424 protein-coding genes, 12 tRNA genes and 1 other RNA gene (2 of these 437 only partly in view) are annotated in these 440,616 nt (G+C 64.0%); 214 read left to right on the top strand and 223 right to left on the bottom strand.

The annotated features are described in order from the left end of the window. On the top strand, positions 1–138 hold the end of the coding sequence (locus LHL23_RS02955) for an ATP-binding protein (protein WP_226428736.1). It extends 705 nt beyond the left edge of the window; only the last 138 of its 843 coding nucleotides appear in the window; its start codon lies beyond the left edge, outside the window; the stop codon is at positions 136–138. A gap of 97 nt (positions 139–235) precedes the next feature. Here the strand turns inward: LHL23_RS02955 and LHL23_RS02950 are convergent, their stop codons facing one another. The 23 genes from LHL23_RS02950 to LHL23_RS02835 all read right to left on the bottom strand — a co-directional run bounded on the left by LHL23_RS02950 (position 236) and on the right by LHL23_RS02835 (position 24,410). Continuing rightward, positions 236–1,465, bottom strand: a complete 1,230-nt coding sequence (locus tag LHL23_RS02950; protein ID WP_226428735.1) for a M23 family metallopeptidase — start codon at positions 1,463–1,465, stop codon at positions 236–238. Between the two features lie 102 nt (positions 1,466–1,567). After that, positions 1,568–2,215: a protein-L-isoaspartate(D-aspartate) O-methyltransferase gene (locus LHL23_RS02945; protein WP_222475110.1), complete on the bottom strand. Its 648-nt coding sequence runs from the start codon at positions 2,213–2,215 to the stop codon at positions 1,568–1,570. Beyond that, on the bottom strand, positions 2,212–3,006 hold the full coding sequence (surE, locus tag LHL23_RS02940; RefSeq protein ID WP_226428734.1) for a 5'/3'-nucleotidase SurE: 795 nt from the start codon (positions 3,004–3,006) through the stop codon (positions 2,212–2,214). Before surE ends, LHL23_RS02945 begins: the two co-directional genes overlap by 4 nt. A 217-nt stretch (positions 3,007–3,223) precedes the next feature. Continuing rightward, positions 3,224–3,871, bottom strand: a complete 648-nt coding sequence (locus LHL23_RS02935; RefSeq protein WP_226428733.1) for an SDR family NAD(P)-dependent oxidoreductase — start codon at positions 3,869–3,871, stop codon at positions 3,224–3,226. 115 nt (positions 3,872–3,986) lie between these two features. After that, on the bottom strand, positions 3,987–4,247 hold the full coding sequence (locus tag LHL23_RS02930; RefSeq protein WP_222475115.1) for a hypothetical protein: 261 nt from the start codon (positions 4,245–4,247) through the stop codon (positions 3,987–3,989). Positions 4,248–4,422: 175 nt separating this feature from the next. Continuing rightward, on the bottom strand, positions 4,423–5,010 hold the full coding sequence (locus LHL23_RS02925; RefSeq protein WP_226428732.1) for a DUF2199 domain-containing protein: 588 nt from the start codon (positions 5,008–5,010) through the stop codon (positions 4,423–4,425). Between the two features lie 101 nt (positions 5,011–5,111). Further along, positions 5,112–6,632, bottom strand: coding sequence for an amidophosphoribosyltransferase (gene purF / locus LHL23_RS02920; protein WP_226428731.1), 1,521 nt, complete (start codon positions 6,630–6,632; stop codon positions 5,112–5,114). Positions 6,633–7,003: 371 nt separating this feature from the next. Then, the gene (locus LHL23_RS02915) at positions 7,004–7,663 is read right to left on the bottom strand and encodes a hypothetical protein (protein ID WP_226428730.1); all 660 of its coding nucleotides are present in this window, start codon (positions 7,661–7,663) and stop codon (positions 7,004–7,006) included. A gap of 3 nt (positions 7,664–7,666) precedes the next feature. Beyond that, positions 7,667–9,067: a selenium-binding family protein gene (locus tag LHL23_RS02910; RefSeq protein WP_222475118.1), complete on the bottom strand. Its 1,401-nt coding sequence runs from the start codon at positions 9,065–9,067 to the stop codon at positions 7,667–7,669. Positions 9,068–9,343: 276 nt separating this feature from the next. Beyond that, positions 9,344–10,024 (bottom strand): Hint domain-containing protein, encoded by a 681-nt coding sequence (locus LHL23_RS02905; RefSeq protein WP_226428729.1) that lies wholly within the window; start codon positions 10,022–10,024, stop codon positions 9,344–9,346. Positions 10,025–10,410: 386 nt separating this feature from the next. Further along, positions 10,411–10,965, bottom strand: a complete 555-nt coding sequence (locus LHL23_RS02900) for a CvpA family protein (protein ID WP_222475120.1) — start codon at positions 10,963–10,965, stop codon at positions 10,411–10,413. Between the two features lie 42 nt (positions 10,966–11,007). Further along, positions 11,008–12,369, bottom strand: a complete 1,362-nt coding sequence (radA, locus tag LHL23_RS02895; RefSeq protein ID WP_222475122.1) for a DNA repair protein RadA — start codon at positions 12,367–12,369, stop codon at positions 11,008–11,010. A 201-nt stretch (positions 12,370–12,570) separates the two neighbouring features. Further along, entirely contained in the window at positions 12,571–13,353 is a 783-nt protein-coding gene (locus LHL23_RS02890; protein WP_226428728.1) for a DNA repair protein, read from the bottom strand. A 145-nt stretch (positions 13,354–13,498) separates the two neighbouring features. Beyond that, complete coding sequence (locus LHL23_RS02885; protein ID WP_226428727.1) at positions 13,499–13,951, bottom strand: paraquat-inducible protein A; 453 nt, start codon at positions 13,949–13,951, stop codon at positions 13,499–13,501. A 242-nt stretch (positions 13,952–14,193) separates the two neighbouring features. Next, complete coding sequence (locus LHL23_RS02880; protein WP_226428726.1) at positions 14,194–14,940, bottom strand: ABC transporter ATP-binding protein; 747 nt, start codon at positions 14,938–14,940, stop codon at positions 14,194–14,196. Then, a complete protein-coding gene (locus tag LHL23_RS02875; protein ID WP_222475131.1) occupies positions 14,937–15,719 on the bottom strand; it encodes an MlaE family ABC transporter permease in 783 nt (260 codons plus the stop codon). The genes LHL23_RS02880 and LHL23_RS02875 overlap by 4 nt, the downstream gene beginning before the upstream one ends. Beyond that, a complete protein-coding gene (gene alr, locus LHL23_RS02870) occupies positions 15,716–16,753 on the bottom strand; it encodes an alanine racemase (protein ID WP_226428725.1) in 1,038 nt (345 codons plus the stop codon). Before alr ends, LHL23_RS02875 begins: the two co-directional genes overlap by 4 nt. 192 nt (positions 16,754–16,945) lie before the next feature. Continuing rightward, the gene (locus LHL23_RS02865) at positions 16,946–18,466 is read right to left on the bottom strand and encodes a replicative DNA helicase (RefSeq protein ID WP_226428724.1); all 1,521 of its coding nucleotides are present in this window, start codon (positions 18,464–18,466) and stop codon (positions 16,946–16,948) included. Between the two features lie 334 nt (positions 18,467–18,800). Beyond that, positions 18,801–19,478 (bottom strand): orotate phosphoribosyltransferase, encoded by a 678-nt coding sequence (locus LHL23_RS02860; RefSeq protein ID WP_222475134.1) that lies wholly within the window; start codon positions 19,476–19,478, stop codon positions 18,801–18,803. A 130-nt stretch (positions 19,479–19,608) separates the two neighbouring features. Next, the gene (locus tag LHL23_RS23460) at positions 19,609–21,015 is read right to left on the bottom strand and encodes a calcium-binding protein (RefSeq protein ID WP_264181122.1); all 1,407 of its coding nucleotides are present in this window, start codon (positions 21,013–21,015) and stop codon (positions 19,609–19,611) included. Positions 21,016–21,147: 132 nt separating this feature from the next. Further along, positions 21,148–22,188 (bottom strand): dihydroorotase, encoded by a 1,041-nt coding sequence (gene pyrC, locus LHL23_RS02845; RefSeq protein ID WP_226428723.1) that lies wholly within the window; start codon positions 22,186–22,188, stop codon positions 21,148–21,150. 64 nt (positions 22,189–22,252) lie between these two features. After that, positions 22,253–23,209, bottom strand: a complete 957-nt coding sequence (locus tag LHL23_RS02840; protein WP_226428722.1) for a phosphoadenosine phosphosulfate reductase — start codon at positions 23,207–23,209, stop codon at positions 22,253–22,255. Between the two features lie 139 nt (positions 23,210–23,348). Continuing rightward, entirely contained in the window at positions 23,349–24,410 is a 1,062-nt protein-coding gene (locus tag LHL23_RS02835) for a glycosyltransferase family 2 protein (protein WP_226428721.1), read from the bottom strand. A 217-nt stretch (positions 24,411–24,627) separates the two neighbouring features. On the opposite strand from LHL23_RS02835, the gene LHL23_RS02830 reads away from it, so the two are divergent. The 9 genes from LHL23_RS02830 to LHL23_RS02790 all read left to right on the top strand — a co-directional run bounded on the left by LHL23_RS02830 (position 24,628) and on the right by LHL23_RS02790 (position 34,206). Further along, positions 24,628–25,533, top strand: coding sequence for an AAA family ATPase (locus LHL23_RS02830; protein WP_222475140.1), 906 nt, complete (start codon positions 24,628–24,630; stop codon positions 25,531–25,533). Between the two features lie 58 nt (positions 25,534–25,591). Next, positions 25,592–26,842: a vWA domain-containing protein gene (locus LHL23_RS02825; RefSeq protein ID WP_226428720.1), complete on the top strand. Its 1,251-nt coding sequence runs from the start codon at positions 25,592–25,594 to the stop codon at positions 26,840–26,842. Positions 26,843–26,951: 109 nt separating this feature from the next. Continuing rightward, the gene (locus tag LHL23_RS02820) at positions 26,952–27,503 is read left to right on the top strand and encodes a YeeE/YedE thiosulfate transporter family protein (RefSeq protein WP_226428719.1); all 552 of its coding nucleotides are present in this window, start codon (positions 26,952–26,954) and stop codon (positions 27,501–27,503) included. A gap of 3 nt (positions 27,504–27,506) precedes the next feature. Beyond that, positions 27,507–28,097, top strand: coding sequence for a DUF6691 family protein (locus LHL23_RS02815; RefSeq protein ID WP_226428718.1), 591 nt, complete (start codon positions 27,507–27,509; stop codon positions 28,095–28,097). Between the two features lie 144 nt (positions 28,098–28,241). After that, positions 28,242–29,222 carry an XdhC family protein gene (locus tag LHL23_RS02810; protein WP_226428717.1) on the top strand — a complete coding sequence of 327 codons (981 nt, stop codon included), beginning with the start codon at positions 28,242–28,244 and terminating at the stop codon, positions 29,220–29,222. Then, complete coding sequence (locus LHL23_RS02805; protein WP_226428716.1) at positions 29,219–30,220, top strand: molybdopterin-binding protein; 1,002 nt, start codon at positions 29,219–29,221, stop codon at positions 30,218–30,220. Before LHL23_RS02810 ends, LHL23_RS02805 begins: the two co-directional genes overlap by 4 nt. Positions 30,221–30,382: 162 nt before the next feature. Further along, positions 30,383–30,868 (top strand): (2Fe-2S)-binding protein, encoded by a 486-nt coding sequence (locus LHL23_RS02800; RefSeq protein ID WP_226428715.1) that lies wholly within the window; start codon positions 30,383–30,385, stop codon positions 30,866–30,868. Positions 30,869–30,967: 99 nt separating this feature from the next. Continuing rightward, positions 30,968–33,331 carry a xanthine dehydrogenase family protein molybdopterin-binding subunit gene (locus LHL23_RS02795; protein WP_226428714.1) on the top strand — a complete coding sequence of 788 codons (2,364 nt, stop codon included), beginning with the start codon at positions 30,968–30,970 and terminating at the stop codon, positions 33,329–33,331. A gap of 86 nt (positions 33,332–33,417) precedes the next feature. Beyond that, entirely contained in the window at positions 33,418–34,206 is a 789-nt protein-coding gene (locus LHL23_RS02790) for an FAD binding domain-containing protein (RefSeq protein ID WP_226428713.1), read from the top strand. Positions 34,207–34,243: 37 nt separating this feature from the next. Here the strand turns inward: LHL23_RS02790 and LHL23_RS02785 are convergent, their stop codons facing one another. Together LHL23_RS02785 and infC are read right to left on the bottom strand one after the other, a co-directional pair. Then, on the bottom strand, positions 34,244–34,705 hold the full coding sequence (locus LHL23_RS02785; RefSeq protein ID WP_226428712.1) for a hypothetical protein: 462 nt from the start codon (positions 34,703–34,705) through the stop codon (positions 34,244–34,246). A 92-nt stretch (positions 34,706–34,797) separates the two neighbouring features. Next, the gene (infC, locus tag LHL23_RS02780; protein WP_319005196.1) at positions 34,798–35,259 is read right to left on the bottom strand and encodes a translation initiation factor IF-3; all 462 of its coding nucleotides are present in this window, start codon (positions 35,257–35,259) and stop codon (positions 34,798–34,800) included. A 457-nt stretch (positions 35,260–35,716) separates the two neighbouring features. Here infC and LHL23_RS02775 point away from each other — a divergent pair, with 457 nt between their 5' ends. Beyond that, the gene (locus LHL23_RS02775; RefSeq protein WP_226428711.1) at positions 35,717–36,256 is read left to right on the top strand and encodes a hypothetical protein; all 540 of its coding nucleotides are present in this window, start codon (positions 35,717–35,719) and stop codon (positions 36,254–36,256) included. A gap of 96 nt (positions 36,257–36,352) precedes the next feature. Here the strand turns inward: LHL23_RS02775 and LHL23_RS02770 are convergent, their stop codons facing one another. The 7 genes from LHL23_RS02770 to cobA form a co-directional block, all read right to left on the bottom strand. Beyond that, positions 36,353–36,865, bottom strand: a complete 513-nt coding sequence (locus tag LHL23_RS02770; RefSeq protein ID WP_226428710.1) for a hypothetical protein — start codon at positions 36,863–36,865, stop codon at positions 36,353–36,355. Between the two features lie 135 nt (positions 36,866–37,000). After that, positions 37,001–37,867, bottom strand: coding sequence for a ferredoxin--NADP reductase (locus LHL23_RS02765; protein ID WP_226428709.1), 867 nt, complete (start codon positions 37,865–37,867; stop codon positions 37,001–37,003). A 144-nt stretch (positions 37,868–38,011) separates the two neighbouring features. Next, positions 38,012–38,407, bottom strand: coding sequence for a DUF934 domain-containing protein (locus LHL23_RS02760; RefSeq protein ID WP_222475160.1), 396 nt, complete (start codon positions 38,405–38,407; stop codon positions 38,012–38,014). A gap of 5 nt (positions 38,408–38,412) precedes the next feature. Further along, positions 38,413–39,174: a phosphoadenylyl-sulfate reductase gene (locus LHL23_RS02755; protein WP_222475162.1), complete on the bottom strand. Its 762-nt coding sequence runs from the start codon at positions 39,172–39,174 to the stop codon at positions 38,413–38,415. A gap of 4 nt (positions 39,175–39,178) precedes the next feature. After that, complete coding sequence (locus LHL23_RS02750; RefSeq protein WP_226428708.1) at positions 39,179–40,843, bottom strand: nitrite/sulfite reductase; 1,665 nt, start codon at positions 40,841–40,843, stop codon at positions 39,179–39,181. Then, positions 40,836–41,144 (bottom strand): DUF2849 domain-containing protein, encoded by a 309-nt coding sequence (locus LHL23_RS02745; RefSeq protein ID WP_222475167.1) that lies wholly within the window; start codon positions 41,142–41,144, stop codon positions 40,836–40,838. Before LHL23_RS02745 ends, LHL23_RS02750 begins: the two co-directional genes overlap by 8 nt. Next, complete coding sequence (gene cobA, locus LHL23_RS02740) at positions 41,144–41,899, bottom strand: uroporphyrinogen-III C-methyltransferase (protein ID WP_226428801.1); 756 nt, start codon at positions 41,897–41,899, stop codon at positions 41,144–41,146. Before cobA ends, LHL23_RS02745 begins: the two co-directional genes overlap by 1 nt. 210 nt (positions 41,900–42,109) lie before the next feature. Between cobA and LHL23_RS02735 the strand changes: the two genes are divergently transcribed. Next, positions 42,110–42,577 (top strand): Lrp/AsnC family transcriptional regulator, encoded by a 468-nt coding sequence (locus LHL23_RS02735; RefSeq protein ID WP_222475168.1) that lies wholly within the window; start codon positions 42,110–42,112, stop codon positions 42,575–42,577. Between the two features lie 55 nt (positions 42,578–42,632). Here LHL23_RS02735 and LHL23_RS02730 read toward each other — a convergent pair whose 3' ends face one another. Continuing rightward, positions 42,633–42,875, bottom strand: a complete 243-nt coding sequence (locus LHL23_RS02730; protein WP_226428707.1) for a hypothetical protein — start codon at positions 42,873–42,875, stop codon at positions 42,633–42,635. A 144-nt stretch (positions 42,876–43,019) separates the two neighbouring features. On the opposite strand from LHL23_RS02730, the gene LHL23_RS02725 reads away from it, so the two are divergent. Next, positions 43,020–43,928 (top strand): LysR substrate-binding domain-containing protein, encoded by a 909-nt coding sequence (locus LHL23_RS02725; protein ID WP_226428706.1) that lies wholly within the window; start codon positions 43,020–43,022, stop codon positions 43,926–43,928. Between the two features lie 115 nt (positions 43,929–44,043). Here LHL23_RS02725 and LHL23_RS02720 read toward each other — a convergent pair whose 3' ends face one another. Further along, positions 44,044–45,228, bottom strand: a complete 1,185-nt coding sequence (locus tag LHL23_RS02720) for a cytochrome P450 (RefSeq protein ID WP_226428705.1) — start codon at positions 45,226–45,228, stop codon at positions 44,044–44,046. A 59-nt stretch (positions 45,229–45,287) separates the two neighbouring features. Here LHL23_RS02720 and LHL23_RS02715 point away from each other — a divergent pair, with 59 nt between their 5' ends. From LHL23_RS02715 to LHL23_RS02695, 5 genes are all read left to right on the top strand, one after another. Then, positions 45,288–47,033: a sensor histidine kinase gene (locus LHL23_RS02715; protein ID WP_226428704.1), complete on the top strand. Its 1,746-nt coding sequence runs from the start codon at positions 45,288–45,290 to the stop codon at positions 47,031–47,033. Then, a complete protein-coding gene (locus tag LHL23_RS02710) occupies positions 47,030–48,259 on the top strand; it encodes a sigma-54-dependent transcriptional regulator (RefSeq protein WP_226428703.1) in 1,230 nt (409 codons plus the stop codon). Before LHL23_RS02715 ends, LHL23_RS02710 begins: the two co-directional genes overlap by 4 nt. A gap of 742 nt (positions 48,260–49,001) precedes the next feature. Beyond that, the gene (locus LHL23_RS02705; RefSeq protein ID WP_222475180.1) at positions 49,002–50,003 is read left to right on the top strand and encodes a DctP family TRAP transporter solute-binding subunit; all 1,002 of its coding nucleotides are present in this window, start codon (positions 49,002–49,004) and stop codon (positions 50,001–50,003) included. 102 nt (positions 50,004–50,105) lie between these two features. Next, on the top strand, positions 50,106–50,783 hold the full coding sequence (locus LHL23_RS02700; RefSeq protein ID WP_226428702.1) for a TRAP transporter small permease: 678 nt from the start codon (positions 50,106–50,108) through the stop codon (positions 50,781–50,783). Then, entirely contained in the window at positions 50,783–52,159 is a 1,377-nt protein-coding gene (locus LHL23_RS02695; RefSeq protein WP_222475183.1) for a TRAP transporter large permease, read from the top strand. Before LHL23_RS02700 ends, LHL23_RS02695 begins: the two co-directional genes overlap by 1 nt. Before the next feature lie 212 nt (positions 52,160–52,371). On the opposite strand, the gene tpiA is transcribed toward LHL23_RS02695, so the two are convergent. From tpiA to LHL23_RS02675, 4 genes are all read right to left on the bottom strand, one after another. Then, positions 52,372–53,121 carry a triose-phosphate isomerase gene (tpiA, locus tag LHL23_RS02690; protein WP_226428701.1) on the bottom strand — a complete coding sequence of 250 codons (750 nt, stop codon included), beginning with the start codon at positions 53,119–53,121 and terminating at the stop codon, positions 52,372–52,374. 141 nt (positions 53,122–53,262) lie between these two features. Beyond that, positions 53,263–53,622, bottom strand: a complete 360-nt coding sequence (locus tag LHL23_RS02685; RefSeq protein WP_222475188.1) for a HesB/IscA family protein — start codon at positions 53,620–53,622, stop codon at positions 53,263–53,265. 169 nt (positions 53,623–53,791) lie between these two features. Further along, on the bottom strand, positions 53,792–55,015 hold the full coding sequence (locus LHL23_RS02680) for a glycerophosphodiester phosphodiesterase family protein (protein ID WP_226428700.1): 1,224 nt from the start codon (positions 55,013–55,015) through the stop codon (positions 53,792–53,794). Between the two features lie 111 nt (positions 55,016–55,126). Beyond that, positions 55,127–55,489, bottom strand: coding sequence for an SUF system Fe-S cluster assembly protein (locus LHL23_RS02675; RefSeq protein ID WP_222475191.1), 363 nt, complete (start codon positions 55,487–55,489; stop codon positions 55,127–55,129). 242 nt (positions 55,490–55,731) lie between these two features. On the opposite strand from LHL23_RS02675, the gene LHL23_RS02670 reads away from it, so the two are divergent. Beyond that, a complete protein-coding gene (locus LHL23_RS02670) occupies positions 55,732–56,484 on the top strand; it encodes a hypothetical protein (RefSeq protein ID WP_226428699.1) in 753 nt (250 codons plus the stop codon). 43 nt (positions 56,485–56,527) lie between these two features. Here the strand turns inward: LHL23_RS02670 and LHL23_RS02665 are convergent, their stop codons facing one another. The 3 genes from LHL23_RS02665 to rimK form a co-directional block, all read right to left on the bottom strand. Then, the gene (locus tag LHL23_RS02665) at positions 56,528–56,803 is read right to left on the bottom strand and encodes a hypothetical protein (protein WP_222475196.1); all 276 of its coding nucleotides are present in this window, start codon (positions 56,801–56,803) and stop codon (positions 56,528–56,530) included. Further along, a complete protein-coding gene (locus tag LHL23_RS02660; RefSeq protein WP_226428698.1) occupies positions 56,803–57,693 on the bottom strand; it encodes an SPFH domain-containing protein in 891 nt (296 codons plus the stop codon). The genes LHL23_RS02665 and LHL23_RS02660 overlap by 1 nt, the downstream gene beginning before the upstream one ends. A 243-nt stretch (positions 57,694–57,936) precedes the next feature. Further along, positions 57,937–59,343 (bottom strand): 30S ribosomal protein S6--L-glutamate ligase, encoded by a 1,407-nt coding sequence (rimK, locus tag LHL23_RS02655; protein WP_226428697.1) that lies wholly within the window; start codon positions 59,341–59,343, stop codon positions 57,937–57,939. Between the two features lie 70 nt (positions 59,344–59,413). Between rimK and tgt the strand changes: the two genes are divergently transcribed. The 4 genes from tgt (at position 59,414) to lon (ending at position 65,199) form a co-directional block, all read left to right on the top strand. After that, positions 59,414–60,544 (top strand): tRNA guanosine(34) transglycosylase Tgt, encoded by a 1,131-nt coding sequence (tgt, locus tag LHL23_RS02650; protein WP_226428696.1) that lies wholly within the window; start codon positions 59,414–59,416, stop codon positions 60,542–60,544. Between the two features lie 139 nt (positions 60,545–60,683). Then, complete coding sequence (locus LHL23_RS02645; RefSeq protein ID WP_226428695.1) at positions 60,684–61,769, top strand: alkene reductase; 1,086 nt, start codon at positions 60,684–60,686, stop codon at positions 61,767–61,769. A 137-nt stretch (positions 61,770–61,906) separates the two neighbouring features. Further along, the gene (locus LHL23_RS02640; protein ID WP_226428694.1) at positions 61,907–62,551 is read left to right on the top strand and encodes a hypothetical protein; all 645 of its coding nucleotides are present in this window, start codon (positions 61,907–61,909) and stop codon (positions 62,549–62,551) included. Positions 62,552–62,787: 236 nt separating this feature from the next. Then, on the top strand, positions 62,788–65,199 hold the full coding sequence (gene lon / locus LHL23_RS02635; protein ID WP_222475206.1) for an endopeptidase La: 2,412 nt from the start codon (positions 62,788–62,790) through the stop codon (positions 65,197–65,199). Between the two features lie 237 nt (positions 65,200–65,436). Here the strand turns inward: lon and LHL23_RS02630 are convergent, their stop codons facing one another. Continuing rightward, the gene (locus LHL23_RS02630; protein WP_226428693.1) at positions 65,437–66,492 is read right to left on the bottom strand and encodes a Glu/Leu/Phe/Val family dehydrogenase; all 1,056 of its coding nucleotides are present in this window, start codon (positions 66,490–66,492) and stop codon (positions 65,437–65,439) included. A 132-nt stretch (positions 66,493–66,624) separates the two neighbouring features. Between LHL23_RS02630 and LHL23_RS02625 the strand changes: the two genes are divergently transcribed. The 9 genes from LHL23_RS02625 (at position 66,625) to LHL23_RS02585 (ending at position 70,299) form a co-directional block, all read left to right on the top strand. Beyond that, positions 66,625–67,080, top strand: a complete 456-nt coding sequence (locus LHL23_RS02625) for an Lrp/AsnC family transcriptional regulator (RefSeq protein WP_222475208.1) — start codon at positions 66,625–66,627, stop codon at positions 67,078–67,080. Positions 67,081–67,213: 133 nt separating this feature from the next. Continuing rightward, positions 67,214–67,690, top strand: a complete 477-nt coding sequence (locus LHL23_RS02620) for an HU family DNA-binding protein (protein WP_226428692.1) — start codon at positions 67,214–67,216, stop codon at positions 67,688–67,690. Between the two features lie 13 nt (positions 67,691–67,703). Continuing rightward, a tRNA-Val gene (locus LHL23_RS02615) sits at positions 67,704–67,778 on the top strand. Positions 67,779–67,893: 115 nt separating this feature from the next. Then, entirely contained in the window at positions 67,894–68,463 is a 570-nt protein-coding gene (locus LHL23_RS02610; protein WP_226428691.1) for a histidine phosphatase family protein, read from the top strand. 76 nt (positions 68,464–68,539) lie between these two features. Next, positions 68,540–68,615 (top strand) — tRNA-Val (locus tag LHL23_RS02605). Positions 68,616–68,815: 200 nt separating this feature from the next. Further along, positions 68,816–68,892 (top strand) — tRNA-Asp (locus LHL23_RS02600). An 82-nt stretch (positions 68,893–68,974) separates the two neighbouring features. Continuing rightward, a tRNA-Asp gene (locus tag LHL23_RS02595) sits at positions 68,975–69,051 on the top strand. 67 nt (positions 69,052–69,118) lie between these two features. Continuing rightward, positions 69,119–69,195 (top strand) — tRNA-Asp (locus LHL23_RS02590). Between the two features lie 120 nt (positions 69,196–69,315). Continuing rightward, positions 69,316–70,299 (top strand): DUF922 domain-containing protein, encoded by a 984-nt coding sequence (locus LHL23_RS02585; protein ID WP_226428690.1) that lies wholly within the window; start codon positions 69,316–69,318, stop codon positions 70,297–70,299. A 6-nt stretch (positions 70,300–70,305) separates the two neighbouring features. Here the strand turns inward: LHL23_RS02585 and LHL23_RS02580 are convergent, their stop codons facing one another. The 4 genes from LHL23_RS02580 to LHL23_RS02565 all read right to left on the bottom strand — a co-directional run bounded on the left by LHL23_RS02580 (position 70,306) and on the right by LHL23_RS02565 (position 73,658). Continuing rightward, positions 70,306–70,689, bottom strand: a complete 384-nt coding sequence (locus tag LHL23_RS02580; RefSeq protein ID WP_226428689.1) for a nuclear transport factor 2 family protein — start codon at positions 70,687–70,689, stop codon at positions 70,306–70,308. Between the two features lie 64 nt (positions 70,690–70,753). After that, positions 70,754–70,975, bottom strand: coding sequence for a hypothetical protein (locus tag LHL23_RS02575; protein ID WP_226428688.1), 222 nt, complete (start codon positions 70,973–70,975; stop codon positions 70,754–70,756). Between the two features lie 127 nt (positions 70,976–71,102). After that, positions 71,103–71,981: an alpha/beta fold hydrolase gene (locus LHL23_RS02570; protein ID WP_226428687.1), complete on the bottom strand. Its 879-nt coding sequence runs from the start codon at positions 71,979–71,981 to the stop codon at positions 71,103–71,105. A gap of 285 nt (positions 71,982–72,266) precedes the next feature. After that, positions 72,267–73,658: a M20/M25/M40 family metallo-hydrolase gene (locus LHL23_RS02565; RefSeq protein WP_226428686.1), complete on the bottom strand. Its 1,392-nt coding sequence runs from the start codon at positions 73,656–73,658 to the stop codon at positions 72,267–72,269. A 388-nt stretch (positions 73,659–74,046) separates the two neighbouring features. On the opposite strand from LHL23_RS02565, the gene hemA reads away from it, so the two are divergent. From hemA to ispG, 3 genes are all read left to right on the top strand, one after another. Beyond that, positions 74,047–75,282 carry a 5-aminolevulinate synthase gene (gene hemA, locus LHL23_RS02560; protein WP_226428685.1) on the top strand — a complete coding sequence of 412 codons (1,236 nt, stop codon included), beginning with the start codon at positions 74,047–74,049 and terminating at the stop codon, positions 75,280–75,282. A 130-nt stretch (positions 75,283–75,412) separates the two neighbouring features. Continuing rightward, positions 75,413–76,645 carry a helix-turn-helix domain-containing protein gene (locus LHL23_RS02555; protein WP_226428684.1) on the top strand — a complete coding sequence of 411 codons (1,233 nt, stop codon included), beginning with the start codon at positions 75,413–75,415 and terminating at the stop codon, positions 76,643–76,645. A 104-nt stretch (positions 76,646–76,749) separates the two neighbouring features. Then, positions 76,750–77,871 (top strand): flavodoxin-dependent (E)-4-hydroxy-3-methylbut-2-enyl-diphosphate synthase, encoded by a 1,122-nt coding sequence (gene ispG / locus LHL23_RS02550; RefSeq protein WP_226428683.1) that lies wholly within the window; start codon positions 76,750–76,752, stop codon positions 77,869–77,871. Positions 77,872–77,950: 79 nt separating this feature from the next. On the opposite strand, the gene LHL23_RS02545 is transcribed toward ispG, so the two are convergent. Together LHL23_RS02545 and LHL23_RS02540 are read right to left on the bottom strand one after the other, a co-directional pair. Next, the gene (locus LHL23_RS02545) at positions 77,951–78,715 is read right to left on the bottom strand and encodes a DsbA family protein (RefSeq protein ID WP_226428682.1); all 765 of its coding nucleotides are present in this window, start codon (positions 78,713–78,715) and stop codon (positions 77,951–77,953) included. Further along, positions 78,712–80,091: a M48 family metalloprotease gene (locus tag LHL23_RS02540; protein ID WP_226428681.1), complete on the bottom strand. Its 1,380-nt coding sequence runs from the start codon at positions 80,089–80,091 to the stop codon at positions 78,712–78,714. Before LHL23_RS02540 ends, LHL23_RS02545 begins: the two co-directional genes overlap by 4 nt. Between LHL23_RS02540 and LHL23_RS02535 the strand changes: the two genes are divergently transcribed. The 3 genes from LHL23_RS02535 to LHL23_RS02525 all read left to right on the top strand — a co-directional run bounded on the left by LHL23_RS02535 (position 80,090) and on the right by LHL23_RS02525 (position 85,248). Continuing rightward, a complete protein-coding gene (locus LHL23_RS02535) occupies positions 80,090–81,235 on the top strand; it encodes a pyridoxal phosphate-dependent aminotransferase (protein ID WP_222475226.1) in 1,146 nt (381 codons plus the stop codon). The two genes, LHL23_RS02540 and LHL23_RS02535, sit on opposite strands and share 2 nt — an antisense overlap. Before the next feature lie 104 nt (positions 81,236–81,339). After that, positions 81,340–82,569, top strand: a complete 1,230-nt coding sequence (locus LHL23_RS02530; protein WP_226428680.1) for an N-acetylmuramoyl-L-alanine amidase — start codon at positions 81,340–81,342, stop codon at positions 82,567–82,569. Between the two features lie 177 nt (positions 82,570–82,746). After that, the gene (locus LHL23_RS02525; RefSeq protein WP_226428679.1) at positions 82,747–85,248 is read left to right on the top strand and encodes a penicillin-binding protein 1A; all 2,502 of its coding nucleotides are present in this window, start codon (positions 82,747–82,749) and stop codon (positions 85,246–85,248) included. On the opposite strand, the gene LHL23_RS02520 is transcribed toward LHL23_RS02525, so the two are convergent. Further along, a complete protein-coding gene (locus LHL23_RS02520) occupies positions 85,242–87,224 on the bottom strand; it encodes a Hint domain-containing protein (RefSeq protein ID WP_226428678.1) in 1,983 nt (660 codons plus the stop codon). The two genes, LHL23_RS02525 and LHL23_RS02520, sit on opposite strands and share 7 nt — an antisense overlap. A gap of 224 nt (positions 87,225–87,448) precedes the next feature. Here LHL23_RS02520 and prfB point away from each other — a divergent pair, with 224 nt between their 5' ends. From prfB to LHL23_RS02505, 3 genes are all read left to right on the top strand, one after another. After that, positions 87,449–88,576, top strand: a complete 1,128-nt coding sequence (gene prfB / locus LHL23_RS02515; protein ID WP_222475231.1) for a peptide chain release factor 2 — start codon at positions 87,449–87,451, stop codon at positions 88,574–88,576. A gap of 189 nt (positions 88,577–88,765) precedes the next feature. Beyond that, complete coding sequence (locus tag LHL23_RS02510; RefSeq protein ID WP_319005195.1) at positions 88,766–90,175, top strand: calcium-binding protein; 1,410 nt, start codon at positions 88,766–88,768, stop codon at positions 90,173–90,175. Positions 90,176–90,331: 156 nt separating this feature from the next. Next, positions 90,332–91,102, top strand: coding sequence for a DUF2189 domain-containing protein (locus LHL23_RS02505; RefSeq protein WP_226428677.1), 771 nt, complete (start codon positions 90,332–90,334; stop codon positions 91,100–91,102). A gap of 2 nt (positions 91,103–91,104) precedes the next feature. On the opposite strand, the gene LHL23_RS02500 is transcribed toward LHL23_RS02505, so the two are convergent. Beyond that, entirely contained in the window at positions 91,105–91,902 is a 798-nt protein-coding gene (locus LHL23_RS02500) for a helix-turn-helix domain-containing protein (protein ID WP_226428676.1), read from the bottom strand. Positions 91,903–92,137: 235 nt separating this feature from the next. On the opposite strand from LHL23_RS02500, the gene LHL23_RS02495 reads away from it, so the two are divergent. After that, positions 92,138–92,491: a hypothetical protein gene (locus LHL23_RS02495; protein ID WP_226428675.1), complete on the top strand. Its 354-nt coding sequence runs from the start codon at positions 92,138–92,140 to the stop codon at positions 92,489–92,491. Positions 92,492–92,521: 30 nt separating this feature from the next. On the opposite strand, the gene ilvN is transcribed toward LHL23_RS02495, so the two are convergent. Then, positions 92,522–93,082 carry an acetolactate synthase small subunit gene (gene ilvN, locus LHL23_RS02490; RefSeq protein ID WP_222475237.1) on the bottom strand — a complete coding sequence of 187 codons (561 nt, stop codon included), beginning with the start codon at positions 93,080–93,082 and terminating at the stop codon, positions 92,522–92,524. 87 nt (positions 93,083–93,169) lie between these two features. Continuing rightward, positions 93,170–94,921: an acetolactate synthase 3 large subunit gene (locus LHL23_RS02485; RefSeq protein WP_226428674.1), complete on the bottom strand. Its 1,752-nt coding sequence runs from the start codon at positions 94,919–94,921 to the stop codon at positions 93,170–93,172. Positions 94,922–95,325: 404 nt separating this feature from the next. On the opposite strand from LHL23_RS02485, the gene LHL23_RS02480 reads away from it, so the two are divergent. Together LHL23_RS02480 and LHL23_RS02475 are read left to right on the top strand one after the other, a co-directional pair. Continuing rightward, positions 95,326–96,177, top strand: a complete 852-nt coding sequence (locus LHL23_RS02480) for a HalD/BesD family halogenase (RefSeq protein ID WP_226428673.1) — start codon at positions 95,326–95,328, stop codon at positions 96,175–96,177. A gap of 157 nt (positions 96,178–96,334) precedes the next feature. Then, on the top strand, positions 96,335–97,483 hold the full coding sequence (locus tag LHL23_RS02475; protein ID WP_226428672.1) for a lytic murein transglycosylase: 1,149 nt from the start codon (positions 96,335–96,337) through the stop codon (positions 97,481–97,483). 20 nt (positions 97,484–97,503) lie between these two features. Here the strand turns inward: LHL23_RS02475 and LHL23_RS02470 are convergent, their stop codons facing one another. Next, positions 97,504–98,148: a response regulator transcription factor gene (locus tag LHL23_RS02470; protein ID WP_226428671.1), complete on the bottom strand. Its 645-nt coding sequence runs from the start codon at positions 98,146–98,148 to the stop codon at positions 97,504–97,506. Between the two features lie 54 nt (positions 98,149–98,202). Beyond that, positions 98,203–99,630, bottom strand: coding sequence for a cache domain-containing protein (locus LHL23_RS02465; RefSeq protein ID WP_226428800.1), 1,428 nt, complete (start codon positions 99,628–99,630; stop codon positions 98,203–98,205). 283 nt (positions 99,631–99,913) lie between these two features. On the opposite strand from LHL23_RS02465, the gene LHL23_RS02460 reads away from it, so the two are divergent. The 3 genes from LHL23_RS02460 (at position 99,914) to LHL23_RS02450 (ending at position 104,422) form a co-directional block, all read left to right on the top strand. Then, positions 99,914–100,996, top strand: a complete 1,083-nt coding sequence (locus tag LHL23_RS02460; protein WP_222475242.1) for a TRAP transporter substrate-binding protein — start codon at positions 99,914–99,916, stop codon at positions 100,994–100,996. A gap of 129 nt (positions 100,997–101,125) precedes the next feature. After that, positions 101,126–102,052 (top strand): TRAP transporter small permease subunit, encoded by a 927-nt coding sequence (locus tag LHL23_RS02455; RefSeq protein ID WP_222475243.1) that lies wholly within the window; start codon positions 101,126–101,128, stop codon positions 102,050–102,052. 15 nt (positions 102,053–102,067) lie between these two features. Beyond that, positions 102,068–104,422: a TRAP transporter large permease gene (locus LHL23_RS02450; RefSeq protein WP_226428670.1), complete on the top strand. Its 2,355-nt coding sequence runs from the start codon at positions 102,068–102,070 to the stop codon at positions 104,420–104,422. Positions 104,423–104,570: 148 nt separating this feature from the next. Here the strand turns inward: LHL23_RS02450 and LHL23_RS02445 are convergent, their stop codons facing one another. The 5 genes from LHL23_RS02445 to LHL23_RS02425 all read right to left on the bottom strand — a co-directional run bounded on the left by LHL23_RS02445 (position 104,571) and on the right by LHL23_RS02425 (position 108,279). Beyond that, positions 104,571–104,954, bottom strand: a complete 384-nt coding sequence (locus LHL23_RS02445) for a VOC family protein (protein ID WP_226428669.1) — start codon at positions 104,952–104,954, stop codon at positions 104,571–104,573. Further along, positions 104,954–105,778: an arginyltransferase gene (locus tag LHL23_RS02440; RefSeq protein WP_222475246.1), complete on the bottom strand. Its 825-nt coding sequence runs from the start codon at positions 105,776–105,778 to the stop codon at positions 104,954–104,956. The genes LHL23_RS02445 and LHL23_RS02440 overlap by 1 nt, the downstream gene beginning before the upstream one ends. 130 nt (positions 105,779–105,908) lie before the next feature. Continuing rightward, the gene (locus LHL23_RS02435; RefSeq protein WP_222475247.1) at positions 105,909–106,340 is read right to left on the bottom strand and encodes an RDD family protein; all 432 of its coding nucleotides are present in this window, start codon (positions 106,338–106,340) and stop codon (positions 105,909–105,911) included. Between the two features lie 80 nt (positions 106,341–106,420). Continuing rightward, positions 106,421–106,876: a DUF2852 domain-containing protein gene (locus tag LHL23_RS02430; protein WP_222475249.1), complete on the bottom strand. Its 456-nt coding sequence runs from the start codon at positions 106,874–106,876 to the stop codon at positions 106,421–106,423. Between the two features lie 404 nt (positions 106,877–107,280). Then, positions 107,281–108,279, bottom strand: a complete 999-nt coding sequence (locus LHL23_RS02425) for an ATP-grasp fold amidoligase family protein (protein WP_226428668.1) — start codon at positions 108,277–108,279, stop codon at positions 107,281–107,283. Between the two features lie 121 nt (positions 108,280–108,400). On the opposite strand from LHL23_RS02425, the gene LHL23_RS02420 reads away from it, so the two are divergent. From LHL23_RS02420 to LHL23_RS02405, 4 genes are all read left to right on the top strand, one after another. Further along, positions 108,401–111,208: a glutamine-synthetase adenylyltransferase gene (locus tag LHL23_RS02420; RefSeq protein ID WP_226428667.1), complete on the top strand. Its 2,808-nt coding sequence runs from the start codon at positions 108,401–108,403 to the stop codon at positions 111,206–111,208. Then, the gene (locus LHL23_RS02415) at positions 111,189–111,461 is read left to right on the top strand and encodes a hypothetical protein (RefSeq protein ID WP_226428666.1); all 273 of its coding nucleotides are present in this window, start codon (positions 111,189–111,191) and stop codon (positions 111,459–111,461) included. The genes LHL23_RS02420 and LHL23_RS02415 overlap by 20 nt, the downstream gene beginning before the upstream one ends. An 85-nt stretch (positions 111,462–111,546) precedes the next feature. Further along, the gene (locus LHL23_RS02410; protein ID WP_226428665.1) at positions 111,547–112,761 is read left to right on the top strand and encodes an RSP_2647 family RNA methyltransferase; all 1,215 of its coding nucleotides are present in this window, start codon (positions 111,547–111,549) and stop codon (positions 112,759–112,761) included. Between the two features lie 5 nt (positions 112,762–112,766). Then, on the top strand, positions 112,767–113,315 hold the full coding sequence (locus tag LHL23_RS02405) for an RSP_2648 family PIN domain-containing protein (RefSeq protein WP_222475257.1): 549 nt from the start codon (positions 112,767–112,769) through the stop codon (positions 113,313–113,315). A 49-nt stretch (positions 113,316–113,364) separates the two neighbouring features. On the opposite strand, the gene LHL23_RS02400 is transcribed toward LHL23_RS02405, so the two are convergent. Continuing rightward, positions 113,365–114,051 (bottom strand): M48 family metallopeptidase, encoded by a 687-nt coding sequence (locus LHL23_RS02400; protein ID WP_226428664.1) that lies wholly within the window; start codon positions 114,049–114,051, stop codon positions 113,365–113,367. A 150-nt stretch (positions 114,052–114,201) separates the two neighbouring features. Here LHL23_RS02400 and LHL23_RS02395 point away from each other — a divergent pair, with 150 nt between their 5' ends. Beyond that, positions 114,202–115,374 carry a threonine/serine ThrE exporter family protein gene (locus LHL23_RS02395; protein ID WP_226428663.1) on the top strand — a complete coding sequence of 391 codons (1,173 nt, stop codon included), beginning with the start codon at positions 114,202–114,204 and terminating at the stop codon, positions 115,372–115,374. Here the strand turns inward: LHL23_RS02395 and LHL23_RS02390 are convergent. The 5 genes from LHL23_RS02390 to LHL23_RS02370 all read right to left on the bottom strand — a co-directional run bounded on the left by LHL23_RS02390 (position 115,371) and on the right by LHL23_RS02370 (position 120,495). After that, positions 115,371–116,813, bottom strand: a complete 1,443-nt coding sequence (locus LHL23_RS02390) for an HD-GYP domain-containing protein (RefSeq protein ID WP_226428662.1) — start codon at positions 116,811–116,813, stop codon at positions 115,371–115,373. The two genes, LHL23_RS02395 and LHL23_RS02390, sit on opposite strands and share 4 nt — an antisense overlap. 152 nt (positions 116,814–116,965) lie before the next feature. Continuing rightward, complete coding sequence (minE, locus tag LHL23_RS02385) at positions 116,966–117,229, bottom strand: cell division topological specificity factor MinE (RefSeq protein ID WP_222475261.1); 264 nt, start codon at positions 117,227–117,229, stop codon at positions 116,966–116,968. 3 nt (positions 117,230–117,232) lie between these two features. Further along, positions 117,233–118,081, bottom strand: coding sequence for a septum site-determining protein MinD (gene minD / locus LHL23_RS02380; protein ID WP_222475262.1), 849 nt, complete (start codon positions 118,079–118,081; stop codon positions 117,233–117,235). Further along, positions 118,081–118,830, bottom strand: a complete 750-nt coding sequence (gene minC, locus LHL23_RS02375; protein WP_222475263.1) for a septum site-determining protein MinC — start codon at positions 118,828–118,830, stop codon at positions 118,081–118,083. Before minC ends, minD begins: the two co-directional genes overlap by 1 nt. A 222-nt stretch (positions 118,831–119,052) precedes the next feature. Beyond that, positions 119,053–120,495, bottom strand: coding sequence for an alkaline phosphatase D family protein (locus LHL23_RS02370; RefSeq protein WP_222475264.1), 1,443 nt, complete (start codon positions 120,493–120,495; stop codon positions 119,053–119,055). A gap of 186 nt (positions 120,496–120,681) precedes the next feature. Between LHL23_RS02370 and LHL23_RS02365 the strand changes: the two genes are divergently transcribed. Next, positions 120,682–121,050 carry a hypothetical protein gene (locus tag LHL23_RS02365; RefSeq protein ID WP_226428661.1) on the top strand — a complete coding sequence of 123 codons (369 nt, stop codon included), beginning with the start codon at positions 120,682–120,684 and terminating at the stop codon, positions 121,048–121,050. Positions 121,051–121,260: 210 nt separating this feature from the next. Here LHL23_RS02365 and LHL23_RS02360 read toward each other — a convergent pair whose 3' ends face one another. From LHL23_RS02360 to LHL23_RS02345, 4 genes are all read right to left on the bottom strand, one after another. Further along, positions 121,261–122,445 carry a vWA domain-containing protein gene (locus LHL23_RS02360; RefSeq protein WP_226428660.1) on the bottom strand — a complete coding sequence of 395 codons (1,185 nt, stop codon included), beginning with the start codon at positions 122,443–122,445 and terminating at the stop codon, positions 121,261–121,263. A 20-nt stretch (positions 122,446–122,465) separates the two neighbouring features. After that, positions 122,466–122,633 (bottom strand): hypothetical protein, encoded by a 168-nt coding sequence (locus LHL23_RS02355; protein ID WP_226428659.1) that lies wholly within the window; start codon positions 122,631–122,633, stop codon positions 122,466–122,468. A gap of 33 nt (positions 122,634–122,666) precedes the next feature. Further along, positions 122,667–124,088, bottom strand: coding sequence for a DUF2927 domain-containing protein (locus tag LHL23_RS02350; protein WP_226428658.1), 1,422 nt, complete (start codon positions 124,086–124,088; stop codon positions 122,667–122,669). A gap of 121 nt (positions 124,089–124,209) precedes the next feature. Beyond that, the gene (locus LHL23_RS02345) at positions 124,210–125,049 is read right to left on the bottom strand and encodes an AAA family ATPase (RefSeq protein ID WP_226428657.1); all 840 of its coding nucleotides are present in this window, start codon (positions 125,047–125,049) and stop codon (positions 124,210–124,212) included. 175 nt (positions 125,050–125,224) lie between these two features. Here LHL23_RS02345 and dksA point away from each other — a divergent pair, with 175 nt between their 5' ends. Both dksA and LHL23_RS02335 read left to right on the top strand, forming a co-directional pair. Then, a complete protein-coding gene (gene dksA / locus LHL23_RS02340) occupies positions 125,225–125,647 on the top strand; it encodes an RNA polymerase-binding protein DksA (protein ID WP_222476260.1) in 423 nt (140 codons plus the stop codon). Between the two features lie 103 nt (positions 125,648–125,750). After that, positions 125,751–126,917: an FAD-dependent monooxygenase gene (locus LHL23_RS02335; RefSeq protein WP_226428656.1), complete on the top strand. Its 1,167-nt coding sequence runs from the start codon at positions 125,751–125,753 to the stop codon at positions 126,915–126,917. A 96-nt stretch (positions 126,918–127,013) separates the two neighbouring features. On the opposite strand, the gene xth is transcribed toward LHL23_RS02335, so the two are convergent. Then, a complete protein-coding gene (gene xth / locus LHL23_RS02330; RefSeq protein WP_226428655.1) occupies positions 127,014–127,820 on the bottom strand; it encodes an exodeoxyribonuclease III in 807 nt (268 codons plus the stop codon). A 359-nt stretch (positions 127,821–128,179) separates the two neighbouring features. Between xth and LHL23_RS02325 the strand changes: the two genes are divergently transcribed. The 3 genes from LHL23_RS02325 (at position 128,180) to LHL23_RS02315 (ending at position 130,925) form a co-directional block, all read left to right on the top strand. Continuing rightward, on the top strand, positions 128,180–128,848 hold the full coding sequence (locus tag LHL23_RS02325; RefSeq protein ID WP_226428654.1) for a DUF6749 family protein: 669 nt from the start codon (positions 128,180–128,182) through the stop codon (positions 128,846–128,848). Positions 128,849–128,946: 98 nt separating this feature from the next. Then, positions 128,947–130,008 carry a DUF6902 family protein gene (locus LHL23_RS02320; protein WP_226428653.1) on the top strand — a complete coding sequence of 354 codons (1,062 nt, stop codon included), beginning with the start codon at positions 128,947–128,949 and terminating at the stop codon, positions 130,006–130,008. After that, positions 130,008–130,925 carry a DMT family transporter gene (locus tag LHL23_RS02315; protein ID WP_226428652.1) on the top strand — a complete coding sequence of 306 codons (918 nt, stop codon included), beginning with the start codon at positions 130,008–130,010 and terminating at the stop codon, positions 130,923–130,925. The genes LHL23_RS02320 and LHL23_RS02315 overlap by 1 nt, the downstream gene beginning before the upstream one ends. Before the next feature lie 109 nt (positions 130,926–131,034). Here the strand turns inward: LHL23_RS02315 and LHL23_RS02310 are convergent, their stop codons facing one another. Beyond that, on the bottom strand, positions 131,035–131,358 hold the full coding sequence (locus LHL23_RS02310) for a HesB/IscA family protein (RefSeq protein WP_226428651.1): 324 nt from the start codon (positions 131,356–131,358) through the stop codon (positions 131,035–131,037). 102 nt (positions 131,359–131,460) lie between these two features. Here LHL23_RS02310 and LHL23_RS02305 point away from each other — a divergent pair, with 102 nt between their 5' ends. The 10 genes from LHL23_RS02305 to LHL23_RS02260 all read left to right on the top strand — a co-directional run bounded on the left by LHL23_RS02305 (position 131,461) and on the right by LHL23_RS02260 (position 140,294). Further along, the gene (locus LHL23_RS02305) at positions 131,461–132,612 is read left to right on the top strand and encodes a deoxyguanosinetriphosphate triphosphohydrolase (protein ID WP_226428799.1); all 1,152 of its coding nucleotides are present in this window, start codon (positions 131,461–131,463) and stop codon (positions 132,610–132,612) included. 375 nt (positions 132,613–132,987) lie between these two features. After that, a complete protein-coding gene (locus LHL23_RS02300) occupies positions 132,988–133,380 on the top strand; it encodes a GFA family protein (RefSeq protein ID WP_226428650.1) in 393 nt (130 codons plus the stop codon). Positions 133,381–133,529: 149 nt separating this feature from the next. Next, positions 133,530–133,829, top strand: a complete 300-nt coding sequence (locus tag LHL23_RS02295; protein WP_226428649.1) for a YciI family protein — start codon at positions 133,530–133,532, stop codon at positions 133,827–133,829. Continuing rightward, positions 133,826–134,164 carry a YciI family protein gene (locus LHL23_RS02290; RefSeq protein ID WP_222475290.1) on the top strand — a complete coding sequence of 113 codons (339 nt, stop codon included), beginning with the start codon at positions 133,826–133,828 and terminating at the stop codon, positions 134,162–134,164. The genes LHL23_RS02295 and LHL23_RS02290 overlap by 4 nt, the downstream gene beginning before the upstream one ends. Before the next feature lie 178 nt (positions 134,165–134,342). Further along, positions 134,343–136,088, top strand: a complete 1,746-nt coding sequence (argS, locus tag LHL23_RS02285; protein ID WP_226428648.1) for an arginine--tRNA ligase — start codon at positions 134,343–134,345, stop codon at positions 136,086–136,088. A 117-nt stretch (positions 136,089–136,205) separates the two neighbouring features. Then, on the top strand, positions 136,206–137,414 hold the full coding sequence (locus LHL23_RS02280) for an SPOR domain-containing protein (protein WP_226428647.1): 1,209 nt from the start codon (positions 136,206–136,208) through the stop codon (positions 137,412–137,414). A gap of 118 nt (positions 137,415–137,532) precedes the next feature. Further along, positions 137,533–138,537: a beta-N-acetylhexosaminidase gene (nagZ, locus tag LHL23_RS02275; protein WP_226428646.1), complete on the top strand. Its 1,005-nt coding sequence runs from the start codon at positions 137,533–137,535 to the stop codon at positions 138,535–138,537. Beyond that, positions 138,530–139,324: a segregation and condensation protein A gene (locus tag LHL23_RS02270; RefSeq protein ID WP_222475295.1), complete on the top strand. Its 795-nt coding sequence runs from the start codon at positions 138,530–138,532 to the stop codon at positions 139,322–139,324. Before nagZ ends, LHL23_RS02270 begins: the two co-directional genes overlap by 8 nt. Continuing rightward, positions 139,324–140,007 (top strand): SMC-Scp complex subunit ScpB, encoded by a 684-nt coding sequence (scpB, locus tag LHL23_RS02265; RefSeq protein WP_222475296.1) that lies wholly within the window; start codon positions 139,324–139,326, stop codon positions 140,005–140,007. Before LHL23_RS02270 ends, scpB begins: the two co-directional genes overlap by 1 nt. A 77-nt stretch (positions 140,008–140,084) precedes the next feature. After that, positions 140,085–140,294, top strand: a complete 210-nt coding sequence (locus tag LHL23_RS02260) for a hypothetical protein (protein ID WP_226428645.1) — start codon at positions 140,085–140,087, stop codon at positions 140,292–140,294. Here LHL23_RS02260 and LHL23_RS02255 read toward each other — a convergent pair. Further along, positions 140,275–141,429, bottom strand: a complete 1,155-nt coding sequence (locus LHL23_RS02255) for an MFS transporter (RefSeq protein WP_226428644.1) — start codon at positions 141,427–141,429, stop codon at positions 140,275–140,277. The genes LHL23_RS02260 and LHL23_RS02255 overlap by 20 nt on opposite strands. Positions 141,430–141,473: 44 nt before the next feature. On the opposite strand from LHL23_RS02255, the gene LHL23_RS02250 reads away from it, so the two are divergent. Next, on the top strand, positions 141,474–142,034 hold the full coding sequence (locus tag LHL23_RS02250) for an Lrp/AsnC family transcriptional regulator (RefSeq protein WP_226428643.1): 561 nt from the start codon (positions 141,474–141,476) through the stop codon (positions 142,032–142,034). A 149-nt stretch (positions 142,035–142,183) separates the two neighbouring features. Here LHL23_RS02250 and LHL23_RS02245 read toward each other — a convergent pair whose 3' ends face one another. The 8 genes from LHL23_RS02245 to LHL23_RS02210 form a co-directional block, all read right to left on the bottom strand. Next, positions 142,184–143,263: a 2'-deoxycytidine 5'-triphosphate deaminase gene (locus LHL23_RS02245; RefSeq protein WP_222475300.1), complete on the bottom strand. Its 1,080-nt coding sequence runs from the start codon at positions 143,261–143,263 to the stop codon at positions 142,184–142,186. Between the two features lie 127 nt (positions 143,264–143,390). After that, positions 143,391–143,467 (bottom strand) — tRNA-Pro (locus LHL23_RS02240). Between the two features lie 131 nt (positions 143,468–143,598). Further along, positions 143,599–145,137, bottom strand: a complete 1,539-nt coding sequence (locus tag LHL23_RS02235) for a MerR family transcriptional regulator (protein ID WP_226428642.1) — start codon at positions 145,135–145,137, stop codon at positions 143,599–143,601. A gap of 18 nt (positions 145,138–145,155) precedes the next feature. Then, a complete protein-coding gene (gene ihfA / locus LHL23_RS02230; protein ID WP_008207184.1) occupies positions 145,156–145,458 on the bottom strand; it encodes an integration host factor subunit alpha in 303 nt (100 codons plus the stop codon). 101 nt (positions 145,459–145,559) lie between these two features. Beyond that, positions 145,560–146,531: a beta-ketoacyl-ACP synthase III gene (locus LHL23_RS02225; RefSeq protein WP_226428641.1), complete on the bottom strand. Its 972-nt coding sequence runs from the start codon at positions 146,529–146,531 to the stop codon at positions 145,560–145,562. 17 nt (positions 146,532–146,548) lie between these two features. Beyond that, entirely contained in the window at positions 146,549–147,661 is a 1,113-nt protein-coding gene (gene plsX, locus LHL23_RS02220) for a phosphate acyltransferase PlsX (protein WP_226428640.1), read from the bottom strand. 37 nt (positions 147,662–147,698) lie between these two features. Next, a complete protein-coding gene (rpmF, locus tag LHL23_RS02215; protein ID WP_008558107.1) occupies positions 147,699–147,905 on the bottom strand; it encodes a 50S ribosomal protein L32 in 207 nt (68 codons plus the stop codon). Between the two features lie 225 nt (positions 147,906–148,130). Further along, on the bottom strand, positions 148,131–148,667 hold the full coding sequence (locus LHL23_RS02210; RefSeq protein WP_222475305.1) for a YceD family protein: 537 nt from the start codon (positions 148,665–148,667) through the stop codon (positions 148,131–148,133). A gap of 100 nt (positions 148,668–148,767) precedes the next feature. Here LHL23_RS02210 and LHL23_RS02205 point away from each other — a divergent pair, with 100 nt between their 5' ends. The 3 genes from LHL23_RS02205 (at position 148,768) to LHL23_RS02195 (ending at position 151,924) form a co-directional block, all read left to right on the top strand. Beyond that, entirely contained in the window at positions 148,768–149,241 is a 474-nt protein-coding gene (locus tag LHL23_RS02205; protein WP_222475306.1) for an outer membrane protein assembly factor BamE, read from the top strand. A 64-nt stretch (positions 149,242–149,305) separates the two neighbouring features. Beyond that, positions 149,306–150,046, top strand: a complete 741-nt coding sequence (locus LHL23_RS02200; RefSeq protein WP_226428639.1) for a GNAT family N-acetyltransferase — start codon at positions 149,306–149,308, stop codon at positions 150,044–150,046. 69 nt (positions 150,047–150,115) lie between these two features. Beyond that, positions 150,116–151,924, top strand: coding sequence for an ABC-F family ATP-binding cassette domain-containing protein (locus tag LHL23_RS02195; protein ID WP_226428638.1), 1,809 nt, complete (start codon positions 150,116–150,118; stop codon positions 151,922–151,924). A 134-nt stretch (positions 151,925–152,058) separates the two neighbouring features. On the opposite strand, the gene LHL23_RS02190 is transcribed toward LHL23_RS02195, so the two are convergent. The 3 genes from LHL23_RS02190 to LHL23_RS02180 form a co-directional block, all read right to left on the bottom strand. Next, positions 152,059–152,616, bottom strand: coding sequence for a sugar O-acetyltransferase (locus LHL23_RS02190; RefSeq protein ID WP_226428637.1), 558 nt, complete (start codon positions 152,614–152,616; stop codon positions 152,059–152,061). Positions 152,617–152,893: 277 nt separating this feature from the next. After that, complete coding sequence (locus tag LHL23_RS02185; RefSeq protein ID WP_226428636.1) at positions 152,894–153,649, bottom strand: SDR family NAD(P)-dependent oxidoreductase; 756 nt, start codon at positions 153,647–153,649, stop codon at positions 152,894–152,896. Between the two features lie 100 nt (positions 153,650–153,749). Further along, the gene (locus LHL23_RS02180; protein WP_226428635.1) at positions 153,750–154,664 is read right to left on the bottom strand and encodes a GNAT family N-acetyltransferase; all 915 of its coding nucleotides are present in this window, start codon (positions 154,662–154,664) and stop codon (positions 153,750–153,752) included. 46 nt (positions 154,665–154,710) lie between these two features. Between LHL23_RS02180 and LHL23_RS02175 the strand changes: the two genes are divergently transcribed. Further along, positions 154,711–154,848: a hypothetical protein gene (locus tag LHL23_RS02175; protein WP_226428634.1), complete on the top strand. Its 138-nt coding sequence runs from the start codon at positions 154,711–154,713 to the stop codon at positions 154,846–154,848. A 292-nt stretch (positions 154,849–155,140) separates the two neighbouring features. Here LHL23_RS02175 and tyrS read toward each other — a convergent pair whose 3' ends face one another. Next, on the bottom strand, positions 155,141–156,445 hold the full coding sequence (tyrS, locus tag LHL23_RS02170; RefSeq protein ID WP_226428633.1) for a tyrosine--tRNA ligase: 1,305 nt from the start codon (positions 156,443–156,445) through the stop codon (positions 155,141–155,143). Between the two features lie 143 nt (positions 156,446–156,588). Between tyrS and LHL23_RS02165 the strand changes: the two genes are divergently transcribed. Continuing rightward, on the top strand, positions 156,589–157,698 hold the full coding sequence (locus LHL23_RS02165) for an anhydro-N-acetylmuramic acid kinase (RefSeq protein WP_226428632.1): 1,110 nt from the start codon (positions 156,589–156,591) through the stop codon (positions 157,696–157,698). Positions 157,699–157,784: 86 nt separating this feature from the next. Here LHL23_RS02165 and LHL23_RS02160 read toward each other — a convergent pair whose 3' ends face one another. Both LHL23_RS02160 and LHL23_RS02155 read right to left on the bottom strand, forming a co-directional pair. Beyond that, the gene (locus LHL23_RS02160; protein ID WP_226428631.1) at positions 157,785–158,687 is read right to left on the bottom strand and encodes a fatty acid desaturase; all 903 of its coding nucleotides are present in this window, start codon (positions 158,685–158,687) and stop codon (positions 157,785–157,787) included. A gap of 42 nt (positions 158,688–158,729) precedes the next feature. Then, the gene (locus LHL23_RS02155) at positions 158,730–159,149 is read right to left on the bottom strand and encodes a cupin domain-containing protein (protein ID WP_226428630.1); all 420 of its coding nucleotides are present in this window, start codon (positions 159,147–159,149) and stop codon (positions 158,730–158,732) included. 57 nt (positions 159,150–159,206) lie between these two features. Between LHL23_RS02155 and LHL23_RS02150 the strand changes: the two genes are divergently transcribed. Next, entirely contained in the window at positions 159,207–160,625 is a 1,419-nt protein-coding gene (locus LHL23_RS02150; protein WP_226428629.1) for a protein adenylyltransferase SelO, read from the top strand. 153 nt (positions 160,626–160,778) lie between these two features. After that, a complete protein-coding gene (locus LHL23_RS02145) occupies positions 160,779–161,483 on the top strand; it encodes an endonuclease/exonuclease/phosphatase family protein (RefSeq protein WP_226428628.1) in 705 nt (234 codons plus the stop codon). Positions 161,484–161,716: 233 nt separating this feature from the next. Here the strand turns inward: LHL23_RS02145 and LHL23_RS02140 are convergent, their stop codons facing one another. Next, on the bottom strand, positions 161,717–163,036 hold the full coding sequence (locus tag LHL23_RS02140; RefSeq protein WP_226428627.1) for a DEAD/DEAH box helicase: 1,320 nt from the start codon (positions 163,034–163,036) through the stop codon (positions 161,717–161,719). A 352-nt stretch (positions 163,037–163,388) separates the two neighbouring features. On the opposite strand from LHL23_RS02140, the gene LHL23_RS02135 reads away from it, so the two are divergent. Next, a complete protein-coding gene (locus LHL23_RS02135; protein WP_222475325.1) occupies positions 163,389–163,802 on the top strand; it encodes a Fur family transcriptional regulator in 414 nt (137 codons plus the stop codon). A gap of 24 nt (positions 163,803–163,826) precedes the next feature. Here LHL23_RS02135 and LHL23_RS02130 read toward each other — a convergent pair whose 3' ends face one another. Continuing rightward, positions 163,827–164,390, bottom strand: a complete 564-nt coding sequence (locus LHL23_RS02130) for a hypothetical protein (protein WP_226428626.1) — start codon at positions 164,388–164,390, stop codon at positions 163,827–163,829. A gap of 259 nt (positions 164,391–164,649) precedes the next feature. Here LHL23_RS02130 and LHL23_RS02125 point away from each other — a divergent pair, with 259 nt between their 5' ends. From LHL23_RS02125 to LHL23_RS02115, 3 genes are all read left to right on the top strand, one after another. Continuing rightward, positions 164,650–165,543, top strand: a complete 894-nt coding sequence (locus LHL23_RS02125) for a DMT family transporter (protein ID WP_226428625.1) — start codon at positions 164,650–164,652, stop codon at positions 165,541–165,543. 173 nt (positions 165,544–165,716) lie between these two features. Continuing rightward, on the top strand, positions 165,717–166,991 hold the full coding sequence (gene eno, locus LHL23_RS02120; protein ID WP_222475328.1) for a phosphopyruvate hydratase: 1,275 nt from the start codon (positions 165,717–165,719) through the stop codon (positions 166,989–166,991). A gap of 162 nt (positions 166,992–167,153) precedes the next feature. Further along, positions 167,154–167,606: an MEKHLA domain-containing protein gene (locus LHL23_RS02115; protein ID WP_226428624.1), complete on the top strand. Its 453-nt coding sequence runs from the start codon at positions 167,154–167,156 to the stop codon at positions 167,604–167,606. 359 nt (positions 167,607–167,965) lie between these two features. Here LHL23_RS02115 and LHL23_RS02110 read toward each other — a convergent pair whose 3' ends face one another. The 3 genes from LHL23_RS02110 to LHL23_RS02100 form a co-directional block, all read right to left on the bottom strand. Continuing rightward, positions 167,966–168,241, bottom strand: coding sequence for a glycine zipper 2TM domain-containing protein (locus LHL23_RS02110; RefSeq protein WP_222475330.1), 276 nt, complete (start codon positions 168,239–168,241; stop codon positions 167,966–167,968). A 240-nt stretch (positions 168,242–168,481) separates the two neighbouring features. Beyond that, positions 168,482–168,931 (bottom strand): GNAT family N-acetyltransferase, encoded by a 450-nt coding sequence (locus tag LHL23_RS02105; RefSeq protein ID WP_222475332.1) that lies wholly within the window; start codon positions 168,929–168,931, stop codon positions 168,482–168,484. Then, entirely contained in the window at positions 168,928–169,869 is a 942-nt protein-coding gene (locus LHL23_RS02100) for a nucleoside hydrolase (protein ID WP_226428623.1), read from the bottom strand. The genes LHL23_RS02105 and LHL23_RS02100 overlap by 4 nt, the downstream gene beginning before the upstream one ends. Positions 169,870–170,136: 267 nt before the next feature. On the opposite strand from LHL23_RS02100, the gene LHL23_RS02095 reads away from it, so the two are divergent. Continuing rightward, the gene (locus LHL23_RS02095) at positions 170,137–170,691 is read left to right on the top strand and encodes a hypothetical protein (RefSeq protein ID WP_226428622.1); all 555 of its coding nucleotides are present in this window, start codon (positions 170,137–170,139) and stop codon (positions 170,689–170,691) included. A 75-nt stretch (positions 170,692–170,766) separates the two neighbouring features. On the opposite strand, the gene mazG is transcribed toward LHL23_RS02095, so the two are convergent. Further along, positions 170,767–171,582 (bottom strand): nucleoside triphosphate pyrophosphohydrolase, encoded by an 816-nt coding sequence (gene mazG / locus LHL23_RS02090; protein WP_226428621.1) that lies wholly within the window; start codon positions 171,580–171,582, stop codon positions 170,767–170,769. Between the two features lie 63 nt (positions 171,583–171,645). Here mazG and LHL23_RS02085 point away from each other — a divergent pair, with 63 nt between their 5' ends. From LHL23_RS02085 to LHL23_RS02070, 4 genes are all read left to right on the top strand, one after another. Beyond that, positions 171,646–172,812 carry a M20 aminoacylase family protein gene (locus LHL23_RS02085; protein ID WP_226428620.1) on the top strand — a complete coding sequence of 389 codons (1,167 nt, stop codon included), beginning with the start codon at positions 171,646–171,648 and terminating at the stop codon, positions 172,810–172,812. A gap of 151 nt (positions 172,813–172,963) precedes the next feature. Further along, on the top strand, positions 172,964–173,911 hold the full coding sequence (speB, locus tag LHL23_RS02080; RefSeq protein WP_226428619.1) for an agmatinase: 948 nt from the start codon (positions 172,964–172,966) through the stop codon (positions 173,909–173,911). Between the two features lie 72 nt (positions 173,912–173,983). Further along, positions 173,984–174,424 (top strand): DUF1499 domain-containing protein, encoded by a 441-nt coding sequence (locus LHL23_RS02075; protein WP_226428618.1) that lies wholly within the window; start codon positions 173,984–173,986, stop codon positions 174,422–174,424. Between the two features lie 351 nt (positions 174,425–174,775). Next, positions 174,776–174,979, top strand: coding sequence for a hypothetical protein (locus LHL23_RS02070; RefSeq protein ID WP_222475341.1), 204 nt, complete (start codon positions 174,776–174,778; stop codon positions 174,977–174,979). A gap of 201 nt (positions 174,980–175,180) precedes the next feature. Here LHL23_RS02070 and LHL23_RS02065 read toward each other — a convergent pair whose 3' ends face one another. Further along, a complete protein-coding gene (locus tag LHL23_RS02065; RefSeq protein WP_222475342.1) occupies positions 175,181–175,480 on the bottom strand; it encodes a hypothetical protein in 300 nt (99 codons plus the stop codon). Positions 175,481–175,540: 60 nt separating this feature from the next. On the opposite strand from LHL23_RS02065, the gene prfA reads away from it, so the two are divergent. From prfA to LHL23_RS02050, 3 genes are all read left to right on the top strand, one after another. Then, a complete protein-coding gene (gene prfA / locus LHL23_RS02060; RefSeq protein WP_226428617.1) occupies positions 175,541–176,596 on the top strand; it encodes a peptide chain release factor 1 in 1,056 nt (351 codons plus the stop codon). Positions 176,597–176,598: 2 nt separating this feature from the next. Continuing rightward, on the top strand, positions 176,599–177,450 hold the full coding sequence (prmC, locus tag LHL23_RS02055) for a peptide chain release factor N(5)-glutamine methyltransferase (protein ID WP_226428616.1): 852 nt from the start codon (positions 176,599–176,601) through the stop codon (positions 177,448–177,450). Between the two features lie 213 nt (positions 177,451–177,663). Continuing rightward, positions 177,664–178,332, top strand: a complete 669-nt coding sequence (locus tag LHL23_RS02050; RefSeq protein ID WP_226428615.1) for a DUF4167 domain-containing protein — start codon at positions 177,664–177,666, stop codon at positions 178,330–178,332. Between the two features lie 99 nt (positions 178,333–178,431). Here LHL23_RS02050 and LHL23_RS02045 read toward each other — a convergent pair whose 3' ends face one another. The 8 genes from LHL23_RS02045 to lptF form a co-directional block, all read right to left on the bottom strand. Then, on the bottom strand, positions 178,432–178,971 hold the full coding sequence (locus LHL23_RS02045; RefSeq protein ID WP_226428614.1) for a GNAT family N-acetyltransferase: 540 nt from the start codon (positions 178,969–178,971) through the stop codon (positions 178,432–178,434). A gap of 94 nt (positions 178,972–179,065) precedes the next feature. After that, positions 179,066–179,845, bottom strand: a complete 780-nt coding sequence (locus LHL23_RS02040) for a pyridoxine 5'-phosphate synthase (RefSeq protein WP_226428613.1) — start codon at positions 179,843–179,845, stop codon at positions 179,066–179,068. Positions 179,846–179,882: 37 nt separating this feature from the next. Then, complete coding sequence (rsmA, locus tag LHL23_RS02035) at positions 179,883–180,725, bottom strand: 16S rRNA (adenine(1518)-N(6)/adenine(1519)-N(6))-dimethyltransferase RsmA (protein ID WP_226428612.1); 843 nt, start codon at positions 180,723–180,725, stop codon at positions 179,883–179,885. 84 nt (positions 180,726–180,809) lie between these two features. After that, positions 180,810–181,781, bottom strand: a complete 972-nt coding sequence (gene pdxA / locus LHL23_RS02030) for a 4-hydroxythreonine-4-phosphate dehydrogenase PdxA (RefSeq protein WP_226428611.1) — start codon at positions 181,779–181,781, stop codon at positions 180,810–180,812. Beyond that, positions 181,778–183,037 (bottom strand): peptidylprolyl isomerase, encoded by a 1,260-nt coding sequence (locus tag LHL23_RS02025; protein WP_226428610.1) that lies wholly within the window; start codon positions 183,035–183,037, stop codon positions 181,778–181,780. Before LHL23_RS02025 ends, pdxA begins: the two co-directional genes overlap by 4 nt. Continuing rightward, positions 183,022–185,202, bottom strand: coding sequence for an LPS-assembly protein LptD (locus tag LHL23_RS02020; RefSeq protein WP_226428609.1), 2,181 nt, complete (start codon positions 185,200–185,202; stop codon positions 183,022–183,024). The genes LHL23_RS02025 and LHL23_RS02020 overlap by 16 nt, the downstream gene beginning before the upstream one ends. Continuing rightward, positions 185,186–186,289, bottom strand: a complete 1,104-nt coding sequence (gene lptG, locus LHL23_RS02015) for an LPS export ABC transporter permease LptG (RefSeq protein WP_222475359.1) — start codon at positions 186,287–186,289, stop codon at positions 185,186–185,188. Before lptG ends, LHL23_RS02020 begins: the two co-directional genes overlap by 17 nt. Next, positions 186,286–187,413 carry an LPS export ABC transporter permease LptF gene (gene lptF, locus LHL23_RS02010; protein WP_226428608.1) on the bottom strand — a complete coding sequence of 376 codons (1,128 nt, stop codon included), beginning with the start codon at positions 187,411–187,413 and terminating at the stop codon, positions 186,286–186,288. The genes lptG and lptF overlap by 4 nt, the downstream gene beginning before the upstream one ends. 203 nt (positions 187,414–187,616) lie before the next feature. Here lptF and LHL23_RS02005 point away from each other — a divergent pair, with 203 nt between their 5' ends. From LHL23_RS02005 to LHL23_RS01995, 3 genes are all read left to right on the top strand, one after another. After that, the gene (locus tag LHL23_RS02005) at positions 187,617–189,092 is read left to right on the top strand and encodes a leucyl aminopeptidase (protein WP_226428607.1); all 1,476 of its coding nucleotides are present in this window, start codon (positions 187,617–187,619) and stop codon (positions 189,090–189,092) included. A 6-nt stretch (positions 189,093–189,098) separates the two neighbouring features. After that, positions 189,099–189,557, top strand: a complete 459-nt coding sequence (locus LHL23_RS02000) for a DNA polymerase III subunit chi (RefSeq protein WP_226428606.1) — start codon at positions 189,099–189,101, stop codon at positions 189,555–189,557. A gap of 167 nt (positions 189,558–189,724) precedes the next feature. Continuing rightward, positions 189,725–190,276, top strand: coding sequence for a CHAP domain-containing protein (locus LHL23_RS01995; protein WP_226428605.1), 552 nt, complete (start codon positions 189,725–189,727; stop codon positions 190,274–190,276). A 20-nt stretch (positions 190,277–190,296) separates the two neighbouring features. Here the strand turns inward: LHL23_RS01995 and LHL23_RS01990 are convergent, their stop codons facing one another. The 5 genes from LHL23_RS01990 to LHL23_RS01970 all read right to left on the bottom strand — a co-directional run bounded on the left by LHL23_RS01990 (position 190,297) and on the right by LHL23_RS01970 (position 194,288). After that, entirely contained in the window at positions 190,297–190,713 is a 417-nt protein-coding gene (locus LHL23_RS01990) for a globin domain-containing protein (protein ID WP_222475366.1), read from the bottom strand. A gap of 116 nt (positions 190,714–190,829) precedes the next feature. After that, the gene (locus tag LHL23_RS01985; protein WP_226428604.1) at positions 190,830–191,411 is read right to left on the bottom strand and encodes a retropepsin-like aspartic protease family protein; all 582 of its coding nucleotides are present in this window, start codon (positions 191,409–191,411) and stop codon (positions 190,830–190,832) included. A gap of 44 nt (positions 191,412–191,455) precedes the next feature. Next, positions 191,456–192,076, bottom strand: coding sequence for a MarC family protein (locus tag LHL23_RS01980; protein WP_226428603.1), 621 nt, complete (start codon positions 192,074–192,076; stop codon positions 191,456–191,458). Continuing rightward, positions 192,073–193,929, bottom strand: coding sequence for an ABC-F family ATP-binding cassette domain-containing protein (locus tag LHL23_RS01975; protein WP_226428602.1), 1,857 nt, complete (start codon positions 193,927–193,929; stop codon positions 192,073–192,075). The genes LHL23_RS01980 and LHL23_RS01975 overlap by 4 nt, the downstream gene beginning before the upstream one ends. A gap of 83 nt (positions 193,930–194,012) precedes the next feature. Then, positions 194,013–194,288: a hypothetical protein gene (locus tag LHL23_RS01970; RefSeq protein WP_226428601.1), complete on the bottom strand. Its 276-nt coding sequence runs from the start codon at positions 194,286–194,288 to the stop codon at positions 194,013–194,015. 201 nt (positions 194,289–194,489) lie between these two features. Between LHL23_RS01970 and ndk the strand changes: the two genes are divergently transcribed. Beyond that, entirely contained in the window at positions 194,490–194,912 is a 423-nt protein-coding gene (ndk, locus tag LHL23_RS01965) for a nucleoside-diphosphate kinase (protein WP_222475373.1), read from the top strand. A gap of 72 nt (positions 194,913–194,984) precedes the next feature. Here ndk and LHL23_RS01960 read toward each other — a convergent pair whose 3' ends face one another. The 3 genes from LHL23_RS01960 to LHL23_RS01950 all read right to left on the bottom strand — a co-directional run bounded on the left by LHL23_RS01960 (position 194,985) and on the right by LHL23_RS01950 (position 196,162). After that, positions 194,985–195,497, bottom strand: coding sequence for a DUF4112 domain-containing protein (locus LHL23_RS01960; RefSeq protein WP_226428600.1), 513 nt, complete (start codon positions 195,495–195,497; stop codon positions 194,985–194,987). Next, complete coding sequence (locus tag LHL23_RS01955) at positions 195,490–195,660, bottom strand: YqaE/Pmp3 family membrane protein (protein WP_222475375.1); 171 nt, start codon at positions 195,658–195,660, stop codon at positions 195,490–195,492. The genes LHL23_RS01960 and LHL23_RS01955 overlap by 8 nt, the downstream gene beginning before the upstream one ends. Positions 195,661–195,814: 154 nt before the next feature. Beyond that, positions 195,815–196,162 carry a TfoX/Sxy family protein gene (locus LHL23_RS01950; protein WP_226428599.1) on the bottom strand — a complete coding sequence of 116 codons (348 nt, stop codon included), beginning with the start codon at positions 196,160–196,162 and terminating at the stop codon, positions 195,815–195,817. A 162-nt stretch (positions 196,163–196,324) separates the two neighbouring features. On the opposite strand from LHL23_RS01950, the gene LHL23_RS01945 reads away from it, so the two are divergent. Further along, complete coding sequence (locus tag LHL23_RS01945) at positions 196,325–197,554, top strand: cytochrome P450 (protein WP_226428598.1); 1,230 nt, start codon at positions 196,325–196,327, stop codon at positions 197,552–197,554. 32 nt (positions 197,555–197,586) lie between these two features. Here the strand turns inward: LHL23_RS01945 and LHL23_RS01940 are convergent, their stop codons facing one another. Further along, positions 197,587–198,612, bottom strand: a complete 1,026-nt coding sequence (locus tag LHL23_RS01940; protein ID WP_226428597.1) for an AraC family transcriptional regulator — start codon at positions 198,610–198,612, stop codon at positions 197,587–197,589. Between the two features lie 113 nt (positions 198,613–198,725). Between LHL23_RS01940 and LHL23_RS01935 the strand changes: the two genes are divergently transcribed. After that, on the top strand, positions 198,726–200,477 hold the full coding sequence (locus tag LHL23_RS01935) for an acyl-CoA dehydrogenase (RefSeq protein WP_226428596.1): 1,752 nt from the start codon (positions 198,726–198,728) through the stop codon (positions 200,475–200,477). Positions 200,478–200,531: 54 nt separating this feature from the next. Beyond that, entirely contained in the window at positions 200,532–201,338 is an 807-nt protein-coding gene (gene dmdD / locus LHL23_RS01930) for a methylthioacryloyl-CoA hydratase (RefSeq protein ID WP_226428595.1), read from the top strand. 150 nt (positions 201,339–201,488) lie between these two features. Here dmdD and LHL23_RS01925 read toward each other — a convergent pair. Continuing rightward, positions 201,489–201,563 (bottom strand) — tRNA-Asn (locus LHL23_RS01925). A gap of 756 nt (positions 201,564–202,319) precedes the next feature. Then, positions 202,320–203,330, bottom strand: a complete 1,011-nt coding sequence (locus LHL23_RS01920; protein WP_226428594.1) for a zinc-binding alcohol dehydrogenase family protein — start codon at positions 203,328–203,330, stop codon at positions 202,320–202,322. Positions 203,331–203,447: 117 nt separating this feature from the next. On the opposite strand from LHL23_RS01920, the gene LHL23_RS01915 reads away from it, so the two are divergent. Further along, complete coding sequence (locus LHL23_RS01915) at positions 203,448–204,362, top strand: LysR family transcriptional regulator (RefSeq protein ID WP_226428593.1); 915 nt, start codon at positions 203,448–203,450, stop codon at positions 204,360–204,362. A 199-nt stretch (positions 204,363–204,561) separates the two neighbouring features. Beyond that, on the top strand, positions 204,562–205,137 hold the full coding sequence (locus LHL23_RS01910) for an exopolysaccharide biosynthesis protein (RefSeq protein WP_226428592.1): 576 nt from the start codon (positions 204,562–204,564) through the stop codon (positions 205,135–205,137). A gap of 187 nt (positions 205,138–205,324) precedes the next feature. On the opposite strand, the gene LHL23_RS01905 is transcribed toward LHL23_RS01910, so the two are convergent. Beyond that, positions 205,325–205,399 (bottom strand) — tRNA-Asn (locus LHL23_RS01905). Between the two features lie 69 nt (positions 205,400–205,468). Continuing rightward, complete coding sequence (locus tag LHL23_RS01900) at positions 205,469–206,386, bottom strand: MBL fold metallo-hydrolase (protein WP_226428591.1); 918 nt, start codon at positions 206,384–206,386, stop codon at positions 205,469–205,471. Positions 206,387–206,468: 82 nt separating this feature from the next. Here LHL23_RS01900 and LHL23_RS01895 point away from each other — a divergent pair, with 82 nt between their 5' ends. Then, entirely contained in the window at positions 206,469–207,788 is a 1,320-nt protein-coding gene (locus tag LHL23_RS01895; protein ID WP_222475388.1) for an ATP-binding protein, read from the top strand. Positions 207,789–207,841: 53 nt separating this feature from the next. Here LHL23_RS01895 and LHL23_RS01890 read toward each other — a convergent pair whose 3' ends face one another. From LHL23_RS01890 to LHL23_RS01880, 3 genes are all read right to left on the bottom strand, one after another. Further along, positions 207,842–209,026 (bottom strand): hypothetical protein, encoded by a 1,185-nt coding sequence (locus LHL23_RS01890; RefSeq protein ID WP_226428590.1) that lies wholly within the window; start codon positions 209,024–209,026, stop codon positions 207,842–207,844. Positions 209,027–209,264: 238 nt separating this feature from the next. Beyond that, a tRNA-Ile gene (locus tag LHL23_RS01885) sits at positions 209,265–209,340 on the bottom strand. Between the two features lie 37 nt (positions 209,341–209,377). Then, the gene (locus LHL23_RS01880; protein ID WP_174146315.1) at positions 209,378–210,313 is read right to left on the bottom strand and encodes a LysR family transcriptional regulator; all 936 of its coding nucleotides are present in this window, start codon (positions 210,311–210,313) and stop codon (positions 209,378–209,380) included. A 119-nt stretch (positions 210,314–210,432) separates the two neighbouring features. Here LHL23_RS01880 and LHL23_RS01875 point away from each other — a divergent pair, with 119 nt between their 5' ends. The 3 genes from LHL23_RS01875 (at position 210,433) to purN (ending at position 213,165) form a co-directional block, all read left to right on the top strand. Further along, positions 210,433–211,413, top strand: coding sequence for an MBL fold metallo-hydrolase (locus tag LHL23_RS01875; RefSeq protein WP_226428589.1), 981 nt, complete (start codon positions 210,433–210,435; stop codon positions 211,411–211,413). A 112-nt stretch (positions 211,414–211,525) separates the two neighbouring features. Next, positions 211,526–212,572, top strand: a complete 1,047-nt coding sequence (gene purM, locus LHL23_RS01870; protein ID WP_222475394.1) for a phosphoribosylformylglycinamidine cyclo-ligase — start codon at positions 211,526–211,528, stop codon at positions 212,570–212,572. Then, on the top strand, positions 212,569–213,165 hold the full coding sequence (gene purN, locus LHL23_RS01865; protein ID WP_226428588.1) for a phosphoribosylglycinamide formyltransferase: 597 nt from the start codon (positions 212,569–212,571) through the stop codon (positions 213,163–213,165). The genes purM and purN overlap by 4 nt, the downstream gene beginning before the upstream one ends. Here the strand turns inward: purN and LHL23_RS01860 are convergent. Then, complete coding sequence (locus LHL23_RS01860) at positions 213,162–213,347, bottom strand: hypothetical protein (protein ID WP_226428587.1); 186 nt, start codon at positions 213,345–213,347, stop codon at positions 213,162–213,164. The genes purN and LHL23_RS01860 overlap by 4 nt on opposite strands. Positions 213,348–213,576: 229 nt before the next feature. Here LHL23_RS01860 and rnd point away from each other — a divergent pair, with 229 nt between their 5' ends. After that, a complete protein-coding gene (rnd, locus tag LHL23_RS01855) occupies positions 213,577–214,734 on the top strand; it encodes a ribonuclease D (protein WP_222475398.1) in 1,158 nt (385 codons plus the stop codon). 93 nt (positions 214,735–214,827) lie between these two features. Here rnd and LHL23_RS01850 read toward each other — a convergent pair whose 3' ends face one another. After that, entirely contained in the window at positions 214,828–215,334 is a 507-nt protein-coding gene (locus LHL23_RS01850) for a hypothetical protein (protein ID WP_226428586.1), read from the bottom strand. A 134-nt stretch (positions 215,335–215,468) separates the two neighbouring features. On the opposite strand from LHL23_RS01850, the gene LHL23_RS01845 reads away from it, so the two are divergent. Continuing rightward, positions 215,469–215,879: a SufE family protein gene (locus LHL23_RS01845; protein WP_226428585.1), complete on the top strand. Its 411-nt coding sequence runs from the start codon at positions 215,469–215,471 to the stop codon at positions 215,877–215,879. Positions 215,880–215,972: 93 nt separating this feature from the next. Here LHL23_RS01845 and LHL23_RS01840 read toward each other — a convergent pair whose 3' ends face one another. Together LHL23_RS01840 and LHL23_RS01835 are read right to left on the bottom strand one after the other, a co-directional pair. Beyond that, the gene (locus LHL23_RS01840; protein WP_226428584.1) at positions 215,973–216,683 is read right to left on the bottom strand and encodes a DUF1638 domain-containing protein; all 711 of its coding nucleotides are present in this window, start codon (positions 216,681–216,683) and stop codon (positions 215,973–215,975) included. Between the two features lies 1 nt (position 216,684). Further along, positions 216,685–217,383, bottom strand: a complete 699-nt coding sequence (locus tag LHL23_RS01835) for a corrinoid protein (RefSeq protein WP_222475402.1) — start codon at positions 217,381–217,383, stop codon at positions 216,685–216,687. Positions 217,384–217,632: 249 nt separating this feature from the next. Between LHL23_RS01835 and LHL23_RS01830 the strand changes: the two genes are divergently transcribed. Together LHL23_RS01830 and LHL23_RS01825 are read left to right on the top strand one after the other, a co-directional pair. Continuing rightward, complete coding sequence (locus LHL23_RS01830; RefSeq protein ID WP_226428583.1) at positions 217,633–218,685, top strand: PA0069 family radical SAM protein; 1,053 nt, start codon at positions 217,633–217,635, stop codon at positions 218,683–218,685. A 73-nt stretch (positions 218,686–218,758) separates the two neighbouring features. Continuing rightward, the gene (locus LHL23_RS01825) at positions 218,759–219,037 is read left to right on the top strand and encodes an acylphosphatase (protein ID WP_222475405.1); all 279 of its coding nucleotides are present in this window, start codon (positions 218,759–218,761) and stop codon (positions 219,035–219,037) included. A gap of 122 nt (positions 219,038–219,159) precedes the next feature. On the opposite strand, the gene bmt is transcribed toward LHL23_RS01825, so the two are convergent. Both bmt and LHL23_RS01815 read right to left on the bottom strand, forming a co-directional pair. After that, positions 219,160–220,182, bottom strand: a complete 1,023-nt coding sequence (gene bmt / locus LHL23_RS01820) for a betaine--homocysteine S-methyltransferase (protein WP_226428582.1) — start codon at positions 220,180–220,182, stop codon at positions 219,160–219,162. 311 nt (positions 220,183–220,493) lie between these two features. Continuing rightward, entirely contained in the window at positions 220,494–220,811 is a 318-nt protein-coding gene (locus LHL23_RS01815) for a DUF1476 domain-containing protein (RefSeq protein WP_222475409.1), read from the bottom strand. A gap of 273 nt (positions 220,812–221,084) precedes the next feature. Between LHL23_RS01815 and purC the strand changes: the two genes are divergently transcribed. The 6 genes from purC (at position 221,085) to LHL23_RS01785 (ending at position 229,634) form a co-directional block, all read left to right on the top strand. Further along, positions 221,085–221,846 (top strand): phosphoribosylaminoimidazolesuccinocarboxamide synthase, encoded by a 762-nt coding sequence (purC, locus tag LHL23_RS01810; protein ID WP_222475411.1) that lies wholly within the window; start codon positions 221,085–221,087, stop codon positions 221,844–221,846. Positions 221,847–221,947: 101 nt separating this feature from the next. Then, positions 221,948–222,178, top strand: a complete 231-nt coding sequence (gene purS, locus LHL23_RS01805; protein ID WP_019297460.1) for a phosphoribosylformylglycinamidine synthase subunit PurS — start codon at positions 221,948–221,950, stop codon at positions 222,176–222,178. Further along, entirely contained in the window at positions 222,178–222,846 is a 669-nt protein-coding gene (gene purQ, locus LHL23_RS01800) for a phosphoribosylformylglycinamidine synthase subunit PurQ (protein WP_226428581.1), read from the top strand. The genes purS and purQ overlap by 1 nt, the downstream gene beginning before the upstream one ends. Before the next feature lie 36 nt (positions 222,847–222,882). Next, positions 222,883–224,655, top strand: coding sequence for an ATP-binding protein (locus LHL23_RS01795; RefSeq protein ID WP_226428580.1), 1,773 nt, complete (start codon positions 222,883–222,885; stop codon positions 224,653–224,655). 30 nt (positions 224,656–224,685) lie between these two features. Then, a complete protein-coding gene (locus LHL23_RS01790) occupies positions 224,686–226,023 on the top strand; it encodes a sigma-54-dependent transcriptional regulator (protein ID WP_222475416.1) in 1,338 nt (445 codons plus the stop codon). Positions 226,024–226,610: 587 nt separating this feature from the next. Next, on the top strand, positions 226,611–229,634 hold the full coding sequence (locus LHL23_RS01785; protein ID WP_226428579.1) for an Rne/Rng family ribonuclease: 3,024 nt from the start codon (positions 226,611–226,613) through the stop codon (positions 229,632–229,634). A gap of 157 nt (positions 229,635–229,791) precedes the next feature. On the opposite strand, the gene LHL23_RS01780 is transcribed toward LHL23_RS01785, so the two are convergent. After that, positions 229,792–230,025, bottom strand: coding sequence for a sulfurtransferase TusA family protein (locus LHL23_RS01780; RefSeq protein ID WP_226428578.1), 234 nt, complete (start codon positions 230,023–230,025; stop codon positions 229,792–229,794). 94 nt (positions 230,026–230,119) lie between these two features. Between LHL23_RS01780 and LHL23_RS01775 the strand changes: the two genes are divergently transcribed. From LHL23_RS01775 to LHL23_RS01765, 3 genes are all read left to right on the top strand, one after another. Next, on the top strand, positions 230,120–230,872 hold the full coding sequence (locus LHL23_RS01775; RefSeq protein WP_226428577.1) for a cytochrome c biogenesis CcdA family protein: 753 nt from the start codon (positions 230,120–230,122) through the stop codon (positions 230,870–230,872). A gap of 110 nt (positions 230,873–230,982) precedes the next feature. Further along, positions 230,983–232,233 (top strand): hypothetical protein, encoded by a 1,251-nt coding sequence (locus LHL23_RS01770; RefSeq protein ID WP_226428576.1) that lies wholly within the window; start codon positions 230,983–230,985, stop codon positions 232,231–232,233. Beyond that, complete coding sequence (locus LHL23_RS01765; protein ID WP_226428575.1) at positions 232,230–233,600, top strand: cytochrome P450; 1,371 nt, start codon at positions 232,230–232,232, stop codon at positions 233,598–233,600. The genes LHL23_RS01770 and LHL23_RS01765 overlap by 4 nt, the downstream gene beginning before the upstream one ends. Positions 233,601–233,635: 35 nt before the next feature. Here LHL23_RS01765 and LHL23_RS01760 read toward each other — a convergent pair whose 3' ends face one another. Genes LHL23_RS01760 through fumC form a run of 4 tightly spaced genes read right to left on the bottom strand, consistent with a single transcriptional unit; the run spans position 233,636 to position 235,675 of the window. Beyond that, positions 233,636–233,866 (bottom strand): N-(5'-phosphoribosyl)anthranilate isomerase, encoded by a 231-nt coding sequence (locus tag LHL23_RS01760; protein ID WP_226428574.1) that lies wholly within the window; start codon positions 233,864–233,866, stop codon positions 233,636–233,638. Between the two features lie 23 nt (positions 233,867–233,889). Next, on the bottom strand, positions 233,890–234,108 hold the full coding sequence (locus tag LHL23_RS01755) for a ribbon-helix-helix domain-containing protein (protein WP_226428573.1): 219 nt from the start codon (positions 234,106–234,108) through the stop codon (positions 233,890–233,892). Next, complete coding sequence (locus LHL23_RS01750; protein WP_226428572.1) at positions 234,105–234,281, bottom strand: DUF4169 family protein; 177 nt, start codon at positions 234,279–234,281, stop codon at positions 234,105–234,107. Before LHL23_RS01750 ends, LHL23_RS01755 begins: the two co-directional genes overlap by 4 nt. Next, the gene (fumC, locus tag LHL23_RS01745; RefSeq protein WP_226428571.1) at positions 234,281–235,675 is read right to left on the bottom strand and encodes a class II fumarate hydratase; all 1,395 of its coding nucleotides are present in this window, start codon (positions 235,673–235,675) and stop codon (positions 234,281–234,283) included. The genes LHL23_RS01750 and fumC overlap by 1 nt, the downstream gene beginning before the upstream one ends. A 269-nt stretch (positions 235,676–235,944) precedes the next feature. Here fumC and LHL23_RS01740 point away from each other — a divergent pair, with 269 nt between their 5' ends. Then, on the top strand, positions 235,945–236,439 hold the full coding sequence (locus LHL23_RS01740) for a hypothetical protein (RefSeq protein WP_226428570.1): 495 nt from the start codon (positions 235,945–235,947) through the stop codon (positions 236,437–236,439). A 60-nt stretch (positions 236,440–236,499) separates the two neighbouring features. Here LHL23_RS01740 and LHL23_RS01735 read toward each other — a convergent pair whose 3' ends face one another. The 6 genes from LHL23_RS01735 to LHL23_RS01710 form a co-directional block, all read right to left on the bottom strand. After that, positions 236,500–236,976, bottom strand: a complete 477-nt coding sequence (locus LHL23_RS01735; RefSeq protein ID WP_226428569.1) for an SspB family protein — start codon at positions 236,974–236,976, stop codon at positions 236,500–236,502. A 118-nt stretch (positions 236,977–237,094) separates the two neighbouring features. Beyond that, a complete protein-coding gene (chrA, locus tag LHL23_RS01730) occupies positions 237,095–238,366 on the bottom strand; it encodes a chromate efflux transporter (RefSeq protein ID WP_226428568.1) in 1,272 nt (423 codons plus the stop codon). Next, positions 238,363–239,178 (bottom strand): chromate resistance protein ChrB domain-containing protein, encoded by an 816-nt coding sequence (locus LHL23_RS01725; RefSeq protein ID WP_226428567.1) that lies wholly within the window; start codon positions 239,176–239,178, stop codon positions 238,363–238,365. The genes chrA and LHL23_RS01725 overlap by 4 nt, the downstream gene beginning before the upstream one ends. Positions 239,179–239,260: 82 nt before the next feature. Further along, positions 239,261–239,731: an ester cyclase gene (locus LHL23_RS01720; protein WP_226428566.1), complete on the bottom strand. Its 471-nt coding sequence runs from the start codon at positions 239,729–239,731 to the stop codon at positions 239,261–239,263. A 168-nt stretch (positions 239,732–239,899) separates the two neighbouring features. Beyond that, positions 239,900–240,249, bottom strand: a transfer-messenger RNA (tmRNA) gene (gene ssrA, locus LHL23_RS01715). A 97-nt stretch (positions 240,250–240,346) separates the two neighbouring features. Further along, complete coding sequence (locus LHL23_RS01710; protein ID WP_222475432.1) at positions 240,347–241,075, bottom strand: FadR/GntR family transcriptional regulator; 729 nt, start codon at positions 241,073–241,075, stop codon at positions 240,347–240,349. Positions 241,076–241,278: 203 nt separating this feature from the next. Here LHL23_RS01710 and LHL23_RS01705 point away from each other — a divergent pair, with 203 nt between their 5' ends. The 4 genes from LHL23_RS01705 to LHL23_RS01690 all read left to right on the top strand — a co-directional run bounded on the left by LHL23_RS01705 (position 241,279) and on the right by LHL23_RS01690 (position 245,798). Continuing rightward, positions 241,279–242,373 carry a dimethylsulfoniopropionate demethylase gene (locus tag LHL23_RS01705; protein WP_226428565.1) on the top strand — a complete coding sequence of 365 codons (1,095 nt, stop codon included), beginning with the start codon at positions 241,279–241,281 and terminating at the stop codon, positions 242,371–242,373. Positions 242,374–242,484: 111 nt separating this feature from the next. Further along, positions 242,485–243,477, top strand: a complete 993-nt coding sequence (gene acuI, locus LHL23_RS01700; RefSeq protein WP_226428564.1) for an acryloyl-CoA reductase — start codon at positions 242,485–242,487, stop codon at positions 243,475–243,477. Between the two features lie 192 nt (positions 243,478–243,669). Next, a complete protein-coding gene (locus LHL23_RS01695) occupies positions 243,670–244,089 on the top strand; it encodes a universal stress protein (protein ID WP_226428563.1) in 420 nt (139 codons plus the stop codon). Between the two features lie 68 nt (positions 244,090–244,157). Further along, entirely contained in the window at positions 244,158–245,798 is a 1,641-nt protein-coding gene (locus tag LHL23_RS01690) for a BCCT family transporter (RefSeq protein ID WP_226428562.1), read from the top strand. A 57-nt stretch (positions 245,799–245,855) separates the two neighbouring features. On the opposite strand, the gene LHL23_RS01685 is transcribed toward LHL23_RS01690, so the two are convergent. After that, a complete protein-coding gene (locus LHL23_RS01685; protein ID WP_222475438.1) occupies positions 245,856–246,236 on the bottom strand; it encodes a VOC family protein in 381 nt (126 codons plus the stop codon). A gap of 262 nt (positions 246,237–246,498) precedes the next feature. Between LHL23_RS01685 and LHL23_RS01680 the strand changes: the two genes are divergently transcribed. The 10 genes from LHL23_RS01680 to LHL23_RS01635 all read left to right on the top strand — a co-directional run bounded on the left by LHL23_RS01680 (position 246,499) and on the right by LHL23_RS01635 (position 259,139). Continuing rightward, positions 246,499–247,722, top strand: a complete 1,224-nt coding sequence (locus LHL23_RS01680) for an aminotransferase class V-fold PLP-dependent enzyme (RefSeq protein WP_226428561.1) — start codon at positions 246,499–246,501, stop codon at positions 247,720–247,722. A 23-nt stretch (positions 247,723–247,745) separates the two neighbouring features. Continuing rightward, complete coding sequence (locus LHL23_RS01675) at positions 247,746–249,170, top strand: cryptochrome/photolyase family protein (protein WP_226428560.1); 1,425 nt, start codon at positions 247,746–247,748, stop codon at positions 249,168–249,170. An 80-nt stretch (positions 249,171–249,250) separates the two neighbouring features. Further along, positions 249,251–250,456, top strand: coding sequence for an SAM-dependent methyltransferase (locus LHL23_RS01670; protein WP_226428559.1), 1,206 nt, complete (start codon positions 249,251–249,253; stop codon positions 250,454–250,456). A 30-nt stretch (positions 250,457–250,486) separates the two neighbouring features. Then, positions 250,487–250,927 carry a TrgA family protein gene (locus LHL23_RS01665; RefSeq protein WP_222475443.1) on the top strand — a complete coding sequence of 147 codons (441 nt, stop codon included), beginning with the start codon at positions 250,487–250,489 and terminating at the stop codon, positions 250,925–250,927. Between the two features lie 28 nt (positions 250,928–250,955). Continuing rightward, positions 250,956–252,080 carry an NUDIX domain-containing protein gene (locus LHL23_RS01660; RefSeq protein ID WP_226428558.1) on the top strand — a complete coding sequence of 375 codons (1,125 nt, stop codon included), beginning with the start codon at positions 250,956–250,958 and terminating at the stop codon, positions 252,078–252,080. A 68-nt stretch (positions 252,081–252,148) separates the two neighbouring features. Beyond that, complete coding sequence (locus LHL23_RS01655) at positions 252,149–253,183, top strand: cysteine synthase A (protein ID WP_222475445.1); 1,035 nt, start codon at positions 252,149–252,151, stop codon at positions 253,181–253,183. Then, positions 253,180–255,630, top strand: coding sequence for a DUF3772 domain-containing protein (locus LHL23_RS01650; protein WP_226428557.1), 2,451 nt, complete (start codon positions 253,180–253,182; stop codon positions 255,628–255,630). The genes LHL23_RS01655 and LHL23_RS01650 overlap by 4 nt, the downstream gene beginning before the upstream one ends. Further along, complete coding sequence (locus LHL23_RS01645) at positions 255,617–256,342, top strand: alanyl-tRNA editing protein (protein ID WP_226428556.1); 726 nt, start codon at positions 255,617–255,619, stop codon at positions 256,340–256,342. The genes LHL23_RS01650 and LHL23_RS01645 overlap by 14 nt, the downstream gene beginning before the upstream one ends. 81 nt (positions 256,343–256,423) lie before the next feature. Next, positions 256,424–256,513: transfer RNA gene (locus LHL23_RS01640), tRNA-Ser, on the top strand. Between the two features lie 958 nt (positions 256,514–257,471). Beyond that, positions 257,472–259,139 carry a Hint domain-containing protein gene (locus tag LHL23_RS01635; RefSeq protein WP_226428555.1) on the top strand — a complete coding sequence of 556 codons (1,668 nt, stop codon included), beginning with the start codon at positions 257,472–257,474 and terminating at the stop codon, positions 259,137–259,139. 95 nt (positions 259,140–259,234) lie between these two features. Here the strand turns inward: LHL23_RS01635 and LHL23_RS01630 are convergent, their stop codons facing one another. From LHL23_RS01630 to LHL23_RS01600, 7 genes are all read right to left on the bottom strand, one after another. Beyond that, positions 259,235–259,813, bottom strand: coding sequence for a nucleotidyltransferase family protein (locus LHL23_RS01630; RefSeq protein WP_226428554.1), 579 nt, complete (start codon positions 259,811–259,813; stop codon positions 259,235–259,237). A gap of 254 nt (positions 259,814–260,067) precedes the next feature. Further along, positions 260,068–262,485 carry a GcvT family protein gene (locus LHL23_RS01625; RefSeq protein WP_226428553.1) on the bottom strand — a complete coding sequence of 806 codons (2,418 nt, stop codon included), beginning with the start codon at positions 262,483–262,485 and terminating at the stop codon, positions 260,068–260,070. 108 nt (positions 262,486–262,593) lie between these two features. Continuing rightward, the gene (locus LHL23_RS01620) at positions 262,594–264,228 is read right to left on the bottom strand and encodes a hypothetical protein (protein ID WP_226428552.1); all 1,635 of its coding nucleotides are present in this window, start codon (positions 264,226–264,228) and stop codon (positions 262,594–262,596) included. 13 nt (positions 264,229–264,241) lie between these two features. Continuing rightward, positions 264,242–265,558, bottom strand: coding sequence for an HlyC/CorC family transporter (locus LHL23_RS01615; protein ID WP_222475453.1), 1,317 nt, complete (start codon positions 265,556–265,558; stop codon positions 264,242–264,244). A gap of 77 nt (positions 265,559–265,635) precedes the next feature. Then, positions 265,636–266,577, bottom strand: coding sequence for a site-specific tyrosine recombinase XerD (locus LHL23_RS01610; RefSeq protein ID WP_226428551.1), 942 nt, complete (start codon positions 266,575–266,577; stop codon positions 265,636–265,638). Position 266,578: 1 nt separating this feature from the next. Then, a complete protein-coding gene (locus LHL23_RS01605; RefSeq protein ID WP_222475456.1) occupies positions 266,579–268,096 on the bottom strand; it encodes a hypothetical protein in 1,518 nt (505 codons plus the stop codon). Then, a complete protein-coding gene (locus LHL23_RS01600; RefSeq protein ID WP_222475458.1) occupies positions 268,086–268,235 on the bottom strand; it encodes a hypothetical protein in 150 nt (49 codons plus the stop codon). The genes LHL23_RS01605 and LHL23_RS01600 overlap by 11 nt, the downstream gene beginning before the upstream one ends. 81 nt (positions 268,236–268,316) lie before the next feature. On the opposite strand from LHL23_RS01600, the gene LHL23_RS01595 reads away from it, so the two are divergent. Further along, on the top strand, positions 268,317–268,907 hold the full coding sequence (locus LHL23_RS01595) for a shikimate kinase (RefSeq protein WP_174146390.1): 591 nt from the start codon (positions 268,317–268,319) through the stop codon (positions 268,905–268,907). After that, positions 268,907–270,013 (top strand): 3-dehydroquinate synthase, encoded by a 1,107-nt coding sequence (gene aroB / locus LHL23_RS01590; RefSeq protein WP_226428550.1) that lies wholly within the window; start codon positions 268,907–268,909, stop codon positions 270,011–270,013. The genes LHL23_RS01595 and aroB overlap by 1 nt, the downstream gene beginning before the upstream one ends. Before the next feature lie 78 nt (positions 270,014–270,091). Here the strand turns inward: aroB and LHL23_RS01585 are convergent, their stop codons facing one another. Further along, complete coding sequence (locus LHL23_RS01585) at positions 270,092–272,293, bottom strand: methyl-accepting chemotaxis protein (RefSeq protein WP_226428549.1); 2,202 nt, start codon at positions 272,291–272,293, stop codon at positions 270,092–270,094. A gap of 393 nt (positions 272,294–272,686) precedes the next feature. Then, positions 272,687–273,211 (bottom strand): single-stranded DNA-binding protein, encoded by a 525-nt coding sequence (locus LHL23_RS01580; protein WP_226428548.1) that lies wholly within the window; start codon positions 273,209–273,211, stop codon positions 272,687–272,689. Positions 273,212–273,443: 232 nt separating this feature from the next. Between LHL23_RS01580 and LHL23_RS01575 the strand changes: the two genes are divergently transcribed. The 3 genes from LHL23_RS01575 to LHL23_RS01565 all read left to right on the top strand — a co-directional run bounded on the left by LHL23_RS01575 (position 273,444) and on the right by LHL23_RS01565 (position 275,257). Further along, entirely contained in the window at positions 273,444–274,028 is a 585-nt protein-coding gene (locus LHL23_RS01575) for a lytic transglycosylase domain-containing protein (protein WP_226428547.1), read from the top strand. Positions 274,029–274,146: 118 nt separating this feature from the next. Continuing rightward, positions 274,147–274,521, top strand: a complete 375-nt coding sequence (locus LHL23_RS01570; RefSeq protein ID WP_226428546.1) for a hypothetical protein — start codon at positions 274,147–274,149, stop codon at positions 274,519–274,521. A 289-nt stretch (positions 274,522–274,810) separates the two neighbouring features. Continuing rightward, complete coding sequence (locus LHL23_RS01565) at positions 274,811–275,257, top strand: sulfotransferase (RefSeq protein ID WP_226428545.1); 447 nt, start codon at positions 274,811–274,813, stop codon at positions 275,255–275,257. A 53-nt stretch (positions 275,258–275,310) separates the two neighbouring features. Here the strand turns inward: LHL23_RS01565 and LHL23_RS01560 are convergent, their stop codons facing one another. The 5 genes from LHL23_RS01560 to miaA form a co-directional block, all read right to left on the bottom strand. Beyond that, the gene (locus tag LHL23_RS01560) at positions 275,311–277,401 is read right to left on the bottom strand and encodes a dipeptide ABC transporter ATP-binding protein (protein WP_222475474.1); all 2,091 of its coding nucleotides are present in this window, start codon (positions 277,399–277,401) and stop codon (positions 275,311–275,313) included. 102 nt (positions 277,402–277,503) lie between these two features. Further along, complete coding sequence (locus tag LHL23_RS01555; protein WP_222475476.1) at positions 277,504–278,721, bottom strand: ABC transporter permease; 1,218 nt, start codon at positions 278,719–278,721, stop codon at positions 277,504–277,506. A gap of 15 nt (positions 278,722–278,736) precedes the next feature. After that, positions 278,737–279,789: an ABC transporter permease gene (locus LHL23_RS01550; RefSeq protein WP_222475478.1), complete on the bottom strand. Its 1,053-nt coding sequence runs from the start codon at positions 279,787–279,789 to the stop codon at positions 278,737–278,739. 117 nt (positions 279,790–279,906) lie between these two features. Further along, the gene (locus LHL23_RS01545) at positions 279,907–281,571 is read right to left on the bottom strand and encodes an ABC transporter substrate-binding protein (protein ID WP_226428544.1); all 1,665 of its coding nucleotides are present in this window, start codon (positions 281,569–281,571) and stop codon (positions 279,907–279,909) included. A 559-nt stretch (positions 281,572–282,130) separates the two neighbouring features. Then, on the bottom strand, positions 282,131–282,991 hold the full coding sequence (gene miaA / locus LHL23_RS01540) for a tRNA (adenosine(37)-N6)-dimethylallyltransferase MiaA (RefSeq protein WP_226428543.1): 861 nt from the start codon (positions 282,989–282,991) through the stop codon (positions 282,131–282,133). Between the two features lie 129 nt (positions 282,992–283,120). Between miaA and pyrH the strand changes: the two genes are divergently transcribed. The 13 genes from pyrH (at position 283,121) to lpxB (ending at position 295,463) form a co-directional block, all read left to right on the top strand. Next, positions 283,121–283,870, top strand: a complete 750-nt coding sequence (pyrH, locus tag LHL23_RS01535) for a UMP kinase (RefSeq protein ID WP_222475484.1) — start codon at positions 283,121–283,123, stop codon at positions 283,868–283,870. A gap of 261 nt (positions 283,871–284,131) precedes the next feature. Beyond that, positions 284,132–284,695, top strand: a complete 564-nt coding sequence (gene frr / locus LHL23_RS01530; protein WP_222475486.1) for a ribosome recycling factor — start codon at positions 284,132–284,134, stop codon at positions 284,693–284,695. An 8-nt stretch (positions 284,696–284,703) separates the two neighbouring features. Beyond that, positions 284,704–285,462 carry an isoprenyl transferase gene (locus LHL23_RS01525; protein ID WP_222475488.1) on the top strand — a complete coding sequence of 253 codons (759 nt, stop codon included), beginning with the start codon at positions 284,704–284,706 and terminating at the stop codon, positions 285,460–285,462. Next, positions 285,459–286,235: a phosphatidate cytidylyltransferase gene (locus tag LHL23_RS01520; RefSeq protein WP_226428542.1), complete on the top strand. Its 777-nt coding sequence runs from the start codon at positions 285,459–285,461 to the stop codon at positions 286,233–286,235. Before LHL23_RS01525 ends, LHL23_RS01520 begins: the two co-directional genes overlap by 4 nt. Before the next feature lie 16 nt (positions 286,236–286,251). Beyond that, the gene (gene dxr / locus LHL23_RS01515; protein ID WP_226428541.1) at positions 286,252–287,424 is read left to right on the top strand and encodes a 1-deoxy-D-xylulose-5-phosphate reductoisomerase; all 1,173 of its coding nucleotides are present in this window, start codon (positions 286,252–286,254) and stop codon (positions 287,422–287,424) included. Between the two features lie 4 nt (positions 287,425–287,428). Beyond that, the gene (gene rseP, locus LHL23_RS01510) at positions 287,429–288,778 is read left to right on the top strand and encodes an RIP metalloprotease RseP (protein ID WP_226428540.1); all 1,350 of its coding nucleotides are present in this window, start codon (positions 287,429–287,431) and stop codon (positions 288,776–288,778) included. 144 nt (positions 288,779–288,922) lie between these two features. Continuing rightward, positions 288,923–289,048 (top strand): nucleolar protein 16, encoded by a 126-nt coding sequence (locus LHL23_RS23455; protein ID WP_261396924.1) that lies wholly within the window; start codon positions 288,923–288,925, stop codon positions 289,046–289,048. Between the two features lie 127 nt (positions 289,049–289,175). Beyond that, the gene (bamA, locus tag LHL23_RS01505) at positions 289,176–291,566 is read left to right on the top strand and encodes an outer membrane protein assembly factor BamA (protein WP_222475497.1); all 2,391 of its coding nucleotides are present in this window, start codon (positions 289,176–289,178) and stop codon (positions 291,564–291,566) included. A gap of 73 nt (positions 291,567–291,639) precedes the next feature. Next, positions 291,640–292,176, top strand: coding sequence for an OmpH family outer membrane protein (locus tag LHL23_RS01500; RefSeq protein ID WP_226428539.1), 537 nt, complete (start codon positions 291,640–291,642; stop codon positions 292,174–292,176). A 75-nt stretch (positions 292,177–292,251) separates the two neighbouring features. Beyond that, positions 292,252–292,719, top strand: a complete 468-nt coding sequence (gene fabZ / locus LHL23_RS01495; protein WP_222475501.1) for a 3-hydroxyacyl-ACP dehydratase FabZ — start codon at positions 292,252–292,254, stop codon at positions 292,717–292,719. 2 nt (positions 292,720–292,721) lie between these two features. Continuing rightward, a complete protein-coding gene (gene lpxA / locus LHL23_RS01490) occupies positions 292,722–293,507 on the top strand; it encodes an acyl-ACP--UDP-N-acetylglucosamine O-acyltransferase (protein ID WP_226428538.1) in 786 nt (261 codons plus the stop codon). A gap of 4 nt (positions 293,508–293,511) precedes the next feature. Then, a complete protein-coding gene (locus LHL23_RS01485; RefSeq protein ID WP_226428537.1) occupies positions 293,512–294,300 on the top strand; it encodes an LpxI family protein in 789 nt (262 codons plus the stop codon). Continuing rightward, the gene (lpxB, locus tag LHL23_RS01480) at positions 294,297–295,463 is read left to right on the top strand and encodes a lipid-A-disaccharide synthase (RefSeq protein ID WP_226428536.1); all 1,167 of its coding nucleotides are present in this window, start codon (positions 294,297–294,299) and stop codon (positions 295,461–295,463) included. The genes LHL23_RS01485 and lpxB overlap by 4 nt, the downstream gene beginning before the upstream one ends. 269 nt (positions 295,464–295,732) lie before the next feature. Here lpxB and mnmA read toward each other — a convergent pair whose 3' ends face one another. Next, a complete protein-coding gene (mnmA, locus tag LHL23_RS01475) occupies positions 295,733–296,878 on the bottom strand; it encodes a tRNA 2-thiouridine(34) synthase MnmA (RefSeq protein ID WP_226428535.1) in 1,146 nt (381 codons plus the stop codon). Between the two features lie 147 nt (positions 296,879–297,025). Between mnmA and sciP the strand changes: the two genes are divergently transcribed. The 5 genes from sciP to LHL23_RS23450 all read left to right on the top strand — a co-directional run bounded on the left by sciP (position 297,026) and on the right by LHL23_RS23450 (position 302,929). Further along, the gene (sciP, locus tag LHL23_RS01470) at positions 297,026–297,313 is read left to right on the top strand and encodes a CtrA inhibitor SciP (protein ID WP_222475509.1); all 288 of its coding nucleotides are present in this window, start codon (positions 297,026–297,028) and stop codon (positions 297,311–297,313) included. Positions 297,314–297,430: 117 nt separating this feature from the next. After that, positions 297,431–298,150, top strand: a complete 720-nt coding sequence (gene ctrA, locus LHL23_RS01465; protein ID WP_226428534.1) for a response regulator transcription factor CtrA — start codon at positions 297,431–297,433, stop codon at positions 298,148–298,150. Positions 298,151–298,327: 177 nt separating this feature from the next. After that, positions 298,328–300,571, top strand: coding sequence for an NAD-dependent DNA ligase LigA (gene ligA, locus LHL23_RS01460; RefSeq protein WP_226428533.1), 2,244 nt, complete (start codon positions 298,328–298,330; stop codon positions 300,569–300,571). Further along, positions 300,568–302,658, top strand: coding sequence for an ATP-dependent DNA helicase RecG (gene recG / locus LHL23_RS01455; RefSeq protein WP_226428532.1), 2,091 nt, complete (start codon positions 300,568–300,570; stop codon positions 302,656–302,658). The genes ligA and recG overlap by 4 nt, the downstream gene beginning before the upstream one ends. Positions 302,659–302,806: 148 nt before the next feature. Further along, positions 302,807–302,929, top strand: a complete 123-nt coding sequence (locus LHL23_RS23450) for a hypothetical protein (protein ID WP_024090279.1) — start codon at positions 302,807–302,809, stop codon at positions 302,927–302,929. Between the two features lie 284 nt (positions 302,930–303,213). Here LHL23_RS23450 and LHL23_RS01450 read toward each other — a convergent pair whose 3' ends face one another. Beyond that, positions 303,214–303,666 carry an iron-sulfur cluster assembly scaffold protein gene (locus tag LHL23_RS01450; protein WP_226428531.1) on the bottom strand — a complete coding sequence of 151 codons (453 nt, stop codon included), beginning with the start codon at positions 303,664–303,666 and terminating at the stop codon, positions 303,214–303,216. Between the two features lie 77 nt (positions 303,667–303,743). On the opposite strand from LHL23_RS01450, the gene hisI reads away from it, so the two are divergent. Further along, positions 303,744–304,103, top strand: a complete 360-nt coding sequence (gene hisI / locus LHL23_RS01445) for a phosphoribosyl-AMP cyclohydrolase (protein WP_226428530.1) — start codon at positions 303,744–303,746, stop codon at positions 304,101–304,103. Between the two features lie 49 nt (positions 304,104–304,152). On the opposite strand, the gene gluQRS is transcribed toward hisI, so the two are convergent. The 4 genes from gluQRS to LHL23_RS01425 form a co-directional block, all read right to left on the bottom strand. Next, on the bottom strand, positions 304,153–305,013 hold the full coding sequence (gluQRS, locus tag LHL23_RS01440; RefSeq protein WP_226428529.1) for a tRNA glutamyl-Q(34) synthetase GluQRS: 861 nt from the start codon (positions 305,011–305,013) through the stop codon (positions 304,153–304,155). Further along, positions 305,010–305,624, bottom strand: a complete 615-nt coding sequence (locus tag LHL23_RS01435; RefSeq protein WP_226428528.1) for a class I SAM-dependent DNA methyltransferase — start codon at positions 305,622–305,624, stop codon at positions 305,010–305,012. The genes gluQRS and LHL23_RS01435 overlap by 4 nt, the downstream gene beginning before the upstream one ends. 33 nt (positions 305,625–305,657) lie before the next feature. Beyond that, the gene (trmFO, locus tag LHL23_RS01430) at positions 305,658–307,013 is read right to left on the bottom strand and encodes a methylenetetrahydrofolate--tRNA-(uracil(54)-C(5))-methyltransferase (FADH(2)-oxidizing) TrmFO (protein ID WP_226428527.1); all 1,356 of its coding nucleotides are present in this window, start codon (positions 307,011–307,013) and stop codon (positions 305,658–305,660) included. A 327-nt stretch (positions 307,014–307,340) separates the two neighbouring features. After that, positions 307,341–308,126: an enoyl-CoA hydratase gene (locus LHL23_RS01425; protein ID WP_226428526.1), complete on the bottom strand. Its 786-nt coding sequence runs from the start codon at positions 308,124–308,126 to the stop codon at positions 307,341–307,343. Positions 308,127–308,184: 58 nt separating this feature from the next. Between LHL23_RS01425 and LHL23_RS01420 the strand changes: the two genes are divergently transcribed. Then, positions 308,185–308,607: a PaaI family thioesterase gene (locus LHL23_RS01420; RefSeq protein WP_226428525.1), complete on the top strand. Its 423-nt coding sequence runs from the start codon at positions 308,185–308,187 to the stop codon at positions 308,605–308,607. On the opposite strand, the gene asd is transcribed toward LHL23_RS01420, so the two are convergent. Next, positions 308,604–309,494 carry an archaetidylserine decarboxylase gene (gene asd / locus LHL23_RS01415; RefSeq protein ID WP_226428524.1) on the bottom strand — a complete coding sequence of 297 codons (891 nt, stop codon included), beginning with the start codon at positions 309,492–309,494 and terminating at the stop codon, positions 308,604–308,606. The two genes, LHL23_RS01420 and asd, sit on opposite strands and share 4 nt — an antisense overlap. A gap of 170 nt (positions 309,495–309,664) precedes the next feature. Beyond that, the gene (locus LHL23_RS01410) at positions 309,665–309,898 is read right to left on the bottom strand and encodes a DUF1127 domain-containing protein (protein WP_222475523.1); all 234 of its coding nucleotides are present in this window, start codon (positions 309,896–309,898) and stop codon (positions 309,665–309,667) included. A gap of 96 nt (positions 309,899–309,994) precedes the next feature. Between LHL23_RS01410 and LHL23_RS01405 the strand changes: the two genes are divergently transcribed. From LHL23_RS01405 to LHL23_RS01380, 6 genes are all read left to right on the top strand, one after another. Further along, on the top strand, positions 309,995–311,398 hold the full coding sequence (locus tag LHL23_RS01405) for an aminotransferase-like domain-containing protein (RefSeq protein ID WP_222475525.1): 1,404 nt from the start codon (positions 309,995–309,997) through the stop codon (positions 311,396–311,398). A gap of 166 nt (positions 311,399–311,564) precedes the next feature. Continuing rightward, positions 311,565–312,023, top strand: a complete 459-nt coding sequence (gene rplM / locus LHL23_RS01400; protein WP_174146423.1) for a 50S ribosomal protein L13 — start codon at positions 311,565–311,567, stop codon at positions 312,021–312,023. 5 nt (positions 312,024–312,028) lie between these two features. Continuing rightward, positions 312,029–312,514: a 30S ribosomal protein S9 gene (gene rpsI, locus LHL23_RS01395; RefSeq protein WP_222475527.1), complete on the top strand. Its 486-nt coding sequence runs from the start codon at positions 312,029–312,031 to the stop codon at positions 312,512–312,514. Between the two features lie 154 nt (positions 312,515–312,668). Further along, positions 312,669–313,280, top strand: coding sequence for a CatB-related O-acetyltransferase (locus LHL23_RS01390; protein ID WP_226428523.1), 612 nt, complete (start codon positions 312,669–312,671; stop codon positions 313,278–313,280). A gap of 136 nt (positions 313,281–313,416) precedes the next feature. Then, entirely contained in the window at positions 313,417–313,785 is a 369-nt protein-coding gene (locus LHL23_RS01385; RefSeq protein WP_222475530.1) for a group I truncated hemoglobin, read from the top strand. After that, positions 313,782–314,840, top strand: a complete 1,059-nt coding sequence (locus tag LHL23_RS01380) for an adenylate/guanylate cyclase domain-containing protein (RefSeq protein ID WP_226428522.1) — start codon at positions 313,782–313,784, stop codon at positions 314,838–314,840. The genes LHL23_RS01385 and LHL23_RS01380 overlap by 4 nt, the downstream gene beginning before the upstream one ends. A gap of 9 nt (positions 314,841–314,849) precedes the next feature. Here LHL23_RS01380 and LHL23_RS01375 read toward each other — a convergent pair whose 3' ends face one another. From LHL23_RS01375 to guaA, 11 genes are all read right to left on the bottom strand, one after another. Beyond that, complete coding sequence (locus LHL23_RS01375; protein ID WP_226428521.1) at positions 314,850–315,467, bottom strand: TetR/AcrR family transcriptional regulator; 618 nt, start codon at positions 315,465–315,467, stop codon at positions 314,850–314,852. Next, complete coding sequence (ppk2, locus tag LHL23_RS01370; RefSeq protein ID WP_226428520.1) at positions 315,460–316,329, bottom strand: polyphosphate kinase 2; 870 nt, start codon at positions 316,327–316,329, stop codon at positions 315,460–315,462. Before ppk2 ends, LHL23_RS01375 begins: the two co-directional genes overlap by 8 nt. 184 nt (positions 316,330–316,513) lie before the next feature. Beyond that, the gene (locus tag LHL23_RS01365) at positions 316,514–316,999 is read right to left on the bottom strand and encodes a DUF995 domain-containing protein (protein ID WP_226428519.1); all 486 of its coding nucleotides are present in this window, start codon (positions 316,997–316,999) and stop codon (positions 316,514–316,516) included. A 133-nt stretch (positions 317,000–317,132) separates the two neighbouring features. After that, positions 317,133–318,086, bottom strand: a complete 954-nt coding sequence (locus tag LHL23_RS01360) for an alpha/beta fold hydrolase (protein WP_226428518.1) — start codon at positions 318,084–318,086, stop codon at positions 317,133–317,135. 1 nt (position 318,087) lies between these two features. Next, complete coding sequence (gene metA, locus LHL23_RS01355; RefSeq protein WP_222475537.1) at positions 318,088–319,005, bottom strand: homoserine O-acetyltransferase MetA; 918 nt, start codon at positions 319,003–319,005, stop codon at positions 318,088–318,090. A 59-nt stretch (positions 319,006–319,064) separates the two neighbouring features. Beyond that, the gene (locus LHL23_RS01350) at positions 319,065–319,928 is read right to left on the bottom strand and encodes an ATPase (RefSeq protein WP_226428517.1); all 864 of its coding nucleotides are present in this window, start codon (positions 319,926–319,928) and stop codon (positions 319,065–319,067) included. A 174-nt stretch (positions 319,929–320,102) separates the two neighbouring features. After that, positions 320,103–321,221 carry an outer membrane protein transport protein gene (locus LHL23_RS01345; protein WP_226428516.1) on the bottom strand — a complete coding sequence of 373 codons (1,119 nt, stop codon included), beginning with the start codon at positions 321,219–321,221 and terminating at the stop codon, positions 320,103–320,105. 103 nt (positions 321,222–321,324) lie between these two features. Beyond that, on the bottom strand, positions 321,325–322,203 hold the full coding sequence (locus tag LHL23_RS01340) for a DMT family transporter (RefSeq protein WP_226428515.1): 879 nt from the start codon (positions 322,201–322,203) through the stop codon (positions 321,325–321,327). Positions 322,204–322,281: 78 nt separating this feature from the next. Further along, positions 322,282–323,121: a glycosyltransferase family 1 protein gene (locus LHL23_RS01335; protein WP_226428514.1), complete on the bottom strand. Its 840-nt coding sequence runs from the start codon at positions 323,119–323,121 to the stop codon at positions 322,282–322,284. A gap of 20 nt (positions 323,122–323,141) precedes the next feature. Beyond that, a complete protein-coding gene (locus tag LHL23_RS01330) occupies positions 323,142–323,831 on the bottom strand; it encodes a sulfotransferase family 2 domain-containing protein (RefSeq protein ID WP_226428513.1) in 690 nt (229 codons plus the stop codon). A 149-nt stretch (positions 323,832–323,980) separates the two neighbouring features. Then, a complete protein-coding gene (guaA, locus tag LHL23_RS01325; RefSeq protein WP_226428512.1) occupies positions 323,981–325,549 on the bottom strand; it encodes a glutamine-hydrolyzing GMP synthase in 1,569 nt (522 codons plus the stop codon). 105 nt (positions 325,550–325,654) lie between these two features. Here guaA and LHL23_RS23445 point away from each other — a divergent pair, with 105 nt between their 5' ends. Further along, the gene (locus tag LHL23_RS23445) at positions 325,655–325,783 is read left to right on the top strand and encodes a hypothetical protein (RefSeq protein WP_264181120.1); all 129 of its coding nucleotides are present in this window, start codon (positions 325,655–325,657) and stop codon (positions 325,781–325,783) included. Between the two features lie 9 nt (positions 325,784–325,792). Continuing rightward, a complete protein-coding gene (locus tag LHL23_RS01320) occupies positions 325,793–327,340 on the top strand; it encodes a trimethylamine methyltransferase family protein (protein WP_222475551.1) in 1,548 nt (515 codons plus the stop codon). A 17-nt stretch (positions 327,341–327,357) separates the two neighbouring features. Here the strand turns inward: LHL23_RS01320 and LHL23_RS01315 are convergent, their stop codons facing one another. After that, positions 327,358–327,708: a DUF6477 family protein gene (locus LHL23_RS01315; RefSeq protein WP_222475553.1), complete on the bottom strand. Its 351-nt coding sequence runs from the start codon at positions 327,706–327,708 to the stop codon at positions 327,358–327,360. Positions 327,709–327,940: 232 nt separating this feature from the next. Between LHL23_RS01315 and LHL23_RS01310 the strand changes: the two genes are divergently transcribed. Continuing rightward, positions 327,941–329,014, top strand: coding sequence for a DUF6456 domain-containing protein (locus tag LHL23_RS01310; protein ID WP_226428511.1), 1,074 nt, complete (start codon positions 327,941–327,943; stop codon positions 329,012–329,014). 72 nt (positions 329,015–329,086) lie between these two features. On the opposite strand, the gene LHL23_RS01305 is transcribed toward LHL23_RS01310, so the two are convergent. After that, positions 329,087–329,635, bottom strand: coding sequence for a peroxiredoxin (locus tag LHL23_RS01305; protein ID WP_222475557.1), 549 nt, complete (start codon positions 329,633–329,635; stop codon positions 329,087–329,089). A 174-nt stretch (positions 329,636–329,809) separates the two neighbouring features. Continuing rightward, entirely contained in the window at positions 329,810–330,724 is a 915-nt protein-coding gene (locus LHL23_RS01300) for a hypothetical protein (protein ID WP_226428510.1), read from the bottom strand. A gap of 209 nt (positions 330,725–330,933) precedes the next feature. Between LHL23_RS01300 and lipA the strand changes: the two genes are divergently transcribed. Next, entirely contained in the window at positions 330,934–331,884 is a 951-nt protein-coding gene (gene lipA / locus LHL23_RS01295; protein ID WP_222475560.1) for a lipoyl synthase, read from the top strand. Next, on the top strand, positions 331,881–333,023 hold the full coding sequence (locus tag LHL23_RS01290) for an amidohydrolase (RefSeq protein ID WP_226428509.1): 1,143 nt from the start codon (positions 331,881–331,883) through the stop codon (positions 333,021–333,023). The genes lipA and LHL23_RS01290 overlap by 4 nt, the downstream gene beginning before the upstream one ends. Before the next feature lie 3 nt (positions 333,024–333,026). Here LHL23_RS01290 and LHL23_RS01285 read toward each other — a convergent pair whose 3' ends face one another. Beyond that, positions 333,027–333,356, bottom strand: coding sequence for a hypothetical protein (locus LHL23_RS01285; RefSeq protein ID WP_226428508.1), 330 nt, complete (start codon positions 333,354–333,356; stop codon positions 333,027–333,029). Positions 333,357–333,624: 268 nt separating this feature from the next. Further along, entirely contained in the window at positions 333,625–334,170 is a 546-nt protein-coding gene (gene hpt, locus LHL23_RS01280) for a hypoxanthine phosphoribosyltransferase (RefSeq protein WP_222475563.1), read from the bottom strand. Positions 334,171–334,244: 74 nt separating this feature from the next. Between hpt and LHL23_RS01275 the strand changes: the two genes are divergently transcribed. Both LHL23_RS01275 and tmpT read left to right on the top strand, forming a co-directional pair. Continuing rightward, positions 334,245–334,691, top strand: coding sequence for a type II toxin-antitoxin system RatA family toxin (locus LHL23_RS01275; RefSeq protein WP_226428507.1), 447 nt, complete (start codon positions 334,245–334,247; stop codon positions 334,689–334,691). 94 nt (positions 334,692–334,785) lie between these two features. After that, entirely contained in the window at positions 334,786–335,427 is a 642-nt protein-coding gene (gene tmpT, locus LHL23_RS01270) for a thiopurine S-methyltransferase (protein WP_226428506.1), read from the top strand. Between the two features lie 99 nt (positions 335,428–335,526). On the opposite strand, the gene LHL23_RS01265 is transcribed toward tmpT, so the two are convergent. The 4 genes from LHL23_RS01265 to LHL23_RS01250 form a co-directional block, all read right to left on the bottom strand. Further along, a complete protein-coding gene (locus LHL23_RS01265; protein ID WP_226428505.1) occupies positions 335,527–336,708 on the bottom strand; it encodes an ammonium transporter in 1,182 nt (393 codons plus the stop codon). A 139-nt stretch (positions 336,709–336,847) separates the two neighbouring features. Then, positions 336,848–337,339, bottom strand: coding sequence for a CinA family protein (locus tag LHL23_RS01260; RefSeq protein WP_226428504.1), 492 nt, complete (start codon positions 337,337–337,339; stop codon positions 336,848–336,850). A gap of 2 nt (positions 337,340–337,341) precedes the next feature. Beyond that, on the bottom strand, positions 337,342–337,848 hold the full coding sequence (locus LHL23_RS01255) for a phosphatidylglycerophosphatase A family protein (RefSeq protein WP_039187561.1): 507 nt from the start codon (positions 337,846–337,848) through the stop codon (positions 337,342–337,344). Next, entirely contained in the window at positions 337,845–338,981 is a 1,137-nt protein-coding gene (locus tag LHL23_RS01250) for a bifunctional 2-C-methyl-D-erythritol 4-phosphate cytidylyltransferase/2-C-methyl-D-erythritol 2,4-cyclodiphosphate synthase (RefSeq protein ID WP_226428798.1), read from the bottom strand. The genes LHL23_RS01255 and LHL23_RS01250 overlap by 4 nt, the downstream gene beginning before the upstream one ends. Positions 338,982–339,163: 182 nt before the next feature. On the opposite strand from LHL23_RS01250, the gene dusB reads away from it, so the two are divergent. From dusB to ntrX, 5 genes are all read left to right on the top strand, one after another. Beyond that, positions 339,164–340,150 carry a tRNA dihydrouridine synthase DusB gene (dusB, locus tag LHL23_RS01245; RefSeq protein WP_226428503.1) on the top strand — a complete coding sequence of 329 codons (987 nt, stop codon included), beginning with the start codon at positions 339,164–339,166 and terminating at the stop codon, positions 340,148–340,150. Further along, a complete protein-coding gene (locus tag LHL23_RS01240; RefSeq protein WP_226428502.1) occupies positions 340,147–341,226 on the top strand; it encodes a two-component system sensor histidine kinase NtrB in 1,080 nt (359 codons plus the stop codon). Before dusB ends, LHL23_RS01240 begins: the two co-directional genes overlap by 4 nt. A 3-nt stretch (positions 341,227–341,229) precedes the next feature. Then, positions 341,230–342,597 (top strand): response regulator, encoded by a 1,368-nt coding sequence (locus LHL23_RS01235; RefSeq protein ID WP_226428501.1) that lies wholly within the window; start codon positions 341,230–341,232, stop codon positions 342,595–342,597. Between the two features lie 100 nt (positions 342,598–342,697). Further along, on the top strand, positions 342,698–344,977 hold the full coding sequence (locus LHL23_RS01230; protein ID WP_222475577.1) for a sensor histidine kinase NtrY-like: 2,280 nt from the start codon (positions 342,698–342,700) through the stop codon (positions 344,975–344,977). Continuing rightward, a complete protein-coding gene (gene ntrX, locus LHL23_RS01225; RefSeq protein WP_222475578.1) occupies positions 344,974–346,383 on the top strand; it encodes a nitrogen assimilation response regulator NtrX in 1,410 nt (469 codons plus the stop codon). Before LHL23_RS01230 ends, ntrX begins: the two co-directional genes overlap by 4 nt. 42 nt (positions 346,384–346,425) lie before the next feature. On the opposite strand, the gene LHL23_RS01220 is transcribed toward ntrX, so the two are convergent. The 3 genes from LHL23_RS01220 to LHL23_RS01215 form a co-directional block, all read right to left on the bottom strand. Next, a complete protein-coding gene (locus tag LHL23_RS01220; protein ID WP_226428500.1) occupies positions 346,426–348,783 on the bottom strand; it encodes a caspase family protein in 2,358 nt (785 codons plus the stop codon). Continuing rightward, the gene (locus LHL23_RS23440; protein WP_264181119.1) at positions 348,780–348,914 is read right to left on the bottom strand and encodes a hypothetical protein; all 135 of its coding nucleotides are present in this window, start codon (positions 348,912–348,914) and stop codon (positions 348,780–348,782) included. The genes LHL23_RS01220 and LHL23_RS23440 overlap by 4 nt, the downstream gene beginning before the upstream one ends. 311 nt (positions 348,915–349,225) lie before the next feature. Further along, positions 349,226–349,663 (bottom strand): hypothetical protein, encoded by a 438-nt coding sequence (locus tag LHL23_RS01215; RefSeq protein WP_226428499.1) that lies wholly within the window; start codon positions 349,661–349,663, stop codon positions 349,226–349,228. A gap of 143 nt (positions 349,664–349,806) precedes the next feature. On the opposite strand from LHL23_RS01215, the gene trkA reads away from it, so the two are divergent. From trkA to hflX, 4 genes are all read left to right on the top strand, one after another. Beyond that, positions 349,807–351,183, top strand: coding sequence for a Trk system potassium transporter TrkA (gene trkA / locus LHL23_RS01210; protein WP_222475581.1), 1,377 nt, complete (start codon positions 349,807–349,809; stop codon positions 351,181–351,183). A 1-nt stretch (position 351,184) separates the two neighbouring features. Beyond that, positions 351,185–352,720, top strand: coding sequence for a TrkH family potassium uptake protein (locus LHL23_RS01205; protein ID WP_226428498.1), 1,536 nt, complete (start codon positions 351,185–351,187; stop codon positions 352,718–352,720). Positions 352,721–352,841: 121 nt separating this feature from the next. After that, positions 352,842–353,081 (top strand): RNA chaperone Hfq, encoded by a 240-nt coding sequence (hfq, locus tag LHL23_RS01200; RefSeq protein ID WP_005611588.1) that lies wholly within the window; start codon positions 352,842–352,844, stop codon positions 353,079–353,081. Continuing rightward, entirely contained in the window at positions 353,081–354,352 is a 1,272-nt protein-coding gene (gene hflX / locus LHL23_RS01195; protein ID WP_222475584.1) for a GTPase HflX, read from the top strand. The genes hfq and hflX overlap by 1 nt, the downstream gene beginning before the upstream one ends. A 48-nt stretch (positions 354,353–354,400) precedes the next feature. Here the strand turns inward: hflX and LHL23_RS01190 are convergent, their stop codons facing one another. Then, positions 354,401–356,878: a penicillin acylase family protein gene (locus LHL23_RS01190; protein ID WP_226428497.1), complete on the bottom strand. Its 2,478-nt coding sequence runs from the start codon at positions 356,876–356,878 to the stop codon at positions 354,401–354,403. Between LHL23_RS01190 and LHL23_RS01185 the strand changes: the two genes are divergently transcribed. Then, positions 356,870–357,871, top strand: a complete 1,002-nt coding sequence (locus LHL23_RS01185; protein ID WP_264181118.1) for an NAD(P)-dependent oxidoreductase — start codon at positions 356,870–356,872, stop codon at positions 357,869–357,871. The genes LHL23_RS01190 and LHL23_RS01185 overlap by 9 nt on opposite strands. 102 nt (positions 357,872–357,973) lie before the next feature. Here LHL23_RS01185 and LHL23_RS01180 read toward each other — a convergent pair whose 3' ends face one another. Beyond that, positions 357,974–358,549 (bottom strand): YSC84-related protein, encoded by a 576-nt coding sequence (locus tag LHL23_RS01180; RefSeq protein ID WP_222475589.1) that lies wholly within the window; start codon positions 358,547–358,549, stop codon positions 357,974–357,976. Between the two features lie 148 nt (positions 358,550–358,697). Then, positions 358,698–359,696: a porphobilinogen synthase gene (hemB, locus tag LHL23_RS01175; protein WP_226428495.1), complete on the bottom strand. Its 999-nt coding sequence runs from the start codon at positions 359,694–359,696 to the stop codon at positions 358,698–358,700. A 184-nt stretch (positions 359,697–359,880) separates the two neighbouring features. On the opposite strand from hemB, the gene LHL23_RS01170 reads away from it, so the two are divergent. Further along, positions 359,881–360,402: a component of SufBCD complex gene (locus LHL23_RS01170; RefSeq protein WP_222475593.1), complete on the top strand. Its 522-nt coding sequence runs from the start codon at positions 359,881–359,883 to the stop codon at positions 360,400–360,402. A 40-nt stretch (positions 360,403–360,442) separates the two neighbouring features. Further along, positions 360,443–363,895: a transcription-repair coupling factor gene (gene mfd, locus LHL23_RS01165; RefSeq protein WP_226428494.1), complete on the top strand. Its 3,453-nt coding sequence runs from the start codon at positions 360,443–360,445 to the stop codon at positions 363,893–363,895. 57 nt (positions 363,896–363,952) lie between these two features. Here mfd and LHL23_RS01160 read toward each other — a convergent pair whose 3' ends face one another. The 4 genes from LHL23_RS01160 to LHL23_RS01145 form a co-directional block, all read right to left on the bottom strand. Continuing rightward, on the bottom strand, positions 363,953–365,626 hold the full coding sequence (locus LHL23_RS01160) for a tetratricopeptide repeat protein (protein ID WP_226428493.1): 1,674 nt from the start codon (positions 365,624–365,626) through the stop codon (positions 363,953–363,955). A gap of 61 nt (positions 365,627–365,687) precedes the next feature. Next, the gene (locus LHL23_RS01155; RefSeq protein ID WP_226428492.1) at positions 365,688–366,911 is read right to left on the bottom strand and encodes a multidrug effflux MFS transporter; all 1,224 of its coding nucleotides are present in this window, start codon (positions 366,909–366,911) and stop codon (positions 365,688–365,690) included. Between the two features lie 152 nt (positions 366,912–367,063). Then, positions 367,064–367,729 carry a DsbA family oxidoreductase gene (locus LHL23_RS01150; protein WP_226428491.1) on the bottom strand — a complete coding sequence of 222 codons (666 nt, stop codon included), beginning with the start codon at positions 367,727–367,729 and terminating at the stop codon, positions 367,064–367,066. After that, the gene (locus tag LHL23_RS01145; RefSeq protein WP_226428490.1) at positions 367,726–369,231 is read right to left on the bottom strand and encodes a class I adenylate-forming enzyme family protein; all 1,506 of its coding nucleotides are present in this window, start codon (positions 369,229–369,231) and stop codon (positions 367,726–367,728) included. The genes LHL23_RS01150 and LHL23_RS01145 overlap by 4 nt, the downstream gene beginning before the upstream one ends. A 64-nt stretch (positions 369,232–369,295) precedes the next feature. Between LHL23_RS01145 and LHL23_RS01140 the strand changes: the two genes are divergently transcribed. Then, entirely contained in the window at positions 369,296–369,919 is a 624-nt protein-coding gene (locus LHL23_RS01140) for a helix-turn-helix domain-containing protein (RefSeq protein ID WP_222475601.1), read from the top strand. Between the two features lie 9 nt (positions 369,920–369,928). Here LHL23_RS01140 and LHL23_RS01135 read toward each other — a convergent pair whose 3' ends face one another. The 5 genes from LHL23_RS01135 to LHL23_RS01115 form a co-directional block, all read right to left on the bottom strand. Further along, positions 369,929–370,159, bottom strand: coding sequence for a hypothetical protein (locus LHL23_RS01135; RefSeq protein ID WP_222475602.1), 231 nt, complete (start codon positions 370,157–370,159; stop codon positions 369,929–369,931). A 129-nt stretch (positions 370,160–370,288) separates the two neighbouring features. Continuing rightward, positions 370,289–370,945 carry an aquaporin gene (locus LHL23_RS01130; protein ID WP_226428489.1) on the bottom strand — a complete coding sequence of 219 codons (657 nt, stop codon included), beginning with the start codon at positions 370,943–370,945 and terminating at the stop codon, positions 370,289–370,291. Continuing rightward, positions 370,942–371,418, bottom strand: a complete 477-nt coding sequence (locus LHL23_RS01125; RefSeq protein WP_226428488.1) for an arsenate reductase ArsC — start codon at positions 371,416–371,418, stop codon at positions 370,942–370,944. Before LHL23_RS01125 ends, LHL23_RS01130 begins: the two co-directional genes overlap by 4 nt. Before the next feature lie 22 nt (positions 371,419–371,440). Next, positions 371,441–372,274 (bottom strand): arsenate reductase/protein-tyrosine-phosphatase family protein, encoded by an 834-nt coding sequence (locus LHL23_RS01120; RefSeq protein ID WP_226428487.1) that lies wholly within the window; start codon positions 372,272–372,274, stop codon positions 371,441–371,443. Between the two features lie 73 nt (positions 372,275–372,347). Further along, complete coding sequence (locus LHL23_RS01115) at positions 372,348–374,063, bottom strand: extracellular solute-binding protein (RefSeq protein ID WP_226428797.1); 1,716 nt, start codon at positions 374,061–374,063, stop codon at positions 372,348–372,350. Positions 374,064–374,491: 428 nt separating this feature from the next. Between LHL23_RS01115 and LHL23_RS01110 the strand changes: the two genes are divergently transcribed. Together LHL23_RS01110 and LHL23_RS01105 are read left to right on the top strand one after the other, a co-directional pair. After that, a complete protein-coding gene (locus LHL23_RS01110; protein WP_226428486.1) occupies positions 374,492–375,265 on the top strand; it encodes a 3-hydroxybutyrate dehydrogenase in 774 nt (257 codons plus the stop codon). Between the two features lie 102 nt (positions 375,266–375,367). Continuing rightward, positions 375,368–376,396, top strand: a complete 1,029-nt coding sequence (locus LHL23_RS01105; protein WP_226428485.1) for a patatin-like phospholipase family protein — start codon at positions 375,368–375,370, stop codon at positions 376,394–376,396. Here the strand turns inward: LHL23_RS01105 and LHL23_RS01100 are convergent. From LHL23_RS01100 to LHL23_RS01085, 4 genes are all read right to left on the bottom strand, one after another. After that, on the bottom strand, positions 376,393–377,109 hold the full coding sequence (locus LHL23_RS01100) for a DUF502 domain-containing protein (protein WP_226428484.1): 717 nt from the start codon (positions 377,107–377,109) through the stop codon (positions 376,393–376,395). The genes LHL23_RS01105 and LHL23_RS01100 overlap by 4 nt on opposite strands. 79 nt (positions 377,110–377,188) lie before the next feature. Then, positions 377,189–378,103 (bottom strand): pseudouridine-5'-phosphate glycosidase, encoded by a 915-nt coding sequence (locus LHL23_RS01095; RefSeq protein WP_226428483.1) that lies wholly within the window; start codon positions 378,101–378,103, stop codon positions 377,189–377,191. Next, on the bottom strand, positions 378,100–379,008 hold the full coding sequence (locus LHL23_RS01090; protein WP_222475613.1) for a PfkB family carbohydrate kinase: 909 nt from the start codon (positions 379,006–379,008) through the stop codon (positions 378,100–378,102). The genes LHL23_RS01095 and LHL23_RS01090 overlap by 4 nt, the downstream gene beginning before the upstream one ends. 41 nt (positions 379,009–379,049) lie before the next feature. Then, entirely contained in the window at positions 379,050–379,859 is an 810-nt protein-coding gene (locus tag LHL23_RS01085; RefSeq protein ID WP_226428482.1) for a DUF4198 domain-containing protein, read from the bottom strand. Here LHL23_RS01085 and LHL23_RS01080 point away from each other — a divergent pair. Next, positions 379,858–381,009, top strand: coding sequence for a HupE/UreJ family protein (locus LHL23_RS01080; protein ID WP_226428481.1), 1,152 nt, complete (start codon positions 379,858–379,860; stop codon positions 381,007–381,009). The two genes, LHL23_RS01085 and LHL23_RS01080, sit on opposite strands and share 2 nt — an antisense overlap. Before the next feature lie 15 nt (positions 381,010–381,024). Here the strand turns inward: LHL23_RS01080 and LHL23_RS01075 are convergent, their stop codons facing one another. Then, a complete protein-coding gene (locus tag LHL23_RS01075; protein ID WP_222475618.1) occupies positions 381,025–381,657 on the bottom strand; it encodes a thiamine phosphate synthase in 633 nt (210 codons plus the stop codon). 166 nt (positions 381,658–381,823) lie between these two features. On the opposite strand from LHL23_RS01075, the gene LHL23_RS01070 reads away from it, so the two are divergent. From LHL23_RS01070 to LHL23_RS01060, 3 genes are read left to right on the top strand one after another with little or no spacing between them, the layout of a single operon-like run. Then, positions 381,824–382,576, top strand: a complete 753-nt coding sequence (locus LHL23_RS01070) for an RNA methyltransferase (protein WP_222475619.1) — start codon at positions 381,824–381,826, stop codon at positions 382,574–382,576. A 60-nt stretch (positions 382,577–382,636) separates the two neighbouring features. Further along, a complete protein-coding gene (gene ctaA / locus LHL23_RS01065; RefSeq protein ID WP_226428480.1) occupies positions 382,637–383,782 on the top strand; it encodes a heme A synthase in 1,146 nt (381 codons plus the stop codon). Between the two features lie 3 nt (positions 383,783–383,785). Further along, positions 383,786–385,255 (top strand): carboxypeptidase M32, encoded by a 1,470-nt coding sequence (locus tag LHL23_RS01060; RefSeq protein ID WP_226428479.1) that lies wholly within the window; start codon positions 383,786–383,788, stop codon positions 385,253–385,255. Positions 385,256–385,451: 196 nt separating this feature from the next. Here LHL23_RS01060 and LHL23_RS01055 read toward each other — a convergent pair whose 3' ends face one another. Together LHL23_RS01055 and gyrA are read right to left on the bottom strand one after the other, a co-directional pair. Further along, positions 385,452–385,802, bottom strand: coding sequence for a DUF6614 family protein (locus tag LHL23_RS01055; RefSeq protein ID WP_222475622.1), 351 nt, complete (start codon positions 385,800–385,802; stop codon positions 385,452–385,454). A 128-nt stretch (positions 385,803–385,930) separates the two neighbouring features. Then, positions 385,931–388,639, bottom strand: a complete 2,709-nt coding sequence (gene gyrA / locus LHL23_RS01050) for a DNA gyrase subunit A (RefSeq protein ID WP_226428796.1) — start codon at positions 388,637–388,639, stop codon at positions 385,931–385,933. A gap of 224 nt (positions 388,640–388,863) precedes the next feature. On the opposite strand from gyrA, the gene LHL23_RS01045 reads away from it, so the two are divergent. Next, entirely contained in the window at positions 388,864–389,133 is a 270-nt protein-coding gene (locus LHL23_RS01045; RefSeq protein ID WP_222475626.1) for an usg protein, read from the top strand. Positions 389,134–389,139: 6 nt separating this feature from the next. Here LHL23_RS01045 and LHL23_RS01040 read toward each other — a convergent pair whose 3' ends face one another. Beyond that, positions 389,140–390,699: a caspase family protein gene (locus tag LHL23_RS01040; RefSeq protein ID WP_226428478.1), complete on the bottom strand. Its 1,560-nt coding sequence runs from the start codon at positions 390,697–390,699 to the stop codon at positions 389,140–389,142. 83 nt (positions 390,700–390,782) lie between these two features. Further along, on the bottom strand, positions 390,783–391,736 hold the full coding sequence (locus tag LHL23_RS01035; RefSeq protein ID WP_226428477.1) for a radical SAM protein: 954 nt from the start codon (positions 391,734–391,736) through the stop codon (positions 390,783–390,785). Positions 391,737–391,876: 140 nt separating this feature from the next. Between LHL23_RS01035 and zwf the strand changes: the two genes are divergently transcribed. From zwf to pgi, 3 genes are read left to right on the top strand one after another with little or no spacing between them, the layout of a single operon-like run. Beyond that, the gene (gene zwf, locus LHL23_RS01030; protein WP_226428476.1) at positions 391,877–393,352 is read left to right on the top strand and encodes a glucose-6-phosphate dehydrogenase; all 1,476 of its coding nucleotides are present in this window, start codon (positions 391,877–391,879) and stop codon (positions 393,350–393,352) included. Continuing rightward, positions 393,349–394,020 carry a 6-phosphogluconolactonase gene (gene pgl / locus LHL23_RS01025; RefSeq protein ID WP_226428475.1) on the top strand — a complete coding sequence of 224 codons (672 nt, stop codon included), beginning with the start codon at positions 393,349–393,351 and terminating at the stop codon, positions 394,018–394,020. The genes zwf and pgl overlap by 4 nt, the downstream gene beginning before the upstream one ends. Positions 394,021–394,037: 17 nt before the next feature. Continuing rightward, a complete protein-coding gene (gene pgi / locus LHL23_RS01020) occupies positions 394,038–395,645 on the top strand; it encodes a glucose-6-phosphate isomerase (RefSeq protein ID WP_226428474.1) in 1,608 nt (535 codons plus the stop codon). 45 nt (positions 395,646–395,690) lie between these two features. Here the strand turns inward: pgi and LHL23_RS01015 are convergent, their stop codons facing one another. From LHL23_RS01015 to LHL23_RS01000, 4 genes are all read right to left on the bottom strand, one after another. After that, entirely contained in the window at positions 395,691–396,173 is a 483-nt protein-coding gene (locus tag LHL23_RS01015) for a hypothetical protein (RefSeq protein ID WP_222475638.1), read from the bottom strand. A 143-nt stretch (positions 396,174–396,316) separates the two neighbouring features. Continuing rightward, positions 396,317–396,390, bottom strand: a tRNA-Gly gene (locus LHL23_RS01010). A gap of 73 nt (positions 396,391–396,463) precedes the next feature. After that, positions 396,464–398,512, bottom strand: coding sequence for an ASKHA domain-containing protein (locus LHL23_RS01005; protein WP_226428473.1), 2,049 nt, complete (start codon positions 398,510–398,512; stop codon positions 396,464–396,466). Positions 398,513–398,658: 146 nt separating this feature from the next. After that, on the bottom strand, positions 398,659–399,825 hold the full coding sequence (locus LHL23_RS01000) for a CaiB/BaiF CoA transferase family protein (protein WP_226428472.1): 1,167 nt from the start codon (positions 399,823–399,825) through the stop codon (positions 398,659–398,661). A 186-nt stretch (positions 399,826–400,011) separates the two neighbouring features. Between LHL23_RS01000 and guaB the strand changes: the two genes are divergently transcribed. From guaB to LHL23_RS00985, 3 genes are all read left to right on the top strand, one after another. Further along, a complete protein-coding gene (gene guaB / locus LHL23_RS00995) occupies positions 400,012–401,460 on the top strand; it encodes an IMP dehydrogenase (protein ID WP_222475641.1) in 1,449 nt (482 codons plus the stop codon). A 36-nt stretch (positions 401,461–401,496) separates the two neighbouring features. Beyond that, positions 401,497–402,669, top strand: a complete 1,173-nt coding sequence (locus tag LHL23_RS00990) for an RsmB/NOP family class I SAM-dependent RNA methyltransferase (protein WP_226428471.1) — start codon at positions 401,497–401,499, stop codon at positions 402,667–402,669. A gap of 93 nt (positions 402,670–402,762) precedes the next feature. Beyond that, on the top strand, positions 402,763–405,078 hold the full coding sequence (locus LHL23_RS00985) for a hybrid sensor histidine kinase/response regulator (protein ID WP_226428470.1): 2,316 nt from the start codon (positions 402,763–402,765) through the stop codon (positions 405,076–405,078). Positions 405,079–405,133: 55 nt separating this feature from the next. On the opposite strand, the gene LHL23_RS00980 is transcribed toward LHL23_RS00985, so the two are convergent. Then, positions 405,134–405,733 carry a gamma-glutamyl kinase gene (locus tag LHL23_RS00980; protein ID WP_226428469.1) on the bottom strand — a complete coding sequence of 200 codons (600 nt, stop codon included), beginning with the start codon at positions 405,731–405,733 and terminating at the stop codon, positions 405,134–405,136. A 192-nt stretch (positions 405,734–405,925) separates the two neighbouring features. Here LHL23_RS00980 and recA point away from each other — a divergent pair, with 192 nt between their 5' ends. From recA to LHL23_RS00965, 3 genes are all read left to right on the top strand, one after another. Then, positions 405,926–406,993 carry a recombinase RecA gene (recA, locus tag LHL23_RS00975; RefSeq protein WP_222475646.1) on the top strand — a complete coding sequence of 356 codons (1,068 nt, stop codon included), beginning with the start codon at positions 405,926–405,928 and terminating at the stop codon, positions 406,991–406,993. Between the two features lie 157 nt (positions 406,994–407,150). Continuing rightward, positions 407,151–409,802, top strand: a complete 2,652-nt coding sequence (gene alaS, locus LHL23_RS00970; protein ID WP_226428468.1) for an alanine--tRNA ligase — start codon at positions 407,151–407,153, stop codon at positions 409,800–409,802. A gap of 78 nt (positions 409,803–409,880) precedes the next feature. Beyond that, the gene (locus tag LHL23_RS00965; protein WP_174147010.1) at positions 409,881–410,168 is read left to right on the top strand and encodes a DUF1330 domain-containing protein; all 288 of its coding nucleotides are present in this window, start codon (positions 409,881–409,883) and stop codon (positions 410,166–410,168) included. Between the two features lie 81 nt (positions 410,169–410,249). Here LHL23_RS00965 and LHL23_RS00960 read toward each other — a convergent pair whose 3' ends face one another. The 3 genes from LHL23_RS00960 to LHL23_RS00950 all read right to left on the bottom strand — a co-directional run bounded on the left by LHL23_RS00960 (position 410,250) and on the right by LHL23_RS00950 (position 413,165). Continuing rightward, on the bottom strand, positions 410,250–410,831 hold the full coding sequence (locus LHL23_RS00960; RefSeq protein ID WP_222475648.1) for a VOC family protein: 582 nt from the start codon (positions 410,829–410,831) through the stop codon (positions 410,250–410,252). A gap of 84 nt (positions 410,832–410,915) precedes the next feature. Then, positions 410,916–412,736 (bottom strand): translational GTPase TypA, encoded by a 1,821-nt coding sequence (typA, locus tag LHL23_RS00955; RefSeq protein WP_222475649.1) that lies wholly within the window; start codon positions 412,734–412,736, stop codon positions 410,916–410,918. Between the two features lie 93 nt (positions 412,737–412,829). Beyond that, a complete protein-coding gene (locus LHL23_RS00950) occupies positions 412,830–413,165 on the bottom strand; it encodes a DMT family transporter (protein ID WP_039183194.1) in 336 nt (111 codons plus the stop codon). 252 nt (positions 413,166–413,417) lie between these two features. Between LHL23_RS00950 and LHL23_RS00945 the strand changes: the two genes are divergently transcribed. Beyond that, complete coding sequence (locus LHL23_RS00945; RefSeq protein WP_226428467.1) at positions 413,418–414,200, top strand: class II glutamine amidotransferase; 783 nt, start codon at positions 413,418–413,420, stop codon at positions 414,198–414,200. Between the two features lie 33 nt (positions 414,201–414,233). On the opposite strand, the gene LHL23_RS00940 is transcribed toward LHL23_RS00945, so the two are convergent. Genes LHL23_RS00940 through LHL23_RS00930 form a run of 3 tightly spaced genes read right to left on the bottom strand, consistent with a single transcriptional unit; the run spans position 414,234 to position 416,298 of the window. After that, complete coding sequence (locus tag LHL23_RS00940) at positions 414,234–415,403, bottom strand: HD domain-containing protein (protein ID WP_226428466.1); 1,170 nt, start codon at positions 415,401–415,403, stop codon at positions 414,234–414,236. After that, entirely contained in the window at positions 415,400–415,645 is a 246-nt protein-coding gene (locus LHL23_RS00935; protein WP_226428465.1) for a hypothetical protein, read from the bottom strand. Before LHL23_RS00935 ends, LHL23_RS00940 begins: the two co-directional genes overlap by 4 nt. After that, complete coding sequence (locus LHL23_RS00930; RefSeq protein WP_222475654.1) at positions 415,645–416,298, bottom strand: alpha/beta hydrolase; 654 nt, start codon at positions 416,296–416,298, stop codon at positions 415,645–415,647. The genes LHL23_RS00935 and LHL23_RS00930 overlap by 1 nt, the downstream gene beginning before the upstream one ends. A 186-nt stretch (positions 416,299–416,484) precedes the next feature. Between LHL23_RS00930 and LHL23_RS00925 the strand changes: the two genes are divergently transcribed. From LHL23_RS00925 to LHL23_RS00875, 11 genes are all read left to right on the top strand, one after another. Continuing rightward, entirely contained in the window at positions 416,485–416,943 is a 459-nt protein-coding gene (locus LHL23_RS00925) for an Rrf2 family transcriptional regulator (protein WP_019296280.1), read from the top strand. 129 nt (positions 416,944–417,072) lie between these two features. Continuing rightward, positions 417,073–418,116: a cysteine desulfurase family protein gene (locus LHL23_RS00920; RefSeq protein ID WP_226428464.1), complete on the top strand. Its 1,044-nt coding sequence runs from the start codon at positions 417,073–417,075 to the stop codon at positions 418,114–418,116. A gap of 14 nt (positions 418,117–418,130) precedes the next feature. Beyond that, positions 418,131–419,654, top strand: coding sequence for a Fe-S cluster assembly protein SufB (sufB, locus tag LHL23_RS00915; RefSeq protein WP_226428463.1), 1,524 nt, complete (start codon positions 418,131–418,133; stop codon positions 419,652–419,654). Positions 419,655–419,657: 3 nt separating this feature from the next. Continuing rightward, entirely contained in the window at positions 419,658–419,927 is a 270-nt protein-coding gene (locus LHL23_RS00910) for a hypothetical protein (protein WP_226428462.1), read from the top strand. After that, on the top strand, positions 419,924–420,238 hold the full coding sequence (locus tag LHL23_RS00905) for a YbjQ family protein (protein WP_222475663.1): 315 nt from the start codon (positions 419,924–419,926) through the stop codon (positions 420,236–420,238). Before LHL23_RS00910 ends, LHL23_RS00905 begins: the two co-directional genes overlap by 4 nt. A 17-nt stretch (positions 420,239–420,255) precedes the next feature. Beyond that, the gene (locus LHL23_RS00900) at positions 420,256–420,858 is read left to right on the top strand and encodes a hypothetical protein (protein WP_226428461.1); all 603 of its coding nucleotides are present in this window, start codon (positions 420,256–420,258) and stop codon (positions 420,856–420,858) included. A 41-nt stretch (positions 420,859–420,899) separates the two neighbouring features. Continuing rightward, on the top strand, positions 420,900–421,655 hold the full coding sequence (gene sufC / locus LHL23_RS00895; RefSeq protein ID WP_226428460.1) for a Fe-S cluster assembly ATPase SufC: 756 nt from the start codon (positions 420,900–420,902) through the stop codon (positions 421,653–421,655). Further along, positions 421,656–422,936, top strand: a complete 1,281-nt coding sequence (locus LHL23_RS00890; RefSeq protein WP_226428459.1) for a SufB/SufD family protein — start codon at positions 421,656–421,658, stop codon at positions 422,934–422,936. Beyond that, positions 422,936–423,421 (top strand): YIP1 family protein, encoded by a 486-nt coding sequence (locus LHL23_RS00885; protein ID WP_226428458.1) that lies wholly within the window; start codon positions 422,936–422,938, stop codon positions 423,419–423,421. Before LHL23_RS00890 ends, LHL23_RS00885 begins: the two co-directional genes overlap by 1 nt. Then, entirely contained in the window at positions 423,418–424,002 is a 585-nt protein-coding gene (locus LHL23_RS00880) for a YIP1 family protein (RefSeq protein WP_222475671.1), read from the top strand. The genes LHL23_RS00885 and LHL23_RS00880 overlap by 4 nt, the downstream gene beginning before the upstream one ends. Further along, positions 423,995–425,215: a cysteine desulfurase gene (locus LHL23_RS00875; RefSeq protein ID WP_226428457.1), complete on the top strand. Its 1,221-nt coding sequence runs from the start codon at positions 423,995–423,997 to the stop codon at positions 425,213–425,215. The genes LHL23_RS00880 and LHL23_RS00875 overlap by 8 nt, the downstream gene beginning before the upstream one ends. Positions 425,216–425,281: 66 nt before the next feature. On the opposite strand, the gene LHL23_RS00870 is transcribed toward LHL23_RS00875, so the two are convergent. Genes LHL23_RS00870 through tmpA form a run of 3 tightly spaced genes read right to left on the bottom strand, consistent with a single transcriptional unit; the run spans position 425,282 to position 427,686 of the window. Continuing rightward, on the bottom strand, positions 425,282–425,947 hold the full coding sequence (locus LHL23_RS00870; protein ID WP_226428456.1) for an ureidoglycolate lyase: 666 nt from the start codon (positions 425,945–425,947) through the stop codon (positions 425,282–425,284). Further along, a complete protein-coding gene (gene tmpB, locus LHL23_RS00865) occupies positions 425,944–426,549 on the bottom strand; it encodes a (R)-1-hydroxy-2-trimethylaminoethylphosphonate oxygenase (RefSeq protein ID WP_226428455.1) in 606 nt (201 codons plus the stop codon). Before tmpB ends, LHL23_RS00870 begins: the two co-directional genes overlap by 4 nt. 3 nt (positions 426,550–426,552) lie before the next feature. Then, positions 426,553–427,686 (bottom strand): 2-trimethylaminoethylphosphonate dioxygenase, encoded by a 1,134-nt coding sequence (gene tmpA, locus LHL23_RS00860; protein WP_226428454.1) that lies wholly within the window; start codon positions 427,684–427,686, stop codon positions 426,553–426,555. 99 nt (positions 427,687–427,785) lie between these two features. Here tmpA and LHL23_RS00855 point away from each other — a divergent pair, with 99 nt between their 5' ends. Continuing rightward, on the top strand, positions 427,786–428,655 hold the full coding sequence (locus tag LHL23_RS00855) for a LysR family transcriptional regulator (protein WP_226428453.1): 870 nt from the start codon (positions 427,786–427,788) through the stop codon (positions 428,653–428,655). 37 nt (positions 428,656–428,692) lie between these two features. Here LHL23_RS00855 and LHL23_RS00850 read toward each other — a convergent pair whose 3' ends face one another. The 3 genes from LHL23_RS00850 to LHL23_RS00840 all read right to left on the bottom strand — a co-directional run bounded on the left by LHL23_RS00850 (position 428,693) and on the right by LHL23_RS00840 (position 429,941). Continuing rightward, on the bottom strand, positions 428,693–429,025 hold the full coding sequence (locus LHL23_RS00850) for a PilZ domain-containing protein (protein ID WP_226428452.1): 333 nt from the start codon (positions 429,023–429,025) through the stop codon (positions 428,693–428,695). Positions 429,026–429,125: 100 nt separating this feature from the next. Next, positions 429,126–429,202 (bottom strand) — tRNA-Arg (locus tag LHL23_RS00845). 169 nt (positions 429,203–429,371) lie between these two features. Continuing rightward, complete coding sequence (locus LHL23_RS00840; RefSeq protein ID WP_222475681.1) at positions 429,372–429,941, bottom strand: YcbK family protein; 570 nt, start codon at positions 429,939–429,941, stop codon at positions 429,372–429,374. Positions 429,942–430,288: 347 nt separating this feature from the next. On the opposite strand from LHL23_RS00840, the gene LHL23_RS00835 reads away from it, so the two are divergent. From LHL23_RS00835 to LHL23_RS00820, 4 genes are read left to right on the top strand one after another with little or no spacing between them, the layout of a single operon-like run. Continuing rightward, positions 430,289–431,917: a L,D-transpeptidase family protein gene (locus LHL23_RS00835; protein WP_226428451.1), complete on the top strand. Its 1,629-nt coding sequence runs from the start codon at positions 430,289–430,291 to the stop codon at positions 431,915–431,917. A 39-nt stretch (positions 431,918–431,956) separates the two neighbouring features. Continuing rightward, positions 431,957–433,030 carry a UDP-3-O-(3-hydroxymyristoyl)glucosamine N-acyltransferase gene (lpxD, locus tag LHL23_RS00830; protein ID WP_226428450.1) on the top strand — a complete coding sequence of 358 codons (1,074 nt, stop codon included), beginning with the start codon at positions 431,957–431,959 and terminating at the stop codon, positions 433,028–433,030. Between the two features lie 48 nt (positions 433,031–433,078). Beyond that, entirely contained in the window at positions 433,079–433,336 is a 258-nt protein-coding gene (locus tag LHL23_RS00825; protein WP_222475687.1) for an acyl carrier protein, read from the top strand. A 6-nt stretch (positions 433,337–433,342) separates the two neighbouring features. Then, positions 433,343–434,551, top strand: a complete 1,209-nt coding sequence (locus LHL23_RS00820) for a beta-ketoacyl-[acyl-carrier-protein] synthase family protein (RefSeq protein ID WP_226428449.1) — start codon at positions 433,343–433,345, stop codon at positions 434,549–434,551. A gap of 62 nt (positions 434,552–434,613) precedes the next feature. On the opposite strand, the gene LHL23_RS00815 is transcribed toward LHL23_RS00820, so the two are convergent. Further along, on the bottom strand, positions 434,614–435,246 hold the full coding sequence (locus LHL23_RS00815; protein ID WP_226428448.1) for an invasion associated locus B family protein: 633 nt from the start codon (positions 435,244–435,246) through the stop codon (positions 434,614–434,616). 493 nt (positions 435,247–435,739) lie between these two features. Here LHL23_RS00815 and LHL23_RS00810 point away from each other — a divergent pair, with 493 nt between their 5' ends. Beyond that, positions 435,740–437,284 carry a helicase HerA-like domain-containing protein gene (locus LHL23_RS00810; protein WP_226428447.1) on the top strand — a complete coding sequence of 515 codons (1,545 nt, stop codon included), beginning with the start codon at positions 435,740–435,742 and terminating at the stop codon, positions 437,282–437,284. Between the two features lie 32 nt (positions 437,285–437,316). On the opposite strand, the gene LHL23_RS00805 is transcribed toward LHL23_RS00810, so the two are convergent. The 4 genes from LHL23_RS00805 to LHL23_RS00790 form a co-directional block, all read right to left on the bottom strand. Then, positions 437,317–437,565: a hypothetical protein gene (locus tag LHL23_RS00805; protein WP_226428446.1), complete on the bottom strand. Its 249-nt coding sequence runs from the start codon at positions 437,563–437,565 to the stop codon at positions 437,317–437,319. 197 nt (positions 437,566–437,762) lie between these two features. Beyond that, positions 437,763–439,085, bottom strand: coding sequence for a branched-chain amino acid ABC transporter permease (locus LHL23_RS00800; protein WP_226428445.1), 1,323 nt, complete (start codon positions 439,083–439,085; stop codon positions 437,763–437,765). Beyond that, positions 439,082–440,092: a branched-chain amino acid ABC transporter permease gene (locus LHL23_RS00795; protein ID WP_222475699.1), complete on the bottom strand. Its 1,011-nt coding sequence runs from the start codon at positions 440,090–440,092 to the stop codon at positions 439,082–439,084. Before LHL23_RS00795 ends, LHL23_RS00800 begins: the two co-directional genes overlap by 4 nt. Before the next feature lie 3 nt (positions 440,093–440,095). Then, positions 440,096–440,616: the 3' portion of an ABC transporter ATP-binding protein gene (locus tag LHL23_RS00790; RefSeq protein ID WP_222475701.1), read on the bottom strand. The gene runs 310 nt beyond the window's last position; 521 of the gene's 831 nt are visible here — the last part of the coding sequence; its start codon lies beyond the right edge, outside the window; the stop codon is at positions 440,096–440,098.

Raw genomic sequence — 440,616 nt, 5'->3', positions numbered from 1 at the left:
TATGGCGTCAAAGTGGACGCGGAGGACCTGCGCGCCGAGGCGATCGAGTGGCAGGCCACCCGCGGCGCCCGCTCGGGCCGGGTTGCGTGGCAGTTCTTTACCGATCTGGCCGGGCGGCACGGGGTGGCATTGCGCTGACCCGGCGGCATTGGCCTGCTTGCGCAGGGCAAAAATAAAAACAAGAAAACCCGGTCAATCAGCCGGGCTTTTGTTTGTTAACAGGTCCTTGCCGCCGTCAGTTCAGGTAAGTCAGCGGGTCGATGCTCTCGAACCCGTCGCGCACCTCAAAATGCACATAGGCGTCGTCGCCGCCGCGGAGCGAAGCGATGCGCTGGCCGCGGGCCACGCTGTCGCCCTTGTTGACGGTGATGTTGTCAACGTTCTGGTAAACCGTCAGCAGCTTCTGGCTGTGGCGGATCACCACGATCGGCACGTTGTTGGAATCCTTGGTGATCGCGGCGACGGTGCCCGCCTCGGCGGCGATCACCGGCGCGCCGGCAGCGGCGGCGATGTCGATGCCGTCATTGCGGCCCTTGGCGTAGGTCTTGATGATCTTGCCCTGCACCGGATACTCCATCGCCGCGCTGCTGGCGCGGGTGGGTTCCGGCAGCGCCGGCTTGGGCAGGCTCTCAGCCGCGGGCTTGACCGCGGCCGGCGTGACCTGTTCTTCCGGCAGCGGCTTGCTGGCGCTGGGCGGCACCGGCGTCTGGCTGCCTGCGCCCGGCTCGGTCACCGCCACAGGCGCTGCCGCCGGGGCCAGCTGTGCCGCCGGTTCCTCCTTCAGCGGGATCAGCAGGAACTGGCCTTCGCGCACCGCGAAATCGCTGCCCAGGCCGTTCCATTCCGCCAGCGATTTCACCGGCACCTGGTAAAGCCGCGAGATGGTATAGGCGGTTTCGCCGCGCTTTACCTTGTGGCGCACCGGTTCCGGCCCGGCCTGCACATTGGCGGGCTGCGGCTTGGGAGCGGGCTGGATTTCTGTGGTGGTCACCGATCCCGGGTTAGGGGAGGTCAGCGGCGCGGTGTCGATGGCCTGGCCCGCCAGGGTGGCGATATCCACCGATCCGGGGGTGCCGCCTCCGGGCAGGCTGCCGGGCGCGCGCCGCGGCAGCGCCAGCACTTCGCCCTGGCGCATCTTGTCGCCGGTCTGCATGCCGTTGAAGCGGGCGACTTCCTCCGGCGGCAGGCCGATGCGGGCGGCCACATCCGCAACCGTGTCGCCGCGCTGGGCCACCGCCACCTGGTAGGAGGGGTAGGTGATCAGCCCGCGGCCATCCGGGGACGGGCGGTTGGCGGTGGCGGTCTGCGCCGCGCTGGTTGTGTTGAAGGCGCCAAGCTGGCCGCGCAGGTCATAGTCCAGCGGGCCCTGGCAGGCGGCCAGCACCCCGGCCAGCGGCAGCAGCGCCAGCAGCCGTGCGCGGGGCAGCCCGCGGAATGCGGTCCGGGAGTGGGGGGTCCGGGTCATTTCGCTCTCCTCAAAACACGGTTCCCCTTTTTCCCGGGGATTCTCTCGCGTCAATCACTATAGCCCATGCGGTTTGCGCATGCGCTGAAATCCGCCGCCAGTTTACGTGTCTTTCCCCAGACCCTCAAGCAGGGGCACGAACCGCACCGGGCGCAGCTCGTCATACTCCAGCCCGTCTTCCGTCTTGCGCACCCGGATCAGGGTCTGGACGTGGTCCGACTGGCCCACCGGCAGCACCATGACGCCGCCGGTCTTGAGCTGCGCCAAGAGCGGGCCCGGCGGGTCCTCGGCGGCGGCCGTCACGATGATGCGGTCAAAAGGCGCCTGCTCGCTGAGGCCGTGGCTGCCGTCGCCCACCAGCGAGGTCACATTGGCAAGCTGCAGCTGCTCGAACACGGCCCGTGCCTCGCGCACTAGCCGGGCATGGCGGTCGATTGTATAGACCCGGCGCGCCAGCTTCGACAGGATCGCCGCCTGGTAGCCGGAGCCGGTGCCGACCTCCAGCACCGTGTCGCGGGGGGAAATCTGCAGCGCCTGGGTCATCATGCCCACCACAGAAGGCTGCGAAATGGTCTGGCCGCAGGCAATCGGCAGCGGCACGTCCTCATAGGCGCGTTCCGAGAAGATGCCGCGCACGAACAGCCCGCGGTCGATCTCCTCGATCGCCTCCAGCACCTTCTGGTCGGTCACCCCGCGCGAGCGCACGGAGTAGACGAACTGCATCTTGGTTTGCGCGTCGGGCCCGCTCATGCGCCGGTGCCCTCAATCGCCTTCAGTGCGTCCATCGCGTCCTGGGCGGTCAGATCGGCGCGCATCGGGGTGACGGAGATATAGCCGTCGAGGTTCACCGCCGCGTCGGAGCCGGGGGTGGTCTCCACATGCTGGTTGCCGCCGCGGATCCACAAATAGCGGCGGCCGGTCGGCGACAGCTGCTCCTCAGCCGAGAAATGGGTGCCGCGCCGGAAGCCCTGGGGCGCGACGCGGGCGCCTTTCACATCCGCCGCCGGCACCGGCGGGAAATTGATGTTGTAAAACAGCCGGTAATCCTGGCTTTCCTGCGGCTGCGCGGCCAGGATCCTTTTGACCAGCGCCGCGCCGTGCACCGCGGCGGCTTCAAACGGATTTTCGGTCTCGCGGTTGGCGGGGCCGTAATACTGCGACAGCGCCATCGCCGGGATGCCCTGCAGCGCCGCCTCCATCGCGCCGCCCAGGGTGCCGGAATAGAGCGCGTTCTCAGCAGAATTGTTGCCGCGGTTTACCCCCGACAGCACCAGATCCGGCTTCTGGTCGTGCATCGCCACATGAATGCCGGCCAGCACGCAGTCGGCAGGCGAGCCTTCTGCGGCAAAGCGGCGCTCGCTCAGCTGGCTCAGCATGGTGGGGCGGGTGTAGCTGATGCAATGGCCGACGCCGGACTGCTCGAACGCAGGCGCCACGGTCCAGACCTCGCCGTCCGGGCCTGCAACCTCATGGGCGATGGCGTCCAGAACCTTGAGGCCTTCGGCGCTGATGCCGTCGTCATTGGTGATCAGAATGCGCATGGGGTGCCTGCCGTCTTCAACCGGGTTTTCGATTGAATAGGACCTGTGCCAGAAGGGGGCAAGGTTTTCGCAAGGAGAAGCGGCATCCGCCGCAAAGCGGGGCAGGGAGGCAACAGGCGGGGCGGGCTCCCGCCCCTTTTGCCTGCATCAAGAGATGCCGTCCAAAGCGTTGGGCCAAGCGCCGCGCAGAAGCGCGGCGCGGCGCTGGTCTCAGGCGTCAGTCCGCCAGGATCTGCGGCAGCAGGCGCGCGGCCTCGTCCTGGATCGGGGTCAGCGCATCGCGGTCCTCGCCCGGGTGGAAGCGGGCGCGCAGCGCCGTGGCCATCGGCTTCGGCTCCAGGATCTTCACCTTGGGGCCGGTGCGCTCCGTCTCGGCCTGCCAGCTGCGGGCCAGCGCCATCTGCGCCGCCTTGGTGGCGCCGTAGGTGCCATAGAACTTCTCGCCCGCCCTGGGGTCGTCAAAGAACACCGCGCGGCCCAATTGGCCCAGGAGCGGCGCCACATAGGGGATCAGCACCGAGGTGGCGGTGGCGTTGATCGCCACGGCCTTGGTCCAGTCCTTGGGCGCAACCGACGGCGCCGGGCACAGCGCGGTGGCATGGATCGCGGTGTGCAGCCACAGGTCCAGCTTGCCCCAGCGGTCATGGATGCCGCGGCAGAGCGTCGCCATCGCCTCCGGCACGGTGATGTCCATCGGCGCCAGGGTGGCAGAGCCGCCGGCCGCCTTGATGCGGTCGTCCAGCTCTTCCAGCGCGCCGGTGGTGCGGGCGACGGCAACGATGTGGTGGGTGGGCGCAAGCGCCTCGGCCAGGGCCGAGCCCAGGCCGCGCGATGCACCGGTGATGAGAGCGATTTTGTCTGTCATGGCCGCCTTCTTGGGCCGCCCGCGCGGGCAGGTCAAGAGGCGGCGGGCCGGGCCGGGAATTTTCGGAAATCCCTGGCAAATACCGTTGCAGGAATTTGCGGCAAACGCGGCGTGATCAGCTGCCCGGCATCACCAGGCGCTTGGTTTCGCCGCGCTGGTTCAGCACCAGCCCATGGGCGTCGATGGCGACGACCTGGCCCTGCGACAGGCGGGTGCCGCGGGTGACGGCGCGGGTCCGGCCCGAGGGCAGGCGGATCAGCGCGGTCATGCTGTTCTCAGGCCCGTAGAGGCCCAGCAGGCTCAGGTTGCTGCGGTTCACCGCGTTGGTCTGTGTTGCAAGCCCCGCAACCTTGGCGGAGGTCTGTTCATTCGCCATGTTTTCCGTCCTTCGTCGATCCGGGCGTATCTGGCGTGCCGGGACGGGCGCATCAAGCGGGGCAATGCTGCGCCGACGGGCCTCGGCGGAAAGCCGCGGGGCAGAGGCGGAAAATGAGAGGAACAGCGCCGAAACCAGCGGGCGCGGTCAAATGCCGGGCCGGGCAGCCCTTGAATCAGGCGTCAAACACCAGTGACGGCAGGTCGTGGCCGTAGGCATAGAGCAGCTCCAGCAGCTCCTCCAGCGCGGCACCGTCCTTTTGCAGCGGATAGAGCGGGTGGTTCTGTTCGTTCACCTTCAGCTCCGGGTACTGGCCGCCGGGGCGCATTTCCAGCATGCAGCCTGCAGGCATCGGCATATCCGGCGGGATGGCATTGGCCAGCCAGGCCGGGCGGTCGCCCAGGCTTTCGGTCTCGCGCATCTCGAAGAGGTCGAGATAGGCGTCGAAATCATCGCGGCTGAGGCTGGCCCAGGTGCCCAGGATGAACTCCTCGCCGCGGGTGCCGGACAGCGGTATCGCCAGCACCGCGCGGACAAAGCGCAGATCGCCGAGGCGGCAGAAATCCTCGGTCAGGATGTCGCCGCGGGTGGCCAGCACGGCGGAGTTGTCCTCCACCTCCATATCCTCGGCGCAGATGTCGGGCCGGTCGCAGCTGAGGCTGAGCAATTGCGCGAAAGTTGCGCCGCAGCAGCGGCACTGGCGCGGAGAGGTCAGCATGCGGGCAAGATGCGCGTCCAAGGGGCGGCCTTTCGTCAGGATCATAGGAAAAGGCGCGGGCCGTCACGGCCAGCGCCTCCCCATGCAGAATTCCAGGCCCTCATACGCGGATGCGGCCGGAAGTTCAAACCCCTGTTGGCAGGGGGTCAGCCAGTGGCCAGCTTGGATGCGTTCCAGGAGGCGCCGGGCGCCGGCATGTCCTTGATCTTGGCGCTGACGCGGCTGCTGCCTTCCAGCGCCGCCAGATACTCCTCGGTGACGCCGGTGATGTAGTTGCCGTCAAAGCAGGAGCAGTCGAAGCCCTGGATGTCCGGGTTGCCTTCCTGCGCCGCCCAGATCAGGTCCTCGAGCTTCTGGTAGAACAGCGCATCCGCGCCCAGCTCCTTGCGGATTTCCTCGATGCTGAGGCCGTTTGCGATCAGCTCATGCTTGGTCGGCATGTCGATGCCATAGACGTTCGGGTACACAACCGGCGGCGAGGCAGAGGCGATATAGACCTTCTTGGCGCCGGCCTCGCGGCACATCTGCACGATCTTCTTGATGGTGTTGCCGCGCACGATCGAATCGTCAATCAGCAGCACGTTGCGGTCCTTGAACTCCAGCGGGATCGCATTGAGCTTGCGGCGCACCGATTTTTGCCGCTCCGCCTGGCCGGGCATGATGAAGGTGCGGCCCACGTAACGGTTCTTCACCAGCCCCTCGCGGTAGCGGATGCCGGTGGAGTTGGCGACTTCCAGCGCCACGGGGCGGGCCGAATCAGGCACCGGGATGATGCTGTCGATTTCGAGCCCTGACTCCTGGATCTGCTTGGCCAGCGCCTGGCCCATGCGCAGCTGGGTCTTGTAGACCGAGACGCCGTCCATCATCGAGTCCGGGCGCGCCAGGTAGACATATTCAAAGATGCAGGGGGTCAGCTTGCCCTCGACCGCCTGGAAGGTATGCAGGTTGCCGTCGAGGTCGATCAGCACCGCTTCGCCGGCCTTCACATCGCGGACCTTCTCGAACCCGTTGATGCCGAACGCCACGTCCTCAGACGCAATGCAGTAATCATCGCCTTCGCCTTGCGCGGGGCGCTTGCCCAGCGACAGCGGCCGGATGCCATGCGGGTCGCGGAAGGCCAGCATGCCGACACCGGCAATCATGCACAGCACCGAATAGGCGCCCTGAACCCGCTCCATGGTCATCTTGACGCCGGCAAAGATGTTGCGGATCGGCTCGGCGTTGCCATTGACCTTGATCGCATCGGCCACCTTGTCGGCCAAGACATTCAGCAGGATTTCGGAATCGGAGGTGGTGCGCAGGTGGCGGCTGTACTTGCCGGTCACTTTCTCGCGCTGCTCGGCTGTGTTGGTGATATTGCCGTTGTGGACCAGGTAGATGCCGTAAGGCGCGTTCACGAAAAACGGCTGCGCCTCTGCGGCGCTGAGGGAGCCCGCGGTGGGGTAGCGCACATGGCCCATGCCGACGCGTCCGGTCAGGGTTTCCGCGTCCGACGGCCCGAACACATCCTTGACCAGCCCGTTTGCCTTGCGCTCGCGGAAGAACTCGCCGGTGTAGGTCACGATGCCCGAGGCGTCCTGGCCGCGGTGCTGCAGCATCAGAAGCCCGTCATATATCTCCGCAAAGACTTCCGTGTCCCGGCTTGCGATCCCCAAAATCCCGCACATTGGCTGGCTCCAATCCCGATTAGGCTTTGCTGTTCGATGGCTGATGGAAGCGGTGCTGGCGGCAGTCTAGCGCATTTTTCCGTGCCTGCGCCAATCCGGCCGCGCCAAAGGCCCCTGCCGGCCATGCGTCCGGAGCCTGATGGCCGGTTGCAGCCCTGTGCCCCGGCGCCGCGCGCATCAGGTCAGGTCCACAAGGGCAGGCGGGCAGCGTCTGCAGCAGCGGCAAGGCGGTGTGGCTCCGAATCCGTTTCCTGTTCGCGCCCTCACATAGAGGCTTTCGCCGCTGCTGTCATCAAAGGATCACATTTCCCTTCTGCGCTGCGGCAATAGGGGCGGTTTGGCGAATGTGCGGGCAGGACAGGCCGCCGGCATCAATGCAGCGTCAGCAGCGACACCGCCCCGACCAGGACCAGGCTCAGCGCCCAGACCAGATCCAGGTTGAACCAGCCGCGGGACAGGAACTTCAGCCCCAGCCAGTGATAGACGCCAAAGGCCATGGCACCGCCCGCGAGCGCCATCGCCAGGGTATGCGCCAGCGCGACCAGCGCGGCGATGCCCGCGCTGCCGGTCATCAGCGTCCCGGCGGCAGCATGGCCCGCGTCGGTCTCCGCCGTGGCGCATATCCCCAGATAGATCGGCACCAGCATCAGCCCGGCGCCATGCGCCATCGCCGCCAGGAACGACCACAGCGCCAGCCGCGACGGCGGCACCCGGGCCAGCATGCGCGGGTGGCGGCGGTTCCACAGCAGATAGAGCCCCAGCGTTATCACCAGGCAGGCGGCGCCGATCTGGATCTCGCGCTGCCATTCGGCCAGCACCAGCAGCGCCGAGAACGGGAACAGCACCGCCGCCATTGCCAGCAGATGCCCTGCCGCCAGCGCGGCCAGCGCCCGCCACAGGCTGCCCTGCGACCGGTCCATCAGCGCCGCCGAGACCGCCAGCGGCCAGCCCATGCCGGGGTTCACGCCGTGATACACACCCGAAAGCGCAACGGCCCCCCAAAGGGCCGCCGCCGTGCTGATCTCTGCCACGCGTCAGACGGAGGGGTAGCAGAAGCTGTCGGTGGAGCAATCGCCGCCTTCCAGCCGGATCTGGTGGCTGCGGTAGCCCTCGGGGAACTCGACATAGAAGTCCTTGTCCAGCTCCAGCCCGCCGTTTTCGCCGACGTTGGCCATCACCATCTGGCCGCCGCCGCTGTCCGGGTAGAACTGGTCGTCCCAGGTGGAATAAAGCGAGTTGGTCCAATAGACCCGCTTGCCGTCGCGGCTGATCTCCACCATCTGCGGGCCATAGGCAAAATCCTTGCCGTTCGGGTGCTTGGCGCCGCGCGCGATGCCGCCAAGCTCGACCTTGCCGGCCAGCTTCGGGCTCATCGGGTCGGAGACGTCGTACTGATGCATCTCGCCCAGCCCCCAGCAGGCCACATAAAGGTATTTGTCGTCCAGGCTCAGGTCGATGTCGGTGACCAGGGGCGGCACCGCCTCAAACCCCTGCAGCAGCGGCGGCAGGTTTTCGGCCTTTTCCGGGCGCGGGTCGATGGTGATGGTCTTCTTGGCATCAAAGGTGCCGTCGTCCTTCTGCCACCAGGTGAAGATTGAGCCTTGCAGGTTGGTGGTGTCCACCACCACGCCGCAGAACCCGTAATCGCGCGAGGGATCATGCGCGGGGCGGATTTCCAGCGCCATCTGGTGGTTTTCACCCAGATCGATGGTCTGCACGTTCTTGCGCTGGCGCAGGTTCCAGAAATGGATCGAATGGCCGTACTTGTTGCTCAGCAGGTCCTCCGCCACGATGCCGTTCTCGAACTGCGGCGGCAGTGCCCACTCCGAACTCACCATGTAGTCGCGCGGCAGGTTCCACCAGAAATCATAGTGCTTGTCCTGCTTGCCGCGGTCCATCTCGTAGCGGCCTAGGATCTCGAAGGTCTCGCAATCCATGATGAAAATGCCCGGCGGCCCGTCAGTGCCGTCTTTACCGCCGCCGCCCAGGGTGGAGACATAAATCCCCTCGGGGCCGCAATGGATGGTGTGCGGGCGCGAATAGCCGGTCTTGGCAAAGACCTCCTCCGGCTCGATGATTTTGTGGATCTTGGCCTTCAGCGGCTCCTTCACGTCCACCACGTAGATCCGGCTGGAGCGGATGCCGGGAATGATCAGGTAGCGCCGCTCCAGAAACGCATGGCCCGACAAGGGCGACAGGGAGGAGGAGCAGGCGTTCCAGCCGAAATGATGAAACTCATCGCCCTTGTTGGGCATGATCAGCTGGTGCACGATCTGGCCGTAGGTGTCTGACTCCGGGTCGACATCCACCACCGCCAGCCCGTCGGGCTGGGAAAAATCGGGGCTCAGCATCAAGGTGAAGGCCAGCTTTTCCGCCGGGGCTTCCATAGCAAGCTTGGGTGTTGCGTGAAATGTTGGGTCAGGCCGCAAGTTCATCGTCAAATCCTCCCTAAATACCGGGCGCCGGTTGCTCTGCGGTGCCTTTGGCGCCTGAGGGGATGCTGGCATACATAATTTCCCCGGGCAAATTTTTTTGGGAAACACCCTGTATGCGGAACGTGCGTTCTGTGCGCGGCGCCGCTGGGCAGGCTTTTGAAGATGCTGTCCCCCGCCGGAAATGAAGCCATTGCCTCCGGCAGCTGCACCAAAGGAAAGGCCCGCACGAAGGCGGGCCCGAGGGGGGAGGGAATGTCTTGCAGGCTGGCTCTGGGATTAGGCCGCCAGGATACGGTCCAGCAGGTTGTCCAGCGGACCGGGCAGGCGGGCGTCAACTTCGCCCATGCCGGTCTGCGACAGCGCGCGGCCTTCGTCGCTGGCCAGAACCTGGCGGGTCTCGGTCAGCGACAGCTGGTGGAAGGCGGAGTCCTCGGCGGTGTCACCGGCGGGCAGCAGCATGCCGCTTTCGGCCCAGACCAGCTCTTCCTCTTCGAACTCGAAATGAATGCGGCCCAGGCGTTCCGGCGCCGCGGCCCTGATGCCCTTGTAGCCGCTCAGCGCGATCAGTTTCGCGACCACAACCGGCAGGCCGAACAGGCGTTCCGCGGTGTCCATCTCCAGCGCCACCTTCTGGTCCGACGGCAGCATCAGGTCGGTGTCGTTGCCAAGCGCGCCGGCCGGGATGTGCATCAGGGTGGTCAGGCGCGGCACCGCGTGCTTCACCGCTTTCACTTCTTGGGCGCCGCCGTCGAAGGTGAACACCATGTCGCCGGGTTTCACGTCGCGGGCCTGCTTGAAGCCTTCTTCGGTTTCCACCAGCGTATCGGGCAGGAAGCCGCCGCTGCGGATGCGGGCGCGCTTGGGTGCAGGGGCAGGGGTGCGCGGCAGGGGATTGGCCAGCAGCAGCACATCAACCGGCAGGTAGTCGGCGAAATCTGTGGTGTGATCCAGCTGCATCTTGGTGTCCCTTCTGAGCGTCTTTGGCCTGGCGTTTTGCCGTTGAAGCCATGTGGCCCCCGAATTGGGACCAAATTGGGGCAGGCTTGCGTCCCATTTCGGGATGACGCGATTTTTTGGGGACAAAAGCTGGTTTTTCAGCGGGATTGTTAACCTTTCGGCCGGCCAGGGTGAGGATTTGTTAAGACTTGACGCAATTATTGAGACGCCCGGGAAAGCCCCTCAGAGGCCGATTCCTTTTGGTTAACAAGGTGTTAATGCGAAATTGCCGTGTTAACTGCTTTACAGGCGTCCTGTGGATAACCTTGTGAACACATTGAAATCAAAGCAAAACGGGCGCCCATGGGGCGCCCGCGTTACAATCCTATGGTGGTAATCCCTTGGAATTACTGGCCGCAGGCGCCGATCAGCGATTCATACTGCTCGGTAACCCAGCCCAGGGCCTGTTCCGGATTGCGCTCCTCGATCTTGCCGGTCATGCGTTCGAACACCACGGCTGAGCGGCTTTCGTCAACAATTGTGAAGCTCTGCCCGGTCATCACCACATCATACAGGAAGAAGGCGATGGCGACCAAAAGGATGCCGCGCAGCACGCCAAAGAAGAAGCCCGCGCCCTGGTCCAGCCCGCCAAGCGCCGAGCGCTGCACCAGGGTGGAAAACAGCGGCGTGAAGAAGGAGACCACGATCAGCGCCAGGGCGAACACTGCCGCAAAGGCGGCGATGATCGACAATTCGCAGCTGTCGGCGATGAATTCGCCCACCACCGGGATCTCCGCCATCAGCGGCTCCACCTGAGGGGCAAAGATGAAGGCCAGGACGCCGGCGGCGATCCAGCCGGCAATTGCCATCGCCTCGCGCACGAAACCGCGCGAATAGGCCAGCAGCGCCGATACGACAATGACCAGGGCAACGACCCCGTCGATGATTGTGAAACCTTCCATGTCCCTCGCCCGTTTGCCTGCGATCTCAAATTTTTTGCGACTTTAACCGGCCCCGAAGAATTCGCCAACAAAACCTGCCAGATCGCCCGATTTTCGCAAATTCAGGCCGTTCACGGACACGGTTTTGCTGCCGCCAGGGGCAATCGCCGCCGTGAAACCAAGTTTTTGCGCCTCTTTCAACCTGTTTTCGGTCTGCGGCGCCGGGCGGAGCGCGCCGGATAGCGAAATTTCTCCGAAAACCACCGTATCGGCGGGCAGCGCGACGTCCTCCCGCGCACTCAGCAGCGCTGCGGCCACGGCAAGGTCGGCGGCCGGCTCGGAAATCTTCATGCCGCCGGCCACGTTCAGATAGACGTCCAGCCCGGCAAAGGGGATGCCGCAGCGCGCCTCCAGAACCGCCAGGATCATCGCCAGCCGCGAGCTGTCCCAGCCGACGACGGCGCGGCGCGGCTGCGAATGGGGCGAGGGCGCAATCAGCGCCTGCATCTCGACCAGCACGGGCCTTGTGCCTTCGATGCCGGCAAACACCACCGAGCCGGGCGAGGGCTCGCCCCGTTCCGACAGGAACAGGGCAGAAGGGTTGATCACCTCGCTGAGGCCGCTGCCGGTCATTTCAAAGACGCCGATCTCATCCGCCGGGCCAAAGCGGTTCTTGACCGCGCGCAGGATGCGGAACTGATGGCCGCGCTCGCCCTCGAAATAAAGCACGGTGTCGACCATATGCTCGACCACCCGCGGGCCTGCGATCTGGCCCTCCTTGGTGACATGGCCGACCATGATCACCGAAATCCCGTGCCGCTTGGCGAATGTGGTCAGCTCATGCGCCGCCGCCCGCACCTGGCTGACGGAACCGGGCGCGCTGTCCACATGATCCGCCCACATGGTCTGGATGGAATCAATAATGGCCAGCTGCGGCTTCTCCGCCTCCAGCGTGGTCAGGATGTCGCGCAGGTTGGTTTCCGCGGCCAGCTGCACCGGCGCATCCGCCAGGCCCAGCCGCTGCGCCCGCATCCGCACCTGGGCCGATGCCTCCTCGCCGCTCACATAGACGGTCTTGACGCCGGCCTGGGCAAACCGCGCCGCCGCCTGCAGCAGCAATGTGGACTTGCCGATGCCCGGATCGCCGCCCACCAGGATGGCCGAGGCGGCGACCAGCCCGCCGCCCAGCACCCGGTCCAGCTCGCCGACGCCGCAACAGGCGCGCGGCGGCGGGGTTTCCCGCGCCGACAGATCGGTCAGCTGGATGGTGCGGCCGCGCTTGACGCCCAGCGACTTCTTGGAGGGGCCGGAGGACAGCCCCTGATCCTCGGTGATGGTGTTCCATTCGCCGCAACCCTCGCAGCGGCCCGACCATTTCGAAAAGCTGGCCCCGCAGGCGGAGCAGGAGAAAGATGATTTTGCCATGGCACTGATCAGTGGCAGATGTTTCCCTTTTGTTCAAGAGGCTGCGCGTGCGGCGCCGCAGGATGCGAGGCTCTGCCTCGCGCTCCGGGATATCTTGGGCCAGATGAAGAGAGGATCCCTTTTTCATCCGGCTGAAAATATCCCGGGGGAGGCCCGTCCGGGCCGGGGGCAGAGCCCCCCGAAAGTTGCGGTGGCAGAGATTCAGTCGGCGCGGCGCGGCGGCTGGATCGGCACCACGCTGCCGCCTTCGGGGTCCGACCCGTCCGGCTGGCCCTGCAATTGGGCCGACAGTTCCGGCAGCAGTTCGAACAGTTCGCCGCGCAGCCGGACCAGATGCGACTTGGCGATGCTTTCCTCGATCTCCACGTCTCGGGTCCACTGGCGCAGCTCTTGCATGATGATCTGGGCATCCTCCAGCCGCGCCTTGAAGGTCTCCAGCTCCTCCTGCCGCTGTTTCAGGAACTGGCGGGCGCGGGCCACCTTGGCATCGGAATAGGTCTCCGCCAGCTCGCGGCTCACCTGGCTCATCTGCGCCGCCACCTCCAGCACATCCGGCTCCAGTCCGGAAAGGTCCGGGTGGCTGCGCAGAAACGCCAGCCGCTCCTTCACCGCGTCAAATTCGGAGGCCAGGGTAAACACGCCCGCACGGTCGCCGGCATGGGCCAGCTGATAGGCCTGCAGCACATCCTCCATGCTGAGCGCAAACCGCCGGTGCGAGGTCTCCAGCGCCAGGATGCGCCCGTTTGCGGGCAGGAAGAACACCAGCATCACTGCCAGAACCGTGAGCGCGATCTGCGCAATCATGCCGGCCTGCGGGTGAACGCCGCCGTCCAACCCGGCCTGCAGCGACAGCCAGGGCCATACCCCCAGCGCCGCCAGCGCGGTTGCCGCCAGCGCCGCTGCGGCGGCGAGGCAGATCAGCAGGAAGGACAGCCGCATCAGCACGGTCTGCGCGGTGAACAGGATGGGTTGAATGCCGGACATAGCGCCCCCTCCAGCAGCAATACGAAACAGTTGCCGGGCCCGGTGGCCAGAGGGGGAGCCCTGCAGGAGGGCACAGCATGCCGGTTCCGTGCGGTAAACGAGTCGAACTCTATGAAATGGCGCGGTTTTGCCCCGGATCAAGGGGTCAGCCGGTTTCCCGCTGCGCCTTGGCGGCGTGCTCCGTCAGCATTCCCAGCACGATGGAAGCGAGGATACAGGCGGTGAACAGATACAGCCCCCAGGCGGTCTCGATGGTGGCAAGGCCAATGCCCTTGGCCAGCGTGATGTAGAGCGCGATCAGAAAAATGTCGGCCATCGCCAGCTTGCCCAGCACATGCAGCACTTTCTGCACCCGCGCGTCCAGCAGATCCCACTGCACCAGCGCGGTGCCGATGGTCTTGAGGTAGGGGGCGAAGATCGCAAAGAAGGTGACGATCAGCGCCAGCACCGCGTCGCTGCCCCAAAGGCTTTGCAGCCCGGTGATCACCGAAATCTCGCTGAGGCCGAAGATGGGCAGCAGCCCCGCCCGCATCAAGGGCGCAAACCAGGCGACGGGGTAGAGGATCAGCAGCGACAGGGTGAGGAGGCGGAGGGTCATGGCGGCTCGTTATCTGCGGTTCTGCCAAGACTTGTGTGTTTCCCTGCTGATTTGAAAGGGGGAAAACGGGAGCGGCCGGCATCAGCCGGGACGCTTGCGGTCCGGCCAGCGCCCGTCCGCCCCGTCAAACCGCAGGTTTGCCTCCGGCAAAACGGCGGGCGCTACGCTTCCGCCCGCGGACAGGCACTGGCCTCGTGTTTGATGCCTTCGGCGGGAGTAGTTGAGCGAAGAAGAAGCGGGCGTTACCGCACCGCCTCGATCGGCCCCTCCGCGCGGCCGTGGATGAACTGCTCCACATAGGGATCGCCAGAGTGGTCCATCTCAGCCACCGGGCCGGTCCACTGGATCACCCCGCCATGCAGCATCGCCACGTTGTCGGCAATGGCGCGCACCGAGGTCATGTCGTGGGTGATGGTCATCGCGGTGGCGCCCATCTCCACCACAATCTCGCGGATCAGGTCGTTGATGACGCCGGACATGATCGGGTCGAGACCGGTGGTCGGCTCATCAAAGAAGATGATTTCCGGCTCCGCCGCAATCGCGCGGGCGAGGCCGACGCGCTTTTGCATGCCGCCGGACAGCTCCGAGGGGAAGAGGTCGGCGACATTGGCGCGCAGGCCCACCCGGCGCAGCTTCTCGATGGCGATCCCGCGGGCTTCCTCCACCGGGCGCTTCAGCGCGCCGCGCAAGAGGCGGAAGGCCACGTTCTGCCAGACCGGCAGCGAGTCAAACAGCGCGCCGCCCTGAAACAGCATCCCGAAGCGCGCCAGGAACTTGTCGCGGTCGCCGGAGCCGGAGGGCTTGCCGTCGACATAGATCTCGCCCGAATCCGGCTGGATCAGGCCCAGGATGCTCTTCAGCGCCACCGACTTGCCGGTGCCGGAGCCGCCGATGATCACCATCGAGGTGCCCTTGGCGATCTCCAGGTTCATGCCGTTGAGCACGCGGTTGTCGCCAAAGGCCTTGTGGACGTTTTCCATGCGGATCATAGCGAGAAGAATACCCCCGTCAGGACAAAGTTGGCGGCCAGGATCAGCACCGCGGCGGATTCCACCGAGCCCTTGGTGGCGCGGCCCACGCCCTGGGCGCCGCGGCCCGACTGCATGCCGTAGTAGCAGCCCATCATCGCCGCGATGGTGCCAAAGGCGGCGCCCTTGACCAGCGAGGAGATGATGTCGAGCGGTTCCAGGAAGTCGACCGTGTTCTTGAGGTAGGCGGCGGCGTTGAAGCCAAGGTTCTGCACCGCCACCGTATAGCCGCCCATGATGCCGATGATGTCGCCGGTGCCGACCAGAACCGGCACCGTAATGAGGGCCGCCAGCACTCGCGGCGCCACCAGGTATTTCATCGGGTGGGTGGACAGGGTCACCAGCGCGTCGATCTGCTCGGTCACCTTCATGGTGGCGATCTCTGCCGCGATGGAGGAGGTCACGCGCGCGGCGATCATCAGGCCGACCAGCACCGGGCCGAGCTCGCGCACCATGCCGATGGCAACGATCTGCGGCACCACCGCCTCGGCATTGAAGCGGGCGCCGCCGGCATAGATCTGCAGCGCCAGCGCGCCGCCGGTGAAAATCGCGGTGAGGCCGACAACCGGCAGCGACAGCCAGCCGACGTTCAACAGCGCCTGCAGGAACTCGCGCGGGTAATAGGGCGGGCGGACCATGTGGCTGAAGGCGGAAAGCGCAAACAGCGCCGCACGGCCAACCGCGGCCAGCGACGCCAGCGCCGTGCGGCCCAGCCGGGCCAGGAGGGCAAGCGGGTTCATCCCAGATAGGTCCGTGCGGAGCGGTGGCCGGAGGAGGTCAGGATCTCATAGCCGATGGTGCCTGCCGCATCGGCCAGCATGTCGACCGTCTGACGCTCGTTGAGGATCGCCAGCATGTCCGGCACCTCTGCCAGATCGGTGACGTCGACGGTGATCATGTCCATCGAGACCCGGCCCACAACAGGGCAGGGGGTTTCGCCGGCATAGACCTGGATGCCGCCCGCGCCCATCGCCCGGTGCAGCCCGTCGGCATAACCGGCGGCAACGGTGGCGATACGGCTCGGGCGCCGGGCGGTCCAGGCGTTGCCGTAGCCGGCGGTCTCGCCCACCTCCAGGTCGCGCACCTGAATGACCGGCAGGTCCAGCTGCACCACCGGCACCGCGTCCTTGAACGGCATCCCGCCATAGAGGCCGACGCCGGGGCGGCAGAGGTCGAAGTGGTAGTCCTTGCCCAACAGCATGCCGCCGGTTGCGGCCAGCGAGCGGGGAATCTCCAGCCCGTCGGTCATTTCGCGGAACACCTGCAGTTGCTGCGCGTTCATCGCGTGTTCTGGCTCGTCGGCGCAGGCCAGATGCGACATCAAGAGCACCGGGTTCTGGCCCAGGGCGATTTCCGCCACCGCGGCCCATTCGCCCGGCTCCATCCCCAGCCGGTTCATGCCGCTGTCCAGCTGCACCCCGAACGGGTGGCCCGGCAGCGCCTCGAAATGGCTCAGCATCTGATCCAGCGAATTCAGCATCGGCGTCAGCTGGAAATCCTTCAGCAGCTTGGCGTCGCCCTCCATGTGGCCGGAAAACACCGAGATGCCGGGACCCGGCCCCAGCGCACGGCGCAGCGCGCCGCCTTCCTCTGCCGCTGCCACAAAGAAGTTGCGGGCGCCCGCCTTGGCCAGCGCCTTGCCCACCCGGCCTGCATCCAGGCCATAGCCGTTCGCCTTGACCACGGCTGCGGTCTCGCAGGTGGTCAGCGCATCCAGATTCCGCCAGTTGGTGACCAGCGCATCCAGGTTGATTGTCAATCTTGCCGTGCTCATGCGGTGTTCATGACACGGGGAGGCCGCAGGTCAAGGGGGAAAAACCGGAATGGCGGCGGAGGCTTGCCTGCAGGAAACAAATAAGCCCGGTCCAGCGGGGGGCAGGACCGGGCTGGTGCCGGTGCCTGGCGGACGCAGGGGCCGCCGGGCCTTGGCACTGAAATTCCGCGATCCGGGCCGCGCGGGCCGGGATCAGTGTTCCTCGTAGTCCTGCTGCCAGGACTTGGCGAGGTTGCCGAAGCGGGTGAACTGCGCCTCGAACGACAGCTCCACCGTGCCGATGGGGCCGTGGCGCTGCTTGCCGACAATCACCTCGGCCTTGGCGTGCAGCCGCTCCATTGCCTGCTTCCACTCTTCCATCTTTTCCAGCTCGTGGTCGCCGGGCTTTTCCCGCTCCTTGTAGTATTCCTCGCGGAACACGAACATCACCACGTCGGCGTCCTGTTCGATCGAGCCGGATTCCCGAAGGTCCGACAGCTGCGGGCGCTTGTCCTCGCGGCTTTCCACCTGGCGCGACAGCTGCGACAGCGCGATCACCGGGATGTTCAATTCCTTGGCGACCGCCTTCATCCCCATGGAGATTTCGGCGATCTCGTTCACTCGGTTGTCCGACATGCCGCGGCAGAGCTGCAGGTAGTCGACCACCAGGAGGTCCAGCCCGTGGGTCCGTTTCAGACGGCGGGCGCGGGCCGCCAGCTGCGAGATCGGAATGGCCGGCGTGTCGTCGATGAACAGCGGGCAGCTTTCCAGGTCCTTCGCCGCCTGCACAAAGCGGCGGAATTCACCCTCTGTCATGTCACCCTGGCGGATCTTGTGCGAAGAGATTTCCGAGGCTTCCGCCAGAATACGGCCTGCCAGCTGCTCGGCGCTCATCTCGAGAGAGAAGAAGCCGACCACGCCGCCGTCGATGGCGCCTTCGCTGCCGTCCGGCTTCACACCGCGTTTATATGCCTTGGCGACGTTGAAGGCGATGTTGGTCGCCAGCGACGTCTTACCCATAGAGGGGCGGCCTGCGAGGATGAGAAGGTCCGAGGGATGCAGGCCGCCTAGTTGCTTGTCGAGGTCTATCAGGCCCGTCGAGATGCCGGCCATGCCGCCACCCCGCTGATACGCCTCGTTGGTCACATTGACCGCTTCTGTGACGGCCTTCAGGAAAGATTTGAAGCCGCTTTCCGTCTGGCCCTGCTCTGCCAGCTGGTAAAGCGCCTGCTCTGCCTCGACGATCTGCTCTTTAGGTTCTGATGCCACGTCAACGCGGCGTGCCTTGTCTGAAATCGATTGGCCCAGGGCGATCAGCTCGCGCCGGATCGCCAGGTCGTAAATCATCTGCGCATAGTCCCGCACCGCAAAGGCGGAGATCGAGGCGCCCGCGAGCTTGGCCAGATAGGCCGGCCCGCCCAGTTCCTTCAGCCCTTCGTGGTCCTCCAGGAACGCCTTCAGCGTCACCGGCGAGGCCAGCGCGTTCTTGGAGATCCGCGCCGCCGCAACCTCGTAGATGCGGGCATGGACCGGGTCGTAGAAATGCGACGAGTCGATGATCAGCGCGATCTTGTCGTAGACCTCGTTGTTGGTCAGGATCGCGCCCAGCAGCTGCTGTTCCGCCTCCACCGAATGCGGCAGCTCATTGTCCGGCATCGCGGTCTCAGCCGGGGCGGGCTCAGGCAAGGGGGCGGGGGGCGGCATGTCGCCGTCGAAAGGGGTAATCTCGTTCATCACTGCTCTCGTCACTCGGCCCGCTTATACGGTGCCGCGCGGGTTTCTCCTATCTGGGAATCTCTGTGGATGCCCTGTGGATAACCGCGCAAGGTTTGTGGGCCGTTTACCATGATAGGCCAGCAAGCCTGTCCTATTCAGGCTACATGATGCGGTGCCGCTTGGGAAGGCCTCAAGATCTATGCTTCAACCTTCGCGGGAAGCGATTCGGGGCGGGCTTGTCCACAGCCCGTCCTATAACGCTTTCCCTTGCGTAAGGCGATTGTCTGCCTGTGCGGCTTCCGGCGGCGCAATGGCGGGCAGTCTGCCCGCCGCTGCGCGCCCTGAAACTGCCTTATGCCTTATGGGCTTCCTGCCAGGCGCGCGGGTCCTTCAGGAATTTCTCCACCTCGGCCAGCGTCTCGTCGCTGAAGCTCTTCTGCGCCTTGGCTTCGGCCAGAACATCCCACCAGGTGCACAGGTAATGCAGCTCAACGCCGTGGTCGCCCAGGCGCTTGGTGGTCTCGGGGAAAATGTCGTAATAGAAGATCACCGCGGTATGGCCGCAGGAGGCGCCGGTTTCGCGGATCGCATCGACAAAGGACAGTTTGGAGCCGCCGTCGGTGGTCATGTCCTCCACCAGCAGCACGCGCTGATCCTCGGTCATTACCCCTTCGATGCGGGCATTGCGGCCATAGCCCTTGGGCTTCTTGCGCACATAAGTCATCGGCAGGGCCATGCGCTCGGCCACCAGTGCGCCGAAGGGGATGCCAGCGGTTTCGCCGCCCGCAACATTGTCAAACGCCTCGAAACCCGCGTTGCGCATCACGGTCACCGTGAGGAAATCCATCAGCGTGGTGCGGATCCGCGGAAAGGAGATCAGCTTGCGGCAGTCGATGTAGCTGGGCGAGGGCAGGCCGGACGCGAGCGTGTAGGGCTCATCCGTGTTGAAGTTCACCGCGCCGATTTCCAGCAGCATCCGGGCCGACAGGCGGGCGATTTCTTCTTTGGACGGATAGGAGGTCGGGATCATGGCAGCGGGCATCCTTTGCGGCAGCGGTTTTGCTGTCCATAGCCCGGAAGGAAGCCGTTTTGAAGTCCCCGGAAGGTGTTTTAAAGCCCGCCGGGCCGCAAAAGCAGCGGCCCGGCAGGAAGGGCGCAAATCAGAAGATGAAGTCGTTTGCTGTCAGGTCGGCCATCGCGACCCCGTCCAGGGTGATCGTGTTGCCGTTGCCGTCGCTGATGACCGCATTGCCGTCAACTTCGGTCAGGTGTTCGTCCGTCAGATCCTGAAAGGAGGTGATCTCCGCGATCTGGGACAGGACGATCTTCTCCTTGGTGCCTGCGGTCTGGAAGTCGGTAATGGTGTCGTTGCCGAAGCTGCCCTTGAAGATGAAGCGGTCTGCCATGCCGCCGCCGCTGAGGAGGTCGTCGCCTGCGCCGCCGATCAGCTTGTCGCGGCCGCCGCCGCCCTTCAGCGTGTCGTTGCCCGCGCCGCCGTTCAGCACATCGTTGCCGGCACCGCCAAGCAGCGTGTCGTTGCCGCCCAGCCCGTTCAGCGTGTCATTGCCACCCAGGCCTTCCAACTCGTTGCGGCCGCCGTTACCGGTGATGTTGTCGCCGAATTCCGACCCGCGCACATCCTCGAAATTGCGCAGGGTGTCACGGTCGCCGAACCCGTCGATGGCAAACCCCTTGTTCAGTTTGACAGTGACCCCTTCAGAGCCGCCGTAGCGGTCGTCGCGGTCGTAACGCACCTCGTCCCGGCCGCCGCCGCCGTTCAGCGTATCCTCGCCTTCCAGACCGCGGAAGATGTTGCGGCCGCCGTTGCCGATGAACTTGTCAGCATAAGCAGAGCCGCGGAGCATTTCGATTTTCACTAAGGTATCGGTGTTTCCCCAGCCATCGGTCGCGGTTCCGGTCTTGAGGTTTGCGGTGACGCCATTGTCGTCCCAGGTGTAGGCGACCTGATCGAACCCGGTACCGCCCCGGTAGGTGTCAGCGCCGTCGGAGCTTACAAAGAAGTCATCGCCTGCACCGCCGTTGTAGACGTCATCCTCCGGGGTACCGTAGAACTCGTCTTCCTGGGTGATTTCGACGCCCGGAATGGTGGACCAGGGAATATCGGCGCCTGGCCCGAAGTCGCCGGTCGGAACATCAAAGCTGTCGATGGAATCCGCAAAGTCCAGCCAATCCTGAAGAGTGTCCGGCTGCGGAAGCGCGGGCCCGTCGAGAACAAAGTAGAACTCGGTATCGGTGTCCGGCCCGGTTTTAAGGTTGAGGATCAGAACAACGCTGGTGCCCCCCGACCACTCAATCTCGGTGATCAGCGTCGATTCCTCAAGAATGGTGATGCTCGGGTCGTCCAGGTTGATGTCGTCAACTATCGCCTGGATGATATTGTCCGAAATGTCGATATGGGAAACGCCAGGGTCTTCTTCGCCTGTGATTGAGTAAGAAAAGGTTGCGGATCCGGACGGAACCGTAATCTCGGCGTCGGCCGGCCCGACCAAATCGTCGTTGCCGTTCACAAAGTCAACGCGCACGCCAGTGAATGTAAATGTCGTCATGTACTTGCCCCTTACTGGTATAAAGCCAGCTGCAACAGCTGGCGGAAATCAATGGCCCGAAGATTGCAAAGGGCCTCTGATTCCCAGCAAGGGACAAGGCAGATATTCTTACCGGATGGTTAACAAGTGTTGCTATTCGGCACTCCAGTAGACGTCAAACCCCGGATCAAACACCGTCACCGGGCCGTCGCCGGTCTCGATCTTTTCCGGGAACGCCACCGGCGCGTCGCCCTTGGTCAGGGTCATTGCCTCAGCACTCACCGGCAGGCCATAGAACGCCGGGCCATGTTCCGAGGCAAAGCCCGCCAGCTTGTCCAGCGCGCCTTCTTCCTCGAACACATGCGCCAGCAGGGACATGGTGTTGGTGGCGGTGAAACAGCCGGCGCAGCCGCAGGCGCTTTCCTTGTTGGGGTCGGTGTGCGGCGCCGAGTCGGTGCCGAGGAAATAGCGCTTGTCGCCGGAGGTCGCGGCAGCGCGCAGCGCCAGCCGGTGCTCTTCGCGCTTGGCCACCGGCAGGCAGTAGTAATGCGGCTTGATACCGCCGACCAGAATGTGGTTGCGGTTGATGATCAGATGGTGCGTGGTGATCGTCGCGCCCAGATCCTTGTCCTGGCTGGCCACATACTCCGCCGCGTTTTTGGTGGTGATATGCTCCATCACCACCCGCAGGCCGGGGGTTGCCTTGCGGATCGGGTCCAGCACCCGGTCGATGAACACCGCCTCGCGGTCGAAGATGTCGATGTCGTGGTCGGTGACCTCGCCGTGGGTGCACAGCGGCAGGCCGATCTCGGCCATCTTTTCCAGCACCGGGCGCACCTTGTCGAAATCGCGCACGCCGGAGGCGGAATTGGTGGTTGCGCCTGCAGGGTACAGCTTCACCGCTTTCACCAAGCCGGAGGCATGGGCCGCGGCGACGTCTTCGGGATCGGTGTCCTCGGTCAGGTAAAGCGTCATCAAGGGCTCAAACGCCATGCCGTCCGGCAGCGCTGCCAGAATCCGGTCGCGGTAGGCGGCGGCCTGGTCCCCGGTCACCACCGGCGGCACCAGGTTCGGCATGATGATGGCGCGGCCGAAATGGCGGGCGGTTTCGGGCAGCACGGCCTGCAGCATCGCGCTGTCGCGCAGATGCAGGTGCCAGTCGTCGGGGCGGGGGATGGTCAGCTCTCGGGTCATGCGCGTGCGTTAGCACATGGCGGCGGCGAAACAAAGCGGCGGATTGCGCCGGTTCCGCAGCTGGTCAGCGCTTGGGCGGAATCCGGAACTCGCCGCTTTCGGCGCGCTGCTCCAGCTCCTGCAGGCGGCGGCGGAACCGCGGCGCCCGCATCCGCTCGGTCACGTTGCGGCACAGCAGCGCAACCAGGCAGCTGCGCTGTTCCCGCTCCAGCCGGCCCAGCAGGTTGCGCAGGTAAAAGGAGTTGTTGCGGCGGCTGCGGAACAGCTTGCTGAAGGCGGCGCTGCTCAGCCGGCCGCTGCCCGCCAGCGACAGGATGTGATAGAGCATCTCCATCTCGATTAACCGGGTCTGCACCGCGTCGCCCATATAGGGCACCCGCAGCCGGGTCACGTTCTTGCGGGCAAACAGCGACGCATGCATGGCGTCCAGCTTCTCCTGCGGGTCATAGATCACATAGGCCTGGCCGGCCGCATCCACCATGTCCGGCGCATAGCCATAGCGGTCGGTGAAGGACAGGCGGCGCATCTCGGCAAAGCGGTCATCCCATTCGGTCATCCGCGGGTCCAGTGTCGCCTGCGGCTGCACCGCGACCACGGTGGCGCCGGGCGCAGCCACCGAATAGGCCGCCGCCGCATAGCCGCAGGGGCCCGCACCGTAAAAGATCACGTTGTCGAACTCGTCAAAGAAGCCGTCGTCGATCAGCTGATCGAAAAACCCGTAGATCAGATCTTCGCGGAACCAGGTGTCGCCGTCGGATATCACGCACATATGCGACCAGCCGAGGTTCTTCACCAGGTCGAATCCCAGGGGCTGGGCCTGGTCCGACAGGTTGTGAATGCCCTGAATGGTCTCAAACGTCACCAGGAGGGTATTGCCCTGGTCGATGAAGGTGGCGAAATGCTTGGCCCCCAGCGGCTGGTACATGCCATGCTCTTCCGCCAGCGCAGCCATACGGGCCTTCCACTGGGCCGGTTTCAGACCGGAGAGGTCCTCATCCAGATTTTCAAGTCCGTCTTGCATGACTGCCACCTTTGGTACCCCCATACGCCTAGCGGCGCGTTTGTTAATTTACGGTTAGGTGACAAATAAGGCTAAAATTGGAAAAACTCAGGCCGCTTTACTGTCTCGCGGACTGCCGCCGGCGGGCAATTGCCGGCTCCTAACGCGCCTGCCCGCCGCCCTCAGCCGCCTGTCCCAGCAGTGCAAAACGGCACATCTGCGCGCCCTGTGCCGCATCCAGCGGGCGCGCAGGCGGCGTCATCATGAGCCGGGTGAACAGCGCCCGGTTTTCCTCCGCCAGCATCAGCTCCCGGAACCGCGCCTTGCGCCAGGCCACCGCCTCGCGGTGCAGCCGGGACAGCTCCGCATCCGCCATCAGCTCTGCCTGCAGCGCGCCGCGCGGGGCGGCATAGCGGGCAATCGACCGGTCCTCGCAGGTGCCGTAATTCCGCTCCACCCAGTAGTCCATGCCCAGCCCCGCCTGCCGGTTGACCCGGCCGCGGTCAGCCTTCACCACATAGCTCTCCATCGCGCCCAGCGGATAGTGGTTCAGCTGCGCCAGCCGCGTGTTTGGCTGGCCGTAATCGGAAAACAGCCGCTTGGTCTTGAAGGTCCCGCCCAGTTCGCGCCCCTCGCAGTCGAACCAGCGATAGCCCTCCAGCCGCGCCTTGTCCTTCACACTGCGGGGCCGGTGCACGCCGCATTTCCCATAGGTGCCGTCATTGCGGTAGAGCGTCTTGAACATCACCGCCCGCCAGGGCCAGTGGATCACCTCCGGCGCACAGCGGGTGAACTGCTCCGTGACCGGACGGTCCTCATACGCCGCCACGCCGCCATTGCCGAACAGCCGCCACGTCAGGGTGATGGCATCCGCCTGCGGCAGCGCCGCCAGCAGGTCCGCCACCGTTCCATCGCCGGTCTTGATGCAGGGAAACTCGTCGATATCCGCGATCAGCACCCAGTCGGCGGTCTTCATCAGCGGGTGCTTGTCCGCCATCTTCAGCGCGGTGAACTGGATGCCCTCGCCGCCATAGGGGCCGTCGTTGCGCACATGCGCCAGCTGCCCCATCGTTTCCAGACGGTCCAGCATCATATCCGCGCCGTCCTGGCAATCGTTGGAAAACACCAGGAAATCCGTGAACCCCGCCGCCCGGTAATGGGCCAGCCATTCCAGCAGAAAGGCGCCCTCGTTGCGCACGCAAAGGATGGCCAGCACCCGCATCTTTACACCTGCCCGCCGGGCAGTGCTGCCAATCGCTGCAGCCTGTAGGGTGTCTTGCTCATGCCTCGGCCTTCTTTGCTTTGCCGCCAGTCTTACCCGAAGGCGGCGGCGATACAAACCCTCCCGCGCCGCATCCGGGCCGCAGCGTCGCAGGCACCCGCCGCTTGACCGATACGCCCGCCCGTGGCCTGTTGGGCGGGGCAAGGGGAGGCTTCAGATGCAGGCACAATCCATCGAACAGGTTCAGGAACTGCTCTCAGCCCAGGGCTATGTCTGCGGCCGGGCGCTGGCCACAGTGGTGTTCCTGTCGCTGAAACTCGGCCGCCCGCTGTTCCTGGAGGGCGAGGCCGGCACCGGCAAGACCGAGATCGCCAAGGCGCTCGCCGCGGGCCTCGGCCGCCGCCTGATCCGGCTGCAATGCTACGAGGGCCTGGATGCCGCCAGCGCGGTCTATGAATGGAACTTCGCCGCCCAGATGGTGGCGATCCGCACTGCAGAGGCCGCGGGCAGCGCCGACCGCGCCGCGTTGCAGAACGAACTGTTTTCCGCAGATTACCTGATCGAACGGCCGCTGCTGCAGGCGATGCGCCCCGACGAGCACGGCGCCCCCGTCCTGCTGATCGACGAGCTGGACCGCACCGATGAACCGTTCGAGGCCTTTCTGCTGGAGGCGCTCAGCGACTTCCAGGTGACGATCCCCGAACTTGGCACCATCCAGGCGCCGGAGCCGCCGATCGTCATCCTCACCTCCAACCGCACGCGGGAGGTGCACGACGCGCTGAAGCGCCGCTGCCTCTACCACTGGGTCGATTACCCGGATTTCACCCGCGAGGTCGAAATCCTGAACGCCCGCGCGCCGGAAGCCAGCACACAGCTCAGCCGCGAGATCGTCGCCTTCGTGCAGGCCTTGCGCACCGAGGACCTGTTCAAGAAACCCGGCGTTGCCGAAACCATCGACTGGGCCAATTGCCTCTTGGCGCTCGACGTCATTGCCCTCAGCCCCGAGGTGATCGCCGACACCCTGGGCGCGATCCTGAAATACCAGGACGACATCGCCCGGCTGCACGGTTCCGAGGCCAAGCGCATCCTCGATGAGGCCAAGGCCAGCCTGGACGCGGCCTGATGCTTCATCTTTCCCAAAATACTCCGGGGGTATGGGGGCAGCGCCCCCATGAGCACTAGTGCCTGACTACCCGCCGCTCCCCCTGCCGGACAATCCCAAGCTGCTCCGCAACATCACCCATTTCGCCCGCGCCCTGCGCAAGGCCGGGCTGCCGGCGGGGCCGGGGCGGGTGCTGGATGCGGTGCGGGCGGTGGCGGCAGCGGGCTTCACCAGCCGGCAGGACTTCTATTGGGCCCTGCACGCCTGTTTCGTCACCAAGCCGGAGCAGCGCACCGTGTTCGCCCAGGTGTTCCGCCTGTTCTGGCGCGACCCCAGGTATCTTGAGCACATGATGGCCGCGATGCTGCCCGCGATCCGCGGCGTGCAGGAGGAGCGGCCCGCCAAGTCCGCCGAAAAACGCGCGGCAGAGGCGCTGCTGGACGGCATGCTGGAGCAGCCGGACATCCCCGGGGAGGAGCCGGACGGCACCGAAATAGACATCGACGCCTCCCGCACCGCCTCGGCAGAGGAACGCCTGAAAACCCTCGATTTCGAGCAGATGAGCACGGCGGAGGTTGCCGCCGCCAAGCGCATCCTGGCGCAGCTGAAACTGCCGGTGACGCCGATCCAGTCCCGCCGCCTGATGGCCGCAAAACGCGGGCAGCGGGCGGACTGGCGCCGCACCCTGCGCAATGCGGCGCGGCAGGGCGGCGACCTGCAGCAGATCGCCCGCGCGAAACGCCGCATCCGCTGGCCCAATCTGGTGGTGCTCTGCGACATTTCCGGCTCGATGAGCCAGTACAGCCGCATCATCCTGCATTTCCTGCACGCAGCCGCCAATGCCAAGGGGCAGGGCTGGGCGCGGGTGCACGGCTTCACCTTCGGCACCCGTCTGACCAACATCACCCGCCACCTGGCGCAGCGCGATGTGGACGCCGCGCTGGCCGCAGCGGGGGCAGAGGCGCAGGACTGGGAGGGCGGGACGCGGATCGGCGACTGCCTGCACGCCTTCAACCGCGACTGGTCGCGGCGCGTCATGGGACAGGGCGCGGTGGTGCTCTTGATCACCGACGGGCTGGACCGCGGCGATCCGGCAGGGCTTGCGCGCGAGATGCAGCGCCTGCAACTCTCCTCCCGCCGCCTGATCTGGCTGAACCCCTTGCTGCGCTGGGACGGCTTTGCCCCCAAGGCGCAGGGCATCCGCGCCATGCTGCCCTATACCGACAGCTTCCGCGCCGGACACTCCATCGCCTCGCTGCAGGATCTGGCGCAGGTGATTTCCAGCCCCTCGGATGCGGGCGAGAAGGCCCGGCTGATGGCGCTGCTCTGAGCGCTGTTTTACAAATTCACTAAAGTGAATGTGACTTGATCTGTGTCAATTCGCACTCCGCCCGGAAATGTATTCTGGAACGTGAATATGATGCGCGAAAGGAGTGATCATGCCTTTGAACTGGAAAACCGGCGGGCTGCTGCTGGGGCTGGTGTTCTTCCTGGCTGTCTGGCTCGTCAAACCCATCGGGGTGTCGACGCAGTTTGTCATCCTCGACGGAATCCTTTGGGATGCGGTGAACCCGGAACTGGTGACGCAGACCGCGGACGGATACACCTCGACCAATGACTATCTGGCGAAATCGGGCGGTAAATATGCCAAGTCCGTCGCCGATCCGCTGAACTACAGCTTTGTCTTCGTGCTGGCGATGGCGCTGGGCGGGCTGGTGTCTGCCAGGCTGCGCGGCGGCATCGCGCGGGCGGACCGCAGCGTGCACGCCCTGTGGCGCGCCAATTTCGGGGACAGCCCCGCGAAACGCTACGCCGCGGCCTTCCTCGGCGGCTTCATCGTGCTCTACGGCGCCCGGCTGGCGGGCGGCTGCACCTCCGGCCACATGATGTCCGGCATGATGCAGACCGCGCTGTCCGGCTACATCTTCGCCGCCGGCGCTTTTGCCGCCGCCATCCCCGTCTCGCTGCTGCTGTTCAAGAAGGAGGCCTAAGCCATGACAACCATCCTATTGGCAATTGTGATCGGCGCCGCCTTTGGCGCAGTGCTGGACCGGATCGGGGCGTCCAACCCCGCCTATATCGGCAAGATGCTGAACCTCACCAACCTGAACCTGGCCAAGGCCATCCTGCTGGCAATCGGCACCGGCTCGGTGCTGATGTTCGGCGGCCAGGCGGCAGGGCTGGTGGACGTCGGGCACATGTCGGTCAAGGCAGCCTATGCCGGTGTCTTCCTTGGCGGTCTGCTGCTGGGGGCGGGCTGGGCGCTGGCGGGCTACTGCCCCGGCACCGGCGTGGTCGCCGCCGCATCGGGGCGCAAGGACGCGCTGTTCTTCATCGCCGGCGGGCTGCTGGGCGCGGCTGCCTATATGGTCACATACCCGGCGTGGAAGGCCAGCGGCCTGCTGGACAGCATCGCAGGCGGCAAGGTGACCCTGGGCGCGGTGCCAGGCGCCAAATACGAGGGGCTGACGGCGCTGCCCGGCGATCTTCTGGGTATTTTCCTCGGCCTCTGCTTTATCGCCCTGGCCTTTGCCCTGCCGGAACGGCTGGTGCCGCAGAAAGCGGCTGCGCAGCCTGCGGCATAAGCTGCGCACGGGGCAGAGGGGAGCGTCCGCCTAGGGGGTGGCGGGCGCTTTCCTGTGCCGCGCAGGCGGTTCCGGCTTGAAACTTGCCCTGCCAGCGCCGAGGTTTGAAGGCAGAGGCCGTCAAGGCGCTGGGAGAGACGCGAGATGCAGCACACCGACCAATTCGAGCACGCACCGGAAACCGCGCTGGACTGGCACCGCGCAGGCACTGGCGCTGCGCTGGCGACGGTGGTGCAGACCTGGGGTTCCGCCCCGCGCCGGGCCGGGTCGCAGCTGGTGGTTTCCGGGGATGGCAGGATCGAGGGCTCGGTCTCCGGCGGCTGTGTCGAAGGCGCGGTGGTGGTCGAGGCGCTGGAGGCGCTGGAGGACGGCAAGCACCGGCTGTTGGAATTCGGCGTCAGCGACGAGGACGCCTTTGCCGTCGGCCTGGCGTGCGGCGGCACCATCAAGGTGCTGGTGGAGCCGATCGGCACCGCGCTGCCAGCAGACCTGCTGGAAGAGCTGGTTGAGGCCCGCGCCAGCCGCGCCCCTGTTGCCTATGAGGTGAACCTGGAAACCGGCGCGCGCCGCCTGGCCCGCGGCGGGTACCCGGACCGGATGCGCCTGGACCGTTCCGGGCTGGAGGAGGACGGCAAGACCTTCGTCGCCGTGCACAACCCGCCCTTGCGGCTGGTCTGTGTCGGCGCGGTCCACATCACCCAGGCGCTGGTGCCGATGGCGCGGATTGCCGGCTACGACCCGGTGATCATCGACCCGCGCGCAGCCTTCGCCTCGTCTGAGCGGTTCCCCGGCGAGACGCTGATGGACGACTGGCCGGATGAGGCGGTCCAGAAGCTCGGTCTCGACAGCCGCACCGCGCTGGTGCTGCTGACCCATGACCCGAAACTGGACGACCCGGCCCTGCAGGCGGCGTTGGCGGCGGATGTGTTCTACATCGGCGCGCTGGGCAGCAAGAAAACCCATGCCGCCCGCGTCGCAAGGATGCAGGAGGCGGGCTTCACCGAGACGCAGATCAACCGAATCCACGGCCCTATCGGCCTGGATATCGGGGCCGCCAGCCCGGCGGAGATCGCCGTCTCGATCCTCGCGGAAATGACCGCCGTTTTGCGTGGCAAGCAGCCATGAGGTTCGGCCCGGTTCCCCTGAAGGACGCCGCGGGCGCCATCCTCGCGCATTCGCTGCAGGGCGCCAGCCGCAAGATCGCCAAGGGCACGGTGCTGAGCGGTGAAGACCTTGCGGACCTTTCTGCCGCGGGCCACGAGACACTGACCGTTGCCCGGCTCGACTCCGCGGACATGCACGAGGATGCCGCGGCGGAGGCGCTGGCCAAGGCGCTGGTACCGGACCCGTCTGCGCAGGGCATCCGCATCTCCGGTGCTGGCACCGGACGGGTGAATCTCTATGCAACGGGCGCCGGTGTAGTGCGGCTGGACCGGGACAAGCTGGAGAGGGTCAACGCGGTCGATCCGATGATCACCGTCGCCACCGTGCCGGACTATCACCGGGCGGATGCGGACGGCATGCTGGCAACGATCAAGATCATCTCCTATGGCGTCGCCGCCGACGCCGTCCGCCGCGCCAGCGACGGGGCGGGGGACGCGATCCGGGTGCTGCCGCCGGTTCTTTCCTCCGCCACGCTGATCGAAACACAGGTGAGCGAACAGACTCCTTCGGACAAGGGCCGCGCCGCGATGGCAGGGCGGCTGCACCGGTTGGGGCTCAGCCTGTCGCCGCGGGTGGTGGTGCCGCACCGCGAGGATGCGCTGGCCGAGGCCATTGCAAACGCGCCGGGGCAGCTGGTGCTGGTGCTGACCGGCTCTGCCACCTCTGACACCCATGACGTGGCGCCGGAGGCGCTGCGCAGCGCAGGCGGCACGGTGACCCGCTTCGGAATGCCGGTTGACCCCGGCAACCTGCTGTTCCTGGGCGCATACGAGGACAAGCCGGTGATCGGCCTGCCGGGCTGCGCCCGCTCTCCGGCTCTCAATGGCGCCGACTGGGTGCTGGAGCGGGTGATCTGCGGTTTGCCTGTCAGCTCCGCCGATATTGCCGCCATGGGTGTCGGCGGGCTGTTAAAGGAAATCCCCACCCGGCCGATGCCGCGCCGCGATGCAGAAGGCTGATGCCGCAGCGCGGCGCGTGAAATATGACGCAAGGTCACAACCATAGGTGAGCCCTGCTGACGCGAATTTGCGCTGCAGCCCCGCCGGAAAACACTTCGCGGATCGGGGTCCCCGTGCTTAACTCCCCTCAGCCAGACAAGAACAAGCTAAAGGGAGGGTACTATGGCCAAGGTCTCCATGACCGTGAACGGCAAGGCTGCCAGCGGCGACGTTGAAGGGCGCACGCTGCTGTCATCATTCCTGCGCGACAGCCTGGGGCTCACCGGCACCCATGTGGGCTGCGACACCAGCCAATGCGGCGCCTGCGTGGTGCATGTGGATGGCAAGGCGGTGAAGGCCTGCACCATGCTGGCGCTGGAGGCCGAGGGTGCCGAGGTCGCCACCATCGAAGGCCAGGCCAATGCTGACGGTTCGCTGAACACCATCCAGCAGGCATTCCAGGACCACCACGGGCTGCAATGCGGCTTCTGCACCCCGGGCATGGTGATGTCGGCGGCGGCGCTGCTGAAGGACAACCCCAAGCCCACCGAGGCGGAGATCCGCGACTACCTTGAGGGCAACCTGTGCCGATGCACCGGCTACCACAATATCGTCAAGGCGATCATGGCGGCCTCGGGACAGGACGTCTCCTCCATCGCGGCGGAATAAATTGCGACGGCCCAGGCCGGATGCGGCCTGAAACGGACAAGGAGAATTTGACCAAGAGGTGCGCCAGAGGCAGCACCCTCCAGGGAGGAAAGATCAGACATGCCCAAGGACCAAGGCATCGGCGCCAGCCCCAAGCGGCGCGAGGACGTGCGGTTCCTGACAGGAGCCGGGAATTACACCGACGACATCAACGTGAACGGCCAGGCCTACGTGCATTTCCTGCGCGCGGATGTGGCCCACGCCACCATCAATTCCATCGACACATCTGCAGCGGCTGAAATGCCTGGCGTGGTGAAGATTTTCACCGGCGCCGATTTCGCCGAAGTCGGCGGCATTCCCTGCGGCTGGGGCGTCACCGACCGCCACGGCAATCCGCAGCAGGAGCCGCGCCATCCGATCATCGCGCATGATACCATCCGCCATGTGGGTGAGATCGTCGCCGCGGTGGTCGCCGATACGCTGGAACAGGCCCGCGATGCGGCGGAAGCCATCGAGTTTAGCCTCAGCGACAAGCCTGCGGTGGTCGACATGGGGGCCGCTCTGGCCGAAGATGCCACCAAAGTGCATGAGGATCTGACCTCAAACCTCTGTTATGACTGGGTGTTCGGCAACCCCGATGACGAAGCGGTGCAGGCGGCCTTTGACAGCGCCGCGCATGTGACCACGCTGGAGCTGGTCAACAACCGCCTGGTCGCCAACCCGATGGAGCCGCGTGTGGCCATCGGCGACTACAGCCGCGCCACCGACGAATACACGCTGCACACCACCAGCCAGAACCCGCATGTGATCCGTCTGCTGATGTGCGCCTTTGTGCTGGGCCTGCCGGAGCACAAGGTGCGGGTGATCGCGCCGGATGTGGGCGGCGGCTTCGGCTCCAAGATCTTCCACTACGCTGAGGAAGCCTTCTGCACCTTCGCCGCCAAGGCCTGCGGGCGGGCGGTGAAATGGACCTCCACCCGGGCGGAGGCGTTCATCTCCGACGCCCATGGCCGCGACCATGTGACGAAGATCGAGCTGGCGCTGGACGCGGACAACAACTTCACCGCGCTGCGCACCAATACGATGGCCAATATGGGCGCGTATCTCTCGACCTTCTCCACCTCGGTGCCCAGCTACCTGCACGGCACCCTGATGGCGGGGAACTACAAGACGCCCATCGTGCAGGTGAACGTCAAGACCGTGTTCACCAACACGGTGCCGGTCGATGCCTACCGCGGGGCCGGCCGGCCGGAGGCGACGTTCCAGCTGGAGCGGGTGATTGACAAGGCCGCGCGCGAGCTGGGCGCCGACCCGATTGCGCTGCGCCGCCAGAACTTCATCACCGAGTTCCCCTATGAAACCCCGGTGGCGCTGACCTATGACACCGGCGATTACGTGGCGACGATGGACAAGCTGGAACAGGTCGCCGATGTGGCAGGCTTCGCCGCCCGCCGCGCCGACAGCGAGAAGAACGGCAAGCTGCGTGGCTTTGGCATCAACTGCTATATCGAGGCCTGCGGCATCGCCCCCTCCAACATCGTCGGCATGCTGGGTGCCCGTGCGGGGCTTTATGATGCCGCCACGGTGCGGGTGAACGCCACCGGCTCCATCAGCGTGATGGTCGGTGCTCATTCCCACGGGCAGGGGCATGAAACCTCCTTCCCGCAGGTGGTGGCCGACATGATCGGCATCGACGAAAGCATGGTCGACATCGTGCATGGCGACACCGGCCGGGTGCCGTTCGGCATGGGCACCTACGGCTCGCGCTCCATCGCGGTCTGCGGCTCGGCCATGGTGCGGGCGACCGAGAAGATCATCAGTAAGGCCAAGAAGATCGCAGCCCACTTGATGGAGGCCTCGGACGCCGATATCGAGCTGAAGGACGGCCAGTTCACAGTTGCGGGCACCGACAAGTCGGTGGCCTGGGGCGATGTCTGCCTGACGGCCTACGTGCCCCACAACTACCCGCTGGAGGAGCTGGAGCCGGGGCTGGAGGAGACCGCGTTCTACGACCCCGCCAACTTCACCTATCCGGCCGGCGCCTATGCCTGCGAGGTGGAGGTGGATCCCGACACCGGCAAGGTCAGCATCGAGCGGTTCTCGGCCGCCGATGATTTCGGCAATATCATCAACCCGATGATCGTTGACGGCCAGGTGCATGGCGGGCTGGGGCAGGGCATCGGCCAGGCCTTGTTGGAAAACGCCGCCTATGATGCGGACGGCCAGCTGCTGTCGGCCTCCTTCATGGACTACGCCATGCCAAGGGCCGATGACGTGCCGTTCTACCAGGTGGACCATTCCTGCCAGACCCCCTGCACCCATAACCCGCTGGGGGTGAAGGGCTGCGGCGAGGCCGGCGCCATTGGCTCGCCGCCGGCGGTGGTCAACGCGGTGATCGACGCGCTGCAGTCGGGTGGCAAGAACGTCACCCATATCGACATGCCGCTGTCGCCTGCGCGGGTCTGGGCAGCGATGAACGGGTAAGGGCTCATGGGGGCGCTGCCCCCATACCCCCGGAGTATTTTCGGAAAGATGAAAGCCGGCGCGCCGGTTTTCAGAAAGGATACGAAATGTATGAATTCGAATTCGAGAAGCCCTCAACCGTCGCCGAGGCCGTGGCCGCGCTGGCGGATGAGGACGCGCAGGCGCTGGGCGGCGGCCAGACGCTGATCCCGACGCTGAAGCAGCGGCTGGCGATGCCGTCGAAACTGGTCTCCCTCACCGGCATTCCGCAGCTGAAGGAGCTGAGCGACAACGGCGGCATGCTGACCATCGGCGGCGCCGTCACCCATGCCGAAGTGGCCGAAGCCGCGGCACCCAGTTACCCGGCGCTGGCGGATCTGGCCGGCCATATCGGCGACCCTGCGGTCAGGAACCGCGGCACCATCGGCGGCTCGCTGGCCAACAACGACCCGGCCGCCTGCTACCCGGCGGCGGCGCTCGGCAGCGGTGCGACCATCGTCACCAACACCCGGGAAATCCCGTCGGACGAGTATTTCCAGGGGCTGTTCGACACCGCGCTGAACGAAGGCGAAATCATCACCGCGGTGCGCTTCCCGGTGCCGGAGAAGGCGAATTACCAGAAGTTCCTGCAGCCTGCCTCGCGCTTTGCGCTGGTGGGCGTCTTTGTGGCGAAATATGCGGCGGGCGTGCGGGTGGCGGTCACCGGCGCGTCAGAGGAGGGCGTGTTCCGCTGGCGCGAGGCCGAGGCGGCGCTGGATGCAAGCTTTGCGCCGGACGCGCTGGACGGCCTCAGCGTGGATGCGGGCGGCATGATCGGCGACCTGCACGGCTCCAAGGAGTACCGCGCCCATCTGGTTGGGGTGATGGCCAAGCGGGCAGTGGCGGCCGCGGGCTGATTAGAGCGGTCTTGGGATCCGGGAAAGCGCGCTTGCGTCAGGCGCGCTTTCTGTTTGTGCTGCGCAGAACCTTCCTGCTCCACAGCTTCATGCCCGCATAGGCCAGGGCAAAAACAATCCCAAGCAACTGTGCGGCGTGATATTCGGGACGGCTTGCTGTCTGCCCTGTACGAAAGGCGGCTTCGAAGGCCAGAAAATACACCAGCAGGGACGCGGAAAGTCCGCTCAGGGCGGTCCAGGCCACGAGCAACCGCGCCTGGTCCTTTGGCACATTGCTGCGGCCGCACAGCATGCCCCGCCACGCTTGCCACAGCTGCCAGGACACCGCCTGCTTCAGCGGGTGCGCAAAGGCCATTGGCAGGCAGGCGGCCGCAGACAGAACGGCCAGAGCGCAAAGCGTCAGCGGAAACGGCAGCGCCAAATACCCGAGCAGAGCAGCAGGCGGGGCCAGGAAAAGAAAGGCACGAAGGCCGGGCTGCATAGATTTGGAAGACGGCATGGAAATACCAATGCTGAAAAAGAGAGCCGGGAAAGAAAAACGCAGCCGGAAATGCGGCTGCGCTTGATTGTCGTCGGTATGTCAGAGACGCATCACTTCTTGGCGAGCGGCCCGATCATCATGATCATCTGGCGGCCTTCCATCTTCGGCATGTTCTCGACCTTGCCGATTTCCTTGATGTCCTCGGCGACCCGCTCCAGCAGTTCGCGGCCCAGGTTCTGGTGCGCCATTTCGCGGCCGCGGAAGCGCAGGGTGACCTTCACCTTGTCGCCGTTTTCCAGGAACTTGACCACATTGCGCATCTTCACGTCGTAGTCATGGGTGTCCGTGTTGGGGCGGAACTTGACCTCTTTGACCTCGATGATCTTCTGCTTCTTGCGGGCTTCGCTCTCGCGCTTCTGCTGTTCGTACTTGAACTTGCCGAAGTCCATGATCTTGCACACGGGCGGGGTGGCGTTGGGCGAGATTTCAACCAGATCAAGTCCGGCCTCAGCCGCCATGTCCATGGCCTTGGCCGGGTGCACAACCCCGACGTTTTCGCCATCGGCGCCGATCAGGCGGATTTCGGGGGCGCGGATTTTTTCGTTGACGCGCGGGCCGGTGTCTCGTTGCGGCGGCGCGTTATGAGGTCTGCGGGCTATGACTGCGATCCTTCTGTCATTGCAAAAAGTGCGGGAACGCTACTGCCCCCGCGCGTGTGATTCAAGCGTTATGGGCGGTATGGCGGCAGGAAAGCCGCATTTCAAGGCCGCATGTTGCAAATGGCCCTGAAAACGGCGGCAGGTTCGGTGCGGCCGCCGCTTCAAAGCCGCGGCGCAACAGCCTGAAAAACCGCCATTGCGGCGGCGTTCCGCCAGTTTTGCGCGGGCCGGCGGCAGCGGGCCGCCCGTGACGCGGATGGCGCAAACTTCCCCCTTGAGCCGCGGCTCCCGCATCGCCATCTGGCAGGGCAGATGCCGCGACAGGAGCGGCCCCGGCCTGCCGCAGGCCGGCAGGAGCAAGGAGAGGATTATGAAACAGTTGTTGATCGTGCTGGGGCTGGGTGCCGCAGCGGTGGTCGCCTACCTGCTGGTGGCCGGCCAGGAGGCGCAGGAGCCCGCCCCGGCGGAGGCGCCTGCAGTGCAGGAAGAGCAGAGCAGCACCGCGCCGGAAACCGCGGAAGAACCGGCTGCAGCGCCGGCGGAAGAGGCGGCGCAGGACGCGGCTGAGGCCGTGGAAGAGGCGATCGAATCCGGGGCCGAGGCCGCAGGCGCCGCGGTTGAGGCGGCGCAGGATGCAGTGAACGAGGCCGCCGGTGCGGTTTCGGAAACCGTGGGCGACGCGCTTGACGGTGCTGCTGAAGCGGCCGGAGAGGCCTCCGGCACCGCAGCAGATGCGGCAGCCACTGCAGTTGACAGCGCTGCGGACACCGCCGCAGGCGCGGCTGATGCCACCCAGGATGCTGCCAGCGAGGCGCTGGACAGCGCAACCACCACCGCCGAGGAACTGCTGAACCAGAGCGGTGCCGGCGAAACCGGCGCTGCTGACGAGTCCGCAACCGCGAGCGACTGATAGCGCCCGCTGAAGGTGCAGAAAAAGAAGAGGCGGCCGGGAGTTCCCGGCCGCCTTTTTTGTTTCAAAGGGAGCTGTGCGGCCGGCAGGGGCCGGTCAGTTCGGCCGCGCCTGCGCCTGCTGCGCCAGGCGTGCCATGTGGTCCACCGGCGGCTGGGCTGCGGGCCGCTCCTGCGGCGGCTGCGGCATCAGGAACGCCAGGAAGCTTTCCCAGCCGGCGCTGCTGCCGCCCTGCTTGCGGGCGCGCTGGATCTGCAGCTGCGCCACCGCAATCAGGTCCAGCTGCCGGCTGCCGTCATAGGCGCTGCCGGACAGGCCCGACAGGTGGCTGCGGAACCGCTCCCCCATCGAATTCAAGAGCAGCATCGGCGCGGTCATCGGGTGGCCTGCCTGCACCAGCGCGTCGAACATCCGGTCGATGTCCTGCGGCCCCATGGCGCGCAAGTCGAACCCTGCCTTGATGGCGGCAATCTTTTCCGGGGTCGAGGGCTGCACCTGGCCGGGGCGGTTCTGGAAACTGGCAACCGCCGCATTGATGCGGGCCTTGCCTGCCTCGCTTCTGACGGACTGGAAAACGGGGGACTGCCCGGAGGCCGTTTCATTGTGCATCTGCTGCTGCTCCATTCTGGATCTCAGCAACCGGGATACCGATTCATCCCCAACAAATGATAAACGGGAGGCGGCAGCCTCCCGTCAAAACGGTGTCAAAATTCGGGCAGCCCGCCGGGGCGGGGCAGCGCCGGATCAGTCCAGGAACGCCTTCTCGACCACGAAATGCGCGGGCTTGGAGTTGGCGCCTTCCTCGAGGCCGTAGGTGTTCTCGAACAGGTCCTTGAGCTCCAGGTTGAAGGCCAGGTTGCCGCAGATCATCGCCCGGTCGCTTTCCGGGTTCAGCGGCGGCACGCCGAGATCCGCAAACGCCTCGCCGGAGCGCATCAGGTCGGTGATGCGGCCCATCTTGGGGCTCTCCTCGCGGGTGGTGGTCGGGTAGTACTTGATCTTCTTCCAGAAGCCTTCGCCGATCACCTCATTGAGCAGCTCGTCGTCCTTCAGGCTCTCGATCAGCTCGCGGCCATAGGTCAGCTCGCCTGCTTCGCGGCAGGTGTGGGTGATGATCACCTCGTCGTAATCCTCGTAGGTCTGCGGCTCGCGCAGCAGCGAGGCGAAGGGGGCAAAGCCGGTGCCGGTGGCAAAGAACCAGATCCGCTTGCCCGGCAGCAGCGCGTCATGCACCAGGGTGCCGACCGGCTTGGGGCGCAGGATGATCTCGTCGCCTTCCTTGATGTGCTGCAGCTTGGAGGTCAGCGGGCCGTCCTGCACCTTGATCGAGTAGAACTCCATTTCCTCGTCCCAGGAGGGGGAGGCGATGGAATAGGCGCGCAAGAGCGGCTTTTGCTTGCCGGTCTTGGGGTCCGGGTCGCCCATCAGGCCGATCATCACGAACTCGCCGGAGCGGAAGCGCAGGCTGGCGGGGCGGGTGCAGCGGAAGGAAAACAGCCGGTCGGTCCAGTGTTTCACTTGGGTGACGGTCTGGGCGTCGGGCAGGGCCGGCACCGCTTTGGCCGGTTTCAGATCGGTTGCAGTGTCGGTCACGGGTGTCATCTCATTCATCGGTTCCACTGCCGGAGGAGTAGCCGGCACCTCTGATTAGTCTTTGATACAGGTCAGGAAAACCCCCTGTTTTGCGAAACCGGCCCCGCGCAGGACGCAACGGAACCGGTTTCAGGGAGTATCCCGGGTTCGGAGCGGGCTGGCTCAGCGGGCAGCGGTGCTGCCGCGCAGGCGGGCCTGATAGCTGTGGTCCTTCCAGTTGGCGCGGGCCAGCCACTGGTCCTCGGGCTGGCGGGCGGCCAGGTCGTCGCTCAGCTCCACCTCGTCAAAGCCGGAGCGGCGGGCCATGGCGTATTGGTCGGCGATCACATGGCCGAAGGCGCGCAGGCGGCCCTCGAAACCCTTCAGCCGCAGCTGCCGGGCCAGGGTGAAGCCGCGGCCGTCGGCAAAGCTGGGGAACTGCACCCGCACCAGCTCGACGCCGTCCAGCGACACATCATTGAGGCTGGCGTCCGAGGCCAGCTCCAGCACGTTGGCGCCGTCAAAGCCGCCGGTCCAGTCATCGGGGGCAAAGCCCGTGTCGGTCACGATAACAGTCATCTCACTCACGCTCCTGTGCGTACGAATTTGCCATCCACCACGTGGATGCCGCATTCTTCCTTGTTTTCACCGCGCCAGCGCCCGGCACGGGGGTCTTCGCCTTCCTTGACCGGGCTGGTGCAGGGCGCGCAGCCGATCGACGGATAGCCCTTGGCTACCAGCGGATGGCGGGGCAGGCGGTTTTCATCCATATAGACGCGCACGTCCTCGGGCGCCCAGTGGGCCAGCGGGTTGATCTTGAGCCGCCCGGTGCCGTCCTCGACCTCGAAGAACTCCAACGCGGCGCGGGTGCCGGACTGGAACCGCTTGCGGCCGGTGATCCAGCCGTCGTAGCCGTCCAGCGCTTTCTGCAGCGGGACGGTCTTGCGCAGGGTGCAGCAGGCATCCTTGTCGCTGAACCGCAGCGCCCCGTAGGGGTCCTTCTCGGCGATGTCATCGGCGCGGATGATGCGCACATTGCGCAGGCCCAGCCGCTCGCTCACCTCCTGCTGATAGATCAGCGTTTCGGTGAACAGCAGTTCGGTGTCCACGAACACAACCGGCGTCATCGGGTCGATGATCGCGGCCATATGCAGGAGCACCACGGATTCCGCGCCGAAAGAGGAGACCAGAGCGATGTGCCCTGCGTCCCGCAATGCGCCCTCCATCACCGAGGTGGCCGAATGGTGGCGGTAGCGCGCATTGAGCGCTTCCGCCTTGGCGGCCAGCTCCCGGTCCCGGAGAATGTCAGCTTCTCCGGCGGGCCTATTTCCGGCTGGTTGGAACATCAGATCAGGCGACCTTTTTCTGAGCCTCGGGGTACAGTGCTGCCTTGAACGGCTCCATGCCGATCCGGCGGTAGGTTTCGAGGAAGGTTTCCTCGGCGCTTTCACGCTGGGCCATGTAGACCTCGACGATGCGCTCCACCGCAGGCACGATCTCGTCATAGGCAAAGCCGGGGCCGGTGCGGGTGCCGATGGCAGCCGTCTCGGTGGCGTCGCCGCCCAGGGTGATCTGGTAGTTTTCAACACCGGCGCGGTCCAGGCCCAGGATGCCGATATGGGCAACATGGTGGTGGCCGCAGGCGTTGATGCAGCCCGAGATCTTGATCTGCAGATGGCCGATGTCGTGCTCCATCTTCAGCTCGTCAAAGCGGGCTGCGATCTCTTGCGCGACCGGGATCGAGCGGGCGGTTGCCAGCGCGCAGTAGTCCATGCCCGGGCAGGCGATGATGTCCGAGATCAGGCCGATGTTGGCGGTGGCCAGGCCGTTTGCCTTCAGCACCGCGTGGATTGCCGGCAGGTCGTTCTTGTGGACATGCGGCAGGATCACGTTCTGCTGGTGGCTGATGCGCAGCTCGCCATAGGCGTACTGTTCGGCCAGGTCGGCCATCACCCGCATCTGCTCAGCGGTCGCATCGCCCGGGGTCTGCCCGTGCGCCTTGATCGAGATGGTGGCGATGGCGTGGCCCTCGGCGCGGTGCTCGGCCAGGTTGGTGTCGGCCCAGGCGCGGAACACCGGGTCGTTTGCATAGGCCGCGTCGAACGCTTCGGTGGAACCGGAGCGGAACTCCGGTGCCTTGAAATGCTCCTTGATCTCGGCCAGCAGCGCCTGGTCGGTGCCGTCGAACTGGCCGCGCAGGGCGAGGAAGGCTTCCTCCACCTTGGCGCGGATGGTGTCGATGCCGTTTTCCTGCACGGTGATCTTGATGCGCGCCTTGTACTTGTTGTCGCGGCGGCCCAGCACGTTGTAGACGCTGAGGATCGCCTCCAGGTAGGGCAGCAGGTCCGCCTGCGGCAGGAACTCGCGCAGCACTTTGCCGACCAGCGGGGTGCGGCCCAGGCCGCCGCCGACGACAACCTCGAAACCGATTTCACCGTCGCGCTCGACCATGCGCAGGCCGACGTCATGCGCCTTGGTCACGGCGCGGTCGTTGGGGCTGCCGGTGATGGCGATCTTGAACTTGCGGCCCAGGAACTGGAATTCCGGGTGGTCGGTGGACCACTGGCGGATCAGCTCGGCATAGGGGCGCGGGTCGGTCAGCTCATCCGCGGCGGCACCGGCGAAATGGTCGGCGGTGGTGTTGCGGATGGTGTTGCCCGAGGTCTGGATCGCGTGCAGGCCGGCCTCGCCCAGCGCATCCAGCATCTCCGGGATGTCGCGCAGCTTGGGCCAGTTGTACTGGATGTTCTGGCGGGTGGTGAAATGGCCATAGCCCTTGTCCCACTTCTCGGCCAGCAGCGCCAGGGTGCGCATCTGGTGCGGGTTCAGGGTGCCATAGGGGATCGCGACCCGCAGCATATAGGCGTGCAGCTGCAGGTAGACGCCGTTCATCAGGCGCAGCGGCTTGAATTCGTCCTCGGTGAGGGAGCCGTCGATGCGGCGCTCGACCTGGGCGCGGAACTGGGCGTTGCGTTCGGCCAGGAAGGCTTCGTCAAACTCGTTGTACTTATACATTGGCTTGCGCCTCCTGCTTGCCATGGAAGTAGTTCGAGGGGCCGGTGCGGCGGAATTCCTCGCGGAAATGGGTCGGCTCGGGGCCGTTCGGGCCTGCCTTGGCGTCGGCCAGATAGGCGCCGACGATGCGGATGTTCTGCTTTTCCGCTTCGATCAGACGCAGCTGGGCTTCGGCCTCATCGGTGATCAGCTCGGCCTCGGACAGGTTCCGGGTCCAGCCGTTGTCAGCGGTGAAGTAGATCACGTCGCCTTCCAGCAGGTCGTTGGCGGTGATGACTTTGGGCGTAAAGGCGCGGGCCATTATGCAAGCTCCGTTTTGAGATCGTTCAGGGCTGCCGCCGCCTGGCGCGGGGCAAGACCCAGGAATGTGAGGGCAGGGCCGCCGAAACCAGCCGCATCCAGGTCGGCGGGCAGGCGGTCCAGTGTGGTTTCCAGCACCCGCTGACCGGGGCGGGAGGCGTTTTCGACGATGGTCACCGGCGTTGCGCGGTCGGCGCCGTGCATGATCAGGCGGCCTTGCACGAAGCGGGCGGATTTCTTGCCCATGTAGACCGCGGCAACCTCGCCCGGGCGCGCCAGTGCCGCCCAGTCGTGATCGGCAAAGCCGGTCATCGCGTGGCCGGTCAGGAACCGCACTGCGGTGTTGCGGCCGCGCTGGGTCAGGCTTTGGCCGATGGCGGCGGCGGCCGCACTGGCGGCGGTGATGCCGGGGATGATGCTGTAAGCAATGCCGGCGGCTTCGCAGGCGCTCAGCTCCTCATCCAGGCGGGCAAAGACCGCCGGGTCGCCGCCCTTGAGGCGCAGCACCTTCTTGCCTCGCTTCGCCAGTTCCACCAGCCGGGCGTTGATGTCGGCCTGGGAGACCTGGGCGCCAAAGCCTTCCTTGCCGGCGTCTTCCAGCACTGCCTGCGGGCCTGCCAGCGCCAGGATCTCTGCGCTGACCAGGCGGTCATGCAGGATCACGTCGGCGGTCTGCAGGGCGCGCAGGGCTTTCAGGGTCAGAAGCTCTGCATCGCCGGGGCCGGAACCGGCAAAGGTCACCTGGCCCGCAACCATACAGTCCATGCTGCCACGGACGTGAGTGGCGGCATTGGCAGCATGTGTCGATGGTGCGGACATTCCTGTACCCTCTGCGGTGTGTTTGACTTGAGGGTAGATATAGGAAATATTCCCGGTATTGCGCTATATGGGCGCGTAAATAAGAACATTGGTTTTGCCGCGGCGGGACATCGGGCCGATTGGTCCTCACAAAAGGAGAAAACAGGAATGACGGTGCGGATCGACGGCACGGACCGGAAAATTCTGGCTGAACTGCAGCGCGACGCCAGCCAGTCGCTGGATGAAATAGCCCGCCGGGTGGGGTCTTCCAAGACCCCGGTGTGGAATCGAATCCGCAAGCTGAAGGAGGCCGGGGTGATCGGCCAGCAGACAGTGCTGCTGGACCCGGAGGCGCTGGGGTTCGAGGCCTGTTTCTTTGTCCTCATCCGGACCTCGGAGCATGAGGCGGAATGGCAGGCCAAGTTCCTGAAGGCGCTGCAGGAACGCCCGGAGGTGCAGGAGGCGCACCGGCTGGCGGGCGACATCGACTATATCCTGAAGGTGCGGGTGCAGAACGCGCGCGCCTATGACGTGTTCTATCAGGCGCTGATTTCCGAGGTGAAGGTGCACAATGTGACTGCGCTTCTGTCGATGGAGGAGATTAAGTCGACCACCATGCTGCCGCTGGACAGCTGAAAACGCGCGCCGGCTTCCTTCGCGGAGCCGGCGGCAGGCCGGCGTTTCTGATCAGTCAAAGCGGCGGGCGCAGCAGCAGCTGCCGCCCGTCCCTCAGCCGCCAGGGTGATGTCTCCCCGGCGGAGGCCTCCGGCATGACCCCAATGTCTGCCAGCAGATGCGGGGATATCTCCGTCAGCCGCTCCAGCTCGCCGCGCGGCACCAGCACCGCTGTGGGGGCAGCCAGACGGTGAGGTTCAGCTTTTCTCGGCCATGGAAAACCCGCAAGCAGGCGCAACAGGCCGCGGGGCGGAGACATGGGGCGCTGAGTATTTGCGTTTTCGAACTTGGCAATCATAGGTATTCCTCCGTTCTGGCTGTTGAGGAATACGGCCGCAGGGGGCTTGCGCGCAAACCAGTTAATCTCCACCATGGATCAGGAAAACTGACCCATGGTGATCTGATGCGCCTGCCGCCCCTCAACGCCTTGCGCGCCTTTGAGGCCGCCGCCCGCCACCAGGGCTTCATCGCTGCCGCGGAGGAGCTGTTCGTGACGCGCGGCGCCATCAGCCGCCAGGTGAAGATCCTGGAGGACCACATCGGCGTGCAGCTGTTCCACCGCAATGCCCGCGGGGTGGAGCTGACGATGGCGGGCCAGAGGCTCTACCCGGTGCTGACCGAGGCCTTTGCGAGGATGCTGCGCGAGGTGGAGCAGATCGCGGCCGATGCCTCGGAGTTGCGGGTGATCTGCCCGCCGACGCTGTCGATCCGCTGGCTGCTGCCGCAGCTGGAGCAGTTCCGCGCCGCGCATCCCGAGATCAAGCTGCGGCTGACCACCGACTTCTACGGCAGCAAGGGGTTCGAGGGGGCGGAATACGATCTTGGCATTTCCCTGCAGAACCGGCTGGGGCGGCCGCCGGACATTGAGGTGCTGCCGCTGTTCGAGATGATCCTGGCCCCGGCCTGCGCCCCGTCGCTGCTGCCGGCGCTGGCCGCTGGCCCGGCGGCGCTGGCGTCCCAGCGGCTGCTGCATGAAAGCCCGCGGCGCAGCGACTGGGCCACCTGGGTGCAGCATTTCGGGGTGGAGCAGGCGGACCCGCGCGGCGGCGAGGTGTTTCCGAACCTCGATATGGCGACCCGCGCCGCGGTGATGGGGGCCGGTGTGGTGATGGCGGATCTTGTCCTGTGCCACGAGGAACTGGCCCGCGGCGATCTGGTGCTGCCGTTCCCGGACATGACCTGCGGCACCCCGGACGGCGCCTATGCGCTGATCGGAGAGCGGCAGAAATGGCATGACCCCAAGGTGGCCGCCTTCCGCGACTGGCTGCTGAGCGGCCCCTGCATGGCGGCGCTGTCCGCCCTGCCGGAGTAAGATCCGGGCCGGGCGGGACGGGGCGAGGGCGAAAGGGGGCGCTGCCCCCTCGGCGCTGACGCGCCTCACCCCCGGAGTATTTCGCTAAAGGTGAAAAAGGGGAGCGCCCCGGTTGCTAGGTGCAGGCGACCATCAGCCGCGAGAGACCGTGGAAGTGGTAGGTGTTTGAGTATTCAGGCTCCGCCGCCAGTTTCAGCCCCGGGCAGCGGTCGAACAGGATCGGCAGGGCGATCTGCATTTCCAGCCGCGCCAGCGGCGCGCCGACGCAGAAATGCAGGCCGCCGCCGAAGCTCTTGTTCACCTTGGGCGGGCGTGTGGGGTCGAACGTATCCGCATCGTCCAGCGCCGATGCGTCCCGGTTGGCGGCGCCCAGCAGCAAGGCCACCTGGTCACCGCGCTGGAAGGTGTGGCCGAACACCTCTGCCTCCTCGTAGGCGTAGCGGGTGAACAGATGAACCGGCGGGTCAAAGCGCAGGATTTCCTCCACCAGCCGCTCAATCCCTTCCGGTGCCAGCCACTCCGGCTGCCAGCCCTGCTGCAGCATGGTCTTCACGCCGTTGCCCAGCGAATGCACCGTGGCCTCATGGCCGGCGTTCAGCAGCAGGATGCAGGTGCCGATCAGCTCGTCGGTGGAGAGTTTGTCGCCTTCTTCCTCGGCTGCGATCAGCCGGGTGATCAGATCGTCCCGCGGGTCGCTGCGGCGGCTGTCAATGTAGCCGCGCAGGAAGTCCGTAAACTCCTCGGCCGCCTGCGCTGCGGTGTGTTCTGTCGCCTCTGTGCGCGCGGCCTGATACATTGCCACGATCTTGTGCGACCAATCCACCAGATTGGCGCCCATCTCTTCCGGCACACCCAGCAGGCGGCAGATGGTCACGACCGGAACCTGGGTGCAATAGGCCTCCAGCAGGTCGAAGGGCCGGTCCGGAAAGGCGTCGATTAGCTGGTGGCACAAGTCCTTGATCCCCGGCTCCAGCGCCGCAATTCCGCGAGTAGTGAAAGCGTGCAGCACCAGGCGGCGCAGGCGGGTGTGCCGGGGCGGCTCGGCATCCAGCATCGAATGCGCCTCAACCGCCAGGAAGGGGGCCAGGTGGGCGGGGCCGTCCTTGCGCAGCTCTTCCGGCACCTCGCGGCCGAAGCGGCGGTCGCGCAGCAGCATGTGCACGGCGGAATGGCCGAAGGCAGCAACCATGCCGTAGTCCTGCCAGTGGTGCAGCTGGCCCTGTTCCCGGGCAGCGGCATAAAAGGAGTAGGGGTCCTGCACGAAGGCCGGATCGGTGGGGGATTGGTTTAAAATCTTCATACACCGGTTTTTGCCGCTGCATCTGGTCAATGCAAGGGGCGCTTTGATAACGTGCCGCAATGAAAACACAGAACCTTCTCCGCTGGAGCCTGCCCGCCGGGTTCCTTCTGGCCGTGGCGGCGCTGGCGCTCGCGGTCTGGTCCTACGGGTACCGGCAGGCGCTCAACGGTCTGGCCGAGCGCAGCGAGGCGGATCTGGCGCTGGCCTCTGACCGTGTCAGCACCCAGCTGCAGGTCTATCAGGAACTGGCGGTGCTGACCGCGGAGCACCCGGTGCTGGCGGATCTTTCAACCCCGGCGGCGCGGGCGGCGGCGGCGGAGCTGCTGCGCTCGGTCGCCGACAAGACCGCGGCGCTGGATGTGTTCTTTGCCGCCGCGGACGGCCGGGTGCTGGCCGCAGCCGAAGGGGTGACAGGCGCCAGCGTGGCGGCGGCGGATTATTTCGAGCGCGCCACGCAAGGCGCGTTGGGCACCGGCCACAGCGTGCTGCAGCCGGAAGGCAAGCGCGCCTATTTCTATGCGGCGCCGGCCTTTGCCCCGGACGGCGGCGTGCGCGGGGCGCTGGTGGTGGTGGCCGATGTCGGCGATGTGGAGCAGACCTGGCGCGGCTCGCTGCCCGCGGTGTTCTTTACCGATGAGGGCGGCGAGGTGTTCATTGCCAACCGCTCGGAGCTCTTGTTCTGGCGGCGCAGCGCCGCAGGGCAAACCCCAAGCGTGACGGACCGGGACTATTTCGCGGGCCATGAGATCTGGCGCCTGGAGGGCAGCCCCTATCTGCCGGCCCGGGCGCTGCACCTGTCGGTCGGGCTGCCGGTCATCGGCATGACCGGGGAGATCCTGGTGGATGTGGCCCCGGCGCGGCGGATTGCGGCGCTGCAGGCGGCGGCGCTGGCGGCGGTGTGCCTGGCGCTGGGCGCCATGCTGTTCATCGTGATGGAGCGCCGCCGCACCCTGGCGGAGGCCAATGCGGTGCTGGAAAGCCGGGTTGAGCAGCGCACCCGCGACCTGTCGGCGGCCAACACCCGGCTGCGCCGCGAGGTGCGCGAGCGGGAGGAGGCCGAAGCGGCGCTGAAGCGGGCGCAGGAAGATCTGGTGCAGGCTGGCAAATTGTCCGCGCTGGGCCAGATGTCGGCAGGGATCAGCCACGAACTGAACCAGCCCCTGATGGCGATCCAGCAGTATGCCGAGAACGGCGCCGCCTTCCTGGAGCGCGGCAAGGCCGAGCGCACCGGCGAGAACCTGGGCCGGATTGCCGATATGGCGGCGCGGATGGCGCGGATCATCAAGAACCTGCGCGCCTTTGCCCGCAACGAGAGCGAGCCGATGGGGCAGGTGGATCTGGTGCAGGTGATCGACGCCGCGGTTGAGCTGACAGCGCCGCGGCTGAAGGCGGACCGCATCGACCTGCGCTGGAACCCGGCGGCCTGTGCCGGCCCGGTCCATGCCTGGGGCGGCGAGGTGCGTCTGACGCAGGTCTTCGTGAACCTGATCAACAATGCCGCCGACGCGATGCAGGGGCAGGTGGAGAAGGTGATCTCGATCTCTGTCGACATTGGCCCGCGGCTGCAGGTGCGGGTGCAGGACAGCGGCCCCGGCATCAAGGAGCCGGAGAAGATGTTCGATCCGTTCTATTCCACCAAGGCGGTGGGCAGTTCCGAGGGCATGGGGCTGGGGCTGTCGATTTCCTACGGGCTGGTGCAGAGCTTTGGCGGCAATATCCGCGGCGCCAACACCGGCGGCGGCGCCGTGTTCACGGTGGAGCTGGAGCCGTGGCGCGAAGGCGCCGAGAAGGGTGATGCCGCATGACCCGCAAGGTGCTTTTGGTGGACGACGACGCGGCGGTGCGCGAGGCGCTGTCGCAGACACTGGAGCTGAACGACCTGGACGTGGTCGCCTGCGGGTCCTTTGTGGCGGCAAAGGACCATATCAGGCCCGCCTTCGATGGCATCATCGTTTCGGACATCCGGATGCCGGGCCGGGACGGGTTCCACCTGCTGGACTATGCCCGCAGCATGGATGAGGAATTGCCGGTGGTGCTGCTGACCGGTGAGGGCGACATTCCGATGGCGGTCAAGGCGATGTCGCAAGGCGCCTTTGACTTTCTGGAGAAGCCCTGCGCCGCGGCCGACTTCCTGCCGGTGCTGGAGCGCGCCCTGAAGACCCGGGCGCTGGTGCTGGAAAACCGGCGGCTGAAACACCAGCTGGAAACCGGCGACCCGGCGGCGCGGCTCTTGTTCGGGACCTCGCCGCAGGCCAAGGAAATGCGCCAGCGGGTGCGGGCGGTGGCGCCGACAGGGGCAGAGGTGCTGGTCACCGGGGCGCCGGGCAGCGGCATTTCCAAGGTTGCGGAAGTCATCCACCTGATGTCGCCCGCGGGCCAGGGGCCGTTTGTGAAACGCCCCGCGGCCGGGCTGGCGGCAGAGACGGTGGCGGAGCTGTGCCAGGAGGCGGCGGGCGGCTCATTGTTCCTGGACGAGGTGCAGGCGCTGCCGGAAGCAGCGCAATACGCGCTGCTGGCGCAGCTGGAGCAGGGCGGCGGGGTGCGGATCATCGCGGGCTCCAGCGCTGATCTGGCAGGCAAGGCGGAAGCGGGCGGGTTCAGTGCCGACCTGTTCTACCGGCTGGACGTGATGCGGGTGCGGATTCCGTCGCTGGCGGAGCGGCCGGGCGACATTCCGGTGCTGTTCCGCCATTACGTGGCACAGGCGGCAGAGCAGGCGGGGATTGAGCCGCCGGAGATTTCGCAGGACCATCTGGCGGCGCTGATGGCGCAGGACTGGCCGGGCAATGCGCGCTCTTTGATGTCGGCGGCGATGCGGTTTGTGCTGGGTATGCCGGAGGAAGCGGCTGCTGCGGCCGGGCTGGGGCTGGCAGAGCAGATGGCGCAGGTGGAGCGCTCCCTGCTGATTGCCGCATTGGGGCGGGCAAACGGGCGCGCGGCTGCGGCCGCGGAAGCCCTGAAGCTGCCGCGCAAGACGTTTTATGACAAGCTGGCCCGCTATGGCATCCGGCCCGAGGATTACCGCCGCTGAGGGCGCCGGGCTTGGAGCTTTGCGGTGCGTCTTACCCGGCGCCCTTGCCGGGGTAATTAAGGAGGCGGCGCCGCCGGAAAACCCCGGATGGGGCCATGGGCGGAGGGAGGACGGGGGTCGCAAGCCCCCGTGTCCGCTGAAGCCTTCGGTGCGGGACGCCCCTGCACCCAATGAGGAGGTGGTCTCGGGGGCCCTGTGATCTCCTGTTGGTGCGGGGTGTCAGTCCGCACCGGTGTCGCGACGGGATTGAGTATCGCAAGCCCGGGTTAAGGAGCGGCAAGCGGTGCGTACGGCGGGGGCGCAACACCCTGGCAAATGCCGAAGCATGGGCGCTTGTATGCGCGCATTTTTGGGCCGTGCCGCGCAGTGGCACGGCCCGCGCCCGACCTCCCCCCGGGAGGGCGCTTCGCACCCGCCCGAGGCCGGTCGCGGGCCTGATGTTGCAGACAGGCCGCCCTTTGATTCCCTTATTGATTTTGTCGGGCGCTAACATTTGTGCGGTTTTCCGCACAAAGCCCGGAACGCCCTGTGCGGGATTTCGCACAGCTTTCGGAAGGCGCAGCCCGGATGCCTTTGGGCCGGGTCGTAAGCCTATGCAAAGCTGCGGAAAATCCGGGCGGCGCGTGATTCCCGAATCAAGTGTTGAGCGGATTTCCGCAACTTGGGATGCTCTGAGCGGGCCTCAGCCATGCGCTGAGCGCAACATCGGATTTACGGACGATTTTTCTGGGAGGAAAAAACCATGAAATTCCTGACCACTGCCGCAACCGCACTGGCACTGGCTGTTACCGCAGGCGCAGCTTCTGCCGCCTGCGACGACGGTGAGATCGTGGTGAAGTTCAGCCACGTCACCAACACTGACAAGCACCCCAAGGGGATTGCTGCCGCGCTGCTGGAAAAGCGCGTGAACGAGGAAATGAACGGCACCATGTGCATGGAGGTCTACCCGAACTCCACGCTTTACAATGACAACAAGGTGCTGGAGGCGATGCTGCAGGGCGACGTGCAGCTGGCCGCGCCGAGCCTCTCGAAGTTCGAGAAGTTCACCAAGCAGTTCCGCCTGTTCGACTTGCCGTTCATGTTCAAGAGCATCGAAGCCGTGGATGCGTTCCAGGGCTCCGAGACAGGCCAGGAGATGCTGAACTCGATGCAGCGCCGCGGCCTGCAGGGCCTGGCCTACTGGCACAACGGCATGAAACAGATGTCCGCCAACAAGCCGCTGGTGGCGCCGGAAGACGCCAACGGGCTGAAGTTCCGCGTGCAGTCCTCCGACGTGCTGGTGGCGCAGATGGAAGCGATCGGCGGCTCGCCCCAGAAGATGGCGTTCTCGGAAGTGTACGGCGCGCTGCAGCAGGGTGTTGTCGACGGTCAGGAAAACACCTGGTCCAACATCTACGGCAAGAAGTTCTTTGAGGTGCAGGACGGCATCACCGAGACCAACCACGGCGCGCTGGATTACCTGGTGGTGACCTCCGTCGACTGGCTGGACAGCCTGGAGCCGGCTGTGCGCGACCAGTTCCTGACCATCCTCAATGAGGTGACCGCCACCCGGAACGCCGAATCCGCCAAGGTGAACGGCGAGGCCAAGCAGGCGATCATCGACGCCGGCGGCGTGGTGCGCGAACTTACCCCCGAGCAGCGCGCGGCCTGGGTCGAGGCGATGAAGCCGGTCTGGGAGAAATTTGCAGGCGACGTTGGCCAGGAGAAGATCGACGCCGCGCAAGCCATCAACGCGGGCCTGTAATCCGGGCCTTTCCGGGGTGCCCGTGCCGGCGCCCCGTTCCCGCAGGCGGCGCGGGGATCCGCCGCCTGCACCCCTACTTTCCGCAAAACTTGGGAGGCAGCCATGGCGGGGTCCAGAACCGGCCCGAGCGGGCTTATCAATTCACTCGAAGAAACCCTTATCGCGCTCCTCCTGGGGCTGATGACGGCGATAACATTTGCCAATGTGATCGCGCGCTTCGTGTTCAATTCCAACATTCTGTGGGCGCTGGAGCTGACCGTGTTCCTGTTTGCCTGGCTGGTGCTGCTGGGCGCGTCTTATGCTGTCAAGGTGCACGCGCACCTGGGCGTTGATGCCATCGTCAACATGCTGGCGCCCGGCGCGCGCCGCGCCGTCGGGCTGTTTGCCGCCGGCTGCTGCATCGTGTTTTCGCTGCTCCTGCTGAAGGGCGCTTACGACTACTGGGCGGTGTTTGCCGACCTGCCGCCCACTTCAGGCCGCTGGTTCCCGACCGGGCTCGATTTCAAGGCACGCTCGCAAAGCTTCTATGAGGTGCAGGACGTGCCGATGGTGGGGATATTCAAGTTCCTCGAAGAGATGATCAACTACGGCGATTCCTACGAGAAACTGCCGAAGGTGGTGCCGTATGTGGTGCTGCCGGTGTCGATGCTGCTTCTGGTGTTCCGCTTCATCCAGGCGGCGTTCCAGATTGCCCGCGGCGATGCCGACCGGCTGGTCGCGAGCCATGAGGTCGAAGATGAAATTGCAGAAGTGCAGGCGCAGCGCGGGGAGCATGACTGATGGAAGTAGTAATCCTCTTTGCGATGGTGATCGGCCTGCTGCTGATCGGGGTGCCGATTGCGGTGTCCCTGGGCCTCAGCTCCACCATCTTTCTGCTGATCTATTCCGACAGCTCGCTGGCGAGTGTCGCAGGCACGCTGTTTGAAGCCTTTGAAGGGCATTTCACACTGCTGGCGATCCCGTTCTTCATCCTGGCCTCCAGCTTCATGACGACGGGCGGCGTGGCGCGGCGGATCATCCGCTTCTCCATCGCCTGTGTCGGGCACCTGCCGGGCGGGCTGGCGATTGCGGGCGTGTTTGCCTGCATGCTGTTTGCCGCGCTCTCCGGCTCCTCGCCCGCCACTGTTGTGGCGATCGGCTCCATCGTGATCGCGGGCATGCGGCAGGTGGGCTACACCAAAGAGTTTGCGGCGGGCGTGATCTGCAATGCAGGCACCCTGGGCATCCTGATCCCGCCGTCGATCGTGATGGTGGTCTATGCGGCCGCGGTTGAGGTCTCGGTGGGCCGGATGTTCCTGGCCGGTGTCATTCCGGGGCTTCTGGCCGGCCTTCTGCTGATGGTCACCATCTATGTGATGGCCAAGGTCAAGAACCTGCCCAAGGGCGACTGGAAGGGCTGGGGCGAGATCATCACCTCTGGCCGCGAGGCCGGCTGGGGGCTGTTCCTGATCGTGATCATCCTGGGCGGCATCTATGGCGGCATCTTCACCCCGACTGAAGCGGCGGCGGTGGCGGCGGTCTATGCCTTCCTGATTGCCTCGTTCGTCTACAAGGACATGGGGCCGCTGTCGAACGGCGAGGGCGAGGCCAAGACGCCGCTGATCAAGAAGCCTTATGCGCTGGTGACGGCGTTCTTCCACAGCGACACCAAGCACACGCTGTTCGAGGCGGGCAAGCTGACCGTGACCCTGCTGTTCGTGATCGCCAACGCGCTGATCCTGAAGCATGTGCTGACGGATGAGCAGGTGCCGCAGCATATCGCCAACGCGATGCTTTCGGCGGGCTTCGGTCCCATCATGTTCCTGGTGGTGGTGAACGTGATCCTGCTGATCGGCGGCCAGTTCATGGAGCCCTCGGGCCTGCTGGTCATCGTGGCGCCGCTGGTGTTCCCGATCGCCATCGAGCTGGGCATCGACCCGATCCACCTGGGCATCATCATGGTGGTGAACATGGAGATCGGCATGATCACCCCGCCGGTGGGCCTGAACCTGTTCGTGACCTCAGGCGTGGCGGGCATGCCGATGATGGGGGTGGTGCGGGCCGCACTTCCGTTCCTGGCGGTGCTGTTCGTGTTCCTGATCCTGATCACCTACGTGCCCTGGCTGTCCACCGTGCTGCCAAACGCGGTGATGGGGCCGGAGATCATAACGAACTAGGCAGTCTGCTAAAAAAAGAAACGCCCCGGGAAACCGGGGCGTTTCTTTTTCAGGGCAGGGGCGCTGCCCCGCAGGTTTGATTGTCAGAGGGGCGCTGCCCCTCTTGGCCCTTGGCCAATTCACCCCGGAGTACTTTGGGAAAGGTGAAAGCTACCTGTGCTTCATCTTTCCGGAAAATACTCAAATCCGGGGCCTACGCCGCAGGGTGCCGGTCAGCTGGCTTCCAGTGCGGTGATGATCGGGGAGAAATCCGCGGCCTTGAGGCTGGCGCCGCCCACAAGCGCGCCATCGACGTTGGAGACGGCAAAGATTTCCGCAGCGTTGGACGGCTTGACCGATCCGCCGTAGAGCAGGCGGATGCTGTCTGCAGTCTCAGCCCCGAAGCGGCTGCTGAGCTCGGCGCGCAGGAAGTCGTGGACCTCGGCGATCTGTTCCAGCGTCGGCACCTTGCCGGTGCCGATGGCCCAGACCGGTTCATAGGCGATCACGGTGTTGCCGCCGGTGGCATTGGCCGGGACAGAGCCTGCGAGCTGGGTGCCGACCACTTTCAGCGTATCGCCGGCTTCGCGTTCGGCCAGGGTTTCGCCGATGCAGATCACCGCAATGAGGCCCTCGCCGATGGCGGCCTCAGCCTTGGCGCAGACCTGGGCGTCGGTCTCCCCATGGTCGGCGCGGCGTTCGGAGTGGCCGAGGATCACCGCAGAGGCGCCTGCGTCCTTGAGCAACGCGGCCGACAGATCGCCGGTGTGGGCGCCGGAGGCGTTTGCGTGGCAGCCCTGGCCGCCGATGGCAACGGCGCTGCCCTGGGCGGTGTCCGCGGCACGCGACAACAGGGTGGCAGGCGGGCAGATCAGGATGTCAGCGGCGGGGGCGCCGTGGCTTTCGGCAAGCGCCGCCAGTTCCGCGAGGCTCGCGCCGGTGCCGTTCATCTTCCAATTGCCTGCTGCCAGTTTCCGCCGCATGGGGGTGCCTCCGAAATGTGCTGTTTGGGCGTGACTGGTAGCACCGGCGGCGGGGCGGCGCAATTCGCTTGAAAGTTCGGACCGGGCAGCAAAAAGGGCGGAGAATGCCCCGCCCTGTGTTTTCCGTGCCGGTGCCGCGGATCAAGTGCCGGGCGCTTCCTTGAAGGAAATCGACTCGCCGCAGCCGCAGGCCTCGGCCACGTTGGGGTTGTTGAATTTGAAGCCGCTTTCCAAGAGCGTCACCTCATAGTCGATCTCGGTTCCGAACAGGAACATCTGCGCCATCGGCGCAATCAGGATGCGGGCGCCGTCCTGTTCCACGACCTCGTCATTGGGATCGGCCTGGTCGACATACTCCATGGTGTACTCCATGCCCGCGCAGCCGCCCTTCTTGACGCCGATGCGCAGGCCGGCGCGGCCGTCTTTTGCCATCAGCCTGGCGATCTGGGCCGCAGCCTTGGGCGTCATGGTCACCGCCTGTTTGCCGGGAATGCCGAACATGTATGTCTCCTTGCGCTTCCCCTGTTATCTAGGATGGGTGCGGGGGCGGCTCAACCCCGGATCCGCCGGGGAAGCAATAACATATACCTGTCCTGCAAAATTAAAAGGGGCCGCCTCCTGGGCAGGGAGGCGGCCGTTGATGGGGTGTCCGTCGTTGGGGAGACGGTGGTCAGAGCCCCATGCAGTTCGCGTAGTAAGTCGTTGTGGCGGGCCAGTCGGAGAACACGCCCTCGACCCCGACATCCTGGGCCAGCACGTCCAAGAGCTGGTAGTACATGCTGTCGTCCACGGTCAGGTCGGAGACAGACTGGAAGTACCAGCCGCCGCCGGTGGCCAGCGGGCCGGAGCGTTCCAGCGTCCAGGTGATCAGCTTGAGGCCTGCCGCCCTGGCTTTCTTGGCGTAGGCCGAGGGGACAACCTTGCCGTCCTCGGAGGTGACCAGCATCCACATCGGCGGGGCGATGTAGTTGACGCCTTTGGCGTGCAGTTCTGCAAAGTCATGCGGGAAGGTGTCCGGGTTGTTCGGGTCGAAGCCCTCCAGGTCGTAGCTGGCGTCCAGGAACACCGCCTGCTTGCCGAACTCTGGCTCGTTTTCAATCCAGTAGAGCACGTCATCCAGGTTGAAGCTTTGCGCCCAGACGTCGGAGGCGGGGATGCCGGCGGCCTTGTATTCGTCGATCAGCTTCTGGGCGTAGTCTGCCTGGGAGAAGCCGTTGAAGGGCATCTCCACCGCCGGGCTCTTCAGCTCCGGGGTGAACTTGGCGCCAAGCGATTTGAACAGGGCGATCGATTCCGCGTGGGTCATGCTGGTTGCGCCGCCGGCAAACAGGGTGGAGCGCCAGTCCGCGGTGCCGCCCTGGTAGGCTGCGGCGGTGAGGGCTGTGTTGTCGGCGCTGTCCATCTTGGGCTGCAGGGTGCGGAATTCGGCCAGGGTGATTTCCGAGGCGCGGCACTCGGCAGTTGCAGGCGTTTCACCGTCCGCAGGCGTGAAAGGGGTGGCGCAGGTGTCCGCCAGATCCGAGGTCAGGATGTTGGTGGTGGTGTGCAGGTCGTTCTGGGCGTGGCGGCAGACCAGTTCCAGATCCTTGGTGAAGGTGACATCGCATTCCAGGATGCCTGCGCCCATCTGGGCGGCGGCGATGTTGGATTCGACGGTATGTTCGGGGAACATCAGCGGCGCGCCGCGGTGGCCGATGGAGAAATCCGAGCGCTGCGGCGTCTGGCCCGCGCAGGACTGCAGTTTGTCCTTCAGCGCGCCCTCGGGCAGCTTGGAAATCAGGTAGGCAGGACGGGGGCCGTAGCTGAGGCCCGCATCTGCCGCTTTCGGGGGATTGCCTGCGAGGGCGGCGGTGGAAACAAGCAGGGCGGCTGCCGAAGTCAGGGCAAGGCGCATGGAATTTTCTCCGGTTGGTCAAATTTGCGGCGAGAGTGGCGCGCAAATGTAACAGCCGGATTGCGCCCGCATGACGGGCGCATCAATTTCTCATGACAGCTGGTGCGGGAGTTACATGAAGCCCAGTTCGAGGCGCGCCTCGTCGGACATCATTTCCATGCCCCAGGGCGGCTCCCAGGTCAGCTCGACATCGACGCTCTTGATGCCGTCGACCGGGGAAACCGCATCAATCAGCCAGCCCGGCATCTCGCCTGCCACCGGGCAGCCCGGCGCGGTCAGGGTCATGATGATCTTCACGTCGTTCTCGTCCGTGATGTCGATGGTGTAGATCAGGCCCAGCTCGTAGATGTTCACCGGAATTTCCGGGTCATAGACGGTGCGGCAGGCGTCGACGACGGCTTCGTACAGCGGGTGGCTGACGGAGGAGGGCGCGATCAGCGGGGCGCCTTCGAGCGGTTCGGCAGGGTTGGTCATGAGGATCCCGGTTCTATTTTCCGACGGTTTATATAGGGAATATGCGGCCGGGCGTCCAGAGGCGGCGGCCGCGTCTGCGGCAATGATATTTCACCGGATTCCGCCCGCCGGTTTGATTTGGGACAATGGCCGCGCTAAGTTGTGGTTCCCCCATCATGTTTTTGTAACGGCTGCCAGGCTGCAGCGGTCCGGCATGTTATTGCTGCCGGCTCTGCGGTGCCGGGCCGGCCTTGGGAGGAGCCATGCAAAAACCTTCTGCGCTGAGAGCAGCCGTCCGTATTGTGCTGGCGGCGGCGGCAACTGCAGGGGCCGTTTCCGCCGCCGCCGGGGACAATTGGGAATGGCAGCTGACGCCGTTTGTGGTGGCGCCTTCGATTGACAGCACAACCGAGCTGGGCTGGACCGGCGGAGACGTCTCGATCGATGCGGGCGATGTCTTTGACCAGCTGCAGGCCGGCGGGATGCTGCAGTTCGAGGGTGTGCACTACAGCAATTTCGGCTTCCGCCTGCGCTATGCGGTGCTGGATGCCGACGCCGATGTGTTCAGTTCGGAGGGGCCGGGCGGGGTGCGCTATGACCAGAACCTGGGCGAGGCGCTGCTGACCTACCGGTTCGGGCGCGGCCGCGACCTGTTCGAGGTGTTCGGCGGTGTGCGCCACTGGGATGTGGATGTGACCGCCTCCTTGCCGGGCGTCAACCTGCGGCGCGGGGCGGACTGGACCGATCCGGTTGCGGGGATGCGCTGGGAGCGCCGCCTGTCGGACGAGTTCAGTTTCACCCTGGAGGGCGATATCGGCGGCTTTGGCGCCGGGTCGGAGGAGAGCTGGTCATTGATGGGCGGGCTGATCCACCATCGCTGGAAGAACGCCTCGATCTACGTCCTCTACCGCGGGCTGGGGGTGGAGTATCAGGAGGGCACCCGCGGCACCAGCAGCTTCTTCCGCCATGATGCGGTGACACACAGCCTGCTGGCAGGGGCCGGGCTGCGGTTCTGAGGCCGCAGGACAGGCGGGGCGCACGCGGCGCCCCGGCCAAGGATCAGTCGTTGATGTCGTGGTTGAAGGTTTTCACCTGGCCCTTGGGCAGGGCGAAAAAGCGGCGCATGAGCAGCCAGGCCGCCAGCGACAGCGCGGCAAAGACCAGGAGGAGCGGCGCCAGCCCGAAACCGGCACCGGCCAGCAGCAGCAGGGCCACCGCCGCGGCGCCGATGGCAAAGCCCAGGAACACGAAGCCGGGCACCAGCACCTCAAGTATCGCCAGCAGCAGCGCAGCAGCGCCCCAGACCCACCACAAGGCCCAGAAAGCCGTGTCCATCACTTGCCTCCCTTCAGCAGGCCGAAGGCGTTGCCAAATGCCTCAAGCGCGTGGGCGGGGACCACGATGGTCTGCTTGCCTTCGCCCTTGCCAAGCGCGGTCAGCGACTCCACCTGCTTCAGCGCCACCTGGTACTGTGCCGCTTCCAGCCCGTTTTCGGCAATCGCCTTGGCAACCACTTCGGTCGCATAGGCCTCTGCTTCGGCCTGGATGCGGCGGGCCTTGGCGGTCTGTTCGGCGGCATAAAGCTCTGCATCGGCCTGCAGTTCAACGGCGCGTTTCTGGCCCTCGGCCTTGGTCACTTCGGCGCGGCGGGCGCGTTCGGCATTGAGCTGCTGCAGCATGGCGTCGCGGGTGGCCTGGTCGAGGTTCACGTCCAGGATCTCGGCGCGGGTCACTTCGATGCCCCAGTCGTCCACCGCCGTTTCCACGGCTTCCTGAATGCGGGTGATCAGCTGGGCGCGGTTCGACTGCACCTCGTCCAGATCCATCTTGCCGATCTCGGCGCGCACGATGCCGGCCACGGTGGTGGCGATGGCGCCGTCCACGTCGCGGATCCGGTAGACGGTCTTTTCCGGTTCCAGGATGCGGTAGAACACCGAGGTGTCGATCTGCACCAGCACGTTGTCCTTGGTGATGGCGTCCTGGGTGGCGTTGGGCAGCTGGCGTTCCAGGATCGAGATCTTGTGGCGGGCCACATCCAGGAACGGCACGATGAAATTGATGCCGGGCCCCAGCACCGAATGCAGGCGGCCAAAGCGTTCGACCACGTATTTTTCCGACTGCGGCACGATCTTGATGCCTTTCAGGACCACGATGATCAGCAGCAGGGCGCCCAGCAGGTACAGCAGGTTGCCGGACAGCAGCTCGAGAATCAGGTCTTCGTTCATGTAAAATTCCTTAGGTTGTTCAGCGGGGGCCGCAGGGGCGGCGGGCGCGTTGGGCGCAGCCGGTTCCGGCGGCCCGCCGGGCAGGGGCTGTGCGCCTGGCGTTTTGGCCTTGTTCAATGACACGCCTCGTTGTGTGCAATAGTATACAAATGGGTTCCGGCAGCGGCGGTTTCAAGAGGTTGCGGGTGTATATGACGCCCGGAAACACAGGCTGGCAAGCCCGGATGGGCCTGCCATGCAGTGTCAGCTGCTGGAGGGTTTCAACCGCCGCACCGGTGCCGGGCGGACCCGGTTCTCGATCTCGGCGTAGATCAGGCCTGCGATGTTCTTGGAGGAGGTCTTCTCGATCCCTTCCAGCCCGGGGGAGGAGTTCACTTCCAGGACCTTGGGGCCGGTTTCCGAGCGCAACAGGTCGACGCCCGCCACGTTGAGGCCGAACGCCCTGGCCGCGCGGACGGCGGTGGCGCGCTCCTCCTTGCTGATGCGGACCGTCTCGGCGCTGCCGCCCAGGTGCAGGTTGGAGCGGAAGTCGCCCTCTGCCCCCGAACGTTTCATCGATGCCACCACCTTGGAGCCGACCACAAAGCAGCGGATGTCCACGCCCGCGGCTTCTTTCACGAACTGCTGAACAAGGAAGTTGGCCTTGAGCCCGCGGAAGGCGGTGATGACGCTTTCGGCGGCCTTCTTGGTTTCGGCCAGCACCACGCCCTTGCCTTGGGTGCTTTCCAGCAGTTTCACGATCAGGGGCGCGCCGCCGACGATCTGAATCAGGCTTCCGGTGTCCTTGGGCGAGGAGGCAAAAGCGGTGGCGGGCATGCCGATCTTGTGGCGTGCCAAGATCTGGTGCGCATGCAGCTTGTCACGGCTGGCGGTGATGCCCTCAGACCCGTTGACGCAGAAGGTGCCGAGCGTTTCGAACTGGCGCAGCAGTGCGGTGCCATACTGGGTGACAGAGGCGCCGATGCGCGGGATCACCGCGTCATAGCGGGGCAGGCGTTTGCCGTCATAGTGGATTTCCGGCGCCAGCGCATTCAGCGCCATGTAGCAGCGGGTGGTGTTGATCACCTCCACCGTGTGGCCGCGGTTTTCGCCTTCTTCCACCAGACGGCGGGTTGAATAGTTGTCCTCGCGGCTGAGAACGGCGATGCGAAGGGCGCGCTTGGGCGCGGATTTGCGGATATTGGCAGAGGCGTAGACGGAATAGTCCAGCGCCGGCTGGCACATGCGCTCCCCCGGCACTACGGTCACGTTCTCGGTCAGCGCCTGGCGGCCGAGCAGCATGTGCTTGGCCATGCCGCGCCGGTCGGTCAGCGTCAGTTCCACTGGCCAGGACTCGCCGCCAATTGTCAGCTGGGTCTCGATCACGAAACGCATCTCGCTTTCGCCGTTTGAGGACGTCACTTCGCGCCTGTCCTTGATCAGGGCAGAGCAGGGGATTTCCAGATCATACTGGCCGGGAATGGGGTGCACCATGAAGCGTACCTTGGGGGCGCTTGCCGGGCCGAAGGTTTCGATCCCGGTGGCATGCAGCGACGAGGTGCGGGCGCCGGTATCTACTTTGACCCGCAGCGCCGGCAAGCCGAGGTCCGGCAGGCTGACCCACTCCTCCCAGCCGAGTTTCAGTTTCGGTGCGGGGTCGGCTGTGGACATGGGCCTGGCTCCTTGGCATTAGGGGTGAATCACCGGCGTGCCGGTTCGATAGTAACGGCAGGAATACGAGATGGCAGAGCTTTTCAACTTTGAACTGAAGGCAACCGACGGCAAGGCGCGCACGGGTGTCATCAATACGCGGCGCGGCGAAATCCGCACGCCTGCCTTCATGCCGGTTGGGACTGCTGCGACCGTAAAGGCGATGATGCCGGAGAGCGTGCGTGCGACCGGGGCCGATATCCTGCTGGGCAACACCTACCACCTGATGCTGCGCCCGACGGCGGAGCGGATCGACCGTTTGGGCGGGCTGCACAAGTTCATGAACTGGGAGCGCCCGATCCTGACTGACAGCGGCGGGTTTCAGGTGATGTCGCTGGCGGGGCTCAGGAAACTCACCGAGAAGGGCGTCACCTTCAAGAGTCATGTCGACGGCTCCAAGCATGAGCTGACGCCGGAACGCTCGATGGAGATCCAGCGGCTCTTGGGCTCCGACATCGTGATGTGTTTCGACGAATGCCCGGCGCTGCCTGCGGACCGCGACCGCATTGCCGAGTCGATGCGCCTGTCGATGCGCTGGGCGGAGCGGAGCCGGGAGGCCTTCGGCGACCGTCCGGGCCATGCGCTGTTCGGGATCATGCAGGGCGGGCTGGAGCCGGACCTGCGCGAGGAAAGCGCCGAGGCGCTGAAGAAGATCGGGTTCGAGGGCTATGCGGTTGGCGGCCTGGCAGTGGGCGAGGGGCAGGAGGCGATGTTCGAATGCCTGGATTACGCCCCCGGGTTCCTGCCCGAGGACAAGCCGCGCTACCTGATGGGGGTGGGCAAGCCCGACGACATCGTCGGCGCCGTCGCCCGCGGCATCGACATGATGGACTGCGTGCTGCCGTCGCGCTCTGGCCGCACCGGGCAGGCCTTTACCCGCTACGGCGTCGTGAACATCAAGAACGCCCGCCACCAGGACGACCCGCGGCCGCTGGATGAGCACTGCAGCTGCCCGGCGTGCTCGAACTATTCCCGCGCCTACCTGCACCATGTGTTCCGCTCCAACGAGATGATCTCCGGCATGCTGCTGACCTGGCACAACCTGCATTACTTCCAGGAGATCATGGGAGGAATGCGGGAGGCTATTGCTGCCGGAACGTTTGAGGCCTGGCAGAAGGATTTCCACGACACCCGCGCACAAGGGGATATTGAGCGGCTGTAAAGCCGCGCAATTGAACAGTCTGCTGTGCGCAGGTGAGCAGCAGTTCCGGCTGTCCCCCGCTTGAACGCGCGGGGTGGAATGCTCAGGTCTTTCCAGCAACGTTCCTGTTGCTGGAAACTTTGACCGGAGGGAAATCCCCGTGAGCCAAAAATTGTTTTCCGCCAGCACTGCTGGTGCAATCGAGCTGCGTAACCGCATTGTCATGGCGCCGTTGACCCGCAACCGGGCTGACGACCAGACCGGCGAGGTGCTGGACCGGCATGCGGAATATTATGCCCAGCGGGCGGGCGCCGGCCTGATCATCACCGAGGGCAGCCAGATCAGCCCCGAGGGGAAGGGGTATATCCAGACCCCGGGCATCCACACGGCGGCGCAGGCCGCGGCCTGGCGCAAGGTCACCGATGCGGTCCATGCGAAGGGCGGCAAGATCGTAATTCAGCTGTGGCATGTCGGGCGGATCACGCATGAGTCCCTGCTGCCCGAAGGTACCAAAGCCGTGTCATCCACCGATGCCGCTGCAGAGGCCCAGACCTTTACCCATAATGGTTTCGTGCCAACCGCCACGCCGCAGGCGCTGAGCACAGCGGGCATCCGGAGAGTCATCGCCGACTATGTGCAGGCGGCGAAATACGCCAAGGACGCAGGGTTCGACGGTGTCGAGCTGCATGCGGCCAACGGCTATTTGCTGGAGCAGTTTCTGAAGGACGGGGTGAACACCCGCACGGATGCCTATGGCGGCTCACCGGAAAACCGCGCCCGGATCGTTTTCGAGATTCTTGACGGGCTTCTGACGGTTTGGGACGCCGGCCGCATTGGCCTGCGCCTGTCGCCTTTCGCCACTTTCAACGATGTGTCCGACAGTGATCCCGTGGGCCTATACACGCCGCTGATCCAGCGTCTGAACAGCTATGACCTGGCCTATTTGCACATGGTCGAAGGTGAAACCGGTGGCGCCCGCGACGGTGATTTCGAGGCTCTGCGCAAGCTCTACACCGGCACCTATATGGCCAACAATGGCTATGACCGTGAAACTGCGCTGGCGCGGACGGCATCCGGCGAGGCCGACCTTGTGGCCTTCGGGCGCCACTTCATCGCCAACCCGGATCTTGTCGACCGGCTGGCAGCGGACGCGCCGCTGAACGAAGGCATTCCGGAAACCTTTTATGGCGGCGGAGACGAGGGCTATACTGATTACCCGGTGCTGGAGCAGCTGGCGGCCGAGTAGCCGCTGCGGCGCTGATCAGGGCCGGCGGCCGGGCAGCACACGTCCGGCCGCTGTTGCCAATGCGGCGGGCCATGCGCGCCGTTCACCGGATGTGAAGACCTCTCCGCTACCCTCGCGCCCAAACGGGGAGGATGGCGATGGTCTGGTTTCGTGTGCTGGCAGCTGCAGCCATGATGGGCGGAAGCCCGGCAGTTCTGGCGCAGACCGCGCCGGGGTCGCTGGCAGAGGCATCCGGATTTTTCAAAGCGCCGCCGCTGGATGGCTGCAAGATCACCGTTGAGGACCTGGTCAAGGGCGGCTCCGAGGCTCTGCGCGGGCAATGGATCGTGCAGAAAGGGCCGGGGGAAACCGGGCTGGCCGCAGGCGGGCGCATCGAAATGCAGCCGCTGCCGCAGCGGACCGGCGAGCTGCTGCGCCTGGGGTTCCGCAACGGACGGCTGGTGGCGGATTCCGCCGTTCTGGGGATCATGCCCATCGGGGTTCAGGACCGGGCGCCGGTACAGCCGGGCACCGGGCTCAGGGCCGAAAGCGTGGGCCGCGGCGATCTGGCTGACGGCACAGAGGTTTACCTGGACCAACTGGCGCCGGGGGCGCTGCCCTGCGGCGCGGATCAGCTGCTGCGGCTGAACCTGCGCGCGGAGCGTGATACCGGCACCGGCGAGGCGCTGCGGCAGGACATCCGGCTGTTTCTGATCGACCAGTCGCGGATGAGCGGAACCTACCGTGAAACCGGGCCGGGCGGGCGGCTGGAGCGCGGGCTGATCACGCTGCTGCGGCGCTGATTGATGCGGCGCAGTTATCCACAGGATCACCCCGGCGCAGCCTTCATCATTTGCTCACCGTTCCTTCATTTGCGCCCTTGTGGTCCCGGCGCGCAGCGGGCAAGGTGTGCCCCAGCCTTGAGGTGCCGCGGTTGAAAATCCTGTGCCGCCCCACCAAGTAAAGACATCCAATGAGGAGACGGGCCAAAGCTGCCAATACCGGGGCCGGGCCGTCTTGCCTAACCAAAGGACCGAGTATGCAAGAGCCACTCAATTCCTCCTACCCAGTCCTGCCGCTGCGCGACATCGTGGTGTTCCCCCACATGATCGTGCCGCTGTTCGTGGGCCGGGAAAAATCGGTGCGCGCCCTGGAAGAGGTGATGGCCGACGACAAGCAGATCCTGCTGTCGAGCCAGATCGACCCTTCCGAGGACGATCCCGAAACCGATAGCATCTACACCGTCGGCGTGCTGGCCAATGTGCTGCAGCTGCTGAAACTGCCCGATGGCACCGTCAAGGTGCTGGTCGAGGGGCAGAGCCGTGTGAAGATCACCGAATTCCTGGAAAACGACAACTTCTTCGAAGCCAAGGCCGAAGAGCTGGGCGAGATCCCGGGCGACGTCACCACCACCGAGGCGCTGGTGCGCACCGTCGGAGACGAGTTCGAGCGTTATGCAAAGGTCCGCAAAAACATTCCCGAAGAGGCGCTGTCTGCCGTCGGTGAAACCGCGGAGCCGGCCAAGCTGGCCGACCTGGTGGCGGGCCACCTGGGCATCGAAGTGGACCGCAAGCAGGAACTTTTGGAGACGCTCTCTGTCAGCGAGCGGCTGGAGAAGGTCTATGGCCTGATGCAGGGCGAAATGTCGGTCCTGCAGGTCGAGAAGAAGATCAAGACCCGCGTCAAGTCCCAGATGGAGAAAACCCAGCGCGAGTACTATCTGAATGAGCAGATGAAGGCCATTCAGAAGGAGCTGGGCGACGGCGAGGAAGGTGCCGGCGAAATCGCCGAGCTGGAAGAGAAAATCGCCGCCACCAAACTGTCGAAAGAGGCGCGCGAGAAGGCCGAGGCCGAGCTGAAGAAGCTCAAGAACATGTCGCCGATGTCGGCGGAAGCCACGGTTGTGCGCAACTACCTCGACTGGATGCTGTCGATCCCGTGGGGCAACAAGTCCCGCGTCAAGAAAGACCTGAACAAGGCGCAGGAGATCCTGGATGCGGATCACTATGGCCTGGAGAAGGTCAAGGAGCGGATCGTCGAGTATCTGGCGGTGCAGCAGCGCTCGGCCAAGCTGAAGGGGCCGATCCTCTGCCTCGTCGGCCCTCCGGGCGTGGGTAAGACCAGCTTGGGCAAATCGGTGGCCAAGGCGACCGGGCGCGAGTTCATCCGCATCAGCCTGGGCGGCGTGCGCGACGAATCCGAGATCCGCGGCCACCGCCGCACCTACATCGGCTCGATGCCCGGCAAGATCATCCAGGCGCTGAAGAAGGCGAAGACCACCAACCCGCTCATCCTGCTCGATGAAATCGACAAGATGGGCCAGGATTTCCGCGGCGACCCGGCCTCGGCGATGCTGGAGGTGCTGGATCCGGAGCAGAACAACACCTTCATGGATCACTATCTGGAGGTGGAATACGACCTGTCGAACGTGATGTTCCTGACCACCTCGAACAGCTACAACATGCCGGGGCCGCTCTTGGACCGGATGGAGATCATTCCGCTGTCCGGCTACACCGAGGACGAAAAGCGCGAGATCGCCAAGCAGCACCTGATTTCCAAGCAGGTGAAGAACCACGGCCTGAAGGCCAAGGAATTCGAGCTGACCGAGGAGGCCGTGACCGAGATGATCCGCACCTACACCCGCGAGGCGGGGGTGCGGAACCTGGAGCGCGAGATCGCCAAGGTGGCGCGGAAGTCGCTGACCAAGATCGTCAAGAAAGAGGCCGACAGCGTGACCGTCACGCCGGACAACCTCGACGAGTTCCTGGGCGTGCCCAAGTACCGCTTCGGCCTGGCCGAGAAGGAGGATCAGGTCGGTGTGGTGACCGGGTTGGCCTATACTTCTGTCGGCGGTGAGCTGTTGTCGATCGAGGCGCTGCGGCTGCCGGGCAAGGGCCGGATGAAAACCACCGGCAAGCTGGGCGACGTGATGAAGGAATCGATCGAGGCGGCCTCGTCCTATGTGCGCTCGGTCTCGCCGAAACTGGGCATCAAGCCGCCGAAGTTCGACCATTGGGACATCCACGTGCACGTGCCGGAAGGCGCGACGCCCAAGGACGGCCCCTCGGCGGGCCTCGCGATGGTCACCTCCATCGTGTCGGTGCTGACTCAGATCCCGGTGCGCAAGGACATCGCGATGACCGGCGAGGTCACCCTGCGCGGCAATGCGCTGGCGATCGGCGGCCTCAAGGAGAAGCTGCTGGCGGCGCTGCGCGGCGGCATCAAGACGGTGCTGATTCCGCAGGAGAACGAAAAGGACCTGCCGGAGATCCCGGACAACGTGAAGGAAGGACTGGAGATCATCCCGGTGTCCCATGTGTCCGAGGTGCTGGAGCATGCGCTGGTCGCCAAGCCCGAACCCATCGAATGGGATGAGGAGGCGGAGGAAGCCGCAGCCGCCAAGTCGGCGCTGAAAGGCTCCGGCGAGGGCGCAGGCGCTACCGCGCACTGATCCGCCGATCAAATCAGCAGGCAAAAGGAAAGGGCGGTCCGAGGGGGCCGCCCTTTTTAGTGTTCTCTTCCGTTCTGGCCCTTCTTGCCGGGGCGTATGGTTCTTGGCGTCTGCGCGGCATCGCGGGGAGCGCTCCCGCCCGCCGCAGGCCGCCAGGCCCAAAATCCGGAGGGGTCCGGCGCCAGGCCGGGGTCCCGTGCGGCTGCGGGAGGTCCCGCAGCCCTGCTGGCAGGTGGCTCAGGCGGCCTGGCTGGCCTGTTCCATCTTGGCCTGGACGGTGGCAATCGCCATATGTGCCGGGCTGACATCCGCCGCCTTGGCCTGGTTCAGGATCGCCGCCATGGTCTCGTCCAGCGCCTGCAGCTTCTCGGCGACAAAACCCTCGCGGTCCTTGATCTTCTGGATTTCGGTTGCGACGTTGATGATGCCGCCGCCATTGGCCACAAAGTCGGGTGCATAGAGGATGCCGCGGGCATGCAGCGCCGCGCCGTCCTCAACCGTTGCCAGCTGGTTGTTGGCGCCGCCCGCGACGATGTCCGCCTTCAGCTGCGGGATGGTCTGCGCGTTCAGGATGCCGCCGATGGCGCAGGGGGCAAAGACGTCTGCCTCGGCGCCGTAGATTTCCGCCAGCTGCACCGCCTTGGCGCCAAACTCGGCAACCGCCTTCTCGACGCGGGCGTCGTCGATGTCGGTGACAACCAGCTTTGCACCGGCCTCGTGCAGGAACTGGCAGAGGTACCAGCCAACGTGGCCCAGGCCCTGCACCGACACGGTGACGCCGTCCAGATCGCGGCTGCCGTGCTTGTGGGCGCGGGTGGTGCGGATCGCGTTGAAGATGCCGCGCGCGGTGATCGGCGAGGGGTCGCCGCTGGCGAACTCGCCGTCCGCGAGGCCGGCCACAAAGCGGGTTTCTTCCGCCAGGATCGCCATGTCGGACGGGCTCATGCCCATGTCCTCGGCGGTGATGTAGCGGCCGTCCAGCCCTTCGATGGCGCGGGCAAAGGCGCGCAGCAGCTCCGGCGACTTGTCCTTGGCCGGATCGCCGATGATCACCGCCTTGCCGCCGCCCAGGGTCAGGCCTGCCGCCGCGTTCTTGTAGGTCATGCCTTCGCTGAGGCGCTTGACGTCGGTCAGCGCTTCGTCTTCGCTGGCATAGGGGCGCATGCGCAGGCCGCCGGCCGCCGGGCCAAGCTGGGTGGAATGCACGGCAATAAAGCCCAGGAGGCCGACAGAGGGCTCCTCGACGCGGTAGATTTCTTCATGGGTGCTGGACGCAACAGCGGTCACTGTCATCTGGATGACTCCTCCAAAACTTTTCCAGATGATACTAGAGCGCAGACGCCGGTTTTCACCAAAAAGCACTGCCTGCGCGGGGCGGTTTGGTGGTATGATCCAAAAATGGCGCCAGATTTAGGGGAAAGCTCCATGGATTCGATTGACCGCAAGATTGTAGCTGCGCTTCAGCGCAACGGGAGGCTGAAGATTTCCGAATTGTCGGAAATGGTCGGCCTGTCGGCCACCCCCTGCGCGCGCCGGGTGGCCAACCTGGAAGAGAGCGGCGTGATCAGCGGTTATTCGGCGCGGGTGGACCAGGCCAAGCTGGGGCTGCCGGTGACGATCTTTGTGGCGGTGGAACTGGAGCGGCAGTCCACCGATGCGCTGCAGGCTTTTGAGAAGGCGGTGCGCAAGTTCGACCAGGTGATGGAGTGCTACCTGATGACAGGCACCCGCGACATTCTCTTGCGGGTGGTGGCCGAGGATCTGCCGGACTTCGACCGCTTCCTGGAGGACCGGCTGATGCGGGTGCCGGGCATCCGCAACACCCGCTCCAGCTTTACCCTGCGCACCATGATACAGCGCGACGCGTTGCCCGCCTGCTGACCGGTTCACGGCGGCGGGGCGGCTGTGCTAGGCTGGTTTTGCAACACCGGCCCGCCAGTCCGCTGCCGCCTGCGACAGGGGTGCGCCAGCGCGAACGCCAGGAGCGGGATTCTTTCAGGCAAAGGGGCAGTAAATGGCACGAACGGCAAAGAAAAGCGGGGCATCCGCGCGCAAACCGGCCGCTGGCAAGGCCGCCGCGCGCAAGACGGGTGCGGCTAAACCAGCAGATGCGGCACCGGCGGCGCCGGAGCCGGTGGTTGTTACCGCCTCCGCGCCCGTGGTCCAGGCCGCGGCACTGGCCAAGAGGGAGCTGGTGGAACAGGCGGTTGAGCGTTCCGGCATCAAGAAGAAGGACGCCAAGCCGGTGGTCGAGGCGGTTCTGGCACTGCTGGGGGAAGCCGTTGCAGAGGGGCGCGAGCTGAACCTGAAGCCCTTTGGCAAGCTGCGCGTCAACCGCAGCCAGGAGCGCGGCAACGGCCGGGTGTTCGTTTGCAGGCTGCGCCAGCCGCAGACGGCTGAAGGCACGGCGAATGCCGAGGCAGAAGAAAATACAAAAGAACGCCAAAATTCTTCCATTGCCCCTCTTGCGGAGCCCGCAGCGGACCGTTAAAAGCCTGCCTCACGGGTGATTAGCTCAGTGGTAGAGCGCTTCGTTCACATCGAAGATGTCAGGAGTTCAAATCTCTTATCACCCACCATTATTCCTGAAAGGCGCTCCCTGAAAAGGTTGAGCGCCTTCTGTCTTTCCGGGGTTTCGCTGGGGGAGTTGTGCCGTTACCAATTTGCCTGAAAAAAACGGGCAGGGGGCATATCATGCAATTTCCGAAAATCTGGCTGCTGCGGCACGGGCAGACCGAATGGAATGCAGAGCACCGCATTCAGGGGCAGTTGGAATCGCCGCTGAGCCCATTGGGAGTGGAGCACGCCCGCAGGCAGGCCGTGCTGATGGCGCCGGTGATGGCGCAGACGCCCGCCTGTTATGCCTCGCCGCTAGGCCGGGCGCAGCAGACCGCAGATATTGCCCTGGGCGGTGCGCCTTTCCTGACCGATCCGCGCCTGGCGGAAGCTTATGCCGGGGTGTTCCAGGGCATGACGCTGGCAGAGGTGGCAGAACAGTATCCGCAAGTTTACGGCAGCAACCCGCGCAATCTCGACCTGTTCTGCGAGGCGCCGGGGGGCGAGGGGTATGACAGCTTTTATGCCCGGATCCTGGATTTCATGCAGTCCTTGACCGGGCCGTCGGTGGTGGTGGCGCACGGGCTGCTGGGGCAGGTGATGCGCGGCATCGTCTGCGGGCTCAGCCGCGACCGGATGGCGGCGCTGCCGAACGGGCAGGGCTGTGTCTATGTGCTGGAAAACGGACGCGAAACGGTGCTGGAGTAGCCGTCTGCTGCGCGCAAAGAAATTCTGCGATTTCCTCTTGCACTGTCCGGCGTCATTGTCTAAATCCGCCGTCACCGGGTGATTAGCTCAGTTGGTAGAGCGCTTCGTTTACACCGAAGATGTCGGGAGTTCGAGTCTCTCATCACCCACCATTCCCCCTGTCCGAAGTATCGTGAATGCCCCGCAAGGCAGCTGCTTGACGCGGGTGTTTTCTGTTGCTTTTCAGAGGCTTGAATTGCGCGGCGTATTTTTTTCCGGGAAAGTCGGGAAAATGGCAAAACACCGCTTGACGGCTTGGGGGGCGGGGAATATTACAGCCCAACATTCAGCAGCGATGCTGGATACGCAGCGGGCGGTTGTAGCTCAGTTGGTTAGAGTACCGGCCTGTCACGCCGGGGGTCGCGGGTTCGAGCCCCGTCAACCGCGCCACTGCTGCGCCCCGTCCCGGGGCTGAACAGGGACCGCCCCGGAGGGGACCTGGATCGGAAACGGTCCGCCGCAAGGCGAAAATGCGGTTGTAGCTCAGTTGGTTAGAGTACCGGCCTGTCACGCCGGGGGTCGCGGGTTCGAGCCCCGTCAACCGCGCCACTTTCGCCCGCCGCCCTGGCGTTTCAGGGTCCGCCCCGGACGGGGAACATAGCCGAAAGGCCCATGCGCGGTTGTAGCTCAGTTGGTTAGAGTACCGGCCTGTCACGCCGGGGGTCGCGGGTTCGAGCCCCGTCAACCGCGCCACTTTCCCTCCTTCTCCGCATAAATTCTCATCAATCAGGCCTGCCTGTGATACATTTGCTGCGCGGCGGCTGGCGGCTGCCTGCGTATTGTTGTGTGTATTTACAGAAGGGGAGGCAGGCGATGGGCGTCGACGTGAAGGTCAAGCTGCCGAAACCATCAAAGAAACCTTACAAAGTTTCAGCCATCGACATCGACGGGGTGCGGGAGGCGCTGGACAGCAAGGATGCCTGGGGCAGCTACGACCCGGCGCCGGTGTTCGTGCCCAAGTTTGCCAAGGACAAATCGGTCAGCCAGATCACGGTGTCCTGCAAGCCGGTAGCCAGGCAGCCCTCCTGGGCGGAGTACGGCAAGACCACCAAGAAGCGGCAGGCGGAATGGGACCGGATGATCAAGGCGCTGGAGAAGTATCTGACCGCGCTGCACAATCTGGCTCTGGAGTCGGCGGCGAAGTTTGCGGCCAAGATGCAGGCGCGGAAGGAACCGCTGCAGAAGGATGAGCTGAAGGCGCTGTTCAAGGAGGCCAAGGAGGCGATGCTGGCGGCGGTCGAGGGCTATGCGTCGAAGACCTCGAACGGCTACAGCGTGGGGGTCAAGCTGGACGACGTGCCGCCGGATCCCGCGGTGTTCAAAAAGACCATCCCGAAGCCCAAGGACGTGTCCTATTCGGTCAGCGGCAAGACCATCGAAGCGGTGTTCAAGGCGCTGAACAAACGCAGTTTCTGGGGGCGCTACCGGTCAAATGCCAGCTATTCGGCGAGTTTTCAGCTGGACGGCCATGTGAAGGAGTTCAAGCTGACCAGCAAGCCGGTTGTCACGATGCCCAAGTGGAAGGAATACAGCAAGGGCAACAAGGGGCAAAAGGGCAGCTGGGATACCATGTGGAAGAAGCTCTATGCCCATGAGAACAACCACCACAAGATTTTCACCGATTGCGTGGCAGCGCTGGAGACGAGCCTGGCGTCGGAGAATGTTCTGAAGGCGGATCTTAAGTCATTCTGGGAGACCGAAACCAAGGAATGGCAGAAGAAGCAGGACGCTTATGACAGCAAGACAGACCACGGGGTGAAGGAGGGGGTCGAGCTCGACGCCTCGCATGACCCCTGAAGGCGATCAAACGGTCGGGGTGTCCTGGCTGAAGGTGTTGAGCCAGCCGTTTGCGCCCTGCTCCCAAAGGGAAGAGATCAGCATTTCCTTCCACTCCTGGCTGGCGGCCGGGCGGTAGGCGGCGCGGTAGCAGAGCAGAACCGCGTCCCCGGCGATGACACGCAGCTGCGCGTCGCTGAGGCGGTAGTCTGCCATCACCGGCCCGGCGTTCAACTGCTCGCAGTGGCCTGCCTTGTCCGAAAAGCCGCTGGGATAGACGCCAAGGAAATCCTCAGACAGCATCCGGCCGTCGGCCTCCGGGTCGCCTGCAACCAGCGCCTGCCAGACCTTGGTTTCCAAGGCGAGGATTTCGGCCAGCAGCGGCCCGTCTGTCAGAATCTTCGTGCTCATGCCGCCAGCCTGCCGCTGCAGGCCACCCGATGCAAGCCGTGCAGCGGCCGAAGGGGGGAGAAGGTCAGAGCGCGGGCGGGTTCGGGTTGGCCTCGGTGTCGTGGCGCCAGCCGGTCAGTTCCGTGTTGACCCATAGCTTGAGGCGTTCCAGGTCCGGTTTCGGGCTGGTTTCCAAGTAGCGCAGCAGCACCCGGGTGCCGTGCTGATAGCCGGCCCGGTAGCTTTCCTCCGGGTCGGTCTGGTTGCCCTCGAAACCGGGCGGGCGGTTGAACCTGCTTTGTGACATGTGCTGCCTCCGTTTGCCTATCGCTCGCGTGTTTCCGCAAGGGTAGGGCAAGAGCGATAAGCGAGTCTTAACCGGTGCGTAAAACGAACGGAAAACGGCGCGGTTCTGGCACGGCTTTGCAGGCGTTTTAGGGCTGCGGCAGCGGCCCGAGGAAATCCAGCAGCGCGGCAGCAGTTTCCTCTGGCGCGCTGTCGATGAAGAAATGCCCGCCGGGGATGGCGCGCGCGGTCATGTCCTGCAGGCGCGGCGCCCAGGTGGCGGCGACGTCATAGGCCTGGGCCATGGCGCCATCGGCGCCGTAGAGCACCAGCGCCGGGCAGCGGACCTTGCGGCTGAGGTCGCGGGCGTCGTCGTGGAAATCCACCTCGATCGCGGCCCGGTAGTCGTTGCACATGGCGTGCACGCAGGCGGGGTCCGCCCAGGCGCGCCGGTAGGCGGCCAGCGCATCAGGCGGGAAATCCGACAGCGAGGCGCCGCCCCAGCCCAGCAGGCAGCTTTCGAAGTAGGCCTGCGGATCGGCGCCGATCATCCGCTCCGGCAGCGGCGCGGGCTGGGCCAGGAAGAACCAGTGGTAATAGGCGCGGGCGACCTGCCGGGTCAGCTGGTCCAGCAGCAGATGGGTCGGGATGATGTCCATCACGGTGAGGCTGGCGACGGCTTCGGGTGCATCCAGCGCCAGCCGGTGCGCGGTGCGGCCGCCGCGGTCGTGGCCGGCCAGGTGGAAGCGCGGAAACCCCAGCGCCTGCATCAGCGCCAGTTGGTCGGCGGCCATGCTGCGGAAGCTCATGGCGTCCACGCCCTCGGGCTTGGAGCTGGCGCCATAGCCGCGCAGGTCCGCCGTCACCACTGTGAAGCGGCGGGCGAGGGCGGGGATGGCGTCCTCCCACATCTCCTTGGTTTGCGGAAAACCGTGCAGCAGTAGAAGCGGCGGGCCGCCGCCGCGCCTTGTATAAGCGATTTCCTGGCCGTTCACCTGAAGCGTGCCGGTTTCGATGACGGCTGGCATGGGCTCTCTCCCTTTTCTGGGGGCGTCTGGCGTATTGGAGCCGCAGCTGTCCGCCGTATCAAGCCCGCCGCTGCGTTTTGGCGCAGGGAACGGCTCCCGCGCCTTGGCGCGCCGCCTTTGGCGGCGCCAGGCCCAACGGGAAGAGGTGCTCAAAAGAGCACCGGTAACGGGCGGGAGTGCGCCGGTTTCCGGGAAAGGGCGTTTAAAGCTGTTGCGGGGAGGTGCATTCTCCCCCCTGCAGGCAACGGACGGGCGGAGCCATGAAGAGCTTCCGCCCGCCTGATTTTATTTGCTGGTCAGCGCGTCCAGGATGCGGGCCCAGGAGCGGATGCCCTTGTGGAAGCTCTTCAGGTCGTACTTCTCGTTCGGCGAGTGGATCGCGTCATCCTCGTTGGCAAAGCCGGCCAGCATCGATTCCATGCCCAGGATCGACTTGAAGAAGCCCGCAATCGGGATCGAGCCGCCCATGCCGCAGAACACCGCCTCGCGCTGCCACTCGTCCGAAAGCGCGGCGCGGGCGGCGGCGAATTCGGGGCGGGTGATGTCCATGACAGAGGCCTTGGAGCCTTCGAGATCGTTGTCCCAGACCACCTTGCAGTCGGGCTTCAGCTGCGCCTCCACGTGCTTGCGGATCTTCACCCGCAGTGCGTCCGGGTCCATGTCGCCGACCAGGCGGCAGGTGATCTTGCAATGCGCTTCCGACGGGATCACGGTCTTGGAGCCTGCGCCGTTGTAGCCGCCCCAGAGACCGTTCACCTCAAGCGTCGGGCGGGCCCATTGCTGTTCCAGAACCGAGCGGTCTTTTTCGCCGTGCGCCTGGGTGTAGCCTGCGTTGGAGAGGTAGTCCTTTTCGTCGAAGCCGCAGCCCTCCCACTGGCGCAGCTGGTCCTCGGGCACCTCGTGCACGCCTTCATAGAAGCCTTCGACAGCGACCTTGCCGGTCTCTTCGTCATAGAAGGAGGCGACGATGCGGCTGAGCTCGCGCAGGGGGTTGAGGCCAGGGCCGCCGTAATGGCCGGAGTGCAGGTCGATGCGGGGGCCGATGAGGGTGAACTCATCCTTCAGCATGCCGCGCAGCTGCGAGGAGATCGACGGCACACCGCGCGACACCATGGAGGTGTCGCAGATCAGAGCGATGTCGGCTTTCAGCTCCTCTGCGTTGGCCTCCATGAAGGGAATGAGCGACGGAGAGCCGCTCTCCTCTTCGCCCTCGAAGAAGAAGGTGATGCGGCAGGGCAGGGAGCCGTTGACGGCCTTCCAGGCGCGGCAGGCCTCGACAAAGGTCATCAGCTGGCCCTTGTCGTCGGAGGAGCCGCGGCCGCGGATCACGGTGCCGTTCGGGGTTTCCTCCAGTTGCGGCTCGAACGGCGGCGTGTTCCAGAGGTTCAGCGGGTCGACAGGCTGCACATCATAATGGCCGTAGAACAGCACATGCGGGGCATCGGTGTTTTCCTCGCCCACGTGGCCGACCACCATCGGGTGGCCGGGGGTGGCACGCTTTTCCGCCTTGATGCCGATGGAGTTCAGGTCGGCGACCAGCCAGTCGGCAGCCTTGTCGCATTCAGCCTTGAAGGCCGGGTCGGTTGAAATCGACTGGATCCGCAGCAGCTCCATCAGCCGTTCGGTTGCGGCGTCCAGCTCTGCGTCGATCCGGTCCAGAACGTCATTCAGTGCCATCTCTTGCTCTCCTGTTTGTCCGGGGGAGGCCCGGGAAACGGGCCAATTTGCCGCGGACCCTAGCAGCGCGGTTGGGGAGGGGCCAGAGGCCGCAGTGCCGGAATTTTCCGGCACTTCCGGCCGCCGCGGTTTCCGATCCTGCGCATTTTGCTGCAGAACCGGCGCCAGATACGACGCAAACGGCCAAAGGTTGGCCGCAGCTGTCCTTGCCCGGCACCTGTTTAAGTTTTATTTGACCTGCATCAATGTTGCGCACCCCCGGCGGCGCGTATGCAGTTGATCGAAGGGGACGCCTAAGGTAACCATTCGCGAACGTGATTGCGGCCTTACCGTCAACAGACCCGTGCCCTTTACACAGCCCGCGTGCTCCGCAGGAGCACAATTAGCTATGGAGATGCCGGTGGACTATACCGCGAAACTGGACGCAGCGATTGCCAGCCTTCACGAAGAGGGCCGTTACAGGACCTTCATCGACATCGAACGCAAGAAGGGCCATTTCCCGCATGCGGTCTGGACCCGTCCCGACGGCACCAAGCAGGACATCACCGTGTGGTGCGGCAACGACTATCTCGGCATGGGGCAGAACCCGGTGGTGCTGGACGCGATGCATGACGCCATCGACGCAACCGGCGCAGGCTCCGGCGGCACCCGCAACATCTCCGGCACCACGGTGTACCACAAGCAGCTGGAGGCCGAGCTGGCCGACCTGCACGGCAAGGAAGCGGCGCTGCTGTTCACCTCTGCCTATATCGCCAATGACGCGACCCTGAGCACGCTGCCCAAACTGTTCCCCGGGCTGATCATCTATTCCGACGCGCTGAACCATGCCTCGATGATCGAGGGCGTGCGCCGCAACGGCGGTGCCAAGCGCATCTTCCGCCACAACGACGTCGCCCACCTGCGCGAGCTGCTGGAAGCCGACGACCCCGCGGCGCCCAAGCTGATCGCCTTCGAATCGGTCTATTCGATGGACGGCGATTTCGGCCCGATCGCCGAAATTTGCGACCTGGCCGACGAATTCGGCGCCCTGACCTATATCGACGAGGTGCACGCGGTCGGCATGTACGGCCCCCGCGGCGGCGGCGTCACCGAGCGCGACCAGCTGGCGCACCGTATCGACATCATCAATGGCACTTTGGCCAAGGCCTATGGCGTGATGGGCGGCTATATCGCCGCTTCGGCCAAGATGTGCGACGCCATCCGCTCCTATGCGCCTGGCTTCATCTTCACCACCTCGCTGGCGCCTGCCGTGGCAGCGGGGGCGGCGGCCTCGGTCGCCTATCTGAAGGGCGCGCAGGACCTGCGCGACAAGCATCAGGACCAGGCAAAGGTGCTGAAACTGCGCCTCAAGGGGCTGGGCCTGCCGATCATCGATCACGGCAGCCACATCGTGCCGGTGATCGTCGGCAATCCGGTCCATACTAAGGTGCTGTCCGATCACCTGCTGGAGGACTACGGCATCTACGTGCAGCCGATCAACTTCCCCACCGTGCCGCGCGGCACCGAGCGCCTGCGCTTCACGCCCTCGCCGGTGCACGGCCCCAAGGAGATCGATGCGCTGGTCAAGGCAATGGACTCATTGTGGTCGCATTGTGCGCTGAATCGTGCCGAACTTGCCGGTTAACATACTGATCAGTGTAAATTAACACTGAGTGTGTTACGCTGTTGCTAATCAATGAACGGATCTGAGTCGCAAATGTGATTCTTTCACCGTACAGAAACGATGGCGGCAGGCAAAATATGGGACGGCAGGCATGATCGGGCGCTTCACCCAGCGCAAGCAAGATGACCATGGCGGAACGTTGGAGCCGAAAGGTTTTGATGATTTCGAGCTGAAGCTTGGCGACGTGATGCGCGGCGAGCGGGCGACCATGGGCAAATCGCTGCTCGACGTCCAGCGCGAGCTGCGGATCAAGGCCTCCTATATCGCTGCCATCGAAAACTCCGACCCTTCGGCCTTTGACACGCCCGGCTTCATCGCTGGCTACGTGCGCTCCTATGCGCGCTACCTGAACATGGATGCCGAGCAGGCGTTCCAGGATTTCTGCAAGGAAAGCGGGTTTTCCGTGGCCCACGGCATGTCGGCGGAGGCCTCCAGCCGCAGCAAGTCCGGCGGCGTGTCCGCTCCTGCGTCCAAGGGGCTGGGCGGGGATGCCTTTGCCTCGCCGAACACACCGTTCATTCCTGCGCCCAGCAGCTTCCTCAGCCAGATCGAGCTGCGGGCCGTCGGTTCGCTGATGGTGCTGGCCGCGCTGATCGGCGGCATCGGCTACGGCGGCTGGGCGGTGCTGAAAGAGGTCCAGCAGGTACAGTTTGCGCCGGTTGACCAGACGCCGGCTGTGCTGGCCGATCTCGACCCGCTCAACAGCGCGGTGCTGGCGGACGCCGGAGACGCCCAGGATCCCGCAGCAGAGGCGCTGGACCGGCTCTACCGCCCGCAGGCTCTGGATGTGCCGGTGCTGGTGGCGCGGGATGCGCCGATTTCCACTATCGATCCGTCGACGCTGGGCAATTTCGCGGCGCCTGAGCTGCCGACTGTTGCGCTGGCGGAGGCCAGCCTGCCGTTTGACGGCTTCGGCCCGCTGCAGCAGCAGACCGCCGAGGGGCCGCAAGTGCCGCAGGTCGTGGCCGAGATTGCCCCGGGTGTGGAAATGGTTGCGGTCCGCCCCTCCTGGGTGCAGGTCACCGCGGCCGACGGCAGCGTGATCCTGGAAACCATCATGGACGCGGGCCAGAGGTTCCAGGTGCCGATGACCGAGGACGCGCCGAAACTGCGCACCGGCGAAAGCAGCGCCATCTATTTCGCTGTCAACGGCGAACATTTCGGCCCAGTCGGCGAACGCGGCCAGGTCAGCAAGAATGTCGAGCTGTCGATGGATGCGATTACCGGCCGGTTTGCGCTGGCCGATCTGCAGGACACCCGCAACGAGGCGCTGGCCACCCTGGTGGCGCAGCTGCAGGCGGAAGTGACGCAGCCCTCCGAGTAACTCAAGCGCAGGAATTCGCACATGACGCCCGGTGCCGCCATTGCAGCGCCGGGCGTCTGCACGTATCTAGGCGCTAACAGGATCCAGCCGGGACACCCGCCGCAATGTCGATGAACCACATCCGCCCCTGGCGCCATATCGAGCGCCGCAAAAGCCGCCAGATCCATGTGGGCAATGTGCCCGTCGGCGGCGACGCCCCGATTGCGGTGCAGACCATGACCAACACGCTGACCACCGATGTGGCGGCAACTGTCGCCCAGGTGCAAGCGGCGGCTGAGGCTGGCGCTGATCTGGTGCGGATCTCGGTCCCGGATGAGGCGTCGTCCAAGGCGCTGAAGGAGATCGTGCGCGAAAGCCCGGTGCCGATCGTCGCCGACATCCACTTTCACTACAAGCGCGGCATCGAGGCCGCCGAGGCCGGCGCCGCCTGCCTGCGCATCAACCCGGGCAACATCGGCGATGAAAAGCGCGTGGCCGAGGTGATCAAGGCCGCCCGCGACCACAATTGCTCGATCCGCATCGGGGTGAATGCAGGGAGCCTGGAAAAGCACCTCTTGGACAAATACGGCGAACCCTGCCCGGAGGCGATGGTTGAATCCGGCCTCGACCACATCCGCATTCTGCAGGATCACGACTTTCACGAGTTCAAGATCTCGGTGAAGGCTTCCGACGTGTTCATGTCCGCGGCCGCTTACCAGCAGCTGGCGGAGGCCACCGACGCGCCGATCCATTTGGGCATCACCGAGGCCGGCGGCTTTGTCTCCGGCACCATCAAGTCTGCAATCGGCCTAGGCCAGCTGTTGTGGATGGGCATCGGCGACACCTTGCGCGTCAGCCTCTCCGCCGATCCGGTGGAGGAGGTGAAGGTGGGGTTCGAGATCCTCAAATCACTTGGCCTGCGCCACCGCGGCGTCAACATCATCTCCTGCCCGTCCTGCGCGCGCCAGGGGTTTGACGTGATCAAGACGGTGGAAACGCTGGAGGAGCGGCTGGCCCATATCCACACCCCGATGAGCCTTTCGATCATCGGCTGCGTCGTGAACGGCCCCGGCGAGGCGTTGATGACAGATGTGGGTTTCACCGGCGGCGGCGCAGGTTCCGGTATGGTCTATCTGGCGGGCAAGGCCAGCCACAAGATGTCCAACGAACAGATGGTCGACCACATCGTCGAAGAGGTCGAGAAAAAGGCCGCGCAGATCGAGGCGGCCCAAGACGCGGCGGAGTAATACTCCAGCCGTCTCATCTTTTCACAAATACTCCGGGGTCCGGGGCTGCGCCCCGGTCCTGCCGGTTCAACTCAACCGATCAGCTCTGCTGCTCGCGGATCTCCGCCACCATGATCTCCATCTGATCGGCCGGCAGGTAGCCGCGCAGAAGTTCGGTGCCCAGCACAAATGTCGGGGTGCCGGAGATCGCCATCTTCTGCGCCAGCGCGCGGGTCTGGCGCAGTTCGGCAGTGACCTCCTCGCTGTCCATCTTGGCAAAGATCGCATCAGCATCCAGCGACAGACCCTCGGCCAGGCGGCGCAGGGCAACCTCATTCGGCTCGCCGCCGAACTCGATCAGCGCGTCATGCACCTGCTTGTAGGCATCTTCGCCTGCCACATGCTTGGTCGCGACGGCAAAGCGTGCCGACAGCACCGAGGCCTCGCCCAGGATTGGGAATTCTTTGATCACCAGGCGGATGTTGCCGTCGCTTTCCAAGAGCTTGGCCACCTCGGGTGCAGCCCGGCGGCAATAGCCGCAGCGGTAGTCCATGAATTCGACCAGGGTGATGTCGCCGTCGGGGTTGCCGCCAACCCAGGAGTAGCCGTCGTTCTGCAGCTCGGCCAGGTTCTCTTCCACCAGCACGTCATCGCGGGCGGCCTCGGCCTGCTGCTGGCGCTGTTCCAGCAGGTCAACGGCTTCCAGGATCAGCTCCGGGTTGGCCAGGATGTATTCGCGCACCTGCGCGCCGAAGGCTTCGCGCTCAGCCTCGGACATCGCGTTGATGTCAAAGGCCTGCGCCGGGGCGGCCAGCAGGGCGAGGGCGGTGGCAGCTGCGGCGGCGGTGCGGGTGAAAAGGGTCATTTGCGTCTCTTTCTCTTCTGAGCTTGTTCATAGGCCGACAGCACATCTTGCGCCCGCCGGGCGGCGGGGGATCCTGCTGGCAGCTGGGCGACGGCCCGTTTGGCGTGAATACCGGCGTCGTCCAGACGCCCTTGCAAGGCATAGCGTTCGGCGGTGACCAGCGCCGCCATTCCGGTCTGGCCGGTCTTGGCATAGGCCAGCGACATGTCGCGCAGCAGCACCGGGTTGCGGAAATCGATGGCGCGGGCGCGTTCCATGGACTTGAGCGCGGCCTTGGGCTGGCCCGCGGCCAGCTGGGCGCGGCCGTAGCCGGTCAGGATCAGCGGATCCTTGGGGGCGAGGCTGACGGCCTTGCCATAGGCGGCAAGCGCTGCGGACCACTGGCGGTTCTCGATCAGGATCTGGCCCTTGAGCTCATGATAGAACGGGTCGGAGGGCCGGGCCGCCAGCGCGCCGTTCACCGCCTTCAGCGCCTTCTGCAGGCTGTTCTGCCGGTGAAAGGCCGCGGCCTCGCGCATCAGGCGGACGTCCTTGTACTGCTCCTCGCGCACCCGGCGCAGGGTCCATTTCGGGGCGCGGGTAAAGGCCGACAGCTTGCCGCGCACGCGGGCGAACCAGTATTGCGCCTCCGGGCTGGCCTCGCCCTTGTCGCCATGCGCCGCCAGATAGGCCTGCGCGGCGCGGATGCGGTCGCGGCTCAGGGGGTGGGAGCGGGTATAGGGATCCTGGGTGCCTGCGCTCAGCACTTCCTGGCCGGCAAAGGCGCGGTGCAGGTCGACCAGCCCCTGCGGGCTGATGCCGGCGCGGTTCAGGTAATCGGCGGCGGAACGGTCGGCAGAGCTTTCTTCGGCCCGGGTATGGGCCAGAAAGCTGCGTAGCGCGGAGTTCTGGGTGCCGATGGCAATTCCGCCGGCCGCCTCGCCTGCGCCGGCCGCAGCTGCCAGCGCAGCGAGTGCCAGGCCCAGACCTGCAGCACTGTTGGCGGAGCGCAGGTTCTGCATCCGCCGCGACAGGTGGCCATTGGTGATATGGGCGGCCTCATGGGCCAGCACCGCCTGCAGCATCTCCGGGGAAGTGACCTTGAGGATCAGCCCGTAATGCACGAAAATCGTTCGGGAATCCAGAATGAAGGCATTGAAGGACGAGTCGTTGACCAAGAGGATGCGCACCCGGTTTGCATTCAGCCCCGCGGCGCGCAGCACCGGCGCCGCCAGCCGGTTCAGCCCGTGTTCGATATCCGGATCGCGCAGCAATGAAATGGATGCTGCCTGCGCCGCTGCCGAAAATTGAACCAGCGCGCAAAGAACAAGAGCCGGGATTGACGCCAGCCGGAAGAAACGGTCAAAACTCATGCGCGCACATTGGGAGATAAGCATGCGAAACTCAAGCCGGTCCGAGGTCGATCCCTTCATTGTGATGGATGTGATGGAAGCCGCCCGCAAGGCTGAGGAGGCCGGCCGCCACATCATCCATATGGAGGTGGGGCAGCCCTCGACCGGGGCGCCGTCCGGTGCGCTGAAGGCGCTGGGGAATGCGCTGGAAAACAATGCCTTGGGCTACACGGTTGCCCTGGGCCTGCCCGCCCTGCGCAAGCGGATCGCGCAGCTGTACGGCGACTGGTACAACGTCGATCTGAACCCGGAGCGGGTGATTGTGACGCCGGGCTCCTCCGGCGCTTTTCTGCTCAGCTTCACCGCATTGTTCGACAGCGGCGACCGGGTCGGCATCGGCGCGCCGGGCTATCCCTCTTACCGGCAGATCCTGAAGGCGCTGGGGCTGACCCCGGTGGACATCCAGACCGCACCGGAAAACCGGCTGCAGCCGGTCGCGGCGGATCTTGCGGGGCAGAATCTGGCGGGCCTGATGGTGGCGTCGCCTGCCAACCCGACCGGCACCATGCTGGACCACGCGGCGATGGGCGCGCTGATTGATGCAGCGCGGGGCGAGGGCGCCAGCTTCATCTCCGACGAGATCTATCACGGGCTGGAATACGAGGCGAAAGCGGTCACCGCGCTGGAGCTGACCGATGAGTGCTATGTCATCAACTCCTTCTCCAAGTTTTTCTCGATGACCGGCTGGCGGGTCGGCTGGATGGTGGTGCCGGAGGATCATGTGCGGGTGGTCGAACGCATCGCCCAGAACATGTTCATCTGCGCGCCGCACGCCAGCCAGGTGGCGGCGCTGGCCGCACTCGATTGCGAGGACGAGCTGCGCGAGAACCTGGCCATCTACGCAAGGAACCGCCAATTGATGCTGGACGGGCTGCCCAAGGCGGGATTCACCAAGATCGCACCGCCTGACGGAGCGTTCTATGTCTATGCCGATGTGTCGGACCTGACCGATGACAGCCGCAGCTTTGCCGCGGAAATCCTTGAAAAGGCGGGCGTTGCCGTGACGCCGGGGCTGGATTTCGACCCCGTCCGCGGCGCCACCACGCTGCGCTTTTCTTATGCGCGCTCCACCGTGGATATCGAGGAAGGCCTGGCCCGGCTGGCGCTGTTCATGGCGTCGCGCGACTGACTTGCCCCAAAGCCGTGGATAACCCCAGAAGGCGGATTTCCATCCCTTGGCAAATTGCCTAGTCTGCCGGCCAAAAGGGCCGGCAGGCCGGGCAAGAGGCAGAAATGGGCAGACTGATCGCACTCACCGCATTGATCTGGGCCTTGGCGGCAGGCGCCTGGGCGCAATCCGGCAGCAGCAGCTTCAGCGGCCTGGCGCGCATTGACGCCGCCGCCAGCCATGTGCGGGACGCCGGGCAGGGGGCAGAGATCACACTGGGTCTCAGCCAGGGGGTGCCGTACAGGCTGTTCACCCTGGCGGAGCCGCCGCGGCTGGTGTTGGATTTCCAGGAGGTCGACTGGAGCGGGCTGGCGGCCGGAAAGCTGTTGCAGGGCGACCGGATCACTGCTGCGCAATTCGGCACCTATGTGCCCGGCTGGTCGCGGCTGGTGCTGCAACTGGCGGAACCGATGAAGGTCGCCAGCGCCGCGATGCACGTGGACCAGGTGACAGCAGCGGCCAGCCTTGCGGTGACGCTGGAACCGGCCACGGCAGAGCAATTTGCCGCCAGTGCCGGTGCGCCGCAGGATCCGCGCTGGGACCTGCCCGCGCCGGAGGTGATCGAAGGCAAGGCTGAGCGGGACGAGAATGCGCCGCTCTTGGTAATGCTGGACCCGGGCCACGGCGGCATTGATCCCGGCGCCGAGACCGAGGTCGTCGTTGAAAAGCACCTGATGCTGCAGTTCGCCCGAGAACTGGGCGAGGCGCTGGTGCGCTCCGGCCAGTTCACGGTGCAGATGACCCGCAACGACGACTATTTCGTCTCGCTGGAGCGGCGCATTGCGCTGGCGCATCAGGCCGGGGCGGATGTCTTCATCTCGCTGCACGCCGACACCATTTCCGAGGGCCGCGCGCATGGCTCCACCGTCTATACGCTGTCCAAGGACGCCTCGGATGCCGCCTCGGCCAAGCTGGCGGAGCGGCACCTGCGCGGCGATCTGCTGTCGGGCACCGACCTCAGCCAGGCGGACGATGGGGTGACCAGCGTGATGCTGGACTTGGCCCGGCAGGAAACCCAGCCCCGCAGCGACGCGCTGGCGGCGGCGCTGATCGGCGGCCTGCGCGCGCAAGGGCAGCCGATCAACAACCGGCCGCTGCGCTCTGCCGGGTTTTCGGTGCTGAAATCGGCCGATATCCCGTCGGTGCTGGTGGAGATCGGCTTTCTGTCCAGCAAGCGCGACCTGAAGAATCTGGTGGATGCAGAGTGGCGGGCCAAGGCGGCCCGCGGCATCCTGAACGGGCTGATCACCTGGCGCGCCCAGGATGATGCGCGCCGCGCGCTGGTGCGGCAGTAGGGCGGCAATCGGCGTTTTCGCGCCGGTTTGGCCGCCTGCCGCGCAAATCGCGGCAACCCGGGGTGAAAACTGGTAGGATTTTCCCACCCTTCCAGGCGAAGAACATCTGTTTCCCGTTTTGACGCGGGCGTTTGCCGTCCCTATATAGGCGGCACTCCGCGTGAAAGGCCAAACTCCGTGCTCAGGTTCATCTTCTCCTTCTTCGGCTCCATTTTCAGCACCATCACCCTGGGCGTGGCAATGGTGGCGCTGACCATCGGGGCGGTGTTCTGGATCTACGGGCGCGACCTGCCGAGCCATGAGTCGCTGGCGCAGTACCAGCCGCCGACAATCAGCCGGATCTATTCCGGCGAGGGGCACCTGATCGACGAATTCGCCAAGGAGCGCCGCCTGTTCACCCCGTCGGATGAAATTCCGGATCTGGTGAAACAGGCTTTCATCTCGGCAGAGGACAAGAATTTCTACAGCCACTCCGGCTACGACGCGCGCGGCATCGCGGCTGCCGCGATCGAGGCGGTGCGCTCGCGCGGGAAGAACGTGCGCGGCGCCTCCACCATCACCCAGCAGGTTATGAAGAACTTCCTGTTGTCCGGCGATCGCCGGGCCGAGCGCAAGATCAAGGAGATCATCCTCGCCACCCGGCTGGAGGAAACGCTCGACAAGGAACGGATCCTGGAACTGTACCTGAACGAGATATTCCTGGGCCAGAACTCCTATGGCGTGACCGCGGCGGCGCAGACCTATTTCAACAAGACACTGAGCGAGCTGGAACCGCATGAGGCGGCCACCCTGGCCTCGATGCCCAAGGCGCCGTCCGACTATCATCCGGTGCGCCAGAAGGACCGCCTGCTGGCGCGGCGCAACTACGTGCTGCGGGAAATGCGCGAGAACGGCTACATCTCCGGGGACGTCTATGAGGTCGAAGTGGCGCAGCCGCTGCGCTCCGTTCAGAACGGCGATTTCGAGGCGTTCCGCACCGCGCTGCCGCCGCGCGATTATTTCACCGATGAAATCCGCCGCCAGCTGACCGAGGATTTCGGCGAGGGCGAGTTCTTCACCGGCGGCTTTACCGTGCGGGCGACCATCGATCACGACATGCAGGCCGAGGCCGCGCTGGCGATGCGCGGGGGCCTGGAGAAATACGACCGCTCGCGCGGGCAATGGCGCGGCACAGGGGTGACGCTGGCCGAAGAGCAGCTGAAGGATGAGGCAACCTGGCGCGAGGCACTGGCAAATGCCGATGTTTCCCGGGATATCGTGCTGGGCGGCCGCTGGTATCCGGCGGTGGTGCTGGAGGTCGGCAGCGAAAACCTGACCGTCGGCGTCGAGCACAGCGAAGGAACCGGCACGGTGCCGCGCTCCGACATCAAGTGGATGAAAGGCGGCTTTGCCGAGAATTTCGCCCGCGGCGATGTGGTGCTGGTGCGGGCCGAGAAGAATGACGATGCCTTCAGCCACTGGTCGCTGCGCCAGGTGCCCGAGGTCCAGGGCGGCTTTGTCGCGATGGACGTGAACTCCGGCCGGGTTCTGGCGATGCAGGGCGGTTTCTCCTACCAGCATTCGGTGTTCAACCGCGCGACCCAGGCGATGCGCCAGCCTGGCTCCAGCTTCAAGCCGTTTGTCTATGCGGCGGCGCTGGACAGCGGCTACAGCCCGGCGACCATCGTCGTCGACGCCCCAATTGAGATCAACACGCCGCAGGGCCTGTGGCGGCCCAAGAACTCCACCAACAAGTTCTACGGGCCGACGCCGCTGCGCACCGGCATCGAGATGAGCCGGAACCTGATGACCATCCGCCTGGCGCAGGAGGTCGGGATGCCGGTTGTGGCGGGCTATGCCGAACGGTTCGGCGTCTATGACAACATGGGGCCGTTCCTGGCCAACTCGCTGGGCGCAGAGGAAACCACGCTCTACAAGATGGTCGCGGCCTATGCGATGTTCGCCAACGGCGGCGAGCGGGTGCAGCCGACGCTTGTGGACCGGGTGCAGGACCGCTTCGGCAAGACCATCTACCGCCACGACGACCGCGACTGCGTCGACTGTGCCGACCCGGCGCTGGCGCCGGGCCAGCCGCCGCGCATCGTCACCGACCGCGAGCAGGTGATGGATCCGGTCACCGCTTATCAGCTGACCTCGATGATGAAGGGCGTGGTTGATCGCGGCACCGCGTCGAGCGTGATTAACCTGCCGGTGCCCACTGCGGGCAAGACCGGCACCACCAACGATTCCCGGGACGTGTGGTTCGTGGGCTTCACCTCCAACATTGTGGCCGGCTGCTACATGGGCTTTGACCAGCCCCGCCCGATGGGCCGCGGCGCCTATGGCGGCACCATGTGCGGCCCGGTGTTCCAGCAGTTCATGACCAAGGCGGTGGAGAAATTCGGCGGCGGCCCGTTCGAAGTGCCGGAAGGTGGCCATTTCATCAAGATCGACCGCTACACCGGCGCGCGCCTGCCTGACAACGCTTCTGGCGCCTATGTGGTCTCCGAGTATTTCCGCGACGGTGCAGAGCCGATCTTCGGCCTCACCTACGACGGCGGTTTTGCCATGGGGTCGAACCTGCCGCTGATCGAAGAGGTGCAGCAGTCGGGCCGCAAGGTCACCACCTCCAGCGGCGGCACCGCGGTGCTGGGCCCCAAGGCCACTTTCGGCACCGTCAGTTCCGGCGGGCTTTACTGAAGCAGCAGTGCCGCTTCGTGGCGGCTGGCGCAGAGGCGGGCAGTCTGTCCGCCTTCGCCGCTGTGCCAGCGCAAATCCGGCAGGATGCGGAACAGCTCTTCGCGCACGGGATCTTCCAGCGCCGAGACCGCCTGAACCCCTGGATGGAAGCTCTCTGACGGGGCGCCTTCGGCATAGATGATCTCATGCTGGCCGAACAGCACATGCACATAGGTGACCGTGCCGCCGGGCTCGCGCCGGATGGAGCGGTCATTGAGCATATGAAGAGCCGAAACCAGCACCTCGCTTTCGCCGAACAGCAGGCTGGCCTGGGAGCCGCTGAACAACATCCGGTGCTGCGGCGAGACCAGGAGGTCGCGTTCAGCCCCGAACTGGCCGGCCGCGATGCGGATGGGGGCCAGGTTGCCCGCCGCGCGCACCGTTGACTGGCTGATCCAGCGCACCGGCTGCATGCCGTTGTCACGGGTCATCACCAGATCGCCAGGGCGCAGGCTCTCGATGGCACGCAGCCCGGCGATGGTGGCAATGCGGGTGCCTGCCGTGAAGCAGATGATGTTCTCGATGCCGGAGAAATGGACGGTGCTGCCGTCCAGCAGCGTTGCAGTGCCTGTCTTGCTGCCGCCGGTGTCATCGGTGATGACCAGGCTGCCCGTGTCGAGCTGGCCGTTGAAATCCAGCGTGTCGCCGACGGTTTCGCCGTCGTCTCCGCCCACGATGGTGACATCGCCGGTGATGAAGGCCTCGTCGGACTGAATCGTGAAATAGTCGTCGCCCGCGCCGCCGCTGGCGGAATCGCCTTCACCCGCGAAAATGCTGTCGTCGCCCGCGCCGCCGTCCAGCGTGTCGGCGCCGCCGCCGCCGGATATCGTGTCATTGCCGCCCTGGCCATAGATCACATCACTGCCGTCGCCGCCGTCGATGCTGTCGTCGCCGTCGGCTGGGGTTTCCGGCGGCACTGTGAAGGTGATGTCGGTGACCATGTAGTCGGAGCCGTCGGTGCCGTCGGTCTGCAGATTGGCGGACAGCACCAGCCGGTCAAAGGGGCCGTATCCGCTGATGTCCACCGTGCCGGTGCCGGAGCCGGGCGTATCCTCGGTAAAGTCGCCCTCGGCTACCAGAACGCCGTCGTTGTAGATCGCCCAGTGGCCCTCCTCGCCGTAGCCGTCGCTATAGAGGTGCTTGAACGAGAAACTGGCGTCGGTCGTGTCCTGGTCGAAGTCGACGATGAGTTCTTCCGAAACCCCGGACGCCTTGTCATAGCCGATCTGTTCGTAGACGCCGGGGCTGTCGGTATCCGAAATTGCCCCGGCAACGCCAAACCCGCCATCGTAATAGTCGATGTTGGCCGCGCTGGCATTGCCGGAGATGTCCTTAGCGATGACCGTGAAGCCGCTGCTGGTGTCGGTGACGTTGGAGGTGGAGATGCTTTGCTGAGAGCTGCTCAGCCCGGCCTCTGAGCTGCTGTCGCCATAGATGGTGTCATCGCCGCTGCCGCCTGCCAGGTTGTCGCCGCCGGCGCCGCCGAACACCATGTCATTGTCGGCGCCGGCATCAACGGTGTCGTCTCCGGCGCCCGCTTCTACCGTGTCCTGGTTGCCGGAAGCGCCGCCGCCGCTGCCGTTGTCGATCTGGTCACCGTCGCTGTCGGTATAACTGCTGTCGATCAGGTCGCCGCCGCTGGTGCCTTCGACCGGGCCGTCGGTGTCGGTATAGGCAGGCGGGTTGTTTGCGCTTGCCGATTCCATCGTATCGACAGGCCCGTAGTCGGGCACGAAATAGACATTGCCGTCGGTGCCGAGGTAGTAGTCGCCGGGCTCAGCCTGGTTGGAGTAGTAGTTGCCGCCGGCCCAGCCGCTCCAGGTCCAGTTGCCCGCGCCGAGGGTCTGGTCTGTGGTGAATGAGGAATAGGTGGAGGTAATCGTATCGCCGTGACCGAGCGATCCGTCTCCAAGCTGAACAAGATAGCCGCTAGGCATGATCCCGATTCCCCAATTTCACGGCGGGCAGGCGGCCCGCGTGTGCCAAGCTTCAAAGTCAAGCTGACCGCGTTAAATTGGCGTATTTTTACGGGTGGATAATGTGCGGCATTTTAGATGGATGTTCCAACGCTCCCGGCAAGCGTGGGCACAGCCTCCCCGCTTGCCCGCGGCGCAAGGGTGGTTTATCACGCAAGCCTGATCTCAGATTGCAAGGACCTCCCATGCGCGCGGAAACCCAGAACATCGTTGCGGACATCGAGAAATCGCTGGAGCTGCTGGCCCAGCGGATGAACTGGGAAACCGCCGAATACCGGCTGGAGGAGTTCAACGCGCGGGTCGAGGACCCCAATCTTTGGGACGATCCCGAGGCGGCGCAGAAGCTGATGCGCGAGCGCCAGGCGCTGGTGGACTCGATCGAGACCTACAAGGGCATCCAGCAGGATCTGTCCGACAACATCGAGCTGATCGAACTGGGCGAGATGGAAGACGACGCCGAGGTCGTCAAGGATGCCGAGGCGGCGCTGGCGGCGCTCAAGGACAAGGCGGCCGAGAAAGAGCTGGAAGCGCTGTTGGACGGCGAGGCCGATGCCAATGACACCTTCCTGGAGATCAACGCAGGCGCCGGCGGCACTGAAAGCTGCGACTGGGCCTCGATGCTGGCGCGGATGTATGTGCGCTGGGCCGAGAAGAAGGGTTACAAGGTCGAGCTGCAGTCCGAGAGCGCAGGCGACGAGGCGGGCATCAAGTCCGCCGCCTACAAGATTTCCGGCCACAACGCCTACGGCTGGCTGAAATCGGAGAGCGGCGTGCACCGGCTGGTGCGCATTTCGCCCTATGACTCGGCGGCCAAGCGGCACACCTCCTTCAGCTCGGTCTGGGTCTATCCAGTGGTGGACGACAATATCGAGATCGAGGTGAACCCGGCCGATATCCGCGTCGACACCTACCGGTCCTCGGGCGCGGGCGGCCAGCACGTCAACACCACCGACTCGGCGGTTCGGATCACCCACATCCCGACCGGCATCGTGGTGACCTCCTCGGAGAAATCGCAGCACCAGAACCGCGACATCGCCATGAAGGCGCTGAAATCGCGCCTCTACCAGATGGAGCTGGACCGCCGCAACGCCGAGATCAACGCCGCCCACGAGGCCAAAGGCGACGCCGGCTGGGGCAACCAGATCCGCTCCTACGTGCTGCAGCCCTACCAGATGGTGAAGGACCTGCGCACCCAGCATGAGACCTCTGACACCAAGGGGGTGTTGGACGGCGATCTGGACGGTTTCATGGCCGCAACCCTGGCGCTCAATGTTTCCGGCAAGAGCCGGGCGGATGCACAGTCCGAGGACTGATCCGCCGCCGCGGCTTAACTTCCGCATGTTTTCTGCCGAGCCTCAGGGGCGCCGCCCTGAGGCTCTTTTTCCGTGCGCATTCATAAATCTGTCTACCTCTGGTAAACTAAACTTGCGGTTTTTGTGAATTGTTTCCAATTCCGGAACCGCTGTTAAAGATTTCAATCAGTTAATGAGAGAGACGGTGCCATGGCCGATGTTGAGTTGAATCTGACCTTTGACGGTGAAACAGAAATTCCCCGGCGCGAGGGGCAAAGCGCGGTCGCGTGGGACAACAGGTTCCTGAACACCTACAACGTCTTTGAAGGGGACGCCGATAACCGCTTGGTTGTGGATATCGACCTGACTGGAGAGGACTGGACGGCCAAGATCGTCCGCTTTGGCGACGCCGCCGAATCCAATCTGACGCGGATCACGGACGCCGACAACGGCGCGGACCGCCGGATCGACTATCTGGAAGTCGGCTACAACTCCGAGGTTGAGCTGGACACCACCCGGGTCCGGCAAATCAACGGCTGGGGCGGTGAGCGGCACAAGGTCACGCTGGGCAACAATCAGGAGGGAAGCACCTTTTCCATTTTCCTGTTGGCCGAGGAGAACATCCTGACCACGGGCAATGCGCATGTCTTCAGCATCCAGACCGGTCTTGGCAGCAGTGATGCTGACCGGGCCAAGGGCGATGTGATCACCATCGGCACGGGCGGCGCCGGGACCGTGCGCACAGGGGCGGGGGACGACAAGGTGGTGATACGCAAAGGGTTTGCTGAATATGTCAGCACTTCAAGCGGCGATGACACGGTGATTGTGGGCGCCAGCGGCGCCGGCGTTGTCCGGACCGGAGACGGCAAGGATACAATCCGCACCGGAACGGAATGGGTTGAACTGATCTCTGCCGGCGGCGGCAACGATACGGTGGTGATCGGCACCGGCGGCGGCGCTGTGGTCCGGCTGGGCAGCGGCCGGGACCTGCTGAAGGTTTCGGAAACCGATCCGGGTCTCGGGCTGCACATCAGCGGCGGAAGCGGGAAGGACACTGTGGATTTCTCGAAGTTTTCCGCCGGCGTCGTGGTGTCGCTGAATCTCGATGGCGCGTGGCAGAACCCCGGTGCGCCGGGCGGGAAACTCGGCGCTGACGGCAGCGGGTTCTTTCAGCTGTCGGGGGTAGAAAATCTGGCGGGCACCGCAAAGGGAGACAAGCTGACAGGGGATGGCGGTGCCAACCTGCTGTCGGGCAAGGGCGGCAACGACCGGCTCTTTGGCCTTGCGGGAGCCGACACGCTGAATGGCGGCGGCGGCAATGACCGGCTGACTGGCGGCGCCGGCGGCGACACGCTGAACGGCGGCGGCGGCAATGACACGCTCACCGGCGGCAGCGGTACAGACACCTTTGTCTTTGGTCCCGGCGGCGGCGATGATCTGGTCAGGGATTTTGCCGATGGCACCGATCTTTTGCAGATACAGGGACACAGCGGCGGGTTCGCCAGCCTGGCGATCACCGATGACAGCGGCGACCGCCTGATCACCCATGACGGCGGCACCATCCGGCTGGACGGCGACGCGGGGCTTGGCCTGACCGCTGATGACTTTGCCTTTGTCTGACAGCAGGCTGCAGTAAACTGGCAGGCGCATGGGGGTGCCGGAACGGCGGGCTGCCGGCCGGGCAATGCCCGCCAAACATATATTCAGGAGGCATTTTTAAGTGGCTGGTTCGCGGTTAGGCTGGCAAAAAGACAAAAAGAGGGAGGAGTATCCGCGATGACATCTGAAAAGCCCTTTGGCGTGCCGCCGCTGAAACCGGTCACGACGCCGATGCTGTTCGAGGCGCTGCGCCGGGGCTGGGCCGATTTCCTCAAGAAGCCGCTCTACGGGCTGTTCTTCGCCGCGGTTTATGTCCTGGCGGGCTGGATGATGGCCTGGATCACCGTGCGCACGGGCACCACTTACTGGCTGGTGCTGGCGGCTATCAGCTTCCCGCTGATCGGCCCGTTCGCCGCGGTTGGGCTTTATGAGGTCTCGCACCGGCTGGAGCAGGGCCGGGGCATTGCTGTCGGCCGGATCCTGGGGGTGGTGCTGCAGCAGAGCCGCCGCCAGCTGCCGTCTATCTGCGCCATCATCATTGTGGTGTTCCTGTTCTGGTTCTTCCTCGGCCACATGATCTTTGCCTTGTTCATGGGCCATGCCACCATGACCAATGTCTCCACCTCGGCGGAGGTGTTCCTGACAGCCAATGGGCTGACCATGCTGGCCGTCGGCACCGTGGTCGGCGCGCTGTTTGCGCTGCTGCTTTACATGATCACGGTGATATCGCTGCCGCTCTTGCTGGACCGCGAGGTTGATTTCGTGACCGCGATGATCACCAGTTTCCAGTATGTGCAGCAGAACTTCGTGGTGATGATGATCTGGGCAGCGCTGATCGCTGCCGCCACCTTTGCTGCTTTGCTGCCCTGGTTCCTGGGGCTGTTCCTGGTGCTGCCGCTGCTTGGCCACGCCACTTGGCACATCTATCGCCAAGCTGCCGCTGATTAGCGTCAGCGGAAGGGCTGGCCAGTCTGCAGCAGGCGCCGGTGGAAGGGCAGAAGAGCCTCTTCATCGGCAAATCCGACGCTGCGGGCGGCGGCCAGAACCTGCCCGGTGTCGCGGCCGAGGTGCTCATAGACCATCCGCGTCACCCGTTCCCCGGTTCCGCCTTCGCGGACGGTGCGGGCGACGTAGCCGCACCAGAAGTTGTTTTCCAGCGAGGCCACCCGCGCCAGGTAGTTGAAGGAGTAGGTCATCGACTTGCGGCGGGCGATGACAAAGGCGACGCCGTCCTCATGGCCGCTGATGTAGCCGCGGAACTCGCGCACGGCCGGGGTGGACGGCAGGCCCTGGCTCAGCATCGCCTCCTTGGCCTCGAAGCCCTTGATATAAGTCACGCCTGCGTCGCGGAACACGTAGACCAGGCCGATCACGAACTTGTCCTCGTTGATGAAGCTGCGGCGGGTAAAGCGGTAGAAGCCGGCCGGAAAGAATTCCTCGCTCAGCTGCTGCACGCCATGGCCCAGGAAATCCGCCAGGTAGGCGCCGTTGATAACCTGCCCGGCTTTGGAAAGGCTTTCCACCGGGTCCAGGAGAATGCGGGCGTCAACGTCAAAGAAACGGCAAATGCGGTCCAGAACGTCCGGCCGGGGAAAACTCTCGCCGGAGAGATACCGGTTGAATTGGGTGCGGTTGATGCCAAGCTGGCGCGACAGTTCGGAAATCGACGGGAATTGCCGCGCCAATAGACGCAGGTTGGCGCCAAACATGTTCCGCAAGTCGGCCGGAGAGCGGTTCTGGCTGTTCATTCTGGTTCCTGTCGGTTCTGCTTTTACGCAGGATTTGTCCCGCTTGCCGGTGGTTTATGCGAATTTGCTGCACCAGTAAGGCAAGCCTTGCTGCTGGCTGCAGCCACTGCTGTCGCTAATTAACGTCAAAAGGCTAGTTGAACTGACACAAATTGCAATAGGACAGGCCGCTTTTTATCGTGTTGGCGTCAGTCTATTTGTTTCAGAATTAACTTGGGGCAAAACGAGGACTGGTATGATTGGAGTCATTTTATGGAGTGACGATCCCCTCACAAAAGCCGTGATCTGGTGTGATGATCAGGGGGATCTTGCTTTTTTCACAAATAAAGCCGGTGCCGATTTTGGGGAGCTGCATCCTGGTGACTGGGTTGAGTTCGACATCAGGCTGAGCGACAGCCTGCGGATTGCCGAAAACCTTACCGTTCTGGCCGAACAGGGCAGCCCGGGGCTGGCAGATCAGCTGAGCGCATCGGCAGGCTGCGGCAAGGAAGCTGACGCTGCCCCGCAGGGGCAGACGGTTGTCCCGTTCCCGATGCAGGCAGCAGAAAAGCGGCGCGTTTCCGCACCGCTTCAGGTCATTCGGAGCTAACGCCGGCCCGGCTGCGGGCCGGCATAGGAGTCAGTTGCCGCGCAGAAGGGCGGCAACACCGGTGCGGGCGATCTCGCTCAGCCCCAGCGGACGCATCAGATCGGCAAAGGCATCGATTTTTTCCGGTGCGCCGGTGATCTCAAACACAAAGCTGTTCAGCGTGCTGTCGACCACATTGGCACGGAAGATATCCGCCAGCCGCAGCGCTTCGACGCGCTTGTCGCCTTCGCCCGCCACTTTCAGGATTGCCAGCTCGCGCTCCACCGCGGCGCCTTCGACCGTCAGGTCATGCACGTCGCGGACCGAGACGATGCGGCCCAGCTGCGCCTTGATCTGCTCGATCACCTGCGGGGTGCCGGTGGTGACGATGGTGATGCGCGATAGATGGCCGGTATGGTCCACCTCCGCCACGGTGAGGCTTTCGATGTTGTAGCCGCGGCCCGAGAACAACCCGATGACGCGGGCCAGAACCCCGGGTTCGTTTTCCACCAGCACCGCAATGGTATGGCGCTCCTGCACGTCCGAGAACGTCGGGCGCAGGTTGTAGGCGGAGTGGCGGGTGGAGCCTTTTTTGATATGCAGGGCAGACATTCGTGGTCTTCCTCTCGTATGTCGCTGCCAGGAAAATTTGGATTTTCCTGGCAAATTTCTTCGTAGAAATTTGCGGCGCCGCCGCGGTTACACCAGCACTGCGCCGCCGGCCTGGATGACGCCCTGCGTCTCGGCCTCGCCCAGCAGCATCTCGTTGTGCGCCTTGCCCGACGGGATCATTGGGAAGCAGTTCTCGTGCTTTTCGACCAGGCAGTCGAAGATCACCGGCCCGTCGTAATTGATCATTTCCATGATCGCGTCATCCAGGTCAGCGGGGTCGCTGACGCAGATGCCCTTGCAGCCGAAGGCTTCGGCAAGCTTCACGAAATCGGGCAGCGCCTCGGACCAGCTGTGGCTGTAGCGCTCGCCGTGCAGCAGCTCCTGCCACTGGCGCACCATGCCCAGGCGCTCGTTGTTGAGGATGAACTGCTTCACCGGCAGGCGGAACTGCACCGCAGTGCCCATCTCCTGCATGTTCATCAGCCATGAGGCTTCGCCTGCGACGTTGATCACCAGCGCGTCCGGATGCGCCATCTGGGCGCCGATCGAGGCCGGAAAGCCATAGCCCATGGTGCCGAGTCCCCCGGAGGTCATCCAGCGGTTCGGATCCTCAAAGCCCAGGTACTGTGCCGCCCACATCTGGTGCTGGCCGACCTCGGTGGTGACATAGCGGTCGCGGTCCTTGGTCAGCGCCTCAAGGCGCTGCAGCGCGTACTGCGGCTTGATGGTCTTTTCCGAGTTCTTGAACGACAGGCAGTTTATCGCGCGCCATTCATTGATCTGCTTGTGCCATTTCTCCAGCGCCTCGCGGTTCACCTTGCGGCCGCGCGACTTCCAGACCTTCAGGATGTCCTCCAGCACATGGGCAACATCGCCGACAATCGGGATATCGACCCGGATCACCTTGTTGATCGAGGAGGGGTCGATGTCGATATGCGCCTTTTTCGATTTCGGGCTGAAGGCGTCGATGCGGCCGGTGATGCGGTCGTCGAAACGGGCGCCGATGTTGATCATCAGGTCGCAGCCGTGCATCGCCATGTTGGCCTCGTAAAGCCCGTGCATCCCCAGCATCCCCAGCCAGTTCTTGCCCGAGGCCGGATAGGCGCCAAGCCCCATCAGGGTCGAGGTGACCGGAATGCCGGTGCCGTCCACCAGTTCGCGCAGCAGCTGGCTGGCCGCGGTGCCGGAGTTGATGACGCCGCCGCCGGTATAGAACACCGGGCGCTTGGCCTTTTCGATGGCCTCGACCAGCTCTGTGATCGCCTCCATGTCGCCCTTGACCTGCGGCTGGTAATGGGAAACCGAGGGTTTCGGCGCCTGATATGTGCCGTTGGCGAATTGAACGTCCTTGGGGATGTCGACCAGAACCGGGCCGGGGCGGCCGGACTTGGCGACATGGAACGCCTCGTGCAGGGTGCCGGCCAGCGCATCGGTGTCCTTGACCAGCCAGTTGTGCTTGGTGCAGGGGCGGGTGATGCCAACGGTATCGGCCTCCTGGAAGGCGTCGGAGCCGATCATGAAGGTCGGCACCTGGCCGGTCAGAACCACGATCGGGATCGAGTCCAAGAGCGCATCGGTGAGGCCGGTCACCGCATTGGTGGCGCCGGGGCCGGAGGTCACCAGGACAACACCGGGCTTGCCGGTGGAGCGGGCATAGCCTTCGGCGGCGTGGACCGCGCCCTGTTCATGCCGGACCAGCACGTGGCGGATGTCATTTTGCAGAAAGATCTCGTCATAGATCGGCAGCACGGCGCCGCCTGGGTATCCGAAGACTACGTCCACACCCTGATCCTTCAGGGCTTGGACAACCATCTTTGCGCCGGTCATTTCACGTGTCATCTGCTTTTTGCTCCAATTGGCGGCATCGTCCGTTACGCATAAAAAAAGCCCCCGATTTTCATTCGGAGGCGCATGGGTTCGATTATGGTCTACCGTTACCGGCCCATGCGCTTGGTTCCTACGATTACGACTAGGGTGGTCACTGCCACAGGCTCCTTCTTGCGTTGCGGGCGACATTATGTCTGCCGGACAGGGGCGTCAACCGCGAAAGCTGTCAAAAAACACCGGTTCAGGGACATTTTCTTGCTTGCGGACCGGGGTGCGGCGAAATTTCCGCGAAAGTGACGGCGCGTGCCAGTGCGGATTCGTTCAAAACCGGCATGCCCGTGTCCCGTTTGTGCCAGATCGCCCTAGCGCCAGCAGGCAAGCTCATCCCAAAAGAGGCGACAGGGAAGGACTTGGACATGGCTGAACTTGCGGAACTGGTGGACCTGGGGCGCTATCCGATCGACAGGCCGGGGTCGCCGGCCTATGCGCGGATGATGTCAGATCTGCAAAGCGAGCTGGAAGCCGACGGCTGCGCGGTGCTGCCGGGCTTTGTGCACCAGGACGGCATCGGCAAGCTGGTTGCGGAAGCTGATTCCGTGTCGGATCAGGGGCATAAGTCGTTCAGCCGCACCAATGCCTATTTCTCCAAGGACGATCCGTCGCTGCCGGAGAGCCACCCGGTGCGTCAGTTCTATGACCGCTCCAATGCCTTCATTCCAGCGGACAATTTCGGCGCCGGCAGCCCGCTGCGGACAATTTACGAGTTTCCCGGCTTCATGCCCTTCATCCGCGAGGCGCTGGGGGAGCCGGAAGACCGCTTCTTCCGTTATGACGATCCGCTGGCCGATGTGATCATCAACATGGTGGAGGAGGGCGACGGCTTTCCCTGGCATTTCGACACCAACAACTACACGGTGACGCTGGCGATCCAGAACGGCGACGCGGGCGGCGATTTCGAATACGCGCCTATGCTGCGCACCCCCACGGATGAAAACTACGATAGCGTGGCGCGGGTGCTGGCAGGCGGCTCGCCCTTGGTGCGCAGGCTGGTGCTGCAGCCGGGAGATCTGCAGATTTTCCGCGGCCGTTATTCGCTGCACCGTGTGGCCCCGGTGGCAGGCCCGCGCAGGCGCTACGTCGGCATCTTCTCCTTTGTCGAGACAGAGGGCATGTGCGGCGGAGTGGAGCGCACCAGGCAGCTTTACGGCCGGGTGCTGCCGCATCACTACGAGCGCGAGGGACTGCGCGCCGACGCGCTGCGCGATTGAAAAGGCGGCCTGCTGCCGCTTGATGCCGCCTTGGCCCTGTCTGCGGCGGGACTTCGCTGTGGCGGATTCCCGCCCCTTGGCGGCCTGCGTTGTTTCTGGCAGCCTATTTGCAAACGCCCTGCTTCAACGGGCGCAACAAAACAGAACGGGCAGCAGCATGAGAATCACACGTCGCCACTTCGGATTCGGTCTGGCCGCCTTCGGGCTGGCGGCCTGCAGCACCGCGGTGCCCTCCGGCAGCGGCCCCAGCGGCACCACCGGCCTGCCTGCGGACCTGCGCCCGGTGCCCAATGCAGGCTACGACGCCTGGGTCGCGTCCTTCCGCACACGGGCCGAGGCCAGAGGCATTTCGGGGTCCACCCTGCGTGCCGCCTTCCGCGGCGCGGGGTATCTGCCGGGTGTCATCAAGCGCGACCGCAACCAGACCGAGTTCAAACGCTCGCTGGAGGATTACCTCTCCATCGCCGTCTCGGACGAGCGCCTGAGCAAGGGGCGTGCCGCCTTTACCCGGCACCAGTCCACCCTGCGCACGCTGGAGCGCACCTATGGCGTCGATGCGGAAATCATCTGCGCGATCTGGGGGCTGGAGAGCTTCTTCGGCGAGCGCCGCGGCAACGTGCCGGTGATCTCCGCCACCTCGACGCTGGCCTATGACGGGCGGCGCGGGGCGTTCTTCGAAAAGCAGCTGCTGGCGGCGCTGAAGATCCTGCAAAACGGTGACATCACGCCCGCCCGGATGACCGGCAGCTGGGCCGGCGCCATGGGGCATACTCAGTTCATCCCGACATCGTATCAGGCCTTTGCGGTGGATTTCACCGGTGACGGCCGCCGCGATATCTGGTCGGAGGATCCGACTGATGCGCTGGCCTCAACCGCCGCTTACCTGCAGCGCAACGGCTGGACGCGAGGCATGAAATGGGGGGGCGAGGCCGGGGCGCCGGGCACGCCTTCGGGGCGCAGCCTGCAGCCGCAGGCAGGCGGGCCGGTGTTTTCGGTCACCAGCAATTTCAACGCGATCAAGCGCTACAACAACTCGGATTCCTACGCCATCGGGGTGGGCCATCTGGCTGACCGCATTGCCGGCGGCGGGCCGCTGCGCACCGGTTTCCCGCCGGACAAATACGGGCTGACCAAGGACGACCGCATCCTGCTGCAAAAACGGCTGACCGCACGCGGTTTCGATACCGGCGGCGCCGACGGGGTGCTGGGGCCGAAAAGCCGGGCGGCGATCAGCGCCTACCAGTCCAGCCGCGGCCTGCCGGCGACCGGCGACCCGTCCCCGGCGCTGCTGGCCAGCCTCGGCTAAGGCCGCCGCGCACCGGCGCCTCAGAACCCGGCGCCGGTGCCCTGCAGCACGCCATGCTCCAGCGCATAGCGGGTGAGGCCGGCAGTGGAGGAGATGCCCAGCTTGCGCTTGATGTTCTTGCGGTGGGTCTCAACGGTGCGGACCGAGATATCAAGCACTTGCGCAACTTCCTTGTTGGACTTGCCCTGCGCCAGCTCCAGCAGGATGGTCTGCTCGCGCCCGGTCAGCGCCTCGCGGCTGTTGCCGTCCTTCGGCTTCAGCGAGCCTTCAGCGCCGGTGCAGAGGTAGGTCTGGCCTTCCATCACCGCGTCAATCGCCTGCTTGATCTCTTCCGTCGGCACATCCTTCAGCACATAGCCCATGGCGCCGTGGCTGAGCGCGGTGGAGATATATTCGGCGCTGTCATGCATCGACAGGATCAGGATGCGGGTGCCGGGGTGCTGTTCCAGGATGATCTCGGTGGCGCTGAGGCCGCCGAGCTTGGGCATGTTCAGATCCATCAGCACCACGTCAGGCGCCAGGCGGCCCATCTGCTCCACCGCGTCGCGCCCATCGGTCAGGGAGCCGACAACCTCGATGTCGTCGTAGCTTTCCAGGATCGACTGGATGCCCTCGGCCACCATCGGGTGGTCATCCACGATCAGAACTTTCACCGGATCAGCCATCATTCCCCCGATGCAGCTTTCCATTCATCCAAAGGCCGCCGCAGCCTCCTCCGGTCACGGCAATTGCGCAGGTGTGCCTTCCTCGCCCGGCGGCAGCAGGTGGCTCAGCGGCAGGCTGGCCTCGATCACCGTGCCGCTCTGGGTGCCCCGTGATGACAGAATGCGCAAGGTTCCGTCAAGCTGCTCGATCCGCTCCTGCATATTGCGCAACCCGATCCCCGGCCCGCTGCGGGCATCGCGCGGCGGCAGGCCGCGGCCGTTGTCGGAAATCCGCATGGTGGCGCCGCGGGTGTGGCCGCGCAGGTCGATGCTGACCCTGGTCGCCTCGGCGTGGCGCTCGATATTGGTCAGCGCCTCCTGCGCAATGCGATACAGCGCGATCTTGGAATCCTGGTCCAGCCGGTTGCGGAACACCACGGTGGAAAACTCGGTCTCGATGCCGGTGCGGGCGGCGAAATCGTCCGTCAGCGCCTTCAGCGCCGGCCCCAGCCCGAGGTCGTCCAGCACGCCGGGGCGCAGGTCGCGGCTGATCCGGCGCACTTCCGTAATGGCGGTCAGCAGGCTCTCGGTTCCTTTTTCCAGTGGCGCCGCCGCGCCTTCGCCGTCGCCGCGCGACAGGCGGCGGCGGGTGTTGTCCAGCGCGTAGCGCACCCCCACCAGCAGCTGGCTGATGCCGTCATGCAGCTCCCGCGCCACCCGGCCGCGCTCTTCCTCCTGGGCATCGAACACCCGCTGGGTCAGCTCCTTCAGCTTGGCATCCGCCAGCCGCCGCTCGCGTATGTTCAGGAACATGCCGGAGGCAAAGACCAGCACCAGCGATGTCAGCGTGATCGCCCCGATATACAGGAAGGTGCGCCGCACCCGCGCCTCCACTTCCGCCCGCGAGGCGGCAACCGTGGCCAGCACATCGTCGATGAAGACCCCGGTGCCGATCGCCCATTGCCAGTCCTGCAGGCCCAGCACATAGGCGATCATCTGCGCCTCTTCGCCGGTGGAGGGTTTTTCCCAGGTGAAGCTGTGCCAGCCGGCGCCGTCGCGGGCCAGGCGGATGAACTCATCCACCACCGGCACGCCCGCGCTGTCGGTCAGGCCCGCCCAGTTGCGGTTGATGAATTCGGTCTGCCGCGGGCTCACCAGGTTGGTGCCGTCGTAGTCGTAGACGAAAAAGAACCCGTCCTTGCCGTAGATCATCGCGCTGAGGATCTGGGTGACCTGTTCCTTGGCCGCCGCGTCATCCGGCGCCGCCAGGCCGTAGATGTGGGCAAAACCGTTGCGCGCCTGGGTGACGTAATTGCGCAGCTCCGCTTTCTTGGCTTCCAGCAGCTGCATCTCCAGCGCCTGGATCTCGCGCTCTGCCAGGCTGCGCGACTGGTAGCCCACCAGCACCGCGATGGCGGTGCCGGCCACGATCAGCGGCAGGGTCATCAGCAGCGACAGCTTCTGCGCGTAGGTGGGGCGCAGCAGGGCGTGAAACAGGCGCATCGGCACTCCGCAGCAATTGGTCAGAATCGTGTACCGAATCATTGCCCAGCCGCCCAGCGGAATCAAACAGGGCAGGGCGGATTACCCTTGATGCGGGAGTGTGCATTGTTCGCTACCCGCCTGAAATGCGTGCGATTTGCTGCGAAAACCGGCAAAAACGTTCCGTTCTACGCAGTACTAGGTATTCACATAAAATCCGCTGCCGCTAGGCTGACCGGACTCGAACCGATCCGCCCCGGGGGGACCCAGGGGCAATCCGAATTGATAATGGGAGGAATAATTAATGGATCGCCGTTCTTTCTTGAAAACATCCGCGCTGGGCGGGACCGCGGCAGCAGCCAGCACCCTGGCGGCTCCGGCCTATGCCCAGGGCAACCGCACCCTGACCATGGTTACCACCTGGGGCCGCGGTCTGGCAGGCGTGCATGACTCGGCGCAATTCGTGGCCGACACCATCACCGCAATGTCCGACGGCACCCTGACCGTTGACGTGAAAGCCGCAGGCGAGCTGGTCGGCGCGTTCGAAGTGTTCGACGCCGTGACCGCGGGCCAGGCCGACATGTACCACGCCGCTGACTATTACTTCGTCAGCCAGCATCCGGGCTATGCCTATTTCACCGCCGTGCCGTTCGGCATGACCCCGCAGGAACTGGTGAACTGGTACTACCACGGCGACGGCCACGCGCTGCATGACGAGCTGGGCCAGATCTTCGGCCTCAAGTCCTTCATCGGCGGCAACACCGGCCCGCAGGCCGGCGGCTGGTTCAACAAGGAAATCAAAGGCCCCGAGGACTTCAACGGCCTCAAGTTCCGGATGCCGGGCCTGGGCGGCAAGGCGCTGGGCAAGCTGGGCGCCTCGGTGCAGAACATCCCGGGCTCCGAAGTGTATCAGGCGCTGTCCTCCGGCGCGATCGACGGCACTGAATGGATCGGCCCCTGGGCGGACGAGAAGGCCGGTTTCCAGGAAATCACCAAGACCTACTACACCGCCGGCTTCCACGAGCCGGGCGCGGCGCTGTCGGTTGCCACCAACCGCGAAGTGTTCGAAGGCCTGTCGCCTGCCCATCAGAAGATCATCGAGATGGCATCGGCCGCCGGCCACCAATGGAGCCTGGCGCAGTTCATGAACAACAACGGTGCAGCGCTGCAGCGCCTGCAGTCCGGCGGTGTGAAGACCCTGGAATTCCCCGACAGCGTCTGGGATGCCTTCGGTGCAGCCACCAAAGAAACCCTGGACGAGTTCATGGGCGACGAGCTGTTCGCAAAGATCCGCGGCAGCGTCGAAGCATCGATGAAAGCCTCCTCCGGCTGGATCACCAAGTCCGAAGGCGCCTACCGCGTTCAGCGCGACCGCGTCCTGGGCTGATCTGCCTGACCGGCATCAACCGGATCCTCCGCTGACAGGCGGGGGATCCTTTTCCAGTTGCGTGACGCGGGCAGTCCGGCCGATGGGCCGCGTGCCTGACCCGCCGCAGCAAAGACCCCCGGGGGAAACATGCAGGAAGAGAGTGGCCTCACCTTCTTCGGCGCCATAGCGGGCGGATTGCTCTGGCTGGTCCAGAACATCGCCGGCGCCTTCTATAATTTCGGCTATGCCATCACCCATCCGCAGCTCTGGCTCGACTGGTCCGACAAGGCCTCGATCATGCGCTTCGTCTACTACGGCGGCTCGGTCGAGTTCTTCTTTGTCGTCTTCACCGCCTTCCTGGTGCTGACCGCGGTCGGAATTTATTTCCGCGGCTTCATGTGGGGCATGGTCCGCGGCCTGGAAGGAATGGCCAACACCGTTGGCCGCTTCTTTGCCTGGGCGGGCCTCCTGATGGTGCTTCAGCAGATCATCATCGTCTTCATGCAGCGGGTGTTCGCCCGGCCCGACATCAGCTTCGGCTTTGGTATTCCGTTCAGCCAGGACATCAGCTGGTTTGCCGAAGAACTGAAATTTTACAACGCCTTGGTGGTCTGTCTTTGCGTGACCTACACCTTCGTGCAGGGCGGCCATGTGCGGGTGGACCTGATCTATTCCGGCATCAGCTTCCGCGCCAAGCGGGTGGTCGACATGCTCGGCTCGCTTTTGTTCATGATGCCCGCCGCGGTGCTGACGTGGATGTACGGCTGGTTCTTCCTGTGGCGCCATCTGATCGTGCCGAAACCCTCGGCCTCGGACACGCTCGACCGGCTGGTGATGAAATCCCGCGCCCTGCGCTGGAACGTGGAGACCATCGGCTTCAGCCCCAACGGGTTCAACGCCTACTTCCTGTTCAAGATCCTGCTGATCGCCTTTGCAGGCCTCGTGTTCCTGCATGCCATCGCCTTCTTCTACCGCTCGTTCCTCGAGTTCGTCGAAGGCCAGGGCAGTGAAAACAAATACCTCGACAAGGACAGCCTTGGAGAGGGTGAAGAAGCCTACGAAGGCACGCACTAAGGGGACGTCGGAAACATGCTATTTGGACTTGATGGCGTCGAGATCGGCCTGCTCATCGTATTCTTCTGCCTCTTCGGGGGCATTCTCTCCGGCTTTCCAGTGGCCTTTGCCATCGGCGGCGCCGGGATCATCTCCTTCGGGATCATCGCCGCTCTGGACAGCGCCGGCATCCTGATCCACCAGGCCATCGACACCTCGTCGCAGGCCTACCGCGACCTGGTGGGGTCGGGCGTCAGGCCCGACAAGATATCTGTATTCCGCTACCCGGACTTGCCGCGCATGGCGGAACCGGTGTTTGCCCAGGGCTGGGAAGTGGCGCTGGACCGCAACGTCTCCTTCATCGTCAACCGGATGAACGAGCGGGTGCTGGCGGGCGCGTCGATTGAAACCCTGCTGGCGGTTCTGATGTTCGTGCTGATGGGCATCACTCTGGAACGCTCCAAGATCGCCAACGACCTGTTGACCACCATGGCGCGCGTCTTTGGCCCGCTGCCCGGCGGTCTGGCGGTGTCGATCGTGGTTGTGGGCGCGTTCCTTGCGGCCTCCACCGGCATCGTCGGCGCCACCGTGGTGACCATGGGCCTGCTGGCCCTGCCGACCATGCTGCGCAACAACTATTCGCCGGAGCTGGCGACCGGCGTGATCGCGGCCTCGGGAACCCTGGGCCAGATCATCCCGCCGTCCATCGTGATCGTTCTTCTCGGCACGCTGGCGGGCGATCTCTACTCCACCGCGCAGGAAACCCGCGCGATGGAGGCAGGCTGTTCCGACGCGCTCACCTACCTGGGCGAGCCGGCGGTGGTATCGGTCGGCACCCTGTTCCAGGCGGCGCTGCTGCCGGGTATCCTGCTGGCGATCCTCTATGCCACCTATGCCTTCGGCTATGCGCTCCTGAACCCGCACAAGGCGCCTGCCGTGACGCTGGATGGCGGCACCGGCGAGGTGATCACCCGCAACGAAGGGCTGATCTGGTTCCTGGGTGTGCCTGCGGCGCTGATCGGCGGCGCGATCCTGCTCTCCAGCTTCAACGTGATCGGCAGCCAGAACATCACCGTCTCGACCTTCTCGGATGCGGGTGAAACCGCGTCCCTGCGCACCAGTGTCGGCGCGGAATGCAAGGCCTCGATGATCGAGCTGCACGGGCAGGAAGCCTGGGATGCTGCGGTGGAGGAGCAGAAGGCCATCAACGAGGCAGGCGGTGTGGCCCTGGCCAAGCGGCTGAGCGACGAGGAAATCGCCGCCGCCCGCGAAGCCAAGATCGCCTCTGCTGCGCCGATCGGCACCGGCATCACCGTGATCATGGTTCTCCTGGGCCTGGTGCTGGCCTTCGGCCGCGGCGTGGCGCCTTCGCGCGACGCCAAGCCGCTGATCCTGGGGTCCATCGGCATCCTGCTGATTGCACTGGTGGATCTGGTGGCGATTGCGCCGACCACTTCTGCCGGCGCCACGGTGCTGTGGATTGCCTTGCCGCTCCTGCTGGCGCTCTGGGGCTGCCGCGAGGCTGCGGCCCGCTGCGCCAGAAACGATCTGATCCGTGTGGTGTTCCCGCCGCTGGTGCTGATCGTTGCGGTGCTGGGCTCGATCCTGGGCGGCATCACCAACCCGACGCCGGCCGCGGCGCTGGGGGCAGGCGGCGCCATCATGCTGGCGGCCTACCGCAAGCTGCAGGACGAGGGCAAATCGGGCAGGATCATCATCTGGTCCACCTTCGCAGTGATGATCTGCATCCTGATCGGCATGAACTTCGACCTGCGCGTCAACCAGGGCGGCGTCTCTGTCGAGAGCTGGATCGCTTTCATCGCCGCCTATGTGATGTACCTCTACGCGCTGTTCGGGCTGCTCTATGGCTGCTGGGTTCTGTTCCGCTCCGGCGTATTGACCCCGGTGGTGCGGGAAACCGCCAAGGTGACCTCGATGGTTTTCACCATCCTGATCGGCTCGCAGCTTCTGAACCTGGTGGTGATCTCCTTTGGCGGCGAGCACTACATCCAGCAGTTCCTGAAAAGCTTCGACAACGAGATGACGGTCTTCCTGATCGTGATGCTGGTCTTGTTCTTCCTGGGCTTCGTTCTGGACTTCCTGGAGATCATCTACATCGTGATCCCGATTGTCGGGCCGGTGATCTATGGCGGGTCGTTCGATCCGAAATGGGTGACCATCATGGTGGCAGTGAACCTGCAGACCTCCTTCCTGACACCGCCCTTCGGATTTGCGCTGTTCTACCTGCGCGGGGTGGCACCGAAGGAGGTCACGACGGCCCATATCTACCGAGGGATCGTGCCCTTCGTGCTGATCCAGGTGGTGGGCATCGGTATCCTCTGGATGTTCCCGTCGATCGTGACCATCGTGCCGGCGCTGATCCCGAACTGATCCGGGCCGCACGACAAGAAAACAAAAAAAGGGGCCCCGAGCGGGCCCCTTTTGCATGTTCGGAACGGACTGGGGCGCTGCCCCTCTGCGCCGCTGGCGCATTCACCCCGGAGTATTTGCGGAAAGATGAAAGGAGGCGGCGCGGGCCTCAGGTGAACTGGATCAAGTCCCAGCGGTTGCCGAAGGGGTCGCGCCAGACGGCGACGGTGCCATAGGGCTCACGCCGCGGCTCTTCCTCGAAATGGACGCCCTTGGCCAGCATCGCCGCATGGTCGCGGGCAAAATCATCGGTGGCAAGGAACAGGCCGATACGGCCGCCGAACTGATTGCCGGTCACGGCCTGCTGCTCCGGCCCTTCGGCCCGGGCCAGGATCAGGCTGCCCTGTTCGGCCCCGGGCGGCAGGATCCGCACCCAGCGCTTGCGGCCTTGGTCGACGTCCTCCACCAGCTGCCAGCCCAGCTGACCGCAGTAGAAGGCGATGGCGGCGTCGTAATCCGGCACCAGCAGCGAAACGGCGTGGAGATACTGCATCAGCCGCCGCGGTGAATGGGCTGTTCGGGCAGCTGGATATTGGCGACCTGCTCGGCAATCGGGTCGGTCGACAGCGGGTGGCTGGCGGTCTCGAACTGCTCCGGATCGGTCATCTTCTTCCATTCGCTCTGATGATAGATTTCCAGGCCGGAGAACTTGGCCTTGTAGCCCATCTTCTGGCTGCCGGGCACCCAGTAGCCGAGGTAGACATAGGGCAGTCCCGCTTCCTGCGCGATCTTGATGTGATCCAAGATCATGAAGGTGCCGAGCGAGTCCTGCGGCCGGTCCGGGGCGTAGAAGGAATAGACCATGCTGAGGCCGTCCTCCAGCACATCGGTCAGCGACACCGCGGTCAGTTCGCTGCTGCCCGGCGCCGCATACTCCACCACCCGGCTGCGCACCGGGGTTTCCTCGATCATCGCGGCGTATTCGAACACGTCCATATCGGCCATGCCGCCATCGGCGTGGCGACTGTCCAGGTAGCTGCGGAACAGGGCAAACTGGTCCTCCGTCGCCCAGGGCGAGGTGGCGCGCCGCTCCAGATGCGCGTTGCGCTTCAGGGTGCGCTTCTGGCTGCGGGTGGGGCTGAAGGCGGCCACGTCGATCCGTGCCGAAAGGCAGGCTGAGCATTCCGAGCAGGACGGCCGGTACAGCACGTTCTGCGAGCGCCGGAACCCCTGCTGGCTGAGGCTGTTGTTGAGCTGCTCCACCCCGTCGCCCTGCAGCGCGGTGAACAGCTTGCGCTCCATCCGGCCCTCCAGATAGGGGCAGGGCTGCGGCGCAGTCACATAGAACTGCGGTGCAATAGGAAGCGTATGGCGCATTGGAACCCGTCAGCAGTTTCGCGGAACAGGCAGAGCAGTTTGCCTGTGGTCCCGACGATGATAGCAACGCGGTTCCGGTGCGCCAAGCGGTCTTGTGGAAAATGGTTTAACGGTATCTTGCCGGTTCCGGTCAAACCCGCCGGTTCAGCATCGCCGTGCCTAGGAAGTGGTCCGTCAGCCCCTGGCCGCGCGCGGAGGTCAGCATCAGGATCACCGAAATTACCTGCAGGACCGGCAGCGCCAAGGACAGCGAATAGCCCGCGGTGTGCAGTGCCGCCATGCCGCTGTCGAGCCGCTGGCCTGCGCCGTCGCGCAGTTCAATGCCGGCAAAGCGCATGCCCCAGGTGGCAGAGCCGTTGGCGATGGTCACGGTCCGGTAGGCAAAGCCCACCGCCAGATACAGGAGCGGCCAGATCAGCAGGCCGGTAAAGGCGGTCAGCACCACCGCGCCGGCGCTGAGCGCAAAGATCAGGATGCTGTCGATGATCCAGGCGATCAGCCGCTTGGCGGGCACAGACGCATAGAATTCTGCCTGGTAGTCGGGATCGGGCAGGGCGGTCATGCAGGGGGTCCTTTGCTAAAGGGAGAGGGGGACGAAAACCCCGCCCGGACGGCGGGCGGGGCTGCCGGAGGTCAGCGGGATCAGTGGCGCTTGGGTTCGCCCTGGTCCTCATCTTCGTCCTCCAGGTCCTCGCTGGAGGCGGTACGGGCGCGCTCGTCCATGAACTGGTCGAACTCTGCCTTGTCCTTGGCCTCGCGCAGGCGGTCCAGGAAGGCCTCGAAGTCATGCTGCTCCTGCTCCAGCCGGCGCAGCGTGTCGGCCTTGTAGGCGTCAAAGGCGCTGTTGCCCGAGGGTTTCATCGCTGAGTAGCCGTGGCGGGCCCAGGACTTGCGGTGGCGGCAGGAGGATTTGCTGAACATGCGTTTGCTCCAGATCATGTAGAAGAGAAGGGCCAGGCCAACCGGCCAGAAGAACACGAAGCCCAGCACCATGGCGGCGATCCAGGCGCCCTTGCCCTTACTGTCCAGCCAGGCTTCGCTGCGGGAAAACCAGCCCTGCACTGGCGCAGCGGGGGCGGTTGGGGTGAAACTCGTCATCGGGGTCCTCCAGGTTAGGGTGAATGTAAATCCCTTTCACATGAATGCATATCGGATGCCGGCGGGGGGCTTTCAAGGCTCTATGTAAATCTTTTTCACATTTTTTACGCTGGCGTAGGCGGGAAGCGGCAGCAGCTTGCAGAAACAGGGCTCAGGGGCCGCTGCCGCAACAATGCATGTATAGGAAGGAGGCGCGGTTATGCTCCGATTGCGACACCGGATGGGGAGTGCTGCAGCGGAAACCTTCCGCTGCCGGGACCTGTCCAAACCGCGGACTGGTCCGGTCATCCCCAGACAACAAGATACTCAGTAAACAAAAACAGCTCCGCAACGGGAGCATAACCGTATCGTTAACATTACCGTAAAATTTGATTTTAACCTATTCGGGTATTCCTGACCCTGCGTCAGCCTGTGCCGGAATACGCAGGCAGCCGGAACTGCCAGAGGTTTCCAAGCCTGTGGTCCCATTCGCTGCTGGAAACCGGCCCCATCCCGCCTTGGTGGAACGGCGTGAACTCGCCAAAGTAGATTTCACCGCCGATGGAATACAGATCCACTCGGATGTAATCAAATCCATCCGACAGCTGTCTGGCGATCGTAATCATTTGACCGATGTTTTCCGGCATGACCGGCGGTGTTTCATGCCGCTCCTTGTTGTTGAAAACAAGATCCAGCCGATTGAGGTCTTCGTCAAACATGCTTTGCCGGTGATCTCCGAACCTGTTGGAGTCCACCTGGATGATCACTTCGGCCTGACGGTCTTTGCGATGAAAGCAGTGAAACTTGAAGTCGTCGGGAGCATTGCCTTCTGGGTCGCCAAGGTAGGCTTCAAAGATGACGCAGTTTGCCGGGTCGGAATTCCCTTGCGCGTTTACGACCTGCGGTATCTTTGCATTCATTTTCTGACACAGGTCATGCAGATCAACGGTGCTCGCATCAGTGATGATTTCATTCACACCCGATCCAAAACTTGACTTCATGACGAAGGCAGACGGAAGGTCCGAAAAATCATCGGGCGTAACACGGTGCTTTACCTTCAGCCTTGGTACAAACTTCAATCCGTGCGGCACGCGGCCGGCAAGAAAGAAAGGTGCATTCAGTTTTGTGCCATACAGGGGATAAAACGGGTCCGGGTCGCTGAGAATTCTCAGCAAGAGTTTTTCCGAGAACTTCCTTGGTTGCTCAAGGTTCGGTGTGAAGCCGTGCTTCCTTTCGAAAAAACGAATTTTCCCGTTCCGGAATTCGGTTTCGTGATCAACGGATTCAGCTTGATCAACTGGCTCTGAGGTTGCCGATGAAACAGCGATTTGATCCCATAGCGCAGTTTTGACATGATAATCCTTCCCTGGTCTCCGGCTGGAGGCGTCCAGAACCACTTCGTTCTTTATGCGTGCTGTCTTCAATTATCGTTCTAATGCGCTAGGGAAAAGTCCAAATAATGTGGTTCTATCTTGCCGGCCTTGGGTTCGGCAGCGCGGCAATTCGGCCATTGACGCGCCCGGGCCGGCGGCACAGTCTCTGTCCATGAAGACTGGCCTGACGATTTCCCGCATTCCCCGCCCTTATGACTCTGACCTTGGCGCCGAGGCGCGCGCGCTGGTGCCGGCCCTGTCCGGCGATCTGGCGGATCTAGTGGCGGGGGCCTGCGGCTCCAGTCCTTACCTGAAAGAGCTGACAGACCGCGAGGCGGATTGGCTGCCTGAGGCGCTGGAGGACCCGCAAGGCGCGCTGCAGAAGGTTTTTGCGGACTGCCGCGCGCTGGAAGCGGCGCAGCTGAAACCGGGGTTGCGCCAGGCCAAGCGGCGGCTGGCGCTCTTGACCGCGCTCTGCGACCTTTCGGGTGGCTGGAGCCTGGAGCAGGTGACCGGAGCGCTTACCGATTTCGGGGCGCTTTGCGCAGACGTTGCGGCCAAGGCGGAGATCGCCAGCCTGATCCGCCGCAAGAAGCTGCCGGGCCTCACGGAGGACGACGTGGAGACCGCGGGCGGGCTGACCATCCTGGCGATGGGCAAGATGGGCGCGCATGAGCTGAACTACAGCTCCGACATCGATCTGATCTGCCTGTTCGACGAAACCCGTTTCGACCCGGATGATTTCTACGAGGCGCGCCAGGGAATGGTGCGCGCGACCAAGAACATGTGCGCCGCTCTCAGCGACCGCACCGGTGACGGCTATGTGTTCCGCACCGACCTGCGGCTGCGCCCGGACCCGGCGGTCACGCCCGTCTGCCTGGCGATGGAAGCGGCGGAGCGCTACTACGAAAGCCTGGGGCGCACCTGGGAGCGCGCCGCTTATATCAAGGCGCGCCCCTGCGCCGGCGATATCGCCGCGGGGGAACGGTTCCTGAATACCCTGCGCCCCTTTGTCTGGCGGCGGCACCTGGACTTTGCCGCGATCCAGGACGCCCACGACATCCGCCTGCGCATCCGCGAGAGCAAGGGCACCGGCGGCGCCCTCCGCGTGCCGGGCCACGATATGAAGCTGGGCCGCGGCGGCATCCGCGAGATCGAGTTTTTCACCCAGACCCGCCAGCTGATCGCCGGCGGGCGCGACGAGTCCCTGCGGCTGCGCGGCACTGTTGAAGGGCTGGCGGCGCTGGCGGACAAGGGGTGGGTGCCGCCGGAGGTGGCCGAAACCCTCAGCGCCCATTACCGCGCCCACCGCGAGGTCGAGCACCGCATTCAGATGGTGCATGACGCCCAGACCCACCGGATGCCGAAATCCGAGGACGGCATCGCCCGCATCGCCTGCCTGATGGACCGTGATCCGGCGGATCTGCAGGCCGAAATCAAGACCCGCCTGCAAGAGGTGCATGAGCTGACCGAGGGGTTCTTCTCCCCCGGCGCGGCCCCGCCCCCGGCAGCGCTGCCGGAGGAAACCGCGGAGCTGGACGGCGCCATTATCGCCCGCTGGCCCACCTATCCGGCGCTGCGCTCGTCGCGCGGTGCGCGCATCTTCGAGGGGCTGAAGCCGGAGCTTCTGTCCCGCGTTGCCAAGACTGCCAAGCCCGCCGAAACCCTGCTCGCGCTGGACGGCTTTCTGGCCGGGCTGCCTGCGGGCGTCCAGCTGTTCTCGCTCTTGGGCGCCAATCCGCAGCTCATCGACCTGCTGGTCGATATTGCCGGCACCTCGCGCGATCTGGCCTCCTTCCTGTCGCGCAACTCCGCCGTTTTTGATGCGGTGATCGGCGGCTCCTTCTTCGATCCCTGGCCGGGAGCTGAGAAGCTGCGGGCAGAGCTGGCAACGCGGCTGCAGCAGGAGGATGACTATGAAACCCGGCTGGACGCCACCCGCCGCTGGTGCAAGGAATGGCATTTCCGCATTGGCGTGCATCATTTGCGCGGGCTGATCGACGGCCATCAGGCGGGCGCCCAGTATGCGGAACTGGCAGAGGTGGTGATCGCCGGGATTTCGCCGGAGGTGGTGGCGCATTTCTCTAAGAAACACGGGCCGCCGCCGGGCCGCGGCGCCGCGGTGCTGGCGATGGGCTCGATGGGGGCCGGGCAGATCAATTCGCAGTCCGACCTCGATCTGATCGTGATCTACGACCCTGCAGGAGTGGAAATGTCGGAAGGCAAGCGCCCGCTGGCCACGCGCCCCTATTTCGCGCGCCTGACCCAGGCCTTTGTCACCGCGCTGTCGGCGCCGATGGCGCAGGGCCGTCTTTACGAGGTCGACATGCGCCTGCGCCCCTCCGGCACCCAGGGCCCTGTTGCGGTCAGCCTGGCGGGGTTCACGCTCTATCAGCAGAACGAGGCCTGGGTGTGGGAGCATCTGGCCCTGACCCGCGCCCGCACCATCGCAGGCGATGCCAGCCTGACCGCAGAGATTGAGGATTTCCGCACCGGCTTCCTGTCGGAGCCGCGCGAGTGCGGCAAGGTCCTGCGCGAGGTGGCTAAGATGCGTGAGCGACTTGCTGCGGCCAAGACACCCGCGGGGGTCTGGGACGCCAAGAACGGCCCCGGGCGGATGATGGACATCGAATTGCTGTCGCAGGCCGGCACCCTTACCTCCGGCTCGGCGGCCCGCGATGTGGCCTCCGGCCTCAAGGGCGCTGTCGCTGCCGGGTGGCTGAATGACGCGGATGCAGAATACCTCGCCGCCGGTTACCGGCTATTCTGGTCGGTGCAATGCGCAGCGCGGCTGCTCTCCGGCAAGGCCATCGAGGCCGAAACCATGGGGGAGGGCGGGGCGCAGTTCCTCTGCCGCACCACCGGCTATGCCCGGCTGGAGACGCTGGAGCAGGAACTGCAGGACCGCTACAGCCGCTGTGCTGCGCTGATTGGCGAAACCTTGGATAGGGAAGCGGCGGATGAAGAAGGGCAGCACTGAACAGGACCCGCGCGGTCTGATCTACGAGGCCTACCGGATCGAGGGCATCACCGATGCCCAGTGCCGCAGCATCTTTTTCGACTGGGTGCTGGGCATGGACGCCGCCCGCGACAGCCGCACCGACATCCAGGCGCTGCTGGCGCTGTACGGCGATGCCCAGCCGGAGCACCCGATGACGACGGTGCTGCGCGACGGCCTGCAAGGCGCTGAAAAACCGCGCCGCCGCGGCGGCTGGCGCTCGCGCGAGCGGTAAGGGCAGCACCGCAGCGCGGAAGTTCCCAAGGACAGGGGCCACGCGGCCCCTTTTCCTGTTCCGGGCTTACGGATAAGAGGGGCTCATGACAGCCTCCTCCGATGCGCTCCAGCGCCCCCGCGTGAAAATGAAGCCCAAGTCCAACGCCCGCGCCATCCGGCACGGGTTTCCCTGGGTTTATGCCAACGAACTGGTGACCGACCGCCGCACCCGCAAGCTGGCACCCGGAACCCTTGCGGTGCTGGAGGATGAGGCGCAGCGCCCGCTGGGGCTGGTCTCGGTCAATCCCGAAAGCAAGATCATCGCCCGGATGCTCGACCGCGATCCGGAGGCGGTAATTAATCAGGCCTGGTTTGCCGTCCGCCTGTCGCGTGCGCTGGAAATGCGCGAACGCCTTTACGACGCGCCGTTCTACCGTCTGGTTCATGCCGAATCCGATGGTCTGCCCGGCGTGGTGATCGACCGCTTTGGCGCAGCTTGCGTGGTGCAGCCCAACGCCGCCTGGGCCGAGGCGCATCTGGACCTGCTCGCCGCCGCTTTGGCCGAGGTGACCGGTGCTGAGGTGATCCTGAAAAACGCTTCTGGCCGTACCCGCGGCCTGGAGGGGCTCGATGACGTAAACCAGACCCTGCTGGGTGAGGCCCCCGCCGCGCCGGTGCCGGTGGTGATGAACGGCGCTACCTATATGGCCGACCTCACCGGCGGCCAGAAAACCGGGCTGTTCTTCGACCAGCGCGAAAACCACGCCTTTGCCGCCCGCCTCACCGCGCCGGGCGCCAGGGTGCTGGACGTGTTTTCCCACGTCGGCGGTTTCGGCCTGGCGATGCTGGCAGGCGGGGCCGGGGCAGCCACCTGCGTCGACGGATCCGCCGCGGCGCTGGACCTGGCCGCGCAAGGCGCCGAGGCCGGTGGTTTCAGGGATAAATTCACCACCCGCCAGGGCGACGCCTTCGACGTGCTGGCGGCGCTGGGGGAAGAGGGCGAAACTTTCGACGTCGTCATCTGCGACCCGCCCGCCTTTGCGCCCTCCAAACAGGCGCTTGAGGCCGGCCTGCGCGCCTATGAACGGGTTGCCAAACTGGCGGCGCCGCTGGTCAAGCCGGGCGGCTACCTCGGCCTCTGCTCCTGCTCGCACGCCGCCGATCTCTCCAGGTTCCGCAACGCCTCGGCCCGTGGCATCGGCAAGGCAGGCCGCCGCGGTGCGCTGATTCACACCGGATACGCAGGCCCCGACCACCCGCAACTGCCGCAGCTGGCCGAAAGCGGTTATCTGAAGGCCGTGTTCTTCCGGCTGGACTGACGCGGGTGAAGCTGCTCCTCGACACTTGCGTCCTCTACCCGACGGTGATGCGGGAAATGCTGCTGGGCGCGGCGCGCCTCGGCCATTTCACCCCGCTTTGGTCCGCGCGGATCTTAGGCGAATGGGAACGGGCTGCGCTGAAACTCGGCCCCGCGGGCGCGGCGCAGGCCACGGCAGAGATTGCGCTGATCCGCGCCAACTGGCCCAAGGCGGAGGTCGCCCCCGCGCCGGGCATCGAATCCCGCCTCTGGCTGCCCGACAGCGCGGATACCCATGTGCTGGCCGCAGCTATCGCAGGCCACGCCGACGCCATCGTCACCGTCAACAACAAGGACTTTCCGCGCCACACGCTGGCAGAGGAAGGACTGGAGCGCCTCGGCCCGGACGAACTGCTCTATGGCTTCTGGCTGCAGAACGGTGCTGGCATGGAGGCGCTGGGGGCAGAGGTGCTGGCAGAAGCCAACCGCCTGTCCGGCGGCAGCTGGGAAATCCGCCCGCTGCTGAAGAAAGCCCGGCTGCCGCGGCTGGCCAAGGCTCTCTCTTCTTCTTTGTAAGAATACTCCGGAGAGTTTGAGGGGCCGGCCTCTCAACTCTGCTGCTGCCTCAGCCCTTGGCCCATTTCGCCTCCAGCCGCTCCAGCGCGGCGATGCGCTCTTCGGTCTTGGGATGGCTCATCAGCCAGGCTGGCGCCATGCCTGCGCGCGCCTGCGTCAGCTCCTCTAGCTTGGCAAACAGGCTTTTCTGCGGCGCCAGGCCGATGCCTGCCTTGGTCAGCAGCGCGGCGGCATATTCGTCGGCCTCATATTCATCACCGCGCGACAGCCGTGCCGCCAGCAGCGATGTCAGCACCCCAGCAATCCACGGCCCGATAAAGGGGATGTAGCGGCCGAGAATGATCATCAGCGCGGTGCGCAGCGCGTTCTGGCCGGAGAAGTCGATCATCCGCTTTCGCGCATGCCCCAGCGCCACATGGCCCAGTTCATGAGCGATCACGGAGGCCATTTCCTCGGCGCTGACTTCGCCGTTCTGGTACTTGCGGTAGAATCCGCGGGTGATGAAGATCCGCCCGTCCGGCGCCGCCAGCCCGTTCACCGGGTCGACCTCGTAGATATGCACGGGAATGCGGGCGATGTTCAGCGCCGCCGCCAGCCGGTCCGTCAGCTGCTTCAGCTTGGGGTCGGCCAGCTCGGTCGAGCGCTGGTCAAGCTCGCGGTGGGTGCGCCAGATCGAAATCCGGTACATCACAAGGCCGTAGGCGACGGCCAGCAGGATCGGCAACAGGCGCAGCATGGCACAGATATGGGCGGAAACCTCGGCGGCAGCAAGAGCCAGCCTTGCATTCTGCGCAGGCCGCCATGCAAAATCCGCACTCGCCGCGGCGCGCCGCATCCATTAAGGGGTTGCGACCCCAAGGCATGAATTAACAACGGCTTCCGGCTCATGGCACCGCTTTCACAGCTCCGCAATATCGCCGACACTGGCGAGACCCTGCACCGCAGCGGCTGTGCGCCCTACAAGATCGAGAAGTACCTGCAGTTCTATGCCCGAAAACAGGGCATCAACGTGATCGTGCAGGCCACACCCACCTCGATCTCCTGCCAGTTCCCGGACGAGGACAACCAGTTCATCATCCGACGCCTGGAGCCCGCGCAGATCAACCTCAGCCTGCTGGCGCGCACCATCATCCGCATCAACGCGGTGGAGGATCCGGGGATCGAAGAGCCGGGGCGCTATCCCGGCTGGCTGATCATGCTGGCCAATATCGCCATCCCGCCTGCCTTCCTGACCCTGATCGGCAGCGCGCTCACCACCATTGCGCTCTCGGCGGTCTTGGGCTTCCTGGTCTGGCTCTGCCAGTTGTTCTGCCGCGGCGACCGGGTGATCCTGGTCGAATTCCTGTCGGCGCTGGTCGCGGGCCTTACTGTATCGCTGGTCAGCAGCATGGGGGTAGAGGTGCCGGTCTGGGGCACCTGCATCGCCGCCATCGTGCTGTTCGTGCCGGGGCTGTCGATTGCCAACTCGCTGGAATGCCTTGCTTTCAACGACGTGATTTCCGGCTCCAGCCTGTTTGCCCAGTCGATCTTTGTGCTGATGAAACTGTTCATCGGCATCTACATCGGCGTCAGCATCGGTGCAGCACTTTGGGGGGCAACGCCGCATGTGGAGAATGTGAACGGGGTCCTGTGGTGGATGCCCTATCTGGCGCTGCCGGCGCTGTCGTTCTCGATCGGGGTGATCTTCAACGCCCGCATGGTCGACATCCTGCGGGCGCTGCCGGTCACCGTGCTAGGCATGTGGGGACCGCTGTACCTGGGCTTCGGCGGCGGCTGGATCGTCGGCACCTGGGTTACTGCCATGTGCATCACGCTTTACGGCACCTGGCTTGCCAAGACGCTGAACCTCACCGGCGCCATCTATATCGTGCAGGGCATTCTGATCCTGGTCCCCGGCAGCCGGGTGCTGATGAGCGCCACCCAGTCGCTGTTCAACGAAACCCTGATGGCGGATGCCAGCATCGGGTTGTCGGCGCTGCTGATGTTCTCGGCCATCGTGGCGGGGCAGGTGACGGCGCTGGCGCTCTATTCACAGAAGAACCGCAACCTCGCCAGCTAGGCGCTGCGCTCGGCCGGCGGCAGCTCCCACTCACCTCCGGGCAGCGCGCCGTCCGAGGCCGAGGGCCAGCCGCTGGCGGTCACTGCATCCTGCAGCGCGGCGTAACACTCCGGGTCGATGCCGGGGCCTGCAAGGTCATCCATGATGGCATAGGTCTTCTCCAGCGGCAGTGCCGCGCGGTAGGGGCGGTCGGCGGTCAGCGCGTCAAAGATATCGGCCACCGCCATCACCCGCATCTCCTGCGTCAGCTGGCTGGCGTCCAGGCCATAGGGGTAGCCCTTGCCGTCCAGCCGTTCGTGATGCGCGGCACTCACCTCCGCCAGTTCGCGGAAGGCGGCGATCCGGCTCAGCACCTCGTGGCCCAGCACCGGGTGCCGCTTCATCAGGGCAAATTCCTCCTCCGTCATCTTGCCCGGCTTGTCGAGGATGGTGTTGGAAACCCCAAGCTTGCCGATGTCATGCAAAAGCGCGCCCCGCACCATCCAGCGGCGCCGTTCGGTGGAGTATCCCAGCTGGTCGCAGATCAGCCCGGTATAACGCGCCACCCGCTGCGAATGGCCGTGGGTAAAGGGGCTCTTGGCGTCGATCACCAGCGAAAAGGCCCGCGCGATCTCATCCAGGTAATCCTCGTCCACCGGATGGATGTGGCGCGCGTGGCGGGTGGCAAACACCTCCGTCTCCAGACCAGGATCTGCCAGCTCCTGCAGGAAACCCGGGCGCCGGATCACCGCGGTGAAGACCGGCACCAGATCCGGGTCGAACCAGCTGCCCGCACGGGCCTCCAGCTCCGCCGCGGCAGCCTCAGCCCCTGCGCTGGCGGCAAAGACGTCCGCCACCTGCGCCATCAGTGCGATGCGCGAAAACAAGGGGATCGCCGTGCCAGTCAGGCCCTGCGGCTGGCCGCCGCCGTCCCAGTGCTCATCCAGGCTGGCAATGCCCTCCGCCACATCCTCGGAGAACCGCATCTGCCGGGCGATACCGGCGCCGCGGTTGCAGCGGGTCTCGATCAGCTCGCCTGCCAGCTGGCCGTTTCTGGCAATCACATGGCCCAGCGTTTTCAGCTTCTGCAGCGGGCTGGCCCCCAGCGCGGTGTTGCGCAGCAGGAATTCGATGCCCTGGCGGGTGCCGCTCACCGTCTTGAAGCTGTGTTTGAAGGACAGGTCATCGGTCAGGTACAGCTGGCAGATGCGGGCGGCGTTGGAGCTGCACCCCAGATCCTTCAGCAGCAATGTGAAAAACAGGTCGGAGCGCGCCTGCGGCGGCATCTCCAGCTCCCGCGCAACCTGCATGCCGATCCAGCAGCAGCGGACGCAATGCCCCTTGGGCTGGCCTTCGGTCAGATCCAGCGCATGGCTGAGCGCGCCCAGCAACTCCCCCAGTTGCAGGGTGTCCTGCGGCGTGGCGCGGGCGGGGCTGAAAGAGGGGTCCTGACGTGTCATGGGCCTTCTGCAGGTAAGATGCGGAAGGCCCATGACAGCACAGGCAGGCTTAACCTGCCCTTACCCCGGCGCAGGAAAGGGGCGGGGACTCTGCGCCGGAATTTAGTAAAACTGACCGCACAGGCGCGCCGGCCGGGCACCTGTGTTGCCGGTCAGTTGACGCCCAGCTTGCCGGGGAACTCTATGTTGATCTCAAGGCTCGACAGCTCGTCGCCGCGCTCCATGCGGATGTCGATCGCCTCGTCGCCGATCTGCATGTGGCGGCGGATCACTTCCAGGATCTCGCGCTGCAGCTGCGGCAGGCAGTCGGGGCGGGCGGCGCCGCCGCCGCTGCGCTCATGCGCCAGCAGGATCTGCAGCCGCTCCTTGGCGGTGCTGGCAGAGGCCTTGCGGGGGCGGAGGGAAAATCCGAACATCGCTTACACCGCCCGCCGGAACAGCCGCTGCAGCAAGCCGCGGCGCGGGTCTGCGGCAATCCGCATCTCGATCTGCTCGCCGATCAGCCGGCCCACCGCGTCCTCATAGGCGGCTGCCGCCGCAGAGGGGTCGTCCAGAACCACCGGCACGCCGAGGTTGGAGGCGCGCAGCACCGCCTTGCTTTCGGGGATGATCCCCAACAGCGGCACCGCCAGAACCTCCAGCACGTCCTCCACCGTCATCATCTCGCCGCTGTCGACGCGGGCCTTGTCATGGCGGGTGATCAGCACCTGCGCCTTGACCGGCTCGGCGCCGGTCTTGCCGGCCCGCTCGGTGATGCTGTTGAGCAGCCCCAGCACCCGGTCGCTGTCGCGCACAGAGGACACTTCGGGGTTGGTCACCACAATCGCCTCATCGGCGAAATGCATCGCCATCTGGGCGCCGCGCTCGATCCCTGCCGGGCTGTCGCAGATGATGTAGTCGAACTCCTTGCGCAGTTCATCCAGCACCTTCTCGACGCCGTCCTTGGTCAGCGCGTCCTTGTCGCGGGTCTGCGAGGTCGGCAGCACCGCCAGGTTCTCCAGCCGCCGGTCGCGGATCAGCGCCTGCTTCAGCTTGGCGTCGCCCTGAATGACGTTGATGAAGTCAAAGACCACTCGGCGCTCGCACCCCATGATCATGTCCAGGTTGCGCAATCCGACGTCGAAATCGATTACAACAGTCTTGTGGCCGCGCCGCGCCAGCTCGGCGCCCACCGCCGCCGAGGTTGTGGTCTTGCCGACGCCGCCCTTGCCCGAGGTGACAACGATCACCCGGCCCAGCGGTTCTTCCAATGTCAGGTCCTTGCTCATTACAGTGCCTCCACACACAGCCGGCCGTCGCGCAGGAATACCTGTGCTGCGCGGTTCAAAAGCTCCGGCTCCAAATTCTCGTTCGTCCGGTACAGGCCCGCCACCGCCAGCAGTTCCGCATCCAGCCGCTGGCAGAAGATGCGGGCGCTCTCGTCGCCCTCGGCGCCGGCCATCGCGCGGCCTTTGAGCGGCCCGTAAACATGGATGCTGCCGCGCGCGATCAGCTCGGCGCCGGAACTGACCGGCCCGACCACCACCAGATCGCCGCCCTCAGCCACCACCGTCTGGCCGGAGCGCACCGGCCGGGTGATCAGCACATTCTCCGGCGGGCGCAATTTCTTGGGGATTTCCCGGCGTGTACCCGGTCCGGTGTTGAGCGGCGCATCCTTGCCGCTGGCAATGGCGATCAGCCCGGCATCCTCTGCCGCGGCCAGCTGGCCGGGGGTTGCGTTCTGGACCCCGAACACCGCCAGCCCGCGGCTGCGCAGGCTGTCTGCCAGCGCCCGCAGCTCTGCCGGGCGGCTCAGCCCGTGCGCCTGCGCCAGGTCCAGGATCAGCGGCGCGCCGTCAAAGAAATGCGGGCTCCAGCGCAGCTGCGCGTCCAGCGCGGCGTAGAAAGCCTGGTCCAGCGGCCCGTCCTCTGGCCGCAGCGCCACGGCGGTGAAATACCGGCCGCGGATCTGGAACGGTTTCACGCTTGCGGCAGGCGCACTGCCACGCGGTTTTATGTCTTGATGCGGCACGCTCACGCGATGCTCCTGCTCGGGATTGGCGGCCTTGTTTCGCCGCGCCTTTTCCCCTTGGGTAGCGTCTGGCGGGCAGGCCGTTCAACCGGCGCGGGGCGGCTTCGGCGGACAAGCGCCTGCGGCCGCTTCGGGCGGCGGATTTCCGCATATAATCTGCCTGAGGTTGCGCAGAAAAGGGTTGCCGTTCCCGCGGACGCCGCGCGGCCGCCCTGCGTCTGCCGGCGGCTAAAGCGGCAGCGGCGCCGACCGGCCGGAGGTTTCCAGTTCCCAGCTGGCGGACCAGTCAGCACCCTGCCGCTCTAGGATCAGATAGTTCCGCTCCGCCACGTATCGCCCGGCCTGGCCGGGGATTTTGCGGATGCGGATGGGGTGGCCTGCCAGCGGAGCATCACCAAGCCAGGACAGCAGCCCCAGCACCCGGGCCCAGGCCCGCGGCGGCGCCCGGTGGGCAATGCCGGAGGCGACCAGCTGGTGCAGCACCTTGCCGCCGCCAAGCGCCATCTCGCCGCGTGTGGCCAGGTGGATCTCACCGGAGATGGCAGTGACCTGCTGGCCGTCGTGCGCCGCAATGTCCCGGGTCAGCCGCAGCATCCGCCGCCAGGAGGCCCGGTGCGCCCGGCTCTGCCACTGGTCGCGTAGGTCGTCCTCGTATTTCTGCATCCGCGGCGTCAGCACCATCAACAGCTCCAGCAGCGACAGCCGCGGCCCCAGCAGCGGCACGCTCGACAGGATCAGGCTGCGCCCGGCAAAGCGCTGCTCCGCCGCTGCCCTCATCATCCGCCAGCCGCCCCGCGCCATCACCCGGCGCCGGCTGCGCTCGGAACGCAGGTCGGGCGCCAGCAGCCGCAGCCCCGGCGCTTCGACGCGCCAGCCCAGATGGGTGCCTTCGGGATCGGCAAAGCGGGCGGGCAGGTCGCCGTCCGCACAGCCGTGCTGAAACAGCAGCGCCGCTTCCCGCGCGGCCGCAAACAGCGTCTGGCCGACCGGGGAATAGGTGCGCGAACGGCGCAAGGACCCCCAGCCGTCACAGATGTCGTGGTCGTCCCATTGCATCAGCGAGGGCACCCGGGCGGCGATCCAGGCAAACTCCGGTGTGCTGTAAGCCGCCAGATACCGCTGCAGGAAACGCTCTCGCAGGTGTCGGTGCAAAGAGACCAAGCCCTCTTGCGCGGGATCGCGCGGGATGCGCTCCGGCCAGTCCTGGCTCAAGGGATGGCCGCCGGTCACCTCATCCGCATAGACCTGATCGCCGCCGTGCAGGAGCAGCGAGAAGGGGGCGGCGCGGTGCTCCGCGCCCATCCGCGCCCACATGGCGTTGCGTTCGTCCCCGTCGCGGTCCAGGTCTCCGTGTTCCTCTCCGTTGCAGGAGGCAAAGGCGATCCGCAGGTCGCCGCCGAACCCGCCGGCCAGCTCAAAGCGCGTGCCGTTCCATTGATAGGCGGTAGGGCAGCCCGCCGGCAGGCTGAACCGCGCCCGCAGCACCGTATGGGTGCTGTACTCCGCCAGCGGTGCGGGCTGCGCTTCACCGCCGTCCAGCTCAACAGGCGGCAGAGCCGTGCCTTTGGGCGCAATGAACAAAGCGGCCAGATGCATCCGGCCATCGCGCAGATCATCAAGGATCAGAATGGGTCCGGTGACCGGGCTTGTTGTACGGGTGCTGCTGCTCATGCCGTCACAGCACCTAGGTTCGGTCGGTGGCGCAATCAACCGCTGGCGGCATTACTTTGTGCGGTGGCCGGAGTCTGCGGCAGAAATGCCGGTGGCGCTTCCTGGGCGGGTATGGTCAGACTGCCCGCAGATTGCCCCTGCCGCCTCCGGCCCGCCCGCAGGCGCCGATTTTTCAGGAGATTTGACATGCAATGGAGTTTTCTCGCCGCCGCCTTTCTGGCTGCCCTGTGGATGATTGTTCATGCCTTTGTTGGAGGCCGCGAATGCGCCCGTCCCTTGGCGCAGGACCGGCAGCTGCCGGATGTAGTGCGCGAGACCACCTTGCTGTGCTGGCATCTGGTCACCGGCTGCCTGGGGCTGATGGCGCTGTTCCTGTTCCTCGGCGCCCGCGGATCGGAGGGGCTGGCGCTGGCCGGAACTGCAATGGCCGCGATGATGGCGGCGGTTGGCCTGCTGCTGCCGCCGCTGCGCCGGGCGCGCTACGGCCTGCTGCCGCAGGGCTGGCTGTTTGTGCCTGTGGCAGCTCTGGGTGCCTGGGGGCTGGCGGGCAGTTAACGCCGGATCAAACACCAGGACGGCCCTCCCGCCCGTCCAGCGTGCATGTGGCATGCCCGCCTCCCGGTTGGGCCCGGCGCCGGAGCCGCGGCTCCGGCGCGCATCCTGCCCTGCGGGCAGGATGCCATGCCCAAGGCTGCCAAGGGGGGGGCGGCGCCAGCCGCGCCACCTGCAGGCGCGGGAGGGCTTGGCTGTATGACACGATGCCGCCTAGCGGCTCAGCTCCCGCATGCCGCGTTCCAAGCCATCCAGCGTCATCGGCACCATCCGGTCCTCGAAAATCTCGCGGATCATGCCGATTGAATGGGTGTAATCCCAATACTTTTCCGGCACCGGGTTGATCCACAGGTTCGACGCCCAGGCCTCGCGCGCGCGCTGCAGCCAGACCTGGCCCGCTTCCTCGTTCCAGTGCTCGTTGGCACCGCCGGGATAGGCGATCTCGTAAGGGCTCATCGAGGCATCGCCGACGAAAATGCACTTATAGTCCGGCCCGTAGGTGCGCAGCACCTCATGGGTCGGGGTCTTCTCGTTCCAGCGCCGCCGGTTGTCGCGCCAGACGCCCTCATACAGGCAATTGTGGAAGTAGTAGTATTCCAGGTGCTTGAACTCGGCGCGGGCGGCAGAGAACAGCTCCTCCACCACCTGGATATGCGGATCCATCGAACCGCCCACATCCAGGAACAGCAGCACCTTTACCGCGTTGTGCCGCTCAGGCCGTGTCTTCACGTCCAGATAGCCGTGCTCGGCGGTAGAGCGGATGGTGCCGTCCAGATCCAGCTCTTCCTGCGCGCCTTCGCGGACCCAGCGGCGCAGCCGTTTCAGGGCGACCTTGATATTGCGGGTGCCCAGCTCCACATCGCCGTCGAAGTTCCTGAACTCGCGCTTGTCCCAGACCTTGACTGCGCGCTGGTGGCGGCTCTTGTCCTGGCCGATGCGCACGCCCTCGGGGTTGTAGCCATAGGCGCCAAAGGGCGAGGTGCCGGCGGTGCCGATCCATTTATTGCCGCCCTGATGGCGGCCCTGCTGTTCCTTCAGCCGCTCCTTCAGCGTTTCCATCAGCGCCTCGAAGCCGCCAAGCGCTTCGATCTCGGCCTTTTCCTCTGCGCTCAGGTGTTTCTCGGCCATCTTGCGCAGCCAGTCCTCGGGAATGTCGACGGCTTCCATCACCGCCTGCGCCGGGATCGCCTCCAGCCCCTCGAAAGTGGCGGCAAAGGCGCGGTCGAACTTGTCGATGTTGCGCTCATCCTTCACCATCGCGGCGCGGGCGAGGAAGTAGAAGGCCTCGATGTCATAGGTCGCCAGCCCGGCCTTCATCCCCTCCAGAAAGGTGAGGTACTCGCGCAAGCTGACCGGAATGGACGCCTTGCGCAGGTTTTCAAAGAAGGGCTGGAACATCGCGGGGCCTCTGTAAGCAGTTACGCCAGCACCCGGTGGGTCAGGATGGTTGCCAGCAGGCCAAGAATACCAAAGATGATGGCATGGACAGCCCCGTATTGCAGCATGTCCAGGGTGTTGCCGCCACGTTTGCGGGCCTTCACAGCGCCAATCAGGGCGCCCAGCAGCACACCGGCAATTACGATCATGGTCTTATCCGTCCGTTGTCTCTTGTTGCAGGATCAGGAGCCGGAAGGGCGCAGCGCCGCCACTTCTTCCAGCCGGGCCTCCACCACCCAATCCGGGCCAAACCCGTAACGCGCCCATCCCAGGCTGTCCAGCCTGACCCCGCGCGCCTCTGTCTCGCGGCCCTCCAGGTCCAGCGCTTCCGCCTGCAGCATCAGCAGGGTCGACAGCAGGGCCGCGTTTTCGTGGGCCGCGGCGGCAGCCACCGCAGGTTTCAGCCGCGCCAGGGCGGCGGCGCCGTTGCCGGCGGAGATGTCATAGGCTGCCAGTTGCACCGCCAGCTTGGCCTGGTGGATGCCGGTGCCGGGCTGCTGCTGCAGAAAGCCTTGGGCGGTCTGGAAATGCTGCAGGGCCAGCTCCGGCTCGCGGATGCTCAGCATCCGGCCCAGGGTATAGTGGCTCTGGGCCCGCCGGTGATCGGTCCAGCCCTGGCTGCGGGCAATCGCGGCCGCACTGTTGGCCGCGCGCAGCCGCTCCCGCAGCGCCGATTTCGGCCCCAATGCCTGTTCATAGGCAGCGGCCCAGTCCTGCGGAGTTTCCGGCAGCCATTGGGTGGCATTGCGGGCGCCGCCCGGGTTCAGCCGTGCCAGGATTGCGGGCAGGCGGGCGGCGGCCTCGGCCCGGGTCATGCCGGTGCGCAGTTCCGGCGCGTAAGTGGCGCGCAGGATCAGCATGTCAAACCCGGTCAGCACCGAATGGGCGTTGTCGTCGTTGAAGATCGAATCCGGCAGCCGGTACAGGTCATTGAGCGGCCCGATCGCCTGCGCCAGCTCCTCATGCAGGCAGTCGCGCACTTCCTGCGGGGCAACATCATTGGGGATGAACACCGCCAGTTTCTCACGGCTGCGCAGCTGCGTCCAGTTGGTGCGCGGGCTGCGCCGGTTTCGCCGGTATTCCGCCAGCGACGAGACATTGGGCACCACGAAACAGGCCGCCTTGGGCAGCGCCCTGCGGATCTCGGCGCGGGAGACCGACTGGATGGTGATGCCGGCGTCGGCGCCGGAAACCCGTCGGACGGAAATCCCGGCCTCGTTGCGCAGCCGCGCCAGCAGCGCGTCCAGGTCGCGGTTCAGCCCGGGCGCGGGCGTGCCGGTGACGCGCAGGGTGATTGGGGTTTCAAAGCGGGTGAAGTGGGGCAGGGTGCTGCCGCCTTCCAGCTGGAAATGCAGGTCCAGGAAATCGCGGGCGATCTCGGCATTGGAGCGCTGCGGCGGCGGCGCGGCGCGCGGTGTGAACACCTTGACAGGCGGCAGCGCCAGCGGCGCTGCAGCGGCCCGTGTCGGCGCTTCGACCCGGGCAGCGGGGGCGGTGCAGCCGGCCAGCGCCAGCGCTGCCAGAGCAGCCGCAATCCCGGACAGCAGGCGCCGCCCGTCTTGGCGGGAGGGCTTGGTCACATGCAAAGCAGCGTCAGCGGGCACTCAGGTGTCTCCTACCGGCCGGGCTGGCGCAGCCTGGCTCTGTCTTTCACAGATAGGGGAATGCAGAGGCGATTTGAAGCGAAACAGGCAGGCGCCCGGAACTGCGCCTGCCGCTGTGCTGTCAGCGCCGCCCGCGTGCCATGAAGGCAAGGCGCTCGAACAGATGCACGTCCTGCTCGTTCTTCAACAGCGCTCCGTGCAGCTTGGGCAGGGCATTGGCGCCGTCGCGGGCCAGGTCCTCTGGACTCAGATCCTCCGCCAGCAGCAGTTTCAGCCAGTCGATCACCTCGGAGGTAGACGGCTTCTTCTTCAAACCCTGGGTTTCGCGGATCTCGTAGAACTGGGTCAGCGCGGCGGTCAGCAGCGCCTCCTTAATGCCGGGATGATGCACCTCGACGATCTTCTTCATCGTCTCCGCATCCGGGAAGCGGATGTAGTGGAAGAAGCAGCGGCGCAGGAAGGCGTCCGGCAGTTCCTTCTCGTTGTTGGAGGTGATGATCATCACCGGCCGGTGCTTTGCCCTGATGGTCTCGCCGGTTTCGTAGACGTGGAACTCCATCTTGTCGAGCTCCTGCAAGAGGTCGTTGGGGAACTCGATGTCGGCCTTGTCGATCTCGTCGATCAGCAGCACGACCTTCTCGTCCGCCTCGAACGCCTCCCACAGCTTGCCCTTGCGGATGTAGTTCTTCACATCATGGACGCGCTCCTCGCCCAGCTGGCTGTCGCGCAGGCGGCTCACCGCGTCATATTCATAGAGGCCCTGCTGCGCGCGGGTGGTGGACTTCACGTTCCACTCGATCATCCGGAGCCCCAGCGCGCTGGCGACCTGTTTGGCCAGTTCCGTTTTGCCGGTGCCGGGCTCGCCCTTGACCAGCAGCGGACGCTCCAGCGTGACCGCGGCATTCACCGCAACCTTCAGATCGTCCGTTGCAACATATTCCTTAGTGCCCTGAAATCGCATATCTTTCCCGTATCAGCCGTGGTTGCCGCCTTGTTACCACGCTTTTAACCAAACCGCGCCACTATTGTGTAGTGACATTCCCTGCCGATAGGGATAAACGCTGCGGAAGAGGGGGAGCCAAAATGTTCAGGTGCAAATTATGACCAACATTATGGGCCAGACCGAAGGAGCCGAAATGAAGCAAGAAGTGTTTCTGCCGGACGACTACCGCCCGGCCGAAGATGAGCCGTTCATGAACGAACGGCAGCTTGAGTATTTCCGACGCAAACTATTGGAATGGAAGCAGGAACTGCTGGCGGACAGCCGCGACACCATTGAGGGGCTGCAGGACAGCACCCGCAATATCCCGGATGTCGCAGACCGTGCCAGCGAAGAGACCGACCGCGCGCTGGAGCTGCGCACCCGCGACCGTCAGCGCAAGCTGGTCGCCAAGATCGACTCGGCGCTGCGCCGCATCGATGAAGGCGAATACGGCTACTGCGAAGTGACCGGCGATCCGATCTCGCTGAAGCGCCTCGATGCGCGTCCGATCGCAACCATGAGCCTGGAAGCGCAGGAACGCCACGAGCGCCGCGAAAAAGTCCACCGCGACGATTAACCGCTGATTTCAGCGGCGGAAACGCACAAAACATTGACGCCGGGGCCTTTTGCTCCGGCGTTTTTTGTTTCATTGGGGGCGGGCGGAGAATCTGCTGGAGCCCATGGAACTCAAAGGCCTGAAAATAAACGTCATCGGCGCCGGGATCGGCGGCCTGGCCGCGGCGCTGGCGCTGCGCCGGTTTGGCGCAGCTGTCACCGTGCTGGAGCAGGCCGAGGCGATCTCCGAGGTCGGCGCGGGCCTGCAGATCACCCCCAATGGCGTGGCCGTGCTGAAGGCGCTGGGGCTGGCGGATGACCTGGCCTGGTGCTCGCAGCGGGCGCGCGCGGTGGTGCTGCGCGGCCACCGCCGCGGCAATCAGGTGCTGCGGCTGGATCTGGATGAATACGCCGCCGGGCTGCCCTATTACTTCGTGCACCGCTCCGACCTCGTTGGCATCCTGGCCGGCGCCGCCCGGCGCGAAGGCGTGCAGGTGCGGCTGCTGCAGAAGGCAGAGCGGGTCGAGCCCGGCCCGCAGCCGCTGGTGCACCTCGGCCACGGCGTCCACTGCGGCGGCGACCTGGTGATCGGCGCCGACGGGCTGCATTCGAAAACAAGGGTAGCGCTGAACGGTGAGCGCAAACCCTCCTTCACCGGCCAGGTGGCCTGGCGCGCCACCGTGCCGAACCACCTGAACCTGCCGCCGGAGGCGCAGGTGTTCATGGGGCCGGGGCGGCATCTGGTCGCCTATCCCTTGCGCGACGGCAGCCTGATGAACCTGGTGGCGGTGCAGGAGCGCCGCGCCTGGGCCGAGGAAGGCTGGCATTTCAGGGACGACCCGGCCAACCTGCGCGCCGCCTTTTCAGGCTTCGGCGGCGCCGCCGCGGCGCTGCTTGAGGCGGTGGAGGAGGTGCTGCTCTGGGGGCTGTTCCGCCATCCGGTGGCCGCCAGCTGGCACGGTGAGAACACCGCGATCCTGGGCGATGCGGCGCATCCGACGCTGCCGTTCATGGCCCAGGGCGCCAATCTGGCGCTGGAGGATGCCTGGGTTCTGGCCCGCTCGCTGCAGGAGGCGCCCGGGCTGAAGGCTGGTCTGGTGTTGTACCAGTCGCGCCGCCGCGACCGGGCAGAGAAGGTGGTGAAGGCCGCCAGCAGCAACGCCTGGAAATACCACCTGCGCGCGCCGCTCAACTGGCCTGCGCATCAGGTGCTGAAACTGGGCGGCCGTTTTGCGCCGGACCGCATGGTCAGCCAGTTCGACTGGATCTACCGCCACGACGTCACTGCCTGAGGCGCCAAGGGGAGGCTCCCGCCCGGTTCCGGTTCGTTGAAATGAACCGGAGCAGGTTGGGCTTGGTACCGCGTCAGGGCGCGGCGCGGATGGCGCTCAGTTATCTAGCTGAACCCAGACCGGGACGTGGTCGGAGGGCTTTTCGCGGCCGCGCACGTCCTTGTCGATCCGGCAGTCCAGCAGCAGGTCGGCGGCCTGCGGTGTCAGCAGGAAATGATCGATGCGGATACCGTCGTCGCGGTTCCAGGCGCCGGCCTGGTAGTCCCAGAAGGAATAATGCCCCGGCCCCTGGTGGCGGGCGCGGAAGGCCTCGGTAAAACCCAGGTTGACGATCCGCTGAAACGCGGCGCGGCTTTCCGGGCGGTGCAGCGCGTCCTCGACCCAGGCCTCGGGCCGCTTGGCGTCCTCGGCTTGCGGAATGATGTTGTAATCGCCGGCCATAAGCGCAGGCATCTCCTCGGCCAGCAGCGCCTCCGCCCGGTCCTTCAGCCGCTCCATCCAGGCCAGCTTGTAGGCGTATTTGCCGCCCGCCACCGGGCTGCCATCGGCCTCCAGCTCCACCGGGTTGCCGTTGGGTAGGTAGAGGCCGCAGATCCGGATCGCCTGCTTGCCCACTACGGTGGCCTCGATCCAGCGCGCCTGCTCGTCGCTGTCGTCGCCGGGCAGCCCGCGGGTTACATCCTCCAGCGGCAGCTTCGACAGGATCGCCACCCCGTTAAAGCTTTTCTGACCATGGGTTTCGACGTTATAGCCGCGCTCCTCGAAGATCTCGCGCGGGAAGGCCTCATCCACTGACTTGATTTCCTGCAGCAGCAGCACGTCCGGCTGCGCCTCGTCCAGCCAGTCCGGCAGCGCCTGCGCCCGGGCCTTGATGCCATTGATATTAAATGTGGCGATTTTCATGGCTTGCCTCCGGCGCAGATTTCTTTATTCCAGCCGACCTATCGCTGAATCAGCGCTCCGGGGCAAGCCCGATGCGCGGCACGCGAATCACCTGCGGCCGGGAATTCGGGTCCGTTTTGCACGGGTGAAAAATAACCCTCAGGTTGAGTTTCCTTATTTTGCAATAATGTGCGTGTGAATAACGTGGTGAATAACCTGTGGATAAGTCGAATTAATTGAAATTGCGCAAAAAATAGCAGCTTGAAGTTAAAGTAATCTGAATTACAAAATGCAATGTAGAATTGCATTTTTTGTTTGCGCTGCGCGATTGCCGTGCCAGCGTCAAGGAACCTTTTGTCTCTAACGAATGGGGTTCCAACATGACTGCTCAGCGTAAAATCCAGACCATCCGCGCAACCCGCCCGGCCGCAGGCGCCAGCCTGTACGGGGGCGAGGCGACGGAGATGTTCTCCTCCGGTTCGGCGCCCGAATGCACCGCGGATCTGTCTGCAGGGGAGGGTGTTTCGCTGTTCTCCTCTGGCTCCATGCCGCAGATGTCGGACAGCTGGGCAGGCGGCGAAACCGGCCTGTTCTCCAACGGCTCAGCCCCTGCGGCCCGCAGTGATACCGCTGCCGGCGATTTGGTGGAGATGTTCTCATCCGGCTCCGCCCCGGCGGTGCGGGCGGCTGCTGCTGAGGGGGATCTGGTGCAGATGTTCTCCTCCGGGTCGGCGCCTGTTTTGCAATCTGAGATTGCGGAGGGCGGTTTGACGGAAATGTTCTCCTCCGGCTCCGCCCCGGCGGCAGAAAATGTAGCCGCAGCTGGCGATCTGACAGGCATGTACTCCTCCGGCTCCGCACCCGCGGCGCAGGCCGGAACCGGGGCTGGCGAAGGGGTGGAGATGTTCTCTTCCGGCTCGGCCCCGGCAGCCACGGCGGAGGCTGGCGCGGGCGAAGGAACGCATCTGTTCTCCTCCGGCTCCGCGCCGGCGGCAGAGGCCCGTACCAGCGACGGCGACGCAACCCGGCTGTTCTCCTCGGGCAGCTGATCAGCGCGGGGCCGGCCTCCCTCCCGGCCCCGGATCTCCGGGCGGCTCCAGGCCGGGGCCGCCCTCAGCCGCGCCGCATCCATCCGCAGGAGGTTTCCATGGCCCAGATCATTCCGTTCTTCTCTCCCGCCGCCCGTCAGTCCCGGGCGGCCGCGCATGAGGCGCTGATTGCCGGTTTCTCGACGCACCGGCGCAGCCAGGAGGACGTGTTCTGGCTCAAGGAAAACGCCGAACTGCTGAACATCCTGGAGTGCACCGGGGCCGATGTCGCCCCTGAAGCCCTGGCGCCGCTGCAGATGTTCTATGACGGCGCGGCGCGGCATATCAGTTTCTTCCGCCAGTATTACCGTTTCATCCTGTCGATCTGCCTGGATCTGGAGGATTTGGGCCTGCCCGGAGAGACCGGGGCGCAACTGGCGGCATGGGTCCAGGCGCAGGGGCTGGCGCAGGCAGAGCTGTCGGACTTGCAGCGCGCCGAGGCCCGCCGCCTGCTGGCCCGCCGCGGTGAAAACTTGCGCGACGACGGGCTGGACGACCGGCTGCGGGCCTTCATCTGCTGCCCGCAGACCTTTGCCATCCCGAATAAGAAGGCGGCATACGAGCTGACCCACATCGTCTTTTACCTGTCGGAATACGGCCGCCGCGACCCGCAGCTGCCGCAGGCCGCGCTGACCAGCCTGGAGTTCGCCGGCCTGGTAGCCTTCCTGGATCAGAACGCCGATCTGCTGGCCGAGATCTGCATTGCGCTGCGCTATGCCGGGCAGCAGCCGCCCGCCGCCTGGGAGCGCTGGCTTGACAGGCAGGTTTCCGCTTTTATTCTATCAGAACGAGAATTTTCTGGACTTCACGATTCTTATCACGAGTATTTTGTTGCCAACTGGCTCATGATCCTGTCCGGGCGAAAACCTTTCCGGCAGGCGGTTCCCGCAGGGGGCGTGCATGTGTCAGCTGTACGGGGAGGAAGTATTTTGAAAAGCCTTTCAGAAGCCGTTTTTGACGCCGGAGCAGCCCGCGCGAGCTGGAGCGCGGTCAAGGTGCACGCCGAAGCCCTGCTGAATGAGGAAGAACACCGGCTGCTTGCCGCGGCTGAGCGCAGCTGCGCCGGGTTTCCCGGCTTTTTCGAAGGTTTTGCCCGCGCGGGCAGCGCAGGGGCGGCGTGATGCTGTGCGCACGCAGGCAGGCGCTGGCGGGCGCGCTGCTGGTGGTGGCCTACACCGGGCTCATCGCCTCCGCCGACGGGATCACGAAATTGCTGGCGGGCCAGTATGCGGCGGCGCAGCTTTATGCGCTGTCCGGCGCCATGGTGGCAGTCTTCTGCCTGCTGGCCGACCGGCTGCCGGGCCAGCGCGGCGGGTTCCGCACGGCCTGCCCGCGGGCGATGGCACTCAGGTCGGTGGCGACGCTGATTGCCGCCGTGTGCTTCTTCTATGCCTTCCGGCTGCTGCCCTTTGCCGAGGTGTTCGTGTTTATCGGGCTGATGCCGCTGCTGGCAGGCGCGATGTCCGGGCTGGTGCTGAAGGAGCCGGTGCGCCCGGCGGCCTGGATTGCGCTGGCGGCGGGATTTGCGGGGGTGCTTTTCCTGCTGCCCCACAACGACGGCGGGGCGCATGCGGACTGGGGCCACATCATTGCATTTGGCGCGGTGGTCTCCGGCACGTTTTCCATGACCATGGCGCGGTTTATCGGGCGTTATGAAAGCAACGCGCTGGCGCAGGTGCTTTATCCGAACCTGACCCTGTGCGCGGCGATGCTGCTGGTGCTGCCCTTTGTCTGGCTGCCGATGCCGCTGGCAGATGTGGCCTGGGCTGCGGCCTATGCGTTCCTCTTGTTCGGGGCGCGCTGGCTGCTGGTAGTGGCACTGCGGCTGCTGGCGTCGTATGCGGTGACGCCGCTGATGAACCTGCAGTTCATCTGGATGGCGGTGATCGGCGCGGTGTTCTTCGGGGAGTTCCCGCCTGCCTCCACCTATCTCGGCGGCGCCATCGTGATTGCCTCCGGCCTTTATCTGGTCTGGGATCAGTTTGCCCCGGCGATGCCGCGGCTGCGCAGCGCCGGGCGGCTGCGGACCGATCCGTAGCACCTGAGCCCTGATCCGCAGCGCTCCGCAAGGGGCGCTGGACACAGGCGGTAATTCCGGCCCGGCGAGCAGGCGCTTTCCGGGCCGTTTCCGCATCGGAAAAGCGGGGTCAGATCGAGAACGAGGTGCCGCAGCCGCAGCTGGAGGTGGCGTTGGGGTTCTCGATGGTGAACCGCGCGCCGATCAGTTCCTCAGTGAAATCAATCACTGCGTTTTCCAGAAACGGTAGGGAGACGCTGTCGACCACGACTTTTTCGCCCTTGCCTTCGAGCACCAAATCGTCCTCTTTGGCCTCATCCAGCGCGATCTCGTACTGGAAGCCGGAGCAGCCGCCGCCCTCCACCGCGACCCGCAGCGCCTGGCCCTGGCCCGCGGCGCCGATCTCGGCCAGCCGGGCAAAGGCACGGTCGGTGACTTTCGGAGGCAGGTTCATGGGGTTTCTCCATGGGCGTAGGTTGCAGTGCAAAGCTTTATATAGAAAGGTGCAATTCAAGCGGCAAGATGTGGAGCCCTGGCTTTGGTTAAAAGATTTGAATTGCACGCACCTTATGCCACGATGCCGGACCGCAGCCGCGGGCGGCAGGTGCCGGAGGAGGAAAGCTCCTTCCGCTCGCCCTATCAGCGCGACCGCGACCGGATCATCCACGCCAGCGCCTTCCGGCGGCTGAAGCACAAGACGCAAGTTTTCGTGGAGCATGAGGGCGACAATTACCGCACCCGGCTGACCCATTCCATCGAGGTCGGGCAGGTGGGCCGCACCATTGCAGGAGCATTGGGGCTGAACCAGGAACTGACCGAGGCGGTGGCGCTGGCGCATGATCTGGGTCACACGCCCTTCGGCCACACCGGCGAGGATGCGCTTCACGCGCTGATGGAGCCCTACGGCGGTTTTGATCACAACGCCCAGGCAATCCGCATCGTGACCTGCCTGGAGCGCCATTACGCTGAATTCGACGGGTTGAACCTGACCTGGGAAACCCTTGAAGCCATTGCCAAACATAACGGCCCGGTGGTGGGGGAGCTGCCCTGGGCTTTGGCGGAATGCAATGCTGCCATCGACCTGGAACTGCACACCCACGCCAGCGCCGAGGCGCAGGTGGCGGCACTGTCGGATGACATCGCCTATAACAACCACGACCTGCATGATGCGCTGCGGGCCGGTCTGTTCAGCGACGATGATCTGGCGCGGCTGCCGCTATTGGATCAGGCCTATGGCGAGGTGGACCGGCTCTATCCCGGCCTGGACCCGAACCGCCGCCGGCACGAGGCGCTGCGGCGGTTTTTCGGGGTGATGGTGGGGGATGTGATTTCCACCGCCCGGAGCCTGCTGGCGGACACCGGCGTGCAAAGCGTCGAGGAGGTGCGGGCGCTGGATCATCCAGTGGTGCAGTTCTCGCCGCAGATCTGGGAGGGGCTGAAGGAAATCCGCGCCTTCCTGTTCACCCGCATGTACCGGGCGCCCTCGGTGATGGAGAAGCGCGCCAAGGTCGCCAAGGTGGTCGAGGCGCTGTTTCCCTATTTCCTGGACAATCCGCAGGACATGCCGGAGCGCTGGCACGCCGAAATCGCGGCTGCACAGGACCGCACAGCGCTGGCGCGGATCGTGTCCGACTATATCGCCGGCATGACCGACCGATTTGCGCTGCAGCTGCATGAGCGGCTGATCGGGGTGAAAGTCGAGGTGTAAGGGTTTTCGGCTGCTGTTTCTTTCCTTTCACATGTGCCGTTCAGTGGCCGGGTAAAGATGGCGGCGCCGCCAACGGGGGCGGAGGATAGGGCCGGAACGCCAGCGCGCCCCGGGTCCGGTCAAAAGCTTCATCCGTCAGACGCCCCTGCACCTTTTGTGGAGGTGGTCTTGGGGGGCCTGGTCTCCTCATGCGCGCGGGGTGCCAGACCCGCGCGGTGTGCTGCAGCGGAAGTGACAATCGCAGATTGGGGTTAAGGCCGCGCAAGCGGGGCGTGCGCTGCGGCGGGCCTTCGCGCAACGCCCTGCGGCGGCTTGTCTGGCGGTAAATGTTCGCTTAATGTTCTCTGGCATCAACTGGCAGGGAGGAGTGCTGCAATGATTAAGGGAAGCTGCTGCTGCGGCGCGGTGATGTTTGAGCTGCTGGCGCAGCCTGCGCTGATGGGCACCTGCCATTGCTCGCGCTGCCGCAAGGCCGGAGCCAGCACCATCGTCTTTGTGAAAAAGGGCGATTTGCGCTGGGTTGCGGGCAAGGAGGAGGTGGCGCTGTACCAGCCCGCGCCGCCCTATAAATACGGCCGCTGCTTCTGCCGGATCTGCGGCAGCTCCTTGGGGGAGATCCTGTCTGAGGAAGAGAGCTTCCCGATCGCCGCAAATGCGCTGGACGGGGCGCTGGAGGTTCGCAACAGCTTCCATGAGTTCGTGGGTGAGAAGCCCGGATGGTACGAAATCTGCGACGGGGCAAAGCAGTCGCAGGGGCATCCGGCCTAGTCCGGGGTTCTTTGCGAGCGGGAGCGTCGTCCGCACCCCGGTTCCTGCATCGCGCTGCAAATTGGCCGTAAGCCGTGTTATGATCTGGCCCTATGATGCCGCGGGGCATCGGCGGTATCCGCGAAGGGAGGCATAACGAGGGGAAAGCCATGGCACGCTGGACCGTCACATTCACGGACAAGCCCGACATGGACCGGGTGCGCAGCGACAAGAAGCGGCGCGAGGCGCATATCGCCTTTGTGCGCTCGCGGCCCGAACTGCAGATCGGCGGCGCGCTGGCGATGCGGCCGATGCAGGACTTCCCCGGCGCGATCTGGAATGTGGAGGCCGAGACCCGCCAGGATGTGGAGCGGCTGATCCTGCAGGACCCCTATTACGTGGCGAGCTTGCGCACCTACAGGATCACCGAATGGGGCACCGCCTCTGCCGTTCAGGGAATGCTGTCATGACCGCACCTCAGGAAATCTCCAAATCCGCCCCGGCGCTGACCCGCTGGGCGGTGCTGTTCCGCGACGCGCCCGCGATGATGGATGTTCGCGCCGACAGGGCCCGGCGCGATGCTCATGTGGCCTATGTCGAGGATCATCCCGAGCTGCGCATCGGCGGCGGGCTGAAGCCGGACACCGACGGCGACTTCTGCGGCGCCTTGTGGATTGTCGAGGCCGAGGACCGGATTGAGGTGGAGCATCTGATCCATGGCGATCCGTTTTATGTGCCCGCTTTCCGCTCCTACGAGATCTTCACCTGGGGCAAGATCCTGGAAGACCGCACCGCGGTGCTGTGAGACGGGGCTGTGAGGCCGGCGCCGCGGCAGCGGCGCAATTTGCTTCAGCCGGAAAACAGGCCGGAAAATCCGGATTTTCCGGCGCCGCCGGCCCGAGGCCCCGGGCATCCCCTGCAATCCTGTTGACCCTGCCTCTGGCCCCCGGTATCCGCAGTGCTGAACAGTTGGGACGCCAGATATGAACCTCTTTATCGATATCCGCTCGCTTGTGATTGACAGCCTGACCGCCATGACCGGCGAAGGCGCGCTGCCCGAAGGGCTCGATTTTGCCAATGTGGCGGTGGAGCCGCCGCGCGATGCCGCCCATGGCGACATGGCGACCAATGCGGCGATGGTGCTGGCCAAGCCTGCCAAGATGAAGCCGCGCGACATTGCCGAGGCGCTGGCCGCGAAACTGGCCGCGGACGAGCGGATCACCTCCGCCGAGGTCGCGGGCCCCGGCTTCCTCAACCTGCGGCTGGCGCCGGTGATCTGGCAGGGGGTTCTGAAATCGGTCCTGGACGCAGGCACGGATTACGGCCGCTCCGCCATGGGCGAAGGCAAGCGGGTCAATGTGGAATATGTCTCCGCCAACCCGACCGGGCCGCTGCATGTGGGTCATACCCGCGGCGCGGTGTTCGGCGATGCGCTGGCGGCGCTCTTGGCTTATGCCGGCTATGACGTCACCCGCGAATATTACATCAACGACGGCGGCGGCCAGGTCGATGTGCTGGCGCGCTCTGTCTACCTGCGCTACCTGGAGGCGCACGGGCAGGAGATCGCCTTTGCCGACGGCACCTATCCCGGCGACTACCTGGTCCCGGTGGGGCAGGCGCTGAAGGACAAGGTGGGCGATGCCTATCTGGATCAGCCGGAAGAGGTCTGGCTGGCGGATGTGCGCGAGTTCTCTACCGATGCGATGATGGCGCTGATCCGCGAGGATCTGGCCCAGCTCGGCATCGAGATGGACAAGTTCTATTCCGAGAAGTCGCTCTATGGCACCGGCAAGATCGAGGCGGCGCTGGCCAGCCTGGAAGCCAAGGGGCTGATCTATCAGGGCGTGCTGGAGCCGCCGAAGGGCAAGAAGCCCGACGACTGGGAGCCGCGCGAGCAGACCCTGTTCAAATCCACCGATCACGGCGACGACGTTGACCGGGCGGTGAAGAAATCCGATGGCTCCTGGACCTATTTCGCGCCGGATATCGCCTATCACTACGACAAGGTGGAGCGCGGCTTTGACGAGCTGATCGATATTTTCGGCGCCGACCACGGCGGCTATGTCAAGCGTATGAAGGCGGCGGTTTCGGCGCTGTCCGATGGCAAGGTGCCGCTGGACATCAAGCTGTGCCAGCTGGTCAAGCTGTTCAAGGATGGCCAGGAATTCAAGATGTCCAAGCGGGCAGGGACCTTTGTCACCCTGCGCGATGTGGTCGATGCCGTCGGCCCCGATGTCACCCGCTTCATGCTGCTGACGCGCAAGAACGACCAGGGCTTCGACTTCGACCTCGACAAGGCGCTGGAGCAGTCCAAGGACAACCCGGTGTTCTATGTGCAATACGCCAATGCGCGGATCTGCTCGACCCTGCGCAAGGCGGAGGAGCAGGGTATTGCCGCGGATGACGCCACCCTGAACGCTGCCGACCTCAGCCTGATCGCCGATCCGGCGCAGCTGGCAGTGGCCAAGAAGCTGGCCGAATGGCCGCGCCAGGTGGAAATTGCCGCCCGCACCCATGAGCCGCACCGGGTGGCCTTCTACCTCTACGACCTCGCCTCCGAGCTGCACGGGCTCTATCACTTGGGCAAATCGAATGAAGGTTTACGTTTTGTTAACGAAAGCAGCCAATTGGCAACACATGCAAATTTGGCGCTGGCGCGGGCCGTTTCCGTTGTCATTTCCGCAGGTCTTGGTATTCTTGGCGTGAAACCGGCAGAAGAGATGCGATAACCAAAGGGGCGCAAGCCCCTGCAGACATAAATCGCGCATTCCGCCGGATTGAGGCAGTTCAAGAGACCTGGGAGCGCGGTGCCGGAAGGCGCCGCCATCTGGGCAGTGAGGCGGACAATGGCGTATTTTGCGCAGGCGGGCCAGGGGCACGCCTATACACAGGGCGGTGGCCGGCAGCAGGACACCGCAACTGGCGGCCCCTATGGGCAGCAGTACTCCGATCAGCAGTATGCAGAACAGCAGTATACCGGGCCTGGTGCCGAGCCGGACTACGGCTACGCCGACCCCGCCTATGGCTACCAGCCGGACGCGCAGGGCTATGAGGATGACGGCTACGCCGCCTATGCCGCTGCTCCAGCCGGGCTGCGGGCGCGGTTTTCCAAAGCGCTGAGCGTGCTGGGCGCGGCGGCCTCCATCGCGCTGGTGGCTGGCGTCGGTTTCTGGGGTTACAAGCTGGTGATGCGCGATGTGAGCGGCGTGCCGGTGGTGCGGGCCGCCGAAGGCCCGATGCGCGAGCAGCCGGAGAACCCGGGCGGGTCGCAGGCCGACCATCAGGGGCTGGCGGTGAACGCCGTGGCCGCCAGCGGCAGCGCCGCGGCGCCGGCCGACCGGCTGACCCTGGCGCCGCCGGCCATTGAACTTACCGAAGATGACAAGCCGCTGCCGGAACTGGCAGCCGAAGCCGCGCCGGCCGTTGAAGCTGCCGCGCTGCCATCCGCTCCGGCGGAGCCGGACATACCGGCGGCGCCGGGGGCGGACGCCGCGGTCAGCGAGGCGGCGGTGGCTTCTTTCCAGAACGGCGACATTGACGCGCTGGTCGCGGAGCTTGCGCGCGAGGCGGAGACGCTTTCGGCTGCGGTGCCCGCCTCGGCAGCAGCGCCTGCGATCGTGCAGCCGGAACCGCTGCAGCCGGCCCTGGCCGCTGCTGCGCCGTCTCCGGCGCTGCTGAACGCGCCCGGCGTCAAGGTCTCGCTGCGGCCCTCGGCCCGGCCGGCACGGTTCAGCCCCGCTCCGGCCGCAGCCGCACCGGCAGCGCGGGCCGCCACCGTGGATGTGGATCCGGCTGCCCTCCCGGCCGGCACCAGGCTGGCGCAGCTGGGTGCCTATGAAAGCCCGGAAGTGGCGCGCGCCGAATGGGACCGCATCCGGTCGCGCTTCCCGGACTACCTGGAAGCCAAGCAGCGGGTGATCCAGCGCGCCGAAAGCGGCGGCCGCACCTTCTACCGCTTGCGGGCGATGGGCTTTGACGGGCTGTCGGACGCGCGCCGGTTCTGTTCGGCGCTGGTCGCGGGCAATGCCGATTGCATTCCGGTGACCACCCGTTAAGCTTTCCGCCGATCCGATTTTCCGCCCGGCCGCCAAGCCGGGCAGCGCCCGTCCCGCCCCCCACGGGGCGGGCGCAGTCCTTTCCGAGACACAGCCAGGGGCATTGCAGAGGTCCATCATGACTTACGGAGCCACCATTCTTGACGCCGACGGCCTGCGCCTGAGCGCAAATGAAAAGGCGTTCTTCCGCGACGCCGACCCCTTTGGCTTCATCGTGTTTGCCCGCAACATCGAAGACGCGGAACAGGTGCGCGCCCTGTGCGGCGATTTCCGCGAGGCAGTGGGGCGCGAGTGTCCCATCACCATCGATCAGGAGGGCGGCCGGGTGCAGCGGCTGCGCAAACCGCTGGCCCGGGAATGGCTGCCGCCTCTGGAACATGTGAAGCGGGCAGGCGCGGGCGCGGAACGCGCCATGTATCTGCGCTACCGGCTGATTGCGCACGAATTGCACGGTCTTGGGATCGACAGCAACTGCGCCCCGATTGCCGATGTCGCCTGCGCGGACACCCATGAGTTCCTGAAGAACCGCTGTTATGACGAAGACACCCAGGCCGTCGCCGCCATCGGCCGCGCGGTGGCGCAGGGGCATCTGGACGGCGGCGTGCTGCCGGTGCTGAAGCACATCCCCGGCCATGGCCGCGCCACCGCCGACAGCCATATGGACCTGCCGCATGTGGACGCGGAACCGCGCACTCTGGAGCAGAGCGATTTCGCCGCCTTCAAGGCGCTGAACGATCTGCCGCTGGGGATGACCGCGCATCTGGTCTATGACGCCTATGACAACCGGCCCGCCACCACCTCGCCGGTGATGATGCAGCTGATCCGCGAGCAGATCGGCTTTGACGGGCTGGTGATGACCGATGACATCTCGATGAAGGCGCTGCAGGGATCGCTGGCGGACATCACGCGGGACTCGCTGTCGGCGGGCTGCGACGTGGTCCTGCTGTGCAATGCGCCGCTGGCTGACCGCATTGCCGTGGCAGAGGCCGCGGGCGCCATGACCGCAGCGGCACAGACCCGCGCAGAGGCCGCGCTGGAGACCCGCCGCCCGCCCGCAGACCTTGACATTCAGGCTGCCGAAGACGAACTTGCCGCCCTCATGGGCGGACAGGTTTATGGCTGAGCAGACACTCTTTTCAGATCAGGACACATCGGTAGAGGAACGGCTGGCGGCCGAGGCCCTGATCGTGGATGTGGACGGGTTCGAAGGGCCGCTCGACCTGCTTCTTACGCTGTCGCGCACCCAGAAGGTGGACCTGCGCCGGATCTCTGTGCTGGAGCTGGCGAAACAGTACCTGGCCTTTGTCGAGAAGGCCAAGGAGCTGCGTATTGAACTGGCGGCCGACTATCTGGTGATGGCGGCCTGGCTGGCGTTCCTGAAATCCCGCCTGCTGCTGCCGCCGGATCCTGAGGAAGAGGGGCCGTCGGGCGAGGAACTGGCGGCCCACCTGGCGTTCCAGCTGGAACGGCTGCAGGCTATGCGAGACGCGGCCGCGCGGCTGATGGGCCGCGACCGGCTGGGCCGCGATTTCTTTGCCCGCGGTGAGGAAGAGAGTGTCGCCCGGATCAAGACCGTCACCTATACCGCCAACCTCTTGGACCTGATGCAGGCCTATGCCCGCATCCGCACCAAGGAGGATTTCCGCCCCTTCGTGATGGATCGCGACTCGGTCTTCACCATGGAGGAGGCGCTGGACCGGATGCGCCACCTGCTGGGCTTTACCGGCGACTGGACCGACCTGATCAGCTATCTGCCGGATGGCTGGCACAGCGATCCGGTCAAGCGGCGGTCGGCCACCGCGGCGACCTTTGCCGCCTCGCTGCAGCTGGTGAAGGAAGGCAAGGCCGAGCTGCGCCAGAGCGAAACATTTGCGCCGATCCAGCTGCGCAGCCTGAACGAGGATAGCTGATGGAAGACCAGATCATGGACGGCCACGGCCAGGGCGCCCCCGTCCGCGAGGACAATGACACGCTGTTCGACGCGCCGCCGATGGCGGAGCAGGAGCGGATGGTGGAAGCGGTGCTGTTTGCCAGCGCCGAGCCGGTGACGCTGCGCGACCTGGAAGGGCGGATGCCGCATGGCTGCAACCCGCGCGAGGCGCTGGAGCATCTGCGCAAGCGCTATGAGGGGCGCGGCGTGCGGGTGGTGCGTTTGGGCGATGCTTGGGCGATCCGCACCGCGCCGGATCTGGGCTTCCTGATGCAGAAGGAAACCACCGAGCTGCGCAAGCTGAGCCGCGCCGCCATCGAAACCCTGGCCATCGTCGCCTATCACCAGCCGGTGACCCGGGCGGAGATCGAGGAGATCCGCGGCGTGTCGGTGTCGCGCGGCACCATCGACCAGCTGATGGAGATGGACTGGATCCGCCTGGGCCGCCGCCGGATGACGCCGGGCCGCCCGGTGACCTTTGTGGTGACGCCGGATTTCCTGGACCATTTCGGATTGGAAAGCGCCCGCGACCTGCCGGGCCTGAAGGAGCTGCGCGCCGCGGGCCTGTTGGAAAACCGCCCGCCGCCGGGCAGCCTGCCGCTGGGGCAGGGCGGCGACGAGGACGACGAGGCGGAAGAACAGGCGGAACTGTTCGAGGAATAACCCGCTGCCCCTGGCGCCCGGAAACTGCCGCAATCCGCTGCCATTGTGGCTGGCGGCAGCAGGGAGGGTTTGAGGCCATGAATGCGAACTGGATCATCCGCATGGTGCTGCGCCGCCTGATCGGGCGCGCGGTCAATGCCGGGCTGCGCCGCGCCGCGCAGCAGGGCGCGCAGCGCCTGGGCAAGAGCAAAGGGCCGGCACCGGGATTCGGTCCTGGCCCCAGCCCGCAGCGCAAGCTGCGCAGTGCAACATCGCGCATCCCCAAGATCAAACCGGGGCGCTGGTAGGCAACGCGTCAAGCTGGCGCCGGAGGCCAAGCGCCTCTGCCGCGCCGCTGAGCGCCAGCAGCGATGACAACGCCAGGCAGCCCGCCAGTCCCCAGGCGGCGAACAGCTGCCCGCCGGCAAAGGGCGCAGCAAAGACGCAGAGGTAGGTGACGGTGCTGTAAAGACCCATGATGGCGCCGCGCTGCGACGGATCCAGAGCAGTGAGCCGCGCCACCAGCAGATTGAGGGCAAGATGCTGGAACACACCCCAGACCAGAGCGGCGCCCAAAAGCAGCAGGTACTCCGGCGCAACTGCCATCATCAAGAGGTAGCTTGCTGTGACCGCCAGCAGCACCGGTGCGGTGGCGCGGGCCAGTCCCAACCGGTCCAGCAGCGGATCCAGAAGCACCGCGAGGCCAAAGCCGATGCCGTAGAACAGCGGCAACAGACCGGCCTGGGTGGTGCTGAGGCCAAGCGACTGGGTGATATGGGCGCCAGTGAAGAAATAGCTGCTGTAAAACCCCATCATCAGCAGCGCGGTTGCCAGCAGGCCGCGGAAGATCCCCGGCACCCGCAGCGCCGTCAGCGGCGAAGTGACCTGGCCGCTGGGGCTGCCTGCGGCGCGCAGCGAAGCGGAGGCGGCCCACAGCAGCAGCGCAACACCCGCCAGCGTGCCGTAGACCGCGCGCCAGCCTGCCACGTCGGTGGCCCAGGCGCTAACGCTGACACCCAGCACCATCGACACGGTCCATCCAGCCAGCACATAGCCCAGCACCCGCGCCTCGCGCCCCTTGGGGGCAATCACCATCGCCAGCGTGTAGATTGAGGGCAGGGCAGCCCCGGCGGCCAGCCCGCAGGTCGCCTGTGCCGCCATCAGCCACCACGCATCCGGTGCCGCGGCGCTGGCGCCCAGTCCGGCCCCCAGCAGCAGGAGGGCGGCGCGCATCACTCGACCGGCGCCGATCCGGTCGCCCAGCGGCGCCAGCAGCAATGCCGCCGCCGCAACCCCCAGGCCATAGGCGCTGGCGGCCCGCATCACCTCTGCCGTGGAGGCATTCAGGGTTTCGCTGACAGCCGTCACCACCGGCGACAGCAGCAGGGAGTTGGCGCCAATCACGCCAATCGCGCTCATCAGGATCAGAATCGGGGTTCGCATGGGTTTACCTTGAAGAATGTTCAGGTATCTTTGCTATGTGCTGAATGAGGTTCTGTGAAGGGCAGGCGGAAATGGTCAGGGAAAAAACAGATGAGGTTCGGAGGAACAGCGGGGCCGCCCGTGTTCTGGATGCTTTGGACCGAAAAATATTAGGCGCGCTGAGCGTCGATGCGACGCTGTCCTACGCGGCCATCGGCCAGGAGGTGGGCCTGTCGGCGCCCGCGGTGCATGAACGGGTCAAGCGGCTCAGAGCCTCCGGCGCGATCCGGGCGACGGTGGCGCAGCTGGATGGGCCTGCGGTGGGCAAGCCGATGCTGGCCTTCATCCATGTGGACACGGTGGGCTGGGGCAAGACGGCAGAGCTGCTGTCGCTGGAAGCCTGGCCGGAAGTGGAGGAGATCCACACCGCCACCGGCGACACCTGCCTGATCCTTAAGGTGCGGGTGGCCTCGCCGCATGCGCTGGAGGGGCTGCTGGCCCGTATCTATGACGTCGAAGGGGTGCGGGGCACCCGCACCTACATGACGCTCTCCACCCATCTGGAGCGCACCGTGCAGGCCGGCGTCAGCGCAGAACTGGAGGAAGAGCTGTACATCAAGCGCTGACGCGGCGCCGGTGAAGCAGCTGATCTTCCGCCTGGCCGAAGGCCGGGCAGCACTCAACCCTTCCCGTCAATCCGAAGGTTTGCCTGCGGCAAAAGGGGAAGGGCGCCTTCAGCACCCGGCCCGAGGCTCGGGCGCTGCCTTCAGCTTGTTCAGGCCGGCGTCTTGAAATGCTTCGACAGCTTCAGCCCCTGGCCCTGGTAGTTGGAGGCAATGCCGGCGCCATAAAGCTGCTCCGGCACCTCGGCCATCTTCTCATAGACCAGGCGGCCCACGACCTGGCCGTGCTCCAGCACAAACGGCGCCTCGTGGCAGCGCACCTCCAGCACCCCGCGCGAGCCGGTGCCGCCGGCGGCGTCATGGCCGAAGCCGGGATCGAAAAAGCCCGCGTAATGCACCCGGAACTCGCCGACCATCGCCAGATAGGGCGCCATCTCGGCGGCAAAAGCGGGCGGGATATGCACTGCCTCGCGGCTCACCAGGATGTAGAACGCGCCGGGGTCCAGGATGATGCGGCCGTCCTTGGTGCGCACTTCCTCCCAGTATTCCTGGGGGTCGTATTCGCCGATCCGGTCCAGGTCGATGACGCCGGTATGCGGCTTGGCACGGTAGCCTACCAGATCGGTGCCGGGCAGCTTGAGATCGACGGAGAAGCCCAGCCCGTCCTCGATCACCGCCTCTCCATCAACCAGCGGGGAGCCGGCGTGCAGCATCTTCAGCTCCGCGTCCGACAGCACCGCCTGGCCGGTGCGGAACCGGATCTGGTTGAGGCGCATGCCCGGGCGGACCAGCACCGAGAAGGAGCGCGGGCAGATCTCTGCATAAAGCGGGCCGGTGTAGCCGGGCTTGATGCGGTCGAACTCTTCGCCGCCGTCGGTGATGGTGCGGGTCAGCAGGTCCAGTCGCCCGGTGGAGCTTTTGGCGTTGGCGACGGCAGAGACATCCTGCGGCAGCGCCAGCCCCTCCATCAGCGGCACCACGTAGACGCAGCCCTTTTCCAGCACCGCGCCGCCATCGAGGCTGATGCGGTGCATCTCGAATTCCGTCAGCCGGTCGGAGACGCTGCGGCCCTGGCCTGCCAGAAAGGAGGCGCGCACCCGGTAGGCCACCTTGCCCAGCCGCAAATCAAGGCTGGCGGGCTGCACCTGGCCTTCGACCAGCGGGGTGCTGACGGTGATCTCACCGCGCTGCAGCATGTTTTCAATGGTTTGGCTGGGCAAAACGCCTGTCATTTCCTGTCCCCCTCCGCGCGCCGGCTTTGCGGCGATGCTGGCTCAATTGGCCCCGTTGCGCAATCGCCAAAGCCTTGCGCCGGATACGAAAACGCCCGGGTGCATGAACACCCGGGCGTTTTTCATATGGTCGGGCTAGCAGGACTCGAACCTGCGACCTTCCGTCCCCCAGACGGACGCGCTACCAGGCTGCGCCATAGCCCGTTGAAGAGCCTTCTAACCGTTTTCACAGCGGGGGCAAGAGGGGGCGGCAAGATTTTTTACGCGCCCCGCCAAAAATCCCGACGGCTGAGGGCGTTGCCGCGTTTTCCCGCAAGGGCGGCCCGGTTCCCTGTTCAGGAATCGCCGCCCGCCAGCTCCCGCAATTCCTCTGCGCAGGCCGCAATTTCGGCAACAGCGTGCAGCGGCAGGCTGCTGGTTGCGGCCAGAAGGGTGAGGATGCCGGACTGCTGCCGGGGAGGGGCGGCGGCGGGCTGCTCTTGCACGGGCGCCGGTTTCAGCGGCTCCAGCTCAGCCGGTTCATCCTCGGCCCCATCGGTCTCTTCTGTTTCCGGTTGGCCGTCGTCGTCTTCTGCCTCATCACCGCCGCCGTTGAAGCCGCCGACGAACTCCAGCGCGTCGACGCGGCGGGCGGCCTCGTCCAGATCATGCGGCGGGAAGGCGGCAGCAGGATCGGAAGGCGCCTCTGGCTCGGGTTCGGGCTCAGGACCGGGCTCTGCTCCTTCAAAGGTGAAGGCCAGCGGCTCCTCGGGCTGCAGGCCCGCGGCGGCGGCCAGCGTGTCATCCGCCGGGCCAGGCTCCGCCGGCAGTTCAGGTTCCAGTTCCCCGGCTTCGGTGCCGGCTGCATCAGGCGCCGGGTCTTCTGCCGGGGCCATGCCGGGGGCAGGGCTGTCGTCCTCCGCGAACTCTGCCTCAGCCGCAAGGGCGGCGCCGGCGGTCTCCTCCAGATCCGCCAGCGGCGCAATGTCTTCAACCGGTGCCGGGGCGGCCTCTGGTTCCGGCGCCAGCTCTGCCGCCAAACTGTCATCTGCAGTGGCTGGCTCCTGCGGCGGTTCTGGCAGTGTTCCGGCGTCGGTCTGTGTCTCCGCCTCAGCCTCTTCGGCAACGGGCTGCTCCGGCGCTGAGGCAGGGGCGAGGCCGCCCGCCTCCGGCTGGTCATCCAGCAGCGCGGTTTCTGAGGCTGGCTCAGAAGCGTCCTCTCCAACGGGCGCCTCTTCCGGCATTGCCGGGCTGTCCTGCAGGCTGTCGGTGACAGGCGCGCCGGGGTCCGGCTCCGCTTCAGTCTCGCGCAGCTCTTCTGCGCTTTCAGCTGCGCTGTCTTCTTCCGCGGGCGCGCCATTTTGCGGCGCGACGGGCTCCAGATCCATCTGCATTTGCGGGGCGGCGGCGGCCTCGGGCCTCGGGGATGCGGGGGCGGCCGGGGCAGGCGGCGGCGCTTCCGCACCGGCGGGCTGCGGGAAGCCGAGCACATTGCTGTCTTCGGAACTGTCTTCGGGCGTCTCCTGCGCGGCCTGTGCCGACAGTTCCAGCGAGCCCTGCCAGTCACCGCCCAGCTTGTCCGCAGGCGGCACGGGGGCGGGTTTTTCAGCAGCCTCGCCGTCCAGCGGGTGCGACAGGCCGGCGACATGCGCAGTGCCATGCTCGCGCAGAAGCGCCTGCACTTCCTTGATTGCCATGCCGTCGTCGTGCAGCAGCTTCCTGATCCCGCCCAGCAGCTGCATATCCGCAGGCCGGTAGTAGCGCCGCCCGCCGGCGCGCTTCACAGGTTTGACCTGGGTGAACTTGCTCTCCCAGAAGCGCAGAACATGCGCCTGCACGCCCAGCCAATCCGCAACTTCGCTAATTGTGCGGAAGGCGTCCGGTGATTTCGACATGGCTCAATTGGTCCCGTTTTACTTACGGTTGCCGTCTGCCACGCGGTCTTTCATCAGGTGGGAGGGCCGGAAGGTCAGCACGCGGCGCGGCTGGATCGGCACTTCTTCGCCCGTCTTCGGGTTGCGTCCGACCCGGGCTGATTTGTCCCTAACGCTGAATGTCCCGAACGAGGAGATTTTCACCTGTTCACCGCGCACCAGGGCGTCCGACATATGCTGCAGCATGCTTTCCACCAGCTGCGCGCTTTCGTTGCGCGACAAACCGACTTCCCGGAAAACAGCTTCACTCAAATCCATTCGTGTCAGTGTTTTTTCGCCCATACCAATCCCCGTTGTTTGCCAAAGCATAGGGCGTTGGGAATTTCCCTGTCAATATCAATGAATTGCGCCGGGGAATTCGGGCGGAAATTAGGGCTGCGCGGTTACCAGCGCAGCACAACTGCGCCCCAGGCCAAGCCGCCGCCGATGGCCTCGGTCACGATCAGATCGCCTTCTTTGATCTGGCCGCGCTCTTTGCCGACGGAAAGGGCCAGCGGAATGGAGGCGGCGGAGGTATTGCCGTGATCCTGCACGGTTACCACCACGTTGTCCATGCTCAGCCCCATTTTCTTGGCGGTGCCCTGGATGATGCGGATGTTGGCCTGATGCGGCACGATCCAGTCGACATCATCTGCAGACAAGCCGGCGCGGTCCAGCGCGGTGTTGGCGGTGGAGGCCAGTTTCTCGACCGCGTGGCGGAACACCTGGTTGCCCTGCATCCGCAGGTGGCCGGTGGATTGGGTCGAAACGCCGCCGTCGACGTACAGCAGTTCTTTGTAGCGGCCGTCCGAATTGAGGTCGGTCGACAGGATGCCGCGGTCCTTGTTGGTGCCTGCCAGCTCCTGGCCCTCGAGCAGCAGAGCGCCGGCGCCGTCGCCGAACAGCACGCAGGTGGAGCGGTCGGTCCAGTCCATGATCCGGCTGAAGGTCTCAGCCCCGATCACCATCACCCGGTTTGCCTGGCCCGAGGCGATCAGCGCGCTGGCATTGGACAGCGCATAGACAAAGCCTGCGCAGACCGCCTGAACGTCAAAGGCAAAGCCCCTGGTCATGCCCAGCTTGGACTGCACCATGGTGGCGGCAGAGGGGAAGGTGAGGTCCGGGGTGGAGGTGGCAACGACAATGGCGTCCACATCATCAGCCGTCAGGCCCGCGTCCGCCAAAGCGCGTGTCGCTGCCTTGGCGGCCATGTCGGATGTGGTCTCTCCCTCGGCGGCGAAATGGCGGCGTTCGATGCCGGACCGGCTGCGGATCCATTCGTCCGATGTATCCAGCGTGGCTTCGAATTCCGCGTTTTCAACCACCCGCTTTGGGAGATAGTGTCCTGTGCCAACAACTACCGCGCGTCGCGTCATTCGTCTGCCTGCCTATATCAGTCTTTTTCAGTGGCCGTCCGCATCTCGCGGGCAGCAGTATTATCTTGGGTATGGGCGCCTGCAGATGCAACCCGCGCCGCCAGTTTTTCGGCGAAACCGTGCTGGGCCAGGCGGAAAGCCAGCTTGACCGCGGCGGAAACGCCGGTGGCATCGGCGCCGCCATGGGATTTCACCACGGTGCCGTTGAGGCCCAGGAAAACGCCGCCGTTCACCCGGCGCGGGTCCATGCGCTTGGACAGCCGCTTGAGCGAGGTCATCGCCAGAACCGCGGCAATCTTCGACAGGAACGAGTACTCGAACGCCTCGCGCAGGGCCGTGCGCATCACCCGCGCAGTGCCTTCGCCGGTCTTGATCGCCACATTGCCGGTAAAGCCGTCGGTGACGATCAAATCCACCGCATCGCCGGGAATGTCGCTGCCTTCGACGAAGCCGACAAATTCATAGTTTGCCTGCGCCGCATTTCCCGCAATCAGCCCATAGGCCTCTTTCAGCTCGGCGCGGCCTTTGTGCTCCTCGGTGCCGACGTTCAGGAGGCCCACCCGCGGGCGGGCGAGGTCCATCGAGTTGCGCACGTAGGAGGTGCCCATCAGGGCGTATTGCAGCAGATCCTCGGCGTCCGCCTTCACGTCGGCGCCGACATCCAGCATCACGTTGAAGCCTTGCGGGTTCAGCGAGGGCCAGAGGATTGCAATCGCGGGGCGGTTGACACCGGGCAGCTTGCGCAGGCGCAGCATCGACAGGGCCATCAGCGCGCCGGTATTGCCGCAGGAAACAGCGCCGGCAGCCTCGCCGTTCTTGACCGCTTCCAGCGCCGACCACATCGAGGTGCCCTTGCCGTTGCGCATCACTTGGCTCGGCTTGTCCTCCATCGTCACCACGTCGCGGGCATCGCGAATCTCGACGCGGCCCTTGAGCGCGCGCTTCTTGGCAACCAGAGAGGTCAGCTGTTCGGAAGGCCCGTGCAGGATGAACCCGATATCCGGGTTCTTTTCCGCAGATATGGCAATGCCGGCCACCACAACTGCGGGGCCGGCGTCTCCGCCCATGGCGTCAACAGAAATGATGATACGGCCGGCTTTTGCCTGATTTTGATCGGGTTTACCCGTCATGCGAAAGCCTGCCTGGCATCAGGATCCTGTCCGTGGCTTACGCCGCGTCCTCGTCGATCTCGATCTCGTCAGCCGCTGCGACGATTTCCTTGTCGTCGTAATGGCCGCAGGACGGGCATACGTGGTGCGGGCGCTTCAGCTCGCCGCAGTTGCCGCATTCGTTCGGGTTCGCAGCAACCAGTGCATCGTGCGCGCGGCGGTTGTTGCGGCGCGATTTGGATACTTTGTTCTGTTGGACGGCCATGTCTCAACCTTTGTCTGTTTGGGCCTTGGGGGGCAGCCCCGCGGCGCGATTGCATTCTGTTCGATCAGTCTGACGTGCGTTTAGGCGTCTGCCCAAACATTGTCCAACCAAAAATTCCGATGAGCGCGCGAAAATACTGCGAATCTCCGCTGGCGCAAGCTGTTTTTTAAGACAGGCAGGGCGGCGGCGCCAGAGGCGATTTTCTGCGCTGCAAAAATTCTGCGCTCAATCGTCACCTTTCAACTGGCCGCGCAGCGCAGCCAGGCCGGCAAAGGGTTTGGTGTCCTCGTCGCGCATCGGCTGCACGCCGTCCTCGGCATAGACTGCCTCGCCCAGCTCGGCGCCGTCCTTGCGCGGGTAGGCGGGAATGTGCAGCGCCAGCGCCTCGGCCATCACCGCCGCCGGGTCGATATGTGTGCCCAGCGGCTCGATGCTGTCGTCCTCGGGCATTTCCACCTCGGCGCCTTCCGGGCTCTCGAACCGGGCCAGGTAGGTGATCTCCACCGGTTCTTCGATGCGGGTGGTCACCGGCTCCAGCGTCACCACGCAGTCCTGCACCACTGTGGCGCCCAGGCGGCCCGCCAGCTTCCAGTCTTTCTTGCCCATGGCCTTGATCTCGCCTGCAAAGCGGAGCTTGCGCAGGGCGTTTACCCCCAGTTCCGCGGCCAGCGCGGCCAGCTCTGCCTTGTCCGGGGTGATTTCAAAGGCTGTGGGGGCGTTTTGCGGCAGATCCGCGACCCGCAGGGCGGTGCTGTCAGACATATTCGGGAACTTTCGTTTCTTGAACCGGAAGCGGTCATTAGGTAATCGGGTTCAAAGACGTATTCAAGCCGCAGTTCGAAGCGGAGACTGGGGGGCAGTCATGATCGGCAAGACGTTTCACACGAAGAGGGTGCTGCGCGGCGCGGTGCTGGCAGCGGCGGTACTGGCGATTGCGGCCTGTGCCCCGGTTTACCGCAAGCACGGTTATGTGCCGACGCCGGACCAGCTGGCCGAGGTGGTGCCGGGCGTTGACACGCGGGATTCGGTGGCCGAAAGCATCGGCATCCCGACCTCGACCGGTGTGCTGAACGAGAGCGGCTATTACTATGTGGCCACCCGCTTCCGCCACTATGGCGCGGCAGCGCCCAAGCCGGTGGCACGCGATCTGGTTGCGATCAGCTTTGACGCGGCCGGGGTGGTGCAGGGGATTGAGCGCTACAGCCTGGAAGACGGCAAGGCAGTGCCGCTGGAACGCCGGGTGACCAGTTCCGGTGTGCAGGACAACACCTTCCTGCGCCAGCTGCTGGGCAACCTGGGCACCTTCAACCCGGGTCAGTTCCTGGACAACGAATAGGCCGGTTTCACAGGCTTGCCGCAGTGACTGTGCTAATGGCTGAGCCCGAAACGGGGAGGCCGCGGTGGCGGAACCTGAGATTTTGCTGAGCAAGGGGCGCTACCGCGCCCGTCTGGCGGCGGGGGCAGCGGATCTGGCTGCGGCGCAGGCGCTGCGGTCCTTTTGCTTTCAAACCGCGAGCCCTGACGGCGATGCTTTTGACCCTATTTGCAGCCATGTGCTGGTGGAGGAGCAGGCCGGCGGCGCGCTGGTCTGCTGTTTCCGGCTGCTGCTGCTGGCGAGCGGTGCAGAGCTGGTGCGCAGCTATGCGGCGCAATTCTATGACCTGACTGCGTTGCAGGCCTTTGCGGGCCGGATGGCAGAGCTGGGCCGCTTTTGCATCCATCCTGAATGGCGCGACCCGGACATTCTGCGGCTGGCCTGGGGCACAATGACGGGCCTGGTTGACGGGCAGGGGGTGCAGATGCTGATCGGCTGCTCATCCTTTGCAGGCACCTCCGCTGCGCCTTACCTCGACGCATTTGCGCTGCTGCGGCAGCGGCATCTTGCTCCGGTGCAATGGCTGCCGGGGGAGAAGGCGCCTGAGGTGGTCCGCTATGCGGCGGAGCTGCCGCAGGAGGCGGATACGAAGAAAGCGCTGCAGGTGATGCCGCCGCTGTTGCGGACCTATCTGGCGATGGGCGGCTGGGTCAGCGACCATGCGGTGGTGGACCGGCAGATGAACACGCTGCATGTGTTCACCGGTCTGGAAACCGGAGCAATCCCGGAATCCCGCAAACGGCTGCTGCGGGCGGTTGCCGGGTGATTTTGAGTATTTTTGGAAAGATGAAAGCGGAGCGTTGACGCGATTTTGCCGCCGGGGTAGCTGGCTGGCATGGCACGAATTCCTCTTTTGCAGATGTCCGGCATTTCCCTCACCTTTGGGGGCGACCCGGTTTTTTCGAACCTCGATCTGGTGGTGCAGCCCGGCGACCGGGTGGCGCTGGTGGGCCGCAACGGCTCTGGAAAATCCACGCTGATGAAGGTGATGGCGGGGATTGTTGAAGCCGATCAGGGCGACATCGTGGTGCCGCCGGGCAAATCCGTCGGCTACATGGAGCAGGACCCGAAGATGGAGGGGTTTGCGACGCTGGGCGATTTTGCCGCCAGCGAACTGGACCCCGGTGAGATGTACAAGGTGGAACGTGCAGGCGAGGGTCTGAAGTTCGACCCGGCACGCCCGGTGGAAACCGCCTCCGGCGGCGAGCGCCGCCGCGCCGCGCTGGCCAAGCTGATGGCCGAAGCGCCGGACCTGATGCTGCTGGACGAGCCCACGAACCACCTGGATATCGAGGCAATCACCTGGCTGGAAAACGAGCTCAAAGGCACCCGCGCGGCGTTTGTGCTGATCTCCCACGACAGGGCGTTCCTGCGGGCACTCACCCGCGCCACCCTGTGGGTGGACCGCGGCGAGGTGCGCCGTCAGGAAAAAGGGTTTGAGCATTTCGAGGCCTGGCGCGACAAGGTCTGGGAAGACGAGGACATGCAGCGCCACAAGCTGAACCGGCTGATCAAGTCGGAAAGCCGCTGGGCGGTGGAAGGCATCTCAGCCCGGCGCAAGCGCAACATGGGCCGGGTGCGGGCGCTGCAGGATCTGAAGGCGGAACGCTCTGCCCAGATCAAGCGGCAGGGCACCGCCGAAATGGCGCTGGAGGCAGGCCCCAAGTCGGGCCGCAAGGTGATCGAGGCCGAGGGGCTGAGCAAGGCGTTCGGCGGCAAGGAGATCGTCAGGGATTTCTCTCTGAAGGTGCAGCGCGGCGACAGGGTGGCCTTTGTGGGCCCCAATGGCGCGGGCAAGACAACGCTCTTGAAGATGCTTCTGGGCATGGAAGACCCGGATGCCGGCTCTGTGCAGCTGGGCACCAATCTGGAGATCGCCCTGTTCGACCAGACCCGCGACCAGTTGGACGGCGATTCGACCTTGTGGGAGAACCTGACCGCGGATCCCTTGCTGGGGATTTCCGGCAAGGCCGATCAGGTGATGGTGCGCGGCCAGCCCAAGCATGTGGTTGGGTATCTGAAGGAATTCCTGTTCGACGAGCGCCAGGCGCGGGCGCCGGTGCGGTCCTTGTCGGGCGGCGAAAAGGCGCGGCTCTTGCTGGCGCGGCTAATGGCGAGGTCCTCGAACCTGCTGGTCTTGGACGAACCGACCAACGATCTGGATGTCGAGACGCTGGATCTGCTGCAGGAGCTGTTGGACAACTACGACGGCACTGTTCTGCTTGTGAGCCACGACCGGGATTTCCTGGATCGGGTGGCGACCACCACCATTGCGATGGAGGGCAACGGGCGGGCCACCGCCTATGCCGGCGGCTGGAGCGACTATATCGCGCAGCGCGGGCCGCTGGAGGCGGTGGAAAAGGCGGAGAAGGTGAAGCCCGCAAAGCCCAAGCCGAAGCAGGAAAGCCAGCCCAAGGACGGGCTCAGCTTTAAGGAAAAGCACCGGCTGGATGCGCTGCCTGCGGAGATCGAACGGTTGGAAGCGGAGATCGGAAAGCTGCAGGAGCTGATGAGCGATCCGGAGCTGTTCACCCGCGAGCCGGTCAAGTTCAAGAAGGCCACCGAGGCGCTGGTGGAGCGGCAGGAGAGGCTGGCCGCTGCCGAAGAGGAATGGCTGGAGCTGGAAGAAAAAGCCGGAGGCTGAGGCGGCTTCCTGAGTTAGGTCAGCGAGCCTGACCAAATGTTTCGCGCGCGAAACATTTGGTCAAAGATGCTGCCGCAAAGCTTTGGAATTCATCAGGAAATGTGAAGCGGCCGTAAAGGCGGCGGACGCCGGCTTTACCGTTTTGCTACCGGCGCAGCGGGATTGCTGGTGACAGTTTCTCCTGCGGCGACGTCCTTGGTCACCACTGCGCCCGCTCCAACAATCGCGCCATCGCCGATGGTGACACCCGGCAGCAGGATGGCGCCGCCGCCAATCCAGACGTCTGCACCAAGGGTTACGGGATAGGCGATCTCCAGCCCCTTGGCCCGCAGCCCCCTGTCCTTGTGGTGCTGGGCGCAGTAGATCTGCACATTCGGCCCCAGCATGGTGCCATCGCCGATGGTGACGGCTGCGGTGTCCAGAATAGTGCAGCCCGCGTTCATGTAGACGTTGTTGCCGAGGGTGATGTTGATGCCGTAGGCACAGTGAAAAGGCGTCTCTATCAGGCAGTTTTCACCGTGGGCAGCAAAGAGCGCTGCCAAGGCTGGGCTGAGGTGCTCCGCCGGATCAGGGGGCGCTGTATTGTGCTGATGCACCGCAACCCGGGCCTGATGGCGCAACGCCGCGAGTTCGCTGTCCAGGCAACAGTACCAGTCGCCGGCCTGCATCTTCTGCCGTTCGGTTTTGGTCATCGGTGTCTCCTGACCGGGAGTGAAGGGTCGGGTGAGCGGATTGTCAATTGCCGGAATGCTCCCGCGCCCGCAGGCGCCCTGGCTGCGCCAAAGCACCTTTGTGCTGCCTTGGGCCGCTGCTGTCACGGTGTGAAGGGGTTTGCCGAGAAGCGCTTGAGGGGCAAGTGTGCCCCTCAAGACGCCATTTCGAGTGTGGTTGCCGCTGCTTGCGCGTCAAGGATAAACCGTGCTGCGCACGGCGGCTGCGCCGCCCTTGACCCGCAATCAGCAACAGAGGTCAGCGCATGCGCAGCGCGCCGTCGATGCGGATCACTTCGCCGTTCAGGTAACCCATTTCGACGATGAAGCCGGCGAGGCGGCCGTATTCGCGCGGGTCGCCCAGGCGGGCGGGGTTGGGGACGTCGGCGGCCAACTGCTGCTGCACCTCTTCCGGCAGGCCGGCCAGCATCGGGGTCATGAAGATGCCGGGTGCGATGGTCATCACCCGGATGCCGGAAGACGCGAGATCGCGCGCCATCGGCAGGCACATGCCGGCAACCCCGCCTTTGGAGGCGGCATAGGCGGCCTGGCCCTTTTGCCCGTCAAAGGCGGCAATCGAGGCGGTGTTGATAATCACGCCGCGGGCGTTGTCCGCATCGGGGGTGTTCTTGGCAATCTCGACAGCGGCCAGGCGGGCCACGTTGAAGGTGCCGACCAGATTGATGTCGATGGTGCGCTTGTAGGCATCCAGCGGATGCGCGCCCTCCTTGCCCACGGTCTTGGCGCCGATGGCGATGCCTGCGCAGTTCACGCAAGCGGTGATTTTGCCCATCTTTTCTGCCGCATGGGCGATGGCGGCTGAAACCGACTCCTCGCTGGTCACGTCGGTCTGGGCAAAGTGGCCGCCGATTTCATCTGCCACCTGAACGCCGCGCTCGGCGTCGCGGTCGAGAATGGTGACCTGGGCGCCCTGTTCGGCAAAATAGCGCGCGGTGGCCTCACCCAGGCCGGAGGCGCCGCCGGTGACGACGGCTGCGGTGTCTGCAAGTTTCATGAGCGGGGCTCCTCCCGGTTATCTGAACATGTGTTCATATAATGGAGAGGCCGGGCGCCTGTCCAGCGGGACGGGGCGTCGCGGCCGGCCAAGATGTGTGTCAGGCGCCCATCAGGCGGTGGTCGAGACGTGCCAGCGGGCGTAAGATGCGGCCGAGCGGCGGCCAGAAGCCCCAGGTGCCTCCCAAGCGGTGCAGATTGGCGCCGGTACCGAGTTTGAAGCGGGCAAGACCCGCGGCGTCCTCGGTATTGATGAGGCCGAGGTCGAGGCGGCAGATGCCCTTGGCGGCGAGCCAATTGGCGGCCTCCCACAGCAGCAGGGTATGAGCGCTGAGCTGTTTGCCGCGGGCGGTGGTGTGGGCGATGTGATAGGTGGCGCCGCTGCCATGGGAGAGGATCAGGATGGCGGCGACCGCTTCCTTGCCCTCAGACGCCTGGAAGAGTTTCGCCTGCCCTTTGTTCTCGCGCGCATAGGCGAGTGTGAGGCCGATGGGCCAGCTGCGGTAGCCGCGCAGTGTTTGCTGTTTTGCGTCGGCCTGGAACAGCCAGTGGCGCACGTCATGCGGCAGGTTCTGGCGGGTGAGGCGGAGGTTCTGCGCCGCGCCGTGCTTCAGCCGGTTGCGCCATTTCTGGTGCAGCGCGGCGCGGCGCTGGTCCAAGTCGCCGCTGAGGTCCCATATCGCTGCATGAGCGGGCGTGACCAGCGGCACTGCGCCGAGGCGGGAGAGATGCAGGGCGGGGGTCTCCGGCGACAGGATCAGCGGTGTGCGGGCGAAGCCGTTCTCGCGCATGGCGGCCAGCAGCGGCGCGGGATCAGTCAGATCCGCCCGATTCACCATCGCCAGCCGCAGCCCGCCGGGCAGGCGGCGCTGCAGCACAAGCTTGTCCTCCAGCATCAGCGGGTCCTGGCCGCAGGCCATCAGTGCGCGGGCGAACTCCGGCGATTGCTGGAGGGCGCGGGGCTGGGGGCGGATTGCGGTGGCAGGCAATTCGGGATCAGGGGCGCTGTCGAACATGGCTCCATTAACGCGCTGGAAACCTAAATCATGGTTAATTTCTGGTATGAAGAAAGCAAAGCATATCATGGGGCATACGGCCGCCGCCCCGCGGATGACCAAGGCGGCAGCGCTGCTGATTGCGATCGGCCTGTCGGTGCCGGTGTTTCTGGTGCTGACGCTGGTGGAGGCGCTGTTTCTTTGAGGCAGGATGATTTGCTGAGAGGCACTTAAGGTCAGGACTGCCCTTAAGCGCCTTTTCGAGTGTATCCCGGCCAGCCCCGCCTCAAGGGTAAACCGTGCTGCGCACGGCCGCATGGCCGGCCCTTGACCCGGGGCCGCCTGAAGGGGGGGGCGAGAGAGCGCCGACGCGCCGCGCAGCGGCGCCACGCCCAACCGTGAGGACTCGTCTTTGACGGGGCTGGAATGGGCGGGAGAGCATGCGGGCAAAAAAAGGGAGCGCGGCGGCTCCCTTTTTCCGTTTCATGCCAGGCGGTTCAGCCGTCCAGCCGCACCAGCGCGTGGCGCTTCTTGCCGGCGCTCAGCTTTACCTGTTTCTTAAGTTCATCAACGTTCACAAAAGGAAAATCCTTGCGCACTGGAGTGTCGTTGACGAGTGCTCCATTCTCCGCAATCAAGCGTTTGGCATCCTTGCCTGTTTTTGCGAGCTTGGCTTCGACAAAGAGAGTAGCTGCAGAGCAGTACATTCCCTCAATGGGGTTTTCTTCACCACCCAGAGTAGCTCCTGGAATAATGTTCAAGTCAGAAGCTGCAATGGAAAACGTCGGCAGGTCATCGCCCACACCGCCCTTTTCGAACACCTCGCGGGCGGTGGCTTCTGCGGCGGCGGCTGCCTCGGCGCCGTGCAGCAGGGTGGTCACCTCATTGGCGAGGATCACCTTGCCCTCGTTTATCTCGGAGCCTTGCAGGGCACCGATGCGCTCGCATTCCTCCACCGGCAGTTCGGTGTAGAGCTTGAGGAAACGGCCCACGTCGGCATCCGTTGTGTTGCGCCAGAACTGCCAGAATTCATACGGGGAGCGCATGTCGGCGTTGAGCCAGATCGCGCCTTCGGCGGTCTTGCCCATTTTCTTGCCGTCAGAGGTGGTCAAGAGCGGCGAGGTGAGGCCGTAGACCTCATTGTCGATCACCCGGCGGGTGAGGTCGATGCCGTTGACGATATTGCCCCACTGGTCAGAGCCGCCCATCTGCAGGATGCAGCCGTAGCGGCGGTTCAGCTCCATGAAGTCGTAGGCCTGCAGGATCATGTAGTTGAATTCGAGGAAGCTGAGCGACTGCTCGCGGTCGAGGCGGGATTTCACGCTTTCGAACGACAGCATCCGGTTCACTGAGAAATGGCGGCCGATGTCGCGCAGGAATTCCAGGTAGTTCAGCCCGTCCAGCCATTCGGCGTTGTTCAGCATCAGCGCCTTGTTCGGCGCGTCGGTTTCATAGTCGATGTAGGCGGAGAACACCTTCTTGATGCCCGCAATGTTGTCGTCGATCTGCGCCTCGGTCAGCAGCGGCCGTTCGTCGGCGCGGAAGGAGGGGTCGCCCACCTTGGTGGTGCCGCCGCCCATCAGGGTGATCGGCTGGTGGCCGGTCTTCTGGAACCAGCGCAGCATCATGATCTGGATCAGCGAGCCGACGTGCAGCGATTTTGCCGTCGCGTCAAAGCCGATATAGGCCGGGCGCACACCTTGCAGCAGGGCTTCGTCCAGGCCCTGATAATCGGTGCAGTCCGCGAGGAACCCGCGTTCCATCATGACTGCGACGAAATCCGATTTCGGTGTGTAGGTCATAACATGCCTCGGTCTATGGTTTTGCACCATGCCCTATAAATCGCATTGGCGCCGGTTGGAACCTGTTTTCCCGGCAAAATATGCGCTGTATTGTGGCGCGCAAACGGGCGGGACGGCCCGGTTCTCTGGAAGGGGCAGGGGCGATGAGCAAGGCCATTGCAAAAACGGGTGCGGTCAGGGCGCTGGGCGCGATGAGCGGCACGTCGCTAGACGGGGTGGATGCGGCGGTGGTGGTGACCGACGGCGCGCGCATTCACGGGTTCGGCGAGAGCAGTTACCGCGAGTATTCCTCGGAGGAGCGCAGCGTGCTGCGCGCGGGCCTGGGCAAATGGACGGGGCCGGAGGTGGATGCCGCGGCAGCGGTCTGCGACGCGGCCCATGCGGCGGCGCTGGCGGAGTTCCGGGATGTGGAGATCATCGGCTTTCACGGCCAGACCCTGGCCCATGCGCCGCGGCTGCAGGGAACCCTGCAGGTGGGCGACGGCGCGGCGCTGGCCGAACACCTGGGCAAGCCGGTCGTCTGGGACTTCCGCAGCGACGATGTGGCGATGGGCGGCGAGGGCGCGCCGCTGGCGCCGTTCTTTCACTTTGCCTGCGCCAAATACATCAGTGCTGAGAAACCCTTGTGTTTCCTGAACCTGGGCGGGGTCGGCAACCTTACCTATGTGGACCCGCGGTTCGACAGGCCGGAGGAGCCGGGCGCGCTTCTGGCCTTTGACACCGGTCCCGCCAATGCGCCGGTCAATGATCTGGTGCAGGAGCGGCTGGGCATACCCTGGGATGCGGATGGCAAGGTGGCGCGCTCCGGCATCGTGGAAACCGGTGCGCTGGAGTTGTTTTTGGCGGAGCCCTATTTTTCAAGAATGCCGCCCAAGTCGCTGGACAGGAACGATTTTGCCGAGATGGTCGGGTTGGTGAACGAGCTGAATGATGCTGATGCGGCGGCAACCCTGATAGCCATGTGCGCGGCCGCCGTGGCGCAGGGCATGGAGCATTGCCCGGAGCCGCCCGAGGTGGTGCTGGTCACCGGCGGCGGGCGGCATAACCCGGTGCTGATGGAGATGCTGCGGGTGTCGCTCGACTGCCCGGTGAAACCGGTGGAGGACGCCGGCCTGGACGGCGACATGCTGGAGGCGCAGGCCTTTGCCCACCTGGCGGTGCGGGTGGCGCGCGGGATGCCGACCTCGGCACCCGGAACCACCGGCGTCAGTGCCTGTGTGGGCGGCGGCGTGGTCAGCGTGCCGGGGGTGTGACGTTGAGACTTGGCAGCCAAGAAACTTCGAAGTTTCTTGCCAAATTTCTTCGAAGAAATTTCGGCGGACGGCGGACGGCGGACCGGTCAGCGGGCCAGTTCCCTTACATAGTTAGCTGTGAACTCGCCGTATCCATTCGACGTCGATATTAAATGGTCCTGAGTGATTGCATGGAAGGCTGGCAGCTGGTGGAAGGGCACATTTGGAAAGGCGTGATGCTCGGCGTGATAGGGCATGTTCCAGGCCAGAAAGCGCACAATCCGGTTGGTGAATGTGGTGCGGGAATTTTCCAGCATGTTGGCGACAGATGGGCAGAGACCGTGCTCTGCCAGCAGGTAGGCGCGCAGGAAAGGCTGCCCGATCAAGAGCGGCACGATCCACAGCCACAGGATCAGCGGTGACGCTATGAGGCTCACCAGCGCGGCAGCGTAGAGGGCCAGCAGCACCCGCGCCTCCAGCCGCATATCTGCGTAGCGCCGTTCGGGCAGGTAGGGCGCGCTGATGGTGCCGAAGGCGTTGCGCCAGAGGGTCTCGCCCATGCCGCGCCAGTAGCCCCAGCCGCTCAGGTATCTGAGCCACTGCGGCAGGGTCGCTGGACGCCCGCCGTGTTCCAGCTCCGGGTCGCGCTTGGGGTCGTTGGTGTATTTGTGATGCGCCAGGTGGAAATAGCGGAACCAGACGAAGGGCAGCGCGATGGCAAGGGCGCAGAAATGGCCCAAGGCCTCATTCAGCCATTTGCTGCGGAAGGGTGTCTGGTGCGTGCATTCGTGGCTGAGGGTGAAGAGAAAGGCCAGCAGAATGCCTTGCGGCACCATCAGCAGCGGCCAGAGGGGTATTTGCAGAGCGATACCCGCGGTGCAGGCGGCGAGGGCGGCGAGATACAGGGCCAGATGCCACAGGCCTGCCGCATCGGAACGGGCCGTCAAGGCGGCCTTTGCCTCTGGCGGCAGCGATTTGATCAGGGCTGTGTGATCCAGTGCGGTAGGCATAGGGCAGTCTTGGCCGCCCGCCGATTCGCCGCAAGGGTCCGCTCAGCCGCGCGGGATGTCGAAGCCCGGAGCGGCCAGTTCAAACCCGTCAAACTCGAAGCCCGGCGACACCGTGCAGCTGACCAGCGTGTAGTCCCCGGTGCTGCGGGCGGCCTGCCAGTGGCCCTGTGGCACGATCAGCTGCGGTGCGCCTTTGGCCAGGTCCGGGGTCAGCAGGTGGTCCTGCGCCGGGCCTTCGCCGGTGGCCGCCAGCGACAGCACCAGCGGCGCGCCGGCATGGTAGAGCCAGATCTCGGTGGCATCCACACGGTGCCAGTGGCTGGCCTCGCCCGCCTTCAAAAGGAAGTAAATACAGGTGCCTGTGGGGCGGCCCTCATTCTCCGCGCGCCAGGTTTCCTTGTACCAGCCGCCCTCCGGATGCTGCTGCAGTCCCAGGTGCTGGATGATCTGATCTGCGTCCATTGCTGCTCTCCCTTTATTGGTGCTGGTAAATCTCTATCCCAGTCATATGTTTGGGCCATGACACTCACGATCCCCTTTGACAACACCTATGCCGCCCTGCCGGGGCAGTTCTACTCCAAACTGCCGCCGCAGGCGGTGAAGGCGCCGCGGCTGGCGGCGTTCAACGAGGACCTGGCGCGGATCATGGGGATCACACCCGGTGAGGCCGGGGAGATGGCAGAGGTGTTCGGCGGCAATCAGGTGCCTGAGGGGGCTGATCCGCTGGCGCAGCTTTATTCCGGGCATCAGTTCGGCACGTACAATCCGCAGCTGGGCGACGGGCGCGCGATCCTGCTGGGGGAGACGGTGGGCACGGACGGCAAGCGCCGGGATATCCAGCTGAAGGGCTCCGGCCGCACGCCCTATTCGCGGAACGGCGACGGGCGGGCCTGGCTGGGACCGGTGCTGCGCGAATATGTGGTGAGCGAGGCGATGCACAGCTTAGGCATCCCGACCACCCGGGCGCTGGCGGCGGTGGAGACCGGCGAGACCGTCTGGCGCGAGGGCGGCCTGCCCGGTGCGGTGCTGACCCGGGTGGCGGCGAGCCATCTGCGGGTGGGGACCTTCCAGGTGTTTGCCGCACGCGGCGACAAGGCGAGCCTGCAGCGGCTGACAGAATATGCCATTGCGCGCCATTATCCGGATGCGGACGGGCCGATGGGGCTGCTCAGTGCGGTGCGTGATGCGCAGTCGGAGCTGATTGCCGCCTGGATGGCGGTGGGCTTCATCCACGGCGTGATGAACACCGACAATTTCTCGATCTCCGGCGAGACCATCGATTATGGCCCGTGCGCCTTCATGGATGTTTATCACCCACATACGGTGTTTTCCTCGATCGACCGGGGGCGGCGCTATGCCTATGCCAACCAGCCCACGATTGCGGTCTGGAACCTGGCGCAGCTGGCGACCGCGCTGATCCAGCAGATGGACGACCCGCAGGCGGGAGTCGAGGAGGCGACGGAGATCGTGCATGCGATGCCCACGCTGACCGAAGCGGCCTGGCTGCGGCGGTTCCGGGCCAAGCTGGGAATCACAACAGAGCGGGACGGCGATCAGGAGCTGATCACCGCGTTGTTGGGCAGGATGGCGGAGAACCAAAGCGATTTCACCAACACCTTCCGTGCCCTTGCCGGTGGCTCGGCGCGGGATCAGTTCACCGATCCGGCGGCTTTTGACACCTGGGAGCAGGATTGGCAGGCGCGGCTGGAGGGAGAGCCCGATCCCGTAACGGTGGTGCGCGCTGCGAACCCGGCCTTCATTCCGCGCAACCACCGGATCGAAGAGATGATTGCAGGCGCGGTGGCCGGCGACTATGCGCTGTTCCACCGGCTGAGCGCGGTGCTGGCCACCCCGTACGAGGACCAGCCGGAGCACAGCGATCTGCAGCACCCGCCGCTGCCGGAGGAAGTGGTGCAGGCGACCTTCTGCGGCACCTGATCCGGTTATTCGGCCCAGGATATCCTCAAGGGTGACTGGAGCCACTGGCTTAAGAGGAGGCAGGCGGCCCGCCCATTCGCAGCCTGCGGCGTGTTGCTGGTTGTGCTCAGGGCGTGATCTGGCCACACTTGCGGCAGGACCCGGGACAAGCAGATGCCAAAGACACCCCCACCGGACTCGCTGCGGATTGCCACCTACAACATCCAGAAATGCGTCGGCCTGGACCTGCGCCGGCGGCCGGAGCGCATTTTGCAGGTGCTGGCCGGGCTGAAGGCGGATGTGGCCGTGCTGCAGGAAGCCGACAAGCGGCTGCCGCCGCGCCCGGCCGCGCTGCCGCATTTTCTGGTCGAGGAGACCGGCTGGCGGGCCGCCGATCTGGGCGGCGCGGGGTCGCTGGGCTGGCATGGCAACGCGGTGCTGTACCGCAACGGGGTGCAGTTGCGGGCCAAGGGCCATATCGCGCTGCCGGGGCTGGAGCCGCGCGGAGCGGTCTGGGTGGAGCTGGAGACCGCACTGGGCCCGGTGCGGGTGATCGGCGCCCACCTGGGGCTGACAGGGCGGGCACGGCGCGAACAAATGCATGCGCTGGCGCGGGCAGCCAAGCGCGATGACGCGGCGGTGGTGCTGGCGGGGGATTTCAATGAATGGTCGCGCACCCCGGTGCTTGAGCACATCGCCCCGGCGCTGACCTTTCTGCCGCCGCGGCCCAGCTTTCCGGCGCTGCGGCCCCTCGGGGCGCTGGACCGGATTGCCCATTGCAACCGGCTGAAGGCGGCGGCGCACGGGGTGCATGGGGGGCGGCCTGCGCATATCGCCTCCGACCATCTGCCGGTCTGGGCGGATTTGCGGGCGGTATAAAGGGCAGAGGTCTCCCGCGCCCGAAGGGGCTTCAGGCTGCGCCAGAGGCCCCTTGGCGGGCTTGGGCAGGGCGCTGCTGCGCAGCGCGGAATTTTTTCTGCTGAGAGGCGCCTAAGGGCAGGTGTGCCCTTAGGCGCCAATTCGAGTGTAAATTGTGCTGATCCGCGTCAAGGATGAACAGCGCTGGCGCGCTGCGGCTCTGCCGTCCTTGACCCGGAGCAGCACGGGCAGAGTTAGCGTGCGCGCTGCTTCTGGCCGCGGCGCTGGGCGTTGCCGGGCTTGCCGCCCTGGGGTTTGCCCTGGCTGCTGTTGCCAGCGCTGCCGCCGCCACGGCGGCGCTGGCCGCCGGGTTTGCCGCCGCGGCGCCCGCCGCCGGGACGGCCGCCCGGTTTGCCTACGGGGGCTGCCGGATCGGGCATCGCTTCCCAGGGGCGGCCGGAGGCGACGGGGATGGAGAGCTTCATCACCTTTTGGATCGCCTTCAGATCGTCCATCTCATCCGGGGCGCAGAAGGCGACGGCCTGGCCGTCCTTGCCCGCGCGCGCGGTGCGGCCGATGCGGTGGACATAAGCGTCCGGCACATTGGGCAGCTCGTAGTTGTAGACGTATTTCACGTCCGGGATATCCAGGCCGCGGGCCGCCACGTCAGTGGCGACCAGCACCTTGATTTCGCCTTCCTTGAAGGCCGCGAGGGCACGCTCGCGCTGGCCCTGGCTTTTGTTGCCGTGGATCGCGGCGGCCGAGAAGCCCGCCTTGTCCAGCGTTTTCATCAGCTTTTCCATGCCCCATTTGGTGCGGCCGAACACCAGCGTGCGCTCATCCTTGTGCTGGTCCAGCAGTTCCTTCAGCAGGTCCAGCTTGGCGGCCTTGGCGATGAAATGCACCGACTGGGTGATCTTGTCGGCAGCCTTGCCCGGAGGCGATACCTCGATCCGGACCGGGCTTTGCAGGTAGGAGTTTGCGATCTCGTTCATCTGCTTGGGCATGGTGGCCGAGAACAGCATGGTCTGGCGTTCCGCGGGGATCAGCGCCGCGATCTTGCGCAGCGTATGGATGAAGCCCAGGTCCAGCATCTGGTCGGCCTCGTCGAGCACCAGGAAGTCGCAGGAGCCGAGGTCCAGCGCGCCGCGGTCGAGGATGTCGATCAAGCGGCCGGGGGTGGCGACCAGGATGTCGGTGCCCTTGGCGATGCGGGCGATCTGCGGGTTGATGGAGACGCCGCCGACCACCAGGCCGACTTTCATCGGGGTGCCTTCGGTAAGGCCCTCGAGGGTATCGGCGATCTGGTTGGCCAGTTCGCGGGTCGGCGCCAGCACCAGGCCGCGCACGGTCATCGCGGCGGGCTTGCGGCCGTATTCCAGCATCCGCGCCACCAGCGGCACGCCGAAGGCGGCGGTTTTGCCGGTGCCGGTCTGTGCCAGGCCCAGCACGTCCTTGCCATTGAGGGCATGGGGAATGGCGCGGGCCTGGATCGGGGTGGGGTCGTTGAGACCCATGTCCTTGAGGCGTGCGAGGAGCTTCTCAGGCAGGCCCATGGTCGAAAATTCAGTCACATTCATATCCTTGTGCGGCCAAGCAAATTGCACAGGCCGGTGCCGCGGATCAGAGCCGCGGATGGGGTGGGGCAGGGGCCTCAGACGGGCGCTGGCCGGATGCCAGGCCGCTGGCCTCTGCAATCCCCACGCGTGATCTTGGGAATGGCGGCATATCACTAGACCCCGGATCATTGGTTGTGCGCAGGGTGCGCGTCCGGTCTTTGGCCTCTGCTCACGCGGCAGGGAGGGATGCCTGGGCGCCAAATGGCTGTGGATAAGCCGTTTGTCAACCTTTGATACGGGTGAAAAGCCTGTTTTCGCCGCAGAATGCATCCGTTAAAGAGAAAGGCCAGAAAACCGCGAGGAAGAGATGCAAAGAACGATTATCGCCCGCTGCGAAGCCAAGGGGCTGCGCATGACCGGCCAGCGCCGGGTGATCGCCCAGGTGCTGCAGGACAGCGATGATCACCCGGATGTCGAGGAACTCTATGCCCGCGCCAGCGCGAAGGATGCCGGGATTTCGATTGCCACCGTCTACCGCACCGTGAAGCTGTTCGAGGAGGCGGGCATTCTGGAGCGGCTGGAGTTCGGAGACGGGCGCGCGCGCTATGAGGATGCCGAGCGCGAGCATCACGACCACCTGATCGACATGAACACCGGCGAGGTGATCGAGTTCTGCGACCCGGAGATTGAAGAACTGCAGGAGCGGATCGCCCGCAAGCTGGGCTATGAGCTTCGCGGGCATAGGCTGGAACTTTATGGGGTGCCAGCCAAAAAGGTCTGAACCCGCCGCAAAAAAAAAGCGGGGCTACAGCTTGGCTTCGCCTTTGATCTGCACCGTGATCTTATAGGATTTCATCAGTTTCATTTGCTGCGCCAAATAGGCGGCATTGCCTGCGTAGCGCAGCTTGAACCCTCTGACGGTTTTCTTCTTGGGCAGCCAGTCCCAGCGGAAATCATAGACATCATTCACCGTCCCGTCGAATTCGAACGTCTTGCCCTTGGGGGTCAGATTGCCGGAAAGGGACGCTTGATACAGGGTTCTGGCCAGGTCGCGGTTCTTGACGAAGAAGATCGTCGCGTTCTTCAGCTTGACCGGCTTCTTGTGCTTGGCCGCAATCTGGCGCAGTTCCGCGCTGTTCAGGATGGCCTGCGAGATTTTTGATTTTACCCCGTGGCTGATGTTCCCCTTGCCATCAATGGAGCGTTTCATGTGCTCATAGGCGATAGGATAGCTCTTGTTTTCCGCCTTGTTGGCATCATGCATGGCCGCCTTGACCTCATCCACAGCGGACTTGCCCAACTCGTCGATCGCCTTCTCGGCGTCCTTGGCGGTTTTGATCAGTGAATTCAGCGGGTCGAAGTCTGGCATCTGGGTGTCTCCTGCTGGATATGGAAACGGAAAACGGTGCAAAATGCGGTGCGGTGCGGCGAAAACCCGGGACACTGCCGGGATGCCGCGGCTGTAACCGGGAGCCGCCATTCCTTAACATATATCAGAAGTCTTGATGGTCACCGTAACGACTTGTCATAGCAGGGGGGCGGAAACGGAGTTGCCCGCACCGGGGCACTGATGTTTTTTGCCCGGATGGCCTGGCGTGCTGCCGGTCTGTAGTACGGGACGCGCGAACATGAACAACCTGCACGGCATTCTGCTGGTCATCGCCTCAATGGCGGCCTTCACGCTTGAAGACATGTTCATCAAGCAGCTGTCCGGTACCTTGCCCGTCGGGCAGATCCTGATCTGCCTTGGCCTTGGCAGCGGGCTGGTCTTTGCAGTGATGGCCAAGATGCAGGGGCACAATCTGTTTGCACCGCGGTCCTGGCGGCTGCGCCCCGTTCTGCGCGCGGGGACAGAAGCGGTGTCGGCAATGGGCTTTGCCTCGGCGCTGGCGCTGGTCGACATCTCGGTTGTGGCAGCCGTGTTTCAGGCGACGCCACTGGTGATCACCATGGGTGCTGCGCTGTTTCTGGGGGAACAAGTCGGCTGGCGGCGCTGGCTGGCGATCTGCGTCGGTTTTGCCGGTGTGCTGCTGATCATCCGGCCGGGGCTGGACAGTTTTGAGCCTGCCGCGCTTCTGGTGGTGATCGCGGTGCTGGGGGTGGCCACACGGGATCTGATGACGCGGGTGATGGACAGCGCGGTGCCCTCTACCGTTGTCAGCTTCCAGGCATTTCTGGCGGTTGTTCCCGCGGGCCTGCTGCTGCTGGCCTTTACCCCTGGCGAGGCGCAGGTGATGGAGCAGAATGAGTACCTGATGATGGCAGGCGGCGTGCTGTTCGGGGTGCTGGGCTATTACGGCATCGTCACCGCGATGCGGGTGGGGGATGCCTCGGCGGTGACGCCGTTCCGCTATACCCGGCTGCTGTTCTCGATCCTGGCGGGCGTGCTGGTCTTTGGCGAGCGTCCAGATACGCTGACGCTGACGGGGGCTGCGCTGATTATCGGGTCGGGGCTATACACCTTTGTGCGCGAGCAACGGTTGGCGCGGCGGGCACGCCGGGCGGCAGCGGCTGCGGCCTGACGTCCCGCCTGGCGGAAATCCTCTGACCTGTTGGCGCAAACAGCGTCTTGTTAGCCCTAACCTGCCGGTTTTAGGTGTGTTAGCGATAACGATGACGGTTTACATTTCCGCCGCGGCTGGTATGACGCTGGCAGCAAAACGCGCCGCTTTCAGGCCCAACCAAGGATGGACAGATGAGCACCATTATCGACATTCACGCCCGTGAAATCCTCGACAGCCGGGGTAACCCGACGGTCGAGGTCGACGTGATCCTGGAAGACGGCACCATGGGCCGTGCTGCCGTGCCCTCCGGCGCCTCGACCGGCGCCTATGAGGCGGTGGAGAAGCGCGACGGCGACAAGTCCCGTTACATGGGCAAGGGCGTGCTGGAAGCGGTTGCCGCGGTGAACGGCGAGATTGCCGAGGAGCTGGTGGGCTTTGATGCGACCGAGCAGGTCGCGGTCGATCAGGCGATGATCGAGCTGGACGGCACCGAGAACAAGGGCCGCCTGGGCGCCAACGCCATTCTGGGCGTGTCGATGGCGGTGGCCAAGGCAGCCGCCGATTTCACCACCCAGCCGCTCTACCGCTATATCGGCGGCACTTCGGCCCGGGTTCTGCCGGTGCCGATGATGAACATCATCAACGGCGGCGAGCATGCCGACAACCCGATCGACATTCAGGAATTCATGATCATGCCGGTGGCCGCGGACAACATCCGCGAAGCAGTGCGCATGGGGTCGGAGGTGTTCCACACCCTGAAGAAAGAGCTGTCGGCAGCGGGCCTCAGCACCGGGATCGGCGACGAGGGCGGCTTTGCCCCCAACATCGGTTCCTCCCGCGAGGCGCTGGACTTCATCCTGAAATCGATCGAGAAAGCAGGCTACAAGCCCGGCGAAGAGATTTACCTGGCACTCGATTGCGCCGCGACCGAGTACTACAAGGACGGTAAATATGTCCTGGCGGGCGAGGGCAAGTCCCTGACCTCCGAGGAAAACGCTGACTACCTGGCGGCGTTGGTCAATGACTATCCGATCATCTCCATTGAAGACGGCATGTCGGAAGACGACTGGGACGGCTGGAAGCTGCTGACCGACAAGATCGGCAACTCCGTTCAGCTGGTGGGCGACGATCTGTTTGTGACCAACCCGGCGCGTCTGGCCGAGGGCATCGAACGCGGTGTGGCGAACTCGATGCTGGTGAAGGTGAACCAGATCGGCTCCCTGACCGAGACCCTGAAGGCGGTCGATATGGCGCACCGCGCGCGCTACACCAACGTGATGTCGCACCGCTCAGGCGAGACCGAGGACGCCACCATTGCCGACCTGGCGGTTGCCACCAACTGCGGCCAGATCAAGACCGGCTCGCTGGCGCGCTCGGACCGGCTTGCGAAATACAACCAGCTGATCCGGATCGAGGAAGCGCTGGGCGAAGTGGCCGAATACGCGGGCCGTTCGATCCTGAAGTAAGGCCGCAGGCCAAAAGATTGACGGGAAAAACTGTCGGAAAGCCTCGCCTGACTGGCGGGGCTTTTACCTTTTACTTCCAGCCGGTTCGCACGCGAAGCGGCTGGAAGTAAAAGGGAGGGCAGTCTAATGCTCCTTTGAGGAAATTCTTCAGAGGCATTAGAGATGCAGGCACCCGGACCGGAAAACCGCTTTCAAATTGCGCATGCGGAGCTGTTGATGCAGTGCTTTGCGCAGGTGACAGGCCGGTCGCTGCTGAACGGGGCGGATGCCGAAGCGCTTTATCACGCGCCATTCCCTGTCTTGTCGCATAACACCGCAGCCGACCCGGTGCTGACCTACGGCAACCTGGCGGCGCAGGAGCTGTGGGAGATGAGTTGGGAGCAGCTGACGGCGATGCCCTCGCGGCTGACAGCTGAACCCGCGCATCGCGGCCAGCGCGACGCGATGTTTGCAGAGATGCGCGCCAAGGGCTTTATCGAGAACTACCAGGGTGTGCGGATCAGCGCCTCCGGGCGGCGGTTCGAGATCCGCAACGCGGTGATCTGGCCGCTGGTGGGGCGGGACGGGGCCAAGCTGGGTGAGGCGGCAACCTTCCGGGATTACACGTTTATCTGACCTGCCTGCCCGACCTTTATCTTCCGGAAGTTGCATGTGTGGCCCGGATCACAGACGTTCACGCGGGCGTCATGCTAGATTGATCTTACGCGGCACGATGCGTGCAGCGGGAAAGGGGATCAGGCCATGACGACGCGGGTTTTGCGCACAGTGGCACTCTGTGCAGTTCTTTCGGCACTTTGGGGATGCAGCGGACCGGGAACCTATCCGTTCAGCGGCGAGGCTGCTTCACCGGATGATCCGGTTAAACGGTTAAATCTCGGTGCCGAACTGCGCTGATGACGGGGATGCGGCCTGACAACATGCTGCATCCGGAGATCTGGCGCCCTGTTCGGGGGAGGGCGCCAGATTGAATTCACTTAACACGGGGCGGTGTAATAGGTGCCGTCGCCGCGGGAGTATGCGCACTGCTTGGACTGGTTGTTTTGCGCAACCATGGTGCCGGCAGCTGCACCGCCAAGGGCTGCGATCAGGCGCCAGTCATCATCGGCCTTGAGCGCGTCGGCGGCGATCAGACCAGCGGCGGCGCCGCCTGCCACACCGGCAACGGTGCGCTGTTCCGGGGTCATGTTGGTACAGGCGCCCAGGCCCAGTACGGCGGAACTTGCAAGAGCAGGGATCCAGCGGAAAGTCATGTAGTATCTCCATTTTCAGGTCCAGGGCGGCCGGTTTGCGGGCCGCAGACGGGACTATAACGCCAGCTTCAGGGGGATGGTTCCGCAATTTTTGCATTGCCCCCTGCCGCAGGCGCAGACTTGCCTGACAGGGTTGCCGGGCGGCGGTGTTCCGCCGGGGGGGACCAGCAGCGGTATAAGAAGGCAAGCAACGGAAGCGGTCCGGCGGTTATATTACTGCCGGGCCGCTTTGCAGCGGCGTTACAGCCCCTTGGTCATCAGGATGTAATTCTTGCGCGGCTGGAAACGGGTGCGCAGGTAGAGCCGCTGGGCGGTTTCGTTTTCCCGGTCGACTTCCAGATGCAGGGCGCGCATGCCGGCCGTGGCCAGCGATTTCGGCAGTTCGGTCAGCACTTCGGTGGCGATGCCGCGGCCGCGCACGGCAGGGCGGATGTAGAGCTCATCGACAAAGCCGTCCATGCCGCCGAATTCCACCGACCAGCCGAAGGTGATCACGATATAGCCGATCGGGGCGCGGGTGGGGCCGATCAGGTAGACGGCGCCGTAAGGGTGGCCGTTCAGCAAAGGCTCGATGCCGGCGCGGCGGTGCTCGTCGCTGCTGTCCAGCCCGGACTCGGCGTGGAAGGCGGCGACCAGCGGCAGAACCGTGTCCAGGTGTTCGGGTTTGGCGAGATGCAGGGCGGCGCTCATAGGCGGGCAAGCCTTTCGGTCAGAAGTTTGAAGAAGCCGTCCGCGTCCGCGTCGCCGATGAAAAGGGCATTGGGCTTGCGGTCCGTGACGCCCCACCAGTCGGCGACGGTCATGCCGAGGGTGAGGGCGGAGGAGGTTTCGATTTCCACGTTCACATGGCGGCCGGAGAAGAGCGCTGGCTGCAGCAGCCAGGCGATGACGCAGGGGTCATGCAGCGGGCCGCCCTCGGAGCCGTACTTTTCCACGTCGAAGCGCTCGAAGAAGTCGAGCATTTCGGCGGTGAAATGGCCCACCCGGCTGTCCAGCGCGCGGATCGCCTCGACGCGCGGCTTGGTGGCCAGCACCTTGTGCGTCACATCGAGCGGCATCATGGTGATCGTCGCGCCGGATCTGAACACGATTTCAGCGGCTTCCGGGTCGACGTAGATGTTGAATTCAGCTGCCGGTGTGATGTTGCCGACTTCGAAATAGGCGCCGCCCATCATCACGATTTCCTGCACCCGGTCGATGATGTCCGGGGCGGTGTTGAAGGCGGCGGCGATGTTGGTGAGCGGCCCCAGCGCGCAGAGCGTGACGGAGCCAGGCGCATGACTGCGCAGGGTGTCGATGATGAAATCCACGCCGTGGCCCCCCGCCAGCGGCATCTGCGGCTCCCACAGCTCCGGCCCGTCGAGGCCGGTCTGGCCGTGCACATGCTCGGCGGTGATCAGCGGGCGGGCAAGCGGCGCCTTGCTGCCGGCGTAGACGGGCACGTCCGTCTTGCCTGCCGCTTCGCAGACGATGCGGGCGTTCTTGCTGGTCAGCGGAAGCGGCACATTGCCGGCCACACAGGTGATGCCAAGCAGCTCGAGTTCTTCCGGGCTGGCCAGCGCCAGCAGAATGGCGACGGCATCATCCTGGCCCGGATCAGTGTCGATGATGATTTTCCTGGCGCTCATGGGGGCCTCCGGTAGTCATGAGCCACGAGACTACGCGCAGTTGCGCCGGGATTGAACCACTGCCGCGCAGGTCTGCGCAAATTTCACCGGATTTTCTGCGGCGGAGGTTTGCTGCTGTTGCGTTTGCTTCCTATAGTTGCCTGACACAGCGTCACGGGCGGGATGGCCGGCTGGCGCAGGCGGTGATTTTTCAGCCCGGATCGCGGGCGTTATTGGTACGGCGTTGTTTGGCCGGAAACACATTGATTTGCATGGGGAAAGCGAGAGATGCCCAAAGAGCCCAAGGTTGTCGGCGATATTCTGAAGGACAAGAAAATGACCGCCGCCTACATGGATTACTGCAAGCGGCGCTATTGCCTGAACGAGTTCATGTTCACCCAGAATAAGGGAAATCCGGAATCGTTGTGGACCCGCTACATGGACCAGAAGAAGGGCAAGGAGCCGGTCAACATCACCTCGAAAACCCATCTTGCCGCCAAGGCGCTGGCCGACAAGGGCGACTTCAAGAGCGGCGATTGGAAGAAGATCATTGCGACCGGCAAGGATGAGGTCGTGAAGATGCTGAACAAGGATGTGATGGGGTTCACCGGCAGCGACGAATACAAGAAATACGTCGCTGAAAACGGCATGGGCGATCCCAAGAAGGCGGCCAAGCTGCTGGGCATCACTGACGTGAAGAAGCTGAAAGACGTGATGGTCAACGTCGCGGTCGATGACAAGAAGACCGCTGAAAAGCTTTGGAAAGAGCTGATGAAGAAGGAAAAGATCATCGAGGATTACAAGGCGATGTCCTCGGCGTTGAAAAAGGCGAGCCTGGTCTGATCCCGAATCCGGCGGACCCCGGCGGCAGGGCCGCCGGGGCTTGAGTATTTGGGGAAAGATGAAGGAGGGCTGTGCTTAGGCGCGCTCGTCAGCTTTCACCTGGTCCCAGAGCGCGTCCATTTCCGCCAGGTCGCTGTCCTCGGGGCGTTTGCCGCGGGCGGCAAGCTTGGCTTCGACGCCTTCGAACCGGCGGGTGAATTTGGCGTTGGCGGCGCGCAGGGCAGCCTCAGGTTCAACGCCGAGGTGGCGGCCCAAATTGGCCATCACGAACAGAAGGTCGCCGAATTCTTCCTCGACCTCTGCGTGGGACAGGCTGTCGCGGGCCTCGACCAATTCGGCGCATTCCTCGGTGATCTTAGCGATGACATTGCTGGCCGAAGGCCAGTCGAAGCCGACCCGCGCAGCGCGTTTCTGCAGTTTGTAGGCGCGCAAAAGGGCGGGCAGGCCAATGGCGACGCCGTCCAGCGTGCCCTGTTGCGCCTTGCCGGCGCGCTCGGCGGCCTTGATCGCCTCCCAGTCCCGGGTCTGCTGTTCCGCGGATTTGTCGCGGGATTCATCCCCGAAGACATGCGGGTGGCGGGAGACCATTTTTTCCGACATGGTCCGAACCACGTCCTGGAAGGTGAAGTGGCCCGCTTCCTTTGCCATCTGGGCGTGGAAGACGGATTGGAACAGTAGGTCGCCCAGTTCCCCCTTCAGTTCGTCCCAGGCCTCGCGTTCGATGGCGTCGGCAACTTCATACGCCTCTTCAATGGTGTAGGGGGCGATGGTGGCGAAATCCTGTTCGATGTCCCAGGGGCAGCCGGTTTGCGGGTCGCGCAGGCGCGCCATGATTTCCAGCAGGCGCTCGATGCCTGCGGATCGGTCGTGGATCAGGTCTGTTTCTTGCATTGCGGCTGCTCTTTTTCCGGTGTCAGATGCATCATCCCGAGTCTGGAGCAGGAGTCCACCCCGATGCCCGTAGTGAACCGTATTGCCGATTATGCCGAGGAGATGAAGGCCTGGCGGCGGCATCTGCACCAGATCCCGGAACTGGCGCTGGACCTGCCCAAGACGGCGGCCTTCGTGGCAGAGCGGCTGCGGGAGTTCGGGGTTGATGAACTGCATGAAGGCATCGCGCAGACCGGAATGGTGGCGATCATCAACGGGCAGGGAGAGGGGTCGACGATTGGCCTGCGCGCCGATATGGACGCTCTGCCGATCCCGGAGGAAACCGGGGTGGAATACGCGTCCGGCCATGCCGGCAACATGCATGCCTGCGGCCATGACGGCCACACCACTATGCTGCTGGGGGCGGCGAAGTACCTGGCGGAAACGCGCAATTTCCAGGGCCGGGTCGCGCTGATCTTCCAGCCGGCCGAGGAAGCCATTGGCGGCGCCCGGATCATGGTCGAGGAAGGCATCATGGAGCGGTTTGATATCGGCGAGGTCTATGCGCTGCACAATGCGCCGGGCCTGCCGGAGGGGCATTTCCTGACCACGCCGGGCGCCTTGATGGCGGCTGTGGATACCTTCCATATCCATGTCCAGGGCTTGGGCGGCCATGGGGCGATGCCGCATGAAACCCGCGATCCGGTGATGGCGGCCTGCGGAATGGCGCAGGCGATCCAGACCATCGTCAGCCGCAATCACCACACGCTGGAGGATCTGGTGGTTTCAGTCACCCAGATTCACACCGGCACCGTCGACAACGTGATCCCGGACACCGCCTATATCAACGGCACTGTGCGGACCTTTAACCCCGAAGTGCAAAAGATGGTGATGCGGCGGATGAAGGAGATCGTGGCAGGGCAGGCCGCCAGCTATGGGGTCGAGGCGGAACTGGAGTATGAGGTCGGCTATCCGGCGACGTTCAACGATGCGGAAAAGACTGGCTTTGCAGTGGAAGTTGCCAAGGAAATTTCCGGCGATGCCAATGTGCAGGCGGACGGCGGCCGGGAAATGGGGGCAGAGGATTTTGCCTATATGCTGCAGGTGCGGCCCGGATCCTACCTGTTTTTGGGGCAGGGCAACAGCGCCGGGCTGCATCATCCGAAGTATGACTTCAACGACGAGATCGCGCCGGTGGGGGCATCCTTCTTTGCCCGGCTGGTGGAGAGGGCGCAGCCGTTGAACGGCTAGCGCTGCAGCACGGGCGCGGCGCGTCTGCACCACTCCCGCAGGCGGAGCCGCGGCGGCGGTCTCCGCCCTTTGACACGGGCGGCGCAGGTGCTATTGCCGGGACATGCGGCGGCGGAGCTTTTCCGCCTACTTTGCTGGAACGTGAGAGACTATGACTGACTTCAATCAACCGATCAGCGGTAACGACCTGGCGCGGTTTTCCGGGCCGAACACCTTTATGCGGCTGCCGCAGGCAACCTCGCTGGATGGTTTGGATGTGGCAGTGCTGGGCGTGCCGATGGATATCGGCACCTCCTGGCGGTCCGGCACGCGGTTCGGGCCCAAGCAGATCCGTTCCGAGAGTGCGATGCTGCGGCCCTACAACATGGCGACCGGGGCGGCGCCGTTCGACGGCCTGAACATTGCCGACATCGGCGATCTGGCGATCAACACGTTTTCGCTGCCGGATTCGCTCCGGATCATCGAAGATAGCTATGATGCGATCCTGTCGGGCGGAGTGATCCCGGTGGCGATGGGCGGCGATCATTCGATCACGCTGCCGATCCTGCGCGCGATTGCCAAGAAATACGGCCCCGTGGCGCTGGTGCATGTGGATGCCCATGCCGATGTGAACGACGAGATGTTCGGCGAGCGCGAGACTCATGGCACCGTGTTCCGCCGCGCCTATGAGGAAGGGCTGATCGTTCCGGACAAGACCTATCAGATCGGCATCCGCGGCACCGGCTATGCCGCCAATGACTTCGCCGAGGCGCAGGGCTGGGGATTTCAGCACTTCCCGGCGCAGGAGCTTTGGGGGCGGCAGCTGCACCAGATGGGTGCGGAAATTCGCCGCGATATCGGCAATAGGCCGGTCTATGTTTCCTATGATATCGATAGTCTTGACCCGGCCTATGCGCCGGGCACCGGCACGCCGGAAATCGGCGGGCTGACAACGCCGCAGGCGCTGGAGCTGATCCGGTCGCTGAAGGGGGTCAACATCGTGGGCTGCGACCTGGTGGAGGTGTCGCCGCCTTATGACCCCTCGGGCAACACCGCCCTGGTGGGCGCCAACCTGCTCTATGAGCTGTTGTGCGTACTGCCGGGCGTGGCAACAAGATAAGCGGTCCGGCCTGAGCGTTAGGCCGGGGGAGGGCCGCGCAGGGAGGAGGCAAGGGTTGACCTTGAAACCGCAATGAAGCGGCTGATGCTGCTGGGCTGGCTGCTGCTGGCCGCCATTGTCACCGGGCTGGGGTTCATCCGCCTGGCGCCGAGCGACCCGCTGGACTGGAATACCCAGCCGGAGCTGAGCGAAGACAAGGAATTCCGCGGCGGCGTGTTCCGGGTGGTGCGGACCGGGCCGGACGGGCTGGAACGTTTCCACCGCATCGCCAGCCATGCGCCGCGCACCAGCGTGCTGGCGGGCGGGCCTGCGGACGGAATGGTGACCTATATCACCCGCACCCAGGTTCTGGGCTTTCCCGACTACACCACCGCGGCGCAGGACGGCGATCTGCTGAAGGTCTATGCCCGGCTGCGGTTCGGTCGCTCCGACCTGGGCGCCAACAAGGAGCGGATCAACGGCTGGCTGGCAGAAATGGCGCAGGCGCCGCAAGAGGCCTCCGCCAGCGAGTAACCGTGCGGGCGGGGTCTCGCCTGTTCGCAGGCTTTTGCTGAGAAGCGCTTCAGGTGCAGGGCTGCCCCTGAAGGCGCATTTCCGATTGTGTTTGTTTCTGCCGCGTCAAGGGCAAGCCGCGCGTGCCGCGCGGTGGCCGCGCCACCCTTGACCCGGCAGCGCTTTGTGAAATCATTGAAGGATGAAGAAAGCGCAAGGGCGGAAACAACTGGAAGGAATGCCCGTCCGTCTGATGAGGGGCCGGATCGGCTTTTCCTGATTTCCATGCTGGCGGCGGAATCCCGGCTCAGCTCCGGGCCGGACAAGTCAGCCGCCTGCCGGAGTGAACCCGGCTAAGGAGGGAGGTGCCTTTTGGAGAGTATTGCGGTTCTCGATCTTGGTGATGGGCGAAGGATACACTGCAAGGGGCTTGAGGAGGCAACGTCCAAATGGGCCCAGAACTACTCTGGCATCGAAGAGGCGACCATCGACGTTTTCTTTAAGGTCGGGCTGGGCAGTGTTGTGGTGACGTACCGCTACGACGGCGAGGCAGAAAAATGGGTGAAGGCCAAATAGGAACGTGCGGCCGCCTGATCGTCGAGCGGCCTGCAATGGTAATTGAACTAAGAGTAATACAGGCCGCTCTCTCCCGTGCCTAATCCCTCAAAAGGATAACGGGATGCCAAGGGAGATAGGGCGGCAATGGGATGTTTCCAGCACCGGAGGGCTTTCTGCCCGCCTTACCTGTGTTGGTGCGGGGGGCTGGGGTCTGCCAGATCAGAGCTGCGGCATGTCTGATGGCACGCCGGACATGCCCGGCAGCGGTTCCAGCGACGCCGACAGGCAGCTGCTTTGCACTTCGCGCCACATCGGCACGTTCAGCGACATCTGGCATTGCGCCATGAACATGCGCCCGTCGACCTGCAGGCAGCGCAGCTCGCCCAGCTCAACCCGGGCGCCGGACTTGTCGGTGCAGTAGCAGTCGATGGTCTTGCCGCCCGGTCCCTTCACGTCTGCCAGCCCCGCGCCGGGCAGGGTGAGGAGGATTGTGGCAATAAGGGCTCTGGCATGTCGCATGGCTCTAGCATATCACATGGGGGTCACTTGGCCAAAACATGAACAACAATAGGCGCACCTATGGTCCCCGAAGAACGGCTGGAACAGATCCTGCAGCGGTTTCAGTATCTTGAAGCCGCAATGGCGGATGGCGCCGGGGGCGGCGATATTGCAGCACTGGCCAAGGAATATTCCGACCTGCGGCCGGTGGCGGAACAGGTGACGGCCTACCGCAAGCTGCTGGGCGATCTGGAAGAGGCCGAGCTGATGCTGGCGGATCCGGACATGAAGGATCTGGCCGAAGAGGAGATCCCGGCGCTGAAGGCCGCGATACCGGAAGCCGAGCAGGCCTTGCAGCTGGCGCTGTTGCCCAAGGACGCGGCGGACAGCCGCCCGGCGATGCTGGAGATCCGCCCCGGTACGGGTGGCGATGAGGCGGCGCTGTTTGCCGGCGACCTGCTGCGGATGTACCAGCGCTATGCCGAGGGGCAGGGCTGGAAGTTCGACATCATCGAGGAGCAGATGACCGAGCTGGGCGGCATCAAGGAGGTGGTGGCCCATATCAAGGGCGACAATGTCTTTGCCCGTCTGAAGTATGAATCCGGCGTGCACCGGGTTCAACGGGTGCCGGCCACCGAAAGCGGCGGGCGCATCCATACCTCGGCCGCCACCGTGGCGGTGCTGCCGGAGGCGGAGGATGTCGACATCCACATTGACGCAAATGACATCCGCATCGACACCATGCGCGCCTCGGGGGCTGGCGGGCAGCATGTGAACACCACCGACTCCGCCGTGCGTATCACCCACCTGCCGACCGGTCTGATCGTGACATCCTCGGAGAAATCCCAGCACCGCAACCGCGAGATCGCCATGCAGGTGCTGAAGACCCGGCTTTATGACCTGGAGCGGCAGCGGATAGACAGCGAGCGGTCGGCGGACCGTGCCAGCCAGGTGGGCTCCGGCGACCGTTCGGAGCGCATCCGCACCTATAATTTTCCGCAGGGCCGCATGACCGATCACCGCATCAACCTGACGCTATACAAGCTGGATCAGGTGATGGGCGGCGATCTGGACGAGATTATCGATGCGCTGACCGCGGACAACCAGGCGCGGCTGCTGACTGAGATGGGGCAATAAGCATGGCAGAGACCGCGGCACAGGCAATGGCGGCAGCAACGGCACGGCTGCGTGCGGCAGGGGTGCCGGATCCGGCGCGGGATGCGCGTGTGCTGCTGGCCCATGCAGCACGGATCGAGGCCAGCCGGGTGACGCTGATCGCGCCCGAGGAGCTGGCGACCGAAGTGGCGGAACGCTATGAGCAGCTGATTGCCCTGCGCGCGGTGCGGGTGCCGGTGTCGCATCTGATCGGCGAGCGGGAGTTCTACGGGCGCCGCTTCAAGGTGTCGCGCGATGTGCTGGACCCGCGCCCGGAGACCGAGATCCTGATTGAGGCGGCGCTGGCGGAGCCGTATGAGCGGGTGCTGGATCTGGGCGTCGGCTCCGGCTGCATTCTGGTGACGCTGCTGGCCGAACGGCAGGAGGCCACCGGGCTGGGAGTCGACATCAGCGAGGCGGCGTGCCTGCAGGCCAGCGCCAATGCGGTGCTGCACCGGGTCGAGGCGCGCGCCGATATCCGGCAGTCAGACTGGTTCGAGGCCGTCGAGGGGACGTTCGATCTGATCGTGTCGAATCCGCCCTATATCGCGCTCGACGAGATGGAAGGACTCTCCGCAGAGGTGCGCGGGCATGAGCCGGGCATTGCTCTGACAGATGGCGGTGACGGGCTGGGTGCCTACCGGCAGATCGCTGCCCGCGCCGCGCAGCACCTCGCGCCGGGCGGGCGGCTGCTGCTGGAAATCGGCCCGACGCAAGGTCAAGCAGTCAGCGCGCTGCTGGAGGCCGCGGGTTTGAGCGGCATCGCGGTGTTGCCGGACCTGGACGGGCGCGACCGGGTGGTGCGGGCGCATTCCCCCTCAAATTGCGGATTTTAGCGCGAACAGCTGCGGATTCGGCAGAAAAAACACAGAAAATTTCATTGTCCCCCTTGTCTGTGATCTCGTAACATGGTTACTCAAGATGAGCCGTATGAGGAGAACGCTTTTCAAGCCTTCCCACGGCATCAAGCCCAAAAAAGCTAACGATCCGGCGCTGAGGCGCGCTGCAAAGGGTCAACGGCGCATTAACTCAAGGCTTATGATAGGCATATGAGATCGTCCAAATCACGTTCACGCTCCAAGTCGAACCGGAACCGCCCGAATGGCGCCAATGTGGTCAACCGGGTGTTCGACAGCTCCGGCCCCGAAGGCAAGGTGCGCGGAACCCCGCAGCAGATCATCGACAAGTACAACCAGCTGGCCCGCGATGCGCAGCTGGGCAATGACCGCGTTGCAGCAGAGAACTTCCAGCAGCACGCAGAGCACTATCTGCGGATGCTGAACGAGGCGCAGCGCGAAATCGAGGCGCGCCGCGAGGAGCAGGAACGCCAGAACCGCGAGCGCCAGGCCGAGCGCGACCGCGAGCGCGCCGAGCGGCTGGAGCGCCAGGAGCGCGAGGCGGCGGCCTCTGCGCCGGCAGACAGCGACCCGGCCAGCGCGCCGCAGCCCGAGGTGATTGATCCGCGCGGCGATAATGGCAACGGCCAGGACAGCGGGTTGGTTGAGACGCCGGAGAGCCAGAGCGCGGCTGCGCCGGAGACCGGCGATGACGCAGCCCCGAAGAAGGCCCCGGCCCGTAAACCCCGCACCCGCAAGCCTGCGGCCAAGGCAGAAGACGCGGGCGAGAGCGGCGAGGCGGCAGCGCCAAAGAAGCCCAGCCGCGCGCGGGCCAAGCCCAAGCCAAAGGCGGAGGAAGGCCCGGCGGAAGCAGCTGAATAAGCTTGTGCCACAAGCGTCAAAAATGAACCCCCGGTGCCAACGGCCCCGGGGGTTTTTACTGGATGAGGCCTGGAGCGGGCCGCCAGCGTACCGCGGGACTTACCAGTAAACCGGGTTGTCCAGAGCCGGGACGCAGTGCGCGCGGCCGCGCAAGGGCGTCAGCTCCGCGCCTTTCAGGGATTGTGCCTGCCAGCCTTCGGGGTGGCTGAGAGGCTGGGGGGCTGCGGCCTGTGCCTCGGTGATCTGCTGGAAGCCAACCTTGCAGTAATAGGCGGGATCGCCATAGGTGACGGCGGCATCTGCGCCGTGACCGCGCATTGCGTTCAGCCCGTGCGAAATAAGTTCCTGCCCGATGCCTTGACCCTGCCGCTGTGTCTGAACGGCGACGGGAGACAGGATGAATACTGTGCGGCTGTCCTGATCGTAGCGGAGCCGGGTGAACAGGATGCTGCCTGCAAGGCTGCCGCCGTCCAGGGCTGAAAACGCAAACAGATCCCCGGCGGCAGTCGTAGCAAACATCTCCTGTACCAAGCTGGCGATGAGATCGCCTTCGCTTTTGCCCTCCGAAGCGGCAAAGACGGACCGGAAGAGACCGGTGATCTCCGGGATACGGTCTTTGTAATCTTCGGCGAACTGCATCTGCGGCCCTTTCCACGGGGATTGACTGCCAACTTCGCAGGCACAATAGCCTGCCTGCGCAGATGGCAGTCAAGGTTCCGCGCTGAAAGGGCGTTCAGATCTCGTGGCCCAGAACCCGCAGGTAGCGGCGGACAGCCTCGGGGAATCCCAGCATCAGGGCGTCTGCCGTCAGGCCATGGCCGATAGAGACCTCGGCCAGATCGGGGACCGCCTGGCGCAGGCCGGGCAGGTTTTCAACCGTCAGGTCGTGGCCTGCATTCATCATCAGGCCGCTGCCCGATTTGCCGAGCGCGCGGGCGGCGTCTGCCGTCTGGCAGATGTTGTCCAACTCACGCGCTGTTGCATCAGGATCGGTCTGGTCAGCATAGGGGCCGGTGTAGAATTCGATGCGGTCGGCGCCCGCCTGCTGTGCAAGCGCCGGGTCGCCCGGGTTGGCGTCCACGAAGTAAGAGACCCGGATGCCAGCCGCCTTGAACTCCTGGGCGATGGGCAAAAGCATGTCTCCGTCGGCGGCAAAGTCCCAGCCGTGGTCGGAGGTGGATTGCTCCGGTGTATCCGGGACCAGCGTCACCTGATGCGGCTTGTTTTCCAGCACCAGGTCGATGAAGTGGCGGGTCGGGTAGCCCTCGATGTTGAACTCCGCCTGGGGGAATTCCTCCGCGATCAGCCGGGACAGCGCCGGCAGGTCGGAAAACCGGATGTGGCGCTCATCCGGGCGCGGATGCACGGTGATGCCGTGGGCACCTGCCTGCAGGATGGCGCGGGAGATGTCGATCAGGTCCGGCCACGGCACCTCGCGCCGGTTGCGCAGATAGGCGACCGCATTGACATTCACGGACAGGAGGGTCGGGCGCGAGGCAACTGCTTGGGTCATCTGAAACTTCAGGCTCCAACTGGGAAGGAAAATGGGTTCAGGCCTGGGCCAGTTCGCGGGCCAGAGCGCAGAAGGCTTCGAGGCTGACCTGTTCGGCGCGTTCGGTGGGCGGAATACCGGCGGCGGTCAGATGCGCCTCGATATCGGGAGAGATGCCCTTCAAGGAGGCGCGCAGCATCTTGCGGCGCTGGTTGAAGGCGGCCGCCACGACCCGCGACAGGATGGCGGCATCCGCCGGGAAGCGCGGCTCGGGCAGGGCGTCCAGATGCACGACGGCGCTGGACACCTTGGGCGGCGGGGTGAAGGCGCCGGGCGGCAGCGACAGCACGATGCGGGCGCCCGCCCGCCACTGGGCCAGGATTGCCAGGCGGCCATAGGCCTTGGTGCCGGGCTGGGCAACAATGCGCTCGGCCACTTCGCGCTGGAACATCAGGGTGAGGCTCTGCCAGAACGGCGGCCATTCCTTGGGAGTGAGCCAGCGCACCAGGAGTTCGGTGCCGACGTTGTAGGGCAGGTTGGCGGCGATGCGGATCGGCGGGGTCAGGTGTTCCAGCGGGTCGACTTCCAGCGCATCGCCGTTGATCACCTCAAAACGGCCCGGGTAGGCATCTGCGATCTCCTGCAGTGCGGGCAGGCAGCGGCTGTCCTTCTCCACTGCCAGAACGCGGCGGGCGCCTTCGGCCAGCAATCCGCGGGTCAGGCCACCCGGGCCGGGGCCGATTTCCAGCACGTCGCAGCCGGTCAGGTCGCCGGCCTGCCGCGCGATCTTTGCGGTGAGGTTCAGATCCAAGAGGAAGTTCTGGCCAAGCGACTTGCGCGCGGACAGCTGGTGCGTTGCGATCACTTCGCGCAAGGGGGGAAGGCTATCAATGGCGCTCATATGATCTGGACCCTGGAACATGGCGCGGGCGGCGCGCCGGAATTTTCATGCCTCCGGCGGGGATATTTCCGGCAAGAGGAAGAATCAAGTGCTGGCGGCCATGGCCTGTGCCAGCTTCAGCGCTTCAATTAGGCTGGAGGGATTGGCCTGTCCGGTGCCGGCGATGTCAAAGGCGGTGCCGTGATCGGGGGAGGTGCGGATGAACGGCAGGCCCAGGGTGACATTTACACCCCGGTCGAAATCCAGCGTCTTGATCGGGATCAGCGCCTGATCGTGATACATGCAGACCGCCGCGTCATAGCGGGCGCGGGCGGCAGCATGGAACATGGTGTCCGCCGGATGCGGGCCGGTGACAGCCAGCCCTTCACCTTGCATTTTGCTGATCAGTCCGTTGATCCAGTCAAGTTCCTCCCGTCCCATTGCGCCGCCTTCGCCGGCGTGCGGGTTGAGCCCCGCAACAGCGATGCGGGGCGCGGCGATGCCGAACTGGTCCCGCAGGCCGGCGGCGGTGATCTCGATGGTTTCGCGCAGGATGTCCGGCGTCAGGGTTTTGGGAACGTCAGCCAGGGCGATATGGATGGTGGCGGGCACCACCCGCAACTGCTCGCTGGCCAGCATCATCACCACCCGGCTGCGGCCCGCCAGAGCGGCGAGGAATTCGGTATGGCCGGGATAGGCAAAGCCTGCGCCGTCGATCAGTGCCTTTTTGTGAATGGGGGCGGTGCAGACGGCTGAGGCCTCGCCAGCCTGGACCAGTCTCACAGCGGTTTCAATCGATTGGATCACCCCTGCGGCGTTGGCCGGGTCGGCCGTGCCCTTGGCGGCGCTGCCGCTGAAAGCGAGCGGCAGGACGGGGAAGCCGACGGCACTTGCTGCGGCGGCCTCTGACGGGGCGGAGATTTCCTTGAAAGGCGTGTTTTCGGGCAGATGCCGCGGGTCGCCGATCCAGAAAAACGGGCAGCTGTCCCGCAAAGCTTCCCATGCCTTGACGGCGATTTCCGGGCCGATACCTGCGGGCTCGCCGCAGCTGAGAGCAATAGGCCCGGAGCGGGTCATTTGATGTCAATCCGGGCGTCGGCGCGCAGCTGCTCCAGGTAGCTGTCTGTCAGCGAGGTCAGACGCTGCGCGGTGAGAGCATTGGCCACCGTCTCGCGCGAGGCGCCCTCGCCGAGGTCGGCGGTGCGGCCGCAGAGCATCAGCACCATCAGGGTCTGGCCGTTGTTGCGGGTCAGCATAGTGGAAGTTTCACCTGGATCCAGCTTGGCCAGTTCCAGCGCGATGTCGCGGGGGATGTCAGCGGGCGGCAGGCTTTGGATCTCCAGCACCGAGGGGTCCTGGCCCTTGGCAAGGCCGTAAAAATCCTCGCATGTGTCGACAGTGTTCACCACGTTCCGGGCAGCGGCCAGGGTCTCGGGTGTCCGCCCGCCGGGCAGGTAAAAGCTGGCATATTCAATTGCGGAATACTGCGGAGCTGCACCCTCGACCTCGCGCACGCCGCGCATCTGGAACAGCGCAACAGCGTTTTGCAGCGGCATCGGTTCGGAAATTTCGCCGGGCTGCAGTGCCAGCACGACTTCCTGAAGCTGCGGCGGCAGTTTGGTCAACGGCATCCACGGCAGGCGGCCGCCCTCGTTGCGGCTGGCTGCGGCGGAATACTGGGTCGCTGCCGTAGAGAAGCTGTCGTAGGATTTTAGCTGCGCAACCTGCTCAATCAGCTCTTCGACCTGGGCGGCGTTCTGCTCGTTGATCGGCACGATGAACTCGCTCAGCAGCACCTGAACGCTGCCGGTGCCTGCACTGCCCATGGCGCGGTCGATCTCTTCTGGTGTGGGCCTGGCGCGGGACAGGAAGCGGGCGCGGGTGAATTCGCGCCAGCCGAGCCCGACCTTGGTGAAATCGCGCAGGGTCTGAGGCGCCACCCCTTGCTGCTGCAGCGCGGTCAGGAATTCGTTCAGCGACAGGTTGGCGCGCCCGGCCAGCTCCTCCATGCCGGCGGTGATGTCTTCCTCGGACAACTGGATGCCGGCCTGTTCCATCACTTCCAGCTTGAGCCGGTCGTTGATCAGTTCCTCGCGGGCGGTTTCCAGCGGATCTCCAGGCACCCGAAGCGCAGCCTGGAAGCGGGCGCGCTGTTCCAGCTCGTAGCGGGTGATGACCTCGTCATTCACCGTGATCGCCGGGGCAAAGAGGTTCTGCGAAGCGGCGGGCAGGCCGGTCAGAGAAAGACCCGCGGCCAGCGCAACTGCAGCTGCGGATTTGAAAGCACGGGAGAGGAAGGGAGCCGGGAACCGGGTTTTCACGTCTTGCTGCATGACCGCCTGTACTGTTTGTTGCCGCTCTTCACGGAAAATCCGCTGAGGGAGATGGTAAAGCCGAAATCCGTTGTCGGCTCAACACTTGTTGTTGAGGTATAGCGGCGGCTGACCGAAAGGTCGACCGTCACGCATTCGTTGCTATAGGCCAGGCCCAGGCCTGCCCGGGTGGCGCGGGCGTCAGAGATATCATACCGCAGACGGGCGCGGGCCGACCAGTTGGGGTTGAGGCTGTAGCGGCCGGTGACGTAAAGCTCAGAGGTCTCTTTTTCCCGTTCCTCTGCGGGATCGGTGCCCAGCCACAGGTAGGTGCCGGACAGACCGGCCCGGTCCGTGCGCCACTCGCCGCGCAATTCGGCCTTGGAGAAATTCAGCGACCCGTTGAGCAGGCCGCGGCTGGAAATCGCCAGCCGCTCACCAAACTTGATCTGGCCGGCCATCAGGATATCCGAAGTGGTGCCGCCCAGACCGGAGCTTTTGGTGAAGCGGGGGTCGCCATCGCTGCGCAGCACCTGGCCGACGGTGGCGTAAGCCTGCCAGCCGTCAGGGGCGTAGCGTGCCCAATTGGCGCCGTAGACCAGGGTGAAGCCGTCTTCACGCGCGTCGTTTGACGGAAAGCGCGACAGCGACAGCAGGTTGCCCTGATCGAATTCAATGAAGCGGCTTTCCTCGCTGACCACATTGCCGCCGCCTTCGTCGCGCCAGCCCAATTGCAGGATCGGCTCCAAATACTGGGTTGCACCGCTGGTTTCGCGGCGGGTCATCGGCAAACGGAAGGTGAGGGCGCCGCGCGGGGTCAGCCGGGTGACATCTTCGGTGAAAAAGGTGTCATCGTAGGCGCGGACCGCATCGCCGGCAGCGCCAAGTTCGGCTTCAGCCAGCGCGCCATAGCCAAGCTGCCAGCTGCGGCGCCAGCCGAGATCCGCAGTCAGCCGGGCCACGTCACGGCCGTTGCTGGCAGTTTCATTTCCTTCCAGGCTGGAGCTGCGGTGGTGGCCATGCCCCTGCAGCGTCAGCCGCAGTTCACCGCCCGTTAGGCTGGGGAAGTAGCGTTTCTGGTAGAAGGCCTCGGCAATGCCGGAGGGGATTTCGCTCTGAATCTCGCTGTCGCGCAGGGTTTTGTAATGGGACAGCGACGTCAGGAACAGGCTGTCACGCCGGATCCGTACCAGTTCCGCACGCGAGCGCAGACGGTCGAGGTCCGGCAAGCCGTAGTCGGACAAGTAAGCGTCGTCGGACACCGTCTTGATGTCAAAAGTGAAACGGTAATCGCGCGGCAGATTGAAACGGCCCTTGCCGAAGAAGTAGCCCCGGTCCTCGTTCGGATACAGGTCGTCCCGCGTATAGGCGCCTTCGAGCTCGATCCGGCCGTTGCGGAAGGCCTGGCGGTAGCGCAGATCCAATGTCCGTGTGCTGGAAGAGACATAGGGCGCCAGCGTCAGGTCCTTGTGCGGGCCGAGGGTAAAGAAGTAAGGAACCTTGATCCCGGTGCCGAGGTTCGAGGTCGAACGCAAGGAGGGGATCAGAAAGCCGCTGGTTCGTTCCAGCGAAGGATCCGGGAGCCGGAATGCCGGGAAATAGAACACCGGCACATCCAGCACCCGCAGCTGCGCGTTTTCAAAGTAGAGCTGGCGCTCCTGCTGGTCATGAGTGACGCGCTCGGCGCGGATCTGCCAGAGCGGCGGGCGGCCGTCCTCGCAGACATGGCAGGATGTGACTGCGGTCTTGTAGAGCTGGGTATAGCGGCCGCTGACCCGGGTCATTTGCGCGGAGGCCAGCTGCAGTTGCTGTTCAAACACCATGCGGGCGCCGGTCAGCAGACCGTTGCGCAGGCCGCTGTCCATCTCGGCGGCGTTGGCCAGAATCGTCATGTCACCGTCTTGATCAATACGGATCGGGCCCTCGATCTGAAGGGTGCCGGTTTCCTGATCAAAGGTGATTTTCTGCGCGCGCAGGCGGATGTTGCCCTGAAAGGCCTCGACATTGCCTTCGGCCACGAGGGTGCGGTCGGGGGTGATAAAGACCTGGTCCGCCACCAACATCGCGGGCTGCGCCGGATCGGCGGGACCGGCGGTCTGAGCCTGCGGGGCCGGAGCGGACAGCGCCAGCCAGGGCAGCACGGCAGACAGCAGCAGTGCGCGGCGCAGATTACCCGTCTTCAGCATGGAGAAGCAGTCCCAAAGTCAAAAGTATTGCAGCGGCGGGCGGGGCCCAGGCGGCCAATGCCACCGGAATTTGCCCGTTCTCGCCAAGGATTTGCGCGAAATTGCGGATGAAATAAAGCCCAAAACCCAACAGAACCGCCATGAGCACCGCCAGGCCGGTGCCGCCGAAACGGGTGTGGCGCATGGTAAAGGAGGCCCCGACCAGAACCATCGCAATCAGGAACAGAGGCCGCGCCAGTTCCGACTGGAACCGGACCTCATAGCGTTTGGTGGTGAACCCGGCGGCAGACAGTTCCCGGATGGTGGAGGGCATGTCATAGATCGAAATGCCGCTGGCAGATCCCAGCGTATCCCGGATGCGGTCGGTCGTCAGGGTCGTCGGCAGCCGCAGCTCCTCGTGCTGTGCGGCATTGGTTTCCGGATTGATGCCTGCTGTCAGCGGCCAGGCCTTGGCATTGGTCAGCACCCAGTTGCTGCCGTCCAGCCGGGCGCTTTCGGCAACGATGCGGCGCACCGGGCCGCCGGCGTTGGTATAGGTGTGGATCGAGAGGTCGAACAGGGTGATATCCGCCGCATCGCCGCTGTAGCCTTTGGCGTGGATGACCGATTGGCCGCGGGCGCCGCCCTGTCGCAGCCAAAGGCCTTCACCCGACAGAGACAGCGCAGAGGGGCCGCCGTTGTGATAGGTCTCAGCCAGATCCTGATAGCGGTTGGCGGTCGCCGCCGCGATCGGGTTCAGCATGGTGACCGCCAGGCCGCCGATGGCCGCTGCCACCAGCACGGGTGCCGCCAGCGCCCGGATGCCGGAGCGGCCGATGGCGCGGGTCACCACCAGCTCGCTGCTGCGGGCCAGACCGACAAACAGAACGATGGTGCTAAGGATCATGATCAGCGGCAGAAATTCCGAAAGCGCGGCGGGCACGTTCAGCAAAGTCAGCCCGACCAGCTGCGCCAGGCTGAGGTCAACTTTCTCGAAGCGGCGGATCTGCTCATTCAGGTCGATGAGCACCACCAGAGTCATGAGCACCGCAACGATGACCAGGAACCATTGCGTGAAGCGCCGGGCGTAATAAATATCCAGTTTCATCCGGCGGCCTCCGGGGATCGGGCCCTGATCCGTTTCGGGCGGGCCGACAGAACCAGGAAGATCAGCGCCACCGCCAGTCCCAGGATGGTAGGCAGGTAGATCAGCGGCCAAAGGCTGGGGTCCCGGAGAACCGGTTCGGACACCACGCCGCGCATCCCTTCGATGAAGATCAGCATGACAAAGGCCAGGAAGACCTGCCGCCAGACCCCGAAGCGCGAGAAGGTGCCCAGCATCAGCGTGGAAAAACCAATCAGCGTAACTGCGACGCAGACCAGCGCGCGGGCGAAGCGCAGATGCAGCTCCTCTGCCTGGGCGCCGGGGGAATGGCCGTCGTTTTCCGTGATCGCCGCAGTCTGGTTCATAAGCTCCAGGCTGGGAATGGCACGGATGTTGCGGGAGGGATTCTCAGCTTCGCGGGCCAGGCTGCTGATATCATATGAAAAATCCGAGAAGAACGTAGTGGACAGGCGCTGGGTCCCGTGTTCAAGCCGCTGTGCCATGCCATCTAACATGATCAAATGCGCATTGGCGCCGTCACGCACCAGATAAGCCCGCGCACCGGTATAGGTCACTGTTACTGCCGGGTCGCGGCGGTCTGACAGGAAGACGTCGTTCAGCGTGCCGTCGGTGTCGATCTGGCTGATATAGAAGGTGAGGCCATCCGCCGGGTGTAGGAAGTCGCCCTCGCTCAGGAGTTTGGCGGTGATGTTGCGGGACACTTCGCTTTCGCGCACTTCCAGCTGGCTGATCGAGGCGGGCAGCAGGTAATGGGTCAGTGCCGACATCATCAGCGCGGTGATAACGCCGAAGGCCAGTGCAGGCCGGGCCATCTGCCAGGGGCTGGTGCCGGTGGCGCGCAGCACGGTCAGCTCGCTTTCGCCGTTCAGCCGGTTGGTCACCCAGACAGCGGCGCCAAAGGCGGCAATCGGCAGCACCATGCGGATCAGATTCGGAAGGGTGAGCGCGGTGAATTCCAGGAACACCAGCGCGGACTGGCCATTGCCGATCAGCGTGTCGAACAGCACAACAGCCCGGTTGACCCAGAACACGGCCACCAGAATCAGCGCGAAAAAGCTGAAGAAGAGCAGGTATTGTGACAGCACATATCTGTCGTAGCGTGACACCCGATCCCCCCAAAGACCTTGGCATTGTTATTTTGCCGGACCTTAGTGGATTTGGCTGGCGGGGAAAACTGCATTCTCGCACGGATTGCAGATCGGCGGCGGACCGCGGGCAGAAGCGCTGCGCAGCCGGGTCTTTCCAAGCGCTGCTGCGCAGGATACCTCTGGTGCCAAGAACCAAATGATTTCAGCAGGAGTGCGCAAAAATGAGCAGCCTTACCCCGATCCGTTTTGCCGAATACGATCCCAAGTCGCTGGCGGAGATGACCGGCCGGGTGGCGGTAATGGTGACGCCGGAAGGCAGCATGGATCAGGCCGCGCGCAGCGCCAACCGGCTGGCCAAGGGCGCCATTGCCCGGCTGATCGACTCGGAAGGTTTCAAAAAGGCCAAGGCAGGGGATGTGATATCCCTGAGTTGGCCCGCGGGCATGCAAGCGGAAGCGCTGGACGTTCTGGTGCTGCCGCGCAAGCTGACCCCGGTGGAGGCGCGCCAGGCCGGTGCCAAGCTGGTCAGGGGCGCCAGGGGAAAGCGGCTGACGGTAATGGCGGGCAGCATGAACAAGGCCGCCGACTTGGCCCTGGGCATGGCGTTGCGGGATTATGCTTTCGATAACCACAAGTCGCCGAAGGAGGATAAGCCCGAGGGTGAAGTTGTGATCGCCTCGAAATCGCCGTCGGAACTGGAGGCCGCCTGCGCGCCGCTGCTGGCAGTGGCCGAGGGCGTGCATATGACCCGTGACCTGGTCAACGAGCCCGCAAACGTGCTGACCACCACGGAATTTGCCCGTCGTATCGAGGGAATGAAGGATATCGGCCTGGAGGTGGAGATCCTGGAAGAGGCGGATCTGGAGAAGCTGGGCATGCGCACGCTGCTGAGCGTTGGACAGGGCTCTGACAGCCCCTCCAAGGTGGCGGTGATGCAGTGGAAGGGCGGTGCCAAGGATGCCGCGCCGCTGGCGCTGGTCGGCAAGGGCGTGGTGTTTGACACCGGCGGCATCTCCCTGAAACCGGCAGCGGGCATGGAAGAGATGACCATGGACATGGGCGGCGCCGGCGTGGTGGCCGGCACCATGAGAGCGCTGGCGCTGCGCAAGGCCAAGGCAAATGTGGTCGGCCTGGTCGGGCTGGTGGAGAACATGCCTTCCGGCAATGCGACCCGCCCCGGCGACGTGGTAAAATCCATGAAGGGCGACACGGTGGAGGTCATCAACACCGACGCCGAAGGCCGCCTGGTGCTGTGCGACGTGCTCTGGTATGCGCAGGAGCGGTTCAAGCCTGCGGGCGTGATTGATCTAGCGACGCTGACCGGCGCGATCATTATCGGGCTGGGGCATGAGAATGCAGGTGTGTTCTCCAACGACGATGACCTTTGCAACGCCTTCCTGAAAGCCGCGAGGACAGAGGATGAGGGCGCGTGGCGGATGCCATTGGGCAAGGCTTATGACGAGCAGCTGAAATCGCGGATTGCCGACATGAAGAACGTGGGCGGCCGCCCGGCCGGCTCGATCACCGCAGCGCAGTTCCTGCAGCGGTTCATCAAGGACGGCATGCCGTGGATCCACCTAGACATCGCGGGGGTGGCCTCGGTCAGCAAGGATACGGATTACGCGCCCAAAGGTGCGACCGGCTGGGGTGTGATGGCGTTGAACCGCCTGGTCGCGGACAAGTTCGAGGCGGAATAAGCACCCATGGGGGCTGCCTACTTTTACCATCTGACACGCAGGCCGCTGGAAGAGACGCTTCCGGTGCTGCTGGACAAGGCGCGCGGGGCGGGCTGGCGCATCGCCGTGCGCGGGCGCGACCCTGAGCGCATGGCCTGGCTGGACGACCGCCTGTGGCAGGGGCCGGAGGAAAGCTTTCTGGCCCATGGTCTGGCGGGCGGCCCGCATGATGCATTGCAGCCGATCCTGCTGACGGCAGGACCCGAGGCGGCCAATTCGCCTGATTGCGTAATGGCGGTGGACGGCGCTGCCGTCAGCGCCGAGGAGGTGCAGGCGCTGCAACGCGTCTGCATTCTGTTCGACGGCACCGACCCCGAGGCCGTCCAGCATGCCCGCACCCAGTGGAAGAGCCTGACTGATGCAGGCTGTTCCGCCCAGTACTGGTCAGAGGAAAGCGGCCGCTGGGAAAAGAAGGCTGAGAAATAGGCGGATATCCGGGTTCCGGACCTGCGGTTGGCAGAAATCTGCCGATGGCCTGTGTGAATTGTTTCACTCGGGCAACAATCTCTCGATTTTTTGTCACCCGGGCATTAAGCCTGCGGCCATCAAAATCCGGATAACCGGATGACGCGACCAGGACACTGGGGGGACGGATGATTTTTCAACGTGCTGTCAAGCGGCTGCGGCTGCTTCCTTTTGCCGGAGCGGGCCTTCTTTTCCTGGCCAATTGCGGTGATGTGCAAAACGGGTCGGTGAGCCGGGCGGAAGCTGAGGCGGCGCGGCTGGAGTATGCGGTTCAGGAAGTTCAGTTCCTTCAATCCAAGGGCCGCCGGGTCTGGTGTGTGCCATTTGCCCGCAACGCCAGCGGTATTGAGATATTCGGCAATGCCAAGACCTGGTGGGCGCAGGCCAAGAACCAGTTCACCCGCAGCCAGGAACCGCAGCCAGGGGCCGTGATGGCATTCAGCGCAACCCGGTCCAACCCGCTGGGCCATGTCGCAGTGGTCTCCAAGGTCGAAGATTCACGCAGGATACGGGTCAACCACGCCAACTGGCACCGCAACAAGATCTCGCTCGGCATGGCCGTGGTTGATGTGTCCGAAAAAAATGACTGGTCCGCTGTCCGGCTGGAAAGCTATCCGGGCGCGTTCGGACGGGTCTACCCCGTCAAAGGGTTCATTACAGCTGAGCCAGGCAACGGATAACGCCGCCGCCGGGGCCAGGGTCAGCTGCTTGGGATATTGCCGCGCTGGATCATCTGTTCGGCAATCTTTTCGAAGGCTTCACGCCATAAGGCTTCCAGTTCCGGTGTCATCTCCTTGCCCAGGGCATGGCGCAGCGTGTCGATCAGTGCTTCCTCCATCGGGGCAAAGTGGGGGATCAGGACGCCAAGCGACGCATGGGTCTTGCCGAGTTGCTGGAATTGCGAGCTCACGGCGCCCTCATCATTGAGCTTGGCCAGAATGACGCCCAGCGTGGTCATGAACTTCATGCCTTGGCCTTCCAGGTCTTCCCGGAACATCTGGCGCAATTCAGGCGCGTGGCGGAACAACGCGTCGTAGAAGTAGGCGGGAACCTTGTCGGCTTCATCCTTCAGCTTGCTGTAACTGTTCTGCAGTTGCTTCAGTTCGTCTTCGGTCACGGGATTGTCTTGCTCCTTTCTGATTGGATTGGTGGCTTCCAATCTAGCGGGCATGCGGCGGCAGTTCCTTGATCCGCCTCAATCTTTGCTCTTCACAGCTTCGCGAGCTGCGGTGCTTAGCGGGTCAGCAGCAATGCGCCGTCGCGGATTTCTATGCTGGACCAGCGCTGCAGGTAGCCCATGCCCAGTAGGGACTGTTCCAGCTCTCCCTGGTTGACCCAGACGCGGACGTGCTTGTCGGTGATGCCGCCCAGCGAAATCTCGTCCACCCAGACAGAAGCAGTGCGCACCTCGCCATTGGCGGTGCTGGCGCGGCCGAGATAGGCGAGGCTGCCGGTGTCGATCCCTGCGCTGTTCGCGTCGCGTTCGTTCAGCACCACCTGGCTGGCACCGGTGTCGACCAGGAACTCGACCGGGGCGCCGTTCACGTCCAGCGTCAGGTAATAATGGCCGTCGGGTGCGCGCGGCACCTCGACCCGGCCTGCGTCGATGGCGACGCTCTGCTGCGGGCGCACTGTCTTGCGGATGTCTTCCCACAGCCCGTAAGCGGCGATCACGCCAAGGAAAATGAAGCCCCACACGGCAAACATCTGCAGCGTCTTGCCGATGCTCTGGCGGTTCTGGACAAAGACCCAGGACCCAACCGCAACCAGCAGGATGATCAGATAGATAAACCGCCCGATTTCATATTCGCCCATGCGCTCACCTCCTGATTATAATGTAGGCGGGCCGGGGCGTTATGCTAGCCTGCGAACCCGAAGGCGCGCAGGCCGTCCAGCACGAACTGCACCGAAAGCGCCGCCAGCAGCATCCCCAGAAGGCGGGTGACGACGGTAATGCCGGTCTTGCCCAGCATCCGTTCGAACAGGCCCGAGAACAGGCACATCACCAGCAGAATCGCCAGCACCGCGATCACCACGCCCATGACCATGGCAAAACCGGTGAAGCCGGGTTGCTGGCCGGAGAGCAGGATCACGGTCGCAATGGAGCCCGGTCCGGCCATCAGCGGGATTGCCAGCGGAAAGACGGAAGGGTCGTCGAAATCATCTTCCTCGCTGCGGTCCTCGCGCCGCTTGTTGCGGCGTTCAAACAGCATGTCGAGCGCGGTCAGGAACAATAGCGCACCGCCAGCCACCCGGAAGGCGGGCATCGAAATGCCGATGAAGCCAAGCACAGCCTCGCCCAGGGCAGCAAAGATCGCCAGAAGAACCGCGGCCGTAATGGTGGCCCGCAGCGCGATGGAGCGGCGGCGGGCGGAGGACATGCCTTGGGTGAGCGCAATGAAAACCGGCGTCAAGCCGATCGGGTCGACGATCACGAACAGTGTCACAAAGGAGGTGATCAGGAATGCGGTGTCGATCATTGTGCCTCTGCCTGCTCCAGTTTTTCCAGCGCGTCCATCCACAGGCCTTCCGCCCGTTCCAGCGCCTCGATGCACTCAGCGTGCTTTTTCTGCCAGACCGCCATATCCGCCGCCTTGCCCGGTTCGTACAGGCTAGGGTCGGCCAGCTTTTCGTCAAGCTTTTCACGCATTTCGCTGAGCTTCTCCACCCGCGCCTCGGATTTGCGGACCTCGGAGCGCAGGGCGATCAGCACATCGCGGGATGCGCGTTTGGGCTTGGCGGGTTTCGGCGCCTCGGTTTTGGCGGCGGGTTTTTCGCGCGCCAGCAGCAAGTTGCGGTAGCTTTCCAGGTCGCCGTCATAGGGTTTGACGGTGCCGTCCGAAACCAGCCACAGCCGGTCTGCCACCAGGCTGAGGAGGTGCATGTCGTGGCTGACAAGTATCACCGCGCCGGAGTAGGCGGTGAGCGCTTCCACCAGCGCCTCGCGGCTTTCGATGTCGAGGTGGTTGGTCGGCTCGTCAAGGATCAGCATATGCGGTGCGTCGATGGTGGCGATCAGCAGCGACAGCCGCGCCTTCTGGCCGCCGGACAGCCGTCCCACTTCGGTTTCCGCTTGCGCAGCCCCCAGGCCGAAGCCGGCCAGCCGCGCGCGCCATTTGGCCGGCGCTTCGTCCGGGCGCAGGCGGCGCAGGTGGTCCAGCGGGGTTTCATCGACGTACAGTTCATCCACTTGGTGCTGGGCGAAATAGCCGATGCGCAGTTTGGAGGACCGGGTCATCTTGCCCGCCATCAATGGCAGCCGGTCCGCGAGCAGCTTCGACAGGGTCGACTTGCCCTGGCCGTTCTTGCCCAGCAGTGCGATGCGGTCGTCCTGGTCGATGCGCAGGTTCAGCCGCTTCAGGATTTCGGTGTCGCCATAGCCGGTGATGCCGCCCTCGATATGGATGATTGGCGGCGACATTTCCTCCGGCTCCGGGAAGGTAAAGGCGCGCAGGGCGGCCTCTTGCGGGGTGGTGATCGGCTTCATCTTGGCGATCATCTTGAGGCGGGCTTGAGCCTGTTTCGCCTTGGTCGCCTTGGCGCGGAAGCGGTCAACGAAGCTTTGCAGGTGGGCGCGGCGGGCCTCCTGCTTCTTGGCTTCGGACTGGGCCGCCAGAATGCGGGCGGCACGGGTCTCGGCAAAGGTGTCGTAGTTGCCTTGGTAGAGTGTGAGCTTCTTGTCTTCCAGATGCAGGATCGCACCCACCGCCCGGTTCAGCAGGCCCCGGTCGTGGCTGACAATCACCACGGTGTGCGGGTATTTCGCCAGGTAGCTTTCCAGCCACAGCGCGCCTTCGAGGTCGAGGTAGTTGGTCGGTTCGTCCAACAGCAGCAGGTCGGGCTGGGCAAACAGGACGGCAGCCAGCGCCACCCGCATCCGCCAGCCGCCGGAGAAATCGGAGCAGGGGCGTTTCTGGTCCTCGTCGTCAAAGCCCAGTCCCTTGAGGATGGAGGCCGCGCGGGCCTCAGCCGACCAAGCGTCAATGTCCGAGAGCCTTGTCTGGATTTCGGCAATCCTTGCCGGGTCGGTGGCGCTGTCCGCCTCGGCCAGCAGGGCGGCGCGTTCGGTGTCGGCGGCCAGCACCGTATCGGTCAGCGAGGCATTGGAAGATGGCACCTCCTGCGCGACACCGCCGATGCGGGCCTTGGAGGGCAGGGAAATGCTGCCGGTCTCCAGCGCCAGCTCACCGCGGATCAGCCGGAACAGCGTCGTCTTGCCGGTGCCGTTGCGCCCGACAAGCCCGACCTTGTGTCCGGTGGGAATGGTGGCAGAGGCGCCTTCGATCAGCGGGCGGCCTTCGACCGAATAAGTAATGTCCTGAATGCGTAACATGGACGGAGCACTGCGGCAGTGCTGCGGTCTTGTCAATGGGGGAGGGCGCTGGCGGCGGCTTGCGGCCCCATTAGGTGCAGGTGTTAGTTCAAGTGCTGTGCGAGTTCGTCGAAGGAGTAGGAGGCAAAGCCGACCAGCGGGTTGCCATCCTCGCGGCTGAAGGCGAAGACATGGATTTCGTCATGGCGCAGGGTGGCGCGGCAAAAGGTGCCCTCCTTCGCAAGCTGGGCGGGGCAGCTGTCCAGGTCAGTGTGGGCTATTGCAGTTTCAAACAATCCATAGGTCATCGGCAGGGGAGTTTCAGCGGCAAGGGCCGGTGCGGCTGCAAGGCAGGCGATCAGAGTAAATGCAGGTTTCATTGTTCAACCTTGTTTCAAGTTTCAAACCTGTTCGCGCTGCGCTACCTGACAAAATTAATCAGGTAATTGCAACCCCGAAACGGCAGCTGCGTCAATGCTGCGCAATCCCCTCTTTATCCTGTCACAGAGCCATGCTATCGGGGCGGCAATTCGTAACGGGCCGGGCATGACGTCCGGCTTTTCAGCACAGGAGTCTGCCCCATGGCACTGGAACGCACTTTCTCGATCATCAAGCCCGATGCAACCCGCCGCAACCTGACCGGCAAGATCAACGCCAAGTTTGAAGACGCCGGCCTGCGCATCGTGGCGCAGAAGCGCATCCACATGACCAAAGAGCAGGCAGGCAAGTTCTACGAAGTGCACGCCGAGCGCCCGTTCTACGACGAACTGTGCGAATTCATGTCCTCCGCTCCGGTGGTTGTGCAGGTTCTGGAAGGCGAGAACGCCATTGCCAAGAACCGCGAAGTAATGGGCGCCACCAACCCGGCAGACGCAGCCGCCGGCACCATCCGCGCCGAATTTGCTGAATCGGTTGGCGAAAACTCCGTGCACGGCTCCGACGCACCGGAAACCGCTGCTGTGGAAATCGCCTACTTCTTCTCCGGCATCGAGCTGGTCGGCTAAGCTTCAGGCTTAACCGGTAAAAAGGGGCTGCAGCCTGCGGGTTGCAGCCTTTTTCGTGTCTACTATTTGCGTTTACATGGGCCTGACGAGCGGATGGCGGCGGATAACGCGCTGTTTCCGCTGCGAGTTCGAACTGTCGGTGCAGGCGGGAGAAAGCCGCAGTTCCCGCGGTTCGGTCAGGCTGGAAAACTTTCGCCGTCCCAGGCGTTTCGGCAGCGGTTCACCCTTATTGCCGTTTTCTTCCAGATGGCGGCGGAGCAGGGCCGTGTTGCGGGTGTTGGACTTCCAGACCACGTCAAACAGGTCGCCGGCAAAAGGGATCGCGCCGATGAGCGTATCGATCCCGATATTGGCAGCCATCCGCGCCAGCACCGGGGTTGAGGCCCCCATCCGATAGCCGGAGTAAAGAATGTATCCGGCAGGGACCAGGGCAAGCGCATCGCCGATGCCCGGCACCAGGCCCGCAATACTGTCCCAGCCGACCCGCACCCCGACCAGCGGGATACGGAAGGCGCGGTCCATACGCTGCGCGAGGCGTTCTAGCGTCTGCAGTTGCTGTTGCTTATGTTCCGGCAGCTCAGGCATGGCTCGGCGTCCGTGCGATGACCCAGACCGCATGAACGATGCCGGGGATGTAGCCGAGAAGCGTGAGCAGAATGTTGAGCCAGAAATGCTTGCCAAGCCCCACCTGCAGGAACACGCCCAGCGGCGGCAGAATGATGGCGAAGATGATGCGGATCAGGTCCATGACAGAACTCCCATTGTTGTGCCTTTTGTTGGGTGCTCAACGGCTGGACCTGGCAAATGGTTGCATCTTCGCTGCAGGGCAAGCGCTGCCGGCGGCGGGGATCCCGTGCATTCAGGGTGCGGCCAGCAGCTTCCGCGGCCGCTTCAGGCGGGCCTCAGAGTGTCTTGAGATCCGCCGCTGTGGCGCGCACGCCGATGGCGTCCAGTTCCGCCAAAAGCTTTGAGCTGTGCTGCGGCCGGGCTTCCGCCTTGATCGCGTCGAAACGTTTGCGCAGCTCTTCCTTCTCCTTGCCCTTGCAGTCGTTCCACGGGCGCCCTTGCAGGGCCATCACCAGCACATAGTATCCGATGAAATGCGGGCGGGTGCCGGTTTGCAAAAGCCTGGAATAAGCCGCATCGGCGCCGATCGCGCGCAAATCCTCAGCTGAGGTAATCCCGGCCCGGAGGCAGGCCTCCTCATAGGCGGGGCCAAGGTTGCGGATGGAGGAAATCGCAGTGTTCATGGTTTGTTTCTATCCGCGCCGACTGCCGTTGTCACGCGGAAATCCGGCAGCATCGTAAATCACGCTCCTGCGCACTGACGCTGGGTTCCGAGCCGGATTGGGCGATTGACAGTCGCATTTGCGCCGGAAACCCTTCCAACAGGTCCGATGGGAGGATGACGGATGAGCGATGGGTCGCACGTACCTGTGAATATTGAAGGATTTGATCTGGCAAATCCGCCTGAGGGTTTCGCGGAGGAACCTTTCCCATACTACGACGCCTTGCTGCGCGACGCTCCGGTGCTGCCGCAGCCGGACGGCTCGCTGCTGGTCTGCCGCCATGCGGACCTGGACCGGATTTACCGTGATACTACTTTGTTTTCTTCGGACAAGAAGCGCGTGTTTGCCCCAAAGTACGGCGCGGGTTCGCCGCTGTTTGAGCATCACACCACCTCGCTCGTGTTTTCCGACCCGCCGTTGCACACACGGGTGCGCAAGATCATGACCTCGGCGCTGACGCCGCGGGCGATTGCCAGGATGGAGCCGGGGCTGATTGAAACCGTCGACTATCTGCTGAATGCGATGGCGGGCAGGGACAAAGTGGATCTGATTGATGATTTCGCAGCCTCGATCCCGATCCAGATCATCGGCAACCTGCTGGATGTGCCGATGGATGAACGGGCGCCCTTGCGCGACTGGTCGCTGGCGATCCTGGGTGCACTGGAACCTGCGCTGAGCGAGGCGCAACTGGCGGCTGGGCACCGCGCGGTGGAGGAGTTCAAGGCCTATCTGCAGGACCTGATCGCCCGGCGGCGGGCCAATCCCGGCGACCTCGAGACAGACGTGCTGACCCGGCTGATCAGGGGCGAGGGTGCGGACGGGACCCTAAGCGAGATCGAGCTGATTCAGAACTGCATCTTCATTCTGAATGCGGGCCATGAGACCACCACCAACCTGATCGGCAATGGTCTGGCGCTGCTGAATGACCATCCGGACCAGAAGCAGCGGTTGCTGGAGGAGCCTGAGTTGATCAAGCCCGCGGTGGAGGAGATGCTGCGGTTCCGCTCTCCGAACCAGCTGGGCAACCGTGAAACTACCGCCGAGGCAGAGGTTGGCGGCGTCCGGGTGCCCGCGGGAACCAACCTGCATCTGGTGATAGGGGCGGCAAACCGCGATCCGGAGGTGTTTGAAAATCCTGGATGTTTTGACATCACCCGGACGCCGAACCGGCACTTGGCCTTTGCTGGCGGTCCGCATGTCTGTGTCGGGCTAACGCTGGCGCGGCTGGAGGGCAAGATTGCAATCGAGCGCCTGCTGCGCCGCTTCCCGGACTACCATCTGCTGCCGGGTCGGGTGCCAGGCGGTCGGATCCGGTTCCGCGGCTATGCCGCGCTGCCTGCGGAGCTGGGATGATGCGGGAAAGGCCGGCGGCCAGAAGCCTGTCTTCAGGCTGCCGGTGATCTGTACGCGCTTGGCGGCGCGCCGGTCCAGCGGCGGAACGCCCGGTGAAAGTTTGCCGCGGAGGAGAACCCGACGTCCTGCGAGATTTCCTCGATGCTTTTCTGGCCGGTTTGCAGATCGCGTATCGCCAGGTCGCGGCGCAGCCCGTCCTTGATGGCCTGGAAAGAGGTATCTTCCGCATCCAGCCGCCGCATCAGCGTTCTGGGGGTGACTTTCAACGCCCGTGCCGCATCCGCTAGGTGGCAGCTCTCCCAACTGCTCCGGTACAGGAATTCCCGCACCTTCAGCGACTGGGTGTGTTCGCGGAACCCGGTGAAGATCCAGTCGCGGGGCGCCCGGGCGAGAAACTCGTTCAGTTCCCCATTGTTGCGGGGGCCGGGCAGGCCAAGGTTGCCAGTATCGAACAGAATTGCCGAAGCCGGCGCGCTGAAGCTGACCGGAGCGGGGAAGATGACCGAATAATCCTGGGCAAACCCGGGCCGTTCGAAAGCAAAGTGCACAGCCCGGACCGGCACCTCATAGCCTGCAAGCCACGACAAGAGCCCATGCGCGAGCTTGAGAATCAGCATGTGTCCGAACCGCTGTACCGGCTGCGCGCCCTGCGGCACAAGCTGCAGACCGGTGCTGGCGTTGTCTTCGGTCAGGTCCAGCCGGAAATCGTCCAGCAGCAGGTTCCAGAAGGTGGAAAACCGGTGCAGGGCAGCGGGCAGCGTGCCGGCTTCGCGTACCGTGGTCAGAAGATGCTGCAGCGCTCTAGACCGGACGGGACGGCTCCAGAGGCCGGTCATTTCGTCCCCGGTTTCGACGGCGGCAATCTGATAAAGCCGGACGATCTGATCCAGGGTGACCCGGTGTGTGAGCTGTCCGCCGGACAGGTGCAGCCCGGCCCGCTGCAGAAAGGACGCAAGCTGCTCGTGCGTGCAGCACTGCCGAAGCGCCAGTATCCAATCCCCGGCAAACTGGGGCGACACTGTTGCAAGATTTGACGAGTCCGGCGCGGGGATCTGCATGGGTGTCAGGGTGGTTTGTCACTTTTGGAAAGGATTTTGTCTGTAATGAACGTGGAGCTGCCAACTTGCAACGCGTATCTGTCAAGAAGGAACAATAATCCGGAGCGACGGAAATGACCTATCAGGCGCCCATTCGCGATATCATGTTCAACATTGAGCATTTGCCACCGGTGCCGGAGTCGGCCTCGGATGGCGGCATTGACCTCGCGGACATGGAGGCGGCGCTGGAAGGGCTTGGGCGCTTCTGCTCAGACGTCATTGCACCGCTGTCGCGGGTGGGGGATGAGGCCGGGGCGCGGCTGGAGGGGGCAGAGGCCGTGCTGCCGGAATCCTATGCGCAGGCCTATGCGCAATTCGCCGAGATGGGCTGGCAGAGTCTGCCGCACCCGGAAGAATTCGGCGGCATGGGGCTGCCGCGGGCGGCTGCGGCGGCTGCGACCGAGATCTTGAATGCTTCTGACCTCAGCTTCGGCCTGTGTCCGCTACTGACCGATGGCGCGGTGGAGGCGCTGCTGCTGACCGGATCGGATGCACAAAAACAGAAATATCTGGAACGGATGATTTCCGGCCAGTGGTCCGGCACCATGAACCTGACAGAGCCGCAGGCCGGCAGCGACTTGGGGCGGGTGCGCTGCAAGGCGGAGCCTGCCGCAGACGGCACCTATGCGGTCTCCGGCACCAAGATCTTCATCACATATGGCGAGCACGGGCTGACAGAGAATATCATTCACCTAGTGCTGGCACGGACACCGGGCGCCCCGGCCGGCCCCAAGGGGCTGAGCCTGTTCATCGTGCCCAAGTTCCTGGTCGAGGAAGATGGCTCGCTGGGCCGCCGCAACGCGGTCACCTGCGTCAGCCTGGAGCACAAGCTGGGCGTCCGGGCCAGCCCGACAGCGGTGCTGGAATACGATGGTGCGACCAGCTTCCTCGTGGGCGAAGAGAACCGCGGGCTGGAATATATGTTTGTGATGATGCGCGCGGCCCGCTTTGCCGTCGGCGTGCAGGGGGTCGCCGTGTCGGAGCGGGCCTGCCAGCACGCACTGCTGTATGCGCAGGAGCGTGTGCAGAGCCGGCCGGTGGATGGCAGCACCAAGGATGCCGCGCCAATCATCCGGCACCCGGATGTCCAGCGGATGCTGTTGCGGATGCGGGCGCTGACCGAAGGCGGGCGGGCGCTGGCGATTGCGACTGGGGGCTGGCTGGATCTGGCCAAGCAGGGCAGCAATGGCGCCGAGGATATGGCTGAATTCCTGGTGCCGCTGGTCAAGGCTTTCTGCACCGAGCGGTCGCTGGAAGTCACTTCCCTTGGGGTGCAGGTGCATGGCGGCATGGGCTTCATTGAAGAAACCGGTGTTGCGCAATTCTACCGCGATGCGCGGATCCTGCCGATCTATGAGGGCACCACCGCGATTCAGGCAAACGACCTGCTGGGCCGCAAGGTGCTGCGGGATGGCGGCGCAACCGCCCGCCGTTTTGCCGGGCTGGTGCAGGAGACCGAGCAGGCCCTGCAGGACGGCTCCGCGCAGGCGCAGGCCGTGGCAAGGCGGCTGGGTGAAGCCCGCCAAGCGTTTGAGGCCAGCCTGGCTTGGCTGCTGGACACCGCAGCGGCGGATCCGAATGCGGCCTATGGCGGCAGCGTTCCTTTCCTGATGCTCACAGGCAATCTTGCTGTCGCATGGCAGCTCGGCCGCTCCGTTCTGGCTGCCAGCGCCAAGCTGGACCAGGGCGAGGACACAGCTTTTATGGCCCAGAAGATCGCAACCGCGGTGTTCTACGCACAGCACATCCTGGTGGAGTGCGGCGCCGAAAGCGTCCGGGTTACAGAGGGCAGCGCCAGCCTGAATGATGCGGCGCTCCATCTTTGAACGACAAATAACAACGGCACATGTGTGCCGGGAACTAAGGAAAGGGCCAGAGCCATGACCCAAGCGGCAAACGCGCAATCTTATGAGAATCTGGACATTGAACAGCGTGACAATGGCGTCAGCATCGTCTGGCTGAACCGGCCAACCAAGCGCAATGCGCTGGACACCGCGACCATCGAGGAGCTGGTCAGCTTCTTCAGCAATGCACACCGCAACGGCGTGAAGGCGGTGGTTCTGGCGGGAAAGGGCGACCATTTCTGCGCCGGTCTTGACCTGGTTGAGCACTGGAAGGCAGACCGCAGCCCCGACGATTTCATGCATGTGTGCCTGCGCTGGCATGAAGCCTTCAACAAGATGGAATACGGCGGCGTGCCAGTCATCGCTGCGCTGCAGGGCGCGGTTGTCGGCGGTGGTCTGGAACTGGCCAGTGCCGCGCACGTCCGGGTGATGGACCAGAGCACCTATTTCGCGCTTCCCGAGGGTCAGCGCGGCATCTTCACTGGCGGCGGCGCAACCATCCGGGTCTCTGACATGATCGGCAAGTACCGGATGATCGACATGATTCTGACCGGCCGGGTGTACCAGGGGCAGGAAGCGGTTGATCTGGGACTGGCACAGTACATCACCGAGGGGTCCAGTTTCGACAAGGCGCTGGAACTGGCCGACAAGGTTGCCCAGAACCTGCCGCTGACAAACTATGCGATCTGCTCGGCGATCAGCCATCTGAACAATATGTCCGGCATGGACGCGGCCTATGCCGAGGCGGTGGTGGCCGGTGTGGTGAACACCCAGCCTGCGGCGCGTGAGCGGCTGGAGGCTTTTGCCAACAAGACCGCGGCGCGGGTGCGTCCCAACAGTTGATACGGCAAAGCGCGCCGCCAGGGGCAGGGGCAGCTTGGCGGCGGCACACAGCACTATTTCCGGGGTTCCAGCCAGTGCGGCGGCTGCTCGGCTTGTTAGGCGCGCAAAAGAAAAGGGCCTAGCGAGAAATCGCTAAGCCCTTGAATTCTTTGGCTCCGGCGGTAGGGATCGAACCTACGACCAATTGATTAACAGTCAACTGCTCTACCGCTGAGCTACGCCGGAACATGTGGCGTCGTATAGGGTTTCCAATCTGCGGCGTCCAGAGAAAATTCTCATGAACCGGGAATTTTTTTCGCCCCTTGTATGAGACCTGCCTTCAAGCGCTGCGGGCAGGCCGGAAGCGGCCGGTTTACACGCTCTGCATTGGTGTTCGTTCGCATCATATGCTGGAAGGCGAGGGTCTTCGGTGCGACCCTTTCGGCAGGCAGGTATGCCGCCATAGCCGGCCGGGCGAGCAGTCCAAGACTTGTAATTCGGGGTAGTCAAAGATGAGACGTAAACTTGCTGCCAGGCGCAAAGAGCGACTCGGCAAAGGTTCCCGGCTGACACTGCAGCCAGGCGGCGCCGGCATGACCATTCTTTAGACGAGCGCGTACCGATAGCCGGACCTGGTTCCGGTGATTCCACCTCAGGCAAGCGGACTGTCACATTACGCCTTTCTGATCTGCCCACTCAGGTCTCTGGTGTCAGCCGTTTCCGCTCCAGGAAGTCTTCCTTTGCCAGTTCCCGCAGTGGCCGGTTTACGGCGGCGCGGGTGCTGGCGGATTCCACGGCGAGGTCGGTTCCGCAGGGGCAGTAAGTTGTCCGGTGCCCAGATTTTTTCGTGGACTCGGATGTGTTTGGGGAAAGCAGGATGTGACCAGGCTGCGGGGGCATTCAAACCGCTCTTGGCGGGCAGATAGCCCGCAACCCGGTCATCCAATTTTGGTGCGACCCTAACGGAAGAACAAAGTGCAAGGGCCGCTTCTCTCTCCGAAATTATGCGGACAGCCCCGGCAGGACCTGTTTGCCGATAACCCGGCCGCTTTCCTGGCGTTTGTGCGCCTCAGTAAGAGTTTCGGCACTCAGCTCAGCGGCGCGCTCCGTCACTGTGGATTGCAGCACGCCTTGGTCCAGCATTGCGGACACCCGGTTCAGCAGGCTGCGCTGCGCTGCGATGTCGGCGGTGCCGAACATCGGGCGGGTGAACATGAACTCCCAGGAAATGGTCAGCGCTTTGGGTTTGGCCGGGTCGATGTCCAGATCCTCAGGGTCGTCGATCAGTGCGACGTGGCCGCGCGGTGCGATCAGTTCGACAATTGCGGGCCAGTGCTGGCCTGTTGCTGTCAGCGCGGCAACGTATTCTGGCGCCAGGCCAATGTCCCGCACCTGTGCTGCCAGATCGGCGCGATGGTCGATCACATGGTCCGCGCCCATCTTTTTGACCCAGTCCTGTGTCTTGGGGCGCGAGGCCGTCGCAATCACTGTCAGTCCGGTGAGCTTCTTTGCAAGCTGGATCAGGATTGAGCCGACACCGCCCGCGCCGCCGATTACCAGCAGCGTACGCCCTGCGCCGCCGCCCTCGGCAAGGCGGAAACTGTCAAACAGCATTTCCCAGGCAGTGATGGAGGTCAGCGGCAGCCCCGCGGCTTCTGTGAAATCCAGCGAGGCCGGCTTGCGGCCCGCGATGCGTTCATCCACCGCGTGAAACTCGGCGTTGGTGCCTGTGCGGGTCACGTCGCCGGCATAAAACACCTCGTCGCCTGCGGTGTATTCCGTGACCTCGCCGCCTGCGGCCACCACCACACCCGCAGCGTCAAAGCCGAGAATGCCGGGGCCGCCTTCGGGCGTGCGGGCTGCGCGCAGTTTGACATCGACCGGATTGACCGAGATGCCCTTGACCGCGACCAGCAGATCGCGCGGGCCGACCTGCGGTTTCTCAACCTCAACCAATGACAGGGCGCCGCTGCCGTCAACCGGGCCGGTTTGTGTGTATCCGATAGCTTTCATGTTCACTTCTCCAAGGAACCGGGTTTTGTTGTTCTGAGCGAAGATATGGCTTTGAAAATCGGAATAAATGCCGCAAATTGGAGTTCAGAATTCTGATTTTTTGAATAATGAGGGCTGATGGACATTGTTTCCCTGCGCCTTTTCATTGCGGCAGCCGAGCGGTTGAACATCTCTGCAGCCGGGCGCAGCCTTGGCATGGCCCCGGCAGTGGCGAGCGGGCGCCTGGCAAAGCTGGAGCATGAGCTGGGTGCGGAATTGCTGCACAGAACCACCCGCAAGGTGTCGCTCAGCCAGGACGGTGAGGCCTTTCTGCCGTATGCGCGCGAGATTGTTGCCCAGTCCGAGGCAGGCCGCGCCGCGCTTGGTCTGAATTCGGCCGGCCCATCTGGGACGCTGCGCTTTGCCGCGCCCAGCAGTTTTGCCCAGCTGCACCTCATGCCGCTCCTGCCAGACTTTCACGCGAAGTATCCGCAGATCACGCTGGACCTGCGCCTGTCTGACACGCGCTTCGATCTGATCGAGGGCAGTTTCGACCTTGCCCTTCGCAGCGCGCCGCTGGAGGACAGCAGCCTTCGGGGCCGCAAACTGGCTGATGACAGGCGCATCTTGTGCGCGGCGCCGGACTATCTGAACCGCTGCGGAACCCCCGAGACCCCCGATGACCTGGCCGGCCACATGTTCCTTGCCTGGGCCGATCTGGCGCCGCGCAAGCTGGTTCATGCGGATGGCCGGCGCGCGGTGCTGGATCCCGCGCGCATGGATTGCCGAACGATCCTGGACGACGGCACATCCCAGCGGGTGGCGGCGGTGGCGGGTGCGGGCCTGTCGGTAAATTCCTTGTGGAACGTCGCGCACGAACTGTCGGCGGGCCGGCTGGTGCCGGTGCTTCCAGGCTGGCAGCTAGAAGCTGCATCGGTTCTGTGGCTGATTTATCCGCGCTCCAACGTGCTGACGCCGAAAGTCCGGTGCTTCATGGATTTTCTCCTGGAGCGCCTCTCGGGCCCGTTGGCCGCAGCTAACCGGCTCAGCTGACCCTTCGAAGCTTTGGGTGTGCGTGCGCAGCGGGCAACGCTCTTCAGGGGCGACCGCGGATTAGACTGTTGTTGCGGCCGCAGGAAGGCGGTAAGCAGGTGCCGGGCGCAGTCCATGTTGCGAGGCGAGATTGAAAGCTATTCCAGGTTGCCCGTTCCCTGGCTCCGCAAGGCTGGTCAGAAAACGGTCTCTCTCCTTCATGCTGCTTCAGGTGATCCGCGATCATCAGGATGCCCAAGAGATGTCTCTGGGAACATTTCTGGAGCAGCTGGGCGACAGGTCCTTCGGCTGGGCCATTCTGCTGGCATGCCTGGTCAACCTGCTGCCCTTGCCGCCCGGGGCCACACTTGTCACCGCCATCCCGCTTCTGATCTTCTGTACCCAGCTGGCCTTGGGGTTTTCCAGCGTGCGGCTGCCGCAGAGGCTTGCGCGGATCCGCATTTCAGGCGGCGCGATGCGCCGGATAGTTCTGCGCCTGCGCCCGATTTCCCGGCGGCTGGAGCGGATCGCCCGGCCGCGCCTTCCGGCTGTTTTTCAGCCGCGTCGGGAGCAGCTGATCGGGTGCCTTCTGCTGTTGGTCGCCCTGGCATTGTTCGTGCCGTTGCCGCTCAGCGGATGGTTTCCCGCCATTTCTCTGTTTGTGACGAGTATCGGGCTGGTCGAGCGTGACGGTGTGATTGTGCTGACAGGGGCCGTCGCCGGGATCTTTTCGATAGCGCTGACGGTGTTTGTGGCCACGTCGATCCTGATAGGCGCAAACAGTCTGCTGCACTGACCCTGCCGTGTTCCGGGATTGCTTCTGCCCCCGCTGCAATCCAGCGGCCTCAGGCTGCGTCCGGCATTGCACGGCGGCGCTTCAGCCGAGGGGATTGTTCGATCAAGTCAGGCGGCGCCAGCCCAAAACAGAAAAAGCGCCCTGGATGGAGCGCTTTGTGCTTTCTTTCCAACCTGTAAGGGGAGGTTGGCTCCGGCGGTAGGGATCGAACCTACGACCAATTGATTAACAGTCAACTGCTCTACCGCTGAGCTACGCCGGAACGGTTCGTGCCGTATAGCGCCCCCCGATTTAAGCGTCCAGAGGGCGGCGGAAATTTTTTGAAAAAAAATCAGCTGCCGCCCAGTTCGAAAACCGCAGAGGCCGACAGGCCGCCTTGCGGCGCCGCCAATCCGCGGCCTGTGAGGTCCACCAGATGCGCAAACACATTGCGCTCCGCGGCTCTTAGCAGTGCGGGTGGGGTGTCCGTGTAGATCAGTTCCGCCAGGGAGCGGGCGGTGGCGGGGGCCGAGGTCAAGGCCTTCAGAATGGCGGCTTCACGCGATTCCCTGTGGGCAATCAGCCAGTCAAGCCGTGCGTCCGGGTCGGAAATCGGCGCCCCGTGGCCGGGGTGAAAGACCCGCCAGCTGCGCTGGCGCAGGCGGCGGCAGGAGGCCATGAAGTCGGTGAGATCGCCATCCGGCGGCGACACCAGGGAACTGGCCCAGCCCATCACATGGTCGGCGGTAAAACAGGCATCCTTCCAGGCCAGCGCAATGTGGTTGCCAAGATGGCCCGGAGTGTGAATCACTTCCAGATCCCAACTGTCCCCGGCAATGGTTTCACCATCGGTGAGGGTGGTGTCCGGGGCGAACGCCAGGTCTATGCCTTCGCCGCCACCGGCCAGCCCATTCGCGGCCAGCCCGGCCATGACACTGCTGCGCCCCGCTTGCGGACCGCCGAAGGCATAGACCGGCGCGCCGGTGGCGTGGCTGAGGCCGCGGGCCAGCGGCGAATGATCCAGATGGCTGTGGGTCACGATGATATGGGTGATCTGCTGGCCAGGCTGCACCGCTGCAAGGATTGCCGCGAGATGCACGTCCGACTCCGGGCCCGGGTCGATCACCGCCAGCCCGCCGGTGCCCAGCAGGTAGGTGTTGGTGCCCCGGTAGGTCATCGGCGAAGGATTCGGGGCCAGAATGCGGCGCAAGCCCGGCTCCAGCTCCTCGGCGAGGCCGGGTTGCGGGTTGAATTCATCCGGTGCCTGCATGGTTCAGTCCCAAAGCTGTTTTCCTAGTGATTGCACCGCAGGCAATCTTTTCTCTTTCCCCGGCGCCCTATAGGCTTAGCCCATGTTCTTCAAATGGCTCAAACGATATATGCCGCGCAGCCTATACGCCAGGGCGGCCCTGATCCTGGTTGTGCCCATCGTGGCACTGCAGATCGTGATCTCAGTCGTGTTCATCAAACGCGATCTGGAGGATGTGACCGTTCAGATGACGGCAACTATCCAGCGGGAAATGGAGCTGCTGCGCCAGATCGCGGACGCCGCACCGGATCAGGAGGCAGCGCTGGCGCAGATTGCGCCGGTATTGCAGCCGTTGCAGATGCAGGCACGGTTTCTGCCGCCGGGTGCGCCGTTGCCGGAGGATGAGTTCAGCCTGATCGAGTTTTCCGGCCGTGTGGTGCGGGAGGAACTGGGGAAGACTTTCCCAAGTTTTCTGTCGGCACGGTTCCTGCCGAACCGCCTTGTTCAGGTCTACTTCGGCACTGCGCACGGGCTGGTGGAGCTGAGTTTCGACCGCCGCCGGGTGACTGCCGCAGCGCCGCATCAGCTGATTGTCACGATGATGCTGTTCGGTTTTCTGATGATGATGATTTCCTTCCTGTACATGCGCAATCAGCTGCGCCCCATCAAGCGCCTGGCGGATGCGGCTGAGGCATTCGGGCGGGGCAGGGCAGTGCCCTATTCCCCTGCCGGCGCAACCGAGGTGCGGGCGGCCGGCAGCGCCTTTCTGGATATGCGGGCCAGAATAGAGCGGCAGATCGAGCAGCGCACGCTGATGCTGTCGGGGGTGAGCCACGATCTGCGCACGCCGCTGACCCGGATGAAGTTGGAACTGGCGATGCTGGATGAGGAGGAGGCGGCGCCTATGCTGCGCGACGTCGACGAGATGCAGGCGCTGCTGGATGCGTTTCTGGATTTCTCCCGCGGTGCTGCGGTGAGCGAGCCTGAGCCGGTGGACCCGCATGAGCTGGTCCGCGATATCGTTAGCGGCTGGCAGCGCCAGGAGAATCTGGTGGCGGTCGGTGAAATGACCGGTGCGGGCGAGGTCATGCTGCGCCGCCACCCGATGCGCCGGGCGGTGGAGAACCTGATTTCAAACGCGGTGCGCTACGGAACCCAGGCGCGGGTTTCTGTCGCGGTGACTGACCGCTCGGTGCGGATCCGGGTGGAGGATGACGGGCCGGGCATTCCCGCAGAGCAGCGGGGCGATGCAGTCCGGCCCTTTACCCGTTTGGACCCGGCCCGCAATCAGGACCGGGGCTCTGGTGTGGGGCTGGGCCTGGCAATCGTTGCAGACACCGCCCGTGCGCATGGCGGCACCCTGCGGCTGGGGGAGAGCGCAGACCTGGGGGGGCTGAAGGCGGACATCGTCATCGCCCGCTGATTTGGCCGCGGGCAATTGCGGCGGCTCAGGCCGCCGAAGAGTGCGCCATTGCGCTAGGCGAATTCCTTGGTCAGAGTGTTGAAGCCGGTCTCGATTGCCGAAGCGGCCTTGGCCAGGTTCTCTCCGCCAGATGCGATGCTGGCAACAGTGGTGCCGACGCCCAGGCTTCCGACCCAGATCAGCCATTTCGCCCAAACCGGGTCCTTGTGACGCAGGGCATCGACCGCCTTTTCCGTGCTGTCGAGGAACTTCTCGGCCGGCTTGATGCTGACGTGATAGGCTTCGATGTCCTTGATCAGCTTTGCGGTGGCCTTGCGGGCCTCCTCCATCGCGGCATAGAGCCCATCCAGCTTCTTGCTTTTGTAGCCCCGGTCCTTGGCCATCTTGCCCAGCTTTTTGTCAATCTCCTTGTCGAGCTTCGACTGCTTGTCCAGGAGCTTGTTCAGCTCCTTGCCGAGGCCCGCGATCTCAACCTCGATGTTCTTCAGCTTGGCCTTGTAGGTCGCCAGATGCTTGTTGACCCGGTTGAAGCCTGCGGTTTCGATCATCAGGAAATCCGCCAGGAATTCCTTGCCGATCTCCTTGGCCTTCACCTTGGCCTTGGATTCCTTTTCATAGGCTGAGACCAGCTGCTTCAGCGCCTTTTCCAGCTCCCCGTGGACCTTGACGATGTCGGAGGTCACTTTTTGCACCGCGCGTGCGATCGAAACGACGCTTTGGGCGATGCCATATATGCTGGCGGCAATCGAGGCGCCGCCGGTAACCGCACCGGCCGCCAGCGAGGCGGTGCTGCCGATCACTGCTGCACTGCCCAGCACAATCGTGCTGACCACCTTGAACCGGTACTTGTTGCGGGCCTTGTTGCCCTGTTTCCATTTCGTAAGATGTTTGTTCGTGACCTGCTCGATCGACTTTTCGTATTTGGCAAAGATCTTCTTGATGTCGGCATCAAGCTCCTTCACCTCCTTGTCGCTCAGCGGCATGACCGAGCCCAGGTTGTTGGCAGCGTCGACCCGCAGGCAGCATTCGCTCAGCAGCATTTTGTATTCTTTCGTCGCGTCATCATAGAGCTTGGCGACAAAACGGGCATCGGTGTCCAGTTCCTTGGCGACGTCCTTGTCGACTTCGACTGTCGCGGCAAAGGTCATGTTGCCGAGCTTCACGAACTTCGGCTTGACCTTCTTGGTGACCTCGTTCTTGACGTCTGCCTTGATGATGGTGAGCTTTTCTGTCACCATGAAATCTCGTGCCTCTGAAACTGTTTTGCGGCGGGTCCGGCAGCTGAAAACGGAATGGAAATCGTCAAAAGAATTGTGTGGCTTGCCTGGATGCCACTTTATCCCACGGCAGGGTGAATGAAAGCAAAAGCTGCTGGCGGCATGAAGGATGCCTTAACGGGAATGGGACGGAGGAAGCGGTGCTTCCCGGCGTGCAGCGGTGCTGTCGCGGAACCATAGCCGAATTAGAGCAAGAGAATGGTAGGCCCGGCAGGATTCGAACCTGCAACCAAAGCGTTATGAGCGCTCTGCTCTAACCGTTGAGCTACAGGCCCGCCATGGGGTTGTGGTTAGGAAATGGGGCGGGCAAGGTCAAGCGGTGATTGCAGAAGCGGCGGGCGATTTCGCTGCCGGGGTCCGGTGCAGGGCTTCCAGACGGGCCACCGTGTGCTGGATGGTCAGATCCCGGCGCCGGTCCGGTGTCCGGCGGGAGGGGTAGACGGCAAACACGTCCTTCAGGGGCGCCTCATAGCCGGGCAGCACCTGTTCGTATTCGCCGCTGGCAAGCTGCGCCTCGACCATGAAGCGGGGTGCGCGGGTGTAGCCGGAGCCGCTGCTGACGGCGCGCATGATCAGGTCGGGGTCATCGGCGGTGAAACCCACCTGCACCGGCGCCGGATATTCCTGCCCGCCGCGGCGCAGGGGGAAGAAGCCGCGGGTCTGGTCCTCGTGATGCTGGATGAACTTCAGCCGCTTCAGTTCCTCCGGTGTTTGCGGGCGGGTTTCGCGGTCCAGGTAGTCCGGGGTTGCAAACAGCACGGTTTCCAGGGTGGAGATCTTGCGGCCAAAGCCGTCGGTGTCGCCCAGCTGCCCGGTGCGGATCGCTAAGTCGTAGCCTTCGCGCACTACATCGACCAGCCGGTCCTCCAGCCGCATCACGATGTTCAGATCCGGGTGCTCGCGGTTCAGGTCCAGCAGCATCGGCCCGATCACGCTGCGACCCAGAAAGGAGTTCACGCTGATGCGGAAGGTGCCGGAGACGCTGCCCTCCAGCGCGTCCACTTCTGCTGTCATGCGGTTGTATCCGGACAGCAGCGTTTGCGCGTGGCTGTAGACCAGATCGCCCGCGCGGGTGGCATGGATGCCCTTGGCGGTGCGGTGCAGCAACTGCTGGCCCATCAGCGCCTCCAGCTGCTTGATCTGCTGGCTGACCGCAGATTGGGTGATGCCGCGGCGCTGGGCGGCGCGGTTCAGGCTGCCTTCGTCGAGGGCGATGGTGAATGTCTCCAGCAGCGTCAGCTTATCCATGTCCAGCCTATAAGGGTTGCTAATAACTGTTATCGGTGCTGCCGGGCTGCAAGCCGCAGAAACGCGCGGTTAAGTCCGTTGCACAGGAGTATTTCCTGAAACAGATATTGGAGTTTCTTATGACAATCAATCGCAGGGCATTTCTGGGCGGGCTGGCAGCGGCCCCGGCGGCGGCGCTGGCCACCGGGTTTGCAGGCAGCAGTTGGGCTTGGGCCGCCGAAGGCGCAGCGGCGGCTACCGCGGTCATCCACTCCTTCACCCTTGGGGATGCCAGGGTCACGGTGCTGCTGGACGGGCACCTGCCGCTGGGCGCCCAGCTGTTCAACACCTATGACGCTGCCAAGGCGGAAACCGTACTGGCGCAGGGCTTGCACCGTATGCAGGACGATGCGCTGCAGATCCCGGTCAATGGCTACCTGATAGAGCGCGGCGGGAAAAAGCTGCTGATCGACACCGGCACCGCCCAGCTGATGGGGCCGGGCCTGGGAGCGCTGGGCGCCGGGCTGGCGGCGGCTGGGGTTGCGCCTGGGAGCATTGATACCGTGCTTTTGACCCATATCCACCCGGACCATTCCGGCGGGCTGATCACGCCGGACGGAGCCGCGGCCTTTGCCAATGCAGAGCTGGTGGTGGCGCAGCGGGAATGGGACTTCTGGCATGACGATGCCATAATGGCCGGCGTGCCTGAGGGGAGCCGCGGCTTCTTTGACATGGCCCGCCGCTCTGTCGCGCCCTATTCGGACCGGCTGCAGCTGCTGCAGGGGGAAGGCGAGGCCGCACCCGGTTTCACCGCGCTGGAGCTGCCGGGCCACACACCGGGCCACACCGGGTTTATGCTGGATGCGGGCAGCGAGGGGCTTCTGTTCTGGGGCGACCTGATCCACAGCGCCGCCTTGCAGTTTGCGCTGCCGGACTGGACCATCGCCTTTGACACCGACCCTGGCCTGACCGCCCAGACCCGGCGGCGGACGCTGGACCGGGCGGCGGCGGACAATCTGCTGGTCACCGGCGCGCATCTGGACTTTCCGGCGCTGGGCCGGGTGCTGCCGCAGGGGGAGGCTTTTGCCTATCAGGCGGCGCCCTGGCAGTTCGGCCTCTGAGCCGGTAAAACCCCGCGCCGCGCCCCTTAATCGGGGTGCGGTGCAATCGCTTGTTTCCTTCCGTTCCGCCTTGCGCTAAAGGCTGCCGCAACGTGTTGGAAGGAGCCATGTGATGACCAGCGGCAAGAACGGCCTGACCTATGCAGATGCAGGTGTGGACATTGATGCGGGCAACGCCCTGGTTGACCGGATCAAGCCGGCCGCCAAGCGCACCAACCGCCCCGGCGTGGCCAGCGGGCTGGGAGGTTTCGGCGCGCTGTTCGATCTGAAAGCTGCCGGCTACAACGATCCGATCCTGGTCGGCGCCACTGACGGCGTCGGCACCAAGCTGCGGATCGCCATTGACACCGGCGTTGTGGATGGCGTCGGCATTGATCTGGTGGCCATGTGCGTGAACGACTTGGTTTGCCAGGGCGCCGAGCCGCTGTTCTTCCTCGACTATTTTGCCACCGGCAAGCTGGAAACCGACGTCGCGGCCCGCATCATCGAAGGCATCGCCGAGGGCTGCGTGCGCTCCGGCTGCGCGCTGATCGGCGGTGAGACCGCGGAAATGCCGGGCATGTACCCCGAAGGCGACTTTGACCTGGCTGGTTTTGCCGTGGGGGCGATGGAACGCGGCACTGCGCTGCCCGACGGTGTTCAGGAAGGCGACGTGCTGCTGGGGCTGGCGTCCGACGGCGTGCACTCCAACGGCTACTCGCTGGTGCGCAAGCTGGTTGAGGTCTCCGGTCTCGGCTGGGAGGCTGACTGCCCGTTCGGCGAAGGCTCGCTGGGTGCGGCGCTGCTGACCCCGACCCGCCTTTACGTCAAACAGTGCCTGGCGGCGGTGCGGGCAGGGGGCGTTCATGCGCTGGCCCATATCACCGGCGGCGGCCTGACCGAGAACCTGCCGCGGGTCCTGCCCGAGGACCTGGGCGCCGATATCGACCTGAACGCCTGGGACCTGCCGCCCGTGTTTAAATGGATGGCGGAAACCGGCGGCATTGCCGAGGCAGAGATGCTAAAGACCTTCAATTGCGGCATCGGCATGATCCTGTCCGTCTCTGCAGACCGCGCTGATGAGCTGGTGAAGGTTCTGGAGGGCGAAGGCGAGACCGTGGCCCGTCTGGGCGCCGTCACCGCAGGTGCCGGCATGCGCTATTCGGGCAAGCTGCTGTGAGCCACAAGAAGGTCGCGATCCTGATTTCCGGCGGCGGCTCCAACATGGTGTCGCTGCTGGATAGCATGACCGGCGATCACCCGGCGCGTCCCTGCCTGGTCCTGTCCAACAACGCCGAAGCAGGCGGTCTGGCCAAGGCTGCCGCGGCTGGTGTTGCAACCGCCGTGGTCGACCACCGCCCATTCATGGGCGACCGGGAAGCCTTTGAGACCGAACTTGTGAAACCCATTTTTGAGGCGGGTGCAGATATCGTCTGCCTGGCCGGGTTCATGCGGGTCCTGACCGCCGGGTTTGTCTCTCAGTTTGAAGGGCGGATGCTGAACATCCACCCCTCCTTGCTGCCGAAGTACAAGGGGCTGCACACCCACGCCCGCGCGCTGGAAGCAGGCGACAGCGAGCATGGCTGCACCGTGCATGAGGTGACGCCGCTTCTGGATGACGGCCCCATCCTCGGCCAGGCACGGGTGCCTGTGCTGGCGGATGATACGCCGGACACACTGGCAGCGCGGGTGCTGGTGCAGGAGCACAAACTGTACCCGGCCGTGCTGCGCCGCTTTGCTGCGGGCGACAAGACACCGGTGCAACTGCCCTAGCGTGTCGCCTGCACGGCGGCACTGTTGCCATGCCAGTCCTGCGGCTCTGCGCCCGGCGCTGGTGCCAGCAAGGCCGGCAATCCAACCAGCACCAGAAGCGCACCAGCGGCCAGCAGCGGAATCAGCCCGCCCAGCGGCGCGAACCCGGCGGACTTTGCGGGGGTGAGATCGAGTGTGGTCATCATTCATTCTCCTCTAGGTGATACCCCGCCAATCTAGGCGCGGCTCTAACATCATGAAAATGAATGTTTGATGCAAATCACATCACAGGGCGTGAAGTCGTGCGGCGGCCGTGCACCTGCCGGCGCGGCAGGAAGGGGGAAATCTCCGGCGGCTGCGGCACCTGTTTGCATTGGCCGGGACAAGCGCGTATCACGGCCCGGCCCATATAAGATTGAAAAGCCGTAATTGATGAAGACTCTGACCACCACCGAAGATCTGCAGGCCTTTTGCGAAACCGCTGCACAGCACCCGTATGTTACGGTGGATACCGAGTTTCTGCGTGAACGGACCTACTACTCCAAACTGTGCCTGATTCAGCTAGCCTTTTCCGGGGACGGGGAAAACGACGCGGTTCTGGTGGATCCGCTGGCCGATGGTATATCGCTGGAGCCGCTTTATGCGCTGTTCCGCAACGAAAGCGTGGTCAAGGTGTTCCACGCCGCGCGCCAGGACCTGGAGATCTTCTGGGTGGATGCAAATGTGTTCCCCAAGCCGCTGTTTGATACCCAGGTTGCGGCAATGGTTTGCGGATTTGGCGAACAGGCGGGTTATGAGACGCTGGTGCGCAAGATCGTCAAGCAGGGGCTGGACAAGACCTCGCGCTTTACCGACTGGTCGCGCCGTCCCCTGAGCGAGGCTCAAAAGACATATGCGTTGGCCGATGTGACCCACCTGCGCAAGATTTATGAGTTTCTGGCAGCGGAGCTGACCAAGAGCGGCCGCGCCCATTGGGTGGCCGAGGAACTGCAGGTGCTGACCGATCCCGCGACCTATGACATCCGTCCCGAAGACGCCTGGAAACGGATCAAGACGCGCACCAACTCCGGCAAGTTCTTGGCTGTTGTGCGCGAGCTGGCGGCCTTCCGCGAGACCTATGCCCAGTCCAACAACGTGCCGCGCAACCGGGTGTTCAAGGATGACGCGCTGGTGGAGCTGGCCTCGACCAAACCGCGCACAGGGGGCGAACTGGGCGGCTCGCGGCTGCTGCTGCGCGAGGCGCGCAAGGGGGCGATTGCCGAAGGCATCCTTGAGGCCGTGGCCAAGGGTGTTGCCTGTCCGGCTGAAAAACATCCCAAGATGGACCGCAGCAAGGAGAAGCTGCAGGTTAACCCGGCGCTGGCCGACCTGCTGCGGGTGCTCTTGAAGGCGAAGACCGAAGCCGAGGGCGTTGCCGCCAAGCTGATCGCGCCGAGCGCGGATCTGGACGCGATCGCCGCGGGCATGCGTGACGTGCCTGCGCTGAGCGGCTGGCGGCGCGAGGTGTTCGGGGCTGACGCGCTGCGCTTGTGCGAAGGAAAGATAGGACTTGCTGCGAAAGGGCAGGACGTGAGGGTTGTGGAGCTGTAAGCGCAGCCACCTGCCGCCTGATCACCGGAGGTGCACTGGAAAGTAAAAACGCCCGCGGCCGCGGGCGTTTTTCTTTGTCTGCGCGGCAGCGGTTCAGCGGCGGCTTTCGCGGGCGTTTTCGGCGCCATTCACACGAACGACACGGATCTCCTGCAGATCCTGGTTCGACAGAGTTCGGGCGGCGTGCAGGGTGCGGCTGAACTCGCTGCCGGTGATCGTGGGTTCGTCCGGATAGACGATCCGGAAATCATAGGCCAGAACGCCCTCTTCGCTTTGCTCGGCGCGGCGCAGTTCAACCTTGAAGGCGCCCTGCCGTGCGGCAATGCCGGTGGCGTGGATGATAGCGCCTGACGTTGTGCGTTCGATTTGCAGGCCGGACACCTGGCTGATCAGCACGCTTTTGTCTTTGGGCGGCTTCTTGGCAAAGATGCCGCGGGCATTGCTTTCCTGGGGCATGAGCGGATTGCCATTCTCCGTTGCGGCTGCCTCCACCGGTGCGGAACTGCCGAACCAGTTGGTCGGGTTCAGCCGTGAATCCCGCCAGCCGCAAGCTGAAAGCACCAGCGCGCAGGCCAATGTAAGAGCCAATGGTTTGTGCATCTGTCCCCGCCCATTCAAAATGTCTTTGCAACGGATTACCTGATTGGCCGCAGCTTGAAAAGCGGTTGAAAAGGGGCGGGCAGGGGCTTAGGTGCTGAACTGCACCGGAAGCGGGTTTTGAGGATTGACGGACGATGGCCACTGCCGCCTTTGAAGAGATTGTGGAAGACTTCGAGTTCATGGAGGACTGGGAGGACCGCTACCGTCATGTGATCGACCTGGGCAAGGCGATGGAGCCGCTGGACGACGCGCTGAAGGTGCCTGCCACCAAAGTCGATGGCTGCGCCAGCCAGGTGTGGCTGCATGCCACCATTGAGGGCGGCGCATTCCGCTTTGACGGAGACAGCGACGCGATGATCGTGCGCGGCCTGATTGCGGTGCTGCGCCGCCTTTACAACGGGCTGGCGGTCAAGGAAGTGCCCGCAGTGGACGCAAAGGCGGAACTGGCGCGGCTGGAACTTAATGAGCATCTGTCTTCGCAGCGGTCCAATGGGTTGCGCGCGATGATCGAGCGGATCCGCGAAACCGCGATGGCGCAGGCCTGACAAATCACGGGTGAGGGGGGCTCGTCGTCGTTGGGCTCGAACCAAAGGCGCCGCAATGACGCCCCCCGGAGTATTTTCACATAGAAGAAGCGGTTAGCGCGCCCAGGCGGAAATGGCGGTTTCCAGATCGCCATAGCCGGTATGGCGATGCTCAAACGCCAGCCCCATGCGGTCGGCACATTCGCGCGCCTTTTCCACCAGTTTGGGATCGCTGATCTGCGACTGGTAAACCAGCTTGGTGTAGTTGCCGAAAACCATGTCCCTCAGCTCCGGGTTCTTGTCGAGGCCCATCGGCCGCCAGACGAAGGCGTCGAACTGTTTGACCAGGAAATCGGTCAGGTAAAAGGCGGTGATTTCGCCTTCCTCAGCGTGGCGGGCAAAGGTTTCGTTGCCCTCGAAGAAGGAATAGCAGTGCGGTCCCGCGACCATCTCCACGCCGAGGTCCGCGCATTTGCGCTCGAGTGCGCCGCCGGTGCCGCAGTCGGCATAGACCACATAAATTTTGTCGTAGACCGCTGAATGCTTGGCCACGGCGCCCTCGACGGCGTCGACGATCTGCTCCGGATAGAGGTGCAGTTTGGCGGGCAGGCAGGTGAGGTCGATGTGATCCAGCCCGTTCGCGTCCTTGATGGCAAGGATTTCGCGCGCCAGCGCGCCGCAGGCGATCAGCAGGATGCGGCCGGTCTTTTTCTCGGGCGCGGCCAGGCCCTGTTCGGTGAGGGAGCTTTCCTCAAGCGTCCGCCCTGTCGGGGGACGGAAGGCAGCCCGCTCTGTCAAGCGGGCTGCGCGTCCTTTGCGTGCCAAATCAGGCGCTCATCGAGTTGTGCTTGCGCGCAACGAAGTCCTTGGCCATTTCCACGGCCACGGCTGCGTCACGGCAATAACCGTCGGCGCCGATTGCCTTGCCGAACTCTTCGTTCAGCGGCGCGCCGCCAACCAGCACGATGTAGTCGTCGCGCAGGCCCTGCTCGACCATGGTGTCGATAACCACCTTCATGTAAGGCATGGTGGTGGTCAGCAGAGCGGACATGCCGAGGATGTCGGGCTTGTGCTCTTCCATGGCTTCCAGGTAGTTCTCGACCGGGTTGTTGATGCCGATGTCGACAACTTCGAAACCTGCGCCTTCCATCATCATGGAAACCAGGTTCTTGCCGATGTCGTGGATGTCGCCCTTGACGGTGCCGATCACCATGGAGCCGACGCGCGGGGCGCCGGTCTCGGCCAGCAGCGGCTTCAGGATGGCCATGCCGCCCTTCATCGCGTTTGCCGCCAGCAGCACTTCCGGAACGAACAGGATGCCGTCGCGGAAGTCGGCGCCAACAACGGTCATGCCGCCGACCAGCGCCTTGGTCAGGATGTCGTAGGGAGTCCACTTGCGCTCCAGAAGGATGTTCACGCCTTCTTCGATTTCCTCTTTGAGACCATCATAGAGGTCGTCAAACATCTGCTGAACAAGTTCCTCGTCATCGAGTTCCGAGAGGATGATGTCTTCTTCGTCCGACATGCGCCTAATCCTTGCTGACGGGGGAATCCCCGGTGTTGGCCTATTTCAGAGGCTTTTGTGACAGAATGCCGCCCGCGGACTGCATTATTTGCGACATTGCCGCTGTTCTAACCGACGTATAGAGACAATTCTGGCGCAAGAATAATGAAGATTCCGCATGGAAATCTTCGAATTCGCCCATTTGTTCTTTATTTGTTCTCTCTGGGCGGTTATTTTGCGCCCATGCCGACGGAAATTACGCCACATCCAATGCGCCGCAAAACGCGCGCTAGCCTCAGCAATGCGGCAGGCCGTTTCGACATGGCGCGGGAGGCCGTGGACGACGGCTGGTTCCAGGAGGTTCCGCCAGCGGTGATTCCCACCGAGGTGCGCCAGGAAACGGCGCGCTCGCTGATCACCTACAACCGCTCGCCCGATCTGCCGTTTGACCGCTCGATCAACCCTTACCGCGGCTGCGAGCATGGCTGCATCTACTGTTTTGCGCGGCCGACCCATGCCTATCTGGGGCTGTCGCCGGGAATGGATTTCGAAACCCGGCTGATTGCGCGTCCCAATGCCGCCGAGGTGCTGCGCAGGGAGCTGTCGGCACCGCGCTACCGGGTGGCCGCGATTGCGCTTGGCACCAATACTGATCCTTACCAGCCCTGCGAACGGGATATGCGCATTACCCGCGCCTGCCTGGAAGAGCTGCGCGGTTTCAACCACCCGGTGGCAATTGTGACCAAGGGGGCGATGGTGGAGCGGGATCTGGATATTCTGGCACCGATGGCGGCCAAGGGCCTGGTCAGGGTTGGAATTTCGCTAACAACGCTGGACCCGGATCTGTCCCGCCGGATGGAACCGCGGGCGCCGCTGCCGGCGCGGCGTCTGGCCGCCATCCGGCGGCTGACCGCGGCTGGGGTTCCGGTGCGGGTGATGACCTCGCCGGTGGTTCCGGGTCTGACCGATCATGAGCTGGAGGCGCTGCTGGCCGCCGGGGCGGAGGCGGGCGCGGATGCGGCCAGCTGGATTATGCTTCGCCTGCCGCGCGAGGTGTCGGAGCTGTGGCAGGAATGGCTGGCTCAGCATGAGCCGGACCGCGCCGCCAAGGTAATGGCGAGGCTTCGGGAAATGCACGGCGGGCGCGACTATGATCCGCGCTGGGGCCACCGGATGCGGGGCGAGGGGCGTTATGCCGAGATGATTGCCCAGCGGTTCAAGGCGGCCTGCAAGCGCCTGGGGCTGCAGCAGCGGACAGCGGCACTGCGCTGCGATCTGTTTGCCCGACCGCCGCAGCCTGGCGACCAGCTGGCTCTGTTTTGACCGGTTCTTGAACAGCCGGGGCGGCAGTTTTGTGATATGGTGGACATCTCCATGACTGAAAGGAGGGTGTCCAATGACTACTGTTGCTATGAAGGCGCGTGTCACCGGGCATGTGCAGGGCGTGGCTTTCCGCACCTGGGCGCGGGCGGAGGCGCTGCGCCATGGGCTGACAGGCTGGGTCCGCAATGAACCTGATGGCTCCGTTCGGGCCCTGCTTATGGGGCCGTCTGACAGCGTCGCAGACATGGTGCGCAGAATGGGCCGCGGCCCTGGTGCGGCATCGGTCAAGGACGTGCTGACCGAAAGGACCGACCCGGAACCGGGTGTCAGCGGGTTTCAGATCGTCGGCTGAAGCAGCCGGAACGCGGTGGCGGCTGGCCCCGTGCCGAACGGCAGAATGAAAGCGGCGCCGCAATAGATGTGCGGCGCCGTACTGGTCCTCGTATCAGGCTGCAAAATGGACGGCAGCGCGTTTCAGGCGCGGCGGCGGCCGCGGCGGCCGCGCCGCTCACTGCCAGCCCCGGCATCTTCGCCGGTGCCGTCGCTGTCAGAGGTGAAGGGCCCCAGAACCTCGACGATTTTCTCCAGCGCGGGTGCCTCGCCGCGCGGGCGGCTGTCCAGCGCATCGCGCATGGAGCGCAGGTGCGCAGGCATGGTGCCGCAGCAGCCTCCGATGATCTTGGCGCCGGCATCACGGGCCATCACCGCATATTCCCCCATCAGTTCAGGGGTGCCGTCGTAATGGATGTGGCCGTCGACATATTTCGGGATGCCGGCATTGCCCTTGGAGATGATCGGGCGTTCGGTGCCTTGCGCGGTAAAGCCCAGAACGGTGCGCAGGATGTCGGAGGCGCCGGTGCCGCAATTGGCGCCGAAGGCCAGCGGCGTGTTCTCAAACTCTTCGACCAGCTGGGCCAGATCTGACGAGGTCACGCCCATCATGGTGCGGCCCGCGGTGTCAAAGCTCATGGTGCCGCACCAGGGCATATCTGCCAGCTTGAAGGCTTCGGCGGCAGCGCGGAACTCCTCCGGTGCCGAAATGGTTTCCAGCCACAGTACATCAGCGCCGCCTTCCTTCAGGGCGTCGGCCTGTTCGTGGAACATCTCAACTGCCAGGGAATGGGACATCTCGCCAACCGGTTCGAAGATTTCCCCGGTCGGGCCGACGGAGCCGGCAACAGCGATCTTGCGTTCTGCCTTGTCTGCAACTTCGCGGCCCAGCTCGGCGGCGATGCGGTTCAGCTCACGCACGCGGCCCTGCGCATCGTGCAGTTTCAGGCGCGCGGCGGTGCCGCCAAAGCTGTTGGTCAGGAACAGGTCGCTGCCGGCATCAACAGACCCCTGATACAGTGCCAGAATTTTCTTGGGCTCGTCTACGTTCCACAGCTCCGGTGCGTCGCCGGACTGAAGGCCCATGGCGAACAGGTTGGTGCCGGTCGCGCCATCCGCCAGCAGCACGTCTTTGGTGTCCAGCAGCTGTTTGAATGTGTTTGTCATCGGTCGTGTCCCGTGTCAGCAGGCCGCCCCGGTGGGCCGGGCGGCAAATAGGTCTGTTTCCCCTGTCTCACGCCGGACGAGCAAGGGCAATTTCATTTTCTTCATCTTCATTATGAGACTGCGGACCTGCTGCCGCAAAACCGGCGGCAGGCGCATGAATGCGCCAATGCACAGGGCCAGGTGCCGTTCTGTCTGTCCGGCAGTTTGGCCGCTCAGAAGCCGGAAAAGGCATCAAGGCACCGGCGGGGGCGTCTCCTGCTTGAACACGGGCCTTCGGGCCTGCTGGTCCGTGGTTGCCAGTGGCAGGCCAATCAGCTGGATTCGCTGAGGATCTGGGCCTTTGCGTCGATCAGCAGCTCTGCGCGCTTGGCGCGGATCTGCTCTTCCGTTGCCTTGCCTTTCAGGTCGCCTTCCAGTTTTCGCACCACGTCTTCGTGGCCGGCTTCCTCCACGTCTGCTGCGACCACCGCCTGGGCATAAGATGCGGCAGAACTGCCTGTCATGCCCAGCAGATCCGCGGCCCACATGCCCAGCAGCTTGTTGCAGCGCGCCTGCGCATTGAACTGCATCTCCTCATCATGCGCGAATTTCGCTTCAAAGGCTTGTTCGCGCTCGTCAAATGTTGTCATGTCGCGTCCTCATTAAACCTATTGTACCCCTTGTATGATAGGAGCATGATACTGGCTCAGGGCAAGAAAAAACTGTGCCTGGAAAAGCCTTTGAACACTGCTGCAAACGGGGCGGGCGGGCGTGCCCGGAGCTGCGGGCGCGGACAGATGGGGTTGCGGCCTGGGATGCCGTTCGCCCGGGCGCTGCAGCAAGCTTGCGGCTGAGGCCCCCTTGCACTATGAGAGCGGCACATCGCAGGGCCGGATTCCCGGCATTGACCCGAAAGGTTCCCAATGGCGCGTCGCAAGAAGATTTATGAAGGCAAGGCCAAGACTTTGTACGAGGGCCCCGAGCCCGGCACCATCGTCCAGTATTTCAAGGACGACGCCACCGCCTTCAACGCCGAAAAACACGACGTGATTGAGGGCAAGGGTGTCCTGAACAACATCCTGAGCGAATTCTTCATGCTGGGCCTGGCGCAGATCGGCGTGCCGACCCATTTCCTGAAGCGCCTGAACATGCGCGAGCAGCTGGTGCGCAGCTGCGAGATCATTCCGCTGGAAGTGATCGTGCGCAACTACGCGGCCGGCTCGATCTCCAAGCGCCTGGGCATCGACGAGGGCACCCAGCTGCCGCGCCCGGTGGTCGAATACTGCTACAAGGACGATGCCCTGGGCGATCCGCTGGTCACCGAAGAGCACATCGCTGCCTTCGGCTGGGCCAGCCAGCAGGACATGGATGATATCCTGAGCCTGGCGCTGCGTGTGAACGACTTCCTGTCCGGCGTGTTCCTGGCAGTCGGCATCCGCCTGGTCGACTTCAAGATCGAGATCGGCCGCATCTACGAGGGCGACTTCCAGCGCCTGGTGGTCGCCGATGAGATCAGCCCCGACAGCTGCCGCCTGTGGGACATCAAGACCGGCCAGAAGCTGGACAAGGACGTGTTCCGCCGTGACCTGGGCAGCCTGACGGACGCCTATTCTGAGGTCGCACGCCGCCTGGGCGTGATGCCGAACAATCCGCCTGCGCCGGGCAAGCCGACGCTGGTGAACTGAAATGGGGACCCGCTGCGCCTGCCGCGCCGCGGGTCTTTGAGTATTTTTGGAAAGATGAAGCCCGGGAGGGCTTCGCCATCGAAAATCTGAGGGATGATGCGATGAAGGCACGGGTGCATGTGATGCTGAAGAACGGGGTTCTGGATCCGCAGGGGGAGGCCGTGCGCCACGCGCTCGGCGCTCTGGGCTTTGACAAGGTTGAAGGCGTGCGTCAGGGCAAGGTGATTGATCTGGACCTGGCCGAAGGCGCAACCGAGGCGGATGTGACCGCGATGTGCGAGAAGCTGCTGGCCAACACCGTGATCGAATCCTACAGCATCGAGATGGCCTGATGAAGGCGGCGGTTGTTGTATTCCCGGGTTCGAACTGCGACCGCGACTTGGCGGTGGCGTTCGAACAGGCCGGTTTCGACGTGTCGATGGTCTGGCACAAGGACAGCGCGCTGCCCGAAGGCGTGGACATTGTTGGCGTGCCGGGCGGTTTCTCTTATGGCGATTACCTGCGCTGCGGCGCCATCGCGGCCCAGTCGCCGATCTGTAAGGCGGTGATCGATCACGCAGACCGCGGCGGCTATGCCATCGGCGTTTGCAACGGGTTCCAGATCCTGACCGAAACCGGCGTGCTGCCGGGCGCTCTGCTGCGCAATGCGGGGCTCAAGTACATCTGCCGCACCGTGAACCTGAAAGTCGCGACCTCCGAGAGCGTCTTTACCCAAGGTTACAATGCAGGTGACGTGATCGGCGTGCCGATTGCCCACCACGACGGCAACTACTTTGCCGATGCAGAGACCATCAAGGCGCTGCACGATCAGGACCGGGTGGCCTTCACATACGAGGAAAACCCCAACGGTTCGGTGGCTGACATTGCGGGCATCCTGTCCGAAAACCGCCGTGTTCTCGGTATGATGCCGCATCCGGAACGGGCTGCGGACGAGGGTCATGGCGGCACCGATGGTGCGGCAGTGTTCCGCGCACTGGCCGGGATGGTCACCGCTGCGTGACTTGAGGATGCGGGGCGGCAGCCATAGTGTGTCAATATGACCGCCCCGCGCACCGATCTTAATAAGTCCGAGCCAAAGGCGCGTTCCCGCACGATTTCATGGCGGGCGCGGCTGGCGCTTGTGCTGTTCATGGTGGTGGCGGCGGTCACGGTCTGGACTACCAACCGGGCGCTGACCCACCGTTTCACCGAAAGCACCCGCAACCGGGCAGAGCTGCGCCTCGCGCTTTATTCGGGCAACCTGCTGAGCGAGTTGCGCCAGCATGCCATCGTGCCGCAGCTGCTGGCCCGCGACCAGACGCTGATCTCAGCGCTGCAGTCCAGCGACTTCTCCCTCTCCACCCAGCGGCTGATTTCCTTTGTCGATGAAATCGGCGCCGCCTCGATCATGCTTCTGGCGCAGGACGGCCGCACGGTGGCGGCAACCGACCGCAATCGGCTGGGGGAAAACCACCGCAACGCGGCCTATTTTGTCGACGCGGTGCGGGCAAAGTCGACGGTGTTCTCGATCATCCCGCGGGAGGTGGGCGGCTACCGCTTCACCTATTCCCGGCGGGTGATCGACGCGACCGGAGTGCTGGGGGCCATCGTTGTCGAGGTCGACCTGCAGAAATTCGAACGGGCCTGGGCCGGGATCTCGGACGCGGTTCTGGTGACCGACAGCACCGGCAACATCATTCTTGCCACCGAAGCGCGCTGGCGCGGGTTGAAAGAGGGCGATGCGCTGACGCTGCAGACGCCCGAAGGGGCCATCCAGCGGGCGATCCGTGCCACCACGGACTGGACGGCGCTGCCGCCGGATGCCTACCTGCAGGGCGAAGCCGTGATGCGGCTGGAAACGCGGGTGCCGTTCCAGGGATGGCGGATGGCCACATTCACCACCTACTCCTCCGTCCGAGAGCGGGTCAATGCGGTGCTGGCGCTGGAGATCATGGGATTCGCAATCCTTCTGGCGCTGGCGTTCTACTTTCTGAGCAGGAAAACCGCGTTGCGGATGGCGCTGTTCCAGCGCGAGTCGGCAGAGCTTCGCGTATTGAACGCTCGCCTCCAGCGGGAAATTGCCGAGCGTGAACGCATGCAAAAGACCCTCGCCGTGGCCGAGCAGAGCCTGGCGCAGAGCTCCAAGCTGGCCGCCCTGGGCGAGATGTCTGCCGCCGTCAGTCACGAGCTGAACCAGCCGCTGGCGGCGATGAAAACCTATCTGGCCGGCGCCCGGCTGCTGCTGAACCGGAACCGTCCGGACGAGGCGCTGGCCTCCTTCGGGCGCATCGACGATCTGATCGAGCGGATGGGCGCGATCACCCGCCAGCTGAAATCCTACGCGCGCAAGGGCGGCGATGCGTTCAGCCCTGTAAACTTGGGCGATGCGCTGGCTTCCAGCCTGTCGATGATGGAGCCGCAGCTGCGTCAGCGGCATGTGAAAATAACCCGCATCCTGCCGGAAGAACCTGTTATGGTGATGGGGGACCGGATGCGGCTGGAGCAGGTGATGGTCAACCTCTTGCGCAACGCGCTGGACGCCACCAAATCCGTGGCGGATCCTGAGGTTGAAATCCTGCTGGCGGCGGGCGAGACGGCGACCCTGTCGGTTCGCGACAATGGGATGGGTATCAAGGACTTCGACAACCTGTTTGAGCCTTTTTACACCACCAAGCAGCCCGGTGACGGTGTTGGATTGGGTCTTGCCATCTCCTCGGGGATCGTCAACGACCTTGGGGGACGGCTGACTGCCCGCAACGGCCAGAACGGCGGGGCGGTCTTTGAGATGCAATTGCCGGTCCTGGTGGACGGCATCGAAGCTGCCGAATAGGCAGCCCGGAGTGATTAGGAGAGAACGCGCATGGCCCAGGCTATGAAAATCGCGATCGTGGACGACGAACAGGATATGCGGCAGTCGATCAGCCAGTGGCTGGCGCTGTCGGGCTACGACACGGAGACCTTTTCCAGCGCAGAAGAGGCGCTGAAGGTTCTGGGGCCGGATTACCCGGGCATCGTGATCTCTGACATCAAGATGCCGGGCATGGACGGCATGCAGTTTCTGAAGAAGCTGATGGGCAGCGATTCCGCGCTGCCGGTGATCATGATCACCGGCCACGGCGATGTGCCGATGGCGGTTGAGGCGATGCGCGTCGGCGCCTTCGACTTCCTGGAAAAACCCTTCAACCCGGACCGGATGTCGGAGCTGGCCAAGCGCGCCACCGGCGCGCGCCGCCTGACACTCGACAACCGCGCGCTGCGCCGCGAGCTGTCGGACGGTTCGCAGATCATGAAGAAACTGATCGGCCAGAGCCCGGTGATGGAGCGCTTGCGCGAGGATATCCTGGACCTGGGCCAGGCCGACGGCCATGTGCTGATCGACGGCGAGACCGGCACCGGCAAGACGTTGGTCGCCCATGCTCTGCACGCGGTTGGCAGCCGTGCGGGCAAGAAATTCGTGCTGATTTCCTGCGCCGCGCTGGAGGAGGAGGTGCTGTCCAAGCGCCTGTTCGGCCCGATGCTGCCGGAAGACAGCATGCTGCCGGCCATCGAGGAGGCCCGCGGCGGCACGCTGGTGCTGGAGGACATTGACGCGCTGTCGGAAACCCTGCAGGCCAAGCTGCTGAGCGTGATCAACGAGCAGGGCACCCCTGCGGAAACCCGGATCATCGCCATTTCCAACCTGCAGGAAGCAGGCAAGACCTGCGAGGATGCTTTGCGCCCGGATCTGTTCTACCGCCTGGCGGCGCTGCGCATCACCGTGCCGCCGCTGCGCCAGCGCGGCGAGGACATCCTGACCCTGTTCACCCGCCTCAGCGAGCAGTTCTCGGAGGAGTACGGTTGCGATGCACCGCAGGTCAGCGCCCAAGAAGCCGCGCAGCTGCTGCAGGCGCCCTGGCCGGGCAATGTGCGCCAGTTGATCAACATCGCCGAACGCGCCGTGCTGCAATCGCGCCGCGGCTCCGGCACCATTGCCTCGCTCCTGATGTCCGATCACGAGGAAATGCAGCCTGTCATGACCACCGAAGGCAAGCCGCTGAAGGAATATGTGGAAGCCTTTGAGCGGATGCTGATCGACAACACCATGCGCCGGCACAAGGGCTCGATCGCCAGCGTCATGGATGAGCTGTGCCTGCCGCGCCGGACTCTGAACGAGAAAATGGCGAAATACGGGTTGCAACGGTCGGATTACCTGGCCTGAGCCTGCACCAGCCGTTTCCTTGTGCGAAAAACGGCCCGGAAAGTACGTGTTTTCACAGCCGGAATATTATGTGGATACAGGCTTCGATCCAAAAAGTTACCTGAAATTAACGGCCTGCCTGCTATCGGCAGGCCGTTTGCATTTTCAGGCCGCGTGGTGACGAATGTCCATTGTCATTACCTATCCACAGGCCTTATGCTGGCGCAACGGGCCGGAAACCGGCATTTGGTTTCTCCCGTTCTGATGAGTTTCGCTGGCTTCGGCTTTTGTCCGGCATGATCCGAGAAAGCCGCAGCCAGACCGATTGGCCCTCTTGAACCAAGAGGGCAGTTTAGCGCCCAAGCCGGAATTATCACCGGTGCAGGGATAACAAGGCAGGCACGGGCATACCCCGTCTGCCGGAGAAGAACCGCGATGACGCGCGCGAGAGCGAAGAGCACTGAGGCAGGAAGGCCGGGCATCGAACCCGGGACCACCTGCTGCACCGCGCCGTCCAAGATCGCCCTGACAAGACACCACCCGAAACGCGCGCGGCCGCCTGGAAGCAGGAGGCTTGCGGGCGCACAGGGCAGGTGCACCAAGGACCCATGGCAAAGAAGATGCTTATTGACGCCACCCACGCGGAAGAGACCCGCGTTGTGGTGGTCGATGGAAACAAGGTTGAGGAGTTCGACTTTGAATCCGAAAACAAACGCCAGCTTGCTGGCAACATCTACCTCGCAAAAGTAACCCGCGTCGAACCGTCCCTGCAGGCGGCCTTTGTGGACTATGGCGGCAACCGCCATGGTTTCCTGGCGTTTTCCGAGATTCACCCGGATTACTACCAGATCCCCGTCGCGGACCGTGAGGCCCTGATGGAGGAAGAGCGCGCCTATGCCGAGGCAATGCGCGCCCGCGATGAGGATGAGGAAGAAAAACCGGCCAAGCCGAAACGCTCGCGCCGGTCCAAATCCTCTGCAAAAGCAGCGAAGGCGTCTTCCAAGGATGCTGTCGAAACCAAAGACGTCGAGGCAGCTGACGCTGGAACCGGTGAAATCGCCGGCATGGAAACCATTGACTTGACCGGCGAGGGTGAAGCCGCGGATGTCCCGGCGGAGCTGGCCGAGGTGCCCGAGGGCTCCTCGCCGATGGAGCGTGTTGCCGAGACCCCGGTGGAAGAGCCGGAAGAGGGCGATACCGCTGCGCCTGAGGCTGAAGCAGAGGCTGCCGCTGCTGAAGATGCTGTTGCGGAAGACCCTGCTGCTGATGAAGAGGTCCCGGCGGAAGAGGCCGCGGCTGAAGCAGCTGAGGAAAACGAAGCCGAAGCAGAGACCGAAGCGAAAGCCGTTTCTGAAGAAGTTGAGACTGCGGCTGAGGAAGCCAAGGAAGACGGAGCTGAAGACAGCGACGAGGATGGCGACGACGAAGGCGAAACCAGCCGCGCTGATGCCACCTCCAAGGATGAAAGCATCGAGTCGGTTGCCGACGAGGACGACAGCGAGGACATCCGTCCGCCGCGCAAGCCGCGCCCGCGCCGCTACAAGATCCAGGAAGTGATCAAGGTGCGCCAGGTGCTGCTGGTGCAGGTCGTCAAGGAAGAGCGCGGCAACAAGGGGGCTGCTCTCACCACCTATCTGTCGCTGGCGGGCCGTTACTGCGTGCTGATGCCCAACACCGCCCGCGGCGGCGGCATCTCCCGCAAGATCACCAATGCAGCCGACCGCAAAAAACTGAAAGACATCGCAACCGAACTGGACGTGCCGACCGGCGCGGGCCTGATCGTGCGCACCGCCGGTGCCAAGCGCACCAAATCCGAGATCAAGCGCGACTATGAATACCTGCAGCGGATGTGGGAACAGATCCGCGAGCTGACGCTGAAATCCATCGCGCCGGCCAAGATCTACGAAGAAGGCGATCTGATCAAGCGCTCGATCCGCGACCTCTACAGCCGCGAGATCGACGAAGTTCTGGTGGAAGGCGACCGCGGCTACCGCATCGCCAAAGACTTCATGAAGATGATCATGCCGTCCCACGCCAAGAACGTGAAGCACTACCAGGAAGGGCTGCCGCTGTTCGCGCGCTACCAGGTCGAAAGCTACTTGGGCGGCATGTTCAATCCGACCGTGCAGCTGAAATCCGGCGGTTATATCGTGATCGGCGTGACAGAAGCGCTGGTGGCGATCGACGTGAACTCCGGCCGCGCCACCAAGGAAGGCTCGATCGAGGAAACCGCGCTCAAGACCAACCTGGAAGCGGCAGAAGAAGTTGCCCGCCAGTTGCGCCTGCGCGACCTTGCCGGCCTGATCGTCATCGACTTCATCGACATGGACGAGCGCAAGAACAACGCCGCCGTCGAAAAGCGCATGAAGGACAAGCTGAAGACCGACCGCGCCCGCATCCAGGTGGGCCGGATCTCCGGCTTCGGCCTGATGGAAATGTCGCGCCAGCGCCTGCGCCCCGGCATGATCGAGGCGACCACCGCCCCGTGCCCGCACTGCCATGGCACCGGCCTGATCCGCTCCGACGACTCGATGGCGCTGTCGATCTTGCGCCAGATCGAGGAGGAGGGCACCCGCCGCCGCTCCCGTGAGGTTCTGGTGCGCTGCCCGGTGTCCATCGCCAACTTCCTGATGAACCAGAAGCGCGAGCATATCGCGCAGATCGAGGCCCGCTATGGCCTGTCCGTGCGCATCGAAGGCGATCCGCACCTGGTCAGCCCGGACTTTGTGCTGGAGAAATTCAAGACCGCTTCGCGCAACGTGCCTGCGGCCACCGCACCGGTGGTGTCGGTGGATACCTCGATCATGGATCAGGTGGACGCTGACGAGGCCAAGCAGGACGAGGAAGAAGCTGCCGCCGCAGTTGAGGCATCAGACGAGGCCTCGCAGGAAGACAAGCCCAAGCGCAAGCGCCGCCGCCGCCGCCGCCGTAAGTCCGGCAATGGCGAGCAGTCTCAGAACGGTGAGACCGGCGACACCGGCGACGAGGCATCTGAGGACCAGGACCAGCCCAAGGAAGAGGCGGCCGAAGCCTCTGATGCTGTCGCGGAAGGCGAAGAGGCTCCTGCGGAAGAGGTGAAGGAGAAGAAACGCTCCCGTACCCGTACCCGCTCCCGCAAGCCGAAGGCAAAGCAGGCTGAAGAAGAAGTCGCCGCCGTTGAAGACGCTGCTGCCGGAGAGGCAGAGGCCCCGGCGGAAGCTGCTGAGGAAACTGCCGCGGCTGCGGAAACCGCCGATGCAGAGGAAGCGCCCAAGCAGGAAGAAGAAGCGCCGGTGGCAGAGGCTGCAGAACCGGCGGCTGAAACGGCCGTAGAGGCCGAAGAGGCTCCGGCGGAAACTGAAGCCGCGCCAGCGACAGAGGACGCTGCGGAAGCTGAAGCTGAGACTGCAGAGAACGCTGAGGAAGCCGAAGAAGAAGCTGCTGTTGCAGAGGCTGAGGCGGAAGAAGCCGAACCCGCCGCTGAAGAGCCTGCTGCAGAAGCGGTTGCTGAGGAAGAGACCGCAGCAGCCGAGCCTTCGCCTGCGGCTGAGGAAAAGCAGCCGGAGCCTGCCATGGCCGGAGCTGAGGCTGAGCCGGAACCGACGGCCCCGCCCAAGCCTAAGCGCCGCGGCTGGTGGTCGATGGGCAGCTAAGGCTGAAGAAGATCTAGGGAAAGGCAGGCTGTTTGGCCTGCCTTTCTTTTTTGCTCTGCCGGTGCTTCTCTGGCAGCAATCGCGCATGACGGCAGCCGTTTCCCAATGCGCGATGCAGCCCGCAACACACCCTGAACGACGTCAGCGCTGAATCAGTTTAGCTGCGTTTGCGGATCAGATAGATCTGGTGGTCCGAGCCGGCGCTGTGGCCGAGAAACTCATGGCCCGCTTCATTGCAGAAATGCGGCACGTCGATCACCGCCGCCGGGTCATCCGCCAGAAGTTCCAGAACCTGGCCGGGTTCCAGTGATTTCAGCCGCTTGCGTGCCTTCAGGACGGGCAGGGGGCACAGCAGCCCGATTGCGTCCAATGTCTCTTTGATCTCGGTCATGGTGTGCAGATAAGCGGGATGTTTCATGCTGTCCACAAGGATGTGACCAGCCGTCCCCGTGACGTTGGCCCGCTGCTGACATAAGTGTTGCAACATGTTTGGAATCGAGATCATCGACGCAGGGCTGCTCCCTGCCATGCTGGTGGCGCTGCTGGGCGGCGTGATCAGTTTCCTGTCGCCCTGCGTGCTGCCGATCGTGCCGCCTTATCTGGCCTACATGAGCGGTGTGACCATCGGCGAGATGCAGGGCACCTCCGCTGCGCGGCGCAAGGCGATCATCGCCGCGCTGTTCTTTGTGCTGGGGCTGTCCACGGTATTTTTGCTGCTTGGATTCACCGCGTCGGCTTTTGGCGCCTTCGTGCTGAAGAACCAGGAACTTTTCGCGCAGATTTCAGGTGTTGTGGTGATCATTTTCGGCCTGCATTTCCTGTCGGTGTTCCGTATTCCCCTGCTGGACCGCGAGGCGCGGATGGAGGCAGGCGAGTCCGGCGGTTCCGCCCTGGGCGCCTATGTGCTGGGTCTGGCCTTTGCCTTTGGCTGGACGCCCTGCATCGGCCCGCAGCTGGGTGCGATCCTGTCTCTGGCAGCATCGGAAGCCTCCGTCAGCCGCGGCACCATCCTGCTGGGCGTTTATGCCGCGGGGCTGGGGGTGCCCTTCCTGCTGGCGGCGATGTTCCTAAACCGGTCGATGACGCTGATGAACAAGATGAAGCGCCATATGGGGCTGATCGAAAAGGTGATGGGCGGCCTGTTGCTGTTTGTCGGCATCATGCTGGTCACCGGCCTGTTCACCACTTTCTCATGGTGGCTGCTGGAGACCTTTCCGGCGCTGGCAGCGCTGGGTTGAGACCGGGGAATGGGAAGGGGCCTTCGGGTCCCTTTTTCTTGCGCCTACCAGGCCTTACTCTTGCCGGAATGCGCTGCTAGTCTCACCGCGGAAAGGCAGAGCAGGTCAGCGTGGATCAAACCGGTTCCAAACCCCAGCAGGTGCGCAGGCGGCGGGTGTTCTACATCCCCGGCTATGACCCGATTCACCCGCGCCGCTACCGCGAGCTTTACCGCAAGGAAGGCGCTGCGCAGGCGGAGATTTCCGGCTACAGCCTGACCCTGTCCCCGAAACGGACCAAAGGCCCCTACGGCTGGCATGCCGCTGCGGAAATGGACGGGCAGCGGACCGGGGCGGATTTCGAAGTGCTGGTCTGGTCCGACATCGTGCGCGGCAGTATGGAGGCAACGATTCCGGGCACCTACTGGCAGCTGCTGCGGACTGCCTGGATCTATATCTCCACCGGCGCGCTGCGTCGGATGATGCGGCTGCGCAAGGGGCCGGTGATTGCGGCGCTGTACCCGGTTGGAATGCTGCTGCTGCAGGCGCTATTGGCGCTGCTGCTGGCTTGGGGCGTGGCAAAGGCATTCGCCATCCTGGCTGGGTTGGCCAGCCTCGGCGGCCCGCTGGCCGCACTCATTGGATGGGCCACGGGCCTTGGAGCGGGCTATGCTCTGCTGCGTTGGTTCAAGAAGCGCGATGGCAAGTTCTTTGCCTATTATCTTATGCATGACTACGCCCATTCGGCAGCGTCGCGGGGCGCCATCCCGCCCGACATGGAGGCGCGGATGCGCCAGTTCCGCTCCCTGATCCGCAAGGCGCTGGATGACCAGGGACTGGATGAGGTGCTGGTTGTCGGCCATTCCTCCGGTGCGCATCTGGGGGTGTCAGTGTTGGCGGATCTGTTGCGTGACGGGCTGCCGCCGGAGCGGCCGGCCTTGGGATTTCTGACATTGGGGCAGGTGGTGCCGATGGTTTCTTTCCTGCCGAAGGCAAAGCGTTTGCGGACCGACCTTAAGTATCTGTCGCAGAGTTATGAAATCACTTGGATTGATGTCACCGCGCCGGGTGACGGATGCGCCTTCGCTCTATGTGATCCGGTGGCCGTCAGCGGCGTCGCACCGGAGGGTAAGCGCTGGCCGCTGGTGTTCTCGGCTGCCTTCACCCAAACCCTCAGCCCGGAGCGCTGGCAGCAGCTGCGCTGGCGCTTCTTCCGGCTGCATTTCCAGTATCTCTGCGCCTTTGACCGGCCAGGCGACTATGACTACTTCCGGATCACTGCCGGGCCATTGACGCTGGCGGAGCGCTACAGGGACCGCAAACCGTCGCAGTCCCGGATTGATGTGCCGGTCTCGAAATTCACCTCGGTGGCTGCCGAATGACCCCTGTGCTGCCGCCGAAACCATCCGCACGGCCCGACCGGGTGTCGCTGTGGCGCTATGTGAAACTGTTCCGCCAGGATCTCCTTTCGGCGCAGCCTGCAAAGCTCTACCGGGCCTGGATGGCGGAGTTCCGTACGCCCTTCTTCCGCTCTTTTCTCGTCAACCAGCCGGAGTTGGTGAAGCTGCTGCTGAAGGAGCGCCCGGACGACTTTCCGAAATCGGACCGCATCGCCGAAGGGCTGAAGCCCTTGCTGGGAAATTCGGTGTTCCTGACCAATGGCGACGCCTGGAAGCGGCAGCGGCGGATCATTGACCCGGCGTTCGAGGGGGGAAGGCTGAAGGACACTTTCCCGGCCATGCGGGCGGCAGCAGAGGCGGCCGTGGCGCGTTTGGAAGGGCGGCAGGGGCCGGTGGAGATTGAGGAGGAGACTTCGCACGCGGCAGCGGACGTGATATTCCGGACGCTGTTTTCGATCCCGATCGAACATGAGGTGGCGGGGAGGGTCTTTACCCGCTTCCGCGACTACCAGCGCAGCCAGCCCTTGCTGAACCTGGCCGCCTTTGTGCCGCTGCCGCGCTGGGTGCCGCGGTTCTTTCGCCGCGGCACCCGCCGGAACGCGGCTGAGATACGGGCCTTGATTGAACAGCTCACGGCCGAGCGCATGGCGGCAATCAAAGCAGGCACAGCGCCGGATGATCTGGCGACCAAGATCATGACCACCCGTGACCCGGAAACCGGCAGCACCTTTGATACGGCCGAGATGGTGGATCAGGTGGCGATCTTCTTTCTTGCCGGCCATGAAACCAGCGCCTCTGCCTTGGCATGGGCACTTTACTTGATGGCACTGTACCCGGAGTGGCAGGAGAAAGTGGCGGCGGAAGCGGCTGCGCTGGAGGATGAGAGCTTTGCCGCGGTGTCAAAGCTGAAGATCAGCCGTGACGTGTTCCGCGAAACATTGCGGCTCTATCCGCCGGTGCCGATGATGGTGCGCGAGGCAGCCTGCCCGGAACGGTTCAGGAACCGCGCAGTGCCCGAAGGGGCGCAGATGGTGCTGAGCCCCTGGCACCTGCACCGGCATGAGCGGCTGTGGGAAAACCCGGATGGTTTTGACCCCGCGCGCTGGCAGACGGAAAACGGCAAGCAATGCCAGCGCGATGCCTATATCCCGTTTTCTGCAGGCTCTCGCGTCTGCACCGGGGCAGGGTTCGCCATGGTGGAGGGGCCGCTGATCCTGTCGATGATCCTGCGCCGGTTCCGGATTGAACCCGTGGAAGGCAAGACGCCGGTACCGGTGGCGCATCTGACAGTGCGGTCGAAAAACGGGATCTGGCTGCGGCTATCGCCCCGGCAGCCAAAACTTTTCTGAAAAGCCTTGACCAAGGTTTTCAGAAAACTTTGGTGTCAGCACAGCAAGCGAACAGGCTGATTATTGCTGAAGATGTTAACCTGCTCACCATTCAAGACCGCATGATATCCGCGCCGCCGCACTTCGTTATGCAGCGGGGCCAGGCCGACATTGCGTTCAACATCCCGCAGTTTGCGGCGCACGACACCGCCTTGGCGGGCAGACTTCACATCGAAGATCTGCTGCATCCACAATTCGGGTGAGATAGTGCGAAACACATGTGCCATGCGGCAAGTGTCCGCAAACGTGGTTAACGCGCCCTTAACCGGTGCAGCACAAACAGCCGGATGGCGGATGCCAGCCCGCAGTCATCGCCGCGGGTTTCATCAATTTCGGCTGCCAAGTCGTTGATTGCGCGGTCTTCCTGTGCGGCGATCTCGCGGAAGGCATCCCAAAAGTCATCCTCCAGCGACACCGAGGTCCGGTGCCCGCGCAAGGTCAGGGAATGCTTCTTGGGGCGCCCGGTCATTCGTCGCGCTTGTGATTGTCCAGGCGTTGGGCGTCCTGGTCATTGCGCGCCTTGTCCAGGTCTTTCTCTGCTTTGGTCCGCCCGAATTTCACTGCGTTCCGGGCAGCGCGGGCCTTCTTCTCGGCCCGCGCTTTTTCCTTTCTGTACCGGTTCAGATTGACCGGCTTTTCCATCAGTCCTTGGGTCCGATCATCTGCTCGGGGCGGACCACGGCGTCAAAGGTTGCCTCATCGACAAAACCCAGCGCAATCGCCTCTTCCTTCAGCGTGGTGCCGTTCTTGTGGGCGGTCTTGGCAACGGTTGTGGCATTGTCATAACCGATGGTCGGCGCCAGAGCGGTGACCAGCATCAGGCTTTCCTTCATCAGCTTGTCGATGCGCGGCTCATTTGCCTGGATGCCGTTCAGCATCCGTTCGGTGAAGCTGTCCGCGGCGTCGCCAAGCAGCTGGATTGACTGCAAGAGGTTGTAGGACATCATCGGGTTGTAGACGTTCAGCTCGAAATGGCCCTGCGAGCCTGCAAACTTGATCGCCGCGTCATTGCCCATCACATGCGCGGCCACCTGGGTCAGCGCCTCTGCCTGGGTCGGGTTCACCTTGCCCGGCATGATCGAGGAGCCCGGCTCGTTCTCCGGCAGGATCAGTTCGCCCAGGCCAGAACGGGGCCCGGAGCCAAGGAAGCGGATGTCGTTGGCGATCTTGTAGCAGCTGCCCGCAATGGTCGCGAGCGCGCCGGACAGGAACACCATGGCGTCATGGGCGGCCAGCGCCTCGAACTTGTTGGGGGCGGTGACAAAGGGCAGCCCGGTGATCTCGGCCATGTTGGCAGCCACGGTTTCACCCCAGCCTTTCTGGGTGTTGAGGCCGGTGCCGACGGCGGTGCCGCCCTGTGCCAGCTCGTAGATGCCGGGCATGGCCGCCTCGACCCGTCCCAGGCCCTGGCGGATCTGATGCGCGTAGCCGCCGAATTCCTGACCCAGGGTCAGCGGGGTCGCGTCCTGGGTGTGGGTGCGGCCGATCTTGATGATGTCCTTGAACTCTTCCGCCTTGGCTTCCAGCCCTTCTGCCAGCTTGGTCAGGCCCGGCACCAGCACGTCGCGCACGGACATCGCGGTGGCGATATGCATCGCGGTGGGGAAGGTGTCGTTGGAGGACTGGCCCATGTTGCAGTGATCGTTCGGGTGCACCGGCTCCTTGGAGCCGATCACGCCGCCCAGGATTTCAATGGCGCGGTTGGCGATCACTTCGTTGGAGTTCATGTTGGACTGGGTGCCGGAGCCGGTCTGCCAGACCACCAGCGGGAAGTTGTCGTCGAACTTGCCCTCGATCACTTCGCCGGCCGCCTGGATGACTGCATCGGCGATTGCCGCGTCCAGCTTGCCGGAGGCCTTGTTGGCCATGGCACAGGCCTTCTTGATCACGCCGAGCGCACGCACGATAGCCACCGGCTGCTTTTCCCAGCCGATCGGGAAATTCATGATCGAACGCTGGGTCTGCGCGCCCCAGTATTTCTCTGCCGGGACTTCAAGCGGGCCAAAACTGTCGGTTTCGGTGCGGGTTGCGGACATCCGTCTGTATCTCCGTTGAGTATGCGATTGTATGCCGTTTAGCCTGTGCCGGAATGCGGCGCAATTGGCCAGTTGCGCGCAGCATAGCCAAAAGGGCCGCAAGGTATAGTGGTGAATTGGCGCAATCCGGGCGCTGTAAATGTCTGGAACCGTGTTATGCTGGCAATACATGGACTTGTGCCGCCTAACCCGGAAAGGAGATGCGTGTGCTCATTTGCTTGCGTTCTTTGCTGCCGTTGCAGGCCGCGCTTCTGGCGGCGGGCCTTCTGATGCTTGCGGCCATCCCGGGGTTTGCGGCGGGTATTTCGCAGTTCACAGGCGAGTATTCCGGCAGTGTCGACCTCGTCAAAGAAGATGGCGACACCGACCCGAGGGACATGAGTGTTGTGATCCGCGAAATGAAGAAGGGCTTCACCATCAAGTGGACGTCCACCACGGAAAAGGACGACGGCCGCAGGAAGACCAAAACCTACGAGATCGAGTTCCGGAAAACCGGGCGAAACGGCATCTACTCGGCAGCCATGACCCGCAATGTGTTCGGCCATTCGGTGCCGCTGGACCCGATGGAAGGGGAGCCCTTTGTCTGGGGCCGCATCACCGGTGACACGCTAACGGTTTTTTCACTGTTCATTCATCCAAACGGCGACTACGAAATGCAGCAGTATGACCGGACCCTGGCGGAGGGCGGTCTGAACCTGGTCTACAGCTCCCGCCTGAACGGCGAGCCGCGTCGGCAATTGTCCACTTTCCTGAAGCGTAAATAACCCGGAAAGAAAAAGGCAGCCCGCAAGGCTGCCTGATATTTTTGCCGCAAGAGCGGAGCCCTATTTCCGGAAGCTGTCGAGCGACACCACATCGGCGTCTTTCTTTTTCGGTTCCAGCTGGTCGTCGGCATTGTCCGCTTCTTCGTCCGCATCCGGCACCGCGGTAAAGCCTTCGGTCTCCTCATCAGCGCTTTCAAACCGCAGCCCGAATTCCACCGACGGGTCTACGAAAGTGCGGATCGCATCATAGGGGATGTAAAGCGGCTCCGGAGAGTCGCCAAAGTTCAGCGTGACCGCAAAACCTTCCTCATCGACGGTCAAGTTGTCGAACCAGTGCTGCATGACCACGGTCATTTCTCCCGGGTAGCGGTCGGACAGCCAATCGGCCAGTTCTACATCCGGGTGGGCCGTGTCGAAGGTGATGAAAAAGTGGTGGTTACCGGGCAAGCCATTCTCAGCGATGTCCTGCAGCACGGTCCGGATCAGGCCGCGCATGGCAGAGTGCATCAGGTTGCCATAGTCGATTTCACGGGACATGCAGTCACCCTTTGTTCATTTGCGGTCAAGCATAAGAGATTCTGGCGGAAACAAAAGGGCAGCCTTCTGGCTGCCCGAAAATTTTTTGACCCGGGCTGAGCCGGCCAGACAGCCTCAGTCAGCTGATTGCAAACGGGAATTCTGCAATTGCCAGCCCGGCTGCAGCCATCAAGGCCAGCAGCAGCAGCATTTTGCCGCGCACCAGCCAGGCCGCCACGGGCGCCAGCAGAACCAGCAGTGCCGCGGTGGGGTTCAAGCTGTCCCAGACCGGTGCGGGGACCTGCAGAATTCCGGCTTCAAACACCCGCGTTTTGGCAAAGACCACATGGATCAGAAACCAGGCCGACAGGTTCAGAATGACGCCCGCGACGGTGGCGGTCACCGCCTTCAGTGCCATGCCCAGCCGCGGGTGCGCGGCAATGCGCTCCACATAGGGCGCGGCGGCAAAGATCCACAGGAAACAGGGCATGAAAGTGGCCCAAAGCGCCACCGCGCCAGCGGCGAGGAACAGCCCCGTTCCCCCTTTCAGCAGGCCGGAGAGCATGGCGACAAACTGGGTGACCAGGATCAGCGGGCCGGGCGTTGTCTCTGCCAGCCCCAGCGCGTCGATCATCTGGCCCGCATTGATCCAGCCGAACTGGCTGACCACGGTCTGGCTGATATAGGCCAGCACCGCATAGGCGCCGCCAAAGGTGACCACCGCCAGCTTGGAGAAGAACCAGCCGATATCCGCAAGGAACCCGGCGCCCGTCAGGCTCAGGAGGACCAGCGGCAGCAGCCACAGCCCGCCCCACACCGCAATGGTGCCGAGGGTGCTTCCGTTACTGGCCGGAGGATTGCGCGCCGTGCCCGCTCCGTCTCTGTCTTTGCGCATCAGGCCGGTGCAGGCGGCAGCAAGGACGACCAGCGGAAACGGCAGGTTAAACAGGAACAGTGCGGCAAAGCCGAATCCGGCCAGCGCCCAGTCCAGCGGATGGTTCAGCGCTTTGCCCGCCAGCCGCCGCAGCGCCTGCAGGATAATCACCACCACCGCCGCTTTCACGCCCAGGAAGGCGGACTGAACCGCGGGCAGGGTGCCGTATTGCGCGTAAAGCCAGACGAGCCCGGCAATCACTGCCGCCCCCGGAAGCACAAACAGCAGCCCGGCCAAAAGCCCGCCTGCGGTGCCGCGCATGCGCCAGCCGGTATAGGTTGCCAGCTGCATCGCCTCAGGGCCCGGCAGCAGCATGCAGAAGCTCAGCCCGCGCAGGAAGCTTTCTTCGCTCAGCCAGGGGCGGTCCTCGACCAGTTCCTTGTGCATCACTGCAATCTGCGCCGCCGGGCCGCCAAAGCTCAGCACTCCTATGCGCCCGAAGACGTGGAACATTTCCGTCCAGCTGGGATGGCTCATGCCTTGCGGTCCGCCGGCCAATCGTGGCCTTCGCTCTGGCCGTCTCGGGCCCAGCGGTATAGCGCATCATATAGCTTCATGCCTGCCTCAAGCTGCTGGTGATCGTCCTTGAACTGGCGTGACAGCCCCACCGAGAGGGCCAGAAGCCCCGCCGCCTCGGGCGCCAGGTCGTGCCGGTTGGTGTCGGCGCCTCTCACAACCCGCGCCAAGGTGTCAAGTGCAGCCGTGCGCAGGCCGAACTCCTCCAGCAGGGTGTCAAAGGTGCAAAACTCCCCCCTGTGCGACCAGAACACATCCTCGACATCAAAGGGTGTTGCGCCAAAGCGTTCCGCGGTCCCGGCAACCTCAGAGGGGGATACAAACAGGAACCGTGCCCCGGCATCCGCAAAGCGGCGGATCAGCCAGGGGCAGGCGATCCGGTCGATCTTGGGGCGGTGGCGGGTCACCCACAGGGTGCTGCCGCCGACAGGGGCGGGCAGGGCGCCGGCCGGAATACGCGGTGCGCCCTTCAGATCACGCCATGCAAACATGCCGCCTTGCAGGTACTCCGCCTCGATACCGTCACTGCGAAGCCAGGCGGTCAAGCCTTGTGACAGCTTCAGGCCTTTCTGGCAGATCACTACACAGTGCCGCCCGTTGAGGCGGCCCTTGAGGCGGTCGATGTCAGTGTGCGGGTGCCGGAAGGAGCCGGGTATCAGATAGGGGTCTGCTGCAAAGTCTTCGTCCGTGCGGACGTCCGCCAGGACCGGAGCATCCGGCAGGCCGGTCAGGCGCAGCAATTGGGCAGGGTTGATTTCATTCGGGGCAGCCATGGGCATGTCTCCTCGCGCGCAAGGGTAACATGCGAACCTTGGGCTGTCGCCTCACGGGGCGTTCGCGGGACTCCCCATAGGTTCATGAGACCGGAGCCTGCAGGTCCGTGTCAAGCCCGGACTGCTTCCAGTCGAGGGTTTCGCCAGTCATGCAAGCGGCAAGTGCGTCCTGCGGCAGCTGGCCGAGGTTTTCAAAAAGGGTAAAGTAATCAAGCTGGCTGATCACCTCGGCAATCTTGCCGCCTTCGAACCGGACAAAGAAATGATCGCTGAAGCGGAACGGTGTCCGGTCACGCGGGTTTTCCGTGTCTACGATGATCCGGGCAGCCAGCCAGTCGCCCTGTTCAACCACCAGGTCCGCCGACGCCTTCAGCGGTCCGAGGAGGCTGCTGATGGTTTGGGCAAACTCCTTGACTTCATCCACGCTGACAGGTTCCCGGGTCATTGCTCCGCGGACTGTGGCGTTTTCCGTCAAGAGCTTGTCCGCAAAGCCGAAATTCCTGTTTCCCCAGGTTTCATTGAGCCAGCTGAGCAGCACGTCTGTCTTCGACATCTGCAAACCTTTCCATCCGCGCGTTGAAGGGGTGCAGGAAAGCAGGAACCATCTAAAGCATAGGAATTCAAGCATAAATGTTTCCGCAATCGGCATAACGCGCCGCGCGGCGATACGCTTTCAGGTCCACGGCGGTGCATGTTGAACTGCAGGGGGGGGATGCGGGAAAGTGCAGGTTTCTGTTGCCAGGTACCTGCGAACCCCGCCTTACGCGGCTAGGCGCAAGGGCTTAGATTTCGATTCCTCGAACTGCTTACGCAGCCAGAGCAACCGGAGCACGATTGTCGTTTGCAATTGTACTGTTTGGGCCGGTACGGTGGCACCCCGCCGAGACAAAGCAAACCCCTTTAGACGTCCGTCGATCCTGTTTCGGCCCCATGATCCCCAAACGAAGGATATTGGTGGAGCCGCCGGGTACCGCCCCCGGGTCCGATCCGCTTATTACGAGCGCGTTTATGTCCATAGTTCCACAAGGGAACAGAAGTCATATAGTCGGCTTCTTGGCGGTTGCAAAGGGGGCAACCGGCATCCCCAAAGGATTCCGGCCAGTTTTCAGGGAGCCGAGCGGAACCGGGGGGCAAGCCGGAAGTGTCCCGGTGCATCGTTGGGAAGTTCCTACCGTTTTGCCCTGGCGGCAAAGACATCGGCGGCCAGTTTGCGGGTCTCGCTTTCCAGATCCTGCAGCCCGCAGACCGCGGCACTGCCGTCTCCGGCCTCGATGGCGTCTGCAATCCGGGTATGGAGGCCGGTGATCGCAGCGCGGTCGCGGGCGCTGAAGGTGATCATGTTCATCAAGGGCTGCATCGCCTCCACCGCGCCCGCCAGCTGATAGGACAGCACCGGATTGCAGGCCCCGTCCACCAGCGCCCGGTGAAAGGCCACATCAGAGGCGCAGAAGGCCACGTCGGTCAGCCCCGGCTGCCCCTGGCGGAAGATTTCCGCCCGCATCGTTGCCAGGTGGTCGGCGCTGCGCCGTTGTGCCGACAGCGGCGCGCAGGCGCGCTCCAGGGCATAGCGCGCCTCGCAGGCGGTATCAAAGCTCACCGCATTCATGCTCAGGAGCAGGGTCGAGGTAGTGACCTGCTGCGCATAGGCATCCTCGAAGCTCAGCCGGTTCACAAAGGCCCCGCCGGATGCGCCGCGCTGGGTGCGGATCAGCGATTGCGCCGCCAGCCGCTTCAGCGCCTCGCGCACCGTCGGGCGGGAGACTTGAAAGTGGTCGGACAGCTCGGCCTCTGACGGCAGCCGCTCATCCACGATCAATTCGCCGCAGATGATGGCATCCTTGATCGCCTGGGCTATCTGAACCGAAAGATCGGCGGAACTGTTGGGGTCAATCTTCATGCCGGCTCTCCTGGCAGCTCTCCGCACCGGGGGCGGCCCCGGCAAGAAATCATTTGTCTGACATTTAAAAGTCTGACATTTAAATATCTATGGCTTGAGTCGAGGAAGGGCAATGCCTGCAACCTCCGTGCTTAGGCTTTTGCGGCATTGGATCTGTGCCGCCGGCAGCCAATTATCTGAAACGCTCAAATGGAGAGTTGAGCATGGCAAGCATCTTTCCTTCCCGCCGCATCCGGCGCACGCCCTTTTCCCCCGGTGTCGAGGCCGCAGGCGTCAAGGGCTATACGGTCTATAACCACATGCTGCTGGCTACCGTGTTTGACAGCCTGGAATACGACTGCGCCCACCTGAAGGAGCACGTGCAGGTCTGGGACGTGGCCTGCGAGCGCCAGGTCAGCATCAAGGGGCCGGACGCGCTGCGGCTGATGAAGCTGATCAGCCCGCGCGACATGGACAGGATGGCGGACGACCAGTGCTATTACGTGCCGACGGTGGATCATCAGGGGGGCATGCTGAATGACCCCGTGGCGGTGAAGCTGGCAGCGGACCACTACTGGCTGTCGCTGGCGGATGGCGACCTGCTGCAGTTTGCGCTGGGCATCGCCATTGCCAAAGGGTTCGACGTGGAGATCACGGAGCCTGATGTTTCCCCGCTGGCGGTGCAGGGCCCGAAGGCGGACGAGCTGATGGCCCGCGTCTTTGGCGAAGCGGTGCGCGATATCCGCTTCTTCCGCTACAAGCGCCTGGCGTTTCAGGGGGTAGAACTGGTTGTGGCGCGCTCCGGCTGGTCCAAGCAGGGCGGGTTCGAGGTCTATGTCGAAGGCGGCGAACTGGGGATGCCCCTGTGGGACGTACTGTTCGCCGCTGGTGAGGAGCTGAACGTGCGCGCCGGGTGCCCCAACAACATCGAACGGGTCGAAAGCGGGCTTTTGAGCTATGGCAATGACATGACCCGCGAAAACACGCCTTATGAATGCGGCCTGGGCAAGTTCTGCAACTCGCCGGAGGACTACATCGGCAAGGCTGCGCTGGCGGAGCAGGCCGCAAACGGGCCGCAACGCCAGATCCGCCCGCTGGTGATCGGCGGCGACATCCCGCCCTGCCAGGATGCATGGCCGCTTTACGCAGACGGACGCCGGGTGGGGCAGGTGGGCTCAGCCATCTTCTCGCCCGAGTTCGGGGTGAACGCGGCGATTGGCATGGTCGACCGGTCCCACTGGGATCCGGGCACAGCAATGGAAGTGGAAACCCCGGCTGGAATGCGCCCTGTAACCGTTCAGGAGCGGTTCTGGCGCTGAGGAGTGAGCGCCGGGGGCGCTGCCCCCGCCGCGGCAGGCCGCGGCTCCCCCGGGATATTTTGGGCCAGATGAACATGGGATCTGGCTTGCGGTACAGGAAAGGATGGCAAGATGTTCAATGCATTGGTGGTGAACAAGGACGAAGACAGCGGCAAGACCTCTGCCGCGGTGGAGCAGATCAGCCTGGATCAGTTGCCCGGGGGCGATGTGACCGTGGCAGTGGAATACTCCACCGTGAACTACAAGGACGGGCTGTGCATCGGGCCGGGCGGCGGGCTGGTGCGCAAGTATCCGCATGTGCCGGGGATCGACTTTGCCGGCACGGTCGAGGCCTCTTCCGATGATCGCTACAAGCCGGGCGACAAGGTGGTTCTGACCGGCTGGCGCGTGGGCGAGGCGCATTGGGGCGGTTACAGCCAGAAGGCCAATGTGCGCGCTGATTGGCTGGTGCCGCTGCCGGAGGGGCTGAACAGCCGCCAGGCGATGGCGGTGGGCACCGCGGGCTTTACCGCGATGCTGGCGGTGATGGCGCTGGAGGATCACGGGCTGGAACTCGGACATGGCCCGGTGCTGGTCACCGGCGCCGCGGGCGGTGTCGGCTCTGTCGCCACCGCGATCCTGGCAAACCTCGGGTATGAAGTGGCCGGGGTGACCGGGCGCCCGGAAACTGCGGAATATCTGAAATCGCTGGGTGCGACCCAAATCGTGGCCCGCGAGGAGATCAACGAGACTACCAAGCGGCCGCTCGAGAGCGAGACCTGGGCGGGTTGTGTCGATGCGGTCGGCGGAGCGATGCTGGCGCGGGTTCTGGGGCAGATGAAATACGGTGCCTCGGTTGCCGCAGTCGGGCTGGCAGGCGGCGCGGATTTGCCGGCCACCGTGATCCCGTTCCTGCTGCGCGGGGTAAACCTGCTGGGTATCGACTCGGTCATGCAGCCCTATGACAACCGTGTCCGGGCCTGGCAGCGGATCGCCAGCGACTTGCCGATGGACAAGCTGGAGGCGATGATCCAGCCTGCTGCCCTCAGCGACTTGCCGAAGCTGGGCGCGGATATCCTCAAGGGCCAGGTCAAGGGCCGGGTGGTGGTGGACGTGAACGCCTAAATCATTATAATATCTTGCATCTGTCGGAAGGCGCGCGGCGATGTCCGCGCGTTTTTCGTTCAGGGCGCGGCATCGCCGCAGCCCGATGGGTGAGCACTGCCGCGGTTGTGCGGCCCCGATCCGTGCTTCGCCCGGCACGTTCCCGGCCCCTGTGCCGGAAACGCGCGACATTTGAAGCAAAGGAGGGAGACCGTGTTTTCAAAAATCATGGTGCCCGTCGATCTGGCCCACGCCGCCCGCCTGGACAGGGCGCTGCAAATGGCATCGGATCTCGCGCATCTTTATAAGGCCGAAGTGGTTTTTGTGGGGGTCACCACGTCCCAGCCCAGTTCCATGGCGCATAATCCGCAGGAGTACGCGGCAAAGCTGGACAGTTTTGCGGCGGAACAGGCGGGCAAGCGCGGCATAACGGCATCCGGTCGCGCCGTCGTCAGCCACGACCCGGCGGTGGACCTGGAAGCCACACTGCTCAAAGCCTGCAGCGAAATAGGGGCGGAGCTGATCGTGATGGCCAGCCATGTTCCCAGTGTCAGCGATTACCTGTTCCATGCCCATGGCGGCCGTGTTGCGGAGAAGGCACCGGTGTCGGTGCTGGTAGTGCGCGAAAGCTGAACTGCCGGAAGCCTCCGGCAGCGTAACCCCGGCTAATAGGACCAAAGATTACAGGGAAGGAGGCCAATATGGCTGACGAATCCACAAATCAGGGTATCCCTGCGCCCGAAGGCGAAGCGGATATCATCGATACCGATTACGAGATCGGCCAGGACAACATTGAAACCCAGATCGGCCCGATCGGGGTCGACATCCACAACCCGGTGTTCCCGGTCTCCGGATTCGTGATCGTGGCCTTCGTGTTCTACGCTCTGGCGCTGCCTGAGCAGGCGGGAACATTCTTCAACTGGCTGCGCCCGGCGGTGACCAGCAGCTTTGACTGGTTTTTCTTCGGCGCCGCAGACCTGTTTGTCCTGTTCTGCCTGTTTCTGATTGTCTCCCCTTGGGGCAAGGTGCGCCTGGGCGGCAATGAGGCAACTCCGGATTACAGCTACATCGGGTGGTTCGCGATGCTGTTCGCGGCGGGTATGGGCATCGGCCTGATGTTCTACGGCGTGAGCGAGCCGATGAGCCACTTCTCCTCGTCCTTCGGCGGCACCGCCGTGCCCGAGGGCGGCGGCGCCCGCACCGACTGGGCACCGCTGGGCGCGGCCGCGGGCGATCAGGCCGAAGCGGTGCGGCTGGGTATGGCGGCAACGATCTTCCACTGGGGGCTCCACCCTTGGGCGATCTACGCCATCGTGGCACTGGCGCTGGCCTTGTTCACTTATAACAAGGGGCTGCCGCTCACCATCCGCTCCGCCTTCTACCCGATCTTCGGCGAGCGTGTCTGGGGCTGGGTCGGCCATATCATCGACATTTTGGCGGTCTATGCCACGCTGTTTGGCCTTGCGACTTCGCTGGGCTTTGGCGCCACCCAGGCCAATGCCGGCCTGTATGAGCTGTTCGGCGTTCCGACAGGTGCCACAACCGAGGTTATCCTGATTTCCGTCATTACCGTTATCGCGCTGATCTCGGTGATGCGCGGCTTGGATGGCGGCGTGAAGGTGCTGTCGGAAATCAATATGGCCCTGGCTTTCCTGCTGCTGATCTTCGTGCTGATTGCAGGCCCGACCGCGGTAATCCTGACCGGGTTTGCCTCCAGCCTGATGGCCTATATCGAGTACCTGCCGGCACTGTCGAACCCTATCGGGCGCGAGGACGTGAACTTCAGCCAGGGCTGGACCGCCTTTTACTGGGCCTGGTGGATCAGCTGGTCGCCGTTTGTCGGCATGTTCATCGCCCGCGTCAGCCGCGGCCGCACCGTGCGCGAGTTCGTGATCTGCGTGCTGCTGATCCCCAGCCTGGTCTGCGTGCTGTGGATGAGCGTGTTTGGCGGCACCGCCATTCATCAGGTGCTTTCTGACGGCTTCACCGGCGCGCAGGACGCGGCGCTTGAACTCAAGCTGTTCAAGATGCTGGGCGAACTGCCGCTAGCCGGGATCACCTCCTTTGTGGGGATCGTGCTGGTGGTGGTGTTCTTCGTGACCTCATCCGACTCCGGTTCGCTGGTGATCGACACCATCACAGCGGGCGGCAAGGTCGACGCGCCGGTGCCGCAGCGGGTGTTCTGGTGCATCTTCGAGGGCGCCGTTGCCATCGTGCTGCTGCTCGGCGGCGGGCTCGGCGCGCTGCAGGCGATGGTGATCTCCACCGGCCTGCCGTTCACCGTGGTGCTGCTGCTGATGTGCTGGGCCATCTTCCGCGGCCTGCTGACAGAGGCGCGCTGAAGCATCCGGCCGCCCACGGCGAAACGCCCCGGCACAGATGCCGGGGCGTTTTCAGTGTCAGCTATTGTACTTGAAGAACCCGAGAGAGTTGCCATCCGGATCGGTGGCATAGAAGAACCGCCCGGGCGGGATCTCGATGGTCTCTGAGACCACCTTGCCGCCGGCATCCGTGACCCGCTCCATCACGTCTTCCAGCGCGCCCTCGGCGGTCAGATGCAGGGTCGGGCCGCGGCCGTCGCCTGCAGGCTTGCCGGGGTAGAGATGCAAGGCAACACCAGTTGCCTGATCGGCGGGCTTGAACATCGCGATCGGGTTCGGGCCGCTACTGTCGATGCTTAGGTCTGCACCAGTCACTTTGCTGTAAAACGTAACCGCCGCGTCCAAGTCGCTGACGGGCAGTTCGCCCCAGACCAGGAAATCCTTTGGCGTGAAACCCATGTCTAATCCTCCATGATGTGATGCCGCCAGATTGCCATGCGCTCCTGACAGTTTCCGGCATCAGCCGTGCCGCTTGACCGGACCGCCTCCGGTACGCTACGACCTTTGCGTCCTGCCAAGGCTTTTTGCGCCTTGCAGGGCTGCCTGCGATCCCTCAATCCTTGTGCGGGAGCGCGGCTCGGCTGGAAGACCTGCCATGTTCGGGGTGATCCCTGGCATGTGCCGGTCGCCCCCTGAACCGCAGCGATTGAGGAGACACGCGATGAGCGTTTTGGATATTGATTTCGTCCGGGCACAGTTTCCCGCCTTTGCAGAGCCCAGCCTTGAGGGGCAGGCGTTCTTCGAGAATGCGGGCGGGTCCTACACCTGCCGCCATGTGATTGACCGGCTGACCCGGTTTTACACCCAGCGCAAGGTCCAGCCCTACGCGCCTTATGAGGCGTCCCGTCTTGGCGGCGAGGAAATGGACGAGGCCCGCGCCCGCCTGGCCGCGCTGATGGGCGTTGCCACGGATGAGCTGAGCTTTGCCCCTTCGACGACCCAGAACACCTATGTGCTGGCACAGGCCTTCCGCAAAGTGATGATGCCGGGGGAGGCGATCATCGTCACCAACCAGGACCACGAGGCCAATACCGGCCCCTGGCGGCGTCTGGCGGAGGAAGGGATCGAGATCCGCGAATGGAAGCTCGACCCGCAGACCGGCCATCTGGACGTGGCGCAACTGGAAACTCTTCTGGATGAAAAGGTCCGACTGGTCAGCTTCCCGCATTGCTCCAACGTGGTGGGAGAGATCAACCCGGTGGCGGAGATCACCGCGATGGCCCATGCCGCAGGTGCCTTTGTCTGCGTCGATGGCGTCTCTTATGCACCGCACGGCCTGCCCAACGTCGATGAGCTGGGCGCCGACATCTACCTGTTCTCCTCCTACAAGACCTACGGACCGCATCAGGGCGTCATGGTGATCCGCCGGGCGCTGGGCGAGCTGCTGCCGAACCAGGCGCATTACTTTAACGCAGGCGATCTGTACAAACGCTTCACCCCGGCCGGTCCTGACCACGCCCAGGTGGCGGCCTCCGCCGGCATGGCGGATTACTTCGAAGCGCTGGCGGCCCACCACGGCCACAGCGGCAGCGCGGCGGAAACCGGCGCCTTTGTCCACGACCTGATGCGCGCGCATGAAATCAAGCTGTTGCAGCCGCTTCTGGACGCGGTGAAAGACCGCAACGATGTGCGCCTCGTGGGGCCGTCGCGGGCGGAAACCCGTGCGCCCACCGTGGCCTTGGCTCTTAGCCGTGCGGCAGAGCCGGTTGCGGCGCAGCTGGCGGAACATGGCATCATGGCAGGCGGCGGCGATTTCTACGCCGTGCGCGCGCTGAAGGCGATGGGCATTGATCCAGCCGAGGGCGTGCTGCGTATCAGCTTCACCCACTACACGTCCGAGGCAGAAGTCGCCAAGCTGATCGAGGCCTTGGACCGGGTGCTGTAACAGGAACCGCACAAGGAAACGACATGAGCAGCCATGCCCCGGTCATCTGGTGGATCAGGCGGGACTTCCGCCTGGCAGACAATCCGGCCCTCACGGCTGCTGTGAACAGCGGCGCCCCGGTGCTGCCGGTCTATATTCTGGACGCACAGGAGGCGGCGCTGGGCGCCGCTCCCCAGTTCCGGCTTGGCCTCGGGCTGGATCATTTCGCGCGAGAACTGGAGAAGGCGGGGTCGCGCCTGATCCTGCGGCGAGGCACGGCACTTGCGGTGCTTCGGGACCTGATCAAGGAAACCGGGGCAGGCGCGGTGCATTGGTCCCGCCTCTACGATCCGCAGGCGATAGCCCGCGACACAGACGTCAAGAAACAGCTGCAAGAGCAGGGCGTCGCGGCCAAATCCCACGGCGGGCGGCTGCTGTTCGAACCCTGGACCGTCGAGACCAAAACCGGCGGCATGTACAAAGTCTTCACGCCGTTCTGGAAGTCCGTGCGGGTGCGCGATGTGGACAGCCTGCTGCCCGCGCCGGGAAAGCTGCCCGCGCCGGACGCATGGCCGGCCGGCGAGGATCTGGCCAGCTGGAACATGGGCGCAGCGATGCGCCGCGGCGCCGAAGTTGTGGCCCGCTATTGCCGCGTGGGCGAGGCCGCGGCACAGGCACGGCTGGATGAGTTCCTGGAAGACAAGGTCTCCGCATACAAGGACCGCCGCGACTTTCCGGGCCAGGATGCAACCTCCGGCCTGTCGGAAAACCTCGCCTGGGGCGAAATCAGCCCGCACCGCCTGTGGCATCAGGGGCGCGCGGCGATGGAGCATAATAGCCAGGGTGCCGAGACCTTCCTGAAAGAGGTGGTCTGGCGCGAGTTTGCCTATCATTTGATGTTCCATTCGCCGCATATCCTGACGGACAGCTGGCGCCAGGAGTGGCAGGATTTCCCATGGTCGCAGGAGGTAACCCCGCAAGTACAGGCCTGGCGGCGCGGCCAGACGGGATACGGCTTTGTCGATGCCGCCATGCGCGAGCTGTATGTGACCGGCAAGATGCACAACCGGGCCCGGATGATCGTGGCAAGTTTCCTCACAAAGCATCTGATGGCCCACTGGAAAATTGGAATGGACTGGTTCGCGGACACGCTGGTGGACTGGGATCCGGCCTCCAACGCCATGGGCTGGCAATGGGTGGCGGGGTCCGGTCCCGATGCCGCGCCCTTCTTCCGGGTGTTCAACCCTTCCGGCCAGCTGGACAAATTCGACCCGGATGGTGCCTACACCCGCCGCTGGATTGCCGAAGGCCAGGGCAATCCGACGCAGACCGCGCTGGACTTCTACGCTGCAGCGCCGCTGTCGTGGAACCTCTCCCCGGACATGGCGCGCGCGGAAGCGGTTGTCAGTCTGCAGGCGGGCCGGGACCGGGCGCTCACGGCCTATCACGAAAGCCGTGAAACCGGCTAACGCACAGTTTTCTTGCCACAAAGCCCTCTGCGGCCTAGCTTTTCCCTGTAGCACGTCCGTATCTCGCATGGGGGGAGCGAATGAAGCTCACGTCCGTTGAAGGCCAGAAAAACCTGCCGCGCTATTTTCCGGCGGTGTTTGCCAAGGTGAAGGCCATGGAGGCCGGCCAGCTGGACATCCAGCTGCCGGACGGGCGCATCTTCACCGGCAAGGGCCGAAACCCGGGTCCGGCAGCCGATCTGATCATCCACCACCCTGATTGCTTTGCGCGGCTGATCCGCGAAGGCGATCTGGGCTTTTCCGACGCCTATCTGGAAGGCTGGTGGAGCACCACAGATCTGCAGGCCTTCATGGATTTAGTGCATATGGGCGCAAACACGGTCTATGACGGCTTCCCGGGCCAGGGGCTGGCGCGGGCCTATGAACGCTTCCGCTTCTGGCTGCACCGGAACCACCGGAAGCAGGCGAAAAAGAACATCGCGCATCACTATGACCTGGGCAATGATTTCTACAGACTGTGGCTGGATGACACGATGACCTATTCAAGCGCGCTGTTCCGCAGCGGCCAGGACAGCCTGGAGAAGGCGCAGACCGCCAAGTACGCCTCGCTGGTGGATCAGATAGGGGTGCAGCCCGGTGACCATGTGCTGGAGGTCGGCTGCGGCTGGGGCGGTTTTGCCGAATACGCCGCCAAGGAGCGCGGGCTGAGGGTCACCGGCCTGACGATCAGCCGGGAGCAGTTGAAATTTGCCCGCCAGCGCATTGAAAAGGCAGGGTTGTCGGACCAGGTGGAGCTGCGCCTGCAGGACTACCGCGATTGCCGCGGCCAGTTCGACGGGATTGCGTCAATCGAGATGTTCGAGGCCGTTGGCGAGAAATACTGGCCAGCGTATTTCGGCGCAATCCGTGACCGGCTGAAACCCGGCGGCAAGGCCACGCTGCAGATCATCACGGTTGCCGACCGGCGCTGGGAGGTGTACCGCAAGGGTGTTGATTTCATCCAGAAGCACATCTTTCCGGGCGGTATGCTGCCCTCGCCCGGGGTGCTGCGCCAACAGGTGGACAAGGCGGGTCTGGGAGTGGTGCGGTCGATCGAATTTGGAGACAGCTATGAGCTGACGCTCAAGCGCTGGCACGAGACCTTCAATGCCCGCTGGGAGCAGATTGCCCGCCTGGGGTTCGACGAGCGCTTCCATAAGATGTGGAACTTTTACCTCACTTCCTGCGCGGCCGCCTTTAAGACTGGCAATTGCGACGTGACGCAGATTACAGTTGCTCACCGCTAATTGACTTTTCCGCACGGAATCTGACCAGACATGCCTACCGGAGCCCGACTAACTGCCGCTGTATCCCTGGCTTTGCTGGCGTTTATCGTTTCTTTCCTGGTCATGCCGCAGATGCCCGAAGGCACGAATTTCGGGTATTTCGTTCATGTGAACGTGCTGCTGGGGATTCTGTCCGGCTGGATCGTCATGGGAAACCGGGCCGGCGGCGGACTGATTTCCGGAATCAACAACGGGCTTACCGGTATGGCGGTGATGGTGCTTTGGGCGCTGTTTGCACAGGGCGCTTGGGAAATGTTCCGCCTTGCCACGCGCAACCGGTACGGCGGCCCGTTTGAAGCCTTGTCCGCGATATTCGTGATTGCGCTGGACTATTTCTTTGTTATCGCTGTGCCGACAGTGCTGGTGCCGCTGGTGATCGGCGGTGTCCTTTCCGGGCTCGCAACCGAGAACGCTTCCCGCCGCTGGCGCTAATATCACCATTAACAACAGGTTATCATCCGTGGCTGATCTCTTCTTCTTTGGCACGCTGCGCCATCTTCCTTTGCTTGAACTGGTGCTGGGCCGGAGCGGCGATGCGCTGCGGGCGCAACCGGCCAAACTGCCCGGGCACGGCGTGTACCAGGTGGTCGGGCAGCCGTTCCCGGCGATCGAGGAGCGCAACGGCGCCATGGCAGACGGGGTCTTGGTTCAGGATCTTTCGCAAGGTGATCTGGACAGGCTCAATTTCTACGAAGGCGGCTTCGGCTACGCTCTGAAACCTGTCTCCGTCGGGCTGGAGGATGGCCGCACAGCTCCGGCTGAGGTCTATTTCCCCGAGCCGGGCCTGTGGCAGACGGCCGAATACTGGGATCTGGAAGCCTGGGTGGCCAATTGGGGGGCTCTGTCGCTGCGCGCGGCTGAGGAGGTAATGGCCTACTACGGCAGGATGAGCGCCGAAGAGGTGGCCCGCTGCTTCCCTTCCGTCCGCCGCCGCGCTGCTGCCTGGCTGGCGGGGCAGGCCCGGCCCGGCGATGGGGTGCATGACCTTACCAAGGATGTCATCGTGCACAGGCACAACCGCGCCCATCTCAATTTCTTTGCGATGGAGGAGATGGACCTGCAATACCGCCGTTTCGACGGTAGCATGAGTCCGGTGATGAACCGGTCTTCGGCAATGGCGGGCCACGCTGCGGTGCTGCTGCCCTATGACCCGGTCCGTGACCAGGTGCTTCTGGTGGAGCAATTCCGCGCACCTCCCTTCATTATGGGGGATGCGCATCCCTGGATGTGGGAGCCCGTTGCAGGTGTGATCGATCCGGGCGAGACGGCAGAGGAAACCGCAATCCGTGAAGCGGTGGAGGAAGCAGGCGTTACGGTCCGCCATCTGGAAACCGTGGCGCAGGGCTACCCGTCGAGCGGCGCTCTGGCGGAATACATTCACATTTTCATAGGCATATCCGACCTTTCTGATGTGAACGGCGGCGGCGGAGTCGCGGGTGAGGGGGAAGATATCCGCAGCCGGATCCTCAGCTATGATGAGTTGATGGACGGCATTGACGCGCAGACCTACCAGGACATGCCCTTGGTGACAGCGGCGCTGTGGCTGTCACGGCACCGTGAACGGCTGCGCAACGGCGCGGTCTGACCCGCTTCCCGCCTTGTGATCACCGGGTGCCTTGGATACACCTTGGGGGAACGATCGAAAGGGATACCATGCGCATTGCACGCGATCTGGCTGATGCCATCGGCCACACACCTCTTATCCGCCTGAACCGCGTCAGCGAAGAGACCGGCTGCGAGATCCTGGGCAAGGCGGAATTCATGAACCCGGGCCAGTCGGTCAAGGACCGCGCGGCGCTGTACATCATCCGCGACGCTATCGCCCGCGGCGAGCTGAAGCCGGGTGGCACCATTGTTGAGGGCACCGCCGGCAACACCGGCATCGGCCTGGCGCTGGTCGGGGCCTCGATGGGATTCAAGACGGTCATCGTGATCCCGGAAACCCAGTCCGAGGAAAAGAAGGACATGCTGCGCCTGGCCGGCGCCCAGCTGGTTCAGGTTCCGGCGGCGCCGTACCGCAACCCCAACAACTATGTGCGCTATTCCCAGCGTCTGGCCGAACAGCTGGCCAAGACGGAACCCAACGGCGCTGTCTGGGCCAACCAGTTCGACAACGTGGCCAACCGCCAGGCCCATGTGGAAACCACCGGCCCGGAGATCTGGGAGCAAACCGGCGGCAAGGTGGACGGCTTTGTCTGCGCGGTCGGCTCCGGCGGCACCCTGGCAGGCGTGGCCGAGGCGCTGCAGCCCAAGGGCGTGAAGATCGGCCTCGCGGACCCGATGGGCGCGGCGCTTTACTCCTATTACACCACCGGTGAACTGGCCTCCGAAGGCAGCTCGATCACCGAAGGCATCGGCCAGGGCCGGATCACCAAGAACCTCGAAGGCTTCAGGCCTGATTTCAGCTACCAGGTGCCGGATGACGAGGCCGTGCCGTATGTCTTCGATCTCTTGCACGAGGAAGGCCTGGTTCTGGGCGGCTCCTCTGCCATCAACGTTGCCGGGGCGGTGCGCATGGCCAAGGACATGGGGCCGGGCAAGACCATCGTCACGGTTCTGTGCGACTACGGCACCCGCTACCAGTCCAAACTGTTCAACCCGGACTTCCTGCGGGAGAAGAACCTGCCGGTGCCGGAGTGGATGACCCACACGCCCGCGTCGATTCCCGGTGTTTTTGAGGACGTATGACACCTTTCATAACCGCTTTGCGGAACGTGCTGCTGGGGCTGGTCCTTGTGACCGGCCTCGCAGTGCCTGCGCTGGCTCAGCTGACCGCTGAGTCCCGCGCTTATTACCAGGACTGGCTCAAGACCGCTAACCGCGCGGAAGAAGTGATTGACGCCAGGCGCGCCTCCAGTGGCGCACTGGAAACCCTGCGCAAGGAACTGACCACCTACCGGCAGAATTTCCTGCAGGCGCGCACTGAAAACGGCGACCGCATCAAGACGCTCGAAGGCCAGATAAGCGCCCTCGGCGAGGCGCCGGGCGAAGGCGAGAGCGAGCCCGAGGACATCGCCCAGCTGCGCTCCTCTCTGGAGCGGCAGCTGAAGGACCTCAAGGTTCCGCGCATTGTCTCGGAAGAAGCCTACAGCCGCGCCAACGGCCTGATCTCCGAAATCGACAAGATCATCCGCGAGCGCCGCACCCGCAAACTGCTGGAGCGCGGCCCGTCGCCGCTGAACCCCGAGCACTGGCCCGGCGCATTGCGCACCCTGAGCCGGTCGGCCAGCTCTATCTGGAATGAAACCGCCTCCCGTGTCGGCAGCGCCACTACCGCCGAGCGGGTGCAAAACAGCCTGCCGGCACTGCTGCTGCTGCTGGGCCTGTCTGCGTTCCTGCTGCTGCGGGGGCGTCCCTGGGCCCATGCTGCGGGCGATTACCTGCGCCAGTTCGGCAGCAGCGGCCGCGGCGTCTGGGGCTTCATCGTTTCCCTGCTCGAAGTCATCCTGCCCTTCATCGGTATCATCTGCCTGGTGGCGGCGGTGGATCTTTCGGGCATCCTGGGTACCCGCGGCTCTCTTTTACTGGACTATGTGCCAGGCTGGGCGCTGGTGATGCTGTCCTTCCATTGGCTGGGCAACCAGCTGTTCTCCAACCGGCTGGAAAACGATCTGGTTCCGGTGCAGGAGGGGCGGCTGAACGAGACCCGGCTGATGGTCGATACCCTGGCGGTGATCCTGGTTCTGCAGGACGCGCTGGTGAAGCTGGAAAACTTCGAAACGATTCCACCCTCTGTCCATGCGGTGGCCAGTTTCCCGCTGATCACCGCGGCGGCGCTGGTGCTGCTGCGGCTGCACCGGATCGGGGTCAAGCGGCGCCAGAAGCAGACGGCTGGGACCGAGGACGACGGCGCCATTGCCGCCGGTGCCAACCGTATTCTGACCCTGGTCCGGCGGGCCACCTATCTGCTCGGTTTCATCTCGCCGCTGCTGGCCGCGCTCGGCTATGTCAACGCGGCTGAGGCGCTGATCTACCCGGCGGTCTCGACCCTCGCCCTTCTGGCTGCGCTGCTTGTAGTGCAGCGTTTCCTGGGCGACGTTTACGGCTGGCTGTCCGGCAAGGGCTCCGCCGCGCGCGACTCGCTGTTTGCGGTTTTGATCGGCTTCCTGCTGGCCGCCCTGGCGCTGCCGCTGCTGGCGCTGATCTGGGGCGCGCGTGTGGCGGACATGACCGAGCTGTGGTCGCGCTTCCTCGAAGGCTTCCAGATCGGCGATACCCGCATTTCGCCAACCGCCTTCCTGACCTTTGCCGTTGTCTTTGCTGCAGGTTATGCGCTGACCCGGCTGATCCAGGGAAGCTTGCGCAACTCGCTCCTGCCTAAGACCAAGATCGACCCGGGCGGCCAGAATGCCATCACCTCCGGCCTCGGCTACGTCGGCATCTTCCTGTCGGCAGTGGTTGCCATCTCGATGGCCGGTCTCGACCTGTCATCGCTGGCGATTGTCGCAGGCGCGCTGTCGGTCGGCATCGGTTTCGGCCTGCAAACCATCGTGTCGAACTTCGTCTCCGGCATCATCCTGCTGATCGAACGCCCGATTTCCAAGGGTGACTGGATCGAGGTCGGCGGGCTGATGGGCTATGTGCGCGACATCTCGGTACGCTCCACCCGGATCGAGACCTTCGACCGCTCCGACGTGATTGTGCCGAACTCCGATCTGATCTCCGGCACCGTCACCAACTACACCCGCGGCAACACCGTTGGCCGGGTGATCGTGCCGGTGGGTGTGGCCTATGGCACCGACCCGCGCAAGGTGGAAGCAATTCTGGCAGACATCGCCAAGAGCCACCCGATGGTGCTTCTGAACCCGGCGCCTTCGGTGGTGTTCCAGGGCTTCGGGGCAGACTCCCTGGATTTTGAGATCCGGGCGATTCTGCGCGATGTGAATTGGGTTCTGTCGGTGAAATCCGACATGAACTATGAGATTTCCAAACGGTTCCAGGAAGAAGGGATTGAGATCCCCTTCATGCAGCGCGACATCTGGATCCGCAATCCGGAGGTTCTGGCCCAGGGCAAGAGTGCGGTCAGCGATTCCGCATCCGGCAGCCCGGCGGCTCCGGCGCCGCCGCCCAAACCGGACGTCGGCGACTTGCAGCAGGACGCAGAGGGAGATGGAGATGGGGATGCCGACAAGTGAGCCGCTGTTCCGCAAGGACGCCTATGCCCGGATGACGGATGCAACCGTGCTGGGTTATACGGAGCAGGGCGGCATCATTCTGGACCGCAGCCTGTTCTATGCCACCGGCGGCGGCCAGCCAGGGGACAGCGGCAAGCTGTTGTGGGGCGATGGGCAATGCGAAGTTGTCACAACGGTAAAGGGCGCGGAGGGGGCCATTGCGCTGATCCCCGCAGAGGGAGCTTCCCTGCCGCCTGCAGGCGCCTCCGTCACACAGGTGCTCGACTGGGACCGCCGTTATGGCCACATGCGCGTTCACACCGCTCTGCACCTTCTGTCGGTGGTGATCCCGCTGGAGGTCACGGGCGGTTCAATCGGCGCAGAGAAGGGCCGGCTGGATTTTAACATGCCGGACGCGCCGAAAGACAAACAGGTGCTGCAGGACCAACTGCAGGCGCTCATCGACCGCGATCTGGAAGTGACCGAGGACTGGATCACGGACGCGGAGCTCGATGCGAATCCGCACCTCGTGAAGACCATGTCGGTGACGCCGCCGCGCGGGGCAGGGCAGGTGCGGCTGGTCCGCATCGGTTCTCCTGACGAACAGATCGACCTGCAGCCCTGCGGCGGCACTCATGTCCGGCGCACCGGTGAAATCGGCAGGATCCGCCTGGGCAAAGTGGAGAAAAAGGGCAAGCAGAACCGCCGAGTCTACCTGCACTTGGAGGTCTGAAAAAGAATTCGGGGCAGAGCGAATTTTTTGCCGTTTCAGGCCTTGCAATTCCCCTGCCGATCCTTCAAAAGCCCCCTCAACGGAGAGGTGGCCGAGTGGTCGAAGGCGCACGCCTGGAAAGTGTGTAGGCGGGAAACCGTCTCCAGGGTTCGAATCCCTGTCTCTCCGCCATAATCATCACAAGTTGACAAGACAAAGCCCTGAAAGGGCCGCATTTCTGCCTGCGTTCAGACGACCGCGTCGGATGTATCCCGGCAGCTGTCGGACAGCTTTCTGTCTGTTTCCAGGGTGTGCCGCCTCAGGTTCACAGGAAGGGAGTCGGCTCCAGGCCAGCCGCATATCCCGCTGGCAAGCAAGTTACGGGACGCTGTCTCCGAGGGGCGAGGCTCTCCGGCGCTTACCCGCGGTAAGATGCGGATTTGATTAAACTTGGTGAAAGTAACGGCTTGCCCGTGGTGCTGCCGGGAAGGCCTGAAAACCGTGTTGATTCGAGCGCGCTCGTGGAATCTTGTAGGGCAGGCCGGAAACAAAACCTTCAAAAGCCAGTGATTGGTGGCTTCAGCGGCACCTTTTGCAGGTTGAAACTGGGTCGTTGCGGCCGTGGCCGGCTGCACGGGCGCGAATGGCGCGGGTTTCGGATATGGAAACAAAGTCGGCTCCGTTTTTGCGGGTATATAGCGGTTCTGGCATGTTTTTCTGACTTGGGGCCGCCTTTGCTGCTGCAAACCGGAAACAATAGCGGCGGCGCAGGAGCCGGATTTACGGCATCCTCAAATCTGCCCTGCAGAATGTGCACTTTTTTAGGCAATTTTTTGGCTTTGTAGGCCGCCACACCTAAAGTATGCATGGATTAGCCCATTGGGGGGGCAAGTTTTGTAAGCTGCTGGAAAGTGGTGGACTGCTAAAATTTTATTCAAGCGGCTTTGCCGCGATGCGAGCACTCCACCGTATCTGAAAGCTTCTGCATTCCGGCTGCGTGCTGCGTCAGCACGCAAACCAGGGCGCTTGCGCGTTCTGGCCCTCTTCCTGCACGGGCTGGTGAATTTTGATTGCGGCATCCCGCAAGGCGTGAGGCTGCCCGGCTGGCCCGAAAGACGGGGCTCGGGTCCAAACCGGTGAGGAGAGGGTAATGACGAATAAGAACGAAGAGCCGAAACAAGGGCTTGATGGCATTGTTGAGGGCACTTCCGGTGATGACCGGATTGATGCGGCCTACACCGGCGACCCCGAAGGCGACATGGTCGACAATGGCGATGCCATCGACCCGGCTGCGGGGCCGGACGACGACTTTATCATTGCCGGCGACGGCGATGATACCGTGCGTGCCGGTGCGGGGAATGACACCGTCAAAGCCGGCGGCGGCTCTGATTGCGTGGACGGAGGTGATGGCGACGACGTGATCAACTCCACGCATTCCGGAACGCCGCTGCCGGACCGCGGGTTTCCGGGCTACACCGGGACCGATCCCGACATTCCGTACATTCCGGCGGACCCCGATCCCTACGACGACATGGACACTGTCTTTGGCGGGGCCGGCAACGACACCATCTTCACCGGCGACGATGCCGACCTGCTGGACGGCGGCGAAGGCCGGGACGTTCTTGACGGGGGCATCGACGACGACACCATCCTGGGCGGCGGCGGCAACGATGTGCTGATCGGGAGCGAAGGTTCCGACGTCCTGGACGGCGGCGAAGGCAATGACATCATCTTCGGCGGGCTGGATCCGAGCTTTGATGACGGGTTGAACATTACCGATGATGGCGGCGACGGGCGTCCGGCGGACCCCGATCCCACCAACGGGATGGACACGATCTATGGCGGCGCCGGCAATGACGTGATCTATGGCCAGGACGACGACGACGAGATCTATGGCGGCACCGGCAATGACACCATTGACGCGGGCATCGATGACGACCTGGTCGAGGGCGGCTCCGGCAACGATGTGATCACCGGCGGCCACGGTGCCGATACCCTGTCAGGCGGCGATGACCGCGATACCTTTATCGGCGGCACCGACGGGGACGTCGTTGACGGCGGCTCGGGCGGTGACGATTTCGATACCCTGGATCTGTCCGGCTCGGGCCCGTTTGAATTGACCGGCGTGACCGTGGATCCGGATGGCAACAGCCTGTCAGGCACCGTCAACTTCCTCGACGGGGATGGCGAGGTTACCGGATCGATGACCTTTGGCGAGATCGAGCAGATCATTCCCTGCTTCACGCCGGGCACGCTGATCGCCACGCCGCTGGGCGAACGCCGGGTTGAGGACTTGCAGGCCGGCGACCGGGTGATCACCCGCGACAATGGCATTCAGGAGATCCGCTGGGTTGGCATCCGTACGCTGGAAGGCGCTGATATGAAGGGCCTTGCGCATCTTCAGCCGGTGCTGATCCGCCAGGGCGCCCTGGGCAACGGCTTGCCGGAACGGGACATGATGGTCAGTCCGAACCACCGGGTGCTGGTCGCTAACGACAAGACAGCGCTTTACTTCGAGGACCGCGAGGTTCTGGTCGCAGCCAAGCATCTGACCGGCCTGGCCGGCGTGGACGTGGTGGAGCTTGCCAGCGTCACCTACATCCACTTCATGTTCGACCAGCATGAGGTTGTGCTGTCCGACGGGGCCTGGACCGAGAGCTTCCAGCCCGGCGACCAGTCCCTGCGCGGGCTGGACAACGCGCAGCGCAACGAACTGTTCGAGCTGTTCCCGGAGCTGAAATCGCAAAAAGGCCGCGAGGGCTATACCGCGGCGCGCCGGTCGCTGCGTAAACACGAGGCGCATCTGCTCGTGCACTGATGGGTGCAGCTGCCGTTTGGGGGAAAACGGTGGACAAGGGCGAAGCGCAGGAAGGCAGGGCCTTGTGCCCTGCCTTCTCTGCGATTGTGGAGGGCTCAGCGGTTGCGCCAGGCGGCCCAGTCCTCGGGCGTGTCCAGATCCGTAACAGCGTGGCTGCCGGGCAGCGTGATGCTCTGCACCTCTTCCGTTTTCAGGATGCGGCGTGCGCCTAGATCCCCCTTCAACGATTTTAACCCAGCAAAGCAGCGTTGCGGAAACAGGACCGGGTGGCCGGGCGTGCCGTCCTCCGCCGCTGCGCGCAGGATCGGGCTGTCCTGGCCGTGGAATTGCGCAGCGATATGCAGCAGATCGCGGGTCTCAATTTCCGGCATGTCTGCGGGCAGGATCATCACCGCTTGTATTCCTTCCGGCAGGGCGGCGGTGCCTGCGCGGATCGAGGCAGCCATGCCCTCGGCGGCATCCGGCACCGGGACACGTATTGCGCCGCAGGCAGCCGCTGCGCGCGGATGGGCGGTGCTGGGCAGGGTCACATAGACCGGCAGCCCGGTCAGCGCGGCGCGGCGGCACATCAGGGTGAGCAGGGGCTGTCCCTCCACGTCCTCCATCAGCTTGTCGCGGCCCCGCATCCGCGAGGAGGCGCCGGCGGCGAGCAGGAGAATGGCGATGGCAGTCATGACTGTTCAAACCTCGGCGCTGTGCCGGGCTGATGGATGTCTCCGGCGGGGATATTTTTAGCCAGAAGAAGAGACGGATCCAGCGAAAGCCGTATAGGTCAGTATGGATGACCGAATGTTTCGCGCGCGAAACATTCGGGTATGGGGGCTGACGTTTGTGTTGCGTAAGTTCCGCGGCGTCAGCGAGCGGTGCCTTGGCAACAGGGCGGGTTCAGGTCAGGCGGGCTGACCTGAACCCGGTGCGTTTTTTAAGCTTAGCCGCGCATCCGGGCGCCGTCGGCATCGAACAGCGGCTCGGTGATCAGCCGGGCCTTGTACATCTTGCCGAGGATTTCGATTTCCACTTCCAGGCCTTCACTGGCTTTCCCAGTGGGGACAAACCCCAGCGCGATGGATTTCTGCGCGTGATGCGAGTAGCCGCCGGAAGTGCAGAAACCTACGACAGCACCGTCGAGCCAGATTGGTTCATAGGCCACTACATCGGCGTCTTCCGCCTCGACCTCAAAGGCGCAGAGCTGGCGGGCAGGACCAGCGTCGTGTTCAGCCTCTGCGGCGGCGCGGCCAATGAAATCAACGGGTTTCTTGAAGGAGATGAAGCGGTCCAGCCCGGTCTCCGCCGCTGTGTAATCGGGCGAGAACTCGCGCAGCCAGGAGCCGAAGAACTTGTCGAGCCGCAGCGACATCATTGCCCGCATACCGAAAGGTTTCATGCCCAGCGGCTGGCCGGCTGACCAAAGGCTGTCCCACAGGGACCGCTGGGAGGGCAGGTCGCAATAGATTTCATACCCCAGATCGCCGGTGTAGCTGACGCGCTGCACGATGCAGTCGGCCATGCCCACGGTCAGGCGGCGCACGTCCATGAAACGCATGTCCGAGATGTCCTGCCGGGTGCAGGCCTGCAGCACCTCGCGTGCCTTGGGGCCTGCGATCTGGAAGCCGTTGCGGGTGTCGGAGATGTTTTCGAGGTGAACGCCCTCGTCCAGGTTCTGCAGGAACCAGCGCATGTGGTAGGCCTGTGAGCCGTAAGAGGCGGTGAGCTGGAATTCCTGTTCCGACAGGCAGGAGATGGTGAAGTCGCCGATCAGGCGGCCCTTGGGCGAGAGCATCGGTGTCAGCGACAGGCGGCCCGGCTGCGGCACCCGGCCTGCCATGATGCGGTCGAGCCAGGCGCGGGCGCCGGCGCCCTTGACCAGGTATTTTCCGAAGTTGTGGACCTCGTTGATGCCGACGTTTTCGCGCACGGCTTTGACTTCGCGCGCGGTGGCCTCAAAGGCGTTGGAGCGGCGGAAGGACGGGGTTTCATAGCGGGGTTCGTTCCCTTCCGCGAAGTAGTTCGGAACTTCCATGCCGTATTGCGCGCCCCAGACCGCGCCCATGCCATCGAAAATGTCGTGCATCGGTGTGGTGCGGAACGGGCGGGCCGCGGGCAGTTCCTCGTTCGGGTAGGCGATGGAAAAGCGTTTTTGATAGTTTTCAATGACTTTGGGCCGTGTGTAGCCCGGGGTTATCCAGTCACCGAAGCGGGCGCAGTCCATCGCGAAGGTGTCGCGCTCGCATTCGCCCTCGACCATCCATTGGGCCAGCATCAGGCCGACACCGCCGCCCTGGGAGAAGCCAGCCATTACGGCGCAGGCCGACCAGTAGTTGCGCATGCCCGGCACCGGACCGACCAGCGGGTTGCCGTCGGGAGCAAAGGTGAAGGGGCCGTGGATCACCGATTTGACGCCTGCGGCCTCCAGCGCCGGGAAGCGTTTGTAGGCAAAGGCGATCGAGTCCTCGATCTTGTCGAAATCGTCGGGCAGCAGCTCGTGGCCGAAGTCCCAGGGGGTGCCATCCACCGCCCAGGGCTTGCAGGGCTGTTCGTAGAAACCGATGCAGAGGCCGCGGCCTTCTTGCCTCAGATAGCTTTCGCCGGCCGGGTCCATCACATGCGGGTGCTCGCCGCCGCCGTCGATGATCTCGGCGATCATCGGCACCTCGTCGGTGACGATATACTGGTGTTCCATCGGGTGCAGCGGGAAGTAGACGCCCGCCATGGCGCCGACCTCGCGCGCCCAGAGGCCGCCTGCGTTGACCACATGCTCGGCGTGCACGGTGCCCTTGTTCGTCACCACATCCCAGGTGCCGTCGGGGCGCTGGTTGGTCTCGATCACCTTGCAGTGAGTCTCAATCGTGGCGCCGCCCATACGCGCGGCCTTGGCGTAGGCGTGGGTGGTACCGGAAGGGTCGAGGTGACCGTCGAGCGGGTCATACAACCCGCCGATAATGCCGTCGGTGTTGGTGACGGGGGCGATCTTTTTGATCTCTTCGGGGGAGACGATTTCTGTCTCCAGGCCCATGAAACGGTGCTTGGCGCGTTCGGCCTTCAGCATGTCGAAGCGTTCCTGGGTCTCGGCCAGGGTGACGCCGCCGACGTGGTGGAGGCCGCAGGACATGCCGGTGATCTCTTCCAGCTCTTTATACAGCTTGATGGTGTAGCCCTGCAGCGCCGCCATGTTGGTGTCGCCGTTCAGCGTATGGAAACCGCCCGCCGCGTGCCAGGTGGAGCCGCTGGTCAGCTCCGAGCGTTCGATCAGCATGACGTCGGACCAGCCGAGCTTGGTCAGGTGGTAGAGGACAGAGCAGCCGACGACGCCGCCGCCGATCACTGCCACGCGGGTGGTGGTTTTCATGTGGGCCTCCCTGAATAGGTGTTTCCCGCATTCTGTACAGAAGTGAACAGTAGTCCAGAAGAAAAACGGCATGGCGTGCCGCTTCTAGGCCGTCTGCGCCGCCTAGGGCTATTCAGAGGTGCGGAAGCGGCTGTTCTGGACGAGGAAAATCGCCGTCAGGGGGGCGGCGAGGAGAATGACGCCGACAGTGATCAGGAGCATGCCGAGCTGTGAATAGTCGGCAGGGGTGGTGACAGCACCTGCCGAATCTGTGACTTCGCGGGTCACCACAAAGATCTCGTTCAAGTATTTGGTGCCGAGGCTGGAGGCCGAGAGCGCCAGATTGGTGAAGGAGGCCATGACCGCAAAGAAGGTGGCCTTGAGACCCGAAGGCGCGTTGCGGGCGATCCAGGCGAGCATCGGGATCATCGCGACCTGGCCCAGCGGCGATTCCACCGCAGTGTCGACGATGGCGATGAAGCGGGCGTCGACCACGCCTCCGGTCATCGCTGCGGTCCAGTGGTGGGCGCCGTAGTAAAGCGCAATGTTGGGCAGGCTGAGGACGGCCTCGGTGATTGCCAGAAAGGCGACGATCCAGGCAATCGGGCGGCTGGCCATCATCGGGCGGAAGATCAGCATGCCTGCCAGCGTCAGCAGCGAGGTGATGAGGGACAGGACCGACAGGAACTGCTGGTCAAACCCCAGGACGTCGATCTCGAACCAGGTGGCGCCGGGGCCGCGGAGCGGTGTGGCGCGGTAGACGAAGATGATGATGGCGGTGCCAACGAGGGCGCGGGCATGGTCAGCTGGCAGAACCGCAACAAGCTGGCGCATCAGGAGCAGCACGATGGCCATGGACCCGGCAAAGACGATTTCCTGCGAGTAGGGCACATCGCCGAGGCCCACGGCCAGCGACAGCGCCACGAAGGCACCTCCGCCGATGAAATACCAGTGGTTCGGGGTGATCGGGTCGCGGGGCGGTTCGAGCCGGGTGCGGATTTCGGTTTCGTCCACACCTGCGCGGCGCAGCCGGACAGTGTTGCGCCATTTCTGCCAGATCGCCAGCGCCACACCGGACAGTGAAATCACCGGGATCAGCAGCGCGAGGGTGAACACAAAGCCGTAAAGTGCGCCTTTCTCGGCTTGCGGCAGGGCATCGGCGCCGTCAAACAGGGCGACATTCAGCGCGGCCGCTGCGCTGGAGCCGCCGATCAGAACGAAGCGGCCGAATGTCTGCATGGTCGTGTGGAGGGACTTGGTCTCAGCCTCGGGCAGGGGATTGCCGCGGTCGTCAACATGCGGCACTGCCTCTACCGACATCGCATCTGCCACCACGTCTTGCAGCACGAAGCCGCAAGGGGCCAGCAAGGCGGACGTGACGTACCAGGCATTGAGCGGCATCAGCGCGCCCATCATATCCGGGTGCAGAACGATGGCGGCCAGAATGGCGTAGCTGGCGGCCATCAACGCCGCGCCCGCGAGGATCAGCAGGTATTTCCAGCGCCAGATCAGGTCGACCAGATGGCCCAGCGGCATCTTCAGCGCCCAGGGCAGCCCGACCCAGAACGCCAGCCCGGCCAGAAAGGCAGCGGAGAGGTCGAGGTATTCCTTGACGTAGAACGAGGCGGCGACGGTGCTGATGCCCTGCGCGCCATAGGCGAAATAGATCAGGAGTGGCGGCAGAAAGGACCAGCGCAGCTGGCGGAACAAATCCAGCACAATGCTGTCGAACCAGCCCCAGGCCAGTACTGCTGCACGGGTCATGGGCACTCCCTGGTCAAGACAGCGGCCGGATCTTCAACTCGGTCACGCGGTTGCCCTCGCGCGCCGTGACCTCGAAGCGGAAGCCGTGGAACGAGAACACCTGCCCCTTAACCGGGATCATCTGCGCCTCGTGGATCACCAGGCCAGCAACGGTGTTGGCCTCGTCATCCGGCAGGTTCCATTCAATGGCCCGGTTCAGGTCGCGTATGGTGGTTGCGCCTTCAACCAGATAGGAGCCGTCGGCGGTCTTCTTGGCCACGGTCTCTTCTGCCGGATCGAATTCATCGGTGATCTCGCCGACGATCTCTTCCAGGATGTCCTCCAGCGTGATCAGCCCCTGCAGGGCGCCGTATTCATCCACCACCAGCGCAAAATGTGAACGCATCCGCAGGAACTGGCGCATCTGCTCGTCCAGCGTGGTGGTCTCGGGCACGAAATAGGGGGCCTTGGCGACCTCCGCGATATCAAAGGATTGCAGGCGGCCGGTATCGGCGCCGGCACCGGCACCGCCGGCCTGTTCATACATCGCCCGGAACAGGTCCTTGGCATGAACCACGCCGATGATGTTCTCCTGTTCGCCGCGGAACACAGGCAGGCGGGTGTGCTGGCTGTGCAGGCATTGCTCCAGGATGGTTTCCGGCTCTGCATCCGCGTCGATCATTTCGATGTTGGAGCGGTGCAGCATGATTTCCTCGACAAAGCGGTCGGAGAGATCAAGCGCGCCGAGGATACGGTCGCGGTCCTCCTTTTCGACCACGCCTTCGGAGTGGCCCAGCTGCAGGGCACCTGCAATTTCCTCGCGCACAGCCATGATGTGGCTGTCCGGGTCGATCTGCACACCGAATATGCGCAGCACACCGCGCACGAACAGCCGCACCGCGCCCACGATTGGCGACAGGATCATGACAAGGATGCTGATCGGCGCCGATACGGCCGAGGCGGCCTTCTCGGCGTTGGAAATGGCGTAGGTCTTGGGCAGAACTTCGGCGAAGACCAGCACCAGCAGGGTCATCACCAGCGTTGCCATCGCGACACCGCCTTCTCCGAAGATCCTAGTAAAGAGCGCGGTGGCGAGCGAAGCTGCAAGGATGTTGACAACGTTGTTTCCCAGCAGGACCGAACCGATCAGGCGCTCGTTGTCTTCGGTAATGACCAGCGCGCGCTGAGCACCGCGGGAGCCCTTGTCGGCTTGGGCACGCAGCTTGCCGCGTGAGGCGGCGGTCAGCGCCGTTTCCGAGCCCGAAAAGAAGCCGGAAAAGACGAGGAGCAGCACGATGGCCCCGGCAGTGGTCCAGAAGGCGCTGTCGAGTACGGTGGAGGCAGTGTCCATGAGGAGGTCAGATGTCCGGTCTGTTTTTTGTTCGCTGTATTTATGGGGTCTTAGCCCCGCCGCTTCAAGCGCCGCGGTCAGCCGCGCTTGGCCAGCGGGTGGTGTTCCAGCACCAGTTCCTGCAGCCGCGCGTCCAAAACATGGGTGTAGATTTCAGTGGTGGCGATGTCGGCGTGGCCGAGCAGGGCTTGGATCGCGCGCAGGTCTGCACCGTTGGCCAAAAGGTGGGTGGCAAAGGCGTGGCGCAGGGTGTGCGGCGTCACCTTGCCCGGAGAAATACCGCCGGTCACCGCCAGTTCCTTGATCAGCAGGTAAAACCGGTGCCGCGTCAAATGGCCGGATTTGCCGCGGGACGGAAACAGGAAGCGCGAGGGCGGATGGCCCTTGGCCTCGCGCTCTGCTTCGGCGCCGTCGCGTGCCAGCAGCCATTGCGCCAGTGCTTCGCGCGCAGGCGGCGACAGCGGCACCATGCGTTCCTTGCCGCCCTTGCCGAGGATAAGCAGCATCCTAGGGTCGCCGCGGGCGGCGGACACCGGCAGCGAGACCAGTTCGGTCACCCGCATGCCGGTGGCATAGAGCAGCTCCATCAGGCAGGTGTTTCGCAGCCGGTCGGCCTCGCTTCGGCCGGTCTTGCGGGCGGCGTCCAGCAGGCGGTCGACCTCGATCACCTCAAGGGTTTTCGGCAGCCGCTTTTCCCGACCGGGGCCGCGGATCTGGATGGCAGGGTTGTCCTCGCGCCAGCCTTCCTCAAACGCAAACCGGTAGATCTGCTTGACCGCCGACAGGCGCCGGGCCCGGGTTGAGCGGGCCAGTCCCTGGGCGTCGCAATCAATCAGGTAGGCCTCGATATCGTCTTGGGCTGCGGTGAGGAAGCTGAGCTTGCGGTGCTCCAGCCAAGCGGTCAGATCCTTGAGATCGCGGCCGTAGGCCAAAAGCGTGTTTTGCGAAGCGCCGGTCTCAGCCGCCTGGGCATCGAGGAATGTGGAGATCCACTGGAAATTATCGCGCGGCGCGGCCATGTCAGCCGCGCTCCAGCAGCATCAGCTGCAGGGAGGCCCGGCGGGCGGTGTCCTCCAGCCCGACCGCGCGGAAGGCGGCCAGAGCTGCAGTGAGGTCGCCCAGATTGCCGTCGGCGCCCTGGGCAAACAGCACCATGCTGCGCAGGATCGCCTCGCCCAACTGGCCGTTATCCAGCAGCTGGCGGATGGATGGCGGCACAGCGGTGTTTGCGGCAAACCCCAGCGCAATGGCTTCCGCCAGCGGTGACGGCGCCGCGGCCTCGCCGGGGCGGCCCTGCGCCAACGCCGCCAGGAAATGGTCCGCGGCACCAGAGGCCTGCGCGTCATGAGCGGCCAATTCATACGCGGGAGACAGCAGGCGGATGCGCCAGGCCAGTGCCGCCGCCGGGCCAGTCAGTTTGGCCCGCGCCAGCGGCTCGGCGAAAATATCGGCAAAAACGGTTTCGGTGCCGGCCTCCTGCATCGCTTCCCAAGCCTGGGGCAGGGATTTGGCGATGGCCCCGGCGCTGCCGGAGTTCAAATCGCTTTCCAGCTGCTGCACCGCTGCAACCCGGTCCCAGATGCCGCCGGAGGCAGCGGGTTTGCGGGCGCTGAACAGTCCAAGGTACTGGTTCGGGTTGAGCGCCCCGGCGCGGGCCAGCCGTTCTGCCGCTTCCAGCTGCGCCTTCCAGCCGGCGATATCGCGCAGGTCGGCGGCGGCAAAGGCCGGCGGCAGCGGCGCAGTGGGCATGGATTCGCCAATGGTTTCAAACAGGCGGAACGTCAGCGGGTCCGGATCTGCGGGCCGCCGAAGGGGCGGCGCCAGTTCGAACAGGTCCGGGTTCAGGTACCGGTCGAGCAGATCCATCTGGTCCTTGGGCAAGAGCTCCAGCGCATGGGCGGTTTCCAGCATCAGCGCCGCGGTCGGCCAGTCGCCGCGCCGCGCCGCGCAGAAGATCCGGGCCGCATAGCTGTCTGAAAGATGCGGCGAGGCGGTGAGCGCCGCGCAGGAGGCATCCTCGCTGCCGGTCAGAAGGGTGGCGTCGAACCAGCGGGAAAAACGCGCCTTGCTGCCGGTGGGGCCTGCGTGCTCCACCAAAGCTTGCGAGGGATCGGTGGCCCCCAGTGCCATCAGGCGGTCGAGCCGGGCCAGCAGGATCCGGTCGCCGGTGGCTGCAGGCGGGCGGGTTTCCGACAGCAGCAGGGTGAACAGCAGCGCCTGCATCGCCGGGCTGCCGCGCACCGGCACGGTTTCGATCAGATGGGTGATGTCATCCGCGGCGCTGCCGCGCCACAGGTCGGCGGGCAGGCCGGTGGCAGCAGCCGGGACCAGCCCGATGGGCGGCAGCAGCGCCTCCAGCGGGGTGACTGACACCTGCGGCAGCGCGGCGGTGCCCGCGACGGGCGGCTCCAGCAGCACGGTGCCGGGCAGCCCGTTTCTGGGCTGCGGCTGGTTCAGCCATTCAATTGCCGCCAGCGGTTCATTGGCAAGCGCACTGCCTGCCAGCATCACCCCGGCGGCAGCTGCCTTAATCCGCATTCAGCACCACCGGCTTGCGCACCTCGGTGCTGGGCGCGCTGAAATCGGCACCGAACCAGGGCCCCACGTAAGCATAGCCCACAAGCCCGATTGCGGCCAGAACCACCAAGTATACCAAGTACTTAATCAATCGACCCATAGCGCATCCAATGCCTGTTTCCTGCTCTTTTGCTCAAGTTATATATTCCCTTTTCGGCAAGATCACGTCATTCACTGAAGAATGAGCGAAAAAGAGCAAATCAGCGGCCAGAAGGCAGCAGCGCCGGTGCCGGGGAAATTGAAAAAGACCATCGTGATGGTGGGCATGATGGGGGCCGGCAAGACCGCCGTGGGCCGGGCGCTGGCGGCCCGGCTGAATGCGCCGTTTCTGGACAGCGATCACGAGATCGAAGCCGCCGCCAACATGACCATTCCGGAGATTTTCGCCCGCGACGGCGAGCCTTTCTTCCGTCAGAAGGAGCGCCAAGTGATTGCGCGCCTGTTGGAAGAAGAGCGCGGCGTGCTGTCGACCGGCGGCGGTGCCTTTCTGGCAGAGGAGAACCGGCAGGTGATCACCGCCAAGGGCGTCTCGGTCTGGCTGAACGCCGACCTTGAGGTGCTGTGGAACCGGGTGCGCCACCGCGATACCCGGCCGCTGCTGCGCACTGCCGACCCGCGTGCGACACTCAGCAACCTGTATCACGAGCGGGTGCCGCTTTATGCCAAGGCGGATGTGTCGGTGGTCTCGGACGGGCAGGCCTCGATTGAAACCATGGTGGACCGCGTGCTGGAAGCCTTGAAGGCACGCCCCGATGTATTGGAGTGGAATTGATGGAGCGCACGGTTCATGTGCCCCTGGGCGAACGCGCCTATGATGTTGTGATCGGCCCCGGCTTGCTGGCGCAGGCGGGGGAGCGGATCAAGCCGCTCTTGAGCCGGCCGCAGGTGGCGGTGCTGACGGATGAAACCGTGGCGGAGAAGCACCTGGAAAGCTTGCGTGCTGGGCTGGCCGCCGCCGGGGTGGAGATGACCGCACTGGCATTGCCGCCGGGCGAGGCGACCAAGGGCTGGCCGCAGTTCACCCGGTCGGTCGAATGGCTGTTGGAGCAGAAAGTGGAACGGGGCGACGTGGTTGTTGCCTTTGGCGGCGGCGTGATCGGCGACCTGGCGGGCTTTGCCGCCGCAGTGCTGCGCCGCGGCGTGCGGTTCGTGCAGATCCCGACCTCGCTGCTGGCGCAGGTCGACAGTTCGGTGGGCGGCAAAACCGGCATCAATGCGCCGCAGGGCAAGAACCTGATCGGCGCCTTCCACCAGCCGTCGCTGGTGCTGGCGGACACCTCGGTGCTGGAAACCCTGACCGCGCGCGATTTCCTGTCCGGCTATGGCGAAGTGGTGAAATACGGCCTGCTGGGCGACGCGGAGTTTTTTACCTGGCTCGAAGCGAACGGCCCTGCGCTGGCCGAAGGCGATGTGGCGGCGCGGGTCGAGGCGGTGGCGCGCTCGGTGCAGATGAAGGCGGATATCGTGGTGCGCGACGAGACCGAGCAGGGCGACCGGGCGCTGCTCAATCTGGGCCATACCTTCTGCCACGCCCTGGAGGCCGCCACGGGGTATTCGGACCGGCTGCTGCATGGCGAGGGGGTGGCGATCGGCTGCGCGCTGGCGTTTGAGCTGTCGTCGAAGCTGGGCCTGTGCTCGCAGGAAGATCCCAGCCGGGTGCGGGCGCATCTGAAGGCGATGGGCATGAAAACCGATCTGGCCGATATTCCGGGTGCGTTGCCCGGTGCAGAGGCGCTTTTGGACCTGATGGGCCAGGATAAGAAAGTGGTTGCCGGCCAGCTGCGGTTCATTCTGGCGCGCGGCATTGGCGAGGCCTTCGTGACCGGCGATGTGCCGCCGGATGCGGTGCTGGAGGTTCTGCGCAGCGCGGGCGCCTGAACCGGGCCGCAGGCCGCAGACAGTCAAAGGGCAGCCGCGGAGGCTGCCCTTTAGTGTTTGTGCTGGTAAACGGACGGGTCAGGCGGCGTTGCTGCTGCCCAGGTCCTGATCCCAGCCGTCGCCGTCTGCATCGAAGCCGATGGCAAGCGGAGGATGCGCTGCGGGCGCGGGCAGGGGGCTTGAGGCCGTGCCGATGGTGAACTGAGTGACCTGCTCACGCAGCTCCTGCGCCTGGTCGGACAGCGAGGTGGTCGCCGCGGTGGTCTGCTCGGCCATGGCGGCGTTCTGCTGTGCCATCATCTCCAGTTCGCCCACGGCGGTGTTGACGTCGCTCATCTGCGCCGACTGTTCCTTCATGTTGCCGGCAATCTCGACCACCAGAGAGGAAATCTCGCCGACCTGCTGGTTCACGGCGGCCATCGCCTGGCCGGCCTGATCCACAAGCGCCGCACCGTTTTTGACCTGGTCGGAACTGCGGGCGGTCAGCTCGTCGATCTGCTGAACCGCATCGGCGCAGCGCTGCGCCAGTATCCGAACCTCGGAGGCGACAACCGCGAAACCGCGGCCTGCCTCGCCTGCGCGGGCGGCCTCAACCCCGGCGTTCAGCGCCAGCAGGTTGGTCTGGAAGGCGATGTCCTGGATCACCTTGGTGATCTGGGAAATCTCCTGCGAGGATTCTTGCAGCTTGTCCATTGCGGCGATGGTGTCCCTGACCACCTCATCACAGGATTTGACGTCATGCTGGGCGCTGTCTGCCAGTTCTTCGGCACGGCCGGCGTTCTCGGCGGACCGCTGGACGCTGCCGGTCAGTTCTCCCATCGCGTGGGTAGTCTTCTCCAGCGTTGCGGACTCCGCCTCAGTGCGGTGGGCCAGGTCCATGGATGCCTCTGCAATGGATTTGGTGCTCTCGTCGACACTGCTGGTGAGTTCCGCAATCACGGAGACCGCGGCGCCTAGTGAAGTCAGCGAGTCGTTGAAATCCATCCGGATTGATTTGAACTCCGAGGGGAAGTGTTCTTCGATCGGGTTGTCCAGCCGCTTGTGCTGCAGATCAGAGAGCGCGCGGCCGATGCTGCGGGTGACGGATAGGATTTCCTCGCGGCGCTCCCTCTCCTCCTGCATACGCTCCTCCTGCTTGCGCTGGGTAACGGTGCGCAGGTCCACAACGTTGCGGGCAACGTCGCCGATCTCATCACGCCGGGCCGCGCCGGGGACTTCAACTTCGGTCTCGCCGGAGCCAAGCTTGTGCAGCGCCACGTTCAGGACCGACAGCCCCCTGGTCATGTCGCGGGCGATCACCAGGCCGAGCAGCAGAACGCCGGCCAGCAGAACCACGGCAAAGATTGCCATCTCTGTCAGCAGCAGCTTGTTGTGCGCGTCAAAGGCGGCCATGTCGCGCTCCAGGTGCTCGATCAGCAGCATCTCCTTCTTCTGCAGCACCTCGATCGCCTTGGTTGCAGCGGCAAACCAGTCTTCTGAACTGACGCCTTCGCCGCCGTTGCCGTGCAGGATTGCTTCGCGCAGCTCATCGAATTTCTTCATTCCGGGATCCGCGAACAGGCCTTTAACGGCGTCCCGGTCCTCGGCGGTTGCAAAGCTCTTGAAGGTGCGCAGGCGTTCCTTGAATAGCTCATGATCGGCAAAGAAGGCTTCCCGGTCTTCCGGTTTCCAGCCGTGTTTGAACCCGACAGCGCCGGCTGCGCGTTCCAGCCCTGCAGCGTCGATGGCGCGCATGAAGAAAGACAGGGCCACCGCCTCCTGTGAGATGCGGGGATCATCAATACCCTTGGCCATGGCGAGGCCGGTTTGAATGAGCGCGTCATTCAGGTCGGTATAGTAGGCAATCAGCGCTTTCAGCTTCAGGGAGTGGGTGTCGATTTTCTGGCGGATGTCCTTTTTGCGGGCCAGTTCGGACTTGGCAAACCGGACCGCTTGCACGGATTCAGGCGGCATGGCCTCCAGTTCAATGCGGCTGATCTCCTCGAGATAGGCCGCCATCTTGGCGTCATTCGCCTGCCGGACCTTGATCAGCTTTTCCGGCGGCGCCTTGGCTGCGCTTTCCAGGTAGCTCGCGCTCAGCCCGCGCTCCAGTTGCAGATTGTGGACCAGGCTGCTCATGTGCTCCAGCACCTCGCCGGCCTGGACCGTATTAACCTGCGCCTTTCGCTGCAGATCGAGCAGGGTCTGCCCGATGAACCAAAGGCTGAGAAGCAGCGGTGCCGCCAGAAGCATTCCGATCTTGGTCTTGATCGATAGATGCTGCAAAAAACGCATACCCATATCTTGAATCCTTGATGTACCTTTTCACGATCGACCTATTCACCATCCGTGATATGTCTTAATTTTTGCCTAGGCTTGGTAAGCAGGCCGTAAAAGGCAGAAGCGCTTGGGGCCGCTGGCCTATATTGCGGCCGAATGTGTGCAGGCTACGGGTGTCATTGCGTAAATTATTGAAATATAAGATTAAACTACTTCCGCTCCAAAGGCGAAGCGCACCATTACCGCACCGTGAGAGTAAGGAAGCAGCGGGCCGCCACACTGTGCCGGCCAGGGGGCACAGGTCTTTCGTGAAGTCTGCGAAAAGACACCGTTAACAAAGAAAAGCCCCCCGGCCGAGGGGCCGGAGGGCTGCGGCGCGAAGCCGCCTGGGTCTTGCGATTCGCCCTGTCAGGCTTAGAACGGGATTTCGTCGTCGTCGATGTTGTGGGACGCACCGCCGCCGAAGTTGCCGCCGCCGCCTTGCGATCCGCTGTCATAACCGCCGCCGTAGCCGCCGCCCTGGCTGCCGCCGCCATAGCTGCCGCCGCCTTGGCCGCTGCCGTAACCACCGCCGCCGCCGCCTTCGCCGCGGCCGTCCAGCATGGTCAGGGTGGAGCCGAAGCCCTGCAGCACGACCTCGGTCGAATACCGGTCCTGGCCGCTCTGGTCCTGCCATTTGCGGGTCTGCAGCTGGCCTTCGACATAAACCTTGGAGCCCTTGCGCAGATACTGCTCGGCCACCCGCACCAGACCCTCGTTGAAGATCGCGACAGAGTGCCACTCGGTCTTCTCGCGGCGCTCGCCGGTGTTGCGGTCTTTCCAGGTTTCAGAGGTGGCGATGCGCAGGTTGCATACCTTGCCGCCGTTCTGGAAGCTGCGCACCTCGGGGTCGCGGCCCAGGTTGCCGATGAGCATGACTTTGTTCAGTGAGCCGGCCATAGGGTTGGGTCCTTTGTTCTTGATAATCTTGTCCAGCAGCATGCGGCTGCGAATCCGTCTGCGCTGATTTCCATGCACACTATAGACCCGGGCAGGGTGTGGAAAGCAGCTCTCTGGGGATGGTTTTGCGGTTGTTTACGCGGCAATGACGGCAGCTTTCGCCTGTGAAGCTTTAAATTTGTCCCGCATTCGTTATATTCGCGCAAAGTGGGACAGTGTCGGGACAGCGGAAATGCGCAAAGCCGTTGCGGGATTGGTTATTGCCGTGATCGGGGCAGGGCAGCCTGCGTCCGCCGAAATGTTAAGCACCAAGAACCGGCGGGACCTGTTTGCGGCTCATACCAGGGTTCTGGATGGCCGCGCCGCGACGCAGTACAAGAACTCCGCCCGGCTGCAGCCCAAGACCTTCAGCATTCCGTCCGCAGCCGGCACCCTTCCTTACAGCGGCAAGTACCGGGGCCAGTATCTGCAGATGGCACGGGATGCCGCGCGCCAGCATGGCGTGCCGGAGGAGCTGTTTCTGCGTCTGGTGCAGCAGGAAAGCAACTGGAACCCGAATGCCAAATCGCACAAGGGGGCGCTGGGGCTGGCGCAGCTGATGCCGGCCACGGCGCGGGCGCTGGGAGTCAATCCGGCGGTGCCAAAGCAGAACCTGGAGGGCGGCGCGCGCTATCTGGCGCGGCAGTTCCGCAAGTTCGGCTCTTGGCGGCTGGCGCTGGCGGCCTATAACGCCGGGCCGGAAGCAGTGCAGAAATACGGCGGCGTCCCGCCTTACAGGGAAACCCAGAACTACGTGAAAAAGATCTGGGGCAGCTGACACAGCGGAGCGGTTAACCTGCGGGCAACTTCCGTTAATGCCCCGTTAACTCCGCCGGAGTGTCAAGCATTTGCCTTAATTTTTCGTAAATCTGCCTCCAGGACCTGGAGGAATTGCCTTGTATATCAACAGCTTTGACGAGCGCATTGAACGGATCAACTGGCAGCCAAGCGCTGTGCCGACCCGCCAGATGATCGACAGCGTGCTGGCAGGCCGGCAGCCGCGGCAGCCGCGCAGTGCCGTTCTGAGCCTGGCAGGGGCTGTGACAGGCATTCTGATCGGCACCGGGCTCAAGGGCATGTTCCTGCCCGGGGTGCCCTGGGGACTGGATGCGGGGCTTGCCGGTGTCATCGGCGGCGGCCTGGCGCTGGCCGGGCTGGCGGCATCGGTGACAGCGGCTCTGCTTGCGGCGGTCAAGGGGCAGCGGGCGCCGCGTCTGATGCAGTTCTCCTCGATGAACCTGCTGATGATCGTGGTGCTGCTGCTGAGCTGAACCTGACCGGTTGCTAGAGCGCGGAGCGCAGAAAGGCTTCATCTGCAATTGGAAGTACAGCGGCTGGGGTTTTACCTGCGAGACCGTGCCATTGCTTCCATTTTTTTGAGGCAGGTTCCCCAGAATATGTCCAAAACCTGAGGGCTTGGGCACTTCATGAAGCAATCACCGATTTCGACGGATCATCTGCAAGGCTCAGAGTAGGCAGCCGGCGCTGCGGCGGGCTGATGAAAACAGGCCGCTTTGCCCGGGCACTGCAGGTTTTGCTGCCGGTTCTGACGGGCGGTTCGTGTTCGTGTCCCGTCATCCGCTGGATACCGGCCTGTCCAACATTAAGGCTGACTTTGCTGAGGGGAATGCGTTTACGCAACGGATGGATTGGCTGGGCGAGATGACCCGGCTGGAATACGAGTCTGCATGGGACTATCAGGGCAAGCTTGGCAGCCAGTTCAGAGCCCAATCCTACCGCGCTTTGGTCAGTGACCCGCAAGCTCAGATCGCCCGGCTGTTGGAGCACGCGGGGCTGGAATGGGAAGACAGTTGCCTGTCTCCGGAAAAGTCCAGAAAAGCAGTGATCACCGCATCGCTTGTTCAAGTCCGCCAGAAAATCAACACGGGCGCGCTGGACAAGTGGAAAGCCTACGCTGCGGAGCTGGAGCCGCTAAAGGAAACTCTGGACGGCGACGAATGGCTTCGTGAATGGGAAGACTGGGACAACACGCTGCACGGCAGTTAGCAGCAAAAAAAACGGGCCGGGAAGTTCCTGGCCCGTTTTTTGAAAGGGTTTTTTTACTCCGCGGCGACCTTGATCACCGGCTTCATGCGGTCCAGCACCTCATCGCTGAGGTGGCATTTGATCTGGTGGCCGCCGTCCAATGTGCGGACCGGCGGGACCTCCTTCTCGCACAGCCCGCCCGGCACTTCGGACTTCCAGCGGCAGCGGGTCTGGAACGGGCAGCCCGGTGGCGGGTTCATCGCCGACGGGATGTCGCCTTCCAGGACGATGTGCTCTTTCTCGATTGAAGTGTCGGCGATCGGCACCGCCGACAGGAGCGCTTCGGTATAGGGGTGGTAGGGGGGCGCGAACACCTGATCGGTGTCGCCCAGCTCCACCACATGGCCGAGGTACATCACCATCACCCGGTCGGAGAGATAGCGCACGATCGACAGATCGTGGGAGATGAACAGCAGCGTCGTCTTCTCGTTGCGCTGGATCTCCATCAAGAGGTCGGTCACCGCCGCCTGCACCGACACGTCGAGAGCCGAGACAGGCTCGTCGGCCACCACGATGCGGGCGCCGCCGGCAAAGGCGCGGGCGATGCCCACACGCTGCTTCTGGCCGCCCGACAGCTGCCGCGGCATCCGGTCGGCAAAGGCGCGGGGCAGTTTCACCAGGTCCAAAAGCTCCAGCATCCGTCTGCGGCGCTCCGCCTCGGAGTTGCCGATGCCGAAGATCTCCAGCGCCCGCATGATCTGGCGGCCCACTGTCATCGACGGGTTCAGCGTGTCGAACGGGTTCTGGAACACCATCTGCACGTCGGAGACGGTTCTGGTATCGCGCTCCTCGATCGGGATCTGCTCGATGTTGCGGTTGTCCAGCAGGATCTGGCCCTCGGTGGCGGTTTCCAGCCCCATCAGCACCTTGGCAAAGGTGGACTTGCCGCAGCCGCTCTCGCCGACGATGGCCAGGGTTTCGGACTCGCGCGCCTCGAAGCTCAGCGTCTCATTGGCCTTCACCACCTTGGTTTCGCCGCCGCCGAACAGGGCATTTGCTGCAACCTCATAGTATTTCTTGAGGTTATCCATCTTCAGGATAACCTTGCCGGGCGCGGTTTTCTCTTTCTGCTCGCCCACGGTCAAAGGCGCGTTCCAGTCGATTTCCTGGAACTTCAGGCAGCGCGTCTCGTGCCGGTCGTTGCCATGCACAGGCGACATCGGGATCACCATGTCCTGGTCGCAGCGGCCCTCTTCGAAATAGTCGCAACGGGGGCCGAAGTTGCAGCCGGGCGGGCGTTCGTGGGGCAGGGGGAAGTTGCCGGGGATCGCCACCAGCGGGCGCGAGTTCTTGTCGGCGCCGGGCAGCGGGATCGAGCGGAACAGCGCCTGGGTATAGGGATGCTGCATCTCGTCAAAGACATCGTGGATCGAGCCGCGTTCCACCGCCTCGCCGGAATACATCACGCAGAGACGGTCGCAGGTTTCCAGAACCAGGCCGAGATTGTGCGAGATGAACAGCATCGAGGTGCCGTATTTCTTGCCCAGGTCCTTGACCAGCTCGACCACCGCGGCCTCCACCGTCACGTCCAGCGCTGTGGTGGGTTCATCGAGGATCAGCAACGACGGTTTGGACATCAGCGCCATCGCAATCACGATCCGCTGCTGCTGGCCGCCCGACAGCTGATGCGGGAAGGAGTTCAGCATCCGCTCCGGGTCGGGCAGGCGCACGTCGGTCACCACTTCCAGCGCGCGCTGATAGGCTTCCTTTTCGCTGACGCCCTCGTGGATCATCGGCACTTCCATCAGCTGCTTGCCGATTTTCATCGCCGGGTTCAGCGAGGCCATCGGCTCCTGATAGATCATCGCAATCTCGTTGCCGCGGATGTCGCGCAGTTCCTCGGCGCTCATCTCGCTGAGGTCGCGGCCCTTGAACTTGATGGTGCCGCCGACGATGCGGCCGTTCTTGCCCAGGTCCTGCATGACGCCAAGCGCTACGGTGGATTTGCCGCAGCCGCTTTCGCCGACCAGGCCCACCGCCTCGCCGGGCTGCACGGTGACCGAGAAATCCATCACCGCAGGAATCTCGCGCAGGCGGGTGAAGAAGGAGATCGACAGCTTATTAATCTCGAGGATCGGGCCGTCGTAGTCTGCCAGTTTGTTCATGTTCTTTTCTCCCTGTTGAGGCTGGAAGGGACAGGATCCCTTTCATCTGGCCTCAAATATCCCGGGGGTCCGGGGGCTGGCCCCCGGTCCCGCCGGTTCGGATCAATCCTTCAGGCTTTCTTCGCGCAGGCCGTCAGCCAGCAGGTTCAGGCCCAGAACCAGCGTCAGCAGCGCAAAGGCGGGCGGCAGCGCCGGGTGCAGGTAGATCGACAACAGCTTGCGGCCGTCATTGATGGTCGATCCCCAGTCCGGGCTTTCCGGCGGCAGGCCGAGGCCGAAGAAGCCCAAGGTGCCCAAGAGGATGGTGGTGTAGCCGATGCGCAGGCAGAAATCGACGATCAGCGGCCCGCGGGCGTTCGGCAGGATCTCCCACAGCATGATGTACCAGGGGCCTTCGCCGCGGGTCTGGGCGGCGGCCACATAGTCGCGGGTTTTGATGTCCAGCGTCAGGCCGCGCACGATACGGAACACCGTGGGCGAGTTGACGAAGACCACCGAGACGAACACCACCAGAATACCGCCGGGGATGTCGAAGAAATCGAGCACCTTCGGCAGCCCCGGGATCTTGAAGCCGGTGCTGGTGTTGATCAGGTAGCCGCCGTTGGACACCAGCTGCAGATAGAGCCAGATCGCAATGCCCAGCACACCGGCCATCAGCGGGTTGCGCAGCTTTGGCCGGGTGTAATAGCGCGAGTTCAGCAGCACCCCGATGAAGACGATGGGGAACATGAACAGGACAATTGCCATGTAGTTCGGCACGCCGGTTGCCACGATTTCGGGCGTCACCAGCAGGTAGAACAGCAGGATCACCGGGAAGGCCAGGATCAGGTTCGCCAGGAACGACAGGATGGTGTCCAGCCGTCCGCCGTAGTAGCCGGCTGGCAGGCCCAGGGTGATGCCGACCATAAAGGCGAACAATGTGGCCAGCGGGGCGATCTGCACGACCACCCAGGCCCCCTTGACCAGGCGGCTGAAGACGTCGCGGGCCAGGTTGTCGCCGCCCAGGAGGTACCATTGGTATTCCCCCTCGCCAACGCCCCGGACCGCGGTCCCGGGGACCTTGTTCTTCATGCCCGAGACCTGGGACAGCGGGTCGTGGGTCACGATCATGTCCATCGCGCCGTAAATGCCGGTGAAGACCCAGAACATGACCAAGGCAAAACCGATCATGCCGATGGGGCTGTCGAACAGTTTGCCATAAAGCCCGAGGCGGCGCTTGAAGGCCGCAGAGAGGGCAAAGAGGATGAGAAGCGAAATCCAGACCGGCGACAGCTGGTAGAGGATCCGCGCGGTGATATCGAGTGCGCTAAGAGGTTCCATGCTTTGCTGCCTTCCTTAGGAGATCCGGATACGCGGGTTGAGGTACACGTAGCCAATGTCGGAGATCATCTGGGTAATCAGAACAACGAACACGGACACCACGGACACAGCCAGCAGCAGGTCGATGTCGTTGTTGCCGGCAGCTTGCACCAGGATGAAGCCGAAGCCTTTGTAGTTGAACAGGGTTTCCACGATCACCACACCATTCAGCAGCCAGGGGAACTGCAGCATGATCACGGTGAAAGGCGCGATCAGCGCGTTGCGCAGAGCGTGTTTGATGACGATGTTGTGGAAGCTCACGCCCTTGAGGCGGGCGGTTCGGATGTATTGCGCGGTCATCACCTCGGTCATCGAGGCGCGGGTCATCCGGGCGATGTAGCCCATCCCGTAAAGCGCGATGGTCAGCACCGGCAGAAAGAAGTTTTCAAAGGTGGGATTGTCGGTTGCCGCGGTTGCGGTGCCCTTGAACCACTTCAGGCCGACGGTGGACGACGTGAAAACCGCGATGAAGATAACACCAGAGACATATTCGGGGGTTGCAGTGGTCAGAATGGAGACCGTCGACAGTCCCCGGTCGGTTGCCGAGCCCTCGCGCATCCCGGCCAGAACGCCGATGATCAAGGCCGAGGGGACCATCAGAAGCAGCACCCAGCCCATCAGGCGCAGCGTGTTCTGCAGGCGCTCGGTGATGATGCTGGCCACATCCTTCTTGAAAACGCTGGAGTATCCCCAGTCCCCTTGCAGGATGCCGCAGAAGGTTGGCGCATTTGCAGCCTCCTCTGCACTGACCGCACCGGCGATGCAGCGGCCGGTGATGCCTTCCTCGCTCTCGCGGGTCCAGCCAGGCAACACGCCCAGCCATTCGCCGTAACGGCTGATCATCCAGCCGCTGTGGCCGTTCTTGTCCAGCCAGCTGGCCACGGCCTCATCCGTCATGCGGAAGTTGCCCTGGGTTTTGGCGAGTTTTTCGAGGTTGGGGTAGAGGTTCGTCAAGAAGAACACGATGAACGTCAGGCACAGGGCCGTCAGCAGCATCACGCCCGAGCGGCGGAGAATGAAAAGTCCCATTGGGGTCCCCTGTCAGTCTGGCGGATCGGACCCGGCTCGCGGGGCGGGTCTCTTATCTTTTAAGCTGGAATGCACCGCCCCGAAGGGGGCGGTGCGGGAAGCAGGAGCCGGTCGGGCTTAGGCTGCCCAGCCCCATTTGTAGTGGTGATGCTCGAAGGAGACATGCATGTCCGCACCGACAACGCCTTCGCGCATGTGGCGGTAGAGCGAGCGCCAGTAGGGCTGAATGGTCACGCCTTCTTCCTGGATCAGCGCCTGGCCCTTGGCCGAGATTTCACGGCGCTTGTCGGCGTCAGCAATCGAAAGGGCTTCTTCCAGCAGGGCGTCGAACTCCGGGTTGGACCAGCCAAACTCGTTCCAGGCTTCGCCCGACTTATAGGCCAGCGCCCAGATCTGCACGCCCAGCGGGCGGTGGTTCCAGTTGGTCGAGGAGAACGGGTATTTCGCCCAGTCGTTCCAGAAAGTCGAGCCCGGCAGAACGGTCCGCTTCACCTTGAAGCCCGCATCGCGCAGCTGAGCGGCCACGGCGTCGGTGGTGTTCCGGCGCCAGTCGTCGTCGATCGACAGGATTTCGTGCTCGAAATCCATCATGCCGGCTTCTTCCATCAGCGCCTTTGCAGCAGCGGGGTCAACCTTCTGCGGCGGCAGTTCGGCGTATTCCGGATGGATTGGGCCGACATGGTGGTTCTCAGCCGGTTCGCCGCGGCCGCCATAGCCCAGTTCCAGGCAGACCGAATTGTCGACGGCCATCTGGATTGCCTTGCGGACGCGCTTGTCGGCATAGACTTTCTTGCCATCGATTTCGGCCAGCTGGTTGGTGCGGATCACGATCGAGGACATGGTGACAACTTCCGACTTCTTGTAGCCGAGGCCGTCCATCACATCGATGAATTCGCCAACCGATTCATAAAGCATGTCGACTTCGTCGGATTCCAGGGCCGCCAGCCACGAGGACGGGTCGGTGCCGAAGTCGATGTACTCGATGCGGTCCAAAGCGGGCTTGCCATAGATCGCCTCGCCCCACCAGGTGTGGTTGTCGTTGCGTTCCAGAACCGAGCGCACGCCGACTTCCAGCTCGGTCAGCAGGAACGGGCCGGTGCCAACGTTCTGAGTGAAGTCATTGGTCTGGAAGGAGGAATGCACGATCGCCGCCGGATAGTCGGCCATGCCTGCAATCAGCGAAATGTCGGAGGCCGGCAGGTTCAGCTTGACGGTGTGGCTGTCGACCACTTCGATGGCGCCTTCGACTGCTTGGCCGGTGTCATTGTCGATCAGAGTTGCGAAGCGGCCGGCCATGGAGTTGCCTTCCAGGCCCTTGTCGCACCAGCCGGCGATGTTGCGGGCAACATCTTCGGCGGTGAAGTCGTCGCCGTTGTTCCACTTGACGCCCTGGCGGACGTTCAGTGTGTAGACGGTGGCGTCCTCGTTGATCTCCCAGCTTTCCAGCAGCATGCCGGTGAAAGAGCCGTCATTGTTGTATTCCACCAGGTATTCAATGGTACCGCGGGTCTTGTTGGCCATCTGCGACCAGTCGAAGGTGCGCGGATCCTTCAGCGGGCGGACTTCGGTCTGCACGCGCAGGGTGCCGCCCTGCTTTTTCTCTTCAGCAGCCTTAACCGGGGCGGCCAGGCCAATCATTCCGTATGCCGCAGCTGCGGTGACGCCCAGCGAGGTGGCGCGGGTCAGGAACTCCCGGCGGTCCAGTTTGCCGTCCAGCACTTCCTTGGCGTGCATCTTGGCGGCCCAATGGATCGGGGCTCCGTTGATGGTGTCTTTGGTCATTTAGGTCTCCCTGTCATACCGTTCTGTCTTATTGCGAAACGGGTATTGGCCCAGCCGCTGGCCAGGCGATTATGGTGTGAGTTGTGGATTATAGTTTCCCCATGCCCGCATTCCGGCAGAGATATGCCTTTTCGTCAATGCACAGTTTCGGCGTTTCCATGTAAAAATACGACATTTTTGACGTCGCTTTTCTGATTGTGGCCGGCATGCAGCCGCATACTGTTCAAAACTGCCCAGTAATGCAGCCCGGGATCAGCGCGAGATCGGGGGGGGCCTGGCAGTGCGGCGGGAATCTGCTGACGGATCAAACTATTGTGTTCCTGCTTTGAGGAAACCTGCACCGCCGGCCGCGGCTGCGGACCCCAAGTGCACTCGGTTGCCGGTCCGAAAGGATTGCCATCCGCAGCCCCCGGTTGCGAACCCCTGTCCAAGTGCTGCCTTCGCGCATGCCCCGGCCAGCCTATCGCGTTGTTGCCGGAGGCAGGCGAAGGCGGTCGCAGGCACCGCAATTGCGGGTTCAGGGCTCGGACGCCACGTCAGGAAAACCAGGCCGAAGGTCTCAGGCCAAAGAAACCTGATGCCAGCCCTTCATCCGGGCGCGGAACCAGCTTCGCTGGCGTTTGGCGAACTGACGGGTGGCGATGGCGGCACGCTCCTCGGCCTCTTCCAGCGTAAGCGTTCCTTCTGCATAGCCCATCAGCTCCGGCACCCCGATCGCCTTGCAGGAGGGCAGTGCCGGATCGTAACGGCCGCGCATGGCCTCGATCTCTGCCATCGCGCCCTGTGCGAGCATTATGCCGAAGCGCCTGCGGATTCGGGCCTCCAGCCAGTCTTTTTCCGAGTTCAGAACCATCGCCGTACAGTCCTGCAGCGGCAGCGCCGGGGCGGGAGTGACGTCCTGCCAGCTGGCCAGCGGTCGGCCGGTGGCTTTCAGCACCTCCCAGGCCCGCTGCACCCGGGCGCGGTTCTGCAGGTCGATGCGGCTGGCGGTCTCCTGATCCAGCTCTGCAAGCAGCGCCCCAAGCGTCATGGCATCGGCTGCGGCCCGGACCGCGGGCGGGGTGGCGGGAATCTCTGCCATGCCTTCTGTCAGTGCGGTGAAATAGAGGCCGGTGCCGCCAACGATGATCAGCCGTTCGGGTCCGTCCAGCAGCGGCAGCATCTCGCGCAGCCAGTGGCCGGCCGAATAGTCCGCATCATAGGGCACATGTCCGTAAAGCGCGTGCGGCGCCTGTGCCTCTTCCTCTGCCGAGGGGCGGGCGGTGATCACCCGCCAGCAGTCATAGACCTGGCTTGCATCGGCGTTGACGATGATGCCTCCGTGGCGGGCGGCAATGTCCAGCGCCAGCGCGGATTTTCCCGAGGCGGTCGGGCCTGCGATCAGCACAGGTTTTCTGGGGGCGATATCAGGCAGGTTCATGCAGGCGTGATCCGTCTCTCAGTCCGGTTCCGCAAATCTGCGCGGAATCCGCGCTGCGCGGATTGAAACCGGCAGCGAATTGCTCCATTTTGCCGCGCAAATTAACCCTCACATCTTCTGGAGCGCAACATGCCTCAACCGCACGAAAAGCCGGAACTGGATCCGGCCGCCGCCTATAAACGCGTCATGCTGAAAATTTCAGGTGAGGCACTGATGGGCGACCAGGGGTTCGGCCTGCATCCGCCGACTGTGCAGCGCATCGCCCGCGAGGTGAAAACCGTGCATGATATGGGGGTCGAAATCTGCATGGTGATCGGCGGCGGCAACATTTTCCGCGGGCTGTCCGGCTCGGCGCAGGGGATGGAGCGCACCACCGCGGATTACATGGGGATGCTGGCCACCGTGATGAACGCGCTGGCAATGCAGTCCGCGCTGGAAGGCCTGGGCGTGTTCACCCGGGTGATCTCGGCGATCCGCATGGATGAGGTTGCCGAACCCTACATCCGCCGCCGCGCTGTGCGCCACCTGGAGAAGAAGCGGGTCTGCATCTTTGCTGCCGGCACCGGCAACCCCTATTTCACCACCGATACCGCCGCGACCCTGCGCGCCAACGAGATGGCGTGCGAAGCGATCTTCATGGGCAAGAACGGCGTGGACGGCGTCTATGACAAGGATCCGGCACAGCACAACGATGCGGTCCGCTATGACGAAATCAGCTATGACGACGTGTTTGCCAAGCGGCTGAAAGTCATGGATGCCTCCGCCATCGCGCTGGCACGCGACAACAACCTGCCGCTCATCGTGTTCCCGCTGGACGAGCCGGGCGGCTTCCGCGGCATTCTGGCGGGCGAGGGGACCTATACCAAGGTTCACGGCTAAACCGCCGCTGGACCAGCTGAAACCGCGTGCCACTGGTGGCTCGCGGTTTTTTTGTGTTTTGGCCGAGGCGCATGCGCGGAGAGCGGATCGGAGCCGTGAATTCTGCGCCAGGCAGGCTAATTCTTTCATTAAGGGGAAGGCCGCCAAGGGGCAAACTTGCAGCCCCGGTGTCGGCAAATCCTCCCCAACATCGCTATACATCAGCCTTCCAATGGCTTAAGAGCCAATGGAAGACCGCCTCAGATAAGGGGAGAGAGCAGCATGTCTGATGATTTTGAACTGGATACCGACGACCTGAAACGCCGCATGGACGGCGCGATGGCCAACCTGCGCACCGAATTCGCATCGCTGCGCACCGGCCGGGCTTCTGCCTCGATGCTGGAGCCGGTGATGGTGGATGCTTACGGCTCGATGACACCGATCAATCAGGTGGGCACCGTCAACGTGCCGGAGCCGCGCATGGTCACCATCAACGTCTGGGACAAGGGCCTGGTCGGCAAGGTGGAGAAGGCCATCCGCGAGTCTGGCCTCGGCATCAACCCGCAGCTCAACGGCACCATCATCATGCTGCCGATTCCGGAGCTGAACGAGGAACGCCGCCGCGAGCTGGGCAAGGTGGCCGGCCAGTACGCCGAACATGCCCGCGTGTCGATCCGCAACGTCCGCCGCGACGGCATGGATCAGATCAAGAAAGCCAAGGCCGACGGCATGTCGGAAGACGATCAGAAGTTCTGGGAAGCCGAAGTGCAGGAGCTGACCGACAAGATGATCAAGCATGTGGATGAGGCGCTTGAGACCAAGCAAGCCGAGATCATGCAGGTCTGACGGGCAATATGCCGGGTGATTCAAATCCGCAAATCAGGGCCGCCGGAGATGCTCCGGCGGCCCGTTCCGGTCCGCGCCATGTCGCCATTATCATGGACGGCAACGGCCGCTGGGCCCAAGCCCGCGGCCGGCCGCGGCTGTTCGGCCACCATGCCGGCGCCCGCCGGGTGCGGGAAGTTGTCGAGTGCTGCCCAGAACTGGGCGTGAAATACCTTACCATCTTTGCCTTCTCGACCGAGAACTGGAAGCGCACGCAGACCGAAGTTGCCGGTTTGATGAGCCTTTTCCGCCGCTACATTTCCAAGGAAATGAACGCCTTGGCGGAAAAGAACGTCCGGGTGCGCTTTATCGGCGACCGGGTACGTCTGGATGCCAAGCTGATAGAGCTGATGGACAAGCTGGAGCAGAAGACCGAAGGCAACGACGGCACCCAGCTGACCATCGCGCTGAACTATGGCGGCCGCGACGAGGTGGCGCGCGCCACCAAGCGGCTGGCGCGGGATGTGGCCGCAGGACGGCTGGACCCCGAGGACGTCGACCAGGAAACCCTGCCGCGCTACCTCGACACCCATGTGCTGCCGGACCCGGATCTGGTGATCCGCACCAGCGGCGAGGCACGGATCTCGAATTTCCTGCTGTGGCAGTCGGCCTATGCCGAGTACGAGTTCATCGACACCCTGTGGCCGGATTTCACGGCTGAGGAACTGGCGCGCCTGTGCAGCAGCTACAGCCGCCGCGACCGCCGGTTCGGGGCCGTAAAGACATGAGCGCCGCCAAGGGCCGCTGGGCAGACCTGCTGCCGCGCGCTTTGTCCGCCGTGGTGATGGTGGCGGCGGGCGGGTATGCCACTTGGGCAGGCGGGCTGGTCTTCAATGCGATGATCGCCTTGTGCTGCGGCGGCATGATCTGGGAACTGGTGCGGATGCTGGCGCCTGAGCGGGGCAGTGCAGCGCTGCAGCTCGGCGCGGTTTCCGCCATTGCGGTGCTGCTGGCGTCGCTGCTGCCGCCGCTCTGGGTTCTGCCGGTTCTGGCGGCCCCGGTGGCGGCCGGCATCAGCCAGGTCACTGTCCGGCGGCAGTATTTTGCAGGCTTTGCCCTGTGGGTGCTGCTGGCGGGCTTCGGCTTTATCTGGCTGCGCGGCCAGATGGGCGTGGCCTGGATGCTGTGGCTGATCGGGATCGTCGTGGCAACCGATGTCACCGGCTATTTCGCGGGCAAGGCCATTGGCGGACCCAAGTTCTGGCCTCGCGTCAGCCCCAAGAAAACCTGGAGCGGCACCGCCTCGGGCTGGCTTGCGGCCGCCATTGTGGGGGCCGTCTTTGCCAATCAGATGGGACTGGGCTATGGCATTGCCGTGCTGTCGGTGCTGCTGTCGATGGCCAGCCAGGCCGGCGATGTGGCGGAAAGCGCGCTGAAGCGCATGACCGGGGTCAAGGATTCCAGTGCGCTGATCCCCGGCCACGGCGGGCTGTTTGACCGCTTCGACGGGATGCTGGGCGCCGCGGCCATGTTCCTGGCCGTGACCGCCATCTGGGGATAACCAGACAGGAAGAGACATGCGGAAAGTTTCGATCTTCGGCGCTACCGGGTCGATTGGCCAGAACACCATCGACCTGATCCGCCGCGCGCCCGAAGCCTATGACGTGGTGGCGCTGACCGGCGGCGCCAATATCGCGCGGCTGGCTGAGGATGCCATTGCGCTGCGGGCCAAGGTGGCGGTAACCGCTTTTGAGGACCGTTTGCCGGATCTGCGGGCGGCGCTGGACGGCTCCGGCGTGGAGGCGGCAGCGGGGCAGGCGGCGCTGGTTGAGGCGGCTGCGCGCCCGGCTGACTGGATCATGTCGGCGATTGTCGGCGCTGCCGGGCTGGCCCCGGGGCTGGAGGCGCTGAAACACGGCACCACGCTGGCCTTGGCCAACAAGGAATCGCTGGTCTGCGCGGGAAAGCTGCTGCTGGAAACCGCAGAAAAACACGGCGCCCGGCTGCTGCCGGTCGACAGCGAGCACTCAGCGGTATTTCAGGGGCTTGTCGGGGAAGATATCGAGGCCGTCGAACGGATTGTCATCACCGCGTCGGGCGGTGCGTTCCGCGACTGGCCGCTGGAAGACCTGCCCAGGGCAACTCTTGCGCAGGCCTCCTCACACCCCAACTGGGACATGGGGCAGCGGATCACCATTGACAGCGCGTCCATGTTCAACAAGGCGCTGGAAGTTATTGAAACCCGGGAATACTTTGGCGTCCGGCCGGATCAGATCGAGGTGCTGGTGCACCCGGAATCGCTGGTTCACGCGCTGGTCGGGTTCAATGACGGCGCGCTGATGGCGCATCTCGGCGCGGCCGACATGCGCCACGCCATCGGCTATGCGCTGCACTGGCCGGCCCGCCTGAACCTGCCGGTGGAGCGCCTGGATCTGGCCCGCATCGGCCAGCTGAACTTCCGTGCCCCGGAGCCAGCCCGCTACCCGGCGCTGCGCCAGGCCTATGAGGTGATGGAACGGGGCGGCCTGATGGGAGCGGCGTTCAACGCTGCCAAGGAGCAGGCGCTGGATGAGTTCATTGCCGGCCGTATCCGCTTTACCGATATGGCAGCGGTGACGGCAGAGGTGCTGGAGCGCCTTGAGGCCAAGGCCGACCTCATTGATGCCGCAATCACACTTGATAACGTGACCCGGGTTGACCATCTCGCAAGGCAAGAGGCCGCCAGGGCCGCAGAAGAACACATAGGATAGATTTTTGGACTTGCTCGCTTTTGTCCCGCAGTTCGGCGGTTTTCTTTACACCGTCGCCAGCTTCGTCGTTGCCTTGTCGGTGATCGTGGCGGTGCACGAATACGGCCACTACATTGTCGGCCGCTGGTCGGGGATTCATGCGGAGGTTTTTTCGCTGGGCTTCGGGCCTGTTCTGTGGAGCCGGATGGACAAGCGCGGCACCCGCTGGCAGGTCGCCGCGCTGCCGTTTGGCGGCTACGTGAAGTTCCTTGGCGACGCGGACGCGGCGTCTGGAAAGGATGCTGCGGCGATGGAGGCCGCAGCCGCTGATCCGGAAGCCTTGCGCCGGACCATGCATGGCGCGCCCTTGTGGGCGCGGGCGGCGACTGTTGCTGCGGGCCCTGTGTTCAATTTCGCGATGTCTGCGATCATCTTCACCGCGGTGGCACTGTCACAGGGCACCATGCGGGAGCCTCTGACCATCGGCGAGCTGGCGCCGCTGCCTGCGATCGAGAATGGCTTGCAGCAGGGCGATGAACTGGTCTCTGCCGGCGGCGTGGCGGTTCCCAACTACCTGGACAGCGCAGCATGGGAGGCCTTCCGGGATGCCATTCCGCAGGAGCAGCCGCTGGAGTATGTGGTGCGCCGCGACGGTGCCGAAACCACCGTCAGCGGTCCGTATTTATATCCGCCTTACGTGCGCGGGGTGGTGCCGCGCAGCGCAGCCTCTGACGCAGGGCTGCAGCAGGAGGACGTGATTGTCGCAGTGGACGGCGCCCCGCTGGTGTCATTTGACCAGCTGAAGCAACTGGTCGAGGCTGCAGACGGCAAAGTTCTGGTCCTGGATGTCTGGCGCGGCGGCGAAACTGTCGAAATGGCGCTGGCGCCGCGGCGCACCGATGAAGCGCAGCCGGACGGCAGTTTTGCCACCCGCTGGCGGATCGGCATCGTCGGCGGTCTGGCCTTTACCCCGGCAACCGAGCCCGCGGGCTTTGGCGAGTCGCTGGCGGCGGGCTCCTATCAGGTCTGGGCGGTGATCGAGACGTCGCTGTCGGGGGTGAAGCACATGATCTCCGGGGCGATCAGCACCTGCAACCTGTCCGGGCCGATCGGCATTGCCGAAACGTCGGGCGCAATGGCCAGCCAGGGTGCCGAAAGCTTCATCCGCTTCATCGCGGTCCTGTCGACCGCAGTGGGCCTGCTGAACCTGTTCCCGGTGCCGGCGCTGGATGGCGGCCATCTGATGTTCTACGCCTATGAGGCGGTGGCGGGGCGCCCGCCGAGCGACCGGGCGGTGCGGGTGCTGATGTCGCTCGGTATCGCCATCGTGCTGTCGCTGATGGTGTTTGCGCTCGGCAATGACCTGTTCTGCTGAGCCGACGGCGCCGGGCTTTGACCAAGGGCGGCCATGGCGCCGCCCAAGTGCTGCCACATTCCTCCGTTAACTTTTTCTCAATCCGCCGGCAGCGCGATGCTGCGCCCCGGCCGGCGGACGGATGAAAAAACCGGGGGAAGACCGATGCAAACACTCACCCAATCCTACCGTGGCCTTGGCCTCCTTGTGCGTTTGAACTGGGACCGGGCGCTGACCGGTTTTGTCATTCTGGGCGCGCTGGCCGCAGGCACCTGGCTCGCCACTCTGTGATTCCCGCAACCGGCGTGTAAACCCGCCGCGCCGGTTGCCTCCAAAATGCGCTTTAGTTGGTTTTGACAAGCGCCTTTAAACCCGGTACGCACGTCGCAAAGCTGCTATAATAATCGGGTTCTAAAAAATGGTTTGGGGGAATTTCGCAGGCAAGTCCTGTGGTGAGCGTAAGTCGGGCATCAACATCTTGTACCGGAAAGTTTCTGCTATTTCTCTGGCAGTTGCGTTGGGCTACGCTCTGGCGCCGCTTCCGGCAGAGGCGCAAAGCTACCGCTTCAATTCGGTTCAGGTTGAGGGCAACCAGCGAATTCAGACATCCACCGTTGTGGCCTATACGGGCATCGAGCGCGGCCAGACTGTCAGTGCGGGCGAGCTGAACGATGCCTACCAGCGCATTCTTGACAGTGGCGTATTTGAAACAGTGGAAATCGTGCCGCGCGGCAGCACGCTGGTGATCAAGGTCACCGAATTCCCGACAATCAATCAGATCAGCTTTGAGGGCAACCGGCGGCTCAAGGATGATGCGCTGGAACAGATCATCGAGTCCGCGCCGCGCCGGGTGTTCAATCCCTCTCAGGCCGAGCGTGACGCTGCCTCCATCGCTGAAGCCTACAGCGTTCAGGGCCGCCTGGCGTCCCGCGTGACTCCGCGTATCATCCGCCGCGACAACAACCGCGTCGATCTGGTTTTCGAGATTTCCGAAGGCGACACCATCGAGGTGGAACGCGTGTCCTTCACCGGCAACCGGGTCTATTCCGACCGCCGCCTGCGCCGCGTGCTGGAGACCAAGCAGGCAGGTCTGCTGCGCGGCTTCATCCGCTCCGACACCCTGATCGAAGACCGGCTGGAGTTCGACAAGCAGGTTCTGCGGGACTTCTACCTGTCGCGCGGCTATGTCGATTTCCGTGTGAACAGCACCAATGCCGAAGTCACCGAGGAGCGGGATGCCGTGTTCCTGGTGGTCGATGTGACCGAGGGCCAGCAGTTCAAGTTCGGCAATATCACTGTCACCAGCGAGATGCCGGAGGCGGATGCCGACCTTTTTGCGACCACGCTGAAGATCAAGCCGGGCGTCACCTACTCGCCGACCCTGGTGGAAAATGCCATCGACAGGATGGAAGGACTGGCGGTCCGCAACGAGATCGACTTTTTGCGGGTGGAACCGCGTGTCACCCGCAACGACCGCGATCTGACGCTGGACATCGAATTTGTGCTGCGCCGCGGCCCGCGCGTCTTTGTCGAGCGGATCGATATCGAAGGCAACACCACGACGCTTGACCGGGTGGTCCGTCAGCAGTTCACCTCTGTTGAGGGCGACCCGTTCAATCCGCGTTCGATCCGCAACAGCGCCGAACGCATCCGCGCACTGGGATTCTTTGCCAATGCCGACGTGGAAACCCGCGAAGGCAGCTCCGCGGATCAGGTGATCGTCGATGTGGACGTCGAGGAACAGCCGACCGGCTCTCTGAACCTGGGCGGCGCCTACTCGGTCACCGATGGTTTCGGGATCAGTGTGGGCCTGACCGAGAACAACTTCCTGGGCCGCGGCCAGCGGCTGTCGTTCAACATCGCGACTGCGACGGAATCCGACTCTTATGTGCTGGGGTTCACCGAACCCTACCTGCTGGGCCGGAAACTGCGCTTCGATCTGGATCTGGGCTTGAACGAGACGGACTCCAGCTTCTCGGAGTACCGCACCAAGCGTGTCTTCTTCCGTCCCGCCCTGACCTTCAATACCGGCGAGGATACGTCGCTGCAGGTCCGCTACACCTGGGACGCGGACGAAATGCTGTTCGACGACGACGATGACGACATGGATCTGGCAGGTCCGGTGGTGCAAAGCGAAATCCGTCAGGGTGAGCGCACCGCCAGTGCAATCGGCTTTACCTACCGTTACGACAGCCGCCTGACCGGCCTGGATCCGACTGCTGGCTTCCTGGTGGAAATCGGCGCCGACTACGCCGGCCTTGGCGGTGATTCCGAATACATCAAGACCACTACGAAACTTGTCGCCCAGAAGCAGATCTGGAACGAGGAAGTGACAATCCGCGCAACCCTGGAAGCGGGGGCCTTCCAGTGGGAGGGCAGCGGCAGCAGCCGGTCGATTGACCGCTTCGTCCTGACCCCGTCGGTCATGCGCGGCTTCGAGCCGGGCGGCATCGGCCCCCGCGACCGGAGCCCCGGCGACCCGGACGGCGGCAACTACAACGACTTCCTGGGCGGCAACTACTATGCTGTTGCGCGCTTCGATGCTGAGTTCCCGCTTGGCCTGCCCGAGGAACTGGGCATGCGCGGCGGCCTGTTCTACGATGTGGGCGGCCTTTGGGGGTTGCAGGATGTGAATACGTCGGGTGCAACCGTGGTCGGCCGCGACAGGTCGTTCCGCCACGTAGTCGGTCTCTCCCTGCTGTGGACAACCGGGTTCGGCCCGCTGCGGTTCAACTTCTCCAAGGCCCTCCAGAAAGAGGACTTTGACGAGGAGCAGAGCTTCGACCTGACTCTGCAGGCGAGGTTCTGATCTGGTGCGGCAGCCGGCGCCCGGTATCTGGGCCGCATGCGGCCTTGCTCTGGCACTGTCCTTCTCCGGGGCAGTGCCTGCCCGCGCGCAGGAGACCGCCGCAAACGGCGGGGCTGATTACCAGCTGGGGCTGCCGCAAAGCGGCATCCTGACCATTCAGCCCGACCGGCTGTTCTCCGAAAGCGCCTTTGGCAAGCGGGCCGAACGCGAAATCGAAGCTGAAGGCGCGGTGCTGACCGCGGAAAACAGGCGGATCGAGGCGCAATTGCGCACCGAGGAACTGGAGCTGACCGAGCGGCGCAGCGAAATGGAGCCGGAAGCATTCCGGGCTCTGGCGGATGCCTTCGATCAGAAAGTGCAGGAAACCCGCCGCCGCCAGGACCAGAAACTGCGTGAAATCACCCAGATGGGCGAAGAGGCCCGGCGCGAGTTCATCGCCGCCTCGCTGCCGGTTCTGCAGCAGATCCTGCGGGAAACCGGGGCTGGTGCAATTCTTGACCACTCGTCAGTCTTTCTGAGCGCGGATTCCGCCGATATCACGGCCTTGGCGATTGCCCGCATCGATGCGGTCCTGGGGGACGGCGCAGAGGATGACGACGGCGAGCGCTGATCGCGCGAACTTGCCCAATGCCCGTCCGCTTGCTAGGGACGGGCCAGTATCATTGACGTAAATGGGAAACCAAGCATGACCACCGAGCTGCAAAGCGCTGACATTCAACTGATCCAGCGGATCCTGCCGCACCGCTACCCGTTCCTGCTGGTCGACAAGGTGGTCGATATCGACAGCTATAAATCGGCGCGCGGCATCAAGAATGTCACCATGAACGAGCCGCACTTCCAAGGCCATTTCCCGGGCACTCCGATCATGCCGGGCGTCACCATTGTCGAGGCGATGGCGCAGACTGCAGGCGTGATGCTGGGTGTGGGCATGGACATGGTCGATACCAACCTGCTGATCTATTTCATGAACATCGACAAGTGCAAGTTCCGCCGCAAGGTGGTGCCGGGCGATGTGCTGGAAATGCATGTGGAGACCCTGCGCGGCAAACCCGGCGGCAAGATCTTCAAATTCTCCGGCCGCGCAACTGTCGATGGCGAAGTGGCGGCTGAAGCCGAGTTTTCGGCCATGGTCGACGTGCAGAAGGACGATTGAGAATGAGCCGGATTCACCCCAGTGCTGTGATTGAAGAGGGCGCCAAGCTTGGAAAGGACTGCGAGATTGGCCCGTTCTGCGTGGTTGGCCCTGAGGCGGTTCTGGGGGACCGGGTTGTTCTGAAGTCCCATGTTGTTGTCACCGGCGACACCGAAATCGGCGATGAAACCGTAGTCTTCCCCTTTGCCGTGCTGGGCGAGATCCCGCAGGATCTGAAGTTCAAGGGCGAGAAGTGCAAGACCGTGATCGGCAAGCGCAACCGCATCCGCGAGCATGTGACGGTGAATGCCGGCACCGAGGGCGGCGGCGGCGTGACCCGCATCGGCGACGACGGGCTGTTCATGGCCGGCTGCCACATCGCTCATGACGCCCAGGTCGGCGACCGGGTGATCGTGGTGAACTCTGCCGCGGTTGCGGGCCACTGCGTGCTGGAGGATGACGTGATCATCGGCGGCCTGTCCGGCATCCACCAGTGGGTGCGGATCGGCAGGGGCGCGATTGTCGGCGCGGTCACCATGGTGACCAATGATGTGATCCCCTATGGCCTGGTGCAGGCGCAGCGCGGTGAGCTGGACGGCTTGAACTTGGTCGGGCTCAAGCGCCGCGGCGTCGCCCGCAGCGATATCACAGCCCTGCGCGCGGCTTTCCAGATGCTTGCTCAGGGCGAAGGCACTTTCCAGGAGCGTGCCAAGCGGCTGGGTGACGAGACAGAGAGCCAGTATGTGCAGGAGATCGTCGCCTTCATCACCGGTGAGAGCGACCGTTCCTTCCTGACCCCAGGAGGCTGAATAGATGCTGGCAGTGATTGCAGGCACCGGCATGCTGCCGGCTGAAGTGGTGTCCCGTGCTGCGGGGCGCCCTCTGGTCTGCGCGATGGCAGGCTCTGAGCCTGATGCGGTGGATCCGGAGATCACCTTCCGCTTTGAGCAGCTAGGAAGCTTTCTGGAGCGGCTGAAGGCGGCGGAAGTGACCGAAATCTGCATGGCAGGTGCGGTGCGCCGCCCGCATATTGACCCCTCTGCCATTGATGCGGCCACCATGCCGCTGGTGCCGGTGCTGCAAAGCGCGTTGGCCGCAGGCGACGACGGGGCATTGCGGGCGATTATCGGCATTTTTGAACAGGCGGGTTTTGCTGTCCGCGCCGCCCATGAGGTGGCGCCCGATCTGCTGATGGCCGCGGGTGTGCCGACCAAGGTGCAGCCGGGTGAGCTGGACAAGGCTGACGCGGAACGCGGCGCCGAAATCGTCGCGGCCATGTCGGCTGCCGACATCGGCCAGTCCTGCGCCGTGCGCAAGCGGCAGGCGATAGCGGTGGAAAACCTGTTTGGCACCGACTGGATGCTGGCTTCGCTGCTGCAGCGCCCGGACGGGCAGGGCGGCCTGTTGTTCAAGGCGCCGAAACCGGCGCAGGACCGCCGCGCCGATCTTCCCGCCATCGGGGTGGAAACGGTTGAAGCCGCCGCCAAGGCCGGCCTTTCCGGCATCGTGCTGGAGGCGGGCGGCGTCATCGTTCTGGATCAGGACGCGGTGATTGCGGCCTGTGACCGGCTGGGCCTGTTCCTCTGGCTGCGCGAGGCATGAACCTGCGGGTCTTCATCCTGGCGGGGGAGCCTTCGGGCGACCGGCTGGGCGGGGCGCTGATGGCAGGGCTGAAACAGCTGGAACCCGGCGTCAGCTTTGACGGCATCGGCGGCGCGCTGATGGCCGAGCAGGGGCTGGTGTCCCGCTTTCCGATGGATGAGCTGTCGGTGATGGGGCTGGCAGAAGTGCTGCCCAAGTACCGCCACCTGAAGCGCCGGATCCGGGAAACGGCGGACGCGGTGCTGGAAATCAGGCCGGACGTGCTGATCACCATCGACAGCCCTGACTTCTCCCTGCGCGTGGCGCGGCTGGTCAAGGCGCAAAGCAATATCCGCACCGTGCATTACGTGGCGCCTTCGGTCTGGGCATGGCGGCCCAAGCGGGCCGGGAAAATGGCGGAAGTCATCGATCACGTGCTGGCGCTCTTGCCGTTTGAGCCGCCCTATATGGAAGCCGCAGGTATGGACTGCGATTTCGTCGGCCACCCGGTGGTGGCGGAACCGCAGGCCACGGAACCGGAGATCGCCGCTTTTCGCAGTGAATTCGGCTTGGGTGATGCGCCATTTGTTCTGGCGCTGCCGGGATCGCGCCGCTCTGAGGTGTCGCGGCTGGCCCCGGATTTCGGCGGCGCGCTGCACCGCTTCACTGCCAGACACCCGGAATACCGGATCGTCGTGCCAGCCGCCGCCCCGGTGGCCGGCCTGGTGCGCGATGCCGTGCAGAACTGGCCTGAGGGGGCGGTGCTGGTCGATCCGAACGAATTTGACGCCGCCACGGCCAAGGCGCATAAGCGCGCGGCCTTTGGGGCAGCGGATCTGGCGCTTGCGGCTTCGGGCACGGTCTCGCTGGAGCTGGCCGCGGCAGCCACCCCGATGGTGATCGCCTACAAGTTTCAATGGCTGACCTGGCAGATCATGAAGCGCATGGCACTGATCGACACCGTGACTCTGGTCAATCTGGTCAGCGACACCCGCGTGGTGCCGGAATACCTGGGGCCGGACTGCACGCCCGAAAAGATTGCTGCTAGCCTTGAGGCGCTGGCAGCCGGCCCGGGGGCTCAGCTGGAGGCAATGAAGCTGACCATGCAGCGTCTGGGGCAGGGCGGAGAGGCCCCGGGGCTGCGGGCCGCGCGGGCTGTTCTCGAGCGGCTGCCCGTGACTTAGGGGCAGGAGCGCGCCGGATGCAAAGCCTCCGCCGCGCGGCTATTGGTGGCGCGGATGCTTGCGCATCCGCGCGGCGCTTGCCGCAAGGCTGCCGCAGAACGCCGGCGGGTGACAGTAGTGAAAACTCTGGAGTTCTTTTGCTGAGAAGCGCCTAAGGGCAGGTCTGCCCTTAGGCGCTCTTCCGATTTTCGGTTTGAAGATGCCGCTTCAAGGGCAAGCCGCGCGTGCCGCGCGGAGGCTGTGCCTCCCTTGACCCGGCGGGCAGGGGATCAGTAGCCGCGCCAGATCCAGCCGCCGCCGAAGATGCGGCTGCCTTCGTTGGCGTAGAACACGCAGGCCTGGCCGGGGGAGACGCCTTCCTCGGGTGTCAGCAGTTCCACCTCGGCGGTTGTTTCCGTCAGCGGCCGGATGATCGCTTCCCGCGGCGGGCGCGTGGAGCGGACCTTGACCTTCAGATGCCATTCCGCGCGGCTGGTAAAGGGTTCGTCGCCCAGCCAGTTGATTTCGCGCACCGGAATCGTGCGGGTGGCCAGAAGCTCCTTGGGGCCGACGACCACCTGTTTCTTGTCGACGTCCAGTTTCACCACGTAAAGCGGTTCTGACAGCCCGCCGATGCCAAGGCCGCGGCGCTGGCCGATGGTGTAATGGATGACGCCCTCGTGGCTGCCCAGAACCCGGCCGTCGGCATGCACGATCTCACCCGGCTCGGCGGCGCCGGGGCGCAGTTTCTCGATCACGCTGGCGTAGTTGCCGTCCGGCACAAAGCAGATGTCCTGGCTGTCGGGCTTGTCCGCCACTGCCAGGCCGTACTGGGCCGCCATCTCGCGCGTGGCGTCCTTGGAGGGCAGGTGCCCCAGCGGGAAACGCAGGTAGTCGAGCTGCTCCGGCGTGGTGGAGAACAGGAAGTAGCTCTGGTCGCGGTTCGCGTCCTCGGCAGAGTGCAGTTCCGGACCGTTCGGCCCCATCTTGCGCTGGATGTAGTGGCCGGTTGCCATGCAGTCGGCCTCCAGATCCTTGGCGGTTTCCAGGAGGTCCTTGAACTTCACCCGCTCATTGCAGCGGATGCAGGGCACCGGAGTTGCGCCCGCCAGATAGCTGTCGGCGAACTCGTCAATCACCGCATCCTTAAAAATGTTCTCATAATCCAGGACGTAATGCGGGAAGCCGCGCTCCTCCGCGACGCGGCGCGCATCGTGGATATCGATGCCCGCGCAGCAGGCGCCTTTTTTCGCCAGCGCTGCGCCGTGATCGTATAGCTGCAGCGTCACACCCACCACGTCATAGCCTTGATCGGCCAAATATGCAGCAACTACAGAGCTGTCGACGCCGCCGGACATGGCCACCACCACCCGGGTTTCCGAGGGCGGTTTGGCAAAGCCGAGCGAGTTCAATTCCAGGTCTTGGTCCAGCGCCATGGGGCAGCTCCTAAAGGCAAGGGGGCAGGCGCCGCAGAATATATGAAAATCCTAAGGACTCTCAAGGGGCGTGGTTCATGCGGCGTTAAGCCTGTTCGTAAATCCTGTTGCCAGACCCAACGAACAAGATCTTCAGAGGGAAGAAGAATGTTTTTGAAGAAAGTCGACGGGCCGCGGGCAGTCACCCTGCCGGATGGCACCATTATGACCCGGGCGGACCTGCCGCCGGAAACAACCAAGCGCTGGGTGGCGTCGCGCAAGGCTGCGGTTGTGCGCGGAGTGCTGTACGGGCTGCTGCCGCAAAAGGAGGCGATGCGCCGTTATGGCCTGAGCGAGGAAGAGTTCCGCAGCTGGGTTGCAGCGGTGGCCGACCACGGTGAAGAGGCCCTGAAAACCACACGTCTCAAGAAATTCAGGGATCATGACTCCAAATAGACTGCGCCGCCCTTGAGTTGCATTTGTAAATTAACCATCATGGTAACGAGGCATTAACTTTTTTCCACCAAGGTTAACGCGACCTGAGGGAAACAGTGTACAGGCGGAGAAAATAATATGCGCATTCTGCTGGTTGAGGATGATCCGACCACGGCAAAAAGCATCGAGCTGATGCTGACCCATGCCAACCTGAACGTTTACACGACGGATCTGGGCGAAGAAGGGATCGATCTGGCCAAACTTTACGATTATGACCTGATCCTCCTGGATCTGGGGCTGCCGGATATGAACGGCCATGAGGTGCTGCGCCAGCTGCGCATGTCCCGCATCGAAACCCCCATTCTGATTCTGTCCGGTGCCGACGATACCGACAATAAGATCAAGGGCTTCGGCTTTGGCGCGGATGACTATCTGACCAAACCCTTCCACCGCGAAGAGCTGGTGGCGCGGATCCATGCCATCATCCGCCGCTCCAAGGGCCATTCGCAGTCGATCATCCGGACCGGCAAGATCGCGGTCAACCTGGACGCCAAGACGGTGGAAGCCGGCGGCAAGGCGGTGCATCTGACCGGCAAGGAATACCAGATGCTGGAGCTTCTGTCGCTGCGCAAGGGCACCACTCTGACCAAGGAGATGTTCCTGAACCATCTCTATGGCGGCATGGATGAGCCGGAACTGAAGATCATCGATGTTTTCATCTGCAAGTTGCGTAAGAAACTCAGCACGGCGACGGGCGGCGAGAACTACATCGAAACCGTCTGGGGCCGCGGTTACGTGCTGCGCGATCCGCAGGAGGATCATATGACCGGCGGCCAGCGGATGGCTGTCGGCGCCTGAAAGGATGAACACCCGGGCGGCGCGTGAATATGTGCCGCCGGTTGCAAAGACCTGCCAATAGGCGGGTCTTTTTGTTTTTGGCGCCTGCGGCACGCAGGCCGGCAGATGCGCTGGACGCGGCGCTTGCGGCACCTTATCACCAGAGGTGAGAACGAAGAGGGACCGCGCGTGGCAGGAATGACAGAAAAAGACGTGGCCAGCCTGACGGCAGAAGATGCCAAGGCAGAGTTTGCGGCGCTGGAAGAGAGGCTGCGGGCGGCGGATCTGGCGTATCACCAGGAGGATGCCCCGGAGATCAGCGACGCCGAATATGATTCGCTGAAGCGACGCTACCGGGCACTGGCAGACGCGTTTCCGGGTCTGGCGGAAGCAGCCACCCAGCTGGACGCAGTCGGCGCGCCTGCGGCCTCCGGTTTTGGCAAAGTTGCCCATGCGGTGAGGATGCTGTCGCTGGGCAACGCGTTTGAGGATGAAGACGTTGCAGATTTCGACCGCAGCATCCGTAAATACCTGGGCCTTGGCCCGGCGGACGCGCTGTCCTTCACGGCGGAGCCCAAGATTGACGGGCTGTCGCTTTCCCTGCGCTACGAAAATGGAGCCTTGATCCAGGCGGCCACCCGCGGCGATGGCAGCGTCGGGGAAAATGTGACCGCAAATGCGCGTACCATCGCCGACATTCCACAACAGCTGGAAGGGGCGCCGGAAGTGCTGGAGGTGCGCGGCGAAGTCTACATGAGCCATGTGGATTTCGAGGCGCTGAATGCCCGGCACGAAGAACGCGGCGGCAAAACCTTTGCCAACCCGCGAAATGCGGCGGCGGGATCGCTTCGGCAGCTCGATGCGGAAATCACCCGCGCGCGCCCCTTGCGTTTCTTCGCCTACAGCTGGGGGGAGTTGAGCGAACCGCTGGCGGCAACGCAGATGGATGCAATTGCGCGGCTGAACGCCTTGGGCTTTCAGACCAACCCGCTGACCAGTCTTTGTGCGACGACAGAGGACATGATCGCGCACTACCGCAGTATCGAGGAACAGCGCGCCACGCTCGGCTATGACATCGACGGCGTGGTCTACAAGGTCAACGATCTGGCGCTGCAGGCGCGGCTGGGATTCCGCTCCACCACGCCCCGCTGGGCGATTGCTCATAAATTTCCGGCCGAGCTCGCCTGGACCCGGTTGGAAGCCATCGACATTCAGGTCGGGCGCACCGGCGCGCTCAGCCCGGTGGCGCGGCTTACTCCGGTCACCGTTGGCGGGGTGGTGGTGTCCAATGCCACGCTGCACAACGAGGACTACATCCAGGGGCGCGACTCCAAGGGCGAGGAAATCCGCGGCGGCAAGGATATCCGCATCGGTGATTGGGTGCAGATCTACCGCGCCGGAGATGTGATCCCCAAAGTGGCTGATGTGGACCTGTCCAAGCGCCCCGAAGAGGCAGAGCCGTATCAGTTCCCGCACATCTGCCCGGAATGCGGAAGCCCGGCGGAGCGGGAGGAAGGCGATGCGGTGCGCCGCTGCTCCGGTGGCATGATCTGCCCGGCACAGGCGGTGGAGAAGCTGAAGCATTTCGTGTCCCGCGCGGCCTTCGATATCGAAGGTCTGGGAGCCAAGCAGGTGGAGCAGTTTCACGGCGATGGATGGATCAAGGAGCCTGCGGATATCTTTGATCTGCAAACGAATTACGGCTCCGGCCTTCAGCAGCTGAAGAACCGGGAAGGCTGGGGCGAAAAGTCTGCGGAGAACCTGTTTGCAGCGATTGAGGAAAAGCGCACAATCCCTCTGGCCAAGCTGATCTTTGCCCTGGGGATCCGCCACGCGGGTGAGGTTGCAGGCCGCGACCTGGCGCTGCATTACCGGGACTGGCAGGCAATGGCGGATGCGATCGACGCCGCCCGCACGGCCGCCTTGGCGCACCGGGCCGCAGATGAGGCTGAGGAGGCGGAACGCCAAGCGGCAGCTGACGAGGGCCGGCGCGCGAAGATTTCCGAAACCCGAGCGGCAGCCGTGGCGGCTTGCGATGTCCCGGTGGAAGCTTCTGCCGCTTGGTCAGACCTCATCGGTGTGGATGGCATCGGTGCGGTCCTGGGCCTTTCCTTGTCCGATGCCTTTGCCAACCCGGAGGAGCGCGCGGCCTTTGACCGGCTTGTGGCCAAGCTGACCATCGTGCCGCCGGATGCCCCCGCTGCTGACAGCCCTGTGGCGGGCAAAACCGTGGTCTTCACCGGCACGCTGGAGAAGATGACCCGCGCCGAGGCCAAGGCACGGGCAGAGGCGCTGGGGGCCAAGGTCTCCGGCTCCGTCTCCAAGAAGACCGACATTCTGGTGGCTGGTCCCGGGGCCGGCTCCAAGGCCAAGAAGGCGGCGGAGCTTGGCATCCGGACTATGGACGAAGACGGCTGGCTGGAGCTGATCGCAGAAGCATGAGCGGACGTCCCGAGATCCTGTTTCCGTTGTTTGCCGACGCCGAAACCCTGCAGGGTGTCGGCCCGAAAACCGCGCAGAATCTCAGTCAGATCGGCATAGAAACGCCGCGCGACTTGCTGTTTTCGCTGCCTTATTCGGTGGTCGACCGGCGCCGCCGCGACACCATCCGCGGGGTGGAGCTGCCCGCCACTGTGACGGTGGAGGTGACCATTGGCCGCCACCGCCCGGCACGCAACCGCGGCGGCGCCTACCGCATACATGCGGAGGATGCGGAGACCGAGTTTCAGCTGGTATTCTTCCACGGCCGCAGCCGCTATCTGGAGGCGCAGCTGCCCGAAGGCGCCCGGCGGGTGGTCTCTGGCAAGCTGGAGCTGTTTGATGGCCTGGCGCAGATGGTGCACCCGGATCACATGCTGCCGGTGGAGGAGGCGCACGGGATCCCTGAGTATGAACCGGTCTACAGCCTGACCCACGGTGTCACGCAAAAGACCATGTACAAGGCAGCTCAAAGCGCGCTGTCGCGGATGCCGGAACTGGCAGAGTGGACCGACCCGGCGCAGATGCTGCGGGAAAACTGGCCTGCCTGGCATGAGGCCTTGCAGTCTGCCCACGCGCCGCAGGGGCCCGATGACCTCAGCCCGCAGGCACCTGCGCGGGCACGTCTGGCTTACGACGAACTGTTTGCCCACCAGCTGACCCTGGCGCTGGCCCGCCAGAAGGAGCGCAAGGCCCGCGGCATCCGAAGCGCCGCCACAGGCCGGTTGCAGTCCAAAGTACTGAAGGCACTGCCGTACCGCCCGACCAACGCGCAGGCCCGCGCGATCGAAGAAATCTCTGCCGATATGGCGGCGGACAAGCGCATGAACCGCCTGCTGCAAGGGGATGTGGGGGCCGGGAAAACATTGGTTGCCTTCATGGCCTTGCTGGTTGCTGTTGAAGCGGGCGGGCAGGGTGTGATGATGGCCCCGACCGGCATCCTGGCGCAGCAGCATCTGGAAGGCCTTGCACCGCTGGCCGAAGACGCCGGCGTGGTGATCGAAATCCTCACAGGCCGTGACAAGGGTTCTGAGCGCAAGGCCAAGCTGGCGGCGCTGAAGAGCGGCGATATCCAAATCCTGGTCGGCACCCACGCGGTGTTCCAGCAGGACGTGGAATTCCGCGACCTGCGCCTGGCCATCGTCGATGAACAGCACCGGTTCGGCGTGCGCCAGCGGATGGAGCTGGCGGAAAAGGGCAAGGGCGCCGACGTTCTGGTGATGACCGCGACACCGATCCCGCGCTCCCTGGCGCTGGCGCAATACGGCGACATGGATGTCTCGGTTCTGGATGAAAAGCCGCCGGGAAGGAAGCCGGTCAAGACCGCCGTTGTCAGCACCGAGCGGATGCAGGAGGTGGTCGGCCACCTGCGCAAGGCGATTGCCGAGGGGCGGCAGTGCTACTGGGTCTGCCCGCTGGTGGACGAGTCCGAGCTAAGCGACCTGACCGCGGCTGAGGAACGATTCAAGCACCTGCGCGCGGTGCTGGGCGAAGGCACGGTGGGACTGGTGCACGGCCAGATGCCGCCCGCCGAAAAGGATGCGGCGATGGCTGCCTTTGTCGCAGGCCATACCAAGGTTCTGGTCGCCACCACGGTGATCGAGGTCGGGGTGAATGTGCCCAATGCCTCGATCATGGTGATCGAGCGGGCCGAGATCTTCGGCCTCGCCCAGCTGCACCAGCTGCGCGGCCGGGTCGGGCGGGGCAGCGCCGATTCGACCTGCCTCTTGATGTACCAGCCGCCGCTGACCGAAGGCGGCCGCAAAAGGCTGGAGGTGCTGCGGGAGACAGAGGACGGGTTCCGGATCTCGGAGACCGACCTGCAGATGCGCGGGGCGGGCGATATGATCGGCACCGCGCAATCCGGCCTGCCGCGATTTCAGATTGCAGACCTGGAGCGACAGGCCGGGCTGATGGCGGTGGCGCAAAGCGATGCGCGGGCGCTGCTGGCTGCTGATCCGAAGCTGGAGGGCGAGCGCGGCAAGGCGGCGCGCGTTCTCCTGTGGCTGATGAAACAGGATCAGGCGATCCGTTTGATTTCAGTGGGTTAGGCTGCATCTCCACCACTGTTCTACTGCGGTGTTCTCCTGTGTTCGCAAATGTTCTCAAAAAGTTCTTTACAGGCGTTCCGAAAAATGAGAACAAAGAGGCAACAAGTTTGCCAAAGAGCAGCATCACAGACTGGAGGAGGCCCGAGCCATGATTGCACAGATCAAGACCACCATTCAGAATGCCCATTCGACCCTGCTGCAGGACGCCATCGGGGCGGCCTCGCTGATGGTGATGCTGGTGGCGGCGCTGCATCTGCCGGGGCTGCTCTGATCCCCGCATCGTTTTCCTGATTGCATCTGCTGTGCCGGGCTGGCCCTTTCCTGTCCCGGACTGTTTCCGGGGATCAACCGCCTGTACGGATCCCCCTCGGCCCGATCTTCGACTGAATTGCCTCAAGATCCTGCCTGGCCCGCCCGGGTCCCGCACCGCAGAGCATGACTGCCGCCGCCATCTGCCCGGATGTGCGGCGGTTTTTTCATGTCAGAAGGGGGAGGCAGGCGCGCGTTTCCCGCCTGGGCGCGGGACAGCGTGTATTGCGAATTGTGCAGCCGGCCTTAGGCGCATTGCTCCTTGGCGGCGGTCTGCATGGCTTCCAGAGTCGCCTCCAGCGCCAGCATGATCGAGGCATGGCGGTTCTTGAACTCACGCGCGGGCTGCAGCACTTCCAGACCGTCAAACGGCGCATCCGGCACCGGGCCTTCCTGAGTCAGCATGGCCTTCAGCTGGTTGCGGGCGGTTTCAACTTCCTCCAGCGAACAGCCGATCACATTGGCGCCGGTCACAGCGGCAGAGGCTTGACCCAATGCGCAGGCCTTCACGTCCTGCCCGAAATCCGTGATCCGGCCGTCCTCGACCTTGATATCGACGGTTACGGCAGAGCCGCACAGCGGCGAACGTTTCTTGACGGTGGCATCCGGCGCCTGCAGCCGGTCCAGATGCGGAATGTCGGCGGCCAGCGCCAGAATGCGCGAGGAATACAGCTTGATCAGATCACTATCGCCAGACATCGCTTTCCCGGTCTTTCCCATTTTGCAGGTTCCCCATACATAGGGAGCCGAACAGCAGATGCAAAAGGTTTTTCCCCATGTCCTTTGATCCCGCCAGCCTGACCTACAATGACGCCGGGCTGATCCCCTGCATCGCGCAGGACGAAGCCACCGGCGAGGTGCTGATGATGGCCTGGATGAATGCCGATGCAGTGGCCCGCACCCTGGAGACCGGCAAGGTCACTTATTGGTCGCGCTCGCGGCAGTCGTTCTGGATCAAGGGCGAGACGTCCGGCCATGTGCAGGAACTGGTGGGCCTGCGGATCGACTGCGACCGCGACTGCCTGCTGGCGCTGGTGCGCCAGACCGGTGCGGCCTGCCACACCAACCGTCGGACCTGTTTCTATACCGCGGTGCGGGAGGGGGAAGAGGTCGAGCTGATGAAGCCAATGAGCTGATCCGCTTCGGGTGCGGCCCTGGCGGACCGTGTCTCCGGCGGGGATATTTTCAGCCAGAAGAAGGCGGCAGACCCACCATTTCGCGGATGTCCTGCGGCGTGGCGCCTTCGGCGCGGTATTTGGCAATGGCACGCGCATCATCTCGTTTGGCGAGGCGTTTGCCATTCTCATCGCGGATCAGGCGGTGGTGGTGGTAAATGGGCGAGGGCAGGCCCAGCAGGCTTTGCAGCAGGACGTGGATCTGGGTCGCCTCGAACAGGTCAGCACCGCGCACGGCGTGCGTAATGCCCTGATCCGCGTCGTCCGCCACCACCGACAGATGGTAGGAGCTGCCCATGTTGCGGCGCACCAGGATAATGTCGCCAACAGCTGAGATCAGCTCATCTGGGTCCAAGGCGTGCGTACCCTGGAATTTCGGGCCCGTCTCCGTGAAGCTGCGCAGATCTGCGGCGCGGACGGCTTTTTCCATATTGAACCGGATCACATCCCGGTCCGTGGCCTCCGATGGCAGCCGGCTGCGGCAGGTGCCGGGGTAGATGCGCCCGTCCGGGCCAAATTGCGGCACGCCTTCCTGCGGTGCGCCGGCGGCGGCCTCGATATCTGCGCGGTTGCAGCGGCAGGGATAGGTCAGGCCCATCGCGGTCAACTGGTCCAATGCTGCCCGGTAGCGGGGCAGCCGCTCTGACTGGCGCATCACCGGCTGCGGCCAGCTGAGGCCCAGCCAGTGCAGATCCTCATAGATCTGCGCTTCCCATTCGGAGCGCGCGCGCGACTGGTCGATGTCTTCGATGCGCAGCAGGAAGCGGCCGCCGTTGGCCACGGCCATGTCATGCGCCAGCATGGCGGAATAGGCATGGCCCAGGTGCAGCGGTCCGGTCGGCGACGGCGCGAAACGTGTGGTGAATGTCACGCTTTCTCAATTACATAGACGGTAGACTTCAGGTTTATTCCGGGGAGGTGCTCCCCGTATTCCCGAAATAGCAGCCGTGCGGCCGAACAGTCCAGCCATTCATTGAGCTTGCCGGTATAGGCGTGGTCCTCCAGCGCGTGATCGTTGTAGGAAAAGGCAAACAGCCCTTTGCGGTCCAGTCCGCGCATGATCACGTCGAAGGTTTCCGGCGGTGCCGCCCCGGTGCCGAGCACACCGCAGCCGACGATGGCGCGGTAGGCGCCTGGCTTCACCGGAGCCTTGTCGGTGACGTCCAGTTCGGCCAGGTTCCGGTAGGCGCCCTTGTCCCGCGCCTGGGCCAGCATTTCGGGCGAAGGTTCCAGCCCGTCGACCACGTTATAGCCGGCCGCTCTCAGCGCGAGGCCCGCCAGGCCGGTGCCGCAGCCGAAATCTAGAATGGGCGCGTCCGGCTCCGGCAGGTACTTCCACAGCGCCGCGGCGATCCGGGCCGGCGTTGCGTAACCGTTTTCCGCGATTTCAGCGTCATATGAGGCGGCCCAGCGGTCATAGTGGTCGCGGGTCGCGTCCTGGCTGGTAAGGCCATAGGATTTACCGAGGAATTTTTCACTCATGCCACAATCCTAGACCCGCGCTTTGCGCAGCGTCTAGGAAAAGTTGCTGAGCCAGTCCTGCCAGACCCCTTTGGCGCGGTCGGTATAGGCCTTGTAACGGTCCTTGCGGCCGCGGCGACCGCCCTTCAGGCCGTCCACCGGGCGGAACAGGCCGAAATTCACGTTCATCGGCTGGAAGGTCTTGGCCTCGGCGCCGCCGGTGATGTGGTGGATCAGCGCGCCCATGGCGCTGTCCTGCGGCACTTCCGGCAGCTCCCGGCCAAGGATCTCCGCCGCGGCCAGGCGGCCCGCCAGCAGGCCCATGGCGGCGCTTTCCACATAGCCCTCGACCCCGGTGATCTGGCCGGCAAAACGGATGTTGGGTTTCGACTTCAGCCGCATCTGCGCGTCCAGCAGGGTGGGCGAGTTGATGAAGGTATTGCGGTGGATGCCGCCGAGGCGGGCAAAGCTGGCGTTCTCCAGGCCGGGGATCATCTTGAAGACCTCCGTCTGGGCGCCGTATTTCATCTTGGTCTGGAAGCCGACAATGTTGAACAGCGTCCCCAGCGCGTTGTCGCGGCGCAGCTGCACCACCGCATGGGCCTTGACCTCAGGCTGGTGCGGGTTGGTCAGCCCCACCGGCTTCATCGGCCCGTGGCGCAGGGTTTCGCGGCCGCGTTCGGCCATCACCTCGATCGGCAGGCAGCCGTCGAAGTAGCCAGCGGTTTCGCCTTCGTGGAATTCGGTCTTGTCGGCGGCCAGCAGCGCGTCGATGAACGCCTCGTACTGGTCTCTGTCCATCGGGCAGTTGAGGTAGGCGGTGCGCTCTTCCTCGGTTTCGCCCTTGTCATAGCGCGACTGCATCCAGGCCTTCGACATGTCGATGCTTTCCGCATAGACAATCGGCGCGATGGCATCGAAGAAGGCCAGTGCCTCGGCTCCGGTTTCGGCTTGAATGGCCTTGCCCAGCTCCGGCGAGGTCAGCGGGCCGGTAGCAAAGATCCAGTGGCCTTCGGTGGGCAGTTCGGTGATTTCTTCGTAGGAAACCGTGACATTCGGATGCGCCTTCAGCTTGGTGGTCACGGTTTCGGCAAAGGGCTCCCGGTCCACGGCCAATGCGCCGCCGGCGGGCAGCCGGTGTTCATCCGCGGTGGTCATGATCAGGCCGTTCGCCGCGCGCATTTCCCAATGCAGCAGGCCCACGGCGTTCTGCTCGTCATCATCCGAGCGGAAGGAGTTCGAACACACCATCTCGCCCAAGTTGCCGGTCTGATGGGCAAAGGTTTCCACCTTGGGGCGCATTTCGTGGATCACCACCTGTACACCCATGTTTGCCGCCTGCCAGGCCGCTTCCGAGCCGGCCAAGCCGCCGCCCACGATATGCAATGTCTGTGCCGAATGATCTGTCATGCCCGCCACATAGGGCAGGGGGCGTGCGCGTGCAACAGGCTTGGGGAGATACCAGGCCGCAAGCAGGCCCTTCGCCCTAAAGGCGGGCAGGCAGGCTTTTCGGGGGGAGATTTGGGGCCGCCGCTGCGGGAATGGATGACCGGGGTGAGAGAACCGGTTGGAGGGACCCTTCCGCAGCAGCAGCCCAAATTGTGCCGGTCAGCGACCTTGCCCAATCTCTGCCATCTTTCCGCCCGAATTGGAAGGCGGCTATTTGGCTTATTGCGGAAACATTACGTTCCGATTGGTAAACAAAGGCTAAAGCTTTCCGTAAATTTTCGGAAAAACTCACTCCTGCCAGTCGGGGGGGCGTTTTTCGATAAAGGCGGCCATGCCTTCGATGGTGTCCCGGTACATCAGGTTCTCGACGATCACGCCGCTGGTATAGGCATAGGCCTGGTCCAGCGGCATCTGCAGCTGTTCATAAAACGCCTGCTTGCCGATTTTCACCGCCGCGCCGAGCTTGGACGCGATGGTTTCCGCCAGCCGGGTGGTCTCCGCCTCCAAGTCCTGCAGCGGCACGGCGCGGTTGGCGAGCCCCAGCTCAACGGCGCGTGCAGCGTCCACGAATTCGCCGGTGGTCAGCAGCTCAAACGCCTGTTTGCGCGGGATATTGCGCGACAGTGCCACCATCGGGGTGGAGCAGAACAGCCCGATGTTTACGCCGTTGACGCCGAACTTGGTGCCTTCGGCCGCCACCGCCAGGTCGCAGGAGGCAACCAGCTGGCAGCCCGCAGCGGTAGCAATGCCGTGGACCTGCGCAATCACTGGCTGGGGCAGCGACTGCAGCCCCGTCATCACGCTGGTGCAGCGCGCAAACAGATCCTGGAAATAACCCTTGCCGCCGTCGTCGCCTGCGCGGCCTGCGGTCATCTGCTTGATGTCATGGCCGGCGCAGAACCCTTTGCCGGTGCCGGACAGAATCACCACCTTGATACGGCTGTCTTCGCGCAGGGCATCGATTTGCTCCTGCAGCGCGGCCAGCATCTCGTCCGACAGCGCGTTCAGCTTCTCGGGCGTGTTCATGGTCAGCCGGGCAATCGCACCCGTGTCGTGACGTTCCAGAATTGCCATCTTGCCCTCCGTGCAAATCCGGGGGCAACTCTAGGCGGAGCGAACGGAAAGGGAAAGCATGGCGCTGGCATTTGATGTCGCAGGTCTGACCGAATACCTGCATGAGATTTTTCCGCAGGTGCGGGATGACTTTGCCATCGAAACGATGGGGGAAAACCATCTCAGGATGCGACTCTTGACGGCGGAGAGGCACCTGCGCCCCGGCGGCACGGTGTCCGGCCCGTCGATGTTTGCGCTGGCCGATTGCGCGGTCTACGCGCTGATCCTGGCGCATCTGGGGCAGGAGGCGCTGGCTGTGACCACCAACTGCTCGCTCGATTTCATGCGCAAGCCCGCGGCCGGTGCCGACCTGATTGGCGAGGCGCGGCTGCTGAAACTGGGCCGTGTGCTGGCGGTAGCGGATGTGCTGATCTATTCCGAGGGCATGGCAGAGCCGGTGGCCCGTTCCTCGATGACCTATTCGATCCCGCCCAAGCGTTAGAGCGCAGTTGCGAAGGGCTGGCCGACCTTGACCAGGGTCTCCCGCCCCTTGGCGCTGTTTGCCACCAGATCATCGGAGAACTGGACTTTACCTGGCTCGAACACCACCACCACGGTGGAGCCGCCGAATTTGAAATAGCCCTTCTCGTCCATCTTCTGCACGGCGCCCGAAGTGCGGGTGTTGACGATGGAGCCGACCCCGAAGGCGCCGACCTCGACAAAGCAGTAGCTGCCCAAAGCCTCGGTTTCGATCAGCGTCCAGGTCCGCTTGTTCTCGCCGAACACATCCGGCCCGGCGCCAAGGGCAATCGGGTTGACCGAATGCAGCGCGCCGGGAATGTCCTGCGATGCCGTGATGCGGCCCGCGGCGGGGAAATGGTAGCGGTGGTAGTCCGCCGGGCACAGCCGCACGATCGCCAGCGCGCCGCCGATGAACCGCTCCGCAATGCCGGGCAGCATGGTGCGCACCGACATCGGATAGCCCTTGACCGGGACAAACACGTCCTCTGCCAGTTCCGGGAACACTAGCACCCGGCCATCAGCGGGGGATACAATGTCTTTCGGGTCCGCGCTGAAGGGACGGGCCTCGGGCCTCAGATGGCGCACGAAGAAGTCGTTGAAGCAGCCAAAGCTGTCCGCCGGGGCCGTGGCCTCGCTCATGTCGATGGACAGTTCGTCGACCACTGCCGCGATCTTGCCCTTGGAAAACCGCGAGTCGAACCAGGCGCCCATCAGCCGGCTGATCAGGGAAGAGTGGAACAGCAGCTTTTCGACCGGCCTGGCGCTGGCGTTCTGATAGGCCCAGCGGATCCACTTCTCGCCCAGCACCGCCTCTTCAAAGGTCTCGCCGGTCTCGCGGTCTACAACAAGAATGGGGTCGCGCTGCATCAAATCTGCCAAATCTGGTTTCGTCCCGCTGCGCCTAGCAAAGCGCGGGGAGCGGGCCAAGAGCGGATTTTCATATGGCGGTTGCGCGGTTCCGCTTCTTTCGGGTGGCGGCGCAAATAAAAAAGGCCGGGGCATGCCCCGGCCGTAAGGTTGTTCTTTTGCCCAGGGGATCACGGGCGCCAGAACGGAAGAGTGGCTTCATAGTGGGCGTCCTCACGGGACAGCCCGATGTCCTTCAGCTGCGTATCGCTCAGGTGTTTCAAATGGGTTCGGGTGCGATGGCGCAGGCTCCACTTGGTCACCAGCACGGCAAAGGAGACGGCCCATTGCGCCAGCACCGGCAGGGCCGGGCGGCTGTTCAGATAGGACATGTTCGATTGTGCCATTTGCGTATGCTGTGCCATGGGAGGCTTCCTTCGTATTGTGTTGATACAATCCTGTTGATTTGTCGTGGCGTTTTGATACAAAGGGGGTGCAGTATTGTCCAAGGATGGATTGTAATGGGTACAATTTGGCCGCAGGCCCTGGGTGAGACAAAAGGTCCCAAGTACAAAAAGGTCGCAGATACAATCCGGTCGGCTGTTGAAATGGGCAGCCTGAAAATTGGTACAAAGCTGCCGCCGGTACGCGATCTCGCGTATCAGTTGAGCATCACCCCCGGCACCGTCGCCCGTGCCTACAGCATTCTGACCGATGAGGGCGTGCTGGAAGCTGAGGTCGGGCGCGGCACTTTCGTAGCCGAAAAGAAGAAACCGGTGCCCGATGACGTATGGTCGCGGGAGCTGCATCTGCTGGAGGCACGCGATCCCGGCCATGTCAGCCTGTTCAGCCCGCGGATTGCCGACATGGGGCAGGTGGCGGCGGTGCGCGAAGCGCTGCACAAGGTGGCCGAGGGCGAGGCGCGCAATTTCCTGAATTATCCGACCCGCGATGCATATCAGCCGGTGCGCCAGGCGGCTGCCGCCTGGATTGCGCAGGCGCCGGTTGGCCCGGTCAGCGAAAAGGACGTGGTGCTGACCCACGGCGGCCAGAACGGGCTGATGGTGGCACTGCAGGCAATCTTGCAAGGCCCGCAGCCGGTGATCATGGTCGAGGATCTGACCTATGCGGGCTTCCGCCGCGCAGCAGAGCTGCTCAGGGCGCAGGTGGTCGAGGTCGCCATGGATGAACACGGCATCCGCCCGGACGCAATGGAGCTGGCGATCCGAAAATCCGGCGCCTCCGTCATCTGCACCAGCCCGGAAGTGCATAATCCCACCGGGCTGTTCACGCCGCTGGAGCGCCGCAAGGAGATCGTCCGCATTGCCCGCCGCCACGGCGTGCAGATTGTCGAGGACGACTGCTACCGCCTGGGGGAATCGCGCGCGCCCAGCTACCGCGCGCTGGCGCCGGAACTGGCCTGGCATGTCTCCTCGATCTCCAAGATCCTGACGCCGGCCTTGCGCGTCGGCTTTGCGCTGGCGCCGGAGGGGCGGGCGGCAGACCTGCGGCGGGTGGCGGAATACGGCTATTTCGGCCTGGCGCAGCCGTTGGCGGAACTGGTGCGGATCCTGCTCACCGACCCGCGGCTGCCGGGGCTGGTTCAAAGCGTGCGAAACGAAATGGCCCGCTACGTGCGGGTGGCGGTCAACGCGCTTGGCGGTTTTGACCTGACCTGGAACCCGGAGGTGCCGTTCCTGTGGCTGAAACTTCCGTCCGGCTGGCGCGCCGCCGCCTTTACCCGCGCGGCAGAGGCCAACGGGGTGCAGATCCGCTCGGCGGATGAATTCGCCCTGCGCGACGGTCGCGCGCCGCATGCGGTGCGCATCGCCATCAACGCGCATGTGCCGCTGAAGCAATTCGAAGAGGCGATGCTGCGCCTGCGCGCGCTTCTGGACAACCCGCCGGAGCAGATCAGCGTGTGATTTTGTGGGGTATTATTATACCTATTTTTTAACGTACTGATTTGTAATGGTTTATTCTTGTTTGGTGGTGTTGACTGGGGCTTTGGATGCCCGTAAACCCCGTCCATCGAATTCAGGCCGATGACCTATGGGATTCTGCCTTCACGACAAACAGGATTGACCTGCCATGAAAACCTTCTCTGCTACTCCGGCAGACATCGAGAAGAAGTGGATCCTGATCGACGCCGAGGGCGTTGTTCTGGGCCGTCTTGCCTCGATCGTTGCCATGCGCCTGCGTGGCAAGCACAAAGCCTCGTTCACTCCGCATATGGACATGGGCGACAACGTCATCATCATCAACGCCGACAAGGTGCAGATGACCGGCAAGAAGCGCGACGAGCACTTCTACTGGCACACCGGCCACCCGGGCGGCATCAAGTCGCGCACCAAGCAGGAAATCCTGGAAGGTGCACACCCGGAGCGCGTCGTGTTCCAGGCTGTCAAGCGCATGCTGCCGGGCAACCGCCTGTCGCGCCAGCAGATGACCAATCTGCGTATCTATGCCGGTGCCGAGCACCCGCACGAAGCCCAGGCACCTGAAGTTCTGGACGTCAAATCCATGAACAAGAAAAACACCCGGAGCTGATACCGATGGCTGATCAGATCAACACTCTCGAAGAGCTCGCAGCTGCAACCGGTGTGGAAGCAGTGGCCGAAGAAACCATCGCGCGTGAGCCGGTTCGTGACGAACTGGGCCGCTCCTATGCCACCGGCAAGCGTAAAGACGCTGTTGCCCGCGTCTGGATCAAGCCGGGCTCCGGCAAGGTCGAGGTGAACGGCAAAGAGCTGAACAAGTACTTCGCCCGCCCGGTGCTGCAGATGATCCTGCGCCAGCCGTTCCAGGTTGCCGGCGTCGAAGACCAGTTCGACGTTTACGCCACCGTCAAAGGCGGCGGCCTGTCCGGTCAGGCCGGTGCGGTCAAGCACGGCATCTCCAAAGCCCTGCAGCTGTACGATCCGTCGCTGCGCGGCGCGCTGAAAGCGGCCGGCTTCCTGACCCGCGACAGCCGCGTTGTGGAACGTAAGAAATACGGTAAGGCCAAAGCCCGCCGTTCGTTCCAGTTCTCCAAGCGCTAAGCTGGAAACACATGCTTTTGGAAGGGCTCGCCGCTGGCGGGCCCTTTTCCGTTCCGGCCTCCGCCATTTCCTGCAATCTTTCAGAGTTCTTTTAGAAAGTTTTTCTAGGTTGGCCCGGTATTCAACGGATCAACACTGGAAGGCGGGACAGACAATGGCTTCTCCTGAGAACTTCAAGACCGCCCCGATTGGCGCCGGGCAGCTGGAAATCGGCCGCTTTACCCACGGGTATGAGGACATGGACATTCAGGGGCAGGACAGCGGCGCCAGTATCTCCATGGGATCGTTCTGCTCGGTGGGCCGGGGGGTGAGGGTGCTGCTGGATCAGTCGCCGGCATTGGACCGGATCACTGCCTTTCCGTTTGGCGAGGTATTCACCGATCATCTGGGCGGCGCGGAAACGCACGCGCCCCGGCAGGGCGGCCATGATGTGGTGATCGGTAATGACGTCTGGATCGGCGCCAATGCCACGCTGCTGGGCGGGGTGACCATTGGCGACGGCGCTGTTATCGGCCCCAACGCCACCGTGGCCGGCGATGTGGGTGCTTACGAGGTCTGGGCGGGAAACCCGGCACAGATGGTCCGCAAACGCTTTGACGACGCGGTTTGCAAAAAGCTACAGGAACTGCGCTGGTGGGATCTGCCGCTGCCCCTGATCCGGGAGATGGCGCCGCTGCTGTCCGCGCAGCCCACTGCGGACCTGATCGAAGGCTTGCAGGGCATTGTCAGCGACCTCGTGACCTTCACCGGCGAAAGCGCAGCCTGACCGCTTGAAACCGCGAAACCCGTCTGTATCAGGGCTGATTTCCGGCCCGGGGCGGCCTGCGCTGTCCCCGGGCGTTAACTTTTTCAAAAAACTAGCGTAACATGGGCAGACCGCTTCCTGTTGGGGGACAGCAGTCATGCCGCAAACGATCTACGAGAAGTACGGCGGGTTCAGCGCTATCAGCCGGGTCGTGATGACCTTTTACGAGCTGGCGCTCGATTCCGATCAGATCGGCGACTACTTCGCCGACGTGGATATGGCGCGCCTCATCGACCACCAGACCAAGTTCATTTCCTCGCTGCTGGGCGGGCCGGCCTCGTTCAGCGATGACCGGCTGGAGGCGGTGCACCGCGCCTTGGGCATCAGTCACGAAGACTTCGACGAAATGGGCACGCTGCTGAAAGAAGCGCTGGAACAGCATGGGCTGTCGGAACCGGATATCCGAACCACACTCAGCGCCATCGAATCGAAACGCAGCATCATTGTCACCAGGGATGCGGCATGAGCATTGCCGCCATCAACGAACAGTTGTTGCGCGCAATCGGCGTCGGTGTGGCTGTCGTTCGGGCCTCTGATCTGGGGTTTGTCTTTCACAACCAGCCGTTTGCGGAATGGTTCGGCACCCCGGGGCCCGGCGCGTCCCTGATAGATGCTATTGACGGCCTCAGCGCGGAAGACTTGAACACGCTGTGCGACGAAGGGCTGCGCTATTCCGCAGAGCTCAAGATCAAGCGCAAGCGCCGCACGCTGGTGTTTGCCATCAATATCTCCCAGGCCAGCCATCTGGACGAGCCGCTTTTGGTGGTGGAATGCCAGAACATCACCCGCATCCGCGAGCTGGAGAGCATGATCGACAGCTACTCCGCTATGGTGGAGCGCAACACCCGCGAGCTGGAGCGCGAGAAGGAGCGGGTGGAACGGCTGCTGCTAAACCTGATGCCGCGCTCCGTCTATGAGGAATTCAAGACCTTCGGGGTGGTGACACCGCAGCTCTATCCCAAGGTCTCGGTCGTAATGCTGGACTTTGTCGATTTCACCGATTTTGCCTCGCGCACCGATCCGACGGTGACACTGGGAGAGCTGAACGACATTTTCACTGCCTTCGACCGCATCGTCGAGCAATACGGCTGCGAGCGGATCAAGACCATCGGCGACGCTTACCTGGCGGTGTCCGGAATGCCGGACCCGGCACCGGACCACGCCACCGCTGTGGCCCATTGCGCCACCCGGTTCCTGCGCTACCTGGACCGGCGCAACCAGAGCCATCAGCACAAGTGGCAGGCCCGGATCGGCCTGGGAACCGGATCTGCCGTCGGTTCTGTGGTGGGCATCCAGAAGTATGTCTATGACGTCTTCGGCCCGGCGGTGAACCTGGCCTCCCGCCTGCAAGTCTTTGCCAACCCGATGAAAATCGTCGCGCCCGAAGAAATGAAGGAAGCCCTGTCCGAGGAATTCCACGTCACCGATATCGGACCTGAGGATATTAAGGGCATCGGCGAAGTGAATCTGGTCAATGTCGGCAGTGAGCTGAGCGCGCCGCAGCCGAGCGGCCGGTTCTAGCAGCCGGGTCTAACTGTCTGGCCCGATCAGCCCCAAGCCGCGCAAGTAGATGCCAATACCGCTTTCCAGCAGATCCTCCGGCGGGAAGGGCGAGGCGGCACCGGGAGAGTTGCGCGCATAAAGCTCCACCACCCCGTGGCTCATCGCCAGCACATGGGCCGAGAACATCGAGGCCGGCGGGCGTTTCTCGGCCGGGATATGCTGGCTGAGGTCGGCTGCGGCTCGTTCCAGGATCTGCCGCGCCCGCGCCGCGGCATCGGCCAGTTCCGGGGTGCGGTTCACCGAAATCCCGCTTTCGAACATGGCGATGTAATGTCCGGGATGCTTGCGGGCAAAGGCCAGATAGGCGCGCCCGGTCGCCTCAAACGCCGCCAGTGCAGAGGGCTGGTACTTGTCATAGGCATGCTGCATCAGGTCTGCGAACATAACGTAGCCCTGACGCGAGGCCTCGGCGATCAGATCCTCGCGCCCTTCGAAATGGCGGTAAACAGCCGCCGGGGTGACACCGGCCTGCTTGGCGGCCTCCGACAGGGTAAAGCCGGTCGGCCCCTTGGCCTCGATCAGCTGCAGGGCAGCTTCGACCAGCGCCTGGCGCAGATTGCCGTGATGATAACCGCGTTTAGGCATCCCAGATGTCCGGGCCTCCGCAAATCTTGGTGTCCAGGGCGCCAATCGCCTTGGAGTCCTTGCTGGCATAGTCAATGGCGTGCAGCACGCTGCGCATCGCCGCCAGCCTGGCCCGCCGTTTGTCATCCGAGCGGATGATGGTCCAGGGGGCTTCGGCGCAGTGGCTGCGCGCAAAGGTTTCGGAGATGGCGGCGGTGTATTCGTCCCATTTCTCCAGCCCCTTCACATCAATCGGGCTGAGCTTCCACTGTTTCAGGGTGTCCGACTCCCGCGACAGAAACCGCCGCAACTGTTCAGCCCGGCCAACGTTGAGCCAGAATTTGAACAGCCGGATGCCATCCTCGGCCAAGGCCTGCTCAAACCCCTTCACCTGGTGAAAGAACCGCTCGCGCTGCGCGTCCGTGCAAAAGCCGAACACCTTTTCCACAACGCCGCGGTTGTACCAGCTGCGGTCAAAGAACACGATTTCGCCGCCGGACGGCAGGTGATGGATGTAGCGCTGGAAATACCACTGGCTCTGTTCCGCCTCGGTGGGTTTCGGCAGCGCCACTACCCGTGCGCCGCGCGGGTTCAGGTTTTCCCGGAACCGCCGGATGGTGCCGCCCTTGCCAGCCGCATCCCGGCCTTCAAACACGATGGCAATGCGGGCGCCGCTGGACTTGACCCAGGATTGCAGCTTCACCAGTTCGATCTGCAGTGCCTCCAGCTCTGCCTCATAGGGCTTGCGCTTCATCCGCTCGTTGTGCGGGTAGCCGGGGCTCAGGATATCATCCTTGTCCGCACCCTTGATCGCCGCGCGGATCTCCTCCGGCGCGCCGCTTTGGCTGTAGCGGCTGATGGCCCCGTCAAATGGCAGCGGCATGTGCAAAACCCTTCTGTCCTCAACCCCTTATATGGGAAGACAGTATGGAATGTGAATCGTTTTAACGCAAATTTGCGCAGCTGACATGGGGGCGTTGCGGCAAAAGCCGGAGGGTGCTGCACCGGCCCGGCGCGGGCAGGTGCAGTTGAGGGTTACAGACTGCTGGGGATCAGCTGCCGCGGTTTTACACCTTGAGCTTTTTTCGCAGCCGCCGGATCTTCGATTTGAACTTGAACCCCTTTTCCAGGCTTGCGCTGTTGGTGGCCTTCCACCATTCCCGGTCCTTCGGCCAGCTGCGCCACACAATACCGTCCGCCGCCGTCAGGTGAGAGATGCATTCTTCTTCACCTGGTTCGGACAGGCGTTCGCCATTCTTGGCCCAGTACCAGGTCAACTTCTGGCACACGCGGCCCTTGGCATCGATATACCATTTCCCGACTCCAACACTGTCAGGATGCTTACCGCAATAGGCCTGGGCTTCCCAGCGGGGGCCGTAATAGATGCCACCCTCGCACTTCTTCCATCGCTGCGTTTTGCCGCCGTACAAGCTGGCCAAATCCTGCGCCGCTGGAACTGTCGCGTTCTGCGGTTTGGGATCAGCCGTGGCCTGTGATGTTGAAAAAATTACGCCGAAGATCGTTACAATGATGGCGAGACCGGGTGTTTTCATAGTACCCTCCATTACCAGAGGGATAGTATACCACAGCTTGAGTAACAATTCTCTGGGGTTGTTTCTGTCCGCTTCTTTTAGCACCGTGTCCGCAGTAAAGATGGCCCATTGAATTGCAGCAGAGCAGGCTGTTTCAGCTCAAATTCGCGCGCGCGGCGGCGCGGTGAATGGCGGCAGCGACCTCATCCGTTGCCACATGGTGCGGCATGTGGCCGATGCCCTCCAGCAGGGTCAAGTCTGCGGTCGGGACATCGCGCACCAACTGCCGGGCGTGGATGTCGGGATTGACGGTGTCATCCGCAGTGCCGTGGATGATTTCAACCGGTATGCTGATCCGGTCGTAGTGCGGTGCCAGGGATATCACCTCGTCCAGCAGGTTGGCGCGCTGTTTGGCATTGGCCCGCAGCGATGCGCGCCTGAGCGTCAGGCCGATGCCGAAATGACTGGCGTAGCCTTCCGGGACAGCCTGGGGGGCAAACACGGCGTCCAGTGTCTCCATAACGGTTGCCCGGGAGACATAGGCAGTCACGGCCGGGACAGCCAGCGCGCTGCCCAGGCGCGTGGAAGTCACCCGGTAGAACAGGTCCAGCGGCGTGTCCCAGGGATGGGATACCCCGGCAACCGAAACCAAGGCTGCAACACTTTGCGGGTGGTCCACCGCCCAGGCCAGCGCCACCGCGCCGCCATAGCTCTGGCCCAGAACAACCGGGGTCTCAGCCCCCATCTGCGCGGCGGCCTGGCGCAGCACATCAGCCTGCTGGCGGATCGTCGCGCCGCTGCCGTTCAGCGGGCTGGAATAGCCCAGTCCGGGACGGTCGAAGATCAGGATGCGAAAGTCATCGGCCAGCGCAGGGGCAAGGCGGAAGGTCATGTCCCGGGTGTTGCCGCTGGAGCCGTGGATCAGCACCAGATCCGGGGCACTGCCCTTGGGGCGGCCCATTTCCACCACATGCACCCTGTGGCTGCCCACCACCAGGATCTGGCCCTGCGGCGGGTGGCTGGCGATGGCCGCCGCCTCGCGGCGGCCTGCCTGCCAGGAAGTGAGGGCAGCCCCCGCTGCCACGGCAAGGCCCGCCCAGACCAGCATTCTAGCGGCCGATCTCTTCCAGATCGTAAGGCGTCGTCTGATAGATCTCATTGATCCAGTTGCCGTACAGAAGATGCGCGTGGCTGCGCCAGCGGTTCTGCGGCTGGCGGCTGGGATCATTGTCCGGATAGTAGTTGCCCGGCACGTTGATCGGGGTGCCGTTGGCCACGTCGCGGTCGTACTCCTGCTTCAGCGTGTCGCTGTCGTATTCGAAGTGATTGAAGATATAGAGCGCCCGGTGCGCCTTGTCCTCGATCAGGCAGGGGCCGACCTCGTCACTGCCCAGAAGCGTCTTCAGGCCCTCTGCGGCATCGACCTCTTCCTGCTTCATCTCCGTCCAGCGGCTGACCGGGATCACGAAATCATCCGAGAACCCGCGAAGGTACGGCGAGGCCGGCGCCAGGTTCTGATGCCGGAAGCAGCCGAATGCCTTGTGGTCCAGCATGTGCTTCTTGACGCCATGGAAGTGGTTGATCATCGCCATGCCGCCCCAGCAGACGCCAAAGGTCGAATGCACGTTGGTCTGGGTCCATTCGAACACCTCCTGCATCTCGTCCCAATAGGTCACTTCGGGAAATTCCAGGTGCTCGATCGGCGCGCCGGTGATGATCAGCCCGTCGAACTTCTCGTGCTTCACTTCCTGGAAGGAGTGGTAGAACTCCTCCATGTGCTCAGCCGCGGTGTTCTTGGTCTGATGCTCGGTCATCCGGATCAGGCTCAGCTCAATCTGCAACGGGGTGGCGCCGATCAGCCGGGCAAACTGGTTCTCGGTCTGGATCTTCTTGGGCATCAGGTTCAGCAGGCCGATGCGCAAGGCGCGGATGTCCTGCCGCGCCGCCTGATCCGGCGACATGACCATCACGCCTTCGTTCGTCAGAACGTCATAGGCGGGCAGGTCTGCGGGGATCTTGATGGGCATGTCAGCGTCCTGATTTGCGGAAGGTTGTGCGATATAGCGGAAGTTTTCAGATAAGCGGGTTAGCCGCGGTCCTCAAGGGCCGAGGCGATCAAATCCACGAAACCAGCCTCATCCTTGACGGCTGAGATCTGGTCGGCGGTAACGGTGACGCCCCAGTTGTCGGCCATCGCCTGATAACGCGGCTGGCGGTGCGCCAGCGCCTGGGCATAGGTCCAGCGGATAAAGGCATCGGGGTCGACATCAACCTCGGATATCCCGTTTTCCTTGAGATACTCTTGCCACACCCGGTCCAGGAACTCCGGCTGGTAGGACATCGGCTTGGGCGCGCGGTCGAACCGGCGCACCAGCTCGGCAGTATGCGCCTCGCTGCCCTTGATCCAGACCATCAGCGTGTGCTTGCTGAGTTCAGACAGGATCTGGTCCTTGGGGTCATCGGCATCCACCCATTCGCAGATCGACCCGCCGGTGTCGCAGATGAAATGCGGATAGCCATACAGCTGCTGCGCGCGGCCTTCGAAATATTCGGTGTCCAAAAGCGCCCGGATTTCCGCCACCCGGAACTGTTCCTGGCGCCGCTTGTATTCCGCGATCGGCAGGCCGCCCTTGGCCACATCGCCGGGCTTGCCCAGGTAGGCGGCCACCGGCGTCAGGTTCTCAAAGGTGATGTTGGAGCCGATGAAGATCGAATCCGACAGCAGAAGCTCGCGCAGGAACGGCACCTTCATCGCCTCCGCCTTGGCGTTGTCGGCGATGTATTCGCCCATGTAGCGGGTGCCGATGCGGTAATCGACCGAGTAGTGGAACCAGCTGCCGGCGCCGCGCAGAACATTGCTGACATAGGTTTTGCCAAGCCCGGACATGCCAAAGAACAGCACCCGTTTATTCGGCGCGTCGCGCCAGTCCTGCGCAGAAGAGTAAAGCATGGAGTTTCCAAGTCCCTGAAGGTTTCACGCCTTGCTAATCACCCGCGCGGGCTTGGTCAATTGCGTGTGCGCTTGCGCCGCAGCCCGCGGCAGGCGCAAAGAAAAACCCCCGCATTCCGGATGCGGGGGTGAACTGCTCGTTTCAGCCTGCAGCGGCTGCTGCCTGTGCCGGGATCAGAAGTGGAAGCCGACTTTCAGGCCGAAGCTGACCGCGTCGTTGTCCTCGAAATCGGTCACCGGGTTGCCGCCGGGAGAGGCAACTGCGTCGCCCAGCTGGGTGTAGCGGACACCGGCAGAGACGGTCATGTTGTCCTGCTTGTACTGCACGCCCAGGCGGATCGCCTCATAGCCATGGGTCGGCGCCAGCGGCGAGACCAGATCGTCGCCGTCCGCATCCGCATAGATCAGCGCGACAGAGCCGGACCAGTTCTCGTTGAAGGCGCGGCCGATACCCAGCGTGTAGGTCACCGAGTCGTCCAGGTCGATCAGGTCACGGTCCAGAATCCCGGGAACCAGGTTGGTTACGCTGTGCTCGGCCCAGCGGATGCCGCCGAACAGCAGCGTGTCCTGTGCGATGCCGGTTTGGAAATCCAGGTTCACCGACTGCGGCGTCTTGGTCTTGGTCGTGCTGGACCCGCTTGCAAGCGGGAAACCGGCAAAGGTTTCGGTCAGGTCGAATTCATGTTCGATTTCGGAGCTGTAGGTCAGGGCTGCGCGCAGGGCGATCTCGGGGATCTCATAGGCAACGCCGGCCACCCAGCCAAAGGCGCCGTCCTTGTCCACTTTCACATTGTAGGTGCCGCCAGGAATGGCTGCGTAGGCGGCGCCGGCCAAATTGATTTCGCCGTCAATTTCCTGATAGCGGATGCCGCCGTGGGCGCTGAAGCGCTCGTTGAACTTGTAACGCAAAAGAGCGGTGATGGAGTTCGAATCTGCTTGCGCTGTGGTGCCACCGAGCCAAGCAGAGCCATCCACCGGATAGTTCACATCCACACCCCAGGGCTGATCGAAGATCAGAGCAAACGACAGCTTTTCGTTGAGGTCCCGCTTGTAGCCGGCGCCGAACATGTTGAAGCGCTCACCAACATCTCCGCTGGTAGACGGGGTCACAAAAGGGCTTAGGTCCCGGTCGTTGCCCGACAGGTCCACGGATGTGGTCGCGAAAGAGAATTCGGCGTAATTGCCTTCTTCGAAGATGATCCCGATCGGCTGGCCGGTGCGGTCCAGGCCGCTTGCCATAGCAGAACCCGATGCCAGCGCCAGAACGGCTGACGTTGCAAGATAGCGTTTCATTGTTCCTCCCAGTATTGCAGCTGTTCCAAGCCGCTTAACGCGAACGTAATCGGCGGGATTTCCGCAAATCAACATTAACCGCGCGGCAACTAGGCGGATTCAGTCAGCCCTGAGGGGTTCTGTGGGGCTGTCTTGCAACTATGTTCAGGTAATTTGCGATGCAGATGACGGCGGCGCCGCCCAGCACCCAGGCATCCAGCGCCTCGCCGTAGATCACCATGCCCAGGATCGCGATGGCAGGCAGGCGGGCAAAGTCCACCGGCACCACCACACTGGCCGGGGCCAGCGACAGCGCGGTGGTCAGGCAGAAATGCGCGGCGAGGCCGGCAATGCCGATCAGCACCAGCCAAGGCAGGGTGGCGGCATCGGGCAGCGCCATGTCGCCGTCCCACCCAGCCGCCAACACCCCCATCACCAGTTGCATGGAGGTGAGCCAGAACAGGATTGAGGCGGTGTTCTCATGCCGGGTCAGCCGCTTGGTCAGGATTGCGGTGAGCGCAAAGAAGATGGCGCAGCTGGCCGCTGCCATCAGGCCGATGTTGATGGTGTCGGGGCTTGGGCGGGCAACAATCAGGATGCCCGCAAAACCCAGCGCCGCCGCCAGCATCCGCCGCCGGGTGAGCACCTCTCCCAGCAGGATCGGCGACAGGATAATCACCCACAGCGGCGAGGTGAACTCCAGCGCAAAAACCTGCGCCAGCGGAATCAGCGTCACCGCCAGGAACCACAGGTTCTGGCCGGTGAAGTGGAAGATGTTGCGCAGCAGATGCACCTTCAGCCGCTGCCCCCGCACCTGGTGCCAGCGGCCTGTTACGGTGAGGGCTGCAACCACGATCATTACACCCACCAGGCTGCGGTAGGCCATGATTTCGAAGGTATCCAGCGTCAGCCCCGCCTCGCGGCCCGCAATCGCCATCGCGGAAAAGGAGACGATGGCGCCGATCATCCAAACGGCGGCGGCAACCGGTTCCGATTTCTGCATGAAGGACCTCCCGTTGCCGCAGGAAGGCGCGATCCTGCAGCGGCGTCAAGGGGTCTCGCAGCCAGGAGGTTCAGCGGTTCAGATAATCTCGCGCAGCAGCCCGGCCTGCGGAAGGCTTGCGATTGTCTCCTTCGCTTGCGCCCCAAGTTGTGCCAGCCCGGCCTCATCCTTCAGCGCTTCGTCAATTCCCGCCGCAAGCTGGCCGTAGGGCAGGGGCAGCATCCCGTCGCGGTAGCAGTCGTCGATCCGGGTTCCGGGGTTCACTTCGGCCGCGATGGGAACACCATTGGTCATCAGGTAGAAGGTCCGCACGATCTCGAATATCTGCGTTTCATAGTAATGAAGGTTCAGAACAATCCGCGAGCGGGCGATCCACGCATCACGGTCCTGGCCGTATACGCCGAACAGTGCCTTGACCCGCAGGCCGCGGGATTCGAGATCTGCAAGAACCGCCTGCCTGCGCGGGTTGATACAGCCGTAGAACAGCACGTCGACGTCGGGCTTCTCCCGCCGCGTGATCCGGCACAGTTCCTTTTGATAGCCGAGCTGAAGCTTCTCCACCCGTTTGACGCCAAAGTCCCTGAGGTGGGCGACATTTGCCTCGCTGTAGTCCCACAGCGTGAAGTCCTGCGAGAACCACTCAAGAATTCGCTTGTTCCAGTCGCCGAACACCGCGCCCAGCTGCTCGGTGTTGAGGATGATGGTGCCGGGCGGCATCTGCTTGGCAAAGCTAGGATTGAGAAGGTGGATGCCGATCACGATGTTGCGTGCCGCCGGGTCGATTCTGTTTCTGGTGGAGACAGCTTCGAAGCCGAGATCGCGCAGTGCGTAAAGCAGCAGGTCGGCAATCTCGTAGAACGCGCCCGAATGGACGTAGTTCTGGGGCTCAATCAGGCAGATGTTGAACTTCTGTGTCATGTATCTCAGCCAATTGCGCCTTAGCCGGCGGCCGCTTGGGGATGCGGCTGTGCGGCGGGTTGCCGGTCGTAGTTGAAGTTGTCGAAGTCCATGCTGTAGAGCTTTTGGGCGACGGCTAGGCCTTCGTCGCTCAGAACAAGGTCGCCTGGGTCAAAGCTGTCGGGCAGCCGCAGGTGGTTGCTGTGCGTAATCTGCTGGCTGGCAGGGTTGCTGAACAGGGCGGCATCGATGAAGGCCTTGGCGTGCTCCGCGCCGTTTTCCTCCAGCTTGAAAACCTGGTAATTGGCGCCGGGATAGAAAAAGCCCGACTGCGGATAGAAATGGCCATCCATCCAACCTTTGGTCAGAACGTTTTCCAGCAGGCGGGTCTTGACGAATTGGTCCAGGGTTTCGTCGCTGCCGATCCGGCGCTCGACCAGCCGCTGGAATTTGTAGGCGCTTTCAAGCCGCGCAATCGGATGGCGCACGATGGTGAAAAAGGCGGTGAAAAAATCCTTGGGGAACAGCCGCGACAGGGATTCCCCGTCGATGTGCTGGGGGGAAGAGATGTTCCAGTGCTTCTGCTGCGGCGGGTTGGACACATATTGTTCGTCCAGGAAGGCGAGGCTTACGCCTTTCAGGCCCTGCACATAGCGCTCGACAGAGGTGCCGCCGCACTTGGGAATATGCGCGAAGTGCAGCAGCACGTCCTTGTATTTGATCACGGGCATTTTGCGCCTCCATTTGCCTTGAAGCAGAAGGCCGCCGGCTACAAACCGGCGGCCAGGTGTTCCGCTCAAGATGGCGCAAATTGCTTAAACGTTCTTTAAAACTGCCGCGGACTGCCCCGTTTCTGCAGGGAAATCCGCGAGGCCCGTGATCATTCCCACTCGATGGTTCCCGGAGGCTTCGAGGTGATGTCGTAGGTACAGCGGTTGATGCCCTTCACCTCGTTGATGATCCTTGTGGCGGTTTCGCCCAGGAACTCGTGGCTGAACGGGTAGTAGTCCGCGGTCATGCCATCGACAGAGGTCACCGCGCGCAGAGCGCAGGCGTAGTCATAGGTGCGGCCGTCACCCATCACGCCGACGGTGCGGACCGGCAGAATCGCCACGAAGGCCTGCCAGATGTCATCGTACAGGCCGTGCTTGCGGATCTGGTCGATGTAGATCGCATCCGCCTCGCGCAGGATCTCCAGCTTCTCGCGGGTGATCTCGCCGGGGCAGCGGATCGCCAGACCCGGCCCGGGGAAGGGATGGCGGCCGATGAAGCTCTGCGGCAGGCCCAGCTCGCGGCCGAGGGCGCGGACTTCGTCCTTGAACAGCTCGCGCAGCGGCTCGACCAGCTTGAGGCCCATCTTCTCCGGCAGGCCGCCGACGTTGTGGTGGCTTTTGATGGTGACCGAAGGCCCGCCCGAGAAGGAGACCGATTCAATCACATCCGGGTACAGGGTGCCTTGCGCCAGGAATTCGGCGCCGTCGATGGTGTCGGCGTGTTTCTGGAACACGTCGATGAACAGCTTGCCGATGATCTTGCGCTTGGTTTCCGGATCCGACTGGCCGTCCAGCTCGCCCAGGAACAGATCGCTCTCATCCGCGTGGATCAGCTGGATGTTGTAGTTGTCGCGGAACATCGAGACGACTTCTTCCGCCTCGTTCTTGCGAAGCAGGCCGTGGTCCACGAACACACAGGTCAGCTGATCGCCGATCGCCTCGTGGATCAGGATCGCCGCAACCGAGGAGTCGACGCCGCCGGACAGGCCGCAGATCACCTTCTTGTCGCCGACCTGCTCGCGGATCTTCTCGATCATCTGCTCGCGGTAGGCGCCCATGGTCCAGTCGCCGCTGAAGCCTGCGAGCTTCACGAAGTTCTCATAGAGCTTGGCGCCGTTCGGGGTGTGGTGAACTTCCGGATGGAACTGCACCGCATAGAAGTTGCGGGAGACATCGGCGGTGATGGCAAAAGGCGCGTTGGGGGAAGTGCCGTAGACCTCGAACCCCGGGGCGATTTGGCTCACGTGGTCGCCGTGCGACATCCAGACCTGCTCGCGGTCGGCGTCATTTGCGAACCAGCCGTCCAGCAGCTCCAGCCGGTCAACGGTCGGGGTCACAAAGGCGCGGCCGAACTCCGCGGTGCCGTGGCCGCTTTCCACCTTGCCGCCCAGCTGGTGCATCATCACCTGCTGGCCATAGCAGATGCCCAGGATCGGCACGCCATAGTCGAAAATTTCCTGCGGCGCCCGGGGGCTGCCCTCGCGGGTCACGCTGTCCGGCCCGCCCGAGAAGATCACCGCCTTGGGCGCCAGCTCGCGCACAAAGTCCATGGTGACATTCTGATAGGGGTGGATTTCGCAATAGACGTTCAGCTCGCGCAGGCGGCGCGCAATCAGCTGCGTGACCTGGCTGCCAAAGTCGATGATGAGAAGGCGGTCATGGGATGTCTCTGTCATGCACGCGCCATAGGGCAGGAACGCGCTTTCCGCAAGGGGGTTTGGCCGCGATGCCGGGGGCTGGGCGTTATTTAACGGCAGACCGGCATCAGGGCCGCGCCAGGTATGCCAAAGTCCACCGGCGCGGTGGAAATTGCAGCGGCAATGTCGCTTTTCAACTTGAATGGCCGCAATCCTGCGGCGGCGGCGCGCGCACTGGCTATAATACCCATCGCAATGAAATGCCTGTGGTGAGGATAAACCATGACAGAAGCAGCCCCGCGCCGTCGTGCCCGCGGTTCCGGCGGCGGCGCCGCCCGCCGCGCCGAGCGCACCAGCGTCAAGATCGAGACCGCCAAGTACATCGAGCGCAACATTCCGAACTTCGAGATCCTGAACGAGGAAGCGCTGGAGATCATCGAGTACAACGCGGACACGATCCTGGAAGAGGTCGGCGTCAATTTCGTTGACAACCCGGCGGCGCTGCAGCGCTGGCGCGATGCCGGTGCCGATGTCCAGGGCGAGCGCGTGCGCATCCCCCGCGGCCTGGCCCGCAAGCTGTGCGAAACCGCGCCGGCCGAGTTCACCCAGCACGCCCGCAACCCCGAGAAATCGGTGGTCATCGGCGGCAAGAACCTGGTTCTGGCACCGGTCTACGGCCCGCCCTTCGTGCGCGACCGCAACGGCGGCCGCCGCTATGCGACCATGGACGACTTCAACAAGTTCGTGAAACTGGCCTATATGTCCAAGTGGCTGCACCACTCCGGCGGCACCGTTTGCGAACCCACCGACATCCCGGTGAACAAGCGCCACCTGGACATGCTGATGGCGCATATGACCCTCAGCGACAAGCCGTTCATGGGCTCCGTCACCGAACCCAGCCGCGCCCAGGATTCCGTCGACATGGCCGGCATCCTGTTCGGCAAGGAGTTCGTGCAGAACAACACCGTGATGACCTCGCTGACCAACATCAACTCGCCGATGACCTTCGACGACGTGATGATGGGCTCGCTGGAAGTCTACGCGCAGAACAACCAGGCCTGCATCATTTCGCCGTTCATCGTCGGCGGCGCCATGGCGCCGGTGTCGGTGGCAGGCACCCTGACCCAGGTGCTGGCAGAAGTTCTGGCCGGCATCGCCTACAACCAGCTGTGCCGCCCCGGCGCGCCTGCGATCTTCGGCGCCTTCGTGTCCTCGATCGACATGAACTCCGGCGCGCCGACCTTCGGCACCCCCGAAGCGTCGCTGGTCACCTATGGCGCAGGCCAGCTGGCCCGCCGCCTGGGCGTGCCGTTCCGTTCGGCCGGCTCCTTCTGCGGCTCCAAGCTGCCGGATGCGCAGGCAGCCTATGAGACCGCCAACTCGCTCAACATGGGCCTGATGTCCGGCGTGAACTTCATGCTGCACTCCTGCGGCTGGCTCGAAGGCGGCCTGGTTGCCGACTTCGAGAAGTTCGTGATGGATGCCGACCAGCTGGGCGCGCTGCATGGCCTCGCCAAAGGCATCGCGGTGGACGAGAACGGCCAGGCGATGGAAGCGATCCGCGAAGTCGGCCCCGGCGGCCACTACCTCGGCTGCTCCCACACCCAGGCCAACTTCAAATCGGCGTTCTGGAAGTCCGACCTGCTCGACTACAAACCGTTCGAGCAGTGGGAAGAGGAAGGCGCGCGCGACACCTATGCGCTGGCCTCCAACCGGGTCGAGAAGCTGCTGGCCACCTATGAGCAGCCGGCTCTGGACCCTGCTATCAAGCAGGCGCTGGACGAATACGTGGCCGAGAAGAAGGCCTCTATGCCCGACGCGTTCATGTAATCGCGCGAGGCGGAAACTCAGGGGCAGGGGGCCGCACCCTCTGCCGCAGCAAAACGGCGGTCCGCACGGGCCGCCGTTTTTGCGTTTGGCCTGGCGCGCAGAAATCCGGCCTCGCCGGCCAGCGCGATCAGCACATCCACGTGGCGGATCAGGGAATAGCCGGCCTCGCCGTCCCGGCGCGCCGTGTTCAGCCCGTCTTCCAGCTCCAGCAGCCGCATCACTGCCGCGGCGGGCTTGGGCACCTCGCCATAGCCCAGGATGCGGCGCAGGTCGCGCTGGCGGCAATAGTTCCGGGCGCCAAGCCGCGCCGCCCGCGCCAGAATCCTCGGGCGCCGGAGCAGTGTGAGCCGGGTGAAGACATCCTGCATCGTGCTCTCCTTTCCTATCTCTTTGCAGGCTCTGCTATAACACAACCCTAGGTGGTGTTGCGGAAAGGGGGAGACCGGCGAACGGTCCGTTTTGTGATGATTATGTTTTTTCTGGAAACAATGGTGCCCGATCCGCGCTTTTGTCCAAATTCAGCCGGGCGCAAGGGGACAGGCCGCAGGCACCTTTGAGTGCGGCTGGCCCAGCGGCCTAGCTCACGACCGGGGGTTACAAATGCAAGACATGACACAGGCACCCTTTCCAGGCTGGGTGCCGCTGGAAACATGCCGCTACCTTCAACATACCGAGGCAGGCCGCCCGATCCGGCAGCTGGCCCGCAAGGCGGGCTGCCATCCTTCCACCATCCTGCGGCAGGTGCGCCGGGTGGAAACCCTGCGGGACGACCCGCTGATTGACGAGGTGCTGACTTATCTTGCCGGGCGCTACAAGTCCGCCGCTGCGAAACCGGGGCAGCCCGATAGTCCGTCCGCCGCAAGCCGAAGCCTGAGGTCGGGTTTCGAGCGCGAGGCCGCCAGCGTGCTGACCCTGCTCAGCCGCGGCGGCGCGGTTCTGGCCGCGGCCGAGGGCATGGAGATGGCCGTGGTCGTGCGCGAAGGCCAGGAGGCCGACGGGCAGAAGGTGGCGGTGTCGCGCCCCTTGGCGGGCGCGCTGGCGCTGACCGGCTGGATTGCCTGCACGCGCCGGGGACGGATCAGCCGCTATTCGATCACCGCCGCTGGGCGCAGCGCGCTGAACCGGATCATTGCCGATCAGGAAAACCGCGCCCGCGCCCGGCTGGAAGGCGGCTTTGCCGAGGCGCAGGCGCCGTTCGAGGCCCCGGAGCCAGCCGAGACAGGCGGAATGGGCCGCAAATCCCGCTACAGCGGTGCCGAGACGCCGCTGGAAATGCTGGCCAGGCTGTTGGACAAGGACGGCAAATCCTTCCTCACCCAGCCGATGGTGCGGGCCGGGCGGCGGCTGCGCGAGGACTTCGAGCTGGCGCAGATCAGCAGCCACCTGATGCAGGAGGAACTGTACTTCGCCCAAGGAAGCCACCCCATGCGCAGCACCAGCCACCAGGCGGCGGCGGCGGCACACCAGCGGATGACAGAAGCGCTGCAGAAACTGGGCGCAGGCCTCAGCGATATCGCCCTGCGCTGCTGCTGCCATCTGGAGGGGCTGGAAACCGCGGAGCGAAACCTCGGCTGGCCGGCCAGATCGGGCAAAGTGGTGCTGCGCATCGCGCTGCAGCATCTGGCCGAGTACTACGGCGAGGCCAGCCCGCAAGAGGAAGAGATGATCGGCTGAACCGGGCTGCGCTGCAAAAGAAAACGGGCCCGCTGCGCGGACCCGTTTGAGTGCCTGATATGGCGGCGCGCCTTAGGCGGCGACTTCTGCCTTGGCGTCTTTCAGGTGCTTCAGCACGGTCTCCGGGGAGGACACGCCATAGGGGTCTTCGCCGTGGTTGTCGGACAGGCCCGGCTCTTCGAACCATGCTTCGACCACACCGTTGTTGACGATGGCCGCATAGCGCCAGGAGCGGTTGCCGAAGCCCAGGTTGTCCTTGGCGACCAGCATGCCCATCTTGCGGGTGAACTCGCCGGAGCCGTCCGGGATCACTTCCACGTTCTCCAGCTCCTGAGCGCGCGCCCAGGCGTTCATCACGAAGCTGTCGTTCACGGACATGCAGTAGATCGCGTCGATGCCTTCGGCCTGGAAGTCGGCAAAGCCTTTTTCAAAGCCCGGCAGCTGGTAGGTCGAGCAGGTCGGGGTGAAGGCGCCCGGCAGCGAGAACAGCACAACGCGCTTGCCTGCAAAGTAGTCAGCGGTGGTCTTATCTTCCCAGCGGAACGGGTTCGGTCCCTCGATCGACTCGTCGCGGACACGGGTGTGGAAGGTCACGTCGGGCAGCTTAACGCCAGCTTTCATCTCAGCTTGCTCCTGTATCAAAAGATGTATTCGGCGGGCAGGCTTAAAATGATTCTAAGCTGGCTTCAACATGTCCCTGAGCATTGCGCGCAGGTTTCCTCCGCCGACCCGCGAATGCGGCAATCCAGCGCCGGAAACCTGTGCAAAAACGGCATCTTCCACCCCTGCGGGGCGTTACGCCGCAGCTTTCTTGATGGTCACCGTGGTGCCGCGCAGCTTGCGCTCTGCGGCTGTGGTCAGGTCATTGAACTTCTTGAGCGTCGCCAAGAGCTTCTTCTTGTCCTTGGAATCCTCGATGGCGCCCGGGAATTTCTTCTTGGCGGTCTGGTACTGGTCGTTGATCTTCTTCAGATCCTTGTATTTCGCCGCCGCCGCCTTCAGCTCCGGCGCTGCGGCCTTCAGATCCTCGCCCGCCTTGTCGATAGCGGCCACGCAATGGGCGTTGATCGCCTTCACCAGCGCACCGACCTGGTTGGCGTATTTCTTCAGGTTCCGGTCCACCAGCAGCTGCGGCAGTTCGGTTGCGTCCTTCTTCTTGTCATGGCTGTCCGGCTTTTCCTTCAGGATGGCGTTGACCTTTTTCTGGAAATTCGCCGCGTACAGCTTTTGCGCCGCATTCAGCTTGCCCTCGTACTCCGAGGCTTTCTTGACCGCGGCTATCTCCTTTTCCAACTCGCCCTGAAGCGCCTCGATATCCTTCTTGGAGCCGGAAGACTTGGCCCGTTTCTTCAGATCCTTCTCGATGTCCTTCAAGAGGTTCTGCTGCTTGGCCATATGCGCCTTGGCATCGGCGCAGAAGCTCTTCATCTCATTGACGTCGCCCTGAAGGATGTCCACGGCCTTGTTCCAGGTGGTCAGCCCGTCCTTGAAGTTCTTGTCCTTCTGGAAATCGGCCAGTTTCTCGGACTTCACCCCGTTCTTGCGCGCCTTGGCCAGGCTTTCGCGGAAATAATCCTCGCCCTCCCAGGCGTTGCCGAGCGATATCCCGATCCGCTTTTTCAGCTTGTCGCCCTCGGCCGTGGTGAATTTCTTGGTGCCGGCAGCCAGCTTCTTGTGCTCTGCCTTGAACTTCTCCAGCTCCTTGGCCATGCGTCCCTCCCTGAATGATCTGCGGCGAAATCCCATTGCTCGCGGGGATTATGTGTTCCCCTGCGTCACTTTGGCAAAGGAAAACGGCATATTTCCGGAGTTTGAGCCATGACAAAGCTGCAGGGCAGGGTTGACGATATGACCGTGCCAAGCCACATCAGCTGTGGTAAACCCGCTCAGAACGCCAAAGGCCGGAAGGGAAATTCCACGTGAGAGACCTCAAGATCCCGGAGCAGCGCCACCCCGAAAAGGCGCATCGTCCCGACAACGCTCAGCCCAAGAAGCCAAGCTGGATCCGGGTCAAGGCGCCGGGCGGCAAAGGTTATGCCGACACCCACAAGATCATGCGCGACAACAAGCTGACCACTGTCTGCGAGGAAGCGGGCTGCCCCAACGTCGGCGAATGCTGGAGCCAGGGCCACGCCACCATGATGATCATGGGCGAGATCTGCACCCGCGGCTGCACCTTCTGCAACATCGCCACCGGCCGCCCCGATGCGCTGGATGCGTTCGAGCCGGGCCGGGTCGCCCATGCGGTGGAGAAGCTGGGCCTCAACCACGTGGTGATCACCTCGGTGGACCGCGACGATCTGGAGGACGGCGGCGCCGAGCATTTCGCCCAGACCATCCGTGCCGTGCGCCACCGCAGCCCCAAGACCACCATCGAGATCCTGACCCCCGATTTCATCAAATGCGATGACAGCGCCCTGGAGGCGGTGGTGGAAGCCAAGCCCGACGTGTTCAACCACAACCTGGAAACCGTGCCGGGCCTTTATCCTGAGGTCCGCCCGGGCGCGCGCTACTTCCACTCCCTGCGCCTGCTGCAGCGGGTGAAGGAGCTGGACCCGTCGATCTTTACCAAGTCCGGCATCATGGTCGGCCTCGGCGAGGACACGCAGGCAGTGAAGCAGGTGATGGATGACATGCGCGCCGCGGACATCGATTTCCTGACCATCGGCCAGTACCTGCAGCCGACGCCCAAGCACCACGCGGTGGACCGCTTTGTGACGCCCGAGGAGTTCAAGACCTATGAGAAAGCCGCCTATGGCAAGGGCTTCCTGATGGTTTCGGCAACACCGCTGACCCGCTCCTCATACCATGCCGGCGACGACTTTGCCCAACTGCGCGAGGCCCGCAACAAGAAGCTGGGCCTGGCATGACGCCTGAGCGCCTGGCGCGGCTGACACGGCTGCGCCACGCCCTGCATCAAATTCCCGAAGTCTCCGGCGCTGAGGAAAAGACCGCTGCCATGGTGGCGGATTACCTGCGGCTGCATGACCCCGATCAGCTTCTGACCGGCCTTGGCGGCCACGGTGTTGCAGCGGTTTTTGAGGGCAGCGGAGACGGCCCCGCGGTTCTGATCCGCTGTGAACTCGACGGCTTGCCGATTGAGGAGCTGTCGGATCAGCCATACCGCTCCACCCACGCGGGCCGCGGCCACCTTTGCGGCCATGACGGCCACATGACGATGGTGGCGGCGCTGGCAGAGGATCTGTCGGCGCAGCGCCCGGCAAAGGGCCGCGCCGTGCTGCTGTTCCAGCCCGCCGAGGAAACCGGCAAGGGCGCAGCGGCGGTGATTGCCGATCCGGCCTTCGCGCAGATTGCACCGGACTACGCTTTCTCGCTGCACAACCTGCCGGGGCTGCCGGTGGGGCAGGTGGCCTTGTGTTCTGGCGCAGCAAATTGCGCCTCCCGCGGAATGCGCATCAAGCTGACCGGTAAAACCTCCCACGCTGCCGCGCCGCAGGACGGGGTGTCGCCCGCTGGGGCCATTTCCCGGCTGCTGCCGGGGCTGGCGGACCTGGCCAGCGGCGGTGATTTGGGGCCGGAGTTTGCCCTCGTCACGCTGACCCACGCCCGGCTGGGCGAAGCCACGTTCGGCATTGCGCCGGGCGAGGGCGAGGTCTGGGCCACTTTGCGCACCGTGACGGATGCGCGGATGGATCAGCTCATTGCAGACGCCACCGCATTGGTGGAGCAGGTCTGCGCAGCGGAGGGGCTGGGGTTTTCTATCGGGTTCGACGACGTCTTTGACGCCTGCACCAACCACCCGGAAGCGGTGGAAGTGCTGCAGGCCGCCTGTGCCGCAGCCGGGCACCCGGCGCAGATGCGAGACTATTCCCAGCGCTGGTCCGAGGATTTCGGCCAGTTCGGCAAACACGCAAAGGCGGCGATGTTCTGGCTGGGCTCCGGCGAGGCGCAGCCGCAGCTGCACAACCCGGATTTCGATTTTCCTGACGCGGCAATCCCGGCCGGGGCCGGGATCTTTCTGCAAACGCTCAGAAAACTTCTGGGCTGACCGTCAGTTCACCAGCGCATCGACCACGGCAACCGCGCCGATGATCGCCAGGGTGTCCTTGACCACCTCATAGATCTTGTCGTCCTGGCGCACGTAACGGTGCCCGTCGCGCGGCGGGTTCAGGCCCCAGCGGCGGTAATCGTCCACATAGACCCAATTGTCGCCGTGAATGTATCCGTGCCGGGCGTGGCGCTTCTTCACTTGGCCCGGTGCGTAGTAAGACGCGCTGTTCTTGTGTCCCGGCGCCCACTTCGGCGGCCCTGCGTAAGAGGCTGCGGGGATAAAGGACAGGGTCATCGCCGCGGCGGCGGCTGCCGTCAGAATCTTCTGCATTGCGGATCTCCTGTGATCGCTGCGTTTGAACATCACATGGGGGAGGCAGCGGCGAAAGGCAAATCCCCTGCGCCGGAAAATGCCGGCGGCGGGACGAAACCGGCGGTCTTGCGCCGGTTCCCTGTTTCGCGCTGGTTTCTGGATTCTGTGGCATTTCTGCCGGAAAGCGGATCAGGCGGTGTACGGGGGGTGCACAGGGGGTGCACGCAGGGTGCCGTCCGCATTTCGGGGTGCCGGGCGGGTACCCCCGCCCGCGCTCGGGCGGCGGTCAGCCCTCGTCAGTGAACCGCACCTTGCCGATATGCGGCAGGTTCCGGTTGCGCTGCGCATAGTCGATGCCATAGCCGACAACGAATTCGTCCGGGATCTCGAAACCCACCCAGTCAGAGCGGAAATCCACCTCGCGCCGCGACGGCTTGTCCAGGAGCGCAATGGATTTCAGCCGCGCCGGATTGCGGCTTTGCAGCAAGTGCGTGACATGGTTCAGCGTGTGCCCGGTGTCGACGATATCCTCGACCACCAGCACGTCGCGCCCTTCAATGGCGCCGCGCAAGTCTTTGAGGATACGCACTTCCCGGCTGCTCTCCATGGCATCGCCATAAGAGGATGCCTCCAGGAAATCGACCTCGATCGGCAGGTCCAGCTCGCGCACCAGATCGGCGATGAACACGAAACTGCCGCGCAACAGGCCGACCACGACCAGCTTGTCGGTATTGCCGAATTCCTTCTGGATTTCCTCGCAAAGCTCCTCGATCCGCGCGGCGATTGCCTTGGCCGAGATCATCACATCAATGACATATGGACGCTGTGTCATGGCTGCCCCCTTGAATTTCCCGCGCGTACATAGGACATCACGCCCGGTAATTGTAGCAGAAAATCAGCGGACAGATGCCCACACACTCGGAAACCCGCCAGATGCCCTACTCGGCACAGCAGATGTACGATCTGGTGGCCGACGTCGCGCGATACCCTAAGTTCCTGCCCTGGTGCGCTGCCGCCCGCATCCGCAGCCGCGCGCAGCTGGGCGATGCCGAGGTGATGGAAGCGGATCTGGTGATCTCCTTCAAGGTTTTCCGCGAACGCTTTGGCAGCCGGGTAACTCTTTATCCGGATGAGAGAAAAATCGACACCGAGTATCTGGACGGTCCGTTCCGCTACATGAAGTCCCACTGGATTTTCACCCCGCGCGAGGATGGCAGCTGCGACGTCGACTTCTTCGTCGATTTCGAATTCAAGAATGCGGTTCTGCAAAGCATCATCGGGGTGGTCTTCAACGAGGCGATGCAGCGGATTGTGCGTGCGTTTGAGCGGCGGGCGGCGGAATTGTACGGCTGAAGCTCAGCGGGGCGAGATACCTGTTGACCTCAAGCGGGCTTCAAGTCGGATCAACGGCTGAATTCGTCATTTCCCACGGAAGGAGCACCCCGCAATGGAGCAGGAATTCTGGCAGGCGCGCTGGCGCGAGAACCGGATCGGGTTTCATGAGGCCGCACCCAACTCTTTGCTGACCAAGCATTTTTCCCAGCTTGGACTGGAGGCAGGCCATTCCGTTTTTGTGCCGCTTTGCGGCAAGGCGCTGGACCTGGACTGGCTGCTTTCCAAGGGATTGCGTGTGACCGGTGTGGAGTTCAATCAGGGCGCGGTGGAAGAGGTGTTTGCGCGGCTGGGGCTGGCGCCGGAGGTATCCCGGCAGGATGGCCTGATCCGCTATCAGGCAGACGGGCTGACCCTCTACGCCGGTGATTTTTTTGCCCTGTCGCCGGCGCATCTCGGGCGGGTTGATGCGGTCTATGACCGGGCGGCGCTGGTTGCCGTGAAACCGGAGGACCGGCAGGCCTATGCCGCGCATCTGAACCGGATCACCGGCACTGCCAGGCAAATGCTGATAGGATTCGACTATGACCAGTCCCTGATGGACGGGCCACCGTTTTCGGTGCCGGGATCAGCCGTGCAGGCGCTGTACCAGGGCAGCCATGAAATCACCCTGATAGAGGAACGCGCCGCGGACGGCCGGGTCGGCGAGCGCTGCAACGCGCTGGAACAGGCCTGGCTGCTGGAACCTCTGTCCTGAAGCCGCTGATCTGTAACGGAAAGCGGGCCCCCGAAGGGACCCGCCCGGTGCGGGAATTGCACCGTCTGCCGTGAGTGGTGGCATTCGTCATAGCCGGGGTCAGCTGTTCATGTCGTATGCGCGCTCACCGTGAACAGAGAGATCGAGGCCGTTGGTCTCGCTTTCAAGATCCACGCGCAGGGACGTGATCGCTGCGGAGACCTTTACCAGCACGATGGTCACAACCACGGTAAAGATGCCGACGATGACCAGTGCGCCCAGCTGCGCGGCCCAGGCGCCGGCGCCGAAGACTGCGATCATGATGGTGCCGAAGATGCCGCCGACACCGTGCACGGCAAAGACGTCGAGGGTGTCGTCGATCTGCATCTTGTTGCGCACCAGGTTGACCATCTCCTGGCACAGCACGCCTGCGATGGCACCGATGATCAGCGCCTCCATCGGGCCGACAAAGCCGGAGGCCGGAGTGATCGAGGCGAGGCCCGCAATGGTGCCGGTGACCAGGCCCACGAGGGAGGCTTTGCCGTATTTGATCTTTTCCCACAGCGCCCAGCTGAGCGACGCGGTGGCAGCGGAGATATGGGTCACGGTCAGCGCCATAGCCGCGCCGCCGTCAGCGGCCAGCTGCGAGCCGCCGTTGAAGCCGAACCAGCCGACCCACAGCATCGCGGCGCCGATCATCACATAGCCGGGGTTGTGCGGCGGGATGGTGCGGTTTTTGCGCGGGCCCAGGAAGAAGGCGATGATCAGCGCTGCCAGGCCCGCGGTTTCATGCACCACGATGCCGCCGGCAAAGTCCTTGACCCCGGTGTCGCCGAAAATGCCGCCGTCTGCCAGGAAGCCGCCGCCCCAGATCCAATGCACGACCGGCGCGTAGCACAAGAGCATCCAGAGGCCGGAGAACACCAGCACAAAGCCGAAGCCGACGCGTTCCACATAGGCGCCGACGATCAGCGCGGGCGTGATGATGGCAAATGTCATCTGGAAAGCAAAGAACAGAACCTCAGGCAGGGTGCCGGACAGGCTGTCGGCGGTGACGCCGTTCAGGAACATCTTGTCCAGCCCGCCCCACAGGCCGGATGTGCCGCTTCCAAAGGCAATGGTATAGCCGAAGGCCAGCCACAGAACGCTCATCAAACAAGCAATGGCGTAGCAATGCATGAAGACGCTGAGCACATTGCGGGCACGCACAAGGCCGCCGTAGAACAGGGCCAGTCCTGGCAATGTCATGAAGAGGACCAGGGCCGTGGCCACAATGATCCATGCGGTATCCGCTCCGTTCATCCGATTGTTCCTTCCCCTCAAAAACCGGTGCGGTCAGGAGAAAGCGCAGTCCGCGCGCAGGAAAAAGCGGCAGAGGTGCGGAGGGCGCACAAAAACGGGGCTTTTTTGCAAATGCTGAAAAATTGAGCGCCGCAGCGGGTCAGCTGCCTGTTTCGCGCTCGATTTGGGAAACGGCCTGCGCCAGCAGGTCCAGCGCATGGTCACGGGTGGCTGCGCGGACATTGGCGCGGCCGATGGCGCCGAATTCCACGGCTTCCGTTGTGGTGGGCCGGCCTGCGCGGGCCAGGCCAAAGCAGACGCGGCCCTCGGGCTTGAACTCCGACCCGCCGGGGCCTGCAATACCGGTGACGGAGACGGCCAGGGTGACACCCGCGTTCCGGATCGCACCTTCGGCCATTTCCGCGGCGACCTCCTCGCTGACGGCGCCCTCGGCGTCCAGCGTGTCCGCCTTGACGCCCAGCATCTGCATCTTAGCGGCGTTGGAATAGGTGACAAAGCCGCGGTCGACCACGGCGGAGGAGCCCGGGATGTCCGTCAGCGCCGCGGCGATCATGCCGCCGGTGCAGCTCTCAGCCGTGGCGATGGTGATGCCTGCGGCTGTTGCGCGTCTGATCAGCTCATCCGTGACCATGCTTACATTCCCAGGACGCCGTGCGACAGAAAGGCAAGCGCGGCAACGCAGATGGCAGCCAGGATACCCGCGATGATGTCATCCATCATCACGCCGGTCGCGCCCTTCTGCCGGTCGGCCCAGCCGACAGGGCCGGGTTTCAGGATGTCAAACAGGCGGAACAGCACAAAGGCAGCGATCCAGCCCGGCCACAGCGCGGTGATCTCGATATCATGCGCCCAGGCCGGATAGGACACGGCCCAGAGCGCGGTGAACTGGCCTGCGACCTCGTCCAGCACAAACTCCGAGGGGTCCATGTTCTCGCGGTTGCGGGTCATCGCTTCTGCTGCCCAGACGCCGACGATCATGCAGATCACGGTCGCCAGCGCCAGCAGCAGGAACCCGCCCAGCTGGTGCAGCGCATAGGCCATGGGCAGGGCGGCAAGCGAGCCCCAGGTGCCCGGTGCCGGGCGCAGGTAGCCGATGCCGCCGACGGTGCCGATCAGGAAAGCCAGGCGCGATCTCTTCATGGTTTCACCAGTGCTGCAGTGGCGATGGCGGCAATGCCCTCGCCGCGGCCGGTGAAGCCGAGGCGCTCCGACGTGGTGGCCTTGATCGACACGCGGTCTGCGCCGATGCCGAGGATTTCAGCCATTACGGCACGCATCCTGGCGGCGTGGGGGCCAACCTTGGGGTATTCGCAGACCAGGGTGCAGTCGACGTTCGACACGGTGAAACCCATCTCGCGCGCCAGATTGGCGGCGTGGCGCAGGAAAATCTCGCTGGCGGCGCCTTTCCACTGCGGATCGGACGGCGGGAAGTGCTGGCCGATGTCGCCCTGCGCCAGCGCGCCATAGATGGCGTCGGTGACGGCGTGCATGCCAACATCGGCGTCGGAGTGGCCCTGCAGGGTCTTTTCATGCGGGATTTCAATGCCGCACAGGATCACGCTGTCGCCGGGGCCGAAGCGGTGCACGTCGTAACCGTTGCCAAGCCTGATATCCATGTCTGCTCCCAGAATGCGTTCCGCCCGGGTGAAGTCCTCGGGGCGGGTTATTTTGATGTTGTCCGGCTCGCCCGGAATTATGCGGACGCCAAGCCCTGCAGCGCGCGCCACCTCGACATCATCGGCGGCTCCGCCGGGGTGGGCAAGATGTGCCGACAGAATGTCCTGAAACCGGAAACCCTGGGGCGTTTGCGCGGCAAACAGCCCATTGCGGTCCTGGGTGCCGGTGACGGTTTCATCCGCGCCGGTCCACAGCGCATCAGTCACGGCAAGCGCCGGGGCTGCGGCAGGTGTTTCGTCCAAGGCATTGAGAATGCTGTGGATCAGGGCAGGGCTGACGCAGGGGCGGGCGGCGTCGTGGATCAGCACCTTGTCCACGCCGTGCGGCGCCAGCGCCTTGAGACCGTTCAGGACGGAGACGGCCCGCTCTGCGCCGCCTTCAGCGAGGATGAGGCCGGGGGGGCCAGAGAATTCTTCCCAGGCAGCGGTGTCGTCCGGGGAAAGGACCAGTGCGATCGGGTCCACGCCCGCACTCGCAAAGGCTTCGAGGGTCCAGTCGATCACCCGGCGGCCTTTCAGCGGGCGCCATTGCTTGGGTGTGCCGCCGCCTGCGCGGGTGCCGCGGCCGGCGGCGACGATCAGGGCGGCTGTGGTCATGCGGTCCTCGTGCGGAAGTTCCGCCATTGTTTATGAGGTGGCGCGGGAAGTGGCAATCACCCGGCGGAATGTGATTAAAAAATAGGCAAATGAAGGCCGGGAGCGGCTTGCAGAGGCGCAATTCATTGCTGCATAGCAGAAGCTTCGGGTAAAAACCTCTCAGTTGCACAAGGATTAGGCAGTTGTCCTTCACGCTTGGAACCACCTCCATGTCTCCACCCATCGCTCTGGCGCCGATGGCGGGAATCACCGACCGGCCGTTCCGGGATCTGGTCCGCTCCTTTGGTGTGGGGCTGATGGTAAGCGAGATGGTGGCAAGCCAGGAGATGGTGCAGGCCAAGCCCGGCGTGCGCGAGCGGGCCGAGTTGAGCGCGGATGTGGAGAACACCGCGGTGCAGCTGGCGGGGCGTAACGAATACTGGATTGCCGAGGCCGCGAAACAGGTCGCCGGGCAGGGCGCACGGATCATCGACATCAACATGGGCTGCCCTGCCAAGAAGGTGACAAACGGCTATTCCGGCTCAGCCCTGCTGAAGACGCCGGACCATGCGCTGAAGCTGATCGAGGCGGTGGTCGGCGCCGTGGACGTGCCGGTGACGCTGAAGACGCGGCTGGGCTGGGACGACAACTGCCTGAACGCGCCGGACGTGGCGCGCCGCGCCTGCGAGGCCGGGGTGCAGATGGTGACGATTCACGGCCGCACCCGCTGCCAGTTCTATAAGGGCTCCGCCGATTGGGCGGCAATTCGGGCGGTCAAGGACGCAGTGAATGTGCCGCTGCTGGCCAACGGTGACATTGTGGACACGGCGACTGCGCGGCAGGCACTGGAGCAGTCCGGCGCCGATGGCGTGATGATCGGGCGCGGGGCTGAAGGAAAGCCCTGGCTGCTGGCGGAGGTGGCCCATCACCTGTGGGGGACACCGGCGCCGGAGATTCCGGATGGGGAAGCGTTTATCTCAATGGTTTCAGATCATTATCGGGCGATGCTCGACTTCTACGGGCAGGACCTGGGGGTGCGCGTCGCGCGCAAGCATCTGGGCTGGTACATGGATGAGGCCGGAACCGGCCCCGCCATGCGCCGCGCAGTGCTGACGGAGAAGAACCCGCAAGAGGTGCTGGCCCTGCTGCCGGAGGCGCTGAGCGCACAAAGACCGGAGGCCGCCGCATGATGGACAGCACTGCTCTGTGGGCCTCTTTGCCGGTGCCTGCCTTTCTGATCGACGCCTGGGACAAGATCGCCGATGTGAATGCGGCCGGCGAGGGGTTCCTCAACACCTCGCGCAAGGCGCTGACGGGGCAGCCGGTCTGGGACACGCTGGCCATCGACGCGCCGATCGAAGAGGCCTTTGCCCGCGCCCGGGTGCAAGGCACGCCGCTGTTCGTGAACGACATCGACGTCGGCTCCGGCAGCCGGGCGCCGCTGCAGTGCGGGGTGCAGATCGCGCCGTTGCAGGGGCACGAGGGGGTGATGCTGCTTATGGTCACTCCGCGGGAACTGGCCGGGCGGATGACGCAGACCCATTCCGCCAAATCCGCGGCTGCCTCTGCCATCGGCATGGCGGAGATGCTGGCGCATGAGATCAAGAACCCGCTGGCCGGCATCACCGGCGCGGCGCAGCTTCTGAGCATGGGGCTGGGGCCGGAAGACCTGGAACTGACCGACCTGATCGTCAGCGAAAGCCGCCGCATCGTGAAATTGCTGGAACAGGTGGAGCAGTTCGGCAACCTGACCGAGCCGGACTTCAAGCCGGTGAACCTGCACGACGTGCTGGATCGTGCGCGGCGCTCGGCGCTGTTGGGGTTCGGCGCCCATATGACCATCTCCGAGGAATACGACCCCTCCTTGCCGATGGCCTGGGGCGATGCGGACCAGCTGCTGCAGGTGGTACTGAACCTGCTGAAGAACGCCTCGGAAGCGGCTGATCGAAAAGGCGGAACCATTCATATCCGCACTTTCTATGAACATTCTTTCCGGCTGCGCCGCAGCGACGGAACCGGCAAGCTGCTGCCCCTTCAGATCGAGATCACCGACGATGGGCCGGGGCTGCCGGAAAACATCAGGGATGACATTTTCGACCCGTTTGTTTCGGGCCGGGAGAACGGCACCGGGCTCGGCCTTGCTTTGGTGAGCAAGATCGTCTCGGAGCATAATGGCTGGATATCGGTAAGCTCGGTTCCCGGGCGCACGGTGTTCCGGCTGTCGCTGTCGCGCGTGCCGCGCGATGCAAAACCGCAGGAGAGCTGATCCATGGACGGCACCGTTCTGGTCGCTGACGACGACCGCACCATTCGCACTGTTCTGACCCAGGCGCTGACCCGCGCTGGCTGCAAGGTGCATGCAACCTCCTCGCTGACGACGCTGATGCGCTGGGTCGGCGAGGGCAAGGGCGATGTGGTGATATCGGACGTGATGATGCCGGACGGAAACGGGCTGGAGATGCTGCCCAAGATCCAGGCCGACCGGCCCGGCCTGCCGGTGATTGTGATCTCGGCGCAGAATACCATCATGACGGCAATCAAGGCAGAGGAGGCGGACGCCTATGATTACCTGCCCAAGCCCTTTGACCTGCCGGAGCTGATGAAGCGCACCGCCAAGGCGCTGTCCGCCAAGCGGGTGGCACCGGCCGCGGCGAAGGCGGAGGCGCGGGAGCGCCCGGAAGAGCTGCCGCTGATCGGCCGCAGCGAGGTGATGCAGGCGCTGTACCGGCTGATCGCACGGGTGATGAACACCGATCTGCCGCTGTTGATCACTGGTGAAAGCGGCACTGGCAAATCCTTGATCGCGCAGGCAATTCACGATTTCTCAGACCGGCGGACCCTGCCGCTTGTGCATGCGGACGCTGCCGCAATGATTGAGCTGGAAGGCCCGGCGCGGCTGCTGGCCCAGGCCAGGGGCGGCACCCTTGTGATTGATGAGCTGGCCGACCTGCCGGAGGAAGCGCAGGCGCGGCTGGTTCGGATGATGGATGCGCCGGGCGATCACGCGCCGCGCTTCATTGCCTCCAGCCAGAAGGATCTGGCCGCGGCGATGGAGGCCGGGGAGCTGCGCCAGGACCTGTACTATCGGATCTGCGGCACCGCCTTGCATGTTCCGGCCCTGCGCGAGCGGGTGGAGGATATTCCGCTCTTGGCGGAGCATTTCCTGATCAAGGCGGAAAACGAAGGCGCGCCGCACCGGCAGCTGAGCGAGAACGCGCGCGAGGTGCTGCGCCGGTTCGCCTGGCCCGGCAATGTGCGGCAGCTGGAGAACACGGTCTGGCGGCTGGCTTTGACCGCGCGCAGCGAGGAGATCAGCCGGGCCGATGCCGAGGCCGTGCTGGGGCCGCAGGCGGAGGCACAGCCTGCCGTGGCAGGACTGGCAAACGAGAAGCTGTCGGAAGCGGTGGGCCGCCATCTGCAGCGCTATTTCGACCTGCATGGCGACATGCTGCCGCCGCCGGGCCTGTATATGCGGCTGCTGCGCGAAGTGGAGACGCCCCTGATCGAAATCGCCCTGGCTGCAACCGGAGGCAACCAGGCAAAATGCGCGGATTTGCTGGGGATCAACCGGAATACCCTGCGTAAGAAGATCACCGATCTGGATATTGAGGTGACACGCCGCCGCAAACTGATGTAATATCGCCACAGAAATGTGGCCGTGCCGTGAATTTCCTAGGCAGAGCCACGAGATATGGCGGTGACTCGCAAAGAGTCGCACATCAGGATGAGGGCAGTCAGTGGCGCATAAGTCACATCTGAGGGCGGCATACGGGCCGTTTGCCGCCTTGGACAGGTGGCGCAGAACCCGACGGGCCCGCAATATCGGGACCATCGGGCTGGTGGTGCTGGGGCCGGTTCTGGCGCTGGCGACATTCCTTATCATCGGTCCGCTGGGGCAGGGCGCGTCGTCCCGGTCGCTGCGGCTCATCCTGCTGGCAGACCTGGTCTACATCCTGACCATTGCTGCGCTGGTGATGGCCCAGATCGTGCGCCTGTTTGCAGCGCGGCGGTCGAAATCCGCGGGCTCTCGGCTGCATTTGCGGCTGATCGGGGCCTTCGGGTTTCTGGCGCTGATCCCCACTGTCATCGTTGCGGTCTTTGCGGTGCTCACCGTGAACGTCGGGCTTGAGGGCTGGTTTTCGCAGCGGGTCCGCCAGGTGATCGGCAGCTCGCTGGCCGCAGCCGAGGCCTACCAGGCCCAGCAGAAAGACGACCTGACCGAGGACGCCCGCGCGCTGGCGCGATTCCTCGACAACAGCCGCGCGCGCAGTTTCTTCATCAACGACGCGGAACTGCGGCTGGTGCTGTCGCAGGGCCAGCTGCAAGTCCAGCGGGGGCTGCGCGAAGCCTATATCGTCGATGGCGCCGGGCAGATCCGGGCGCGGGGGGAGCGCTCTTACGAGTTCGATTTCGAGGAGCCGAACAACCGGCAGATCGGTGCCGCCCGCGATGACGGCCTGCTGCTGATCGAGGATTGGGACAACAGCGAATTCCGCGCGCTGGTGCGGCTTGATGCGTTTGTCGACCGGTTTCTGTACATCAGCCGGGATGTGGACGGCGAGCTGCTGAACCTGCTGGATGATACCCAGGAAACGGCGCATCTCTATCAGCAGTTGGAGAGCGAACGCGGCCGGGTGCTGTTCGAATTTGCGCTGCTTTATATCGGCTTTGCGGTGATCCTGATCCTGGCGGCGATGTGGCTGGGCATGTGGTTCGCCGAACGGCTGTCGCGACCGGTGGGACGGCTGACGGTGGCAGCGCAGCGGGTCGGGGCCGGCAATCTGGATGTGCAGGTGCCGATTGACGACCGCGGCGACGAGATTTCCCAACTGGGCCAGTATTTCAACCAGATGACCCGTGAATTGAAGGCGCAGCACGGCCGCCTGCTGGACAATACCCGGCAGATCGAACAGCGCCGCCGCCTGTTCGACTCGGTGCTGTCGTCGGTGACCTCCGGCGTGGTCGGCCTGGACGCGGACGGGCGGGTGACCTTTGTGAACCGTTCCGCCGAACGCCTGCTGGACTGGCAGGAGGATCAGCAGTCGCTGGCGCTGGCCGTGGCGGTGCCGGAATTCGGGCCGCTGTTTGCCGAGCTGGCTGAAACCGGCGCCGAGGTGGTGCAGGAAGAGATCAAGGTGACCCGCCAGGGCCGGCTCGAAAACCTGCTGGTCAGAATGTCGCCGCGCCGCTCCGGTGAGGGCGGCCTGGAAGGCTATGTTGTGGCCTTTGACGATGTGACCGACCTGGTCAGCGCCCAGCGGATGGCGGCCTGGGGCGACGTGGCGCGCCGGATTGCGCATGAGATCAAGAACCCGCTGACCCCGATCCAGCTGAGCGCGGAGCGGATCAAGCGCAAGTTCGCGCCCAAGCTGGGCGAGGAAAACAGCGACCAGCTGCAATCGATGACCGATGTGATCGTGCGCCAGACCAACGACCTGCGCCGCATCGTCGACGAGTTTTCGAAATTCGCCCGCATGCCGGAACCGGAGCGGCGCGAGGAAGATCTGGCCAAGCTGGTGCGGGACGCGGTGATCCTGCAGCAGCAGGGCCAGCCGGGTGTGCGGATCACCGCATCGCTGCCTGAGGCGGCGATGCCTTCGGATCTGGACGCCACCATGATTGGCCAGGCCTTGACCAATCTGATCAAGAACGCAGGCGAGGCAATTGAAAGCCTGCAGAAAAAAGGTGCGCCCGAGGGGCTGGTTCCGGAAATCCGGGTTTCGGCCGAGCAGGCGGGCAATGCCTATGAAATCCGGATTGCCGACAACGGCATCGGTTTGCCCGAAGACCGGGCACGGCTGTTCGAGCCTTATGTGACCACGCGCGACGCGGGCACCGGGCTGGGGCTGCCGATCGTCAAGAAAATCATCGAGGAGCACGGGGGCACGCTGACGCTGGAAGACGCCCCGGTGTTTGAGGGACACGCGCATAACGGCGCAATGGCGGTGATCCGCCTGCCCGCCGCGGCCAAAGCGGCGGCGCCTAACAAGAGCACAGTGAAAGCAGGTCTGACATGAGTGACATTCTGATTGTAGATGATGAGCGCGACATCCGCGAGCTGATCTCGGACATCCTGGAGGACGAGGGCTATGCCACCCGCAAGGCAGGCAGTTCCGATGAATGCATGGCCCAGCTGGAAGAGGCCCAGCCGGCGCTGATGATCCTGGACATCTGGCTGAAGGACAGCCAGATGGACGGCATCGACATCCTGAAAGCGGTCAAGCGCGACACCCCGGATATTCCGGTGGTGATCATCTCCGGCCACGGCAACATCGAAATCGCCGTCGCCGCGATCAAGCAGGGGGCGTATGACTTCATCGAGAAGCCGTTCAACATCGACCAGCTGATGGTGGTGATCCGCCGCGCGATGGAAACCTCGCGCCTGCGCCGGGAGAACACCGATCTGAAGCGCAAGGATACCGGACCGGCAGAGATGATCGGCACCTCCGCGGCCTTCCGCACCCTGGTCGGGCAGCTGGACAAGGTGACCAAGTCCAATGGCCGGGTGATGCTGACCGGCCCGGCCGGCAGCGGCAAGGAAATCGCCGCCCGCTACATCCATGCCAATTCGAACCGGGCGTCCGCGCCGTTTATCACCGTGAACTGCGCCAGCATCGAACCCGACCGGATGGAAGAGGTGCTGTTCGGGCGTGAGTCCGCGGAGCGCGGGGTGGAGCCGGGCCTTTTGGAGCAGGCGCACGGCGGGGTGGTGTTCTTCGACGAGGTCGCCGACATGCCGCTGGGCACCCAGTCCAAGATCCTGCGGGTGCTGGTGGACCAGCAGTTCCAGCGGGTCGGCGGCTCTGACAAGATCAGGGTCGACCTGCGGGTGGTCTCCTCGACCAACAGGGATCTGGACGCCGAAATCGAGGCCGGCACCTTCCGCCAGGAGCTGTACCACCGGCTGAACGTGGTGCCGGTGGCGGTGCCGTCGCTGGCGGACCGGCGCGAGGATATCCCGCTGCTGGCCGGCCATTTCATCGCCCAGTTCAACGAGGCGCAAGGCCTGCCGCTGCGCGAACTGACCGAGGAGGCGGTGGCGCTGATGCAGACGATGCTGTGGCCGGGCAATGTGCGGCAGCTGAAGAACCTGGTGGAGCGGGTGCTGATCCTGGGCGACGGCAGCGGCCCGATCGAGGCCAAGGACCTGCCGCGCGAGGAGGAGAAGCCGCAGGAGGAGGGCCGGGTGGTGCTGTCCGGCGCGCTGGCCACCCTGCCGCTGCGCGAGGCGCGGGAGGCGTTCGAGCGCGAGTATCTGCTGACCCAGATCAACCGCTTTGGCGGCAATATCAGCCGCACCGCGTCTTTTGTCGGCATGGAGCGTTCGGCGCTGCACCGCAAGCTGAAGTCGCTGGGGGTGGTGACCTCCAACAAGGCAGGCGCCCGGGTGGCGCATGTGGAGACCGAAGAAGAGCAGGCCTGAGCAGGCTGCCGCTGCGCCCGGCTGCACCGGGCGCAGGCGCCATCAGAACAGGTCCTGGCGGATCGGGTTCAGCGCAAAGTGAACCTGGGCAGCCAGCTGCAGCTGGCTGATGGGATCGTCGGGGACAATCGCGGGCAGGCCTGCTTCGCGCGCCCAATTGGCCAGCTGCTTGCGCGATGCCGGGCCGAACTGGCCGTCGACAGCAATTGCGGATCCCAGCTGCCGCAGGATGTACTGGGTGGCTGCTGAGACATCCTTCTCAGTCATGCCGGACAGCAGATCCCGCGCGGCAGCGCGGGCCTCCGGATCATTCAGCGCCATCGCCTTGCCCGCCCGGGCCGCGGCGGCATGGGCCGGCACCCGGTCCGGCAGCCGGTTCAGCGCCACCCAGGCGCCGTTGGCGCCGCCCCAGGCATCGCCGCGGGCAAGCCCCATGTCATACCATTCCAGCGCCTCGGCCGCATCGCTGCCGGGCAGGTCGCCGTTCATGATCATCCGGCCGATCTCACCCGGGGCATGCGGGTGGCCAAGCTGCGCCGCTTCGGCAAACAGCGCCTTGGCCTTTTCCTTGTCCACCGGTTTGCCCGCGCCGCCGTCCCGGTAGACATAGCCGAGGTTGGCGGTGCCGTAGATGTCGCCGCGCCCGGCGGAGGCTTCCAGATAGGCCAGCCCACGGTCCGGCTGTGCCAGCTCATCGCCGCTCCACAGGAAGAAGACGCCCAGCTCATTCAAGGCGTAGGTGTGGCCCAGTTCCACCGCCCGGCTGAGCAGGTCAAAGCCGCGCTGTTTTTCCTCGGGCGTGCTGCTTCTGCGCAGGAGCCGCTTGCCGCGGGCATGCATCGAGAAGGGGTCGCCGGCTTCGATCCCCTTGTCCCACAGGGCAAACGCCTTGTCCGGGTCAAACGGGATCGGCACGGTTTCGCGGTCGACATTCGGGGTGACATGCAGATAGGCCACCGCGTTATAGGCGCGGACATGGCCCAGCTCGGCCGCCTTTTCAAAGGCTTCGTAGGCATCCATCAGGTGGCCCTGGCCCTGCAGCGCCCGGCCGAGCTGATAATGCAGGCGTCCGATTTCCGGGGCGGCTTCCACCGCCTCGCGGCAGGCCGCCTCTGCTGCCCGGAGGTCGATTTCATTGGGGAAGCGGTAGAGGCCCACCCCCTGCAAATCCAGCAGATCGCCGGCCTCCAGGTCGCATTGCCGTGCAATCATTTCCAGATTGACCGTCACGTCGCGCACCGCGTCCGCCTGCGCCAGCCGCAGCACCATCCGGTCCTTGCGGACCTGGCCGCCATCCTTGCGGGCGGGCAGCTCGGTCAGTTTGGGGGCATAGCTGAGGCTGAGCGCGCGGCCATCACCCGCATTCAGCGAGGTGACACCGGCGGACGGGGTTTCGACAATCGACACAGTGGTGCCCGCCTGGACATAGGGGCTGATCTCCGGTGCCAGCTCCAGTGCCCGGCCAAGCGGTATCTTGACCGACAGCTCGGCCGGCAATTGGCCGAGGCTGGCCGGAGCGGCCTCCGGGGCGGTTGTCTGCGGTGCGGTGCCCAGGTCCGCCGCTGCGATGTTCAGCGACCGGTCCGCCGGGCGCAGGTAGATTTTCTGCATCAGCGTCGAGCTTTCCCAGGGCACCTGGGTGTTGCCGGTGGCGTTGTAGACGTCGCTGCGGATTGCAGAGAGGACGGTCATCGCATCCTCGTCCGGGTTGTCCGGGAAATGCCGCACCACGGAAGCGGTATAGGGGCTGTTGCCGCCGGGCTCGCCATCCAGCGCGGTGGCGCCGGGGGAGGTGGAAAAGGCCACCAGCGTGTTCAGCGGCGGGCGGAACACGTCGAAGCCTTCGCGCGCCTCATAGAGCTGGGCGCCGACCTCGGCGTTGAGCTTGGCATCCGGCACCGGGTTGTCGCGGCAGGAATCCAGCATCAGGATCTGGCTGCCCGCCTTGCCGCCGATGATGGCGGACACCCTGTCCAGCGTGACCGACTGGAAGGGCAGGTCGTTGATGCCGGAGAGCTTGGCGTCGCTGGTCAGCAGGTAGTTGCGGCGCCCCAGCTGGATGCCGTGGCCTGCGTAGTAGAAGAACACCTGGCTGCCGTCGCGGATGTTGAGGGCAGCCTGGCGCAGCAGCGCCTCGAACCCGCGTTTGTCCAAGTCGTAGCCTTCATAGACGGTGTACCCGAAGGACTTGAGCATCTCTGCCATCGCCTCGGCGTCCTTGCGGGTGTTGGTCAGGTCGGTGACGTGGTCGTAGTCCTGAATGCCGATCACAATCGCGGTTTCCGGGGCCGCGCCCCGTTCGCTGGTTTCATAGGCCGCCTGTGCAGCCGCGGGTGGCAGCAGCAAAAAGGCCAGCAGCGCGGCAGCAACAGCGGGACGTTCGGGGGAATGGAGTGTCATGGCGTGATCCGGGTGTTAACCCCAGCCCCCGCCGCCGCCGCTTCCACCACCGCCGCCACCGGCACCACCGCCGCCACCACCGCCGCCACCGGGACCGGCGCCGCCGCCGCCGGGCGGCCCGATGGTCTCAACCGCCGGAGCGGTTGGCGTCGGTGCCGGTGCTGTTGTGCTGGCCGGGCGCGTGGCAGGTGCGCTGTAGGTTGAGGGGGCAGCAGCCGGTGCTGCCGATGGCGGCGGAGCAATTGGCGCAGTGGGTTCGCAGGCTGCGGTAACGGCTGCAACCGGCAGCACGGCAAACAGGAAATGTATCCGCATCGGGTACCTTTCTCTTTTGAGAATACTGGGCAAAAACAATTGGCGTTCAGCTTACTTGAACTTAGGCCGCAAATCAAAATTGTCCCGCTGCAGGCTGACTCTCAGCAGGTGCGGCTGATCCGGGCCGTCAGCCGCCGGGGCGTATGGTGACGCTGCCATCGCGGTTGCGCTGTGCGCAGGCGGCTTCGGTCAGCGGCGCCAGACGCGGCCCGGATACTGCTGCTGCGCTGCGCTGGGTGCAGCGTTTCAGCGCAATCTGCTGATACCCTTTGGAAGCCATGCAGGATCTCTCCAGCCGCTGGCGCAGGGGCTTGTTCACGTCAACGGTGTATATGCTGCCCTGCGACCAGTAACCGGGATAGTAGTAGCAGCTGCCGCCGGAACAGACCTTGCGGCCGGGGTAATAGACCGGCGGGTGCTGGCGGATCTCATTGGCGACGGGCGCATCCTTCAGCGCCTGCGCTGCGCAGGCCAGCTCATCGGATTGCAGGCGGGAAACCTCTGCCCCCTGCCTGTAATAGACAGGAAGGGGCCCGCAGGCGGTTGCGAAAAGCAGCAGTGCCATGCCCGCCGTGACCGTTACGCTCCGTTGCATGGGGAAAGAATGGGCGCAAACTGAGGAAGTTACAATTAATTTGACCGTGATTGCGGCATCTGTCATTCACATCTGGCAAAACTCAGCCTGAATTTCCGCCAAGGGACACGCACATGAAGGTCATTATCTGCGGCGCGGGCCAAGTCGGCTGGCAGATCGCACGGCACCTGTCCGGAGAGCACAACGACGTCACCGTCGTCGACAGCAACGCGGAGCTGGTGCGGCGGGCGACGGACACCCTGGACGTGCAGGGAATTCACGGCTTTGCCTCCTACCCGGACGTGCTGGACCGGGCCGGCGCGCGGGACGCCGACATGATCATCGCAGCCACCCACTCGGATGAGGTCAACATGGTGACCTGCCAGGTGGCGCATTCGGTGTTCAAGGTACAGCGCAAGATTGCCCGCCTGCGGGCCAAAAGCTACCTGACCGCGATCTATTCCGATCTTTACCAGCGCGAGCATCTGCCGATCGACGTGGTGATCAGCCCGGAGCGGGAGGTGGCGGCGGCTGCCATGCAGCGGCTGTCGGCGCCGGCGGCGTTCGACACCGAGACCTTCATGGGCGGCAAGGCGCAGCTCTTGGGCATTCAGATCGACGAGGACTGCCCGGTGGTGAACACGCCGCTGCGGCAGCTGACCGATCTGTTCTCGACACTGCGGGCCATCGTGGTGGGTGTGCGCCGGGACGGGACGCTGTTTGCCCCGGAACCGGGGGACCAGCTGTTTGTCGGCGACAGCTGTTATGTCTTTTCCCACGTCGAGGACGTGCCGCGCACCATCGAGGTGTTCGGCAAGCATGAGAAACGCCAGGACCGCGTGGTCGTGGTGGGCGGCGGCAACGTCGGCCTGGAAGTGGCCAAGGCGCTGGAAAGCAGTGCCTACCGGATCCGGGCCAAGGTGATTGAGCGGGACCGCAGATGCGCCGAGCGCGCCGCCGAGGAACTGGAGCGCACCATCGTTCTGAACGGCGACGGCCTGGACCGGTCGCTGATGATCGAGGCGGGCATCGACAAGGCGGATGCAATGCTGGCGGTGACCGATGACGACAAGGTCAACATGCTGGCCGCGGTGCGGGCCAAGGCCGAAGGCTGCCCGCTGGCGATTGCGCTGATCAACGACCCGACCCTGGTGCCGCTGCTGCCGCACCTGGGCATCGATGCGTACATCAACCCGCGCTCCACCACCGTCAGCTCGATCCTGCGCCATATCCGCTACGGCCGGGTGCGGCAGGTCTACTCCCTGGGGGACGCCGAAGCCGAGATGATCGAGGCTGAAGTCCTGTCGACCTCGCCGATTGCCGGGCAGATGATCCGGGAGACCGATTTCCCCGAAGGGGTGCTGGTCGGCGGCATCCTGAAAGACGGCGAGATGCTGCGCCCCTCGGGCGAGACCCGCATCGAGGAGGGCGACGTGATCGCGCTGTTCGCGATGGCCGACGACGTGCCCGAGGTTGAGCGTCTCCTGCAGGTGTCGATCGACTACTTCTAAGATGCGCCGCGTTGTCCAAGCCCCCATCGGCGTGATGCGCCTGCCGCTGTTCCTTCTGATCTGGGGCATCGCCTCGCTGGCGATGTGGCTGCCGGCCATCCATGCGCTGGTGCTGGACGACCATCACACATCGCAGAGCTTTTTCTACTCCGGCCTCGCCGGGATGATCGTGGTGGTGCTGATTGCGCTGTCGCTGGGCAGCCGGGTGCCGCGCTACGGGATGCCGGGGCAGCTCTTGTCGCTGCTGGCCACCTTCACCGTGCTGCCGCTGTTCCTGGCGGTGCCGGTGCAGGACGCGCTGGTCACCACCCGCTATGTGAACGCCTATTTCGACATGGTCAGCGCAATCACCACCACCGGGGCCGACATCTGGGGCGATCCGGGCCGGCTGCCGCCCAGCGTGCATCTGTGGCGCGCGATGGTGGGCTGGCTGGGCGGTCTGCTGATGTGGATTGCCGCCTCGGCGGTGCTGGCCCCGATGTCGCTGGGCGGGTTCGAAGTCACCGCCAAGGGGGAGCCGGGCGGCGGTGTCGCCGGCCCTGCGCAGATGGAAAGAGCCGACCCGCGCCGCCAGCTGCTGCTTGTCACCCGCACACTGGCGCCGGTCTATGCCGGGCTGACCATGGTGCTGTGGCTGTTGCTGATGATTACCGGCGCGCAGGCGCTGACCGGGCTCAGCCACGCGATGTCGGTGATGGCGACCTCCGGGATATCCGCAACCGGCGGGGTGGAGAACGCCGGCAGCGGCATTGCCGGCGAGATGGTGATGTTCCTGTTCATGTTCTTCGCCCTGTCGCGGCTGACCTTTTCCAGCGACACGGTGACGTCCGGGCAGGGGCGTCTGGACATGGACCCGGAGTTCCGCACCGGGCTGCTGATCGTCTTCGGCGTTCCGATGCTGCTGTTCCTGCGCCATTGGTTCGCCGCCTATGAGGTGGATGCGGGCGAGGACCTGCTGCAGGCGCTGCAGGCGCTGTGGGGGGCCGTGTTCACGGTGATGTCCTTCCTGTCGACAACCGGCTTCGAAAGCGTGCACTGGCAGGCCGCGCGGAGCTGGTCGGGGCTGGAAACCCCGGGCATGATCCTGCTGGGGCTTGCGGTGTTCGGCGGCGGCGTGGCGACAACAGCCGGCGGGGTCAAGCTGCTGCGGGTCTACGCGCTTTACCTCAACGGGCTGCGGGAGATGGAGCGGCTGGTGCACCCCCATTCCGTCAGCGGCGCGGGCGACCGCACCAAGCGCCTGCAGAAGAACGGCGCCTTTGTCGCCTGGGTGTTCTTCATGCTGTTTGCGCTGTCGCTGGCGCTTGTCAGCACCGCGCTGGCCGCGGTCGGATCGAGTTTCGAACAGTCGCTGGTGCTGGCAATCGCTGCGCTGTCGACCACCGGGCCGCTGACCGAAAGCGCCAGCAGCGCCCCCATCGTGCTGAACCAGCTGACTGAGCCGGCCAAGCTGATCCTGTGCATCGCGATGGTGCTGGGGCGGCTCGAAACCCTTGCCTTCATCGCGCTGCTGTCACCGAACCTCTGGCGCAGCTGACAGCCCCCGCGGGTAAAAAGTGTTTTTCGGGTGGAAACTTATTTTTTCTTTCTCCATACTGATTTTTAACGTGCGTGCTGGTCCGCAGCGCGCGGCAAGAACAAAGGCGAGACAATAAAAAATGGCTTCGGACAGACAGAATCTTCAGGATGCCTTCCTGAATCACGTTCGCAAAACCAAGGTTCCGGTTACAATCTTTCTGATCAACGGGGTCAAGTTGCAGGGTGTGATCACCTGGTTCGATAATTTCTGCGTGCTGCTGCGCCGCGACGGACAGTCGCAGCTCGTCTACAAACACGCGATTTCGACCATCATGCCGGCCCAGCCGATCAGTCTCTATGAGGGTGAAGACTCCAATTGATGGAGCATGAAAGGAAGCAGACCCGCGCCTGGGTGCTGCATCCGGAAATCAAATCAGACAGCGGGCGCCGCGAGGCTGCTCCCGCGCTAGAGGAGGCCGTTGCGCTGGCAGCGGCCTTGCCCGATCTTGACGTGATCGGATCAAATGTGGTGCGCCTGCCCAAGGCGCATCCGGGGATGCTGTTCGGCTCCGGCAAGATCGAAGAGCTGGCAGGCATCCTGAAGGCGAATGAAATTGAACTGGTCCTGATCGACGGGCCGGTTTCCCCGGTTCAGCAGCGCAACCTGGAGAAGGCCTGGAAGGTCAAGATCCTCGACCGGACCGGGCTGATCCTGGAGATATTCTCGGACCGTGCGGCGACCCGCGAAGGCGTGCTGCAGGTCGAGATGGCGGCGCTCAGCTATCAGCGGACGCGGCTGGTGCGGGCCTGGACCCACCTGGAGCGCCAGCGCGGCGGCCTGGGGTTCGTCGGCGGGCCCGGCGAAACCCAGATCGAGGCCGACCGGCGCGCCATTGACGACCAGCTGGTGCGGCTGCGCCGCCAGCTGGACAAAGTGGTGAAAACCCGGACGCTGCACCGCGCCTCGCGTGCCAAGGTGCCTTACCCGATTGTCGCGCTGGTGGGCTACACCAACGCTGGCAAGTCGACGCTGTTCAACCGGCTGACTGGGGCGGAGGTGATGGCCAAGGACATGCTTTTTGCCACGCTGGACCCGACCATGCGGCGGGTGGAGCTGCCGGACGGGCCGGAGATCATCCTGTCCGATACGGTTGGCTTTATCTCGGACCTGCCGACAGAGCTGGTCGCCGCTTTCCGCGCCACGCTGGAGGAGGTGCTGGCCGCGGATGTGATCCTGCATGTGCGCGACATCAGCCACGACCAAAGCGAAGAGCAGGCAGAGGATGTCGAGGCGATCCTGGCCTCGCTGGGTGTTGATGAAAACCGGGCCCGGATCGAGATCTGGAACAAGCTTGACCAGCTGCCGGAGGAAGAAGCCGAGGCCCGCCGCCAGCGCGCGGCGCGGGAGGAGGGTATCCATGCGATCTCGGCCCTGACCGGCGAGGGGCTGGACGGCCTCCTGGCTGATATCGCCGAAAAGCTGCAGGGCGTGCGGCACGAGGAACTGCTGCAGCTTACCTTCGCGCAGGGCAAGCAGCGCGCCTGGCTGTTCAAGGAGGATCTGGTGCAGCGCGAGGAGCAGACCGAGAGCGGCTTTGACATCACCGTGCTCTGGACCGACCGGCAGAAGGCGAAATTCGAAAGGCTGTGATCTTCCGAACTGCTTACAAAGAAAAACGGGCGCTGATGCGCCCGTTTTTTATTGCCTCGGTGCAATCCGGGTTATGCCGACCGCAGCGGCGCGGGCCAGCTCTTCGTCCAGCGACATCGGGATGTATTCGCCCCGGCGCCAAAGCTGGGCCATGTCGTCATAGTAGCGCGACAGCGGGTGGCCCGACTGGCCGGTGGCGGTGATGAATACCGAACTATCCGGGTCGGCAAAGTCATAAACCCCGCGGTAGCCGGCGGCGTGGATGTTCTGGAACGGGTCCGGATCCTTGCCGGAGCTTTTGCCGCGCTGCAGGGTGTTGTCGCCGCCGCTGGTGGACTGGCGGATGTTCACGAAGTAGCGCAGCAGCGGCACCTCGCCCAGAACAGCATGGTCCTGCACCGCCTGATGCGCATCACCCCAGCGCAGCGATTCCAGCGCGTCGCCATAGCGTTCCTCGATCCAGATCAGCGCGTCATCAAGTGCAAGGCGCGCCATGTCGGTGCAGGTTTCCTGCGGCGCGCTCTGGCGCACGTCGCACCAGGCGGCAGCCCCCTCGACATCGCGGAAGACGCGCTCGATGAACAGCGGCTCCACATGGCGGAAGGACTTGGCGACCGGGCCCAGTTCATCGGTGATCAGCCGCGCCTGCAGCGCGCGCAGCCAGGCGGCGTAGATCAGCGGCTCCGGCAGGTGCTCGTTCATTTCGCCGTTCCACTCCGACAGCAGGGTGAGGGCAATCTGGCGCTGCCGTTCGCGGGTGCCGGCAGGGGCGGCCTCGCCGGTGAACCACAGGTTTGCGCCGATCAGCGGCAACAGGGTGCGCGCGGTGTAGGAGACCGTGTCCAGCTGCGCCTCGATGAAGCTGTCGCGGGTGTGCACCTCGCGGTTCTGCATCAGCTTTTCCCAGCGGTGGATGCGCTGCGTGTCGCCCCAGTCAAAGGAGACATGCTTGGGGAACGGGCGGTCGAGGATCTTGTTGTTGGTGTTGCCCAGAATGCCGCCTGCAGGGGTCACGAATTCGGGGTTCTCCGCATAAGGCGCCTGGCCCTGCCAGCGGTTCTCCGGGCGCCAGCCCTGGCTGGGCATCCGGCCCTTGCTTTGATGGTCTGCGTCGCGCAGCGGGAAGGCGCCGACGGTTTTCATCGCGATGGTGTCCTTGTCCGCCAGCGTCAGGTTCTGCGCCGGGGCGACGAAATCCTCGCCTGCGATGATCGCCTCCTGCACCGATGCGCTGCGCATCAGCCCGATGGCGGCACTCATCGAGGTGTCTTTGGGGCTGAGCACGGTCCAGCCAAGCGACACCACATGGCCCGGCGGGGTGATTTGCGCCAGGTTGAACATGGAGCCGGGCAGCACCGGCCCGTTGTCGGTCCAGCGCAGGGTCAGGGTGACCGGGGCCTCGTCCTTAATCTTGATGATCGAGGGGCGGGTAACAAATTTCTTGTAGCCGCCGACGCTCAGGTATTCCTGCGGGTTTTCCGGGTTGAGCCGTTCGATGAACAGGTCCTGGTCGTCCATGTAGGAGGAGGTGACGCCCCAGCCCAGCGTGTCGGAGCGGCCGGTGATCACCGCGGGGATGCCCGGGATGGTGCCGCCGATCACCCCGCCGGTGCCCAGTTCCAGCCGCGCCAGGTACCAGACGCCGGGAGCGCTGAGGCCGAGGTGCGGGTCATTGGCCAAGAGCGTGCCGCCTGCCGCCGAACGGTTGGGCGCGGCGGCCCAGGCGTTGGAGGCGCCGGCCAGCCCGCGCGGGGCGACCGGGAACAGCAGGCTGTTTTCCTCTGCGGGCACCGCGGCGGCAAACTGCCGGGCACCGGGCACCAGTTCAGCGTATTCGGGCAGGGCGGTCAGGCCCTTGCCGGGGGCATCCGGCAGGATGTCCCGGATGCGGTCCGCATCGTTCAGCGCCAGCGAGGTGCGGGCGCGCAGGATCTCTTCCCGCATGTGGCCGGACAGCTGCAGCGCCATCAGCTTCATGACCGCGATGCTGTCGGCGGGCTGCCAGGGGGCAAGCGGCATCTGAAACAGGAACATTTCCGGCGCGCCGCGGCCCAATGCGTCCTCGTTGATTTCCAGCAACCGGGCGTTGACGCCATCAGCATAAGCCTTGAGCGCGGCCATCGCTTCCGGCGATTGCACCTCCACCGACTGCCGCGCCAGATTGTAGAGGTCGAGACGGCGCAGGTAGGTGTCGGTCTCCACCGTGCGGGTGCCGAAAATTTCCGACAGGCGGCCCTGGGCTGTGCGCCGCATCACCGCCATCTGCCACAGCCGGTCCTGGGCATGGGCATAGCCGAGGCCGAAGTAGACATCCTCGTCGCTGGCGCCGAAGCTGCCGAAAATATGCGGCACGTTGGCATTATCGCGCACGATTTCGACTGGCGAGGAGAGGCCGGGCAGGGCCAGCTCCTTGTCGTACTCGGGCAGCGACTGCGAAGCCAGGTAGTAGACCAGCGCAGCGGCCAGAACGCTCAGCAGAATCAGGCCCGCAGCAAGGCGCAGCAGCCAGCGGAAAAGATGTCCCATCAGCGGTTGTTTTCCCTTGGGTTTTTGTCATTTCCAGCCGCATGGCAGATTGCGCCCCGCGGCGGCGGTGTTAGGGTTGGCGCCAACATATGCGAAGACAGATCAGGGGAAAAGCAGATGGCAAAAATCGCGTTTCTGGGGCTTGGCGTCATGGGCTACCCGATGGCCGGGCACCTGCAGGCCGCGGGGCATGAGGTCACCGTCTACAACCGCACCGAGGCCAAGGCCAAGGCCTGGGCCAAACAGCATGGCGGCCATTTTGCGGCGACCCCGCGGGCGGCGGCCTCCGGCGCGGAGTTCGTAATGGCCTGCGTCGGCAATGACGACGACCTGCGCTCGGTCTGCCTGGGGGCCGACGGGGCCTTTGCCGGCATGGGAAAGGGCACGGTTTTCACCGATCACACCACGGTGTCGGCCAAGGTCACGCGGGAGCTGTACGGGGCTGCAGCGGAGCAGGGGATCGCCTTTGTCGATGCGCCGATCTCCGGCGGCCAGGCGGGGGCGGAGAACGGCGTGCTGTCCGTGATGTGCGGCGGCGACGAGGATGCCTATGCGCGCGCGGAGCCGGTGATTGATGCCTATGCCCGTATCTGCCGCCGCATCGGAGAGAGCGGCGCGGGCCAGATGACCAAGATGTGCAACCAGATCGCCATCGCGGGCCTGGTGCAGGGCTTGAGCGAAGCACTGCATTTCGCCGAGAAGGCCGGGCTGGACGGGCGCGCGGTGGTTGAGGTGATCAGCCAGGGCGCGGCGGGCAGCTGGCAGATGGCCAACCGGTACGAGACCATGCTGGACGATCATTTCGAGCATGGCTTTGCGGTGGACTGGATGCGCAAGGATCTGGGGATCTGCCTGGACGCGGCAAATGAAACCGGCGCCAGCCTGCCGGTCACGGCGCTGGTCGACCAGTTCTACAAGGATGTGCAGAAAATGGGCGGCGGCCGCTGGGACACCTCGTCGCTGTTCAAGCGGCTGCGCAAGCTGGACGGCTGAAGGCAAAAAGAAATGGCCTTTCCGGATGGAAAGGCCATGCCTCCGGCGGAGATATTTCCGGCCAGATGACGAGGCGGATCCTGCCGCCTCCGCGGCGCCCGGTCAGGGGATGATGCGGGTGTATTTGGTGCCTTCCAGGGTGGCGCCCACACGCAGGCCCGCCTGGGCAAAGACCACGGCCAGCACCGGCGAGGTCAGGGTGTTGGTGTCGGCGCTCAGCGCGTTGCCTTCGTCCTTGATCACATATTCCACATCGGCACCTGCCGCCCAGCCGGAGGAGCGGCGGAAGCCAGCCAGCGCGTCCTGGGTCATGAAGAACAGCACATGGGCGTACTGCTGGGCGCCGATCTGCAGCCCGGCATTGCCCTTGTAGGTGGCGTAATAGTCGACGGTCACGCCGTTGATCCGCAAGGCGCCGCGACCGTAGGCGCCGCCAAAGACAAATCCGGCCTCGGTCACCAGCGGCATCACCAGCATGCCGGTTGATTTCTCCGCAAGGGTGCGGGTGTTAGGGTACTGGCTGTACATCTGGTTCAGCGTGGCATCAACGCGGGCGTCGATGGTGGCGGCGTTGCTGTTGCCGACGCCGTTTCCGCAGGCGGCTGTCACGCCTGCGCCTGCCAGCGCGGCCAGGGCAAAACCGCGGCGGGTCATGCGGGTAGAGGAAATATCGCTCATTTTCAGGTGCCTGTAATGAATTGCTCCAAGGCCGGTTTGTTCCGGCTCTGGTCAGGGTTATACGCGGAAAACCGCTGCCTGTCATCCGTTTGCAGGCCGATGTTGGCGGCTTCCCGCTGAAGTGATCCGGCGCCGCCGGCCTTGGATGTCAGCCGTTCAGCAGCCGGGCGGCGGCAGGGGCGAAATAGGTGAGAATGCCGTTGCAGCCCGCGCGCTTGAAGGCCATCAGGCTTTCCATCATCACCTTTTCGCCATCGATCCAGCCGTTCTGGGCCGCGGCCTGGATCATCGCATACTCCCCGGACACCTGATAGGCATAGGTCGGCACGCCAAAGGCGGATTTCACCCGGTGGCAGATGTCCAGATAGGCGATGCCAGGCTTCACCATGACCATGTCGGCGCCTTCCATCAGGTCGCGCTCGATCAGCCGCAGCGCCTCGTCGCTGTTGGCCGGGTCCATCTGGTAGGTCTTCTTGTCGCCCTTCAGCGCGCCGGAGGCGCCGACCGCATCGCGGAACGGCCCGTAGTAGGCAGAGGCGTATTTGGCCGAGTAGGAGAGGATCGCCACATTGTGGTGGCCGGCTTGCTCCAATCCCGAACGCATGGCGCCGATCCGGCCGTCCATCATGTCGGACGGGCCGATGATGTCGGCACCGGCATCGGCCTGGGCCAGGGTCATTTTGACCAGCGCCTCGACTGTGGCGTCGTTGACGATCTCGCCGTCCACCACATAGCCGTCGTGGCCGTTGATATTGTAGGGGTCCAGCGCCACGTCGGTCATCACCGCAATATCCGGCGCCGCGTCCTTGATGGCGCGGATGGCGCGGTTGGTCAGGTTGTCCGGATTCCAGGCCTCGGCGCAATCCTCGGTCTTGAGCGAGGCGTCGGTGTAGGGAAACAGGCAGATGGCAGGAATACCCAGCGCCTGCGCCTCGGCTGCGGCTTCGGCGATCTTGTCCACCGAGCGGCGCACCACGCCCGGCATCGAGGCGACGGGCTCCTCCTGGCCTTCCCCTTCGCGGACAAACACCGGCCAGATGAAATCGGACGGGGTCAGGGTGTTTTCCTGCACCAGATTGCGGATCGCCTGGCTGGCACGGGTGCGGCGCAGGCGGGCGGCGGGAAAGGGCGCGACAGTGGGCTTCATGGCGGTCTCTCGTTTTGGCTGGCCCATGGGTGGCATGGAAGCGGCCCCGGGAACAAGAGGCACATTCGCCGCGCCGGAAAACTTGTGTGCCAAGCGGGCTTGCCTGCGCGCCTTTCCCGGTTGATATAGGGCCGGTTACATAAAACAGGCCCGAAGGGCCGGCAGCGGCAAGATGGGGGCTGGAGTGGATCTGCTTCACATTATCTACGAGATGATTGACCTGCGGTCGTTCTCCAACCTCTGGTACTGGATTTCGCTTGCGGTCATGTGGTCCTCTGCCAGCCACTGGATCCTGGGTGTTCCCTTCGACATGGTGTACCGGGCGCGCCGCCGCGGCGGGCAGGCCGAACAGGATTTGGAGGACATCACCCGGGTCAACGTGAACCGGATGCTCTATATCGCCGAAGTGTCCGGCCCCTGGCTGGTGGCGCTGGCATGTTTCCTGCTGTCGGCGCTGGCGACGCTTGGCTTTGTCTACCTGCTGGAAATCGCGCAGGCGGTGTTTCTGCTGGCCTTTCCGATGTCCGTTGTGGGGCTGATCAGCTTTCTGACCGCGCGCCGTATCGCGCGCGAGGGGGCTTCCGGCGAGGATCTGCGCAAGCGGCTGTCCTTCTGCCGGCTGTACATCCAGTTTGTCGGCACGGTTTCAATTCTGGTTACGGCGTTCTGGGGGATGTACCAGAACCTGACGATCGGGGCGTTGTGATCCGCGGCAGGACCCAACGGCGTTCCGGAAAGGACAACGCATGGCACAGCGTGCAATCACCATGGGCGGTGCGCCCGAAGGGTTCGATGCCCGGCTGATCCTGAAGGAAGTGCAGAAATCCGGCGCGCCGGTGATGCATGTCGCCCGCGATGACAAGCGGATGGAGGCGATGCGGGCCGCGCTTGCCTTCTTTGCGCCGGACCTGCCGGTGTTTGTGTTTCCGGGCTGGGACTGCCTGCCGTATGACCGGCTGTCGCCGAATGCGGACATCTCCGCGGCGCGGATGGCCACGCTGGCGGCGCTGGTGCACCAGATGCCCAAGCAGTTCGTGCTGCTGACCACGCTCAATGCCGCCAGCCAGCGGGTGCCTGCGCGGGAGGTGCTGCGGGAGGCGGCATTTACCGCCCGCGTCGATCACCAGGTGGATGAAGACGCGCTGCGCAACTTCCTGGTCCGCATGGGGTTTTCCCAAAGCCCGACCGTGATGGAGCCGGGCGACTATGCCATTCGCGGCGGCATCATCGACATCTTTCCGCCGGGCGAAAGCGGCCCGGTGCGGCTGGACCTCTTTGGCGATGTGCTGGACGGCGCCCGCCGCTTTGATCCGGCGACCCAGCGCACCACCGAGAAACTGGAAGTGGTGGAACTGGCGCCGGTCTCCGAGGTGATCCTGGACGAGGCAGCGATCACCCGGTTCCGCCAGAACTACCGGATCGAGTTCGGCGCGGCCGGAACCGACGACCCGCTCTACGAGGCGGTCAGCGCAGGGCGCAAGCACCAGGGGATCGAGCATTGGCTGCCGTTCTTCCATGAGAAGCTGGAGACGCTGTTCGACTACCTGCCGCAGGCGACCGTCACGCTGGACGATCAGATGACGCCCGCGCGGCTGGCGCGCTGGGACAGCATCGAGGACCAGTACGGCACCCGCAAGCACGCGCTGGAGCAGAAGGGGCGGATCGACACCGTCTACAAACCGACGCCGCCGGGTTTGCTGTATCTGGACGATACGGCCTGGGAGGTGGCTGTTGCGGATATGCGGGTGGTGCAGTTCCATCCGCTGCCGCAGGCCTCCGGCCCCGGCGTGGCGGATGCGGGCGGCCGCATCGGGCGCAACTTTGCGCCGGAGCGTCAGCAGGAAAACATCAGCCTTTTCGGCGCCTTGGCCACGCACATTAAGGCGCGGATGCAAGAGGGTCCGGTTCTCATCGCCTCTTACTCCGAAGGTGCGCGGGAACGTCTGGCCGGACTGATCGAGGATGAGGGCCTGGCCGAAGCGATCCCGGTGATGGATGGCACCCGCATCGGCAAGTCCGGCCTGCATCTGGCGGTCTGGGCACTGGAGCACGGTTTTGAGGCGCCGGACATGACGGTGATCTCGGAGCAGGACGTGCTGGGCGACCGATTGATCCGGGCGCCGAAGAAACGCCGCAAGGCAGAGAACTTCCTGACCGAAACCCAATCGCTGACTCCCGGCGATCTGGTGGTGCACGTGGACCACGGCATTGGCCGCTACAAGGGGCTGGAAGTGGTGACTGCGGCGGGCGCGGCGCATGAATGCATCCTGCTGGAATACGCCGAACAGGCAAAGCTGTACCTGCCGGTCGAAAATATCGAACTCTTGTCCAAATACGGGCATGAGGAAGGGCTTCTGGACCGGCTTGGCGGCGGCGCCTGGCAGGCTAAGAAGGCCAAGCTCAAGGAACGCATCCGCGAGATGGCGGACAAGTTGATCCGCATTGCCGCCGAACGCGCCCTGCGCAAGGCGCCGGTGATGGATCCGCCGCCGCACGCCTGGGAGGAGTTCTCGGCGCGTTTCCCCTATCAGGAGACCGACGACCAGCTACGCGCCATTGAAGACGTGATGGAGGATTTGCACTCCGGCCAGCCGATGGACCGGCTGATCTGCGGCGACGTGGGCTTTGGCAAGACCGAGGTGGCGATGCGCGCGGCCTTTGTCGCCGCGATGTCGGGCCTGCAGGTGGCGGTGGTTGCGCCAACCACGCTGTTGGCCCGCCAGCACGCCGCGTCTTTCGCCGAACGGTTCCGCGGTTTCCCGTTGCAGGTCAGGCAGTTGTCGCGCTTTGTTAGCGCCAAGGAAGCAAGCCAGACCCGCGAAGGACTGGCCAAGGGCACCGTCGACATCGTGGTCGGCACCCACGCGGTTCTGGCCAAGAACATCAAGTTCCAGAACCTCGGCCTCTTGATCATCGACGAGGAGCAGCACTTCGGCGTCGCCCACAAGGAACGGCTGAAGCAGCTGCGCAGCGACATCCATGTGCTGACCCTGACGGCCACGCCGATCCCGCGCACCTTGCAGCTGTCCCTAACCGGTGTGCGCGATCTGTCGATCATCGGCACGCCCCCCGTGGACCGGCTGGCAATCCGAACCTATGTCAGCGAATTCGACAGCGTCACCATCCGCGAGGCGCTGTTGCGCGAGCATTACCGCGGCGGCCAGAGCTTTTATGTGGTGCCGCGGATCACCGATCTGCCGGACGTGGAAGAGTTCCTGAAGGCGCAGCTGCCGGAACTTAGTTACGTGGTGGCACACGGGCAGATGGCGGCGGGGGAACTCGACGACCGGATGAACGCCTTCTATGACGGTAAATACGATGTGCTGCTGGCCACCACGATCGTCGAAAGCGGGCTGGACATCCCGACCGCCAACACCATGGTCGTGCACCGCGCCGACATGTTCGGCCTGTCCCAGCTCTATCAGATCCGGGGCCGCGTGGGGCGCTCCAAGACCCGTGCCTATGCCTACCTAACCACCAAGCCGCGCCAGCGGTTGACCCCGGCCGCAGAGAAGCGCCTGCGGGTGCTCGGCTCGCTCGACACGCTGGGCGCGGGCTTTACCCTTGCGTCGCAAGACCTTGATATCCGGGGTGCCGGCAACCTTCTGGGCGAGGAGCAGTCGGGCCAGATGCGCGATGTCGGCTATGAGCTGTACCAGTCGATGCTGGAAGAGGCGATTGCCAAGATCAAGGCGGGTGAGATGGAAGGCCTGTCGGATGCCGACGATCAGTGGGCGCCGCAGATCAACTTGGGCGTTCCGGTGCTGATCCCGGAGGAGTACGTGCCGGATCTGGACGTGCGCCTGGGCCTTTACCGCCGCCTGTCGTCGCTGTCGACCAAGGTGGAGCTGGAAGGCTTTGCGGCTGAACTGATCGACCGCTTCGGCAAGCTGCCGAAGGAAGTGAACACGCTGATGCTGGTGGTGCGCATCAAGGCGATGTGCAAACGCGCAGGCATCGCCAAGATGGATGGCGGCCCGAAGGGCGCGACGATCCAGTTCTACAACGACAAATTCGCCTCGCCGCAGGGGCTGGTGGAGTTCATCCAGGGCCAGAACGGTCTGGCCAAGGTGAAGGACAACAAGATCGTCGTGCGCCGCGACTGGAAGAAAGACGCCGACAAGATCAAGGGCGCCTTTGCCATTGCCCGCGACCTGGCGGAAAAGGTCGTGGCCGAGAAGAAGAAAGCCAAGGCCTGATCCCGGGTGCCAAGGAAATTTGAATTTCCTTGGCAAATTTCTTCGCAGAAAATTTGCTCAGCCGCAGCAGGGGCTGGGCGCCATCGCTGCCTGGGCGCAGAAACAGGACGCGCCCACGGCCTGGTCCGCCCGCGCCAGCGCCAGATCCAGCTGCTGTTTAATGTGCCGGATTTCAACGGTTTCGCGGCGGGCTTTCAGGCAGTCATGCAGCCCCTTCAGGCTCCAGATATTGCCGGGATGCACGGATGCGCGTGACAAGGTGCCGTCCAGCCCGAGGTCGGCGCGGTAGACGGCTTCGGCCTCCTCAATGCGTCCCTGCTCGAACAGCAGCGCCCCCAGCGCGTGGCGGGTGGGCTGCATCCAGCCCCAGGGTTCATCATAGGGCAGGTTGTCGTCCAGCTCCGTCGAGCGGTGCAGATGCGCAAATGCCGCGTCAAAGTTCTCCTTGCGGTACTCAATCTCGCCGCGCAGCATTTCCGTTGCGATTTCAAGCAGATCCACAACGCGGTTGTTGTGCAGCAGACGGGTGTCGGGCACCCGGGCCTTGGCGGCCAGGAAAAGCTGCTCCTCCGCCTCTGCCTCTGCCACGCGGCCGGTGGCGGCATAGGCAATGGCGCGGGCGTAATGGGTGTTTGCGGTCAGGGTGCAGTAAAGTTTCTGATCCTCCGGCAGCTCCAGCGCCATCGCCTCATCCCAGCGGCCAAAGCGGACCAGGATATGCGGGTGCATCGCCATGTAGCTTTCGAAATAGTCCGCCATCGGCGGGCTTTCGATGCGCAGCATGTCTTCCGGCGTGGTGTCCAGAATGCCCTGATTGGCCGCCAGCGCGGGTTCGATCTGGCCCAGGAACATCGCCCCGAAGATGACGAAGTGGTAATCATGCTGGCGATAGCCGGTATAGATGTTGAAGGCGCCTTCGCGCTCGTAGAACTTCAGGTCCGCCTCTATCGCCTTTTGGTTCCAGTGCACAACGCTGTGGTAATCGCCGCAAAGCACGTCGATATGGGTCGGCATATGCACCAGATGGCCCGCATCCGGCACCAGCGTGCGCAGCACATCCGCGGCCTTCAGCGCTTTTTCGGGCGTCGGCGACATTTCCATCAAATGCACGTAGAGATGCAGCAGCCCGGGATGCTGCATTGCGCCCGGTTCACTGTCCATCGCCCGTTCCAGCACCTCCTGCGCCTCCAGCGTGGCGGCACCGTCGGCGGGCAGGCCGGACTTCAGATCCCACATCTGCCAGGGCGTCAGGTTCAGCAGGCTTTCGGCAAAGACCGTGCGCAGGTCCAGATGATCGGGGCAGGCGGCAAAGGCTGCGCGCATCGCCCCGGCAAAATCGTAGTCCCAGGCGTGCATGTCTTCGACCGTTTCGCGCTGGGGGTAACGGGCCTGAATGGCGCGGATCAGCTGTTGCTCAACCTCTGAGCAGCCTTCGATACCGCTCAGCGCGGCCTGGGCAGCGTCGTAAGCTTCCACCAGTGCCTTGGCGCGGCCCTTATCATCGCGCAGGTCCCAAGGCAGGTTGTAGTTCGGTCCTGCCGCATAGGCCACGCCCCAATGGGCCATGGCGCAGTCCGGATCGTGTTCCAGCGCGCGGCGGAAGCAGGCGACGGCCTCCTCGTGATTGTAGCCGTAGGTCCAGACCAGTCCCCGGTCGAACCAGAGCTGCGCCTCGGACGAAGCTGTTGTCACCGGGCAGGAATAACTGCCGAGATCGTAATCATAGCCCATGAAAAAAACCTCCCCATTCACATGGGAAGGTTAGGGAGCGGCCAGGTTGCGGGCAAGGCGCTTATTCTGCGGGCAAGCGCGCCTCGGCCTTGGCCATTTGCAGCATCAGCAGGAAGGCGATGCAGGCCATGATCAAAAGCCCCGCTGCCAGCGGCACCAGCGAGCCGTCGAACAGCAGCCCGACAGGGGCGGCGACGGCGGCGGCCAGAACGGTCGAGATCGCCCCGATCACCGAGGCCGCCATACCGGCGATATGGCCCATCGGCTCCATCGCCATGGCGTTGAGATTGCCGACGGTGGTGCCCACCATGAAGAAAACGCTGGCCTGCCAAGCCACAAACAGGCCGAACATCCACGGATCCGGCAGGCTCCAGCCGCTGATCAGCAGCATCGCGCCGGTGATCAGGATCTGGGCGGCCAGCGAAACGGTGACGATGCGGCGCATGCCAATCCGGACCACGATGGCCGCGTTCAGCAGGCTGGCGGTGCCGGAAATCACTGCGACCAGCCCGAACCAGAAGGGGAAGCTGTCCGCACGGCCAAAGATGATGTCATAGACCGGCTGCACCATGGTCAGCATGGTGAACAGCATGCCCAGGCAGAGCGTCTGCACCATGATCGACAATCGAACCGTGGGGTGGGTGAGCATCTCCTTGACTGCGGCCATCAACAGCGGCGCACGGAAAGCGCGGCGGTCGTCAGCGGCAAGCGTCTCCGGCAGGCGGACACTGGTCCAGAGGACAATGACGGCGGCAAACAGCGCAAACAGCAGGAAAATGGCGCGCCAGCCGGACAGCGCGATGATGCCTGCGCCCATCAAGGGGGCAATGGCCGGAACAATCATGAAGATCATCATGGCAATCGACATCAGGCGGGCCATTTCGCGGCCAGAGTAAAGGTCGCGGACAACGGCAACGCCCACAATCCGCGGGCCGGCAGCACCAATTCCCATCAGCACGCGCGAGATCAGCAAGACCTCCAGCGAGGGGGACAGCCAGGCGGTCAGCGCGGCCAGGACATAAAGGGCGCAGCCCGCAGCGACCACCGGCTTGCGGCCAAAGGCATCCGACAGCGGGCCGGTAAAGAAGGTGCCGAGACCCATGCCCAGCACAAAGGAGGTCAGCACCAGCTGCGCCCGGTTGATGTTGTCCGGGCTGAGCGTCTGGCCGATCTCCGGCAAAGCGGGCAGCATGGCGTCGATCGACAGCGCAATGGTGGCAAACATCATCGCAATCAGCGCGATGAATTCTGCCTTGGCCATGCCATGGGCGGGGGACTGTGACATCTGAAACCTCTAACAGCTCTTCAGATGGATCCGGGGAATGAGGCCGGTCTGGGAGCCGTCCGCTTCCGCTACCATAAACCCGCCAGCCGTGCCAGCGCCCGGCTGCACAGGCCTCTGTGCATGGTTGCGATGCTAAGCAATTTCGCGGCGGTTCAGCCGGCGTCTGCTGCTTTCAGCTGCTGCAGGATATCTTCGATCACCTGCTTCCACAGTTCCGGCGGCTGCGCACCGGGCACCGCGTGCTGGTTGGCAACGATGAAGGTCGGGACGGAATTCACCCCCATCTTGCGGGAATGGGCGTCGCGGTCGCGGATCTCCTGCACATCGCTGTCGCCCTCCAGAAGCCGTGCGGTGACATCCGCCTCCATTCCTGCGTCCTGAGCGATTTCCGCCAGAACCGCATGGTCGCCGATGTCCTTGGCGTCCACGAAATAGGCCTTGAACAGGGCGTCCACGACCTCTGCCTGCTTGCCCTCGATCCCGGCCCAATGGATCAGCCGGTGCGCGTCCAGCGTGTTGGGGGTGCGTTTCATGGCCTCGAAATTGATCGTCAGCCCGGCCATTTCCGCGTGCTCCACCACCGGTGCGTAAGCCTTTACCGCGCCGTCCTTGCCGCCGAACTTGCGCTCTAGGTACTCGCGCCGGTCCATGCCCTCGCGCGGCATCTCGGGGTTCAGCTGGAACGGGTGCCACTCGATGACAAACGGGTGGTCCGGCACCTCTGCCAGCGCCTTGTCCAGATGGGTCTTGCCGATATAGCACCAGGGGCAGATCGGGTCCGACAGGATGTCGAGCTTGACGGTGGCCATTTGGGTCATCCTTTGAACAGGGCAGGCAGGGCGCGGCGCAGCAGTTTGCCGTTGGCGCCGGTGGGCAGCGCGTCCAGATGGACGTATGCGCGGGGCTGCTTGTAGCGGGCCAGGCGCCGGGATGCAAAGGCCTGCAGCTCTTCCGTCTTCAACTCTTCGGGACCGGTGTAGAAGGCGGCGATGATATAGGTGTCCTCTTTCACCTCAACTGCGGCGGCGCCGGCCAGGGTGATGCCGGGATGGGCGGCCAGTGCGGTTTCGACTTCAATCGGCGACACCCGGTAGCCGCCCGCATTCATCATGTCGTCGCCGCGCCCCAGGTAGCGGATCTGGCCGTCCGCCGACATCGCCCCCTGATCGCCGGTCAGGAACCAGTCGCCCTGGTAACGGGCCGCGGTTTCCTCTGGCGCGTTCAGGTAGCCCAGCATCAGTCCCGGGTCGGAGCGGTGGATGGCGATGGTGCCTTCCTCGCCCATCGGCACCGGCCCGTCCGCGCCGATGATTGCAACCCTGCGGCCCGGCTGCGGCTGGCCCAGGGCGCCGTCCCGCGCCGGGTGCGACGGTGAGGAGGAGATGAAGGTTGAGCACTCGGACATCCCGAAAGCCTCGTAAAGCCCGCAGCCTGTGGCAGTCTCCCATGCTTCATGCACATGACGGGACAGTTTTTCACCTGCGCAAAGCCCGTGCCGCAGGTCGGGCAGGCCCAAGGCCCCCTCGCGCAGGAACTTGCGGTAGACCCCGGGGGCCGCGGCAAAGATCGTGGCGCGGTGGTGGCGCAGCAGGGCGGGCAGGTCCTCCGGCGGCGTGCCGGGGGCGGGGATGAGTGCCGTGGCGCCTGCCGCCCAAGGGTCCATCAGCCCGGTGCCCAGGGTGTAGGTCCAGTTGAAGGCGCCGGCATGCAGCAGCCGGTCATCCTCCGTCAGGCCGTACCAGCCATCCACCATCATCTGCCGCGCCCAGACCGCTTGGTGGGCATGCGCCACGGCGCGCGGATTTCCGCTGGTGCCGGAGGTGTAGACCACATAGGCCAGTCTGCCAGGATTGCCATAAGCGAAGTCGCAGGGCGGCAATTCGTGCATCGGCAGAAGATCCGCAATGGTGATCTGCCGCGGGTGACTCGCACAGGCCACCGCCGGATCGCGCAGCACCGCGGCCGGCGCCAGATCCGCAATCATCCGGGCGGTTTCCACCTCCGTCAGCTGGGCTGAGGTCGGAACCGGCACCAGCCCGGCGGCGATGGCGCCGAGATAGGCAACCGGAAACTCCACCGTGTTCCCGAGCCGCATCAGCACGATGTCCCCGGGTTTCAGCCCGGCCCGCAGCAGCCCGGTTCCGGTGCCGCGCACGGCGGCTTCCAGCCGGGCATAGCTCCAGTCCTCGCTGGCATCGCCGTCAAGCACCGACAGCGCAGTCTTGTCCGCCAGCCGCGCGGCATGGCGCAGCACATGGGCCGCAAGATTGAAGGGCGAAGGGCAGGGCGCAAACGGCCCCTGATCAAAAACCGACAGCATGGCAAATGGCTAGCCCGCGCTGTCCTGCGTTGCAAGGCGCGCAGGTGCGGCTTATAGAGTTCTCATGAAAAGCCGCGATCCGAAATCCCTGATCACCATCGCCCGCGCCAACGGCGGCGACGATCAAGCAGAACCCCTGGACCTGGGCGCCCGCGTGCGCGAGCTGCGGAAAGCGCGCGATTGGACGCTGGAACATGCGGCCAATCAGGCGGGGCTGGCGCGCTCGACCCTGTCGAAAATCGAAAACGGCCAGATGTCACCGACTTACGAGGCGTTGAAGAAGCTGGCAGAAGGGCTGCAGATTTCCATCCCGCAGCTGTTCACTCCGCCGCAGCGGGACCAGGTGAACGGGCGGATGACGGTGACCAAGTCCGGCGACGGCTCGGCGCACGCCACCGCGACATATGAGCACGAGCTGCTGGCCGACGGGCTGACCCGCAAGCAGATGCTGCCGTACCGCGCGCGGGTGCGGGCGCGGTCGATGGATGAATTCGATGGCTGGGTGCGCCACGACGGCGAAGAATTCCTCTATGTGCTGACCGGCGTGGTCAAGCTTTACACGGAGTTCTACGAGCCGGTGGAGATGCGCCGCGGCGACAGCGCCTATTACGACGCGGCGATGGGCCATAACGTGATTTCCGTCAGCCCCGAGGACGCGACGATCCTCTGGGTGACGTCTCTGGCCTGACGCAGGGGATCAGTGCGGGCGGCTGTCCAGCTCCCGCAGCAGGCTTTCTATGTACAGAAAATCCTCTACCTCTTCCTTGGCTTCATTCAGGGTAAGATGGTGGGTCCGTGCCAGATAGGCGACGAATTTGTCCCGGTCATCCAGTATCGACGGCGCGTTGCTTGCTTTCAGATGAGGAAAGCGCTGTTTGATGCGGGGCATCCTGTCAATCCAGCTGGCAGCTGCTGCTTGTACAGGCATGGGGGGCACTCCCTGACAAACGGTTTATGGTTGTTGGACGCCCATGGTAACACTTTTCGTGAATTTTTGTAACGGTGCCCCCCGGAGGGGTCCCCCGGGCGGCCTGGCTAGGCGGAAATTTGCCGCCTGTCAGCGGGCGGCAAACAGCCGCGGCAGCACCAGATGGCCGATGCCGACCGCGATCAGCTGCATCAGGATGAACATCGGGATGTGGCCCGGGTAGATGCCGGCGAAGGTGTCGCTGAAGCCGCGGGCGATGGTGACTGCCGGGTTGGCAAAGCTGGTTGAGGAGGTGAACCAGTAGGCGCCGGTGATGTAGAGGCCGACCAGCGCAGGCACTGCCTCGGGCCGCGAGCGGAGGCCGCCGAAGATCACGAACAGCAGTCCGAAAGTGGCCAGGATCTCAGAAAACCACTGCGCGGTTCCGGTGCGGTGCATGGTGGCGGAGCTTTGCAGAATTGCAAGGTCGAACATCACGTGGCAGGCCCAGACCCCAAGGATGCCACCGCCGATCTGCACCAGGATGTAAGGCGCTGCCGCGCTCCAGGAATGCTCGCCCCGCAGGGCAAAGGCCAGCGTCACCGCCGGGTTGAAATGGGCGCCGGAAATGGGGCCAAGGGTGGTGATAATGGCATAGAGCATACAGCCGGTGGCAATCGCATTGGCCAGCAGCGCCAGGGCCACGTTTCCATCCGCCAGCGTCTCGGCCATGATGCCGGAGCCGACCACCCCGATCAGCAGCATGGCGGTGCCCAGCCCCTCGGCCAGCAGTTTCTGCGCGGTCATGCGATGTCTCCGATCCGCTTGAGCAGCTGCGAGAGTTCAGCCGGGGCCATGGTTTCGAACGGCAGCGCCAGCAGCGCCTTTGCGCGCTTTTCCAGGGTGGAATAGGCGGTGCGGAAGGCCGCGTCCCAGTCCGGCTGCCCCGCTGCTGCCGGGTCTTCGACGCCCCAATGGGCGCGCAGCGGCGCACCGGGCCAGACCGGGCAAGTTTCACCGGCGGCAGAGGCGCAGACGGTGATCACGATATTCATCTCCGGTGCCTCGGCGCCGGCAAACTCATCCCAGCTCTTGGACCGCGCGCCGGAGGTGTCATGGCCCAGTTCCGCCAGCAGCGCCAAAGACTGGGGATGCACTTTACCGGTAGGATTGGAGCCAGCCGAATAGGCCCGGACGCGGCCTGCGCCATGGGTGTTGAAAATCGACTCCAGCAGGATGGAGCGCGCGGAGTTGCCCGTGCAAAGGACGAGAATGTTCATCTGTGTTGGCCGTTCTGTTGGATTAGTCGGTTGAGTTCATGCCGGCGATGCTGTCGACCTGGTGCTGGAGCGACATGCGGTCGAGGGTTTCGAAGGGCAGCGCAGCAAAGGCTTTGATCCGGTTGCGCAAAAGCCCGTAGGCCTGCTGGAAGGCCAGTCGGCGCTCGGCGTCGGTGCCCGTTGCCTTTGCCGGGTCTGCCAGGCCCCAATGGGCGCTCATCGGCTGGCCGGGCCAGGCCGGGCATTCGTCGTTTGCGGCGTGGTCGCAGACGGTGAAGATGAAATCCATCTGCGGCGCGTCCGGGCCGGTAAAGGCGCTCAGATCCTTGGAGTGCAGGCCGCTGGTGTCAATCTCCTTGGCCTGCAGCAGGGACATCACTTCGGGGCGCGGTGCGGCGGACGGCCGGGTGCCTGCGGAGTAGGCGCGGAACTTGCCGCCGCCCTCGTGGTTCAGGATCGCCTCGGCCAGCAGAGACCGGGCCGAGTTTCCAGTGCAGACGAACAGGACGTTCAAAGGCCGTTCAGCATCCGGCGCGATTGTTTCGCCGCTCAAGGCCGGCGAGCAGATATCGGGACGGTTCCGGCAGCAGCCGGACAAGAGCGCATCAAACATGCCGCGCAGCCCCGGCAGGTTCGCGGCATACATCAGCGAGGTGCCGGTGCGCTGCTGAGTGATCAATCCGGCCTGTTTCAACGCCGATAAATAAGCCGAGGCGGTGTTTGCCTTGAACTTCAGCGCTTGTGCGATCTCGCCGGCGGGAACGCCATCCGGATAACGCCGCATCAGCAGCCGGAACAGCGCCAGCCGGTTCGGATGCGCAAGGGCGCTGAGCCTATCTGAAAGTTCTATTTCCATATTTCGCGAAATACGGAAATAGATGCTGGCTGTCAACAGGACAGTGCGCAGGGCAAGGCGCAGACCGGAAAGGTCAGTCTGCCTGATACCACCAGACGTCGGGCATGAACTCGGTGCGGTCGCCATAGATCGGCAATCTGTCCGGGAACCGCATTTCCTTGATGTGGGCGATACGGCCGGTGTCGAAGCTCCAGAACGGAATGACATAGCGCCCCGCGGTCAGCACCCGGTCCAGCGCGCGCACCGCGGCGGTGAAATCCTCCGGCTCCGTTGCGGTCAGCATCGCGTCGATCATTGCCTCTGCCGCCGGGCTGTCCATGCCCATCAGGTTGCGGCTGCCGGGCTGATCCACGCCGTCGCTGCCCCAGTAATAGCGCTGCTCGTTGCCGGGGCTCAGCGACAGTTCCCGGCGGAACCGGGTGAGGTCGAAGTCATAGGCGTTCTCGCGTTCTGCATATTGCGCATTGTCCACGGTCTCAGGCGTCAGCGTGATGCCCAGCCGTTCCAGCGCGCGGGCGTAGATCTCGGTGACGGTCTTCATCTCGCCGTCGCCCTGGCGGATCAGCACGCTGAGCGTCAGCGGCGTGCCTTCTGCATTGCGCAGGACCCCGTCCGTAACAGTCCAGCCGGATTCTTCCAGCAGTTTCATTGCTTTGCGCAAGTTTCCGCGGTTGCGCTTGCTGCCGTCACCCTGGGGAAGGGTGTAACCTTCCAGCGTGCCGGGCAGCAGGCTGTCCGCAAAGGGGGCCAGCAGCGTGCGGACCTTGCCCTCCGCCGCGCCGGGCCGCATCCCCAGCACCGAGCCGGAGAAATAGGAGCTGATCCGCTGTTGGGTGCCGCCGGTCACGGTGCCGTTGATGTACTCGAAGTTAAAGGCCAGGAGCAGCGCCTCGCGCACCCGCCAGTCATCCAGCGGTGCGCGCCGCGTGTTCATCACCAGCCCCGTCATGCCGGAGGGGCGCTGATGCGGGATCTCGCTTTTGACCACATCGCCGCGGGTGATGGCCGGGAAGCTGTAGACGCTGTCCCATTTGTCGGCGTTGAACTCGCGCACCGCGCTCAGCTCGCCGGCTTTGAACGCCTCGAACAAAACGGTTTCATCGCCAAAAAAGTCGATGCGCAGGGTGTCGAAATTCTGGGTGCCGCGGCGCAAAGGCAGATCTGCGCCCCAGTAATCCGGGTTGCGGGACAGACTAACAAAGCGGCCGGGTTCAAAACTGCTCACCACATAGGCGCCGGTGCCGATGGGGGCGCCTTCGATCTCGTCGCTGCCGAACTCCTTCCCCTCCCATTGCGCCTTCTTGAGGATCGGGCGTAGCCCGGCGATCAGCGCCAATTCCCGGTCCTCGGTGTTGAAGGTCAGCCGCAGGCTGCGCGGGCCGGTCTGTTCGATCTTCTCCACCTTGGTCCAGAACCCGCGGTAGCGCGGGTGGCCCTTGGTGCCCAATGTCTCGTAGGACCAGATCACGTCGTCGGCGGTCACCGGGCTGCCGTCAGAGAATCGGGCTCCCTCGCGCAGGGTGAATTCGACCCAGGAACGGTCCTCGGGCACCTCAACCGATTCGGCCAGAAGCCCGTAAAGCGTGAACGGTTCATCCCAGGAGCGGCCCATCAGACTCTCGTATCCCCAGAACCTCAGCTGCCACGGAGTGGTCCCCTTAAGGGTGAACGGGTTGAGGCTGTCAAAACCTCCGGTATTGCCGAAAACAACCTTGCCGCCTTTGGGCGCGTCCGGGTTTGCATAGGGTAAAGACACAAAATCCGGTGGCAGCGCGGGGTCCCCGTACATAGCTATGCCATGGGCCGATTCTGCCTGCGCGAAATTCGCGGCAAAGGCCAGGGTGATTCCTGCCAGCGCCGCGCCAAGAGTCCGGAAATTTTCTTTTTGCAGTTTCACAACAATCCCGCTCTGCCCTTATTTTCTTGCCTCCGCACGCTACGTGCGCTTTTTCGTCTTTTCAAACTTTTAGCTTGGACGAAAGCCGGAAATTGCTTATAAAGGGGTCACTGCTCGATAGGTTTCTTGCCTGTATGAAACCTGCCTCAATAACTAACGCCCGCCTCGTGCGGGCGTTTTTTTCTGCCCGTTTCTCTGCTTTTTTGAACGATGGAAATGGCGGCAATGGCCGCCCCGGCATCCGTAGTCTTACGCGTTTCTTTTGCATCTGCAGCATGGCACAGTGGCGGCAGTTTCAATCAGCCATGGGGTAGGAAGCGATGACATTGCAAGGCAAGACCGCCGTTATCACCGGATCGAATTCTGGCATTGGCCTGGGGGTTGCTCGCGAACTGGCGCGGGCAGGGGCCAATGTGGTGCTGAACTCCTTCACCGACCGGGAGGAGGATCACGCGCTGGCAGCTGAACTCGCCCGTGAGTTCAGCGTCAAGGCCCAGTACGTCCAGGCCGATATGTCCAAGGGCGCGGACTGCCGCGCGCTGATCGAAAAGGCCGGGGCCTGCGACATCCTGGTGAACAACGCGGGCATTCAGCATGTGTCGCCGATCGACGAGTTTCCGCAGGAAAAATGGGATGCGATCATCGCCATCAACATGAACTCGAATTTCCACACCATGGCGGCAGCACTGCCAAGGATGCGTGCGGCGGGCTGGGGCCGGATCGTGAATATTGCGTCAGCGCACGGGCTGACCGCTTCGCCCTACAAGGCCGCTTATGTGGCCGCCAAGCACGGGGTGGTTGGGATGACCAAAACAGTGGCGCTGGAAACCGCGGAGGAGCCGATCACCTGCAATGCGATCTGCCCGGGCTATGTGCTGACGCCGCTGGTCGAGGCGCAGATCCCCGACACCATGGAGAAATACAACATGGGCCGGGAAGAGGTGATCAAGAAGGTCATGCTGGAGCGCCAGCCGAGCCGCGAGTTCGCCACCGTGGAGCAGCTGGGCGGCACCGCGGCGTTCCTGTGTTCGGACGCGGCGGCGCAGATCACCGGCACCACCATCAGCGTCGACGGCGGCTGGACGGCGCTGTAGGCTTTCGGGGAGACGGCAGGAGGGGGCCGGCCCCCTCTTGCCCCTTGAAGGGGCAATTCACCCCCGGAGTATTTTCACAAAGGTGAAATAGGCAGGTGGCGTTTGGTGACACGGATTAATCTGGCCCTGCAGGGCGGCGGCGCGCATGGGGCCTTTACTTGGGGCGTGCTCGACCGGCTGCTGGAGGAGGACGGGATCGAGGTCGCGGGCATCACCGGGACCTCGGCCGGGGCGCTGAACGGCGCTGCGTTCAAAGCCGGAATGGTGCAGGACGGGCGCGCAGGCGCCAAGGCGGCGCTGGAGCGGCTGTGGCAGCGGATGGGGGCGGTGGGCGACATGCGCTTTGCCCATTGGCTGACGCGGTTTGACGCAGTGGCCTGGGCCGGGACGCTGGAAGCAGCGATGCCGTTTTCGCCGCTGGAAAGCCTGAGCCAGGTGATCTCTCCCTATCACTACGGGCCGTTTTACGAGAATCCGCTGCGCAAGGTGGTGGAACAGTTCAACTTTGCCGAAGTCTGTGCCGGCGAAGGGCCGGAACTGTTCATCTGCGCGACCTGCGTGCGCAGCGGCAAGATCCGCATCTTCGAGGGGGAGGAGATCAGCACCGACGCGGTTCTTGCCTCCGCCTGCCTGCCGGACCTGTTTCAGGCTGTTGAGATCGAGGACCCGGAAACCGGCCGGATGGAGGCCTATTGGGACGGCGGCTATACCGGCAACCCGGCGCTGTTTCCGCTGTTCCGCGACGCGCTGCCGGGGGATGTGGTGATCGTCAACATCAACCCGCTGGAGCGCGACGAGATCCCGAAGACGCCGCAGCAGATCCGCAACCGGGTGAATGAGATCAGCTTTAACTCGTCGCTGCTGCGGGAGCTGCGGGCAATCAACTTCGTGCAACGGCTGCTTGCCGATGGCACTATCCGGAAGGGCCGGATGAAACAGGTGCGGGTTCACATGATTGCCGATGACGATCTGATGACGCAGCTGTCGGTCACGACCAAGCTGTTTCCGGTGCCGCAGATCCTGGCGCGGCTGAAGCAGGCAGGGCGCGACGCGGCAGAGGCCTTCCTTGCGCGGGACCGGGAAAACCTGGGCGTGCGCTCCTCCGCCGATCTGCCGGCGATGTTCGGTTAGGCGTCTTCTTTTTCCAGCGCCTTAGGCTTCTTGCCGTTTTCCACCGGCTTGGTGGGGTCCTTGGGGTTGGGGTAGACCAGTCCTGCAGAGATCACCAGCTTGGCCGAGTCCTCCACCGTCATATCCAGCTCGATCACGTCCTCCTCCGGCACGAACAGCAGGAAGCCGGACGTGGGGTTCGGTGTGGTCGGAAGAAAGACGCTGACCAGCCCGCCGCTGGTTTCCGCCCGCTTGGCGATCTCGCCCTTGGCATTGGTGGAGATGAAGCCGATGGCCCAGATGCCCTTGCGCGGGTATTGCACCAGGCAGGCCTTCTCAAAACTGCGCTCAGACTGGGCAAAGACGGTCTCGGAAATCTGCTTGATGCCGGAATAGACTGTGCGCACCACCGGCATCCGGTCCACTAGGCTTTCGGCGAAATTGATCAGCGAGCGGCCGATAAGGCCCTTGGCGATCCAGCCCACGACGATGGTGAACAGCAGGAAGATGATCAGTCCGACGCCGCGCAGGTTGATGCCGATGTACTGCTCGGGGCGGAAGGTGTGCGGCACCAGCGGCAGCACCACGCTGTCGATCCAGCCCATCACCGACCACAACAGCCAGATAGTCAGTCCCACCGGGGCAATCACTACGATGCCGGTAAAGAAAGAGGCGCGCAGGCTGGCAAACAGGCCGCGGCGGCGGTGGGGTTCTTCGTCGAATGGCGTGGTCATAGATCGGTTATCCAGGAATTCCGCTGGAACCTAGGCACTGTTTTGGGGCGGAGCAATGGTTTCCGCCCCAAAAATCAACTCATTGTGCGAGATTGTTGAGTTCCTGTGCGATCTTTGCCGCCAGCCGGGCATTGTTGCGCACCAGGGCGATGTTCGCCGTGAGCGAGCGGCCTTCGGTCAGCTCGAAAATGCGGCTCAACAGGAAAGGAGTAACATCTTTGCCTGCAACACCCTGCGCGTCCGCTTCGGACTGGGCCTGGGCGATCACCGGAGCCAGGTCCTCTGCTGCAATCTGGGCGTCTGCCGGGATCGGGTTGGCCACCAGCTGGCCCCCGGGCAGGCCCATGGCCTGGCGCGTGGCATGGGCGCGGGCGATCTGGGCCGGGTCATCCATGCGCAGCGGCGCCTTCAGCTCCGACACGGCCGACCAGAAGGCGGGGAAGCTGTCCTGCCGGTAGGCAATCACCGGCACTCCTTGGGTTTCCAGAACTTCCAGCGTCTTCGGCAGGTCGAGGATCGCCTTGGCGCCTGCGGCCACAACGGTCACCGGGGTTTGCGCCAGCTCCATCAGGTCGGCGGAAATGTCGAAAGAGGTCTCAGCGCCCTTATGGACTCCGCCGATGCCGCCGGTGGCAAAGACGGAAATGCCCGCCAGCCGTGCCGCAATCATGGTGGCTGCAACGGTGGTCGCGCCGGTGCTGCCGGTGGCGATGCAGGCGGGCATGTCAGCACGGGAGATCTTGGCAACGCCCTTGGCTTGACCCAGCGCCTGCAACTGGTCGGGCTCAAGACCCACATGCAGCACGCCTTCTATGACCGCCATGGTGGCGGGCACGGCGCCAGAGTCGCGGATGTCCTGCTCCACCTGTGCAGCAACCTCGACATTCTGAGGGTAAGGCATGCCGTGGGTGATGATGGTGCTTTCCAGCGCAACGATGGCCTGTCCGGCGGCCTTGGCGGCCTGAACTTCGGACGAATACTGAATGTCGATCAAAGCGGGGGTTCTCCTGAAACGTAGGTTGCCGCAGCCTTGAGGGCTGAGGCCAAAGCGGTTTTGCGGTCTTCGCCCCGTGCCTCGGCAACGATATGGGCGGCCATGAAGGTATCGCCTGCACCGGTCACCCGGGCGACGGTAACACGGGGCGGATGCAGGGTGATGGCGCCCTCGGCATCCGCCACAGTGGCAGAGGCGCCGCCATCGGTGACCAGCACCCGGGCAGCACCCCGGTCCAGCATCGCCGTGGCGGCGGTTTCGCTGTCGGTGAACTCCGCCTGGCACAGGATGCCGGCCTCTTCCAGGTTCACATAGAGCGTGCCGCGGGTGCGGGTCAGGAACGGGCGCAGCCGTTCCGCCTTGCCCGGCGACGCGGGGGCGACGCGCAGGTCGGCCTTGGCAAAGGCCGGGCTGGCAACAATGTCGTCCAGCAGCGACAGCGTCAGGTTGCCGTCCAGCGCCACCTGGCCCTCATAAGGCGCGGCCTCGGTGCCCAGCGAGCCATCGGACAGCGGCCGCAGGATCTTGTCGCCCGCGGCCTCCAGCGAATGCGCATCGGCAATGGCGGCAATCAGCCCGTTGGCGCCTTCCACAGCCATGTAGCGGTCGGTGGGCAGGTCCTCTGAGCGGTAGATGTGATCGGTGATCAGGCCGAAGTGTCCGCAGGCATGGATCAGCTCGTCGCCTTCGGGGTCGCGGCCCACAGAAGTCAGCAGTGCGGGCTTCACGCCAAAGCGCGACAAGGTCATGGCGATGTTCATGGCCACACCGCCGGGCAGGCGGGTGATGCGCCCGGGCATGTCCGATCCGCGCTGCATTTCATTGGTGCAGCGGCCGATAATGTCCCACAGGACCGACCCGATGCACAGGATGGCGGGTGTCTGAGAGTTAGGGGCTTGTGTCATATTGACCTATTGCCGCCTTTGTCAGGCCTCTGCAAGCGGCTTCACCGGGAAGGCACCGCGAATGTCAGGGCGGCCCAAAGGCTTTCCCACACGTAATCCTTGCCATCCGGGGCAGGGCGCAGAACCACGGTGTCCAGCAGGTAGCTGTGCCCGGGGGCTAGGGGAACAACGGCCTCACCCTGCGCGTCCGTCAGGCGGGTGCTGATGGTAACTGCGCCATCCGGGGACTTGTCAAAGATTTCGACCTGGGCCTCTGGCCGGGCTTTGCCCTGGTACAGCACCCGGACCGGAAGCCCTGCTGTCAGGTCATCCGTATAGGGATTGGCGAGGGCGACAATCTCGGTCTCCAGCCCGGCGGTGAGATCGGCCCCCTTGCCATCGCCGATTGCCACCAGCGCCTTGGCATAGCGGGTGTACTGCTCGACAAAGCCTGCATCCGGCAGGCCGCGCGCCCGGTGCTGCGTGCGGATATCGCCAAACGCCTTGTGATCAATGAAGGCCTGAAACTCTTCCCAGCTGTCATAGGTCAGGGTCTGCGGCTGGGTCTGGTGGATCAGCACGGCCAGCCCGTCCTGCATTGTATCGCCGCTAAAGGCCGGCATATCCCCCATCCGCCCGAGGTAGGGAGAAGCCGTTTGCCCTTGCATGACCTCAAAACGCGCGATGCGGTGATCCAGATAGGGCTGCTCAGCCCCCTTGAACTCCTGCCCGTTGCGCAGCTTTGCCACCACGGTTTCTCCGGAATCCACTTGATATTTCTCCGGCTCAATCCAAAACTCGTGGGATAACACCGGCGCGGCCCCACTGGTCAGCCCGGCACAGAGAATTGAGCAGAACAGGCGGTATTGCATGAACGGGTCCTTGGCTGTCAGGCGTGGTATGACTTGGCTGCGGACACTATTTGCGCTGCTGTTCAGCATGGTTGCAATAGCGGCCGCGCCAGCCCGCGCGCATGAGGTCACTCCGGCCATCGCCGATTTCACCATCACGGACCGGCAGATCACCATCGAACTGCGCCTGAACATCGAAGCCTTTGTTGCCGGGATCAATCTGGACGGTCTGTCGGACACCAACCAGACCGCGCAGGCAGCGGACTATGATGAGCTGCGCGCACTGGGCGCAGACGAGCTGGAGCCGATGGTGCGGCTTTTTGCGGAGGAATGGCTGGAGACGTTTGCGGTGCAGGCCGCAGGCCCGGTCCCGCTGAGCGTCGCGCGGATCACCATTCCCGAAGTGGGGGATGCAAGCCTGCCGCGGGCGTCCTTCCTTGAACTCACAGGTGAGATCCCGCCCGGAACCGGGAGCCTGCGCATCATCTGGCCTGCGGGCTCCGGCGGCGTGGTGCTGCGGCAGAACGGGGTGGAGGAGCCCTATACCGGCTATCTGCAAGGCGGCGAGACCTCACCCCCCATCCCGCTGCAGGGGGGCGCAGCCAAGATGCCGGTCGAGGCCTTCATGGAGTACCTCCCCGTCGGTTTCACCCATATCCTGCCAAAGGGGCTGGATCACATCCTGTTTGTGCTTGGGCTGTTCTTTCTCAGCCCGCGGGTAAAACCGCTGCTGTTGCAGGTGAGCGTGTTTACGGTGGCCCATACCATCACCCTGGCGCTGGGCGCGCTGGGCATGGTCAATGTGAACCCCGCCATCGTCGAGCCGCTTATTGCCCTGTCGATCGTCTTTGTCGCGGTCGAGAACATCTTTGCCCGCAAACTGCACAGCTGGCGGACGTTTGTCATCTTCGGCTTCGGCCTGCTGCACGGTCTGGGCTTTGCCACGGTGCTGGGGGAATTCGGCCTGCCTGAAAACCAGTTCCTGCCCGCGCTCGTAGGCTTCAACGTGGGGGTGGAACTGGGCCAGCTGGCGGTGATCGCCGCTGCTTACCTCGGCGTGCGCCTGTGGTTCGGGCGGCATCCGAAATACCGCGGCCGGGTGGCGATCCCGGCCTCTGTCACCATCGCGATGATCGGCGGCTACTGGTTTGTGGAGCGGGTGTTTCTGTAAACACCCCTCAGCGGGTCAGTGCATTGCCCGCATCAGCACCTTGAGGCTGGCCAGCGGGTCCTCGGTGTGCCAGATCTCATCGCCGATGCCAAAGAAGTCGGTATAGGGCGCGATGCCGCGCACCAGATCCTCGGTCAGGCCGCCTTCGGCCACGACTGGCACTTCGATCATCTTCGACCACCATTCGAACAGATCGGCCTCCGCCTGTGCGCCGTCGCCCAGGCCGGAGGTGCCCACCGGGCCAAAGCTCACGTAGTCCGCGCCCGCTTCGCCGGCCACCATGCCGTCGTGCTGCGAGGCGCCGCAGAAACAGCCGACAATCGCATCCGGCCCCAGCGCCTTGCGCGCGGTGCGGATGGATTTCGACGCATCGGTCAGATGAACGCCGTCCAGGCCCAGCCGCTCCGCCAGGATCTGGTGGTCAGAGATCACCAGCGCCACGTCGCGCGCCATCGTCACTTCGCGCAGCGCATCGCCCGCGCGGCTCAGGGTGTCCTGGTCGCGGCTCGCAAGGTCCAGACGCACGCAGGCAACGTCCACCTCGTCCAGCACCCGCGCCAGCTGACCGGGGAATTTGCCCAGCTCAAAACTCGGCGGGGAGATCAGGTAGATCTGCGGCTGCTCGGGTGCGTCAGCAGGGCTTCCCATGGCGGTGCTCCATTGTTCAGGCGGTTTGACGGTGTTTAGCCGATTTCCGGCAGGACGCAAGGATTTGCGGCGGTGAAGCCCCGGTATTTGCAGCCCAAACCCGCGCTGGACCTTGCCCCGCAGCCGCGCGGGCAGTACAGCAGTGCCGATTTTGCCGGAGAACACGATGCCCACCGATACGCCCCAGCCCGCCTTTGTCCTTGTCCGCCCGCAGATGGGCGAGAATATCGGCGCCGCGGCGCGGGCGATGTGGAACTTCGGCCTGGACCGGATGCGCATTGTGGCGCCGCGCGACGGCTGGCCGAACCCCAAGGCGGTGGCGATGTCCTCGGGCGCGGGGCGGCTGCTGGACGAAGCGCAGCTGTGCGCGGACGTTCCGGAGGCGCTGGGCGACTGCACCTATGTGTTCGCCACCACCGCCCGCCAGCGCGGCCTCACCAAGCCGGTCTACAGCCCCGAGCGCGCGATGCAGATCGCGGCTGAGAAGATCGCGGCAGGCGAAAAGGTCGCGGTGATGTTCGGCCCCGAACGCGCGGGCCTTGAGAATGAGGACATTGCCAAGGCAAACGCGATCATCTCGGTGCCGGTGAACCCGCTCTATGCATCGCTGAACCTTGGCCAGTGCGTGCTGCTGACCGGCTATGAGTGGATGCGCCAGTCCGGCGAAGTGGTGCATGAAACCACCGATCTGGGGCGCAAGGGCGACTGGGCAACCGGCGTCGAGGTGGAGAAGCTGGTGGAGCACTACGAGGAGCGGCTGGACGAGGCCGGTTTCTTCTACCCGCCGGAAAAGGCCGACGGCATGAAGACCAACTTGCGCAACCTCTGGTCCCGGATGCGGATGACCCGCTCCGACGTGCAGATGCTGCACGGGATCATGCGGCAGATGGTCCGCTGGAAAGAGCGGGGCGGCGAATAAGCCGCTCTGGACCAATTCCGAAACCGCCCCTAGCTTGGCAGCACAGACAAAGAGGCAAGCATGAGCAAGCGCAGCATTTTCGAAGAGGTCGAAGGCGAGAAGAAGGACGCGCCCGCGGTGCAGCCGGGTTTGATCGACCGCGGCCGCGGCGGCGCCCGCAAGGCGATCCGCGCCTGGCTGATGGTTCTGTTTGCGCTGGTGGTTGCGATGATCGTTGTGGGGGGGCTGACCCGCCTCACGGACTCCGGCTTGTCGATCACAGAATGGCGCCCCGTGACCGGGGCGATCCCGCCGATGTCCGAGACTGAATGGCAGGCAGAGTTCGACAAATACAAGCAGATCGACCAGTGGCGGATCCAGAACCAGTGGATGGAGCTGTCTGATTTCAAAGAAATCTACTGGTGGGAATGGGGCCACCGGCAGCTGGGCCGTGCCATCGGCCTGATCTGGGCGTTTGGCTTCCTGGTCTTCCTCGTGGCGCGCAAGGTCCCTGTCGGCTGGACTGGCCGCCTGGCCCTGCCTGGCATTCTGGGCGGCGTGCAAGGCGCCATCGGCTGGTGGATGGTGGCGTCCGGCGTCACCCAGGGCGAAGGCATGACCGCTGTCGCCTCCTACCGTCTGGCGGTGCATCTCGGTCTGGCGTTTGTGATCCTCGGCCTGATTGCCTGGTACGTGCTGATGCTGGGCCGCGAGGAGCGCGAGCTGATGCAGGCGCGCCGGGCCAAGGAGGCGAAGCTGTTCAGCCTGTCCACCGGCCTGATGCATTTTGCCTTCCTGCAGATCCTGCTTGGCGCGCTGGTTGCAGGTATTGATGCGGGCCGCTCCTACACCGACTGGCCGCTGATGGGCGGGCAGGTGATCCCGCCGAACCCCTTCATGCTCGAGCCGGTCTGGAAGAACTTCTTTGAAAACCCGGGGCTGGTGCAGTTCATCCACCGGGTTGCGGGCTACCTGCTGTTCGCCTTTGGCGTGGTGGCCTGGCTGCGCGGGCGCAGCTCTGCCCATGCGCGCACCCGCTTTGCCTTCAACGCCGTTTTTGCAGCGCTCTCCGTGCAGGTGCTGCTGGGGATCATCACCGTGGTTTACGCCGCGCCGCTCCACGCTGCGATCACTCACCAGCTGGTGGCGATCGGTGTCTGGGTGCTGATCCTGCGCGCCCGGTTCCTGGCGGCCTATCCCATTGCAACCTCGATCAAGGATCACTGACCCATGAGCGCATTTGACGAACTGATGGCCTTCCAGCGCGAAACCCAGGCGCTGGGGCAGATTGCGGGCCGTCTGGGCTGGGATCAGGAAACCATGATGCCGCGCGGGGCCGCGCCGCAGCGGGGTGAGGAAATGGCCGCGATCGAGGCGGTGCTGCACGCCCGCCGCTGCGACCCGCGGGTGGCGGAGTGGCTGGAGCAGGCCGAGGCGCAGGATGAGGCGGGTGAAGCCCAGCTGCGTGAAATCCGCCGCAGCTATGAGCGTACTGTCAAGGTGCCCGCTGATCTGGCAAAGAAGATTGCCCAGGTGACATCCGAGGCGCAGGGCAAATGGGCCGCCGCGCGGGCGGATGAGGATGTGGCAGCCTTCCTGCCGGTGCTGGAGGAAGTTGTGTCCCTGAAGCGCCAGGAAGGCCAGGCGCTGGCCGCGGGCGGTGACGTCTATGACGCCATGGTCGAGGATTACGAGCACGGCATGACCGGGGCAGGGATCGCGGAAATCTTCGATGCCATGCGGCCCGGCCTGGTGGAACTGCGGGCGAAGGTCCTGGAAAAGCCCGCGCCGAAGGGGCTGGAAGGCACATTTGACGAAGCCGCGCAAATGCAGCTCACCCGCAAGCTCGCCAATCAGTTCGGCTATGACATGGGGCACGGCCGGGTGGACAAGGCGGTGCATCCGTTCTGCTCCGGCGCTGGCCTGGACGTGCGGATCACCACCCGGACCAGCGAGAACGACCCGTTCAACTGCTTCTACTCCACCATTCACGAGGTCGGCCATGCCGCCTATGAGCAGAACATCAGCCGCGATTACCTGCTGACCCCGCTGGGCAGCGGCGTGTCGATGGGGGTGCATGAAAGCCAGAGCCGGATCTATGAGAACCAGATCGGCCGCAGCCGCGCCTTTACCGGCTGGCTGTTTGAGGAGATGAAGGCCGCCTTTGGCGATTTCGGCATTGCCAATGCGGATGCGTTCTATGCTGCGGTAAACACGGTGCATAAGGGCTATATCCGGACGGAAGCGGATGAGCTGCAATACAACCTCCATATCATGATGCGGTTCGGCCTGGAGCGCGCGCTGATGAGCGGCGATCTGGCGGTGAAGGATCTGGAAGCGGCCTGGAACGACCGGTTCGAAGCGGACTTCGGCTATGCCGTGGACAAGCCGTCCAACGGCTGCCTGCAGGATGTGCATTGGTCGGTGGGCCTGTTCGGCTATTTCCCGACCTACTCCCTGGGCAATGTCTATGCCGGCTGCCTTTATCAGGCGCTGCGCCGGGATGTTCCCGGGCTGGATGCAGAATTGGCCCAGGGCGACACCAGCGGCGCAACCGCCTGGCTGAAGGATAACCTGCAGCAGCACGGCGGCTTGCGCAGCCCGCGCGATACCATCGTGCATGCGTCTGGCATGGAGCCCGGCCACGCACCGCTGCTGGCCTATCTCGAAGAGAAGTTCAGCCTGCTCTACGACCTCTGAGTCGGCACCGGGACACGGCTAACACCCTGCGGCGGCAGCAGAAAATCCGCTGCCCCGGAAATGCCCCATTTTAAGCGTATTCTCTGAAGCTCCTGGGGGGGAGAGTTAAGAGAGTAATCTGATGCATACAGCCGTAGCCTACCTCATCTTTGCCAGCTTTGTGCTGGGACCCACCCTGATCTGAGGCGCCAGCCCGTCAGATCAGCGCCATCCTCTCGGCCCGTTCGGGGTCCGGGAAGGGGCGGTAGAGGCCGATGTCAGCCTTGGCGATCAGTGCCGTGACATGCGTGTAGAGCTTTTCGACCTCCTCGTCGTGTTCGCCGAGGACGCGGAAAGCCTGATCCAGCTGAGTCATGTCCCTGAATTCGATTTCCAGCAGGAAGTCGCGGCAGGTGTCGCTGGCCATGTCCAGCTTGCGCCGCAGCAGGCGCCAGCCCTGGACCACGCCGCGTTCATGCAGATAGCCCATCCATTGATCGACCGCGCTGGCAAAGGTCAGCGCCTTGGCCTCGTGATGCAGATCGATGGAGCAGTGGTACAAGTTCATTGGGGTATTCCCTTCATGAGAAATCAGAACTTGCAGTAAGATTACCTAACATCCGTTAGGGGGCCGTTAACAAAGCGAACGCCGCCCCGGCAACGGGACGGCGTTCAATGTTTCTAATGGGATGGGGCTTATTCCTCGCCGCCGTCCTCGTCCTCGCCGTTCTCGGCAATCCAGGCGACGGAGACCACTTCCTCTCCCTTGCCGGTGTTGAACACCCGCACGCCGCCGGCCGAGCGCGAGCGGAAGGAGATGCCGTCAACCGGCACCCGGATCGACTGGCCCTTGGAGGTCGCCAGCATGATCTGGTCGTCCAGCTCAACCGGGAAGGAGGCCACGATCTCACCGCCGCGCATCGCCTTGTCCATCGCGGTGACACCCATGCCGCCGCGGCCGCGCACCGGATAATCGTGCGAGGACGACAGCTTGCCCGAACCGCCAGTGGTGATGGTCAGGATCAGGTTCTCGGCTGCCGACATCTCCGCATAGAGCTCGGTGGAGAAGTTCGGATCCTCGGGCGCATCCTCGTCCGAGGTCTCAGAATCGTCGGTCAGACCGGCCATTGCCCGGCGCATCTTGAGGTAGGCGGTGCGCTGCTCCGGCGTGTACTTGGAGTGGCGGATTACCGACATCGAGACGACGCTGTCCTCGCCGGTCAGCTTGATGCCGCGGACACCGGTGGATTCGCGCGAGTTGAACACCCGCACATCGGTGGAGCGGAAGCGGATGGCGCGGCCGGAGTTGGTGAACAGCATCACGTCGTCGTCTTCGGAACAGATGCGCACGTTCACCAGTTTGACGGAGCCGTCCTCCGGCAGTTTCATCGCGATCTTGCCGTTGCGGCGGACGTTGGTGAAGTCCGACAGACGGTTGCGGCGCACGTCGCCACCGGAGGTCGCAAAGACCACCTGCAGGTTCTCCCATTCCTCGTCGGGCACATCGACCGGCATGATGGCGGCGATGGAAACGCCTGTGGGGATCGGCAGAATATTGACGATTGCCTTGCCCTTGGAGGTGCGGCCGCCCTGCGGCAGGCGCCAGGTCTTGAGCTTGTAGACCATGCCGTCGGTGGTGAAGAACAACAGCTGCGTATGGGTGTTGGCCACGAAGAGGGTGGTGATCACATCCTCTTCCTTGGTCTGCATGCCCGAAACGCCCTTGCCGCCGCGCTTCTGGGCGCGGAAGTCGGCCAGCGGCGTGCGCTTGATGTAGCCGCCGGAGGTCACGGTCACCACCATGTCCTCGCGCTCGATCAGATCCTCGTCCTCCATGTCGCCGGACCAGTCGACGATCTCGGTGCGGCGCGGCACGGCGAAGTTGTCGCGCACTTCGCGCAGCTCGTCGCCGATGATGCCCATGATGCGCTCGCGCGAGGACAGAATCTCAAGGTATTCCTTGATCTTGCGGGCCAGTTCTTCCAGCTCGTCGGTGACCTCTTTCACGCCGATCTGGGTCAGGCGCTGCAGGCGGAGCTCCAGAATGGCGCGGGCCTGCGTCTCAGAGAGGTTATAGGTCCCGTCGTCGTTCATGGTGTGGGTCGGATCGTCGATCAGGCGGATGTAATCCGCGATGTCGGCAGCCGGCCAGCGGCGGGTCATCAGCTTTTCACGCGCCTCAGCCGCGTCGGCAGATGAGCGGATGGTGGCGACAATTTCGTCGACGTTGGAGACAGCAACGGCCAGACCGCACAGGATGTGGCTGCGCTCGCGGGCCTTGCGCAGCTCGTAAGCGGTGCGGCGGGCGACCACGTCCTCGCGGAAGTCGATGAAGGAGGTCAGGAACTTGCGCAGTGTCAGCTGCTCCGGACGGCCGCCGTTCAGCGCCAGCATGTTGCAGCCAAAGGAGGTCTGCATCGGGGTGAAGCGGAACAGCTGGTTCAGCACCACCTCGGGCGTGGCGTCGCGTTTCAGCTCGACCACCACCCGCACGCCGTTGCGGTCGGATTCGTCCTGCACGTGGGCGACGCCCTCGATCCGCTTTTCGCGGACCTGCTCGGCGATCTTCTCGATCATCGCGGCCTTGTTCACCTGATAGGGAATCTCATCCACGACAATGGCATAGCGGTCCTTGCGGATCTCCTCGACGCGGGTTTTCGAGCGGATGATCACGCTGCCGCGGCCCTCGAGATAGGCCTTGCGGGCGCCGGAGCGGCCCAGCATCACGCCGCCGGTCGGGAAGTCGGGGCCGGGGATGTAGTCGATCAGCTGCTCGCTGGTCAGGTCCGGGTCCTCGATCAGCGCCAGCGTCGCATCGATGACTTCGCCCAGGTTGTGCGGCGGGATGTTGGTGGCCATGCCGACCGCAATACCGCCGGCGCCGTTGACCAGCATGTTCGGGAAACGGGCCGGGAGCACGGTCGGCTCGCGGTCCTTGCCGTCGTAGTTGTCCTGGAAATCGACGGTCTCTTTCTCGATATCCGCCAGGATCGCCGCGGCGGGCTTGTCCATGCGGACCTCGGTGTAGCGCATGGCCGCCGGGTTGTCGCCGTCCATCGAGCCGAAGTTGCCCTGGCCGTCCAGAAGCGGCAGCGACATCGAGAAGTCCTGCGCCATCCGCACCAGCGCGTCATAAATCGCGGAGTCGCCGTGGGGGTGGTATTTACCCATCACGTCGCCCACGGGACGCGCAGACTTGCGGTAGGCCTTGTCATGGGTGTTGCCGGATTCGTGCATCGCATAGAGAATGCGGCGGTGAACCGGTTTCAGACCGTCCCGCAGGTCCGGAATTGCACGGCTGACGATGACCGACATCGCATAGTCGAGATACGAGTTGCGCATCTCGGTTTCGATGGAAACGGTCGGCCCGTCATAGGCCGGGCGTTCCGGCAGGTTTTCGTCCATGTTTTCAGGAGTTTCCGGCGTATCGCTCACGTTGGCTGCCCGCTCTTTCTTCTGGGTCTATATATTGTGTTCGCACCCTATCAGAGACCGTATATGGGGCGCAAGCACACAGCCCCCAAATGCCGGAAACCAGCCGTTCACGCATCGGTAACGCACTGTTTTTGAGGAAATTAACCAATTGCACCCTAGCATCAAGAGGAGGGGGTAAGAATTGGAGGCTAGAGATGGAGATCAGCGAAACCGAGCTGATGCTCAGGGGATACGGGCTGACTACGGCAGAATTCACCTATCACATGCCGGATCATATCCATGTTTTGAATACGTTCGTCTGGCAGCAGTACGATCTGGCGCCGGACCATCCGCGGCTGTTCGAGTTCATTGAATTCTGGCAGCGCGAGATCGAGGGGCCGCTGCATTCGGTGCGGTTCAATCACCGCAAGATGATCGGCCCGGGCGAGTGGCGCAACGTGGTCGGGGAATTCCAGATCCACTGAGCGGGATCAGCGCCAGGCATAGACCGCGCAGCCGGTGGAGCCGCTGGCGGTGAAGCTGCGCCCGTCCTCGGCCAGGCGGCCGCGCCAGGTGACGGTGATGCCTGGAAAATAATCCGTGCCGCTGAGCTGCTGGCCGTTCAGGTAAACCTCGGTATTGGCATTCTGGCCTAGTGAATCGTTGAGCCGCCCGTGGTATTTGTTGCCGCCTGCATGGGTATAGTGGACGTTCCCAGTGACCTTCAGGACCAGGGCGCAGGTTGCCTTGTACTTCCAGGCGCCCGCTAGAGAAACAGGTGCCGCTTCCGCTGAGGCCGCCGGAGCCGGGGCGGAGACGGGTTTGGGCGCAGTCTTGCAGACTTTTCCGGATTTTTGGCGCAGTTCCTCCAGCGCGTGGGCGGTTCCCAGATCATCGGCGCCGAGGGTGCTGTCCGCCGCCGCAAGGTAAGCCGCAAAAGCGCTGCGGGTGCGTGGCCCGGCAATCCCGTCGGGGCGGCCAGCCTGGCAGCCGATATCGTTCAGCGCTGCCTGTGTTTCGCGCATGACCTGCCTTGAGTCCGGAATGACCGGAACATCAGGGGCTTCCGGCGCTTGCTGGGCAGGCGCCTCCGGCTCAGCTTGGGGCGTTGCCAGGCCTTGCCTCAGCTGCAGCGCCACCGTGTAGGTGTATTCATCCTCCCGCCCGGAGTAGCGTTCCAGAAAGCTGTCGAGGGCCTGAGGGGGTCCGATGGAGCGGGCAATCTCGAAGTCTGACTGCATTGCGGCGGCGGCTGGTTTTGCAGGCGCTGCCGGCACGGCGGCTTGGGTGAAATAGAACTCGCCCAGCATTTCATCATAATATGCAGGCACTTGGCTGTGCTGCACAGTCAGGGCCAGATCACGCACCTCGCGCCGCAGTCCGGCAACCAGCGTGCGCAGCTCCAGCCCCGGTTCGGACAGCAGCGGCAGCAGCGCGCGGGTGAAGACGGAGTTCTCTGCGGTGTCGTCCTCGTTCAGCCGGTCCAGTGCCAACTGGCCTGCGCCGGCGGAGAAAATCACGAAGGTGCCCTGCGGGGCAGCGATCCGTCCAAGGCCGCGGGTGGTGCCGATGCTGCGGCCTTCGACCAGCTTGAACGGGTTGTTGCGGCAGGCGTCGATGATCACCACGGCGGAACGCGCGCCTGTTTTGCGGACACGGTCCAGAAGATCCGACAAAGCGATCGACTCGGACTTCACAAAATCGCTGCCGCCGGCACTGGGGGCGGCGATGTCGGTGGGCAGCAGGTAGTTCTCGCCGTCGATTTCCACCCCATGCCCGGCAAAGAAGACAAAAGCCGCGTCGCCGGGTTCCAGCCGGGCGGTGAATTCGGAGATTTTCCGGTTCAGGCCGCGGCGGTCCTGATCAAGCGCTGTGGTGACGGTGAAGCCCAGCTCATTCAGTTTTGTGCCAATGGATTGCGCATCCGCGCGGGCCTTGGCCAGAACGGGGACGTCGGAATAGCTGTTGTTGCCGATGACCAGCGCCATCCGGTTCTGCGCGGCGGCGGAGAGGGGAAGGAGGCAGAGAAGCAAAGCAAACAGAAAACGCATTGGACAACACCGGACAGAGAATATGTTCCATGGTGCCATTCTGCCGGGATCACGTCAAAGCCGCTTTGCTTCCGGGTTAACGCTTATGCCGAACAGCTGGCGCCGCCCAGAACGCAGAATTTGGCGCAATGGGGGTGGTTCAGCTGCACCGGGCGCTCCGCGTCGGCCAGGGTTGCGCCCATCTCGAACTCGGCCGCATAGGGCAGCAGGGTGCAGGCCAGAACGGCGGGGATGTCTGCGCCTTTGCGTTTCACAACCATGCGGGAGGACGCGCACATCACGCTGTCCGGGGATTTGTTCAGGATGCCCCAGCAAGCGGTTGTGATTTCAGGTACTTCCACACTTTCGTCTATCTCCGGGAACAGCACGGTCTGGCCCGGATTCTCCGCGTCGACGGCGAAGCCGTGCCTTTCGAATAGTGCGGCATAGCCCGCGCGGGCCTCGGCTTCGCTTTCGCCCCAGACGGTGCGGCCTGCGACGGCCATGCGGAAGCCGTTGTCGCGCAGCCATTCCATCCCTTCGATGGTCTTCGCAAAGCTGCCTTCGCCCCGCTCCTTGTCGTGCAGAGCAGCGCTGTGGTGGTCGACCGAGATCCGCAGTGTCAGCTTGTCCCCGAAGTCTTCGCGCAGGGCCAGCAGACCCGCCTTGACCGTCTTGCGCATCATCGGGCGCATGGCGTTGGTCAGGATCAGCACCTCAAACCCCCGCTCCAGCGCGGCGCGGGCCATAGGGATCATCTCCGGGTTCATGAAGGGCTCGCCGCCGGTGAAGCCGATTTCCCGGACCGGCCAGTTGCGCTCTGCAATCTGGTCCAGGTAGTCCTTCACTTCACCTTCGCTCAGATAGACCAGCGCGTCATTGGTGGGGGAACTCAGAATGTAGCAATTGCTGCATTCAATATTGCACAGGGTGCCGGTATTGAACCAAAGGGTCTCCGGACGGCTGAGCGGCACCGAGGCGCGCTGCTGACCGTCTGCCGTCACAAAGGCGTCTTGAAACTTGCCAAGGTTCGCGGCAGATTTTTGCAGGTCTTTCATGCAGATGTCCTTTGGGGCAGTGCCTTTCGCCGGAAGCTACCTTATACTGGGCAGGAAATGAAAGCAGCCGGGCGGGCACATGACAGGGATGTGAGCGGCAGTGTGCCGCGCCTGCACCGGCGAAGACAGGAAGAACAAGAATGGTTTCGCGTGTGATACCGGTCGACCCGTTTGACCTGGTGATTTTCGGCGGCACGGGCGATCTGGCGCAGCGCAAGATTCTGCCTGCGCTGTTCCGCCGTCATTGCGCCGGCCAGCTGACCGGGGAAGAGCTGATCATCGGCGCCGCGCGCACCAGCCTTACCAGCGACGATTACCGCACTGTCGTGGCGGAGGCCCTGCGCGCGCATGCGGGACCCAAGGCCTGTGGCGGCGGTGCGCTGGAGGCGTTTCTGGAGCGGGTGAGCTATGTTGCGCTGGATGCCCTGGGCGAGGATGGCTGGCCGGAGCTGAGCCGCCAGCTGCGTCCCGCGGAGGATATTCCGATCCGCATGTTCTACCTTTCAGTCGGTCCCGGCCTGTTCGGGCCGCTGGCAGAGCGCCTGCACCGGCACGGGCTGGCCAATGCGGATGCGCGGATCGTGGTGGAAAAACCCTTTGGCCGCGATCTGGCGTCCGCGCGGGAGCTGAACCGGACCCTGGCCAGCCATTTTGACGAAGGCCAGATCTACCGCATCGATCATTACCTGGGCAAGGAGACAGTGCAGAACCTGATGGCGGTCCGGTTCGGCAACATGCTGTTCGAGCCGCTGTGGAACAGCCAGTATGTCGATCACATCCAGATCACCGTGGCAGAAACCGTCGGTGTGGAGGGGCGCGAGGAGTATTACGAGCGCGCCGGTGCGATGCGCGACATGATGCAGAACCACCTGATGCAGCTGCTGTGCCTGATTGCGATGGAGCCGCCGGCCAAGTTCGACCCGGATGCGGTGCGCGACGAGAAGCTGAAGGTGATCCGGGCGCTGGACCCGGTGGAGCCGCATCACATCGTGCGCGGCCAGTACCAGGCCAACCTGGACCCGGACGCGCCGCATCCGTCCTACCGCGGACTGGTCGGCAACCCGCGCAGCACCACTGAAAGCTATGTGGCGCTGAAGGCGCATATCAGCAACTGGCGGTGGGCGGGTACGCCGTTCTACCTGCGCACCGGCAAGCGGCTGGTGAACCGGTCCTCGGTGATCAACGTGATGTTCAAGGACGCGCCGCATTCGATTTTCGGGGCCGAGGCCGGGCGCCATGCCAACCACCTGAAGATCCGCCTGCAACCCAATGAGGGCATTACCCTCAGCGTGACCATCAAGGAGCCGGGACAGGGCGGGATGCGGCTGATCGACGTACCCTTGGACATGAGCTTTGCCGAGGCGCTGGGGCCGGAAGGAGGCGATCCGCCGGACGCATACGAACGGCTGATCATGGATGTTGTGCGCGGCAACCAGACGTTGTTTATGAGGGGCGATGAGGTGGAGGCCGCCTGGGCCTGGACCGATCCTTTGATTGAGGGGTGGAAATCCCGCGGCGATGTGCCTAAACCCTATGTTAGCGGTACCGCCGGTCCGGAGGATGCCGATTTGCTGATGCGCCGCGACGGGCGGGAATGGAGGGGGATCAACCCATGAAATTCAATGAGTACCCTGATCAGGACATGCTGGCGATAGAAGTCGCGAACGAGATCGCCGGGGATCTGAAGACCAACCTGCTGCATCAGGAAACGGTGTCGTTTGCGGTCGCGGGCGGGACAACGCCGGGGCTGGTTTTCGATGACCTGTGCGCCGCTGATATCGAATGGGACCGGGTGCATGTCATGGCGACGGATGAGCGCTGGGTGCCGCAGGAGCATGCCCGCTCCAACGCAGCGATGATCCGCAGCCGGCTGTTGCAGAACCGGGCGGCTGCCGCGCAGTTCCTGCCGTTTCATGTGCCGGAGCGGGAGCCTGAGGAGGTGCTCGCTGAGTTGGAAAGCCTGGTGGTTCCGGAACTGCCGCTGTCGGTGCTGCTGCTGGGCATGGGGGAAGACATGCACACGGCCTCGCTGTTCCCCGGCGCGGACGGGATCGAGGCGGCGCTGGCGCCGGATGCGCCGCCGCTGGCGGTGATGCGGCCGGACAGCCAGCCCGAAGCGCGGATCAGCCTGACGGCGCGGGTGTTGGACGCTGCGATTGCCAAGCATCTGGTGATATTCGGCGATGCCAAGCGCAAGGCGCTGGAAAAAGCGATGTCGCTGCCGCCTGAAGACGCCCCGGTACAGGCCGTTCTGTCCGAAGTGTCTGTCCATTGGGCACCTTGAATTCTGGAAAGGTAGACATGTTCACTGCATTGAAGACGCTGCATTCCGAAATTTGCAGCGATGACATTGTTGATCTGTTTGAGAATGACCCGGACCGCGCTGAAGATTTCAGCGTGCGGTTCGAAACGCTTCTGTTTGATTATTCCAAGACCCGGATCACGGCCGGGGTGCGCGCGGCGCTGACTGATCTGTGCGAGGCGCGGGATGCGGCCGGCAAGCGGGCGGCGATGTTCCAGGGCAAGCCCATTAATGAAACTGAGCAGCGCGCGGTGCTGCACACAGCCCTGCGCGACCCGGACGGGCCGGAACTGCTGGTCGATGGCGAGGACATTCGCGCACCGCTGCGCAAGACACTGGAACGGATGGAGAAATTGGCCGCCCGTGTCCGTACCGGCGCGATGCAGGGGCCGGGCGGCCCCTTTACCGATGTGGTCAACATCGGCATTGGCGGGTCCGACCTGGGTCCGGTGATGGCGACGCTGGCGCTGGCGCCTTACCACGACGGCCCGCGCTGCCATTTTGTCTCCAACGTGGATGGCGCCCACATTCATGACATCCTGCAACGGATTGATCCCAAGACAACTTTGGTGATTGTGGCCTCCAAGACCTTCACCACGGTCGAGACCATGACCAACGCCGAGACCGCGCGGCGCTGGGTTGAGGACGGCGGCGGTGATCCGGCCCGGCAGTTCCTGGCGCTGTCCACCTCGGAGAAAGAGACCGCGGCATTCGGAATTCCGCGAAAGCACGTGTTCGGCTTTGAGGATTGGGTCGGCGGCCGCTATTCGGTCTGGGGGCCGATCGGGCTCAGCGTGATGCTGGCCGTGGGGCCCGAGAACTTCCGTGCTTTCCTGGCGGGCGGCAAGTCGATGGATGAGCATTTCCGCAGCGCGCCCTGGCAGCAGAACATGCCGGCGATGCTGGCGCTGACCGGCATCTGGCACAATCAGATTTGCGGCTATCCGACCCGCGCGGTGCTGCCCTATGACCAGCGCCTGCGGCGGCTGCCAGCCTATCTGCAGCAGCTGGAGATGGAGTCGAACGGCAAGTCGGTGGCTATGGACGGATCGCCTTTGCCGTATCCGTCCGGCCCGGTGGTCTGGGGCGAGCCCGGGACCAATGGCCAGCATGCGTTCTATCAGCTGCTTCATCAGGGAACATCGGTCATTCCGGCCGAGTTTCTGGTGGCGGCCAAGGGTCATGAGCCTGAGCTGGCGCATCATCACAGGCTGCTGGTGGCCAATTGCCTGGCCCAGTCCGAGGCGCTGATGCGCGGCCGCAGCCTGGAGGAAGCCTGCGCGCTGATGCGGGCCAAGGGCTATGAAGGGGCGGAACTTGAGCGGCAGGCGCGGCACCGTGTGTTTTCCGGCAACCGGCCCTCCACAACGCTCATCTACCCGAAGCTTACTCCCTACGTGCTGGGGCACATCATTGCTCTGTATGAACACCGGGTGTTTGTCGAGGGCGTGATCCTGGGCATCAATTCCTTCGATCAATGGGGCGTAGAGCTTGGCAAGGAGCTGGCGAACACGCTGGGGCCGCTGCTGTCCGGGGAGAAAAACGCTGCGGGCAAGGACGGCTCCACCCGCGCCTTGGTGGAGTTCGTTCGTGTAGCCAAGGATTGACGGAGCCGGAAGAAGCGGCGGGGCGTGACCGCCCCGCGGCACGCATCAGGGCAGTGTTACGCTGCTGGTGATGGTATTGACGAATTTTCCGGTTTCCGGATCGGTCAGGGAGGAGAAGGTTCCGCCCCCCTCGGCACCCGACCAGGGGCCTGTTCCGCCGGACAGTTTCCAGCTGCCGGTCAGGGCGCCGGAGGCATCCATGCCTTCGGCGTGCCAATGCAGCACCACCCTCTCTCCCGCTTTGTCGGTGAAGGCGCAGATACCGCCGCCGTTCACCCCGCCGGGCGCGGCCTCAACGGCGCCAAAACACGGCCCCGCGGCGCCGTTCATCGGGTGCTCCGCGTCTTCCATCTCAACGTTCTCGTAGGAGCTGCTGGTTTGAATCACCATGTGGCCGTCGGCGATTTCCGTGGCTGAATTGCTTGCGACGCCGGTTCCGGTGCCGCCCTGTTCCCAGGTTGTGCCTGCAGTCGCGGTTCCGGCGCTGAAAGCGCATAGGATTGCGGCGGCAAAATAGTGACGTGTCATACTGGTACCCTCCCAAACTGGCAGCCCTTAAGATGCGGGCCTGCCGGGTCAGTCTACCACAAACAGGGGGCCGGTGCGCGGCCTCAGCGTTCAGGCGGCGAGGGCATGAAAGTGCGCAGCAAGTGCTTGAAAGTATGGGAAGTTGGAGCGGGTAGCGGGAATCGAACCCGCGCCTTAAGCTTGGGAAGCTCGCATGATACCATTTCACCATACCCGCTTGTGAGGGCAGGATTATGCCGCGGCGGCGCCAAGGTCAAGGGCGCCGCCGCGAAATTCTTGCCGTTCCCGGATCAGCCGCGGCGGCGGCGGCGGCGGCCGCCGCCAGCGCCTTCGCCGTCACCGCCGCCGGTGTTGAAGTTCACCTGCGGCAGCGTCACCACGGTTTCCAGGATCGGGAAGGGCTCAGCCGAGTTCGGAATCGCCGAGGCATTGACGAAATGCTCCTGGAAGCGGGGCTCCACGGCGGTTTCGATCTTCTCGATCCGGCGGACGGTTTCCTCGATCTCGCCGCGCGCCTCGGTATTCAGGAGCGCAATGCGGGCGCCGGTGCCTGCGGCGTTGCCGGCAGAGGTAACTTTGTCCAGCACGCAGTCGGGGATCATGCCCAGCACCATCGCGTGTTTGGCCGAGATATGCGCGCCGAAGGCGCCGGCCAGCACCACGCGGTCCACCTTGTCTACGCCGAACTTGTCCATGAGCAGGCGGGCGCCGGAGTAGAGCGCGGCCTTGGCCATCTGGATGGCACGGATGTCCGGGTTGGTGACGGTGATGGTCGGGCCGCCCTCGGCGGAGCCGTCCCACAGCAAATAGGCGTTGGTGCGCCCGTCTGCGATGCAGCGCGCGGAGCCGGTTTGCTCGGCGGATCCAATCAGGCCCGAAGCGTCCAGCACGCCTGCCAGTCGCATTTCAGCAATCGCCTCGATGATGCCGGAGCCGCAGATGCCGGTGATGCCGGTGGTGGCGATGGATTCGGAAAATCCGTCCTCGTCCGACCAGACGTCGGAACCGATCACCCGGAAGCGCGGTTCCTTGGTTTCCGGGTTGATCTCGACACGTTCGATGGCGCCTGGCGCGGCGCGCTGGCCGCTGGAGATCTGGGCCCCCTCGAACGCTGGTCCGGTGGGGGAGGAGCAGGCCAGCACCTTCTCTTTGTTGCCCAGCAGGATCTCAGCGTTGGTGCCAACGTCGACAACCAGCACCAGGTCTTCGGACTTGTCAGGGGCTTCCGACAACGCCACTGCGGCGGCATCGGCGCCGACGTGGCCGGCGATGCAGGGCAGCAGGTAGACGCGGGCAGCCGGGTGGATGTTCAGGTCCAGTTCCACCGCGCGCAGCGCCAGCGCGTTGGAGGTCGCCAGCGCAAACGGGGCCTGGCCCAGTTCAAACGGGTCGATGCCCAGGAACAGGTGGTGCATCACCGGGTTGCAGACAAAGACCGCATCCACGATCAGCGCCTTGTCGATCTCCGCCTCAGCCGCGATCTGGGTGAACAGCGCGTTCATGCCTTCGCGCACCGCGCGGGTCATCTCCTGGTCGCCGCCCTTGTTCATCATCGAATAGGACACCCGGCTCATCAGGTCTTCGCCAAACCGGATCTGCGGGTTCATGATGCCGGAGGAGGCAACAACTTCGCCGGTTTGCAGATCGCAAAGATGCGCAGCAATGGTGGTGGAGCCGAGGTCGACCGCAAGGCCGTAGACCGAGCCTTCATAATAGCCGGGCCAGATGTGCATGATCTTGGGCGGGTGGTTCGCATCGCCCAAGTGCACGGCGGCAGTGACTTTCCAGCCGCCCTTGCGCAGCGCAGGCTGCAGCATATGCAGGATATGCAGGTCGGTCTTGACGCCCTTCAGGTTCCACTGCTGGTCCAGCGCTTCGATCAGCCGCTCCATGTCGCCGGTGGGCTTGTGCATGTCGGGCTCTTCCACCTCGACATAGAACAGCCGAGTGGAGGGGTTCATGGTGATGTCGCGGGCCTCGGCGCGCTTGCGCACCACCTGGCGGTGGACCTGGCTTTCCGGCGGCACGTCGATCACGATGTCGCCCTGCACGGTGGCCTGGCAGCCCAGGCGGCGGCCGTCGATCAGACCGCGCTTGTCCTTGTAGCGCTGCTCAACCTTGTTCCACTCGCTCAGCGCACCCTCGGCCACGGTCACGCCGTGTTTGGGGAATTCGCCGTAAGAGGGCGTGATCTGGCACTTGGAGCAGATGCCGCGGCCGCCGCAGACCGAGTCGAGGTCGACCCCGAGCTGCCGGGCGGCGGTCAGGATCGGCGTGCCAACGGGGAAACGCCCGCGCTTGCCGGAGGGGGTAAACACAACGAGGGGTTCGTCAGTCATGCCTGTGGCCTTCTCATTCCGCAATTTAGGCGGAGCATATGGGCTTTTGCGGCAAGCGAAAGGCAATGGGCGGCATTTTCCCGTCTGCCGGCGCCATTTTCTGAAATTTGATGACTTTGGAATGCTGTTTTTTACCGCGCCTGCAGTCAGTGGGCGGCCTGCGCCTCAACTTCCTCAAGCCACGCCAGAATCTCCGCCCGGTTGCCGTCGAGCTGCGGGGCAGGGCGGCGGGTGTCCGGGTCAGGCAGGCCGCTCATCTTGATCGGGTTGCCGGCGGACAGGTTTTCCGGGCGGCCGTCCTTGTCCAGCACATCGACCACCATGTTGCGGGCCAGGATCTGCGGGTCGCGCAGCACCTGATCCACGGTCTGGATCGGGCCGGTGGGAACGCCGGCCTCGCTCAGCAAGGCGATCCAGTGGGCCTTTGGCTGATCCAGTGTCACCGCTTCGATCAGCCGCTTCAATAGGCGCGCGTTTTCGCAGCGTGCCGGGTTGGTGGCAAAGCGCGGGTCCGCGGCCAGCGGCAGCTGCAGGGCATCGCAGAGCCGGGCAAACAGCGCGTCGTTGCCGGCTGCAATCACGAACAGCCCATCCGAAGCATGGAAGGTCTCAAACGGGGTGATCGACGGGTGCCGCGCGCCGGAGGGCTGCGGCGCTTCGCCGGTAACAGACGTGATGGCGATGGCGTGTTCGAGAAGGGCCAGCTGGCTGTCCAGCATGGCAACGTCGATGAAGCGCCCCTGGCCGGTTTTCTGCACCTCCAGAAGCGCGGCGAGAATGCCGTGGCCAAGGAACATGCCCGCAACGATGTCGCCGATGGAGGCGCCGACCCGCACCGGTTCGCGGTTCTTTTCGCCGGTGATCGACATGACGCCGCCGCGCGCCTGAACCACCATGTCATAGGCCGGTTTCAGGGCGTCGGGGCCGGTGTGGCCAAAGCCCGAGACCGCGCCGTAGATCAGCCGCGGGAACCGGGCATGGAGGTCTTCCCAGCCGTAGCCAAGCCGCTGCATCACGCCGGGCCGGTAGTTTTCCAATAGCACGTCTGCCTGGCCCAGCAGCCGTTCGAAGATTTCACGGTCCTGCGGCGCCTTCAGATCCAGCGCAATGCTTTGCTTGCCGTGGTTGATGGTGGCGAAATAGGCGCTGCTGCCGTTCTTGAAGGGCGGGAAGGCGCGGGTGTCGTCGCCGGTCCCGGGCCGTTCCACCTTGATCACCCTGGCGCCGAGGTCTGACAGGATCATCGAGCAGTAGGGGCCTGCCAGAACATGGGTCAGGTCCAGAATGGTGATGTTTTCCAAGGGGCCGGGCATGGCAAAATCCTGAATCATTTCTGCAGCTTTACTGATAGCCGGGACGGCGCCGCGCGCATTGACCCAGATCAGCCGCCCGCCAAAGAATTGCTGCGCTGCAGGAATTCTTGCCCCGGGCCTCTTTCCACCCGCAAGGTTCTGTGCCATAGGGTCACCGCCAAACGGGGTTATGCATGAGGACGACCAATGCAGATTCGTGAGGCTCTCACCTTTGATGATGTTCTACTGGTGCCAGGCGCGTCGAGCGTTCTGCCCAACACCGCGGATACGCGCACACGGGTGACCAAGTCGATCGCCCTCAATATCCCGCTGCTGAGCTCGGCGATGGATACGGTGACCGAGTCGCGGATGGCGATCGCGATGGCGCAGGCCGGCGGCATGGGTGTGATCCACAAGAACCTGAATGTCGAAGAGCAGGCCCGCGAAGTGCGCCGGGTCAAGCGGTTCGTCTCCGGCATCGTGTACAACCCCATCACCCTGACCCCGGACCAGACCCTGGCGGACGCCCAGGCGCTGCAGGAACGCTACCGCGTCACCGGCTTCCCGGTGGTTGATGGCTCTGGCCGCGTGGTTGGCATCGTCACCAACCGCGACATGCGTTTTGCCACCGATGCCAGCACCCCGGTTTCGGTGATGATGACCTCGGACAATCTGGCGATGCTGCAGGAGCCTGCCGATCTGGAAGAGGCCAAGTCGCTGATGAAGGCGCGCCGGATCGAGAAGCTGCTGGTTTCTGACAAGAACGGCAAGCTGACCGGCCTGCTGACTCTCAAGGACACCGAACAGGCGGTTCTGAATCCCACCGCCTGCAAGGACGAGCTGGGGCGCCTGCGCGTTGCGGCTGCCAGCTCGGTGGGCGACAGCGGCTTTGAGCGCTCCGAAGCGCTGATCGATGCGGGTGTGGACATCGTGGTGGTGGACACTGCGCACGGCCATTCCGCAGGCGTGATCGACGCGGTGAAACGGGTCAAGGCGCTGTCCAGCAAAGTGCAGGTGATTGCCGGCAACGTGGCAACCGCCGAAGCCACGCTGGCGCTGATCGACGCCGGCGCGGATGCGGTCAAGGTTGGCATCGGCCCGGGCTCGATCTGCACCACCCGGATGGTGGCGGGCGTAGGCGTGCCGCAGCTGACCGCGATCATGGATTGTGCCGGCGCTGCAGGCGACATTCCGGTGATTGCCGATGGCGGCATCAAGTTCTCCGGCGATTTCGCCAAGGCGATCGCGGCAGGCGCATCCTGCGCCATGGTCGGCTCGATGATTGCCGGCACCGACGAAAGCCCGGGCGAGGTGATCCTCTATCAGGGCCGCTCCTTCAAATCCTACCGCGGCATGGGCTCCATGGGCGCGATGGCGCGCGGCTCTGCCGACCGCTACTTCCAGAAAGATGCCGCCAGCGACAAGCTGGTGCCGGAAGGAATCGAGGGCCAGGTGCCCTACAAGGGCGGTGCCTCTGCGGTGATCCACCAGCTGGTGGGCGGCCTGCGCGCGGCGATGGGCTATACCGGCTGTGCGACCGTCGATGAGATGCGCAAGAACTGCAACTTTGTCCGCATCACCGGCGCCGGGCTGAAGGAAAGCCACGTCCACGACGTGCAGATCACCCGCGAAGCGCCGAACTACCGGGTGGGCTGAGACCATGATGGCCGCTTGTGACACCGGGGCAGGGGCATGACCCCCGCCGCCCGCCTGCAGGCGGCCATCGAAATCCTGGATCAGGTGCTGGCGGGGGAACCCGCGGAAAAGGCGCTGACCTCCTGGGGGCGCCGCAGCCGCTTTGCCGGGTCCAAGGACCGCGCGGCAGTACGCGACCATGTGTTCGACGCGGTGCGCTGCCTGCGCTCGCACGCTGCGCTTGGCGGCAGCCGCAGCGGCCGCGGCCTGATTCTGGGTGCGCTGCGCGAGGCGGGGCAGGACCTCGGTGAGGTCTTTACAGGCCAAGGCCATGCGCCTGCGCCGCTGACGGATGCTGAACGGGTGCCGCCGCCCGCGCCCTCAGGACCGGAAGCCCTGGATATTCCCGATTGGCTTTGGCCGGAGTTCAGCGCCAGCCTTGGAGACCAGGCTGAGGCTGCGGCGCTGGCCCTGCGCAGCCGGGCGCCGGTGCATCTGCGGGTGAACACCGCGCGGATAACTGTTGAAAGGGCACAGGAAGCACTGGCCGCCGAGGGCATTGCCGCCCGTCCGCATCCGGCTGCGTCCACCGCGCTGGAGGTGACAGACGGCGCGCGGAAGCTGCGCAATGCGCGGGCCTATCAGGACGGTCTGGTGGAGCTTCAGGACGCGGCAAGCCAGGCGGTGACGGAGCGGCTGCCGCTGCAGGACGGCATGACGGTTCTGGATTATTGCGCAGGCGGCGGCGGCAAGACGCTTGCCATGGCGGCCCGGGCCAAGATCCAATGTTTTGCCCATGACGCCGATCCCAAGCGGATGAAGGACTTGCCGGAACGTGCGGCGCGGGCAGGGGCGGATGCCACACTGCTATCCACGCCGGATCTGGCCCGTAAGGGGCCGTTCGATCTGGTTCTGTGCGATGTGCCTTGTTCCGGGTCCGGCTCCTGGCGGCGCGCGCCGGAAGGTAAATGGCGCCTTACACCTGATGGGCTGGCCGATTTGCAACGGATTCAGGCGGAAATTCTGCGCAAGGCCGCGGCGCTGACCGCTGCTGATGGCGTGCTGGCCTATGCAACCTGCTCAATGCTCGATGGCGAGAACAGCGGGCAGGTTCAACGGTTTATCAGCGAGAACCCGGACTGGACGCTGGCCGAGCAGAGGGGCTGGCAGGTGCAGGATGGCACCGATGGGTTCTTTGTTGCCGTGTTGACGCGCGCAAATACCCGTTGATAGGGTTTCCGCCGAAAGACCTTTGTTTCTTAACGTGGTTTTAACCTAAACCGCCGCGTTATGGCGGCAATCAGTACAGACCATGGAGCCGTAATGTCCGGTCGCCAAGACACTTCCGTCCCGGAACTGCGCGTTTATGCACCCGAACACACCAAGCTTGCGGCAACCCTGCTGCTGTCGCTGGCGCTGATGTCCGGCCCGTGGCTGCTGCCGCTGCCGGACTGGATGGGCCGCGGCTTCATACTGGTGGGGCTGACGCTGACCGCGGTTGCGGTGCTGATGGTGGTGCAGGCCCGGATGCGTCTGAATGCGCGCGCGATGGCCGCCGATCTGCTGACCGGTTTTATCGAAAAAGACGCGACGCCCAGCTTTGTCACCGATGATGACGGCATGATCCACGCCTGCAACGGCGCCGCTGTGAAGCGTTTCCAGGATGCCAGCCGCGACACTCTGGCAAGCACGCTGCGGTCCATTCTGGCCAATCCGTCGGCGGTGCTCTACCGGCTGCAAAGCCGTGCCCGGGTGGACGGAGCAGCGCGCGAGGACATCGTAACCCGCCGCGGCCATGTGCGGCTGGCGGTGCATCAGATGAGCGGCGGCAGCTTCCTGTGGCGGGTGGAGGATATCCTGGACCGAGGCGGCAATGGCCGGGGCGCGGATGCGCTGCCGGTTCCGATGATCACCGTGGGCCGCACCGGTGCCGTCCTGTTCATGAACGAGGCCGCCCGCAGCCTGATCGGCGAGCGGGTGAAGTCCACCGACAGGCTGTTCCCGGCGCTGCCGGTGGTGCCCGGGCAGATCAACACGCTCAGCACCAAGAAGGGGCCGGTGCAGGTCCTGGTCAGCGAGAAGAACCGCACCCAGGGCCGCAGCGAGCTGTTCCTGATGGAGGTGGATGAGGCAGGCTTTGCATCATCCCAGGCCGGGTTCGAAGCGTTGCCGGTGCCGTTCCTCAAGGTCGCCCCGACCGGGGAGATCCTGAGCAGCAACCGCATGGCCCTGCGTTTGCTCGGGGTCAAAAGCTGCGCCAGCCTGAAGCTCGGCCAGCTGATGGAGGGCCTTGGCCGGCCGATGTCGGACTGGCTGCGCGACACCGCGGACGGGCTGGCGCCGAACAAATCCGAATTCCTGCGGCTGTCGAGGGCTGACAAGGAGGTCTTTGTCCAGGTTACCCTGACACGCGTTGTCGAAGAAGGCACGCCGGTGCTGATCGCGGTGCTGAACGATGCGACAGAGCTTAAGACATTGGAAGCGCAGTTCGTGCAAAGCCAGAAGATGCAGGCAATCGGCCAGCTGGCAGGCGGTGTCGCGCATGACTTCAACAACCTGCTGACAGCGATTTCGGGCCATTGCGACCTGCTGCTCCTGCGCCATGACCAGGGTGATCAGGATTATGGCGATCTGATCCAGATCCATGAAAACGCCAACCGGGCGGCGTCCCTCGTGAGCCAGCTGCTGGCGTTTTCCCGCAAGCAGACCCTGCAGCCGGAAACCCTGGATGTGCGGGACACGCTGTCGGACCTGACCCATCTGCTGAACCGCCTGGTTGGCGAAAAGGTCACCCTGACCCTCAGCCACGATCCGGTGATGAAGTCGATCCGCGCCGACAAGCGGCAGCTGGAGCAGGTGCTGATGAACCTGGTGGTGAACGCGCGCGATGCGATGCCGCAGGGCGGTGAGATCCGGGTCGAGACCGAGGTTATCTCGCTCGACAAGCCGTTGGAGCGGAACCGCGCGACGGTGCCTGCAGGCGACTGGGTGACCGTGAAGGTTTCGGATGAGGGTGTCGGCATTGCGCCGGACAAGCTGCAGAAGGTGTTCGAACCCTTTTACACCACCAAGCGCACAGGCGAGGGGACCGGTCTGGGCCTGTCCACCGCCTATGGCATCATCAAGCAGACCGGCGGCTATATCTTTGTCGATTCCGTTCAGGGGCATGGCACCCAGTTCACCCTGTTCTTCCCGGTTCACAAGCAGCAGGCGGATCAGCTTGCCGCTGAAAAGCCGGCAGAGGCCGTGGAAAAGGCGGTCGCCGCACAGCATGGCGAAGGCGTCGTGCTGCTGGTTGAGGACGAGGCGCCGGTGCGCGCCTTTGCCTCCCGCGCGCTCAGGATGCGCGGCTATACCGTGCTGGAGGCCGAATCCGCCGAAGATGCGCTGCGCACGCTGGAGGATCCGGGGCTGACGGTGGACGTCTTCGTGACCGACGTGGTGATGCCGGGCATGGACGGGCCCAGCTGGGTGCGTGAAGCGCTGAAGGAGCGCCCGGACACCCGCGTGGTCTTTGTCTCCGGATATGCCGAAGGCGCCTTTGGCGAGGCTGACCCGGATGTGCCGAACTCGGTGTTCCTGCCGAAACCGTTCTCGCTCAACCAGCTGACCGAGACGGTGCATGCGCAGCTGCACTAGCACCAGCTGAGGCCGTTGAAAAAGAAAGCCGCCGGGACCCGGCGGCTTTTTTGGTTCAGCGAATAGGAATCGAGTTGTAGAGCTCGAATTCTGCCGCGCGCTTGCGACGTACATGGGCCTCCGCCCCGGGGCTCAGCGACAGATCCGCCTGGGGGCTGACGTTCTTGAGCTCCAGGCGGATCTCTGTCTCAAGGCGCCGTTCCAGGAATTGCTTCAGCGCCTGCTGATCCTCATAGCGGAACAGATGGCTCACCTTGCAGCCATTGGGCTGCGCTTCCAGGAATTTTGCCTGGCTGCCGACATTGGCGAAGGCGGGCGGTTTGCCCTTGCAATAGGCGTGCAGGAAATCGTCGAAGCTGACGTCCTTGGTGGAGTTGGGCTTGCCGTCCAGTGCGGGACGCTGACGGTACCGGTACCAGCTGCCCAGCCAGCTGATGGGTTCGCGCATCACGGCTGCGACCTCCAATTCCGTGCCGCACACCTTTTCAAACATCGGCCGGATCCAGCGGTTGTAGCGGTAGAGCGGCGCGTGCTTCAGTTCCGGAGGATCGGAAATCACCAGATCGGCGCGGTTGCGCAAGGCTGCCTGAAACGCGGTGGTGCCGGTTTTGGGAACGGAGAGAAGCGCCAGCCGTTCCTTGAAAAATATCATCATTCCGTTAACTGCCCGGTAAAAAATCTTGCTGCCGATTAACCATAAACCAATCTTTAACACCCAGGTCCCGAAGTGGGTACACCAGAATTTTGTTGCAATGTTCTCTTTTTGATCTCATAAGGAACAAGAGGTGAACAAAGCAGTGATTGCCGCGCGCCCCGGTGTGTGACACATAGAAAAGGACAAGGGACTATGGCGGATCTTTTGACCATGAAAAATAAAGTAAGCGGTGACAAGCAAAAGGCGCTGGACAGCGCGCTTGCCCAGATTGAGCGGCAGTTCGGCAAGGGCTCGATCATGAAGCTCGGCGATGGCAATGCCATGCAGGAGATCGAGGCGAGCTCGACCGGCTCTCTGGGCCTGGACATCGCGCTGGGGATCGGCGGCCTGCCGATGGGGCGGATCATCGAAATCTACGGCCCGGAAAGTTCGGGCAAGACCACGCTGACCCTGCACTGCATTGCGGAACAGCAGAAGAAGGGCGGCGTCTGCGCCTTTGTCGACGCGGAACATGCGCTGGACCCGCAGTATGCGGCCAAGCTGGGTGTCGACCTGGATGAGCTGCTGATCTCGCAGCCCGACACCGGCGAACAGGCGCTGGAAATCACCGACACGCTGGTGCGCTCCGGCGCGGTCAACATGGTGATCGTCGACTCGGTGGCGGCACTGACCCCGAAGTCGGAGCTTGAGGGCGACATGGGCGACAGCAACGTCGGTGTGCAGGCCCGCCTGATGAGCCAGGCAATGCGCAAGCTGACAGGTTCCATCAGCCGGTCCAAATGCATGGTGATCTTCATCAACCAGATCCGCATGAAGATCGGCGTGATGTTCGGCTCCCCCGAAACCACCACCGGCGGCAACGCGCTGAAATTCTACTCCTCCGTCCGGCTGGACATCCGCCGCATCGGCTCGATCAAGGACCGGGACGAAGTGGTCGGCAACGCGACCCGCGTCAAGGTGGTGAAGAACAAGGTGGCGCCGCCGTTCAAGCAGGTGGAATTCGACATCATGTACGGCGAAGGCATCTCCAAGATGGGCGAACTGCTGGACCTGGGCGTGGCGGCCGGTGTCGTCAACAAGTCCGGCGCCTGGTTCTCCTACGGGGATGAGCGGATCGGGCAGGGGCGGGAGAATGCCAAGACCTTCCTGAAGGAAAACCCGGCCATCGCCTTTGACATCGAGGACAAGATCCGCGCGTCGCACGGGCTCGAGTTCGAGCGCCCGGATCTGGACGATGCGGATGACATCCTTGAGGCCTAAGCGCCGGAAAATCTGATCAAAACCTGATTATGCGGGGGCGCAGCGCTGGCTGCGCCCTTTTTCGTGGGGCCGCGCCGCTTCCCGCTGTGGACAGCGCGCAGGCAGGGGGGTAAACCTGCCCGGAACGCTTGTTTTAAGCCCGCAAGAGATCCCGCACATGCCGACGCTCAACGATATCCGCTCAACCTTTCTGAACTACTTTGCCAAACAGGGGCATGAAGTCGTCGATTCCAGCCCGCTGGTGCCGCGCAACGACCCGACCCTGATGTTCACCAACTCCGGGATGGTTCAGTTCAAGAACTGCTTCACCGGGGTGGAAACCCGCGACTACAAGCGCGCGACCACCTCGCAGAAATGCGTCCGCGCCGGCGGCAAGCACAACGACCTCGACAACGTCGGCTACACCGCGCGCCACCACACTTTCTTCGAGATGCTCGGCAACTTCTCCTTTGGTGACTACTTCAAGGAAGAGGCGATCCCCTTTGCCTGGGAGCTGATCACCAAGGAATTCGACATTCCGAAGGACCGGCTGTACACCACGGTCTATCACACCGATGACGAAGCCTTTGACATCTGGAAGAAGATGGGCGTGTCGGAGGAGCGGATTATCCGCATCGCGACCTCTGACAACTTCTGGCAGATGGGCGACACCGGCCCCTGCGGCCCTTGCACCGAGATCTTCTATGACCACGGCGACCACATCTGGGGCGGCCCTCCGGGCTCGCCGGAAGAAGACGGTGACCGGTTCATCGAAATCTGGAACCTCGTTTTCATGCAGAACGAGAAGTTCGCGGACGGCACCATGGTTGACCTGGACATGCAGTCCATCGACACCGGCATGGGGCTGGAGCGGATTGCGGCGCTGCTGCAGGGCACCCACGACAACTATGAAACCGACCTGTTCAAGTCGCTGATCGAAGCCTCGGCGAATGCCACGAACACCGATCCGTTCGGCGACCAGAACGTGCATCACCGGGTGATCGCCGACCACCTGCGCTCCTGCTCCTTCCTGATTGCCGAAGGCGTGCTGCCCTCGAACGAAGGCCGCGGCTACGTGCTGCGCCGGATCATGCGCCGCGCGATGCGCCACGCCTCCCTGCTGGGTGCCACCGATCCGGTGATGCACAAGTTGGTGCCGTCGCTGGTCCAGAAAATGGGCGCGGCCTATCCGGAGCTCGGCCAGGGCCAGGCATTGATCGAAGAAACCTTCGAACAGGAAGAAACCCGCTTCCTCAAGACCCTGGACCGCGGCCTGAAGCTGCTGGACGAAGCCTCTTCCGATTTGGGCAAGGGCGACGTGCTGCCGGGTGAAACCGCGTTCAAGCTGTATGACACCTACGGCTTCCCGCTCGACCTGACCCAGGACGCCCTGCGCGCCAAGGAGATCGAGGTCGACACTGACGGTTTCGATGCTGCGATGAAAGAGCAGAAAGAAAAGTCCCGCGCGGGCGGTATCGGGCTGGGCGAAGCGGCGGATGTGAAGGTCTACTTCGACATCGTGGACGCTGCCGGCACCACTGATTTCCTGGGCTATGAGACCGAAAAGGCTGAGGGCCAGATCGTAGCCATCGTCAAGGACGGTGCACAGCTGCAGTCCGCAGCCAAAGGCGACACGGTGCAGGTCATCCTGAACCAGACGCCGTTCTACGGCGAAAGCGGCGGCCAGGTTGGCGACACCGGTGTGCTGACTGTTGAGGGCGGCGCGGCCCGCATCACCGACACCAAGAAGGTGGAGGGCCTGTTCCTGCACATCGCTGAAGTGACCGAGGGCGAGATCGCCGTTGGCAAGGGCGCGGCGATGGAAGTGGATCACGCACGCCGCAGCAAAATCCGCGCCAACCACTCGGCCACCCACCTGCTGCACGAGGCGCTGCGCAACGCGCTGGGGGAGCATGTGGCGCAGAAGGGCTCGCTCAATGCTGCGGACCGCCTGCGTTTCGACTTCAGCCACAACAAGGCGATGAGCGCGGATGAACTGGTCAGCGTCGGTGCCGAGGTGAATGATTTCATCCGGCAGAACACGCCGGTCTCCACCCGGATCATGACCCCGGATGACGCGCGCGAGCTGGGTGCCCAGGCGCTGTTTGGTGAGAAATACGGCGAAGAGGTCCGCGTTGTCTCCATGGGCCGCGCACCGACCGGCAAGGGCCACGACGGCGATACCTACTCGATCGAGCTGTGCGGCGGCACGCATGTGAAGCAGACCGGCGACATCGGCACCTTCGTCATCCTGGGCGACAGCGCGTCCTCTGCCGGCGTGCGCCGGATCGAGGCGCTGACCGGTGCGGCGGCGGTTGAGCATCTGGAGCGTGAAGCAGGCCGCATGGCTGAGGTCGCAGCGGCGTTGAAAGCGCAGCCTGCGGATGTCCTGGACCGCCTCAAGGCGATGATGGACGAGCGCAAGGCGCTGCAGAACGAGATTTCCAACCTCAAGCAGCAGGTCGCCATGGGCGGCGGTTCCGGCGGCGGCGCCGAGGCCAAGGACGTCAATGGCACCAAGTTCCTTGCCCAGGCGCTGCAGGGCGTGTCCGGCAAGGACCTGCGCGGGTTGATCGACAAGCACAAGCAGAACATCGGCTCCGGTGTGATCCTGCTGATCGCCGAGGAAGACGGCAAGGTGGCCGTGGCGGCCGGTGTCACCGACGATCTGACCGGCGACATCTCAGCTGTCGATGTGCTCAAGGCCGCGGTTCCGGCCGTGGGCGGCAAGGGCGGCGGCGGTCGTCCGGACATGGCCCAGGGCGGCGGCAAGGACTTCTCCGGCGCCGAGGAGGCCATCAAGGCCGCGGAGGCACTGCTGGCTGGCTGACCATTTGGTCAAAAAACACTTGGTCTTTCCGGCAATCTGCCTAAGCTGCCGGAAAGATCATGAAACTGGGAGGCTCCGATGCCCGCACTTTGGATTGCACATGTGACCGTTACCGACGCCGACGCCTATGGCAAATATGCCGAACTGGCAGGCCCGGCCATTGCCAAGCATGGCGGGGAGTTCATTGCCCGCGGCGGCCGGTTCGTGCAGCTGGAAGGCAAGGAGCGGCCGCGCAATGTTGTGGCCAGGTTCCCGAGCGTTGAAGCGGCGGTGGATTGCTATCACAGCCCGGAATACCAGGAAGCGCTGGACCACGCGCGCGGCGCTTCCGAGCGCGAGCTGATGGTGGTCGAGACCAGCGAGTAGGGGCCTGCGCGCCGGGCAAGCGGTCCGCCGTTTGAGTATTTAACAGAAAGATGAAAGGGGCGCGGCGCTGCTGCGCCCTTTTCAGTAGGGATCTTTGGCGGAACGGTCTTCCGACAGGCTGGACTGGCGGCGTGCCACCAGGGCTTCGATGGCGTCGGCCAGGTGTTCCTCCTGAATGTTGTAGTCGCCGCGGTCGACGCGGATCCTGTGCGCCTCGATCATGACGTCGGCATGGCTGCAAAAAGCGGGCGGTTCGAACCGGTAGCAGGCAAGCTCGATCAGAAGGCCCATCGGATCCTTGAAATAGATCGAATCCATGAAGCCGCGGTCCTTGGGGCCGGAATGGCTGATGCCGCGTTCGTCCAGGCGCGTCACCGCCTGTGAAAATGCCGCCTTGCTGACATTGAACGCAAGGTGGTGCACGCAGCCGGGCTCTGTGGGGGTGCGGCCGGGGTCTGCCGTGCGGGTTTCATCGGTAAAGACTGTGATCAGGCGCCCGTCGCCGGGGTCGAAATACAGGTGGCCTTCGTCCGGGTTGTCGAGATTGGGCTGGTCGAAGATGAAGGGCATGCCCAGCACCCCCTCCCAAAAGTCGATCGACGTCTGCCTGCCGGCGCCGGTCAGCGTAATGTGGTGCACGCCCTGAACTTGAAGTTTCCGCATTTGAGCCCTCCGCGTTTCGGGCAGGCTAACACGCGGCGGCGGAAACGGAAAAGGCCGCCAAAGCGGCGGCCTTTTGGATCTGGATCAGCTTGCGGCCTTGGACATCCGCTTGCGTTCATGCGGGTCCAGGTAGCGCTTGCGCAGGCGCACGTTGTTCGGAGTCACCTCAACCAGCTCGTCGTCGTTGATATAGGCAATCGCCTCTTCCAGCGACAGCGACATCGGGGTGGTCAGCCGCACCGCGTCATCGGTGCCGGAGGCGCGCACGTTGGTGAGCTTCTTGCCCTTCAGCGGGTTCACTTCCAGGTCATTGTCGCGCGAATGCTCGCCGATGATCATGCCGGTGTAGACGTCTGCCTGGGCGCCGATCATCATCTTGCCGCGCTCTTCGAGGTTCCACAGCGCGTAAGCAACCGACTGGCCGTTCTCCATCGAGATCAGCACGCCGGCGCGGCGGCCCGGGATTGCGCCCTTGTGCGGCGCCCAGCCGTGGAACACGCGGTTCAGCACGCCGGTGCCGCGGGTGTCGGTCAGGAACTCGCCGTGATAGCCGATCAACCCGCGCGAAGGGACGTGCGCAATGATGCGGGTTTTGCCTGCGCCTGCGGGCTTCATCTCGACCAGCTCACCCTTGCGGGCACCGGTCAGCTTCTCGATCACCGCGCCGGAGTATTCGTCATCGACGTCAATGGTGGCTTCTTCGATCGGCTCCATGCGGACGCCGTCGACTTCCTTCATGATCACCTGCGGGCGGGAGATCGATAGCTCGAAGCCTTCGCGGCGCATGTTCTCGATCAGAACGCCCATCTGCAGTTCGCCGCGGCCGGAAACCTCGAACGCTTCGCCGCCGGGGGTGTCCTGGATCTTGATGGCGACGTTGCTTTCGGCCTCTTTCATCAGGCGGTCGCGGATGACGCGGGATTGCACCTTTTTGCCGTCGCGCCCCGCGAGAGGGCTGTCGTTGATGCCGAAGGTCACGGTGATGGTCGGCGGGTCGATCGGCTGCGCGTCCAGCGGCTCATCCACGGCCAGCGCGCAGATGGTGTCGGCCACGGTGGCCTTGGACATGCCGGCGATGGAGACGATGTCGCCTGCCTGGGCTTCTTCGATGTCCTGCTGGGCCAGGCCGCGGAACGCCTGGATCTTGGTGACGCGGAACTGCTCGATCTTCTGGCCGATGCGGGAGATCGCCTGCACGGTGGCGCCGACCTTGAGCTTGCCGGATTCGACGCGGCCCGTCAGGATGCGGCCGACAAACGGGTCGCTGCCCAGCGTGGTGGCCAGCATCCGGAAATCGTCGTCCTGCTGCTTGATCTGCTTGGGTTCCGGAACGTGGTTCACGATCAGGTTGAACAGCGCGTGCAGATCCTTGCGCGGGCCGTCCAGATCGGCATCGGCCCAGCCGGAGCGGCCGGAAGCGTAAAGATGCGGGAAGTCCAGCTGGTCCTCGGTGGCGTCGAGCGAGGCAAACAGGTCAAAGCATTCGTCCAGCGCGCGGTCGGGCTCGGCGTCCGGCTTGTCGACCTTGTTCAGAACCACGATCGGGCGCAGACCCAGGGCCAGTGCCTTGGAGGTCACGAACTTGGTCTGCGGCATCGGGCCTTCGGCCGCGTCCACCAGCAGCACCACGCCGTCGACCATCGACAGGATCCGCTCCACCTCGCCGCCGAAATCGGCGTGGCCGGGGGTGTCGACGATGTTGATGCGGGTGCCGTGCCATTCCACCGAGGTCGGTTTGGCAAAAATAGTGATGCCGCGCTCGCGCTCCAGATCGTTGCTGTCCATGGCGCGTTCCGCCACAGCCTGGTTTTCGCGGAAGGCGCCGGACTGTTTCAGCAGCTCGTCAACCAGGGTGGTCTTGCCGTGGTCAACGTGAGCAATGATCGCAATGTTGCGCATATCCATGACGTTCGCCTTTGTAAGGAAGTTGGGCCGCGCATAGCCCGAACCCCGAACAAAGGCCAGAGAAAAACCGCTGGAGAGCCCTGCAAATACGGATCAGTGGCCCGAAGACTTGGAGAACAGGTGAATGATGACAATGCCAGACATGATTAAAACCATGCCGATGACGGCAGGCAGGTCCAGCTTCTGACCAAAGACGATAAAGGCGATCACAGCGATCAGCAGAATGCCGAGGCCGGACCAGATGGCGTAGACAATGCCCACCGGCATGAATTTGAGCGTGAGCCCCATCATGTAGAAGGAGAAGGCATAGGCGACCAGCACAATCAGCGACGGCCCAAGCCGGGAAAACTGCTGGCTGGCCTGCAGGGCCGTGGTGCCGATGGTTTCCGCTGCCACCGCAATGATCAGGTAGACGTAATGTACCGGCATCGCTGCCTCCGTTCGCACGTTTTGTCCGGCCCCGCGGGCCATTGCCTGCTTCCCCGGTACCGCATCCGGTGCGGCGGCGGAAGTCCTGATGCGTCACCGCCTGACGCATTTCGCCTGGATGCGGGAATGAACAGGCCACTGTGCGCGGATACGCTGGACTGAAGATGCAGGAATTCTTAGGAACCTGTTCCGATAATCGGGGTCTGGCGGAAACGCTGATCTGATTCCTGAAAGCTGGATGGGGACTGCCACATGTGCCGCTGGGCTGCCTACACGGGTGCCGACGTCTTCTTGGAAGACATCATTTCAACTCCGGCGCATTCGCTGATTGCGCAAAGCCAGAAGGCGGTGGAATGCAAGACCGCCACCAATGGCGACGGGTTCGGCATTGCCTGGTACGGTCAGCGGCCTGAGCCGGGGCTTTACCGCGATGTTTATCCGGCCTGGTCGGACTGCAACCTGCGGGCGCTGGTGCATCAGGTGCAATCCCGGCTGTTCCTGGCGCATGTGCGGGCCTCCACCGGTTCCGCCACCAGCCGCAACAACTGCCACCCCTTTACCGCCGGCAAGTGGAGCTTCATGCACAACGGCCAGGTCGGCGGGTTCGAGAAGTTCCGCCGCCACGCGGACATGTGCATCCCGGACGAGCTGTATGAGCACCGCAGGGGCGCCACCGACAGCGAGGTGCTGTTTCTGCTGGCGCTGCGGGAGGATCTGGACGCGGACCCCAAAGGGGCGCTGGAACGTGCGGTGGCGCGGATGGAGGGCTTGTCGCGATCGCGGGGAACCACGCCGCACATGCGGCTGTCGGTGGCGATGTCGGATGGCAGGACGCTCTATGCGGCGCGCTATTCTTCAGACAGCATTGCGCCGTCCGTCTACTACCGCTGGAGCCGGAGCATGAAGGGCTGGGCGGTGGTATCAGAGCCGCTTGAGGACACCGGGGAAGCATGGTGCGAGCTGAAACCCGGCGAGTTTCTGATGCTGACGCCCAAAGGCGCGGAAACCCTGCCGTTTCAACCGTTTCTGGAGTGATGTGCAACCCCGTCGGCGGGGCTGCACTGGCCTTTACAGGCGCCCGGCCTCGCGGAACCAGGTTTCAACTTGCGTCCGGACATAGGTCCATACCTCTGGCGCGCCGCGGCTGACCTTGCCGCCGACGCGGGCGTCGAGCTGCGGCAGGCTCACGTCATAATCGACCCAGCTGCCGCCGCCGTTCAGCAGGTTCAACAGCACCGGCTGCACCCGGTCGATGGACTTGGCAAATACGGCGTCCGGGCTTTCCGCGGCCTCGAACTCTTCCCAGATTGTCCGCATGGGCGTGCCGTGATCCGCGGGCAGCAAGCCGAAAAGGCGGTCGGCGGCAGCAAGTTCCTCGGCAGCCAGGGCGGCAAGGGCTGCGGGGTCAACCACCCCGTGGATCGGTGCATCGCCAGCGTCGATCTCCACAAGGTCATGCAGCAGCAGCATCTGCAGCACCCGGTCGACTTCGACTGTCCCGGTGCTGTGTTCTGACAGCACCCAGGCATAAAGCATGATATGCCAGCTGTGCTCGGCCGAGTTTTCATGCCGCGAGCCGTCGCCGAGCTTGGAAGCGCGGGTGACCAGCTTCAGCTTGTCGGCCTCATTTAGGAAGGGCAGGCGGGCGGTCAGGCGGCTGCAGTCATAGCCGGTGTCCTCGCCCAGCAGCGACAGCGCGTGGTGGAAGGCTTCCGGCAAGTGCTGTTCCAGCGCAGCCGCACGGCCGCCGAACAGGTTCTGCCGGACCACATCGATATGCCAGTCCAGCGGCCGGGCGCCATACAGCGTCTGAAAGATCGGCTGGCAGTGGTCCACCCGCTTGGCAAACTGCGCTTCGGGGCTCTCGGCGGCTTCGAACTCGTGCCACAAGGACAGGAACTCGGCGCCTTGGTCCGCTGGCAGCAGTCCGAACAGCCGCTGGGCAGCCGCCCGTTCCGCCTGTGCCACCGCGTCCCAGTCGACTTCACCGGTAATCGGATGGTCGCCTGCGTCGATCTCGACCAGATCGTGCAGCAGCAGCATCCGGATGGCGCGGAACACATCCACGCCAGGCGCGGCAAAGGGGGCCAGAACCAGCGCATAAAGCGCCAGGTGCCAGCTGTGCTCGGCCGAGTTTTCGCAGCGGCTGCAATCGAGGATCAGGTTCTGGCGTTCAACCCGGCGGAGTTTGTCGGCTTCCAGCAGAAAGGCGAACTGCGCCTCCAGACGGGCGCTCACGCCTCACCTTTGGCGCCAAGCTGCGCCTGCAGGTCGGCCACTTTCTTGTTGAGAAACTCGCGCGCCTTGCGTTCGGCCAGGCGCACGCGGATTTCTGTCAGAAACGCCTCTTCAAGCGACTGGGAGGCCGCGCCAAGCACCTGGCCGACCTCCACATAGAACCGCTCTTCACCGCAGGCGTCCTGCACCTTGAGAGTATCGACCGCCAGTTTCTGGGCCAGCGTTTCGATGGTCCCGCTCATCAGCGGGTATTCTCCGTCAGGCGGCGTTTCACATAATCGGTCACGGTGCTGATCATCGTGTCCATATGCGGTTCCTGGAAGAAGTGGTCAGCCCCCTCCACCTCAGTATGGGTGATGGTGATGCCCTTCTGCTCATGCAGCTTGCTGACCAGGCTGGCGGTATCCGCGGGCGGCGCCACACGGTCGGCGGTGCCGTTGATGATCAGGCCCGAGGACGGGCAGGGCGCCAGGAAGGAGAAATCATACATGTTGGCCGGCGGCGCAACCGAGATGAAACCGGTGATCTCCGGGCGGCGCATCAAGAGCTGCATGCCGATCCAGGCGCCGAAGGAGAAGCCCGCAACCCAGCAATGCTTGGAGTTGGAGTTCATCGATTGCAGATAATCCAGCGCCGAGGCGGCATCAGACAGCTCACCCACGCCCTGGTCGTATTCGCCCTGGCTGCGGCCGACGCCGCGGAAATTGAACCGCAGAACCGTGAAGCCCATGTTGTAGAACGCATAGTGGAGGTTGTAGACCACCTTGTTGTTCATGGTGCCGCCGAACTGCGGATGCGGGTGCAGCACGATGGCGATCGGGGCGTCTTTTTCTTTTTGCGGGTGATAGCGGCCTTCGAGGCGGCCTTCGGGTCCAGGAAAGATGACCTCGGGCATGGGCGGTTAAAATCCTACTCTCGTTGTCGGGTCTGCCGGCAGAATACTTGACGGGTTCGGTCAGGCATCTTAGAACAGTTCTAATCACGGGCTCTGGCCTCGCCATACACCGTCAGGCTGAGATACGCACAGTCGGAGGGAAGGTCAATGTTTTCGCACTCGCGCCCTGGTTTCGAGGGATAAATTATGAAGCTTTCCACCAAAGGGCGCTATGCGATGGTTGCGCTGGCGGATATCGCGCTGCAGCCGCAGGGCGATCTGGTGCCGCTGGGCGACATTTCCAAGCGCCAGGATATCTCGCTGCCCTATCTGGAGCAGCTGTTTGTCAAGCTGCGCCGCGCGGGGCTGGTCGAGTCGGTGCGTGGGCCTGGCGGCGGCTACCGCCTTGCCATGCCTCCGTCCGAGGTGCGGGTGGTGGATGTGCTGTCGGCGGTCGACGAAACTGTCGATGCCATGCACAAGGGGGCAGGGGCTTCCGGCGCCTTGTCCGGCAGCCGCGCGCAATCGCTGACCAACCGCCTGTGGGAAGGGCTGAGCGCGCATGTTTATGTGTTCCTGCACCAGACCCGGCTGTCGGATGTGATCAAGAACGATCTGGCCCCATGCCCGGCTGTGCCCAGCCTGTTTGCGGTCGTGGATGACTGAGGTGGAGTGCAGGCAGCACGCATCGACCTGTCCGGCTGGGGCGTATTCCGCACAAAATCTGCGTGGAACCTTTGCCAATTGCTGCAAGGCGGCTTATGACGCGGCAGCGATCCGCAAAAAGATGTATCTATGAAACGCGTTTACCTCGACCATAATGCCACCGCCCTGCTGCGCCCTGAGGCGAAGGCTGCGATGATTGCGGCGATGGAGGTCTGCGGCAACCCGTCGTCGGTGCATGCCGAGGGCCGGGCCGCCAAGGCGCTGGTGGAGAAGGCGCGCGCGCAGGTGGCCTCTGCCTTTGGCGCGGACGGGGCGGATATCGTGTTTACCTCCGGATCTACCGAAGGCGCATCATTGGCGCTGGCCGGGCGCGGCCTGCATGGCGCACCGGTGGAGCATGATGCCGTGCGGGCCTGGACCGTCGAGGACCTGCCGGTAACGGGTGACGGCGCAGTTCGGATCAGCGATCCCGCCCAGTCCACATTGCAGCTTGCCAATTCCGAAACCGGCATCGTGCAGGCGCTGCCGGAGGGTCTGGCGGTCACCGATGCCACCCAGGCCTTTGGCAAACTGCCGGTTGCGTTCAACTGGCTGGGCGCGCAAATGGCGCTGATTTCGGCGCACAAGCTGGGCGGGCCCAAGGGCATCGGCGCTGTGGTGATGAAGCGGGGCACCGATCTGCCGGCCCAGATCAAGGGCGGCGGCCAGGAAATGGGGCGCCGGTCCGGAACCGAAAATGTCATTGGAATCGCGGGCTTCGGAGCTGCAGCTGAAGCAGCCGCAAAAGATCTGGCAAATGGTGTCTGGGACAGGGTTGCGGAACTTAGAAATATTCTAGAAAAGGCGCTTGTGTCTGGCGTAAGCCATACTATTTTTGTCGGGAAGGATCAGAAGCGGCTGCCGAACACCCTGTGTTTTGCAACGCCGGGCTGGAAGGGCGAAACCCAGGTCATGCAGATGGACCTTGCAGGTTTTGCGATCAGCGCCGGCAGCGCCTGTTCCAGCGGCAAGGTGCGCGCCAGCGCGGTGCTGACCGCGATGGGATATGACGAGGCCACAGCCCAAGGCGCGGTGCGCGTGTCGCTGGGGCCGGAGACAACGGAAGAAGACGTGCTGCGCTTTGCCGAGGCGTGGCTGCAGAAAGAAAAGAAACATCGCGCCCGCGCGGCGTGAGTGAGGAGATGACAATGGCCGCTTTGGACCAGACCCAAGTCAAGGAAGGTGTTGACCAGGAAACCGTGGATGCGGTGCGCGAGGTCGGCGGTGCTTACAAATACGGCTGGGAAACCGATATCGAGATGGAATACGCCCCCAAGGGGCTGACCCCGGATATCGTCCGGCTGATTTCGGAAAAGAATGAAGAGCCGGAATGGATGACCGAGTGGCGGCTGGCGGCCTACGAACGCTGGCTGCAGAAAGAAGAGCCTGACTGGGCGATGGTCGACTACCCGGAAATCGACTTCCAGGACCAGTACTACTATGCCCGCCCCAAGTCGATGGAGACCAAGCCTAAGTCGTTGGATGAAGTCGATCCCAAGCTGCTGGCGACTTACGAAAAGCTGGGTATCCCGCTGAAAGAGCAGATGATCCTGGCCGGTGTCGAAGGCGCAGGCGAGACCCCGGAAGAAGGCCGCAAGGTTGCTGTGGACGCGGTGTTCGACTCCGTCTCTGTCGGCACCACCTTCCAGAAGGAACTGAAGGAAGCGGGCGTCATTTTCTGCTCGATCTCCGAGGCGATCAAGGAACACCCGGAGCTGGTGAAAAAAAACCTCGGCTCGGTGGTTCCGGTGTCGGACAACTTCTATGCGACGCTGAACTCCGCCGTGTTCTCCGACGGCTCGTTTGTCTACGTGCCGCCGGGCGTGCGCTGCCCGATGGAGCTGTCGACCTATTTCCGCATCAACGCGGAAAACACAGGCCAGTTCGAACGCACCCTGATCATCGCTGACAAGGGCTCCTACGTGTCCTACCTCGAAGGCTGCACCGCGCCGCAGCGCGACACTGCACAGCTGCACGCCGCTGTGGTGGAGATCATCGTGGAGGAAGACGCCGAGGTGAAATACTCCACCGTCCAGAACTGGTATCCGGGCGACGAGAACGGCAAGGGCGGCATCTACAACTTCGTGACCAAGCGCGCCGACTGCCGCGGCGACCGCGCCAAGGTGATGTGGACCCAGGTGGAGACCGGCTCTGCCGTGACCTGGAAATACCCCTCCTGCATCCTGCGCGGCAATGAAAGCCAGGGCGAGTTCTACTCGATTGCCATCACCAACAACATGCAGCAGGCCGACACCGGCACCAAGATGGTGCACCTGGGCAAGAACACCAAGTCCCGTATCGTGTCCAAGGGCATCTCTGCCGGCAAGGCGCAGAACACCTACCGCGGCCTGGTGTCGATGCACCCCAAGGCCAAGAACTCGCGCAACTACACCCAGTGCGACAGCTTGCTGATCGGCGACAAATGCGGGGCGCACACGGTTCCCTACATCGAGGTCAAGAACAACTCCTCCCGCGTGGAGCATGAGGCGACCACATCGAAGGTGGATGATGACCAGCTGTTCTACTGCCGCCAGCGCGGCATGGACGAGGAAGAGGCTGTGGCCCTGGTGGTGAACGGCTTCTGCAAGGACGTGCTGCAGGCGCTGCCGATGGAGTTCGCCATGGAAGCCCAGCAGCTGGTTGCGATCTCGCTGGAAGGCTCGGTGGGGTAAGCAGTGAGCTTGGAAAAGAGAGCAGATGCAGAGGTCAAGGCCTTTGAATACAACGCGAAAGAAGGCGTTCGCGCCGTCGCGTTCATCTGGTTCCTGCGCCGCATTGCCGGTCCTCTTTTCCTGGTTTTTGTGATCACTCTTGTCGCGGCCGTCGCTGTCAACGGAGTGATCGCTGGAGTGTTATGCCTGGCGGTATTTGGCGGCCCCTTTTTGGTTTTGTGGATGTTCACTTACCGGCAAGGATCAAAAGTGTTGGAGTATTGGAAAAGATGATCGTCACAACCACCAATTCCGTCGAAGGCTACCAGATTGCCGAATACAAGGGCATCGTGGTGGGCGAGGCGATCATGGGCGCCAATGTGGTGCGCGATGTCTTCGCCTCGATCACCGACATCGTCGGCGGCCGCTCCGGCGCCTATGAAAGTAAGCTGCAGGACGCACGCGAAACCGCGCTGAGCGAACTGGAGGAGCGCGCCCGGTCCAAGGGCGCCAATGCCGTGGTCGGCGTCGATCTGGACTATGAGGTGGTCGGCCAGTCCATGCTGATGGTTTCGGCCAGCGGCACCGCCGTGGTGCTGGGCTAAGGGGCCGGGAGACGGGCATGGCCAAAGACGAGCAGCTGATCGAGCGCCCGGCGCTCACCCTGCCGCCGGAAGAGGCGGAGTGGGTGCGCAGCCATTACCAGGATGCAAACGTCATCCTGGAATATGGCAGCGGCGGCTCGACCGTGCTGGCGTCTGAGCTGAGCGGGAAAAAGGTCTTTTCCGTTGAGTCCGACAAGATGTGGTACCGCATGATGAAGCGGTATTTTCGCCAGGCAGGCGCCACGTCGGAGGTGCACCTTCACCACGCAAATGTCGGCAAGACCGGCAAGTGGGGCCGACCGCTGAACAATGATATGTGGCGGCGGTTCCACCAGTATCCGAACTCCGTCTGGGACCTCGAAGCCTTCGAGGCACCGGACCTGGTCCTGATTGACGGCCGCTTCCGGGCTGCCTGCTTTCTGACCGTTATGCTGCGCACGGAGCGGCCCGTCACCGTGCTGTTTGACGACTACGCCGGGCGGGCGCTGTACAAGCAGGTCGAAAAATGGGTGAAGCCGGTTCAGACCCGCGGCCGCATGGCCCGCTTCGAACTGCTTCCAGATGAACTTCCGCGCCGGGATCTGACCCAGATCCTGACGCTCTACACCAAAACCTTCTAGGCGCCGATGGCTGCCGGAACAGTACTATGCGAGAGGCAAAAATGCTCGAAATCAAAAACTTGCACGTCAAGCTTGAAGATGAGGATAAGCAGATCCTGAAAGGCGTCGACCTCAAGGTCGAGGCCGGCAAGGTGCACGCCATCATGGGGCCGAACGGTTCGGGAAAATCCACCCTGTCCTATGTCCTCTCGGGCCGTGACGGCTATGAAGTGACCGAAGGCTCTGCGGAGCTGGAAGGCGAGGACATCCTGGAGCTGGAGCCGGAAGAGCGCGCCGCAGCAGGCATGTTCCTGGCGTTCCAGTACCCGGTCGAAATCCCCGGCGTCGGCAACATGACCTTCCTGCGCACCGCGGTGAACGCGCAGCGCAAGGCCCGCGGCGAGGAAGAGCTGTCGGCCTCCGACTTCCTGAAGGAAGTGCGCGCCAAGGCAAAGACCCTGAAGATCGACGCCGACATGCTGAAACGCCCGGTCAACGTCGGCTTCTCCGGCGGTGAGAAGAAGCGCAACGAGATCCTGCAGATGGCGATGCTGGAGCCGAAGCTGTGCATCCTGGACGAGACCGACTCCGGCCTCGACGTGGATGCGATGAAGCTGGTGGCCGAAGGCGTGAACGCCCTGCGCGACGAAGGCCGCGGCTTCCTGGTGATCACCCACTACCAGCGCCTGCTGGACCACATCAAACCGGACGTGGTGCACATTCTGGCGGGCGGCCGCATCGTCAAGACCGGCGGCCCCGAGCTGGCGCTGGAAGTCGAGAACAACGGTTACGCCGGCATCCTGGCAGAGGAGGCGTAAATGGCCCTGCCCGAAGTCAAGCAAAGCGCAACCGAGGCGCGGCTGTCGGCGCTGACCCTGCCGGAAAGCGGCTGCCTCAAGGCGGCCCGCCAGGCAGCGCTGTCGCGGGTGCAGACCATGGGGCTGCCGTCGCGCCGCGATGAGTACTGGAAATACACCAAACCGGACACGCTGGTGCAGGCAGACGCACCCAAGGCGGCTGTGTTCCATGCCGACGAAACGCCGATGTTCAATGCGTTCGAGCGCCTGAACATTGTCTTCGTGGATGGTGTTTTTGACGCCGAGGCCTCCGACGACCTGTCGCTGGAAGGCGTGACCATCGACCGGATCGAGGACATCTGCTGCAAGGATATCCACTGGGCCAAGGACTTGTACGGCGTTCTTGAAGCCCGCGGCCAGACCCCGGTGGAACGCCCGCTGGCGGCGCTGAACACCGCCTTTGCCAGCGATGGCGTGGCGATCCGGGTGACCGGCAAGGTCTCCAAGCCGGTCAACTTCACCTATGTGCATTCGGACGAAAACTCCGATGCGATCCTGCACCATGTAATCCGTGTCGAAAGCGGCGCCGAGGTGACCATCCTCGAAAACGGCCCCGCGGCGTCGCGTTTCAACAAATGCATGGAGATCGACATTGCCGACGGCGGCAAGCTGCATCTGGTGCGGGCCCAGGGCCGCGACCACGAGCGCCGCGCCGCGACCCATCTGTTTGCCCGCCTGGGCACCGAGTCGGTGTTCAAGTCCTTCACCCTGACCGTGAACGGCGTGCTGACCCGCAACGAGGCGGTGATTGAGCTGACCGGCGACGACGCCGTGGCGCATATTGCAGGCGCTTGCGTCGGCGACGGCGACTTCCACCACGACGACACCGTGTTCATCACCCATGACGCGGTGAACTGCGAAAGCCGCCAGGTGTTCAAGAAGGTGCTGCGCAATGGTGCCACCGGTGTGTTCCAGGGCAAGATCCTGGTGAAGGAAGGCGCGCAAAAGACTGACGGGTATCAGATTTCCCAGTCGCTGCTGCTAGACGAAGACAGCCAGTTCCTGGCCAAGCCCGAGCTGGAAATCTACGCCGACGACGTGGCTTGCTCGCATGGCTCCACCTCCGGCGCAATCGACGAAGAGGGCCTGTTCTACCTTCGGTCCCGCGGTGTGCCGCATGCCGAGGCCACAGACCTGATGACGCTGGCCTTCCTGGCCGAAGCGGTGGATGAGATCGAGGACGCGGAGATCGCCGCGGACATCGTCTCCCGCCTCGAAGGCTGGCTGGCCCGGCGCCGCTGATGTCCGTCACCACGGATATCCCGGCAACCTACAAGGGGCCGCGCAAAGTCTTTGCGCGGCTTCTGAGCATGGGCGCCCGCGAGGACAGGCTGCTGATTTTCCTGATCAGCGGCTGTATCCTGACCTTTGTCGCGCAGATGCCGAAGCTGGCGCGCGAGGCGCATCTGACCGGGCAGGAGCTGAATATGCTGCTGGGCAGTTCGCTGCTGGCGCTGGTCTTCATCGCGCCCTTGCTGCTTTACACCCTGGCGCTGGTTGCCCATTGGATCGCCCGGGCCGCAGGCGGGCAGGGTGATGCCTACCGCGCGCGCTTGGCGCTGTTCTGGGCATTCCTGGCGGCCAGCCCGCTGATGCTGCTGAACGGCCTGGTGGCCGGTTTCATCGGCGCGGGCCCGGCCCTGAACCTGGTGGGCGTCCTGTGGTGCGGTGTCTTTCTTTGGTTCTGGGTGTCCGGCATGATCCAGGGCTATTGGGCGGAACGATGAACGCACTGGCCGCCTTCGCCCTGCTGACGCTCAAATCGCCGCGCGACGCGGCGCAGCAGATACTTGCGCGGGAGTGGCCGCGAGAGGCCCTGTGGACCGCATTCCTGCTGTCTGTGGTGCTGAACACCTGCGTCTACACCCTGCAACAGATTCTGCTGCCGCTGCCGCCGGAGGTCCTGCTGCCGCGGTTTTCGCCAGGCGCTTATTTCGCAGTGGTTCTTATCCTGCAGATCAGCTTCATTTCGATGCTGGGCACAACCGGCCGCTGGCTGGGGGGACGGGGCGATTTTACTTCGCTCCTGGCCCTGGTCACCTGGCTTCAGCTGCTGCAGGCCGGGTTGAACGGTGCCATCGTTGCTGTGTTCCTGCTGCTGCCGGGCATGGCCGCGCTTCTCAACATTGCGGCCAATATTGTTGTGTTTTTCATCCTCCTGCATTTCGTCAACGCGGCGCACGGGTTCGGCTCCGTCTGGCGGTCGCTGGGGGTGGTGCTGATGGCCAGTGTGATCCTGGTTTTTGTCCTTCTCTTCATTCTGGGTCTGATCGGCCCTGCCAATCTGGGACTTCCCGAAAATGTATGACGTGGAAAAAATCCGTGCCGACTTTCCGATCCTCTCGCGCGAGGTGAACGGCAAGCCGCTGACCTATCTCGACAACGGCGCATCCGCCCAGAAACCGCAGGCGGTGATCGACGCTGTGACCAAGGCGTATGCCGAGGAGTATTCCAACGTTCACAGGGGTCTGCACTTCCTTTCCAACCTCGCAACGGAAAAATACGAGGCCGTTCGCGGCATCATTGCGCGGTTCCTGAATGCAGGCGATGAAAACGCCATCGTTCTGAATTCCGGCACCACCGAGGGCATCAACCTGGTCGCCTACGGCTGGGCCATGCCGCGGTTCGAGGCGGGTGACGAAATTGTCCTGTCGGTGATGGAGCATCACGCCAATATCGTGCCCTGGCACTTCCTGCGCGAACGTCAGGGCGTGGTGCTGAAGTGGGTGGATACTGCTGCCGATGGCAGCCTCGACCCGCAGAAGGTCATTGATGCAGTTGGCCCCAAGACCAAGCTAGTGGCCGTCACTCAGTGCTCCAACGTTCTGGGCACCGTTGTGGATGTGAAGGCGATCACTCAGGGTGCCCATGCCAAGGGCGTGCCGGTGCTGGTCGATGGCTCGCAAGGTGCGGTGCACATGCCGGTCGACGTGCAGGACATCGGTTGCGATTTCTATGCGATCACCGGACACAAGCTCTATGGCCCCTCCGGCTCCGGTGCGATCTACATCAAGCCCGAACGCATGGCGGAGATGCGCCCCTTCATCGGCGGCGGCGACATGATCAAGGAAGTCTCCAAGGAGCAGGTCATCTACAACGATCCGCCGATGAAGTTCGAGGCCGGCACGCCGGGCATCGTCCAGACCATCGGCCTGGGGGTGGCGCTGGAGTACATGATGGATCTTGGCATGGACAACATTGCCAAGCACGAGGGCGGCTTGCGCGACTATGCGATGCAGCGGCTGACCGGGCTGAACTGGATCAATGTGCAGGGGCAAACGCCTGGCAAGGCTGCGATTTTCAGCTTCACAATGGAAGGTGCGGCGCACGCCCACGATATCTCTACCATCCTCGACAAGAAGGGTGTCGCAGTGCGCGCCGGCCATCACTGCGCCGGGCCGCTGATGGACCATCTAGGTGTTTCGGCCACCTGCCGCGCGTCCTTTGGCCTTTACAACACCAAGTCAGAGGTGGACACGCTTATCGACGCGCTGGAACTGGCGCATGAACTGTTCGCCTGACCGCAGAACGGGATAAACAAAAAAACGGCGCCTGAGAGGCGCCGTTTTTTGTTTTGGGGCTGAGGTTCAGCCCTGGATTTTGTCTGCCCGCAGCGGACAGGACAGGTAGACGCCGAACTCCTTGCCCACATCGCAGCTGACCCTGGCATGCACCTTGCCCTGGCGGTCGAGAAACCGCTGGCTGTCCTCCACCGGGAAGATCCCCTCATGCCAGATGTTCGGGTGGATATAGAGACCCTTGGTGCCGTCGCACCAGAAGGCCACCACCTTTTCCGGCTTCAGGTCATCCCCCGGCAGCGCTGCCGGAATGATGAAGGGCTTGTTGTCCAGCGGATAGAACAGCTGGCCGCCGTCGGGGTGATAGTTCATGTGCCACAGCAGCACCTGATCCCGCGGGGAAGTCTGCTGTGCCACCTGCGCCTGCTGCGGGTCTGTCGACCAGCCCAGCACATAGTTGCCGTTGACCGCTTCGTTCTCGCCGTAAAGCACATCGCCGCGCCAGTCGCCGCGGAAGGTGCCCTCGACCCAGCCGGCCTCATCACCGGTGCCTTCGTCAATCGGGCGCCAGCCCTGGGCGGGCCATTGCACGATTTCGATTTCGAAATTTTCGGGATCGTCAACAAGGCAGCCATAGCCCTTGACGCTTTCTTCGGTCGCCCGGATCAGCGGCACCTCTTGCCAGGGCAGAGAGGGCTTGGAGCTGGCTTCAAAGATGTACTCGGGCGCGCTCATCTTGCGGCACCTCCATCGCCCATGTGCTTGTCGACCATGCGCTGGACCATCGGCGCAAAGTGCCAGTAATCCGGGGTGTCCATGTCATCGCGCTTGCCCGCCTCGTCCAGGTAACGCACCGCGATGATCTGCTTCAGGTTCGGGTTTTTCTCGAACTCCGCCACTTCCTCCTCATTCATCGGACCGCCCTGCAGGTTCAGCGAATGGATGGAAGCCTCTGACAAACGGTTGAAATACTCCGGCTTGGTGGCGCAGAGATAACGCTTGGCCGCCACATGATAGCGCACGCAGTCGGTGATCACCGAGGGAAAGAACTGCTCCAGAACTTCAGCTCCGGCTTCTTCGTGGAACCGGTCCTCTGTGTCGTCCATGGAAAACGTTCCGAACTCGCTGGTGAAATGGCCGATATCGTGGAGCAGCGCGCCGACAATGATCTCTTCCGGCTGACCGTTCTGCTCGGCAATGGTGGCGCCTTGCAGCATATGCTCGGCCATGGTGACCGGCTCGCCCAGGTATTCCTCGTCGCCGCGGCGGTCAAAGATGCCGCCGATGAACTCGACGATGTTGTCTCGGCTCAGCTTGCTGATATCCGGCTTGTTCATGTCTCAGCCCTCCGTTTGCGCGTTCAGCACGTTCAGGGTCGACAGCAGCCCGTCCTTGTCGGCGTAACAGCCCTGCAGCCAGCGGGAGCCGGAACCGGAATAGCCGTTGCGGGCGTGCAGCACGCGGGTGTTGTCGACAACAAAGCTTTCCCCGGGTTCCAGTTTGAAGGCCACGCCCATCTCCGGATCGTCAATGAATTCGCCCAGGCGGCGGTAGGCAGCGTAATAGGCCTCCATTTTCTCAAACGGAATGTCCACAAACGGCGCAGAGGAACGGTTGTTGAAGCGGATGCCGATCATCTCGCCATCGGGCGACAGTTCGATCATCGGGCGGCGGGAACGCAGATGCACCCCGTCGGAGCCCTTGTACTCGAACCGGGCCGGATACCCCGCGAGCAGCGCAAAACCTTCTGGATCTTCATCGCGCAGGCGCTCTGCCGCGCGGAAGCCGTCCACCACGATGCTGTCGCCGCCTTCGGCCGAGTTTTCCAGGCAGTACAGGATCTGCAAGCTGGGCACCGGGTCGCGGTAGGGGTTGTCGGTATGCGCCTGAAGCCCCAGGCCGGTATAGGCGAGGTTGGTCGGGTTCACCTCGGTGCGAACCTCGAAATACTTGCCGTAATTGGTTTCGCGCACGAAACCGAACATCCCGGCGCATTCGATCAAAGCGCCTTCCTCAACCGGGCCGTTCACCAGCTTGGCAAAGCCGAGGCGGGCAATCGCGTCCAGCCACTCGCGCTTGACCTTCGGGTCGGACTGTACCTCATTCCAGTCAAAAGCAGGCGCTGGCTGGCTGCTGTTCCAGGTTTCAATTCCCGGTGCCATGCGGCCGAATTCAGCCTCCTGATCAACATCATAGGCGTTGGACTTCAACCATGCGCCCGGATAGGTGGCGGTCTTGCCCTCGGGTGCAAAGGTCACGGTCAGGGAACCGTCTTCCACCAGCGCGGTGCTGATCCGGGTATCAGCGGGAATGTCGCCGATGGTGATCAGCCGCTGGCCATTGCCGGGAGCGCGGGTTTCCGGGTCCAGCGCATTGTCGCGCAGCCAGATCGCATGGAAGCGGGTCTCGCTGCCGTCTTCGAATGTCAGGGTCAGAAAGCTGCCGGATGCGTCAGCGGTTACGGAACGGGGCATGAGGGTTTCTCCGGTTGGCCTGGTTCTTGCTTGCCTTGCTATCGCGGCTGAGCCATCAAGAGAACGACGGAAATCGGGGTTTGAGAGTTAGGTTTTCTAATGCCAAGGAAGATCACCAAGCAGGGGCTGCCGCCGCTGGACTGGCTCAAGGTGTTTGAGGCCGCGGGCCGTCACGGCAGCTTTACAGCGGCGGCGGAGGAATTCGGTGCCACCCAGGCGGCGGTCAGCCAGCGGATCCGAAACCTGGAAGCCTGGCTGGGGCGGCAGCTGTTCATCCGGTCGGCCCGCGGCGTGTCTTTGACGGTGGATGGCGAAAGCTACCTGCCGCTGGTGCATGATTCCCTGCGGGCGCTGGAGCAGGGCACTGAAAACCTGTTCGGACAGAGCATCCGGGAGCTGCGGATTGCTGCCCAGCCTTCGCATCTGGAAATGCTTTTGCTGCCGCGCTTGAGAGAATTTTCCGAAAGCCACCCCGAGTTGCGGCTGGTCACGGAAACCGTGCCAAAGCGGCTGGATTTTGAGGCCGCGGACCGGGCATTGCACATCCGCTACGGGCGCGGCGGCTGGCAAGGGCGGGACGGCGTGCTCGTTGCCAATGAGGTTCTGCAGCCAATGGCGGCGCCGGAATTTGTTTCTGACTGGCGCAACCTGCCGGCCATCGAGCTGCGCGGAGAACGCCCGGGCTGGGCCGAATGGGCGCGGGTGACTGGCGAGATCGAACCGGAGACCGGCCCGGTCTCCGTCGATTCCATGGGGCATGCATTGCGGGCGGCGCGGCTGGGGATGGGGGTTGTTCTGGGCTCCAGGGTCATGGCTGCCAATCTGTTGCAGACCGGGCATTTGGCGTGCGTCCCGGCACCGGAACTGGCCACAATTGACGGCTACTGGCTCACCTGGCCGCAGAGCCTTGGCAAAACCAAGCGGCAGGGCGAAATCCTGGCTGCCTTGACCGCAGCGCTGCGAGGCTGAATTCACCTGCGCTGCGGGAGAGTTCAGGCGTGCCTCGTCAGGTTGGGTATTCACCGATTCTGGAGAAATAGGCGTCCAGTAAAGGCCGGGCGCCGCGCTTGCTCAGAAACTTGAAGCCGATTTTACCGTCTCTCCGCCAGCGGGCCCGGACTTCAAGATCGCCGATCTCCGCAATGGTGACAGATTTTAACTGTGCGAGGTCAAAATCACTTTGCTCTTCCGGCAGACGGACGGCAAGCCCGCTGTAGCTGATGTTGTATAGCGTTGCTTGCAGCACAGAACCGGTAAGATTGATTGCGCAGGAAAGGTTCAGGCGAAGCCGGGGTTCTGTCGGCTCAGCTGTCCGGAAAAGTGCATTGGTGTGTACCATTCTGCCTCACTAGCCTTCTTGACGTACAGGAAACATCTGTAGCAGTACGCCGTTGAAGAACCGTTAAAGCCCTATGGTTTCACGATAATTTTGAGGGAAATGGCGCACCTGAGAGGATTCGAACCTCTGGCCTCTGCCTTCGGAGGGCAGCGCTCTATCCAGCTGAGCTACAGGTGCGTCGTTAGGCGGGGTATAGCCGTGCTTTGCCACCTCTGCAACGGGAAAAACTGCCTGTTTCCAATTTCATGATGTGCGGCGGGCAGCCGGTTGCAATACCGGGGGCTGGCCAAAATGAAAAAGCCTGCACCGGATGGGCAGGCTTGTATTTTTGCGCTGAAAGGGGGCGTTAGCCGCGCCAGCTGCGGACCGCGCCGCAATCCATATGCACAAAATTTGACCGCTGGTATTTACCGACACCGCCGGCATGGCAGGCTTCGGCGGCCTGGGCCATCTGCGACACCGACCGCGACGCCAGGCGCAGGTCGGCGGCTTGGCCGCGCATGTGCAGGGAGTTCTTTGCCACCCCGCGCGAGCGGCTGCGCAGCATCGCGTTGGTCTTAGGGCTGCGGTAGCCGGACAGCAGCATGTAGGGCTCGTTCACATCCAGAAGGTTGTGCGAGGCTGCCATGATATCGATGGTGCGCAGGTCGATATCCTTGACCTCATCGGTGCGCCAGTCCCGCATGAAGTGATTGATTTCCTTGACGGCATCTTTGATGTAGTCGCCGTCGATCCAATACACCATGTCAAGACGCTCGCCGGTGCGGCCGGAATACATGCGGATGCGCCGGATGTCGCCGCCGCCGCGCAAGAAGCCTGCTGCATTGGAGAAGGTCGGGGCTGCTGCCACTGCGGTTGCAGCAAACACACCCAAGAGAGAACGCCGGGAGATCCCCGTGCCCGTGGTTTTTGCCATTGTAACTGCGCCGTCCCGTACGCTTTAGTCCTGCCTAGTCGCCCGATGTTACGAGCTCGTCAACGATCTTAGTTAACGTGCGGCATGTATGGCACAGTGAGAATCCTGATCCAACATTTCTTTGCCGCGCTGTAACGCATAGCCCGGTTTTCGGCGATTTCTTGCGCATATGGGGAGGGGCAGGGAACTTTTCCCCGCGACTGTTGCAGCCGGGTTTCATAGACGCGGCATCGGTGCATCAAAGTTAAGATTTCGCGATTGTGAATGGACAACAGCGGCTGGCATTTACCAGAATTTCAGATAGGCACTGCCAGAATTGACAAAAAACGGCGCAAGGACCGGAAATTATGACGCGTGCTTTTGCAGGAACCTTCTTGCCAGGGATCAAAGCCGGGCTGTTTGCCCTGGCACTGGGCGGTCTGGCCGCCGGGGCGGTCTCCGGTTCTGCACAGGCTGAGGTTCCGGCGGCATTCCGCCAGGCCGTTGCCGAGGCGGCTTACGGCAATGACGCCGTGGCGAAATTTTACCGCGAAAACGGCTATCAGGCGATTTGGACCGGTCAGGATGAGACATCGCGCCAGCGCCGGAATGCGTTGCTGGCGGCGTTGAATGACACCCAGGCGCACGGCTTACCGGACCGGTCTGCAGAAGTCAGCGCCCTGGTGCAGCAGATGCGCGACGTCAGCACCACCCGCGATATCGGCACTGTCGAGGCCGCGCTGAGCAAAGCGCTGGTGGAATATGCCACCGATCTGCAAACCGGCATTCTGGTGCCGTCGAAGATCGATGACGGCATGGTGCGCAAGAAACATACCGTGGACGGAAGCAGCTTTCTTGCCGGTATCATGGACGCCCAGCCTTACGCATATATGCGCAGCCTGGTGCCCGCGTCACAGCAGTACCGCAGCCTGATGCGGGAAAAGCTGCGGCTGGAGCAACTGCTGGCTGCAGGCGGCTGGGGCCCGGCTGTCAATGCCAAGAAGCTGGAGAAGGGCGACCAGGGACCGGCCGTGATTGCCTTGCGCAACCGGCTGATGGCCATGGGCTATCTTCAGCGCAGCGCCTCGCGCAGCTATGACGCGGCGCTGGAAAAAGCGGTGCAAGGGTTTCAGGCCGATCATGGCCTGGAGACCGATGGCGTGGCAGGCCCCGGCACCATTGACGAGATCAACAAGCCGGTGAGCGCACGGCTCAAGTCCGTCATCATCGCGATGGAGCGTGAACGCTGGCTGACACCCGACCGCGGCGAGCGGCATATTCTTGTCAACCAGACCGATTTCACAGCCAAGATCGTCGACAATGGCGATGTGACCTTTGAAACCCGCTCGGTGATCGGCAAGAACACCCATGACCGCCGCAGCCCGGAATTCTCGGACGAGATGGAGCATATGGTGATCAATCCGAGCTGGTATGTGCCGCGCTCGATCATCACCAAGGAATACCTGCCGAAGCTGCAAAGCAACCCCAACGCGGTTGGCCATATCCAGATCACCGACAGCCGCGGCCGGGTGGTGAACCGCAGCACGGCGGATTTCTCGCAGTATACTGCGCGCAACTTCCCCTATGCCATGAAGCAGCCGCCCAGCAGTCGCAACGCGCTGGGTCTGGTCAAGTTCATGTTCCCGAACAAATACAACATCTATCTGCACGACACGCCGCAGAAGAGCCTGTTTGCCCGCGAGGTGCGCGCCTTCTCGCATGGCTGCATCCGCTTGGCGCAGCCGTTTGAATTTGCCTATGCGCTGCTGGCGCGCCAGACCGAGAATCCCAAGGATTTCTTCCACCGCATCCTGAACAGCGGCCGGGAAACCAAGGTTGAGCTGGAACAGAAAGTGCCGGTCCATATCATCTACCGGACTGCCATCGTGACCGGCAAAGGCCGCGCGGAGTTCCGCCGCGATGTCTATGGGCGTGACGCCAAGGTCTGGGCCGCTCTGGAGCGGGCAGGGGTGGCGCTGCCCAGCATTCAGGGATAAATGTCGGGCCCAAACAGGATTATTCTGAAAGGGCCTGCCATGTTCACAATCCGCCAGATCGCTGAGTCCCTGGGCGCAGAGGCCCAGGGCGACCTGGACCTGCAAATCGCAGGCGCGGCAGAGCCGCAGGATGCCGGTGCGGACCAGATCGCGATGGCGATGGCTCCGAAATACGCAGAAGGCCTCGCAGCCGGCAAGGCGCAGGCTGCCATCCTGTGGGAAGGCGCGGACTGGGAATCCTTTGGCCTGAAGGCCGCCATTTTTGCGCCGCGCCCGCGGATGACGATGTCGGGTGTGACCGCGATGCTGGACCGCGGCCAGGGATTTGCCGAGGGGATCCACCCGTCCGCAGTCATTGATCCAACAGCCGAACTGGGCGAAGGCGTTTCGGTCGGGCCGCTCTCCATTGTCGGGGCCGGCGCCAAGATCGGCGCCCGTTCGGTTATCGGGCCGCATTGCTATGTCGGTGCGGATGCGGTGATCGGTGAGGACGCGCATCTGCGTGAAATGGTTTCAATCGGCGCCCGCGCCGCCATCGGCAACAGTTTCCGCGCCCAGCCGGGCGCGCGGGTCGGCGGCGATGGCTTTTCCTATGTCACTCCCGAAGTTTCCGGTGCCGAGAATGCGCGCAAGACCCTGGGCGACCAGGGCGAAGCCAAGGCGCAGTCCTGGGTTCGGATCCACTCGCTGGGCGCTGTGACCATCGGCGATGATGTTGAACTGGGCTCCAACTGCACCGTCGACAACGGCACCATCCGCGATACGGTGATAGGCAATGGCACCAAGCTCGACAACCTCGTGCACGTTGGCCACAACACCCGCGTCGGCAACGACTGCCTGCTCTGCGGCCAGACCGGCGTGTCCGGTTCCGTCGATATCGGCAACAACGTTGTTCTGGGCGGCCAGACCGGCGTGGTCGACAATATTTTCATCGGTGACGGGGTGATTTCCGGTGGCGGCACCAAGATCCTGTCAAATGTGCCCGCTGGCCGCGTGATCATGGGCTATCCGGGCGTCAAGATGGAAACCCATACCGAGATGTATAAGGCACAGCGCCGCCTGCCGCGTTTGATGCGTGACATCGAATTGTTAAAAAAGGCTGTTTTCAAGTAACCGTCTAATACCTACATCAGCCTCAGGCAGAAAATCGGGGATCCTTACATGAGCACGCAGGACAAGGTCATTGCAATCATTGCCGAACAGGCGGTTCTGGAGCCGTCGGATGTGACCCTCGACAGCACATTGGAAGATCTCGGCATCGACAGTCTGGGGCTGGTGGAAAGCATCTTTGCGATCGAGGAAGAGTTCGACATTTCGATCCCGTTCAACGCCAATGCGCCCGAGCAGAGCGATTTCGATATCTCCAATGTTGCGGCAATCGTCGCCGGGATCGACAAGCTGGTAATGGAAAAAGCGTAAAGCTCAATGAAACGAGTCGTTATCACCGGGGCGGGAACCATCAATGCCCTGGGCCATTCCGTTCCCGAAACGCTGGCGGCAATGCGCGAGGGCCGTTGCGGCATCGGCGAGCTGGAATTCCGCGATGTGGAGCGGCTGGCGATCAAGATCGGCGGCCAGGTCCGCGGGTTTGAGGCCGAGGGCCGCTTCAACCGCCAGCAGATGAGCCTCTATGACCGGTTCACCCAGTTCACCCTGACCGCCGCCAAGGAGGCCATCGAGCAGTCCGGGCTTGAGTTTCACGGCGATCTGTCCGCCAAGTCCGGCGTTGTGCTCGGCAATTCCGGCGGCGGCATGCAGACGCTGGATGAGAACTACCGCAGCGTTTACGAGGACGGCAAAAACCGGGTGCATCCGTTCGTGGTGCCCAAGCTGATGAACAACGCCGCAGCCGGCCATGTGTCGATGCAGTTCAACCTCAAGGGGCCAAGCTTCACCGTGTCAACGGCCTGTGCCTCTTCCAATCACGCAATGGCGCAGGCGTTCCAGATGGTGCGTTCCGGCATGAGTCCGGTGATGATCACCGGCGGCTCGGAATCGATGCTCTGCTTTGGCGGGGTCAAGGCCTGGGAAGGCTTGCGGGTGATGTCCAAGGACGCCTGCCGCCCGTTCAGCGCCAACCGCAACGGCATGGTGCAGGGCGAAGGCGCCGGCATTTTCGTGTTCGAGGAATACGAGCACGCCAAGGCCCGCGGCGCCGAAATCCTGTGCGAAGTCATCGGCTTTGCCATGTCCTCGGATGCGGCGGACATCGTTATGCCCAGCAAACAGGGCGCTGCGCGGGCCATTGCCGGGGCGCTGCAGGATGCCCGCATCGACGCCTCGGAGGTCGGATATATCAACGCTCACGGCACCGGCACGGCCGCAAATGACAAGACGGAATGTGCCGCGGTGGCGGATGTATTCGGACCGCAGGCCGACAATCTGATGATATCTTCCACCAAATCCATGCACGGCCACCTGATCGGCGGCACCGGCGCGGTGGAGCTTCTGGCCTGCATCATGGCGCTGCGCGACGGGGTGATCGCGCCGACGATCGGGTATCAGGAGCCCGACCCGGAATGCGCATTGGACGTGGTGCCGAACGAGGCGCGCGAGGCCCGGGTCGATGTGGCGCTGTCCAACGCCTTTGCCTTTGGCGGGCTGAACGCGGTGCTGGCGCTTCGCAAGGTCTGACAGCAGCGCAAAAAAACGCCGCGGCCTGAAAGGCGCGGCGTTTCCTGTTCCAGGTGCGGGGCTTACTGCTTGACCACGTCGACGACGTCATAGCCTGCAGTGAAGCCGCTCAGCGACAGTTTCATCTGCACCACCTGATCCGGCGCCGGGGCAGGGCGCAGCGACAGTATGGCTTCCTTGCCCTTCTTGAAGGCGTCGATGTCGCCTTGGGTCAGACCGATCTGCGCCACGCAGCCCAGCGGGTTGCAGAAGGAATAGTTGTAGCGCTTGGCAGGCGCCCCGTCGATGGAGATGGTCAGTGCCGCGGGCAGCAGGGTTTCCAGCGGCACGATCACGGTGGCGCCGGCAACCGCCTGGCCGCCTTGCTGCTCGATGCGGAACATCGACACTTCGGCCATGGGGTTGCCCTGCGGGCCTTCCAGCACCTGCAGCAGCGAGCAGGGGTCGGTTTCGGCCTCGGTGCGGATGCAGGCCAGATCCCAGTCGCCATGCTTTTCCTTGGAATAGCGTTCACCCAGTTTGGGGCCGTCGCTGACCGGTTCGCCGAGGTCCAGCAGCTGATCCGCTGTCGTTTCGGCCTGTTCCGTCTGCTCTGCCTGCGCGCCGGTTTCTTCCGCGGTGGTTTCCTGCGCCGCCAGCGGCGCGGTCACGGCAAGCACCGCGGCAAGCGTGATCGGGGTCAGGGACTTCAACATGAATGCCTCATTTTTTTAAAGACGCTGCTTTCGCGTTTAACACGCCGTCCAGGCAGTGTCAGGTCCATAACAAAGGATCAGCGGGGAATTCCGCGCATGGCAGCTCAGCCATGGAAGCTATTGTAAAAATACAAAAAAGGGAACCGAACGGTTCCCTTTTTCGTGTTGGTCTCTCCCCGTCGGACTGGCCGACTTAGTTATTGCGTAGGACGTTACGAAAGGGCTGGCCATCGGTCAACATGCAAGTTCAAAAAAAAGCAGGGCAGCCGTGAATTCCTGTGAAACAAAGATGGGAAAGGGGGGCAGAGGCCGCCAATGCCCGAAAAACAGGCAGTAGAAACGCAAAAGAAGGCCGTGCACGAGGCACGGCCAGTCTGACAGGGAGGAAATGTCCGCCACGGCACCGCATATGCAGGGGCGGGCAAGATTGACTATCGCATTGAAAAGTTAACTTTGTATTGTTGTGCAAAGGGAAAAACACGCAGAGGCAGGCATGGCAGACAGCATCTTTCTTGGCGGCGGCGGTGACGGCTATGGGGAACCGCAGGGGCTGGACCTGAAGTACGCCAACCGCCACGGCCTGATTGCAGGCGCCACCGGCACCGGCAAGACCGTAACCCTGCAAATCCTGGCAGAGGGGTTTTCCAATGCCGGCGTGCCGGTGGTCATGGCGGATGTGAAGGGGGATCTGTCGGGGCTGGCAAACGCCGGATCGGAGAGCCACAAGCTGCACGATGCCTTCCGCTCCCGCGCGGACAAGATCGGGTTCGCGGATTACGCCTACCATGCCTGCCCCGTCACCTTCTGGGATCTCTACGGTGAACAGGGCCACCCGGTGCGCACGACGGTGGCAGAAATGGGGCCGCTGCTGCTGGCGCGCCTGCTGGAGCTGAGCGAGCCGCAGGAAGGGATCTTGAACATCGCCTTCCGGCTCTCCGACGAAGAGGGGCTGCCGCTTCTGGATCTGAAAGATCTGCAGGCGCTGCTGGTCTGGATCGGCGAAAACCGCAGCCAGCTGTCGCTGCGCTACGGCAATGTCTCCACCGCGTCGATCGGTGCCATCCAGCGCCGTCTGCTTGTATTGGAGAACCAGGGCGGCGCGGGTCTGTTCGGCGAACCCGCTTTGGCGCTCAGCGACCTGATGCACTGCGACGCTAATGGCAGGGGGATGGTGAACATCCTGGCCGCGGACAAGCTGATGGCGGCGCCCGGGCTTTATTCAACCTTCCTGCTGTGGCTCCTCAGCGAGCTGTTCGAGGAACTGCCGGAAGTGGGCGATCCTGACAAGCCGCGGCTGGTGTTCTTCTTCGATGAGGCGCATTTGCTGTTCGACGATGCGCCCAAGGCACTGATCGACAAGGTGGAGCAGGTCGCCCGGCTGATCCGCTCCAAGGGGGTCGGCATCTATTTCATCACCCAGAATCCCGCCGATGTGCCGGAGGACATTCTGGGCCAGCTTGGCAACCGCATCCAGCACGCGCTGCGGGCCTTCACCGCCAGGGACCGCAAGAACTTGCGCCTGGCGGCTGAAACCTATCGGGAGAACCCGCGGTTTTCGACCGAAGATGCAATCCGCGAGGTCGGCGTGGGCGAAGCCGTCACGTCGATGCTGCAGAAGAAAGGCGTGCCTGGCGTGGTGGAACGGACATTGATCCGCCCGCCCAGCACGCAGCTGGGGCCGATCACTGCGGATGAGCGCAAGAAGATTCTAAAAGCGTCTGAAATGGCGGGAAAATACGACACCGCAATGGACCGCCGGTCGGCCTATGAGATTCTGGCCCATCGGGCGCAGTCTGCAGCGCAGGAGGCGGAAACCGCAGAAGAAGCGGCTGAGGAGTCTTCGGAACCGATGGCGCGGGAGTTCAATGCCGCGCGCAGGTACTCCGGGTCCCGGGTCAGCCGGTCCACCTCACGTTCCTACAAGCAAAAGGACACCTTTACCTCTGCCATGTCGGAGGCAGTGATCAAGGAGTTGAAGGGAACCACCGGCCGCCGGATTGTCCGTGGCATTCTTGGCAGCCTGTTCAAAGGCCGCTGACCGAATACAAGCACATGCATTTACGGCTGTTTTCAACCCTCTTTCATTTGCCTGTAACCTTCCCGTTTGCAGATGTCATCGGCTTCCTGGACGGTCATCGACGCCGGGCGATCGATCGAGCGGTCCCACAGGACCCGCTCCTTGGTGTAGAGCTGACAAGTGACGATGCCCTTGCTTGTTCTAAGTTGCACCGGAGCGGTTTCAAACTGCTCCGGGGAAACACAGCCCGTCAAAGCGGAAATTGCGCCGAAGGCGGCAAGGAACTTGAAAACAGTGTGCATGGCATTCGGCCTCATAGAACTCAGCTGAGTAGTAGCAGCCACCAAGAAACAAATAATTAAGGCACCGCTTGCACGGTTCTGGGGCAAAGCTTGGGCGTTCAATGCTGCGGGGAAATTGCGGCGGTCCTGTTGCACTGAGGCGCCGCAAGGGAGGCCAGGCCCTGACCGGAGGCCGTTTGGTCAGGGCCCTTGCCGTTTTACTTTTCGGGGATCAGCCCGCGCGGACTGAACCTGAGCACCAGAAGCAGGATCAGCCCCATGGTAAACAGCCGCATGTGCGAGGCGCTTTCCAAGAGATGCGCCTTCAGCGCGCTGCCGTCGGCCATGCCGGAAGTGACCAGTTCCATCAGCAGGATGCCCATCGGCTCCACCTTGATCCAGAAGAACCAGATCAGCATGCCGCCCAGCACCGCGCCGAAGTTGTTGCCGGAACCGCCGACAATCACCATCACCCAGATCAGGAAGGTGAAGCGCAGCGGGTTGTAGGTGCCCGGCGTCATCTGGCTGTCCAGCGTGGTCATCATCGCACCGGCAATGCCGCAGATGGCGGAGCCGAGCACGAAGATCTGCAGGTGGCGGCGGGTCACATCCTTGCCCATCGCCTCTGCCGCGGTCTCGTTGTCGCGGATCGCGCGCATCATCCGGCCCCAGGGGCTTTTCAGTGCCATTTGCGCCATCCACAGAAGCGCCAGCAGCACCACGGTGAACATCAGCGCATAGCCCGCCTTCACATAGACGGTGGAGGCGGTGACCGGGTCCATGCCCCAGCTGGCCGCGCGCTCCACAAAGGACGGATCGCTTTGCAGGTCCACCTCATAGGGCAGCGGGCGCGGCAGACCGACGACGTTCTTCACGCCGCGCGACAGCCAGTCCTCGTTCTTCAGGACTGCAATGATGATTTCGGCAATGCCGAGGGTGGCAATCGCCAGGTAGTCCGAGCGCAGGCCCAGGGCAGTCTTGCCGATCAGCCAGGCGGCACCGGCCGCCAGCAGGCCGCCAGCGGGCCAGGCCAGCAGCACCGGCAGGCCCAGGCCGCCGATATTGCCCTGCAGCGCGGGGTTGATCGCCTCGACCGAACCCACCGCCGGATCGAAGATCGCCCGGTAGACGAAGAAACCCGCGATCAGCACAACGGCCAGAACCAGCGCACGCAGTTTGCCTGCCGGCATGAACTTGGTGATCATCACCGCGGCCACAACGGTCAGCGCGCCCATCACCAGCGCCATCACGATGCTGACGCCGCCCGACGACCAGGCCGCCGGGATCACCGGCGTGGACACCAGCACCACGGCCAGACCGCCAAGCGCGGTAAAGCCCATGATGCCGACGTTGAACAGCCCGGCAAAGCCCCACTGGATGTTCACCCCGATGGCCATGATGGCGGAGATCAGCCCCATGTTCAGGATCACCAGCGCCGAGTTCCAGGAACCGGAGAAGAACAAGAAGTCGGTCATGCCTTCCAGCAGGATCATCACACCGACAAAGACGAAAAGAAGGGTATGTTTCATGGTCTCGGTCATACCGCTTTCCCTTTGAAAAGGCCGGTAGGCTTGAACAGGAGGACGACAATCAGGATCGCGAAGGAGACCGCGAACTTGTAGTCGGTGCTGAGGAGCTGAACCAGCCCGTCAGGTGCCAGGCTGTCCGGCAGGGAGTAGTTCAGAACCTTCTTCCAGGCATAAGTGATCGTCACTTCGGAGAAGGCGATGATGAAACCGCCGGCAATGGCACCGATCGGGTTGCCAAGACCACCCACGATGGCGGAGGCAAAGATCGGCAGCAGCAACTGGAAGTAGGTGAAGGGTTTGAACGACTTGTCGAGGCCATAGAGTACCCCGGCAATGGTCGCCAGTGCCGCCACGATCATCCAGGTGTACATCACCACGCGCTCCGGGTTGATGCCCGACAGCAGCGCCAGATCCTCGTTATCCGAGTAGGCGCGCATGGATTTGCCGGTGCGGGTCTTGTTCAGGAACCAGAACAGCACCGCCACCACGATCACCGCAGTGATCACGGTCAGCGCTTCTGTGGTCTTGATCGCCAGGCCTTCCTGCAGACCGGTGAGCTTCTTGAAGGTCCGCGCCGAGATCACGAAGCGCTCGCCATCGGTGAAGCGCTGATCGCCCGGCCCGATGATGAAACGCACGATGCCGTTCATCATGAACATCACACCGAGCGAGACCATGACGAAGATCACCGGCTTCGCCTTTTGCTGGCGATAGAACCGGTAGACGGTCCGGTCAGTGACCAGCGCCAGCGCAATGGTGCCCAGAATGCCGAACGGCAGCGCCAGCAGCGCGGTCGGCAGCGGCCCTGCGCTCAGGCCAACCGACTGGAACAGCCAGGTGAACAGGATGGTGACCATTGCGCCGAACGCCATGGTGTCGCCATGGGCAAAGTTCGAGAACCGCAGGATGCCGTAAATCAGCGTCACCCCCAGCGCGCCAAGCGCCAGCTGGCTGCCATAGGCCAGGCCGGGGACGATAACAAAGTTGGTAAGCGCCACGAGGGCGTTGAGAAGATCCATCTATCAGCCCCCCAGGAAAGATTTGCGCACTTCGGGATCGGCCAGCAGCTCCTTGCCAGTGCCGGTATAGGCATTGCGCCCCTGCACCAGAACATAGCCTTTGTCCGCGATCTCAAGCGCTTGCTTGGCGTTCTGCTCCACCATCAGGATCGGCAGCCCGGTGCGGGCGACCTCGATGATGCGGTCGAACAGCTCATCCATCACGATGGGGGAGACGCCCGCAGTCGGTTCGTCCAGCATCAGCACCTTGGGCTTGGTCATCAGCGCGCGGCCCACGGCCACCTGCTGGCGCTGGCCGCCGGACAGCTCGCCCGCGGGCTGGTTGCGTTTGTCGCGAAGGATCGGGAACAGATCATAGACCTGCTCCATCGTGTCCCGGAAATCATCGGTGCGGATAAAGGCGCCCATCTCCAGGTTCTCCTCGACCGTCATCGAGGTGAAGATGTTGCTGGTCTGCGGCACAAATCCCATGCCTTTGACCACCCGGTCCTGCGGGGTGAGCTGGGTGATGTCCTCGCCGTCCA

Origin of the sequence: Leisingera sp. McT4-56 (assembly GCF_020514995.1) — a bacterium.
GTDB classification, from domain to species: Bacteria; Pseudomonadota; Alphaproteobacteria; order Rhodobacterales; family Rhodobacteraceae; genus Leisingera; species Leisingera aquaemixtae_A.
This window is presented reverse-complemented; position numbering and strand designations above follow the sequence as displayed.

What these genes read in the sequence shown, in the direction of transcription:
- LHL23_RS02950 (WP_226428735.1), bottom strand. Translation starts at nt 1,465, where the DNA reads ATGACCCGGACCCCCCACTCCCGGACCGCATTCCGCGGGCTGCCCCGC.
- LHL23_RS02945 (WP_222475110.1), bottom strand. Translation starts at nt 2,215, where the DNA reads ATGAGCGGGCCCGACGCGCAAACCAAGATGCAGTTCGTCTACTCCGTG.
- surE (WP_226428734.1), bottom strand. Translation starts at nt 3,006, where the DNA reads ATGCGCATTCTGATCACCAATGACGACGGCATCAGCGCCGAAGGCCTC.
- LHL23_RS02935 (WP_226428733.1), bottom strand. Translation starts at nt 3,871, where the DNA reads ATGACAGACAAAATCGCTCTCATCACCGGTGCATCGCGCGGCCTGGGC.
- LHL23_RS02930 (WP_222475115.1), bottom strand. Translation starts at nt 4,247, where the DNA reads ATGGCGAATGAACAGACCTCCGCCAAGGTTGCGGGGCTTGCAACACAG.
- LHL23_RS02925 (WP_226428732.1), bottom strand. Translation starts at nt 5,010, where the DNA reads ATGATCCTGACGAAAGGCCGCCCCTTGGACGCGCATCTTGCCCGCATG.
- purF (WP_226428731.1), bottom strand. Translation starts at nt 6,632, where the DNA reads ATGTGCGGGATTTTGGGGATCGCAAGCCGGGACACGGAAGTCTTTGCG.
- LHL23_RS02910 (WP_222475118.1), bottom strand. Translation starts at nt 9,067, where the DNA reads ATGAACTTGCGGCCTGACCCAACATTTCACGCAACACCCAAGCTTGCT.
- LHL23_RS02905 (WP_226428729.1), bottom strand. Translation starts at nt 10,024, where the DNA reads ATGCAGCTGGATCACACCACAGATTTCGCCGACTACCTGCCGGTTGAT.
- LHL23_RS02900 (WP_222475120.1), bottom strand. Translation starts at nt 10,965, where the DNA reads ATGGAAGGTTTCACAATCATCGACGGGGTCGTTGCCCTGGTCATTGTC.
- radA (WP_222475122.1), bottom strand. Translation starts at nt 12,369, where the DNA reads ATGGCAAAATCATCTTTCTCCTGCTCCGCCTGCGGGGCCAGCTTTTCG.
- LHL23_RS02890 (WP_226428728.1), bottom strand. Translation starts at nt 13,353, where the DNA reads ATGTCCGGCATTCAACCCATCCTGTTCACCGCGCAGACCGTGCTGATG.
- LHL23_RS02885 (WP_226428727.1), bottom strand. Translation starts at nt 13,951, where the DNA reads ATGACCCTCCGCCTCCTCACCCTGTCGCTGCTGATCCTCTACCCCGTC.
- LHL23_RS02880 (WP_226428726.1), bottom strand. Translation starts at nt 14,940, where the DNA reads ATGATCCGCATGGAAAACGTCCACAAGGCCTTTGGCGACAACCGCGTG.
- LHL23_RS02875 (WP_222475131.1), bottom strand. Translation starts at nt 15,719, where the DNA reads ATGAACCCGCTTGCCCTCCTGGCCCGGCTGGGCCGCACGGCGCTGGCG.
- alr (WP_226428725.1), bottom strand. Translation starts at nt 16,753, where the DNA reads ATGAGCACGGCAAGATTGACAATCAACCTGGATGCGCTGGTCACCAAC.
- LHL23_RS02865 (WP_226428724.1), bottom strand. Translation starts at nt 18,466, where the DNA reads ATGAACGAGATTACCCCTTTCGACGGCGACATGCCGCCCCCCGCCCCC.
- LHL23_RS02860 (WP_222475134.1), bottom strand. Translation starts at nt 19,478, where the DNA reads ATGATCCCGACCTCCTATCCGTCCAAAGAAGAAATCGCCCGCCTGTCG.
- LHL23_RS23460 (WP_264181122.1), bottom strand. Translation starts at nt 21,015, where the DNA reads ATGACGACATTTACATTCACTGGCGTGCGCGTTGACTTTGTGAACGGC.
- pyrC (WP_226428723.1), bottom strand. Translation starts at nt 22,188, where the DNA reads ATGACCCGAGAGCTGACCATCCCCCGCCCCGACGACTGGCACCTGCAT.
- LHL23_RS02840 (WP_226428722.1), bottom strand. Translation starts at nt 23,209, where the DNA reads ATGCAAGACGGACTTGAAAATCTGGATGAGGACCTCTCCGGTCTGAAA.
- LHL23_RS02835 (WP_226428721.1), bottom strand. Translation starts at nt 24,410, where the DNA reads ATGCGGGTGCTGGCCATCCTTTGCGTGCGCAACGAGGGCGCCTTTCTG.
- LHL23_RS02830 (WP_222475140.1), top strand. Translation starts at nt 24,628, where the DNA reads ATGCAGGCACAATCCATCGAACAGGTTCAGGAACTGCTCTCAGCCCAG.
- LHL23_RS02820 (WP_226428719.1), top strand. Translation starts at nt 26,952, where the DNA reads ATGCCTTTGAACTGGAAAACCGGCGGGCTGCTGCTGGGGCTGGTGTTC.
- LHL23_RS02815 (WP_226428718.1), top strand. Translation starts at nt 27,507, where the DNA reads ATGACAACCATCCTATTGGCAATTGTGATCGGCGCCGCCTTTGGCGCA.
- LHL23_RS02810 (WP_226428717.1), top strand. Translation starts at nt 28,242, where the DNA reads ATGCAGCACACCGACCAATTCGAGCACGCACCGGAAACCGCGCTGGAC.
- LHL23_RS02805 (WP_226428716.1), top strand. Translation starts at nt 29,219, where the DNA reads ATGAGGTTCGGCCCGGTTCCCCTGAAGGACGCCGCGGGCGCCATCCTC.
- LHL23_RS02800 (WP_226428715.1), top strand. Translation starts at nt 30,383, where the DNA reads ATGGCCAAGGTCTCCATGACCGTGAACGGCAAGGCTGCCAGCGGCGAC.
- LHL23_RS02795 (WP_226428714.1), top strand. Translation starts at nt 30,968, where the DNA reads ATGCCCAAGGACCAAGGCATCGGCGCCAGCCCCAAGCGGCGCGAGGAC.
- LHL23_RS02790 (WP_226428713.1), top strand. Translation starts at nt 33,418, where the DNA reads ATGTATGAATTCGAATTCGAGAAGCCCTCAACCGTCGCCGAGGCCGTG.
- LHL23_RS02785 (WP_226428712.1), bottom strand. Translation starts at nt 34,705, where the DNA reads ATGCCGTCTTCCAAATCTATGCAGCCCGGCCTTCGTGCCTTTCTTTTC.
- LHL23_RS02775 (WP_226428711.1), top strand. Translation starts at nt 35,717, where the DNA reads ATGAAACAGTTGTTGATCGTGCTGGGGCTGGGTGCCGCAGCGGTGGTC.
- LHL23_RS02770 (WP_226428710.1), bottom strand. Translation starts at nt 36,865, where the DNA reads ATGCACAATGAAACGGCCTCCGGGCAGTCCCCCGTTTTCCAGTCCGTC.
- LHL23_RS02765 (WP_226428709.1), bottom strand. Translation starts at nt 37,867, where the DNA reads ATGAATGAGATGACACCCGTGACCGACACTGCAACCGATCTGAAACCG.
- LHL23_RS02760 (WP_222475160.1), bottom strand. Translation starts at nt 38,407, where the DNA reads ATGACTGTTATCGTGACCGACACGGGCTTTGCCCCCGATGACTGGACC.
- LHL23_RS02755 (WP_222475162.1), bottom strand. Translation starts at nt 39,174, where the DNA reads ATGTTCCAACCAGCCGGAAATAGGCCCGCCGGAGAAGCTGACATTCTC.
- LHL23_RS02750 (WP_226428708.1), bottom strand. Translation starts at nt 40,843, where the DNA reads ATGTATAAGTACAACGAGTTTGACGAAGCCTTCCTGGCCGAACGCAAC.
- LHL23_RS02745 (WP_222475167.1), bottom strand. Translation starts at nt 41,144, where the DNA reads ATGGCCCGCGCCTTTACGCCCAAAGTCATCACCGCCAACGACCTGCTG.
- cobA (WP_226428801.1), bottom strand. Translation starts at nt 41,899, where the DNA reads ATGGTTGCGGGCCAGGTGACCTTTGCCGGTTCCGGCCCCGGCGATGCA.
- LHL23_RS02735 (WP_222475168.1), top strand. Translation starts at nt 42,110, where the DNA reads ATGACGGTGCGGATCGACGGCACGGACCGGAAAATTCTGGCTGAACTG.
- LHL23_RS02730 (WP_226428707.1), bottom strand. Translation starts at nt 42,875, where the DNA reads ATGTCTCCGCCCCGCGGCCTGTTGCGCCTGCTTGCGGGTTTTCCATGG.
- LHL23_RS02725 (WP_226428706.1), top strand. Translation starts at nt 43,020, where the DNA reads ATGCGCCTGCCGCCCCTCAACGCCTTGCGCGCCTTTGAGGCCGCCGCC.
- LHL23_RS02720 (WP_226428705.1), bottom strand. Translation starts at nt 45,228, where the DNA reads ATGAAGATTTTAAACCAATCCCCCACCGATCCGGCCTTCGTGCAGGAC.
- LHL23_RS02715 (WP_226428704.1), top strand. Translation starts at nt 45,288, where the DNA reads ATGAAAACACAGAACCTTCTCCGCTGGAGCCTGCCCGCCGGGTTCCTT.
- LHL23_RS02710 (WP_226428703.1), top strand. Translation starts at nt 47,030, where the DNA reads ATGACCCGCAAGGTGCTTTTGGTGGACGACGACGCGGCGGTGCGCGAG.
- LHL23_RS02705 (WP_222475180.1), top strand. Translation starts at nt 49,002, where the DNA reads ATGAAATTCCTGACCACTGCCGCAACCGCACTGGCACTGGCTGTTACC.
- LHL23_RS02700 (WP_226428702.1), top strand. Translation starts at nt 50,106, where the DNA reads ATGGCGGGGTCCAGAACCGGCCCGAGCGGGCTTATCAATTCACTCGAA.
- LHL23_RS02695 (WP_222475183.1), top strand. Translation starts at nt 50,783, where the DNA reads ATGGAAGTAGTAATCCTCTTTGCGATGGTGATCGGCCTGCTGCTGATC.
- tpiA (WP_226428701.1), bottom strand. Translation starts at nt 53,121, where the DNA reads ATGCGGCGGAAACTGGCAGCAGGCAATTGGAAGATGAACGGCACCGGC.
- LHL23_RS02685 (WP_222475188.1), bottom strand. Translation starts at nt 53,622, where the DNA reads ATGTTCGGCATTCCCGGCAAACAGGCGGTGACCATGACGCCCAAGGCT.
- LHL23_RS02680 (WP_226428700.1), bottom strand. Translation starts at nt 55,015, where the DNA reads ATGCGCCTTGCCCTGACTTCGGCAGCCGCCCTGCTTGTTTCCACCGCC.
- LHL23_RS02675 (WP_222475191.1), bottom strand. Translation starts at nt 55,489, where the DNA reads ATGACCAACCCTGCCGAACCGCTCGAAGGCGCCCCGCTGATCGCGCCC.
- LHL23_RS02670 (WP_226428699.1), top strand. Translation starts at nt 55,732, where the DNA reads ATGCAAAAACCTTCTGCGCTGAGAGCAGCCGTCCGTATTGTGCTGGCG.
- LHL23_RS02665 (WP_222475196.1), bottom strand. Translation starts at nt 56,803, where the DNA reads ATGGACACGGCTTTCTGGGCCTTGTGGTGGGTCTGGGGCGCTGCTGCG.
- LHL23_RS02660 (WP_226428698.1), bottom strand. Translation starts at nt 57,693, where the DNA reads ATGAACGAAGACCTGATTCTCGAGCTGCTGTCCGGCAACCTGCTGTAC.
- rimK (WP_226428697.1), bottom strand. Translation starts at nt 59,343, where the DNA reads ATGTCCACAGCCGACCCCGCACCGAAACTGAAACTCGGCTGGGAGGAG.
- tgt (WP_226428696.1), top strand. Translation starts at nt 59,414, where the DNA reads ATGGCAGAGCTTTTCAACTTTGAACTGAAGGCAACCGACGGCAAGGCG.
- LHL23_RS02640 (WP_226428694.1), top strand. Translation starts at nt 61,907, where the DNA reads ATGGTCTGGTTTCGTGTGCTGGCAGCTGCAGCCATGATGGGCGGAAGC.
- lon (WP_222475206.1), top strand. Translation starts at nt 62,788, where the DNA reads ATGCAAGAGCCACTCAATTCCTCCTACCCAGTCCTGCCGCTGCGCGAC.
- LHL23_RS02630 (WP_226428693.1), bottom strand. Translation starts at nt 66,492, where the DNA reads ATGACAGTGACCGCTGTTGCGTCCAGCACCCATGAAGAAATCTACCGC.
- LHL23_RS02625 (WP_222475208.1), top strand. Translation starts at nt 66,625, where the DNA reads ATGGATTCGATTGACCGCAAGATTGTAGCTGCGCTTCAGCGCAACGGG.
- LHL23_RS02620 (WP_226428692.1), top strand. Translation starts at nt 67,214, where the DNA reads ATGGCACGAACGGCAAAGAAAAGCGGGGCATCCGCGCGCAAACCGGCC.
- LHL23_RS02610 (WP_226428691.1), top strand. Translation starts at nt 67,894, where the DNA reads ATGCAATTTCCGAAAATCTGGCTGCTGCGGCACGGGCAGACCGAATGG.
- LHL23_RS02585 (WP_226428690.1), top strand. Translation starts at nt 69,316, where the DNA reads ATGGGCGTCGACGTGAAGGTCAAGCTGCCGAAACCATCAAAGAAACCT.
- LHL23_RS02580 (WP_226428689.1), bottom strand. Translation starts at nt 70,689, where the DNA reads ATGAGCACGAAGATTCTGACAGACGGGCCGCTGCTGGCCGAAATCCTC.
- LHL23_RS02575 (WP_226428688.1), bottom strand. Translation starts at nt 70,975, where the DNA reads ATGTCACAAAGCAGGTTCAACCGCCCGCCCGGTTTCGAGGGCAACCAG.
- LHL23_RS02570 (WP_226428687.1), bottom strand. Translation starts at nt 71,981, where the DNA reads ATGCCAGCCGTCATCGAAACCGGCACGCTTCAGGTGAACGGCCAGGAA.
- LHL23_RS02565 (WP_226428686.1), bottom strand. Translation starts at nt 73,658, where the DNA reads ATGGCACTGAATGACGTTCTGGACCGGATCGACGCAGAGCTGGACGCC.
- hemA (WP_226428685.1), top strand. Translation starts at nt 74,047, where the DNA reads ATGGAGATGCCGGTGGACTATACCGCGAAACTGGACGCAGCGATTGCC.
- LHL23_RS02555 (WP_226428684.1), top strand. Translation starts at nt 75,413, where the DNA reads ATGATCGGGCGCTTCACCCAGCGCAAGCAAGATGACCATGGCGGAACG.
- ispG (WP_226428683.1), top strand. Translation starts at nt 76,750, where the DNA reads ATGTCGATGAACCACATCCGCCCCTGGCGCCATATCGAGCGCCGCAAA.
- LHL23_RS02545 (WP_226428682.1), bottom strand. Translation starts at nt 78,715, where the DNA reads ATGACCCTTTTCACCCGCACCGCCGCCGCAGCTGCCACCGCCCTCGCC.
- LHL23_RS02535 (WP_222475226.1), top strand. Translation starts at nt 80,090, where the DNA reads ATGCGAAACTCAAGCCGGTCCGAGGTCGATCCCTTCATTGTGATGGAT.
- LHL23_RS02540 (WP_226428681.1), bottom strand. Translation starts at nt 80,091, where the DNA reads ATGCTTATCTCCCAATGTGCGCGCATGAGTTTTGACCGTTTCTTCCGG.
- LHL23_RS02530 (WP_226428680.1), top strand. Translation starts at nt 81,340, where the DNA reads ATGGGCAGACTGATCGCACTCACCGCATTGATCTGGGCCTTGGCGGCA.
- LHL23_RS02520 (WP_226428678.1), bottom strand. Translation starts at nt 87,224, where the DNA reads ATGCCTAGCGGCTATCTTGTTCAGCTTGGAGACGGATCGCTCGGTCAC.
- prfB (WP_222475231.1), top strand. Translation starts at nt 87,449, where the DNA reads ATGCGCGCGGAAACCCAGAACATCGTTGCGGACATCGAGAAATCGCTG.
- LHL23_RS02510 (WP_319005195.1), top strand. Translation starts at nt 88,766, where the DNA reads ATGGCCGATGTTGAGTTGAATCTGACCTTTGACGGTGAAACAGAAATT.
- LHL23_RS02505 (WP_226428677.1), top strand. Translation starts at nt 90,332, where the DNA reads ATGACATCTGAAAAGCCCTTTGGCGTGCCGCCGCTGAAACCGGTCACG.
- LHL23_RS02500 (WP_226428676.1), bottom strand. Translation starts at nt 91,902, where the DNA reads ATGAACAGCCAGAACCGCTCTCCGGCCGACTTGCGGAACATGTTTGGC.
- LHL23_RS02495 (WP_226428675.1), top strand. Translation starts at nt 92,138, where the DNA reads ATGATTGGAGTCATTTTATGGAGTGACGATCCCCTCACAAAAGCCGTG.
- ilvN (WP_222475237.1), bottom strand. Translation starts at nt 93,082, where the DNA reads ATGTCTGCCCTGCATATCAAAAAAGGCTCCACCCGCCACTCCGCCTAC.
- LHL23_RS02485 (WP_226428674.1), bottom strand. Translation starts at nt 94,921, where the DNA reads ATGACACGTGAAATGACCGGCGCAAAGATGGTTGTCCAAGCCCTGAAG.
- LHL23_RS02480 (WP_226428673.1), top strand. Translation starts at nt 95,326, where the DNA reads ATGGCTGAACTTGCGGAACTGGTGGACCTGGGGCGCTATCCGATCGAC.
- LHL23_RS02475 (WP_226428672.1), top strand. Translation starts at nt 96,335, where the DNA reads ATGAGAATCACACGTCGCCACTTCGGATTCGGTCTGGCCGCCTTCGGG.
- LHL23_RS02470 (WP_226428671.1), bottom strand. Translation starts at nt 98,148, where the DNA reads ATGGCTGATCCGGTGAAAGTTCTGATCGTGGATGACCACCCGATGGTG.
- LHL23_RS02465 (WP_226428800.1), bottom strand. Translation starts at nt 99,630, where the DNA reads ATGCGCCTGTTTCACGCCCTGCTGCGCCCCACCTACGCGCAGAAGCTG.
- LHL23_RS02460 (WP_222475242.1), top strand. Translation starts at nt 99,914, where the DNA reads ATGGATCGCCGTTCTTTCTTGAAAACATCCGCGCTGGGCGGGACCGCG.
- LHL23_RS02455 (WP_222475243.1), top strand. Translation starts at nt 101,126, where the DNA reads ATGCAGGAAGAGAGTGGCCTCACCTTCTTCGGCGCCATAGCGGGCGGA.
- LHL23_RS02450 (WP_226428670.1), top strand. Translation starts at nt 102,068, where the DNA reads ATGCTATTTGGACTTGATGGCGTCGAGATCGGCCTGCTCATCGTATTC.
- LHL23_RS02445 (WP_226428669.1), bottom strand. Translation starts at nt 104,954, where the DNA reads ATGCAGTATCTCCACGCCGTTTCGCTGCTGGTGCCGGATTACGACGCC.
- LHL23_RS02440 (WP_222475246.1), bottom strand. Translation starts at nt 105,778, where the DNA reads ATGCGCCATACGCTTCCTATTGCACCGCAGTTCTATGTGACTGCGCCG.
- LHL23_RS02435 (WP_222475247.1), bottom strand. Translation starts at nt 106,340, where the DNA reads ATGACCGCCCTGCCCGATCCCGACTACCAGGCAGAATTCTATGCGTCT.
- LHL23_RS02430 (WP_222475249.1), bottom strand. Translation starts at nt 106,876, where the DNA reads ATGACGAGTTTCACCCCAACCGCCCCCGCTGCGCCAGTGCAGGGCTGG.
- LHL23_RS02420 (WP_226428667.1), top strand. Translation starts at nt 108,401, where the DNA reads ATGAAGACTGGCCTGACGATTTCCCGCATTCCCCGCCCTTATGACTCT.
- LHL23_RS02415 (WP_226428666.1), top strand. Translation starts at nt 111,189, where the DNA reads ATGAAGAAGGGCAGCACTGAACAGGACCCGCGCGGTCTGATCTACGAG.
- LHL23_RS02410 (WP_226428665.1), top strand. Translation starts at nt 111,547, where the DNA reads ATGACAGCCTCCTCCGATGCGCTCCAGCGCCCCCGCGTGAAAATGAAG.
- LHL23_RS02400 (WP_226428664.1), bottom strand. Translation starts at nt 114,051, where the DNA reads ATGCTGCGCCTGTTGCCGATCCTGCTGGCCGTCGCCTACGGCCTTGTG.
- LHL23_RS02395 (WP_226428663.1), top strand. Translation starts at nt 114,202, where the DNA reads ATGGCACCGCTTTCACAGCTCCGCAATATCGCCGACACTGGCGAGACC.
- LHL23_RS02390 (WP_226428662.1), bottom strand. Translation starts at nt 116,813, where the DNA reads ATGACACGTCAGGACCCCTCTTTCAGCCCCGCCCGCGCCACGCCGCAG.
- minE (WP_222475261.1), bottom strand. Translation starts at nt 117,229, where the DNA reads ATGTTCGGATTTTCCCTCCGCCCCCGCAAGGCCTCTGCCAGCACCGCC.
- minD (WP_222475262.1), bottom strand. Translation starts at nt 118,081, where the DNA reads ATGAGCAAGGACCTGACATTGGAAGAACCGCTGGGCCGGGTGATCGTT.
- LHL23_RS02370 (WP_222475264.1), bottom strand. Translation starts at nt 120,495, where the DNA reads ATGAGCAGCAGCACCCGTACAACAAGCCCGGTCACCGGACCCATTCTG.
- LHL23_RS02365 (WP_226428661.1), top strand. Translation starts at nt 120,682, where the DNA reads ATGCAATGGAGTTTTCTCGCCGCCGCCTTTCTGGCTGCCCTGTGGATG.
- LHL23_RS02360 (WP_226428660.1), bottom strand. Translation starts at nt 122,445, where the DNA reads ATGTTCCAGCCCTTCTTTGAAAACCTGCGCAAGGCGTCCATTCCGGTC.
- LHL23_RS02355 (WP_226428659.1), bottom strand. Translation starts at nt 122,633, where the DNA reads ATGATCGTAATTGCCGGTGTGCTGCTGGGCGCCCTGATTGGCGCTGTG.
- LHL23_RS02345 (WP_226428657.1), bottom strand. Translation starts at nt 125,049, where the DNA reads ATGCGATTTCAGGGCACTAAGGAATATGTTGCAACGGACGATCTGAAG.
- dksA (WP_222476260.1), top strand. Translation starts at nt 125,225, where the DNA reads ATGAAGCAAGAAGTGTTTCTGCCGGACGACTACCGCCCGGCCGAAGAT.
- LHL23_RS02335 (WP_226428656.1), top strand. Translation starts at nt 125,751, where the DNA reads ATGGAACTCAAAGGCCTGAAAATAAACGTCATCGGCGCCGGGATCGGC.
- xth (WP_226428655.1), bottom strand. Translation starts at nt 127,820, where the DNA reads ATGAAAATCGCCACATTTAATATCAATGGCATCAAGGCCCGGGCGCAG.
- LHL23_RS02325 (WP_226428654.1), top strand. Translation starts at nt 128,180, where the DNA reads ATGACTGCTCAGCGTAAAATCCAGACCATCCGCGCAACCCGCCCGGCC.
- LHL23_RS02320 (WP_226428653.1), top strand. Translation starts at nt 128,947, where the DNA reads ATGGCCCAGATCATTCCGTTCTTCTCTCCCGCCGCCCGTCAGTCCCGG.
- LHL23_RS02315 (WP_226428652.1), top strand. Translation starts at nt 130,008, where the DNA reads ATGCTGTGCGCACGCAGGCAGGCGCTGGCGGGCGCGCTGCTGGTGGTG.
- LHL23_RS02310 (WP_226428651.1), bottom strand. Translation starts at nt 131,358, where the DNA reads ATGAACCTGCCTCCGAAAGTCACCGACCGTGCCTTTGCCCGGCTGGCC.
- LHL23_RS02300 (WP_226428650.1), top strand. Translation starts at nt 132,988, where the DNA reads ATGATTAAGGGAAGCTGCTGCTGCGGCGCGGTGATGTTTGAGCTGCTG.
- LHL23_RS02295 (WP_226428649.1), top strand. Translation starts at nt 133,530, where the DNA reads ATGGCACGCTGGACCGTCACATTCACGGACAAGCCCGACATGGACCGG.
- LHL23_RS02290 (WP_222475290.1), top strand. Translation starts at nt 133,826, where the DNA reads ATGACCGCACCTCAGGAAATCTCCAAATCCGCCCCGGCGCTGACCCGC.
- argS (WP_226428648.1), top strand. Translation starts at nt 134,343, where the DNA reads ATGAACCTCTTTATCGATATCCGCTCGCTTGTGATTGACAGCCTGACC.
- LHL23_RS02280 (WP_226428647.1), top strand. Translation starts at nt 136,206, where the DNA reads ATGGCGTATTTTGCGCAGGCGGGCCAGGGGCACGCCTATACACAGGGC.
- nagZ (WP_226428646.1), top strand. Translation starts at nt 137,533, where the DNA reads ATGACTTACGGAGCCACCATTCTTGACGCCGACGGCCTGCGCCTGAGC.
- LHL23_RS02270 (WP_222475295.1), top strand. Translation starts at nt 138,530, where the DNA reads ATGGCTGAGCAGACACTCTTTTCAGATCAGGACACATCGGTAGAGGAA.
- scpB (WP_222475296.1), top strand. Translation starts at nt 139,324, where the DNA reads ATGGAAGACCAGATCATGGACGGCCACGGCCAGGGCGCCCCCGTCCGC.
- LHL23_RS02260 (WP_226428645.1), top strand. Translation starts at nt 140,085, where the DNA reads ATGAATGCGAACTGGATCATCCGCATGGTGCTGCGCCGCCTGATCGGG.
- LHL23_RS02255 (WP_226428644.1), bottom strand. Translation starts at nt 141,429, where the DNA reads ATGCGAACCCCGATTCTGATCCTGATGAGCGCGATTGGCGTGATTGGC.
- LHL23_RS02250 (WP_226428643.1), top strand. Translation starts at nt 141,474, where the DNA reads ATGAGGTTCTGTGAAGGGCAGGCGGAAATGGTCAGGGAAAAAACAGAT.
- LHL23_RS02245 (WP_222475300.1), bottom strand. Translation starts at nt 143,263, where the DNA reads ATGACAGGCGTTTTGCCCAGCCAAACCATTGAAAACATGCTGCAGCGC.
- LHL23_RS02235 (WP_226428642.1), bottom strand. Translation starts at nt 145,137, where the DNA reads ATGTCGAAATCACCGGACGCCTTCCGCACAATTAGCGAAGTTGCGGAT.
- ihfA (WP_008207184.1), bottom strand. Translation starts at nt 145,458, where the DNA reads ATGGGCGAAAAAACACTGACACGAATGGATTTGAGTGAAGCTGTTTTC.
- LHL23_RS02225 (WP_226428641.1), bottom strand. Translation starts at nt 146,531, where the DNA reads ATGACGCGACGCGCGGTAGTTGTTGGCACAGGACACTATCTCCCAAAG.
- plsX (WP_226428640.1), bottom strand. Translation starts at nt 147,661, where the DNA reads ATGACGGGTAAACCCGATCAAAATCAGGCAAAAGCCGGCCGTATCATC.
- rpmF (WP_008558107.1), bottom strand. Translation starts at nt 147,905, where the DNA reads ATGGCCGTCCAACAGAACAAAGTATCCAAATCGCGCCGCAACAACCGC.
- LHL23_RS02210 (WP_222475305.1), bottom strand. Translation starts at nt 148,667, where the DNA reads ATGTCTGACAGCACCGCCCTGCGGGTCGCGGATCTGCCGCAAAACGCC.
- LHL23_RS02205 (WP_222475306.1), top strand. Translation starts at nt 148,768, where the DNA reads ATGATCGGCAAGACGTTTCACACGAAGAGGGTGCTGCGCGGCGCGGTG.
- LHL23_RS02195 (WP_226428638.1), top strand. Translation starts at nt 150,116, where the DNA reads ATGGCACGAATTCCTCTTTTGCAGATGTCCGGCATTTCCCTCACCTTT.
- LHL23_RS02190 (WP_226428637.1), bottom strand. Translation starts at nt 152,616, where the DNA reads ATGACCAAAACCGAACGGCAGAAGATGCAGGCCGGCGACTGGTACTGT.
- LHL23_RS02185 (WP_226428636.1), bottom strand. Translation starts at nt 153,649, where the DNA reads ATGAAACTTGCAGACACCGCAGCCGTCGTCACCGGCGGCGCCTCCGGC.
- LHL23_RS02180 (WP_226428635.1), bottom strand. Translation starts at nt 154,664, where the DNA reads ATGTTCGACAGCGCCCCTGATCCCGAATTGCCTGCCACCGCAATCCGC.
- LHL23_RS02175 (WP_226428634.1), top strand. Translation starts at nt 154,711, where the DNA reads ATGAAGAAAGCAAAGCATATCATGGGGCATACGGCCGCCGCCCCGCGG.
- tyrS (WP_226428633.1), bottom strand. Translation starts at nt 156,445, where the DNA reads ATGACCTACACACCGAAATCGGATTTCGTCGCAGTCATGATGGAACGC.
- LHL23_RS02165 (WP_226428632.1), top strand. Translation starts at nt 156,589, where the DNA reads ATGAGCAAGGCCATTGCAAAAACGGGTGCGGTCAGGGCGCTGGGCGCG.
- LHL23_RS02160 (WP_226428631.1), bottom strand. Translation starts at nt 158,687, where the DNA reads ATGCCTACCGCACTGGATCACACAGCCCTGATCAAATCGCTGCCGCCA.
- LHL23_RS02155 (WP_226428630.1), bottom strand. Translation starts at nt 159,149, where the DNA reads ATGGACGCAGATCAGATCATCCAGCACCTGGGACTGCAGCAGCATCCG.
- LHL23_RS02150 (WP_226428629.1), top strand. Translation starts at nt 159,207, where the DNA reads ATGACACTCACGATCCCCTTTGACAACACCTATGCCGCCCTGCCGGGG.
- LHL23_RS02145 (WP_226428628.1), top strand. Translation starts at nt 160,779, where the DNA reads ATGCCAAAGACACCCCCACCGGACTCGCTGCGGATTGCCACCTACAAC.
- LHL23_RS02135 (WP_222475325.1), top strand. Translation starts at nt 163,389, where the DNA reads ATGCAAAGAACGATTATCGCCCGCTGCGAAGCCAAGGGGCTGCGCATG.
- LHL23_RS02130 (WP_226428626.1), bottom strand. Translation starts at nt 164,390, where the DNA reads ATGCCAGACTTCGACCCGCTGAATTCACTGATCAAAACCGCCAAGGAC.
- LHL23_RS02125 (WP_226428625.1), top strand. Translation starts at nt 164,650, where the DNA reads ATGAACAACCTGCACGGCATTCTGCTGGTCATCGCCTCAATGGCGGCC.
- eno (WP_222475328.1), top strand. Translation starts at nt 165,717, where the DNA reads ATGAGCACCATTATCGACATTCACGCCCGTGAAATCCTCGACAGCCGG.
- LHL23_RS02115 (WP_226428624.1), top strand. Translation starts at nt 167,154, where the DNA reads ATGCAGGCACCCGGACCGGAAAACCGCTTTCAAATTGCGCATGCGGAG.
- LHL23_RS02110 (WP_222475330.1), bottom strand. Translation starts at nt 168,241, where the DNA reads ATGACTTTCCGCTGGATCCCTGCTCTTGCAAGTTCCGCCGTACTGGGC.
- LHL23_RS02105 (WP_222475332.1), bottom strand. Translation starts at nt 168,931, where the DNA reads ATGAGCGCCGCCCTGCATCTCGCCAAACCCGAACACCTGGACACGGTT.
- LHL23_RS02100 (WP_226428623.1), bottom strand. Translation starts at nt 169,869, where the DNA reads ATGAGCGCCAGGAAAATCATCATCGACACTGATCCGGGCCAGGATGAT.
- LHL23_RS02095 (WP_226428622.1), top strand. Translation starts at nt 170,137, where the DNA reads ATGCCCAAAGAGCCCAAGGTTGTCGGCGATATTCTGAAGGACAAGAAA.
- mazG (WP_226428621.1), bottom strand. Translation starts at nt 171,582, where the DNA reads ATGCAAGAAACAGACCTGATCCACGACCGATCCGCAGGCATCGAGCGC.
- LHL23_RS02085 (WP_226428620.1), top strand. Translation starts at nt 171,646, where the DNA reads ATGCCCGTAGTGAACCGTATTGCCGATTATGCCGAGGAGATGAAGGCC.
- speB (WP_226428619.1), top strand. Translation starts at nt 172,964, where the DNA reads ATGACTGACTTCAATCAACCGATCAGCGGTAACGACCTGGCGCGGTTT.
- LHL23_RS02075 (WP_226428618.1), top strand. Translation starts at nt 173,984, where the DNA reads ATGAAGCGGCTGATGCTGCTGGGCTGGCTGCTGCTGGCCGCCATTGTC.
- LHL23_RS02065 (WP_222475342.1), bottom strand. Translation starts at nt 175,480, where the DNA reads ATGCGACATGCCAGAGCCCTTATTGCCACAATCCTCCTCACCCTGCCC.
- prfA (WP_226428617.1), top strand. Translation starts at nt 175,541, where the DNA reads ATGGTCCCCGAAGAACGGCTGGAACAGATCCTGCAGCGGTTTCAGTAT.
- prmC (WP_226428616.1), top strand. Translation starts at nt 176,599, where the DNA reads ATGGCAGAGACCGCGGCACAGGCAATGGCGGCAGCAACGGCACGGCTG.
- LHL23_RS02050 (WP_226428615.1), top strand. Translation starts at nt 177,664, where the DNA reads ATGAGATCGTCCAAATCACGTTCACGCTCCAAGTCGAACCGGAACCGC.
- LHL23_RS02045 (WP_226428614.1), bottom strand. Translation starts at nt 178,971, where the DNA reads ATGCAGTTCGCCGAAGATTACAAAGACCGTATCCCGGAGATCACCGGT.
- LHL23_RS02040 (WP_226428613.1), bottom strand. Translation starts at nt 179,845, where the DNA reads ATGACCCAAGCAGTTGCCTCGCGCCCGACCCTCCTGTCCGTGAATGTC.
- rsmA (WP_226428612.1), bottom strand. Translation starts at nt 180,725, where the DNA reads ATGAGCGCCATTGATAGCCTTCCCCCCTTGCGCGAAGTGATCGCAACG.
- pdxA (WP_226428611.1), bottom strand. Translation starts at nt 181,781, where the DNA reads ATGACCCGCTCCGGGCCTATTGCTCTCAGCTGCGGCGAGCCCGCAGGT.
- LHL23_RS02025 (WP_226428610.1), bottom strand. Translation starts at nt 183,037, where the DNA reads ATGCAGCAAGACGTGAAAACCCGGTTCCCGGCTCCCTTCCTCTCCCGT.
- LHL23_RS02020 (WP_226428609.1), bottom strand. Translation starts at nt 185,202, where the DNA reads ATGCTGAAGACGGGTAATCTGCGCCGCGCACTGCTGCTGTCTGCCGTG.
- lptG (WP_222475359.1), bottom strand. Translation starts at nt 186,289, where the DNA reads ATGAAACTGGATATTTATTACGCCCGGCGCTTCACGCAATGGTTCCTG.
- LHL23_RS02005 (WP_226428607.1), top strand. Translation starts at nt 187,617, where the DNA reads ATGAGCAGCCTTACCCCGATCCGTTTTGCCGAATACGATCCCAAGTCG.
- LHL23_RS02000 (WP_226428606.1), top strand. Translation starts at nt 189,099, where the DNA reads ATGGGGGCTGCCTACTTTTACCATCTGACACGCAGGCCGCTGGAAGAG.
- LHL23_RS01995 (WP_226428605.1), top strand. Translation starts at nt 189,725, where the DNA reads ATGATTTTTCAACGTGCTGTCAAGCGGCTGCGGCTGCTTCCTTTTGCC.
- LHL23_RS01985 (WP_226428604.1), bottom strand. Translation starts at nt 191,411, where the DNA reads ATGGGCGAATATGAAATCGGGCGGTTTATCTATCTGATCATCCTGCTG.
- LHL23_RS01980 (WP_226428603.1), bottom strand. Translation starts at nt 192,076, where the DNA reads ATGATCGACACCGCATTCCTGATCACCTCCTTTGTGACACTGTTCGTG.
- LHL23_RS01975 (WP_226428602.1), bottom strand. Translation starts at nt 193,929, where the DNA reads ATGTTACGCATTCAGGACATTACTTATTCGGTCGAAGGCCGCCCGCTG.
- LHL23_RS01970 (WP_226428601.1), bottom strand. Translation starts at nt 194,288, where the DNA reads ATGAAACCTGCATTTACTCTGATCGCCTGCCTTGCAGCCGCACCGGCC.
- ndk (WP_222475373.1), top strand. Translation starts at nt 194,490, where the DNA reads ATGGCACTGGAACGCACTTTCTCGATCATCAAGCCCGATGCAACCCGC.
- LHL23_RS01960 (WP_226428600.1), bottom strand. Translation starts at nt 195,497, where the DNA reads ATGCCTGAGCTGCCGGAACATAAGCAACAGCAACTGCAGACGCTAGAA.
- LHL23_RS01955 (WP_222475375.1), bottom strand. Translation starts at nt 195,660, where the DNA reads ATGGACCTGATCCGCATCATCTTCGCCATCATTCTGCCGCCGCTGGGC.
- LHL23_RS01950 (WP_226428599.1), bottom strand. Translation starts at nt 196,162, where the DNA reads ATGAACACTGCGATTTCCTCCATCCGCAACCTTGGCCCCGCCTATGAG.
- LHL23_RS01945 (WP_226428598.1), top strand. Translation starts at nt 196,325, where the DNA reads ATGAGCGATGGGTCGCACGTACCTGTGAATATTGAAGGATTTGATCTG.
- LHL23_RS01940 (WP_226428597.1), bottom strand. Translation starts at nt 198,612, where the DNA reads ATGCAGATCCCCGCGCCGGACTCGTCAAATCTTGCAACAGTGTCGCCC.
- LHL23_RS01935 (WP_226428596.1), top strand. Translation starts at nt 198,726, where the DNA reads ATGACCTATCAGGCGCCCATTCGCGATATCATGTTCAACATTGAGCAT.
- dmdD (WP_226428595.1), top strand. Translation starts at nt 200,532, where the DNA reads ATGACCCAAGCGGCAAACGCGCAATCTTATGAGAATCTGGACATTGAA.
- LHL23_RS01920 (WP_226428594.1), bottom strand. Translation starts at nt 203,330, where the DNA reads ATGAAAGCTATCGGATACACACAAACCGGCCCGGTTGACGGCAGCGGC.
- LHL23_RS01915 (WP_226428593.1), top strand. Translation starts at nt 203,448, where the DNA reads ATGGACATTGTTTCCCTGCGCCTTTTCATTGCGGCAGCCGAGCGGTTG.
- LHL23_RS01910 (WP_226428592.1), top strand. Translation starts at nt 204,562, where the DNA reads ATGCTGCTTCAGGTGATCCGCGATCATCAGGATGCCCAAGAGATGTCT.
- LHL23_RS01900 (WP_226428591.1), bottom strand. Translation starts at nt 206,386, where the DNA reads ATGCAGGCACCGGATGAATTCAACCCGCAACCCGGCCTCGCCGAGGAG.
- LHL23_RS01895 (WP_222475388.1), top strand. Translation starts at nt 206,469, where the DNA reads ATGTTCTTCAAATGGCTCAAACGATATATGCCGCGCAGCCTATACGCC.
- LHL23_RS01890 (WP_226428590.1), bottom strand. Translation starts at nt 209,026, where the DNA reads ATGGTGACAGAAAAGCTCACCATCATCAAGGCAGACGTCAAGAACGAG.
- LHL23_RS01880 (WP_174146315.1), bottom strand. Translation starts at nt 210,313, where the DNA reads ATGGATAAGCTGACGCTGCTGGAGACATTCACCATCGCCCTCGACGAA.
- LHL23_RS01875 (WP_226428589.1), top strand. Translation starts at nt 210,433, where the DNA reads ATGACAATCAATCGCAGGGCATTTCTGGGCGGGCTGGCAGCGGCCCCG.
- purM (WP_222475394.1), top strand. Translation starts at nt 211,526, where the DNA reads ATGACCAGCGGCAAGAACGGCCTGACCTATGCAGATGCAGGTGTGGAC.
- LHL23_RS01860 (WP_226428587.1), bottom strand. Translation starts at nt 213,347, where the DNA reads ATGACCACACTCGATCTCACCCCCGCAAAGTCCGCCGGGTTCGCGCCG.
- rnd (WP_222475398.1), top strand. Translation starts at nt 213,577, where the DNA reads ATGAAGACTCTGACCACCACCGAAGATCTGCAGGCCTTTTGCGAAACC.
- LHL23_RS01850 (WP_226428586.1), bottom strand. Translation starts at nt 215,334, where the DNA reads ATGCACAAACCATTGGCTCTTACATTGGCCTGCGCGCTGGTGCTTTCA.
- LHL23_RS01845 (WP_226428585.1), top strand. Translation starts at nt 215,469, where the DNA reads ATGGCCACTGCCGCCTTTGAAGAGATTGTGGAAGACTTCGAGTTCATG.
- LHL23_RS01835 (WP_222475402.1), bottom strand. Translation starts at nt 217,383, where the DNA reads ATGTCGGACGAAGAAGACATCATCCTCTCGGAACTCGATGACGAGGAA.
- LHL23_RS01830 (WP_226428583.1), top strand. Translation starts at nt 217,633, where the DNA reads ATGCGCCGCAAAACGCGCGCTAGCCTCAGCAATGCGGCAGGCCGTTTC.
- LHL23_RS01825 (WP_222475405.1), top strand. Translation starts at nt 218,759, where the DNA reads ATGACTACTGTTGCTATGAAGGCGCGTGTCACCGGGCATGTGCAGGGC.
- bmt (WP_226428582.1), bottom strand. Translation starts at nt 220,182, where the DNA reads ATGACAAACACATTCAAACAGCTGCTGGACACCAAAGACGTGCTGCTG.
- LHL23_RS01815 (WP_222475409.1), bottom strand. Translation starts at nt 220,811, where the DNA reads ATGACAACATTTGACGAGCGCGAACAAGCCTTTGAAGCGAAATTCGCG.
- purC (WP_222475411.1), top strand. Translation starts at nt 221,085, where the DNA reads ATGGCGCGTCGCAAGAAGATTTATGAAGGCAAGGCCAAGACTTTGTAC.
- purS (WP_019297460.1), top strand. Translation starts at nt 221,948, where the DNA reads ATGAAGGCACGGGTGCATGTGATGCTGAAGAACGGGGTTCTGGATCCG.
- purQ (WP_226428581.1), top strand. Translation starts at nt 222,178, where the DNA reads ATGAAGGCGGCGGTTGTTGTATTCCCGGGTTCGAACTGCGACCGCGAC.
- LHL23_RS01795 (WP_226428580.1), top strand. Translation starts at nt 222,883, where the DNA reads ATGACCGCCCCGCGCACCGATCTTAATAAGTCCGAGCCAAAGGCGCGT.
- LHL23_RS01790 (WP_222475416.1), top strand. Translation starts at nt 224,686, where the DNA reads ATGGCCCAGGCTATGAAAATCGCGATCGTGGACGACGAACAGGATATG.
- LHL23_RS01785 (WP_226428579.1), top strand. Translation starts at nt 226,611, where the DNA reads ATGGCAAAGAAGATGCTTATTGACGCCACCCACGCGGAAGAGACCCGC.
- LHL23_RS01780 (WP_226428578.1), bottom strand. Translation starts at nt 230,025, where the DNA reads ATGACCGAGATCAAAGAGACATTGGACGCAATCGGGCTGCTGTGCCCC.
- LHL23_RS01775 (WP_226428577.1), top strand. Translation starts at nt 230,120, where the DNA reads ATGTTTGGAATCGAGATCATCGACGCAGGGCTGCTCCCTGCCATGCTG.
- LHL23_RS01765 (WP_226428575.1), top strand. Translation starts at nt 232,230, where the DNA reads ATGACCCCTGTGCTGCCGCCGAAACCATCCGCACGGCCCGACCGGGTG.
- LHL23_RS01760 (WP_226428574.1), bottom strand. Translation starts at nt 233,866, where the DNA reads ATGGCACATGTGTTTCGCACTATCTCACCCGAATTGTGGATGCAGCAG.
- LHL23_RS01755 (WP_226428573.1), bottom strand. Translation starts at nt 234,108, where the DNA reads ATGACCGGGCGCCCCAAGAAGCATTCCCTGACCTTGCGCGGGCACCGG.
- LHL23_RS01750 (WP_226428572.1), bottom strand. Translation starts at nt 234,281, where the DNA reads ATGGAAAAGCCGGTCAATCTGAACCGGTACAGAAAGGAAAAAGCGCGG.
- fumC (WP_226428571.1), bottom strand. Translation starts at nt 235,675, where the DNA reads ATGTCCGCAACCCGCACCGAAACCGACAGTTTTGGCCCGCTTGAAGTC.
- LHL23_RS01740 (WP_226428570.1), top strand. Translation starts at nt 235,945, where the DNA reads ATGCTTGCGGCCATCCCGGGGTTTGCGGCGGGTATTTCGCAGTTCACA.
- LHL23_RS01735 (WP_226428569.1), bottom strand. Translation starts at nt 236,976, where the DNA reads ATGTCCCGTGAAATCGACTATGGCAACCTGATGCACTCTGCCATGCGC.
- chrA (WP_226428568.1), bottom strand. Translation starts at nt 238,366, where the DNA reads ATGAGCCATCCCAGCTGGACGGAAATGTTCCACGTCTTCGGGCGCATA.
- LHL23_RS01725 (WP_226428567.1), bottom strand. Translation starts at nt 239,178, where the DNA reads ATGGCTGCCCCGAATGAAATCAACCCTGCCCAATTGCTGCGCCTGACC.
- LHL23_RS01720 (WP_226428566.1), bottom strand. Translation starts at nt 239,731, where the DNA reads ATGTCGAAGACAGACGTGCTGCTCAGCTGGCTCAATGAAACCTGGGGA.
- LHL23_RS01710 (WP_222475432.1), bottom strand. Translation starts at nt 241,075, where the DNA reads ATGAAGATTGACCCCAACAGTTCCGCCGATCTTTCGGTTCAGATAGCC.
- LHL23_RS01705 (WP_226428565.1), top strand. Translation starts at nt 241,279, where the DNA reads ATGGCAAGCATCTTTCCTTCCCGCCGCATCCGGCGCACGCCCTTTTCC.
- acuI (WP_226428564.1), top strand. Translation starts at nt 242,485, where the DNA reads ATGTTCAATGCATTGGTGGTGAACAAGGACGAAGACAGCGGCAAGACC.
- LHL23_RS01690 (WP_226428562.1), top strand. Translation starts at nt 244,158, where the DNA reads ATGGCTGACGAATCCACAAATCAGGGTATCCCTGCGCCCGAAGGCGAA.
- LHL23_RS01685 (WP_222475438.1), bottom strand. Translation starts at nt 246,236, where the DNA reads ATGGGTTTCACGCCAAAGGATTTCCTGGTCTGGGGCGAACTGCCCGTC.
- LHL23_RS01680 (WP_226428561.1), top strand. Translation starts at nt 246,499, where the DNA reads ATGAGCGTTTTGGATATTGATTTCGTCCGGGCACAGTTTCCCGCCTTT.
- LHL23_RS01675 (WP_226428560.1), top strand. Translation starts at nt 247,746, where the DNA reads ATGAGCAGCCATGCCCCGGTCATCTGGTGGATCAGGCGGGACTTCCGC.
- LHL23_RS01670 (WP_226428559.1), top strand. Translation starts at nt 249,251, where the DNA reads ATGAAGCTCACGTCCGTTGAAGGCCAGAAAAACCTGCCGCGCTATTTT.
- LHL23_RS01665 (WP_222475443.1), top strand. Translation starts at nt 250,487, where the DNA reads ATGCCTACCGGAGCCCGACTAACTGCCGCTGTATCCCTGGCTTTGCTG.
- LHL23_RS01655 (WP_222475445.1), top strand. Translation starts at nt 252,149, where the DNA reads ATGCGCATTGCACGCGATCTGGCTGATGCCATCGGCCACACACCTCTT.
- LHL23_RS01650 (WP_226428557.1), top strand. Translation starts at nt 253,180, where the DNA reads ATGACACCTTTCATAACCGCTTTGCGGAACGTGCTGCTGGGGCTGGTC.
- LHL23_RS01645 (WP_226428556.1), top strand. Translation starts at nt 255,617, where the DNA reads ATGCCGACAAGTGAGCCGCTGTTCCGCAAGGACGCCTATGCCCGGATG.
- LHL23_RS01635 (WP_226428555.1), top strand. Translation starts at nt 257,472, where the DNA reads ATGACGAATAAGAACGAAGAGCCGAAACAAGGGCTTGATGGCATTGTT.
- LHL23_RS01630 (WP_226428554.1), bottom strand. Translation starts at nt 259,813, where the DNA reads ATGACTGCCATCGCCATTCTCCTGCTCGCCGCCGGCGCCTCCTCGCGG.
- LHL23_RS01625 (WP_226428553.1), bottom strand. Translation starts at nt 262,485, where the DNA reads ATGAAAACCACCACCCGCGTGGCAGTGATCGGCGGCGGCGTCGTCGGC.
- LHL23_RS01620 (WP_226428552.1), bottom strand. Translation starts at nt 264,228, where the DNA reads ATGACCCGTGCAGCAGTACTGGCCTGGGGCTGGTTCGACAGCATTGTG.
- LHL23_RS01615 (WP_222475453.1), bottom strand. Translation starts at nt 265,558, where the DNA reads ATGGACACTGCCTCCACCGTACTCGACAGCGCCTTCTGGACCACTGCC.
- LHL23_RS01610 (WP_226428551.1), bottom strand. Translation starts at nt 266,577, where the DNA reads ATGGCCGCGCCGCGCGATAATTTCCAGTGGATCTCCACATTCCTCGAT.
- LHL23_RS01605 (WP_222475456.1), bottom strand. Translation starts at nt 268,096, where the DNA reads ATGCGGATTAAGGCAGCTGCCGCCGGGGTGATGCTGGCAGGCAGTGCG.
- LHL23_RS01600 (WP_222475458.1), bottom strand. Translation starts at nt 268,235, where the DNA reads ATGGGTCGATTGATTAAGTACTTGGTATACTTGGTGGTTCTGGCCGCA.
- LHL23_RS01595 (WP_174146390.1), top strand. Translation starts at nt 268,317, where the DNA reads ATGAGCGAAAAAGAGCAAATCAGCGGCCAGAAGGCAGCAGCGCCGGTG.
- aroB (WP_226428550.1), top strand. Translation starts at nt 268,907, where the DNA reads ATGGAGCGCACGGTTCATGTGCCCCTGGGCGAACGCGCCTATGATGTT.
- LHL23_RS01585 (WP_226428549.1), bottom strand. Translation starts at nt 272,293, where the DNA reads ATGGGTATGCGTTTTTTGCAGCATCTATCGATCAAGACCAAGATCGGA.
- LHL23_RS01580 (WP_226428548.1), bottom strand. Translation starts at nt 273,211, where the DNA reads ATGGCCGGCTCACTGAACAAAGTCATGCTCATCGGCAACCTGGGCCGC.
- LHL23_RS01575 (WP_226428547.1), top strand. Translation starts at nt 273,444, where the DNA reads ATGCGCAAAGCCGTTGCGGGATTGGTTATTGCCGTGATCGGGGCAGGG.
- LHL23_RS01560 (WP_222475474.1), bottom strand. Translation starts at nt 277,401, where the DNA reads ATGAACAAACTGGCAGACTACGACGGCCCGATCCTCGAGATTAATAAG.
- LHL23_RS01555 (WP_222475476.1), bottom strand. Translation starts at nt 278,721, where the DNA reads ATGGAACCTCTTAGCGCACTCGATATCACCGCGCGGATCCTCTACCAG.
- LHL23_RS01550 (WP_222475478.1), bottom strand. Translation starts at nt 279,789, where the DNA reads ATGGGACTTTTCATTCTCCGCCGCTCGGGCGTGATGCTGCTGACGGCC.
- LHL23_RS01545 (WP_226428544.1), bottom strand. Translation starts at nt 281,571, where the DNA reads ATGACCAAAGACACCATCAACGGAGCCCCGATCCATTGGGCCGCCAAG.
- miaA (WP_226428543.1), bottom strand. Translation starts at nt 282,991, where the DNA reads ATGAACCTGCCTGATATCGCCCCCAGAAAACCTGTGCTGATCGCAGGC.
- pyrH (WP_222475484.1), top strand. Translation starts at nt 283,121, where the DNA reads ATGCCTCAACCGCACGAAAAGCCGGAACTGGATCCGGCCGCCGCCTAT.
- frr (WP_222475486.1), top strand. Translation starts at nt 284,132, where the DNA reads ATGTCTGATGATTTTGAACTGGATACCGACGACCTGAAACGCCGCATG.
- LHL23_RS01525 (WP_222475488.1), top strand. Translation starts at nt 284,704, where the DNA reads ATGCCGGGTGATTCAAATCCGCAAATCAGGGCCGCCGGAGATGCTCCG.
- LHL23_RS01520 (WP_226428542.1), top strand. Translation starts at nt 285,459, where the DNA reads ATGAGCGCCGCCAAGGGCCGCTGGGCAGACCTGCTGCCGCGCGCTTTG.
- dxr (WP_226428541.1), top strand. Translation starts at nt 286,252, where the DNA reads ATGCGGAAAGTTTCGATCTTCGGCGCTACCGGGTCGATTGGCCAGAAC.
- LHL23_RS23455 (WP_261396924.1), top strand. Translation starts at nt 288,923, where the DNA reads ATGCAAACACTCACCCAATCCTACCGTGGCCTTGGCCTCCTTGTGCGT.
- bamA (WP_222475497.1), top strand. Translation starts at nt 289,176, where the DNA reads ATGGTTTGGGGGAATTTCGCAGGCAAGTCCTGTGGTGAGCGTAAGTCG.
- fabZ (WP_222475501.1), top strand. Translation starts at nt 292,252, where the DNA reads ATGACCACCGAGCTGCAAAGCGCTGACATTCAACTGATCCAGCGGATC.
- lpxA (WP_226428538.1), top strand. Translation starts at nt 292,722, where the DNA reads ATGAGCCGGATTCACCCCAGTGCTGTGATTGAAGAGGGCGCCAAGCTT.
- LHL23_RS01485 (WP_226428537.1), top strand. Translation starts at nt 293,512, where the DNA reads ATGCTGGCAGTGATTGCAGGCACCGGCATGCTGCCGGCTGAAGTGGTG.
- lpxB (WP_226428536.1), top strand. Translation starts at nt 294,297, where the DNA reads ATGAACCTGCGGGTCTTCATCCTGGCGGGGGAGCCTTCGGGCGACCGG.
- mnmA (WP_226428535.1), bottom strand. Translation starts at nt 296,878, where the DNA reads ATGGCGCTGGACCAAGACCTGGAATTGAACTCGCTCGGCTTTGCCAAA.
- sciP (WP_222475509.1), top strand. Translation starts at nt 297,026, where the DNA reads ATGTTTTTGAAGAAAGTCGACGGGCCGCGGGCAGTCACCCTGCCGGAT.
- ctrA (WP_226428534.1), top strand. Translation starts at nt 297,431, where the DNA reads ATGCGCATTCTGCTGGTTGAGGATGATCCGACCACGGCAAAAAGCATC.
- ligA (WP_226428533.1), top strand. Translation starts at nt 298,328, where the DNA reads ATGACAGAAAAAGACGTGGCCAGCCTGACGGCAGAAGATGCCAAGGCA.
- recG (WP_226428532.1), top strand. Translation starts at nt 300,568, where the DNA reads ATGAGCGGACGTCCCGAGATCCTGTTTCCGTTGTTTGCCGACGCCGAA.
- LHL23_RS23450 (WP_024090279.1), top strand. Translation starts at nt 302,807, where the DNA reads ATGATTGCACAGATCAAGACCACCATTCAGAATGCCCATTCGACCCTG.
- LHL23_RS01450 (WP_226428531.1), bottom strand. Translation starts at nt 303,666, where the DNA reads ATGTCTGGCGATAGTGATCTGATCAAGCTGTATTCCTCGCGCATTCTG.
- hisI (WP_226428530.1), top strand. Translation starts at nt 303,744, where the DNA reads ATGTCCTTTGATCCCGCCAGCCTGACCTACAATGACGCCGGGCTGATC.
- LHL23_RS01435 (WP_226428528.1), bottom strand. Translation starts at nt 305,624, where the DNA reads ATGAGTGAAAAATTCCTCGGTAAATCCTATGGCCTTACCAGCCAGGAC.
- trmFO (WP_226428527.1), bottom strand. Translation starts at nt 307,013, where the DNA reads ATGACAGATCATTCGGCACAGACATTGCATATCGTGGGCGGCGGCTTG.
- LHL23_RS01425 (WP_226428526.1), bottom strand. Translation starts at nt 308,126, where the DNA reads ATGGCAATTCTGGAACGTCACGACACGGGTGCGATTGCCCGGCTGACC.
- LHL23_RS01420 (WP_226428525.1), top strand. Translation starts at nt 308,185, where the DNA reads ATGGCGCTGGCATTTGATGTCGCAGGTCTGACCGAATACCTGCATGAG.
- asd (WP_226428524.1), bottom strand. Translation starts at nt 309,494, where the DNA reads ATGCAGCGCGACCCCATTCTTGTTGTAGACCGCGAGACCGGCGAGACC.
- LHL23_RS01410 (WP_222475523.1), bottom strand. Translation starts at nt 309,898, where the DNA reads ATGGCACAGCATACGCAAATGGCACAATCGAACATGTCCTATCTGAAC.
- LHL23_RS01405 (WP_222475525.1), top strand. Translation starts at nt 309,995, where the DNA reads ATGGGTACAATTTGGCCGCAGGCCCTGGGTGAGACAAAAGGTCCCAAG.
- rplM (WP_174146423.1), top strand. Translation starts at nt 311,565, where the DNA reads ATGAAAACCTTCTCTGCTACTCCGGCAGACATCGAGAAGAAGTGGATC.
- rpsI (WP_222475527.1), top strand. Translation starts at nt 312,029, where the DNA reads ATGGCTGATCAGATCAACACTCTCGAAGAGCTCGCAGCTGCAACCGGT.
- LHL23_RS01390 (WP_226428523.1), top strand. Translation starts at nt 312,669, where the DNA reads ATGGCTTCTCCTGAGAACTTCAAGACCGCCCCGATTGGCGCCGGGCAG.
- LHL23_RS01385 (WP_222475530.1), top strand. Translation starts at nt 313,417, where the DNA reads ATGCCGCAAACGATCTACGAGAAGTACGGCGGGTTCAGCGCTATCAGC.
- LHL23_RS01380 (WP_226428522.1), top strand. Translation starts at nt 313,782, where the DNA reads ATGAGCATTGCCGCCATCAACGAACAGTTGTTGCGCGCAATCGGCGTC.
- LHL23_RS01375 (WP_226428521.1), bottom strand. Translation starts at nt 315,467, where the DNA reads ATGCCTAAACGCGGTTATCATCACGGCAATCTGCGCCAGGCGCTGGTC.
- ppk2 (WP_226428520.1), bottom strand. Translation starts at nt 316,329, where the DNA reads ATGCCGCTGCCATTTGACGGGGCCATCAGCCGCTACAGCCAAAGCGGC.
- LHL23_RS01365 (WP_226428519.1), bottom strand. Translation starts at nt 316,999, where the DNA reads ATGAAAACACCCGGTCTCGCCATCATTGTAACGATCTTCGGCGTAATT.
- LHL23_RS01360 (WP_226428518.1), bottom strand. Translation starts at nt 318,086, where the DNA reads ATGCTGGTCTGGGCGGGCCTTGCCGTGGCAGCGGGGGCTGCCCTCACT.
- metA (WP_222475537.1), bottom strand. Translation starts at nt 319,005, where the DNA reads ATGCCCATCAAGATCCCCGCAGACCTGCCCGCCTATGACGTTCTGACG.
- LHL23_RS01350 (WP_226428517.1), bottom strand. Translation starts at nt 319,928, where the DNA reads ATGCTTTACTCTTCTGCGCAGGACTGGCGCGACGCGCCGAATAAACGG.
- LHL23_RS01345 (WP_226428516.1), bottom strand. Translation starts at nt 321,221, where the DNA reads ATGAAACGCTATCTTGCAACGTCAGCCGTTCTGGCGCTGGCATCGGGT.
- LHL23_RS01340 (WP_226428515.1), bottom strand. Translation starts at nt 322,203, where the DNA reads ATGCAGAAATCGGAACCGGTTGCCGCCGCCGTTTGGATGATCGGCGCC.
- LHL23_RS01335 (WP_226428514.1), bottom strand. Translation starts at nt 323,121, where the DNA reads ATGACACAGAAGTTCAACATCTGCCTGATTGAGCCCCAGAACTACGTC.
- LHL23_RS01330 (WP_226428513.1), bottom strand. Translation starts at nt 323,831, where the DNA reads ATGCCCGTGATCAAATACAAGGACGTGCTGCTGCACTTCGCGCATATT.
- guaA (WP_226428512.1), bottom strand. Translation starts at nt 325,549, where the DNA reads ATGACAGAGACATCCCATGACCGCCTTCTCATCATCGACTTTGGCAGC.
- LHL23_RS23445 (WP_264181120.1), top strand. Translation starts at nt 325,655, where the DNA reads ATGCCAAAGTCCACCGGCGCGGTGGAAATTGCAGCGGCAATGTCGCTT.
- LHL23_RS01320 (WP_222475551.1), top strand. Translation starts at nt 325,793, where the DNA reads ATGACAGAAGCAGCCCCGCGCCGTCGTGCCCGCGGTTCCGGCGGCGGC.
- LHL23_RS01315 (WP_222475553.1), bottom strand. Translation starts at nt 327,708, where the DNA reads ATGCAGGATGTCTTCACCCGGCTCACACTGCTCCGGCGCCCGAGGATT.
- LHL23_RS01310 (WP_226428511.1), top strand. Translation starts at nt 327,941, where the DNA reads ATGCAAGACATGACACAGGCACCCTTTCCAGGCTGGGTGCCGCTGGAA.
- LHL23_RS01305 (WP_222475557.1), bottom strand. Translation starts at nt 329,635, where the DNA reads ATGAAAGCTGGCGTTAAGCTGCCCGACGTGACCTTCCACACCCGTGTC.
- LHL23_RS01300 (WP_226428510.1), bottom strand. Translation starts at nt 330,724, where the DNA reads ATGGCCAAGGAGCTGGAGAAGTTCAAGGCAGAGCACAAGAAGCTGGCT.
- LHL23_RS01290 (WP_226428509.1), top strand. Translation starts at nt 331,881, where the DNA reads ATGACGCCTGAGCGCCTGGCGCGGCTGACACGGCTGCGCCACGCCCTG.
- LHL23_RS01285 (WP_226428508.1), bottom strand. Translation starts at nt 333,356, where the DNA reads ATGCAGAAGATTCTGACGGCAGCCGCCGCCGCGGCGATGACCCTGTCC.
- hpt (WP_222475563.1), bottom strand. Translation starts at nt 334,170, where the DNA reads ATGACACAGCGTCCATATGTCATTGATGTGATGATCTCGGCCAAGGCA.
- LHL23_RS01275 (WP_226428507.1), top strand. Translation starts at nt 334,245, where the DNA reads ATGCCCACACACTCGGAAACCCGCCAGATGCCCTACTCGGCACAGCAG.
- tmpT (WP_226428506.1), top strand. Translation starts at nt 334,786, where the DNA reads ATGGAGCAGGAATTCTGGCAGGCGCGCTGGCGCGAGAACCGGATCGGG.
- LHL23_RS01265 (WP_226428505.1), bottom strand. Translation starts at nt 336,708, where the DNA reads ATGAACGGAGCGGATACCGCATGGATCATTGTGGCCACGGCCCTGGTC.
- LHL23_RS01260 (WP_226428504.1), bottom strand. Translation starts at nt 337,339, where the DNA reads ATGGTCACGGATGAGCTGATCAGACGCGCAACAGCCGCAGGCATCACC.
- LHL23_RS01255 (WP_039187561.1), bottom strand. Translation starts at nt 337,848, where the DNA reads ATGAAGAGATCGCGCCTGGCTTTCCTGATCGGCACCGTCGGCGGCATC.
- LHL23_RS01250 (WP_226428798.1), bottom strand. Translation starts at nt 338,981, where the DNA reads ATGACCACAGCCGCCCTGATCGTCGCCGCCGGCCGCGGCACCCGCGCA.
- LHL23_RS01240 (WP_226428502.1), top strand. Translation starts at nt 340,147, where the DNA reads ATGATGGACAGCACTGCTCTGTGGGCCTCTTTGCCGGTGCCTGCCTTT.
- LHL23_RS01235 (WP_226428501.1), top strand. Translation starts at nt 341,230, where the DNA reads ATGGACGGCACCGTTCTGGTCGCTGACGACGACCGCACCATTCGCACT.
- ntrX (WP_222475578.1), top strand. Translation starts at nt 344,974, where the DNA reads ATGAGTGACATTCTGATTGTAGATGATGAGCGCGACATCCGCGAGCTG.
- LHL23_RS01220 (WP_226428500.1), bottom strand. Translation starts at nt 348,783, where the DNA reads ATGACACTCCATTCCCCCGAACGTCCCGCTGTTGCTGCCGCGCTGCTG.
- LHL23_RS01215 (WP_226428499.1), bottom strand. Translation starts at nt 349,663, where the DNA reads ATGGCACTGCTGCTTTTCGCAACCGCCTGCGGGCCCCTTCCTGTCTAT.
- trkA (WP_222475581.1), top strand. Translation starts at nt 349,807, where the DNA reads ATGAAGGTCATTATCTGCGGCGCGGGCCAAGTCGGCTGGCAGATCGCA.
- LHL23_RS01205 (WP_226428498.1), top strand. Translation starts at nt 351,185, where the DNA reads ATGCGCCGCGTTGTCCAAGCCCCCATCGGCGTGATGCGCCTGCCGCTG.
- hfq (WP_005611588.1), top strand. Translation starts at nt 352,842, where the DNA reads ATGGCTTCGGACAGACAGAATCTTCAGGATGCCTTCCTGAATCACGTT.
- hflX (WP_222475584.1), top strand. Translation starts at nt 353,081, where the DNA reads ATGGAGCATGAAAGGAAGCAGACCCGCGCCTGGGTGCTGCATCCGGAA.
- LHL23_RS01185 (WP_264181118.1), top strand. Translation starts at nt 356,870, where the DNA reads ATGTCCCATCAGCGGTTGTTTTCCCTTGGGTTTTTGTCATTTCCAGCC.
- LHL23_RS01190 (WP_226428497.1), bottom strand. Translation starts at nt 356,878, where the DNA reads ATGGGACATCTTTTCCGCTGGCTGCTGCGCCTTGCTGCGGGCCTGATT.
- LHL23_RS01180 (WP_222475589.1), bottom strand. Translation starts at nt 358,549, where the DNA reads ATGAGCGATATTTCCTCTACCCGCATGACCCGCCGCGGTTTTGCCCTG.
- hemB (WP_226428495.1), bottom strand. Translation starts at nt 359,696, where the DNA reads ATGAAGCCCACTGTCGCGCCCTTTCCCGCCGCCCGCCTGCGCCGCACC.
- mfd (WP_226428494.1), top strand. Translation starts at nt 360,443, where the DNA reads ATGGCACAGCGTGCAATCACCATGGGCGGTGCGCCCGAAGGGTTCGAT.
- LHL23_RS01160 (WP_226428493.1), bottom strand. Translation starts at nt 365,626, where the DNA reads ATGGGCTATGATTACGATCTCGGCAGTTATTCCTGCCCGGTGACAACA.
- LHL23_RS01155 (WP_226428492.1), bottom strand. Translation starts at nt 366,911, where the DNA reads ATGTCACAGTCCCCCGCCCATGGCATGGCCAAGGCAGAATTCATCGCG.
- LHL23_RS01150 (WP_226428491.1), bottom strand. Translation starts at nt 367,729, where the DNA reads ATGACCCAAATGGCCACCGTCAAGCTCGACATCCTGTCGGACCCGATC.
- LHL23_RS01145 (WP_226428490.1), bottom strand. Translation starts at nt 369,231, where the DNA reads ATGCTGTCGGTTTTTGATCAGGGGCCGTTTGCGCCCTGCCCTTCGCCC.
- LHL23_RS01140 (WP_222475601.1), top strand. Translation starts at nt 369,296, where the DNA reads ATGAAAAGCCGCGATCCGAAATCCCTGATCACCATCGCCCGCGCCAAC.
- LHL23_RS01135 (WP_222475602.1), bottom strand. Translation starts at nt 370,159, where the DNA reads ATGCCTGTACAAGCAGCAGCTGCCAGCTGGATTGACAGGATGCCCCGC.
- LHL23_RS01130 (WP_226428489.1), bottom strand. Translation starts at nt 370,945, where the DNA reads ATGACCGCGCAGAAACTGCTGGCCGAGGGGCTGGGCACCGCCATGCTG.
- LHL23_RS01125 (WP_226428488.1), bottom strand. Translation starts at nt 371,418, where the DNA reads ATGAACATTCTCGTCCTTTGCACGGGCAACTCCGCGCGCTCCATCCTG.
- LHL23_RS01120 (WP_226428487.1), bottom strand. Translation starts at nt 372,274, where the DNA reads ATGGAAATAGAACTTTCAGATAGGCTCAGCGCCCTTGCGCATCCGAAC.
- LHL23_RS01115 (WP_226428797.1), bottom strand. Translation starts at nt 374,063, where the DNA reads ATGTACGGGGACCCCGCGCTGCCACCGGATTTTGTGTCTTTACCCTAT.
- LHL23_RS01110 (WP_226428486.1), top strand. Translation starts at nt 374,492, where the DNA reads ATGACATTGCAAGGCAAGACCGCCGTTATCACCGGATCGAATTCTGGC.
- LHL23_RS01100 (WP_226428484.1), bottom strand. Translation starts at nt 377,109, where the DNA reads ATGACCACGCCATTCGACGAAGAACCCCACCGCCGCCGCGGCCTGTTT.
- LHL23_RS01090 (WP_222475613.1), bottom strand. Translation starts at nt 379,008, where the DNA reads ATGACACAAGCCCCTAACTCTCAGACACCCGCCATCCTGTGCATCGGG.
- LHL23_RS01080 (WP_226428481.1), top strand. Translation starts at nt 379,858, where the DNA reads ATGAACGGGTCCTTGGCTGTCAGGCGTGGTATGACTTGGCTGCGGACA.
- LHL23_RS01085 (WP_226428482.1), bottom strand. Translation starts at nt 379,859, where the DNA reads ATGCAATACCGCCTGTTCTGCTCAATTCTCTGTGCCGGGCTGACCAGT.
- LHL23_RS01075 (WP_222475618.1), bottom strand. Translation starts at nt 381,657, where the DNA reads ATGGGAAGCCCTGCTGACGCACCCGAGCAGCCGCAGATCTACCTGATC.
- LHL23_RS01070 (WP_222475619.1), top strand. Translation starts at nt 381,824, where the DNA reads ATGCCCACCGATACGCCCCAGCCCGCCTTTGTCCTTGTCCGCCCGCAG.
- ctaA (WP_226428480.1), top strand. Translation starts at nt 382,637, where the DNA reads ATGAGCAAGCGCAGCATTTTCGAAGAGGTCGAAGGCGAGAAGAAGGAC.
- LHL23_RS01060 (WP_226428479.1), top strand. Translation starts at nt 383,786, where the DNA reads ATGAGCGCATTTGACGAACTGATGGCCTTCCAGCGCGAAACCCAGGCG.
- LHL23_RS01055 (WP_222475622.1), bottom strand. Translation starts at nt 385,802, where the DNA reads ATGAACTTGTACCACTGCTCCATCGATCTGCATCACGAGGCCAAGGCG.
- gyrA (WP_226428796.1), bottom strand. Translation starts at nt 388,639, where the DNA reads ATGGACGAAAACCTGCCGGAACGCCCGGCCTATGACGGGCCGACCGTT.
- LHL23_RS01045 (WP_222475626.1), top strand. Translation starts at nt 388,864, where the DNA reads ATGGAGATCAGCGAAACCGAGCTGATGCTCAGGGGATACGGGCTGACT.
- LHL23_RS01040 (WP_226428478.1), bottom strand. Translation starts at nt 390,699, where the DNA reads ATGCGTTTTCTGTTTGCTTTGCTTCTCTGCCTCCTTCCCCTCTCCGCC.
- LHL23_RS01035 (WP_226428477.1), bottom strand. Translation starts at nt 391,736, where the DNA reads ATGAAAGACCTGCAAAAATCTGCCGCGAACCTTGGCAAGTTTCAAGAC.
- zwf (WP_226428476.1), top strand. Translation starts at nt 391,877, where the DNA reads ATGGTTTCGCGTGTGATACCGGTCGACCCGTTTGACCTGGTGATTTTC.
- pgl (WP_226428475.1), top strand. Translation starts at nt 393,349, where the DNA reads ATGAAATTCAATGAGTACCCTGATCAGGACATGCTGGCGATAGAAGTC.
- pgi (WP_226428474.1), top strand. Translation starts at nt 394,038, where the DNA reads ATGTTCACTGCATTGAAGACGCTGCATTCCGAAATTTGCAGCGATGAC.
- LHL23_RS01015 (WP_222475638.1), bottom strand. Translation starts at nt 396,173, where the DNA reads ATGACACGTCACTATTTTGCCGCCGCAATCCTATGCGCTTTCAGCGCC.
- LHL23_RS01005 (WP_226428473.1), bottom strand. Translation starts at nt 398,512, where the DNA reads ATGACTGACGAACCCCTCGTTGTGTTTACCCCCTCCGGCAAGCGCGGG.
- LHL23_RS01000 (WP_226428472.1), bottom strand. Translation starts at nt 399,825, where the DNA reads ATGCCCGGCCCCTTGGAAAACATCACCATTCTGGACCTGACCCATGTT.
- guaB (WP_222475641.1), top strand. Translation starts at nt 400,012, where the DNA reads ATGCAGATTCGTGAGGCTCTCACCTTTGATGATGTTCTACTGGTGCCA.
- LHL23_RS00990 (WP_226428471.1), top strand. Translation starts at nt 401,497, where the DNA reads ATGACCCCCGCCGCCCGCCTGCAGGCGGCCATCGAAATCCTGGATCAG.
- LHL23_RS00985 (WP_226428470.1), top strand. Translation starts at nt 402,763, where the DNA reads ATGTCCGGTCGCCAAGACACTTCCGTCCCGGAACTGCGCGTTTATGCA.
- LHL23_RS00980 (WP_226428469.1), bottom strand. Translation starts at nt 405,733, where the DNA reads ATGATGATATTTTTCAAGGAACGGCTGGCGCTTCTCTCCGTTCCCAAA.
- recA (WP_222475646.1), top strand. Translation starts at nt 405,926, where the DNA reads ATGGCGGATCTTTTGACCATGAAAAATAAAGTAAGCGGTGACAAGCAA.
- alaS (WP_226428468.1), top strand. Translation starts at nt 407,151, where the DNA reads ATGCCGACGCTCAACGATATCCGCTCAACCTTTCTGAACTACTTTGCC.
- LHL23_RS00965 (WP_174147010.1), top strand. Translation starts at nt 409,881, where the DNA reads ATGCCCGCACTTTGGATTGCACATGTGACCGTTACCGACGCCGACGCC.
- LHL23_RS00960 (WP_222475648.1), bottom strand. Translation starts at nt 410,831, where the DNA reads ATGCGGAAACTTCAAGTTCAGGGCGTGCACCACATTACGCTGACCGGC.
- typA (WP_222475649.1), bottom strand. Translation starts at nt 412,736, where the DNA reads ATGGATATGCGCAACATTGCGATCATTGCTCACGTTGACCACGGCAAG.
- LHL23_RS00950 (WP_039183194.1), bottom strand. Translation starts at nt 413,165, where the DNA reads ATGCCGGTACATTACGTCTACCTGATCATTGCGGTGGCAGCGGAAACC.
- LHL23_RS00945 (WP_226428467.1), top strand. Translation starts at nt 413,418, where the DNA reads ATGTGCCGCTGGGCTGCCTACACGGGTGCCGACGTCTTCTTGGAAGAC.
- LHL23_RS00935 (WP_226428465.1), bottom strand. Translation starts at nt 415,645, where the DNA reads ATGAGCGGGACCATCGAAACGCTGGCCCAGAAACTGGCGGTCGATACT.
- LHL23_RS00930 (WP_222475654.1), bottom strand. Translation starts at nt 416,298, where the DNA reads ATGCCCGAGGTCATCTTTCCTGGACCCGAAGGCCGCCTCGAAGGCCGC.
- LHL23_RS00925 (WP_019296280.1), top strand. Translation starts at nt 416,485, where the DNA reads ATGAAGCTTTCCACCAAAGGGCGCTATGCGATGGTTGCGCTGGCGGAT.
- LHL23_RS00920 (WP_226428464.1), top strand. Translation starts at nt 417,073, where the DNA reads ATGAAACGCGTTTACCTCGACCATAATGCCACCGCCCTGCTGCGCCCT.
- sufB (WP_226428463.1), top strand. Translation starts at nt 418,131, where the DNA reads ATGGCCGCTTTGGACCAGACCCAAGTCAAGGAAGGTGTTGACCAGGAA.
- LHL23_RS00905 (WP_222475663.1), top strand. Translation starts at nt 419,924, where the DNA reads ATGATCGTCACAACCACCAATTCCGTCGAAGGCTACCAGATTGCCGAA.
- LHL23_RS00900 (WP_226428461.1), top strand. Translation starts at nt 420,256, where the DNA reads ATGGCCAAAGACGAGCAGCTGATCGAGCGCCCGGCGCTCACCCTGCCG.
- sufC (WP_226428460.1), top strand. Translation starts at nt 420,900, where the DNA reads ATGCTCGAAATCAAAAACTTGCACGTCAAGCTTGAAGATGAGGATAAG.
- LHL23_RS00890 (WP_226428459.1), top strand. Translation starts at nt 421,656, where the DNA reads ATGGCCCTGCCCGAAGTCAAGCAAAGCGCAACCGAGGCGCGGCTGTCG.
- LHL23_RS00885 (WP_226428458.1), top strand. Translation starts at nt 422,936, where the DNA reads ATGTCCGTCACCACGGATATCCCGGCAACCTACAAGGGGCCGCGCAAA.
- LHL23_RS00880 (WP_222475671.1), top strand. Translation starts at nt 423,418, where the DNA reads ATGAACGCACTGGCCGCCTTCGCCCTGCTGACGCTCAAATCGCCGCGC.
- LHL23_RS00875 (WP_226428457.1), top strand. Translation starts at nt 423,995, where the DNA reads ATGTATGACGTGGAAAAAATCCGTGCCGACTTTCCGATCCTCTCGCGC.
- LHL23_RS00870 (WP_226428456.1), bottom strand. Translation starts at nt 425,947, where the DNA reads ATGAGCGCGCCCGAGTACATCTTTGAAGCCAGCTCCAAGCCCTCTCTG.
- tmpB (WP_226428455.1), bottom strand. Translation starts at nt 426,549, where the DNA reads ATGAACAAGCCGGATATCAGCAAGCTGAGCCGAGACAACATCGTCGAG.
- tmpA (WP_226428454.1), bottom strand. Translation starts at nt 427,686, where the DNA reads ATGCCCCGTTCCGTAACCGCTGACGCATCCGGCAGCTTTCTGACCCTG.
- LHL23_RS00855 (WP_226428453.1), top strand. Translation starts at nt 427,786, where the DNA reads ATGCCAAGGAAGATCACCAAGCAGGGGCTGCCGCCGCTGGACTGGCTC.
- LHL23_RS00850 (WP_226428452.1), bottom strand. Translation starts at nt 429,025, where the DNA reads ATGGTACACACCAATGCACTTTTCCGGACAGCTGAGCCGACAGAACCC.
- LHL23_RS00840 (WP_222475681.1), bottom strand. Translation starts at nt 429,941, where the DNA reads ATGGCAAAAACCACGGGCACGGGGATCTCCCGGCGTTCTCTCTTGGGT.
- LHL23_RS00835 (WP_226428451.1), top strand. Translation starts at nt 430,289, where the DNA reads ATGACGCGTGCTTTTGCAGGAACCTTCTTGCCAGGGATCAAAGCCGGG.
- lpxD (WP_226428450.1), top strand. Translation starts at nt 431,957, where the DNA reads ATGTTCACAATCCGCCAGATCGCTGAGTCCCTGGGCGCAGAGGCCCAG.
- LHL23_RS00825 (WP_222475687.1), top strand. Translation starts at nt 433,079, where the DNA reads ATGAGCACGCAGGACAAGGTCATTGCAATCATTGCCGAACAGGCGGTT.
- LHL23_RS00820 (WP_226428449.1), top strand. Translation starts at nt 433,343, where the DNA reads ATGAAACGAGTCGTTATCACCGGGGCGGGAACCATCAATGCCCTGGGC.
- LHL23_RS00815 (WP_226428448.1), bottom strand. Translation starts at nt 435,246, where the DNA reads ATGTTGAAGTCCCTGACCCCGATCACGCTTGCCGCGGTGCTTGCCGTG.
- LHL23_RS00810 (WP_226428447.1), top strand. Translation starts at nt 435,740, where the DNA reads ATGGCAGACAGCATCTTTCTTGGCGGCGGCGGTGACGGCTATGGGGAA.
- LHL23_RS00805 (WP_226428446.1), bottom strand. Translation starts at nt 437,565, where the DNA reads ATGCACACTGTTTTCAAGTTCCTTGCCGCCTTCGGCGCAATTTCCGCT.
- LHL23_RS00800 (WP_226428445.1), bottom strand. Translation starts at nt 439,085, where the DNA reads ATGACCGAGACCATGAAACATACCCTTCTTTTCGTCTTTGTCGGTGTG.
- LHL23_RS00795 (WP_222475699.1), bottom strand. Translation starts at nt 440,092, where the DNA reads ATGGATCTTCTCAACGCCCTCGTGGCGCTTACCAACTTTGTTATCGTC.